Source organism: Myroides oncorhynchi (assembly GCF_020905415.1).
GTDB classification, from domain to species: Bacteria; Bacteroidota; Bacteroidia; order Flavobacteriales; family Flavobacteriaceae; genus Flavobacterium; species Flavobacterium oncorhynchi_A.
In genome coordinates this window covers 1,761,886-2,223,258 of record NZ_JAJJMP010000001.1, presented here as the reverse complement: position 1 = coordinate 2,223,258, position 461,373 = coordinate 1,761,886, and the positions used below count along the sequence as shown (strand labels likewise).

General features: G+C 33.8%; 385 protein-coding genes, 16 tRNA genes, 6 rRNA genes, 1 other RNA gene and 2 pseudogenes (1 of these 410 only partly in view). 182 read left to right on the top strand and 228 right to left on the bottom strand.

Annotated features, from left to right (window positions below; translation table 11 throughout):
* From cobT to LNQ81_RS09870, 4 genes are all read left to right on the top strand, one after another.
* Positions 1-990 carry the 3' portion of a nicotinate-nucleotide--dimethylbenzimidazole phosphoribosyltransferase gene (cobT, locus tag LNQ81_RS09885; protein ID WP_229946323.1) on the top strand. It extends 15 nt beyond the left edge of the window, so the window shows 990 of its 1,005 coding nt (coding positions 16-1,005); the start codon falls outside the window, past its left edge; the stop codon is at positions 988-990.
* A complete protein-coding gene (locus tag LNQ81_RS09880; protein ID WP_229946322.1) occupies positions 987-1,763 on the top strand; it encodes an adenosylcobinamide-GDP ribazoletransferase in 777 nt (258 codons plus the stop codon). The genes cobT and LNQ81_RS09880 overlap by 4 nt, the downstream gene beginning before the upstream one ends.
* Entirely contained in the window at positions 1,748-2,308 is a 561-nt protein-coding gene (gene cobC, locus LNQ81_RS09875) for an alpha-ribazole phosphatase (protein ID WP_229946321.1), read from the top strand. The genes LNQ81_RS09880 and cobC overlap by 16 nt, the downstream gene beginning before the upstream one ends.
* 125 nt (positions 2,309-2,433) lie before the next feature.
* Entirely contained in the window at positions 2,434-2,871 is a 438-nt protein-coding gene (locus LNQ81_RS09870; protein WP_229946319.1) for an SRPBCC domain-containing protein, read from the top strand.
* Between the two features lie 37 nt (positions 2,872-2,908).
* Here the strand turns inward: LNQ81_RS09870 and LNQ81_RS09865 are convergent, their stop codons facing one another.
* Complete coding sequence (locus tag LNQ81_RS09865) at positions 2,909-3,667, bottom strand: hypothetical protein (RefSeq protein WP_229946317.1); 759 nt, start codon at positions 3,665-3,667, stop codon at positions 2,909-2,911.
* 161 nt (positions 3,668-3,828) lie between these two features.
* Positions 3,829-5,520, bottom strand: a complete 1,692-nt coding sequence (locus LNQ81_RS09860) for a M23 family metallopeptidase (RefSeq protein WP_229946316.1) — start codon at positions 5,518-5,520, stop codon at positions 3,829-3,831.
* A 187-nt stretch (positions 5,521-5,707) separates the two neighbouring features.
* On the opposite strand from LNQ81_RS09860, the gene LNQ81_RS09855 reads away from it, so the two are divergent.
* The 4 genes from LNQ81_RS09855 (at position 5,708) to rny (ending at position 8,099) form a co-directional block, all read left to right on the top strand.
* The gene (locus tag LNQ81_RS09855; RefSeq protein ID WP_229946314.1) at positions 5,708-5,998 is read left to right on the top strand and encodes a hypothetical protein; all 291 of its coding nucleotides are present in this window, start codon (positions 5,708-5,710) and stop codon (positions 5,996-5,998) included.
* 7 nt (positions 5,999-6,005) lie between these two features.
* On the top strand, positions 6,006-6,314 hold the full coding sequence (locus LNQ81_RS09850; protein ID WP_006257033.1) for a cell division protein ZapA: 309 nt from the start codon (positions 6,006-6,008) through the stop codon (positions 6,312-6,314).
* A 58-nt stretch (positions 6,315-6,372) separates the two neighbouring features.
* A non-coding RNA gene (ssrS, locus tag LNQ81_RS09845) (6S RNA) lies at positions 6,373-6,480 on the top strand.
* Positions 6,481-6,533: 53 nt separating this feature from the next.
* The gene (rny, locus tag LNQ81_RS09840) at positions 6,534-8,099 is read left to right on the top strand and encodes a ribonuclease Y (RefSeq protein WP_229946313.1); all 1,566 of its coding nucleotides are present in this window, start codon (positions 6,534-6,536) and stop codon (positions 8,097-8,099) included.
* Positions 8,100-8,151: 52 nt separating this feature from the next.
* On the opposite strand, the gene xerD is transcribed toward rny, so the two are convergent.
* Positions 8,152-9,063, bottom strand: a complete 912-nt coding sequence (gene xerD, locus LNQ81_RS09835; protein ID WP_229946311.1) for a site-specific tyrosine recombinase XerD — start codon at positions 9,061-9,063, stop codon at positions 8,152-8,154.
* Between the two features lie 88 nt (positions 9,064-9,151).
* The gene (locus LNQ81_RS09830) at positions 9,152-9,826 is read right to left on the bottom strand and encodes a porin family protein (protein ID WP_229946310.1); all 675 of its coding nucleotides are present in this window, start codon (positions 9,824-9,826) and stop codon (positions 9,152-9,154) included.
* 402 nt (positions 9,827-10,228) lie between these two features.
* Between LNQ81_RS09830 and aroQ the strand changes: the two genes are divergently transcribed.
* Both aroQ and LNQ81_RS09820 read left to right on the top strand, forming a co-directional pair.
* Entirely contained in the window at positions 10,229-10,645 is a 417-nt protein-coding gene (gene aroQ / locus LNQ81_RS09825; protein WP_229946308.1) for a type II 3-dehydroquinate dehydratase, read from the top strand.
* Positions 10,645-13,137: a DUF5686 family protein gene (locus tag LNQ81_RS09820; protein WP_229946307.1), complete on the top strand. Its 2,493-nt coding sequence runs from the start codon at positions 10,645-10,647 to the stop codon at positions 13,135-13,137. The genes aroQ and LNQ81_RS09820 overlap by 1 nt, the downstream gene beginning before the upstream one ends.
* Before the next feature lie 852 nt (positions 13,138-13,989).
* On the opposite strand, the gene murA is transcribed toward LNQ81_RS09820, so the two are convergent.
* The 3 genes from murA to LNQ81_RS09805 all read right to left on the bottom strand — a co-directional run bounded on the left by murA (position 13,990) and on the right by LNQ81_RS09805 (position 16,387).
* Complete coding sequence (gene murA / locus LNQ81_RS09815; RefSeq protein WP_229946303.1) at positions 13,990-15,303, bottom strand: UDP-N-acetylglucosamine 1-carboxyvinyltransferase; 1,314 nt, start codon at positions 15,301-15,303, stop codon at positions 13,990-13,992.
* Positions 15,303-16,013: a DUF4290 domain-containing protein gene (locus LNQ81_RS09810; protein ID WP_229946301.1), complete on the bottom strand. Its 711-nt coding sequence runs from the start codon at positions 16,011-16,013 to the stop codon at positions 15,303-15,305. Before LNQ81_RS09810 ends, murA begins: the two co-directional genes overlap by 1 nt.
* A gap of 89 nt (positions 16,014-16,102) precedes the next feature.
* Positions 16,103-16,387, bottom strand: a complete 285-nt coding sequence (locus tag LNQ81_RS09805) for a DUF493 family protein (RefSeq protein ID WP_229946299.1) — start codon at positions 16,385-16,387, stop codon at positions 16,103-16,105.
* A 119-nt stretch (positions 16,388-16,506) separates the two neighbouring features.
* Here LNQ81_RS09805 and LNQ81_RS09800 point away from each other — a divergent pair, with 119 nt between their 5' ends.
* The 5 genes from LNQ81_RS09800 to LNQ81_RS09780 all read left to right on the top strand — a co-directional run bounded on the left by LNQ81_RS09800 (position 16,507) and on the right by LNQ81_RS09780 (position 21,106).
* Positions 16,507-17,040 (top strand): AAA family ATPase, encoded by a 534-nt coding sequence (locus LNQ81_RS09800; protein ID WP_229946297.1) that lies wholly within the window; start codon positions 16,507-16,509, stop codon positions 17,038-17,040.
* A gap of 109 nt (positions 17,041-17,149) precedes the next feature.
* On the top strand, positions 17,150-19,042 hold the full coding sequence (locus LNQ81_RS09795) for a RecQ family ATP-dependent DNA helicase (protein WP_229946295.1): 1,893 nt from the start codon (positions 17,150-17,152) through the stop codon (positions 19,040-19,042).
* Positions 19,039-19,983 carry a methionyl-tRNA formyltransferase gene (fmt, locus tag LNQ81_RS09790; protein WP_229946293.1) on the top strand — a complete coding sequence of 315 codons (945 nt, stop codon included), beginning with the start codon at positions 19,039-19,041 and terminating at the stop codon, positions 19,981-19,983. The genes LNQ81_RS09795 and fmt overlap by 4 nt, the downstream gene beginning before the upstream one ends.
* 166 nt (positions 19,984-20,149) lie before the next feature.
* Complete coding sequence (locus LNQ81_RS09785; RefSeq protein ID WP_229946292.1) at positions 20,150-20,434, top strand: HU family DNA-binding protein; 285 nt, start codon at positions 20,150-20,152, stop codon at positions 20,432-20,434.
* Positions 20,435-20,491: 57 nt separating this feature from the next.
* The gene (locus LNQ81_RS09780) at positions 20,492-21,106 is read left to right on the top strand and encodes a YqgE/AlgH family protein (protein ID WP_229946290.1); all 615 of its coding nucleotides are present in this window, start codon (positions 20,492-20,494) and stop codon (positions 21,104-21,106) included.
* Between the two features lie 21 nt (positions 21,107-21,127).
* Here LNQ81_RS09780 and LNQ81_RS09775 read toward each other — a convergent pair whose 3' ends face one another.
* Positions 21,128-21,970, bottom strand: a complete 843-nt coding sequence (locus tag LNQ81_RS09775; protein ID WP_229946288.1) for an aminotransferase class IV — start codon at positions 21,968-21,970, stop codon at positions 21,128-21,130.
* Between the two features lie 56 nt (positions 21,971-22,026).
* Entirely contained in the window at positions 22,027-22,413 is a 387-nt protein-coding gene (locus tag LNQ81_RS09770) for an START-like domain-containing protein (protein ID WP_229946287.1), read from the bottom strand.
* Between the two features lie 146 nt (positions 22,414-22,559).
* On the opposite strand from LNQ81_RS09770, the gene LNQ81_RS09765 reads away from it, so the two are divergent.
* Positions 22,560-22,633 (top strand) — tRNA-Met (locus LNQ81_RS09765).
* Positions 22,634-22,685: 52 nt separating this feature from the next.
* On the opposite strand, the gene LNQ81_RS09760 is transcribed toward LNQ81_RS09765, so the two are convergent.
* From LNQ81_RS09760 to LNQ81_RS09750, 3 genes are all read right to left on the bottom strand, one after another.
* Positions 22,686-23,264 (bottom strand): YdeI/OmpD-associated family protein, encoded by a 579-nt coding sequence (locus tag LNQ81_RS09760; RefSeq protein ID WP_229946285.1) that lies wholly within the window; start codon positions 23,262-23,264, stop codon positions 22,686-22,688.
* Entirely contained in the window at positions 23,257-24,207 is a 951-nt protein-coding gene (locus LNQ81_RS09755) for an alpha/beta fold hydrolase (RefSeq protein ID WP_229946283.1), read from the bottom strand. Before LNQ81_RS09755 ends, LNQ81_RS09760 begins: the two co-directional genes overlap by 8 nt.
* 80 nt (positions 24,208-24,287) lie before the next feature.
* Positions 24,288-24,977, bottom strand: a complete 690-nt coding sequence (locus LNQ81_RS09750; RefSeq protein ID WP_229946281.1) for a helix-turn-helix transcriptional regulator — start codon at positions 24,975-24,977, stop codon at positions 24,288-24,290.
* Between the two features lie 315 nt (positions 24,978-25,292).
* Between LNQ81_RS09750 and LNQ81_RS09745 the strand changes: the two genes are divergently transcribed.
* The 3 genes from LNQ81_RS09745 (at position 25,293) to LNQ81_RS09735 (ending at position 26,794) form a co-directional block, all read left to right on the top strand.
* Positions 25,293-25,892: a CDP-alcohol phosphatidyltransferase family protein gene (locus LNQ81_RS09745; RefSeq protein ID WP_229946278.1), complete on the top strand. Its 600-nt coding sequence runs from the start codon at positions 25,293-25,295 to the stop codon at positions 25,890-25,892.
* 93 nt (positions 25,893-25,985) lie between these two features.
* Positions 25,986-26,588, top strand: coding sequence for an NAD(P)H-dependent oxidoreductase (locus LNQ81_RS09740; protein ID WP_229946276.1), 603 nt, complete (start codon positions 25,986-25,988; stop codon positions 26,586-26,588).
* A 133-nt stretch (positions 26,589-26,721) separates the two neighbouring features.
* A tRNA-Met gene (locus tag LNQ81_RS09735) sits at positions 26,722-26,794 on the top strand.
* A gap of 162 nt (positions 26,795-26,956) precedes the next feature.
* Here the strand turns inward: LNQ81_RS09735 and LNQ81_RS09730 are convergent.
* The 8 genes from LNQ81_RS09730 to LNQ81_RS09695 form a co-directional block, all read right to left on the bottom strand.
* A complete protein-coding gene (locus LNQ81_RS09730) occupies positions 26,957-27,607 on the bottom strand; it encodes a DEAD/DEAH box helicase (RefSeq protein WP_229946274.1) in 651 nt (216 codons plus the stop codon).
* 3 nt (positions 27,608-27,610) lie between these two features.
* Positions 27,611-28,783 (bottom strand): sigma-54-dependent transcriptional regulator, encoded by a 1,173-nt coding sequence (locus LNQ81_RS09725; protein WP_229946271.1) that lies wholly within the window; start codon positions 28,781-28,783, stop codon positions 27,611-27,613.
* A 26-nt stretch (positions 28,784-28,809) separates the two neighbouring features.
* On the bottom strand, positions 28,810-30,123 hold the full coding sequence (locus LNQ81_RS09720; protein ID WP_229946269.1) for an ABC transporter permease: 1,314 nt from the start codon (positions 30,121-30,123) through the stop codon (positions 28,810-28,812).
* A gap of 1 nt (position 30,124) precedes the next feature.
* Positions 30,125-31,045 (bottom strand): ABC transporter ATP-binding protein, encoded by a 921-nt coding sequence (locus tag LNQ81_RS09715; protein ID WP_229946268.1) that lies wholly within the window; start codon positions 31,043-31,045, stop codon positions 30,125-30,127.
* 187 nt (positions 31,046-31,232) lie between these two features.
* Positions 31,233-32,351, bottom strand: coding sequence for a molecular chaperone DnaJ (gene dnaJ / locus LNQ81_RS09710; protein ID WP_229946266.1), 1,119 nt, complete (start codon positions 32,349-32,351; stop codon positions 31,233-31,235).
* Positions 32,352-32,381: 30 nt separating this feature from the next.
* Entirely contained in the window at positions 32,382-32,972 is a 591-nt protein-coding gene (locus LNQ81_RS09705) for a nucleotide exchange factor GrpE (protein ID WP_229946264.1), read from the bottom strand.
* A gap of 131 nt (positions 32,973-33,103) precedes the next feature.
* Positions 33,104-34,009 (bottom strand): TIGR01777 family oxidoreductase, encoded by a 906-nt coding sequence (locus tag LNQ81_RS09700; protein WP_229946262.1) that lies wholly within the window; start codon positions 34,007-34,009, stop codon positions 33,104-33,106.
* Between the two features lie 54 nt (positions 34,010-34,063).
* On the bottom strand, positions 34,064-34,522 hold the full coding sequence (locus LNQ81_RS09695; RefSeq protein ID WP_229946261.1) for a DUF4442 domain-containing protein: 459 nt from the start codon (positions 34,520-34,522) through the stop codon (positions 34,064-34,066).
* A 151-nt stretch (positions 34,523-34,673) separates the two neighbouring features.
* On the opposite strand from LNQ81_RS09695, the gene LNQ81_RS09690 reads away from it, so the two are divergent.
* Together LNQ81_RS09690 and LNQ81_RS09685 are read left to right on the top strand one after the other, a co-directional pair.
* Complete coding sequence (locus LNQ81_RS09690) at positions 34,674-35,015, top strand: PadR family transcriptional regulator (RefSeq protein WP_229946259.1); 342 nt, start codon at positions 34,674-34,676, stop codon at positions 35,013-35,015.
* Positions 35,008-36,501 carry a PspC domain-containing protein gene (locus LNQ81_RS09685; protein ID WP_229946258.1) on the top strand — a complete coding sequence of 498 codons (1,494 nt, stop codon included), beginning with the start codon at positions 35,008-35,010 and terminating at the stop codon, positions 36,499-36,501. Before LNQ81_RS09690 ends, LNQ81_RS09685 begins: the two co-directional genes overlap by 8 nt.
* 119 nt (positions 36,502-36,620) lie before the next feature.
* Here the strand turns inward: LNQ81_RS09685 and LNQ81_RS09680 are convergent, their stop codons facing one another.
* Together LNQ81_RS09680 and LNQ81_RS09675 are read right to left on the bottom strand one after the other, a co-directional pair.
* Positions 36,621-37,328: a YiaD family glycine zipper/OmpA-like lipoprotein gene (locus LNQ81_RS09680; protein WP_229946256.1), complete on the bottom strand. Its 708-nt coding sequence runs from the start codon at positions 37,326-37,328 to the stop codon at positions 36,621-36,623.
* Positions 37,329-37,358: 30 nt separating this feature from the next.
* On the bottom strand, positions 37,359-37,817 hold the full coding sequence (locus tag LNQ81_RS09675) for a lipocalin family protein (RefSeq protein WP_229946255.1): 459 nt from the start codon (positions 37,815-37,817) through the stop codon (positions 37,359-37,361).
* A 168-nt stretch (positions 37,818-37,985) separates the two neighbouring features.
* On the opposite strand from LNQ81_RS09675, the gene htpG reads away from it, so the two are divergent.
* A complete protein-coding gene (htpG, locus tag LNQ81_RS09670) occupies positions 37,986-39,842 on the top strand; it encodes a molecular chaperone HtpG (protein ID WP_229946253.1) in 1,857 nt (618 codons plus the stop codon).
* 896 nt (positions 39,843-40,738) lie between these two features.
* Positions 40,739-41,716: an EamA family transporter gene (locus LNQ81_RS09665; RefSeq protein ID WP_229946252.1), complete on the top strand. Its 978-nt coding sequence runs from the start codon at positions 40,739-40,741 to the stop codon at positions 41,714-41,716.
* Between the two features lie 106 nt (positions 41,717-41,822).
* On the opposite strand, the gene LNQ81_RS09660 is transcribed toward LNQ81_RS09665, so the two are convergent.
* A complete protein-coding gene (locus LNQ81_RS09660) occupies positions 41,823-42,548 on the bottom strand; it encodes a YggS family pyridoxal phosphate-dependent enzyme (protein ID WP_229946249.1) in 726 nt (241 codons plus the stop codon).
* Positions 42,549-42,890: 342 nt separating this feature from the next.
* Between LNQ81_RS09660 and LNQ81_RS09655 the strand changes: the two genes are divergently transcribed.
* The 7 genes from LNQ81_RS09655 (at position 42,891) to LNQ81_RS09625 (ending at position 48,873) form a co-directional block, all read left to right on the top strand.
* On the top strand, positions 42,891-45,632 hold the full coding sequence (locus tag LNQ81_RS09655) for a hypothetical protein (protein WP_229946248.1): 2,742 nt from the start codon (positions 42,891-42,893) through the stop codon (positions 45,630-45,632).
* Positions 45,633-45,788: 156 nt separating this feature from the next.
* A complete protein-coding gene (locus LNQ81_RS09650) occupies positions 45,789-46,070 on the top strand; it encodes a DUF2089 family protein (protein ID WP_229946246.1) in 282 nt (93 codons plus the stop codon).
* A 25-nt stretch (positions 46,071-46,095) separates the two neighbouring features.
* Positions 46,096-46,674, top strand: coding sequence for a hypothetical protein (locus tag LNQ81_RS09645; protein WP_229946245.1), 579 nt, complete (start codon positions 46,096-46,098; stop codon positions 46,672-46,674).
* A 20-nt stretch (positions 46,675-46,694) separates the two neighbouring features.
* Complete coding sequence (locus tag LNQ81_RS09640; protein ID WP_229946244.1) at positions 46,695-47,606, top strand: alpha/beta hydrolase; 912 nt, start codon at positions 46,695-46,697, stop codon at positions 47,604-47,606.
* A 1-nt stretch (position 47,607) separates the two neighbouring features.
* Positions 47,608-48,000 (top strand): DUF3784 domain-containing protein, encoded by a 393-nt coding sequence (locus LNQ81_RS09635; RefSeq protein ID WP_229946242.1) that lies wholly within the window; start codon positions 47,608-47,610, stop codon positions 47,998-48,000.
* A gap of 7 nt (positions 48,001-48,007) precedes the next feature.
* Positions 48,008-48,337, top strand: a complete 330-nt coding sequence (locus LNQ81_RS09630) for an SdpI family protein (RefSeq protein WP_229946240.1) — start codon at positions 48,008-48,010, stop codon at positions 48,335-48,337.
* A complete protein-coding gene (locus LNQ81_RS09625; RefSeq protein WP_229946239.1) occupies positions 48,334-48,873 on the top strand; it encodes a DUF1697 domain-containing protein in 540 nt (179 codons plus the stop codon). Before LNQ81_RS09630 ends, LNQ81_RS09625 begins: the two co-directional genes overlap by 4 nt.
* On the opposite strand, the gene LNQ81_RS09620 is transcribed toward LNQ81_RS09625, so the two are convergent.
* From LNQ81_RS09620 to LNQ81_RS09605, 4 genes are all read right to left on the bottom strand, one after another.
* Positions 48,866-49,507, bottom strand: a complete 642-nt coding sequence (locus LNQ81_RS09620; protein ID WP_229946237.1) for a hypothetical protein — start codon at positions 49,505-49,507, stop codon at positions 48,866-48,868. The two genes, LNQ81_RS09625 and LNQ81_RS09620, sit on opposite strands and share 8 nt — an antisense overlap.
* Before the next feature lie 103 nt (positions 49,508-49,610).
* Positions 49,611-51,809, bottom strand: coding sequence for a B12-binding domain-containing radical SAM protein (locus tag LNQ81_RS09615; protein WP_229946235.1), 2,199 nt, complete (start codon positions 51,807-51,809; stop codon positions 49,611-49,613).
* 151 nt (positions 51,810-51,960) lie between these two features.
* Complete coding sequence (locus tag LNQ81_RS09610) at positions 51,961-52,383, bottom strand: GNAT family N-acetyltransferase (RefSeq protein WP_229946233.1); 423 nt, start codon at positions 52,381-52,383, stop codon at positions 51,961-51,963.
* Positions 52,384-52,418: 35 nt separating this feature from the next.
* On the bottom strand, positions 52,419-53,138 hold the full coding sequence (locus LNQ81_RS09605; protein ID WP_229946231.1) for a class I SAM-dependent methyltransferase: 720 nt from the start codon (positions 53,136-53,138) through the stop codon (positions 52,419-52,421).
* A gap of 152 nt (positions 53,139-53,290) precedes the next feature.
* Here LNQ81_RS09605 and LNQ81_RS09600 point away from each other — a divergent pair, with 152 nt between their 5' ends.
* From LNQ81_RS09600 to LNQ81_RS09585, 4 genes are all read left to right on the top strand, one after another.
* The gene (locus LNQ81_RS09600; RefSeq protein ID WP_229946229.1) at positions 53,291-54,178 is read left to right on the top strand and encodes an AraC family transcriptional regulator; all 888 of its coding nucleotides are present in this window, start codon (positions 53,291-53,293) and stop codon (positions 54,176-54,178) included.
* A 127-nt stretch (positions 54,179-54,305) separates the two neighbouring features.
* Positions 54,306-55,766 carry a c-type cytochrome gene (locus LNQ81_RS09595; RefSeq protein WP_229946227.1) on the top strand — a complete coding sequence of 487 codons (1,461 nt, stop codon included), beginning with the start codon at positions 54,306-54,308 and terminating at the stop codon, positions 55,764-55,766.
* Complete coding sequence (locus LNQ81_RS09590; RefSeq protein WP_229946225.1) at positions 55,759-57,096, top strand: c-type cytochrome; 1,338 nt, start codon at positions 55,759-55,761, stop codon at positions 57,094-57,096. Before LNQ81_RS09595 ends, LNQ81_RS09590 begins: the two co-directional genes overlap by 8 nt.
* Before the next feature lie 7 nt (positions 57,097-57,103).
* Entirely contained in the window at positions 57,104-57,271 is a 168-nt protein-coding gene (locus tag LNQ81_RS09585; protein WP_229946223.1) for a hypothetical protein, read from the top strand.
* A gap of 210 nt (positions 57,272-57,481) precedes the next feature.
* Here the strand turns inward: LNQ81_RS09585 and LNQ81_RS09580 are convergent, their stop codons facing one another.
* Positions 57,482-57,919, bottom strand: coding sequence for a hypothetical protein (locus tag LNQ81_RS09580; protein ID WP_229946221.1), 438 nt, complete (start codon positions 57,917-57,919; stop codon positions 57,482-57,484).
* A gap of 557 nt (positions 57,920-58,476) precedes the next feature.
* Between LNQ81_RS09580 and LNQ81_RS09575 the strand changes: the two genes are divergently transcribed.
* The 9 genes from LNQ81_RS09575 to LNQ81_RS09535 all read left to right on the top strand — a co-directional run bounded on the left by LNQ81_RS09575 (position 58,477) and on the right by LNQ81_RS09535 (position 66,310).
* Complete coding sequence (locus LNQ81_RS09575; protein WP_229946219.1) at positions 58,477-58,779, top strand: hypothetical protein; 303 nt, start codon at positions 58,477-58,479, stop codon at positions 58,777-58,779.
* Positions 58,780-58,788: 9 nt separating this feature from the next.
* Positions 58,789-59,076 (top strand): MafI2 family immunity protein, encoded by a 288-nt coding sequence (locus LNQ81_RS09570; protein ID WP_229946217.1) that lies wholly within the window; start codon positions 58,789-58,791, stop codon positions 59,074-59,076.
* 154 nt (positions 59,077-59,230) lie between these two features.
* Positions 59,231-60,820, top strand: coding sequence for a bacillithiol biosynthesis cysteine-adding enzyme BshC (gene bshC, locus LNQ81_RS09565; protein ID WP_229946215.1), 1,590 nt, complete (start codon positions 59,231-59,233; stop codon positions 60,818-60,820).
* A gap of 237 nt (positions 60,821-61,057) precedes the next feature.
* Positions 61,058-61,822, top strand: a complete 765-nt coding sequence (locus LNQ81_RS09560) for a ParA family protein (RefSeq protein ID WP_229946213.1) — start codon at positions 61,058-61,060, stop codon at positions 61,820-61,822.
* A 20-nt stretch (positions 61,823-61,842) separates the two neighbouring features.
* Entirely contained in the window at positions 61,843-62,748 is a 906-nt protein-coding gene (locus LNQ81_RS09555; RefSeq protein WP_229946212.1) for a ParB/RepB/Spo0J family partition protein, read from the top strand.
* Positions 62,748-63,332, top strand: a complete 585-nt coding sequence (locus LNQ81_RS09550) for a DUF5683 domain-containing protein (RefSeq protein ID WP_229946210.1) — start codon at positions 62,748-62,750, stop codon at positions 63,330-63,332. The genes LNQ81_RS09555 and LNQ81_RS09550 overlap by 1 nt, the downstream gene beginning before the upstream one ends.
* A 12-nt stretch (positions 63,333-63,344) precedes the next feature.
* On the top strand, positions 63,345-64,046 hold the full coding sequence (gene dapB / locus LNQ81_RS09545) for a 4-hydroxy-tetrahydrodipicolinate reductase (protein ID WP_229946208.1): 702 nt from the start codon (positions 63,345-63,347) through the stop codon (positions 64,044-64,046).
* A gap of 39 nt (positions 64,047-64,085) precedes the next feature.
* Entirely contained in the window at positions 64,086-65,678 is a 1,593-nt protein-coding gene (gene lepB, locus LNQ81_RS09540) for a signal peptidase I (protein WP_229946206.1), read from the top strand.
* Positions 65,679-65,686: 8 nt separating this feature from the next.
* On the top strand, positions 65,687-66,310 hold the full coding sequence (locus tag LNQ81_RS09535) for a WbqC family protein (protein ID WP_229946205.1): 624 nt from the start codon (positions 65,687-65,689) through the stop codon (positions 66,308-66,310).
* 231 nt (positions 66,311-66,541) lie between these two features.
* Here the strand turns inward: LNQ81_RS09535 and LNQ81_RS09530 are convergent, their stop codons facing one another.
* The 8 genes from LNQ81_RS09530 to LNQ81_RS09495 all read right to left on the bottom strand — a co-directional run bounded on the left by LNQ81_RS09530 (position 66,542) and on the right by LNQ81_RS09495 (position 75,923).
* A complete protein-coding gene (locus LNQ81_RS09530; protein ID WP_229946203.1) occupies positions 66,542-67,237 on the bottom strand; it encodes a sulfite exporter TauE/SafE family protein in 696 nt (231 codons plus the stop codon).
* Between the two features lie 3 nt (positions 67,238-67,240).
* Positions 67,241-67,699 carry a FixH family protein gene (locus tag LNQ81_RS09525; protein WP_121967433.1) on the bottom strand — a complete coding sequence of 153 codons (459 nt, stop codon included), beginning with the start codon at positions 67,697-67,699 and terminating at the stop codon, positions 67,241-67,243.
* 18 nt (positions 67,700-67,717) lie between these two features.
* Positions 67,718-69,151, bottom strand: a complete 1,434-nt coding sequence (ccoG, locus tag LNQ81_RS09520; RefSeq protein WP_229946201.1) for a cytochrome c oxidase accessory protein CcoG — start codon at positions 69,149-69,151, stop codon at positions 67,718-67,720.
* A gap of 716 nt (positions 69,152-69,867) precedes the next feature.
* Positions 69,868-70,839, bottom strand: a complete 972-nt coding sequence (locus LNQ81_RS09515) for a cbb3-type cytochrome c oxidase N-terminal domain-containing protein (protein WP_229946199.1) — start codon at positions 70,837-70,839, stop codon at positions 69,868-69,870.
* Positions 70,836-71,042: a CcoQ/FixQ family Cbb3-type cytochrome c oxidase assembly chaperone gene (locus tag LNQ81_RS09510; protein WP_121967430.1), complete on the bottom strand. Its 207-nt coding sequence runs from the start codon at positions 71,040-71,042 to the stop codon at positions 70,836-70,838. The genes LNQ81_RS09515 and LNQ81_RS09510 overlap by 4 nt, the downstream gene beginning before the upstream one ends.
* Positions 71,043-71,061: 19 nt before the next feature.
* Entirely contained in the window at positions 71,062-73,242 is a 2,181-nt protein-coding gene (ccoN, locus tag LNQ81_RS09505) for a cytochrome-c oxidase, cbb3-type subunit I (RefSeq protein ID WP_229946198.1), read from the bottom strand.
* 6 nt (positions 73,243-73,248) lie between these two features.
* Positions 73,249-73,455: a cbb3-type cytochrome oxidase assembly protein CcoS gene (gene ccoS, locus LNQ81_RS09500; RefSeq protein WP_229946197.1), complete on the bottom strand. Its 207-nt coding sequence runs from the start codon at positions 73,453-73,455 to the stop codon at positions 73,249-73,251.
* Positions 73,456-73,532: 77 nt separating this feature from the next.
* Positions 73,533-75,923, bottom strand: a complete 2,391-nt coding sequence (locus LNQ81_RS09495; RefSeq protein WP_229946196.1) for a heavy metal translocating P-type ATPase — start codon at positions 75,921-75,923, stop codon at positions 73,533-73,535.
* A 116-nt stretch (positions 75,924-76,039) separates the two neighbouring features.
* Between LNQ81_RS09495 and LNQ81_RS09490 the strand changes: the two genes are divergently transcribed.
* From LNQ81_RS09490 to LNQ81_RS09475, 4 genes are all read left to right on the top strand, one after another.
* Complete coding sequence (locus tag LNQ81_RS09490) at positions 76,040-76,723, top strand: Crp/Fnr family transcriptional regulator (protein ID WP_229946195.1); 684 nt, start codon at positions 76,040-76,042, stop codon at positions 76,721-76,723.
* Positions 76,724-76,806: 83 nt separating this feature from the next.
* Entirely contained in the window at positions 76,807-77,829 is a 1,023-nt protein-coding gene (locus tag LNQ81_RS09485; protein WP_229946191.1) for a DHH family phosphoesterase, read from the top strand.
* A complete protein-coding gene (gene gldI / locus LNQ81_RS09480; RefSeq protein WP_229946188.1) occupies positions 77,822-78,376 on the top strand; it encodes a gliding motility-associated peptidyl-prolyl isomerase GldI in 555 nt (184 codons plus the stop codon). The genes LNQ81_RS09485 and gldI overlap by 8 nt, the downstream gene beginning before the upstream one ends.
* A 1-nt stretch (position 78,377) precedes the next feature.
* Positions 78,378-79,457 carry a peptidylprolyl isomerase gene (locus LNQ81_RS09475; protein ID WP_229946186.1) on the top strand — a complete coding sequence of 360 codons (1,080 nt, stop codon included), beginning with the start codon at positions 78,378-78,380 and terminating at the stop codon, positions 79,455-79,457.
* Positions 79,458-79,805: 348 nt separating this feature from the next.
* Here the strand turns inward: LNQ81_RS09475 and secA are convergent, their stop codons facing one another.
* The 9 genes from secA to rho all read right to left on the bottom strand — a co-directional run bounded on the left by secA (position 79,806) and on the right by rho (position 88,421).
* Positions 79,806-82,907, bottom strand: coding sequence for a preprotein translocase subunit SecA (gene secA, locus LNQ81_RS09470; RefSeq protein ID WP_229946184.1), 3,102 nt, complete (start codon positions 82,905-82,907; stop codon positions 79,806-79,808).
* A 91-nt stretch (positions 82,908-82,998) separates the two neighbouring features.
* Positions 82,999-83,220 (bottom strand): DUF2795 domain-containing protein, encoded by a 222-nt coding sequence (locus LNQ81_RS09465; protein ID WP_002986941.1) that lies wholly within the window; start codon positions 83,218-83,220, stop codon positions 82,999-83,001.
* A 132-nt stretch (positions 83,221-83,352) separates the two neighbouring features.
* Positions 83,353-83,928, bottom strand: coding sequence for a cob(I)yrinic acid a,c-diamide adenosyltransferase (locus LNQ81_RS09460; protein WP_229946182.1), 576 nt, complete (start codon positions 83,926-83,928; stop codon positions 83,353-83,355).
* A 65-nt stretch (positions 83,929-83,993) separates the two neighbouring features.
* Positions 83,994-84,683, bottom strand: coding sequence for an ABC transporter ATP-binding protein (locus LNQ81_RS09455; RefSeq protein ID WP_229946180.1), 690 nt, complete (start codon positions 84,681-84,683; stop codon positions 83,994-83,996).
* A 144-nt stretch (positions 84,684-84,827) separates the two neighbouring features.
* Positions 84,828-85,313 (bottom strand): hypothetical protein, encoded by a 486-nt coding sequence (locus LNQ81_RS09450; RefSeq protein WP_229946179.1) that lies wholly within the window; start codon positions 85,311-85,313, stop codon positions 84,828-84,830.
* A 66-nt stretch (positions 85,314-85,379) separates the two neighbouring features.
* A tRNA-Arg gene (locus tag LNQ81_RS09445) sits at positions 85,380-85,453 on the bottom strand.
* A gap of 52 nt (positions 85,454-85,505) precedes the next feature.
* Positions 85,506-85,579: transfer RNA gene (locus LNQ81_RS09440), tRNA-Arg, on the bottom strand.
* A gap of 221 nt (positions 85,580-85,800) precedes the next feature.
* Positions 85,801-86,130, bottom strand: a complete 330-nt coding sequence (locus LNQ81_RS09435) for a hypothetical protein (protein ID WP_229946177.1) — start codon at positions 86,128-86,130, stop codon at positions 85,801-85,803.
* A 338-nt stretch (positions 86,131-86,468) separates the two neighbouring features.
* Complete coding sequence (rho, locus tag LNQ81_RS09430) at positions 86,469-88,421, bottom strand: transcription termination factor Rho (protein ID WP_229946175.1); 1,953 nt, start codon at positions 88,419-88,421, stop codon at positions 86,469-86,471.
* 188 nt (positions 88,422-88,609) lie between these two features.
* Between rho and LNQ81_RS09425 the strand changes: the two genes are divergently transcribed.
* Entirely contained in the window at positions 88,610-89,026 is a 417-nt protein-coding gene (locus LNQ81_RS09425; RefSeq protein ID WP_229946173.1) for a DUF4293 domain-containing protein, read from the top strand.
* A gap of 41 nt (positions 89,027-89,067) precedes the next feature.
* Here the strand turns inward: LNQ81_RS09425 and LNQ81_RS09420 are convergent, their stop codons facing one another.
* From LNQ81_RS09420 to LNQ81_RS09410, 3 genes are all read right to left on the bottom strand, one after another.
* Entirely contained in the window at positions 89,068-89,577 is a 510-nt protein-coding gene (locus tag LNQ81_RS09420; protein WP_229946171.1) for a metallophosphoesterase family protein, read from the bottom strand.
* A gap of 57 nt (positions 89,578-89,634) precedes the next feature.
* Entirely contained in the window at positions 89,635-90,903 is a 1,269-nt protein-coding gene (locus LNQ81_RS09415) for a M64 family metallopeptidase (protein ID WP_229946169.1), read from the bottom strand.
* Positions 90,904-91,090: 187 nt separating this feature from the next.
* Positions 91,091-91,462: an NTF2 fold immunity protein gene (locus LNQ81_RS09410; RefSeq protein ID WP_229946167.1), complete on the bottom strand. Its 372-nt coding sequence runs from the start codon at positions 91,460-91,462 to the stop codon at positions 91,091-91,093.
* A gap of 874 nt (positions 91,463-92,336) precedes the next feature.
* On the opposite strand from LNQ81_RS09410, the gene truA reads away from it, so the two are divergent.
* From truA to lpdA, 3 genes are all read left to right on the top strand, one after another.
* A complete protein-coding gene (gene truA, locus LNQ81_RS09405; protein WP_229946165.1) occupies positions 92,337-93,074 on the top strand; it encodes a tRNA pseudouridine(38-40) synthase TruA in 738 nt (245 codons plus the stop codon).
* Positions 93,071-94,828 (top strand): ABC transporter ATP-binding protein, encoded by a 1,758-nt coding sequence (locus LNQ81_RS09400; RefSeq protein WP_229946163.1) that lies wholly within the window; start codon positions 93,071-93,073, stop codon positions 94,826-94,828. The genes truA and LNQ81_RS09400 overlap by 4 nt, the downstream gene beginning before the upstream one ends.
* 327 nt (positions 94,829-95,155) lie before the next feature.
* Positions 95,156-96,547, top strand: coding sequence for a dihydrolipoyl dehydrogenase (lpdA, locus tag LNQ81_RS09395; RefSeq protein WP_121966352.1), 1,392 nt, complete (start codon positions 95,156-95,158; stop codon positions 96,545-96,547).
* A 153-nt stretch (positions 96,548-96,700) separates the two neighbouring features.
* Here the strand turns inward: lpdA and purB are convergent, their stop codons facing one another.
* The 6 genes from purB to LNQ81_RS09365 form a co-directional block, all read right to left on the bottom strand.
* A complete protein-coding gene (gene purB / locus LNQ81_RS09390; protein WP_229946161.1) occupies positions 96,701-98,050 on the bottom strand; it encodes an adenylosuccinate lyase in 1,350 nt (449 codons plus the stop codon).
* 293 nt (positions 98,051-98,343) lie between these two features.
* A complete protein-coding gene (locus LNQ81_RS09385; RefSeq protein WP_229946159.1) occupies positions 98,344-99,189 on the bottom strand; it encodes a DUF2911 domain-containing protein in 846 nt (281 codons plus the stop codon).
* Between the two features lie 249 nt (positions 99,190-99,438).
* On the bottom strand, positions 99,439-101,427 hold the full coding sequence (locus LNQ81_RS09380) for a protein-disulfide reductase DsbD family protein (RefSeq protein WP_229946157.1): 1,989 nt from the start codon (positions 101,425-101,427) through the stop codon (positions 99,439-99,441).
* The gene (tilS, locus tag LNQ81_RS09375; protein ID WP_229946155.1) at positions 101,424-102,743 is read right to left on the bottom strand and encodes a tRNA lysidine(34) synthetase TilS; all 1,320 of its coding nucleotides are present in this window, start codon (positions 102,741-102,743) and stop codon (positions 101,424-101,426) included. The genes LNQ81_RS09380 and tilS overlap by 4 nt, the downstream gene beginning before the upstream one ends.
* Positions 102,744-102,956: 213 nt before the next feature.
* Positions 102,957-104,012, bottom strand: a complete 1,056-nt coding sequence (locus tag LNQ81_RS09370; RefSeq protein WP_229946153.1) for an RluA family pseudouridine synthase — start codon at positions 104,010-104,012, stop codon at positions 102,957-102,959.
* A gap of 29 nt (positions 104,013-104,041) precedes the next feature.
* Positions 104,042-104,677 (bottom strand): PASTA domain-containing protein, encoded by a 636-nt coding sequence (locus tag LNQ81_RS09365; RefSeq protein ID WP_229946152.1) that lies wholly within the window; start codon positions 104,675-104,677, stop codon positions 104,042-104,044.
* Positions 104,678-104,801: 124 nt separating this feature from the next.
* Here LNQ81_RS09365 and LNQ81_RS09360 point away from each other — a divergent pair, with 124 nt between their 5' ends.
* Entirely contained in the window at positions 104,802-105,785 is a 984-nt protein-coding gene (locus LNQ81_RS09360; protein ID WP_229946150.1) for a D-alanine--D-alanine ligase, read from the top strand.
* Between the two features lie 9 nt (positions 105,786-105,794).
* Positions 105,795-106,247 carry a pantetheine-phosphate adenylyltransferase gene (coaD, locus tag LNQ81_RS09355; RefSeq protein WP_121966343.1) on the top strand — a complete coding sequence of 151 codons (453 nt, stop codon included), beginning with the start codon at positions 105,795-105,797 and terminating at the stop codon, positions 106,245-106,247.
* Between the two features lie 221 nt (positions 106,248-106,468).
* Here the strand turns inward: coaD and LNQ81_RS09350 are convergent, their stop codons facing one another.
* On the bottom strand, positions 106,469-107,071 hold the full coding sequence (locus LNQ81_RS09350) for an NUDIX hydrolase (protein WP_229946148.1): 603 nt from the start codon (positions 107,069-107,071) through the stop codon (positions 106,469-106,471).
* A gap of 7 nt (positions 107,072-107,078) precedes the next feature.
* Here LNQ81_RS09350 and pyrE point away from each other — a divergent pair, with 7 nt between their 5' ends.
* Both pyrE and LNQ81_RS09340 read left to right on the top strand, forming a co-directional pair.
* On the top strand, positions 107,079-107,720 hold the full coding sequence (gene pyrE / locus LNQ81_RS09345; protein ID WP_229946146.1) for an orotate phosphoribosyltransferase: 642 nt from the start codon (positions 107,079-107,081) through the stop codon (positions 107,718-107,720).
* A 23-nt stretch (positions 107,721-107,743) separates the two neighbouring features.
* Positions 107,744-108,136, top strand: coding sequence for an SRPBCC family protein (locus tag LNQ81_RS09340; RefSeq protein ID WP_229946145.1), 393 nt, complete (start codon positions 107,744-107,746; stop codon positions 108,134-108,136).
* Between the two features lie 76 nt (positions 108,137-108,212).
* Here the strand turns inward: LNQ81_RS09340 and LNQ81_RS09335 are convergent, their stop codons facing one another.
* Positions 108,213-108,965, bottom strand: a complete 753-nt coding sequence (locus LNQ81_RS09335; RefSeq protein WP_229946144.1) for a hypothetical protein — start codon at positions 108,963-108,965, stop codon at positions 108,213-108,215.
* A gap of 981 nt (positions 108,966-109,946) precedes the next feature.
* Between LNQ81_RS09335 and LNQ81_RS09330 the strand changes: the two are divergent.
* The 3 genes and pseudogenes from LNQ81_RS09330 to prfH all read left to right on the top strand — a co-directional run bounded on the left by LNQ81_RS09330 (position 109,947) and on the right by prfH (position 113,811).
* Positions 109,947-111,227: pseudogene (locus LNQ81_RS09330) on the top strand (IS1380 family transposase).
* Positions 111,228-111,796: 569 nt separating this feature from the next.
* Positions 111,797-113,188 carry an RtcB family protein gene (locus LNQ81_RS09325; RefSeq protein ID WP_229946143.1) on the top strand — a complete coding sequence of 464 codons (1,392 nt, stop codon included), beginning with the start codon at positions 111,797-111,799 and terminating at the stop codon, positions 113,186-113,188.
* A 2-nt stretch (positions 113,189-113,190) separates the two neighbouring features.
* Positions 113,191-113,811: a peptide chain release factor H gene (prfH, locus tag LNQ81_RS09320; protein ID WP_229946142.1), complete on the top strand. Its 621-nt coding sequence runs from the start codon at positions 113,191-113,193 to the stop codon at positions 113,809-113,811.
* Between the two features lie 509 nt (positions 113,812-114,320).
* Here the strand turns inward: prfH and LNQ81_RS09315 are convergent.
* Both LNQ81_RS09315 and prmA read right to left on the bottom strand, forming a co-directional pair.
* The gene (locus tag LNQ81_RS09315) at positions 114,321-114,596 is read right to left on the bottom strand and encodes an ATP-dependent Clp protease adaptor ClpS (protein ID WP_229946141.1); all 276 of its coding nucleotides are present in this window, start codon (positions 114,594-114,596) and stop codon (positions 114,321-114,323) included.
* A 30-nt stretch (positions 114,597-114,626) separates the two neighbouring features.
* The gene (prmA, locus tag LNQ81_RS09310; protein ID WP_229946140.1) at positions 114,627-115,460 is read right to left on the bottom strand and encodes a 50S ribosomal protein L11 methyltransferase; all 834 of its coding nucleotides are present in this window, start codon (positions 115,458-115,460) and stop codon (positions 114,627-114,629) included.
* 121 nt (positions 115,461-115,581) lie between these two features.
* Between prmA and LNQ81_RS09305 the strand changes: the two genes are divergently transcribed.
* Together LNQ81_RS09305 and LNQ81_RS09300 are read left to right on the top strand one after the other, a co-directional pair.
* Positions 115,582-116,814: a porin gene (locus tag LNQ81_RS09305; RefSeq protein ID WP_229946138.1), complete on the top strand. Its 1,233-nt coding sequence runs from the start codon at positions 115,582-115,584 to the stop codon at positions 116,812-116,814.
* A 150-nt stretch (positions 116,815-116,964) separates the two neighbouring features.
* Positions 116,965-117,444, top strand: a complete 480-nt coding sequence (locus LNQ81_RS09300) for a hypothetical protein (protein WP_229946136.1) — start codon at positions 116,965-116,967, stop codon at positions 117,442-117,444.
* A 43-nt stretch (positions 117,445-117,487) separates the two neighbouring features.
* On the opposite strand, the gene LNQ81_RS09295 is transcribed toward LNQ81_RS09300, so the two are convergent.
* From LNQ81_RS09295 to LNQ81_RS09270, 6 genes are all read right to left on the bottom strand, one after another.
* Complete coding sequence (locus tag LNQ81_RS09295) at positions 117,488-117,727, bottom strand: hypothetical protein (protein WP_229946134.1); 240 nt, start codon at positions 117,725-117,727, stop codon at positions 117,488-117,490.
* A gap of 85 nt (positions 117,728-117,812) precedes the next feature.
* Positions 117,813-118,979, bottom strand: coding sequence for a diaminopimelate decarboxylase (lysA, locus tag LNQ81_RS09290; RefSeq protein WP_336245916.1), 1,167 nt, complete (start codon positions 118,977-118,979; stop codon positions 117,813-117,815).
* A gap of 17 nt (positions 118,980-118,996) precedes the next feature.
* Complete coding sequence (locus LNQ81_RS09285) at positions 118,997-120,316, bottom strand: aspartate kinase (RefSeq protein ID WP_229946131.1); 1,320 nt, start codon at positions 120,314-120,316, stop codon at positions 118,997-118,999.
* A 359-nt stretch (positions 120,317-120,675) separates the two neighbouring features.
* The gene (locus LNQ81_RS09280) at positions 120,676-121,338 is read right to left on the bottom strand and encodes a hypothetical protein (RefSeq protein ID WP_229946129.1); all 663 of its coding nucleotides are present in this window, start codon (positions 121,336-121,338) and stop codon (positions 120,676-120,678) included.
* Between the two features lie 147 nt (positions 121,339-121,485).
* Positions 121,486-121,929 carry a hypothetical protein gene (locus tag LNQ81_RS09275; RefSeq protein WP_229946127.1) on the bottom strand — a complete coding sequence of 148 codons (444 nt, stop codon included), beginning with the start codon at positions 121,927-121,929 and terminating at the stop codon, positions 121,486-121,488.
* Between the two features lie 53 nt (positions 121,930-121,982).
* Positions 121,983-122,810, bottom strand: a complete 828-nt coding sequence (locus LNQ81_RS09270; RefSeq protein WP_229946125.1) for a siderophore-interacting protein — start codon at positions 122,808-122,810, stop codon at positions 121,983-121,985.
* Positions 122,811-123,247: 437 nt separating this feature from the next.
* Between LNQ81_RS09270 and udk the strand changes: the two genes are divergently transcribed.
* The 4 genes from udk to scpA are packed head-to-tail and all read left to right on the top strand — an operon-like array spanning position 123,248 to position 127,723.
* The gene (gene udk, locus LNQ81_RS09265) at positions 123,248-123,856 is read left to right on the top strand and encodes a uridine kinase (protein ID WP_229946123.1); all 609 of its coding nucleotides are present in this window, start codon (positions 123,248-123,250) and stop codon (positions 123,854-123,856) included.
* 17 nt (positions 123,857-123,873) lie between these two features.
* On the top strand, positions 123,874-124,197 hold the full coding sequence (locus LNQ81_RS09260) for an FtsB family cell division protein (protein ID WP_229946121.1): 324 nt from the start codon (positions 123,874-123,876) through the stop codon (positions 124,195-124,197).
* Positions 124,198-124,219: 22 nt separating this feature from the next.
* Entirely contained in the window at positions 124,220-125,590 is a 1,371-nt protein-coding gene (locus tag LNQ81_RS09255; protein ID WP_229946119.1) for a methylmalonyl-CoA mutase subunit beta, read from the top strand.
* Between the two features lie 3 nt (positions 125,591-125,593).
* Positions 125,594-127,723 carry a methylmalonyl-CoA mutase gene (scpA, locus tag LNQ81_RS09250; RefSeq protein ID WP_229946118.1) on the top strand — a complete coding sequence of 710 codons (2,130 nt, stop codon included), beginning with the start codon at positions 125,594-125,596 and terminating at the stop codon, positions 127,721-127,723.
* A gap of 126 nt (positions 127,724-127,849) precedes the next feature.
* On the opposite strand, the gene LNQ81_RS09245 is transcribed toward scpA, so the two are convergent.
* Positions 127,850-128,452: a hypothetical protein gene (locus LNQ81_RS09245; protein ID WP_229946116.1), complete on the bottom strand. Its 603-nt coding sequence runs from the start codon at positions 128,450-128,452 to the stop codon at positions 127,850-127,852.
* 201 nt (positions 128,453-128,653) lie between these two features.
* On the opposite strand from LNQ81_RS09245, the gene LNQ81_RS09240 reads away from it, so the two are divergent.
* A complete protein-coding gene (locus LNQ81_RS09240; RefSeq protein WP_229946114.1) occupies positions 128,654-129,895 on the top strand; it encodes a DEAD/DEAH box helicase in 1,242 nt (413 codons plus the stop codon).
* Positions 129,896-129,948: 53 nt separating this feature from the next.
* On the top strand, positions 129,949-130,614 hold the full coding sequence (locus tag LNQ81_RS09235) for a SanA/YdcF family protein (protein WP_229946112.1): 666 nt from the start codon (positions 129,949-129,951) through the stop codon (positions 130,612-130,614).
* Positions 130,615-130,710: 96 nt separating this feature from the next.
* Here LNQ81_RS09235 and LNQ81_RS09230 read toward each other — a convergent pair whose 3' ends face one another.
* On the bottom strand, positions 130,711-132,084 hold the full coding sequence (locus LNQ81_RS09230) for a hypothetical protein (RefSeq protein ID WP_229946110.1): 1,374 nt from the start codon (positions 132,082-132,084) through the stop codon (positions 130,711-130,713).
* Between the two features lie 58 nt (positions 132,085-132,142).
* Here LNQ81_RS09230 and LNQ81_RS09225 point away from each other — a divergent pair, with 58 nt between their 5' ends.
* The gene (locus LNQ81_RS09225; RefSeq protein ID WP_229945071.1) at positions 132,143-133,036 is read left to right on the top strand and encodes an IS1595 family transposase; all 894 of its coding nucleotides are present in this window, start codon (positions 132,143-132,145) and stop codon (positions 133,034-133,036) included.
* A gap of 64 nt (positions 133,037-133,100) precedes the next feature.
* Here LNQ81_RS09225 and LNQ81_RS09220 read toward each other — a convergent pair whose 3' ends face one another.
* The 7 genes from LNQ81_RS09220 to recR form a co-directional block, all read right to left on the bottom strand.
* Positions 133,101-134,036, bottom strand: a complete 936-nt coding sequence (locus tag LNQ81_RS09220; RefSeq protein ID WP_229946109.1) for a hypothetical protein — start codon at positions 134,034-134,036, stop codon at positions 133,101-133,103.
* Positions 134,037-134,045: 9 nt separating this feature from the next.
* Positions 134,046-134,993: a DUF6175 family protein gene (locus LNQ81_RS09215; RefSeq protein ID WP_229946107.1), complete on the bottom strand. Its 948-nt coding sequence runs from the start codon at positions 134,991-134,993 to the stop codon at positions 134,046-134,048.
* Positions 134,983-135,489 carry a hypothetical protein gene (locus tag LNQ81_RS09210; protein ID WP_229946105.1) on the bottom strand — a complete coding sequence of 169 codons (507 nt, stop codon included), beginning with the start codon at positions 135,487-135,489 and terminating at the stop codon, positions 134,983-134,985. The genes LNQ81_RS09215 and LNQ81_RS09210 overlap by 11 nt, the downstream gene beginning before the upstream one ends.
* A gap of 38 nt (positions 135,490-135,527) precedes the next feature.
* Positions 135,528-136,028, bottom strand: a complete 501-nt coding sequence (locus LNQ81_RS09205) for a hypothetical protein (protein ID WP_229946104.1) — start codon at positions 136,026-136,028, stop codon at positions 135,528-135,530.
* Between the two features lie 409 nt (positions 136,029-136,437).
* Complete coding sequence (feoB, locus tag LNQ81_RS09200; RefSeq protein WP_229946102.1) at positions 136,438-138,615, bottom strand: ferrous iron transport protein B; 2,178 nt, start codon at positions 138,613-138,615, stop codon at positions 136,438-136,440.
* A gap of 23 nt (positions 138,616-138,638) precedes the next feature.
* Positions 138,639-138,872 carry a FeoA family protein gene (locus tag LNQ81_RS09195; protein ID WP_229946100.1) on the bottom strand — a complete coding sequence of 78 codons (234 nt, stop codon included), beginning with the start codon at positions 138,870-138,872 and terminating at the stop codon, positions 138,639-138,641.
* Between the two features lie 811 nt (positions 138,873-139,683).
* Entirely contained in the window at positions 139,684-140,304 is a 621-nt protein-coding gene (gene recR, locus LNQ81_RS09190) for a recombination mediator RecR (protein ID WP_229946099.1), read from the bottom strand.
* A 177-nt stretch (positions 140,305-140,481) separates the two neighbouring features.
* On the opposite strand from recR, the gene LNQ81_RS09185 reads away from it, so the two are divergent.
* Entirely contained in the window at positions 140,482-141,984 is a 1,503-nt protein-coding gene (locus tag LNQ81_RS09185; protein WP_229946097.1) for a sodium:solute symporter, read from the top strand.
* Between the two features lie 69 nt (positions 141,985-142,053).
* Here LNQ81_RS09185 and LNQ81_RS09180 read toward each other — a convergent pair whose 3' ends face one another.
* Positions 142,054-142,410 carry a CoA-binding protein gene (locus tag LNQ81_RS09180; RefSeq protein WP_229946096.1) on the bottom strand — a complete coding sequence of 119 codons (357 nt, stop codon included), beginning with the start codon at positions 142,408-142,410 and terminating at the stop codon, positions 142,054-142,056.
* Positions 142,411-142,638: 228 nt separating this feature from the next.
* On the opposite strand from LNQ81_RS09180, the gene LNQ81_RS09175 reads away from it, so the two are divergent.
* The 3 genes from LNQ81_RS09175 (at position 142,639) to LNQ81_RS09165 (ending at position 146,775) form a co-directional block, all read left to right on the top strand.
* On the top strand, positions 142,639-143,304 hold the full coding sequence (locus LNQ81_RS09175; protein ID WP_229946094.1) for an OmpW/AlkL family protein: 666 nt from the start codon (positions 142,639-142,641) through the stop codon (positions 143,302-143,304).
* A 112-nt stretch (positions 143,305-143,416) separates the two neighbouring features.
* A complete protein-coding gene (locus LNQ81_RS09170) occupies positions 143,417-144,736 on the top strand; it encodes an MATE family efflux transporter (RefSeq protein ID WP_229946093.1) in 1,320 nt (439 codons plus the stop codon).
* 98 nt (positions 144,737-144,834) lie between these two features.
* A complete protein-coding gene (locus tag LNQ81_RS09165; protein ID WP_229946091.1) occupies positions 144,835-146,775 on the top strand; it encodes a heavy metal translocating P-type ATPase in 1,941 nt (646 codons plus the stop codon).
* A 40-nt stretch (positions 146,776-146,815) separates the two neighbouring features.
* On the opposite strand, the gene LNQ81_RS09160 is transcribed toward LNQ81_RS09165, so the two are convergent.
* The 14 genes from LNQ81_RS09160 to LNQ81_RS09095 form a co-directional block, all read right to left on the bottom strand.
* Positions 146,816-147,412 carry a hypothetical protein gene (locus LNQ81_RS09160; protein WP_229946090.1) on the bottom strand — a complete coding sequence of 199 codons (597 nt, stop codon included), beginning with the start codon at positions 147,410-147,412 and terminating at the stop codon, positions 146,816-146,818.
* Positions 147,402-147,839 carry an RNA polymerase sigma factor gene (locus LNQ81_RS09155; RefSeq protein WP_229949276.1) on the bottom strand — a complete coding sequence of 146 codons (438 nt, stop codon included), beginning with the start codon at positions 147,837-147,839 and terminating at the stop codon, positions 147,402-147,404. The genes LNQ81_RS09160 and LNQ81_RS09155 overlap by 11 nt, the downstream gene beginning before the upstream one ends.
* Positions 147,840-147,927: 88 nt before the next feature.
* Complete coding sequence (locus LNQ81_RS09150) at positions 147,928-148,779, bottom strand: TraB/GumN family protein (RefSeq protein WP_229946088.1); 852 nt, start codon at positions 148,777-148,779, stop codon at positions 147,928-147,930.
* Between the two features lie 160 nt (positions 148,780-148,939).
* Positions 148,940-149,049, bottom strand: a 5S ribosomal RNA gene (gene rrf / locus LNQ81_RS09145).
* Between the two features lie 126 nt (positions 149,050-149,175).
* Positions 149,176-152,070 (bottom strand): 23S ribosomal RNA (locus LNQ81_RS09140).
* A gap of 133 nt (positions 152,071-152,203) precedes the next feature.
* Positions 152,204-152,277: transfer RNA gene (locus LNQ81_RS09135), tRNA-Ala, on the bottom strand.
* 83 nt (positions 152,278-152,360) lie between these two features.
* Positions 152,361-152,434: transfer RNA gene (locus tag LNQ81_RS09130), tRNA-Ile, on the bottom strand.
* Between the two features lie 77 nt (positions 152,435-152,511).
* Positions 152,512-154,029 (bottom strand): 16S ribosomal RNA (locus tag LNQ81_RS09125).
* A gap of 266 nt (positions 154,030-154,295) precedes the next feature.
* Positions 154,296-154,405, bottom strand: a 5S ribosomal RNA gene (gene rrf, locus LNQ81_RS09120).
* Between the two features lie 135 nt (positions 154,406-154,540).
* Positions 154,541-157,435, bottom strand: a 23S ribosomal RNA gene (locus tag LNQ81_RS09115).
* 135 nt (positions 157,436-157,570) lie between these two features.
* Positions 157,571-157,644 (bottom strand) — tRNA-Ala (locus tag LNQ81_RS09110).
* Positions 157,645-157,727: 83 nt separating this feature from the next.
* Positions 157,728-157,801, bottom strand: a tRNA-Ile gene (locus LNQ81_RS09105).
* A 77-nt stretch (positions 157,802-157,878) separates the two neighbouring features.
* Positions 157,879-159,396, bottom strand: a 16S ribosomal RNA gene (locus LNQ81_RS09100).
* The 16S, 23S and 5S rRNA genes sit together here with 4 tRNA genes alongside, the layout of an rRNA operon.
* 1,175 nt (positions 159,397-160,571) lie before the next feature.
* Complete coding sequence (locus tag LNQ81_RS09095; protein WP_229946087.1) at positions 160,572-161,570, bottom strand: LLM class flavin-dependent oxidoreductase; 999 nt, start codon at positions 161,568-161,570, stop codon at positions 160,572-160,574.
* A gap of 191 nt (positions 161,571-161,761) precedes the next feature.
* Between LNQ81_RS09095 and LNQ81_RS09090 the strand changes: the two genes are divergently transcribed.
* Both LNQ81_RS09090 and LNQ81_RS09085 read left to right on the top strand, forming a co-directional pair.
* Positions 161,762-162,103, top strand: coding sequence for a cupin domain-containing protein (locus LNQ81_RS09090; protein ID WP_229949274.1), 342 nt, complete (start codon positions 161,762-161,764; stop codon positions 162,101-162,103).
* Between the two features lie 109 nt (positions 162,104-162,212).
* Positions 162,213-163,154, top strand: a complete 942-nt coding sequence (locus tag LNQ81_RS09085; RefSeq protein WP_229946085.1) for an MBL fold metallo-hydrolase — start codon at positions 162,213-162,215, stop codon at positions 163,152-163,154.
* 46 nt (positions 163,155-163,200) lie between these two features.
* Here the strand turns inward: LNQ81_RS09085 and brnQ are convergent, their stop codons facing one another.
* Complete coding sequence (gene brnQ, locus LNQ81_RS09080) at positions 163,201-164,535, bottom strand: branched-chain amino acid transport system II carrier protein (protein ID WP_229946083.1); 1,335 nt, start codon at positions 164,533-164,535, stop codon at positions 163,201-163,203.
* 195 nt (positions 164,536-164,730) lie between these two features.
* Here brnQ and LNQ81_RS09075 point away from each other — a divergent pair, with 195 nt between their 5' ends.
* Positions 164,731-165,300, top strand: a complete 570-nt coding sequence (locus tag LNQ81_RS09075) for a GNAT family N-acetyltransferase (protein WP_229946081.1) — start codon at positions 164,731-164,733, stop codon at positions 165,298-165,300.
* Here the strand turns inward: LNQ81_RS09075 and LNQ81_RS09070 are convergent.
* A complete protein-coding gene (locus LNQ81_RS09070; protein ID WP_229946080.1) occupies positions 165,295-165,612 on the bottom strand; it encodes a winged helix-turn-helix transcriptional regulator in 318 nt (105 codons plus the stop codon). The genes LNQ81_RS09075 and LNQ81_RS09070 overlap by 6 nt on opposite strands.
* 686 nt (positions 165,613-166,298) lie before the next feature.
* Here LNQ81_RS09070 and LNQ81_RS09065 point away from each other — a divergent pair.
* Positions 166,299-167,174, top strand: coding sequence for a helix-turn-helix domain-containing protein (locus LNQ81_RS09065; RefSeq protein ID WP_229946079.1), 876 nt, complete (start codon positions 166,299-166,301; stop codon positions 167,172-167,174).
* A 217-nt stretch (positions 167,175-167,391) separates the two neighbouring features.
* On the opposite strand, the gene LNQ81_RS09060 is transcribed toward LNQ81_RS09065, so the two are convergent.
* The 6 genes from LNQ81_RS09060 to LNQ81_RS09035 form a co-directional block, all read right to left on the bottom strand.
* Positions 167,392-167,826, bottom strand: a complete 435-nt coding sequence (locus LNQ81_RS09060) for an FKBP-type peptidyl-prolyl cis-trans isomerase (protein ID WP_229946077.1) — start codon at positions 167,824-167,826, stop codon at positions 167,392-167,394.
* Positions 167,827-167,837: 11 nt separating this feature from the next.
* Positions 167,838-169,586 (bottom strand): nuclease-related domain-containing DEAD/DEAH box helicase, encoded by a 1,749-nt coding sequence (locus tag LNQ81_RS09055; RefSeq protein WP_229946075.1) that lies wholly within the window; start codon positions 169,584-169,586, stop codon positions 167,838-167,840.
* Positions 169,587-169,696: 110 nt separating this feature from the next.
* On the bottom strand, positions 169,697-170,842 hold the full coding sequence (locus LNQ81_RS09050) for a cytochrome-c peroxidase (protein ID WP_229946074.1): 1,146 nt from the start codon (positions 170,840-170,842) through the stop codon (positions 169,697-169,699).
* A gap of 26 nt (positions 170,843-170,868) precedes the next feature.
* Positions 170,869-172,398 carry a DUF6850 family outer membrane beta-barrel protein gene (locus tag LNQ81_RS09045; RefSeq protein ID WP_229946072.1) on the bottom strand — a complete coding sequence of 510 codons (1,530 nt, stop codon included), beginning with the start codon at positions 172,396-172,398 and terminating at the stop codon, positions 170,869-170,871.
* Positions 172,399-172,410: 12 nt separating this feature from the next.
* Complete coding sequence (locus LNQ81_RS09040; protein ID WP_229946071.1) at positions 172,411-173,643, bottom strand: DUF4876 domain-containing protein; 1,233 nt, start codon at positions 173,641-173,643, stop codon at positions 172,411-172,413.
* 3 nt (positions 173,644-173,646) lie between these two features.
* On the bottom strand, positions 173,647-176,379 hold the full coding sequence (locus tag LNQ81_RS09035; RefSeq protein ID WP_229946069.1) for a TonB-dependent receptor plug domain-containing protein: 2,733 nt from the start codon (positions 176,377-176,379) through the stop codon (positions 173,647-173,649).
* A gap of 401 nt (positions 176,380-176,780) precedes the next feature.
* Here LNQ81_RS09035 and LNQ81_RS09030 point away from each other — a divergent pair, with 401 nt between their 5' ends.
* Both LNQ81_RS09030 and LNQ81_RS09025 read left to right on the top strand, forming a co-directional pair.
* Positions 176,781-177,791 carry a GlxA family transcriptional regulator gene (locus LNQ81_RS09030; RefSeq protein WP_229946068.1) on the top strand — a complete coding sequence of 337 codons (1,011 nt, stop codon included), beginning with the start codon at positions 176,781-176,783 and terminating at the stop codon, positions 177,789-177,791.
* A 91-nt stretch (positions 177,792-177,882) separates the two neighbouring features.
* Positions 177,883-178,494 carry a DJ-1/PfpI family protein gene (locus tag LNQ81_RS09025; protein ID WP_229946066.1) on the top strand — a complete coding sequence of 204 codons (612 nt, stop codon included), beginning with the start codon at positions 177,883-177,885 and terminating at the stop codon, positions 178,492-178,494.
* A 62-nt stretch (positions 178,495-178,556) separates the two neighbouring features.
* Here the strand turns inward: LNQ81_RS09025 and LNQ81_RS09020 are convergent, their stop codons facing one another.
* A complete protein-coding gene (locus LNQ81_RS09020) occupies positions 178,557-178,766 on the bottom strand; it encodes a hypothetical protein (RefSeq protein ID WP_229946065.1) in 210 nt (69 codons plus the stop codon).
* A 234-nt stretch (positions 178,767-179,000) separates the two neighbouring features.
* Complete coding sequence (locus tag LNQ81_RS09015; RefSeq protein ID WP_229946063.1) at positions 179,001-180,236, bottom strand: ABC transporter permease; 1,236 nt, start codon at positions 180,234-180,236, stop codon at positions 179,001-179,003.
* Positions 180,237-180,243: 7 nt separating this feature from the next.
* Between LNQ81_RS09015 and LNQ81_RS09010 the strand changes: the two genes are divergently transcribed.
* The 7 genes from LNQ81_RS09010 to LNQ81_RS08980 all read left to right on the top strand — a co-directional run bounded on the left by LNQ81_RS09010 (position 180,244) and on the right by LNQ81_RS08980 (position 191,684).
* The gene (locus tag LNQ81_RS09010; protein ID WP_229946062.1) at positions 180,244-181,455 is read left to right on the top strand and encodes an exo-beta-N-acetylmuramidase NamZ family protein; all 1,212 of its coding nucleotides are present in this window, start codon (positions 180,244-180,246) and stop codon (positions 181,453-181,455) included.
* A 55-nt stretch (positions 181,456-181,510) separates the two neighbouring features.
* On the top strand, positions 181,511-183,022 hold the full coding sequence (locus LNQ81_RS09005; protein WP_229946061.1) for a histidine kinase: 1,512 nt from the start codon (positions 181,511-181,513) through the stop codon (positions 183,020-183,022).
* A 105-nt stretch (positions 183,023-183,127) separates the two neighbouring features.
* Positions 183,128-185,722: a zinc-dependent metalloprotease gene (locus LNQ81_RS09000; RefSeq protein WP_229946060.1), complete on the top strand. Its 2,595-nt coding sequence runs from the start codon at positions 183,128-183,130 to the stop codon at positions 185,720-185,722.
* A 33-nt stretch (positions 185,723-185,755) separates the two neighbouring features.
* Complete coding sequence (locus tag LNQ81_RS08995) at positions 185,756-189,118, top strand: SusC/RagA family TonB-linked outer membrane protein (RefSeq protein ID WP_229946058.1); 3,363 nt, start codon at positions 185,756-185,758, stop codon at positions 189,116-189,118.
* Positions 189,119-189,130: 12 nt separating this feature from the next.
* The gene (locus tag LNQ81_RS08990) at positions 189,131-190,459 is read left to right on the top strand and encodes a RagB/SusD family nutrient uptake outer membrane protein (protein WP_229946057.1); all 1,329 of its coding nucleotides are present in this window, start codon (positions 189,131-189,133) and stop codon (positions 190,457-190,459) included.
* Between the two features lie 149 nt (positions 190,460-190,608).
* Complete coding sequence (locus tag LNQ81_RS08985; protein ID WP_229946055.1) at positions 190,609-191,370, top strand: LytR/AlgR family response regulator transcription factor; 762 nt, start codon at positions 190,609-190,611, stop codon at positions 191,368-191,370.
* A 107-nt stretch (positions 191,371-191,477) separates the two neighbouring features.
* The gene (locus tag LNQ81_RS08980; protein ID WP_229946054.1) at positions 191,478-191,684 is read left to right on the top strand and encodes a hypothetical protein; all 207 of its coding nucleotides are present in this window, start codon (positions 191,478-191,480) and stop codon (positions 191,682-191,684) included.
* A 6-nt stretch (positions 191,685-191,690) separates the two neighbouring features.
* Here the strand turns inward: LNQ81_RS08980 and LNQ81_RS08975 are convergent, their stop codons facing one another.
* Complete coding sequence (locus LNQ81_RS08975) at positions 191,691-192,182, bottom strand: YkgJ family cysteine cluster protein (RefSeq protein ID WP_229946053.1); 492 nt, start codon at positions 192,180-192,182, stop codon at positions 191,691-191,693.
* 63 nt (positions 192,183-192,245) lie between these two features.
* Here LNQ81_RS08975 and LNQ81_RS08970 point away from each other — a divergent pair, with 63 nt between their 5' ends.
* Positions 192,246-192,956 (top strand): class I SAM-dependent methyltransferase, encoded by a 711-nt coding sequence (locus LNQ81_RS08970; protein WP_229946050.1) that lies wholly within the window; start codon positions 192,246-192,248, stop codon positions 192,954-192,956.
* Positions 192,957-192,997: 41 nt separating this feature from the next.
* On the opposite strand, the gene LNQ81_RS08965 is transcribed toward LNQ81_RS08970, so the two are convergent.
* The 9 genes from LNQ81_RS08965 to LNQ81_RS08925 all read right to left on the bottom strand — a co-directional run bounded on the left by LNQ81_RS08965 (position 192,998) and on the right by LNQ81_RS08925 (position 200,160).
* Positions 192,998-193,402, bottom strand: a complete 405-nt coding sequence (locus LNQ81_RS08965) for a DUF2059 domain-containing protein (RefSeq protein WP_229946048.1) — start codon at positions 193,400-193,402, stop codon at positions 192,998-193,000.
* 39 nt (positions 193,403-193,441) lie between these two features.
* Positions 193,442-194,074 carry a 7-carboxy-7-deazaguanine synthase QueE gene (locus tag LNQ81_RS08960; protein ID WP_229946046.1) on the bottom strand — a complete coding sequence of 211 codons (633 nt, stop codon included), beginning with the start codon at positions 194,072-194,074 and terminating at the stop codon, positions 193,442-193,444.
* Positions 194,075-194,191: 117 nt separating this feature from the next.
* Complete coding sequence (locus LNQ81_RS08955) at positions 194,192-195,850, bottom strand: tetratricopeptide repeat protein (RefSeq protein WP_229946044.1); 1,659 nt, start codon at positions 195,848-195,850, stop codon at positions 194,192-194,194.
* 28 nt (positions 195,851-195,878) lie between these two features.
* Complete coding sequence (locus LNQ81_RS08950; RefSeq protein ID WP_229946043.1) at positions 195,879-196,832, bottom strand: PstS family phosphate ABC transporter substrate-binding protein; 954 nt, start codon at positions 196,830-196,832, stop codon at positions 195,879-195,881.
* A gap of 116 nt (positions 196,833-196,948) precedes the next feature.
* Positions 196,949-197,164 carry a hypothetical protein gene (locus tag LNQ81_RS08945; protein ID WP_229946042.1) on the bottom strand — a complete coding sequence of 72 codons (216 nt, stop codon included), beginning with the start codon at positions 197,162-197,164 and terminating at the stop codon, positions 196,949-196,951.
* 2 nt (positions 197,165-197,166) lie between these two features.
* Positions 197,167-198,021, bottom strand: a complete 855-nt coding sequence (locus LNQ81_RS08940) for an energy transducer TonB (protein ID WP_229946041.1) — start codon at positions 198,019-198,021, stop codon at positions 197,167-197,169.
* Positions 198,022-198,045: 24 nt separating this feature from the next.
* A complete protein-coding gene (locus LNQ81_RS08935) occupies positions 198,046-198,591 on the bottom strand; it encodes an ExbD/TolR family protein (RefSeq protein WP_229946040.1) in 546 nt (181 codons plus the stop codon).
* Positions 198,592-198,609: 18 nt separating this feature from the next.
* A complete protein-coding gene (locus LNQ81_RS08930; protein WP_229946039.1) occupies positions 198,610-199,239 on the bottom strand; it encodes an ExbD/TolR family protein in 630 nt (209 codons plus the stop codon).
* A gap of 84 nt (positions 199,240-199,323) precedes the next feature.
* Complete coding sequence (locus LNQ81_RS08925) at positions 199,324-200,160, bottom strand: MotA/TolQ/ExbB proton channel family protein (RefSeq protein ID WP_229946038.1); 837 nt, start codon at positions 200,158-200,160, stop codon at positions 199,324-199,326.
* 336 nt (positions 200,161-200,496) lie between these two features.
* On the opposite strand from LNQ81_RS08925, the gene LNQ81_RS08920 reads away from it, so the two are divergent.
* Positions 200,497-202,047 carry a helicase HerA-like domain-containing protein gene (locus LNQ81_RS08920; protein WP_229946036.1) on the top strand — a complete coding sequence of 517 codons (1,551 nt, stop codon included), beginning with the start codon at positions 200,497-200,499 and terminating at the stop codon, positions 202,045-202,047.
* A 127-nt stretch (positions 202,048-202,174) separates the two neighbouring features.
* Here LNQ81_RS08920 and LNQ81_RS08915 read toward each other — a convergent pair whose 3' ends face one another.
* The 10 genes from LNQ81_RS08915 to dtd form a co-directional block, all read right to left on the bottom strand.
* Entirely contained in the window at positions 202,175-203,119 is a 945-nt protein-coding gene (locus tag LNQ81_RS08915; protein ID WP_229946035.1) for a DUF6266 family protein, read from the bottom strand.
* An 18-nt stretch (positions 203,120-203,137) separates the two neighbouring features.
* Positions 203,138-203,272, bottom strand: a complete 135-nt coding sequence (locus LNQ81_RS18185; RefSeq protein ID WP_255669448.1) for a hypothetical protein — start codon at positions 203,270-203,272, stop codon at positions 203,138-203,140.
* 823 nt (positions 203,273-204,095) lie between these two features.
* Positions 204,096-205,430 (bottom strand): FAD-dependent oxidoreductase, encoded by a 1,335-nt coding sequence (locus LNQ81_RS08910; protein WP_229946033.1) that lies wholly within the window; start codon positions 205,428-205,430, stop codon positions 204,096-204,098.
* 82 nt (positions 205,431-205,512) lie between these two features.
* Positions 205,513-206,598 carry an agmatinase family protein gene (locus LNQ81_RS08905; RefSeq protein WP_121966257.1) on the bottom strand — a complete coding sequence of 362 codons (1,086 nt, stop codon included), beginning with the start codon at positions 206,596-206,598 and terminating at the stop codon, positions 205,513-205,515.
* A 66-nt stretch (positions 206,599-206,664) separates the two neighbouring features.
* Positions 206,665-207,942, bottom strand: coding sequence for a kynureninase (gene kynU / locus LNQ81_RS08900; protein WP_229946031.1), 1,278 nt, complete (start codon positions 207,940-207,942; stop codon positions 206,665-206,667).
* Positions 207,943-208,234: 292 nt separating this feature from the next.
* Entirely contained in the window at positions 208,235-209,284 is a 1,050-nt protein-coding gene (gene queA, locus LNQ81_RS08895) for a tRNA preQ1(34) S-adenosylmethionine ribosyltransferase-isomerase QueA (protein ID WP_229946029.1), read from the bottom strand.
* A 138-nt stretch (positions 209,285-209,422) separates the two neighbouring features.
* Positions 209,423-210,649 carry a 3-phosphoshikimate 1-carboxyvinyltransferase gene (locus LNQ81_RS08890; RefSeq protein WP_229946027.1) on the bottom strand — a complete coding sequence of 409 codons (1,227 nt, stop codon included), beginning with the start codon at positions 210,647-210,649 and terminating at the stop codon, positions 209,423-209,425.
* A 6-nt stretch (positions 210,650-210,655) separates the two neighbouring features.
* Positions 210,656-210,982 carry a nucleotide pyrophosphohydrolase gene (locus tag LNQ81_RS08885; RefSeq protein ID WP_229946025.1) on the bottom strand — a complete coding sequence of 109 codons (327 nt, stop codon included), beginning with the start codon at positions 210,980-210,982 and terminating at the stop codon, positions 210,656-210,658.
* 4 nt (positions 210,983-210,986) lie between these two features.
* A complete protein-coding gene (locus LNQ81_RS08880) occupies positions 210,987-211,190 on the bottom strand; it encodes a hypothetical protein (protein ID WP_121966253.1) in 204 nt (67 codons plus the stop codon).
* On the bottom strand, positions 211,190-211,642 hold the full coding sequence (dtd, locus tag LNQ81_RS08875) for a D-aminoacyl-tRNA deacylase (protein ID WP_229946023.1): 453 nt from the start codon (positions 211,640-211,642) through the stop codon (positions 211,190-211,192). Before dtd ends, LNQ81_RS08880 begins: the two co-directional genes overlap by 1 nt.
* A 246-nt stretch (positions 211,643-211,888) precedes the next feature.
* Between dtd and LNQ81_RS08870 the strand changes: the two genes are divergently transcribed.
* The 6 genes from LNQ81_RS08870 to LNQ81_RS08845 all read left to right on the top strand — a co-directional run bounded on the left by LNQ81_RS08870 (position 211,889) and on the right by LNQ81_RS08845 (position 223,020).
* On the top strand, positions 211,889-213,220 hold the full coding sequence (locus LNQ81_RS08870; protein WP_229946021.1) for a metal-dependent hydrolase family protein: 1,332 nt from the start codon (positions 211,889-211,891) through the stop codon (positions 213,218-213,220).
* 231 nt (positions 213,221-213,451) lie between these two features.
* Positions 213,452-213,952, top strand: a complete 501-nt coding sequence (locus LNQ81_RS08865) for a hypothetical protein (RefSeq protein ID WP_229946020.1) — start codon at positions 213,452-213,454, stop codon at positions 213,950-213,952.
* A gap of 651 nt (positions 213,953-214,603) precedes the next feature.
* A complete protein-coding gene (locus LNQ81_RS08860; RefSeq protein WP_229946018.1) occupies positions 214,604-217,627 on the top strand; it encodes a SusC/RagA family TonB-linked outer membrane protein in 3,024 nt (1,007 codons plus the stop codon).
* Positions 217,627-218,994, top strand: a complete 1,368-nt coding sequence (locus LNQ81_RS08855; protein WP_229946016.1) for a RagB/SusD family nutrient uptake outer membrane protein — start codon at positions 217,627-217,629, stop codon at positions 218,992-218,994. The genes LNQ81_RS08860 and LNQ81_RS08855 overlap by 1 nt, the downstream gene beginning before the upstream one ends.
* A 10-nt stretch (positions 218,995-219,004) precedes the next feature.
* Positions 219,005-220,210: a DUF4929 family protein gene (locus tag LNQ81_RS08850; RefSeq protein ID WP_229946014.1), complete on the top strand. Its 1,206-nt coding sequence runs from the start codon at positions 219,005-219,007 to the stop codon at positions 220,208-220,210.
* A complete protein-coding gene (locus tag LNQ81_RS08845) occupies positions 220,210-223,020 on the top strand; it encodes a M16 family metallopeptidase (protein WP_229946012.1) in 2,811 nt (936 codons plus the stop codon). The genes LNQ81_RS08850 and LNQ81_RS08845 overlap by 1 nt, the downstream gene beginning before the upstream one ends.
* An 85-nt stretch (positions 223,021-223,105) precedes the next feature.
* Here LNQ81_RS08845 and LNQ81_RS08840 read toward each other — a convergent pair whose 3' ends face one another.
* The 5 genes from LNQ81_RS08840 to LNQ81_RS08820 form a co-directional block, all read right to left on the bottom strand.
* The gene (locus tag LNQ81_RS08840) at positions 223,106-225,073 is read right to left on the bottom strand and encodes a transglutaminase domain-containing protein (RefSeq protein ID WP_229946008.1); all 1,968 of its coding nucleotides are present in this window, start codon (positions 225,071-225,073) and stop codon (positions 223,106-223,108) included.
* 128 nt (positions 225,074-225,201) lie between these two features.
* On the bottom strand, positions 225,202-227,181 hold the full coding sequence (locus LNQ81_RS08835) for a DUF3857 domain-containing protein (RefSeq protein WP_229946006.1): 1,980 nt from the start codon (positions 227,179-227,181) through the stop codon (positions 225,202-225,204).
* A 4-nt stretch (positions 227,182-227,185) separates the two neighbouring features.
* A complete protein-coding gene (locus tag LNQ81_RS08830; RefSeq protein WP_229946004.1) occupies positions 227,186-229,081 on the bottom strand; it encodes a DUF3857 domain-containing protein in 1,896 nt (631 codons plus the stop codon).
* Positions 229,082-229,178: 97 nt separating this feature from the next.
* On the bottom strand, positions 229,179-230,144 hold the full coding sequence (rsgA, locus tag LNQ81_RS08825) for a ribosome small subunit-dependent GTPase A (protein WP_229946003.1): 966 nt from the start codon (positions 230,142-230,144) through the stop codon (positions 229,179-229,181).
* 341 nt (positions 230,145-230,485) lie between these two features.
* The gene (locus LNQ81_RS08820; protein WP_229946001.1) at positions 230,486-231,568 is read right to left on the bottom strand and encodes a chorismate mutase; all 1,083 of its coding nucleotides are present in this window, start codon (positions 231,566-231,568) and stop codon (positions 230,486-230,488) included.
* 184 nt (positions 231,569-231,752) lie between these two features.
* Between LNQ81_RS08820 and LNQ81_RS08815 the strand changes: the two genes are divergently transcribed.
* From LNQ81_RS08815 to gldA, 3 genes are all read left to right on the top strand, one after another.
* Positions 231,753-232,595, top strand: coding sequence for a sulfite exporter TauE/SafE family protein (locus LNQ81_RS08815; RefSeq protein WP_229946000.1), 843 nt, complete (start codon positions 231,753-231,755; stop codon positions 232,593-232,595).
* A gap of 4 nt (positions 232,596-232,599) precedes the next feature.
* The gene (locus tag LNQ81_RS08810) at positions 232,600-232,989 is read left to right on the top strand and encodes a DUF1634 domain-containing protein (RefSeq protein WP_229945998.1); all 390 of its coding nucleotides are present in this window, start codon (positions 232,600-232,602) and stop codon (positions 232,987-232,989) included.
* Positions 232,990-233,100: 111 nt separating this feature from the next.
* Positions 233,101-233,997, top strand: coding sequence for a gliding motility-associated ABC transporter ATP-binding subunit GldA (gene gldA / locus LNQ81_RS08805; RefSeq protein WP_229945996.1), 897 nt, complete (start codon positions 233,101-233,103; stop codon positions 233,995-233,997).
* A gap of 198 nt (positions 233,998-234,195) precedes the next feature.
* Here gldA and LNQ81_RS08800 read toward each other — a convergent pair whose 3' ends face one another.
* The gene (locus LNQ81_RS08800; RefSeq protein ID WP_229945994.1) at positions 234,196-235,587 is read right to left on the bottom strand and encodes a RagB/SusD family nutrient uptake outer membrane protein; all 1,392 of its coding nucleotides are present in this window, start codon (positions 235,585-235,587) and stop codon (positions 234,196-234,198) included.
* 11 nt (positions 235,588-235,598) lie between these two features.
* Positions 235,599-238,715: a SusC/RagA family TonB-linked outer membrane protein gene (locus LNQ81_RS08795; protein ID WP_229945992.1), complete on the bottom strand. Its 3,117-nt coding sequence runs from the start codon at positions 238,713-238,715 to the stop codon at positions 235,599-235,601.
* Positions 238,716-239,131: 416 nt separating this feature from the next.
* On the opposite strand from LNQ81_RS08795, the gene LNQ81_RS08790 reads away from it, so the two are divergent.
* Complete coding sequence (locus LNQ81_RS08790) at positions 239,132-239,593, top strand: Lrp/AsnC family transcriptional regulator (protein ID WP_121966839.1); 462 nt, start codon at positions 239,132-239,134, stop codon at positions 239,591-239,593.
* Between the two features lie 66 nt (positions 239,594-239,659).
* Here LNQ81_RS08790 and LNQ81_RS08785 read toward each other — a convergent pair whose 3' ends face one another.
* The 8 genes from LNQ81_RS08785 to LNQ81_RS08750 all read right to left on the bottom strand — a co-directional run bounded on the left by LNQ81_RS08785 (position 239,660) and on the right by LNQ81_RS08750 (position 245,350).
* The gene (locus LNQ81_RS08785) at positions 239,660-240,274 is read right to left on the bottom strand and encodes a deoxynucleoside kinase (RefSeq protein WP_229945990.1); all 615 of its coding nucleotides are present in this window, start codon (positions 240,272-240,274) and stop codon (positions 239,660-239,662) included.
* The gene (locus LNQ81_RS08780; protein ID WP_229945989.1) at positions 240,274-241,074 is read right to left on the bottom strand and encodes a hypothetical protein; all 801 of its coding nucleotides are present in this window, start codon (positions 241,072-241,074) and stop codon (positions 240,274-240,276) included. Before LNQ81_RS08780 ends, LNQ81_RS08785 begins: the two co-directional genes overlap by 1 nt.
* Positions 241,075-241,084: 10 nt before the next feature.
* A complete protein-coding gene (locus LNQ81_RS08775) occupies positions 241,085-241,570 on the bottom strand; it encodes a dihydrofolate reductase (RefSeq protein ID WP_229945987.1) in 486 nt (161 codons plus the stop codon).
* Positions 241,571-241,573: 3 nt separating this feature from the next.
* Positions 241,574-241,999 (bottom strand): 2TM domain-containing protein, encoded by a 426-nt coding sequence (locus LNQ81_RS08770; RefSeq protein WP_229945985.1) that lies wholly within the window; start codon positions 241,997-241,999, stop codon positions 241,574-241,576.
* 27 nt (positions 242,000-242,026) lie between these two features.
* Complete coding sequence (locus LNQ81_RS08765; protein ID WP_229945982.1) at positions 242,027-242,851, bottom strand: thymidylate synthase; 825 nt, start codon at positions 242,849-242,851, stop codon at positions 242,027-242,029.
* A gap of 22 nt (positions 242,852-242,873) precedes the next feature.
* Positions 242,874-243,506, bottom strand: coding sequence for a bifunctional nuclease family protein (locus LNQ81_RS08760; protein WP_229945980.1), 633 nt, complete (start codon positions 243,504-243,506; stop codon positions 242,874-242,876).
* Positions 243,507-243,598: 92 nt separating this feature from the next.
* Entirely contained in the window at positions 243,599-244,567 is a 969-nt protein-coding gene (locus LNQ81_RS08755; protein WP_229945978.1) for an electron transfer flavoprotein subunit alpha/FixB family protein, read from the bottom strand.
* 36 nt (positions 244,568-244,603) lie between these two features.
* Complete coding sequence (locus LNQ81_RS08750; RefSeq protein ID WP_229945976.1) at positions 244,604-245,350, bottom strand: electron transfer flavoprotein subunit beta/FixA family protein; 747 nt, start codon at positions 245,348-245,350, stop codon at positions 244,604-244,606.
* A gap of 1,103 nt (positions 245,351-246,453) precedes the next feature.
* Between LNQ81_RS08750 and LNQ81_RS08745 the strand changes: the two genes are divergently transcribed.
* A complete protein-coding gene (locus tag LNQ81_RS08745; RefSeq protein ID WP_229945974.1) occupies positions 246,454-246,822 on the top strand; it encodes a hypothetical protein in 369 nt (122 codons plus the stop codon).
* A 16-nt stretch (positions 246,823-246,838) separates the two neighbouring features.
* Positions 246,839-247,369 carry an SMI1/KNR4 family protein gene (locus LNQ81_RS08740; protein ID WP_229945973.1) on the top strand — a complete coding sequence of 177 codons (531 nt, stop codon included), beginning with the start codon at positions 246,839-246,841 and terminating at the stop codon, positions 247,367-247,369.
* A gap of 5 nt (positions 247,370-247,374) precedes the next feature.
* On the opposite strand, the gene LNQ81_RS08735 is transcribed toward LNQ81_RS08740, so the two are convergent.
* Positions 247,375-248,211 carry a helix-turn-helix domain-containing protein gene (locus LNQ81_RS08735; RefSeq protein ID WP_229945971.1) on the bottom strand — a complete coding sequence of 279 codons (837 nt, stop codon included), beginning with the start codon at positions 248,209-248,211 and terminating at the stop codon, positions 247,375-247,377.
* Positions 248,212-248,381: 170 nt separating this feature from the next.
* Between LNQ81_RS08735 and LNQ81_RS08730 the strand changes: the two genes are divergently transcribed.
* Positions 248,382-248,933, top strand: a complete 552-nt coding sequence (locus tag LNQ81_RS08730; protein ID WP_229945969.1) for a GNAT family N-acetyltransferase — start codon at positions 248,382-248,384, stop codon at positions 248,931-248,933.
* 106 nt (positions 248,934-249,039) lie between these two features.
* Here the strand turns inward: LNQ81_RS08730 and LNQ81_RS08725 are convergent, their stop codons facing one another.
* Complete coding sequence (locus tag LNQ81_RS08725) at positions 249,040-250,719, bottom strand: S41 family peptidase (protein ID WP_229945968.1); 1,680 nt, start codon at positions 250,717-250,719, stop codon at positions 249,040-249,042.
* 14 nt (positions 250,720-250,733) lie between these two features.
* Complete coding sequence (locus LNQ81_RS08720; protein WP_229945966.1) at positions 250,734-251,465, bottom strand: outer membrane beta-barrel protein; 732 nt, start codon at positions 251,463-251,465, stop codon at positions 250,734-250,736.
* Between the two features lie 456 nt (positions 251,466-251,921).
* Here LNQ81_RS08720 and LNQ81_RS08715 point away from each other — a divergent pair, with 456 nt between their 5' ends.
* The 3 genes from LNQ81_RS08715 (at position 251,922) to LNQ81_RS08705 (ending at position 256,070) form a co-directional block, all read left to right on the top strand.
* Positions 251,922-252,899: a pyruvate dehydrogenase complex E1 component subunit beta gene (locus LNQ81_RS08715; RefSeq protein WP_229945964.1), complete on the top strand. Its 978-nt coding sequence runs from the start codon at positions 251,922-251,924 to the stop codon at positions 252,897-252,899.
* A gap of 70 nt (positions 252,900-252,969) precedes the next feature.
* The gene (locus LNQ81_RS08710; protein ID WP_229945961.1) at positions 252,970-255,459 is read left to right on the top strand and encodes a DUF5686 and carboxypeptidase-like regulatory domain-containing protein; all 2,490 of its coding nucleotides are present in this window, start codon (positions 252,970-252,972) and stop codon (positions 255,457-255,459) included.
* A gap of 83 nt (positions 255,460-255,542) precedes the next feature.
* Positions 255,543-256,070: an inorganic diphosphatase gene (locus tag LNQ81_RS08705; protein WP_229945959.1), complete on the top strand. Its 528-nt coding sequence runs from the start codon at positions 255,543-255,545 to the stop codon at positions 256,068-256,070.
* Between the two features lie 50 nt (positions 256,071-256,120).
* Here LNQ81_RS08705 and LNQ81_RS08700 read toward each other — a convergent pair whose 3' ends face one another.
* Entirely contained in the window at positions 256,121-256,609 is a 489-nt protein-coding gene (locus LNQ81_RS08700) for a DinB family protein (protein WP_229945958.1), read from the bottom strand.
* 203 nt (positions 256,610-256,812) lie between these two features.
* On the opposite strand from LNQ81_RS08700, the gene LNQ81_RS08695 reads away from it, so the two are divergent.
* The 5 genes from LNQ81_RS08695 to porT all read left to right on the top strand — a co-directional run bounded on the left by LNQ81_RS08695 (position 256,813) and on the right by porT (position 261,660).
* Positions 256,813-257,706 carry an IS1595 family transposase gene (locus LNQ81_RS08695; protein WP_229945071.1) on the top strand — a complete coding sequence of 298 codons (894 nt, stop codon included), beginning with the start codon at positions 256,813-256,815 and terminating at the stop codon, positions 257,704-257,706.
* Positions 257,707-257,856: 150 nt separating this feature from the next.
* Positions 257,857-259,305 (top strand): alanine/glycine:cation symporter family protein, encoded by a 1,449-nt coding sequence (locus LNQ81_RS08690; protein ID WP_229945957.1) that lies wholly within the window; start codon positions 257,857-257,859, stop codon positions 259,303-259,305.
* 54 nt (positions 259,306-259,359) lie between these two features.
* Complete coding sequence (locus LNQ81_RS08685) at positions 259,360-259,920, top strand: GNAT family N-acetyltransferase (protein WP_229945956.1); 561 nt, start codon at positions 259,360-259,362, stop codon at positions 259,918-259,920.
* Positions 259,921-260,132: 212 nt separating this feature from the next.
* The gene (gene ubiE / locus LNQ81_RS08680; RefSeq protein WP_121966859.1) at positions 260,133-260,861 is read left to right on the top strand and encodes a bifunctional demethylmenaquinone methyltransferase/2-methoxy-6-polyprenyl-1,4-benzoquinol methylase UbiE; all 729 of its coding nucleotides are present in this window, start codon (positions 260,133-260,135) and stop codon (positions 260,859-260,861) included.
* 1 nt (position 260,862) lies between these two features.
* Positions 260,863-261,660, top strand: a complete 798-nt coding sequence (porT, locus tag LNQ81_RS08675; RefSeq protein ID WP_229945954.1) for a type IX secretion/gliding motility protein PorT/SprT — start codon at positions 260,863-260,865, stop codon at positions 261,658-261,660.
* Between the two features lie 205 nt (positions 261,661-261,865).
* Here the strand turns inward: porT and LNQ81_RS08670 are convergent, their stop codons facing one another.
* A complete protein-coding gene (locus tag LNQ81_RS08670) occupies positions 261,866-262,600 on the bottom strand; it encodes a TrmH family RNA methyltransferase (protein ID WP_229945952.1) in 735 nt (244 codons plus the stop codon).
* Between the two features lie 78 nt (positions 262,601-262,678).
* On the opposite strand from LNQ81_RS08670, the gene tamL reads away from it, so the two are divergent.
* From tamL to accD, 3 genes are read left to right on the top strand one after another with little or no spacing between them, the layout of a single operon-like run.
* On the top strand, positions 262,679-265,207 hold the full coding sequence (gene tamL / locus LNQ81_RS08665; protein WP_229945947.1) for a translocation and assembly module lipoprotein TamL: 2,529 nt from the start codon (positions 262,679-262,681) through the stop codon (positions 265,205-265,207).
* A gap of 47 nt (positions 265,208-265,254) precedes the next feature.
* Positions 265,255-266,322 (top strand): class II fructose-bisphosphate aldolase, encoded by a 1,068-nt coding sequence (gene fbaA / locus LNQ81_RS08660; RefSeq protein ID WP_229945945.1) that lies wholly within the window; start codon positions 265,255-265,257, stop codon positions 266,320-266,322.
* 43 nt (positions 266,323-266,365) lie between these two features.
* Positions 266,366-267,220, top strand: a complete 855-nt coding sequence (gene accD / locus LNQ81_RS08655) for an acetyl-CoA carboxylase, carboxyltransferase subunit beta (RefSeq protein ID WP_229945943.1) — start codon at positions 266,366-266,368, stop codon at positions 267,218-267,220.
* A 97-nt stretch (positions 267,221-267,317) separates the two neighbouring features.
* Here accD and LNQ81_RS08650 read toward each other — a convergent pair whose 3' ends face one another.
* Positions 267,318-268,565, bottom strand: a complete 1,248-nt coding sequence (locus tag LNQ81_RS08650) for an ABC transporter permease (protein WP_229945941.1) — start codon at positions 268,563-268,565, stop codon at positions 267,318-267,320.
* A 183-nt stretch (positions 268,566-268,748) separates the two neighbouring features.
* Here LNQ81_RS08650 and purH point away from each other — a divergent pair, with 183 nt between their 5' ends.
* From purH to LNQ81_RS08615, 7 genes are read left to right on the top strand one after another with little or no spacing between them, the layout of a single operon-like run.
* Positions 268,749-270,275 carry a bifunctional phosphoribosylaminoimidazolecarboxamide formyltransferase/IMP cyclohydrolase gene (purH, locus tag LNQ81_RS08645; RefSeq protein ID WP_229945939.1) on the top strand — a complete coding sequence of 509 codons (1,527 nt, stop codon included), beginning with the start codon at positions 268,749-268,751 and terminating at the stop codon, positions 270,273-270,275.
* A gap of 53 nt (positions 270,276-270,328) precedes the next feature.
* The gene (locus LNQ81_RS08640) at positions 270,329-271,357 is read left to right on the top strand and encodes a rod shape-determining protein (RefSeq protein WP_006257267.1); all 1,029 of its coding nucleotides are present in this window, start codon (positions 270,329-270,331) and stop codon (positions 271,355-271,357) included.
* 9 nt (positions 271,358-271,366) lie between these two features.
* On the top strand, positions 271,367-272,197 hold the full coding sequence (gene mreC, locus LNQ81_RS08635) for a rod shape-determining protein MreC (protein ID WP_229945937.1): 831 nt from the start codon (positions 271,367-271,369) through the stop codon (positions 272,195-272,197).
* Positions 272,190-272,714, top strand: a complete 525-nt coding sequence (locus tag LNQ81_RS08630) for a rod shape-determining protein MreD (protein WP_229945935.1) — start codon at positions 272,190-272,192, stop codon at positions 272,712-272,714. The genes mreC and LNQ81_RS08630 overlap by 8 nt, the downstream gene beginning before the upstream one ends.
* Positions 272,711-274,594 (top strand): penicillin-binding protein 2, encoded by a 1,884-nt coding sequence (gene mrdA / locus LNQ81_RS08625; RefSeq protein WP_229945933.1) that lies wholly within the window; start codon positions 272,711-272,713, stop codon positions 274,592-274,594. The genes LNQ81_RS08630 and mrdA overlap by 4 nt, the downstream gene beginning before the upstream one ends.
* A gap of 14 nt (positions 274,595-274,608) precedes the next feature.
* Positions 274,609-275,862, top strand: a complete 1,254-nt coding sequence (gene rodA / locus LNQ81_RS08620) for a rod shape-determining protein RodA (RefSeq protein WP_229945931.1) — start codon at positions 274,609-274,611, stop codon at positions 275,860-275,862.
* Positions 275,863-275,905: 43 nt separating this feature from the next.
* The gene (locus LNQ81_RS08615) at positions 275,906-276,439 is read left to right on the top strand and encodes a hypothetical protein (RefSeq protein WP_229945929.1); all 534 of its coding nucleotides are present in this window, start codon (positions 275,906-275,908) and stop codon (positions 276,437-276,439) included.
* Between the two features lie 444 nt (positions 276,440-276,883).
* On the opposite strand, the gene LNQ81_RS08610 is transcribed toward LNQ81_RS08615, so the two are convergent.
* From LNQ81_RS08610 to LNQ81_RS08600, 3 genes are all read right to left on the bottom strand, one after another.
* Positions 276,884-276,956: transfer RNA gene (locus tag LNQ81_RS08610), tRNA-Phe, on the bottom strand.
* 29 nt (positions 276,957-276,985) lie between these two features.
* Positions 276,986-277,058: transfer RNA gene (locus tag LNQ81_RS08605), tRNA-Phe, on the bottom strand.
* A gap of 33 nt (positions 277,059-277,091) precedes the next feature.
* Positions 277,092-277,164: transfer RNA gene (locus LNQ81_RS08600), tRNA-Phe, on the bottom strand.
* Between the two features lie 128 nt (positions 277,165-277,292).
* Between LNQ81_RS08600 and LNQ81_RS08595 the strand changes: the two genes are divergently transcribed.
* The 6 genes from LNQ81_RS08595 (at position 277,293) to LNQ81_RS08570 (ending at position 284,800) form a co-directional block, all read left to right on the top strand.
* Positions 277,293-278,042 carry a type III pantothenate kinase gene (locus LNQ81_RS08595; RefSeq protein ID WP_229945926.1) on the top strand — a complete coding sequence of 250 codons (750 nt, stop codon included), beginning with the start codon at positions 277,293-277,295 and terminating at the stop codon, positions 278,040-278,042.
* Positions 278,020-279,285, top strand: coding sequence for a hypothetical protein (locus LNQ81_RS08590; protein ID WP_229945924.1), 1,266 nt, complete (start codon positions 278,020-278,022; stop codon positions 279,283-279,285). The genes LNQ81_RS08595 and LNQ81_RS08590 overlap by 23 nt, the downstream gene beginning before the upstream one ends.
* A gap of 20 nt (positions 279,286-279,305) precedes the next feature.
* On the top strand, positions 279,306-279,869 hold the full coding sequence (gene lptC / locus LNQ81_RS08585) for an LPS export ABC transporter periplasmic protein LptC (RefSeq protein WP_229945922.1): 564 nt from the start codon (positions 279,306-279,308) through the stop codon (positions 279,867-279,869).
* A gap of 430 nt (positions 279,870-280,299) precedes the next feature.
* On the top strand, positions 280,300-282,405 hold the full coding sequence (locus LNQ81_RS08580; protein ID WP_229945921.1) for a peptidylprolyl isomerase: 2,106 nt from the start codon (positions 280,300-280,302) through the stop codon (positions 282,403-282,405).
* 116 nt (positions 282,406-282,521) lie between these two features.
* Positions 282,522-283,394 (top strand): ACP S-malonyltransferase, encoded by an 873-nt coding sequence (fabD, locus tag LNQ81_RS08575; RefSeq protein WP_229945919.1) that lies wholly within the window; start codon positions 282,522-282,524, stop codon positions 283,392-283,394.
* Between the two features lie 227 nt (positions 283,395-283,621).
* Complete coding sequence (locus tag LNQ81_RS08570; RefSeq protein WP_229945917.1) at positions 283,622-284,800, top strand: multidrug effflux MFS transporter; 1,179 nt, start codon at positions 283,622-283,624, stop codon at positions 284,798-284,800.
* A gap of 66 nt (positions 284,801-284,866) precedes the next feature.
* Here the strand turns inward: LNQ81_RS08570 and LNQ81_RS08565 are convergent, their stop codons facing one another.
* Positions 284,867-285,997: a DegT/DnrJ/EryC1/StrS family aminotransferase gene (locus LNQ81_RS08565; protein ID WP_229945916.1), complete on the bottom strand. Its 1,131-nt coding sequence runs from the start codon at positions 285,995-285,997 to the stop codon at positions 284,867-284,869.
* 170 nt (positions 285,998-286,167) lie between these two features.
* On the opposite strand from LNQ81_RS08565, the gene LNQ81_RS08560 reads away from it, so the two are divergent.
* Entirely contained in the window at positions 286,168-287,403 is a 1,236-nt protein-coding gene (locus LNQ81_RS08560; protein WP_229945914.1) for a 3-deoxy-D-manno-octulosonic acid transferase, read from the top strand.
* A gap of 80 nt (positions 287,404-287,483) precedes the next feature.
* Here LNQ81_RS08560 and LNQ81_RS08555 read toward each other — a convergent pair whose 3' ends face one another.
* Entirely contained in the window at positions 287,484-288,323 is an 840-nt protein-coding gene (locus tag LNQ81_RS08555; RefSeq protein WP_229945912.1) for an aldo/keto reductase, read from the bottom strand.
* 425 nt (positions 288,324-288,748) lie between these two features.
* On the opposite strand from LNQ81_RS08555, the gene LNQ81_RS08550 reads away from it, so the two are divergent.
* Both LNQ81_RS08550 and LNQ81_RS08545 read left to right on the top strand, forming a co-directional pair.
* Positions 288,749-290,902 carry a S46 family peptidase gene (locus tag LNQ81_RS08550; protein ID WP_229945910.1) on the top strand — a complete coding sequence of 718 codons (2,154 nt, stop codon included), beginning with the start codon at positions 288,749-288,751 and terminating at the stop codon, positions 290,900-290,902.
* A 120-nt stretch (positions 290,903-291,022) separates the two neighbouring features.
* A complete protein-coding gene (locus LNQ81_RS08545) occupies positions 291,023-291,250 on the top strand; it encodes a hypothetical protein (protein ID WP_229945908.1) in 228 nt (75 codons plus the stop codon).
* A gap of 145 nt (positions 291,251-291,395) precedes the next feature.
* Here LNQ81_RS08545 and LNQ81_RS08540 read toward each other — a convergent pair whose 3' ends face one another.
* Positions 291,396-292,904 carry a GH3 auxin-responsive promoter family protein gene (locus tag LNQ81_RS08540; RefSeq protein ID WP_229945907.1) on the bottom strand — a complete coding sequence of 503 codons (1,509 nt, stop codon included), beginning with the start codon at positions 292,902-292,904 and terminating at the stop codon, positions 291,396-291,398.
* Positions 292,905-293,014: 110 nt separating this feature from the next.
* Between LNQ81_RS08540 and LNQ81_RS08535 the strand changes: the two genes are divergently transcribed.
* Positions 293,015-293,812, top strand: a complete 798-nt coding sequence (locus LNQ81_RS08535; RefSeq protein WP_229945905.1) for a DUF2797 domain-containing protein — start codon at positions 293,015-293,017, stop codon at positions 293,810-293,812.
* Between the two features lie 83 nt (positions 293,813-293,895).
* On the opposite strand, the gene LNQ81_RS08530 is transcribed toward LNQ81_RS08535, so the two are convergent.
* Together LNQ81_RS08530 and sppA are read right to left on the bottom strand one after the other, a co-directional pair.
* Positions 293,896-296,511: an AsmA-like C-terminal region-containing protein gene (locus LNQ81_RS08530; protein WP_229945903.1), complete on the bottom strand. Its 2,616-nt coding sequence runs from the start codon at positions 296,509-296,511 to the stop codon at positions 293,896-293,898.
* 92 nt (positions 296,512-296,603) lie between these two features.
* A complete protein-coding gene (sppA, locus tag LNQ81_RS08525) occupies positions 296,604-298,370 on the bottom strand; it encodes a signal peptide peptidase SppA (RefSeq protein WP_229945899.1) in 1,767 nt (588 codons plus the stop codon).
* 126 nt (positions 298,371-298,496) lie between these two features.
* On the opposite strand from sppA, the gene folK reads away from it, so the two are divergent.
* Together folK and LNQ81_RS08515 are read left to right on the top strand one after the other, a co-directional pair.
* Positions 298,497-299,642, top strand: a complete 1,146-nt coding sequence (gene folK / locus LNQ81_RS08520) for a 2-amino-4-hydroxy-6-hydroxymethyldihydropteridine diphosphokinase (protein ID WP_229945897.1) — start codon at positions 298,497-298,499, stop codon at positions 299,640-299,642.
* A complete protein-coding gene (locus LNQ81_RS08515; RefSeq protein WP_229945895.1) occupies positions 299,635-300,195 on the top strand; it encodes a DUF1543 domain-containing protein in 561 nt (186 codons plus the stop codon). The genes folK and LNQ81_RS08515 overlap by 8 nt, the downstream gene beginning before the upstream one ends.
* Positions 300,196-300,267: 72 nt before the next feature.
* Here the strand turns inward: LNQ81_RS08515 and LNQ81_RS08510 are convergent, their stop codons facing one another.
* From LNQ81_RS08510 to LNQ81_RS08490, 5 genes are all read right to left on the bottom strand, one after another.
* Positions 300,268-300,798 (bottom strand): YceI family protein, encoded by a 531-nt coding sequence (locus tag LNQ81_RS08510; protein ID WP_229945894.1) that lies wholly within the window; start codon positions 300,796-300,798, stop codon positions 300,268-300,270.
* Between the two features lie 146 nt (positions 300,799-300,944).
* Complete coding sequence (locus tag LNQ81_RS08505; protein WP_229945892.1) at positions 300,945-302,072, bottom strand: WD40 repeat domain-containing protein; 1,128 nt, start codon at positions 302,070-302,072, stop codon at positions 300,945-300,947.
* Positions 302,073-302,101: 29 nt separating this feature from the next.
* Positions 302,102-302,956, bottom strand: a complete 855-nt coding sequence (locus tag LNQ81_RS08500; RefSeq protein ID WP_229945890.1) for a DUF3806 domain-containing protein — start codon at positions 302,954-302,956, stop codon at positions 302,102-302,104.
* Between the two features lie 279 nt (positions 302,957-303,235).
* On the bottom strand, positions 303,236-304,114 hold the full coding sequence (locus LNQ81_RS08495) for a DUF3806 domain-containing protein (RefSeq protein ID WP_229945889.1): 879 nt from the start codon (positions 304,112-304,114) through the stop codon (positions 303,236-303,238).
* A gap of 148 nt (positions 304,115-304,262) precedes the next feature.
* Positions 304,263-304,787 (bottom strand): RNA methyltransferase, encoded by a 525-nt coding sequence (locus LNQ81_RS08490; RefSeq protein ID WP_229945887.1) that lies wholly within the window; start codon positions 304,785-304,787, stop codon positions 304,263-304,265.
* Positions 304,788-305,429: 642 nt separating this feature from the next.
* Here LNQ81_RS08490 and LNQ81_RS08485 point away from each other — a divergent pair.
* The 9 genes from LNQ81_RS08485 (at position 305,430) to LNQ81_RS08445 (ending at position 312,348) form a co-directional block, all read left to right on the top strand.
* The gene (locus tag LNQ81_RS08485; RefSeq protein WP_229945886.1) at positions 305,430-305,948 is read left to right on the top strand and encodes an FUSC family protein; all 519 of its coding nucleotides are present in this window, start codon (positions 305,430-305,432) and stop codon (positions 305,946-305,948) included.
* Between the two features lie 59 nt (positions 305,949-306,007).
* Positions 306,008-308,608, top strand: coding sequence for a DNA mismatch repair protein MutS (gene mutS, locus LNQ81_RS08480; protein WP_229945884.1), 2,601 nt, complete (start codon positions 306,008-306,010; stop codon positions 308,606-308,608).
* 208 nt (positions 308,609-308,816) lie between these two features.
* A tRNA-Gly gene (locus LNQ81_RS08475) sits at positions 308,817-308,889 on the top strand.
* Positions 308,890-308,898: 9 nt separating this feature from the next.
* A tRNA-Leu gene (locus tag LNQ81_RS08470) sits at positions 308,899-308,984 on the top strand.
* A gap of 222 nt (positions 308,985-309,206) precedes the next feature.
* A complete protein-coding gene (locus LNQ81_RS08465) occupies positions 309,207-309,578 on the top strand; it encodes a hypothetical protein (RefSeq protein ID WP_229945882.1) in 372 nt (123 codons plus the stop codon).
* A 148-nt stretch (positions 309,579-309,726) separates the two neighbouring features.
* Positions 309,727-309,812: transfer RNA gene (locus LNQ81_RS08460), tRNA-Leu, on the top strand.
* 191 nt (positions 309,813-310,003) lie between these two features.
* Positions 310,004-310,089: transfer RNA gene (locus LNQ81_RS08455), tRNA-Leu, on the top strand.
* Between the two features lie 554 nt (positions 310,090-310,643).
* Positions 310,644-311,999 carry a DUF6138 family protein gene (locus LNQ81_RS08450; protein ID WP_229945880.1) on the top strand — a complete coding sequence of 452 codons (1,356 nt, stop codon included), beginning with the start codon at positions 310,644-310,646 and terminating at the stop codon, positions 311,997-311,999.
* A gap of 263 nt (positions 312,000-312,262) precedes the next feature.
* Positions 312,263-312,348: transfer RNA gene (locus LNQ81_RS08445), tRNA-Leu, on the top strand.
* 742 nt (positions 312,349-313,090) lie between these two features.
* Here LNQ81_RS08445 and LNQ81_RS08440 read toward each other — a convergent pair.
* Positions 313,091-313,873, bottom strand: a pseudogene (locus LNQ81_RS08440) (recombinase family protein); the annotation flags it as partial.
* Positions 313,874-313,933: 60 nt separating this feature from the next.
* The gene (locus LNQ81_RS08435) at positions 313,934-314,095 is read right to left on the bottom strand and encodes a hypothetical protein (protein WP_229945879.1); all 162 of its coding nucleotides are present in this window, start codon (positions 314,093-314,095) and stop codon (positions 313,934-313,936) included.
* A 209-nt stretch (positions 314,096-314,304) separates the two neighbouring features.
* Here LNQ81_RS08435 and LNQ81_RS08430 point away from each other — a divergent pair, with 209 nt between their 5' ends.
* The gene (locus tag LNQ81_RS08430; RefSeq protein WP_229945877.1) at positions 314,305-314,700 is read left to right on the top strand and encodes a helix-turn-helix domain-containing protein; all 396 of its coding nucleotides are present in this window, start codon (positions 314,305-314,307) and stop codon (positions 314,698-314,700) included.
* A gap of 87 nt (positions 314,701-314,787) precedes the next feature.
* Positions 314,788-315,105: a DUF6922 domain-containing protein gene (locus LNQ81_RS08425; protein WP_229945875.1), complete on the top strand. Its 318-nt coding sequence runs from the start codon at positions 314,788-314,790 to the stop codon at positions 315,103-315,105.
* A 289-nt stretch (positions 315,106-315,394) separates the two neighbouring features.
* Here LNQ81_RS08425 and LNQ81_RS08420 read toward each other — a convergent pair whose 3' ends face one another.
* Positions 315,395-315,850 (bottom strand): hypothetical protein, encoded by a 456-nt coding sequence (locus tag LNQ81_RS08420; protein WP_229945874.1) that lies wholly within the window; start codon positions 315,848-315,850, stop codon positions 315,395-315,397.
* Positions 315,851-316,607: 757 nt separating this feature from the next.
* On the opposite strand from LNQ81_RS08420, the gene gapS4a reads away from it, so the two are divergent.
* From gapS4a to LNQ81_RS08400, 4 genes are all read left to right on the top strand, one after another.
* The gene (gapS4a, locus tag LNQ81_RS08415; RefSeq protein WP_229945872.1) at positions 316,608-317,543 is read left to right on the top strand and encodes a GapS4a family protein; all 936 of its coding nucleotides are present in this window, start codon (positions 316,608-316,610) and stop codon (positions 317,541-317,543) included.
* Between the two features lie 4 nt (positions 317,544-317,547).
* Positions 317,548-318,660 carry a GapS4b family protein gene (gene gapS4b, locus LNQ81_RS08410; RefSeq protein WP_229945870.1) on the top strand — a complete coding sequence of 371 codons (1,113 nt, stop codon included), beginning with the start codon at positions 317,548-317,550 and terminating at the stop codon, positions 318,658-318,660.
* Between the two features lie 69 nt (positions 318,661-318,729).
* Complete coding sequence (locus LNQ81_RS08405) at positions 318,730-320,400, top strand: hypothetical protein (protein WP_229945869.1); 1,671 nt, start codon at positions 318,730-318,732, stop codon at positions 320,398-320,400.
* Positions 320,401-320,618: 218 nt separating this feature from the next.
* Positions 320,619-321,536, top strand: coding sequence for an RES domain-containing protein (locus tag LNQ81_RS08400; protein ID WP_229945867.1), 918 nt, complete (start codon positions 320,619-320,621; stop codon positions 321,534-321,536).
* Between the two features lie 432 nt (positions 321,537-321,968).
* Here LNQ81_RS08400 and LNQ81_RS08395 read toward each other — a convergent pair whose 3' ends face one another.
* From LNQ81_RS08395 to LNQ81_RS08385, 3 genes are read right to left on the bottom strand one after another with little or no spacing between them, the layout of a single operon-like run.
* The gene (locus tag LNQ81_RS08395) at positions 321,969-323,564 is read right to left on the bottom strand and encodes an MFS transporter (protein WP_229945865.1); all 1,596 of its coding nucleotides are present in this window, start codon (positions 323,562-323,564) and stop codon (positions 321,969-321,971) included.
* Entirely contained in the window at positions 323,554-324,627 is a 1,074-nt protein-coding gene (locus LNQ81_RS08390; protein WP_229945863.1) for an HlyD family secretion protein, read from the bottom strand. The genes LNQ81_RS08395 and LNQ81_RS08390 overlap by 11 nt, the downstream gene beginning before the upstream one ends.
* Positions 324,627-325,964 carry a TolC family protein gene (locus LNQ81_RS08385; RefSeq protein WP_229945861.1) on the bottom strand — a complete coding sequence of 446 codons (1,338 nt, stop codon included), beginning with the start codon at positions 325,962-325,964 and terminating at the stop codon, positions 324,627-324,629. Before LNQ81_RS08385 ends, LNQ81_RS08390 begins: the two co-directional genes overlap by 1 nt.
* Before the next feature lie 130 nt (positions 325,965-326,094).
* Between LNQ81_RS08385 and LNQ81_RS08380 the strand changes: the two genes are divergently transcribed.
* A complete protein-coding gene (locus tag LNQ81_RS08380; RefSeq protein ID WP_229945860.1) occupies positions 326,095-326,883 on the top strand; it encodes an AraC family transcriptional regulator in 789 nt (262 codons plus the stop codon).
* 84 nt (positions 326,884-326,967) lie between these two features.
* On the opposite strand, the gene LNQ81_RS08375 is transcribed toward LNQ81_RS08380, so the two are convergent.
* The gene (locus tag LNQ81_RS08375) at positions 326,968-327,915 is read right to left on the bottom strand and encodes a hypothetical protein (protein ID WP_229945858.1); all 948 of its coding nucleotides are present in this window, start codon (positions 327,913-327,915) and stop codon (positions 326,968-326,970) included.
* A gap of 262 nt (positions 327,916-328,177) precedes the next feature.
* Between LNQ81_RS08375 and LNQ81_RS08370 the strand changes: the two genes are divergently transcribed.
* The 4 genes from LNQ81_RS08370 to LNQ81_RS08355 all read left to right on the top strand — a co-directional run bounded on the left by LNQ81_RS08370 (position 328,178) and on the right by LNQ81_RS08355 (position 331,446).
* Positions 328,178-328,510 carry a hypothetical protein gene (locus LNQ81_RS08370; RefSeq protein ID WP_229945857.1) on the top strand — a complete coding sequence of 111 codons (333 nt, stop codon included), beginning with the start codon at positions 328,178-328,180 and terminating at the stop codon, positions 328,508-328,510.
* Positions 328,511-328,547: 37 nt separating this feature from the next.
* A complete protein-coding gene (locus LNQ81_RS08365) occupies positions 328,548-330,287 on the top strand; it encodes a tetratricopeptide repeat-containing sensor histidine kinase (RefSeq protein ID WP_229945855.1) in 1,740 nt (579 codons plus the stop codon).
* Positions 330,280-330,951 carry a response regulator transcription factor gene (locus LNQ81_RS08360; protein ID WP_229945851.1) on the top strand — a complete coding sequence of 224 codons (672 nt, stop codon included), beginning with the start codon at positions 330,280-330,282 and terminating at the stop codon, positions 330,949-330,951. The genes LNQ81_RS08365 and LNQ81_RS08360 overlap by 8 nt, the downstream gene beginning before the upstream one ends.
* A 156-nt stretch (positions 330,952-331,107) precedes the next feature.
* Positions 331,108-331,446, top strand: a complete 339-nt coding sequence (locus LNQ81_RS08355; protein ID WP_229945850.1) for a hypothetical protein — start codon at positions 331,108-331,110, stop codon at positions 331,444-331,446.
* Between the two features lie 37 nt (positions 331,447-331,483).
* On the opposite strand, the gene clpX is transcribed toward LNQ81_RS08355, so the two are convergent.
* The 14 genes from clpX to LNQ81_RS08285 form a co-directional block, all read right to left on the bottom strand.
* Positions 331,484-332,725: an ATP-dependent Clp protease ATP-binding subunit ClpX gene (gene clpX, locus LNQ81_RS08350; RefSeq protein WP_229945848.1), complete on the bottom strand. Its 1,242-nt coding sequence runs from the start codon at positions 332,723-332,725 to the stop codon at positions 331,484-331,486.
* A 3-nt stretch (positions 332,726-332,728) separates the two neighbouring features.
* The gene (clpP, locus tag LNQ81_RS08345) at positions 332,729-333,388 is read right to left on the bottom strand and encodes an ATP-dependent Clp endopeptidase proteolytic subunit ClpP (protein ID WP_121964890.1); all 660 of its coding nucleotides are present in this window, start codon (positions 333,386-333,388) and stop codon (positions 332,729-332,731) included.
* 91 nt (positions 333,389-333,479) lie between these two features.
* The gene (gene tig / locus LNQ81_RS08340) at positions 333,480-334,802 is read right to left on the bottom strand and encodes a trigger factor (RefSeq protein ID WP_229945847.1); all 1,323 of its coding nucleotides are present in this window, start codon (positions 334,800-334,802) and stop codon (positions 333,480-333,482) included.
* A gap of 97 nt (positions 334,803-334,899) precedes the next feature.
* The gene (locus LNQ81_RS08335) at positions 334,900-335,256 is read right to left on the bottom strand and encodes a phage holin family protein (RefSeq protein WP_229945845.1); all 357 of its coding nucleotides are present in this window, start codon (positions 335,254-335,256) and stop codon (positions 334,900-334,902) included.
* A 31-nt stretch (positions 335,257-335,287) separates the two neighbouring features.
* Positions 335,288-336,910 (bottom strand): SGNH/GDSL hydrolase family protein, encoded by a 1,623-nt coding sequence (locus tag LNQ81_RS08330; protein WP_229945844.1) that lies wholly within the window; start codon positions 336,908-336,910, stop codon positions 335,288-335,290.
* Between the two features lie 18 nt (positions 336,911-336,928).
* On the bottom strand, positions 336,929-338,182 hold the full coding sequence (locus LNQ81_RS08325) for an OmpP1/FadL family transporter (RefSeq protein WP_229945842.1): 1,254 nt from the start codon (positions 338,180-338,182) through the stop codon (positions 336,929-336,931).
* Positions 338,183-338,922: 740 nt separating this feature from the next.
* Positions 338,923-339,702 carry a glutamate racemase gene (gene murI, locus LNQ81_RS08320; RefSeq protein ID WP_229945841.1) on the bottom strand — a complete coding sequence of 260 codons (780 nt, stop codon included), beginning with the start codon at positions 339,700-339,702 and terminating at the stop codon, positions 338,923-338,925.
* Positions 339,703-339,770: 68 nt separating this feature from the next.
* Entirely contained in the window at positions 339,771-340,286 is a 516-nt protein-coding gene (locus LNQ81_RS08315) for an OmpH/Skp family outer membrane protein (RefSeq protein ID WP_229945839.1), read from the bottom strand.
* A gap of 39 nt (positions 340,287-340,325) precedes the next feature.
* Positions 340,326-341,678, bottom strand: coding sequence for an OmpH family outer membrane protein (locus LNQ81_RS08310; RefSeq protein ID WP_229945837.1), 1,353 nt, complete (start codon positions 341,676-341,678; stop codon positions 340,326-340,328).
* 31 nt (positions 341,679-341,709) lie between these two features.
* Positions 341,710-344,376, bottom strand: a complete 2,667-nt coding sequence (locus LNQ81_RS08305) for a BamA/OMP85 family outer membrane protein (RefSeq protein ID WP_229945836.1) — start codon at positions 344,374-344,376, stop codon at positions 341,710-341,712.
* Positions 344,377-344,388: 12 nt separating this feature from the next.
* A complete protein-coding gene (locus LNQ81_RS08300; protein WP_229945834.1) occupies positions 344,389-345,129 on the bottom strand; it encodes an isoprenyl transferase in 741 nt (246 codons plus the stop codon).
* Positions 345,130-345,843 carry a type IX secretion system protein PorG gene (porG, locus tag LNQ81_RS08295; RefSeq protein ID WP_229945832.1) on the bottom strand — a complete coding sequence of 238 codons (714 nt, stop codon included), beginning with the start codon at positions 345,841-345,843 and terminating at the stop codon, positions 345,130-345,132.
* A gap of 138 nt (positions 345,844-345,981) precedes the next feature.
* Positions 345,982-346,869 carry an NAD kinase gene (locus LNQ81_RS08290; RefSeq protein WP_229945831.1) on the bottom strand — a complete coding sequence of 296 codons (888 nt, stop codon included), beginning with the start codon at positions 346,867-346,869 and terminating at the stop codon, positions 345,982-345,984.
* 1 nt (position 346,870) lies between these two features.
* Complete coding sequence (locus tag LNQ81_RS08285) at positions 346,871-347,539, bottom strand: CBS domain-containing protein (RefSeq protein ID WP_336245903.1); 669 nt, start codon at positions 347,537-347,539, stop codon at positions 346,871-346,873.
* Between the two features lie 94 nt (positions 347,540-347,633).
* On the opposite strand from LNQ81_RS08285, the gene LNQ81_RS08280 reads away from it, so the two are divergent.
* The gene (locus tag LNQ81_RS08280) at positions 347,634-348,347 is read left to right on the top strand and encodes a pyridoxine 5'-phosphate synthase (RefSeq protein WP_229945827.1); all 714 of its coding nucleotides are present in this window, start codon (positions 347,634-347,636) and stop codon (positions 348,345-348,347) included.
* Positions 348,347-349,117 carry an alpha/beta fold hydrolase gene (locus tag LNQ81_RS08275; RefSeq protein ID WP_229945826.1) on the top strand — a complete coding sequence of 257 codons (771 nt, stop codon included), beginning with the start codon at positions 348,347-348,349 and terminating at the stop codon, positions 349,115-349,117. The genes LNQ81_RS08280 and LNQ81_RS08275 overlap by 1 nt, the downstream gene beginning before the upstream one ends.
* A gap of 126 nt (positions 349,118-349,243) precedes the next feature.
* On the opposite strand, the gene LNQ81_RS08270 is transcribed toward LNQ81_RS08275, so the two are convergent.
* The 3 genes from LNQ81_RS08270 to LNQ81_RS08260 all read right to left on the bottom strand — a co-directional run bounded on the left by LNQ81_RS08270 (position 349,244) and on the right by LNQ81_RS08260 (position 353,464).
* Positions 349,244-349,753 (bottom strand): gamma carbonic anhydrase family protein, encoded by a 510-nt coding sequence (locus LNQ81_RS08270; RefSeq protein ID WP_229945824.1) that lies wholly within the window; start codon positions 349,751-349,753, stop codon positions 349,244-349,246.
* An 80-nt stretch (positions 349,754-349,833) separates the two neighbouring features.
* Positions 349,834-350,838, bottom strand: coding sequence for a PorP/SprF family type IX secretion system membrane protein (locus LNQ81_RS08265; RefSeq protein ID WP_229945823.1), 1,005 nt, complete (start codon positions 350,836-350,838; stop codon positions 349,834-349,836).
* Positions 350,839-350,845: 7 nt separating this feature from the next.
* Positions 350,846-353,464 (bottom strand): T9SS type B sorting domain-containing protein, encoded by a 2,619-nt coding sequence (locus LNQ81_RS08260; protein ID WP_229945821.1) that lies wholly within the window; start codon positions 353,462-353,464, stop codon positions 350,846-350,848.
* A gap of 114 nt (positions 353,465-353,578) precedes the next feature.
* Here LNQ81_RS08260 and LNQ81_RS08255 point away from each other — a divergent pair, with 114 nt between their 5' ends.
* Positions 353,579-354,478: a NifU family protein gene (locus tag LNQ81_RS08255; protein WP_229945820.1), complete on the top strand. Its 900-nt coding sequence runs from the start codon at positions 353,579-353,581 to the stop codon at positions 354,476-354,478.
* Between the two features lie 381 nt (positions 354,479-354,859).
* Here LNQ81_RS08255 and LNQ81_RS08250 read toward each other — a convergent pair whose 3' ends face one another.
* On the bottom strand, positions 354,860-357,139 hold the full coding sequence (locus LNQ81_RS08250; RefSeq protein WP_229945818.1) for an inorganic phosphate transporter: 2,280 nt from the start codon (positions 357,137-357,139) through the stop codon (positions 354,860-354,862).
* Between the two features lie 150 nt (positions 357,140-357,289).
* Between LNQ81_RS08250 and LNQ81_RS08245 the strand changes: the two genes are divergently transcribed.
* Both LNQ81_RS08245 and LNQ81_RS08240 read left to right on the top strand, forming a co-directional pair.
* Positions 357,290-359,293 carry a thioredoxin domain-containing protein gene (locus LNQ81_RS08245; RefSeq protein ID WP_229945817.1) on the top strand — a complete coding sequence of 668 codons (2,004 nt, stop codon included), beginning with the start codon at positions 357,290-357,292 and terminating at the stop codon, positions 359,291-359,293.
* Positions 359,294-359,296: 3 nt separating this feature from the next.
* Positions 359,297-360,064, top strand: coding sequence for a mechanosensitive ion channel family protein (locus tag LNQ81_RS08240; protein ID WP_229945815.1), 768 nt, complete (start codon positions 359,297-359,299; stop codon positions 360,062-360,064).
* 310 nt (positions 360,065-360,374) lie between these two features.
* On the opposite strand, the gene LNQ81_RS08235 is transcribed toward LNQ81_RS08240, so the two are convergent.
* The 29 genes from LNQ81_RS08235 to LNQ81_RS08095 form a co-directional block, all read right to left on the bottom strand.
* Complete coding sequence (locus tag LNQ81_RS08235) at positions 360,375-360,701, bottom strand: tRNA threonylcarbamoyladenosine biosynthesis protein TsaB (protein ID WP_229945814.1); 327 nt, start codon at positions 360,699-360,701, stop codon at positions 360,375-360,377.
* Positions 360,702-360,741: 40 nt separating this feature from the next.
* Positions 360,742-362,232: an IS1634 family transposase gene (locus tag LNQ81_RS08230; RefSeq protein WP_229945360.1), complete on the bottom strand. Its 1,491-nt coding sequence runs from the start codon at positions 362,230-362,232 to the stop codon at positions 360,742-360,744.
* A 415-nt stretch (positions 362,233-362,647) separates the two neighbouring features.
* Positions 362,648-363,316: a tRNA (adenosine(37)-N6)-threonylcarbamoyltransferase complex dimerization subunit type 1 TsaB gene (gene tsaB, locus LNQ81_RS08225; RefSeq protein ID WP_229945813.1), complete on the bottom strand. Its 669-nt coding sequence runs from the start codon at positions 363,314-363,316 to the stop codon at positions 362,648-362,650.
* A gap of 2 nt (positions 363,317-363,318) precedes the next feature.
* Positions 363,319-364,569, bottom strand: coding sequence for an efflux RND transporter periplasmic adaptor subunit (locus LNQ81_RS08220; protein WP_229945811.1), 1,251 nt, complete (start codon positions 364,567-364,569; stop codon positions 363,319-363,321).
* Positions 364,570-364,575: 6 nt separating this feature from the next.
* Positions 364,576-366,015 (bottom strand): TolC family protein, encoded by a 1,440-nt coding sequence (locus LNQ81_RS08215; protein ID WP_229945810.1) that lies wholly within the window; start codon positions 366,013-366,015, stop codon positions 364,576-364,578.
* Positions 366,016-366,112: 97 nt separating this feature from the next.
* A complete protein-coding gene (locus LNQ81_RS08210) occupies positions 366,113-366,343 on the bottom strand; it encodes a hypothetical protein (RefSeq protein WP_121964915.1) in 231 nt (76 codons plus the stop codon).
* Between the two features lie 15 nt (positions 366,344-366,358).
* Complete coding sequence (locus tag LNQ81_RS08205; RefSeq protein WP_229945808.1) at positions 366,359-366,898, bottom strand: DUF420 domain-containing protein; 540 nt, start codon at positions 366,896-366,898, stop codon at positions 366,359-366,361.
* A 16-nt stretch (positions 366,899-366,914) separates the two neighbouring features.
* The gene (locus tag LNQ81_RS08200) at positions 366,915-367,538 is read right to left on the bottom strand and encodes an SCO family protein (RefSeq protein WP_229945806.1); all 624 of its coding nucleotides are present in this window, start codon (positions 367,536-367,538) and stop codon (positions 366,915-366,917) included.
* A 7-nt stretch (positions 367,539-367,545) separates the two neighbouring features.
* Positions 367,546-368,199, bottom strand: a complete 654-nt coding sequence (locus LNQ81_RS08195) for a hypothetical protein (protein ID WP_229945804.1) — start codon at positions 368,197-368,199, stop codon at positions 367,546-367,548.
* A gap of 76 nt (positions 368,200-368,275) precedes the next feature.
* On the bottom strand, positions 368,276-368,629 hold the full coding sequence (locus LNQ81_RS08190; RefSeq protein ID WP_229945802.1) for a cytochrome C oxidase subunit IV family protein: 354 nt from the start codon (positions 368,627-368,629) through the stop codon (positions 368,276-368,278).
* 18 nt (positions 368,630-368,647) lie between these two features.
* Complete coding sequence (locus LNQ81_RS08185; RefSeq protein WP_229945800.1) at positions 368,648-369,628, bottom strand: cytochrome c oxidase subunit 3; 981 nt, start codon at positions 369,626-369,628, stop codon at positions 368,648-368,650.
* A gap of 44 nt (positions 369,629-369,672) precedes the next feature.
* Entirely contained in the window at positions 369,673-370,257 is a 585-nt protein-coding gene (locus tag LNQ81_RS08180) for a cytochrome c oxidase subunit 3 (RefSeq protein WP_229945798.1), read from the bottom strand.
* A gap of 1 nt (position 370,258) precedes the next feature.
* Positions 370,259-371,173, bottom strand: coding sequence for a heme o synthase (gene cyoE, locus LNQ81_RS08175; RefSeq protein WP_229945796.1), 915 nt, complete (start codon positions 371,171-371,173; stop codon positions 370,259-370,261).
* Positions 371,174-372,510: 1,337 nt separating this feature from the next.
* Complete coding sequence (gene deoC / locus LNQ81_RS08170) at positions 372,511-373,257, bottom strand: deoxyribose-phosphate aldolase (protein WP_229945794.1); 747 nt, start codon at positions 373,255-373,257, stop codon at positions 372,511-372,513.
* Between the two features lie 55 nt (positions 373,258-373,312).
* On the bottom strand, positions 373,313-373,693 hold the full coding sequence (locus tag LNQ81_RS08165; protein WP_229945792.1) for a VanZ family protein: 381 nt from the start codon (positions 373,691-373,693) through the stop codon (positions 373,313-373,315).
* Positions 373,683-374,063: a glycine cleavage system protein GcvH gene (gene gcvH / locus LNQ81_RS08160; RefSeq protein WP_229945791.1), complete on the bottom strand. Its 381-nt coding sequence runs from the start codon at positions 374,061-374,063 to the stop codon at positions 373,683-373,685. The genes LNQ81_RS08165 and gcvH overlap by 11 nt, the downstream gene beginning before the upstream one ends.
* A 57-nt stretch (positions 374,064-374,120) precedes the next feature.
* Positions 374,121-381,584, bottom strand: coding sequence for a T9SS outer membrane translocon Sov/SprA (sov, locus tag LNQ81_RS08155; protein WP_229945787.1), 7,464 nt, complete (start codon positions 381,582-381,584; stop codon positions 374,121-374,123).
* 3 nt (positions 381,585-381,587) lie between these two features.
* Complete coding sequence (gene ruvA, locus LNQ81_RS08150) at positions 381,588-382,169, bottom strand: Holliday junction branch migration protein RuvA (RefSeq protein WP_229945786.1); 582 nt, start codon at positions 382,167-382,169, stop codon at positions 381,588-381,590.
* 95 nt (positions 382,170-382,264) lie between these two features.
* Positions 382,265-384,544 (bottom strand): NADP-dependent malic enzyme, encoded by a 2,280-nt coding sequence (locus LNQ81_RS08145; protein WP_229945784.1) that lies wholly within the window; start codon positions 384,542-384,544, stop codon positions 382,265-382,267.
* 64 nt (positions 384,545-384,608) lie between these two features.
* Positions 384,609-385,535, bottom strand: coding sequence for a tRNA epoxyqueuosine(34) reductase QueG (queG, locus tag LNQ81_RS08140; protein ID WP_229945780.1), 927 nt, complete (start codon positions 385,533-385,535; stop codon positions 384,609-384,611).
* 24 nt (positions 385,536-385,559) lie between these two features.
* Complete coding sequence (ruvB, locus tag LNQ81_RS08135) at positions 385,560-386,588, bottom strand: Holliday junction branch migration DNA helicase RuvB (RefSeq protein ID WP_229945777.1); 1,029 nt, start codon at positions 386,586-386,588, stop codon at positions 385,560-385,562.
* A gap of 244 nt (positions 386,589-386,832) precedes the next feature.
* Positions 386,833-388,635 (bottom strand): cytochrome c oxidase subunit I, encoded by a 1,803-nt coding sequence (locus LNQ81_RS08130; protein ID WP_121964930.1) that lies wholly within the window; start codon positions 388,633-388,635, stop codon positions 386,833-386,835.
* Positions 388,636-388,663: 28 nt separating this feature from the next.
* Positions 388,664-389,830, bottom strand: a complete 1,167-nt coding sequence (locus LNQ81_RS08125; protein WP_229945775.1) for a cytochrome c oxidase subunit II — start codon at positions 389,828-389,830, stop codon at positions 388,664-388,666.
* A gap of 17 nt (positions 389,831-389,847) precedes the next feature.
* Positions 389,848-391,155: a TroA family protein gene (locus LNQ81_RS08120; RefSeq protein WP_229945774.1), complete on the bottom strand. Its 1,308-nt coding sequence runs from the start codon at positions 391,153-391,155 to the stop codon at positions 389,848-389,850.
* 31 nt (positions 391,156-391,186) lie between these two features.
* Positions 391,187-391,735: a c-type cytochrome gene (locus LNQ81_RS08115; RefSeq protein WP_229945772.1), complete on the bottom strand. Its 549-nt coding sequence runs from the start codon at positions 391,733-391,735 to the stop codon at positions 391,187-391,189.
* 1 nt (position 391,736) lies between these two features.
* Entirely contained in the window at positions 391,737-392,264 is a 528-nt protein-coding gene (locus tag LNQ81_RS08110) for a DUF3341 domain-containing protein (protein ID WP_121964934.1), read from the bottom strand.
* Positions 392,265-392,270: 6 nt separating this feature from the next.
* The gene (gene nrfD / locus LNQ81_RS08105; protein WP_229945770.1) at positions 392,271-393,680 is read right to left on the bottom strand and encodes an NrfD/PsrC family molybdoenzyme membrane anchor subunit; all 1,410 of its coding nucleotides are present in this window, start codon (positions 393,678-393,680) and stop codon (positions 392,271-392,273) included.
* Positions 393,681-393,718: 38 nt separating this feature from the next.
* Positions 393,719-396,775, bottom strand: coding sequence for a TAT-variant-translocated molybdopterin oxidoreductase (locus LNQ81_RS08100; protein ID WP_229945768.1), 3,057 nt, complete (start codon positions 396,773-396,775; stop codon positions 393,719-393,721).
* A gap of 34 nt (positions 396,776-396,809) precedes the next feature.
* Entirely contained in the window at positions 396,810-398,084 is a 1,275-nt protein-coding gene (locus LNQ81_RS08095) for a c-type cytochrome (RefSeq protein WP_229945767.1), read from the bottom strand.
* 217 nt (positions 398,085-398,301) lie between these two features.
* Here LNQ81_RS08095 and LNQ81_RS08090 point away from each other — a divergent pair, with 217 nt between their 5' ends.
* Positions 398,302-398,682 carry an SPOR domain-containing protein gene (locus LNQ81_RS08090; RefSeq protein WP_229945764.1) on the top strand — a complete coding sequence of 127 codons (381 nt, stop codon included), beginning with the start codon at positions 398,302-398,304 and terminating at the stop codon, positions 398,680-398,682.
* A 354-nt stretch (positions 398,683-399,036) separates the two neighbouring features.
* On the opposite strand, the gene leuS is transcribed toward LNQ81_RS08090, so the two are convergent.
* A complete protein-coding gene (gene leuS / locus LNQ81_RS08085; protein ID WP_229945762.1) occupies positions 399,037-401,850 on the bottom strand; it encodes a leucine--tRNA ligase in 2,814 nt (937 codons plus the stop codon).
* A gap of 471 nt (positions 401,851-402,321) precedes the next feature.
* Here leuS and LNQ81_RS08080 point away from each other — a divergent pair, with 471 nt between their 5' ends.
* The 5 genes from LNQ81_RS08080 to LNQ81_RS08060 all read left to right on the top strand — a co-directional run bounded on the left by LNQ81_RS08080 (position 402,322) and on the right by LNQ81_RS08060 (position 405,623).
* A complete protein-coding gene (locus LNQ81_RS08080) occupies positions 402,322-403,203 on the top strand; it encodes a cell division protein FtsX (protein WP_229945760.1) in 882 nt (293 codons plus the stop codon).
* A gap of 1 nt (position 403,204) precedes the next feature.
* Entirely contained in the window at positions 403,205-403,447 is a 243-nt protein-coding gene (locus LNQ81_RS08075) for a DUF3098 domain-containing protein (protein WP_229945758.1), read from the top strand.
* A gap of 17 nt (positions 403,448-403,464) precedes the next feature.
* Complete coding sequence (locus LNQ81_RS08070) at positions 403,465-404,274, top strand: undecaprenyl-diphosphate phosphatase (RefSeq protein ID WP_229945755.1); 810 nt, start codon at positions 403,465-403,467, stop codon at positions 404,272-404,274.
* On the top strand, positions 404,274-405,002 hold the full coding sequence (gene truB / locus LNQ81_RS08065; RefSeq protein ID WP_229945753.1) for a tRNA pseudouridine(55) synthase TruB: 729 nt from the start codon (positions 404,274-404,276) through the stop codon (positions 405,000-405,002). Before LNQ81_RS08070 ends, truB begins: the two co-directional genes overlap by 1 nt.
* A gap of 417 nt (positions 405,003-405,419) precedes the next feature.
* Entirely contained in the window at positions 405,420-405,623 is a 204-nt protein-coding gene (locus tag LNQ81_RS08060; RefSeq protein ID WP_229945752.1) for a hypothetical protein, read from the top strand.
* A 305-nt stretch (positions 405,624-405,928) separates the two neighbouring features.
* Here the strand turns inward: LNQ81_RS08060 and LNQ81_RS08055 are convergent, their stop codons facing one another.
* Positions 405,929-406,291, bottom strand: a complete 363-nt coding sequence (locus LNQ81_RS08055) for a hypothetical protein (RefSeq protein WP_229945750.1) — start codon at positions 406,289-406,291, stop codon at positions 405,929-405,931.
* 172 nt (positions 406,292-406,463) lie between these two features.
* On the opposite strand from LNQ81_RS08055, the gene LNQ81_RS08050 reads away from it, so the two are divergent.
* Positions 406,464-407,078 carry a YiiX/YebB-like N1pC/P60 family cysteine hydrolase gene (locus LNQ81_RS08050; protein ID WP_229945749.1) on the top strand — a complete coding sequence of 205 codons (615 nt, stop codon included), beginning with the start codon at positions 406,464-406,466 and terminating at the stop codon, positions 407,076-407,078.
* A gap of 82 nt (positions 407,079-407,160) precedes the next feature.
* On the opposite strand, the gene LNQ81_RS08045 is transcribed toward LNQ81_RS08050, so the two are convergent.
* Positions 407,161-407,760, bottom strand: coding sequence for a thioredoxin family protein (locus LNQ81_RS08045; protein ID WP_229945747.1), 600 nt, complete (start codon positions 407,758-407,760; stop codon positions 407,161-407,163).
* Positions 407,761-407,930: 170 nt separating this feature from the next.
* Here LNQ81_RS08045 and LNQ81_RS08040 point away from each other — a divergent pair, with 170 nt between their 5' ends.
* The 7 genes from LNQ81_RS08040 (at position 407,931) to LNQ81_RS08010 (ending at position 415,369) form a co-directional block, all read left to right on the top strand.
* Complete coding sequence (locus tag LNQ81_RS08040; RefSeq protein ID WP_229945745.1) at positions 407,931-408,725, top strand: patatin-like phospholipase family protein; 795 nt, start codon at positions 407,931-407,933, stop codon at positions 408,723-408,725.
* Between the two features lie 45 nt (positions 408,726-408,770).
* Entirely contained in the window at positions 408,771-409,490 is a 720-nt protein-coding gene (gene pyrH / locus LNQ81_RS08035) for a UMP kinase (protein WP_229945743.1), read from the top strand.
* A gap of 9 nt (positions 409,491-409,499) precedes the next feature.
* Positions 409,500-410,063 carry a ribosome recycling factor gene (frr, locus tag LNQ81_RS08030; protein WP_229945741.1) on the top strand — a complete coding sequence of 188 codons (564 nt, stop codon included), beginning with the start codon at positions 409,500-409,502 and terminating at the stop codon, positions 410,061-410,063.
* Positions 410,064-410,246: 183 nt separating this feature from the next.
* Positions 410,247-411,338, top strand: coding sequence for a Glu/Leu/Phe/Val dehydrogenase dimerization domain-containing protein (locus tag LNQ81_RS08025; protein WP_272492035.1), 1,092 nt, complete (start codon positions 410,247-410,249; stop codon positions 411,336-411,338).
* 401 nt (positions 411,339-411,739) lie between these two features.
* Positions 411,740-413,173: an asparagine--tRNA ligase gene (gene asnS, locus LNQ81_RS08020; RefSeq protein ID WP_229945739.1), complete on the top strand. Its 1,434-nt coding sequence runs from the start codon at positions 411,740-411,742 to the stop codon at positions 413,171-413,173.
* A gap of 111 nt (positions 413,174-413,284) precedes the next feature.
* Entirely contained in the window at positions 413,285-414,739 is a 1,455-nt protein-coding gene (gene rpoN, locus LNQ81_RS08015; protein ID WP_229945737.1) for an RNA polymerase factor sigma-54, read from the top strand.
* Positions 414,740-414,964: 225 nt separating this feature from the next.
* Positions 414,965-415,369, top strand: a complete 405-nt coding sequence (locus tag LNQ81_RS08010) for a hypothetical protein (RefSeq protein WP_229945735.1) — start codon at positions 414,965-414,967, stop codon at positions 415,367-415,369.
* On the opposite strand, the gene LNQ81_RS08005 is transcribed toward LNQ81_RS08010, so the two are convergent.
* Genes LNQ81_RS08005 through LNQ81_RS07995 form a run of 3 tightly spaced genes read right to left on the bottom strand, consistent with a single transcriptional unit; the run spans position 415,357 to position 419,027 of the window.
* Positions 415,357-416,055, bottom strand: coding sequence for a porin family protein (locus tag LNQ81_RS08005; protein WP_229945734.1), 699 nt, complete (start codon positions 416,053-416,055; stop codon positions 415,357-415,359). The genes LNQ81_RS08010 and LNQ81_RS08005 overlap by 13 nt on opposite strands.
* Positions 416,056-416,065: 10 nt before the next feature.
* Positions 416,066-417,256, bottom strand: a complete 1,191-nt coding sequence (locus tag LNQ81_RS08000; RefSeq protein ID WP_229945733.1) for a DUF3078 domain-containing protein — start codon at positions 417,254-417,256, stop codon at positions 416,066-416,068.
* A 4-nt stretch (positions 417,257-417,260) separates the two neighbouring features.
* Positions 417,261-419,027, bottom strand: coding sequence for a 1-deoxy-D-xylulose-5-phosphate synthase (locus tag LNQ81_RS07995; RefSeq protein ID WP_229945730.1), 1,767 nt, complete (start codon positions 419,025-419,027; stop codon positions 417,261-417,263).
* Positions 419,028-419,099: 72 nt separating this feature from the next.
* Between LNQ81_RS07995 and LNQ81_RS07990 the strand changes: the two genes are divergently transcribed.
* Genes LNQ81_RS07990 through pbpC form a run of 3 tightly spaced genes read left to right on the top strand, consistent with a single transcriptional unit; the run spans position 419,100 to position 427,531 of the window.
* On the top strand, positions 419,100-419,543 hold the full coding sequence (locus tag LNQ81_RS07990) for a nucleoside deaminase (RefSeq protein WP_229945728.1): 444 nt from the start codon (positions 419,100-419,102) through the stop codon (positions 419,541-419,543).
* Positions 419,544-419,558: 15 nt separating this feature from the next.
* On the top strand, positions 419,559-425,087 hold the full coding sequence (locus LNQ81_RS07985; protein ID WP_229945725.1) for an alpha-2-macroglobulin family protein: 5,529 nt from the start codon (positions 419,559-419,561) through the stop codon (positions 425,085-425,087).
* A gap of 59 nt (positions 425,088-425,146) precedes the next feature.
* The gene (gene pbpC / locus LNQ81_RS07980) at positions 425,147-427,531 is read left to right on the top strand and encodes a penicillin-binding protein 1C (protein ID WP_229945723.1); all 2,385 of its coding nucleotides are present in this window, start codon (positions 425,147-425,149) and stop codon (positions 427,529-427,531) included.
* 41 nt (positions 427,532-427,572) lie between these two features.
* Here pbpC and LNQ81_RS07975 read toward each other — a convergent pair whose 3' ends face one another.
* On the bottom strand, positions 427,573-429,129 hold the full coding sequence (locus LNQ81_RS07975; protein ID WP_229945722.1) for an Rne/Rng family ribonuclease: 1,557 nt from the start codon (positions 429,127-429,129) through the stop codon (positions 427,573-427,575).
* A gap of 291 nt (positions 429,130-429,420) precedes the next feature.
* A complete protein-coding gene (locus LNQ81_RS07970) occupies positions 429,421-429,717 on the bottom strand; it encodes an HU family DNA-binding protein (RefSeq protein WP_038986039.1) in 297 nt (98 codons plus the stop codon).
* Between the two features lie 137 nt (positions 429,718-429,854).
* Here LNQ81_RS07970 and mutY point away from each other — a divergent pair, with 137 nt between their 5' ends.
* From mutY to gldD, 3 genes are read left to right on the top strand one after another with little or no spacing between them, the layout of a single operon-like run.
* Entirely contained in the window at positions 429,855-430,907 is a 1,053-nt protein-coding gene (gene mutY / locus LNQ81_RS07965) for an A/G-specific adenine glycosylase (protein ID WP_418887951.1), read from the top strand.
* Positions 430,908-430,911: 4 nt separating this feature from the next.
* Entirely contained in the window at positions 430,912-431,355 is a 444-nt protein-coding gene (locus tag LNQ81_RS07960) for a single-stranded DNA-binding protein (protein WP_229945718.1), read from the top strand.
* 30 nt (positions 431,356-431,385) lie between these two features.
* Positions 431,386-431,985 (top strand): gliding motility lipoprotein GldD, encoded by a 600-nt coding sequence (gene gldD, locus LNQ81_RS07955; protein ID WP_418887950.1) that lies wholly within the window; start codon positions 431,386-431,388, stop codon positions 431,983-431,985.
* 292 nt (positions 431,986-432,277) lie between these two features.
* Here the strand turns inward: gldD and LNQ81_RS07950 are convergent, their stop codons facing one another.
* From LNQ81_RS07950 to LNQ81_RS07940, 3 genes are all read right to left on the bottom strand, one after another.
* Positions 432,278-432,655 (bottom strand): heavy-metal-associated domain-containing protein, encoded by a 378-nt coding sequence (locus LNQ81_RS07950; RefSeq protein ID WP_229945717.1) that lies wholly within the window; start codon positions 432,653-432,655, stop codon positions 432,278-432,280.
* 95 nt (positions 432,656-432,750) lie between these two features.
* Complete coding sequence (locus LNQ81_RS07945) at positions 432,751-434,805, bottom strand: M16 family metallopeptidase (RefSeq protein ID WP_229945715.1); 2,055 nt, start codon at positions 434,803-434,805, stop codon at positions 432,751-432,753.
* An 18-nt stretch (positions 434,806-434,823) separates the two neighbouring features.
* Positions 434,824-436,143: a M16 family metallopeptidase gene (locus tag LNQ81_RS07940; RefSeq protein WP_229945712.1), complete on the bottom strand. Its 1,320-nt coding sequence runs from the start codon at positions 436,141-436,143 to the stop codon at positions 434,824-434,826.
* A gap of 365 nt (positions 436,144-436,508) precedes the next feature.
* Here LNQ81_RS07940 and rplU point away from each other — a divergent pair, with 365 nt between their 5' ends.
* The 3 genes from rplU to LNQ81_RS07925 all read left to right on the top strand — a co-directional run bounded on the left by rplU (position 436,509) and on the right by LNQ81_RS07925 (position 438,864).
* Positions 436,509-436,871: a 50S ribosomal protein L21 gene (rplU, locus tag LNQ81_RS07935; RefSeq protein ID WP_229945709.1), complete on the top strand. Its 363-nt coding sequence runs from the start codon at positions 436,509-436,511 to the stop codon at positions 436,869-436,871.
* Positions 436,872-436,895: 24 nt separating this feature from the next.
* Entirely contained in the window at positions 436,896-437,156 is a 261-nt protein-coding gene (rpmA, locus tag LNQ81_RS07930; RefSeq protein ID WP_229945707.1) for a 50S ribosomal protein L27, read from the top strand.
* A 370-nt stretch (positions 437,157-437,526) separates the two neighbouring features.
* The gene (locus tag LNQ81_RS07925; RefSeq protein ID WP_229945703.1) at positions 437,527-438,864 is read left to right on the top strand and encodes a hypothetical protein; all 1,338 of its coding nucleotides are present in this window, start codon (positions 437,527-437,529) and stop codon (positions 438,862-438,864) included.
* A 79-nt stretch (positions 438,865-438,943) separates the two neighbouring features.
* Here LNQ81_RS07925 and dgt read toward each other — a convergent pair whose 3' ends face one another.
* The 8 genes from dgt to LNQ81_RS07885 all read right to left on the bottom strand — a co-directional run bounded on the left by dgt (position 438,944) and on the right by LNQ81_RS07885 (position 450,478).
* A complete protein-coding gene (gene dgt / locus LNQ81_RS07920) occupies positions 438,944-440,290 on the bottom strand; it encodes a dGTP triphosphohydrolase (RefSeq protein ID WP_229945700.1) in 1,347 nt (448 codons plus the stop codon).
* A 14-nt stretch (positions 440,291-440,304) separates the two neighbouring features.
* Positions 440,305-441,021 (bottom strand): AAA family ATPase, encoded by a 717-nt coding sequence (locus LNQ81_RS07915; protein WP_229945698.1) that lies wholly within the window; start codon positions 441,019-441,021, stop codon positions 440,305-440,307.
* 108 nt (positions 441,022-441,129) lie between these two features.
* Positions 441,130-442,215, bottom strand: coding sequence for a hypothetical protein (locus tag LNQ81_RS07910; protein ID WP_229945697.1), 1,086 nt, complete (start codon positions 442,213-442,215; stop codon positions 441,130-441,132).
* Between the two features lie 138 nt (positions 442,216-442,353).
* The gene (locus tag LNQ81_RS07905) at positions 442,354-442,590 is read right to left on the bottom strand and encodes a hypothetical protein (protein WP_229945695.1); all 237 of its coding nucleotides are present in this window, start codon (positions 442,588-442,590) and stop codon (positions 442,354-442,356) included.
* A 129-nt stretch (positions 442,591-442,719) separates the two neighbouring features.
* Positions 442,720-445,113 carry a ribonucleoside-diphosphate reductase subunit alpha gene (locus LNQ81_RS07900; RefSeq protein ID WP_229945693.1) on the bottom strand — a complete coding sequence of 798 codons (2,394 nt, stop codon included), beginning with the start codon at positions 445,111-445,113 and terminating at the stop codon, positions 442,720-442,722.
* A 28-nt stretch (positions 445,114-445,141) separates the two neighbouring features.
* The gene (locus LNQ81_RS07895; RefSeq protein WP_229945691.1) at positions 445,142-446,119 is read right to left on the bottom strand and encodes a ribonucleotide-diphosphate reductase subunit beta; all 978 of its coding nucleotides are present in this window, start codon (positions 446,117-446,119) and stop codon (positions 445,142-445,144) included.
* 322 nt (positions 446,120-446,441) lie between these two features.
* The gene (odhB, locus tag LNQ81_RS07890) at positions 446,442-447,659 is read right to left on the bottom strand and encodes a 2-oxoglutarate dehydrogenase complex dihydrolipoyllysine-residue succinyltransferase (protein ID WP_229945690.1); all 1,218 of its coding nucleotides are present in this window, start codon (positions 447,657-447,659) and stop codon (positions 446,442-446,444) included.
* A gap of 47 nt (positions 447,660-447,706) precedes the next feature.
* Complete coding sequence (locus LNQ81_RS07885; RefSeq protein ID WP_229945687.1) at positions 447,707-450,478, bottom strand: 2-oxoglutarate dehydrogenase E1 component; 2,772 nt, start codon at positions 450,476-450,478, stop codon at positions 447,707-447,709.
* Between the two features lie 114 nt (positions 450,479-450,592).
* On the opposite strand from LNQ81_RS07885, the gene LNQ81_RS07880 reads away from it, so the two are divergent.
* Positions 450,593-451,168 (top strand): hypothetical protein, encoded by a 576-nt coding sequence (locus tag LNQ81_RS07880; protein ID WP_229945685.1) that lies wholly within the window; start codon positions 450,593-450,595, stop codon positions 451,166-451,168.
* 66 nt (positions 451,169-451,234) lie between these two features.
* On the opposite strand, the gene LNQ81_RS07875 is transcribed toward LNQ81_RS07880, so the two are convergent.
* The 3 genes from LNQ81_RS07875 to LNQ81_RS07865 all read right to left on the bottom strand — a co-directional run bounded on the left by LNQ81_RS07875 (position 451,235) and on the right by LNQ81_RS07865 (position 453,948).
* Complete coding sequence (locus tag LNQ81_RS07875) at positions 451,235-451,579, bottom strand: hypothetical protein (protein ID WP_229945682.1); 345 nt, start codon at positions 451,577-451,579, stop codon at positions 451,235-451,237.
* Between the two features lie 10 nt (positions 451,580-451,589).
* On the bottom strand, positions 451,590-452,564 hold the full coding sequence (locus LNQ81_RS07870; RefSeq protein ID WP_229945680.1) for a polyprenyl synthetase family protein: 975 nt from the start codon (positions 452,562-452,564) through the stop codon (positions 451,590-451,592).
* A 433-nt stretch (positions 452,565-452,997) separates the two neighbouring features.
* Complete coding sequence (locus tag LNQ81_RS07865) at positions 452,998-453,948, bottom strand: hypothetical protein (protein ID WP_229945677.1); 951 nt, start codon at positions 453,946-453,948, stop codon at positions 452,998-453,000.
* Positions 453,949-455,024: 1,076 nt separating this feature from the next.
* On the opposite strand from LNQ81_RS07865, the gene LNQ81_RS07860 reads away from it, so the two are divergent.
* From LNQ81_RS07860 to LNQ81_RS07845, 4 genes are read left to right on the top strand one after another with little or no spacing between them, the layout of a single operon-like run.
* Positions 455,025-455,630: a TetR/AcrR family transcriptional regulator gene (locus tag LNQ81_RS07860; protein WP_229945675.1), complete on the top strand. Its 606-nt coding sequence runs from the start codon at positions 455,025-455,027 to the stop codon at positions 455,628-455,630.
* The gene (locus LNQ81_RS07855; protein ID WP_229945674.1) at positions 455,627-456,946 is read left to right on the top strand and encodes a TolC family protein; all 1,320 of its coding nucleotides are present in this window, start codon (positions 455,627-455,629) and stop codon (positions 456,944-456,946) included. The genes LNQ81_RS07860 and LNQ81_RS07855 overlap by 4 nt, the downstream gene beginning before the upstream one ends.
* A 17-nt stretch (positions 456,947-456,963) precedes the next feature.
* A complete protein-coding gene (locus LNQ81_RS07850) occupies positions 456,964-458,025 on the top strand; it encodes an efflux RND transporter periplasmic adaptor subunit (protein WP_229945672.1) in 1,062 nt (353 codons plus the stop codon).
* Positions 458,026-458,052: 27 nt separating this feature from the next.
* Complete coding sequence (locus tag LNQ81_RS07845; RefSeq protein WP_229945670.1) at positions 458,053-461,238, top strand: efflux RND transporter permease subunit; 3,186 nt, start codon at positions 458,053-458,055, stop codon at positions 461,236-461,238.
* The last annotated feature ends 135 nt before the right edge of the window (positions 461,239-461,373 follow it).

Below are 461,373 nucleotides of genomic sequence, written 5' to 3'. Positions count from 1 at the left end.
CAATTACAAAGAAAAATAGACTTAAAGACAAAACCACTTAAAGCTTTAGGGCTATTGGAGAAAATAGCATACAAAATAGGTAATGTCCAAAATACTTTAACACCAAAACTAACAAATCCTACTATTGTTGTGTTTGCAGCAGACCACGGTCTTGCTAAAGAAGGTGTAAGCGCCTATCCAAGTGAAGTAACCTATCAAATGGTACTAAATTTCCTGTCGGAAGGAGCTGCCATTAATGTTTTTTGTAAACAAAATAATATCGATTTAAAAATAGTAGATGCAGGAGTTAACAAATCATTTACCCCTCATCCTAATTTAATTGAAGCTAAAGCAGGATTTGGAACTAATAATATGATTTCGGGAAATGCAATGACAAAACAAGAACTTGATTTTTGTTTTGAATCAGGTGCTAAAATAGTAAAGGACATTGCGGTTAAAGGCACCAATATTATCGGTTTTGGCGAAATGGGTATTGGCAATACTTCGTCTGCATCATTATTGATGAGTTCAATATTAGAATTGCCTATAGACCGATGTGTAGGCAGAGGTACTGGATTAGATGATAATGGACTACAACGCAAAAAAACAATTTTAGCATCCATACTAGAGACGCATCCTAAACCTAAAGATGCTAAAGAAGCCCTACTAGAATTTGGGGGTTTTGAAATTGCGCAAATATGTGCTGCAATGCTAGAAGCTTATAAACAAGGTATGGTTATATTAGTAGATGGATTTATAGCTTCTAGTGCTTTTCTATGTGCATCTAATTTAGAGTCTAACATCATAGACAATGCGATTTTCTGTCATAAATCAGATGAGATAGGGCATCAGTTATTACTTCGTTCATTCGAAGAACAAGCTATACTAAACATGAATCTACGTTTAGGAGAAGGTACTGGCTGTGCACTTGCCTACCCTTTAATACAAAATGCTATTGCATTTCTAAATGAAATGGCGAGCTTCGAATCTGCTAATGTTTCTAATAAATGATAAAAAGAGAATTGACTTATTTTCTCACAGCTATCATGTTCTTTACTAGGATACCTATTCCATTTAAGATACCTTATAGCCATGAGATTATGAACAAGTCACAGAAGTACTTTCCACTTATCGGTTATATCGTTGGGGCAATGTCTGTACTCATCTATTTCTGTGCATCATACTTATTCTCTGAAGAGATAGCAATAGTATTATCTATCATAGGAACTGTATTACTTACAGGAGCATTTCACGAAGATGGATTCACAGATATATGTGACTCTTTCGGAGGAGGATACGGCAAAGAGAAGATTATGACTATTATGAAAGACAGCCGCATTGGGGCTTATGGAGTAATCGGTATCGTCTTATTATTACTATTAAAGGTTTTGGCATTAACTGAGTTGGCTCATTTATCTACGACACTCCTCTTGACAACTATGCTCAATGGACATGTAACAAGTAGATTTCATGCTGCAACTACAATTTACACACATAAATATGTCAGAGATACTGATGATAGTAAGTCTAAACCAATGGCAAATAAAAAACTTAGATATAATTCATTGTTTTTTTCATTTATCATTACGTTGATCCCCTATCTTTTATTTGATAATTGGTTATTCATCAGTGCATTTTTTATTAGCTACATTGGAAAAATATACTTAACTACATACTTTAAAAAACATATAGGCGGATATACAGGAGACTGCTTAGGCACTATCCAGCAAGTATGTGAAGTTCTATTCTACTTAACAACACTAACACTATGGAAATTTATGTAATACGACATACGAAAGTAGATGTGCCTCCAGGGTATTGCTATGGTCAGACAGATGTAAACTTGTTAAATGACTACCCTGATGAGGTCAATCTATTAAAAAAAAGGATACCTACTGATATAGATGTAGTTATCACAAGCCCATTAAAACGATGCACATTTATTGCTGATAGTTTATCACAACAGTATTCAACAGATAATCGTTTGCAGGAAATGAATTTTGGAACTTGGGAAATGACTAAATGGGATGAAATCCCCAAAGAGCAAGTGCAAAACTGGATGGACAATATAACACAAGTTTGTCCACCTTATGGCGAAAACTTGTTAAGTGTACAAGAAAGAGTATCTTCTTTCTTAGATGATTTGAGAAATAAGAAATATCAGAAAGTACTCTTAGTAACTCATGCTGGTCCTATACGATGTATATGGAACTACATCTTACAGACTCCTCTAAGCAATACTTTTAAGTTACCTATAGGTTTCGGAGAAGTGTTACACTTCAATTTAGGCGAAACTGCCCACGATGATTTTATCATAAAAAAGGAATAAAACTGAAAAGCGTTAATCAAGCACAATTGTAAAGAGTGCATTCAGAGATACGCATATTTTCTTGATATTAATCAAGAAATACATTTTCAGTAATATTAACCTTTGTCATATCAAATAGCAACGATATGAAATTAGAAACAAGCATACACATCCAGGCAAACAAGAAAGAGGTTTGGAATATTCTTATGGATTTTGAGAATTACGCTCAATGGAATCCTTTTATCAAATCCATTCGAGGGACAGCAAACATAGGTATGGCTTTAGAAATAGAACTTCCAACAATGAAATTTAAGCCAATTGTCCATACCTACAAAACAGAAGAATTCTTTAGCTGGAAGGGAAAATTATTTATCCGAGGGATATTTGATGGTCACCATCAGTTTGAACTAAAAGAACTAGATGAACACAACTGTCTATTTATTCATAAAGAGGAATTTTCTGGAATTCTAATTCCTCTTTTAAAAAAACAATTAAACACAAGTACTTTACTTGGATTTATAGCGATGAATAAATCGTTAAAAGAGAAAGCAGAAAATTCGATAAATAATCACAATATCTTATAACAAAAAACTCGTGATATCTCACGAGTTTTTTGTTGTTTTATTCTATCTCAATAGGCTTATTGACACTAAAAGGATCATAACTTATGATCTCCCAATCTTTACTCAATAAATCAATATAATAATAGTTCACGTTATCGTCTTTATCAAAAGCACCATTTTTATTAATATCTTCAATACTTCTAAAATACAGTCTATTTTGAGAATCAATCACAGTCCAATCTAATAGTTCGTGCAAATCCACTGTCAATTTCTTCAAGTTCATTCCATTACCTCTACTGATATACAATGTCTTAATATCGTTAGAATCTAGTTTACCATCTCGATTTGTATCAGCGTCAAACATGCTATATACCAAGATATTCTTTTTTGTTTTTTCAGCTATTGTGTTTAAATAAGTGACACTTTGTATTTGTATCTTCTTATTAGTCAAAGGTCTAATTTGTACTGAGTCCTTATGTTGAAACATAATATTCTCTAGATACCCTGTTAATTCAAAAGGTGCATAATTAGATACGGTATAAGATGTTTGATTTACCTTACTCATTCCACTTTTAGAAGAATAACTATATACACGTACTTCGCCTATAGGATGAACTAAATAATCCGACTGTCCCATTAATACAGGCAAATCAGCAATTCGAATATCTTCAGTACGGTCTTTTTCTTTAATTGTCTCTGTTGCGACTTCAGAAGTACCGTCTTCTTTATAGATAACTTTAGGTTTTTCTGCTTCTTGTTTACAAGCTACTGCTACTAACAAAATCGCTCCTAACAATAATCCACCTCTTACTTTCATAATAGAAATTTTATAGTCCAAAGATACACAAATAGTAATTCCATTATACATCTATAATAATCATTTTTTCAACGATTATAGAAAGAAAAAGAGAACCGCTTACACAGTTCTCTATTCATAAATAATAGCAATTCGCTAATTAGTTCTTTTAATAGTATTTACTATTCTCTAAAAAAATGAGACTCAAATATTCCCTCATTTCCAACATTATCTTTTACTTTTATAATGACATCATTACGTCCTGAAACAACTTTGTTGTCGCTAAATTTATGTATGATTTTACGCGTTTTATAATCATAATCTAACAATATCCAGTTCCCATTGATATATCCATTGATAGTAGATATACCAGACATATCATCTCTTACTATAAAAGATATCTCAGATGCAGTACTCAACCATTGTCCTTCTGTAAAACTTGGCTTCTCAATAGTTGGAGCCTTTTCATCAATCAATATCTTATAATCGCCAAAGCTTTTGGCATAAATAGTCCAAATATTTCCTTTTTTTGCAGTCCTAAAATAATCTCTTTTACCTCCGTCTACCCTACCAATAAATGCTTTATCTCGATTAGAAATATTCATTGTAGAAGTATCAAAAGTAATCAACAAGCTCTTCGCTAATGGCACTATAGGTTTATGCAATTTTAGCACATCATCTTCAACTGACATATCCATTAAGAAATCATTATAGAATGTCTTGATAGGAATACTTACAGTTACATTCTTTCTTTCAAAGATATAATCTCTGTCAGAGTTAATTTTAAACTCTCCCTTAGGTTTCACTTTTTTAGTCTTAGCTGTAGCACTAGAGTGCTCTACAGGAATAACAATCGTAGTTTTGTTTCCATGATAATCAGACAATACTACAGTATAATTATAATTCTCTCCACTTTTTATATTAAAAACACCTTTGTTTACATCAACTGATAATACTGACAAACTATATGGTTTTTCAAAGAACAGTTTTTGTACTTTCTTTTTGGTTGACAGATAACGTTCATAGTCTATTAAGGCATTCACGTAACCCGTTTCTGAAAATGAAAAAGAATCAAACTTGTAAGAGAACAAAGCTTTACCATTTACAGATGTTTCCACCATATATACACCGTTCTTATTTGTATTAAAATTAGCTGTATCGTGAATATCAATACCAAAACTAATATCTCCACTCGCTTTAACTCCACTACTTAACAAAGTACCATCCTTTTGCGTAATATAAGATAGCTGACTAGGAGATTCACTCTCATTAGCAACTGCATTATCCCCCACTGGATACACATATAATCCATTTATAGTAGGAGCTTGTGTATCTGTCAATAACTTACTCATTCCCTCTTTTAGAGGATTTATAATATTTTGAGTTTTAGTATCTCTAATTTCATAATGCAAATGAGGTCCACCAGATCCTCCAGTATTACCAGTATATGCGATAATCTGTCCTTTTTTTACAGTCAACTCATTCTTTTTAGGAAAAATCTCGATTTCAAAATTCTTTTCAGCATAATGTCTGTTTAATACTAAACTTCCAATATCTCCAGCATAAGAATCAAGATGTCCATATACTGTAGTCTGACCATTAGGATGATCAATATACAATGCCTTACCATATCCCCAAGTAGACACTTTTATACGAGATACAAATCCATCAGCTGGAGCATAGACAGGCAATCCTATACGCTGTTGGGTTTTTATATCTAATCCAGTGTGGAAATGTGTGCCCCTAAGTTCTCCAAAATTACCAGATGCATGAATAGAAATATTAAGAGGACTATCAAATGATTCTGAATTCTGAGCAGACACAAAACTGCTAAATGCACTAAGGAATACTCCAGCAAGTATTTTAACTTTCATAATTTTTAAAACTTTTCAGCTAAAATACATAATAACCCTATAAAAAATAGCATTATCACTAAAAATGAAAGACATAGCTAACAGCAATTTAATCAAAAAGACAAATTACCTTTTTTTTTATAGAAAACTTTTTTAAATTTAAATACAAATCGTAACTTTGTTGAAAGGATAGTGAATAAAAAGTATAATGAGCGAACTAACTGATATAATTAATTCTTTAGAGGTAAAGTTTGCTAAACTTATGCAAAGACTAAGTACCTTAGAAGCAGAGAACAAACAACTGAAAAGTAATTTGTTGATTGCACAAGAGGAGATTCAAAAAAACGAGGCACAATTAGACTCTGTTTATAAAAAATATGAATCATTACAATTAGCAAATTCATTATTGGGCAGTGAAGAAAACAGAAGAGATACGAAACTCAAGATAAATTCATTGATTAAAGAAATAGATCAATGTATAGCTCATCTCACAAAATAAGGAAAGTATGAGTCAAAAAGATGAACAATTAAAAATTAAACTATCTATCGCTGATAGAGTTTATCCTCTAACAGTAGCCTATTCTCAAGAAGAAGGACTGAGATCCGCTTCTAAGAAGATAGATTTAATGATACATCAATTTGAAGAAAACTATGCTGTAAGAGATAAGCAAGATGTTCTGGCAATGTGTGCACTACAATTTGCATCACAAAATGAACAGAAGACAATTGATACGACAGACAGTTATAATAAAGCTGTAGAGCGTTTAATCAGACTGGATGAGGCTTTAGATCGTGTACTCTCGAAGAAAATATAACAATTCGTTCTTAACATAAGATACTAAAAATACTGCTCACATTAGTACTGTTTGATAAACTTAACACCAACAAATTAAAATGGGTGAATCTTTGCAACTAAAGCATGCTGCCTTGCGCAGATCCTTGAAAAGCAAGCTAACTCAAAACTTGTTATTTTTTGAGTTTACACAACTCAAACTAATGTGGGCTTTTTTTATATATAATTTATAGAAACATTTATGGAAATACTAATGTACATTGGGGTAGCAGCAATAATAGGTGCTGTAGTAGGCTTCATGGTAGCGAAGTACCTAGAGAAGAAACTAGCTTCCTCAATATTGTCTAACGCTCAGAATGAGGCAAAAACGCTAATACGCGATGCCAAGACAGATGGAGAAGCAATAAAAAAAGAGAAAATATTACAAGCTAAAGAGAAGTTTATAGAGTTAAAGTCTGAACATGAACAAGTAATCTTAGGGCGTGATAAGAAAATCGCAGAAGCAGAAAAAAGAACTAGAGATAAAGAATCTCAAATTTCTAGCGAATTAGCGAAAGCTAAGAAAGCGAATGATGAAGGAGAGAAAAAAGTAGCTGAATATGATCAGAAACTTGAAATTATTGAGAAAAAGCAAGAAGAAGTAGATAGACTTCACCGTTCTCAAGTAGAACAGCTAGAGATTATCTCAGGATTAACTGCTGAAGAAGCTAAGGGACAAATCATAGAAAGTCTTAAAACAGAAGCTAAAGCAAATGCTATGGCATCTATTCAAGAAACTATCGAAGAAGCTAAACTTACTGCTCAACAAGAAGCAAAAAAGATTATTATTAATACTATCCAACGTATTGGTACAGAAGAAGCTGTCGAAAACTGTGTATCAGTATTTAACATTGAATCTGATGATGTAAAAGGTAGAATTATTGGTAGAGAAGGTAGAAACATTAGAGCTATAGAGGCTGCTACAGGTGTAGAAATCATCGTAGATGACACTCCAGAAGCAATCATCTTATCTTGTTTTGATCCTGTAAGAAGAGAAATAGCACGTCTATCTCTACATAGATTAGTAACAGATGGACGTATTCACCCTGCTCGTATCGAAGAAGTTGTAGCAAAAACTACAAAACAAATCGAAGAAGAGATTATTGAGATTGGAAAGAGAACTGTTATTGATTTAGGTATTCATGGATTACACCCTGAGTTAATAAAAATTATAGGTAGAATGAAGTATCGTTCTTCTTATGGACAAAACTTACTACAACACTCACGTGAAGTAGCTAAATTATGTGGCCTTATGGCAGCAGAGCTTGGCTTAAATGTTAAGTTAGCTAAAAGAGCTGGATTGCTTCACGATATCGGTAAAGTTCCAGAAACAGAAAGTGAATTACCACACGCAATTTTAGGTATGCAATGGGCTGAGAAGTACGGAGAGAAACCTGAAGTATGTAATGCTATCGGTGCTCACCACGACGAAATAGAAATGACTACGCTGATCGCCCCTATCATCCAAGTATGTGATGCTATATCAGGTGCTAGACCAGGTGCTAGACGTCAAGTATTAGATTCATACATCCAACGTTTAAAAGACTTAGAAAGTATTGCTAATGAGTTTAACGGGGTTAAGAATGCTTATGCTATACAAGCTGGACGTGAATTACGTGTTATCGTAGAAAGTGAAAAAGTAACTGATGAAATGGCAGCTACTCTATCGTTCGACATTTCACAAAAGATCCAAACTGAAATGACTTACCCAGGTCAAGTGAAGATCACTGTAATTAGAGAAACTAGAGCAATAAATATTGCTAAATAATAAAGATTTTATATATTACCAAAAGTGCTATTCAAATGAATAGCACTTTTTTTTATCCCTTAGCTCTAGGGTGAAACTCTTCTAGAACAGATCTTAAACGATCAGTAGTTACATGCATATAAATTTCTGTAGTAGTAATAGACTCATGTCCTAACATCAACTGTATAGCTCTAATATCAGCGCCATTCTCTAATAAATGAGTAGCAAAAGAATGCCTAAAAGTATGTGGACTAATATTCTTCTTTAAACCTATTTCGGCTGCTAACCTCTTAATAATAGTGAATATCATAGCCCGAGTAAGCTGTCCCCCTCTTCTATTCAAAAACAAGATATCCGAACTATCTTTCTTTACTGTCATCTGAGCGCGAATAGAGTCGTTATACAAGGCTATTAACTCCATCGTACCCATATCAATAGGTACAAAACGATGCTTACTTCCCTTTCCTATCACTCTAATGAACCCTTCTTCAAAAAATAGATCCGATAGACGAAGCCCCACTAATTCACTTACACGCAATCCACAACTATAAAGAGTTTCTAACATCACCTTATTTCGAAATCCTTCAGAACTAGATAAGTCAATTGCCTCAATCAGCAAATCAATTTCATCAACACTCAAAACATCAGGCAACTTCCGTCCTAATTTAGGTGTTTCAATTAGCTCTGCTGGAGAAATTTTAATATATCCCTCAAGTATAAAGTAATTAAAAAAATTCTTTAATCCAGCTATAATTCTTGCTTGAGTAGTGGATGCTACAACCTCAGCTATACTATATAAAAACTCTTGAACTGTACTTCTGTCTATAGATTCGATAGTAAACTTATCATCAAAACCCTCTAAATAGCTAATAAATTTTCTTATATCCAACTCATAACTATCAATTGAATTGGCAGAAAGCCCCCTTTCAAGTTTTAAATAAGTAGTAAACATCTTAATATTCCCTTCCCAGTAGCCCGAAGCCATATTTTATAATTTAATTACCTCAAATATACAAACAAAAAAAGAGCCTCTAAAAAGAGGCTCTCTATATTCAATTAAGATTTTAATCTAATTAGAATTTGTAAGTTAAACCGAATGTTGCATTATCAAAGAAATTATTGAAAATGTTAACATTTGCCTCAGTTTTAGAATCAGTTGAAACTTTTGTTCCATCCATTTTAGTGTTGTAGTTACCATAAGTAAATACATCACCTAAGTTAAATGAAATCGCCATATTAGACGTTACAAAGTAGTTCATACCAACATTTAAACCAGCTTTAACTCCAGTTGCTTTTAAGTCTTTTCCTAAAGCTTGTTCTTTAACTCCTTGGTGATATCCTACACCAACTTCAGCATATGTTTTGAAACGTTGTCCTAATTCTAAGAAATAGTAACGAGCAAATGCTCCAACATAAGTTTCTTTCATATACCCTTTTACTGAACCTACTTTATCAAAAGCTCCACCAAAACTTGTTTCTGAATCACTATTTTTTCCAAATGCAGCTGAAACTCCAACAGCTAATTTATCAGATAACATATATCCTACTTTAGGATTAAATGTAAAGTTTGTCTTTTTATCCTTAGATGATGCACCTTCTAATTTAGAAGTAGAATTAGAAATCTGGAACATTCCTTCAACGAATACATTAGATTCTTGGAATCCAAAAGTTGGTTTTTCTGTTTCTTGCGCATTTGCAGTGAAACCGAAAGCAGCAACTGCTGCTAATGAAAGTACTAATTTTTTCATGTTTAGCTATTTTTAATTAACAATTCAAATTTAGTAACATTCTCCTACAGTGATGTTTTTTTTAATAATAAAATAACAATCACATAACACATATACACCAATATAAACAGTAACTAAATGAAATGCAATAAAATACAACAATTAAAAACACTCATAAATATATGTTAATAAATGGTTTTACACATAATTAAACTATTAATAATATAATTCTAAAACACATAAACACACAATAAAAAGCCTTATTAACATAATAAAACACATAAACGCTACTTCATAAAGCAATATAGTATTCATAATAGCTTCTTTTTATATACGAAATAACACAACTGACTATTTATTCTTCTTTTTTAGTAAGCACATAATATATTATAGATATATTTGTTTATACTAAAATATTCATACATGAAAATAGCTATTATAAATGGACCTAATCTGAACTTACTTGGTAAGAGAGAACCTCTAGTATATGGTAGTACCTCTTTTGATGATTATTATATAGGTATACAATCTAAATATCCTGAAATAGAATTTGACTATTTTCAATCTAATATTGAAGGTGAATTAATCAATAAGATTCATGAAATAGGTTTTTCATATCATGCTATTATATTAAATGCTGGTGCATACACACATACTTCATTAGCAATAGCTGATGCTATTTCAGCTATAACAACACCTGTTATTGAGGTTCACATTTCTAATACTCACAAAAGAGAAGAATTTAGAAAGCATTCTTACTTATCACCTGTATGTCAAGGCGTAATTCTAGGTTTTGGACTAAAGAGTTATGACTTAGCTATAGCTTCTATATTAGAGTAATGAAAGTAAACCTGCATACACTTATTCTTTTCTTCAGTATATTGATACTGTCCATACTGCATAGTTATGCACAAACCCAGCCTACACAAGGACGAGTTACAGATCAAAATGGAAAACCTTTAAAAAACGCCTTAGTTTTTATCATAAAAACTGATCTACAAACACAGACTGATGCAAATGGAGTATTTAAACTAGCTGTAAATCCAGGGCAACAACTGTACATTCAAAAAGAAAATTATGCTATACGTAAACTCGACTATATACCAGATAAAAGTCAAGTAAAACAATGGGATATTGTATTAACATCATTAAAAGACACTGATATATTCTACGATAATCCTCAGGACGACTATGCTCTATTTATTATGGATTTGGCCAGTAGATTCAAGCATAAGAATAATCTAAATAAGTTTACTGTTGATTTCTACTCAAAAGGAAATCTTCAACTAGCTACAGGTAGAGAAAAATTTCTAGGCCAACAAAGAAAAGACTTAGTCCCTTCATTAGACATCAAGGATATTAGTAATTATATCTATTTAGGAGAACTCTCTTCTCAACTTACAACACTAAACGAAAATTACAATAAAGAAAATGTTATCGCACTAAATCAAATAGGGAGTTCGAAAGATCTCAATTTTTTAACTGCTACTGATAGTGATATCAACTTATATAATAAAGTAGTATCAAATCAGATTAATGTCATCTCACCTTTAATGTCTTATGCGAAATCATATTACTACTTTAAACTTATAACTAAAGAAAAAGACACCTTAGGTAATGATCTTTATACTATCGAATTTAAACCTAAAAGAGATAGAGAGCCTATAATGGAAGGTAAAATTACAATAACTAGTGACAACTGGCAGATTACTAAACTTTATGCTGCTATGTCTGGTGAAAACTTTGGATTAAAAAATGTATCCCAAATTGTAATTAGCCAAGAATACAAGTACAATGAAGCTCTTAATCTATACTTAAAATATAAACAAAACTTATACCTCAAAGGGAAATTTCTTGTCTTTCATTATATAGGTTCCTATAAAGCCTATTATAAAAATTATCAAAAAAATGACAATATAGATAAAACACAATTCTCGAATGAATTAATACATTACACAAACAACTTTCTAAATAAACCTACTGAATATTGGAATAATAACAGGCCTGAGTCATTATCTGAAAAGGAGAAAACAACCTTCAATAATCAAGAGATTAAAATCCAAGAGACTACAAAAGCCACATTAGACTCGTTGGACAAAAGAACTAATAATTTCACCTTATTCAAATTAATCAAAGGGTATCAACATATTAATACACACAAAAATTCTTCTATTACATACAGAGGTCTATTATCTACTTTTGCTTTCAATGCAATACAAGGTTTTAATGTTACAACAGGGCTAGATTATATTAAGTATAAAGATGATAACTCTGTAACAAAACTAGGAACTATCGTTAACTATGGAATATCAGAAAACAAATACAGAGTTTCTGGGTATGCCTCACATACTTTTAACCAAGAGAACTATAATACATTAACATTGTCAGGAGGTAATACAATTCTTCAATTTAATCAGGATGATCCTGTAAAAACTCCTATAAACTCGATAGCTAGTGCATACTTTGGGAAAAACTATGCTAAGTTTTTTCAAAAAAACTACTTGCAGATTAAGTACGAACAATATGCATTTAATAAATTCAAATTTACAACCTCTTTAGAGTATGCTCATAGGACAGCGTTAAATAATAGTATAAAAAGCCCACCTTTTGCACCTAATAAAGATTTTGATTCCAATAATCCACTAGCTCCAAAAGACTATGAAAATGCACCTTTTATAGACAATTCAATGTTTAAACTAAATTTAGGTATGAATATAATCTTCGATCAAAAAATAATATCCTACCCTAATTCTAAACAATATTTACCTAACTCTAAATTTCCTATCATTAAAGTCAATATAGACAAAGCTCTTAACGCTACTACTAGTGATTACAATTATACATTTGTTTCTTTAGCTACACAGTATAATGATAATATTGGTAAAATAGGTAACCTATATATAGGTTTAGCAGCTGGTAAATTTCTGGAACAAAATAAAATAGCCTTCACTGATTATAAACATTTTAATGGTAATCAAACTTTTATAGGCTCAACTGCTGTATATAATAAACATTTCAATCTATTACCGTATTATGAATATAGTACAAATAAATCATACGTAGAATTTCACTTAGAACACGACTTTAGAGGTTACATCATGAATAAAATACCATTACTTAACAAAACAAGATATTCTTTAGTCGTAGGTTATCATGTCCTTAATGTTCCTGATAAAGACGTTTACGGTGAGTTTAGTTTAGGTCTTAACAACTTTGGTTTTGGTAAGTTTAGACCGTTTAGAATAGATTTTTTTCATACAGTATCAGCAGATGCACCTAAGAAATTCGGATTTGTATTTGGTGTCAAAGTACTAGATTTAATCCAAAAGTAATAGAATGAATTCTTAGTCTTACTCTTTTTATCCTATCTTATCTATCTAGTAGCTCTATAAATTTAGTAATCTCCTAAAACACCTAATAACCAAATAACGAATCATAACTACATTGAGTCACTTAACAACTAGGTTAAACCCAGAATTAGCATTAGCCAAATACTACAAAGCAATTCTACTTCATAGCTCTTTCATCAGTACTATAACTATACTATAGTACACTTGTAGCGCTAATTAAGACCTATTTTGTATAACTCCTTTTCGTTTATATGTCTATCGCTGATTCTTGTTTTAAGTCAGTTCCCTTTCTTATACATTCAATTTATTTGTGTACATTTGCTACATACTCTGATTTCTATTTCACTAAAAACCAACTGTTTTAATTCATTTTAAGGATTATATATCTTATCACTTCTCTCAAAAAAGAAACTATCATGTTTTATCAATTCTTAGCTATAAAGTGGCTATGTCGCTTTGTATGATAGTATATTGACAGCATCGTGCATCCAAAACTGCATAGAAATAGCTGTCTTAGTAATTAACGTATATTATCCTAGTTATTTGTAATTTTTAGCCTAGAAGATTGGCGTAAAAAAAGCTATTGAATACTAAAAATCAATACTTTGCAAAGATACATATTAAAAACAAAAATATTTTAAACCTCTTTGTTTTTTACTATAAATTAAACTTGTACAGTCAAAATTCTGAATTCAGTAATATGATAGTATAGTGAGTACTTAACAAAGGGCAAAACTATGCAAGTGTTATACAATCACATTAATTTCATTGTACAAAAAAAGCTAAGTCGTAGATTTACAACTTAGCCTTTTATATTGTTCTGACTAGATAATTTTAGTCTTCTATTCTCTCTATATGAGCACCTAACGCTCTTAACCTATCATCTATAGCTTCATATCCTCTGTCAATTTGCTCGATATTTTGTATCTCGCTTACACCTACTGCAGATAACGCAGCTATTAATAATGAGATACCCGCACGAATATCAGGTGATGACATCTTAGTCGCTTTTAGCTTTGATTTAAAGTCATGACCTATAATTACTGCTCTATGTGGATCACAAAGAATAATCTTTGCCCCCATATCAATCAATTTATCAACGAAGAAAAGTCTACTTTCAAACATCTTTTGGTGGATAAGTACTTCCCCTCTAGCCTGTGTTGCTACTACTAGGATAACACTTAATAAATCAGGTGTTAGCCCTGGCCATGGCGCATCAGCTATCGTTAGAATAGATCCATCAATATAATTTTGTATTTCATATCCATTAGTATGAGCAGGAATATAAATATCATCCCCTCTCTTCTCTAGTGTGATACCTAATCTTCTAAACGTATTAGGAATAACCCCTAGATGCTCCCAACCTACGTTTTTAATAGTAATCTCACTTTGAGTCATTGCTGCTAAACCAATCCAAGAACCAATCTCAATCATGTCTGGCAACATTGTATGCTCACATCCTTTTAATTCAGTTACTCCCTCGATAGTAAGTAAGTTAGATCCAATTCCTTGGATCTTAGCACCCATGGAGTTTAGCATCTTACACAATTGTTGAATATAAGGTTCACACGCTGCATTATATATAGTAGTAATACCTTCTGCTAACACAGCAGCCATTAAAATATTAGCCGTTCCCGTCACAGATGCTTCGTCTAACAACATATCAGCACCAACCAATTTCTCAGCTTCTACACCGTAGAAATATTCTTCTCTATTATATCTAAACGTAGCACCTAACTTGATAAAACCATCAAAGTGTGTATCTAATCTTCTTCTACCAATCTTATCTCCTCCAGGTTTTGGGATATATCCTTTCCCAAAACGAGCCAATAAAGGTCCCACCATCATAATGGATCCCCTTAAAGCTTTTCCATCTTTTTTAAAATCATCTGAAGTAAGATATTCTAAATTCAAATTATCAGCTTGGAATGACATCTTGTTTGATCCAAGATTTTCAATCTGTACTCCTAATTTCCCTAATAACTCTATTAGTTTATTAATATCTATAATATTGGGAATATTAGATAATACTACCTTCTCAGGTGTTAATAATACTGCACATAAGATTTGTAATGCTTCATTCTTAGCTCCTTGTGCATAAACCTCTCCTTTTAACTTAACGCCTCCTTCTATCTTAAATGTACTCATTACTTCTTACCTTTTGAATGATAGTTATTACTTTTAAATTTTTTATTAGTATTGTTACTATTCGAATTACTCTTCTGATTATTATTTGAGTAATTCGTTTTATTTGATTGCTTTTTATTTACTTGCATTAGATTAGCAGTAGTAGAAAGCTCTTCTTCTTTCTTAAATAAATTTATTTTCCCATTAGACAAGTCATAAAGATGCTCGAAAATCACTTCGTCTTTTACAGTTTCTTTGTTCCAACTCAAATAACTCTTCTTCATGTGATTAGCAATCACTAAGATTAAAGCGTCTTTCATTTCACCACTTTCCCAAGCAATAGCCTTATTAATCATGTAGGTAATATTATTACCATAAAATCTATATTTAGGATGATTCTGAGGATAATCTAATTTTTCAGGTTTGGAAAAAATAGTTTCTTTCGTAGCAATCGGAAATGGACAGTCAACATCTAAGTCAAAACCAGACATCATAAATAATTGATCCCAAAGTTTATGTTGAAAATCAGGTACATCACGTAAATGTGGATTCATACTCCCCATAACGCTAATAGCGTACCTAGCTCCTTTGTTACGCTCTTCTCTATCCTCAATATTTTGTATATGATCAATCAGGTTTTGTAAATGACGACCATATTCAGGTATAATCAACGGTTTTCTTAGAGAATTGTACTCTAAATGAGTTACTGCTTCTTTGGAATCAAACTTCATATATATTGGCTATTATGTTGGAATACGACTAAATATTAGTTGTATTTGCACTTAGAAAGTATTTTGTTTAAAAATAGGAAAAAAAAGAACTACAAAGAAACAATTCCTTCAATAGTAGATACAGCAAGATATTTATCTATAATCTCTTGAGAACTTTTAACTATTAGTTTCACAGATACACTTGAGAATTTACCTGTACTAGAATTCTTAATTTGAATATCAGCATTACATCCATCGAATGCCTCTTCCACCTTAGCTATCTTCTCCGCATCACCTGGTACAATAAACTTATACAAGTATGGTCTTGGCCAAGTTTTATCATCTTCTAATTGCTCTTTTAATCTTTTATAAAATTCTTTTGTATTATCGTCCATATCGTTTTTATTAGGCAAATATAATCAAAATAACTGCTATTAATTTCAAAAGATGTAGTTAAAAGTCTTTTGTAGATGACATTTTATTGTACTTTTGCACCTTTGATATTTACAGCAAAATGGACACAAAAATAATCTTAATCATAGGAGGACCAGGATCTGGTAAAACTACATTGATTAACGAACTTACTGACAAAGGATATGTTTGCTATCCAGAAATATCTCGTGCGGTTACAAAAAAGGCTCAAGAAAAAGGTATTGATCAATTATTCTTAACAGAACCTCTATTATTTAGTCAATTACTTTTAGAAGGTAGAATAGAACAACATCAAGAAGCAGTAAAAGAATCTGCTAATTTGGTTTTTATAGACAGAGGTATCCCAGATGTACTTGCATATATGCATTATACTGGCGATAAATATCCTGAAAGCTTTGACATCGCATGTAAGAACCATGTTTACCATCAAATTTTCTTATTACCGCCATGGGAATCAATATACCAAAGTGATGAACAACGTTATGAGAATTTCGAACAAGCAAGTCAAATACACGAACACCTTATATCAACTTATAAAAACTATGGGTATGATCTAATAGAGGTACCACGTGACACAGTTGAAAACAGAATTGATTTCATATTAAGTAAAATTTAATAAATCATCATATTTAAGTTAAAAGGGTTATAGTAAACAAACTATAACCCTTTTCTTTATAACTAATTTTGTAAATTCGTTTACGTTATTTACATATTTCTTTTAGAACATGACTACACCTATCGATATTCTTCAAAAATACTGGAACTATGATAGCTTTCGAGAACCTCAGCAAGAGATAATAGATGCAGTTCTGGCTAAGAATGATACTTTTGCGCTCTTACCAACAGGAGGAGGAAAGAGTATTTGTTTTCAAATTCCTGGACTGCTTTTGCCTGGAACGTGTCTCGTTATATCTCCTTTAATAGCACTTATTGAAGATCAGGTAAACAATTTGAATAAGTTAAATATAAAAGCTACTTCTATTATTGGAGGTACTCCTATGCACGAAATAGACGCTATATTTGACAATTGTATGTATGGAGACTATAAATTCTTGTATATTTCACCTGAGCGACTAAAACAAGGATGGATTCTAGAACGAATACAAAAAATTAAAATCAATTTAATAGCTGTTGATGAAGCACATTGTATATCACAGTGGGGGCATGACTTTAGACCTTCTTACCTAGAGTTAGGAAAACTACGTGATCTATTACCTACCATATCAATAATCGCCCTAACTGCTTCTGCCAATAAAAAGGTAGTAACTGATATATGCGAAAATCTAAAACTAGACACCCCTAAAATATTCACTAAAAGCTTTCTACGCGAGAACTTAATCTATGGTGTTTATAATGTAGAGGACATCTTAAATACAGTAATACGTATTATTCAGAAAAACCCTACCCCAAGCATTATATATGTTCGAAATAGAAAAGAAGCATATTTCTTCTCTTCACAACTTAATCAGCTAAACTTTAAAGCTACTTTTTTTCATGGTGGACTATCTATCATTGAAAAAAAGAAGAGAATGCAAGATTGGATAGAAGAGAAAAGCCTTATAATGGTAGCTACAAATGCTTTTGGAATGGGTATTGATAAAAAAAACGTAAAAAATGTCATTCATATCCAAATACCAGAGAATATAGAGAATTATTACCAGGAAGCTGGTCGAGCTGGTAGGGATGGCAAAAAAGCCTTTGCGACAATGCTGATCACAGATCAAGAAATCAAGCAAAATAAAGATATGTTTAAAGCAAATTTGTTTGATAAAGATTTTTTAAAACATATATATAGAAAACTAAACAATTTTCTAAGTATCGCTTATGGAGAAGGATATAACTGTACTTATAGCTTTAATTTCAACAAGTTTTGCTCTCACAATAGATACCCTCATCGAAAAGCTTATAATGCATTACAGTTTTTAGATAGACAAGGCATTATTAGGCTATCACAAAACAATAAAAATAAAACAAAGCTTTTATTTACAGCTCCTAGTAGTGAAATACTAGATATCACGTATGATAATGAGCCCTATGAAAATATTATTCACTTTATTCTAAGAACTTATACGGGGATCCATGAATACGAACAAGATATCGACTTAACTCTTATAGAACATCAAACAGGTGAATCAATTGAAAGTATAACAGATTGTTTAAAAACTTGTCATGATCAAAATCTGTGTAATTATATACCTGAAGATAATGATATAACTGTTATTTTTAATGAGGCATGGGAAGAGGATAGAACTCTGTATAGAACATTTCCTTACCTTGAGCAACAGAATACACAAAAAGTATATCAATATCAATCACTATTATTCTATATAGAAAATCAAGATATTTGCAAGAACAGAATACTCTTAAACTATTTTGATGAAGAAAAGAATGATGATTGCGGTACATGCTCTACTTGTATAAAAAAAAGAAAATATACTAATACACGAAATACTCTGATAGACAATATCTATAAGATAATTTCTAATTCACCACACAGTATACTTGAGATAGAAATGACTCATGATATAAAAAAAGGTGATATCATTTTTGCAATTCAAGTTTTACTAGAACAAGATAAAATAAAAATAAACAATGAAAATCAATATTCAATAATATGAAAGACTTACGTATCGTATTCATGGGTACTCCAGACTTTGCTGTCGGAATACTAGATGCTATATATAATAACAATTACAATATTGTCGCAGTTATAACAGCTCCTGATAAACCGGCTGGTAGAGGTCAAAAAATCAAATATTCTGCAGTAAAAGAATATGCGTTAGAAAAACAACTTCCCTTACTACAACCTACTAATTTAAAAGATGAGGAATTTTTAAAGGAATTAAAAAGCTATAATGCTAATCTAAATGTAGTCGTAGCTTTTAGAATGTTGCCAGAGGTCGTTTGGAAAATGCCAGAATTAGGTACATTTAATTTACATGCATCTTTACTACCTGACTATAGAGGAGCAGCTCCCATTAACTGGGCAATCATAAATGGAGAAACTACGACAGGAGTTTCGACGTTTTTTATTGATGAAAAAATAGACACTGGTGCTATTATATTAAAAAAAGAAACATCAATAGGCTCAACTGAAAATGCAGGAGAGTTACATGACAAACTAATGCTACTAGGAGCTCAGACAGTAATAGAAACTTTAGATCTAATTAAAAACGACAAAGCTAATACCACTACTCAACCTCAAGAAGAAACTAAAACAGCTTACAAATTACACAAAGACAATACTAAGATTGATTTCACAAAACAAGGAAATCAAATTCACAATCTTATCAGAGGACTTAGTCCTTATCCAACTGCTTGGTGCACTATTAAAGATAACGACAATGAATGGAATGTAAAGATATATGAAGCTAGCTTTGAAGAAGACACTCACAATTACTCTCTTGGAAAGCTAATTTCCAGTAAGAAAGAAATTAAAATAGCTGTTAAAAATGGTTTTATCAATATTTTAAGACTTCAGTTCCCTGGTAAAAAGCCAATGAGAGCCAATGACTTACTCAATGGAGTAACATTTAGCGACAACACAACAGCAATATAAACAACTGATATATAGAGTTTTGTAATTTTAAGACTAATTTTAGCTTTTCAAAGGCTTTGATTTATCAACTTTTTATTTTTTTTTATCGAAAAGACTTGCATTATTAGAGAATTACCCTAAATTTGTATAAGGACGTTAATAAAGTTAACCTTTAAAAAAAATTATTATGAACAAAACTGAATTAATCGATGCGATTGCTAAAGATGCTGAAATCAGCAAAGTGGCAGCTAAAAAAGCATTAGAATCGTTTTTATCAAATGTTGAAACTACTTTAGGTAAAGGTGGAAAAATTTCTTTAGTTGGTTTTGGTTCTTGGTCAGTATCTGATAGAGCTGCAAGAGAAGGAAGAAACCCTCAAACAGGAAAAACAATTAAAATTGCTGCTAAAAAAGTAGTTAAATTTAAAGCTGGTTCTGAATTAGAAAACGCTGTAAATAAAAAGAAAAAATAATATTATTTAAAGTAATATTAGAAACTTTTCTAAAATATAAAACCTCATTTTTATTAAATGAGGTTTTTTTATATCTTAGAAGTAAATATTCTTTTATTGTCACTTATGATTAAATCACTTTCTATACATCGCGGAGATCAAATTATTTCTCTTCCTACTGCTAATACTGATGATCTTATTTTCTCTAGGGCTGTAATACTCCTTACGGAGCATAACAATGATGGATCTGTAGGATTTATCCTAAACAAGCCTTTAGATTTAACTGTTGGTGATTTACTCCCTCACATTGAATCTTCGTTTACAATATACGATGGAGGTCCAGTACAAAAAAACAGATTATACTATATTCACTCTAAACCAGAGTTAATTCCAGATAGCATACATATAGTAGATGATTTGTATTGGGGAGTTGAATTTGACGAATTACCTAGACTGTTAGTAGAAGGACTATTAAGTAAAAGTGATATTAGATTCTTCTTAGGATACACAGGTTGGGATTGTGATCAATTAAAAAACGAAATATACGATAATTTCTGGGTTACATCGAATCACCTAGGAACTGAGAATATCTTTTCCCAATCTCCAAAAGACCTTTGGAAAAACTCTCTTGCCAAATTGGGAAAAAAATATTCATTATGGTTAAATGCTCCTGAAAACCCTAATTTTAATTAGAATAGCACATAGATTAAAAACTTACATTAATCTAATCTTAGCATTTAATTTATTAATCAAATCGCTAGCTAGCGTATTGACATACTCTTTCTTGCGGTATTTTGTGATTGGTTGCACCCCTACAATAACATTAGTAATAAACATCTCATCTGCTTTTTGTAGTTCAAAAGGAGATATTACACCTTCTTCAAATGTATATTCAGTATGTTTTTGAAGCAACTCTATAATCTGTTTACGCATGACACCTTTCACACAGCCATCGCTTAATGGAGGTGTCTTAACTACTTTATCTTTTACAATAAAGATATTTCCATTTAATGCTTCTACAATATTCTTTGCATCATTTAACAACAGACAATTCTGATATCCATTTTCTTCTGCAAAAACACTTCCTGTAACATTTATTAATCGATTATTAGTCTTAAGCGTAGATAACAGATGGCCTGTCACATAAAAGTCTTTATACAATTCTATTTCATAGTCAACATTATTAAGACTATATCCACTAGTGCTTAAAACGTCAGCTGAAGCCATAAAACCAATCTTTCTTTCAGTTGGTAAGTATTTACCACTAGCATCCCTAAACACGTTAAAACGCACTCTAATTGCGTTAACAGACGTGTTTAAAGAACGAACTAGTTTTAAAACTTCTTCTTGAAAGAATTCCATTGTAAAATCCATAGGAATCTCCATGCGAAGGATACGCATTGAAGACATTAAGCGGAAGTAATGATCCTCTAGGAACAAAACCTTATTATCTAAAACCTTAATTGTTTCGAAGACAGCATCTCCATATAGAAAACCTCTATTGTTTTCAATTAATATTTCACTAGTAGAAACAATTTTGCCGTTAACATTAATCATATTTCTCTTTTCTTCTGATTACTATTAACGGCAAATATAAGTTATATTTTATGGAATTATGCAGAACCCAACACTTGTTTTAAGTCCATTATTTGATTTTCCCATAGTTGTTTTGATTCATTAATCTCACTTGGTTCAGCGAAATCTGTTACAGTAATAGTAACGTCTTTAGTCAACTCATCTTTGTGAATTTTTAATTCAAAAAAGTAGTCAGTTTCTTTGTCATTTTCATCTAACCATCTGTATCTCACCCTCTCATCAGTCTTACGAGTCACAACACGAGCTTTTTCTTCAGAGTCTCCCCAAATAAAAGAATATATTTCACCACGTGAATTTACATTATCAGCAAACCATTCACTTAATCCAGAAGGATCAGAAATATACTGATACAATAACTGCGGAGACGAATTAATCGAAAATTCTAGTTCGTATTTTTCTTTCATAACCTTTTTTAACATTTATAATTTTTTCGAATATAGACATATTTTCCAAATAAAAAAATATTTTTTTTAACCAATCACATTTGTATAATAATTTTTTTGTTTTATATTTGCACCCGCATTACAACATTAATGTAAGCCAATAAAATGGCGAGGTAGCTCAGTCGGTTAGAGCGCAGGATTCATAACCCTGAGGTCACGGGTTCAACTCCCGTCTTCGCTACAAGTAAAAAAGACTTAATCGAGAGATTAGGTCTTTTTTTATTTATAGCGGACTATATCAATTGTTTTGGTACTTGCTTCTTTTGCATACTTTCCACAACTTCGTCAATACGTTTTTGTTTAGTTTCTTGTCGTTTGGCGAGGACAATCCAACTTAATATTATTTTTTTTGTAGACTTACTCAAACTCAAGAAATAATCTTTTGAACCGTTATGTCTATTAAAAGCTATTTCTAAATCATCTGGTATTATTAGTTCTTCTACTTCATCTAAAATTGACCATGAACCGTTTTGCTTTGCAATTTCAATACTTTCAAAACCTGCTTTAGTCATTCTGTTGTTATCAATAAGCAATTGAACTATCTCTTTATTGATTTTAGACCAGATACTTTTAGGTTTACGCTTACTAAAATATTGTATAAAAGAAGAATCGTCAACTTTTTTTGTTTTGCTGTCAATCCAACCAAAGCAAAGTGCTTCATCTACAGCTTCACGCCAACTGATAGAAGGAATCATAGACTGTTTGTTATAATAAACAAGCCAAATAGACTGTTTGGATTGATGGTTATTCTCTAACCATTGTCTCCAATCTTTTCTACTCTGAGGATAATATGTATCTACTTCCTTAATCATTATGTTGTGCTAACCATTTTAAAATTGCTTGAGTAGTTTCTTCTGGTTTTTCTTGTTGAATCCAATGCCCACAATCCAATCTTACAATATCCAAATTAGAAACAATATTTTTTAAATTTTCACTCTCAGGAATTGTATCTTGCATCCCGTATATCATAAGAGTTGACTGATTAATAATTGGGGGAATATCAGCCATTAAATGCCAATTTCTATCCATATTTCTATACCAATTTATACTTCCTGTAAACCCAGATAATTCAAAGGCAGAAACAAATACAGACTGTTCACTATCATCCATTAGTGGCTCTCCTACTGCATTTTCCGTTTGTGCTAGATTAATCATATACATTCCTGGCTGTGGCGGTGTGTGAGGTAGATTTTTACGAAATATGTTACGACAGAATTGAGCTACATTTTCATTCATAATAGCATCTGCTACTCCTACTTGTCGATTAAAATGAACAAAATAAAAATCCTCTCCAAATACTACCTCCATAAGCTCTAGCCATGGTATATCTCCTCGCTCCTGATAAGGCAAAGCTAAGTTTATTATTTTATTCACTCTTGTTGGATGTAATAGCGCTAGATGCCAAACAACATTAGCTCCCCAATCGTGTCCTACAAATACGGCATCTTTGTACCCAAAGTGATCAAGTAATGCAACCAAGTCTCCAGTCAAATGTATAATATCATATTGAGTTATTTCAGTAGGACTTGATGAGTTACCATAACCTCTCTGATTAGGAATGATAACATGATAACCAGCCGAAACAAGTGCTGGTATCTGATGACGCCATGAAAAAGCATGCTCAGGAAAACCATGACAAAGTACTATTGGTTTTCCAGCATTCTGTTTTCCAGCTTCAAATACTTCTAATTCTACTCCGTTGACAGAGATAAGAGTGGGGTGAGGAAAACTGTTTGAATTAATTTCGTTGATCATTTTTATTCAATTAAAGATTACTTAATGATGCAAACTTATACCCACTTAGTGACAACCCTATGACAAGGGTTAGAAATAAATTAATGATATCTTTCGAAATACTCCTGTAAGGTCATTTTATGTGGCTCAAAGGCATCCATAAGTACCTCTAATTTTTTAATCCTATCTAAACGAAAAAAACGAAACTCTTTTCTTAATCGACAATAAGCAACCAACAACCAGTTTTCAGTACTTAGTAATGCAAATGGCTCAATATTCCTTATCGTGGTTATATCTTGCTCATTAGTGTATTCAATCTTTACAATCCGAAAGTTAGTTAAAGCAAATTGCAACTCAGACAAACTATTGCTATTTCTTTCCAAATAGTTATTTTGATCAAAGCGTGTTCTTTCTGAAAGTAAGTTAGCATTGTCTTGTAAATTATATTTTAAAACAGCTTTTATTTTTTCAATAGCTTCGCAATAATCTTTAATAAACGAAGTGTCTTTGTTCTTGAGCACCAATTGTTCAGCTGTAATTAAAGCATTTGCTTGTGCCTCTGTAAACATAAGAGGTGGTACTCTATAGCCTTCCATAAGACTGTACCCTCTTCCCTCTTCTGAAATAATAGGAACACCTGCTTGTTCTAAAGTTCTTATATCTCTATAAATAGTCCGAACACTCACTCCAAACTTATCTGCAAGTGTCCTTGCTGTCAAAAGTCGTTTAGTTTGTAACTGAGTAAGTATTGCGGTAAGTCGCGATAGTCGAGTTGTGTCGTTGTCCTTCATCCCTCAAAGTGCTGTATAATTTAAAAGCAAAAATAAGGATTATAAATCCACACACTCCTATATTACCTCCTATATCCATTAGTAAATATTCCAAAACAACTAATCTTCAATCACATAATAATAAGTTGACTATTTTCTACTGTTCATTTCATCTGAACATTTTATTTATTGAACATACGTTTACAAACGATTACCTCTGTATGAGTATTTTTATCAAGTTGGCGAATAACAAAACAATAATTATTACGTTTACAGTTAGTTAAGATTATATCCCTTCTGTTTTCAGTACACTTAAACAATATTAAATATTTATTTATGAAGACACCTCACTTGTTAATACTACTTCGATTTTTATTTGCTCCCACTATACTATTACTAGCCATGTATGCCAGTAATGAATCACGAAATATAATCGTTATCCTAATGATACTAGGATTATTATCAGATATTTTTGATGGGATAATCGCACGAAAACAAAATATCTCAACAATAAAACAACGAAGACTAGATAGTCAAGTGGATTTAATATTCTGGCTTTCAATTGGAATAAGTTGCTATATACTCAATCCTGAAATAATTAAAACATATAAGATTGGCATTATTTTAGTACTTGTAATGGAAATGATGTGCTATCTGATTAGTTTCATCAAGTTTAGAAAAGAAACTTGTACTCATGCTTTTTTGTCAAAAATTTGGGGTCTTTTATTGTTCTCTTCTTTTGTATCAATCATTGGATTTGATTATGGAGGCTTAATCATCTCTATTACGTTAATTTGGGGTATAATATCTCAACTTGATGTTATACTTATAATTCTAATACTCCCTAAATGGCAAAACGATATTCCTAGTTGCTACCATTCATATCTAATCAGAAAAGGTATTCCTTTCAAAAAGAGTAAACTACTAAATGATTAAACACATAGCTATAATATACCTAATTACAATAAAAATTTACCCACTATAAACCTACTAGTAATTCTAATTTTGCCATCTAATCAAACAATAAAGATGACAAAAACTCAAACTACAAGAATACTAGTTATCAATGGACATCCAGACCCTTTAAGCTACAATGAAGCACTTGCGCAATCATATATAGATGCATTAAAAGATAACGAATCTGTAGAAATAAAATACTTAGCGTTACACTCACTAGACTTCAATCCTAATCTTGAATATGGATATAGAAAACGAACAGAACTAGAGCCTGATCTTTTGAAAGCACTAGAAGATATTAATTGGAGTGATCATACAGTGTGGATACACCCTTTATGGTGGCTAGGATTACCCGCCATTATGAAAGGGTTCTTTGACAGAACTTTCTTACCTGGCATTGCATTTATACACAATCCAGATGGTGAGACAGTTGGCTTATTTAAAGGAAGAACAGCACGTATTATTACCACCGGAGGTGATTTAGATATAAACATTTACACTGACATTTATAAATCAAGCGGGCTAGTACAACTTAGAGACGGAATACTTGCCTATTGTGGAATAGAGACTATAGACACCACGTTTATAGGTCCGATGAATAATCTTACTTATAAAGATAGAGCATTTTGGTTAAAGGAAGTTTATAATTATGCTTACCTAGATAGCTTACTCTAGAAAAAATATGTTAACAATAAAATATTAATAATTAAAACACAATAACTTGCAAAGTGAAATATGTTAAAAATATAAATAAAACAAAATTACTATTGCACAGATATTAATTAGCACTATATTTGCACCACAATATCGCGGGATAGAGCAGTAGGCAGCTCGTTGGGCTCATAACCCAAAGGTCACAGGTTCGAGTCCTGTTCCCGCTACTACCAAGGAGACTTTTTATAAAAGTCTCCTTTTTTTATATTCTTAAACAACTATTACTCTTGGCTTAAATCCAAAAGATTTTAATGATAGTAAAGATAAGTTAGAGCTTTATATAGATAGCATAAAAAAAGGGCAATCATCACTGATTGCCCTTTTTATTCTTATTCATTATCGTCTTGTTCTTCTTCGTCATCGTAAAAATCAAACCATTCTGCATCTTCAGTTAGTGACTTATCTGCGAACATATCTAATTGCTCTACAAACTCTGTAGCAAAATAAACACGTTGTGTCTTTCCTATACTTTCTGATAAACGATGTAAACGCGGTTCTAAGCGATTTCTAAGCTGTAAATCGATATCATCAATAATATACATCTTTAATTGATTCACATCAAACCCAGCGCTTGCAAACATCTCGTTTAATCGAGTAGCAGTACCTATTAAGATATCACTTCCTAGTGAAAGTTGGTTTTTATCCTCATCTAAGTCTGTATAGTCATGTACACCATACACTCTTAGATCCATATACTTAGTATATGCTTCAAAAACTTCCACTAAACGCTCTACTTCAAACTTATCTTTTACTACTATCAAAACTTTAGTAGCAATATCCTCCTCTACTAATTTATCAACGCGTTGTATAGCTGCGATAATCATTGCAGTAGTTTTCCCTTGTTCTTTAGGTCCAAAAATCACGACATCTTTACCACTTTTTATGGTTCCAAAAGTTTTCTTTTGAAGTGTAGTCGGTTCTAGAAGCCCATTTCTTCCTAAGTTTTCTTGTAAAGTACTATTTATCTTTTTTAATTTCATATTCTATTTATTTGCAAACATTTCGACGTCTTGCTTCGAAACTTCTTTACCTCCTAATATTATTAATCTCTCTATTACATTTCTAAGTTCGCGGATATTCCCTGTCCAGTCATACTGTTTTAACAGCTCCATTGCCTCATCACTAAACTCTTTTGCTATAGTACCTTGCTCTTTAGCTATCTGATTAACAAAATGCGATATCAATAGAGGGATATCATCTCTTCTATCATTTAAAGCAGGAACTTTAATCAATATAACTGCTAGACGATGATATAAATCCTCTCTAAAACGCCCTTCAGCTATTTCTTTTCTTAAATCTTTATTAGTTGCTGCTAATACGCGAACATCTACTTTTAGATCTTTGTCAGCACCTACACGCGTGATAACGTTCTCTTGTAATGCACGCAATACCTTAGCTTGAGCAGATAAACTCATATCACCTATTTCATCTAGAAAGATAGTTCCGTTATTTGCTTGCTCAAACTTTCCTGGTCGATCTTTAACAGCAGATGTAAAAGCACCTTTCACGTGCCCAAACAACTCACTTTCTATTAGCTCTGAAGGAATAGCAGCACAGTTAACCTCTACTAGCATATTCTGTGCCCTGCTACTTTGCAAATGGATCTGATGAGCAACTAACTCCTTCCCCGTTCCATTAGGTCCTGTGATTAATACTCTTGCTTCAGTAGGTGCTACTTTCTCTATAATATCTTTGATGTGATTAATAGGTTCACTATTACCTATCATCTCATATTTCTTATTCACTTTCTTTTTAAGAATAGTATTCTCTACAACTAGTTTACTTGTATCTAAAGCATTTCTAACTGTTGTTAACAATCTATTTAAATCGGGTGGTTTTGAAATATAATCAAATGCCCCAAGACGCATAGTATTCACTGCTGTCTCTAAATCCCCATGTCCTGAGATCATCACAAATATTGTTTCTGGCTTTATTTTTTTTGAAGCCACTAGTAGTTCTTCCCCATCCATCTTAGGCATCTTGATATCTGAGATAACTAAATCATAGTCTTCTCCAGTTATCTTTTGCAAAGCCTCTTCTCCATTCTCTGCGGCATCTACTACATAATCTGATGATTCTTCTTCTAGTATTTTCACTAATACCCTGCGAATAGCAGCTTCATCTTCTACTATTAATATTTTCGATGTTTTACCCATATTTTATAACAAAAACAGTTAACAAACTAGTATCTAAGCCACTTGTAAAGCTCTTTCCACGAAGGTCGCTTTCCATACATCAACACTCCAATGCGATATATCTTAGCAGCTACCCACACTACTAATATAAATGTACTAAATAGTATTAAAATAGACACTATAACTTCCCACAAAGGTACACCAAAAGGTATTCTCATCAACATTACGATAGGAGAAGTAAATGGAATCATCGAAAAAACTGTTGCTACAGTTCCATGAGGATCTTTCATCACTGTAAAGAATCCGATATAAACTCCTAACATTAAAGGTAACAATATAGGTAACAAAAATTGCTGTGTATCTGTTTCATTATCCACTGCTGCACCAATAGCAGCATATAATGAACTATAAAGAAAATATCCTCCTATAAAAAAGATGATAAAATATATAAATAACGACACTAAAGGCAAGCTTAAGATTTCGCTTACATAATTCTGCACATCTATCATCACTTCAGGTGATATCATTCCTCCTGTTGCCTCTATAGCTTCAGCTGCTCCAGCTCCAGGCATTGCATTAATTCCCAATACACTGCTCGCAATGGTTAAAAGAATCCCTCCTACTACTCCCCAAATAATGAATTGTAGTAACCCTGCCATAGAAGTACCGATTATCTTACCCATCATCAATTGAAATGGTTTTACAGACGAAATAATAATTTCAATAATACGGTTAGTCTTTTCCTCGATTACTGATCTCATAACCATATTACCATAGATGATAATAAACATCATAATAAAGTAACCAAATAATCCACCTATGATAATCTTAATCTCATTTAACCCCTTTACAGTAGCTTCTCCATCTGCTTTCACTAAACTAAGATTCACATCAGCCTTTGCTTTGTCAATCACAGCTAAATCAATTCCACTCTGTTCTAGATTTATATGTGTGATCTTATCACCTAACAATAGCTCCACCTTACTCACAAAGCTTAAACTAGGACTCTCATTAGAAATATAAATTACATTGTTCTGATAGTCATCTACATTATCTGATTTTGGGATAAATAGGATTCCCTCATACTTTTCTTCTTTAACTCCTTCTTTTAAGATATCTATATCAATAGCAGACAAATCTTGATACTCAAAAGCTTCATTACTCTCAAATTGATTAATAAATAAACCGCTTTCATCGTGAATAGCAACCTTCTTTATATCTCCTTTCATACTGCTTAAATAAGCAATAAAACCTGTAAGAACTACAAAGAGCAAAGGACTCACAAAAGTCATTACAATAAATGACTTATTACGCACTTTAGCGATAAACTCTCTTTTTATGATTAATGATAATACACTCATATTACTTACTTACAGATTGAATAAATATATCGTTTACAGTTGGTAGCTTCTCTACAAAATGAGTTACCTGTCCATTCACAGACAGAATATTCAGAAGTTCATTAGGCATTTTACTTCCTAAATCTACTTCTAATTGCACTTCATTATTAAGTGATTTAAACTTAGCTGGAGTAAAATTAAACTGACTACTCAATTCTAACATTAATCTCTCAACATTACTACTAAGCACTCCTACTTGATAAAGATTCGTTCTATGCTCTCTTTTCACATCAACTAATTTACCTTCAATTAATTTATTTGATTTATTAATCAAGGCTATATAATCACACATCTCCTCTACACTTTCCATTCTATGGGTAGAAAATATAATAGTAGATCCCTTTTCTTTTAGCTCTAGAATCTCATCCTTAATAATATTTGCATTCACAGGGTCAAATCCTGAGAAAGGTTCATCTAAGATTAGCAGTTTAGGTTCATGCAATACAGTGACAACAAATTGGATCTTTTGAGCCATTCCTTTTGATAGTTCTTGAATCTTTTTATTCCACCATCCTTTAATATCTAACTTATCAAACCAATAGTCTAGCTGACGTTTTGCTTCTGCTTTAGACAATCCTTTAAGTTGAGCTAAATACATTGCTTGCTCTCCTACTTTCATTGTCTTATACAGTCCACGTTCTTCAGGCATATAGCCGATATCTTGAATATGTCTTGGATTAAGAGGCTCTCCATCTAACAGGATCTGTCCTGAGTCTGGGTAAGTGATTTGGTTTATAATACGGATTAAAGAAGTTTTTCCTGCACCATTAGGACCTAGAAGTCCATATATTGTACCCTTAGGTACTGTCAGAGATACTTTATTTAATGCTGTTTTATCAGAATATGTTTTTACCACATCCTTAACTTCTAATATAGGTTGCATTGGTCTAAGTCAATTAATTTCTGTAAAAATAAGTAAATATTTGAGAACCCGGGAATGGGTAGAGTATTTTTAGGTACTATATAAAAAAACCCAACCTTATTTGGAAAAATAAGGTTGGGAAAAATTGCTATGAAAAAGAAAATCCACTGTTTAATAAGTGTCCTACAAATGTATAACTTATTTTCAATTAAGAAAACATTTCCCTTACTTTTTCAAAAAAAGATTTGTCATTCTTTGACGGAGTAGGCTTAAAGTTCTCATCTTCAATCATATTCTCAAAGAATTCTTTTTGTTCTTTGTTAAGTTTTTTCGGTGTCCAGACATTTATATGTACTAATAAATCACCATTTCCGTAACTATTTATGCTTGGTAATCCCTTTCCTTTAAGACGTAAAATCTTACCAGACTGAATTCCTTCATCTAATTTGATACGCACACGACCAGTTACAGAGTCTATTTCTTTATTTCCGCCAAGAGCAGCTTCAGCAAAACTAATGTACAAATCATAGTGTAGATTATCTCCTTCACGTTGTAATGTATCATGTTCTAATTCTTCTATTACCACTAACAGATCTCCTGCGATACTATTTTTACCTGGAGCTTCGTTCCCTTTTCCTGATACTTTTAGTTGCATTCCATCTGCTACACCTGCAGGTATTTTGATTGATACAGTTTCATCACTTACCACCATACCTTCATGATCTGCACCAGCAGGCTTGTGATCCATCGTTTGACCACTACCTTGACAGCTAGTACAAGGAGAAGCTGTTTGCATACGTCCAAATACAGTATTTGCTACACGCATTACCTGTCCTGTACCATTACATGTAGGACATGTCTTATAAGTAACACCGTCAGCTTGCACTTTGCGTTTAACTTTTATTTTCTTCTCAACACCATTTGCAATATCTTCTAAAGTTAATTTCACTTTAATACGCAGACTAGTTCCTTTTACACGACGTTGACCTCCGCCTCCAAAACCTCCAAAACCTCCGCCTCCGAATGCACTTCCGAAGATATCTCCAAACTGGCTAAAGATGTCATCCATATTCATATGACCACCGCCACCTCCTCCGAAACCACCTTCGAATGCTTGGTGACCATATTGATCATATCTAGCTTTTTTATCAGCATCACTTAATACTTCATATGCTTCTGCTGCCTCTTTAAACTTCTCTTCCGCTTCTTTATCTCCTGGATTTTTATCAGGGTGAAACTCTATTGCTTTTTTACGGTATGCTTTCTTAATAGCTGCTGCATCAGCTCCTTTATCTATACCTAATATTTCATAATAATCTTTTTTCATCTTTACTGTCTTTTATATTTATTAGAAATATTATTGTCCTATCACTACTTTAGGGAAACGAATAACCTTATCCCCAAGTTTATATCCTCTTTCGATTACATCTACTACCTTTCCTTTCATATCATCTCCTGCTGGAATTTGTGTCACAGCTTCTGACAAATCGGCATTAAACTCATCTCCTGCTTTAATTTCTACTTCTACTAAGCCTTTACTTGACAATGTATCTGTAAACTTAGTCGCGATTAATCTAATACCTGTAAGATGCTCGCTTTCTCCATGCTTTTCTAATTCAATAAGAGCACGATTAAAATCATCTAGTACAGGTAACATAGACAACATAACACCCTCACTAGCTGTACTTAAAAGCTCCAATCGCTCTTTTGCAGTACGCTTTCTGAAATTTTCGAATTCAGCGAATAAACGTAAGTTTTTATCTTTTTCGTTAGCCAACTGTTCAGTTAGTACTTCCTCAACACTTTTTATTTCATTCTCAACACCTTCTTGTGCATCTGCTGTCTCTTGTACTACTTCTTGTTGAATTTCCTCTTGTTCTTTATTTATATCTTGATTCTCAGTATTCATGATTGTGTATTTATAATTGTAATTATCTGCTATCTTCATAGCAAATCCTTTGCCAACTTCACATCTCTGTCAATATGACACAATACTATGATTTATTTTTAAGTCTGTAATAAGAAAGAGGAAGCACCAGTATCACTAATGCTTCCTCTTTCTTATTACTATTTTCGCTATCAACCGCATAAAATAAAATCATCTAATGCTTCTTCTAATGTTTTGAATTTAAACTCAAAACCTGTATTTCTGATTTTATGACTATCGACATATTGACCTTCCGTTACCAACATTGCCTTTTCACCTAAAGCTAATTTTATAAATCCTTCTGGGATAGCAGGTAACCATATTGGTCTGTTCATTGCTTTACCTAAAATCTTAGTGAATACACTATTCGTTAATGGCTGAGGCGCAACTCCATTGTAAATCCCTTCTAATTGATGCTTTAAGACATGAACAAATATTCCTACTAGGTCATTTATATGTATCCAAGAATAATATTGATTACCTGAACCTAAAGGAGCTCCTAACCATAGTTTAACAGGTTTTACCATTGTTGCTAATGCACATTCATGCATATCTAGAACCAACCCTATGCGAATAAGGCTCACTTTTATTCCTAGCGATTTAAAAGCAATATTTCCTTCTTCCCAACGCTGAACTACAGTACCTAAAAAGTTATTAGCTCGTTTAAAGTGGTCTTCACTCTGCACCTCATCGATATTACTATAAATTCCAATAGCTGAAGCTCCTATCAACTGCTTTACAGTATGTGGATTACTTTCTAATACTTTATGTAAAAATGCAGTAGGTATAACACGACTATCTAAGATTAATTGCTTTCCTTTTTCTGACCAAGAATCTGCAATACTAGATCCTGCTAGATGTATTATAACTTCTACACCATCTAAACAAGCCAAATCAATCTCTTCTTTATAAGGATCCCAAACAAACTCTTTCGCATTCTCTACTCCTTTCGAAGATTGCGAACGAGTGAGATAATGCACTTGATATCCTTGTTCTAATATAGCTTTACATACTCTACTTCCTATAAATCCTGTAGCGCCAGTTACAAGTACTTTCATATAATTTAGTTTATAGCATACAGTTATTAGTGAATAGATGATATCTATATACCTCTATTTTTTCTTCACTTTTAAAGTCCATTCGAAGTTCATTACAGATACCTGATCTCCAGCTGTATTTCTACCAATACTTTTCATCCATACCGTAACTCCTTCTCCTGTGTCAATCGCTTTCTTAATTGCGTCATCTAAGACAGCTCCGTCCTCGCAGGTAAAGAAAATACGTCCTGTAGCTTTTTTTGTAAAACTACTGTTATTATTAGCAACTAACATAGAAATCTTCTCACCACTTTGAGCTATTTTTCGCATGACTAATGCTCCTGTAGACAACTCTGCTGCCATAGCTTGTACTGCGAAGTACATAGACTTAAATGGGTTCTGGTTTTTCCATCCATGCTTTACTGTTGTGATAGCCTTAACATCACTAATCTCTTTCATACGCACACCTGTCCAATAGGCAGATGGCAACTTAAAGAACAAAAACTTATTGATATTAGATACATTAAACTCCATATACTTTGATTTTTTCTAAATATACGAAAAATGTTTATTCATTACTCAAACTCAAAAAAAGTTAATTCCTTGTTAAAAAACAGTACCTTGCAATACAAAGTACCTTCCTTTAGATATATCTTTGCTATAGATAATAAGAAACCTAATTAACATGAATATAGAAAACACTAAAGCTCAAATGCGCAAAGGGATCTTAGAGTTTTGCATTCTTTCTATACTAAAAGAAAGAGATTGCTACACCTCAGAGATACTAGACGAACTAAAAAGCGTAAAGTTAGTAGTAGTAGAAGGAACAGTATACCCTCTGCTAACGAGATTAAAAAATGACGACTATCTGGCTTATCGATGGGAAGAATCAAGTTCGGGCCCTCCTAGAAAATATTATAAATTAACAGAGATAGGACAACAATTTTTAGATGAATTAGCTAAAACTTGGTATGAATTAGCAAATGCTGTTGAAGAAATAACTACTAAAAATAACAACGATGAATAAGACACTTACAATCAATATAGCTGGCTCAGTTTTTCACATAGATGAAAATGCTTATCTAAAACTAGATCAATATCTAAAAGCAATCAAACGTTCATTTCCTAAAGAAGAACAAGACGAAATTATTCATGATATTGAAATCAGAATAGCAGAACTATTCTCTGAAAACATTTCAGACTCTAATCAAGTAATCACGATAGCTGATGTAGATAGAGTTATCTCTATTATGGGAAGTCCAGAAGACTATGTAATAGATGAAGAACCAACAACGACTAACCATACGCAGTATATCTATAACACCTCTAAAAAACTATATAGAGATGGAGATCGCGCTATGGTAGGTGGTGTATTAGCTGGACTAGGTCACTACTTTAAAATAGATACGGTATGGATGAGAATTATCTTTATGGTACTTGTCTTATTCTACGGTACAGGTGTATTATTATACTTAATCTTATGGATTATTGTACCTGAAGCAAAGACTACATCTCAGATATTAGAGATGCAACGCGAACCTATTAACATCTCTACAATAGAAAAAAAAGTAAAGGAAAATGTCAGTTATGTCACTGATAAAATCAACGGTATAGACTATGATAGCATCAAACAACAGACAGCTAGAGCAGGTGAGCGCAGTGGTAAAGTAGTTCTCAACATAATCGGAATAGCGTTTATAGTCATTAGTGCGATGAGTATTTTTGCAGCGATAATAGGTGTTTGTGGAGCTTGGATTAATAAAGATTTAATACTACAATCTACAAAAAATGAAATTCCTCTATTTATCTCTGGAATGTATCCTTATTGGATGAATATATTACTGATGACTACACTTACTACATTGCCATTCGTAGGACTGTTAATCATAGGGTTACGCATGATCTATTCTAACATCAAGTATGTAATGGTTTCAATCATTGGACTTATAGTGATTTGGTTTATTGCTTTAGGGTTATTTACTATACCATTCTTAAATGCAAAGAATTATGAGGACTTTAATTACACTATAGAAACATCTTCTACAGAAAGATCTGATGATACAGAATTTTCATTTACTACTGAGACACCAGATTTAACACTAAAGTTAATAACTCCGAACTATTTTACTTCTGATAAATCTACTGTAGAAGGATACGAAGTAACAGAAGTTAACTCATTACTTCCTATAACAATAGAGATTTTACCAACTTTCCAAGATGGAATATATGGGAATGCAAACATACATGACAAGTCACCTAAAACAATTAACAACAAATTCAAAAGTATTAACGTTGAATATGATCAATTTGAAAAAACAAATAATCAACTACTTATATCAACCGAGTTAACTGAGAATGCAAAAATGACTTATACCATATACCTTCCTAAAGGAAAGAAAATATACTTAAACGACGCAATTAAAGCATTAATTACTTCTCAATCAGGATTTACTCCAGGTAACCATTGGTATGAAATGCAAGAAGATAGTACGCTAAAATGTACTGATTGCTAACCTATACTTACTATAATCTCTATTATCCATGAATTAATTCAATTTTTCAATCAATATTACAATTAATAGAAGAGGCTGTCTAGTTTTAGACAGCCTCTTTCTTAATCTATATAAATGAATTAACGAGTCCCTGCTTGATCATAAGCATCTTTAACCATTTGCTCATTTGCTTTAATAGCAAACTCTACACGTCTATTTTTTGCTTGACCTTCTTTAGTTTCATTAGATGCTATAGGGTCTGCAATACCAAAACCGTCTGTCTTCATACGATTAGCTGCTACACCTTGACTTGCTAAATACTGTCTTACAGAAGCAGCACGTTTCTTAGATAGACTTAGATTATACTCTTCTTTACCTGTATTATCAGTATATCCATAAATCTCTATATCTGTATTTTGATTCTCTGGATCTTTAAATACTTTAGTCAACTTATCTAAATTATCTTTTGCACGTTGAGTTAAAGTCGATGAATTCAAATCAAAATTTACTGAACTTTCACCTAACACAAGTTTAATTCCCTCTCCTACACGTTCTACTTGAGCACCAGGTATTGTCTCTTGTATTTGGCGAGCTTGTTTGTCCATTTTATTACCGATTACACCTCCAGCAGCTCCTCCTACTACTCCTCCTAAGATAGCCCCTAAAGCTCCATTACCTCCTTTTCCTATATTATTTCCTAAAATACCTCCGATAAGTGCTCCACCAGCTACTCCTATAGCTGCGCCTCTTTGAGTTTTGTTTGTATTCTTTGCTGCTTCACATCCTGTAAGTGAAACTGAAGAAACTAATAATGTACTTGCTAATATAAATGTGGCTGTTTTTTTCATGTTGTTAATTATTTTGTTTTAAAAGGTAAATTAATTCTTAGTAAAGCGGTAAGTAACGTCATAAGATTGTCCTCCAGTATAAAACTTATCTACTAAATCAAAGGTAGTAGCAGTTTGATTCTTTACTCGTAAAGAATATCCTGTTGTCACATTTTTTGCCTTAACTCCCTCATCTACAAACTTAAATTCGAAATTTCCATTCGGAGTAATAGTCCATTTAAAGTCACTAGCAAAACTTGGACAAGAGCCTCCCTTAGTAAGTTCTACAATACCAGTATTATTATTCGATACAAATTTCCATTGACTTCCAATAAAACACTGAGCATCTGCAATATTAAATGAATTGACCTTCACAAACTCTCCACCAACATGCTTTACATCAGTAAGTGTCCAGTTTCCTTTTATTCCTACTTGAGACTTTGTATCCATTGTAGGTTTACACGATGCTACTGCTAATGCCATTGCACCAAATAATACGATTTTTTTCATAGGTTTTATTATTGTTATCTCTTAATTTATTTTAATTCACAATTTACGAATTATTTCATCACCCGTTATTATTATGTCAAAATGACAGCCTACACTGATTTGGTATCTTTTTTGACTTTCATTGACTGTAAAATTATTAAAAAATCAAATAACATTAAACATACGACTATGACATCTGGAAAAATTAACGTTACAGTGGAAAATATATTTCCACTTATTAAGAAGTTTCTTTATAGTGATCACGAAATTTTTTTAAGAGAGTTAATATCTAATGCGACTGATGCGACATTAAAGCTTAAGCATTTAACTACTATCGGTGAGACTAACGTTGAATATGGTAATCCTATCATCGAAGTTAAAATAAATAAAGAAAACAAAACTCTACATATCATCGATCAAGGTCTAGGAATGACTAAAGATGAAGTAGAAAAGTATATTAACCAAGTGGCTTTCTCTGGAGCTGAAGAGTTCCTTGATAAATATAAAGACTCAGCTAAGGACACTGGTATCATCGGACACTTTGGACTTGGGTTTTACTCAGCATTTATGGTTGCTGATAAAGTAGAAATATTTACTAAATCATTTAAAGATGAGCCTGCTGCACATTGGACTTGTGATGGTAGCCCTGAATACACTTTAGAAGAATGCGACAAATCGACTAGAGGTACAGAGATTGTATTACACATTGCCGAAGATTCTTTAGACTTCTTAGAAGACTATAAAATCAGTGAACTGTTGACTAAGTACAACAAATTTATGCCTGTAGCTATTAAGTTTGGTACTCACGAAGAAGGAGAAGGTGATGATAAAGTACTTGTAGATACCATCATAAACAATCCTAATCCAGCATGGACAAAACAACCTGCTGATTTATCTGACGAGGACTATAAGAATTTCTATAGAGAACTATATCCTACACAATTTGAGGATCCGTTATTCCACATTCACCTTAATGTAGATTATCCTTTTAACTTAACAGGTATATTATACTTCCCTAAGTTATCAGGTGATATGCAAATGCAAAAGGATAAAATCCAACTATACCAAAACCAAGTATTCGTAACGGATAACGTAGAAGGTATCGTTCCTGACTTTTTGACAATGTTAAAAGGAGTTATTGACTCTCCAGATATTCCTCTAAACGTATCTCGTTCTTACCTTCAAGCTGACGGTAATGTGAAAAAGATCTCTAACTATATCACACGTAAAGTAGCTGATAAATTAAAATCTTTATTCAATGAGAATAGAGAAGACTTTGAGAGCAAATGGAATGATATCAAAATTGTATTAGAATATGGTATGCTATCAGAAGAGAAGTTCTACGAAAAAGCGAGCTCTTTTGTACTTTATCCTACAGTAGATAACAAATTCTATACTATTGAAGAACTAAAAGAAGCTACTAAAGACAACCAAACTGACAAAGATGGTAACTTAGTGATTCTATATGCTTCTAATAAAGATGCTCAACACAGCTATATCGCTGCTGCTGAAGAGAAGGGATATAAAGTACTAATCTTAGATTCACCTATCGTATCTCATCTAATCCAAAAATTAGAAAGTGATAACGAGAAGATGACTTTCGTACGTGTAGACTCTGATCACATCAATAACTTGATCAAAAAAGAGGAAAGCGAAATCTCTAGACTATCTGAAGATGAACAAAAATCACTTCAAGAAATCGTAGAGAACATCGTACCTAAAGATAAATACACTGTGAAGTTAGAAGCTTTAGATAGCACATCTGAGCCATTCATCATCACACAACCTGAGTTTATGCGTCGTATGAAAGAGATGAGCCAGTCAGGTGGTGGAGGTATGTTCGGTATGGGTAACTTCCCTGAGATGTATAACCTAGTAGTGAATACTAACTCTCCTCTAGCCTCTAACATTATCGGTAACACAGATGAAGCGACTAGATCAGAAAGTATCAAACAAGCAATGGACCTTGCTAAATTATCTCAAGGTTTATTAAAAGGTGAAGAGCTTACTGCCTTCGTTAAAAGAAATTTCAACAACTTGAAATAAGAATATACTAATACTAAAACGCCCATAACATCACTGTTATGGGCGTTTTTTTTTATTAAAGCCTAAAGACCTCAACACGATAAATGTTGAGGTCATTTTTTCTTAAATAGAATATCCATCTAGATTACCTCAACATACCATTTCTCACTAAAGCAAAATACTACTATTAACAACACAAACAGCTACTATAAGCTCATGCCTCTTTCTAAATAGTAGAATAAAGTACTGGTATATCTTTTTCTATAAATCACAATACGAACCAAGACCACAACTCCAACATACATTAACAGGCAATTATCTATCATATATTACTCTCAATTATAAGCTAGTCGTAGATTACGTATCAATACGAGAAGCATTGTTCGACTAATATTTCTCAGAGCGACTATTTACGGCGAATACTCGAGCAACTGTCGAGCAACTTAGCATAGATACTTATTCCCACTGGGATTGAGAGGGGTACAAGAAAAAAGCACAATAGACACAAAACAACTTAACAATCTAAAAATGAAGATATTAATATTTTAACAAGTCAAAAAAAGAACCTTCTATTTTTTAGTTTTTTAGTCAAAAACATCCAAAACAGATCATGTTTTTAAAAAAAGAGGAAATAAAAGGTCGTTATACGCTTTAAAACAGCTCAAAAAGCTATAAATTAAAAAAAGAGGTGTGTGTTTTTGATAAGATGGTATTTGACATATCAATATGACTCAAGTGTAAGTAAAGTCGTAATAGCGATAGTGTATTTTAAGTGAACTTTATTATATCTTAGAGCAAGAGAGTAAATGAGTAGGATTCAATTTCTTTAAGAGTATTGTTTACTGATAATGGACAGACATTTGTCCTAGACAGCGTTAAAAATAATGGCTACCTTTGCCACGTAAAAAGTGATAAAAATGAAAGAACAAAATACAGCAAAGGGTGTCTTCCTAGTTGCTATTGGGGCTTCAAGCTTCGGGATGTTGGCGTCGTTCGTAAAACTGGCGTACGCACAGGGATACACTACAGCAGAAGTAACTTTATCTCAGGTATTAATCGGTCTATTCTGTGTGACATTAATCAATATGCTACGCAAAAAATCAATAGATGAAGCTAAGGCATCATCTAAAGACATCAGACAGTTAATCATAGCAGGTACTTCTATGGGATTCACTTCTGTGCTATACTATATGGCAGTAAGCTATATCAATGCCTCTATCGCAGTAGTCTTGTTAATGCAATCTGTTTGGATCGGTATTGTACTAGATAGTATTGCTACGAAGACCTTCCCTAATCTTTTAAAAATAGTATCTGTTGTATTGATTTTGACTGGAACAGTATTAGCTACTAATATATTAGCCAGCGAAATAGAACTAGATATTAGAGGAATTATATTTGGATTCTTAGCAGCCTGTTCTTTTGCTACTACACTATTCTCTTCAGGGCGTATTGCCAATCATTTGGCAGCACCAAAGCGAAGTATGTTCATGTTATGTGGAGCAGCGACTATTGTATCTATATTTGTGTTTGTTACTCAAATAGGACCTAATAACTCAGAAGTAATGATGAGTTTCTACCAACAATTCTCTGATAATACAACAGGGATAAGAAACTTTGACTGGAGTATATTCTACGGTTGGGGGATTGTATTAGCATTATTTGGTACAGTATTACCTCCTATCTTCCTTAATATGGGATTCCCATTGACAGGAGTAGGATTAGGAAGTATCATCTCTTCATTAGAACTACCTGCTTCTGTGACAGTAGCATTCTTCGTATTAAATGAGAAAGTAATCTTTATCCAATGGATGGGTATCTTACTTATTCTAAGTGCTATCGTGCTAATGAATAGCTCATTGATCTTTAAAAAGAAAAATAAAGAAATAATGGAGTAACCTCCTTATGTTGTTTATATTATATGCAGTCCTTTCTTGTTATGAGAAAGGACTTTTTTTGTTTTAACCCAGATTCTGCATTAGCCAAATACTACAAAGTAGTGATCTACTCCTTCCAATAATAACTATCAGGATAAATGCGTTCACCGAAGATAGCAGTACCTACTCTAATAATCGTTGCTCCCTCCTCTATTGCTATCTCGAGGTCGTGGCTCATTCCCATAGATAATTCATTCATCTCTACATTAGGAAGTTTTAAAGCTATTGCCTCTTGCTGGATGCGTTTTAACAACTGAAAACACGGGCGTACTAAACGTTCTTCAGCACTGAACAGTCCTATAGTCATTAGTCCTTTAATATGTAGTCTATCGTAAGTAGCCACTTCTTTTATAAAAGCAATTGCCTCCTCTGGAGCTACTCCAAACTTACTGTCTTCAGCAGAAGTATTGACTTGGATTAATATTTCCATTGCTCTCTCATCTCTCTCTAACAACTGTTGTAATTTCTCTACTACACTCATGCGATCGATAGACTGTATACAGCTAGTACCATACTTTAGAATGTCTTTTATCTTATTGGTCTGTAGATGCCCTATGAAATGACGAGTACAGTTCTCCGTACCTATTCTTTCATACTTATCTCTCAGCTCCTGTACTTTATTCTCTCCGATTAAAGGATAACCTTGCGCTATTGCTACCTTTATTTTATCAGCATCTACAGTTTTGGTTGCTAGTAATAGTTTTACCTCATCACGTGAGCGATTAGTGCGCTGACAGGCACGGGCTATCCGCTGTTCTATTACTTTTAGATTCTGTATTATCGTATTTTCCATCTTATTTTATTTAAAAAATGATACCCCTAAGATTGCGGTTAAGGGATATCATTATCCCCAAGAATCAGCGTTAGCCAAAGACTACAAAGCAATTCTAGGTTAAACTAAACAACAGTATGATTAAATTCTATAATCTCAAAACTGTACTACAAATATAATGATACACTATATCAATAGTATAGCACAGATTTAATAATATAGACTAGTCCAGTTAAAACTAAATATGCAAATCACTGTTTACAGTGATTTTACTAGACAATCTATAAATTAATGCCAATTTGAGAAAATATTACTCGATACTTCTCTATTTTTACTGTCTTAAAACAAAATAAAAAAAACACTATGATTAAAAATATTTTTTCATTAGCTATATTATTCTCTACACCAATGTTTAGCCAAGTGGTGAAAGACACTATCTGGGTAGATAGTTATGACTATATAGTCCCTAAGAAAGACGCTGAATCTTTTAAAATTGCTAAAGCTATAAAAGGAAATAATGCGTTAAAGTCTATAGAAGTCTATAAGTCTAATACTAATAAATTAGAGAGCAAAGGGAATGGTAAATTTCAAGAAGGTACTGGAACAGTACTATACTCTGGTGATGTGCAGTACTTCAATAAAGAAGGTAAAGTTAATGCTACTTATACTTATGATGAAAACAATATGATCACTAAAGCAGTGACTATAGATCCGCGTAATGGAGAAGTATATACATGTACATATTCTGAAGATAATAACCTAAATAATGGTATTGCATTCTATGATTGGCAAGGGGTATATGTCTATGTAGAATCTGAAGAGGGTGTGTACAAATCATATAAAATCATCAATCCTAAGAATGATAAGAATGAACTAATATATGAGTTTGACGATAATAATGTACTTATAGGAGAAAAATACTATAATGAGCAAGGTCAACTTACACATCAGGGAACATATAATGAAGGGCTTATACATAATGGAGAATCTGTATCACCTAATTATAAAGACTTCTCTGTTTTATCTGTTTCTCAGTATAAAGAAGGAGTACTTACTAATACAACCTCTTACTACAAAAATGGAAAAATAAAAGGTACTGCTGTAGTAAATGGAAACACTACTAAAGAAGTATACTATGACCAAAATGGAAAACAATTAGGTACATATACCCTTAAATTAGAAGATGACGGATATACTACTTATCAAGATGGTACAAATTACTACTTCAATATATATGGAGATAACACTGATGAGTTAAATGCTATCTATCATTATAAAGATAATGTAGCTCATAAAGTAGAAGTTTATCATGTAGCACCAGAAAAAAACACTGTAAAATCTATCACTTATAACAAAGAAGATAATACTACACAAAAGATAGAGTACTTTAATCCTGATGGAACTTCTAAAGGTCAAATTATCTATGCTGAAGATGGATACACTCCTAAAGAAGGTACAATATATGAAGGCAATACAGCTAGTACTTATAAAAACAGTAAGCTAGTAGAAAGAACGGAAGTATACTCTAATAATAAGCCTTTTGAAATAACTAAAAACAATGTTTCCGTATACTACGATACAAAGGGAAAAGAATTAGGACGAATTACTTTTAAAGAAGACCCTACTTATGGATCACTAACTTATATTACAGGAACTAAGTATACGATATACAATGACTTAATCTCAGATATCAGTAAATATGAAAAAGAGAATTTAGTGTATCAAGCTACATATGACAATGCGAATGGTGGTTCTATTATTTCGACAGAGTCATTCTATAGTAACAGTTTTTTAGCAAAAGATATTGAATATTACAATAATGGTAAAAAAGCTAAAATAGCTATATATAATCCTAATTCTTATGCTTATAGCGCTTCTAAAGAAACCTATTTTGACAACACTGGAAAAGAATTAGGAACTTTTGACTATGTAACCCAAACAGGTACTAAAGTTGAGTTCTCTTATGACAAACAGATTGTTTCGATAGAGAGATTTAACGAAGGTAAACCTCTGTCTAAAAAAGGTTATACCTTAAAAGTTGAGTCTAGTACAGGCGCATACTTTTTGCAGTCAGATATAGACTATAACAAACAAGGTAAATTCTATAATGAAAAAGGACAAATTATTGCGACTGCTTCCTATAAAGATGGTGCTCCTTATGAAGGAACTGTTAATATTATAGATTCATATTATAATACAGAAACTTTCTATAAAAAAGGTCTAAAAGTAGGTAAAGAAACAACGAAATACTCTAGTAGCGACGAGATAATCTCTATTAATTACTATAGCAATGAAGGTGAACTTACTAAAATGGAGTCTTATGACAATAATATATTGACAACTTCTGCAGAATATCAAAATGATGTACAACACGGTACTACTACCTATTATAATGCAGATGGAGAGATATTATCCACTTTAATATTTGATCAAGGATATGCTTCTGAAGGAATACTGACAGCTATTGGTTATGATAATTATTCGACTACAGAATATACTAATGGCAGTATTAAAGAACGAAAATTCTATACCTTAAATGAAGATGGACGTACTCCTAATATCTTAATGATGGAAGAGATCTATACAGATACTAGTGCGTTTAGAAGAAGTATATTTGACAAAGAGACTGGCGCACCAATTTATAAATACGGAGTTGCGAATAGTAACCTAGATGGTCTATATCAGTATTTTGAGAATAACAAAGTTAAATATCAATCAACTTTCAAAGAAGGTAACCTAATCGATGGAACAGTAGCTATTAATGATTTAAACTATAATCCTTATGATTACTATACAGAATATTCTTCTGGCACAAGTAATCATTCTATAGTAACCAATAAAAAAGGTATATATATCGTATCTATAATAGATAAGGACAATAAGGAAATATTCAAAATGGAAGCTAAGATTAAAAAAGGTGATCCGAATTTAAATCCATTAGCAAATAAGAAAATTTCTATAGACAACTTATTCCCAGCAAATGAGTACAATGTGACTGACTATTATGGTCAATCTTATGAATATCCTGTAGACGCAGCTGCTGATGCTGTCAGTGCAGCTAGTGCAGCCGCAGTAGAAGCATCTGCTAGTACTTATTATGAATAGAAATAATCTTAAAATATAATACCTAAATCTCAAGTATAATACTTGGGATTTTTTTATATAAATATTTTTGCCAAATAAAAATACATTAACTATTTTGATATAAATATTAATTTTATTAATTTAGACTTTAATAAAATTAAACAAGCAACCTGTTTTATGTCAATTAAATCTAAACTTCCTATACATTGTCCTAGTTGTGAAAACCTACTAAAGGTAACGCAGCTATCATGTGAACATTGTCAGACTGTGGTCAATGGAAACTTCTCTTTGCCTCTTCTGTTACAACTGGGTAAAGAGGAACAAGAGTTTATCCTAGCATTCTTTCTAAGTAGTGGGAGCCTTAAACAGATGGCACTACAGATGAATATTAGTTACCCTACTGTTAGAAATAAACTAGATGATATAATCACGCACATTCAACAACTACAAAATAAATAACAACCAACTTATAACCAATAACATTATGATAAAAAACTATATTCTAAAACCCTTCGAAACTCTTCAAGAAAGGACTTTGTTATGGATAGGTGTTTTTACAGGACTAGTCACATGTATTGTACAAACATTTACACATTCTAGATCTATAGCGTTACTGAAGCAAGTTTCTATTTATAAATCGCCTACTGCTATTGAGACAATAAGTGATTATGTAATTACAACTTTTCTTATGACTATTGCTGTATTCATACTAGGTAAAACAATTAATAAAAAAACAAGATTTATAGATATCTTAAATACAGTCTTAATTGCCCGTATAGCGATGAACATAACTGTATTGTTTGACATTAATGGTTTTTTAACTGATATAGCTGATACATTAATGAAAAACATCAATAATCCTAATGCTTTAAATATGGATTCAGTATTCAACCTTACTATTTTCAGTATACTTACTTTATGTTTACTTATAGTATTTGGATATTATATGTATCAAGGCTTTAAGACAGCTACACATTTAAAGACTAAACCCCCTATAATAGCTTTGGTTGTAATTATACTATTTGTAGATATACTAACTAGACCTATAACTTCTCTTTACTAATTAACCTACTCAACTACATTATGAAAAAATTATTGACTGCTCTTATCTTATGTCTTACAACTTCATTTAGCTTTGCACAGACTGCTGTTCAGATTGACAATGAAATTGATGGAGACTTATACCTAGCAAATAAAGACAGTAAACAACTAGCTATTATAATAGCAGGTTCAGGTCCAACTAACAAGAATGGAAATAGCCCTGCTGGAGTAAATGCCAACTCATATAAATACCTTGCTCAAGATCTAAAAGAAAATGGTATCAATACATTTACTTACAATAAAAGGATGTTTGCTCAGATGAAGAATCAGACTATCAATGAGTCAGAAATTAAGTTTGAAGACAATGTAAGTGACTTAAATATAGTTATTGATTATTTCAAAAAGGACTATCCTAATATTATACTGATTGGTCATAGCGAAGGAGCATTAGTAGCTACTCTAGCTAGTCAAAGCAATAGTGCTGTAACGAAACTTATCTCACTGCAAGGACCTGGAGAATCAATAGATAAAACATTATATAAACAGTTAACAGCACAAGCACCCTTCTTTGCTAAATCAATAGAAGATATTCACGCTAAGCTTAGAAAAGGAGAAATAGTAGACAACATCCCTCCTATGCTACAAAGCTTCTATCTTACTTCTGCTCAACCTTATCTTATCTCTTGGATAAAGTATGATCCTACTGTAGAACTTAAAAAAGTAAAACAACCTATCTTAATCTTACAAGGAGATAAAGACTTACAGGTCAAGACAGACCAGGGAGACAACTTAAAACAAGCTGTTCCTACTGCAACTCTTATCACACTAAAAGGAATGAATCATATACTAAAAACAGTTGTAAAAGAGGAGGAGAACTTAGCACTATACACTAAACCTGATGTACCTCTTCACACTGAACTAGTACCTACTATTGTTAACTTTATAAAGAAATAATATGGAGCCTTTTATTATTGTTGGCTTAATATACATCGGTATAAGTTACTTGCTAACTGCTGAAAACGCTGATGGGATGTTAGCTGGTTACAACACTATGTCTGATGAACGTAAAAAACTATATAACATCACCTCCATTGTAAAAATAATAAAACAAACTTTTCGTTGGTTAGGGGTTATTATAGGTATAGGAGGAGTAATCGCAATATATCTAAAATGGCCTATCATAGCCCAAACTATTTTATTATGTGTGACTATTGTTCCTTTAATGATTGCCAGTATTTACACACGATTAAAATATTCTAAAGACCCTATGCACTGGTATGATTGGATAATTCCTATTGGGATAAGCATAGGCAGTATTTTATTAACTTATTTATCCATTACTAATTAATCACACTATGATAGTAACAGAACTATTAATATTTATGTGTCTATTTATTGTCTTAGGATTAATAATTCCTCATGTCAAAACAATAAATAGCATACTAGGATATCGCACACACCGTGCGATGAAGAATCAACGCAACTGGGAGTTTGCACAAAAGTTTAGTGGTAAAGGCTTTGTATACTTAGGCATTGGTACAGGTATATACAGTGGTATTTCTTATCTTCTCCCTACTTATTCACATTTGCTAAACAAACTATACTTTCTACCTATGATTATAGTATTAGGAATTATTATTTATAAAACAGAACAAGGATTAAAGAAACTAGAACAACAATCATGAAAACTTACATATCCCTTCTTAGAGGTATTAATGTCGGTGGTAAGAATATCATTAAAATGGATACTTTAAAAAAGATTTGTTCCGATATAGGTTTACTTAACGTAAAGACTTACATTCAAAGTGGAAATATAGTGTATCAGTCCTTAGAGCAAGTCCCTTCAATCTTGTCAAACAAAGTACAAGATGCAATACTAAGCACACTAACTATAGAGGTACCTGTCATTACCATAACGATTGAGCAGTTTAAAGACATCCTTTCACAACATCCTTTTACTAAAGAAGAGGAACTAGCACAGCTATATATTACTTTTCTTAGCAGAACACCTCATCAAGCAGAAAGCAATACCATTCAAGAAAAAAAGGCAGAATCAGAACTTTTAAATATTACTACTCATGCCGTATACTTAGTAGCTAATAACGGCTATATGAAAACTAAAATAACAAATACCCTAATTGAAAACAAACTAAAGGTAACAGCTACTACACGTAACTACAGAACTTGTCTAAAACTGATAAAACTCGCAGAACCTATTTAAGTCGATAAGTCTCTACTCTAAACCCTCTTCCTGCTCTATCCATAATATGTAAATAAACACGTGAATTAACAGCTTCTTTTCTAGCTACTAATTCCTTATTTATATTGTACATTTCTAAATCAGATGTCTGGGCTATTTTATAGAACAATTCTATATCTGCTTTAGCTACATTAGCTGGATCATCTACTAATCTACTTCCTGCTTTTAAAACGCTATTTCTATAATCATCAATCTTTAAATAATAAATAGGAGAGTTTTCACTAAGTACTGCTGCGTAATATCCAAATTTATACACCTTAGATTTATTGATTCTTTCTACAATAACAATTCTATTGTTAGTTTGTGTCAAACTAAGATTTTGAATAAACAAACACAACTCAGCTCGTATTTCACTTGTATATTTAAAATCTAAAGGACTAACACCATCTATAGGATCAGGTAGTCTTGAGATAGAATTATTAATATCTAACAAAGGTTGAGCCAATGGCGCTTTATACATCACACTACTTTCTTGAGGAATACCAGGTTCTTTTTCTTCATCTAAACTACTCGTATAACTCCCTTTTTGACCATTACATCCACCGATTATCAATGCCAATATTCCAATACTAATACCTAATACCAATTTTTTCATGCTTTCCTTTTTCTAATCCAAAGTTAACAAATAAAAAATAAAGAAGGTAAGCTACTGATATACAACCAACAAAAAAGCCTCATAAATATGAGGCTATATATCTTTAAAGCACTAGTAGTGCCATATCCTTTAATGCTTGTGCTGGTTTAGAATACCAGAATGGTTCAAAGTCTTCATGGGTGTATTCCTCAAAACTCTTTTTCATTTCTTGATAAGTAATCGTTTGAGAAGCCATCTCTTTCAAAGTCTCTATAAAATGTACAAACCAATCCCCTACCACTCTATCCACGTCTACTGCTATCGTCTCTCGCTTCGTATAAAACACTAACTGAGCCATTTCAAACACTCTGTTCTTTTTCTTCTTTTCGAAGTACTCAATATAAGGAAATGTCCCTAACCATACTACCTTTTGATTTGGCTTACATACCGTTAAAGGCTCATCATTTAGACAAGTATATATATAATCTGAAGGAATGCTTGTACGAGGTACTTTAAAATCAAACCATTCATGTAATGGCATATCAAAGCACATCCCATGCATAAAGTTAAACAATGACTTCTTCAGCCCGAAGGAGAACTTATCGTGTATCGCACCATTCATCTCTACGTGAGGCACATCGTTATTAGCGAATGTCCCCATCTCCGCATGTACACGTTCTACCTTGTATTCCTCTGGGTTCATCCCTACTGGTGAGTGAGCCGTCATCGCAAACTGATGCCAAAAGCCCGATTGCATTACTCCTGCTTCAAACAACTGACGTACCATCTCTAGACTGTCTATTGTCTCTTGAGCAGTCTGTGTTGGGAAACCATACATTAGATAAGCATGTACTAAGATACCAGCCTCCGTAAAGTTTCTATTCACACGAGCTACCTGTTCTACAGTAACTCCTTTGTCTATTAGTTTTAATAATCTATCTGAGGCTACCTCTAATCCTCCTGATACAGCTACACATCCTGAAGCTTTCAATAGTAAGCACAAGTCTTTCGTAAAGCTCTTCTCAAAGCGGATATTTGTCCACCACGATACCGTTAGTTTACGTCTGATGATTTCTAACGCTACCTCGCGCATTAGTGCTGGTGGTGCTGCCTCATCGACAAAGTGAAAGCCTGTCTCTCCCGTCTGCTCAATTAACGTCTGCATACGGTCTACAATCTGCTTTGCAGCTATTGGTTCATATACCTTGATATAGTCTAAACTAATATCACAGAAAGTACACTTACCCCAATAACATCCATGTGCCATCGTTAGTTTATTCCATCGTCCATCACTCCACATACGGTGCATCGGATTCACTACTTCTATTACTGAAATATATGAGGTAAGCGGCAAGTCTGAATAATCAGGAGTACCTACCTCTGCCTGTTTATAATCACGCTTCAGCGGATTATTGATATAAACTACCTCATTGTCCTTAGCAATAAGCGTACGCTTTAACTCCTCTTGTGCTATCTTTCCTTCTACATAGAGAATTAAGTTCTCTAATGGAGCTTCTCCATCATCTAAAGTGATAAAGTCAAAGAACTCAAATACACGCACATCTTTTAATGAGCGTAACTCAGTATTCGGAAATCCTCCTCCCATCGTGATCTTGATATGAGGATAATTCTTCTTAATATACTGAGCACATCTAAAACTGCTGTATAAATTACCAGGGAAGGGTACTGAGAATCCCATTATCTTAGGATTAGTCTTGTCTATTAGCTGTTGCAATAGATCAAGCGTAATCTCATCGATATAAGTCAAAGGTTGATGTAATGCATCATACATCTCATCAAAGGTATGAGCAGAGCGACCTAATCGCTCAGCATATCTACTAAACCCAAAGTTGGTATCTACTGTCTCGACAATGAGATCAGACAAGTCCTCTAAATACAGTGTAGATAAGTGCTTCGCCTTATCTTGTATTCCCATCGTACCGAATGCCCATTCTAATTCTTCTAGTTGTTCAAAGCGAGATGCTCGTGGAAGGTAATCTTCTTGTACGATAGCATGTGCTAATGTAGCGTTCTTTCCTTGCAAGAAAGCAATTACAGCGTCAATAGTAGAGATATAATCCTCTTCTAAAGCAAGAATACGATGTATATTAGGAGATACCTCTTCTATGTGTTCATGCACATAGTCGAACAAATCTATCAAACCTTGTTTACTAAACAATTTCAATATAACCTCTATTCCCAAATCTGCTTGATAGCTATCGATATTTAGGGTATTCAAAAACCCCTTAATATATGCTGTCGCTGGATAAGGTGTGTTTAACTGGGTAAACGGAGGAGTTATAAATGCTATTGTTGTATTCACTGTATCTAATTTTGGAGTGCAAAGATACTACTATTCAACCGAGTAAAAAACTGTATATGACATACAATATTTCTTATTTAATCAACATTTAACAAACAAATAAACAGCGTTTTACATAACTAAAAAAACCTCATCCTTTTTTCAGAAAACACTACCTCAACACCTTACGCAGATACACCTTAGAATATCCTAAAGGATAATCCTTCTCTTCTGCAAAAATATCATAGCCTAAAGATTGATAAAAGTCAGAAGCTTGAAACGAAAAAGTATTCAATGATATATACTTACAGTTGCGTTCTATAGCTACCTGTTCTGCTGCTAACATAAGTTTCTTACCAAGGCCTTGTCCTCTATGACTCTCTTTCACAGCGAGGTTCTGTATCTCTAGTGTTCCCCATAATGAACGACCTAATATCCCGCCTATTACCTCTCCTTCTTCTACTAAAGTAATCTCTAGTGATTCATTGATACAATCTGATAAATGTGTCGTATGACTTACATTATAAGAAGATAATATCTCCTTAATCGCCATCGCATTATGATCATCTATCTCTGTAGTTGTCTTTATTTCCATAACTTATTACTTCTAAAATCTACTTGTTATTCCCTTTATATTAATTTCTTATATCCACTAAATCCTGTAGCACAACCAAAGAAATAAGAATGCTTTTTAACGTCTAGTCCTACTGCCTCAAAACATTGTGCACTCTTAGTCACATCTTTAAACTTATTCGTATATCTCCACAGCATCTTATATTCATTAATTCCTCCAAACAATAAAGCTCCTAATACAGGGACAATACTTCCTAAATAAAAACCATATAACAACTTGAGAATACTATTTTTAGGTTCAGAAACTTCTATAAAAGCAAATTGTCCATTAGGTTTGAGTATTCTTTCTACTTCTTTAGCCAATATTTGTATTTGCTCTTCATTAAATGTCTTTAAACCAAAAGCACAAGTAACATAGTCATAGTGCCCTGAAGGCAAGCTACTCACTAGTACATTCTGATGAAGTAAATCTACCTCTCCTGTATACTCTGTTTGATTTCTCTGCTCTGCTCTTTTAATCATCTCATTGCTATAGTCTAAAGCAGATAACTTAGCTTGTGGAAAATTTCTCTTTATAACACCCCACATTTCCCCTATACCCGTCATAAGATCTATTACTTCAACTTTTTCAGGTGAAGGTTGTAGCTCTTTAATCAACTGTCTTCGCCAACGAATAGAAAATCCAAATGAAGTAATATAATTTATCCGTTCATAAGAACCACTCATCTGATTAAACAGACTTTTTATATACTCTGGATTATAATTATTCTGACTCATTTGATATGGATTATAAGCTTTAAATATGTTTATATATAAACGACAATATCACTCCTAAAGTACTAAATCTTAATCACACCATAACTTATTTCTATTCAATCACCATTTAAAGAATTTAACATATTCCTATCTTTGCCTAAAATATTAGAAATATGGAGAACAATAGTATTCCAATTTACAACATCTGTAACCTACTCGACAATAACAATATATCACAAGACTGTGTAGTATATCGACTTGAAGAGTTTATTTCTAATAGACCGAATATGGTATCTGCTCCTCATAGACATGCATTCTATCAAATCCTCTTCGTAGCAGAAGGAAAAGGAATACACTCTATTGACTTCGAGAAATTCTCTATTGAGGAGAAATGCTTATTTTATCTCAACCCTTCGCAAGTACACAAATGGGAATTCGAACCTGGAACCAAAGGGTTTCTCATCAATTTCAATGATAATTTTCTGCGTACATTCTTAGTCAATCCGAACTATCTAAAGGAGTTTACCTTCTTCGGAGGAAATGCGCAGTACTCTAAATTCTCTTGTGAGAAGTGCTATGAGACACTACACACTAAGTTTGAGAAGATGTATTATGCCTATACAGCAAACCAACCTTTACAGAAAGACTATATCAAAGTCTTAATGCTAGAACTATTCCTAGAGACACAGCTATTCTTAGTCAAAAAAGTATTCGAGCCAGAAGAACCTAATGAGACTAAGGGGGCGCACTTCATTATCAAGAATTTTGAGAAGCTCGTAGAAGATCATTTTATAGAGAAGAGATTGCCTGGAGAATACGCTGATATGCTACACATCACTCCTAATCACCTCAACTCTTTATGCAAAAAGGTAGTAGGTACAACAGCAGGTGAAGTTATCCGTAACAGAGTTATCTTAGAATGTAAACGATTATTGGTCAATGCCGATTTATCGATTACAGAGATCTCTTATGAACTCGACTTTAAGAACAATGCTTACTTCTCTAGATTCTTTAAAAAGAATACAGGGCTATCCCCTGAAGAATTCAGAAAACAGAACTAAGAATTGATTACTTAAATACAATTCGCTTTTATCACACTGTTCTAAATTGATTAGTGTAAATATCACCACGTTTAGTGTAATATGTTTCAGTAGATAGGGTTCTAACTTTGCTGAAAAATAATACATTATGGATTTCCCTCTATTTCATTTAGACTGGTTGAACGATCGTTTCCTCATTGCGATGATAGCGATTATTCACGTATTTATAAACCATGGGCTAGCCGTTGGGTTCTTGCCTTATATTACATTATTAGAACAACAAGGAGTAGTCAAAAGCGGACCAGAAGATATCACTGATCTTGCCTGGGATAAGATGGTACACCGTATGATGATGGTCGGCTTTGTGATCACAACCACAATGGGAGCGATGACAGGAGTCGGTATATGGTTCTCAGCAGCACTAATTAGCCCTAACTCTATTGGTAGTTTAATCCGTGTTTTCTACTGGGGATGGTTTACAGAATGGATTGTATTTGTATTAGAAGTAGTCTTTATCATGATCTATTTCTTAACCTGGAAGAACTCTAATAAATCTCTACGTGCTAAACAACGTCATATCCGATTCGGTTGGTTCCTTTCTGGGTTCTCGTGGCTTACCATGGCTATTATCGTAGCGATATTAGGATTTATGATGGATCCTGGTAACTGGATACAACAACAATCTTTAGTAAGTGCATTGACTAACCCTATTTACTTACCTCAGCTATTATTTAGAACACCTACAGCTATGGTCGTAGCAGGAGCCTTTGGGTTCTTACTGATTATGTTGTTCACTAAAAAGTCTAGTGCGATCAGACCTACAGCTCTTAAGACTACAGCTATATGGGTATTACTATGGTTACCTCTATCTATTCTAGCTTCTATTTATTACTATAACGTGATACCTGATGCGATGACAGCGAATATGAGTACCGCGGTAGGTACTATGGACTTTGCTAAATACTATGATTTATTAAAATACATTATCCTAATAGCGACTAGTTCACTAGCTCTGTTGGCAATCTGGACACTGTGGAAGCCTAAAAAAGTCAGCCTTATCATTGTGATTATTCCTTTTGTACTATCGCTTGGTTTCTTAGGAATATTCGAACGTGTACGAGAATTTATCCGCAAGCCTTATGTCATCGGCAACTATATGTACTCTAACCTGATCAGAGAAGAAGACTACCCTCTGCTACAGCGAGACGGTATACTGAAGCACTCTACTTATACCTCTATCACAGAGATTACAGAAGAGAATAAACTAGAGGCAGGTAAAGATGTGTTTATGATAGCGTGTTCTCGATGTCATACTAGTCAGGGGATAAACTCTATCATATTCGTATTCGAAAAAATGTATGGAATAGGAAAACCTTTAGATATCAACTCTATGAAAGCGTATATACCTAATATGCACAACGGTAGAACCTATATGCCTCCTTATCCAGGTAACGAAGAAGAACTAGATGCACTAGCCCATTATATTTTCTATTTACAACAGAGTGGGGCGACACTAGAAGGAGCGCAGAGTGCTGGAGCACATCTTAACCCTACTCACTCTGTAGAACATTTTATAGAACAAAAATTAAACAATAACAAAGATGAATAATACTCCATTACCTAAAGATATCCCCTTAGACTTACCATTACCAGAGTGGTTACTAGTTATTCTATTAGTAGTTTCATTCTTAGCACATATTGTGTTTGTAAACTTAATGGTAGGAGGTTCTATAGCAACGCTATGGGCAGAAATAAAAGGACTTAAAAACAAAGAATACGATACACTAGCACAAGAAATAGCTGCGACAATAACAGTAAACAAATCATTAGCTGTAGTACTAGGGGTAGCTCCCCTACTGAGTATTAATGCACTATACACCATTTATTTTTACACAGCTAACTCTTTGACAGGAATTATGTGGATATTGATTATCCCTATGGTAGCGATTGTTTTCCTATTGACCTACTTACACAAGTACACTTGGGAAGTAATGGCAAATATGAAGTTGTTACACATTTCTATCAATGCTCTAGCAGTGGTTATGTTCTTATTCATTCCCCTAATCTTCTTAGTAAATATTAATTTGATGTTATTCCCTGAGAAATGGATGAGTGTAAGAGGATTCTTATCTGCTTTAGCCCTGCCAAATGTATTCCCTAGATACTTCCATTTTATCTGTGCATCACTAGCCTTGACAGGTCTATTTATCACTTGGTATATGGGGCGTAAGAACTATCCTTTTGAAGAATACTTTAAAGTATTCACTAGAGCGAAGGTTAAGCGTCTTGGATATCAGTTAGCGTTAGGTGCATCAGTAGCCCAGTTCTTATTTGGTCCTATCGTGATGGCTACCTTACCTGCCAAAGGATTTAGTTGGGGAATGATGGGAGTGATCTTATCAGGTGTGGCAGTAGCAGTATATGCAGTGTACTATATGGTCATAACACTAAGAGGTACAGATGACCAACTGGACAGATACTTCAGAAGAATAGTGGTCTCTATGGGGGTTGTAGTTGTATTCATGGGAAGTGGGCGACATGTATATAGAGCCAATGCCATCAATCCACACCGAGAACTTATGGCTCAAAAAACGGCAGAATTTGAACAAGCTTCAAAAGAAGCTAGAGAACAAGCAGCTAACCAACAAGAAGAAGAAAAACAAGCTATAGCTACTGCCGAGGCTTCTGGTGATAATACAGCTAAGGGTAAGGCAGTATTTAATAGCTACTGTGCTGCCTGTCATAAAGAGAAGACACCACTAGTAGGGCCTCCTGTGACAGAAATGCAAGAAATATATACCGATAATAAAACGGATCTAATCAAGTGGATTAAGTCTCCAGGTAAGAAACGTCCTGATGCACCACAGATGCCTCCTTTCCCTCAGATCAATGATACGGATATGGAAGATCTGACTCAATATATCTTAAACATTAAATAAGAAGACTATGATTATTATGATATCACTATTTCTCATCTTAGCCATACTGATTATCTCAGGTGTTATCATTTCTAAGGTGATTAAAATCTATCTCTACTCTTCTAAGAATAAGGAGATGTGGAAAAAAGAAATTAAAGAAGAAAAAGACTATCAGTTTATAAAAGGTCTTTACTAACTCAGTGTTCTCCCCAACACTGCGCACATTGTATCCCTCATTAGTAGATAAGTATTGTATTTCCTGTAAGGTAATCTATATATTGTCATATCAAGAGAACGCTCCCAAAACTCTCTTTTTTATAGATTACTTACATCACTGTTCCCAATATCTTATCTATTCTAATGGGGGATATTTTTATTCCCCTATTTCAGGTTATAACGCTGTTCTTTACTTATCAGACCATTTACTCAATTCCTCTTCGGCATCATATACAGACTGTGCATACCATGCATAGATATTCATAATCATATATCTTTCTATGCTTCCATCTACCCCCTTCAGAGATACCATGATGAGATGAATACGCCCAAGATTATACTTCTTTACGTTGACTAATTGCTTAGTTATATAATGTTTCTCCCTTCTAAAATACTTTTTGAGTATCAGCTTATCTTCCCTTATATAAGCAGTACAGAGATATAAAACTTGACTTACTGTTATAACAGTAACTAACACTGTAATTACATACTTTATAATCACAAACCAATAATCACCAACATCATGACTGATTGTAGCAATACTACAAAACAGGATAGTCAACAATATATTTAGTATCAGATGTCCTAATGAATACTGATAGGACAATCTCTTTTCTTGTTCAATCATCTAGTTAAAGAGTTTAGTTGTTCCAAAGAAAAGATTTTAACCTCTATATATCAAATCCTATAGTCATAAACCATAACAAACTAGAAGCTATAGAGCATAATTAGCTATAATCAGGGATAAGACAACACCTACTATACCGCTAATAATTACGTTCAAATAAGATATCGCTCTCTAACAAAATCTCTAAATACAGGCTCTCAATAACCTTAAACTTCTTTCTCCAACTATTCACTTACTAAGAAGGTACAGCATGATAGTAATATTATGGGATAGTGATACCATAGTGGTCGTATTAAAATAGGCTAAAATTATGCGACCACTATGCGATCACTAGCCGACCACTATGTCTCGTCCTACCATAACTGTTCTAACTGTACACTTATTTATGCTTTTTATTCTTCAAAAGATGAATTGATTTTTTAACTGATATAGTTCTTTTAAAATAAAGTACTTTTAACCAGAGTAATTCAATTACTAAAATGAATTTTCTAACACCATATCAAGCATTATAATAGACAACGTACGAAATCGAGTTCAACAACAAATACATCTTCTAAATGATAAAGTTACTTATAGAAAAACATAAAGGTATCATCACGTATGACTCCTTATCTCATTTAAATTTTAATGATTCTCCAGCTGAGGTAATAGATGAGTTAAAAGAAGATTTGTTTCAAGCAGAGTTTGGTAACCATACCTTACTTGATATTGGTTGGTATCCTGAATTTGATGTCGATGGGCATTTCTGTGCACAAGTTATTTCTAATTATGACTGGGAAGCTCCCTTATATAAAGAGAACTGTAAATCATTTACCTCTTTAGAAGATATTGTGCTTCATGCCCTTCAATACTGTTTCTAAATATACACTATGCAAAAACAAGATATACTATTAGCTATGATACCCGCTTTCTTAGGTGTCATAGATCATCATATCAGAGCTATCGCTTATGACTATACAGAAGATACAATCTCTCTACATGTTTACACAAGTACCGTCCCTACAGAAGAGGATTATGAGACTATAGATATCGCTGTCACAGAGATAATGGCTTCTCTGCCTCAGCTCCTATATCAGCATATAGAGATTGTCCAGCACACAGCTCCTATTAGAGAACTTAATTGTTATAAAGGATGGTTCTTTGTAAGGAAAGAATAATGTTTTATATCTTATTCTCGATTCATTTATTGATAGATTAGTCTTAATAGTCTTCTACTCTGTTTCTTTTTTTAAATTAAACTTTAATCTTTAAACAACGTTAAACCTTCTTTTAAAAAGCCATTATTGTTTAAATTAGCAAAAAATAAACATTATGCCTTTAGATAAAATTACGTTTCAAGAGTCAGGCTATTTTTCAAAACTAATGGTAGATTACCTTAATCAAGAGGCTAATCTAAAACACTTATATAATCACTTTCCTACTATAGAAAACTTTAAACAACAGTTAGACGAGAAGCGTGCTAACTATCCGATAGAACACAGAACTGTACTCTGTCAGACGTTGTTAAGTCAATATAAAAACACGAAGACTTCTGAGAAGACTTTAGAGCATATAAACGCATTAGCGAAAGAAAATACATTTACAGTTACGACTGGACACCAGTTAAACTTATTTACGGGTCCGCTATACTTCTTATACAAAATCATCTCTGTGATCAACTTAGCCAAAGAACTGAAAGCTAAGTATCCCAACGAAAACTTTGTCCCAGTGTACTGGATGGCAACAGAAGATCACGACTTCGAAGAAATTAATCACTTCGTATTTGAAGAAAAAGTGATTTGCTGGAACAGAGAGAGCAAAGGACCTGTAGGACGATTAAGTACAGAAGGTCTGGATAAAGTATACGAAGTATTTCAATCTCATATCGGAGTAGGTAGTAATGCTACTTATATCAAGGAGCTATTCGAAAATGCTTACCTAAAACACGATAATCTAACTGATGCTACACGTTACTTGGCCAATGAGCTATTTGCTGAGTATGGATTAGTTATCCTAGATGGGGATGATACTGAACTGAAGCGATTATTCACTCCGCACGTCAAAGAGGAATTAATCAACCAAAGTGCTATCACAGAAGTCGAGAAAAGCTACGCCACTTTATCAGAGTATTTCATACAAGTGAATCCACGTGAGATTAACTTATTCTACATCCAAGATAATCTGAGAGAGCGTATCATCTATGAAGATGAGGTTTATAAAGTCAATAACACTGCTATCACATTTACTAAAGAAGCGATATTAGTAGAACTGGAAGCTCATCCAGAGAACTTTAGTCCTAATGTGATATTGCGCCCTTTATATCAAGAAGTGATACTACCTAATCTGTGTTATACAGGTGGAGGTGGAGAGTTGGCATATTGGTTAGAACTGAAGAAGGTATTTGAATTACACAATATCACTTTCCCGATGTTATTACTGAGAAATTCTGTCCTACTAGCGACTTCCAAACAAGTAAAGAAGATGGATAAACTTGACTTGACTTGGAAAGATATGTTCACTAAACAAGGTCAATTAATCAATACTAAAACAAAGGAATATTCTTCAATACAATTTGACTTTAATGCACAACGAACCCTTCTAGAAGAACAGTTTAGAACATTAGAGACAATCGCTACTCAGACGGACAAATCATTCATAGGAGCCGTTAATGCACAAAAAGTAAAACAAATCAATGGATTAGAAAATCTTGAAAAAAGATTGCAAAAAGCAGAAAAAAGAAACCACAGTGAAAAACTAGAAAGAATAATTTTATTACAAAATGAGTTATTTCCTAATAATAGTCTTCAAGAGCGAATCATTAACTTTTCTGTTTATTACAAAGAATTTGGCAATGATATGATTGCAGCATTATTTAAACAATTAGAACCATTAAGTCACGAGTTTGACATTGTGGTATTATAACAAGAACATAGCTATAAATAAATAACAAAGTATTCAGAAAGAGTACTACTTACCAAGTCAGAATTTAGAAGAAGAAATTATAATTTCGGATTACATCAATGATATTATCTATTAAATGGCATTTATTGTTATAAGATATTGAATTTTAATGTTTTTAGGAAAATGTTGATAAATAAGATTTCGTAGAGTCGCAAATAATCGTATTTTTACGACTTATAAAAATATTCTTTTGGTATAATGGGTAAAATCATTGCTATTGCTAATCAAAAAGGTGGGGTTGGAAAAACAACAACATCTGTCAACCTAGCGGCTTCATTAGGAGCACTTGAGAAAAAAGTCTTATTAATAGACGCAGATCCTCAGGCTAATGCATCATCAGGCTTAGGTATAGATGTAGATTCTATTGAAATAGGAACTTATGAAGTATTAGAGCACAGCTGTACACCAGAAGAAGCTATAGTGGAATGTACTGCACCTAATGTTTATCTAATCCCAGCACACATTGACTTGGTGGCTATTGAAATCGAATTGGTAGACAAACCAAATCGCGAGTACATGCTAAAAGAGGCACTTAAGTCTATCAAAGATAAGTATGACTATATCATCATAGACTGTGCTCCTTCTCTAGGATTACTAACATTAAATGCATTAACCGCTGCTGACTCGGTGGCTATTCCTATTCAGTGTGAATACTTCGCACTAGAAGGTCTGGGTAAATTATTAAACACAATTAAAAGTGTTCAAAAAATACACAACCCAAATCTAGATATAGAAGGGTTATTATTAACAATGTACGATTCTCGTCTACGTCTATCAAACCAAGTTGTAGAAGAAGTACAGAAACATTTTAACGATATGGTATTCGATACTATTATTCAGAGAAATGTAAAATTAAGTGAAGCACCTAGCTTTGGAGAAAGTATCATTAACTATGATGCAACAAGTAAAGGGGCTACTAATTACATCAATCTAGCAGAGGAGATTATTCGAAAAAATAGCTAGAGATTATTATTTAGAATATTATGGCAAAGGCAATTAAAAAACAAGCTTTAGGACGTGGACTATCGGCTCTTTTAAAAGATCCTGATAATGATATAAGATCAATCGAAGACAATAATGCTGACAAAGTAATTGGCAACATTATAGAATTAGATATTGATTCTATTGAGATAAATCCATTCCAACCTAGAACGAACTTTAACGAAGAGTCTTTACAAGAATTAGCAACAAGTATTCGAGAATTAGGTGTAATACAGCCTATTACTGTTAGAAAAATCGAATTTAACAAGTATCAACTTATCTCTGGAGAGCGCCGTTTAAGAGCTTCTAAGATAGTTGGTCTAGACTCTGTACCTGCTTATATCCGTATAGCGAACGACAACGAATCGCTAACAATGGCTTTAGTAGAAAATATTCAGCGTCATGACTTAGATCCGATAGAGATAGCACTATCTTACCAACGTCTTATGGAAGAAATCAATCTTACACAAGAACAAGTAAGTGATAGAGTAGGTAAAAAACGCTCTACCATAGCTAATTACTTGAGATTACTACGTTTAGACCCTATTATTCAAACTGGTATAAGAGACGGATTTATATCGATGGGACACGGTCGTGCGATTATTAACATTGAAGATCTTGATGTTCAGACAGATATTTATCATCAGATTATCACAGAAAATTTATCTGTGAGAGACACTGAAGCTATCGTAAAGAAATATCAAGAACAACTAAGAGGTATCGCATCACCTGCTTTGCCTAAGAAAAATAAAGAATTTAGTATCCCTGAAAACTATACAAGATCATTTGGTCAATTCTTTGGAACAAAAGTAGATATTAAAGTAGCTAATAATGGCAAAGGAAAAATTTCTATCCCATTCCATTCAGAAGAAGACTTAAATCGAATTATCAAACTATTAGAGAATTAGTGAAACACGTATTATTAATCCTATTGTTCTTCATAGGAGCGGTCTGTCACCCCACATATGCACAGTCTGCAGATGGAGATAAAAAAACTACTGCTGAATACTCGTCAGATGAAAAGCCTTTAGATCCATTGGCTCCATCTCGAGCAGCATTCTATGCGTCAGTTATACCTGGTGTAGGACAAATTTATAATAAAAAATATTGGAAAGTCCCTCTAGTTTATGCTGGTATTGGTATACCTGCGTACTTCTGGGCGGATAACCAGAGACAATACAATAGATATCGCAGTGAGTATAAAAAACGCCTTCAAGGTATCAATGATCCTACTGATCCAACATTTGGAGGATTAGATAATGATCGTATCCTAGAAGCCCAAAAATTCTATAGACGCAATAGAGATTTATCTGTTGTAATTACAGTTGGTTTCTATGTACTAAGTATTATAGATGCTAACGTAGATGCTCACTTAATGCAGTTTAACGTCAATGAAAACTTAACTATTAAACCTGCATTTGAGTTGGATCAAATGAATCTTCAGAACCAAAACCAATTTCAATACGCGATTAATGTAGAGTATCGCTTTTAAACATTATATTCAATGAAAATTGCATTATTAGGATATGGCAAGATGGGTCAAATCATTGAAAGAATAGCCATAGAAAGAGGTCATGAAATAGTACTACGCAAAAAAAGTACAGATACTTATGATGGATTAAAAAATGCTGATGTAGCAATAGACTTTAGTATACCAGATGCAGCTGTACACAATATTACAACTTGCATCGAATTAGGTATCCCTGTTATATCTGGTACAACTGGATGGTTAGAGCACTATGATAACATAGTCGAATTATCTACTAAAAACGATGGTGCTTTCTTATATGGATCTAACTTCAGCCTTGGTGTAAACTTATTCTTTGAGTTAAATAGTTATCTTGCTAAGATGATGAGTAATCTTAAAGAATACAAGGTATCTATGGAAGAAATACATCACACTCAAAAACTAGATGCTCCTAGTGGTACAGCTATATCTTTAGCCAATGATATCATAGGAAACACCGAATATACAGAATGGACACTAGATCAAGCAGAGAATAATCAAATCCATATAGATGCTAAGCGCATAGACAGTGTACCAGGTACGCATAGTGTGTTCTATGACTCGGCTATCGATCAAATAGAAATAAAACATACAGCTCATAATAGAGAAGGTTTTGCGCTAGGTGCGGTAGTCGCTGCAGAATGGATACAAAATAAAAAAGGAATATTCTCAATGAAGGATGTCCTAAATCTAAAATAATAATTACCTTCACTAACAATCATTAAACAATATTAAACTATGACAATGTCTCAATGGTTTTTGTTTTTTCTACTAGTACAAGTAATTCACTTTCTTGGAACTTGGAAATTATATGTAAAAGCTGGAAAGAAAAGCTGGGAAGCAATAGTACCTGTATATAATGCAGTGGTATTAATGCAAATAATCAACCGTCCTAAATGGTGGGTTATACTGCTATTTGTCCCTATCGTGAATTTAATTATGTTTCCTGTAGTCTGGGTAGAAACACTTAGAAGTTTTGGAAAAAATAAAACAGTAGATACAATATTAGGCGTTATTACACTTGGATTATATATATACTATATCAACTATGCAACTGATGTAAAATATGTAGAAAACAGAAGTACAAAGGCCGTTACAAACTCAGGAGAAACAGTAAGCTCTGTATTATTTGCTGTAGTAGTAGCAACTGTCATACATACTTATGTAATACAGCCATACACTATTCCTACTTCATCATTAGAAAAAACTTTATTAGTAGGAGACTTCTTATTCGTGAGTAAGTTCCATTATGGAGCTAGAACACCGATAACAACAGTCGCTTTACCAATGGTACATGATACACTACCTTTTACGAAGAAAAACTCATACCTAAAAAAGCCACATTTGCCATACTTTAGATTACCTGGTTTTCAAAAAGTACAGCACAATGATATAGTCGTTTTTAACTGGCCAACTGATACTGTATATCAATTTAATGATCCATTAAGGCGTCCAGCAGTGGATAAACCAATTGACAAGAAAACGAACTATGTAAAAAGAGCAATAGGACTTCCTGGAGAGAATCTTACAATAAAAGATGGAGACGTCTATATCAACAATGAATTATTTAAGCTTAATGACCGTGCAAAACTACAGTTTACTTACACTGTAAGAACTGATGGAACACCATTAGATGTAAATTCATTAATTCAACGCTTTGATACTAGAGAGGGTGCTACTTATTATAATAATGATCCAAAAACATTAATATTTTTTGCCTTAACTGATGAAAATGTAGAGGTTTTAAAATCAATGTCTCAAATCTTAAGTATTACTAAAGGATACCCTGAAGAAGCAAAAGAATACATTCAGTCTATGACTTCTACAATGATCTTCCCTCATAATCAACCAACATGGAATGAGGATAACTTAGGTCCACTACACATTCCTGCTAAAGGAGAGACTGTTACTTTGACATTAGATAATCTTCCAATGTACCAAAGAGCTATTCAAGTATATGAAGGAAACAAAGTAGAGATTAAAAACGGACAGATCTATATCAATACTATTGCAACAGATAAATATACTTTCATGCAAGACTATTACTTTATGATGGGAGATAATAGAAATAGATCTGAAGATAGTAGATACTGGGGATTTGTACCTGAAGATCACATTGTAGGAAAACCTGTATTTGTTTGGTTAAGTTTAGATCAAAATTTACCATGGTCTAAAGCTATAGATAAGATAAGATGGGATAGAATGTTTACTACAGTTAATGGAAATGGTAAACAAACTTCATATTTCCCATATTTCTTAGTTGCGATGATTGGTTTATTTGGATACAATACCTACAAAAAAAGAAGAGATAAAAAGAATTCAAAATATTAAACTAAACCATGAATAACATACTTATTCATCCAACTTATTTTCCATCGATTAGTCACTTCGCTTCAATGTTGCAAGCTGAACAAGTAACTTTCGAAATGGAAGATAACTTTCAGAAACAAACGAATAGGAATAGAACTTTTATTTATAGTGCTAATGGTAAGCAAATGCTTAATATACCAATAAAGCATTCAGAAGAATCAAAGCAAAAGTTTAAAGATGTAAGGATAGAACATGCTTTTGGATGGCAAAAACAACACTTTAAGAGCTTAGAAGCTGCTTATAGGACTTCTCCTTACTTTGAGTATTTTGAAGATGACATACGACCTCTATTTGAAGGAAAAGCAGAGTTTATGTTAGATTTGAATTTACAAATACACGAAGTACTGTGTTCTTGTTTAGGAATAAACATTGGATACACTCAAACAACAGAATATTTACACGAAGTTGGTTCTGATTTGATTGATTTAAGACCTTTAGCAAATGGTAAAAAAGATTCACACACATTCGAGCCTTATGTTCAAGTTTTTGACGACAGGCACGGTTATTTAAACAATCTAAGCATACTAGATTTATTATTTAATGAAGGAAGACATGCGATCGATTATTTAAAAAAACAAAACATACATATATAAAAAAAGCTGACTTTACAGTCAGCTTTTTTCATTTCTCATAGCTCTTTTTTTTACTTAATCCTTTATAAGTAACAAATAACAATAGATTATAAGTTACAAACAATCAACATTATATTATTCTTTTTCATAGCATGATAAACGTTGATATTTCTACTGTTATATACTTTAGACAACATTAGTACAAAAAGTCACATATTATTTTGATTAAAATCACTAAAAAAAGATAACTCACTAACAATCAGCCTCTCCTCTAACAAAAAGATTTAGATTATCAGGAGATAAAAAAGGAATATCTAGACCAAGTCCTCTAACTATAAACAACATTCCAAACAGTACAATCACATAGGGATAATACTTCATAATATTGTTTCTAACCTTAACAGAGAACATATCTCTAACATAGACAATAGTGCTCATCAAAGGAATAGTCCCTACTCCAAACAACATCATATACATCATACCTAGATAAACATTTTGTGTAGCTAATGCACCAAACAATGCTACATATACCATTCCACATGGTAAAAAACCATTAAAGAAACCTATTGTAAATAAAGTACCTTTATTTTGTTTCTTAAACTGACTTCCTAATTTGTTTTTAACTTTACTAACAACAAAATAAAAAGGTTTTAAGAAACCAAAACTTCCAAGTTTGTTTTGTGGCACTAATACAAATACAATCATAAGTACACCAACTACAATTGACATCTGTTGTTGTAATCCGGCTAAGAACAAGCCTTTTCCAAATAGACCAAAAACAAGTCCTAAAATAGAATATGCAGATATTCTCCCTAAATGATAGGAAAATATCTGCATAGCTTTTTTAGTACCATTACTCTTAGATACAGGTAACATCATAGCAATAGGTCCACACATACCGATACAGTGAAGACTACTAATCAGTCCAAAAATAAGAGCCGTGATCACTGTTTAATCTTTTTTTACAGTTAAACTTTGTTTATTTCTGTAATCAGTCCCTTCATAAGACCATTCCACAGCAATATCCCAACGACCGTCTACCAGCGTATTGTTAGGTATGAGCAAATTGGAAGAAGACAGTGATATAGGCATATCAAAGTCTAATTTCTGGTTAGACGGTCTATATAGGAATATTTTACCTGTAATATTTTTCACATCGAAATTAGTAGGAAAAGCAATAGTAATATCACCATTTCTATTACTTTCAATAGATAACTTCTCATTAAGTTTTAAAGCAGCTACTTCTCTATCATGCTTACCATCCACCTCTATTTCTTGTTGATAGTAATTTTCAGTAACTAACTCATTATCAAACTTACTATCTACCTGCACTCTAATCACATACTGCAAAATAAAGATCATAAACAATCCCATTGCAATAACGATTCCTGTTCCAAAATTAAATTTCATACCTAACAAATTTTAATATTAATCCAATGTTCTAGGGCCTAAGAAATTAGTAGATGTAGTTTGAATCAACTTACCACTATTATAGACCTCTATCTTAACTTTAGTTCTATGACTTTCTAAAACATATTTAGGAACGTCAATAAACATGGTACCTTCAGCATAACCTTCTTTCTCTACTTTAATAATAGGTTTTCCAATCATAGTAATCACACCGCTTTCAGGAGCACTTAATTTAAAAGTAATATCATCAAAATCTTTCATTGTTTTATTAACAACTTTGAAAGTATAAACGTTTCTGATATTTTCTTTATCGTCTATAGTAATATGAGAATATGTTTGTCCAGCTACACGCAATACAGTTGCTTCAATATCTGTTCTTAAGAATAGTAATCCTACTAAAATAGTACTTAAAATACATAATACAACAACGTATCCCTTCTGACGTAGACTAAACTTAAACTTAGTACCCTCAGATATTTCAGATTCAGAAGCATAGCGAATTAACCCTCTAGGCATTCCTACACTATCCATCATATGATCACATTCATCTATACAAGCAGTACAGTTCACACACTCTAACTGAGTACCATTACGAATATCTATACCTGTTGGACAAACGTTCACACATTGCTTACAGTCAATACAATCACCTATTCCCTCAGCTGCTCTATCAATTCCTTTTTTAAATTTAGCTCTACCATTTTCTGCCTCACCTCGTACGTGGTCATAAGCAACAATAATAGATTTATTATCTAAAAGAACTCCTTGTAGTCGACCATAAGGACAAGCTATAATACACACCTGTTCTCTAAACCAAGTAAACACAAAGTAGAATACTGCTGTAAAAATAATTAGCCCTACAAAACGTCCCATATGATTAGCAGGACCATCGACCATCATCTGAATAACAACATCACCTCCAATAATATAAGCTAAGAAAACATTAGCAATCAAGAACGAGATAAAAAAGAAAATAAACCACTTTAATAATCTCTTTCTAATTTTCTCTGAGTTCCAAGCTTGTTTATCTAAGCGCACTTGGGCTCCTCTATCACCATCTATCCAGTACTCTATACGTCTAAACACCATTTCCATAAAGATAGTCTGAGGACAAATCCATCCACAGAAAATACGTCCAAAGGAAACCGTAAATAAAGTAACGAATACAACACCTATAATAATAGATATAACGATAAGATAAAAATCCTGAGGCCAAAAAGGAAACCCAAAAATATTAAACTTTCTGTCGATAACATTAAACAGTAAAAACTGATTTCCATTTAATTTAATAAATGGTGCCACGAAAAGAAAGAAGATTAAAACGTAACTAACGATTTTACGTTTATTATAAAAAGGCCCAGAAGGTTTCTTTGGATAAATCCAAGCTCTCTTACCATCTTTGTCAATTGTACCTATGGAGTCACGAAAACTCTCATCATGTATTGTAGCCATAGTAAATGTTTTTTCATGTGAATTATAGGACTATATTCCCTATAATTCAATTCTTATTATGTTAGTTTATTACAGTGCTGATTAGCACAAAAAATTTAGCATTAAAATGCTACTAAAGAAACCCAATAATATTGTCGCTTACTAGATTTCTTATACTTTCTAACTTCAATATCTACCTAGTTAAAGTTTAAATATAAAATCATAAAACAAGTAAATAATTATCCTTTCAATACCTATTAAATTGACTAAATAAATATGTCAATTAACAACTGAAAGTAAACGTTTTAAAAAAGGATTTTACTCATACCTATTAAAGTAACTTACCTTGTAAATTATAATATCATCAATTATTTTGATTCTATCAAAACTGTTTTCTTTTTAGAGAAAATAGTTTTGCAAGACCTAAATAACAACACTATAAAGTTACGAAAATCACAACTAAAAAAGACATTTAAAACCTTAAAAAAACATCACTACAACGTTTTATTAACACAAACAAACTAAATAAGTCAAATCTTGCAACTTATAAAGCTAAAGATTCAAACTAAAGAAAGAATCTAACGAATTTTACAATCTTTAGTCTAAAAAAGCTATTTTAAAATAATTGTATAAAAGAGGGCTAAAATATATAATATTAGCCCTCTTATCTTTTGAACCAGTATGTGTGTACCTAATAAAAGTACTTTTATTAACTATAGCACTATACTAGTCTATTATTATTTTGCTTCTTCTGGAGCTACTTCCTCAGTTACAGGTGCTACTTCAGTCGCAGGAGCCACTTCAACAGCCTTATCACCACTTAATTCTGCTTTAGACCAAATGATATCACCTTCTGCTGCTTTTGGTTCAGCAGGTGTAGTACCATTTAATGAAATGATATATGAAGCTAATTTCTCAATCTCTGCAGGTTTGAAATTAGTTTTCCAAGGTACCATTCCTTTACCTGGACGTCCACCTTCAGAAATAGTATTAAAAATATTTTTCATACCTCCTCCTAAAATCCAGTGATCATCAGTTAGGTTCGGTCCGATAGAACCACCTCCATCAGTTTTATGACATACAGCACAGTTTGTATCAAATAGTGCTTTACCTGCTGATAATACAGCTGCCTCATCAGAGAATACAGCTTGATCTGCTGTCAACATATCTGGAGCATTTTTCTTATACTCTTCGACTTGTTCTTTAGCAGCTATCATTTCTTTCTCAAACTCAGCTATTTGGTTATCTCCTTCAAACACATGGTAACGAAGCAGATAAATAACAGCAAATATTGCAGTTACATAGAATAGCCCAACCCACCATGGTGGTAATTCATTATCTAACTCTTTAATACCATCATAATCATGATCCATCATAATATCTGATTCTTGCGCTATCGTTTTAGTGCTAGTTAATTTTTGCATTAAACGTTTCACCCAAGGAGTTTCAGAAAAAGGAAGACTAGCTTCTGTAGCTTTCTGAGCTCTTTCTTCAGGAGTCATTAAACGATCCATAATTTTACTCGTTGCCGACGCTACAATTTCTACAGCGATCAATGCGAATAAAAACAAACCTAATAAAATAAGCACAACAGGATGCTCCATAAAGGCAGGCTTATCACTGTCTCCTCTAACTAACCATTCGATCGCAAAAAAGAATATGGCAAATAGCAGAGGAACTCTTACATATACTGGAAAAAACTTTTTCATAATTTTTCTGAATTACTATCAACATTGTGCGCTTCATCATCCATGAATGGCATATTGCTCAATTCTTCAATCGTCTCTTTCTTATAAGTAGCTACCCAAATAAACAGACCCATAAAGAATGTAAAGAAAATGATAAGTGATATAATAGGAAATATCTCCACTCCACCTATCGTTTCCATATTATGTTTAATGAATTTTAGCATATTGATTCATTTTAAAATATTATTCTTCTACTTTTTTTATGTCAGTACCTAAACGTTGTAGATATGCAATTACAGCTACAATCTCACGATTACTCATTGGTACAAACTCTTCACCTCTCTCTGCAGAACGCTTTTTGCTATCTTCATAAGATTTAACGTAGTCAGGATCACCTTCTAGGTTCTTAGCAATTTCTTCAGATTGTTTCTTAATAGAAGCTTGTGCACCAGCAATATCCTCATCAGTATATGGAACACCTAAAGTTCTCATTACACTCATTTTAGTTTCAATCTCAGTGTAGTTAGCATTTTTATTTGCAAATAACCATTTATAACCTGGCATAATTGAATTCGGAGACGTTGATTGTGGATCATACATATGGTTATAATGCCAACTGTCTGAATACTTTCCACCAACTCTAAATAAATCTGGACCTGTTCTCTTAGATCCCCATAGGAATGGATGATCATATACATATTCTCCAGATTTAGAATACTCTCCATATCTCTCTACTTCAGAACGGAATGGACGAATCATTTGTGAGTGACACCCAACACATCCTTCTCTAATATAAAGATCTCTACCTTCTAACTCTAATGGAGTATATGGTTTCACACTTGTAATAGTAGGTATATTTGATTTCACAAATATTGTAGGAACGATTTGAACTAAACCACCTATTAAAATAGCTACTGTAGTTAAGATAGTAAACTGGATAGGTCTTCTCTCCAAATGAGTATGCCATCCTTCACCTTTTAATCTACCAGCAGAAATTCTTTGTAATGCAGGAGCTTCAGCTAATTCATCTTCAACTGGTTGACCAGCTCTTACTGTTTTATAAATGTTATAAATTAACACTAATACTCCAGCTAAATATAATGTACCTCCGATAGCACGCATTGCATACATCGGCATAATAGCAGTTACAGTTTCTAAGAAGTTACCATACTTTAAAGTACCGTCTGGGTTAAAATCTTTCCACATTAAGTGTTGAGAGAAACCAGCAACGTATAAAGGAATAGTATATAAAATAATACCTAAAGTACCAATCCAGAAGTGGAAGTTAGCTGCCGCCTTAGAGTATAATTCTGTTTTTACCATTCTAGGTATTAACCAATATACCATACCGAATGTCATGAATCCGTTCCATGCTAATGCACCAACGTGTACGTGAGCTACGATCCAGTCAGTATAGTGAGCAATAGCGTTCACGTTCTTTAACGATAACATTGGTCCTTCGAATGTAGCCATACCATAACCAGTAATACCTACTACGAAGAATTTTAACACAGGATCAACTCTAACTTTATCCCAAACTCCACGAAGAGTTAAAAGACCGTTGATCATACCTCCCCAAGATGGAGCAATTAACATAACTGAGAATACAACTCCTAAGTTTTGAGCCCATTCTGGTAATGCTGAATACAATAGGTGGTGAGGTCCTGCCCAGATATATAAGAAAATTAATGACCAGAAGTGAATAATAGAAAGTCTATATGAATAAACAGGTCTATTAGCTGCTTTTGGTAAATAATAATACATTAAACCTAAGAAAGGTGTTGTTAAGAAGAATGCTACAGCATTGTGACCATACCACCACTGCACTAATGCATCTTGTACCCCAGCGTATACAGAGTAAGATTTAAGAGCATTTACAGGCAACTCTAATGAGTTAAAGATATGTAGCACAGCTACAGTAACGAAAGTTGCTAAGTAGAACCAAATGGCAACATAAATATGACGTTCTCTTCTTTTGATGATTGTCATAATCATATTTACACCAAATGTCACCCAGATTAACGCGATAGCGATATCGATAGGCCATTCTAATTCAGCATACTCTTTTGATGTTGTATACCCTAATGGTAAGGTAATAACAGCACCGATTAAAATTAATTGCCATCCGTAAAAGTGAAGCTTACTTAAAAAGTCGCTATACATTCTGGCTTTACATAACCTTTGTAAAGAATAGTAAATACCACCAAAGATTGCGTTACCAACGAACGCAAAAATCACGGCATTTGTATGCAATGGACGTAATCTCCCAAAACTCAACCAAGATATTCCATCTGTCAAATTGGGAAATATAAACATCACTGCTAAAAGTAATCCTACTAGCATTCCGACAGCTCCAAAGAAGATTGAAGCATAAAGAAATTTCTTTACAATTTTGTTGTCATAATAAAATTGTTGCACTTCCATAGTTGTTTATATTTGATTTTCTTTTTGTTTATTATTGTTTTTTTTGTCTTCTGATTGTCTAGGACTAACTTTAACTTCGTCATCGAACAGCATACGTACTGATGGTGTGTAAGCATCATCAAATTGCCCACTTTTAACTGACCTAATAAATAAGTACAGAAAAATACCAGCTACTACTACACTGATACTTATTAAGAAATATATAACACTCATACCTTATATTTACTTGTCAAAATTAACATTCTATTACGCCTAAAAACATGATAACTATCATATTTATGCTTTTTGTTTTAATCTTTCTTTATTATCTTCCTAGCAAAGTAATTACTCAATATTGTTACAAAACTTATAATAGATATCGTACTTATTGGCATTAAAATAGCTGCAACTAAAGGAGACATCTTATTCATTATAGAAACAGTAATTCCTATTACGTTATAGCTCAAAGCTAAGATATAACTTAATTTAATAATTTTAACAGATTTCTTTGAATAATTTAAGAATGACTTTAGATATACAAACATTTTAGCATCCAAAATTGCATCACTTGCAGGTGTAAACACATTAACATTTTCAGAAACAGAAACTCCTACATTACTTTGTGCTAAAGCACCTGCATCATTTAAACCATCACCAACCATCATCACATTGCTACCATTAGCCTGCAGCCGCTTAATATATTCCAGCTTCTCTTCTGGTTTTTGATTAAATACCAACATACTAGAAGAAGGAAGCATAGCTTTTAAAATGGCCTGCTCTCCATCATTATCACCAGATAAAATCACCAACTTATACTCCAAATCTGTTAAGTTTTCAAATAATTCTGTAAGTCCCTCTCTATAATGATTAGCAAATACAAATTTCCCCTTATACAAATTATCTATTTGAATATGTACAGAAGTTTCATTTAAAACACTCTCTTTTTCAATTCCCAATAACTTAGGAGAACCTATCAAATATTTAACTCCATTCATAACCCCAACCAAGCCTTGTCCAGGTATCTCTTCAAAAAAATCAGGTTTTGCAATTATTTTCGTTGACAAAAAATTATATAATTTACGGCTTAAAGGGTGATTTGACGCACGAATAATATTTCTAATATCACTTTGTTGCTCTTTAGATAATTCTTCTCCGATATACGAAATAGTAGAATTTACATTTGTTGTAATGGTTCCCGTTTTATCAAATACTATTGTATTCACTTTAGCCATCTGCTCAACAACGGTAACATTTTTCAAGTAAAACCTGTTCCTTCCATATATACGGATAGCATTACCTAATGTAAAAGGAGCTGTCAAAGCTAATGCACAAGGACAAGCAACAATTAAAATTGCCGTAAATACATTAAAAGCAGCATTTAAATCTACAAAGGCCCAACCTACAAAAGCTAAAAAAGAAATCAATAAAAGAACTGGAGTGAAATAATGGCTAACAGTATCCGTAATCGTCTTATACTTCATTTCAACTTTTTTCTGAAAGACGTCATTACTCCATAATTGCGTCAAGTAACTTTGAGAAACTGTATTAACCGCTTCAACTTCGACAACATCTCCTACTTGCTTCCCTCCAGCATAAACTTTATCACCAGATTTTTTCTCCACAGGAACAGCTTCACCTGTCACAAAACTATAATCGATAAAAGCTGAATCAGAAATCAAAATAGAATCAACAGGTACAAGTTCTTGATTTCTGATTAACAAACGATCTCCTTTAACAACTTCATAAACTTGAATAGGTTCCTCGAGGCCATCAACACCTAATTTAGTAATTGCAATAGGAAAATATGATTTATAATCTCTTTCAAATGACAAAAAGTTATATGTGCGTTGTTGAAATAACTTCCCTAATAACATAAAGAAAACCAACATTGTCATACTATCAAAAAAACCTGGTCCTAAATCAAACACAATATCAATTGTACTGCGTATAAACATGACAATAATTCCCAAAGACATAGGAATATCAATAGTATAATTCTTAGTTTTAATTCCCTTCCAGGCTGCTAAATGGTAAGGTGATGCAGAGTAAAAAAACACAGGCAATGAAATAATTAAAATCATCCACCTAAAAAAGTCTTTGTACTCTCTCATCCAAATATCATCAATATTAAAATATTCAGGAAATGATAACATCATAACATTACCAAAACTAAAGAAAGCAATACCAATTTTATAAATCAAACTTCTATCAACAGATTGTGGTTTATCCTCATAATTCTTCAAACTAATGTAAGGTTCATATCCAATCTTAGCAAGTAATAGTACAAGCTCTTTTAAAGTTACTTTTTCAGAATTAAATGTAATGGTAGCTTTTTTCTCTGGAAAATTCACCAAAACTCTTATCACTCCTTTATTAAGTCGATGGAGATTTTCTAAAATCCAGATACACGAACTACAATGAATATGTGGTATATAAAGAGATACAATACACGTACTCCCTTCGTTAAACTCTAATAACTTACTAATTATATCTGTTTTACTTAAAAAATCATACTTCCCATATGCCTCCTCAGGAGTAGCTCCTGGTGTAATTTCCATATCATAATAACAACTTAGATCATTTTCACTGAAAATCTCATAAACTGTCTTACATCCATTACAACAGAACTCCTTACTATCAAAACTAATACGATTAAATGTAGTAACCTCATTACCACAGTGATAACATGTATTATTACTCATAAATATTTGCTCATTTTACCTATATCAAAGGTCTAAGTTTTATAATGCAGAATATATGACATTTATCATAAAAAAACACTATCTTTGTCAAGTTATTTTAACAAATCTACGTGGTCATGGGCAGATGTGAACAGTGTATAATTAGAGAATTTAGTTCTTTAAAAGCCTTAACAAGAGAGGAACTTTTGACAATCTCTGAAACTAAAACTCACTTTATCGTAAAAAAAGGTGAAATACTCTTTACAGAAGGAGATAATCTTAATGGTGTTTATTGTATAAAAGATGGTTTTTGTAAATTAACCAAACTTAACTCTAATGGAAAAGACACTATTGTAAAACTTGCTAAAAATGGTGATTTACTAGGTCAACGATCAATTATCAACGAAGAGACTTCAAACCTTACCGCTACTGCTATTGAGGATATGCAAATTTGTTTTATTCCTAAAAAAGAGATGATGGATTACTTTACTGATAACAATAAATTCTCATTACTTGTTACCAGAGATATTTGCAATCACTTAAAGGATGCTGATAAGGGGCTTGCTGATCATACACATAAGACTGTAAAAGAAAGACTCGCTATCATCTTATTGAAACTAGAAGAAATTGGAGGCATAAATAAAGAAAACAACGCTTTAAATATCCAACTATCTAGAGAAGACTTGGCTAACATGGTAGGTACTGCTACCGAAAGCTGTATACGATTACTTTCTGAACTTAAAAAAGATGGTGTTATAGAACTAGCTGGTAAAAAAATCATTCTAAAAGATAAAAGTGAATTAAAAGCTTTAGCTCAATAAATACAAAACAAACTAAAGTATCTTTTTATCATTTTAACCTAAGTATCATTATTTAATATTCTAAAATAATGTATTTTCGCAATATGATGAATGAAAAAAACATAGAGCAGCTACAATCTATTTTAAGCGCTCCTAAAAAGATAAGTATTATACCCCATAGAAATCCTGATGGAGACGCTATAGGTTCTACATTAGGACTGTATCATGTATTAAAAGCATTAGGTCATGAGCCTTATGTGATATCTCCTAATGATTTCCCTCATTTTTTAACTTGGATGCCAGGCACTCAAGACATAGTTATATTTGATCGTAAAAGAGACTACTCTACTCAATTATTAACTAATAGTGATTACATTTTTACGTTAGATTTCAATATTCTACTAAGAACGGGAGATGATATGGAAAAAGTCCTTGAAAAAATGAAAGCTCCCTTTGTAATGATTGACCATCATCAAATGCCTGGAAACTATGCGAAATTAACATTCTCTCATCCTGAATTCGGTTCCACTTGTGAACTACTTTATACTATATTTCAAAAGCTAAACTTAACTAATAAAATCAGTAAAGAAGCAGCTACTTGTATCTACACAGGTATAGTTACTGATTCTGGTTCATTTAGATTCCCTAAAACAAATGCAAGTACTCATAGAGTTGTTGCAGATCTAATAGACAAAGGAATTGACAATCCTACGATCCATAACGCATTATTTGACAACAGTAATTACAACAGATTACAACTATTGGGTAGAGCGTTACAGAACATGGTATTAATACCTGAATATAATACTTCTTACATATTCTTAAAGGATGAAGAGCTTAATGAGTTCCAACATCAAAAAGGAGATACAGATGGTTTTGTAAATTATGGACTATCTATTAAAGGGATTGACTTAACATTCTTTTTTATTGAAAGAAAAGACGAAGGAATCGTGAAAATCTCTCTAAGGTCTCAAGGAAATATGGATGTAAATTTACTAGCTCGTAAATATTTTGAAGGTGGAGGACATGTAAACGCTGCAGGTGGAAAATCTACAATACCACTTAATGAAACTATTACAAGATTTATTGAAATTATAAAAAAACATAAAAACGAATTCTATGTCTAAATTTATTCAGTTTCTAAATTTAGCCTTTTTGGCAATCTTTATATCTAGTTGTAATAACAATGCAGAAACCAGAAAACCAATTTCTAAATCCAAAGAAAGTGTTATACAAAGCTCTGCAATGAGAAACATGGATATAGTAAAGAGTGAAGAAGAATTGATATCTAAATACATCGAAACTGATAAGACAAATACATATATAAATTCTAAAAACGGTTTTTGGTATACTTATGAAGAACGTAAAATTCATGATTCTATAAGGCCTACAGAAGGAAACACAGTCATGTATACTTACCAAATCAGTACTTTACAAGATAGCTTATTATACTCTAAAAGTGATGTTGGTGTATTATCTTATGTAGTAGACAAAGAAGATATCTTACCAATACTTAGACATGCTATCAAATTAATGAAAAACAATGAGTCTATAAAATTACTCACACCATCATCTTTAGCATTTAGCTATCTAGGAGATAAAAATAAAATAAATAAGAATCAACCTCTAATAATTACACTTGATCTTAAATCAATAGAAAAAATAACCAATTAATATGAAAAAAATGACAACTCTAATACTAAGTGTAGTAGCGTTAGTGACTTCTTGCGCTTCACCTAAATCAGATCTACCTGATGGCTTATATGCTGATATCAAAACGAATAAAGGTAATATCATCGTAGAACTAGAATACACTAAGGCACCTGTAACAGTAGCAAACTTTGTTTCTCTTGCTGAAGGAAATAATCCTTTCGTTGACAAACAATACAAAGACAAACCTTACTATGATGGAATTACATTTCACAGAGTAGAACCTAATTTTGTTATTCAAGGAGGCGATCCTAGCGGAACAGGTTCAGGTGGTCCTGGTTATGTATTTAAAGATGAATTTGACCCTAGTTTAAAACATGATAAAGCAGGTACATTATCTATGGCTAACAGTGGCCCTTTTACAAACGGAAGTCAATTCTTTATCACACATAAAGCAACTCCACATTTAGACGGAATGCACTCTGTGTTTGGATATACTGTAAAAGGTCTTGATATCGTTAATTCGATTACGCCAGGAGACAAAATGGAATCTGTAAAGATTATCAGAATTGGTAAAGATGCTAAAGCTTTCAATGCTGTTAAAGTATTTAAACAATATTTTGAACAAGAAGATAAGTCTAAAAAAGAATTAAAAGACAAAGTAGCAAATGCTCAAAAAGAATACGCTACTAAATTTATGGAATTAAAAGCTAAGGCTACTAAAACTCACTCTGGTCTTGCTTATGTTATCATAAAAGATGCACAAGGTAAAAAACCAAATGTAGGACAAGAAGTAATGATTGACTACGCGGGTTTCTTTGAGAATGGATTAATGTTTGATTCAAGCAACGCAGAGCTATCTAAAGCCTTTGGAACATTTGACCAACGAAGAGCTAATGCACAACAATACACTCCAATTCCCTTTAAATATGGTACTAAAACAGGTTTAATACCTGGTTTCATCGAAGGAATAGAGCAAATGAAAATTGGAGATAAAGCAGTTATCTTTATCCCTTCTCATTTAGCTTATGGAGAAGCTGGAGCTGGTGGAGTTATTCCTCCTAATACAGATTTAGTTTTTGAATTAGAAATGGTTGCTAACTAAACCGTTTTAAAATATAAAAAAGGATTGATACATATATCAATCCTTTTTTTATATCCATTACTTACCCCAAAATACTTAAGGAATAATCACTTATACACCTTTAACAACTAAAACAATATATACTCAAATACTTTACAGGAATAACTTCAACCTCAACTAATCTATACATACTCTCCACAAGCAATACATCTTATAATTACTTATTAAAGTATACTCACCAGCACACAACCATATACAGCTATTCTAAGGATATTCTTTGCAAAACACCTTCCTACTTATACCTACAAAAAAAGACGTGCTTAAAACACGTCTTTTTCCTTTATATCTATTAGATATTTTTTATACTTCCTAAGCTTCAGAAATCTCTTCTACTTGTTGTTCTTGTTGAGGCAAATCTGCTCTTGTCAAGAAAGTCATAACTTCTGAATCTATTTCAAAAATTGTTTTTCTAAACAACTCGAATGCTTCAAACTTATAGATCAATAATGGATCTTTTTGCTCATGAACAGCTAACTGTACTGACTGCTTTAACTCATCCATTTTTCTCAAATGCTTCTTCCAAGCTTCATCTAAAATAGTCAATGTAATGTTTTTCTCAAAATCATTGATCAATGACATACCATTTGTAGCATAAGCTTCTTCTAAATTCGTAACGATATTAATCGTTTTAACACCATCAGTAAAAGGAACTACAATACGCTCAAATTGTCCTGAATTATTTTCATAAACATTCTTGATTACTTTAAAAGCTTCAGCTGCACTGCGTTCACATTTTTCAGAATACGCTTTAAATACGATATCATATTGTTTATTAGCTAACGCAACAACATCTCCTTTAGCAAATTCATCTTCACTCACAACTATATTAGTACCGAAATTACGAATAACATCAAACTCATAGTTTTTATAATCACTTGCTAATTTATTAGTTTCGATGATACGCTCACATAAATCAAACATCATATTTGCAATATCCACCTTAAGACGTTCTCCGAATAAAGCGTGCTTTCTACGTTTATAAATTACTTCACGTTGAGCATTCATTACGTCATCATACTCCAATAAACGCTTACGGATACCATAGTTATTCTCTTCTACTTTTTTCTGAGCTCTCTCAATAGATTTAGTCATCATAGAGTGTTGGATCACTTCTCCATCTTCTAATCCCATTCTATCCATCAATTTTGCTACTCTATCAGAACCAAACAAACGCATTAAATTATCCTCTAAAGACACATAAAACTGCGAACTACCTGGATCTCCTTGACGTCCTGCACGACCTCTTAACTGACGGTCAACACGACGTGAATCATGGCGCTCTGTACCGATAATTGCTAAACCTCCTAAGTCTTTAACCTCTTGAGATAATTTAATATCCGTACCACGTCCTGCCATATTTGTAGCGATAGTTACAATACCTGATTGACCAGCCTCTTCTACGATTTGAGCCTCTTGTTTATGTAACTTAGCATTTAACACATTGTGTCTAATACCACGCATTTTTAAAGATCTACTTAATAATTCAGAAATCTCAACCGATGTTGTACCAATCAACACAGGGCGTCCTGCATTTGATAATTCTACAACATCTTCGATAACAGCTTTGTATTTCTCACGTACTGAACGATAAATCTTATCTTCCCTATCATCACGAGCGATCCCTCTATTAGTAGGTATTTCTACTACATCTAATTTGTAAATCTGTAAGAACTCACCTGCTTCTGTGATAGCAGTACCAGTCATACCTCCTAATTTATTATACATACGGAAGTAATTCTGAAGTGTAATTGTAGCGAACGTTTGAGTAGCAGCCTCAATTTTCACGTTCTCTTTTGCCTCAATTGCTTGGTGCAATCCATCTGAGTAACGACGACCATCCATGATACGTCCAGTTTGCTCATCTACGATCATAATCTTGTTATCCATTACCACATATTCAGTATCTTTTTCAAATAATGTATATGCTTTTAATAACTGACTTAATGTATGGATACGCTCACTTTTTACACCGAAATCTTGGAATAATAGTTCTTTAGCTTCAGCTTCTTCATCGATTGACAAGTTCTTAGCTTCTATCTTTGCTATCTCCACTCCAATATCTGGAAGCACGAAGAAGCTTTGATCAGTATCTTTTGATAAATATTGAATACCAAGATCTGTTAATTGTACTTGGTTATTTTTCTCTTCAATAACGAAATATAACGCCTCATCTACTTTATGCATTTCTCTATTGTTGTCCTGCATATAGTAATTCTCTGTTTTTTGAAGTAATTGCTTTACTCCTTCTTCACTTAAGAATTTGATTAACGCCTTATTCTTAGGTAAACTTCTATATGCTCTAAACAACAAGAATCCACCTTCTTTTGTATTTCCTTCACGAATAAGCTTTTTAGCATCTGCTAAAAATCCATTTGCAAGTTTTCTTTGCATTTCAACTAACTCAGCCACTTCTGGTTTTAGCTCGTTAAATTCATGACGATCTCCTTGTGGAACTGGTCCAGAAATAATCAATGGCGTTCTTGCATCATCAATTAATACTGAATCCACCTCATCTACGATTGCGAAGTTGTGTTTTCTCTGTACTAATTCTTCTGGAGTATGAGCCATATTATCACGTAGGTAGTCAAAACCAAATTCATTATTCGTACCATAAGTAATATCAGAAGCATAAGCTGCTCTTCTTCCTGGAGAGTTTGGTTGGTGATTATCGATACAATCAACTGTCATACCATGGAACTCGAACAATGGTGCTTTCCACTGACTATCACGTTTTGCCAAATAATCATTCACAGTTACTAAGTGAACTCCATTTCCTGTTAAAGCATTTAAGTATAAAGCAGAAGTAGCTACTAATGTTTTTCCTTCCCCTGTATGCATCTCAGCGATTTTACCTTGGTGCAATACAATACCACCTATTAACTGTACGTCATAGTGAATCATATCCCATGTAACTTGTTTACCCGCTGCTGACCATGTATTAGCCCAAAGCGCCTTATCTCCTTCAATAGAAACATAAGATTTACTTTCTGAAAACGCTCTATCTTGTTCTGTCGCAGTTACAACTACAGTTTCATTCTCTTTAAATCGACGAGCAGTTTCTTTTACTACAGCGAATGCTTCTGGTAAAATATCCATCAACAATTTCTCCGAGTTAGTATAAGCTTCTTTCTCTAAGCTATCAATGCTTGCATACATTGACTCTCTCTTATCGATATCTTGCGTTTTTTCAATTTCCTCTTTGTAAGAAGCTATTTTAGCATCTTGATCTGCTCTAGACTGCTGGATTTTTTCTTTAAAGTAAATTGTCTTCGCTCTTAATTCATCGTTAGAAAGGCTAGATAAAGCTCCTTCGTACGTTTTTATTTTCTCAATTAAAGGTTTGATTGCTTTGATATCTCTTTCTGATTTATCTCCGACAAAAACCTTTAATATGCTGTTTATGATACTCATAAATTTATATGGTTTATTTTTTTATTACTGTCAAATCGTAAAGTTAAATAAAAAAAAAGCCTGTTTAGAGGCTTTTTTTCTAATTTATATCTTAATACTCATCCTCGTTCCAAAGATAATCTTCGTCTGTTGGATAGTCTGGCCAAATCTCTTCCATTGATTCATAGATTTCCCCCTCATCTTCTATAGATTGAAGGTTCTCTACTACCTCTAGAGGAGCACCTGTTCTAATTGCATAATCAATAAGTTCATCTTTCGTCGCAGGCCATGGAGCATCACTTAGATAAGATGCTAATTCTAATGTCCAATACATCTCTATTGTTTTTAAATTTTAAATGCAAAAATAATTTTTATTATGAAATTATCAAGCTTTTTTTTAATTATTTCAGCTGTTTTAAAGAACGTCGCTTTTTAAATCAATAGATTTTAAGAAAAATAACACTTTTTAATCTTCTTTTCTTGGAATCCATTTCACTTCTTCAGCTTGTAAATCAAAAGTCAACTTTCGTGCCAACACAAACAAATAGTCAGAAAGTCGGTTTAAATACTTCAAAACTGACTCATCTACAGGCTCTACTTCATTTAAACTTACTGACAAACGTTCTGCTCTACGGCAGACACATCTAGCTATATGACAATATGACACTGTAGTATGCCCTCCTGGCAAAACAAAATGAGTCATTGGTGGCAATGATTCCTCCATTCGATCTATTTCATTCTCTAATAATTCAATATCCTCTATGCTTATCTTTGGAATATTTAATCGCTCCTTGCCATTTTTCAAAATTGCTTTTTCTGGATCAGTTGCTAAAATAGCTCCTACAGTAAATAATCTGTCTTGTATTTCTATTAAAACACTTTTATACAACTGATTCATCTCTTGATCTCGAATTAATCCTATATAAGAATTTAATTCATCTACTGTACCGTAGCTTTCTATTCTTATGTGATGTTTAGGTACGCGTGTACCTCCGAATAATGCTGTAGTCCCTTTATCCCCTGTTTTTGTATATACTTTCATAAATCTATATCTCTCGGTTTAATAAGCATCCAAAATACAACAAAATAAGAAGCTATACACCTCTTTTACTTAATTCGTTCATCACTTTCTATTACACCATCGCGCAAACGGATAATACGATGCGCATGAGCCGCTATATCTTCCTCGTGGGTTACTAAAATCACTGTATTTCCATTAGCGTGGATTTCATCAAATAGATGCATAATTTCTATGGAAGTTTTTGTGTCCAAATTTCCAGTAGGTTCATCTGCTAAGATTATAGCTGGCTTATTAACTAAAGCTCGAGCGACAGCTACCCGCTGGCGTTGCCCTCCTGACAATTGATTAGGATGGTGATCCATACGGTCACTTAATCCTACTTGTCCCAAGACTTCCTTTGCTCTAGCATTGCGTTCAGATTTAGTGTCCCCCGCATAAACCATAGGCAAAGCAACATTATCTAGAGCTGTTGTACGCGGCAGTAAATTAAACGTTTGAAAAACAAAACCAATACTCTTATTTCGAATCTCTGCCAGTTGATCATCTTTAAGCGCACTTACATCGTTGCCATCTAAGATATACTCTCCTGAAGTAGGAGTATCTAGACATCCTAAAATATTCATTAATGTGGATTTTCCACTACCAGAAGGCCCCATAAGCGCCACATAATCTCCTTTAGCAATATCCAAATTAACTCCTTTTAGTACATGTACTATTTCTGAGCCCAATTTAAAATCACGCTTAATATCCTTTATTTCTATAATATGTTCTGGCATAGCTTCTTTGATTTAATCAAAAACTCAAATTATTTTATGCACAAAGTCACAACAGCTATTAAAACAAACTATTACTACCACTTTATACAATAAAAAAATTATTTTCTAAGATAAGTAAAATATGTATAACTAGATAAACAGACACTACATTCTAAGCACGAAATGTTGTTTTAATTGTTCTGAACGAACATAGGCTACTCCAAAATAATAAAAATCAATAGTGACAGTAAATCTCTCTTCTTTGATAATCTCAGCCCACAATAATTCAGCTTCCTCATTACCACTGCGTCTATCGACAACAAGAACACTGTCATTATGCATTTTACTAAACAACATAGTTACATTTACTTCCTGATCACACTTTGACACTAAGATCATATCTACCGTATCTACAATCACGCTTAAATCAACCACATTCGATACTAAAGATGTATCCCTTCCCACACCCCCTATACTCTTTGGCACATAATAAGTTTCTAAACGAGATATGAAAGCATCTTTCTTTGCTTGCCCACGCCATTTACGGTCTTTAGGATAAAGCCCCTTAGTCAATAGATTAAATATAAATGGAGAATGAACACTATGTTCATTACCCGACTTCCACCAGAATTTAAAATAACTTTCTTTCATTATCAGTTAGATCTACGCAAAAATAGGTATAAATAAAAAAAGCTTCTCAAATGAGAAGCTTTTTTGTGACCGAGACAGGATTCAAACCTGTAACCTTCTGAGCCGTAATCAGATGCGCTATTCAGTTGCGCCACTCGGCCGTAATTCCTTATTTATTCTTTATTATCACAGTTTTACTTTCATAAAACTTAGTGACCACGGCAGGATTCAAACCTGCAACCTTCTGAGCCGTAATCAGATGCGCTATTCAGTTGCGCCACGTAGCCTAATGCGTTATTGCGAGTGCAAATATAGAACGATATTCTGTAAATACAAACTCTAGCAAAGAAAAAAATATCCTTATTTTTCATTCAAAAAATTAAACTACTTAATACTAATCATTTAAAAGAAAAATATTTTGTTTTTTTAACATACCTGTTTTTTACCACTTCATCTTCATTATTTGATTTTACTGATATTTTTATAGTATATCTAATCCTTATTATAATTAAAAATTTCCTTTAGGAGGGTAAAAATACAAGTACAACATCGCCGTAATAACGAAAAGAATTAATATAAAATAAAAAGAATTATCCGTAAATAAGCCACAAATCAAAAAAAGAATAGTCGCCACCGCTCCTAAAAAAAGAAAATCAAAGCTCTTTTTATCAATAAATTCATCATCCCACTCCTCTTCTTCTTGCTTTAATAAGTCTTTTTGTTTCTGTTTATACTTTAAATACTCTTCATTACTATCAAACCGCTTCACAGTAAGAAACTTTCTTACTATTATATAAGCCAATACAGCTACTACTATAAACACTATTACTCCATACATATTCTTACTCTATTTCTTTTCAATATCTCAGTAAAATCCTACTCTACATATATCTAAAGATAATCTTTTCAAAGAAACAACATTCTCTCTATTTGCAAAACATTTATTACCCAAAGCCCCCTCCTTAATCAACATTGGACAGACAAACAAAAGTAATTATACATAAAAGACTTCGACTAACAAGTAAAGCATAGTATAGTTTCAGAACTAATAAAAGAACTATGGAGCACAATTGATTTGTTGTATTTGGTTAATACTAATTTTGGATTATACACAAAAAAAGAGAACATCTACAAATTATAAATGTCCTCTTTTCAATATACATACAGGGTATTATTCTATTTACTTAAGTTTTTTAATACTTCGTCATTATTCGCAGTATTCTTTACATTATCAATAATAGATGACATTGCTTCTACAGAGTTCATATCATCTATATATCGTCTTACCATTAATGAACGTTTTAATTCCCATTCATTTAATAACAAATCATCTCTACGTGTACTAGAAGATGTAATATCGATAGCAGGGAAGATACGTTTGTTTGCTAACTTACGATCTAACTGTAATTCCATATTACCAGTTCCTTTAAACTCTTCGAAGATTACTTCATCCATTTTAGATCCAGTATCGACTAAAGCTGTAGCGATTATACTTAAAGAACCTCCATTCTCTATATTACGTGCAGCACCAAAGAAACGCTTAGGTTTTTGTAATGCATTTGCATCCACACCTCCACTTAATACTTTACCTGATGCAGGCTGAACAGTGTTATATGCTCTAGCTAAACGAGTGATAGAATCTAATAAGATCACTACATCGTGACCACACTCTACTAAGCGCTTTGCTTTTTCTAATACAATATTAGCCACTTTAACGTGTCTCTCAGCTGGCTCATCAAATGTAGAAGCAATAACTTCCGCATTCACACTACGCTGCATATCTGTAACCTCTTCTGGGCGCTCATCGATAAGTAACACGATTAAATATGCCTCAGGGTGATTAGCTGCGATAGCATTAGCCACCTCTTTTAAAAGCACAGTCTTACCTGTCTTAGGTTGAGCGACGATCATACCACGCTGTCCCTTACCGATAGGTGCGAACATATCCATCAAACGAGTAGAAATTGTACTACTCTTACCATCTAAGTTAAACTTCTCATTTGGAAATAATGGTGTTAAGTGTTCAAATGAATTTCTATCACGCACATCTTGTGGATCGTGACCATTAATTTTCAACACCTTTACTAAAGGGAAGAACTTTTCTCCTTCCTTAGGAGGGCGTACTACTCCTTTTACAGTATCTCCTGTCTTTAAACCAAACAATCTAATTTGAGACTGAGATAAATAAATATCATCTGGTGATGATAAATAGTGGTAATCTGCAGAACGCAAGAATCCGTATCCATCAGGCATCATCTCTAATACCCCTTCACTCTCTATAATACCATCAAATTCATAATCAGGTTCTCTGAAATTATTCTTTTTGTTGTTATTATTCTTGTTCTGTTGATTGTTATTATTGTTTTGCTGATTATTATTTCTCTTTGGGTTATCTCCCTCAGATTGTTGCACAGCAATATTTTCATTATTATTTACTACTTCTACTTTCTCAGATACATTATCTAACACAGGTGTATTTGATTCTGCTGCGTTATTATTCGTACGAGGCTGTTGTTGTGACTGCCCTTGTTGTAGTTGACGAGTTTTAAAATCGCGTTTTTGCCCATCGCGACGATTATTATTATCGCCTTGATTTTTATTTTTAAAATCTCTTCTATTCTCGTTATTATTGTTTGCTCTTGTGTCTGAAGTTTGCTCGCTTGTTCCTTCTTTATTTGACTCTTGAGTTCTAACTTTCTCCTTATTCTGATCTACAGATTGACGCTGAGGCTTTTCTGCTAACACACGAGATGCTTGCTCTACTTTACTTTCTACTTTCCCCTCTTCATCAGCTTGTCCTAATCTAGGTCTTCTTGATTTATCTAAAGGCTTAGTATTATTTGGCTTAGCATTTTGTACCTGTGTCTTTACTTCATTTTTAGAATTATCTACAGCTACTTTCTTTTCTACTGCTACAGGAGCTTTCTTTTCCACTACAGGAGCTTTCTCTACAGCTTTAGCTTTTACAGGTACTTTTCTATCCTCTGCATTAGTCGTTTTTTGATGTTCTAAGATTTGCCCTATAAGTTCATCTTTTTTCAAAGAAGCCACCTTAGCAATTTTTGCCGTTTTAGCAATCTCCTGAAGATCTGCGACCTTCATTTTTTTTAGTTCGGAAATTTCAAACATATAAATGTTTATAGATTATAAATATTGAGTTGTGTGTATTTTAAATAAGAATGGAAATTTAAAATAGAATTGCCGTATTATGAAGAACTTACGGCAGTACTGATGCAATATTACGAATAAATTTTAATAAACAATAGGTTTTTACAAAAAAGAAACGCTATTTTTGTCATTCATATTTATTACTAATTATGATACAACGAATTCAAACAGTTTATTTAATTATCGTTTTTATAGCGATGGGAGTATTGCCTTTCATCTTTCCTTTATGGCATAACGGATTAAATGAAGAAGTCTTTTTTATGATGAACCCTCCTGCTACGATCCTTTTTGGACTATCAACAGCGTTGACAGTAATCACTATCTTAGGGTATAAGAATAGACAAAGACAGTTTGTGTTCAATAGAGTGAATATAATATCAAACTTTATACTTTTAGGATTATTTGTATATCGTACACTAGCGGTATCTGGAGAAACTGCGGAAGCTGTTTCTGAGAAAGGTATTGGGATGTTCCTCCCTATTATTTCTATCCTGTTCCTTGTATTAGCGAACAGAGCCATTAAGAAGGATGAAGATCTTGTAAAATCAGTGGATCGATTGCGATAAACCTAACATCTTAGTTTATTAGTGCGTTAAAAAAGCCGAACTTATAGTTCGGCTTTTTTGTTTTTAGACCATTCTATAACTTCCATATCTTTTATATTTCCATTATCTATCGTAAAGCGCAACATCGTTCGCACCTGATGAAATCCACTGATACCAGCTGCTCCAGGATTAATATGCAATACATTCATCTCCTGATCAAACTGTACTTTAAGGATATGTGAGTGTCCACAAATATAAATATTAGGTTTGTCTCTGCGAATTCTATCCCTAACTATCGTTCTATACTTCCCGGGATATCCTCCGATATGTACCATATACACCTTCATCCCTTCACATTCAAATACTATCTCTTCAGGAAATTCAAGTCTTGCCTCATTCCCATCTATATTGCCATATACTGCCTTAAATGGTTTTAAAGACTTAATGGTATCTGTCACCACTAAATCACCGATATCTCCAGCGTGCCACACTTCATCTGCTTGGCGCACATACTTCAAGATAGACTCATCTATACAACTATGTGTATCTGATAACAATAATATTTTCTTCATTTCTTTTTCTATCTTTAAAAAGAAGAGCCTCCCAAAACTGAAAGGCTCTAACTTACTTTATTTTGTATAGAACAAAATTAACTCTTCTACTGCATTCTGACAAACTGGACAGAACTCAGGATATTGATTAGTCTTCATTCTACAATCTAATGTTCCTTTATACACCTTACGTCCTTCTAAACCTTCATAAGCTCCCACTGGATATTTCTTACTATCTTTTGCTAACGTTGGAATAGGAGTTCCTTTTCTCAACATTTTTTTCCACTTGCTATCGAAGTCTACTAACGTAGTGATATTTTGTTCCCACGGCTCAGTCTGATTAGATATCAAATCACTCAACACATCATTAGGATAAAAATACTCATCTGCTAATCCTGCGAAACTATGCCCAAACTCGTGTACTACCACTGGTTTAAAATCTTTATGCCCTGTAGTAGTTAACGTATATGAGTTATAAATACCTCCTCCGCCATATACATCTGTATTGGCTAAGATAATAATATGCTCATAAGGAATACCCGCTAATACATCGTGTAGTTTCTTAATTCTATTGGTAGTCAGATAGCGCTCTGAGTAGAACGTATCGAAGTTAGACTCTACAGCCGTCTTCTTCCATTCTCCAGTACGTGGAACGCTCACTCCAGAATCTTTAGAAGCACTCTCCACTGCAATGAAGTTAAAGTTATCTGCAAATTTATCAAATGGCTTATGTGCTAATATCTCTTGTATAGAGACCTTAACTGCATCTGTAAACTTACCCATCTCTTCTTCTTTAAACCCCTCTGCTACGAACACTACATTAATTGCTTTAGCATTGTCTTTAGCTTTATGTACATACGAGTGTTTTGTCACATCCTTAGTTCCCTTAGCATGTATCAGGATATCTTTAGGATCTATCTGATGTACTAATTTATCTTTCTCTTTTCCATTTTCATCAAATAACACTAGCTCTATACGCACTTTCTCTTTTGGAAAAGGCACTAAAAACACATTCTCAAAACTCTTCGTATGCTCCTTAGCCTCATCTGTTGACAGCCATTCTTGAAACAGTGTACTAAAGCTATTCGTGTAAATCAGCGCATTCGTTTTCTGATCATATACTTTCACTTGTCCATTTCCTTTTAAAGCATTCTCTCCAAGGTTATGCGTACGCCCAGCCCAAGTAGGTAAAGAGACTAGCTCATCTAGCAGAATAAATTGTCTGTCGTTATTTCCACCGAACACATAATCTAGACGCAACGTCTTATTCTCAAAATACTGATTAAAATCCTGTGCCTGTACCCATGTGCTCACACACAAGCTTAGCAATACTAGTAATTTTTTCATTTTTAATATAGTTAGGTTTATTGGTTAGTCTTTGCTTATAATCACAAAGTCGTAAAAATAGACATTATTGCGATTTTAAAAAGAAAGATTAACTTTAAATAATTACCTTCAGCCTCATAGAATTCTTTAGATTAAAGTAAATCAGGCATCCATTTCTCTTTTGTTTTACTATAATATTTCTTAGCATCTATAAGCCATTGATATTTTTTTTTATAAGTACATACATAAACTTTTCTTCTAAAGGATCTTCTTTAAAAGTTTCTACATCCATTTTTGATTTAGACTTTTCATCCTCCATAATATTAACAATACTCTCTTCCTTTGGATCATATTCAAAACAATCATCATATCCATACGATATAGTATTAGGACGACTTGATTTTCTTTCTTTAGGCGTACAATACCTTTCAAAAATACTTATAATTAGTTTTTCTTGTTCACTAAATTGTTCTTCAGATGTTAATGTATTATTTTCGTCTATTATATTACATTGCTTTTCCCTTTTATTCATCTCTTTAATAAATGATATTACTATCTTTTTTACTTTGGTTTTTTCCATTTTAATGAATGTTTTTTTTACTTCAGAACCAGTTTTTTTTAATTGAACGAGCCCCCACTAGCATTATCAACCCTGTGTCCTTGATAAAGATAAATACAAAATATTTCTCCTCCTCACTGAAACCAAAATGTTTAAAACTATATATTTCATAACAAGAGAATGTATCTAACTTACATTGATTGTAATCACATTATATGACACAACGCAGCTTGTTAATAAAACATCTTTAGATATTTTATGTGGGCGTAAAGTTTTACGCCTCTACACCAACATTACGTACCAACAGGACGTGACGTGTATGTCCACAAACAATCCTCTCTCTCCTCCCATCATTCTCCTTCTGCTTAATTCCAATACTCAACTAGTCGTAGATTACCCATCAATACAAGAACAACTGTTCGACTAATCTTTCTCAGAGAGACTAACTACGGCGAATACTCGAGAAACTGTCGAGCAACTCAGGATAGATACTTATTCCCATTGCGATTGAGACGTGTTCTAAAAAAAAACTTGATCAACCAAAAACAAATTAACAAACTCAAAAAAAAACAACTTAAGTGTTCTTGTAGTTTAAGAAAAATGTACTGTGTTTTTTAAAATGTACTATTTAGAGCTAAAATGCGTTGTTTTTCCAAAAAAAAGTTGGATATACTATGATTATTTTGAAGGTAATCAAAGCTATAATGAAGATAAAACAAAAAAAGTGAACTGCTTTTTTTTAATTACTCAAAATCTAGAGACTATATAGGAGAGTTATCAAGAACGGAAACTCATCTCCGATTACTAGTTACTAATTCCTAATTTTATAATAACATAATCTGCCTAATGGCGTTTTTAAAGTATATTTGCCTTTTACAAAACAAAGAGAATTACATTGAGATATTTTTTAGAATTTGCATATAATGGAACGCATTATCACGGATGGCAGTTACAACCAGATGCTATATCAGTACAGGAAGTCCTTACGAAGGCTATTTCCACTCTACTGCGTACCCCTATAGAACTAGTAGGAGCAGGTAGAACTGATGCTGGAGTACACGCTAGACAGATGTATGCACACTTCGATTACGATATGCCCTTTGATAAGGATTCTTTAATCAAACGAATGAATTCTTATTTACCTGAAGACATTGCTGTTTTTGATATACACCTCGTGGCAGATGATGCACACGCCCGTTTTGATGCTACAGCACGTACTTATGATTATCACATACACCAGTTTAAAGATGCTTTCTGCAATGCTGGAAGCTACTATCACTTCAGACCTCTTAATGTAGAACTGATGAATCAGGCTGCTCAAATCTTATTTGAGTACGAAGATTTCGAGTGTTTCTCTAAGACGCATACTGATGTGTTTACTTTTAACTGTACCATATATAAAGCCTACTGGACAGTACTACCTGATAATAAACTTGTCTTCACAGTATCTGCTAACAGATTCTTGCGAAACATGGTTAGAGCTATCGTCGGTACTTTAGTCAGTGTAGGCTTAGAAAAAATAACATTAGATGACTTCAGAACAATAATAGAGAACAAAGACAGAGGCCAAGCAGGCTTCTCTGTTCCTGGAAAAGGTCTTTATTTAACTCAAGTTAGTTACCCTTACTTATGAAACCATTAAAATCTATATCACTCCAAAAAATATTAGACTACGCAAAGCCCTATAAAAGTCGCTTTAATTGGGTAGTCGCATTTGCTATATCCCTTTCCATCTTTGCGGCTATACGGCCTTATATGCTAAAAATAACAGTAGATGAGTATGTACAGAAACAAGATAAAACAGGGCTCTTAGTATATATCGGATTAATGGGATTAGTCCTATTATTCGAAGTTTTATCTCAATTCTTCTTTACCTACTGGGCGAACTGGTTAGGACAAGATATCGTAAAGGATATGCGTGAGAAGCTATTCGATAAGATTATTAACTTCAGAATGCGTTACTTCGATAACGAACCTGTAGGTAAACTGGTAACTCGTGCTGTATCAGATATCGAATCTATAGCAAGTATCTTTAGTCAAGGGCTATTTATGATCGTCAGTGACTTGCTTAAGATGTTCGTGGTACTGTGTATTATGTTCTATATGAACTGGAAACTGAGTTGCATCGTATTAATAGCAATGCCTATCTTACTTTATGCGACACGTGTATTCCAAATGCACATGAAAACCGCATTCCAAGAAGTGCGTACACAGATTTCTAATTTAAACACCTTCGTACAAGAGCGTTTGACTGGAATGAAGATCGTACAGTTATTCTCTAGAGAAGAAATAGAATACGAGAAATTTAAAGAGATAAACAACAAGCACAATGTCGCTTGGTTAAAGAATATCTTATATAACTCTATCTTCTTCCCTATCGCAGATATCGTGTCATCACTGACATTGGGTTTTGTGATATGGTATGGGGGAATGTCTATTGTACAAGGAGATAACCTAACTTCTTTTGGAGATTTGTTTGCTTATACAATGTTGATTACAATGTTATTCAATCCACTGAGACAGATAGCGGATAAGTTTAACGTGATGCAGATGGGAATAATCGCTGCAGAACGCGTATTTGATGTACTTGAAACAGAAGAACAGATCAACGATAGCGGAACAATAGAAGCGCCTCAGTTCAAAGGAAAAATAGAGCTAAAGGATGTGAGATTTAGCTATATCGAAGATCACGAAGTACTAAAGGGAATCAACCTTAATATAGAATCTGGTAGTACGATAGCTATAGTAGGTAGCTCTGGTGCTGGTAAATCTACAATCATTAATCTACTAAATAGATTCTATGATATAGACAGTGGATCTATCTGTATAGACGGAACAGACATCAATGAATATAAACTAGTTACACTGCGCAAGCAAGTAGCAGTAGTACTTCAAGATGTGTTCTTATTTAGTGATACGATCTATAATAACATTACTCTACACGATCCTGCTATATCAAGAGAGACTGTCATTGAGGCAGCCAAGAAGATAGGTATTCACGACTTTATCTTACAGCTACCAGGTGGATATGACTACAACGTAAAAGAGCGTGGTGTGATGCTTTCTTCAGGACAACGTCAGCTTATCGCTTTCTTACGTGCTTATGTTAGTAATCCGAGTATCCTAATCTTAGATGAAGCTACTTCGTCTATCGATACGCACTCAGAAGAATTGTTACAAACAGCTACTGAATATCTAACAAAGGATAGAACGTCTATCATCATTGCACACCGATTAGCAACAATCGTTAATGCAGATCAAATCATCGTGATGGATAAAGGTCAGATAGTAGAAAAAGGAACACATAAAGACTTGCTAGAATTAGAAGGAGGTTATTATAAAAACCTTTATGATTCTCAATTTGGCAAAGAAGTTGAAGATATTTAATTCTTAAAGCGATAGGCATTTCACCTATCGCTTTTTTTGTGCTCTTTCTCATGAATAATTATAGTCCTATTCGCTTACATTTCTTTTATATCACTTCATAATTTTTAAAATACTCAATATTTTTTCCTTTCTATATAGAGCGTACTTTTTTAGAAGATTATCAATAAATATATCTATTTGATAGTAAATGTAAGTATACATTAGCCAAATAAGCTTCCTACCTTACAAATCCCTTACTCACAAGGTATCAACTTTTCAGAGTGAAACTTTCAATAACAGAAATAAATGATTATTTTCGTAGCATAAAATATAGAAATATATACATATATGAAATTCGATATTATTGTTTTAGGAAGTGGCCCTGGAGGTTACGTTACTGCGATTAGAGCTTCTCAGCTAGGTTTTAAAGTTGCAGTTGTTGAAAAAGAAAATTTAGGAGGTATCTGCTTAAACTGGGGATGTATCCCAACGAAAGCTCTTCTTAAATCGGCACAGGTGTTTGAGTACCTTAAACACGCTTCTGACTACGGATTGACTATTAGTGGTGAAGTAGATAAAGATTTTGATGCTGTTATCGCACGTTCTCGTAGCGTAGCTGATGGAATGAGCAAAGGTGTTCAATTCTTAATGAAAAAGAACAAAATCGAAGTTATCGACGGATTCGGAAAAGTAAAACCAGGTAAGAAAGTTGACGTTACTGATAAAGATGGTAAAGTTACTGAACTTTCTGCTGATCATATTATTATCGCTACAGGTGCTCGTTCTAGAGAATTACCTAACTTACCTCAAGATGGTAAAAAAGTAATCGGATATAGACAAGCATTAACATTACCTCAACAACCTAAGAAAATGATTGTTGTTGGTTCTGGAGCTATTGGAGTTGAATTCGCTTACTTCTATAAATCTATGGGTACTGATGTTACTATCGTAGAGTTTATGCCCAACATCGTTCCTGTAGAAGATGAGGATATCTCAAAACAATTTGAGCGTTCTTTAAAGAAAACAGGTATCAACATTATGACTAACTCTTCTGTAGAGCGTATAGACACTACAGGTGAAGGAGTAAAAGCTTATGTTAAGACTGCTAAAGGTGAAGAAGTATTAGAAGCTGATGTTTTATTATCTGCTGTAGGTATCAAAACTAATATCGAGAATATCGGATTAGAAGAAGTAGGTATCGCTACGGATAGAGATAAAATCTTAGTAAACGACTTCTACCAAACTAATGTACCTGGATACTACGCTATCGGAGATGTAGTACCTGGACAGTCATTAGCTCACGTAGCTTCTGCTGAAGGTATCTTATGTGTTGAGAAAATAGCTGGACACCACGTAGAGCCATTAGACTATGGTAATATCCCTGGATGTACATATGCTACTCCTGAGATCGCATCTGTAGGTATGACTGAAGCAAAAGCAATCGAGGCTGGATACGAAATCAAAGTTGGTAAATTTCCATTCTCTGCATCTGGTAAAGCGAAAGCTGCTGGTACTCCTGATGGATTCGTTAAAGTTATCTTTGACGCTAAATACGGTGAGTGGTTAGGATGCCATATGATCGGAGCTGGTGTTACAGATATGATTGCTGAGGCAGTTGTAGCTCGTAAGTTAGAAACTACTGGATACGAAATCCTTAAAGCTGTTCACCCACACCCTACTATGAGTGAGGCAGTGATGGAAGCTGTAGCAATGGCTTATGGTGAAGTAATCCACTTATAAGAAATCACCAGATTTAAATATACTGAACAGGCTACCATTGGTAGCCTGTTTTTTTTATGGATATATAGCACTTGTATTTACTACCTCTTTAAAATTAAAAAAGCGAGCCCTTCTTTCGAAAGACTCGCTTATATATTCTACTCTAATTACTAATTACAGAATATCTACTCCTAAGTAATTAGCAGGTGTGATTGCTTTAAGTTCTGCTTTAATCGCATCAGATACATTTAATGTTTCGATGAAGTTGTGCATTGCTTCTTTATTAATCACAGTATTCGTTCTAGTCAAATCTTTAAGTGCTTCATACGGATTAGGGTATGCTTCTCTTCTTAAGATAGTCTGAATAGCCTCAGCTACTACAGCCCAATTATTCTCAAGGTCTTGAGTAAACTTGTCTGTATTAAGCAATAATTTACTTAACCCCTTTAACGTAGATTCAAAAGCAATAAGTGTATGTCCAAATGGCACTCCTACGTTACGCAATACAGTACTGTCTGTCAAGTCGCGTTGAAGACGAGATAATGGCAACTTAGCTGCTAAGTGCTCGAAGATAGCATTAGCGATACCTAAGTTCCCCTCTGAGTTCTCAAAGTCAATAGGATTAACCTTGTGTGGCATGGCTGAAGAACCTATCTCTCCTGCTTTAATCTTTTGTTTGAAATAATCCATTGACACATACGTCCAGATATCTCTGTCTAGGTCAATAAAAATAGTATTGATACGTTTTAATCCGTCAAAGAAAGCTGCAAAGTGGTCATAATGTTCTATCTGCGTAGTAGGAAATGAATGCTTTAACCCTAAAGTTAATTCTACGAAGTCAGTTCCAAACTGTTTCCAGTCTTGTTTTGGATATGCTACGTGGTGTGCATTAAAGTTACCTGTTGCTCCACCAAACTTAGCTGCGAAAGGTACTTGCTCTAATAAAGCTAACTGTTGTTCTAGACGCTCCACGAATACGTATATCTCTTTTCCTAAACGAGTAGGAGAAGCAGGTTGTCCGTGTGTACGAGCTAACATAGGCACATCTTTCCACTCTTGACTAAGTTCTTTTAATCTATCTATAACAGATAGTAAAGATGGCTTATATACATCATCATAAGCTTCTTTCGTCAATAGAGGAATAGAAGTATTATTAATATCTTGAGAAGTAAGTCCAAAGTGGATAAACTCTTTATACTCTTCTAATTTTAAAATATCGAATGCGCTTTTCAGAAAGTATTCCACTGCTTTCACATCGTGATTAGTAGTTTTTTCCATTTCTTTAATCCACAGAGCGTCTTCTGTAGAAAACTCTTGGTAAATCTTACGCAACTCAGGAAAAACTGAAGCGGGTACATTAGCTAATTGAGGTACATTGTACTCACATAGAGAGATAAAATATTCTACTTCTACTAGTACACGGTATTTAATTAATGCCTCTTCTGAGAAATAATTAGCTAGTGCATTGGTCTTACCTCTATAACGTCCATCGATAGGCGAAATAGCATTTAATTCTGTTAGCATATTTTAGATTGTGTTGTTAAGGCACAAAGATAAAGTATTCAAAATAGAATCGGAAAAACTTAAATAAAAAAGATGGCTCAGAGTGCTTTTGTTTTTCTGTGATGGAGTTTTTTGTTGTTTGCCTTCGCCATAGTATAACAAGAATTGGGGATGTATACGGTTCACAGCTTACGATATCACAACTTAACAGAGACAAAAAAGATAGCCCATTAGAACTATCTTTTTTTCTTTATATATTTACAAATCAGTATTTTAAAAACATACTTAATTCACAATTTTAAATTCCTAATTAATTATTTGCTCCACTCTCTAATAGCATCTTTATTGATCTTGATATAGTCAAGGTTATTTGCTTTTTCTGCTAAGTCTAATGCCCATTTAGCAGTCTCTACAGCAGCTATTTTATCCCCAGATTTCGCTTGTATTTGAGATTTAAGACGTACGAAATAATAAGGTATTTTATCTGCAGACTTCTCTATTGCTTTATTTACCCAATTTAACGCCTTTGTAAGATCTTTAGAAGTTAAATAATAGTATTCTGCTGCTCCATAATAATCAACGATAGTAGGTCCATCAAAAGTCTCATCAATGCTCTGCATCGCCAACTGGTCTGTAGGAACAGTAACGCGAATAGGAACAATTGTCTTTTCCCACATAATCTCTAGATCTGCACTATCGATATTCACATTATTTATAGCCACAGTAAGCGTCTCAAATTTGCGATCAGATCCCATTGGTTTTACCTTAGTAGATAATGCTATTTTACTCTCATCCCATTTCTCTGGTAATCCCCAGTTATTTGTATCTGCATAGAAGATAATCTCCCATTCCTCTACTTTAGGAATAGAGTACAAAGCATAAGAACCTTTCTTTAATTTCTTACCTCCAATTTCTACATCATTACCAAAAGTAACAATGGTATTCATATTCGCTCCAGTTCTCCAAAGTCTTCCATAAGGAACCAAATCACCAAATACTAAACGACCTCTCATATTAGGTCTTGAGTAATCAATCTTCATGTCTGTAAGTCCTACTACCTGATGTATCTCTGACTTCGTACTAGTCGGTGGAGTATGTACTTGTGCTTGTGTGCAAAGAGCAAACATAGCAAATGATAATGCAACTAAACTTCTTTTCATTTTTCTTAGCTTATTTTTAATCTAATAATAGCCTGCAACGAGATGCTAAATTAGACAACAATATATGATGATTAATACTAATTTATTTCCCTATATCAGGAGGTTATCAAATGTATTAACTTTCTTCTTAAAATTTTCTCAAAAGGACTGTGTTTTTTTATCTTATCTACTTAATGACATCTCTATAAACAATAAAAAAAGCCACGTGAAGTTCACGTGGCTTGTCTTTAAATATACTACTAGTAAATCTTATTTTACTTTATTAATTCCGCTTTCTAACCAAGCCTTATAATCTGCTACATCAGGAGTATATCCTACTGCTTCATTAAGACGGTTACCCTCTTTATCTAATACGATATAGTAAGGCTGTGCGTTAGCGTGGTAATGTTTCATTTGGAAATCACTCCATTTATTACCTACTGTTTTTACTTTCTTACCTGTAGTCTCTGAGATGTATTGTTCATTCTCTGGCAACTCTTTTTTATCATCTACATAAAGAGAAATAAGTACGATATCATTCTTTAAGATTGATAATACAGATGGATCTGACCACACATAATCTTCCATCTTACGACAGTTCACACATGCATATCCAGTAAAGTCAAGTAATACAGGTTTATTCACTGACTTTGCATACGCCATCCCTTTTTCATAATCAGTAAAAGCAACGATATCATGTGCTCCTAACTTAGCTCCATCAGGTAACGCTCCTAGATCAACAGAAGCTCCACTACCTCCTTTTCCTCCTACTCCATACGGACTTTCAGAATAGGTCATCGGTGGTGGGAAACCTGAGATAATCTTAAGCGGTGCTCCCCATAAACCAGGAATCATATAAACCGTAAATATAGATACGAACAACGCCATAAATAATCTACCTACTGATATACTGTCTGTAGGGCTATCATGGGGTAATCTGATTTTACCTAATAAATATAGTGCCCATGCTCCGAAGATTACTATCCAGATCGCTAAGAATACTTCTCTCTCTAACCAATGCGCTTGTAATACAAGATCAGCATTAGATAAGAATTTGAATGCTAAAGCTAACTCTAAGAAACCTAAAGATACCTTCACTGTGTTTAACCACCCTCCTGAACGTGGCATAGAATTTAACCACCCTGGGAACATAGCAAATAACATAAATGGCAACGCTAATGCTAATGAAAATCCTAACATTCCTACGATAGGTGCTATACCTCCCTTAGATGCTGCCTCTACTAATAGTGTTCCTACGATAGGTCCAGTACATGAGAATGACACGATAGCTAGTGCTAATGCCATAAATAAGATACCTATTATACCTCCTCTGTCTGCCTGTGAGTCTACTTTATTAGCCCACGAGTTAGGTAACATAATCTCAAATGCTCCTAAGAATGAAGTAGCGAAGATTACTAATAATAAGAAGAAGATAATATTAAAATACACATTCGTAGAAAGTGCATTTAATGAATCTGCTCCAAATACTGCAGTCACTATTGTTCCTAGTATAACATAGATAAGAATAATAGATAGTCCGTATATAATAGCATTCTTAATTCCCTTCGCTCTAGTCTTAGACTGTTTAGTAAAGAAACTTACAGTCATAGGAATCATAGGAAATACACATGGTGTAAGTAATGCAGCAAATCCAGATAAAAATGCCAAGAAGAATATTGTGAATAATCCTTTCTTCTCTTCTTTATTAACAGGCGTTGTTGCTTTTGCTTCTCCTGAAGTATCCTCTGTAGCCTTAGTATCTACAGCAGTAGTTGCTATTTCTTCGAAGTTCTTCACTTCTCTTGTAGTCAGTGTTTTTAAGTCATAAACAAATAAGTTACTCTGACTAATACACATCTCTTCACATACCTGATAAGCAAGCTCTACTTGAATATTCTCAGTTTCTCCATTTGTTATCTTAATATTCTGAACAAGTCGAGCAGTATCCACAAAATAAATTTCATCTACTCCAAACACGTCATTAAATGAAGTCTTTGTTTCGCTTTCTTTTGCCTTACCTTCTAAAGTATAATTTCCTTCTTGGTTATTATAAATAAACTCTAAAGGTAGAGACCCTCCTTCTGGATTATACTGTGAGTATAAGTGCCAGTTCTTCTCTATCACAGCATCCCATGTGATAGTGTATTCAGTGTCAGACTTTTTCTCTATTTTAGATTGCCACTTTGCGGGATTCGCTAATTGCGCTTGAACCGATATAAATGACAATAAAAAAAGTAGCAAATAAGCTAATTTTCTCATAGTTTAATTTGAATTTTAATAATGTTTGTTGTTGTATCTTTTACCTTAAATCGTTCATCCATTCGACTACCGATAACCCATACAATATTTTCATTAGTACACAAAAGCCAAGTATTCTCTTTGTCAAACTGACTAAACTTTTCGTCTTTAAAGAACTTACTCACTTTCTTCGTGCCATGCATCCCAAAAGGGATAAACTTATCGCCACTTCTATATTTGCGTATTATCAATGGAAACTCTAATAGATCTCCATCTACATAAATAATCGAAGTATCTGTTATTAACTCTTTTTCTTCATAAGGTGTTGTACTGATCGTTAGTGGTTGGGTTAATGTTTGTTTGTTCTCTAAATAATATATTTGTTCTTTATTCTCTTCTTCTATAGAACGAGGTTTCACTATAAACTCTACTCTGTTCTTTAACAACACATACGTAGGTGAATAAATCATCTTCCCTGAGGTAGCCTCTATTAACTCTACTATATCCTGCCATGCTGTAAATCCCATTGGCGACAGCCACTTATACAAATAAGCTTTAGGATTAGACAGTGCTTTTAATTTCTCTAAGTTTATACTTAACTCTCCATCACCCTTCTCTGTTATTACTTGACTATAATAATATTTACTTGCATCTTCACTTAAATCTACTGACTGCTGTAAATACTCCATCGTCTGCATAAACGATTGGTTAAAATGTGCATTTGTATCCTTAAGCAAAGGCAATATATTCTTGCGAATCTTGTTGCGCAAATATTTAGTTTGGCTATTGGTAATATCTTCTCTCCAGCCTATCTGATGTTCACTTTCGTAATTAACAATATCCTCTCTCGTAAATGGCAATAACGGTCTTCTGATATATCCATTCCTTGCAGGTATTCCTAATAATCCTTCTATTCCAGTTCCCCTAGATAAGTTGATTAAGAATGTCTCCATCGAATCGTCTAAGTGATGCGCTGTCAGTAAATAGGTTTTATTCTCCTGCTCTGCTAACTCCTTAAACCAGTTATAACGCAGTTCACGTGCTGCTATCTGTATAGATACTTTATGCTTTTCGGCATACTGTTCTGTATCGAACTCTGCTACGAAAACAGGAATACCTAATTGAGCTCCAAATTCTTCTACAAACTTTTGATCACCATTACTATCTTCTCCTCTCAAATGAAAGTTACAATGTGCAATAATTATATCTAGTCCTAATCTATGACATAAATGTACTAAGACTATACTATCTATTCCCCCACTGACAGCTAATAACAATGGATGATCTAATAACTCTGTGAAGTTATTCTCTATGTGCTCTTTAAATTGATTAAACATTTTATCCTAAAGTCAACAAAGTAACTAAAATAATTTAATTACTCTTCCCTATTTTATTTTTTTTTAACCCAAAATAAGACTGTCTACAACATTTCGTAATAGATTTTGCAATGAAATAGTTTGAATAATATACAAATAAAAATAGCCTCATCGTTTGATGAAGCTATTTTTAATTTATATCCTAAATATACTTAAAGCGCATAAGGCAGTAACTTACATATTATCTACTCTATTACCGAAGTTAGAAGCTTGCGCATACGTTCTCCATTTCTCAATACACTCTACCATATCTGTAGGTACTTCAGAGTTAAATGTCATTCTCTCTTTAGTAATAGGATGTGTAAATCCTAGAGTTTTAGCGTGTAGCGCTTGTCTTGGTAATACAGAGAAACAATTATCTACAAACTGCTTATACTTAGTAAATGTAGTTCCTTTCAAAATTAAGTTACCTCCATAACGTTCATCATTAAATAAGGTATGTCCGATGTATTTCATATGAACACGTATCTGATGTGTACGTCCTGTCTCTAATCTACATGATACTAATGTCACATATCCTAGACGCTCTAATACCTTATAGTGCGTTACAGCCCATTTACCCATATTCTCATCTTCGAAAGCAGCCATCTGCATTCTATCCTTAACGTGACGTCCGATATAACTTTCTATAGTTCCTTCTTCCTCTTCTACGTTACCCCATACCATCGCTACATACTCACGCTCTGATGTCTTCTCAGCAAATTGCTTTTGAAGTTCTGTCATCGCCCATTCTGTCTTTGCTACTACTAATAGTCCGCTTGTATCTTTATCGATACGGTGTACTAATCCTGGTCTTTCACTACTGTTAAGAGGTAAGTTCTCGAAGTGGTATGCCAGCGCATTCACTAACGTCCCAGTATAATTACCATGACCTGGATGAACTACTAGTCCTGCAGGCTTATTCACCACTAATAACGAATCATCTTCATATACGATATCTAGTGGAATATTCTCAGGTATAATGATATTCTCGAATGGTGGTTGTTTCATCAACACACGCACTACATCATTTGCCTTCACTTTATGGTTAGACTTTACTGGCTCTTCATTCACGAATATATTACCATTCGCAGCAGCTTGTTGGATCTTATTACGAGTAGCATTTTCTACTAGGTTCATAAGGAACTTATCTACTCGTAAAGGCGCTTGTCCTTTACCTGCTTCAAATCTATGATGCTCAAACAACTCATTCTCTAAGTCATCGAACATTTCTACATTATCTTCTTGCATTAATCTTATTTAAATCTTTTTAAATCTTTTTAAAAATCAAACTCATTAGAAGTGTTTGAACCACTATTTGTATCATCTACAGCAGGTGCTACATCTAATTCCTCTTCAGACAATCCTGCTCTACCATCTCCTAGTACAAAATCTACTCTAGAATCTTTTGCCACTTTATCTCCTTCGTTTAAAGCTCTACCATTCTGGTACACCTTTAATACAACATCCTTGCCAATAAAAGTTTGGTATGAAATAGTTCCTTCTTTTAACCCCAGTGCCTGAATAGTAGATAATGCCTGACGATGTGTCAACTCTTCTAATTTAGGCAACTTCACACTACCATAACCGGAAGCATTTATCTTTACATATATTTTTCTATTTGTCTTTACTCCTGTCTTAGGTGCTGGATCTTGTTCAAGAATACTCAATGGTGGAAAATCCTTATCATAGTCCAATGTATCCAAGATCACCATATCTAGATCATTCTTCTGTAACAACTGTATTGCTTGGTCTGTATCTAATTTTATCAAGTTTGGAACCTCTATTTTTTCTCCATGGTTAGTAGTATGCGCTAACCACTTAAGCGTTAAAAACACACCTAGTACCACGATAATAAATGCCGCAGCTAGAGAAAAGAAAAAAGGTTTACTTTTTAAAAAATCAGTTAATTTCATATCTATTAATTTTGAACAAAGATATAAAATCGAAAACATTTTTTGTTTCTATGTTTTATTATAAATTTGTTTTAAACAAATACAACGTACCAAAACGTAGTAAAGTATTAAAATTTAGCTCTATATGAAGCACGTAGCAGTAATAATGGGAGGATATTCTAGTGAGTATAAAATCTCACTAAACAGTGGTAAAGTAGTATGTAATACACTTGACCGTTCTAAATACATCCCTTACCCTATCCATATATTTGAAGATAAATGGGTATATGTAGATGAAAACAATGAAGAGTTCGCTATCGATAAAAATGATTTCTCTGTACAATACAAAGGAAACAAAATAACGTTTGATGTCGTATTTAATGCGATACATGGTACTCCAGGTGAAGATGGATTAATGCAAGCTTATTTTGCATTAATTAATATGCCACATACTTCTTGTGATTATTACCAAGCAGCACTGACAATGAACAAAAGAGATATGCTATCTGTATTAAAACCTTTTGGAATAAAAACAGCTATTTCTTATTACTTAAACCAAGGTGATGTTATTAATACGGAAGATATTATTCAACGTGTGGGATTACCTTGTTTCGTAAAGCCAAACCGCTCAGGTTCTAGTTTTGGAATCTCTAAAGCTAAGACTACTGAAGAACTTCTTACTGCTATAGAAGTAGCTTATAAAGAAGACAATGAGATTATTATCGAAAGCTTCTTAAACGGAACAGAAGTATCTGTAGGTGTGATTAATTACAAAGGAGAAATTAAGGTATTGCCTATGACAGAAATAGTTTCTGAAAATGATTTCTTTGATTACGAAGCAAAATACTTAGGTAAATCTCAAGAAATCACTCCTGCTAGAATAGACGACACCACTAGAGATACAATAGCTGAAATAGCAGGTAGAATCTATAGTATACTTAATATGTCAGGGTTCTCACGTAGTGAGTTTATCATCGTAGATGGTATACCATTCTTATTAGAGATGAATACAGTACCAGGACTAACTAATGAGAGTATTTTACCTCAACAGTCACAGGTAGCTGGTATTCCATTAGCAGATTTGTTTGACAATGCAATTGTTTTAGCTTTACAAAAGCAAACCAAATAATACAGAATTATGAGAAGAGCAGTCTTACCGGGTTCTTTTGATCCTATTACTAATGGACACTGTGATATAATAAGAAGAGCTATACCTCTATTTGACGAAATCATCGTCGCTATAGGTGTTAACTCTGATAAGAAATATATGTTCACTCTAGAAGAGAGAAAGAAATTTATTGAAGATACTTTTAAAGACGAACCGAAGATTAAAGTAGCTACTTATGAAGGGTTGACTACTGACTTCTGCTTTAAAGTAGATGCCCAGTTTATCCTAAGAGGACTAAGAAATCCTGCGGACTTTGAGTTCGAAAAGGCGATAGCACATACTAATCGCTTTTTAACGAAGTTAGAGACCGTATTCTTACTTACAGCTGCTAGTACTTCATTTATTAGCTCAAGCATCGTTAGAGACGTTATACGCAACAAAGGTGACTATTCTAAATTAGTTCCTTCTACAGTAAAATTATAACCCTAAATATCAAAAAAGCCTATCTAGTTTAAACTAGATAGGCTTTTTTTGATACTATTTATTATACTTTAATCAATTGGCAGTCAAATTTATTGCACAATACCTGCAGATTACTTGATGTTTACTGCCCAGACAAGTCCTTTTCAGCAAGAATACCTCTAGTATTGGGCACGTATATTTCTATATAATTCAAAACGGATTGATTATATCGATTATATGCTCTAATCTAAAATACCCAACTCATCTACTAGCAATTTAATATTCTCATAAGAGTTATTCATTGCTTCTCTGATTTGTTCTTTATTTAGCCAAGCTACTTGCTCGATATCTTCTTCTATCTGCCCTACTAATGAACCGTCAAAATCAGAAGTCATTTCATACCAAGTGGTAATCTTTAGCTTATACTTGCCGTTGCGTTTAAAGATATGATAAGTCTTAGGTAGTTTGCGTACTATTTTTAATTGAGACACCCCTGTTTCTTCTTCTACTTCTCGTATAGCCGTCTCCTCCATCTCTTCTCCTTTCTCTATTCCTCCTTTAGGTAAATCCCATTTACCTCCTCTAAGAATAAATAATACTTCTCCCTTGGGATTAAACACAACTCCTCCTCCTGCTTTCTGCACTGGAATCTTCTCTTTTATCTTTTTTAGAATCTCTTTTTCGTCTGGATGATATAAAAAAGCCTTATCAATTTTATTTTGAAAATATTTAATGATAATTTTGTCAATATCGACGCTATCTAATAAGAACAGTTGAAAATCGGTTTCTTTCTCGATTTTATCTGTTAAGAACAATGGTTTGTCGTTTACAAAAACTTTATACATTTGTATTATGATTTTTAATAAAGAAACAGCACACAAAACTGCCGAGTCACTTCTGCAAATTAACGCAATTAAATTAAATCCTAAAAATCCTTTTACATGGGCTTCAGGATGGAAATCTCCAATTTATTGTGATAACCGTATTACATTGTCTTATCCTGAGATTAGAAAATTCTTACAAAAAGAATTTGCTGAAAACATTGTAGCCAAATATGGCAAGCCTGATGTTATCGCTGGTGTAGCTACTGGAGCTATCGGTATTGGGTTATTAGTAGCAGAAGCATTAGAACTACCTTTCGTATATGTACGACCTGAACCTAAAAAACACGGTAGACAAAACCAAATCGAAGGACAATTAGAAACTGGTAAATCAGTAATCGTCATCGAAGACCTTATCAGTACTGGTAAAAGTAGCTTACAAGCTGTAGAAGCATTAAAAGAAAATGGAGCAAATATCTTAGGGATGGCTGCTATCTTCACATATGAATTCCAAGTAGCGGAAGACAACTTTAAACATGCAGGTATAGAACTTACCACACTAAGTAACTATACTTCTTTATTAGAAAACGCAGTAAACCAAAAATACATTTCAGACGGTGATCTTGAAACGCTACAGGAGTGGAGAAAGAACCCTTCTGAATGGAACCAATAATAATATCCTAAAAAACAGAATATATGAACTTAGAAAGCCCAAAAGTAAACGTAGCTAAATCAGCTGAATATATTTTTAATGCGTTGACTGATGTTAAAAACTTCGAGAAGTTAATGCCTGAGTCTATTGCTAAATTTGAAGTAACTGGTGATGATTCTTTTATATTCGCACTTAAAGGAATGCCTGAAATCAAATTAAAGCAAAAAGAACAAACTCCTAACTCAAAAGTTATCTTAGGTGCTGCTAGTGAAAAGCTTCCTTTTACATTAACTGGAAATATCACTGAAGTAGATACTAACAACTCTGAAGTACAGCTTACTTTTGAAGGTAGCTTTAACCCGATGATGGCTATGATGGTAAAAGGTCCTATTGGCAAATTTATCGAAGCCTTAGCTGGAAATATGAATAAACTATAGTGACTAGTGTAACCAAATAAAAAAGAGCTGTCTCTAACTTTAGATGACAGCTCTTTTCTATTATTCATATTTAGAATTACTTAAACTCTACTTTATACTCTAATACTTTAGGATTAGCGACAATATCAGTCATAGAGAAAGTCTTTTCAAATGACTTTTTATCTTCTGCAATTTTTGCACCTTCAAGAGATACTGACTGAATAGGTTTATCAAAGTTAACTTTTAGTACATAACTAAACATACCCGCCATAGCGCCTAACTCTCCCATATCTTTAGCCTTATCTTCCCCTTTAGTAACCACTTTACGTTCAAACTGCTTCTTAGATAAACTATAGTTACTCTCAACTAATAAAGGAGGTTGCTTCTTACTATCCTTTTTCTTGTCTAACTCATTAGTCTTCTCTGTGATTTTATTAATGTTAATCAACGACTGGTTAAGGTCAGTGATATCTTTTGCATTAACCTTTAGATTAAAATCAGCCAAAGAATCCTTCATGTTAATCATAAAACGAACATTCTTCGTATTGTCAAACAGCTCTTTATTCGCTTTGATAATACTATCTTTCTTAAAGGCACCATTCTTCTCCTTAAGCATTGCGAAGTCTAGTATCTGATCAACACTTAGTTCTTGACCACTAATCAGGGCTATCTTATCCCCCTCTCCTTTAAAAATAGCATTCTTATCAGGAACACTCTGTAGTAGCTCCTTAAAATCCATTTTAAAATTATAATCTATTGCTCCATTATCTTTTACATATAATTCTTCTTTTGTCACACATGACTGAAGCGATAAGCTCAATCCTAAAAGGAATAAATAAATCTTTTTCATTTGTTTTATTTTTATACAAATATACTCACTTTAATGAATATTATCTTTACAATATCAAACTCTACCTGAAGGTTAATTTTTCTTTAATCCTTTGTTTACAATAATAATTGGATTGTTATATATTGACGTTGTATCAGTCAAATTTAGGGTTACAGAAGCTGTTCTAGAACGATATTCTTCTGTACTTATATCAGCTCCCTTAGATGGTTTAAAGTTTTTAATATCATAGTAGAATACATATTTATCTCCATTAAATCCGTCTACTGTCTTGAATATAACTTCTCATGTAGTAATGCTATACTCAAACCTACCTACATTAGGTATATCTAAATTATAAGGATCTACATTGTTTTTATAGCTATTAGTAGTTGTATCCAAAATTCTAAATCTAAATACTTGACTTATCTAAATACTGTACAGATTTATTTGGAGGATTCACGATAGAGTAAACATTCGAATCATATCCAAAAGCTCCATACAGCGGTATTATAACTGACTGTCTGATTTTAATAATACCACTTAATACCTTATCATTAGCAGTGGGGGAAAATGGCTAAATCAATGCTATATTACGTATATGAGCTCTAATCGCAGCTCCATCAGTAGACCCCGTAAATGCCATTTTCAGATTCTCAGGTGTCTCAATTTTTAAAGTCATTGTACCAGATCTAGTAGGACTAAATTGTTCTTTATAAAGAATATATCCTTTTTTAGGAATAAAATAATTCCTTAAATCCGCAGGAGCTCTACAGTGGTCAAATATAACAGATTTATTACCAATATATTAGATTGTTTTAATCAATACTTCAGCTTCACCTATTTAGGTGAATTCAATAAATCAAGCCCCTAGTAAACCATATTAAATCAAATGCTTATTAAAAATATAAAGCGCTGATGTAAAATAAATTACACAGCGCTTTTAGTTTTCAAAAAACTCACTTAATTTAGTAATTCTGACAAACAAAATTAATGAGATTTGATATGAGCAAGATAATAAAAAGTCCTAAGATACTAAACCCATTTGGAGGAATAAATTTCGTGTTTCAAGAAATTAATAACATAGGGCTACCTCAATTAATTGATAGTCAATTAAAAAAGCGTGGTTCTAAAGGTTTAGCTAACAGTAATTTATTTCTAAATTGGTTTGGCATCTTCTTTTGTGGAGGTAAGGTAGCAGAGGATATTCAAAACCATTTAGGAGATGTACTTAGTCAAGATCCCAATTTTACAAAAGTTAGTGCCACTACTTTACTTAGAGGATTGAATGATTTATCAGTCAATAATGAGCAAATTAAGTCAAAGGCAGATAATAACTATTGTTTCAGTATCAATAAATCTATGAATGATTTAAACATTAAGTTATTGCTAAAAACTAAACAACTTTTACCAGAACATTATTATGACTTCGACTATGATAATCAAATTATAGAACACAATAAGTATGATTCAAAACACACTTATAAGAAGACTAAAGGATATTTTCCAGGAGTTGCAACTATGGGGATAAAGTAGTTTATATAGAAAACCGAGATGGAAATGCAAATGTGAAAATTGACCAACATAATACATTAGCAAGAGCTTATAAGTTACTTGAAGACAATAAAGTTAAGGTAAATAGATCGCGTATGGATGCAGGCTCATATAGCAAGGACATTATAGAAGTTATCGCTAAAAATAGTAGACTTTTTTATATTCGTGCCAATCGTTCACAATGTGTTGCTGAACAAGTAAGAGAAATAGATCAATGGAAAGATGTTGAAATAAATTATAAGCAATATCAAGTGGCTTCGATAAAGTTTACACAGTTTTTTGAAGAGAAAAACTATCGCTTAGTAATCATGAGAGAAAAAAAGCAATTATCAACAATTAGACATATTTACAGGTGATAATTTTAGCTATCGTTCTATTCTGACAAACGATCATAAATCGACAGAATTACAAGTGATACAATACTACAATCAAAGAGGTGCTAGTGAAAAAATATTTGATGTAATGAACAATGATTTTGGATGGAATAGGTTGCCTTGTTCTGATATGAATAAAAACACTGTTTTTCTAATATTGACAGCAATGATTAAAAACTTTTACAACTATATGGTTGCCAAAGTTTCTAAAGTTTTCTCTGATATAAAACCCACTTCAAGACTCAAAAGATTTATATTTAGCTTTATAAGTGTGCCTTCTAAATGGGTTAAACAGAGTAGGCAGTATAAACTAACCTTGTATACTTCCAAGGATTATGACAAATTACAAATAATATAAGCGACTGATTTTTAAACAATAAAGAAATAACCTTGTCTTTGTTAAGTACACAGAGACAAGGTTATTGTGTCTATAATTGGTTGATTTAACTATCCTATCCTTCAAAAATACATTGTCACCAACGGACAGCCAGTATTTTCAACCATATTAACTGATTATTTGACCTGAAAAAGTCCTTTATAAACAAAGATATTTAACTGCGGATTTAAGGGTATAAATAAAAACAAGGTGTTATTTGCACAATTCAAATATTTTATGCAATCTTTGCAACGAATTAAGGTTTAACCATTAAAAAACGAAGAACAATGTTTGTACTAAATTATACTTCTACATCATTCACATCAGCAAGAATAGCTGGGGTGTGTCTTCGCGCTACTCTTATTTAAAATATCACAATTTTACATATATTAGAAAAGCCCGAAGATTGATTCGGGCTTTTTTTGTGTTTATTCCGGACCCTTAACGTCATTAAATCCCGAATTGACTGATAGATGCTAAAGATCATCAGTAAAAAACAGATCAATTGTAGACAGTACAATTGAACATTTAGTCAATTTAAATTTTACATCATGGGAAGGAAACTTTCTGGGAAAGACTTTATTAAAATAGGTTTTCCTCAAAACAATACAATAAACATCGCCTTAGGGCAAGTAAATAGATACAAGAAAAAAGAGAATAAAAACAGCATACTAGAAGAAGCTAAATTAGTACTACAGCATCCTGAATCCTATATGGGAGACGGTATCTGGGGCAAAGTAGCAGAGAGTATGATAAAGCAAGTAGAAGTCAAAAAACATCAACTCAATACGAATAGAGTACCATTCTCTATCTATGGGGAAAATGCAATAGACCAACAGACGAAGTATCAACTGTATACTGCTTTAAAATTACCTGTAGCAGTACAGGGCGCATTAATGCCTGACGCTCATTATGGTTATGGTCTACCTATCGGAGGTGTACTAGCTACTGATAATGCAGTCATTCCTTACGGAGTAGGTGTAGATATAGGCTGTAGAATGAGTCTATCGGTATTTAATCTACCTGCCAACTTTCTAAAAGGAAAAGACCATCAGTTGCTAAACATCTTATCAGAACATACTAAGTTTGGTATGTATGACACACATAAGATTAAAGCGGACCATGAAGTCTTTAGTAGAGAGGAGTTTAAGAACATTCCTTTTGTAAAGAGTTTATTAGATAAGGCATATAAACAATTAGGAACATCTGGTGGAGGTAACCACTTCGTAGAGTTTGGTATCGTTAGATTAACAGAGACTAAACCTGAATGGAAACTAGAACCGGGAGAATATATTGCAGTTCTTTCACATAGTGGATCGAGAGGTCTAGGGGCTAATATCGCTAAACACTATACATATTTAGCGACTAAGCAATGTCCTTTACCAAGTAATGCACAGCATCTAGCTTGGTTAGACCTCAACACACATGATGGCCAAGAATATTGGTTAGCAATGAATCTAGCGGGTGATTACGCGAAGGCATGTCACGATGACATCCATCGTCGTATTGCAAAAGCATTAGGTAAGCACATTGCTTTTACCATAGAGAACCATCATAACTTCGCTTGGAAAGAGGTGATAGATAATAAAGAACTAATCGTTCACCGTAAAGGAGCTACTCCTGCAGCGAAAGGACAATTGGGAATTATACCTGGATCGATGACTACAAATGGCTTTATAGTCGAAGGTCTAGGGAATACTGAGAGCTTAAATTCAGCTTCTCATGGTGCAGGACGCTTACACTCTCGTGCGGCATGTAAACAGAAGTTTACAAAGAGTGAGATAAAGAAAGAGCTTAGCTCTACTGGCGTTCAGCTCATCGGAGGTGGTATTGATGAAGCCCCAATGGCTTATAAAGACATCAATGCCGTGATGCAAGCTCAAAGTGAATTAGTAAAAGTATTGGGAAGTTTTACCCCTAAGTTTGTAAGAATGGATAAGTAGTTATGGCAAGATTTATTCAGATTACAGCAGGTAGAGGTCCCAAGGAGTGTGATTTTGCCGTTGAGAAGATTACACAACTTTTTATAGACGACGCAGTCAAATCCAATATTAAAGTTGATCCAATACAGGATGATACCGACGCACATGGCGCGTCGGTCATTATCCAAATCGTCGAAACGTCTAAAGAAGTTGATACTTTTTTGAGTACATGGTTAGGTACTATACAGTGGATTTGTGAAAGTCCATTTAGACCTAAACACAAAAGGAAGAATTGGTACATCGGTATCTTTGAAAACACTAGAGCAAATGATGCTATCATATGCAACAGTGATATTCAATACCAAGCTGTACGCAGTTCGGGAGCTGGCGGACAAAATGTCAATAAAGTTAGTTCAGCTGTGAGAGCTACTCATCTACCTACAGGTATTACTGTACTAGCAATGGATAGCAGATCTCAGCACCAAAACAAAAAATTAGCTACCGAAAGAATACTAGAAAAGCTTCAGAATATGGCATTAAATGAAGTCAAACTAGAAGAAAAGAATACGTGGCTAAACCAGACAAAAGTAGAAAGGGGTAACCCTACTCGTACTTTCATTGGTATAAAGTTTAAAAAAAAATAATTACCCTAAAGGGCTATCTTAAACCGATAGCCCTTTTATATTTTAACAGACCTCTACACTAATAGTACTCTGATTACATACTGATACACTCTGTATCTTAAATACTCAATATAAATACCTTATCTTGCACTCGTCTAATTATTTCTAATCTATTAGAAATAATTCACTCGTATTATAAAGGATAAAAAGTCTAACATAAACCTTATATACATAGACAGAAATTATCTCTACGATTACAATTTTCCAAAAATCCCCATACTATCTGTTCTAATAAACACTTTTCTTAATGAAGTTGTTATTTTATTTTACATTAATGTATATTAACTGCATAATAAATCCATAGTGACTCCATTAAAAAGCTTATTTCAATGGAGTCACTATGGACTCATTATGGACTCACTATGGACTCACTCAAAACAAAACACAAAAAAAAGGTTACTTCCTAATGGAAATAACCTGTTTTTTATAATTTTAAAATATCCTTCTTATGAATATTTCCACTAATCTACTTACATAATCTCAGCACTAAGGCCTGCGTCTAGTAACTGTAAGCATTGAGATTTAAGCTTTTTAAACTCTCCAGTCTTCACTGTACATTTACCAGTATAGTGTACTAGCATTGCACATTGCTCAGCCTGTTCTGATGTATGATCACATACACGGATAAGGGTTTCAATAACGTGATCAAATGTATTAACATCATCATTGTATAGAATAATTTCACTATTACCATTCAATAACTCTGCTACATCTACCTTTTCTTGAATCTTTTCTTGTGTATTCATAATATATATCTAATAATGTTTTTAAAAAAATTAAGCCTTTATGAACTTCAAAGATACCCAATTATTCTTTTCAAAGTTGTTTTCAAAAACTAAACCATTTTTATCTGCACAATTTTTAATTGCATTCATATCTTCTGTATAGAATCCACTGAAGTATATAGCTCCACCTTTATGCAAACTAGCAACATACTTATCCATGTCATTTAATAAGATATTTCTGTTAATATTCGCTAAAATTACATCATACTTAGGTTTCGTCGTAATAATAGAAGCATCTCCTTCAAACACGTCAATATTAGTACAGTTATTTCTAGTTGCGTTCTCTATAGAATTCTGATAACACCAATTGTCAATATCGATAGCATCTACATGTTTAGCACCACGCATAGCAGCTAATATAGCTAGAATAGCTGTACCACATCCCATATCTAATACCTCCTTGTCTTGCATATCGTTATTTAAGATTTGGCGTATCATCATAAATGTTGTCTCGTGATGTCCTGTTCCAAAGCTCATTTTAGGTTCGATTACGATATCATATTGAGCACTTGTTTTCTCGTGAAACGGAGCTCTTACATAACAAATACCTTCTACATCAATAGGATCAAAGTTTTTCTCCCATTCCTCATTCCAATTTACTTGTTCGATATCCTCTTTTCTATAAGTAATAGTAAACTGATCGGATTGCAAAATAAATATATCTTCTAATATATCTTCAGTCCACATTCCTTTCTGCACATAAGCACTTACTCCTGTAGCTGTCTCTTCAAAACTCTCAAATGCCTTTTCTCCTAATTCTGCTATAAGTATTTCTGTACCTAATTCTCTTGGTTCTATATTAAAATGATACCCTATATATTCCATATACTTCTTTTAAAATCCTATTACTTAACCTTTTGATAACATTAAATTTACATTGAAATAATAATGCTCATAAATCAATTGCAAAACTAATGTTATTTTTGCAGAATAAATACAACACACTATGAAAAAACTATTACACATTTTATTTTTGCTTTTGCCTACGCTAATGATAGCGCAGGAATTAAAACATGATACGAAAAGTAATGAATTAAAGTTAGAACAACTTCCTTACTACAGCTATGGTAAGGGACTAGGAATGACTTCTGCTGATAGTATCTTCCAGTTAAACATTCGATTTAGAATGCAAAACAGATTAACATTTAATGAGAATGACGGCGAAAAAAACACTTATGAAGGAGAGATTAGAAGGCTTCGTTTGAGATTAGATGGTTTTGTTGGTAACCCTAAGTTTCTTTACGTTATTCAACTATCTTTTGCTCCTAAAGATATGGGAACAACTAAAGATGGAGAACCTATAAACATCATACGTGATGCTGCCTTGACTTACCGTCCTAACGAAAACTGGAACTTCATCTTTGGACAAACTAAATTACCTGGAAATAGACAACGTATTAACTCTTCTGGAGCATTGCAATTAACTGATCGTTCTATAAATAACGCAAAGTTTAATATAGATCGTGACTTTGGTATACAGGCTTATTACCTGCACGAAAAGAAAAATGAGTTCGGATATAATATTAAGACTGCTGTATCTACAGGTCGTGGACGTAACTTCTCAGGGAGCGAAAGCGATAGCTATGCATTGACTGGTAGAGTTGAGCTATTTCCCTTGGGAAGTTTTTCAAAGAATGGTGCTTTCTTTGAAGGAGACTTAGCTAGGGAGGCAACACCTAAACTAATGCTATCTGGTACATTCCATCGCAATAACAATGCACAAAAAACGCAAGGACAAACAGGTAGTAACCTAAATGATCCAAGATCTTTTAACTCACTAATGTTAGATGGTATCTTAAAGTATAACGGATGGGCTGGTATGATCTCATATATGGATAGAACATTAGATGATGCCATAACTTATAAATATGATGAGACTAATAACAAAATAGGTACTTCAGCAGTATTTGCAGGTCGAGGTATGGATTATCAGTTGAGTTATTTATTCCCTAGTAACTATGAAGTAATTGGAAGAGTCTCTACTCAGAAGATGAAAGACCAATTATACGAAACACTAAATATGCCAAATACTACACAGTTTTCTTTAGGTGCAAACAAGTATTTATGGGAGCATACTTTCAAGTTACAAGCAGAATTAACTTATGATAAACAGAAATTTTATCAAGGTCCTTCTAAAAACAACTGGTACTTTAGACTGCAATTTGAAATAGGAATTTAATACAAAAAAGATTAAAAAAATAAGATAATCAAAAACATAAACACTAAATAATTAACTATTATTTAGTATTAATCCTAACCTATTATAACCTAACTTTAAGTTCTTAATGATTACTTTTGACCCATAGTTTAAAGCTAAAATCAATTAAGCATGAAAAAGATAGTCGTTATAGTAGGTTTTATTTTTGCTTACATATCAGTGGGGTGTGGTAATAATAGTGCTACTGCTGGCAATGCGCCAATGGAACAGCCGAATCTATTAACTTCCATGACAGCCGAAGATAGAGAGTTCAAAATTATAAATCAAGACCAAATTAATACTCTTAATAAGTCTATTATAGAACACAAGCTTAACTCTATCGAAATGATAATGCAAGAATATGCACCAGAAGATGTAGATGCTGAAGGGAACTATACTTACATCATCACCAAAGCTAATACCAATGACCCTAATAAATATACCCTAACTCTATTAGAGGATGGTATAAATGATGATTCTAAAAAGGCGTTAAAAGTAATAATGACGGTCGAAAAGAAGAAAGATAATTATAAAGTTATCAGTATAAAAGAAAGTTATCAGTGCTGGAAGAATAGAGGTCACCAAGATTGGGGAGCCGATTATTGCCAATAAAAAGTATAAAAAAAGCCAAGCTTATCGCTTGGCTTTTTTTATATTATGCTTCTACTTGTTCAGTTTGAGGCTCATCTTCTTTTCTTCCAATGTTCATATTTGGAAATTTCTTTTGAATAGATTTTAAAGCAAATTCATTAATCTCATTCATTGCTTCTGGTGAAGGCAATTTCATTGTTTCTGAATTGTGTTTTAAAACTTCCTCTAATAAAATTTGAGTTCTTAATAATTGAAAATTTAAATCAATTAACTCTCCTGCTACATCAATGTCTCCTAATGTCATTACTAGTATTTTTTTTAAAATTTATAATTCTTTTGTTCGAAACCAAATTTAACAAACTATTCTTAATATGAAACTATTTCGTGTGTTATTCTTTGAAAAAATATTGCAACTCTTGTCTTAAGTTATAACGAGACGACATTACTTCCCCATAAGCACCTGCAGATCGGACTGCGATAAGATTTCCTCTCTTTAACTTAGGTAATATAATATCTTTACCAAAACAGTCACTGCTCTCACAGATAGGTCCTACTACATCATACCTCACCTCTTCTTTAGCCGTAGTATCTTCTGTATGTTTATCAGATAATAACTCTACTTTGTGATATGCTTGATATAATGCAGGTCTAAGAAGCTCTGTCATACCAGCATCTAGGATAGCGAAGTTTTTCTTGATTCCTTCTTTGATATATAATACTCGGCTAACTAATGTACCACTATTAGCAATAATAGAACGTCCTAACTCAAAGTGTATCTGCTGATGTGCTCTAACTTCTAAAAACTCGTGGAACAAATAAAAGAAATTAGAGAAGTTAACAATCGCTTCTTCATCAGGCTCCATATAGTTTATCCCTAAACCCCCACCTAGGTTTAACACAGGCACATCATATCCTCGCTCATAAAACCAAGTATTCCATTCGTTCACCTTTAAACATAAACTCTTAAATACATTAAGATCCGTAATCTGAGAACCTACGTGAAAGTGAAGTCCTATCAATTCTAAGTACTCATTCGTATTAATAATCTCTATACAGCTCATCAACTCATGCTTCATAATACCGAACTTATTCTCATCAAGTCCAGTAGTAATATAGTGATGTGTCTTAGCATCTACATTAGGATTAATACGCAAGGCTATGCGGCCTTTTAACTGATGTTTAGCAGCCAACTCTCCTATCACTTCTAACTCCTGTACTGACTCAACGTTAAAAGACATAATCTGATGTTCTAATCCGATTAATATCTCTCTATCTGTCTTCCCTACACCTGCGAATACTACATCTGACGCTGAGAAACCATTAGCGATAGAACGCTCTATCTCTAATCCACTCACACAGTCGGCTCCATACCCATGAGCACTTACCTCTCTTAGGATACGAGGATTATTATTCGCTTTAATAGCGTAGTGTATATGGTATCCGAATCGCTCAGCAGCACTCTTAGCTACAGATAAAGTCTCTCTTAGTAGAGGTAAATCATAATAATAAAGAGGAGTCTCTAATCCCTCTAATTCTTTAATTATATCTTGTGTCATCATGATTACATCCTTAGTTAAAACAATCTATTGTGTAGTGATCTCATCGCTTCTAATTTGTGATTAGCAGGAACTAATATTGAGATATTATGCTCACTTCCACCATATGATATCATACGTACTGGCAGATGCTTTACTGCTTCTGATACTATCGTCGCATGTCCTAATTTATTGTTTCTAAAATCTCCCACAATACATAAAATTGCTTGATCTGTGTCTACCTCAACGTTACCAAAGTAGTTTAGTTCTTCTATAATCTCTTTTAAATGCTGTGTATTATCTATCGTCAATGATACAGCTACTTCTGAAGTAGTAATCATATCTATAGGTGTTTTATATCGCTCAAATACCTCAAATACTCGTCTTAAAAACCCATAGGCTAATAACATACGCGATGAATGAATACGTATAGCTGTGATACCATCTTTAGCAGCTATCGCTACGATCTGATCATTACTCTGTGTGTGATCAGAGATTAAAGTACCTGGAGCACTAAGTTCCATCGTATCTAATAGACGTACAGGTACATTAAAACGCTTAGCAGGGAATACACTCTGTGGGTGTAATATCTTAGCCCCAAAGTATGCTAACTCCGCTGCCTCATCAAAACTTAGATTAGCAATAGGCTTAGTATTCGGTACATAACGAGGGTCATTATTATGGAAACCATCTATATCTGTCCAGATCTGGATCTCCTCTACCTGAAGTACGGCACCTATCAATGAAGCGGTATAGTCAGAACCACCACGTCTTAAGTTATCAATCTCACCATAAGCGTTACGACAGATATATCCTTGAGTAATAAATAATACCTCATCAGCGTGCTGCTCTAACAATGCAGTACCCTGTGTACGGATATACTCTAAGTTAGGCTCTTGCTCTTCGTCTATACGCATAAAATCAAGTGCAGGAAGAAGTACAGAACTCACACCTATCTCTTTTAGATAAAAGTGAAATAGCGTAGTAGATAATAATTCACCTTGTGCTAAAGTAATGCGTTCCTCTACTGAAGTAAATAAATCGTTGCTAAATGACGTTAACAAATTAAAGTGATGATCTATTACGTCTGTCGCCATCCGCAGTCCATCCTCTGTTTTAAATAATTGCTTTATGAAAGTTTGGTAAGTAGCGTATAGGTTATCGATTAGTGTTTTTGCCTCCTCCTTTTTGCCATTAGTATAAGCATCAGCTATTCCTATTAAAGCATTAGTAGTACCTGATACTGCAGATAAAACTACTAAATGACGATCACTCTGCTGTGAATTAATAATCGGCAACAACTGTTGCATCCTGTCTGGACTTCCTACTGAAGTACCACCAAATTTTAAAACTTTCATATAAAATTAATTTGTTATTAAATCTATTTACTTCAAATCAAAAACCATACTACAATCTACTTTTGGGTTAAACCAAAAAAAAGGGGCTTGTCGTGATGACAAGCCCCTTTAATATATTTTAGTTTATATTCATAGGAAGACTGCTCACGATGTTGGACGTAAGTACTGTTTCTTCCCCTTCTTTATGATAGATATAAACATTTTGTTCATTGATTTGCGACAAATATAAATACTTTATTTAATATTCCTCATCTTTTACAACTTTTTTTGAATTAAAAATAATTGTATCATATTATTAATCATCAATAAAATAGCTATCACTAATTATCAGCCTTCAAGTTTTAAGTTAATCTTCACTCTTAAAAATACAACTCATCAAAATCTTTAATCTTAGACAGCTTTAAAAGTTGTGATAAGTCAATAGTTGACCACGTATCCACAAACTTCTCCTCCATATCTTCTCCTTTATCCGCATTAATATTCTCTCTATCTAATCGCTTCTTAGTAGAGAAATTAATACTCTTCTCAGACTGAACTATTGGTCCATAATGACTAGCACTATCATAACCTATTAACTCCATATCACCATTCTGACATCTAAATGTATAACTCCAATATCCATAACGACCGTGAGCATAATTTATATAAAGTTTACTATTCTTTATTTCAAAATATAATTCGGGAGCATAATATACTCCTCCGTCTTCATTCTCTGATGAAAAGCACGAATAGTTCTTAACGACTACTTCATAACTATCTCTTTTTTTAAAGAGAATAATAATACCTCTTCTATTCTTATCTACTATATCAGTATCCCATTGATTTGGCAGTAGCATATCTTTATCAGTTCCTTTTATAATCAAGACTACATCCTCCTGACTATCCTTATTCAAGTCTCCATACATTGTCTCGCTTAGACTATATCCCTTAGGTACGTATTTCTTAAAAGAATTATCTACCTTAGTCTGTGCTGATACTATCACTGTGCATAGTATCGCTACTATCGTTATTACTTTATTCATTATCATTATTTTACACAGCTAATTTACACATAATTACACTTACTTCTATATTCATACACTTATGCCTCCCTCAGTTCACTCCATAAAAAAAGACAAGAACGAAATATATCCGTCTTGTCTTCTCTAGTCATATTTATGGAAAACTTATTATTTCTTCTCTAAGATGTAATCGCCTAATTCGTTCTCATTCACTACATCACCTTCACTATCTAAGAAATGTAGCTTGCCTCCTCTTAGTAAGAATGCCTTAGCAGCACTGTACTCATCTTCTCTCAAGTATAATCTATCACCTTCTAATTCCCATTCACCCGTTTCATTATGCTCACCATCTTCTGTTACTACCTTATATGTATATACGTTACCATCTTTAATGACAGTAGTGATGTTAAGCACTTGCATATTCTGACCTTCTTCTTCCCAAGGATATACACCTTGATAAGTACCTAAGAAAGCTAACTGATTAGGCTCTTCTTGAGCAGTTTCTGTTATATGAGGCACTGTACTTTCTACAGTAGGTGTTTGATTATCCTTACATTGTGTTAATGTGATACCAAATAATACAAGTGACAATATGGTAATGGTTCTTTTCATAAATTTTAATCCTTTAAAGCCACAAAAGTATTAATTTCTTAAAATCATAAAACTTATTCTGCACTTGCCTTTTCTGCTCTACGATCTGCTTCAGATGCAGACTCTGCCTTACCGAACTTCCAATATGAGTAGGCATAAAGCTCATCCTTCGTCCAACTCAATTCTTTACGTAGGAAGTTTCTCAATTCTTTTACTGTATCAAACTCAGTAGCTACGTATCCAAACTTAGATACCTCAGCATTGTGCTCTGCAACGATTTCACGTACTCTCTTAGCAACAGTAGAGTTTTGTCCAGAAGTAGGATTAATAATCCATTCTATATTCACCTGTGCTTTAGTATAAAGCTCTTGAATATCCTCTGCACTCTCCACTTCTATTACCACATTCGCTCTCGCCTCAGTAGGTAATGTCTCAAGTATAGATCCCAATACAGGAATAGCCGTACCGTCCCCTACCAGCATATACCAGTCTGCAGTAGGATATAGTTCACTAGGATCACAGCCCATCGCTACACCTAATGAATCTCCTATCTGTGCGTTAATCGCCCAGTTAGATGCTGGTCCCTCATCACCGTGAGCGACAAAGTCTATATATAGTTCGTTCTTATCTAAGTCAATCCCTCTGTGAGTATATGTACGTACATAAGGTTTAATAGACTCTTCCATCGGTTTCCAAGCTCCTTTTTCGAAGTCAAACTCTGGTAAGTGCACCTCAGTGCATCCCTTTGGTGCGATGAATATCTTATTATTTACCCCAATAGTTGTGTCTTTAAAGTCAGACACATCATTTCCACTTAATGTGATACGAATATAATGAGGAGTAATATACTCTCTATTTTTTAACGTAAATACCTTGCGTTGTATGTTACCTTTCTTTGCCATATTGTTGTTTATTCTTTTATTCTAAGTCTGACAAATATAACTTATTTATTTAGATTCAATATAAACTAAGTAATTATTAACCTTAATTATCCAATACAGACCACGCATTGTCCAATAATAACAACTTCAAAAAAGATTCTTAAGATAGTCAGATATGATATTCCATTAAAAAACCAATCCCTTTAAATAATTTCAACTCAAAATAAACAACACATAAACTAAACTACGATCTACTATTATTTGATTTCATTTACTCTTTTAAGCATTTAGAAGAAGTGATTTATAACAACCTATTAAACTAAGCCTAGTACACATCATAGATATGCCTTAAAACATCATTAAGCTTTTAATAATAAAAGCTAAAAAATAGCCATTGATTAAAAAATGTTTCTATCCAAGATTATTAATTTATACTTTTGCTAAAAATATATTACAATATGCTTATTATAGGAATTGCAGGAGGTACAGGGAGTGGTAAAACTACGGTAGTTCACCAGATTATGAATGAACTGCCTGAAACTGAAGTAGGAGTTATATCACAAGATTCATACTACAAAGCCACTGATAATCTATCATTGGAAGAGAGATTGCTAATCAACTTTGACCACCCACGTTCAATTGACTTTGAATTACTAGTTCAACATCTTAAAGAACTAAAAGAAGGGAACAGCATAAACCAACCTGTTTACTCATTCGTAAAACACAACAGAACAGACGATTACATATTAACACATCCTCGAAAAGTAATGATCGTGGAAGGCATACTTATCTTATGTCATCCAGAATTACGTGATATGTGCGACATCAAAATTTTTGTACATGCTGATTCTGATGAGCGTTTAATCCGAAGATTAAAAAGAGATATTGCAGAAAGAGGAAGAGATATGATGGAAGTTGTCAATAGATATCAGACAACTTTAAAGCCTATGCATGACCAATTTATCGAGCCTTCTAAAGCATTTGCAGACATTATCATTCCTAATGATACTTATAATACTGTAGCTATAGATATAGTTCGTACAGTTATTAATGAAAAAATCGGTTAATTTACTATCTTTAGGCTATGAAAATAGTTGATACACTAAAAAGTTATAAATATATACACCTACTAAAAAACCCTTTTTTTTTAGTAGGTATTTTATTTGTAATTTGGATAACTTTCTTTGACAGTTCTTCTTATCTTGAACAGCAAGTTATAAATGCAGAAATAGATAAGCTCGAAGACAATAAGAAATACTTCGAAAAAGAAATAGAAAAAGATAAAAAAGCAATCAAAGGATTAAAAAGCGGTGATGCTACTGAAAAGTACGCTCGCGAGAATTATTATATGAAACGCGAGAATGAGGATGTCTTCATCATAGAGTTTGATTCATTGCCTGCAAAATAAGTTTCACTACCAACCAAAAATTATGACTAACCAATTATTTGAAGAATTTGATCAAGTTTCTTCTAAAGCGTGGAAAAATCAAATACAATTTGAGCTAAAAGGCGCTGACTATAATGAAACACTTGTTTGGGAAAGTCTTGAAGGTATCAAGGTTAAGCCGTTCTATCACAACGATGCGGATAATAGACCGATGCCTATCGAGACTCATACAAGCGAATTCAATATAGTACAACGTATCTACGTTTTTGACATTGAAAGATCAATAGCAAAGACTATTGACACACTCAATAGAGGAGCTGAAGTAATCTATTTTACAATAGACAATCCTTCATTAGATGCTACTACCCTATTAAATGCACTACCTAAGACTCACCGTTATGTATTCGTATGTAACTTCTTAGATACTGCATATATTCGTCAGCTATCTACTTATGCTAGTAGTAATGGATATGAAATACATATACTATTAGACCCTATACATCGCTTGACTACTGATGGCAACTGGTATACTAACCTAAACAGTGACTTCAGTATAGTAAGCGACTGTGTAAACATCGCTAATAATATCGCTATTCACGTAGATACTACTGTATATCAAAATGCTGGAGCTAATATGATTCAGCAACTAGCGTATGCTTTATCTCATCTAAATGAATACTATAATCGCATCGAACTCAAGCAGAATCCTGTCTTTATAGAAGTAGCTGTAGGTACTAACTATTTCTTTGAGATAGCGAAGTTACGTGCTCTACGCTTATTAATAGACACGCTTAATAAAGAGTACAATATCGAAACGAAAGTACAGATCATTGCAATCCCTACTAAACGCAACAAGACATTATATGACTATAATGTAAATATGCTACGTACTACTACAGAGTGTATGAGTGCTGTACTAGGAGGTGCTGACTATGTGAGTAACCTAGCGTATGATGCAATTTATCATAAAGAAAACGAATTCGGTGATCGTATATCACGTAATCAATTGTTGATACTTAAGCAAGAGAGCTACTTCGATACTGTAGACAATCCTGCTGAAGGGGCTTACTATATCGAAACGCTTACTGCTCAGTTAGCAGAGAAAGCACTTGAGTTATTTAAAACTATCGAAAAGGCAGATGGATTAATCACGTCATTAATTGAAGGTAGTATCCAGAAAAAAATAGTTGAAAGTGCTCTTAAAGAACAAGAGCTTTTCAATAACAGTAAAGAAGTCCTATTAGGTACAAATAAATATCCTAATCCTCAGGACGTGATGAGTCACGAGCTTGAGCTATTCCCTTTTGTTAAACAGAATCCTCGCAAGACTCTTATTATCCCGATAATAGAGAAACGCCTAGCTGAAAGCTATGAGCAAAAAAGATTAGAGGAAGAAAAAACAGCTAAACAATAAGGTATGAAAAGAAAGGACTTACAACACTTGACTATAAAAACCTCTTTTGCGAGAACAGAGTCAGTATCATCTGACTTCACTACTGCAGAGGGTATTGATATAAATAAAGTATACAGTGAAGCTGACTTAGATAAAGTAGAACACATCGGGTTTGGCGCAGGATTTGCACCTAATCTACGTGGACCTTATGCTACCATGTATGTAAGACGTCCATGGACTATCCGTCAATATGCAGGATTCTCTACTGCTGAGGAGAGTAATGCGTTCTATAGACGTAACCTGGCTGCAGGACAGAAAGGACTATCTGTGGCATTCGACTTAGCTACTCACCGTGGCTATGACTCAGATCACGAGCGTGTGGTAGGTGATGTAGGTAAGGCTGGTGTAGCGATAGATAGCGTGGAAGATATGAAGATACTATTTGATCAGATCCCTCTAGATGAGATGTCTGTATCAATGACTATGAATGGAGCAGTACTCCCTATCCTAGCATTCTACATTGTAGCGGCTATGGAACAAGGAGTAGATAAAAAACTCTTATCAGGTACAATACAGAATGATATCTTAAAAGAGTTTATGGTGCGTAATACCTATATCTATCCACCAACTCCCTCTATGAAGATTATCGCTGATATATTTGACTATACAAGTAGTAATATGCCAAAGTTTAACTCTATATCTATCTCTGGATACCACATGCAAGAAGCAGGTGCTACAGCAGACATTGAATTAGCTTATACTTTAGCAGATGGACTTGAATATATCCGTACAGGGCTTAATGCAGGAATGAAGATAGATGACTTCGCACCTCGCTTATCATTCTTTTGGGCGATAGGTATGAATCACTTTATGGAAATAGCAAAGATGCGTGCAGGACGTATGTTATGGGCGAAGCTGTTAAAGCAGTTTGAGCCTAAATCAGACAAGTCTCTTGCATTGCGTACACACTGTCAGACTTCTGGATGGAGCCTTACTGAGCAAGACCCATTTAATAACGTAGCTCGTACAGCTATAGAGGCTTCAGCAGCAGCATTCGGTGGGACTCAGTCTCTACATACGAATGCTCTAGATGAAGCTATCGCTCTTCCTACTGACTTCTCAGCGCGTATCGCACGTAATACACAAATCTTCTTACAGGAAGAGACTAAGATATGTAAGACTGTTGACCCTTGGGCTGGTAGTTATTATGTAGAAAGCCTAACCAAAGAGATTGCTGATAAAGCGTGGACATTAATCGAAGAGGTAGAAGAACTAGGTGGTATGACTAAGGCTATAGAGGCTGGTATCCCTAAACTTCGTATCGAAGAGGCTGCTGCTCGTAAACAAGCTCGTATAGATAGTGGACAAGATACTATCGTAGGGGTTAACAAGTATCGATTAGAGAAAGAAGACCCATTACATATATTAGAAGTAGATAATCAGACTGTGCGTAAGGCTCAGATAGACCGTCTTAATCATATCAAAGCTACACGTGATAATGCGAAAGTAGCTGAGGCTTTAGTAGCATTAACAGCGTCTGCTAAGACTGGTGAAGGTAACCTATTAGCGTTAGCAGTAGAAGCTGCTACACTTAGAGCTACTCTAGGAGAAATTAGTGACGCCTTAGAAAGCGTATTCGGAAGATTTAAAGCACAAATACAATCTGTAAGCGGTGTGTATAGTAAAGAGATAAAAGATGATAAGAGCTTTAAGAAAGCTCGAGATCTAGCTGATAAATTCGCTGAGATAGAAGGACGTCGTCCTCGTATTATGATTGCTAAGATGGGACAGGATGGACATGACCGTGGGGCTAAGGTAGTCGCTACTGGATATGCAGACGTAGGTTTTGATGTAGACATAGGTCCTTTATTCCAAACTCCTGCTGAAGCTGCTAAACAAGCTGTAGAGAATGATGTACACGCTTTAGGGGTGTCTTCTCTAGCGGCTGGCCATAAGACTTTAGTGCCTCAGGTAATAGAGGAGTTAAAGAAATACGGTAGAGATGATATTATGGTTATCGTTGGTGGGGTTATCCCTGCTCAAGATTACCAATTCTTATTCGATGCAGGTGCTGTAGCTGTCTTCGGTCCCGGGACTAAGATTAGTGAAGCAGCTATAACGATGTTAGAAATATTAATAGGTGACGAAGCATAATCGTCACAATGGTTTATAAAATAAAAAGCTCCGTAGTCTACTGCGGAGCTTTTTTTATTATACTGAATGAGATATCTTCTTTTTAGAAAAAAGTCTGATTACATATATCTCAAAGCAACATTATGCTTAACTAAACAAACTTCCTATAGTCCCAATAATACTATATTTACTAAGAACATAAGCAAAAGTACACACGATAATACCACTTAGAATATAAATCAATGTAAGTAATGTACCTGTATTATCTCCTACTGAGTCCTTAAAGGTGAATACTGTTGGTCGTTCTCTGTCATAAGTAATCTCATAAACCTCTCCTACTGGGTTAAAGTCTCTAAAAGCTATAAACTTTTCGTTGTAAGGATATTCGAAATCTGTATCTTCTAATTCAGGTACATTGATATCATACTCTATCGGTTGCCCCTTAATGACTTTATTATCTTTAGTTAGAAACTCCATAATAAGTATTTCTTTCTTGACATCTCCTCTTCTACTAGTAGCAAGATCTTCATCAAAATTTAGATAAGACTCATACTCTATAATCTTAGCTTTAGTCGTTATTCCTTTATATTTTAAACGAAAAGTTATGGTATACTTTTTTATACAAGCTAATAACATTAACACAGGTATAAATAATAATAAATAAAGTATATCATTTATAGCTGCTACTATTACCACAAAAATCATAAAGATGGCTAATGGGTAATACATTCTTTCAAGTTGTCGAATCATAATAAGGTAATTAATAATCCAATTTAGTTATCTTTTTTTGAATAAAGAAGTAGCTTTAATATTATTTTGATAATAATGCCATTTAATATCATCTAACACTTAGCCCCCCTCGTTATAACAATTTTGAATCTGACTATTCTGTTCATATCACATCAATAAAAATAAATAAAGTACCTTTGTGCCAATTAATAGATGAAGTATATGACTTTCGAAGACTTACAATTAAACAAAAATATATTACGTGCCATAGAAGAACTAGGATATAAAGAACCTACTCCTATTCAGCAAAAAGCAATCCCACTTATCTTAGCAGAAAAAGATGTGATAGGATGTGCACAGACTGGTACAGGTAAGACAGCTGCCTTTGCAATGCCGATTATTCACTATCTGCATAAAATAGGTAATACCAAGAAAGCAAAGAAGGCTAAAGTATTAATTGTAACTCCTACACGTGAACTAGCAGTACAGATAGGTGAGAACTTTGAGAAATATGCGAAGTACACTAATGTTACTCACGCTATCATATATGGTGGTATGTCCATCAAACCTCAGATAGAGCAGTTAACGAAAGGGGCTGATGTGATTATCGGAACGCCTGGACGCTTATTAGACTTACATAAACAGAAACACCTTGACTTAGATCATTTACATTACTTAGTCTTAGATGAAGCTGACCTAATGTTAGACATGGGATTCATAGATGAAGTAAAAAAGCTAATACAACTAACTCCTTCTAATAGACAGACTTTACTGTTCTCTGCTACTATGCCTCTACCGATTAGAGAGCTAGCACATGAGTTCTTACAGAAACCTGAGTATGTAGCAGTAGATCCTATTTCTTCTACTGCACAAAATGTAAAACACAAAATATACTTTGTAGAGAAAGGAGATAAGAAAAAACTCCTTTACCATATTATAAGAAACGAGAAAATGTCAGATGTACTTGTATTCACACGTACAAAAGCTGGGGCTGATACTGTAGTAGAATCTCTAAAAAAGAATGGTGTAAATGCAGAATCTTTTCACGGAGATAAATCACAGACAGCAAGACAAGAAGCTTTAGATAGCTTTAAGAATAAAGAGACTAAAGTACTTGTAGCTACAGATATTGCAGCACGTGGTATTGATATTGATTCATTGCCTATTGTTATTAACTATGATTTGCCTAATATTCCTGAAACTTTCGTTCACCGCATCGGACGTACAGGTAGAGCTGGTAATGACGGTCTAGCAATCTCATTCTGTGACAAATCAGAAAAGACATATTGGGAAGCTATCTGCAAATTCGGAAGACTACAACCTAAGATAGTGTCAGACCACCCATTCCCATGGAAAGAAAATGACAATAAAGAGGGGCAAAAGAAAGATTATAGAAAACAAGCTAATCAAAGCAACTCACGTAAATCAGAAAACTCTAAAAAGAATAAAAAACGTTGGTATTAGTACTAACGTTTTTTTACTTTATATTTGATTGTATAATTGCTAGTTACTACTAAATGAAAAAGATATTTAAGTATGGATTATATTTACTATCCATTATCATATTGATTACTTGGTTCGCTAATTATAGAGTAACCAAAACAACCAAAGAACAACTCTATAATTCTCTTAATCAGATACCACATAATAAGGTAGGTATAGTATTAGGAACTACTAAACTACTAAAAAGCGGTTATGTGAACTATTATTTCACGTATCGAATAGAAGCTACTGCCGCTTTATATAAAGCAGGTAAGATAGATTATATAGTAGTGAGTGGTGATCACAGTAGAAGTGATTATAACGAGCCAAAAGATATGGAACATGCTCTAATAGAACAGGGCATTCCCAAAGAGAAAATATACTTAGATTATGCGGGTTTGCGTACACTAGATTCAGTATACCGCATGAAAGAGATATTCAATCAAGACAGTTTTACGATTATTTCTCAACCCTTTCACAATGAACGTGCGGTATATATCGCCAATCACTTAGACTTAAATACTGTTGCTTTTAATGCACAAGATGTCTCACGCAACTATGGATTCAAAACAATGCTTAGAGAGAAATTTGCTAGAGTAAAAGTTTTACTCGATAATCTAATTAATAAAAAACCTAAGTATTTAGGTCAACCAGTTACCATAGGAGAAGGTATTATACAAGAAAGAGCTCAGGATATATAACCTTAAGCTCTTTCTTATACTATCCATATAAAAGTAAAACCCTTGATAAATCAAGGGTTTTACATACAAAAAAATATCAATAAAAATACTTATGTATTAATCGATTTGTCGTATTAACATACCTGGGTAAATATTTTTAGCATTACCTGAGAATGAGGTAGCTTTTATCTTTTGTACTTCACCTGCGTTATTAGCAGCATTTTCAGCTTGTTCTACATCAGCAGCAAATCTATTATCCCAAACTTTATTTTTCTCAGCTTTAATAGTTGTTACACGTTTATATTTAGTAACCTTTGTTTCTGGATCTTCTGTTTTCTCTAATACTTCAAACTTATCGCCTGCTTCTACATCCTCTTTCATACCAATGAATGCAGTAATTTCAGGAGCTGTTGTTGCTAATGGAGTTTTAGTACGGAAAGGTTCATATTTACGTTGTAACTTCGCTATTACATTATCAATAGAACGAACTGTAGCACGTTCTACTAATTCTTTTTCTGATACTTTAGAGAATGTAGTTGATTGAATATCTGCCCAAGCAGTTTCTGTACCAACTAATTTCAATTTAAACAATCCTGACTTCATAAATGCATTCGCATCCTTAGCACTGTAATACTTCGTATAGAAAGTCGCTGCAGCTTCCTCATTCCATTCTAATTGGAATAAAAATGCAGTTGCTTTTATCACATATCCTTTACCTGCTACAGAAGAACCTGCTTGTACTGCAGAATTTGTAATTGCTGCTGCTTTACCTCCAATAAGCCCTGTAACAGCAGAACTAGTTGCTGCTAATTGACGAGCCATTTCCTCTTTACTTACATAGTTAAAACGAACTCCTACAACGAATGTGTTAGAAATTAAATTCTCACCTGCATCCTCTAACATCGCTTTACCTCTAGTTGATTTATCTGCGACATTTTTATCAAATTCAGATGCACTGTACAATCCACGCTCTTTTATTAATTCCATATTATATGGCGATTGAGACGCTGCATTATATTTACCTGCATTAAACCACTTTGCTACTAACTTATCTCCAATATTATTTTGAGCTAAGAATTTTACAAACTGTGCTGTAACCTTTGCTGTATTCGTAGTATCTACAACACCAGCAGTATTGTCATTCGCCGCACTTTTTCCAAACTTTCCAAGAGATTTACCTAAACCTCCTTTTTTCTTTCCAGCATCTTCTTTTCCTGAAACAGCAGCTATTTCTGCTTCTGTTACCTGATAATCTTTAGGTTTAAATGAGCGTAATGTTCTATCTAAATTATGATCATTAAATTTTTCTGGAAGAGGAGTCTTATAGAAAGTTTCTTTAATAATTGTTCCTTTAGCATTACCGTTACCATTAATACCATGATCATCTACGATGATAGTATATAACGAGCTACGCATATAATCTTCCGTAACTTGTTTTTTATCTTGTGCTAAAGAAGCTATTGATGCAGTAATCAAAGAAGCTGTTAGCATTAAAGTTAATTGAGTTATTAAATTAACTTCCGTACATTAGTATCTTAAAATCAACAGTATGGAAATTTTTAAGGGTCAAAACATTCTTAACTTAGTAAAAGAACTACCAGATGACGAATCTTGTAAAGCTTATCTAAGTAAAATAAAGTGGTCAAACGGTTTTACTTGTGTAAAATGTGGACACAAAAAAGGTTGCTTAAAATCTAATCATTCATACTATTGCTATAACTGTGAGCATGTTGAAAGCTCAACAGCTAATACCTTATTTCACAAAGTCAAATTTGGTTTACATAAAGCATTTATGATTGTGTTTGAAATGACAACTTCTACCAAAAGCATATCTAGTATTCAAATGGGTAAACGCTATGGTATAAGCCAGCCAACAGCGTGGGGCTTTATGCATAAAGTTCGTTTAGCTATGCAAAGTAGCGAGCAATCTCCTATGACTGAGACAGTCCATGTTGATGAGTTTGTTGTAGGGGGATACGAACAAGGAAAACCAGGAAGAAGTTACGACACCAAAAAAGCTAAAGCAGTGATAGCTGTAGAGTTAAATACTGAAAGAAAAGTAAAAAGAGCCTATGTTAAGTGTATTGACGATTACTCTGCTAAGTCATTAACTACTATATTCGAACAACACATTTCAGAAGATGCTAATGTAGTTACAGATAAATGGAGGGGATACAATCCCTTGAAAAAAAAGTATAACATCACTCAAAAAGAAAGTGATAAAGGTGCTAATTTTAAAGAATTACACGTGATAATTCACCAACTTAAATCCTGGATTAGAACTGTACCTTCACATATCAATAAGAAATACATCCAAGCTTACTTTAATGAGTTCGTATATAGATTAAATAGATCCTTATTTAAGGAAACTATTTTTCATAACACAATTGTAAAGATGGTTAAAGCGAAACCAACTACTTTAAATATGATTAGCGGAAACTAAACAGATAACTCAAAAAGTTAATTTATTCATATCTATTTTTTTTAGTATAATTCTTTATTGTAGACTATCTTCTCAGAACAACGTAGGTATCGCCTTTTCTTTTAGCAAATGCAGTTCCTACAGCCTTCCATGCTTCGATTCTTTGTTGCTCTAAGCTCACAGCATCATTGTAAACTTTAATCTCAAAATCTAAGTCTTCTTTTACCTTGTTTTTCATTTCCTTTTGCAAAGCTACAGCAGCTGAGTAACATCTAGATTCAGGATATATTTCGATTAAATATTGTCCCGCTTGATGAGCTCCATAAGCATCTTGTTGTGAATTCCATGCCGCTTTAGCTTTATTAAAGTTCTCCATACACGTATGATCTACATATAATTGATAAACTTTTTCAGCAGTTTTCATACCTAAATCATACCCTTTGCTACAATCAGGAATCGCCATCAATAAAAACATAGCCTCTTCAAAATTCTTTTGATTCGCTTGTGTTTCAGCTTTCTTAATTATTGTAGAGTAGTTACTATCATAATATGCAATAATTTTTTTCTTACTTTCCTCGATAAATGCAGAAACTTCTTTATTCTTAGGATTCAACTTCTTGAATGCATTTATATATGCTTTAGTCTCACTTTCGCCTACTCCCTTAAGTGAAACAGTAGTAGAAGCAAAAACCTTCTGCCCAAATGCATCTCCAACAAATAAAGTCATCTCAAGATCTAATACAAATGATCGTGGCGGACCTGGTAGGATATGTTTTTCTACTACATTAAATTCTGGTGTAATAGCAAACTGAGCGTACTCATCAGAAGAACCTAGTCCACTAGCAGTAATAAAACTTTTTAGCTTAGTCATTAATTGTCCTGATGCTCCAGAGTACAATCCATCTGTTTGTTCTGGTATATATGCCATCAATGATAATTCACATTTTTCTGTTTGTCCATAACTGGTTAAACTAGCGAATAACATTATAAAAGCAGATATCTTTCCTATTAGTTTTCTCATAGTTTAATGTTATTTTTCACCTATCACTAATGCAGCTCTACCTAATCCTCTATTGACTAGTTTTACCTCTAAGCTATAAGGTGCTTTTTTCAAGAATCCTCTTAATTCACGCGCAAAACCGTCTGTATCTTGAGCCATACCATTTGCTTTGTATAATGGAATACGCACTCCTTCATATAAAGCCATAGTCTCAGTAGCATCTGATTTATTAAAACGGTGGTTAACTGTATTTTGTGCCATCCAGTTGTCAATACCCTCAATTAGTTCTGATCCTCCAAACTCTGATTCTAAATCAACCCCAGAACCGTTATCAAATACTAGTACATCAAGTGTAACCTCTCTACCATTAGTCAATAAATCATCAAAATGAGCTTGCAATTGATTAACGAAACTATCCATATTCACTAATACTGCTTCTTCTAACAATACAGCTACATCAGCTGAGAAAGAAGGAGCTCCTGTTCCTTGAGCACCTGCTACTTGTTTACTTGTATAAGCATCTAAAGCTCTTAAATTATAAGTAATAGATTTCTTAGGTCCTGTAGCATTAACTGTCCAATCCACTTCTAGGATAATGTCAGATTTAGCGGCACGTCTTACTCTATCAAGAGGACTTTCTGCTAAAGAAGCTCCACTAGTTTTACTAGTCATTAAGCTATTCTCCGCATTAGTTTTATTAAGAGATTTCATGGTAGCAGATAAGTCTTTTAAAGGAAATCCTCTATCTGCCATTAAGATGTTTATTTTAGAAATTACATTCATTAAATCTGAATGCAACAATGCTAATTTATAATCTGGAATATACTCTTCTGTTCCTTGATTATAATACACTTCCATTAATCTGTGCTTAGTACACCAACTATCAGAAGGTACAACCATTAAAGAAGGTTTTTTTGCTTGAGCAAATAGTGCTGCACTAAATAGACACAAACAAAGAGTTAAGATTTTATTTTTCATAGCTATTAATTTTTATTATTTTATCTTTTGCAAGTCTTCGTTCTATTTCCTTGCGGTTAACTGTTACTTCAATGCTATAAGATTCGTAAGTAATCCCGTGTTTAACTACATTACTTTGAAAAGCAATTCTTCTAACAGAAGTGTATTTTCTATTTTTCCCACCTTTTTTAAAGAACTTATCGAAGTACTTTTTGTACCTCTCTTCTACATTTGCTTCCTTAACAATAGGTTTAACAGAACATTCTTTTTTATTAGAAACAATACCTCTAAACATGATTGTCTTGATTGCTTCTTCTTTAGCCTCTGCTATAGCGGCACTTCTATTGCGACCTGTAGTGAATACTTGCACCACTTCATTACCATACATATCAGCACTTACGCAGTCTATCTTTTTATCTATATAAAAACTAGCCATTGTATTAGTTGGCTTACTCTTACATGAAGCCAAGGCCATTATTAAAAGGGCAAAAGATATACGCAGTATTTTTTTCATCATATCAATTTTTTATTGAATAAATGCAGGACACGCTTCAATTAGAATCCTGCAGACAAGCTTTTTACAACACCAGCTATCTCTAAGTCTTTACGAAGTAAATCTTTAGATACAGTAACTGTATATCCTACTTTAAATTCTTTTTTACTGATTTTAACAACCTCAGGAATTGAAGAGGTAATAGTTGCATATTTTAAATAAGGACTTTCTTTTCCAAAGAAAGTATTGAAGTAATCTGCTTTGTCATGTTGCACAGATGCATCTTTAATAAGAGGGCGTTGAGATACGCAACCTACTCCATTAGCCGCAAATCCACGGAATAAAACTCCATGTACAGCATTTTTCTTAGCCTCTTCATTAGGTATAGTTCCTTTATTACTATACGTCCATACCTTTACTAAAAACGTACCTTCACTTCCTGTACCAGCACATTCAATATCATATTTCCACTGAGCTGCTTCCTTCTTAGGATTACTAGCAAAAGTTATATGTGCTGAAATTGAGAATAACGCACATAGTAAAACAAGTAAATACTTATTCATTTATCAATAATTTATGTTATACGAATATTTTAATAATATATTTTAACACAAATTTATTGTAAATCCATACATAAAACCCAAAAATAAGATACACAAAACAAATACCTAGTCACAAACCCAATAAAACCATTAAAAAAAGTGTGAAACTGTGTTTTTTTTGAGTAAAGACTATCATAAAACCATATTTTATTGGCATTATTCAACTACATTATGTAACTAATTAGATTACACTAAATGTTACATTATTTGATTTTATTCATCTTTTAAGTCGCAACCTTCTCAAAACATACTTTAACATAGTAAACAAATTTCATTTTAAACAGTCAAAGACCAATTCAAAAAATTATAATACAAAAAAAAAGCTGCCTCAATAATTGAGACAGCTTTTTTTATATCAATGCTAACTATTTTATACAAATAAGTACCAGATCTGGGCAACTACAAAGCATACTATTATTCCAAATAACACAGGTAATAACGAGGCTACTGTAGTCCATTTTACGCTATTTGTTTCTTTATAAATAGTATAGATAGTTGTGCTACAAGGGTTGTGTAATAAACTAAACAACATCAAATTCACTCCTGTTAAAGTGGTCCAACCTGCCATATGCAAAATACTAGCAATCTCACCATCCGACACCTCAAACATTACACCTGCTCCTTCCCCTATAGAAGCGTCTCCTAACACCATAGCTGTCAACATTAACACAGTAGGTATAACAATCTCATTAGCTGGAATCGCAACTATATAAGCCAATAGAATCACGCCATTTAACCCTAAGAAAACACCTAGAGGATCTAATCCATGGATGGTCCATAAAGCTATACTTTTATCGCCTATAGATATATTACATATCAACCAAATTATAGCTCCAGCGGGTGCAGCAAAGACAATAGCACGCCATAATACAATCAACGTTCTATCTATCAATGAGGTGTAAATAGTCTGTAGTACTCTAGGTGGACGATATGGTGGTAACTCTAAAGTGAAGAAAGATGCTTGTCCTTTCAACATAGTCTTAGATAATAACCATGAAGTAAAAAAGGTAAACGAAATACCTAATACCACGATACCCACTACCGCTAATGTAGAAACAGTATGTGATAAATAAGAGGGTACTAATGCTCCTATGAATATACTTGCCATTAATATCTGTGTAGGCCAACGCCCATTACACAACGAGAAGTTATTCGTGATAATAGCGATCAACTTCTCTCTAGGGCTATTAATAATACGAGTAGCCACCACTCCTGCTGCATTACAGCCAAAGCCCATACTCATCGTCAAGGCTTGCTTACCATGTGCTCCAGCTCCTTTAAATAGTCTATCCAAGTTAAATGCCACTCGAGGCAAATAACCAAAGTCTTCTAATAGCGTAAACAATGGAAAGAATATAGCCATAGGTGGCAGCATCACTGCGATAACCCATGCTGTAGCTAAATACACACCATCTATTAAGAATCCTGATAACCACCAAGGGAAATGTAGACTTTCTGCTCCACTTCTTAAGATAGGATATAGTTCTTCTAACAATAAATAAGACAATGCGCTTGACGGATAGTTAGACCCTATAATAGTTAACCACAGTATCCCTCCTAGCATTAACAGCATAATAGGAAAACCAAAAGTCTTGCTCGTTACTACATTATCTATCATACGATCTACTCTGAACGCTCGCTGATTTATATCTGTCTTAACAATGCTCTTTACTGTTTTAGATACTTGAGTAAAAATAGCTCCTGCCACATTATCAGAATAGTCAAAACCAAGCTTTTCATGGTATTGATTAGCTAGAGCTAGTATCTCTTTTATATTCTCACTGTTGACTTTAGTAGATAGGGTTTGATTCACTAACGCAGTCTGAATATTAGAATCCTGCTGTATTAAGCGCATTGCTAGCCATGATGGACTAGGCAAATCTGCATCTAATGTTAGCAGTTTATCCGCTACTTGCTGTACTGCTTCTCTTGAAGCACCAGATATACCAGTGATTGTTTTATGTTCAGGTACATATCTACCCGTAGCTACTTGATCAATAGCCAATAATAAGTCATTAATACCTTCTTTATTTCGAGCTGAAGTAGGAATAACTGGTACTCCTAAGTCACGAGACAATCCTCTTATATCTATCTCAACACCATGGCGTGTAGCCTCATCCATTAAATTAAGACAGACTACTACTTTATTCGTTATCTCTTGTATCTGTACGACTAAACTCAAGTGTCTTTCTAGTCTCCCAGCATCCACCACGACTACTGTCACATCAGGACGCCCGAATAGGATAAAATCACGAGCTACTTCTTCATCTTCTGAAGTAGACATAAGCGAATAGGTTCCAGGCAAATCAATAATCTTATACTTATTATCCTTAAACTGAAAACTTCCTTCTGCACGTGTTACTGTTTTACCTGGCCAGTTACCAGTATGCTGTTTTAACCCTGTTAATGCATTAAATATAGTGCTCTTCCCTGTATTAGGGTTTCCTGCTAAAGCTATTGTATAATCAAACTTACCAGATGTATCACCTAGTTTCTTTAATTCTGCTGTTGCATTTAGATCACATATATCACAGGCTGATTGTGCCATAACTATTTTCTCCTTCTCTTTTTTTAGTTAACTAAAGTCACTAATACTCTCACTGCATCCTCTCGACGTAGTGATATAATCGTATTGTAAATAGAATAAGCTATTGGATCTTTTAATGGACTGATATTATGCACATAAATCTCTGCTCCAGGTACAAAACCCAAATCCAAAAAACGCTGATGTACCTCTGCTGGACAATCGCGTTCTATCCCCTTTATGATAGCTTTCTCCCCTATTGCTAAGTTTGATAATTTCATATTACTATTCTTTAGATTGGTAAAATTACAAAATTAGACTAGCCTAACAATTAATTTAGTGTTAAAACATTAATATAAAAACATTCTAAGTTAAAGCTTTAGAGAATCTAATACATTAAAAAAACAATTAATTTATGTACAACTCATTTTTAAGCTTATTGATTTCCTACTAAATCAAGGTATTCTTGGTCGAATACACACATTGCCCTTCCCTCTTAACTCAAAAACAAGTGTACAGTTATGGTAGAACGGGATAATCTCATGATAGTTGCGATAGATTAACTCCAATACAAGCACATCTTTAAACGGGTGTCTTAACTAAAAGGTGGAAGAACTACTATAAGAAAAAACACAAGAAAAAGAACTTGTACAGTAATGCCAGGATTACTAAAACAAGTGTACAGTTAGAACTAGAATTATAAACAATAACTGTACAGTTATGGTAGAACGAGACATAATGATATGATAGTGGGATAGTGATAGCATGGTGGTCGCCTTAAAAATAGGTATAAACAGCCGACCATATGCCTATCAACAGCCGACCACTAGCCGACCACCCAAATAAAACACTGTAAAAAATTCTACTAAACAAATCATAAAACAATATAAATCAACAAGTTAAAACCAAACAAATAACTAAATCACTATTTATATACACTCCACATCTATTTCTATACTATAATAAAATCCTCAGCTACCTATATTTCTTATACCTCCTCCAAAACAAACTATACACTTAAAGGCATAAAAAAAGCAATTAATGAATTTCACTAATTGCTTTTTTCTATAAACGAATAGAGTTTTGTCTTATTTAAACAGCTTTAAATGCATTCTCAAAAGGGACACGATGTACTAAACTACGGCCTAATGTTACTTCATCTGCATACTGTAATTCGTCTCCTACTGCGATACCTCTAGCGATAGTAGAAGTAATTACATCATAATCTTTTACTTGCTTATAAATATAAAAGTTAGTAGTATCCCCTTCCATAGTTGAACTAAGTGCAAAAATAATTTCTTTTACTTCTCCTGCTTTTGCCTTTTCTACCAGTGACTGGATGTTTAACTGACTAGGTCCCACTCCATCTATCGGAGAAATCTTCCCTCCCAATACGTGATAAATACCTTTAAAAATTTGTGTATTCTCAAGTGCCATTACATCACGTACATCCTCTACCACACAGATCGTACTATGATCACGTGTACCATTAGCACAGATATCACATATCTCTAAATCTGATATATTATGGCAGCTCTTACAAAAGATAATCTCTTTTCTAAGTTTCATCAATGCTTCTGCTAAATGAAGTGTTTGTTCTTCTGGTTGTTTTAAAATATGCAACATCAAACGCAATGCGGTACGTTTACCTATTCCTGGTAATTGCGATACTTCTTCTACAGCTTTTTCTAATAATTTTGAAGGAAATTCCATAGATGCAAAGATAAAAAATAAACTATTCAAATAAAGGTATTCAATAGAATGCCTCACACATATTTTGTTGTTATAAACTATATTTTACTATCTAGTTAACTGTGTTTTAAATTGGATATAAAAATTAACAAAAAAGAATTACTTTTGACCTAATACCTAAAATCATAAACAACTAATATGACTCCAATAACCATTATATCTATTATCATAATATACTTTGGGATATTAATAGCTATATCCCATTACATCAGTAGAAAAGATAGTAGTAACGATGCATTCTTTAGTGCTAATAAAAATGCTAAATGGTATCTAGTAGCATTCGGAATGATAGGTACAGCTCTATCAGGAGTAACATTTATATCAGTTCCTGGAGAAGTTGGGTCTCCTAACGGAGAGCAGTTTAAGTATTTTCAATTTGTATTAGGAAATGCTGTAGGATTCTTACTTACAGCATCTATTCTTCTACCCTTATACTATAAATACAATCTAGTCTCTATATATACCTACATAGAGAAGAAACTAGGTCATTATAGTTATAAATCAGCAGCATCTATCTTCTTATTAAGTAGAACGATAGGATCAGCATTTAGACTATATCTAGTGGTAATCGTACTACAGAGATACGTGTTTGATTACTTTGGTATACCGTTCTTTGCTACAGTGTTAATCGCATTACTACTGATCTATGCTTATACTTATAAAGGAGGACTAAAGACAATCATCGTAACAGATACATTACAAACATTCTTCTTAGTAGCATCTGTTATTTTCACGATTATATTTATCTGTCATAGTCTTGACCTATCAGCTGTAGAAGCATTCGAAACGATTAAGAATAGCAACTATTCAAAGATTTTCTTCTTTGAAGACTTCATCACTTCTAAGTATCATTTCTTAAAACAGTTCATCGGAGGTATATTCGTAACATTAGCAATGGTAGGTTTAGACCAAGATCTAATGCAAAAGAATCTAAGTTGTAAGAACATTAAAGAGGCTCAAAAGAATATGTATTCATTCACAGCTATCTTTATAGTGATTAATTTATTCTTCTTAGGTGTAGGTGCATTATTATATATCTATGCTGAGAAATATGGGATACAAGTGCCCTTAGACTTAGCATCAGGAAAACCACGTACAGATTTATTATTCCCTGAGATAGCTTTTAATTACTTAAGCGCTATACCAGCTATAGTATTCTTACTAGGATTAACAGCAGCTACATTTGCCACTACAGACTCTGCATTAACAGCACTGACGACATCGTTCTGTATTGATTTTCTACAGATGGATAAGAAGAAAGAAGATAAATCAAATGTATGGAAGCGAAAGTTAGTACATCTAGCCTTCTCTTTATTAATGTTTCTCGTTATTATTTTATTCAATGCTATTAATGATGCTTCAGTAGTAAGTATGATTTTTAAGATAGCATCTTATACTTATGGCCCATTATTAGGTCTATTTGCCTTTGCTATTATTTTTAACAACAGAAAGGTCAAAGACAAGCTAACACCAATCATTTGTATTATAGCACCATTCTTAACCCTGTGGATAAGCAATAGCTCAGCTACCTTATTAGGAGGATATATATTCGATAATGAACTAATACTAGTAAACGGATTAATCACAGTAATACTCCTACTACTTATAAGTACAAAAAGAATAATACCTATAACTCAATAAGAATATAACTTCACATTAAATATAAAGAGCGAGATTTTAAGTCATTTAACCTAAGATCTCGCTCTTTTATTAATATTGATTAGTACGCAATAGCACCAAAGTACACGCCTCTTCTGACTGAATATTATTGTTAGATAATAAGGATACAAACTCACTATTTTCTGTTCCTGGGTTAAAAATAACGCGTCTAGGGTTTAACTTAATAATAGCATCATAAAATTCTTCTTGGCGAGATGGATTTAGATATAAAGTTACAGTATCTATATCTTCATAATCCATCCAATCTTTTTGAACCAAAACATCTTCAATCAATCCCTCTCTTAATCCATGAGCAAGGACTGTATGTTTATACTCTCTAAGCATCTTTATGGCTTTATTAGAATATCTTTCTTCCTTAAGAGAAGCACCTATCACTAATGTAATCATATTTTTTATCATTTTAACATCTTAAATACAAAAATAAACTATTTTAATTACAAAAATACCACACTTATATGATTTTAGAACCTACACTACTTAAATTATTAAATAATATTTTTAAAATTAAGCTAATTTTTACACACAAATTTTAATAATTTTCACTTAAATGATAAAAATCATATTTACGACATATATTTAACAGTAATTTTACAGTAGAAATTTAAAATCTCAATTATGAAAAAGTTACTACTTTCAATTTTAGGAGCTGCATTATTTGTGAGCGGTTCTACTTTCGCACAAGAAAAAACTAGTGCACCTGAAAAAACAGATTATAAATGGCAAATGCGTCTACGTGGAGTAGGTGTTATCCCTCATAACAGAGCAGATATAGGTATTATCGGTGGAGAAATCGATGTAAATAATAACTTTATCCCAGAATTAGACTTTACTTACTTCTTCACAGATCATCTTGCTGCAGAGTTAATTTTAGGAACTTCAAGACACACTGTAGCAGCAAACAATACTGCTGTTGGAGATTTAAACTTAGGAAGTGTATACTTACTACCACCAACATTAATGGTACAATACCACCACCAATTTGGTGAGTACTTTAAACCTTATGTTGGAGCAGGTGTAAACTATACAATTTTCTACAATGAAAAATCAGGTGATGCACATGGAATTAAGTATGATAATAAATTTGGTTACGGATTCCAGTTTGGTTTTGACATTAACATTACAGAAAAATTCTTCGTTAACGTTGACTTCAAAAAATTATTCTTGAAAACAGACGTTACTGTTGATGCTTCAAACTTAAACGGAGGTAAAACATTAGACATCCCTGCAGATGTAAAAATAGATCCAATGTTAATTGGTTTTGGTGTAGGAATGCGCTTTTAATTATTTAAGGAGACATTTTTTTTACCACCCCTATCTGTATACCAGGTAGGGGTGGTTTTTTATTGTCTGATTTTTAATCGACCTTTGCGCTTCCTAATAGACCATTAGCAATATGCAAACCAAGATTAGTTTTACTGACATTAATAAATTAGCTATACCTGCTATATTCGCAGGTGTATCCGAATCATTAATATCCCTAACTGACATTGCTATAGTAGGTAATCTAAAAGAAAATAGTGTAGAAGCCTTAGGTGCTGTCGGATTAGTTGGTTCTTTCTTATCTGCTATTATCTGGATAGTAGCCCAAACTAAAACATCTATATCAGCTACAGTATCACAGCATTTAGGTTCAAATCGCATCTTTGCAGTGAAGACCTTGGTACCGCAAGCAATCTTATTCAACTTTCTCTTAAGTATACTACTGTTTATTTTTACCACTTTATTTGTCAATGAAATATTTACGGCTTATAACGCAGAGGGATTACTACTAACCTATGCTAAAGATTACTATCTCATTAGAGCTTGGGGATTCCCCCTTACATTGATAACATTCGCACTATACGGTGTATTTAGAGGATTACAAAACACAATGTGGGCAATGAAATGTAGTCTGACAGGTGCAATCATAAACGTTATCCTTACCTATTATTTCGTTTTTGGAATAGAAGGAATACTACCTGCAATGCATATTAAAGGTGCTGCTTATGCAAGTGTAATCGCCCAGACAGTAATGCTTATAATGGCATTCTACTACTTCTTTAAGTACACTCCTTTCTCTTTAGCAATACGAAAAAAAATCAATCCTTCTTTAAAGCCATTAATTATAATGAGCTTTAACTTCATTATCCGTACTGCGACACTTAACTTAGCTATATATTTAGCGAATGCTTATGCCACTGGATATGGCAAAGAATATATTGCTGCTCAAAGTATACTAATGAATATTTGGTTATTCTTTTCGTTCTTTATAGATGGCTATGCTAGTGCTGGTAACGCCATATCAGGTAAATTAGTTGGCCAAAAGAATTATAAGACAATGTGGACTATGAGCAAAGATATCAGTAGATATGCTTTCATAATCTCACTGATACTTATATGTTTATGTGCATTATTTTATAAATCAATAGGTTTACTATTTAATCAGGATCAAGAAGTCATTACAGTATTCGTAAGTATCTTTTGGCTTGTTCTGTTTATGCAACCTATCAATTCCTTAGCGTATATCTTTGATGGAATATTTAAAGGAATGGGAGATGCTAAAGTACTGCGAAACAATCTACTATTTGCTACATTCTGCGGTTTTATACCTACTCTAGTGATCTTAGACTATTTTGGCTTTAAGTTATATAGTATATGGATAGCATTTGGAGTATGGATGTGTTGTAGGAGTTTCCCCTTAATATACTTATTTAAAAAGAATTACGTTGATTAATAACTAATGCAACACCGTTGCAAACATAGTTTAAGATTATTTATACTGATTATATGTTACTACATTTGTTACAAATAAATCAATAAAACTATAGAGTTATGTGTCAAGAACATTCAAATCATAATCACTCTCATAACGATAAAAACCAAAATCACGACCACGATCATATTCATGGTGATGGCAACACAAAGCTATTTGTAGGTTTTAGTTTAGCAATGCTATTCGTTGGAGTTATTTTAGCTAATATTCTAAAAGCAGAGTGGTTTATAAACAATAATAACCTTAGGCTTGCATGGTATGCAGTTGCATATTTACCCGTTGCATTCCCTGTACTTAAAGAAGCTGTAAAACTAGGAGCTAAAGCTGATTTCTTTAATGAATTTTCTCTAATGGGAATCGCTACAATAGGAGCTTTCTTTATAGGTGAATACCCTGAAGGGGTTGCAGTAATGATCTTCTACACTATAGGAGAAATGTTTCAAGAAAGTGCTGTCAATAAAGCCAAAGGTAATATTAAGGCTTTACTAGATATACGCCCTAATGAGGCAACAGTGTTTAGGAATAATCAATATACTGTAGTCAATCCTGAAGAAGTACAAATCGGTGAAAAAATCCAGGTTAAAGTAGGTGAAAAGATCCCTCTAGATGGTGAAATGTTAACAGATAAAGGTAGCTTTAATACCTCTGCGCTTACAGGAGAAAGTAAACCTAGTACTTATCAAAAAGGAGAGACAGTACTAACAGGTATGATTAACTTACAGAATGTAGTAGAGGTCAAGACTACTAAGCTATATCAAGATAGTTCGCTTGCTAAAATTCTTGAAATGGTACAAGAAGCAAGTGCCCGAAAAGCTACAACAGAATTATATATTAGAAAGTTTGCTAAGATATATACACCTATTGTATTCTTCTTGGCGGTAGCATTAACGATAATACCGTATTTCGTACTAGGAAATGAATACATATTCCAAACTTGGTTAGGTAGAGCATTAGTATTTTTAGTAATATCTTGTCCATGTGCTTTAGTAATATCTGTGCCATTAGGGTATTTTGGTGGTATTGGAGCTGCATCTAAAAATGGTATTCTATTTAAGGGATCAAACTACTTAGAACTTATGGCTAAGTTAGACATCGTGGTGATGGATAAGACAGGAACACTGACTGAAGGTGTTTTTAAAGTACAGAAAGTAGAAACTACTATTGAACAAAAGGACTTCGTCAGTATTGTATCTGCTATAGAGAAACAATCTACTCACCCTATTGCTAAGGCCATCGTAGAGGCTTATCCTACAAATAAGGTGGCAGAAGAGGTACACGAGATATCAGGTAAAGGATTAAGTGGAAAAGTAGATAATAAAGAAGTACTAGTAGGTAATGCTGCGCTTTTAAGCCATTATAACATAACTTACCCTTCATTGATAGATGATATAGTAGAAAGTATTGTAGTAGTAGCTATAAATAAAGAATATGTAGGATATATCACTATCGCAGATCAAATAAAGGTAGATTCTAAAGAAGCGATCGCTTTAATGAAATCAATGGGAGTGAAGAAGACTGTAATGTTAAGTGGTGATAAAAACACTATTACACAGAAGGTCGCTAAAGAAACGAACATTGATTTAGCGGTAGGAGGTTTACTTCCTGAAGGAAAGGTTGAACAAGTAGAAAAACTAAAGAAAGAGTACCCTAATATGTCTATAGCATTTGTTGGCGATGGTATTAATGACGCACCCGTTTTAGCACTTAGTGATGTTGGTATAGCTATGGGAGCTTTAGGAAGTGATGCTGCCATCGAAACAGCGGACGTTGTAATACAAACAGACCAACCTTCTAAGATAGCTACTGCTATGCATATTGGTAGAGAAACACGTAAAATAGTAATACAGAATATTGCATTAGCCCTAATAGTTAAAGTCATCGTACTTATATTAGGTGCAGGTGGTTTAGCTACTATGTGGGAGGCAGTCTTCGCAGATGTAGGAGTAGCATTACTAGCTATCTTAAACGCTGTACGCATACAGAAAAAGAAGTTTATCTAACTATATAATACTTAAAATCCCGACTTAGGTCAGGATTTTTTTATTCTTGTTCTTTAAACAAATTTAAATTATTCTCTATTTGTGTTAGATATTGTCCATAAAGCTTTTTAATCCAATATTTAACCAACACTAAAGTCAAAATAAAAAAGATAATAAATGCTATGATAAATACTTTATTTTGCAATAAATCAAAATAATCATCTTCTTTTAGTCCTACAAAAAGTGGAATAAACACACAGATAAAAGGTAATAATGAATAACAAAAATTTTCATATAGTTGAATGTACATCCGTACACTAAAGTAAACCTCATACAAACTATCTCTCGAATTCATTGTAAATGATGCAGAAGTGCGATAAAACAAATACATTTTGGCTAAAAAATAAATTGTAATTACTGCGAATAGAAAATATATAATGTAATAAAAACGCATACTTTCTATAGATAAAGAATAACCTAAAGGTAAAAAAGCCAAAAACACTATGCTTACGCCTTGAACCCAAATGTCTTTTACAACATTCTTTCTTATTTTTTCTAATGGCAAACGACTTGATTTTACATCCAAATCCTTTGAACTCACTTTTACATTAGGAGCTTCTTGCTCTTGCCATGACTTCTCTAAATCATCAAAATTCATATCCTTGACTTTTTATAATTTCTTGTAACTTATTCTTTGTTCTATTCAACTTCACCCTAGCATTTCCCTCTGAAATACCTAAGTTCAAGCTTATCTCTTGATGAGAAAACCCCTCCAAATACAAAAAGATCAAGGCCTTCTCTACATCATTTAATCGGTAAATAGCTTTATACAAATAATCTATTTGTCCTTCTATTGCAATATCACATTCTAAACTTTGTAATTTCAATTCACTGTCACCTAAACTACTTACCTTATCAGTAACCCTCTTATCTTTCTTAAAGTAAGTAATTGCCGTATTCACAGCTACGCGATACATCCAAGTAGAGAATTGACTACTACCTTGAAAATTAGTATAAGACTTCCATAGCTGCAACACAATCTCTTGATACAAATCTTCTTGGTCACTTTGCCTGTCCATATACATACGGGAGACTTTATACAATATGCCTTTATGGGTATCGATTTTAAGTAGAAACTCTTTCTCTATAGCTTTATCCACTACACAAACAAATTTAGTTCAATACAGGATTAACAGTATACCCTTTAAGTATTAGTAAATTTAACACTCCTAATTCACCTGCTAAATGAGCACTTCCGACAGCAAACAAAGTTGACTTATCACTCATCAATTTAGGCATTTTATCTACCCAGTTAATATTACGGTTATCTAATAAAACCTTCTTATTCTCTAGAGTCATAAATTGGGAATCTGTTCCATATTGATACATTAACTCAATATCCTCAGCTAAGAATGCATCTTTCATTTCTTCAAAGTTTTTCTTATACTCAGAAATCTGTTCCAACTGTACTATCATTTCTTGCGGACTAAACATACTATTCACTAAACTAATTTGGTCTTTTAAATGTTCTAATCCAACAATAGCTTTACCCTGTTTCATTGCTAAAGCAAGTACTTCCATATCATAACCTTTCGCAGAACAAGTAATTGTTTTTGCTATTATCAAACTCATCAATCCCATTGTTGACATATTGTCTACCTCTGCTAATTCCCTTCCATACTCATCTTTCAAGATAGTCTTTAGCTCTAGTATTTCCTCTCTATTCAGCTGATCAGACCAGAGTTTTTCAGAAATCATTAAGGATTGAAGATCCTTCAATTCATTAGGATCAGTTAAATTTACTTCTAATGCAAGCCGATTAGTTGAGCTTATAGCACGTTGTACCTTATCACTTACAAGTAAATCTTCCTCACAAAGAATATGAAATGTGCCTAAAACGTAAGAAGACTGTGTTAAACCATTGCCACTGACCTCCCAAAGAATCGTTTTATGAGGTAATGATTGTGCAACACTTAGTGCAACGGTAAAAAAAGAAATAAAATAAATTAAAGATAAACGTTTCATAATTCTAATAGAAGTTTGTTTTACACATAGTAAGTATAACAAATTACAAAACGTTACAGAGAAAAGTGAATTATTTTCTAAAACAAAATATCTTTTTACAATATGAGAAACCTTATAAAACAAAAAATCCCCAACCTCATACGAGATTGGGGATTCTAAAGAAAGGCGGCGACATACTCTCCCACTGGTTAGCAGTACCATCTGCGCTAGCGGGCTTAACTTCTCTGTTCGAAATGGATAGAGGTGAGCCCCGCTGCAATAACCACCTTAAATCGGTTGTTACATTGACGTAACTAATATTTTTGAACTATATTGATATGCCTTAACTACTTTGTTAGACTTTTTTTGAATACATATTTAGAAAGTTGCCCTCCCCTTGTATTAAACAAGGGGAGTACACATAAGCTTACGGGTTATTAGTACTACTCGACTCTGACATTACTGCCTTTACATCTATAGCCTATCAACGTTGTAATCTCCAACGACCCTTTAAAGAAATCTCATCTTGTGGTGGGTTTCGCACTTATATGCTTTCAGCGCTTATCCCTTCCCAACGTAGCTACTCTGCGATGCCCCTGGCGAGACAACAGATGCACTAGAGGTTGGTCCAAATCGGTCCTCTCGTACTAGATTCAGATCCACTCAAATTTCTAACGCCCACAGTAGATAGAGACCGAACTGTCTCACGACGTTCTGAACCCAGCTCGCGTGCCACTTTAATGGGCGAACAGCCCAACCCTTGGGACCTTCTCCAGCCCCAGGATGTGACGAGCCGACATCGAGGTGCCAAACCCCCCCGTCGATATGAGCTCTTGGGGGAGATCAGCCTGTTATCCCCGGCGTACCTTTTATCCTTTGAGCGATGGCCCTTCCATGCGGAACCACCGGATCACTATGCTCTACTTTCGTACCTGATCGACCTGTATGTCTCTCAGTCAAGCTCCCTTATACCATTGCACTCTACGCACGGTTACCAAGCGTGCTGAGGGAACCTTTAGAAGCCTCCGTTACTCTTTTGGAGGCGACCACCCCAGTCAAACTACCCACCAAGCAATGTCCTCCACAATCGCGGAGTTAGATCTCAAATAAGCAAAGGGTGGTATTTCAACAATGACTCCACAACGCCTAGCGACGCCATTTCACAGTCTCCCACCTATCCTACACATCACTTATCCAAGAACAATACTAAGCTATAGTAAAGGTGCACAGGGTCTTTTCGTCCCACTGCGGGTAATCGGCATCTTCACCGATACTACAATTTCACCGAGCTCATGGCTGAGACAGTGTCCAGATCGTTACACCATTCGTGCAGGTCGGAACTTACCCGACAAGGAATTTCGCTACCTTAGGACCGTTATAGTTACGGCCGCCGTTTACTGGGGCTTCAATTCAATGCTTCTAAACAATTGCTCATCTATAACATCTCCTCTTAACCTTCCAGCACCGGGCAGGTGTCAGGCCCTATACTTCATCTTACGATTTTGCAGAGCCCTGTGTTTTTGATAAACAGTCGCCTGGACCTTTTCACTGCGGCCAGCATTGCTGCTGGCGACCTTTCTCCCGAAGTTACAGGTCTATTTTGCCTAGTTCCTTAGCCATGAATCTCTCGAGCGCCTTAGGATACTCTCCTCGACTACCTGTGTCGGTTTACGGTACGGGTACTTATAATCTAAGTTTAGAAGCTTTTCTTGACAGCCCTTAGGCACACTATCTCGTTGTCCGAAGACGCAAAGTACTATCGCATTTCTCCTAGTCTGACGCATTTTACTATCAAACCAATAGGTACGTGCTTCAACGAACTATTCCGTCAGTTCGCGGTGCTTTCATCACTGTGTCACTCCATCACAATTATAAGTAGTACGGGAATATTAACCCGTTGGCCATCGACGTCCCCCTTCGGGTGTGCCTTAGGTCCCGACTAACCCTAAGCTGATTAGCATAGCTCAGGAATCCTTAGTCTTACGGCGGGGGTGTTTCTCGCACCCCTTATCGTTACTTATGCCTACATTTTCTTTTCTAAAAGGTCCAGCAATTCTCACAAATCACCTTCTACCCCGTTAGAATGCTCCCCTACCACTCTCGCATATGATGCGAAAATCCATAGCTTCGGTAGTATACTTATGCCCGATTATTATCCATGCTCGATCGCTCGACTAGTGAGCTGTTACGCACTCTTTAAATGAATGGCTGCTTCCAAGCCAACATCCTAGCTGTCTGGGCAATCAAACCGCGTTATTTCAACTTAGTATACATTTGGGGACCTTAGCTGATGGTCTGGGTTCTTTCCCTCTCGGACATGGACCTTAGCACCCATGCCCTCACTGATAGGTATCATTACTTAGCATTCGGAGTTTGTCAGGAATTGGTAGGCGGTGAAGCCCCCGCATCCAATCAGTAGCTCTACCTCTAAGTAACTATCGACTATCGCTGCACCTAAATGCATTTCGGGGAGTACGAGCTATTTCCGAGTTTGATTGGCCTTTCACCCCTACCCACAGGTCATCCGAAAACTTTTCAGCGTTAAACGGTTCGGTCCTCCATTTAGTGTTACCTAAACTTCAACCTGCCCATGGGTAGATCACACGGTTTCGCGTCTACCACTACTGACTAAAGCGCCCTATTAAGACTCGCTTTCGCTACGGATCCATGACTTAATCACTTATCCTTGCCAGCAACGGTAACTCGTAGGCTCATTATGCAAAAGGCACGCCGTCACTTCACGTAGAAGCTCCGACCGCTTGTAGGCGTATGGTTTCAGGATCTATTTCACTCCGTTATTCACGGTTCTTTTCACCTTTCCCTCACGGTACTGGTTCACTATCGGTCTCTCAGGAGTATTTAGCCTTGGCGGATGGTCCCGCCGGATTCAATCAAGGTTTCACGTGCCCCGACCTACTCAGGATACCACTATTCTTATCTTCTCTTACTTATACGGGACTATCACCCTCTATGGTCTACCTTTCCAAGTAGTTCTAATTCAATCCGAAAGAAATATCGTGGTCCTACAACCCCAAAATTGCCGTAACAACTTTGGTTTGGGCTATTCCGCGTTCGCTCGCCACTACTTGCGGAATCACTTTTGTTTTCTTCTCCTCCGCCTACTTAGATGTTTCAGTTCAGCGGGTTCGCCTCCTTATTGGATACTATGTCTTCAACATAGTGGGTTGCCCCATTCGGATATCTACGGATCAATTCGTGTGTGCCGATCCCCGTAGCTTTTCGCAGCTTATCACGTCCTTCTTCGCCTCTGAGAGCCTAGGCATTCCCCATACGCCCTTATTTTGCTTATGTGCTTACAATTCTTTCGAATCGTACTTTCTATAAATTTTAATATATTTCTATATCTTGTTTGTATTCTTTTCTAACTTTATTTGTTAGTTAAGTTATCAATATGTCAATGATCGTTTTGGCTTTTAAAGCCTAGTGGAGAATATCGGAGTCGAACCGATGACCTCCTGCGTGCAAGGCAGGCGCTCTAGCCAGCTGAGCTAATCCCCCGTATTTTTCTATCGGTATCACTACCACAAAACGGTTAGCTAACCTCTAGTATTTCCTTTTAATACATACGCATAAGTATTTAGTAGTCCCGGGCAGACTCGAACTGCCGACCCCTACATTATCAGTGTAGTACTCTAACCAGCTGAGCTACGAGACTCTATACTTATTGTTTGTATCTTTTTTTTTGGTATTAACAGCGAGAGTAAAGTTATTATAATCCTAATTATTCTCTAGAAAGGAGGTGTTCCAGCCGCACCTTCCGGTACGGCTACCTTGTTACGACTTAGCCCTAGTTACCAGTTTTACCCTAGGCAGCTCCTTGCGGTCACCGACTTCAGGTACCCCCAGCTTCCATGGCTTGACGGGCGGTGTGTACAAGGCCCGGGAACGTATTCACCGGATCATGGCTGATATCCGATTACTAGCGATTCCAGCTTCACGGAGTCGAGTTGCAGACTCCGATCCGAACTGAGACAAGCTTTGGAGATTCGCATCCTGTTGCCAGGTAGCTGCTTTCTGTACTTGCCATTGTAGCACGTGTGTAGCCCAGGACGTAAGGGCCGTGATGATTTGACGTCATCCCCACCTTCCTCACGGTTTGCACCGGCAGTCTTGCTAGAGTCCCCGCCTTAACGCGCTGGTAACTAACAATAGGGGTTGCGCTCGTTATAGGACTTAACCTGACACCTCACGGCACGAGCTGACGACAACCATGCAGCACCTTGTAAATTGTCCGAAGAAAAATCTGTTTCCAAATCTGTCAATCTACATTTAAGCCCTGGTAAGGTTCCTCGCGTATCATCGAATTAAACCACATGCTCCACCGCTTGTGCGGGCCCCCGTCAATTCCTTTGAGTTTCATTCTTGCGAACGTACTCCCCAGGTGGGATACTTATCACTTTCGCTTAGCCACTCAGACCGAAATCCGAACAGCTAGTATCCATCGTTTACGGCGTGGACTACCAGGGTATCTAATCCTGTTCGCTACCCACGCTTTCGTTCATCAGCGTCAATAAATACGTAGTAACCTGCCTTCGCAATTGGTATTCCATGTAATATCTAAGCATTTCACCGCTACACTACATATTCTAGTTACTTCCATATTATTCAAGCTCTGCAGTATCAATGGCCGTGTCCTAGTTAAGCTAGGAAATTTCACCACTGACTTACAAAGCCGCCTACGAACCCTTTAAACCCAATAATTCCGGATAACGCTCGGATCCTCCGTATTACCGCGGCTGCTGGCACGGAGTTAGCCGATCCTTATTCTTACGGTACCGTCAAGTCTCTACTCGTAGAGAGGTTTCTTCCCGTACAAAAGCAGTTTACAATCCATAGGACCGTCATCCTGCACGCGGCATGGCTGGTTCAGAGTTGCCTCCATTGACCAATATTCCTCACTGCTGCCTCCCGTAGGAGTCTGGTCCGTGTCTCAGTACCAGTGTGGGGGATCTCCCTCTCAGGACCCCTAATCATCGTCGCCTTGGTATGCCGTTACCATACCAACTAGCTAATGATACGCATGCCCATCTTATACCGATAAATCTTTATTATTAATGTGATGCCACATCAATAAACCATGGAGCATTAATCCGAATTTCTTCGGGCTATTCCCCTGTATAAGGTAGGTTGCATACGCGTTACTCACCCGTGCGCCGGTCTCAAAGAAGCAAGCCTCTTCTACCCCTCGACTTGCATGTGTTAGGCCTGCCGCTAGCGTTCATCCTGAGCCAGGATCAAACTCTTCATCGTATATTTTTAATTTCGTAAATTAAAAACTATAATCCAAATCTTGCGATTTGCCTTACTCTCTTATTTGTATGCTGTCAATCCAATATGTCTATGAACGTATTCTTCTATCCTATCTCACTTCTGTTTCAAAGCGAGTGCAAAAGTAAAACTTTATTTCTTATAATCAAAATAAATCTGACTATTTATTTAAAGTTTTTTACTCTATTTACAATAAAAATGTGTTTAGATAAAAAATCCTCGCTAGAAAATCAGCGAGGATCTCTAAAGAAAGGCGGCGACATACTCTCCCACTGGTTAGCAGTACCATCTGCGCTAGCGGGCTTAACTTCTCTGTTCGAAATGGATAGAGGTGAGCCCCGCTGCAATAACCACCTTAAATCGGTTGTTACATTGACGTAACTAATATTTTTGAACTATATTGATATGCCTTAACTACTTTGTTAGACTTTTTTTGAATACAAGCGTTTGTGTTTTAGAAAGTTGCCCTCCCCTTGTATTAAACAAGGGGAGTACACATAAGCTTACGGGTTATTAGTACTACTCGACTCTGACATTACTGCCTTTACATCTATAGCCTATCAACGTTGTAATCTCCAACGACCCTTTAAAGAAATCTCATCTTGTGGTGGGTTTCGCACTTATATGCTTTCAGCGCTTATCCCTTCCCAACGTAGCTACTCTGCGATGCCCCTGGCGAGACAACAGATGCACTAGAGGTTGGTCCAAATCGGTCCTCTCGTACTAGATTCAGATCCACTCAAATTTCTAACGCCCACAGTAGATAGAGACCGAACTGTCTCACGACGTTCTGAACCCAGCTCGCGTGCCACTTTAATGGGCGAACAGCCCAACCCTTGGGACCTTCTCCAGCCCCAGGATGTGACGAGCCGACATCGAGGTGCCAAACCCCCCCGTCGATATGAGCTCTTGGGGGAGATCAGCCTGTTATCCCCGGCGTACCTTTTATCCTTTGAGCGATGGCCCTTCCATGCGGAACCACCGGATCACTATGCTCTACTTTCGTACCTGATCGACCTGTATGTCTCTCAGTCAAGCTCCCTTATACCATTGCACTCTACGCACGGTTACCAAGCGTGCTGAGGGAACCTTTAGAAGCCTCCGTTACTCTTTTGGAGGCGACCACCCCAGTCAAACTACCCACCAAGCAATGTCCTCCACAATCGCGGAGTTAGATCTCAAATAAGCAAAGGGTGGTATTTCAACAATGACTCCACAACGCCTAGCGACGCCATTTCACAGTCTCCCACCTATCCTACACATCACTTATCCAAGAACAATACTAAGCTATAGTAAAGGTGCACAGGGTCTTTTCGTCCCACTGCGGGTAATCGGCATCTTCACCGATACTACAATTTCACCGAGCTCATGGCTGAGACAGTGTCCAGATCGTTACACCATTCGTGCAGGTCGGAACTTACCCGACAAGGAATTTCGCTACCTTAGGACCGTTATAGTTACGGCCGCCGTTTACTGGGGCTTCAATTCAATGCTTCTAAACAATTGCTCATCTATAACATCTCCTCTTAACCTTCCAGCACCGGGCAGGTGTCAGGCCCTATACTTCATCTTACGATTTTGCAGAGCCCTGTGTTTTTGATAAACAGTCGCCTGGACCTTTTCACTGCGGCCAGCATTGCTGCTGGCGACCTTTCTCCCGAAGTTACAGGTCTATTTTGCCTAGTTCCTTAGCCATGAATCTCTCGAGCGCCTTAGGATACTCTCCTCGACTACCTGTGTCGGTTTACGGTACGGGTACTTATAATCTAAGTTTAGAAGCTTTTCTTGACAGCCCTTAGGCACACTATCTCGTTGTCCGAAGACGCAAAGTACTATCGCATTTCTCCTAGTCTGACGCATTTTACTATCAAACCAATAGGTACGTGCTTCAACGAACTATTCCGTCAGTTCGCGGTGCTTTCATCACTGTGTCACTCCATCACAATTATAAGTAGTACGGGAATATTAACCCGTTGGCCATCGACGTCCCCCTTCGGGTGTGCCTTAGGTCCCGACTAACCCTAAGCTGATTAGCATAGCTCAGGAATCCTTAGTCTTACGGCGGGGGTGTTTCTCGCACCCCTTATCGTTACTTATGCCTACATTTTCTTTTCTAAAAGGTCCAGCAATTCTCACAAATCACCTTCTACCCCGTTAGAATGCTCCCCTACCACTCTCGCATATGATGCGAAAATCCATAGCTTCGGTAGTATACTTATGCCCGATTATTATCCATGCTCGATCGCTCGACTAGTGAGCTGTTACGCACTCTTTAAATGAATGGCTGCTTCCAAGCCAACATCCTAGCTGTCTGGGCAATCAAACCGCGTTATTTCAACTTAGTATACATTTGGGGACCTTAGCTGATGGTCTGGGTTCTTTCCCTCTCGGACATGGACCTTAGCACCCATGCCCTCACTGATAGGTATCATTACTTAGCATTCGGAGTTTGTCAGGAATTGGTAGGCGGTGAAGCCCCCGCATCCAATCAGTAGCTCTACCTCTAAGTAACTATCGACTATCGCTGCACCTAAATGCATTTCGGGGAGTACGAGCTATTTCCGAGTTTGATTGGCCTTTCACCCCTACCCACAGGTCATCCGAAAACTTTTCAGCGTTAAACGGTTCGGTCCTCCATTTAGTGTTACCTAAACTTCAACCTGCCCATGGGTAGATCACACGGTTTCGCGTCTACCACTACTGACTAAAGCGCCCTATTAAGACTCGCTTTCGCTACGGATCCATGACTTAATCACTTATCCTTGCCAGCAACGGTAACTCGTAGGCTCATTATGCAAAAGGCACGCCGTCACTTCACGTAGAAGCTCCGACCGCTTGTAGGCGTATGGTTTCAGGATCTATTTCACTCCGTTATTCACGGTTCTTTTCACCTTTCCCTCACGGTACTGGTTCACTATCGGTCTCTCAGGAGTATTTAGCCTTGGCGGATGGTCCCGCCGGATTCAATCAAGGTTTCACGTGCCCCGACCTACTCAGGATACCACTATTCTTATCTTCTCTTACTTATACGGGACTATCACCCTCTACGGTCTACCTTTCCAAGTAGTTCTAATTCAATCCGCAAGAAATATCGTGGTCCTACAACCCCAAAATTGCCGTAACAACTTTGGTTTGGGCTATTCCGCGTTCGCTCGCCACTACTTGCGGAATCACTTTTGTTTTCTTCTCCTCCGCCTACTTAGATGTTTCAGTTCAGCGGGTTCGCCTCCTTATTGGATACTATGTCTTCAACATAGTGGGTTGCCCCATTCGGATATCTACGGATCAATTCGTGTGTGCCGATCCCCGTAGCTTTTCGCAGCTTATCACGTCCTTCTTCGCCTCTGAGAGCCTAGGCATTCCCCATACGCCCTTATTTTGCTTATGTGCTTACAATTCTTTCGAATCGTACTTTCTATAAATTTTAATATATTTCTATATCTTGTTTGTATTCTTTTCTAACTTTATTTTTGTTAGTTAAGTTATCAATATGTCAATGATCGTTTTGGCTTTTAAAGCCTAGTGGAGAATATCGGAGTCGAACCGATGACCTCCTGCGTGCAAGGCAGGCGCTCTAGCCAGCTGAGCTAATCCCCCGTTTTTTCTATCGGTATCACTACCACAAAAACGGTTAGCTAACCTCTAGTATTTCCTTTTAATACATAACCTTAAGTATTTAGTAGTCCCGGGCAGACTCGAACTGCCGACCCCTACATTATCAGTGTAGTACTCTAACCAGCTGAGCTACGAGACTCTATACTTATTGTTTGTATCTTTTTTTTTGGTATTAACAGCGAGAGTAAAGTTATTATAATCCTAATTATTCTCTAGAAAGGAGGTGTTCCAGCCGCACCTTCCGGTACGGCTACCTTGTTACGACTTAGCCCTAGTTACCAGTTTTACCCTAGGCAGCTCCTTGCGGTCACCGACTTCAGGTACCCCCAGCTTCCATGGCTTGACGGGCGGTGTGTACAAGGCCCGGGAACGTATTCACCGGATCATGGCTGATATCCGATTACTAGCGATTCCAGCTTCACGGAGTCGAGTTGCAGACTCCGATCCGAACTGAGACAAGCTTTGGAGATTCGCATCCTGTTGCCAGGTAGCTGCTTTCTGTACTTGCCATTGTAGCACGTGTGTAGCCCAGGACGTAAGGGCCGTGATGATTTGACGTCATCCCCACCTTCCTCACGGTTTGCACCGGCAGTCTTGCTAGAGTCCCCGCCTTAACGCGCTGGTAACTAACAATAGGGGTTGCGCTCGTTATAGGACTTAACCTGACACCTCACGGCACGAGCTGACGACAACCATGCAGCACCTTGTAAATTGTCCGAAGAAAAATCTGTTTCCAAATCTGTCAATCTACATTTAAGCCCTGGTAAGGTTCCTCGCGTATCATCGAATTAAACCACATGCTCCACCGCTTGTGCGGGCCCCCGTCAATTCCTTTGAGTTTCATTCTTGCGAACGTACTCCCCAGGTGGGATACTTATCACTTTCGCTTAGCCACTCAGACCGAAATCCGAACAGCTAGTATCCATCGTTTACGGCGTGGACTACCAGGGTATCTAATCCTGTTCGCTACCCACGCTTTCGTTCATCAGCGTCAATAAATACGTAGTAACCTGCCTTCGCAATTGGTATTCCATGTAATATCTAAGCATTTCACCGCTACACTACATATTCTAGTTACTTCCATATTATTCAAGCTCTGCAGTATCAATGGCCGTGTCCTAGTTAAGCTAGGAAATTTCACCACTGACTTACAAAGCCGCCTACGAACCCTTTAAACCCAATAATTCCGGATAACGCTCGGATCCTCCGTATTACCGCGGCTGCTGGCACGGAGTTAGCCGATCCTTATTCTTACGGTACCGTCAAGTCTCTACTCGTAGAGAGGTTTCTTCCCGTACAAAAGCAGTTTACAATCCATAGGACCGTCATCCTGCACGCGGCATGGCTGGTTCAGAGTTGCCTCCATTGACCAATATTCCTCACTGCTGCCTCCCGTAGGAGTCTGGTCCGTGTCTCAGTACCAGTGTGGGGGATCTCCCTCTCAGGACCCCTAATCATCATCGCCTTGGTATGCCGTTACCATACCAACTAGCTAATGATACGCATGCCCATCTTATACCGATAAATCTTTATTATTAATGTGATGCCACATCAATAAACCATGGAGCATTAATCCGAATTTCTTCGGGCTATTCCCCTGTATAAGGTAGGTTGCATACGCGTTACTCACCCGTGCGCCGGTCTCAAAGAAGCAAGCCTCTTCTACCCCTCGACTTGCATGTGTTAGGCCTGCCGCTAGCGTTCATCCTGAGCCAGGATCAAACTCTTCATCGTATATTTTTAATTTCGTAAATTAAAAACTATAATCCAAATCTTGCGATTTGCCTTACTCTCTTATTTGTATGCTGTCAATCCAATATGTCTATGAACGTATTCTTCTAGTATTTATCACTTCTGTTTCAAAGCGAGTGCAAAAGTAAAAAACTTATTTGAATTAGCAAAATTTATTTTAAGAAAATTTAATCCCTCTTTTTCGCTAACCCCTCGTTTTTACTGAAGCGGACTGCAAAGATACTACCTTATTTTATTGTTATCCAAATTTATTTTTATAAATTTTTAAAACTATTTTTAAGTAATACTTGCTTCACTATTTTTATATGATCGTCTGCTTTTCGATCCCTAGTTACCGTGGTAACTACTTCTCTAATGCGGATGCAAAAGTAGCATCTTTTCCTTTACTTGCAAACTTTATATTGCCTTTTTTTGAAAGTATTTTATAACTCGCTATTATCCGACGTTTTAGCTAGTAAAGTTTTTTTAGTGTTTTCTGGTTTTCTCTTGTGGATGTGCTTCTGATAGCGGTTTTGGTGTTGTAGTCTATATATTATAGTGTACTCTTATATATAGTGTGCTTGTTTTGGTTGCTTTCTATTATATCGCGTCCTGAGGCTGTAATACCTATTGTAGTTAAATATTGAGATTTTAAATTCTTTCTTTACTCTTATATATAGATAGAAATGCGAATACCTCTTATATAACGTGTTTTTGATTCTTTGTACCTTACTTTCTTGTTTTGGGCTGTGTCTATTTCTTAATATGTACGTTTATTGTATTGTTTACAGCTACTTTTTTCTGTTAATCTCTTCTATTTTAACCTTCTACCTAGATTTTGGACAAAAAGTAATATGCTTTTTTCGTTCTCATTATGTGTGTTTAAATTTATAACTAATTGTTTTTCAGTTATTAATACATATCTCTACTATTTCCCTATAAATTGCCTAATACCTCCTAAGCCCAACAAACATCTACCTCTATACCCTCTCCTTCAACACTTCTTCAACATTCCTACAAGATTACTCTGATAGAAGAGCCTTTTATTGAAAAACTCTTGAAGAAGTATTGACGAAGTGTTGAAGAGACTGCTGTTCACTAAAATGCATAAAAAAACCCGAAGCGAATAGCTTCGGGGTCTTATTTAATATATATTGAAGTTAAAAACTATCTGATCTTTAAATATTGTACTTCATTAACTCTGAAAACAATTCTACACTTTTAATTCTATCATCTGTATTATATACAGGAGTCGTAATCATGATTTCATCAATCTCAATTGCGCTAAACAACTCTTTTAAACCTTGTTTCACATACTCTTTATCACCTATATAAGAATAATATGTTTTTTGACGAACAATATATTCTTCATAATCTGTCCAATTACCCTGCATTGAATCATATGGTTTCTGAAGAGGCTTTCTGTCATTTCTAATAATACCTAAGAACATTTTATAAAAAGAGGTAGCTAATCTGTCAGCCTCTTCATTAGTATCGGCAACTATAACATTAACACAAGGCATAAAATAAGGTTTTGCATATTGAACAGAAGGAACAAAATTCTTTCTATAAATAGCTGCTGCTTGAACTAAATGATCAGGAGCAAAATGGCTAGCAAAAGCATAAGGCATTCCTAACTCTGCTGCCAAGTAAGCACTATCAGTACTAGAACCTAAAATCCACATAGGAATATCACATCCTTCCCCAGGAAAAGATCTAACTTTAGCTCCTTCGTTCACCTTAAAATAAGTTTTTAATTCCTCAATCTGTTGTGGAAAGTAATTCGCTGCATTAAAATCATTGCGTCTTAAAGCCAAGGCAGTCGCCTGATCAGTACCTGGAGCCCTACCTAATCCCAAATCAATTCTATTAGGATAAAGAGCTTCAAGTGTTCCAAACTGTTCAGCTATCACTAAAGAAGAATGATTAGGTAACATTATTCCTCCTGAACCAACACGAATAGTTTTGGTTCCACCAGCAAGATAACCAATCAATACAGAAGTGGCTGAAGATGCAATATGAGGCATATTATGATGTTCGGCTACCCATAATCGATTAAACCCACAGTGTTCTATATGCTGAGCTACTTTTAAAACGTCATATAATGTATCTGTGGTTGACCTGTTCTCGCCAATAATGGCTAAATCAAGAAATGAGTAAGGTATATTTAGGTTCATTTTATTTATGTTTAATTGATTCCACACAAGATAAGATTAAAATAAACAACCTTTCTTACGCTATAATACAAAATTAACAGATCTTCCGATTACCTTCCTGAATATCAATATAAAAAACATTAACCAAACGCTTAATATCATATTTAAAAACCGTAAATTTAAACTCATTAACCATAATCTTAAACATTATGATACATATCGAAAATTTAGTAGAGAACATCGAATATGGCGATAAAAAGCCAGCTATAAAAATTCTAGTTGACAATGATTTTTCTAAAGAGATAAGAATTGTTTTTAGAGAAGGACAAGAAATGAAAGAACACAAAACATCATTTCCTATCGTAGTAGAAATAGTAAGAGGCGCTATCACTTTCGGCGTTGAAGGTCAACCCCATCACTTATCTGAAGGTAGTCTAATCGCGTTAGAACCTAGTATACCACATGACTTAATAGCTACAAAGGATAGTATTGTGCGCTTAACACTACATAAATCTGATCAAATAAAACGAGTATTAGAAGTGATTAAAGAATAGTTAATAGAATAACTTAATATAAATATTGCTATAGATATAATAATCAATGTACATAATGGGAGTATTCCTTAGAGCTGTAGTACATTTGCACAAAATATCAATTAACACAATGAGAAAATTAATATTAAGCTTAGCATTACTATCTAGTACATTTTGCTTCTCGCAGAAGTTAGAGATTATCCCACTAGGTATATACGGTGGTGGAGATGAAAGCAACCTTTCTTCTTATCTAATAGGCGTAGAAAACACAAATAGTTATCTAGCTTTAGACGCCGGAACAATACATACTGGAATCAACAAAGCTATTAGTGAAAAGACATTTAATGTGAATAATAGTACAGTATTACGCGATTATATAAAAGGTTATTTTATTTCACACGGGCATTTAGATCACCTATCAGGATTAATCATTAACTCACCTGAAGACTCTAACAAGCCAATCTATGCACTTCCTTTTGTAATCGATATTTTTAAGAATAATTATTTCACTAATGCTTCATGGACAAATTTTGGAAATGAAGGAGAGAAACCAGTTTTAGGTAAATACACTTATACGAGAGTAAAGCCTTCACAATCATTCAATATAGAAAACACCACTTTATCAGCAGAAGTTTTTGAACTAAGTCATGTCAATCCTCAACTAAGTTCAGCTATACTAGTAAAAAACAATGATGAATACATTTTATACTTCGGAGATACAGGAGCTGATAGAGTAGAAAAAACAACAAAGCTTAACTATATTTGGGAATATATATCTCCCCTAGTAATTAATAAGAATCTGAAAACGATATTAATCGAAGTTTCTTTTCCAAATAGTCAAGCAGAAGATAAGCTTTTTGGACATTTAACACCTAAGTTACTAAATGAAGAATTAGATAATCTTGCAAAATATGTAGGGGAAAATAATCTTAAAGAAATGAATATAGTAATAACACATCTAAAGCCTAGTGGTACTGCTATAGCAACTATTAAGAAAGAATTATTAGAAAACAACAAATACGCAGTCAATTTTATTTTCCCTGAACAAGGAAAGAAAATATCGCTTAAATAGGCTCAATAAAAAAAGCCGTCTAATGGACGGCTTTTTTTATTGATATCTACACTTTACTAGTTACTTCTTGTTTAAAAAATATTTTATCTGCTATAAAGACTACAAAGAAAGTCACAAGCGAAGGAATCAACCATGGTACATCGTACTTATTTAAAGGCAACTTATCGATGAATTGTTTAGACGCTTCAGAATAAGCTATTAAACCGTATTTTCCAGTTAAAAAAGAACTAAATTGAATCAAAGCAACAATAGTTGTAGTTATAATCGCACCAACAAAAGGAGCTTTTCTCTTTACACTTTTACCAAAAGCCACCATATAAATAATTAATGTCAACGTAATAGGATAAATAATACCTAAGAAAGGAGCTGCATAATCAATAATACTATCCACTCCTTTAACCGCTAAAAAGGCTGAAGAGATACAAGTAACTATAACAACAAACTGATAACTAAGCTTGCCATTAGTCAACTGACTAAAGAAAGTCCCCGTGGCACACACTAAAGCGATAGCAGTAGTCAAACAAGCTAAAGCAATACACAACGAAAGAGCTAATGTCCCTTGATTACCAAGTAATCCATTAGATATATGCAATAATAACTCTGTCCTTTTCAAATTATCGGTAATAGGATAACCAGAAGTAGCTCCTAAGTACACTAAACCTCCATAAATAAATAGTAAGCAAGAGATAGCTACTCCACCAGCCATATAAGTTACTTTAGTTTTTTCTTTTAAACTAACGTATCCTGCAGCTTTAACAGCTGAAATAATGATCCCTGCATAAATTACAGATGCTAAAACATCCATCGTTTGATACCCTTCTGAGAAACCAAGTCTAAAGGGATCCGCATGATTAACATTTCCTAAATTAGAAGTATCAATAGGATTCATAATACCAATAACGACCATTCCTACTAATAGTACCAAAAGCAATGGAGTAAGGTATTTACCAATTATATTTACAACTTTAGAAGGAGAAATAGAAAGTACTAGAGTTATCCCAAAGAATATAATAGAGGACCAAACCGCACTAAAATTAGGAAAAATAGCTAAAACACCTATTTCATAAGTCGTAGCAGCGGTACGCGGTATAGCAACTAAAGGTCCAATACTTAAGATAATAGCAGTGGCTAAAATCCATCCTAATTTACTATTAATTCTCTTCCCTAAATCAGTGAATTCATCACCAGATATCAACACAGCAACAATACCTAAAAAAGGAGCGAGTATAGCTGTAATAGAAAAACCAGAAACTGCAGATACCCACGAACCTTCGGTAAACAATCCAATAATAGGTGGTAAAATTATATTTCCTGCGCCAAAAAACATGGCAAACAATGCAAACCCAATTGTAACTGCATCAAATATGGCCTTTTTATTCATTCAATAATTTTTAGATAGTTATAAACATCTTCTTAAATCTACTAACGATAAGTGAATATTCCTTAAAAAAGGAATACGTTTTTTTTATATATTCGCTTTAGAGGAGCACAATATATAAAATAATAATCGGGTTAGATTCATACATACCAATATTTTACACTAAACATTTTAACTACATAGCAACATTAACAAGAAATGCTATATGTTAAAAAAACACAAGAACAAACGAATATTTACCTTACAAAAACTAAAAAAGACATGCTTTTTACTACCAATAATTTAAAAATAGAAAGAATAATACTTGAAAAAGATTCTAATATTTTACTCCAAATACATAATTGTAAAGAAACAATGCAATGGATACCAACAAATATAAATCATTGGGATTCAAAAGAATTAGCTAAAAAATATAACAAAAACAAAGAATTGTATGAGTCAAATCTAGGAATGTATAAAATAAGTCTCAAAATAGGAGAAAACACAGAAATAATAGGAGAATTACTTCTTCAAGAATACAACGATAATAGCCATACTATAGAGATCAGTTATTTAATCAGTAAAAATTACTGGAAACAAGGTTTCGGAACAGAACTACTTATCGGTCTAGAAGAATTTTTAAAACACAAAAAGATTGAATTAGTTGCACAGCTTTATGAAGAAAACACTGCGTCACGTCACCTATTAGAAAAATTAAACTACAGCCTACTTGCAAAAGACAGTATAGAGAACAATAAATATAAACTCACTTATTCAAAAGTTTTATAAATCGGTATTCAAAGATTGATGAAGCCTTTCTAAAACAGGAATGACTAACCTAGCTCGTTCCGTTAAAGAGTACTCTATATGCAAGGGTCTCTCACTAACCATAACTTTACTTAAATAATTATCCTCTTCTAATTCCTTCAAGGCCACAGATACGGATTGTTTATTCGCTCCATCTAATAAACGCATATAATCACTAAATCTCTTAGGCATATCTTCCGTTAAATGAAGGATATGAACCTTCCACTTGCCTCCTAAACTCTTTAATAATTCTTCTGCAGGGCACTTAGCAGTCCCCTTTTTCTTTTGTTCCATACTGTAATATAATATACAAAATTAAAACAATTCTGTATATAAAGAAAAGGAGGTTGCTACAAACAAAGAAAAAAAACAAGCAAAATAGAATTTTCATGTCCTAATACTTTCACATACAACTTCAAATCATTAGGTAAGTCTATATCGATTATAACCTTAAATCTATATATCAATGTCGCCATTTTGACTTTATCCCATTCGAACAATAAAATTAAGAAAAAATTAAGAATTATATAATTCCAATATCTCCTAAAAACAGCTAGATATTGCTTCTCCAAATACATAACAAAAACTCTATATAACGTACTGACCTTCGTAGAGGGATTAAATTATCAAATTCACAATACCCAGTATAAAACACAACAGTATAACTGTATTTAACCATTGATATTTATGCAATAAATATTAAAAATAGAAACATTATTACAATTAAAAATATATAAAAAATCTAATTAATAATCAATATTTATAAATTAATCAATTTGATTTAGGTAAAAAAGACAATAAAAAACACTTTTTACACAACTTTGATAAATTTCATCTTTATAATTTTACCCTAACAGAATAACAATAAAAATTTAACATAAAATAATGAACAGCCACTTACAAAATACAACATAATATAAACTTGTACATTTTACTCTAGAATCCCCTGTTAGAAGTAGTGTACACAAATCACCTACATTATGACAAGCACAGCATCGAAATTATCAGTTCAAACTAAGATAGTTGAACTAAAGAACACACAGAAAGATGATTTTCTAATTTTTTCACAAGAAGAATCTTCTACAGTACTTTCTCCACTAAACAAAAGAAATTACTATAAGCTCTCTTACTTAAAAACTAAAAGTAAATTCTTTGATGGCACAAGAATAATTGAATTAGAAGGGCCTTCATTGTTCTTTTCTAACCCAGTATCGCATTATACATTTGAACCAGTATCAGAATACCCAGAAGGGTACTTTTGCTTATTTAATAACAACTTTTTAGGATACAAGAGTAATTTATTAAAAAGTATTCTCGCACACTTACACGAGAATCCTATTTATCTTTTAACACCTAAACAAGATGAATTTATTTCTTTTATATTTAAAAGAATGAATGATGAAAGTGATCAAAAATATGCTCAAAAATACGAGTTATTGCGCAACTATATTGAGATTATTATACACCAAAGTAATAAATTAAATGCATCCTATACAGTAGATCCTAGTATAAATGCACCTCAACGTTTATGTGCTAGATTTCTCGAAATATTAGAAAAGCAATTTCCTATTACTAGAACAAATACTGCTATAAAGTTAAAAACGCCAGGAGACTTTGCAGAGTTATTAAATATTCACGTTAATCACCTTAATCATACACTAAAGAAAACGCTAGGTAAATGTACTACAGACTGTATACAAGAGAGAATATTAATAGAATCACAAAAACTTTTAAAGTCTACTACCTGGAGTGTAGCAGAGATTGGTTATTGCTTAGGCTTTGAGTACCCAACTTATTTTTCAAGTTTCTTTAAAAGATATACAAGGCTTACCCCTAATGAATATAGAAAAAACTGAATAGTTTCTTAAAATTGTTTGATTTGTTTAATCCTGCTATCAATTAGAAGTATTAATTTTACACTTGAACAGAAAACAGCTTTACAGCTAATAAGAAGTCTATTTTTGCGAAAACGCAAAAAACACAGAAGCTCATCTTCAAGCTAAAAATGAAGAATAGTAGCCCTAAATCTTTTTTATTGTAAAGCGCCATTATTTTTTTAATGGCGCTTATTTTTTATTTAATTTCTAATAACTCAATTTCAAACACTAAAGTACTATAGGGACCTACTAACTTACTCACATATTCATCTCTATATGCATATTCAGGAGGTGTAACCATAATAAAACTAGTTCCCATCGCTATGTATGGAACGACTTCTTGATAAGCACGTATTAATTTGTTTAGATTAAGAACTACAGGCTTGCCTCTATCTATAGAACTATCGAATATTTCACCTTTAATATTTGTTCCATGATAATGAAATTCAATACTATCTGTGAGACATGCCTTTCTTCCTATACCTTCTTTCACTATTTTGTACGCGACTCCAGAAGGCAATACCACAACATTCTCTCTTTTACAAAATTCTTCTAAATACCTGCGACCTTCATCTCGGTTTGTTTGCTCTAATAATTCTCTCTTTTTTCTAAGTAGATCAGCTACACTCATTCTATATTTATTTATTGTACATCGTGTTCTTGATATGTATGTAATTGCCAAATCTCAAGATTCTCTATAGCACGAGTACATCCTACATACCATTCATAAGGAGTTAATTTATTAGGTTTATCTACAACAAGGATAACGTTTTTGCGCTCTAGTCCTTTAAACTTAACAGCCGTAGTATATTGTAGTTTTTTAGGTTTTAAAGTCAAGTTTTCAACTGTTAATTCCTCCATACCCAGCTCTAGTATCAAATCAGCAACGTTATTACGTCTTTGCCAAACTTTACTTTGCACCAAAACAATAACATCCTCTGCATTTAAAGAAGAAGCTGGATCGTGTATACTGCTAATAACTTCCTCCATCGCTTTTCTGATTTCTAACTGATCATGAAAGGATCTCAACTCAATTTCATCATATTGTGCTTTATGTGTTGTAACATCTTCCCAATCCTCTGGGGTAATTTGAATATGTTCTGCTATTTGTCGTATCTGAGATTTCTGAGCACTACGTCTTACTTTATGCAGTTTAAAATGAGTAAAATACTCTTTCAAAAAATACGCATAATCAGATACATCACGTCCAAATAAAGAGAAACTCTGGTCTAAATCATATAACAACATAATATTACCTTGCTTCATACCATTGTGATCTCCGCATAATTTATGCATCATCAAGTGTAGATTACGATCAAATAAATCCTGTGCTTCATCTATAATCATATAATCATAATTTAGAAGTTGATTATTCTCTTCTAAATAGTCAATCGTCTTTCTAATATAATCAGCAAATTTTTGTGGATCTAAATACAGCAGATCTTTCTCACAGACATCAGGTAGATATTTTACAACAAACTGCGTAAATGTCATACAATCAATTCTAACTTTACTTGCTTTAAATCTTTGCGCATTATAAGCACAGAGAAGAGAGTTCCAACACAGATATATACCATTTCTCCCAACTTGCATCTCTCCGTAAGCCATTGCCATAGTAGTTTTCCCCGTACCTGGCGCTCCTTCGATCATTAATCTAGGATTCTCAGATAAAGAATAAAGAATATCAAGGTTGCGTTCTTTAAGCCATTCTAATGAGTCCCTTGATTCGAATACATTTGTATCTTGAATCATTGGACTAAAAGTATTTACTATATTATCTAACTCACCTTGTGTTAAATGATTAAACTTAATTGGGTGAGTCTTTTCTAGTTTCACACGAGAATAATCATAAATATGCAATAAGAAACGCTCAATATTCTTGTACTTATTACGTCGTGTATAATCACTGAAAATCAAGTTCTTATCATAAATTGTGTTTTCTATTGCTATTTTTGTTGTTGGGAATCCGACAGCTTCACAAAATAGCACATGTTTAAAATTTGAAAACACTTTATTCATAAGTGTATATTTATACCCTTTTACTTGTTCGAAAGGATTCTGATTTAACCATTTTTTACGTTTTCCATCTTTAAAACAAAAACGTCCTTGGTCAACAAAAATATTTCCTCCTTTAACCTCTAAAACAATAATACCAAACTTAGAGACAATAATAAAGTCTAGTTCGGCATCAGCCTTAGCGCGTTTAATCATAGAATTATCATGAAAAGGAAGTTTTAAACTATACCAAACGTACCAATTATGTGGACTATTAGATAGAGATTCTACAATATCTCCATATATTAAAAACTCGCCATAGGGTACTTTATTACCATTAATAACGAGTTGCTCGAGCTCATCTAGAGGATATTCTGGATAAATCTTTAAAGGCATGACTCTGCATTATTTTGATGAACATCTAAGTTACGCCTTTTACTTCAACAAGAGCCTATCCTTTCTAATGAAAAAAAGAGACTGTTAAACAATAACAATCTCTTCTAATATTATTCCTTGGGAAATTCGGGTCTTCTCATTTTAAACTTACTTCCTGATAAAGACTCTAAGAAAGCAACAATAGCTTTTGTCTCCTCCTTTGTTAATTCTAAAGGTTTCATCAGAGGGTCTGTTACAGGATACATTGGATCTCTTTCTTTTTGTTCTGGCTTAGGGTCTATCATATGCATACCACTATTATACATATTTACAATTCCCTCTAGGTCATCAAATAATCCGTTATGCATCCAAGGTCTGGTATTTAATAAATCACGTAATCCTGGCGTTTTAAACTTACCTACATCATTAGGATCTTTTGTGACTTCATATCTTCCTAAGTCTTCAAACTTACGTTTATAGTAAGTCAATCCAATATTGTGAAACGACTCATCTGTTAGATATTTACCATTGTGACAATTCATACAACCTGCTTTTGTTCTAAACAAGTGCATTCCATAAATCTCCTGATCATTTAATGCCTTATACTTTCCATCTATAAAAGCATCAAACCTACTTGGTTGACTTTTTATTGTTCTTTGAAAAGAAGCAATAGCACCAACTACTCGTTCATAAGTAATCTTATTATCGCCAAAAGCTTTTTCAAAATAAGCCTTATACCCTTCCACGTTACTTAATTTACGAGGTAGTTCTACTACATCCATTGCCATTTCATTATGTGCAGACAGTGGTCCAGTAGCTTGTTCTTCTAAACTATTAGCACGACCATCCCAAAAATAAGAAGTTCGTTCGGCTGTATTATATAGTGAAGGAGTATTACGTGCTCCCTTTAAATGATCATGTCCTAATCCTACCATACGTCTATCTGTCCAGCCCATTTCTGGATCGTGACAAGAACTACAAGATATCTGGTCAGACTTAGATAACTTAGGATCAAAAAACAACATTCTCCCTAAAATGACTTCTGGTTTAGATTGATCTGTAAAGTAAGCAGAGTCCTTCTGAATACTTGCCATCTCATTCCACACTACCCCTTCTTCTATCGTCGGTTGAGGCCATTGTAAAATTGGTTGTTTATAACTATCGATTATTTTTTGATACTCAGGATTGTCGCTTCCTAAGAATCCAGTAAACTTAGGACTAAAACTAAAAAGCCCAAAAGCAACTGCTCCAGATAATATAATAATTACCTTTTTCATTATTTATTATTGTTAGTGATAACTACCTAGAAAGTAACTCCTAAAGACATTCCTATATAGTTATTCGTTTTTTTCATATTGTATTTAGTCTGTTCAAACTGTATTTGAGCAAACATAGCTGGTATATTCATAAACTTCACATCATATCTAGCAGTCACACCATAACTCTGATAATTAGAAGTATTAATAGTTAAATCATTCCTAGTCCACTCAGTCATCGCAGGGCTTTTATAAGAATCTACCACATTCACTGTGTCTTCTTTAAGGTTACGCACTTTAAAATAAGGAGTTACCGTTATGGTATTAGCTTGATTAAGTTGTCGCATATAATCAAGTTCTAAACCATAGTGAAGATATGTAAATCGTTGTTTAGCAAAAGTATCTCTTCTCTTCTCATCAGTCTGTTCTACAGTAAATGAAGGAGATATTACTAAACGACTAACCTCTGTACTATATTGATAGAATAAACTAGTATAAATATCACTTCGAATGAATTTATACAATTCCTTCTCTGCTATCTTCTCCTCTAGTTTTCCCACTTTAGAATAAAAAGATTCAATCCCTCTCGATTCACTTAATACATAATTTACCTTAGCACCTAAACGATGTTCATTAAAATCAACATACTTTATAACTCCTAAAGTATAGTTCTTAGTTTTTAACTCTGACATATCTTTAGACGGATTAGTACTATATCCTTTCTTGATATTAAACTCTCCAAAGGAAGCCTGTATTAAAAAGTCTTTACCTTTATTTTTTGCCAAAGTACCTCCTATATCATATCCTAATCCATCATAGATCATCGACATATTATTAGCTGAACTAAAGTAATAATTATAAGAGCCCATCCCTGTTAAATGATATGCTACTGGCTTACCTAATAGACTAACGAATTTAATAGAAGTATTCTGCGTATACTTGTTCAAGTTAGTATATACTCCTAATTCATAATCTCTATATACATTATAATTAACTCCTAATCTCACATTCAAATCTGAAGTAGTATTCTTAGGCCTAGGGTCAACTTCTCTATATCCACTTTTAGCTACATAGCTTACCTCTCCACCAACAGTCCATTTATCAAACTGTTTAGCCATACCTCCTGAGAATTGGTAAATTTCTTGCTTCATAGTTCCCCCTATCGAATCTCCCAATACATACGGACCTAATATATCTCTATCTAGGTTCTCATTCCACTTCATATTCTTTTGTTTCTGCGTAGTGTAAGAAGCGCTTCCCCATAATACTGCATCATTTTTCAATCTTCTATAAGACGAGGTATTTACTTTAAAAGCATCTAAGCCATCTCCGTCTTGTATAAGATAAGCATCCTTACGACTTGTCTGTTGATTTATACTTAATTCAGAAAAAGAAGAAGAATTGTATCCTGTCATAAAAGCACGATTAGCAAAGAACTCCTGTCCAAAAACAATATTCATATCACGCTGAGCTAATCTATTAACATAAAGACTAGGTGTTGTCATATCCTGAGCATTAACCTCAGCACAAAACAATACACTAATTATCGCTATTATATTTATATATCTATTTTTCAATGTACTGATCTTTTAGTTATGATGTATTCCATCTTTTAAAGACATCACTGACTGAGGAACAAAATCAACTGAAGAGTTATTAGTGTCCTTATATACATTACGCCCTTGCTCATTTGGACCTAGAACCTTTCTTCTAATTGTTTTACCATATCTAGCTTTATCAGATTCTGAAGTTGCACAATAAGAATAGCCACTATCCAATGAAGGAGAAGTTACTAATCGTTCAAATTTATCAGGAATACTTCCATTAACACCATCAATAATCCAACTATTAGGAATCTTATATCTATTGAATTTTTGTTCTTTACCTGCTGCCGTTAAATAACTATAATCAAACTTATAATTAGCTAACCAAGTCTCTTCATTTTCTCCTTCAGGAAAACGAGCTACTATATATCCTGTCTGTCCGCGATCGTGCATAGCGAACATACTAAAATTCAACTTACTATATATCATTTTAACGTTAGGTACATTAGGATTATCTGGTTGCACGTTTTTTGGATTCTCTGTAATAGGGAATTCAAAGTTTGCATTAGATAAATCAGCGCCAGGTACATTAGGTAGGTTGTGATTCTGTGCATTATCTGCTATCACGATAAAGTCACCTGGTTCTACTGGATATTCTTTACCACTACCTGGCAACATCATAACTGACTGTAATACGAATGCCTCATTTAAAACATCTGGAGTTTCTTTATTGTCTTTGGTAGTCAAGAAATCAGATTGAGCTATAAGTAGACCATCTGCATAAAGTACTTTATCCGTATTATTCACTAATTTAAAGTACTTCCCTGTTTGATAAGCCTTTAGTTCAAGCGTTTGTAACCCCGCAAAGAAAATCTCTTCGAATACAAAGTCTTCATTTAATTGTTTAACAAAAAGTGTAATGTTTAGATTAACAACTTGATCAGTCACATCTAACATTTCGCTTTTACTACTTAAACTTACTTCTTCTCCTTCTGCTAAAAGTCCTATCCCTTCAGCAGACATTCTATAAGAACCGATAGGAAGAGCTACAGAAAAGTAAGGAGTTCCTTGAGCCTTCTCTATTATCTTTAGCCCAGTATTTACCTCAACAAACTCTACTTCTAATTCTTTTATTTCCTTTATCCCCTCTACTTTAAATGCCATTGACACGGTAGAGTTTTGGTTTATGTTAATAGCATTGTCATCTGTAAGACAAGAACTAACAGATAAGCTCATTGTCGCCATCAATGCGTATAAAAATATATGTCTTAATTTCATGTCTTAAATATTAAAGTTTATCTCCATTCCGAAATATGGTCCATTCGCATCCTTTCTATTAACTTTCACACCATTAAATGTATATGACGAATAATGTGAGAATAAACGATTAACGAACATTGACGCTTTCACTGATTTATAAATTCTCTTAGATATTTTAAAATTTGCATTAAAGGTAAATGGTCTTCTATCTTCCATACCATCTGTTTTAGAAACAGGTCTTACTAAATGCTGTAATATCGGATCATTGGCACTCTCTTCTGTGAAGGGATGAACCACATTATCTAACCCCATATAAGCGTATGGTGCTGCTACCCTATTCAGATTTAAATCTCTTCTAAAAATATCCCCTTGCAAAGAAGCAGAGATATTCATATCTAAACTTGGCAAATAAGTATCTACTACTAAATTATAAACTAAGGAAGATCTTCTATTACCACTATCATCTGCATAAATACCTGCATATAAAAACTGTTGTCCATTAACGGTAGTTCCTGGTCGCCAGAGAATATCTGCACTATTAGAATACGTTGTTTTAAACCAAGCTCCATTTAATGTAATACGAGTATTGATAACCTCAAAACGCGGTGAAGAATATCCAAACTCTATTCCTTCCTTAAGTGTCCTACTTCCATTCTCTGTATGCGAGTACTGCATCATATCTTGTCTATTTGACCAACGAGAGTTTTCTAAATCAGGCTTTCCTAACTCGTCATTCCATACGATATCTTTAGACTCATAACGCTTATATTCAAATCCCATAAACTGAGTCATATCTCTAAAACCAGTAGTCATCTTCTCGTCAAAATAAGTGATGTAAAACTTGTGTTTACTATACTCTAAGTCTAGACGAATCTCTTTCTTTGTGTTTTTAGCACCTATAAGACTGTGATTCTCTAAAGACATTCTATGGGTATAGAACTGTGCATAAGCATTATCAGTTTTAGGATCTAAATAACTCACCTGAACCATATCAAAATAGCGATCCTGTGGATATAATACAGCTAAAGTAGGTTGTTTATACAACTCTCCATATCCTACTGTAATATCAGTTTTTAAGTACTCATTCCCTATTTTTAGATTAGGGAGTCCCCATTGAATATTAATACGTGGTTCAGTAAATACTCTATCGCTAATACTAAATGTCTTACCTACTCCTAGTAATCTAGACATACGCAAACCAGCATATAACTGCAGATGGTGATTACCTAACTCATACTCCATACGATCACCTACATAAGCGGCTAATATCTGAGAAGCTGGTACTTCATTAAAAGGGCGAGGGCGTCTCATCGTTCCTGTAGTAGGGGGTAATAATGGATCGAATAACTCTCCTCTACCATTATTCTTAGCATATCTAAAGTCAATTCCTATTTCACCATTATGTTTAATTCCTCCTGTAGAAAAACCTAGGTCTGACTGTAATTTTGTATTAATATTTAGAGGTCGCCCTTCAGTCTTAGAAGTAGCGACATAAGAACTAGGTAAAAAGACACCTTCATTCTCTCCTGTTTCATTACCTACAGGAATAGCTACGCGTCCATTCTGCTGTATAAAGATTGTTTCTTTAATATCTTCTATTCCTTGTGACACATAAGTATTCAATGTTATGCTTTTAAACAAGCCATCTTTACTAAAGTCAAGTTTCAGGTTATTTCCTAAAGCGAAATTCTGTCTACTATTCTTATAACTATCTGTTCTATCATACCCTGTATCAGGATCAAACTTATCATTATCTATCGTACCACTATAGTCAAAGTTTGCTTTCCATTGTAAATCATATCCTCCTACTACAAAAGCTTTTTCTGAACGCAGTGAAGAAGATATTCTCTTATAGTTTTGAAGTATATCTGTAGGGTCATTTTTAGCATCTAAGAAATCAACACTGGCATTAAGCTTCCACCCTGTCTTCGTATCTATCCCTTTTCCGACATAGTACAGTTTACTAAAACCATCCACTTTAAATCGCGCCTGTAATGGTGTATAACCTATCTTTCTATTAATCTTAATCAATCCCGAACTCAAGTCTCCATAAGCAGCAGTAGGTATACCACGGATAACCTCTACACTCTCTATATCATTAGTAGATAGACTACGCATATCTACACCTATATGTGATGTTTTAAAACCTTTGGCAGATACTTGCATATCGGCATTTGTATTTATGATATTATTATCTACCATAAACTGTACTCCTAATGCCCCTGTTGCATATTTCTCCCCAGGATTATTCTCTCTAATTAGTGCTGGATTAGCTGTAGTCAGTTTAGGATCTTTAGCCAATCCTCCTGGCAATAATTCCATTAAATCAGCAAAACTTGAGGGTTGCAAGTGCTCCATCGCTTGACGGTTTATAACAGACGTAGAAGTAAGTCCCTTACTCTCTGTAGCAGTGATAACCATCTCTTCTAAGATATTCGTATTAGCAGATAAATAGATAGGCAATGTCTGATTTTGCAATAGATTCACAACTGTCTTAGAATTCCCATAACCAATATGAAAAACCTCTACAGTATAACTATCAGCTTTTAAATCAAAAACTACAATACCTTTATTATCACTGACTTTTAATTGAGAAACGTTAGAACTAGAAATCTGAATACTAGCATCTTGAATAGTTTTACTTTGAGAATCCAACAATACCACTTTTAACTGCAATGTAGAAGATTGTGCAAATGTAAGAGTACTACATAGTAATAGTAAAGCAACAAGAAGAACTTGAGATAAGCGTGTCATTTAAAACCGTATTAACAATTGACAAAAGTAGTCAACATCTTTCAAATAAAACAAGTTATTTAGATTTGATTCAAATTAATACTACATATGCATTTAAGAACGAATATAAATAAACTAATAAACAGCTTTTAAATAAAAATACTGAATTTTATTTATTTAAAAAACAAATATACAGTAATATTCTTATCATCAACGAACACTCTTCAATACAAAGTATATACCATAAACTTCTATGTGATAAAAACATCTTCTTCTAAAGAGCATCAAAAGAAGATATTTTGTGTTTAATTAAAGTAAATAAACACTACTTCATATTCTAAATATTGGCATAAAAAGCACTTTATATGTCATTAAAGACACAGTTTTGATTTATATATTTGTATTGTAAAAAAACAAGCAAAATGAATACCACAATACATCACATCGGCTTTCTATTATTACCCCAAACGCAATTATTAGACTTCGCAGGGCCAAGTGATGTATTTAACACAGCAAACCAATTAATTACACTCTCATCTGCAAAGACTGCTATAACATATCAACTACACTTAATATCAGGTATAGCAGAAAAGACTATTAAAACAAGTTCAGGCATATCAGTACTCTGTGACTATACTATTTACGACAGAGATATTCCTTTAGACACACTACTGATAGCTGGCTCTAAAGCAGACTTAACTAATGAATATGACACCGCAGTATTACACTGGATTAAGGGAATCTATTCATCACTACAGCGTATAGGGTCTATCTGTATAGGAGCATTCTTATTAGGAAAGACAGGGCTATTAAACAATAAGAGAGCAACTACTCATTGGCAGTTTACACAAACTTTTAAAGATACTTACCCGTCAGTACGATTAGCTTACGATCACTTTTACATTAAAGATGAAAATATCTATAGCTCAGGAGGTATAACTTCAGGCATAGACTTAGCACTTGCACTAATAGGTGAAGATAGTGGACATGCCTTAGCCTCTGCTGTATCCCGTTATTTGGTCGTTAATCTCAAAAGACAAAATACACAAGAACTATATAGCTCTCTTATCCCTGCTGATATAGAACTTACTCCTCTAGTCAAGAAAGTAAAACTATATATCACGGAACGTTTAACAAAGCAGTCTGTTGCGATAATAGAACTTGCAGAATTAGTCAATATGAGTGAGCGAAATTTCTCAAGAGTCTTCAAGAAAGAATCGGGTATGACACCTGGCACTTTTAATGACTGCGTAAGGATAGAGAATGCTAAACGGCTATTAGAATCCTCTGATATCCCAGTTGTGGAGATAGCTCATATGGTAGGTTATGCTTCAGATAATGTGTTTCGAAAAGCCTTTACTAAGTTAGTCAAGGTCACTCCTATGCATTATAGAGCTGCTTTTCAATCTACTGATATCAATAGTAATAGGTAACCAATAAACAACATCATATAACAAGTAAATAACTAATATCGAAGACTACTTCGACAGCCACACTATTGTTTAAATCCAAAATAATAAAACGATGAAACAAACAAATCACCCCCTAAATGTAGCCTTTGTCATCTTTGACCAAGTAGAAGTTCTTGACCTTAATGGTCCTTTAGATGTATTCGTTAAAGCAAATGTACTTCACCCCAATGCGTATAATCACTACTTAGTATCTGCTACCAAAGAAGTTGTAAAAACAGAGAGTAATACGACTCACATCTTGCCACAATACAGTTTTGACGATTGCCCTACGCCAGATATTATCGTATTACCAGGAGCTAATCCTGATATCGTGATGAATTATCTACAGGATCAGAACTTCCAAAACACTTATACCAAATGGATAGTAGCCCAACATCAACAAGGTGCCATGTTATTCACAGTATGCACAGGTAGCCTATTGTTAAGCAACACGGCTGTATTTAATCACTTAGAAGTTACCACACACTCTATGGCTATTGAGGCATTCATTAAAGCTACCCCAAAAGCAAAAGTAATCTCAGGAGTTCGATACATAGACCAAGAAAAGGTGTTAACCACTGCAGGTATCACAGCCGGAATAGATGGTGCCCTCTACTTAGTGACCAAACAACAAGGTGAAGAAATAGGTAATACCATCAAACAACTGTTTGAATATAATGTATAAACATATAAGGCGACTCTAAACTGATTAGAATCGCCTTTATTATATAATTAAAGAGTGATAAACTAGTATAGTTTAGCTCCGATTGCTTTTGCAAAATCTTCTTGTACTTTTAATACTTTCTCCTCTAGTTTACTTACTTTTTCTCCTACTGTATTTACTTTATCAATTGCCTTAGTATACTTATCTACATTAGCATTTGATTCATCCTTCTCATCTATAGCAATAAATTCTTTCAAGACAGGTACTTGTTCTTCAGCTACTACTTTATACACTTCTAAAGTACTAGTGTGAAATGCCTCAGCTTCTTTTGTTCTTTTTTTTCTTTAATAACCGCAGCACAACTGTCAGTAAATGTTTCGAAAGTAGCTACTGTTTTGTCTTTCTTCAACTGTTTCTTTTCAAATACTCCTAATAATTTCTCAGAATCTGATACATACTAATCATACACAGTTACGATCTTATCATTCACAAGGCAAACAATTCTTAATTTTTAATTCTTAATTAAATTAATCATATCGTATAGCCTTAACAGGGCTAATCTTAGAAATTAAATATGATGGAATTAACAGTACTAAGAATGCTATCAAGATAACTCCTGCATTTAATAAGAATACATCAGTAAAGCGGATTAATACAGGAGCCTCTCTTACGTAATAAGAAGTCGAATCTAGTTTAATAAATCCAAAGTACTGCTGTGTATATAATAATCCTAGTCCAATAATGTTTCCATAAAGGAGCCCTTTTACGATAAGGTAAGTAGCGTTATATAAAAATATCTTGCGAATAGTCCAGTTATTAGCCCCCATTGCTTTTAGGATACCTATCATCTGGGTACGTTCTAGTATCAATACCAATAGAGCGACAATCATATTAATAGAGGCTACTACAACCATGATGATAATGATGATCATAATATTAAAATCAAACATGTCTATCCAACTAAAAATATTACTGTATTTATCTACAATTGTTTTACTATCTACAGTTGAAGGCAAATTCATATAAAATTCTTGTCCTTTCTGTGTAATATGATCGAAATTATTAAGAACTACTTCAAATCCCCCAACTTCAGTAGTTTGCCATCTATTAAGCCGTTGAACATGCCTAATATCACCTAAAACAATATTTGCATCAAACTGCTGAAGAGCAGAACTATAAATACCTACAATCTCAAACTGACGCACATTAGGTATTTTGTTTCCCCATTCTTTCATAAAGTATGTAGTAACTTTATCCCCTACTTTAAAATGCATTCTGTCTGCCATATACTTTGACAAAAGCACTTCATTACTCATTGTTTTTGAAGATTTAGGCAATCTCCCCTCAACTATATAATCTTTAATCTCATTAAGATCATATAGAGAATCTACTCCTTTATAAACAATTCCTTCAAAAGAAGTCTCTGTTCTAATAATACCTGCTTTAGAAGCATACTTTTGTATATGTTTGACGCCATTAATATTTTTAATATCAGATGACTCAATTATTTTCTCATCAATAGGCTTAATAGTTATATCACTTATATTACTATCGTAATTAGTAATTACAATATGACCACTAAAAGCTGAGATTTTATCTCTAATTTTGTATTTTAAACCAAGCCCTGTAGCTACAGAAATCAGCATCATTATCATTCCTAATGCAATAGCAGTGATAGCAATTTTAATAATTGGTGCAGATACACTACTTTTATAGTTCTTGGTAGTGACTAATCGTTTAGTTATAAAATATTCTAATTTCAAAGTAAATATGATATCAAATTCAATGTTCAAAAATACATTATTATTCTTAGTATGTCTATTCGCATTCACTGTTAATTTAAAAACTTATGCTAAAACAGAGGCTTTAAAACAAAAAAGTGAACAAACTATTAAAGTCGGTGCTAAAAGACTTTCTGAATATAGTCACCTCATTCACGACAAAAAAGTGGGGGTTCTCACTAATCAGACAGGTGTAGTGATAGATGAAAACGGAATTTACACTTCCACAGTTGACTTCCTATTAAATAACAAAGTGAATGTAACTAAAATATATGCTCCTGAACATGGATTTAGAGGTAATATAAGTGCTGGAGAATTAATCAAAGATGGCAAAGACACTAAGACAGGATTGCCAATTATCTCTCTATATGGAAACAGTAAGAAACCATCGGTAGATCAATTAAAAGGAATCGATATTATGCTATTTGATTTACAAGATGTAGGGGCTAGATTCTATACTTATATTTCTTCACTTCACTACCTAATGGAAGCCTGTGCAGAACAGAATATACCAGTCATCGTATTAGACAGACCTAATCCTAATATCACTATGATAGATGGTCCTGTGCTAGAAATGAAAAACAAAAGCTTTGTAGGTATGCATCCAATCCCAACAATGCACGGAATGACGATAGGTGAGTATGCCAAAATGATCAATGGTGAAAAATGGTTAAATAATGGAATACAGTGCAATTTAACAGTTATAGCATGTGCAAATTATACAAGGGAAACGAGATACTCTCTACCTATAGCTCCTTCTCCTAATTTACCTAATGATAAATCGATCAACTTGTATCCTAGTTTATGTTTTTTTGAGGGAACTAATGTTAGTTCAGGAAGAGGTACTGATCTACAGTTCCAAGTATATGGTTCACCTTTTTTAAAAAACATGCCATACCAATTTACTCCAAAGCCTAATGTTGGAGCTAAAGACCCAATGAATAATGGTAAACTATGTTATGGAGAAAACTTATCTAATGAAAAACAACTTACTCAGATAGAACTTAAATGGCTATTAAAAGCATATAATAACACTAGTAATAAAGAGAAGTTTTTCAACAACTTCTTTATCAAATTAGCTGGTACAGATAACTTAAAGGCACAAATAGTAGCAGGGAAATCTGAAGATGAAATACGCAAGACTTGGCAAATAGGTTTAGATAAATTCAAACAGACTCGTAAGCCTTATTTAATCTATTAATCTCAGCTAACGAGTGACTAAGAAGAATCCTACCTTTATATCAAGAAAAGCTTTTATGGCAATAGGAATAGCAATATTACTTATTACCATAGGAGCTATATATATATTAAGTTCTTCTATTAACAAGAGCAATGAGTCTACTTATAAATATATTACCTCAAAGAATTTTTATCAAAAACTACGTTCGCTAGATTTAGAGTTTAAGAAGATAGACTCTCATCTAAACTCTTTAGACTACATCACTAAAAGTACACCTATAGATCAACTACCTTTAAAGTATGAGGTACTAAATCAGATGTACAATTTAGACGGTGTGGTATCTCTTAATTGGTATTTTAGAGTTAATGCAAACAATGAAGTTATTGATACCTATGTCGGCGAAGGTCAAAAACATGAAAAGGATAATATATTCGGGCAAACTATCTTAGCTAATCCAAATCATTCTAAGAAAAATACTTTCATAGAAAAGAACGGTTATCAATATTGGTTAATGTATCACAGTATGCCTATAGCTAATAACGAACGTATTATTTATGGTATAGTAATAGATATGTCACTCTTCCATAAATATCTTACTAATATAGATGTGACTACACCTAACTACGCCTATATATTCACTAGAGATGGACTATGTGTATATCACCCTGAAGTTAATCTAATGGGGAAAAATGTTTTTGAGCTAAGTAATTTCTCTGTACAAGATACGATTAAGACTACTGACGCTGCTAATCCACCAGTGGTTAATTCGGAGTATCTAAATTTAGAAGTATTCAGATTTATTAGTCCTTTTAAATCAGAGAACTTCTCAGGCTATATCACCATAAACTTTCCTAAGTTTAATGTTGATGATAACATTAAGCCTATTAGAACCAATACGATATTAATCTTTATTACTACTGTAACTATACTTTTATTACTATTTTACATCTTTAGTATGGCGAATAAAAAAGCATATTTAGAGAAAGAATTGTTGGCTGTAGAAAATGAAAAGATTGTAAAGGAAAAAGCATTGATTCAATTACAACAATTAAAGAATCAGATCAACCCACACTTCTTATTTAATTCGCTTAACTCGTTATATATGTTAATCGACTTAGAACCTGAAATTGCCCAAAAGTTTACATTAAATTTAAGTAAAACTTACCGTTACTTAATAACACCTCCCGAGGAGAACATTGTAGATCTTAACAGTGAGGTAGACTTTATTGATAAATACATAACGTTACAAAAAACGCGATTCACAAAAGAACTAAACTTTAAATTAGTTGATAATCGTTCAGAAAAAATAGTTAAAAAAATCCCTTTCTTAGGGTTGCAAATTTGTGTAGAGAACGCGTTAAAGCACAATATTGCTACGATAGAACAACCGCTCACTATAGAGATTATTATCGATGATGAGAAAGCTATTATCACAAATAACTATCAACCTAAAAAATCTGAAATAGGAAGTGAACATTTCGGTATAAAATACTTAGCATCAATATATAACTATTATAATGTACCAGGGTTTAAGACACTTTGCGAAGAAAGAGAATTTGTTTGCATATTGCCTTTGATCAAATGTTAAAGTTATCCACTCACTCCCCTATTCCATCCATTCACTCCCAAAAATTTTAAGCATAAGTTTAAGTCAACTAGTTTTATACTGACTTAATAATAACTTAACATAACAATGGATAAAAACACGGTTAAACTAAGTATCAGTGCTTTAATATTTTCTTACTGTCTGACACAGGTACCACCTGCTTATGCAGCTAAGAAAAAAACTACCCCAAAAACTGAAAAAACAGTAACCACAGAGAAAGACTCTACAGATAGCAAGAAAAACAACTATGCAGACTTAATTAAAAAAGGAGTGTATAGTAAAGGAATGTTTAATACAATCCAAGTTAAGACTGATATCTACTTTGAGATCCCTGACAGTCTACTAAACCGTCAATTCTTAATTGTTAATAAACTATCTCAAGTTCCATTAGAAGTTAATGATGCTGGTGCTAATACTGGTATGAACTATGAGAATAAACTGATCACATTTCACAAAGATACAATTGCAAAAAAAGTATGGGTTAAAACAATTACCCCAAGAGTTTCTTCTCCTGCTAATGATGCAATCACAAAATCAGTAAAGACAAATTTCATAGAATCTGTATTAGAAGTATTCGATATCGAAGCTCAAACCCCAGACTCTACAGCTACTGTCATTAAGGTAAACAAAGTATTTGATGGAAATCAAAAGAGTTTTAACGATGTCTTAAATGGATTAGGACTACCTACATCTGTTAAGGCTAACCTATCTTATATAGAAGGAGTTAAAACATTTCCAGAGAATTTAGTCGTAAAATCTCTACTAACTACAAGTGTGAATGAAGGTTCAGGTGAATTACCTGTTTCTTTAGGCGTAACGAGTAATATCGTATTACTATCAGAGAAGCCTATGCAACCACGTATAGCTGATAAGCGAGTAGGATATTTTACAGAAAAACATTGGTTTTTTAGCGATGCACAACACAAGATGAAAGAAGAGGAATTCATCACGAAGTGGCGCATGGAACCAAAAGAAGAAGATATAGAGAAATATTTAAGAGGTGAATTAGTTGAGCCTAAAAAACCAATCGTATACTATATAGACCCTGCTACACCACCCCAATGGAGATCTAAGATCATGGCAGGGGTACACGATTGGCAAGTAGCATTCGAGAAAGCTGGTTTTAAAAATGCAATCACAGCTAAAGAACCTACTGAAGAAGATAAAGATTTCGATATAGATGATGTACGCTACTCAGTGATTACGTATGCTGCTTCACCTAAATCTAATGCGATGGGGCCTGCGGTTATAGATCCTCGTAGCGGTGAGATAATCGAGTCAGATATTATCTGGTGGCATAACGTAATGACATCAGTTCACAGCTGGATGCGCATACAGACAGGACCTATAGATCCTAGAGCTAGAGCCAACAAGTTTACAGATGAGCATATGGGAGAGGCTATTCGCTTTGTATCATCTCATGAAGTAGGACATACTTTTGGACTAAAACACAATATGGGATCATCATTTGCATTCCCTGTTGAGTCATTGCGTTCAAAAGAATTCACAGATAAAATGGGTGGTACTGCTCCTTCTATTATGGATTATGCTCGTTATAACTACGTAGCTCAGCCAGGTGATGGAGTGACAGCTATAACTCCACAGATTGGTCTATATGACAAATATGCTATCGAATGGGGATACCGCTGGTACGCTACTCAGGAAGAAGAAAAGAAAGCATTGCGTACTATGATAGAAGATCATCAAGATGATCCTATGTACTTCTACGGAGAGCAACAAAGTTCATTAAATATCGTAGACCCACGTTCTCAATCAGAAGATTTAGGAGACGATGCGATGAAGGCAAGTGAATACGGACTTAAAAATTTAAAGATAGTTGTAGAAAATATTATTCCTTGGACCTACGATGAAGGAGAAGATTACTACGAAGCTGGAAAGTTATATATGGGAGCTATTGGTCAATGGCAAATGTATAACCAACATGTACTAAACAATATCGGAGGGGTTTATTTAAACCATGCAGTATACGGAAACAACAAAAAAGCATACGAGCCTGTCCCTTTCGAAACGCAAAAAAGAGCAGTGGAATATTTAGCAAAGAATGCTTTGCAAATTCCTACGTGGTTGTTCTTTAATGAGGTTATTGAGAATACATACAGCTTAAAAGATTCTCCAGTAGGTCCATTTGAATATTCACCATATTCATTAGCGAGAGAACTACAGTACTCTACGTTATACTACACTTTAATGGATGAACGTTTATTGCGTCTATTAGAGAACGAAGTACAACAGGTACAATTAGGTAAAGAGAAAAACTTCACCATAAATGATTTGTTTTCAATGCTTAATAGTGAGATTTTTGCACCCACAAAAAAAGGTAAGGCATTATCTATTTTTGAACGCATGACACAAAAGAACTATGTTGATGCGTTGATTATTGACGTAAACAAGTTGTTTGAGAAAACAAGCAAAAAAGGTTTACTGACTGCACATTCTCTACAATTCCCAACGCTGTGTAACCACATAGAAGAAGAGGAGAATAAATTGAGAAATATTAATTACACTGTAATGAAAAGAGTTTCGGAAGTTACTTCTTACAAAAAAGGTGAATTAATGAATATTAAAGATACATTGACAAAAAAGAAAAACAGTGGAGATAAAGCGACACGAGCACATTACTTAGATCTAATTAATAGAATCAACGAAGCTTTAAATCTATAGAAATAAACTAACCCCAATTATTTTAAAGGAAACATGAAAAAACTTTTTCTCCTTTTCTCACTCCTTACTATTTCTCTTGCCTTTGCGCAAGAGAAAAGAGTGATCACTGGTCTTGTTCAGGATAGCACTGACAAGCTAGGATTACCAGGTGCTTCAGTAATAGTAGAGACACAGACTGTCTCTAATGCTACTGCTCAAGCCGGTATCGTAGAAAGTACTAGTATTGGTACTATGACTGACTTCGATGGTAACTTTACTTTAGAAGTTCCAAAAGATACTAAGAGTATCCGTATTAGTTTTATCGGATATGAATCTAAACTTATTACATTAGGTTCTAAAGGTCATTATATAGTGACTTTAGGTGCTGACCCTGATATTTTAAATGAAGTGGTTATCACTGGATACCAAACAATCGAAAAAAGAAAACTTACATCATCAGTGGCACAAGTGAGTATGGCTGAAATCAACCAAACTGGTGTAGCTAGTGTGGATCAAATGTTAGCTGGACAAGTAGCTGGTATGGCAGTCGTTAATCAAACTGGTGCTCCTGGTGCTCCTGCTAAGATTAGAATTCGTGGTACTGCTTCTTTATCTGGATCTCAAGATCCATTATGGGTATTAGACGGTATGCCATTAGAAGGAAACGATGTACCTAACTTTAATGATAAAAATAACATTGACCAACTTCAGAACTTCTCTATCGCTGGATTAAATCCTGATGACATCCAAGATATTACTATCTTAAAAGACGCTTCAGCTACTGCCATCTATGGTGCTAGAGCTGCTAATGGAGTAATCTTAATTACAACTAAGAAAGGGAAGAAAGGAAATATGAGAGTAAACTTCACAGCAAATACTTTCGTAAACCAAAGACCAGATTTCAAGAAGTTAAATTTAATGAACTCTGATCAAAAGGTCGATTTTGAGTTAATGTTAGCAGGTAGATCTGACATCTATAACGAGAGATCTAATCAAGGCGAAGTAATGCGTATCCTTAACGGTACAAATGAATTAGACCAATATAGAAATGGTGGTTTTAGTTCATTATCATCAGCTACACAAGCATCTATCAATAATTTAAGAAAAACAAATACAGACTGGGGTAAAGAGATATTCCGTCCTACATTTAATAAACAATATGGTTTAAGCCTTTCTGGTGGTAGCGATGTAAATGATTACTACTTCTCTATGGGTTACTTTAATGAAGAAGGTACTACTATAGGAACAGGTTTTGAACGTTTTAACATTACTTTAAAAGACAACTACCAAGTAAGTGATAAACTTAAAGTAGGAGTTGCTTTATTTGGAACACATTCTAAAAAGAATAACTTCGTAACAGATGCTGATTCTTCAATTAATCCAATTAATTACTCAAGAAACGCAAATCCTTATTTAGCACCCTACAATGCTGATGGAAGTTATATGTATGACAAAGACATCAGTGGGTTTAGCGATAAATATGTTCCTTTTAACTTCGCAGAAGAGAGAGCAAACACTAGCTATGAATTAGTTAACAAATCGTTTAAAGCCGTATTTGATTTAGAGTACCAAGTTTTTAATGACTTAAAATTAACTTCACAATTAGGATTACAACTTGACAAAAGTGATACAGAGAAATATTTAGGAAAAGAGACTTACTCTACTCGTAAATTTAGAGAAGGAACGAGCTACTATGATAGAGTTTCTAAAACTAATAAATACTTCTTACCTGATGGAGGTATCATAGAAAACTTTAATGACGATATGTTCCAATACAACTGGAAAACGCAAGCTACTTATAATGCAATTTTTAATGATATGCATGAGGTGGATGTGATGGCTGGTATGGAAATCCGAAAAACGGACCAGACTATTATCAAGTCAAAAGGTTTTGGGTATGATGAACATACATTAACTACTAAACCTCTTATCTTCCCAGAAGGAAGCACAGCTATTAATAATAAAATATATGAAACGTATAAAAAATCAGTAAATGAAAATGCTTATGCATCTTTCTTTGCTACGGCTTCTTATACCTACAATAGAAAATATACAATCTTTGGAAGTGTACGTGCTGATGGTTCTAACTTGTTTGGTGTTGATCCTAAATATAGATATGTGCCACTATGGGCAGTCTCTGGATCTTGGGATGTAACAAGAGAGAGCTTTATGGAGAATATTGACTTCATCAGTAACTTACGTTTACGTGCTTCTTATGGACTACAAGGAAATATTGATAGAAACACTTCTCCTTACCTAATTGGCGAATATAACGTATCAACAATATTACCAGGATACCCTGAAGGAAACATTCAAGTAATGGGAGCTCCAAATGGAACATTACGTTGGGAAAAAACAACAAATACAAACGTTGGTTTTGATTTAGGTTTATTTAACAATAGAATAGCTATTGCCTTTGATGCATATAACAGAGAAAGTACTGACTTAATCGGTCTTAGAGCATTACCGTTAGAAACAGGTTTCGAATGGACAAACATGAACTGGGCTCAGGTCACAAACAAAGGTTTTGAATTAGCAATTACAACAAGAAATATATCCACACCTGATTTCTCTTGGACTACAACGTTTAACTTCGCACGTAATAAAAGTCAAGTTGATAAAATTCAGATTTATGATAATGAAAGGTTACCTTCAAGAGAAGGTTTGCCTGTAAATTCTGCTTTTGTTATCAAAACAGCTGGATTAGATGATAAAGGAAATATCTTATTTTGGAAAGAAGGAGAAAAAGTTACTGGAAAAGAATTTTTTAAATTAAGTGATCCAATGGCTGATATAATGCCAGGATATATGGTAACATCAGACTTAACTGATAAAGAATATAGAGATCTTTATTCTTATGCAGGAGATAAAGACCCTAAATTCACAGGAGGTTTGATTAATACTATTAGAATTAAAAACTTTGACGTTACAGTGTCTGCTGCATTTAACTTAAAGCAAACAGTGATAGAACAGCCATCTTATAATATGGCTAAATTAGACCCAGGTAAAAACTACACAACAGATGTTTTAAATATTTGGAGTCCTAACAATCCTAATGGAACCTTACCAGGAGTACTACCTGATGACAACCAAGGAAATTATGGTGCTGAAAATGATAATTGGATGTTAGCAAAATGGTTTGATGTTTCTGATTATGGTCAATCCTATAAACACCTAGATATTTGGGCTAAAGAGATTAGCTATATCCGTATTAGCAGCATTCGTTTAGGGTATACGTTACCAAAAGATTTATTAAGAAAACTTAATATAGATAACATTAGATTCACTGTTGAAGGACGCAACCTTTTTGTGTTTGGAACTAACTATAATGGTTATTTTGACCCTGAAACATATGGTAATATCTATACTCAGCCAATCCAAAAGTCATTTACTTTAGGATTAAATGTAACTTTCTAACACTGAATCATCATGAAAAAAATAATACTAATATTAAGTGGTTTACTCCTAGGAATAACTACTGTTGGTTGTGATAAATTTCTCGACATCGAACCTGTTGGTAAAATCATACCAAAAACGACAGAAGATTACCGAAAACTAATGACTGCTGCTTATGGAAAATATCCAAATCATAAGTCTTTAACTAATTTTCGCACCGACGAAGTAAGAATAATTTCTGATGAAGACAATACTAATTTCTTGTCAGTATTAGATGTATATGCATATAGAGATTTAAATAACGATAGAGCAACTAAAAGTTTTGGTTACTTAGAGTTTTACACTTCTATTTTCTATACAAACGATTTGATTAATAATGGTTCAGGGACTATGCAAGTAGGTGATGAGAAAGAACAATTATTAGGAGAAGCCTATGGATTAAGAGCATTAGCATATTTTGATCTTTTAAACTTATATGCAAAACCTTATGACAAGAATACTGCTTCTACAGAACTAGCTATCGTTCTCCAACTAAAGCATGAAATTGAGGAGCGTAAAGAGAAATCAACAATGACGGAAGTTTATACGCAGATACATTCTGATATTGACAATGCTAAAAAGCATTTAAAAGTAACCATCTATGAAGAGGGGAAAAACTATCGTTTTTCTTTAGCTGCTATTTCTGCATTAGAAGCTAAAGTAAACTTATATCAGAAAGAATACGAAGCAGCTTTAGCAAGTGTAGATCAAGCATTAAGATACAAAAGTGAATTACAAGATCTAAATAAAGATACAAAAACTTCAGTAGCTAGTTTTAAATCAATGGAGTCTATCTTAGCATTAGAAGAAGTATTAACTTATGATATGAGAACTACAGCGTTATTATCCGATGAGTTATACAATACTTATGACAGAGAAAATGACTTGCGTTTTCATGCTTCTTTTGAACTAGTAAAAGGATCTTATATTAGTAAAAAAACAGGTACAGGTGAGATGAAAACTTCATTCCGTACATCTGAATTATATATGATAAAAGCGGAAGCATTAGGTCACTTAAACAGACTAGCTGAAGCTAAGAGTACAATTGAGAAATTGATAGTTAGTAGATACAAGCCGGAAGCTGCTGCGAAAGTTTTACAGCAACTTTCAGGTTTGGATCAGAAAGGATTTATCGCTTTCATCTTGGATGAAAGAAATAAAGAATTTGCTTTCGAAGGACACAGATGGTTTGACTTAAGACGTCTAAACCAAAAACAAATAGTACACAAATTTGGTAATGATACATTCACTCTAGCAGAAAATGACTTGAGATATACGTTGCCATTCCCTAAAGATGCAAGAGAAAACAACCCAAATCTATAGTCTTAGCCAGACTCACATAACTGAAAAAAGCCACTCGATATCGAGTGGCTTTTTTAATTTTCATCAAGATTAATAAAGCCCTTCTATCTGAAAAGCTAAAGAAAAACAGATTCAATTATATTTTATACTTTTGTAAAAATTCCCACCACATGAAAGTTGCCATAGTTGAAGATGAGTCTTTAGCGTCGAATTACTTAAAATCATTGCTTTTAAAGCAAGAGTACTTACCGATACAAGAGATAACCATACTATCTTCTGTAAAGGAAGCTACTGCCTTTTTTTTGACAAATAAGGTTGACTTGATATTTATGGATATTCACTTAGGAGACGGAAAAAGTTTAGAAATATTCGAGCATATTGAGATAAAATCTCCTATCATATTTACCACGGCTTATGACTCTTATGCCATTCATGTGTTCAAACAATTTACTATAGACTATATACTAAAACCCTTTACAAATGAAGAGCTTGGTAATGCCTTAATTAAATTTAAAGAGATTACTAAACAGTTTGAAATCACCCCGACTTTAGACAGTTTAATCAAAATTGAAAACGAAACTAACAACATCATCAAAGATCGCTTCTTAGTCAATAATGGACATAAACTAAAGTCAATAGAAAATGACCAAATAGCATACTTCGTAGCGTCAGGAAAGCATTTATTCCTACATACTTTTGACAACAACTCTTACATCTATGATGATACAATAAAGGATATCATCAATAAACTAGATAATAAAACATTCTTTAAAGTTAATCGAAAATATATCATAAACATTAAATCTGTAGCGGATATAATCAAACATAATAGTCAAAAGATAGAACTAAAGATTACTCCAGATCCTGAAGATGATGCCCCTATATTAGTTAGCAAAAACCACATCATAAATCTAAAGAGCTGGTTAAGTTAATTATACTCATTACTATCCTATAATACTCTAAACTTTCTCATTCCTTTAAGAAAAATCAGTATTTTATTTTGTTATATTTGGGATAACCTAAAAAAATAAATTAAACTATGGACTTTGGAGAGCGACTTATCAATTTTGTTGATAGAATTCTAGATTTATTTAATGCAATAAAAGGATACTTAGATAATGCAGTAACATTTTTTGAAAAATTAAAAAATAAGATACTTGAGTTGGTAGAGTACTTCTATGAGAATGTAGAAGAGATCACTGACGAAAACTTAAAAGCATTAGAAGAAGAACATTTCTTCATCTAATACCTCTTATTTAATTCTTTTCTTCATTTCTTCTACTACTTCATAAGCAGCTGGACAAATAGCAACATTCTTAAGAGTTAGATTTGATATCTGATTAAACTTCTTGCGATCTGTATGTGGATATTCCCGACAAGCTTTTGGGCGAACCTCATAAATCATGCAGTAGTTCTCATTATCTAAAAATGTACAAGGAAGACTTTGTAAAACATAATCACGATCCTCATCAATATGTAGATACTTATCTATAAATTGTTGGGGTTTCATTTTTAAATGCTTTGCTATACGTTCTATATCAGCATTTGTAAACAGTGGACCAGTAGTCTTACAACAGTTAGCACAACTTAAACAATCAGTGCGTTTAAATACTGTATCATGTATATCCTGCATCTGATAATCTAGATCCTTGGGAGCTTTCTTTTTTAATTTATCGAAATACTTTTTGTTTTCATTATGCTTATCTTTGGCCAACTTAGGGAGTTGTGCTAGTATTTTATCCATTCTTTCTATTTTGGATACAAAATTACAACAACTCTTCTTTAATTTTAAACGAAAGATTAAATAATGAAAGACCTTTTAGGAAAAGCTATCTTAGATTTTCAAACCAATAACAATCCACAAAACGTAATAACAGAAACAGACATTTCTGAAGCTGAAGAAATGGATATAGCTTATCTATTCCGAGAGTATAAACAAATGCCTAAGATTGAACAAAAAGCACTTAACCTATGCCAAGGTAAGATACTAGACGTAGGATGTGGAGCAGGAGCTCATGCTATATATTTACAAGAAAAAGGATTTGATATCAAAGCCATAGATATTTCTAAAAACTCAGTTGAAGCTTGTAAACTACGAGGAATCTCAAATGTTCATATAGAAAATATTCTTGATATCAAAAAAGAGAAGTATGACACGATATTGCTCTTAATGAATGGTACTGGGATATTTGGGCGTTTAGTTCATACAACAAAATATCTACAACATCTAAAAAGTTTATTAAATCCTGGAGGTCAAATTCTTATTGATAGCTCTGATCTAATCTATATGTTTGATGAAGATGAAGATGGTGGTAAGTGGATACCAATGGAAAATAAAGACTACTATGGTGAATTAACTTTCACAGTAGGATATAAAGGAGAAGTAGACGAGCCACTTGATTGGCTATACTTAGATTATAATACTCTTCAAAATGCAGCACATGCTAATGAACTTACTTGTAAGTTAATTCTAGAAGGAGATAATTGTGATTACTTAGCACAACTCACTATAATATAAATCATAAAAAAAGCTTCACTCAAGGTGAAGCTTTTCTTTATTTATTGCTGCATATATTTCATCATCAGACCTTGTAATCCTACAGACCACTCTTCCCCTACTTTCTGTCCTTTCTCAAAAAGAATCTCACTCTTATCACTTAATTTCTTTCCTATTGGAGATTCATAAAATGCAATAAGTTTCTTAACATCATCGTGTGTGAATTCAGTCATATACATTTCTGCCATTTTATCAACTAGCACAACCATACTTGCTTTTAATTCTTTTTCAAAATCTGGTCTTTTAGTTTCTTCAACATTAGCTACTATCTCTTTAGTTAACATTTCGAAAGTTTTCATTTGACCACTTAAATCCATATATCTTTTAGTGTCGTTTTTAAAAGCATCTTGTGCAAAAGAAAACTGACATACTAACATCATTGCAAAAGCAAATATTATTTTTTTCATTGTCTATATATTTTAAACCTACTGTAAATTTAAAGCTATTTAAGGAATATCCAAATATTTATGTGTTTGAACAGAAATCTTCCACTGTGGATTTTTCTTTACATACTCTACTATTAAAGGATTCATTTCTTCTCTTTTACTCCACTCTACTTGCAGTAATAATAAGGCATTTTTATTTACACGAGCTGCTTGTTCTTCCGCAAACACTAAATCATGTCTATTATAAACTACCACCTTTAACTCATTTGCTGCATCGTATACACTTTGAGTTGGTAATTTATTCTTTTTAGGCGAAAGACAAATCCAATCAAAATCACCCGTCAAATCATAAGCCCCTGATGTCTCTATATTGGTTTGGAGACCTGCTTTTTTAAGTTCTGAAGTAATATAATCTAAATTATACATTAATGGCTCACCTCCTGTTATAACTGCTAAATTTGCATCTGACTTAGCACGTACCACTATCTCATTCACGTCAGTCAATGGATGTAATTCAACATCCCAGCTTTCTTTTACATCGCACCAGTGACATCCTATATCACAGCCTCCTAATCTAATAAAATAAGCAGCATGACCTGAATAATACCCCTCTCCTTGGATAGTATAAAATTCTTCCATAAGTGGTAATATTCTACCTTCATCTAATGCTACTTTATCGTAATCTTTCGTCATTTTACTTTTACATTAAGGGTACAAAGATAAGGTATATTCGCTTTCTAATTATTACTAAACAAAAAAACTCCTCTTATTACAGGAGGAGTTTAAATATCTTTCTGATGATCGATTTCGTTATTTCTCTAAGGCTTTTAAAGTACTTTTTGCGAACTCATTCTGAGAATCCAACTCTAACACCTTATTAAACATAACTATTGCTTCATTATTTTCTTGCTTATTAGCGTGATATGTTGCAATAGAAGTATAAGCTTCTACTAATCTATCTTTATTCTCTGTTTTTCCTAAATCCCCAGCATCACCTATTACTCTGACATAACTATTATATGAATCAAACATTTTCTTATATGCGTCATCTCCTTTTTGCAAACGATTAGCTCTTGCTTTAAAGAAATAAGCCTCTGCTAATTTCGAATCTGCTTGTATAGCTCTCTCGAAATATTTATCCGCTTGATTCAAAACTCCTTCATTATTTCCACTTTCATCATCTCTACCTAGCAAATAATAACAATAAGCTGCATAATAATTATCATACGTATAATTTGATTGACTTTTGATATCTGCACTAACAGAGAATACATCTATAGCCTCTTTAAGGTTGCCTTTTTTAGACAAATCTAATCCAATACTATGAAACTCTTCTGCTACAGCAGGTTCTACTTTCACAGCTTTTTGCAATTGCTCTACTCCTTTTGCGTAGTGACCATTATTATCTTTAGCTGTATTCAAATAACTTAAACCTAAATACAAATGATCTCTACCAATAACTTTTTTAGCTTTGGTTAAATATTTTTCTAAGCCTTCAATTGCCACAGTATAATTAGCATTATGATAACCTGCATAACCTAAATAACGATTAATTCTGTTATTAACTCCTTCCTCCTTACTAAGAGAAGTTGCTTCTTTCTCTAACTTAATATAATCACCAGTCACTAATAGAAAATCTGCATATTTCATTCTTGATTCTACAGAATTACCCGAAGCCACTAAATATTTTTGATAATATTCATCAGCCTTACTAACATAAGCATCTTTTTTTACTGCATCACTAAGAGACCATAAATAATAACTATCTGCAATTTCTCTCAACGCTGGAGCATAGTTAGGATTGACTACTAGAATCTCTTCACATGCTTTAATTGCTTCTGCAAAACCTCTACCTCGCTTAGTTATAATAGCTAATTGAAGCTTTGCATCTAATAGCGTTTCATCATAAGAAATAGCATTTCTGAAAGCAGAAAATGCCTCATTGAAATTCTCATCTGCTAAATAAGCTTTACCCAAAACATTATAAGCAGAAGCATTAGTATAATCAGCTGTGATAACCGCTTGAGCTATTGCAATAGCTTCTTTAGGTTGACTGTGCTTAGAATTTAGATATGCTGAAGCAACTAACAACTGTTCATTATAATCCTTTTTGCGAATACTTTTTAACGCTTTATCAAAGTTCTCTTTAGCTAAGTTTACATTATTATCATCTAAAGCCAACTGCCCTAGCCCAATGTAATTAAGAAAGCCTTTACCTTTTACACCAATACCTTTCTCAAAATAAGTACGTGCAGATTCTACTTCTTCCTCCTGTAATAAAACATCACCTAAATAATAATAGTTTATACCATCATTTGGCTTACTCTCTACTAAAGACTTTAAAATAGCCTTTGCTTTATCATATTGTTCATCCTGTATAGCTTTCTTAGCTGTTTCTAGATCTTGTGCAAAACCACTTACACTAATCAAGGCTATAGCCAGTAATGATTTTAGATTACGTTTATTCATTTTTGATATATTTTGGTTATTTATATTCTTAAATTTTATCGCGTACGTTAAGTTCTCTTGGAGGTACTTTAAAGGGCAACAAACCAGACTTCAAAATAATTCTCTGTCCCTTATATCCAGCGATATATGAAGCATACCCTACACCTAATCCAGACTTACCTTGAATATCTACTACATACAATTTACGTATAAGTGGATATGTCCCTTCTGCTATGCTATTCTGAGAAGCTTTATAAAACTTCCCGTTATCTGAATTCTTAACACCAAGAACCTTAATGCTATTTAGATATTTAGCGATTTTCTCGCTTGGCTGCGTAAGCCAATTTTGTCCTATTACACCAATAGCTTGCGGATTCTTGCTAATGTACTCAACCACAGCTTCTGAATCACCAGCATAGTATGCTATATCCTTAGATAATTCTTTTGTTTTAGTTACATCCTTAAAGACTTCAACAACATTAGAATTTGCATTATCAAAAACAAAAAAAGCTTGACTAGCATCCTTACTCGGGCTATTCACTACATTTTTAAGTACCTGATTATAATCAACTACACTATCTGTATAAGTCTTATTCGCTATAAAAACAACTGCATCATTTGCAAAATGAGTCATTTTAGGCGTAACTCTTCCCTCGAAGCGCTTTACTTCACTTTCCGTCAAGGTACGTGGTAAAATAGCCACGCGAATAGAGTCATTCAACAACAATTGTAATACCTCATTAGTAGACATTTTCAAAAGATCTATCTTACTACGATTATACTCATACATATACATCGTATTAACATCGTTCGCAATCGGATAAATAGATTCATCTACTAAAATCTTGGTATAGCCAGAAACTGGAGTCTCCTCTATTTTAGTAAAGTCTATTTCACTTTGACTAACTTTTGGTTCTTCTTTCTTTTTACATTCCACAAAAACACTTGACAAAACAGTAACAGCCAAAACATAGCTAAATACTTTAAAACTTCTCTTTATCATTTAATACCTAATACTCTACTATTTGTTATTCCATAAAGATATACAAAACAAATGTACTATTTAGTTAAGATTCGAACAAAAAAAGCCGCTATTAGCGGCTTTTTCTATTTTATGAATCAATCTTGATTCCACAATCTTATAAATCTAAATATTCCATACACTATCAGAGCTCCTCCGAAAAGCATTCTGTAGGTATATTCCATCGCTATTGGCATCGCATCCCAAAACAAAAACATGCACCCTAATCCTAGATAAAGGACAAAGAAGCATAGTCCAAAAACAAACAGAAATCGCTGTAGTAGCGATTTCTGTTGAAATTTATTTTTTAACATACCTATTGTACTTGAATAGTAATTGGTAATGTAAATTGTGATCTAACACTTCTATTGTTTTGAATAGCAGGTTTCCATTTTGGCATCGAGTTCAATACACGTACTGCCTCTTTACCAGCACCGTAACCAGGGTCACGAGCAACTTTAATATCAGTTAATGAACCGTCTATCTCAACAATAAATTGCACGATAACTTGGATTCTTTTCACACCAGAATCAATATCTGGAGTTCTAAAGCGGCTAATAAACTGTTTGTTGAAAGCTCCCATACCACCTGGGTACTCAGCTTTAACTTGTACAGCTACGAATACCTTATTAGGATCTCCATCACCTGTAACCTCAGGTTTAGGATCACCTTTATCAGCTTTTCCTGTACCTTCACCAGTTTTTATTTCACCTTTATCCTTATCACCTTTAGCATCTTTCACTCCAGGATCTGCATCCTTAAAGTCATCTTGCTTTGCAATTTCTTCTTTTACCTCATCCTTTTTAGCCACTTCAGGTTCCACGAATTTTTTAGTGTCATTCACACTCTTCGCTTCCTCTACTGGTGGTGGAGGTGGAGGTAACTCCTCCTCTGGTGGAGGTAATTCTTCAGGTAAAGCAGGTAATTCTACATCGATAACCTCGATTGGAACATCTAATTTATCAACTTTCGTTATACCTAAAGTACCTTCTGCCCATCTGATAATAATAGGCGATGCTAATGCTAATCCAAAAACTGCTATACCTGCAAATAATGCAATTGTAGTAACTTTAGGATTTTCAGATCTTAATTGATAAGCTCCGTAAGATTTGTTACGTCCTTCGAAAACAATATCAATCCAATCTTTTTTAAAGATATTTAACTTTGACATTTCTTTTAATTTTTAAGACGTTAACTATTTCTCACCTAAGATTCCTAAATCCTCAACTGAGATATCTACAATAGCATAGGTTTTAGTACCTGTGATTGCCATTTCATCAAGAATATCTACTAAGTTACGGTAATTAGCACCTTCACTAGCTTTAATAATAACAATTAATCCTTTTTCTGCATCTTGAGAATAAGCTAAAGCTTTTTTGGATTTTTCCATGATTACTTTTCTTATTCCATTTTGACCGTAAGAACTATCGTTCGGTCCATCTAATGGTTGTTGAGGCATCCCCATATACCATTTCACTTTATCATCCGCTCCTAAAAGAACAGTCATCGTACGATTCTCGTCCACTTTAGTTTTGTCATCTTTGTCCTTTGCGTCATCAGACTTATCTGGCATCGCTAAGTTCATCGACTGCGGCTTATTCATTGATGTAGTCAACATGAAGAAAGTAATCAATAAGAAAGCTAAATCCACCATCGCAGTTAAATCTACTCCAGCGTTTTGTTTTTTACTTCTTACTTTTTTACCTTTTTCGTCTCCTCCACCTGTATTTAATTCAGCCATTTAGAGTTTGTTTAATGATTAAAAATCTTCATTTCTTAGACCTGTTACCAAGTAAAATTTGTTTAGACGTTGCTCTTGCATGATATCCATAACTTTCTTAACTTTTGGATAAGACATTGTAGCATCTGCTTTAATAGCAACCTCTAAAACTTTGTTATTCAAATCTTTCGCTACTACACGAGAAGTTTGAACCCAATCTTTTAATTGATTGTTAACTGAATCCATAGGGATCCCAGGTTGAGATGAACTAACTTTATTTCTAACATCTGGCGGAAGATTTAAAAAGCTTTTTAACTCTTGTATCGGTGTACCAACACCTTCTAAGAATGAAAAAATTCTTTTCTCTTCATCATTAAATTCTATATTGTAGCGCTCTCCCATTTTTTCAAGAGTTGCGATACGGTCTACTTTTCCTAAAACCCCAAAGAAAACCTTTTCTTCTCCTTCTTTACCACCGATTGTAACTGTTGCTAAATTTACCTCAGGCAACTTAGTCTGTACAGTAGATGATGGAGTATCAACAGGTAATGGTTCTGGCATTTTAGCAGTAGAAGTCAATACGAAGAAAGTCAAAAGTAGGAATGACACGTCACACATTGCGGTCATATCCACTCTCATACTACTCTTTTTCATTTTACCTTTTGCCATTGATAGTATATTTTAAACTAAACCTACATTCACTTATATCGTCATATAGGTTTAGTATTTATATTATTACTTATTCTTAACTAATTATTTTACTAATCCTTTGAATCTTCTGTAAGATTGAGTAATAGCAAAACCAGCTTCGTCAATTGAATAAGTTAATCTATCAATTTTAGTTGTAAATGTATTATACATAACAATAGCTAATGTAGAAGTACCAATACCTGTAGCAGTACAAGTTAATGCTTCAGAGATACTTGCAGATAACGCTGTTGAGTCTGGAGTACCAGCTGTAGCTAATGCAGAGAACGCTTTAATCATCCCTGTTACTGTACCTAATAATCCTACTAATGTACCGATAGATACTAATGTCGCTAATACGATCATGTTTCTTTCTAACATTGGCATCTCTAATGTAGTAGCCTCTTCGATTTCTTTTTGAATAGCTTCAGTAGCAGCTTCGCTATCAAAACCTTCTTTTTTCATTTCCTCATACTTAACTAAACCAGCTTTCACTACGTTAGCTACTGACCCTTGTTGAGCGTCACATGCTTCCATTGCTTCGTTGATTTTCCCAGCGTTGATGCTTACTTGGATATCTTGAACGAATTTACTTACGTTTCCTTTTCCTGAAGCTTTAGTAATTACAAAGAATCTCTCAATTGAGAAAACAACAGTCATTGTCAATAATCCAATTAACGCTGCTACTACAATTCCTCCTTTATACACCATACCTAAAAAGTTCCCTGGTAGTGGGTGTGCATCTGGATCTCCGTTTTCGAAGTTAGCAGGATTACCCATTACAAACTTCCAAATAATGTATCCAAATATAATACAAAATACTACCGCTAATGATGCAATTACTCTGCTTGCGCTTGAGCCAGATCCTTTTTTCTCAACTGATTCGTTTGATACGTTTGTCATCTTTTAAAAATTTAATTCTTTTTTTTCAATTATTACTTATTACTTATTTTTCTCTTTTAAACTAATGAGAGTCGCAAATTTATGTTTTTAGATCAAATAAAAAAATTTATCACCATTTTTTTCAAATCATATTTCATCATTTAACAATAAGGAAATTTAACACCTCCATATTAAAAGGAAATGTTAAGCTAAGGTAAAGATAACAACTCTAAATGGAATAAACTACATCCTTTTTTACATACACTCTAAATTTAACATTTCAATTTTATATATTATATAATTTCTGAATAGACTATATTTGTTAAGGATAAATGACTTTTTAATACTATTATTACTATGAATACAGAAGATTTTAGCTCTCTATTTTCCAATGGATACACCTTTAAGGGAGATTTTATTACCATAGGCGCCGCTAAATTAGAAGGTGAGATACTAGCAAACCACTTTATCAATATTCCTTTAAAAACCATTAATAGACACGGACTTATAGCTGGTGCAACGGGTACAGGTAAAACTAAAACCATACAAGTTCTTTCTGAACAACTATCTGCTAAAGGGATACCTGTACTGATGATGGACATAAAAGGGGATTTTAGTGGTATAGCACAAAAAGGTAGTGAGAATGATTTTATAAAAGAACGACATTCTAAAATGAATCTTCCTTTCCTTCCAGAAGAATTCCCTGTAGAATTATTATCGATTTCGCAACAAAATGGAGTTAGACTAAGAGCTACAATAACTGAATTTGGACCTATCTTATTCAGTAGAATTTTAGATCTAAATGACACACAAGCGGGAATAGTATCATTAATATTCAAATATTGTGATGATAAAAAACTCCCATTACTTGATTTAAAAGACTTTAAAAAGACTCTTCAGTACTTAACTAATGAGGGAAAAGATGAAATAGAAAGTGAATATGGTCGCATTTCTGCTGCATCTACAGGTGCAATTATTAGAAAAATAATAGAACTAGAACAACAAGGTGCAGATATTTTCTTTGCAGAACCATCTTTTGACATAGCTGACCTTATGCGTGTAAATGATAAAGGATATGGTTATGTCAATATTCTTCGCCTGACTGATATACAAGATAAACCTAAGTTGTTCTCTACTTTTATGCTGAATCTTTTAGCACAAGTCTATTCTCAAATGCCTGAGCAAGGTGATAGCGGACAGCCAGAACTTGTTATTTTCATTGACGAAGCCCACTTAATATTTAATGAAGCGAGCAAAACATTACTGAATCAAATCGAAACTATCGTTAAATTAATTCGTTCTAAAGGAATTGGAATTTATTTCATAACCCAGAATCCAACCGATATACCTAATGGTGTACTTGCACAACTTGGTCTTAAGATTCAACATGCACTGCGAGCATTCACTGAGAAGGATAGAAAAGCCATCAAGACTGCTTCAGAGAATTTCCCTTCAACAGACTTCTATAAAACAAACGAGGTTATTACTTCAATGGGAACTGGAGAAGCATTAGTTACTGCTTTAAATGAAAAAGGCATACCTACTCCCTTGGCAATATGTACCATGAGAGCTCCAGCTAGTAGAATGGATATCTTATCGAATAATGAGATTGATAATATTATAAACAATTCCTCTTTAGCTAAAAAATACAATGAATACTTTGACAGAGAAAGTGCTTACGAAATCCTAACTGCTAAACTAGAAGCGGCACAACAAGAAGAACAAAAAGCGAAAGAAAGCACTTCTTCTTCTAAAACAGCTAATCCTCCTAAAATGCAACAAGGAAATAACGAAGTAACAAAGAGCATATTAAAAGTAGTCACAAGTGCTACCTTTATTAGAGGAGCTTTTGGAATACTAAATAAGATATTCTCCGGAAGTAGCAATACCAAAGGCAAACGCAAATAAATCTAAGGGAACCTAAATAGGTTTCCTTTTTTATATACACTACTCCTTATTATAATAGAGACACCAAATTTCTGCCTATTATATGCTTATCATCCTAATACATTCTTCTCTATATCTCACCTCATTCTCACTCGTTCAATTCCTCACTGATCTTTGGAACGTCTAAGACAGAACATGCTCCCTCAATTATTCCACTAGGTTTAGACAAACGCTGTTTCTTGCTACTCTTAGTACTATTATCTACCTCAGCCTCCCCTTTTAAGATTCGCTTTGTTACACGGCGGGTATACCCTGGCGGCATCCACTTCTTTAGTTCCCCTTCTTTGAAGGGGTGCATAACAGGCGGGGTAGTTTCCCCTTCTTTAATAGCAGGTACAACAGATTCGGTAGTTATTTCTGTATTGGAAGTAGAAGCCACCTCTTCTAGGCACTGTTTTAATGCTATTCTTTGTACTTGTTCTAGAGGTAATACCTCTGTTATTTCTTGTTTTGTATTCCTTTTTCCCTGATTCTCGTTCCCTGCTACCTGTTTCCCATTCCCTGCTACCTCTTTCCCGTTCTCTGTTACCTGCTCCTCAATAAGCTCTATCATCCCGTGAAAACAGCTTGTGCTATGCATACTTCCATCAGCAGCCTTCCACATACTCCAGAAGTATACCTTCCCACTTTTCCATTCTGTTGGAACACTAAAATGTGCGTACTTCTCTACGCGATTTCCCACATTATGTATAGCCACGAACTTGTCTAACGTTTCATTATACAGCATCATGCTCAGCGAATCTGTATCTAGCGTCATTGCATTGACCAAGCTATTATCCCACTGCACTTTAAATTTGCCCGTTTTCATAATATTAATCTTTCTAATCACAGCAGGTGCAAGGTTTCCGATGGACAAGATCGTTTGCTCTACCGCGATATGCTGTAGCCCATTAATCATTGTGATGCCTTGTTTCATCATTCTCGAGATCATTTGCTCTTTACCAATCATCCATTTTTCACCATTGTAAACAGCAGGGCAATGCGCATTGACAAAGTCTCTAAACTTACTCGCATAAGTAGACACTAGACTCATCTTATCCCGTTGAAGCAACTACTTAGCGGTAGCCTTTCTTCTTGATTTGCTAGGTTTAGAACGAAGCCAGTTTTTACCTCTCCATATATATCCTACTACTGGCCCTATTTTTCCTCTTGTAGCACCTAGTATTCCTTGTTTAATTTCTGCCATAACTATAGTGATTTTGGTTTTTCATTTTTTTGTGATGTTGTTTTTTCCATCTCGCATCTGATGATTACTTCACTAAAAATATCTGCTACCTATTTTCTTAACGCTTGAGCCTATATTTTTGATTTTGTAATATATAAAAACCAGAATACCAAACACATATAGATCAAAAAAAAGTTTTTTACCTATTCATCCCACTCCTGCTCTAGCTTGGTATCAATCAGCTGTCAATCCAACTGAATCTATTTTAAAAAAATGCAATATCATTTAAGCGAATTACATCAGATTTTATCCAAATACTGATTCTCTAATATATAACCCTTGGCATTCGCTTAAAAGTAAGTTCAAGATAATTAACAAGAGCATACATGGGCAAAAATCCCTCAGCCCTTCTACTCTCCTACTACTATCCTTTAAATGACCTACAATGCAGAATCACTGTACAGTTTCACTAGGATTAAAGGATGTTATAGATAACTGCCTATTTTACAGAAAACAAAAATCTAAATATCAATACATTAACTAAAAATACAATTAAAAAAAATGTACATAAAATGAAATTTGGAATACGCTATAAGCCTTATAGAAGAGATAGGTTAAAAAAAGTGCTTAATTAGAGATAGCTAAAAGTTGTTTTTTGTTAGATTAGGAAGTAACTACGTAAAAAAAGGTGATCGAAATTTAAAACATTAATCTTTCAAGAAGACATAATATTACCAAGCACATTTTTATGTAAGAAACTTAATTATCTTACAAATACGTTATAGATACAAAAAAGGCTGTACGGAGTCGCACAGCCTTTTACTTGTTTTACTTTTATCTTAGCTTATAATAACTTCTTAATCATATCCATTACTTGATCACTATCCCACTTCTCATTAACATTATCTAGTGACATTACTTGATCCATAATACGCGCCTGTCTATCTCCCTCTGCTAAGGCAGATACATAGCTTTCTGTACTAAATGTCACTCTATCATATAAAGGTAACCATAAATCAGGATACTGAGCCGCGAATTTACCTTCTATTTTCTTGCGAAGAAGGAACATATCATCAGCCGTATCTTCACTCATCTCTTTAAAATTGTGATAAGATAATTCTGCTATAGCATCTCCATTAGGTTTCCTTTCTTCTTGATACTTCTCAAAAATAGTTTCCCAATCATCCTCTTTAGATTCACTGATTATCTTATTTAAAACATAGACATCTTCTAGTCCTGCATTTAGTCCTTGTCCATAAAAAGGAACTACCGCATGGGCAGCATCACCTATTAATGCTACTTTACCTTCAGATACCCACGGGAAGCATTTCATTGTAACCAACGAATTGACAGGATTCTCTTTATATTGTTCTAAGTAATTTGGTATTAACTCCTCTACATTTTTAAAGTATGTAGTAAAGAATGAATTTATCTCGTCATCACTAACAACTGTTTTAAAAGAAATCTCTCCTTCATAAGGCATAAATAAAGTACAAGTAAATGAACCGTCAACATTAGCCAATGCAATAAACATAAAATCTTTGCGCGGCCAAATATGAAAAGAATTCTTTGGCAACTTATGTTCACCATTAGCTTCAGCCTCTATTCTAAGTTCTTTGTAACCTAAATGTAAATATGACTGCTGATATTCAAAACGACTTTGTTTCTGCATCTTCCCACGCACCCTAGAATAGGCTCCATCAGCACCGAAAATTAAATCCGTTTTAATAGCCACCCATTGATCTCTTTCATGTTCGGCAGTATAAAGGATACCTTCTTTTAAATCAATATCCCATATAGGAGTGTCAAATTTAAAAACAACTCCTCTTTTCTCTGCTATTGTAATCAAATCCTTATTTAATCCTCCTCTTGAAATAGCCCAAATAGAATCTCCCTTTATACTATATTGTTGATATTTCACATCACCTTCTTCAGTATGAATTGCACGAGCAGACATAGGGATCGCTATCTCTTTAACCTCTTCGTCTATTCCCAGCTCTTTTAATACCTTCCAACCTCTATCTGACAAAGCTAAATTAATAGACTTTCCTCTAAAATCTAAATCTCTTATATCCCCACTCTTATCATATACAGTAACATCGTATCCCTTTGCTTTTAAGCTAATAGCTAAAACCACACCAACTAAACCACTTCCTACAATTGATATATCTTTTACCATTTTACTTTTTTTGTATAATGTATTCTTTATTTATAAAACTATAAAAAAATAAAGAGTCTATAATAGACTCTTTATTTTTTGTTTATTTCTTAAACTCTATTTTTTGTCCTACAGCTAAACCTTGTGATTTTGCAAATGCTCCACACATATGAAATAATAATCTAGCTCCTACATTCCCATCCCAATCATCTTCTCCTGGTGCTACTTCTACCAAATCTAATCCTATTATTTGCTTATTAGATTCTGATAGACGAGTGATCATGTATATTGCTTGTTCATAAGTTAATCCTCCTGGCACTGGTGTTCCTGTGTTCGGGCAATACCATGCTAATAAAGCATCGATATCAAAACTAATAGCTACCTTCTGTGGTAATGATGCGATAATCTGATCACACTTATCTTTCCAAGACATTCCTTCGAACTCATCTTTTTTCAAATCAGCATCTGTATGTACTAATACTCTTCCATTAGATTCCATTACAGTAGCTACTTCTTGTTCACAGAAGTCACGAATACCAACTTGTACTATTGTTTTTACTTGAGATAATTTTAATGTATTAAACATAATAGACGCATGAGAATATGTGAACCCTTCATAAGCATCTCTTAAGTCCATATGAGCATCAAAATGTAGAATACCGAAAGCATCATGATGTTTTGCCATTGCATTATAGTATCCTAGTGGAGTACTGTGATCTCCTCCTAGTAACACTACTTTCTTCCCTTGAGCCATCCAATAAGACACTTTCTCTTCTACTTCTTTGTGAAATTTCTCACAAACAGCATTGATTGTATCTAAATCTTTTTTTAACTCAGGTAAGTCATCTATATTCTCTCCATTCTCTAGTGCCTCGATTATTGGCTGAGCCATTTCTTTATACTTAGCACTATCAGCAGCCCAATGTTCAGGTGCTTCATCGATATAGATACCCAACTTCCATAAATCAGGATATTGTTGATGTAACAAATCTACTTGATAAGAAGCCTCTAAGATAGCCTCTGGTCCTTCAGAAGCACCAGCTCCATAACTTACAGTTACTTCCCATGGTGCAGGTACCACGATTATTTCACTTTCTTCTGCTGTAAAAGGTAATCCGTAAATAGTAGCATCTGCTAACCCTGGTTGAGACGGATCAAAATTATCTATCTTATTTTGTTTCGTTGACATCTTATTTTATTTTTTGCAAATTTAAACGCAGTTTCAGTATATCCAAATTGATATTGAATATTTATTTTAAAAGAGACTATCTGCTTTTTTTAGAATCTCACCAAATCTAAAAATATCCTCATAAGATGTATATAGTGGCACTGGAGCTATGCGTACTACGTTAGGCTCTCTCCAGTCTACGATGATCCCCTCATTCAACAAATATGAAAAAAGATCTTTCCCTTTTCCATGGAGTAATACAGATAACTGACACCCTCTTTCATTTTTACCTTCAGGTGTGATAATCTCATAATTTGCATTGACAGCTCTAGCTACATCTTCCATTACAAACTCTAAATAGGTTGTAATCTTATCTCGCTTAGTAATTAGTGCTTCCATACCTACCTCAGCAAACATTTCTAACGAAGCTAAATAAGGAGCTAAACTTAGAATAGATGGATTGCTAATCTGCCATCCATGAGCGCTCTCTATAGCATCAAATCTTTTCTCCATTAAGAACCTACGTTCTTTATTATGTCCCCACCATCCTGCTAATCTCACTAAATCTTTATCTGTATGATAACGTTCATGGATAAAACATCCTGAAGCACTACCTGGCCCAGCATTCATATATTTATAACTACACCATGCTGCAAAATCTACATTCCAATCATGCAATTTTAATTCTATATTACCTGCTGCATGTGCTAAATCCCATCCTACTTTTGCTTCATATTGGTGAGCTGCAGCAGTAATAGTTTTAATATCAAATACCTGTCCTGTATAGTAATTTAATCCTCCTATCAAAACTAAAGCTAACTCCTCTCCTACCTCATCTATCTTAGCTATAATATCTTCTAATCTAAAATTGTGCTCACCAGGTCGTTTCTTTAGTTCAACAATTGCTTCTTTTGGATCTAGATTATGTAATTTAATCTGTGATTGAATCAAATACTGATCACTAGGAAATGCTTTCTCCTCACATATAATCTTATACTTACTTGACGTTGGTCTATAAAAGGTAGTCATCAGTACATGTAGATTCACTGTCAACGTATTCATTACCGTTATTTCTGATGGCAATGCCCCTACAACATGACTCAAAGGTTCACTTAATCTCTCGTGATAATCCCACCATGGTTTTTCAGCATAGAAGTGCCCTTCTACTGCTAATTCTCCCCAGTCAGTCATCACTTCACTTACATACTCTACAGCTTTCTTAGGTTGTAAACCCAGAGAATTACCTGTAAAGTAAATCACTTGTTTTCCATTTACTTTTGGAAAGTTAAACTCGTCTCTGTATTGTGCTAGAGGATCTTGCGCATCTAAGCTTTTTGCATAAGCAAGTGTATTCTCAAAAGTCATGTTTTATAGCATTTTTAAGTTAAAAGTAAATTTAAGCCTTTTCAGATAATATCATTCTTAATTATACCTTAAATGCGAATAATGCCTTTAAGTATAGAATCAATAGTAGTCAAATACTGTCTATCAAGTACAAAAAGAAGAAGAAAACTAACTTTCTAATAGAGTAAACTACGTATATATATCTACTTTAGTCTATAGAAGTGCCACACTTAAAATAAAAAGAAAAAGTAATAAAAAAAGCCTTTGAGAAATTCTCAAAGGCTTTATAAGATATTATTATATAATCACTCTATTACAGGATCAACATTGCGTCTCCATAAGAATAGAATTTATATTTCTCTTCTACAGCTTCTTTATAAGCTTTCATCATTAAATCATGTCCACAGAACGCAGAGATCATCATCATCAATGTTGATTTTGGCATGTGAAAGTTAGTCACCATACAGTCAGCTATACTAAAGTCATAAGGAGGGAAGATAAACTTATTAGTCCATCCCACGAATGGATTTAGGGTATGACTAGATGATACAGAACTTTCTAAAGCACGCATACTTGTAGTACCTACAGCACATATTCTACTCTTTCTAGCTTGTGCAGCATTAACGATATCACATGCTTCTTGAGTAACGAACATCTCTTCAGAGTCCATCTTATGTTTAGATAAATCCTCTACCTCTACTGGGTTAAATGTACCTAAACCAATATGTAACGTCACATTAGCAAACTCTACTCCTTTAATTTCTAAACGCTTTAATAAGTGTTTAGAGAAGTGTAGTCCAGCAGTTGGAGCAGCTACAGCTCCTTCTTCAGTCGCATAGATAGTTTGGTAACGCTCAGCATCTTCTGGTACTACCTCACGATTAATATACTTAGGTATAGGAGTCTCTCCTAATTCTTGTAATTTAAATCTAAACTCTTCATAAGAACCATCATATAAGAAACGTAAAGTTCTTCCTCTAGAAGTTGTATTATCGATTACTTCAGCTACTAATGAATCATCATCTCCGAAGTATAATTTATTTCCGATACGTATTTTACGAGCAGGATCTACTAATACATCCCATAAACGTTGTTCAGCATTTAACTCACGTAACAAGAATACTTCGATTCTAGCACCTGTTTTCTCTTTGTTACCATATAAACGTGCAGGGAATACTTTAGTGTTGTTTAACACCATCACATCTCCTTCGTCAAAATAGTCAATTAAATCCTTGAATTGCTTATGTTCAATAGTTCCAGTTTTGCGATCCACCACCATTAAGCGTGCCTCATCTCTGTTCTCTGCTGGAAACTCTGCCAATAAATCTTCAGGCAAATCAAAATTAAAGTTTGATAACTTCATTGAATATGTGTTTTGTTAGAAAATAATACTAAACCTTATTCAGTCATTTATAAAGTGCATAAATGTCCAAATTGAGTACAAATATACAACCTCAGAGTAGGGGTTGTCAAGTATTTAGCCATATTTAATTTTAGCACCTTACTTTTTCTCCATATTTAAGCCTATTTCAGCTAGACAATCCCAGTAGTTTATAAATGACTTAGTTACTACTTCAGCCTCTAAAATCTCTAGTTCACCTTTTAAAGATAATGGTGCGAAAGCCATCGCCATTCTATGATCTTGATAAGTATTAATTGATATTCCTTCCTTCATTCCTTTTGAAGGATGAATAAGCATAGATTCATTAGTGATATCTACTTGTCCTCCTAATTTAGTCAACTCGTTCTGTAATGCGACTAATCGATCTGTCTCTTTTATCTTTAAAGTATGCAACCCTGTCATTTCGCATTTTATCCCTAAACCAAAACAAGTCACAGCTATAGTTTGCGCTAAGTCAGGAGTTTCTATCAAATCTGCTTTAAACACAGGCTCAGTATCTCTTACCTTCTTAAGTTCTAAAGTATAATCTTCTAAATAAGTAGTTTCTACCCCTAGAGTAGCATATAACTCACTCACATAACTATCCCCTTGCAAACTATCTTTCTTATAACTCTTTAGTTTTATCGCAGTCCCTATAGGAGATAATGCAACAAAAGAATAAAAATAAGATGCCGAAGACCAGTCCGACTCTACAGTGAACTGTTCTGTACCAGCTTTAACTAAAGGATTTACTTTAATGATATTTCCTTCGAAACTACTCTCTACACCTAATTGACTTAATAATGCTAAAGTCATTTCTATATAAGGACGAGAGGTAATGTTTCCTATTAAATGGAGCTCTATTCCCTTCTCTAATTTTGTCCCTACTAATAACATAGCAGTGATATATTGACTACTCACATCTGCAGGTAATTCTACCTTACCTCCAGTTACCACATTCCCTTTAATGCGAAGTGGAGGATATCCCTCCTTCTTGTCATACGTGATATCAGCTCCTAACTGTCTAAGTGCATCTACTAACACCCCGATAGGGCGCTCTTGCATACGACTGCTTCCTGTCAGGGTCAGTGTATGAGTACTACACAGCGAATAATAAGCTGTCAAAAATCGCATAGTAGTTCCCGCGTGGTGTATATCCACCACCTCTCCTGTTGAAGCTAGCGCTTGTTGCATCGCTTGTACATCATCAGAATCAGATACATTATCTATCACCAATGATGAAAACAACTCTTGTAATATCAATAATCTATTACTCTCCGATTTACTACCAGAGATGACAAGTGTTTTGTCATTCTCCATTTTACTTTTTAACAGCTTAATATTCACGTCTTCTTATTTTAGTTTTTCATTATTGTGGTGGCGGTCGTGATCTCTCTTTGTTTTAAAATCCATTTTTTTATCAAAAGCTTCTTGAAGATTCACACCTGTCTGGTTAGCTAGGCACATCACTACAAATACCACATCTGCCAACTCTTCACCTAGGTCTTTATTTTTATCACTCTCTTTCTCAGATTGCTCTCCATATCTTCTCGCGATGATACGAGCTACTTCACCTACCTCCTCAGTAAGCTGAGCCATATTAGTTAATTCGTTAAAATAACGAACTCCATGTTCTTTGATCCAATTATCTACAGCTAGTTGTGCATCCTGAATATTCATACTCTTACTTATTTTTTGTTTTAAAAATTCTTCCTTTAATCCACTTGTCATAAACGAACATCAATATCATAAAGATAATGTACTTCGCTACAAAACTTATTAAACACTGCTGATCTCCAGAGAAAGCACATCCCACTTCTTCTGTTAAGAACCACGTCATCATCACATAGATGATAGTGAATAAACTAAACTTGACTAAACTATTCATTATTCTTTATTTTGACTATCGATTACTATAGTTACAGGGCCATCATTCAGCAGCTCTACTTTCATATCTGCTCCGAATTCTCCTGTCTGTATTGACTTCTCCATATCTTTTTCTAACTGTGTGATAAACTTCTCATACATCGGTACAGCAAAGTCTGGCTTAGAAGCTTTAATATAAGAGGGTCTATTTCCTTTTTTAGTAGAAGCATGTAATGTGAATTGGCTTACTAATAACACATCTCCCCCCACATCCTTAATAGACTTATTCATTACCCCTGCTTCATCTTCAAATATACGCAAATTCACTATCTTCCCTGATAGCCATTCTATGTCTTGTACTGTATCAACATCTTCTACTCCTACTAACACTAACAGCCCATGACCGATACTTCCGATTACATTCCCTTCAACTGTTACAGACGCTTTTGCTACATGTTGGATTACTACTCTCATTACTTTATATATTTTCTCACTAATACTTACAAACTTAAAACTTTCTCAAGTTCTACCTTATTATAATTACAATTATTTACAATACATCAACTTATCCCTTTCAATACTCCATAATCCGATAAACTATATCCTAAAACCACCCAATATTATTGTTAAACAAAATAATATTAGGCAAAACGCCACTTTTATAATAACTTAGAGCCTTATTCATCTTAATACGAATAACCACATAACTCCCAATATATCATGAAGTTTAAATACTTATTAACTCTATTTTTTGTCAGTACAACAATCACATTTGCACAGACAAAACAAGTTCTTATCGAGAATGTTAGAATATTAGATCACAAAACAGCAGCTCTTACTGCTCCTATGAATGTATTAGTGTCAGGTCAAACTATCGAAAAGATAAGTTCTTCAGCTATATCTGTTAAGGATAAAGATGTAGTTAAGATCAATGGTAATGGCAAAACCTTAATGCCTGGATTAATTGATGTACACGTACACATGGTATTCGGTGCTTTAACAATGGAACAAATGATGTCACCTACTGCTACACCAGAAAGTTTAATGAAAGAAGTCGCTGTAGGATCTAATAATATGCTAATGCGCGGTTTTACAAGTGTGCGTGATGCTGGAGGACCTATCTTCCCTTTAAAAGCAGCTATTGATGCTAATAAAGTATCTGGTCCTCGTATTTGGCCTTCTGGCGCTACTATCAGTCAAACTGCAGGACATGGTGACTTTAGAACACCTAATGAACGCTCACGTCGTTTCTTTGGTAAACCATCTCGAGCAGAAGAAATGGGGGCTACATTTATCGCTGATGGACGTGACGAAGTACTTACAGCTACAAGAGAGAATTTGCGTTTCGGAGCAAGTCAGATTAAGGTAATGGCAGGTGGAGGGACTTCATCAGCGTATGACCCAATCGATGTGACTCAATATACATTTGACGAAGTAAAAGCAGCAGTGGATGCAGCTGAAGACTGGGGAACGTACGTGATGGTACACGCTTATACACCTAGAGCTGTACAACGTGCTATCGAAGCTGGTGTTAAGTCTATCGAACATGGACAAATGCTAGATGAGGAAACATTAAAGATAATGGCAGAGAAGAATATTTGGTTAAGTTTACAAAACCTAATGGACAATAATGACAATATGGATGCGCAACGTAAAGAAAAGCGCAAGCCTGTATTAGAAGGTCAAGATAAAGTATGGCCACTAGCTAAAAAATTAGGAGTAAAACTAGCTTGGGGTACTGACTTCTTATTCGAACCAGAACTTAATAAAGATCAAAACGATTATATCTTACGTCTTCAAAAGTGGTTTACTAATGCTGAAATCCTTAAAATGGTAACGCAAGATAATGCTGAACTATTACAACTATCAGGTCTTCGCAGCCCTTACCCTGGTAAGCTAGGTGTCGTAGAAGAAAAAGCTTATGCTGACTTACTACTAGTAGACGGTAACCCTCTTAAAGATTTATCTCTTATCGCTAACCCTGAGAAGAGCTTTATCCTTATCATGAAAGGCGGACAAATCTATAAAAACACAATCAACACGAAGAAGTAATAACTTCACTATTCTATATCTAAAGGATTGCTTAATACGCAGTCCTTTTTTGTTTTATTTATAGTCTATTGCTGCCCATTCTAGTTTTAACCTCACCAAGGCTATAAAAATTCAATTATCTTTGCGCAGTTATTTTACAATCTACATGACTTATTTCTTTGTAATAAATCAGTACTGTAAAATAACAAGGCTACTATCAAGCCTCCTTAAATTAAAATGTAATTCAAAAATATGAGAACAGAAATTTGCTCTTGTGAAGGCTTAGACCCTTTTTGTGATAAATGCTTTGGAACTGGTTATGCTCCTTCATCAACTTCAAAAAAAACTGTAACTAAACAGTCAAGCAAAGTAAAGCCGATTAAAAAAATAAAATCTTACTTACCTGAGAAAATAGACTCTTTAACTAAAATAGAAATAGATGCACTCGCTATTAAGATCATCTCTACTTTAGACCTAAAGTCTAAAAAGCAAATGCAGATTCTAAATTCTATCCCTTTTAATACAAACACGTTTAGAAGAGATTTTAAAGATAAGTTCGAAGCCTTAACTGCCTACGAAGTAGAAAAACAACAATTAAGAAACGACCTATTTATTCTTGATCAAGAAATCGTGTCAAAGAATTATAGAAGCCATTTCACATTCAGACATTTCTTATCTGATAAAGATGTTGATCCAACATCTAATCGCCAACTTAAAGAGTTAATTAGAGAATATAAGAAGCTAAAGAAATAAGCTGTTTTTTTAAATCATAACATATATGTGGGCGTATAGTAATACGTCCACTACTTTTTATATACTGACTGTACTTGAGGTCTATGTCCACACAGTAGCCACAATATATCACACATTAAAACATCTAGATGTTTTAGGTGGGCGTATAGTTATATGCCCCTACCGCTATATGCCAACAAGACGTGACGTTTATATCCACAATACTTACGCTGTCGTAGATTTGAAATCCGTGACGTCTACATCCATAATACTTGATAATACTGCGCCGTCTATATCCACACAGAGCATTAATAAAACATCTAGTAGATGTTTTTTAATGAATGGGACAAAAACACCACTTTATAATCACTGAGAATAAACGATATAAACACTCGTTTTTTACATCATTTTTACTTCTTAATTAAAGCACAAACCCTCAAACATCAACTTTCAAAAAAGTAAGTAAACAAATACAGAACATTGCCCTTTAAAAGATAAATGAACTCTCAAAAGCACAAAAAACAAAACAACAAAACTACTTACCAACATCGCAATGCGCCAACCTTTAAACAATATCTAATCTAAATAAACACACTTTATCCTTTGAAAAGACAAAAAACTAGTTATTTTTGCACATTAATTTAGAATTAGTCTTAATTACAAAATAACACTATGTTGCTTTCATTCAGACAGACTGCTATTATAACACTCTTAGTAAGTCTATTGTGTACCTTTAGTACTTTCGCTCAGCATCCTGTTTATACAGGTAAGATATTAGATCTAGAAACAAAAAAACCTATTGATACAGCAATCATAACTGTATTAGCCTCTGGTGATACCTTCTTCACTAATGAAAAAGGAGAAATTCAAATTCCTGAACTCTATCATTCTTCTGTTATCATCAGCCATGAAGGTTATGAAAACCTAGAAATAAAATTAAAAAAGGGAAATCAAACTATCTATCTACTACCCACTACAAAACAACTAGATGAGCTGATTATCAGAAAATCTACTAATATCAATGATATCGACATTCGTAATAGTACAGGTTCTGTAGTCACAGTAGACATGACACAGCTGAACCAACGCTCAGAGTTGAATATAGCTAAGTTATTAGAAGGACAAGTAGCAGGTCTTACTGTTACTTACTCTGGAGAACTAGGCAAAAAACCAGAAATAAGATTACGTGGTAACTCTTCTTTTAACTATCAAGGAAATGCCAATGAGCCACTATTTATAATGGACGGAATTGTGATTTCGACAGAGACTTTTATGACTCTTAATCCTAATGACTTCTCCACTATCAAGGTATTAAAGGATGCTCCTGCTACCGCTCTATATGGTATTAAGGCGGCTAATGGAGTTATCGAATTAACTTCTAAAAGAGGTTTTGATGGTAAACCCATTATTAGTTATGCTATGAAACAAGGAGTAACGATGAGAGGGGAAAGAACGGCTAATATGATGAAGACTGATGAGAAATTAGCATTCGAACTCAGAATGCAAAATCCTGCTACTCCAGGATATCTATACTCATCTGAATATATCAATAGTATCTATCCGAACAGTCCTCTTCTAAGTCAGAAACTACAAGAAGGAGAACACAAATTAGACTCCTTAAGAAGAATTAATACAGATTGGTTTAAAGAATTAGTAAAGCCTAATTATTTCCAATCTCATAACCTTAGTGTAAGAGGTGGTACCGAAAAAAACTCTTATTTCTACTCGCTGAATTACAGTAAACAAGGTGGTCGTATACCAGGTAATGATATCAATCAAATAACCGCACGTGCCAATTTAGATTATATATTAGCCCCTAATCTAACCTTATCTCTTAACAATAGTTTTGGGCTTTCGACTACCAATACTGAAAATGGAATGGATAATGATCCTACTTCATTAGCCTTTATACTTAATCCTTATGAAACAAAACACTCGACAAAACTAACAAGTTACTCAGGTCGCTCTTATGCTGACTTAATCAATCAATATAAACAAAAACAGACTAGTAAAAGATTTAGTAGTTCCATGGTAATGCAATGGGATATATTACCCGAATTAAACATAGCAGGGGTAATAGGTGCTGACTATTCATTAAGCGAAACTTATAAAAGAATACTTGGGAATGCTTATAGTCAAAAGCAAAAACCAAACAATGCTAAAGGCTTTATATCTGACTCAGATAGCAAGAACTTCGATTTTACATATAATCTACGTGCTAATTACCAAAAACAATTCGGTGACCATGATATTTTCTTAGGAGTAAATATGGATTACTATACTACTAATACAAAAATAATTGGGGGTGAAGGACATGGAATAGCGGATGACATTAGTAGCTTATCAGGTATCAATAATTCTTTAATAGGTGAATATGCCCCTAAAAACTCAGGAAGCAAAATAAAGAATACACAACTTGGTTTTGGAGCTGCGATGGGATATACGTATAAAGGGATTTATGATGTATATGGAAGTTTTAAAAGAGATGGCTCTTCCTTTTTACCTTCAAGTAAACGATGGAATGATGCATGGTCTACGGGAATAGGATGGTCTCCTATTCACTATGATTTTTTCAAGAGTCAAAATATACTAACTGATTTGAAATTTAAAGCCTCGTTAGGATATACAGCAAGTATGACAGGAATCTCAATAAGAGATATAGAATCAACTTTTAGCAACCCTAATACATTCTATGGAGACTATAGATTATTAATGCTACAAGGAATACCTAATAAAGATTTAAAACCTCAACAAACACACTCTATAAATTACTCTGTAGATTTCGGCTTCTTTGAAAGACTAAATCTATTAGTTAACTTCTATCAAAACAAGACAAAAGATGCTATACTATCTATGCCTATAGCTATGAGTAATGGATTTAATACATATACTAAAAATATAGGAGAACTAGAAAATAGAGGGATAGAATTTATGTTAAGTGGAGATGCTATCCGCCTAAAAGATTTTAGATGGAATACTTCTCTTTCCTTGTCCTATAACGCAAATAAGGTAAAAGCTCTTTATGGTACAGATAGAATATATCTAACAGAAGAATCTGTAATACCAGAATACGAAGTAGGCAAACCTCTAGGTATCATCTATGGGCTACAAACTAATGGTATACATCCATTAACAGGAGTACCTGAATACATAGATAATGATGGCCATGTAATAGATCTAAATGAACGAAGAAATGCAAATCACTTCAGACGTATTGGATATAGTATAGCTCCTTATAACGGCTTTTTCAACAACTACTTTACTTATAGAAATTGGGCATTAAATGTAAATATCAACTATAATTTCGGTGGTAAGAAAATGTATAGCCAATCTTATGTAAGAGACTATAAAAGTTCTAATTTAAATGCCATAGAGGGACAGTTACAAGACAGCTGGTTCGAGGTAGGAGATGAAGATAAAGTATATCCTATCAAAAAACTACCAAACAATGCAGAAGATTATTCTCAAAGCTTTGCTAATAATAGAACTATATATAAAACAGACTTTATCAAGCTAAATTACATACAACTTAGTTACAACATAGGCAGTAATAATTTTATCAATAAGTATTTTAAATCCCTACAGCTAAGTGTACAAGCAGATAATATCTACACATACCGTTTTCAGACAGATAGAGGTTCTCTAAATGATGTATTACAGCCAATATTAACTTTCTCTCTTAATGCTACTTTCTAATGATTAAAAAAATATTCTACTTATTCGTATTTAGTTCTCTATGGGGATGCAGTCTAGAAAATAAATCTGAGAACGAAATCTCTGGAAATGATATTATCAATTCACCTATCAAAGCTTATGGAGTACTATCACAGGCATATAAAGCTACACCTATACAACCTAAAGATTATACTTTATATACAGAAGATCTACAGCCATCCTATCTAATTAATTATCTAAAAGGAAGTAGCCTCGCTTATAAATGGGATGAAACAACCTTATCGATTAATAGTAGTTCGATATGGAATAATCACTATGATGCCATAGTCCACCTAAATGTACTATTAGAATCAGATCACAACTTCAATAGTCAGGATCCTGTGTGGCAGTATATTAAAGGTTCTGCTTTAGTCTTAAAAGCCTATAATTACTTCGATTTATTACAGCTATACTCTGAACGTTATAACCCTACAGCTTTAGGTATTATCGCTAAAGATAAATTAATCGTAGAGGAAAAAGCTAGACTAACTCAAGAAGAGTCTCTTAAACTAATCAAAACATACTTAGCTGAAGGTCTAGATTTAATACAGCAATCTGGTAAACATCAAAACTACTTTATCAAAGAGAAAGGGATCAGGATACTACAGGCAAGGGTCGCTACGTATGAAAAAGAGTATGCAAAAGCAGAATCTATTACACAAGAACTTGTAAATGATGGAGCAAAACTTCCTACCTCAACAGAAGACTATCAAAATATATGGGCTTCAGACAATACTAATATCTACTGGTTATACAACAACCTAGATAATCCTAATCACTACTTATATTATGAAGATAACCAAGGGGATCTACTTTACATCAATGAAGATTATAATTTTGACTTGGACGATATTAGATATACCATATTTCAATATAAGCACAGTATGAGAGCAACTGCTGAAGAAAAAGTAGAGCGTTCTCTTCTAGGTAAATACAAAAGATCACAACTAGATAAAGACCCTAGAGATATGGTGATGATACGTAGTACAGAGGCATATTTCATCTTAGCAGAGAGTCTTTTAGAACAAAATAAATTAGCACAAGCAAAAGAAGTTCTCAATACATTCTTATCTGCTATAAATCAGCCTAACATAGAAGATACGCCTAGTCAACAAGAACTACGTCATAAACTTCACTTCGAAAAACAAAAAGAGTTCATTGGAGAAAAGAACAACTTTTTTGATCTAAAACGATGGAATACACCCATAGAACGAAAAAAAGAAGATAACAATACTATCATTATCAAGATAGAACCTAATGACTATCGCTGGACATGGCCAATACCCATGAATGAATTGAGATATAATAGCAATGTTCAACAAAACAAAGGCTGGCCTTCATTCAAATAAACAAAACAAAATGAAAACAAGTTTTAAACATATAATAAATTCATTCACTATCCTACTACTAACTACACTATCTTTAAGTAGCTGTAGTAAGGATGATGGGGTTACTAAAGAATACCTAGGTGAAAATAAAATTCATCTATCTACCCAAAACACGGTACTAAAAAACAATGGCGAGGATGAAATCTCTATAGAAGTATTACTAGTTAAAAAAACAGATAAGACCATCTCTTTAACTTTTGGTCTGGAAGATAATCAAGAGCAAGGCAAAGATATTTTAGAATTAAAGAATCAAACTATCACCTTTGCTCCAGGTGAGAAGAAAGCAATACTTACCCTTAAAAGTAAAACAGCTCGTACTATCACTGAAGCAAAAAGAATAAAACTAAATTTAGTAGAAAACAATACAACTATTCCTTTAGAAAAACCTCTTGTTTTTACAGTATTACCCTTGAGTGTTATAGATGAGCTAACGAAAGAACAGATTGCTTTATTAGACGGTTATAAAGAGAAAGGACTGGATTTATATCCTCTACTAGGAGAAATAGATGTCACTACAGAGGTTAAATATCCTGGAGGGGGCGTACAAGAAGTATTTAACCTACCTTATACTACTATTCTAACAGGTAAGACGATAATAACACTAAGCGAATTAGCCACAACAGATAAACCTGTTCTTAAAATGACCTCTAATGCTATGGGGCTGGAGGCTTATTTCTACAAAATGTTTAGAGACTTAACTATTGATGATTTAGAGTTTTGGAATAACCCTGGACCTGATGCTCCTCCACAAAACAAAGAAGTAATGAAATCTGTAGGATTAACACGTACTTCTACAGAGTCATTTGAGGTGACACTTAACCATATCGCCATAGATATTAATACTAAAGAAGTATCTTTTATATCAACACTAAAGAACTTATATAATGATGAATATCTAGCTGTGCCTTTTGAGTTTAAATATTCTGCTTGGGATAGATTTAAAAAACTACTAGATGCAGGAGATTTAATGGCTACCGAAAACTATGAAATGGGAGGTTCTCTTAATCCGATTGACCATATCAATGTAGATCAAATAATAGAAGACGATTATGACAATTATACTTGGAAAGAATCAAAAGCTAAACTGACAGATAGTAAGTTTACTTTTGAGTTTATATTCATTCATAACAATGCTGATGGATATATCCAAGTTAAAACAGAATACAAATTAAAATAATGAAACGTACTCAAATACTATATTTCTTTGCTTTAGTACTTTGCCCTCTGCTTGTAGCAGGGCAAGGTACTTTTTCTCCATTACCTAAAGCAGAAAAAGCAATTTATGGAACATTAGACAATGGGCTAAACTATATCATCCATCCTATACCTCAACAGAAGACAGAATATCGTCTAGTCTTAAATGTAGGATCACTACAAGAACGCGATGATGAAAAAGGATTTGCTCATTTCTTAGAACATATGATCTTTAACGGTAGTGATGACTTCCCAGGTAGACAAGCCATTGATACATTACAGCGTTTAGGCTATCAGTTTGGGAGAGATATCAACGCTTATACTACTTATGAGCGTACCGTATATGATCTGTCTCTCTTAGATATCAAACAACAGGATTTAGCTATAAATATACTAGCGAACTTCTTAGGAAAGTCACATCTCAATGATGAGGGAATAGAAAAAGAACGAAGAATCGTTATCCAAGAGATTAAAGACTTTGGTACAGAGCCTTTATTTAACCGCAAAAAACTAGAAGGTACTCCTCACTTAGATAGATTGCCTATCGCTACTGAAAAAGAGATTCTAAATCTAGATCCTATAAAGCTTAGAGCATTCTATAAACGATGGTATAATCCTGCTCTAGCCACTGTAATCATAGTAGGTAATGTGAACACTAAAGATGCTGTAGAGCAAATAAACAAATACTTTGGTTCTTTTAAAGGACAGTCGAATCTAGATAGAAAACAGAGCGAAAACACTTTTAGCCCTGTCTATACTAACTTACTAGAAAAACAGAGCAATACGACTATAAATTCTAATAAATTAGAAATAGTACGCTTTACAGAAGCACCTTTCTTAGCTTCTAAAGAAGATTACAGACAACAACTTATAGAACAAATCTATAAACAATGGATCAATAAGAAACTGTCTATGAGCAAAAGCACTGCTACTGCTCACAGTCTATGGTATCTACCTAATAAAAATGAAAATGCTATAGAAATACAAGCTAAGTCAGAAGAAGAATTACAGAACCGCATAAGCTTAGTAGCTAGTACATTAAACACAATGTCTGTAAAAGGTATTCACAAAAAAGAGCTTGAACATTATAAGCAACATCTACTGAATCATTCTGTTCCTTCTGAAGACGAAGATATTGCTTATATCACCAATGCTTATATTGATCAGGTCGTAGTGAATAGTCACTACTTATCTTCTATAGATAGACATGCTTTACTAACTGAGTTACTCCCTACTATCACCACAAAAGATATAGAAAGTAAACACAGTAGTACATGGTCTACTGATCAAAAGAACCTATATCTACTTACATATAATGATAGTTTGTTTTCAATAGACTCTGCTGATGAACTAAACAAGTATTGGAATGAAGGAAGTACAAAAACATTAGTATTCAAATCTGCTAAACAAAAGAAGACGCACGAAAGACCACGTGGTTCATTTCACTGGATAACAATGCCGCCAATACAAAAAGCTACAACAGATATAGCAGTAAAAGAACATCTATATACGGATATCAACCTTACAGAACTAACATTAGCAAATGGGCTACGCATAGGTATTAAACCAACGAAGGCAACAGATGATAATTATATCATGACATTGTTCACAAGAAATGGGTTAAATCAAATACCTACATCTGAACAAAAATATTATCAAGATGCTGGGTATTTTATAGACTCTTCTTGGATACATGGTTTTACGAATGATGGGTATATGCAAGCGGGATCTGATAGAGAAATATCTACACTCGTTAGTATAAATAAGGATGCTAGTATTATCAATACCTCATCGCGAAAAGGGAATAGCAAAGACCTTTTTGAATGGACGTATAGAAAGGTATATGACTATATCACACCTCAACAGGATTTTAAAGAGTATATAGAGGAAAGCATCTCTTCTATAGATACAACTACTAAGTCTTCTACTTTATTAGATAATCCTGCTATCAAAATAGGACATCAAATAGAAGAATATAAAAAGGGAGGTAGTTTATTCTCTGAAGAGCTAACAACAATAGAAGACTGGAAGAAAGTTAATCTAGATAGCTTCTTTACCTTGTACAACCAATCTTTTGCTAATCTAGAGGAGGTGTATGTACTTATCGCAGGGAATTTTGATACAGATGACATCAAGAAGAAGGCGATCGCTTACTTCGGTGCTTTAAATAATTCTCCAAAGCAAGGAGATAAAAACAAGACTAACTCATCTAAGGCTTTCGTAAAAGAAGAAATAACACGAGCTACGCTAACGAGTAATGATATCGAAAGACCTGATGTGACAATAGTATTCAATGGAACAATTAAACCTACTCTAAAAGAGAGCATGATGGCTCATATCGTAAGAGAGATGTTTAACAACCAGTTCTTAACACTATCAAGAGAAAAAGAAGGATTAGTATATTCTCCTTATTCAGCTCTAGATGTAGAAGTTTACCCTGAGCCTAGAACATCTGTTAGTTTATTCTTCTCAACTGCTCTAACTGACATAGACAAACTAGAGAACTTAGCTAAAGAAGTGATTCACTCTCTACAGACAAAAAGTATCTCAAAGCCAGAATTAGAACAGATGAAATTAACGATTCTGAATAATAAACGCTTACATCTAACAGATACAAGTACATTCCAATGGGTAGAAAAGCTTAGAGAAACTCAATTAAACTTTGGTTCTCTTGAAGACTTTAATAATTATGATGAAATACTAAATAGCATAACTCCTGAGGACATTAAAGAGATTTCAAAATCTATATTTAATACCTCTACCTATGGAGTATTTATACTCACACCTCAATAAAATAACAAGTAGTTATTGCTCCACTTTATTTTTCTCTTTACTAATAATAATTGAATAAGGCTACCTGAATCAGGTAGCCTTATTTTTATTTCTTCTCTAATGTAACTTGTGTTTTTAACTGTTCTAATAATTGAACATACACATTTCTCACACTGTCATAGTCTTTTGTATCAATACATCCTTTTGCTTTTACAAAGACTAAAGTACAAATTATCTGATTCTCCTTTTGTTCAAATTTGGTTTGTAATTCTAATCCTGAGTCCTCGATTTTCATACTTATTCCTTTCGGTAACTCTGTTACTTGATACCCGTCTGGAATATTAATCGCTACTTGGTAATTATCTAATTCAGGATAACCAATATAAATAGGGTTAGAACGTTTTTCATTACTAAATGGGTTTTCTAATAATGGATAAAATTGAAATGGACTTACAAACAACTTATTATTAAATACAATTGTACCATTATTTTTAGAAAATGAATATACTACTCGAACATCTTTAGTATTGTCTTTCGAATCATATACTTTAATATCGTTTACAGCCAATCCGAAGTGTTGACTCTCAAACCATTTTCCTAATCTCCATTCACTACCGTCATACACTGTACGGAAGTTTAATGCTTCATAGTTATTATAATTCTCAATTACTTGCCCTGATATAGTCCCATTTGCATTAAGTGTCATTAAAAACTTCTTATTTAAACTAGAAACAAATCTAGGCATTAAGTCTACTTCTGCAATCTGTGCATTGTCATAAATAATTGTTCCTTTTCCGTTTAGATCTTCTGGAGTCAAAATGTTTAATGCTGTATGAGGATTAATAGCATCTACAAGATAAACTAGATTATTCACCTCAACAGCAACAATTATATGATTATAAAAATTGCGTTGCCATACTGTCTTTACTCCATTACTTCTAGTACTGATTAATACAGGATTTGCTTTTACTCCCACATATCTTAACATCGCAGTTAATAAAAGATTGATATCTGCATTATTCCCAACACCTTTATAATATGTAGGTTTAATCCCATTCTGAGCAAAAAGACTATATTCATTATTCCATTTGACTCTACTCTGTACAATGCTTAATATTTTATTTACTTTTTGTTCTGTTGTAAGGTCTTTATAATTCTCTACATTCAATTCATTTTTTAGAAACCTATCTTGTTTAAGTTCTTTACCAAATCCTCTATTTTTAATCAAATCCGTGTAAAACTCTTTTTCAGTTTGCATTACTTTTTCCGCAGAATTACCTGGGAACTGTACTTGTTGTAAATCGAAACGAACAGAAGATATGTAATTACTAGGGTTATTTAAAAACGGTTCTACTTCATATGCTGGTACAGATTTAGCTGTAAAAACCTTCTGAATAGCATTAACTCCAGAACTAACAAATGTTCTATTCAATCCTTTAAGGTCAATACGCATTGGAAAATCTTGTTCTTTTAATTTTACATCTCCTTTCTGAACAATACTGTAGCTAAAATATTCTGGAAAAAAAACAGTATAAGTTGCACTCTCTTTCGGTAGATCATTCTGTATATACCATTCTGGTAACTCATCTATATAACTAGTTGTCTTTGTATAGGTATACTCGATAATATCACCTGCTTTAGCACTGTCATAAGATACCCCCTTTTCACGCCAATTCCCTTTATCAATATCACTTAAAGTTTCTTTTGCTGATTTCTCTTTCACAACTTTACCCCCTATTAATCTATAGATATTAGATACTGTTATGGTTAGATCTTCTTTAGAGTATCCCTTAGGTGCATAGGGAATTGAAAATGACAGTTGCTCTTTAGCAGAGTTATCATACAGCTTTATTTTTCTACTAACAGTTTCATTTACACGAAAACCGTATTCATAGTCGTATTCAAATTCTACTTGTATTTCTTCATTTAGGACAACGGCTTTAGCATTAGGGAAAGAAGTATTCCTAGGTTCTGCAAGCTCAGTCACTGTTACTTTACCCAAAAAGTCTTGTGCATATACTGCTGAGCTAAGCAGTATAAATAGGCTAAGTGAGAGATAAAATATTTTATTCATTTGGCTGTTTTTTTCTTGTTCTTGTTTCAAAGGTAAAAATTACCACAATTATACAACATAGCAAATGCAGAAGTTCTAAAAAGATTGTCAATAAAAAACCAAGACTATTCATCTTGGTTTTTTATAAGTTATTTCTTTTTAAAAATGATTTGATCTTCTAACTTCTCCATCATCTTAATATAAAAACTCTGAACTTTATTATAATACTTTGATTCAATAAAGTTGCCTCTCGTAAATTGAATAGTGCAAATTATGTTATTTGCTTCACGTTGCATTTTATAATCAAAACTTAAATCTATCTCTCCTTCTGGTATAATCAATGCTTCTGGTAAATACTCTACTTCATACCCTTGGGGAACCGCTAATGCAATTTTATAAATATATAAGATCGGATAACCAAAAGAGATTGGCAATTTGCGTTCAGTAGCCGTAAATGGATTCGTTTTATAACTAAATAGCGAAGTTGGCTTCACATATAACTCATTACCAATTATAGTTCCCATATCTTTTTTAGACATACTGAACCTTAATCCCAATGGTGCAGATGAATTATCTTTCTCTTGTACTGAAAGATTAACTACCTCAACATTATCAAAGCCTGCTTCTAACATCTTAATGACTGCTTCATCTCCTTTGCCTTCAATAGCTTTTCTAAACCATAATGAAGAGTAGTCTCTATATTGTTCAATTCCCCTTCCTATTGCTTTTCCATCAGCACTAATCGATAAAGAATAATTCTCTGTTGTTACTGAATAGAAATCAGGAGTCATTTCTACTTTTTGGAACTTATCTTTATCTTTTATCAATAACCCTTTCCAGTTAAGATTAGATGCCCTAATCACATTTAAACTTCCGAACTTTTCTGTAGCGTCTAAGAACATTATTTTACTATCAATCACTACTCCTACAATTACTCTATCATATGACGTTTTTTGAAGAGATATACTTATTCCATTATCAATAGAACTTACTAAGATAGGATAAGCTTCTAAGCCTACATATCTAAGCATCGTCAATAAAGTAAAATTAACGTCTGCATAGTTCCCTGTTTTTTGTTCTAATGCTTTTCTTAAATCATCTGAGTAATATCCTCCCTTCTTATTCCAAGAAATAACATCTTTAGTCTGCGCTAATATTTTCTCTGCCTTAGCCTTATTATCTAAGTCGTCATATTCATTTACATCTATTATCTTACTCAATTGCTTATCAATACTAAACTGACCTGAGAATGACTTACTCTCATATATATATTTCACTAAATCAGCTTCACTAAGCGAGATACTCTCTGGTTTCTGATTCGGATAGCGAATAATAGATAAATCGTGTTTTACTGAAGAACGGTAATTATCTAAATTATCCACATAAGGTTCTGATTTAAGTGCCTTCATATTAGATGCTGTATATAAATCAGTAGTCTCTATATAATCAACTGTTTGAGCTTGTTGTCCTCTATCATTTGTCAAGTAAAGTTTCTTTTTATCACTTGTTCTCTTAGCATCAACTTTCATATCTCCTATTAATCTAGAAGTATAAATAAAATACTCTGGTATTCTTAATTCATAGGTTGCATTATGAACAGGTATACTTCTCTGAAAATCCCAAGATGGTATATAACTAAAGTAATCACTTGTCACCGTAAAACTATATTCTACAATAGACCCTTCTCGAACATCGGGTACAACTACTTTCTTCGTCTTCCAGTTCTCACTTGTCTTCTCATCAAACATAGCACTTGACTTCACTTTAGTACGCTGTATTTTACCATTTACTAAGTTGTATGTACTTACATCGTTAATACGCACTGACTCTGTCACTTTATTACCTACATAGTAATCCACCTGAAAGTCTGCCATAGACAAGCCTTCCTTCTTATATGTTTTTAGTTTACGATTGACCTCTCTGACTAGTTTAAAACCAATATTAGGGATATAATCAAAGTACACACGACCTGATTCGTTTAGTATAGATGCCTCTGCCTCTGGATCTATTTTATCTTCTGTTTGTTGTAACTCCTCTACTGTAACTTTTCCTATAAAGTTCTGAGCTTTGACATCATAACCATAGATATATACTATACAGCATATAATAATTTGTAATACTTTTCTCATCCTTTTATTGTTTTAGTTTCAACACTATTTTTGCTTGATCATACTTAATAATATCTTCTCTGTATTGCTTAAATGAGTCATAATCCTCTATTGTATACAATCCACCATTAACAGTGTGATTTCTTGTATAATAAATCTTCTGACCTTTTGATTCATACGTCACTTTATACTCACCATACTTAGTCACTAAACTTACATTCTCAGGCAAGTTATCAACTGAATAACCATCAGGTACAACGACTTCAATAGTATCTATATCTTTCCAAGAAGAACTGATATATAATGGTTGCTTTCTATTCTTACTGCTTGTTAAAGTAATATTACTTGCATTCCAAGCATTTAAACTAAATACTAGTCTATTACCGAGCTTAGTAGCATATTTAGGCGCTATAAAAGAGATCTTTTCCTCTAACGAAACATCTGTATTATCTATAGCTATATTTAACGTGCTAAATTGATTAATATTAAACGTTGAAAACATGCGCTTATAGTATTTCTCTTTATCTGTAGAGTTTGCATAAAATAGATGTGATCTATTATCGAACTGAGTTCCCTTAGAGATAATATCAATAGTAGCTTCTATATCTCCGTTTGGTTTAAGCAAATAAGAATTCTTACTAACCTGAGTACTTTCTTCTGCACTGTAAGTCTTTGTATTTACTAATTCACTACCGTGCTCTTTTACTATCAAGACTTTTCGATTATCAGTAAATCCGCCGATAAAACCAAAAGCACCTTGATTATTAGTACACTCTACCCACTGATATCCTCCTTGTTGCAAGGGTATTGCTATAATCATATGATTTCCTTGAAGACAGACAGACTCTTCTCTAATATCTACAGGAGTAGACGAACCATGAACTACCACAGGGCAACTCTCCACTCCAACAGCTTTTAGCAGCGCTCGATAATAATTACTAAGTCCTTTACAGTCCCCATAGTTTAGTCGACTTACATCACTTGCAAGCATAGGTTTCCATCCTCCTACTCCTAATTGTACACTAATATATCGCGTATGACTCTGCATATACTCATATAATATCTTAGCCTTAGAGATATCATCTGTTACACCACTTGTAAGTTCTTTTGCTTTATTAACTACTTCTGCACTTAAAGTTTCTGTTCCTTTTACAAAGTTGCTATAATACCAAGATCCTAATTGTTCCCAATTAGTAAAATCTCCCTTTATACCTTCTAGAGAAACTTTATCTAGTGTAGTGATCACAGTAGGTAAAAGGCTCTTTGCATTAGGAGTGTAGCTCTCATTAGTAACTGCCTTAAAGTCTTTAATGGTATAAATTACTTTACTGCCCTGTACTATCTTGTCTACTTTAGTAAAATTAGGATTATATAATACTGGTGTACTGTTTATCCCACTCGTATTCTCGATAGTAAACCTTGATGATAAGATAGACTGTGAATGATACAGAATAGGTTGCCACTTTGGTAAAAAGGCAGTATTACGAGACTCTATTTCACTTTCGTATATAAAAACAACAGGATACTGTACTGGTCTAAATTCAAATGCTAGAACACGACTATCCGTAATAGACATTCCTTGACTTAGTGAATAATCTTTAAAATCCCTTTGTTTAAATACTTTGACAACTTTACCTAGAGCATCTAGTTGCGTAACTTGTATTAGTTTAATCTTAGTGCTTTTATCGTATACCTCAATAAAGTCTAAATGCCCTAGACCACTCTCAGAAAAGACAGTAACCACCTTCCTTGTTTTATTAACATACTTATCTATAGCTATAATCTGTACGTCAATATGCTCTTCATTTATAACAGAAGTAGCACCTTCTTTAAAGTTCTCTTTAATTAGAGAAACTTGATAGTTCTCTTGTGAAAAAACTGAAAAGCACAAGAATAAACATATAAATAGGGACTTATTCATTACAATAATTCGTTAGTAAATTTAAGTTACTAATTTAAGTTAAAAAAAACTTAATAAAATATAAAATTGAAATATTATAAACATAAAAAAACCAAGACTATTCGTCTTGGTTCTTTCCATCTTTATATATATCTGTTCGGTAGTGTTCTTCGTCTCCATCTAAGATTTGAATATACGTTTTATAGCGAGACCATGCTAATTCATCTTTATCTAAAGCATCCTTCACTGCACAGTGAGGTTCTTCACGATGAAGACAGTTATTAAATTTGCACTGATCCTTTAATGCGAAAAACTCAGGGAAATAATCTCCTACTTCAGTTGGTGCCATATCCACTACCCCAAATCCTCTAACTCCTGGTGTGTCGATAATCTGTGCATCAAAAGACAAGTCATACATCTCCGCAAAAGTAGTAGTATGTTGTCCTTGCTGATGTTGTTCTGATATCTGAGCAGTCTTTAAATGTAGTCCTGGTTCGATAGCATTGATAAGCGTTGACTTCCCAACTCCTGAGTGACCTGTGAATGTAGATACTTTACCTGTCATGCGCTCTTTGATAGCATCTAATCCTTTACCTGTCAGTGCTGACACTCTTAAACACTCATATCCAATTTGAGAATAGATATACTGCATATACAACTGTTCATCTAAGGCATCCTCTGAATAAGTATCTACCTTATTAAACACTAATACAGTAGTAATTCCGTATGCCTCCGCAGTCACTAAAAAACGATCTATAAAACTCGTAGTAGTAACTGGGTTATTTATAGTTACAATTAAAAATAAGGTATCAATATTAGAAGCAAGAATATGTACCTGCTTAGATAAGTTTACAGACTTACGAACAATATAGTTTTTACGAGGTACTATCTCGTTAATAACACCCGTAGTAACATCATTTGTAGTCTCTAGTTCAAAGCGAACGTGATCACCTACAGCAAGTGGATTAGTACTTTTAATACCTTTTAATCTAAACTTACCTTTGATTCGACAGTCATAAAACACATCGTCTTCACCTTTCACTGAGTACCAACTACCTGTTGATTTGTAAACTATTCCATTCATACGACAAATATACTTCAAAATATATGTACCTAAAAAAGGAATGAATACAATTCTTTGTTTTAACCCAGAATCAGCGATAGACAGATAAACGAAAAGCAATTATACAAGATAGGCCTGAATTAGTGATTTCAGCATACTATAGTATGGTTATAGAGCTAATGAAAGAACTATAAAGTAGAATTACTTTGTAATATTTGGCTATTGCTGATTCTGGGTTTAATAAGGGAACGAGAAATAGGAAACGGGGAACTGTAGACTACAAGCAATCAACTGAAACCGATTACTAAACAAAAAAAGCTCCTACCGTAGTAGAAGCTTTTCAATATACTTTAGATTAACAACTATTCTTTATTGATAATCTTATCTTGTCTATAGATACTCTCTTGGTGAATAGCTGTATAGATAGCTGTGATAAACTCTTCAGTAAATCCGATGTGTTTACCTTCCTCTTGCATTTTCTCAAGAATCTTAGTCCAACGATCTTGTTGGAATACAGCAACGTTCTTATCTCTTTTCAACTTACCAATTGAATCTGAAATCAACATACGCTTTCTCAACAAATCTAACAACTTGCTATCCATATCATCTATTTGGATACGGTGAGCTTGTATTTGTTGTAAGAACTCTTCTGTCTCATCAGTTACATTTCTCACTCTAAGTTTAGAGATAATATCTCCTAATTGATCAGGTGTTACTTGCTGTGCAGCATCACTCCAAGCATTATCTGGATCACAGTGTGTCTCTATCATAAGCCCTTCATAATTAAGGTCTAATGCCTGCTGAGATACACCTAATATTTTGTCTCTATTCCCTGTGATATGTGAAGGATCACAGAAGATCGGAATATTCGGTAAGTGTAATTTTAAATCTATTGGAATTTGCCACTCAGGAATATTGCGATACTTTGTTTTCTCATAAGTACTAAACCCTCTGTGAATAACTCCTAATTTAGTAATACCTGCTTCTGCAAGTCTCTCTACTCCACCCATCCATAAAGATAAGTCCGGATTCACTGGATTCTTTAACAAAACAACTTTATCAGTACCTTTAAGTACATCTGCAATTTCTTGAACAGCAAACGGATTCACAGCGGTACGTGCCCCAATCCATAAGATGTCAATATCGTGCTCTAAGCACAATTGTACGTGTTCTGCGGTTGCAACTTCAGTAGCAATTAACATGCCTGTTTCTGCTTTAACTTGTTGTAACCATTTCAATCCAATGGCACCTACTCCTTCGAATCCACCTGGACGAGTACGAGGCTTCCAAATCCCTGCGCGATAGACTTTAACTTCTTTTGGCAGTGACTTAGCGATTCTCATTACTTGCTCTGGCGTTTCCGCACTACAAGGCCCTGCAATTATAGCAGGATTTTGTCCTTGAAATAAAGACAACCAATCCTTGTTAATGTTTAGTTTTTCCATTGGTTAATTATTAATTTGTATTTACATATTATTACGTTTTTTTACGACATCAGTCCTATTGTAGACTAAATCTGTCAAAACAAGATTATAAATATATTATTTTTAAACATAAAATTGACCATCTATAAGTAAATTGTTCAATAAATAATTACTTTTAACCACTTAAGAACAAAATAATATAAAAATGACGTTATTAACTTTCACGCTGATCATGTTTTTAGGAGCATTTGCAGCAGGCTTTGTAGGCTCATTATCGGGACTAGGAGGTGGTATAATCATCATTCCTTTGTTATCTGTATTCTTAGGTGTAGATATGCATTATGCTATCGGTACTGCCTTAGTTGCTGTAATAGCTACCTCATCAGGATCAGCATCAGCTTATGTAAAAGAGGGAATAACCAATATGCGTTTAGGAATGTTTTTAGAAATAGCTACTACTGCTGGTGCTGTGATTGGTGCTATTATTTCTACCAATGCTAATACTTCTGTACTAGCAATTATCTTTGGACTGACCCTTACTTTCTCTTCTATTAATTCACTTCGCAAAAAAGAAGACCACTTAGTTACCCCTGATGAATCAAGTACGCTAGCTAAAAAACTAAAACTTGTAAGTACTTATCCTACTCCTCAAGGAGAAACTGTAAAATACGGAATGACTAATGTCATCGGAGGTTTTAGTATGATGGGACTAGCTGGGATGATGTCAGGACTATTAGGCATAGGATCAGGAGCTTTTAAAGTGATTGCCATGGATTCTATTATGAAGATTCCTTTTAAAGTATCTACTACTACAAGTAATTTCATGATGGGGGTAACAGCTATTGCCAGTTCTGTTATCTATATTCAAAAGGGATATATTGAACCCTCTATCTGTATGCCTGTTATCGTAGGTGTATTAGTAGGTGCTATGGTAGGAGCTAAAGTTCTTCTAAAGGCAAATCCTAAAAAACTTAAGGTATTCTTCGCTTTTCTAATTTTAGCTTTAGCGATTAATATGATTTTTAACGGTGTAATGGGTAATATTTAAGATTATGAGGACAACTAAATTTTCAGATACAGATTTACAATCTATAATTGGTAATGTTCTTCGATATGGAGTATGGACAGCGCTTACCGTAGCAGGTATAGGGGGCGTAGTTCTATTCTCTACTCACGCTAATGATGAAGTGCACTTCACTAACTTTATAGAGAAAGATGACAATATTCTCACAGTGATAAAAAACATCTTCGCAGGTGTTGGTCAAGGCAACGGAGAGTCTATTATATTCTTTGGCATCCTTTTATTATTCTTAACTCCTGTACTACGTATATTTTTATCATTACTCTCTTTTTTCTTAGAGAAAGACTGGCTGTATGTATTCATTACACTAATCGTAGTAAGTATTATTGTATTCAGTGTATCTTTTGGATATTCGCATTAAACAATATTGTTAGAGCAGAACCGTTAATCTATTACCTAAAAACAGTTACTTTTGTTACTCCTAAACTAACTAGTAATTGCGTTAGGTCAAACTATCACTTAAATTAGAACAATGTCACTACAGGTCAAAAATATCAGTAAGTTCTATGGCGAACAAAAAGCCTTAGACAGTATTAATTTCTCTATCCCTAAAGGGCAAATAGCCGGTTTCTTAGGTCCTAATGGAGCGGGTAAATCTACGCTAATGAAGATACTGACTACCTATATCCACAGTGATGAAGGACAGGCTTATGTCAATGACTTTAATGTAGAGACAGAACAACGCAATGTACAGCGATCAATAGGTTATCTACCTGAGCACAATCCGCTATATCTAGAGATGTATGTAAGAGAATATCTACAGTTTAACGCTGATATATATAAAGTAGCTAAAAGTAGAATAGACGAAGTAATCAACCTTACAGGGCTAACCCCTGAAGCACATAAACGTATAGGTGAACTATCTAAAGGATATAGACAACGTGTAGGGCTAGCTACTGCTTTACTACACGATCCTGAAGTATTAATCTTAGATGAACCAACAACTGGTCTTGACCCTAATCAATTAGTAGAGATCAGAGAACTTATCAAAAACATTGGTAAGGATAAAACAGTATTCCTGTCTACACATATTATGCAAGAAGTAGAGGCTATTTGTGACCGTGTGATTATCATCAAACAAGGGCAGATAGTAGCAGACCAAATGCTATCTAGCATGTTAGAGAATCAAAACGAACAAGTAATAGCTGTAGAATTTGACTTTAAAATTGAAATACAGTTCATCGATAGAATACCTAATCTTATCCGTGCTAATCACATACACGATACACAGTGGGAACTAATTTTCCCTATAGATAAGGATTACAGACCTACAGTATATGACTTCGCTCAAGAGAATGGATTAAAAACTCTATCTATGCAGGTCAAAAACAAGAACCTCGAAAGTCTCTTTAGAGAGATTACACAATAAATGAAAACACCTTATGATAAGGTGTTTTTTTTATATGTTCATTAATATACGCCCTCTTATTTCTATACTTTTAGTATTTACTAAATAATTACACTCTTACGGGACATAGAGAAGAAATAAAAGGAGCTGCCAATTGAGACAGCTCCTTTTTGCTAACTAAAACAACAAACAAAATACCTAAATAGAGGATTTATTAGCTTACTTTCTTGAATCCAACTCCTCTTGAGGAATTATTAACTGGAAACGTTTATCTTGTGCAGGTAATGATATTCTTGTTCGGTGATTACCAGTACGACTTATTCCTCTCAATAACCGCTTAGCATCAAACCACTCTACTCCACATTCTCCATATAATTCTTTTCGTCTTTCTAATAGAATAACTTCCAATAATTCTGTCCCTGTGACATTAGTATTTTTAGCTTCTCTATCTCTATCAAAACGAATAGCATCTAATATTTCTTTCGATTTCCTTTCATTTTTTAAGTGGTATTCTGCTTCTGCTTCTATTAATACTAACTCTACATATCTTATCATAGGTAAATCAGCTTCAAATGTAAACTTAAACTTAGACGTCACATACTCTTGCCAATCCCCAGATGGCTTCTCATAGAAATTAGTAAATAGGTTACGTACATCTGTCTTGCTAAATTGCTTCACAAAATCATCATTGATAAATGTACCATGATAAGCTACCGCCACGTGATCCATCATTGCATGTGGATGAGAACGATAATATACGGTTTGATCAGCACTTTGAGGTAATGCCCATAACCATTCTACAGCATTCATAGAGTCGAATCCCTTAGTATAATCTTCTGCATTTAGCACTTTACGTATATCTCCACCGTATGCTTCGTTTGCATTTTTCTTAGCTAAATCCCACTTTCCCATATACTGATATACTTGTGCTAAAAAGGCTTGTGCCACTGCTTTATTAATATATGATTTATTTATTCTATTGCTTCCTAATAGAGAAGATGCTTCTTCTAAATCCGTTATTATTCTATTAAAAAACTCTTCCTTCGTAGAGAAAGGATTCGGTGTAGAACTTGATTTGATATATATAGGTGGAAACTCATTATTCTGATTTGACGCATAGGCATCACCAAACTCTATAGCTAACTGAAAATAATAATATCCTCTCAAGGCTAAAGCCTGTCCAATTAATTCATTCTTATCTTCTTTATCAATCTTAGTACTCTCCTCTATCCCCTGAATAAAATTATTGACTTGATCTATTATTTTATACGGTAATCTCCATGAGAATACTGACCTTGTACCTGTACTCAAATACACTTGATAGTCATAATCATCTCCAAACCATATTTGTTTTTGAATTAAATCTGCTCCCTTTACACTACGAGCAAACAGCATGCTATGAATTCCAGATGCTTCATCATTAATTAATGACATTCTCTGCAGTCTTAATATACCGGACAAGAATGAAGTAGCTCCTTCTTTACTACCAAACACTATTTCTGGCGAAATACTATCTTTGGGTTTTGGGTCATCTAAGAAATCTGATGAACAACTTGTAACTATACTTAACAATAACACTAATGCTATTCCTTTTATTATTTTTTTTATCACTTTAAATCATTTTAAAAATTAATATTTAACCCAACAGATATAGTTGCTGATAATGGCACTCTATAATTAGTTATTCCATTAATAGCTTGTTCAGGATCTATACCTTTATGTGATTGAAATGTCAATAAATTTTCTCCTTGCAAATAAACTCTTGCTTGTTTTAACTTAAATTTCCCTAAGCTTTCTATTGGTAAAGTATAACCTACAGTCAAAGCTTTTAATCTTAAATAATCATTTTTATATAAGAATCTTGAAGAGCTAGCAGCAAAGTTATTTGTTGAGTTAAGAATCACAGGAATATTAGTTATGTCTCCTGGTTTCTGCCAACGGTCTATTAAGTCCGGAGAACTTTGGTATCCTTTAGAAATACCTCCTATTAAGCTAGCATAATCATTATCATAAATATACCCTCCTAAACTAAAATTAAAGAAAGCACTAAAATCAAGATTTTTATATAAAAGGCTAGTATTAAACCCTCCTACTAATTTGGGCAAAGCAGACTTATTATAATATCGTGTTGCCTCATCATAATCTTTTGTTGTTTCCCTACCTGTTATGTTTCCATTTGTATCTAGTACATCTTTATACCACATTCCATATCCATCATTAGGATCTACACCTGCCCATTCTCTAAGGTAAAAATCATATAGAGAGCGCCCTTCTGTCCATCTGTTTAACCCACTTATAAAACTATCTTGTGTTAATGATTTTATTTTATTTCTATCAATAGAAAAGTTTAAAGACGTATCCCATTTCCAATCACTTGATCGAATATTATGAGAAGTCAAACTAACTTCTAGCCCATAATTTTCTATTGTCCCTGCATTAGATAATATCTCTAAGTTCCCAGTAGATGGTGCTTGTGGAATAGCAAATAATAAGTCAATAGATCGTTTTTTATAGTAGTCTACTGATCCTTCAATTCTATTATTAAATAAACTATAATCAACTCCTACATTAAACGATGCTGTCTTTTCCCATGTTAAGAATGGATCTGTCAAATCCCCTAAGATGACTCCTGGGTTATCTAATTGATTATATCCTGTTTCAAACAATCGCAAATAAGGAAAATACTTTCCTTCAATTTTATTATTTCCTAACTCTCCATATGAGGCTCTAAATTTTAATAAATCAATATAATCACTATCCACCAGAAAGTGTTCAGAAGATACAATCCATGAACCACCAATAGAATAGAAGTTTCCTTTTCTAACTGATTTATCAAAGCGAGTACTAGAATCTGATCTAAAAGATCCTTCTATAAAATATCTATTTAAATAATCATAACTCACTCTACCCAAATAGCTTGTTAATCTATCTTCTACATTATATCCATTAATATTTTCTAATGAAGTTCCACTACCTATTTCGGTATTACCTGGCAAATATCCTGTAGATGAAGCATTGAAGAAATCTTTCTTAAATGTATATGCTTCAAAAATTCCATCTACTGCAATATGATGTTCCCCAAAAGCTTTATCATAGTGTAGAGTATTGATAAAATTTAATGTTTCTGAATTATCTTTTATTCTACGTACACGCCCTTTAACACTAGAAGCTTGACCGTATACAGAGTTATTATACTCTTTCACATCATAGTCATACTTCTCATAAGACAAGTTCGTTCTAAAGTAAAGTCCTTCCGCTAAATCGACTTTTGCAAAACCATTCCAACTTGTAGTTGCCCTTCTATTAATAGTACTATTATTAAATAGAATACCTGCTGCATTCTCCCCACTCATAATAGGACGTACACTATTTACGTCTTTGCTAGAAGCATTTCCATAATCATAAATAGCACTCCCTTCAGCATCATATACTATATACCCATTTAGATCTCTTTTATAAACAGGATAAACACTAGGCATAGCATAAATCCAACTCATTGGGCTGTAAAGATTCGTACCACTCTGTGTAGGATAATTTTGATTAGAACTTGAATAAGCAGTATTAGCCCCTACTTGTAGCCAATCCGCAATTTGACTTTCGATATTCAAACGAACTGTAGTACGTTCAAAGTTAGAAGTCTTAATCATACCATCTTGATTTAAATAATTAGCAGATAGAAAATATGATGTACGATCACCTCCACCTCCAATATTGAAGCTATATTCATTGCGAAAAGCTTGATTGCGTTGCAATTCTTTCTTCCAATCTGTCTCCCATAATAATGGACTCTCTACTGTCCAATTACCATTGTAATCTATAGGCTGGCTAACACCGAAAGGATTATACCCAAAATAACTTACTAAGCCATCAGATGCATTTTTACGAGCTGTTGCATCATCTTGACTTAGCACATATTGATAGTTATTTTTTCGTCCTTCCCATAGATACTCAGTATAGCCTCGCGTATCTAATACCTTGTGTGTATTTACTGCGTCGAAAGCAACTCCTGAACTCAACTTAATATTTATATTAGGAACTGTATTTAACTTTCCTGATTTTGTCTTTATCAAAATAACACCATTAGCTCCCCTAGATCCATATAATACAGTTGAAGAAGCATCTTTAAGTACATTAATAGTTTCTATTTGATCAGCACTTATAGCATTAATAGCACCTGAATATGGCGCGCCATCTAGAATGATAAGAGGGTCAGCAGAAGCATTGATAGAACCAATACCACGCACTCTTATAGTAGGACTCTCCCCAGGTTGAGAACTAGAAGTAATAATGTTGACTCCAGCTACTGTACCCTGAAGAGCAGACACCACAGATGTAGTTACCTGCTTTTCTATCACATCACTTTTCACTTGACTAATAGCACCTACAACGGCTTTTTGCTTTTGAGCTCCATAAGCTACAATCACAATATCTTCTAAGTTCTCAGATTCACTCCTTAATTTCACATTGAGTATATGCTGTTTACCTATTTTAATACTTTGAGAAGTAAACCCTACATACTCAAACTGAAGTATATCTCCTTCGTCAACATAGATAGAATACCTCCCATCTAAATCTGTTTGTACCCCTCGTGTAGAGTTTTTAACAATCACTGACACTCCTGGCAGTGACAATCCATCATCCGCGCTTACCACACCAGTCAACGTTATCTGTTGCGCTAAAGCTATATTGCATAGCAATAACAAGCTACTTACTAGTAACCGAATTTTAATACTTTTCATTTTTACTAAAAATTTTATTATTTTTAGCAGCACACACTAGTGAGTATCGCTTTTTTGCTGCTTAAAAAAGCGATACAAAAAAAGGAGGCTCTACCAAAGCCTCCTTTTTCCATTTTTAAAACAAAAAATTAATAAAGCTTTCCCTCACCTATAGACATACACATCTTCTCCATACACATAGAGAAAGATTCAGCAAGAACACATACGTCGCTTTGATTGGAAAAAAGGTTTACTATTTTTTGTTTAATTTTCATTACTTATTTTTTTATCTGATATAACAGTGCAAATATAGATACATAAAAAAATTAACTAGTACACATACTTAATTAAAGAAAAAATAACTACTACACACACTACTTATAGAAAAAAAACATACTTTTGTCTATCCAATATTCTCTTAAACAGAAAAATTAACTATGCAACATATAGATGAAATAGATAGAAGACTGCTAATCGAACTACAATTAGATGGGAAACAATCAACAAAACAACTCGCCGAAAAGGTAAATCTATCATTAACCCCCGTCCATGAAAGAATAAAGAAGCTTGAATCAACTGGAGTAATACAAGGCTACTCAGCTCAACTAAATCCCGATTTACTAGGAAAAAAACTAATTGTCTATTGCCAAGTTATACTGATTAGACATCAAGAAAGTTTGTTTGAACAGTTTGAAGAATATGTAAAAAGCTTAGACGAAGTATTAGAGGCTTCCTATATTGCTGGTGACTTTGACTTCTTATTAAAACTATTAGTTAACGATGTACAAGACTATCAACAGTTCGTCGTGCACAAAATATCTAAGCTAGAGATTATTTCTAATATTAAGAGTTCATTCGTTATTCAGACCATTAAAAAAACTTGCAACGTACCTCTATAAACTAAAAAGCCCTTATTGAAGGCTTTCTTCAATAAGGGCTTTTGTATATTGTATAAATCTAGTGTGCTAAAATAGACCATTTATTTCTGCATCTATTTTATTAATTACACTACCTAAGTCTTCTGGATTTTCAACAAAATCGAGATTATCAACATCGATAATTAATAATTTCCCTTTGTCATAACCTTTGATCCAATCCTCATAACGCTCATTCAATTTATTTAAATATTCAATAGAGATTGAGTTTTCATAATCTCTTCCTCTCTTTTGAATTTGTCCAACTAAATTAGGAACAGAGCTTCTTAAATATATTAATAAGTCAGGAGCACCAACTAACTCTTGCATTAGTTCAAATAATGAAGAATAATTTTGAAAATCACGATTAGACATTAAGCCCATTGCGTGTAAATTTGGTGCAAAAATATGGGCATCTTCATAAATAGTACGATCCTGGATAATCGTCTTTCCACTTTGTCTGATTTGTAAAACCTGACGAAAACGGCTATTTAAAAAATACACCTGTAAGTTAAATGACCATCGATCCATCTGATGATAGAAATCATCCAAATATGGATTATCTACTACATCTTCATAATGAGGTTCCCAACCATAGTGTTTGGCCAACAAATTTGTAAGCGTAGTTTTACCTGCGCCAATATTTCCAGCAATAGCTATATGCATTACGGTAATTTTATAAAGTAATTATTTAATTTCTGTCCGTCAAAAATACTCAATTTTTGATTGCTATAAAAGAAGGCTGAAATGCTTTTTTCCTTTGTACTAACCACAAAACTCTTACTCGCTTTTAAATCAATAAAATACAAAACATCTTTATAAGAATAAAGTAATTTATCTTGTTCTAAGATCTGCATTAAATCATAATCTGAAGCTAATTTATGAGTTAAAATATTACTCCCACTAAGATTATAACCATGTAAAACATTGTCTGTATCAATCCAAAAGAATAAATGTGGTAAAGTATAATACTGCTTTACTTTACTCTCTAAAGGAATCGAAAATACGCGATGCAATTCATAAGTAACGCTATTATATAAATTGACAGATTTATTACGCTCATTAACTAACCAATAATTACGCTTAGTACTCACCCCAGCATAACTTACTTCCATAGAAGGAAATTTAACTCCCAACTCGATTATACTTCGCTCTGCTAACTCACGATTAACAATAACTATTGCCTTTTTCTCTTTATAAAACAGCATTAATTCTAGAGGATTAGTAATATCTATAGAGGTCAATGAGTCTAATTGTTTACTTTTATATTGAACACCACTGTATTTCGTATTCTTTTTAAAAATGTCTTCTTCTTTTATATATGTACTATCATAGATATCTTTCCCCAGAAACTGTTGTTCCGAAGTCAAAGATTCATTATTCAGAAATTTCAATCTCAACGTATCTTGAGCAAAACTTGAAACTCCAATTAGACCAAATATCATAAGAGAAAATATTTTTTTCATAATTCGAATATTAATATTTAATATAAGTCAAAAAGGTAAACGGATATTGATGTCTTGCATCTTTATCGTGAAAGTCCTCTCTAATTAATTTCCATTTTTGCTCATCTATAACAGGAAAAAAGGCATCCGCTTCTAACTCTGTATGAACGCGGGTCAACTCTATTTTATCAGCAAAAGGCATGGCTAGATGGTATATTTCTCCTCCTCCTATAATAAAACTCTCATCCTGTTCTGTGACTAAATCTAATGCTTTCTCTAAACTATTTACCACTATACATGAAGATGGGGCATCATAATCCTCTTGACGAGTAATGATAATATGTGTCCGATTAGGTAATGGTTTCGGAAAAGATTCGAAAGTCTTTCTCCCCATAATAATAAAATGATGAGAAGTTAAATCTTTAAAATGTTTAAAATCATCTGGCAAATGCCACAATAGATCATTATCCTTACCCAATGCATTATTTTCTGCCGCAGCAGCAATTAGTGTCAGCATATTTTATTGTTTATCTATTTCTGAAGCGGATTCTTTAGGCTCACTAACTATAGGCTCAGAGTGCCCTAAGTCTCTTTGTGTATCTACTAGTGGAAAATCCTTTTCTACTTTTGCTCTTAGTTCTCTAATTCTCTTTTCTTGCATATCTACTAAGCGAGTTAACTGTTTTTCCTCCCATCGTTTCCCCATAAATCTATCTACAATAATCACATTTATAGCATGCAAAAACACAAATAAAGCCCATGCTCCTATAGCATAAGGCCACCAACTTGTATATCCTATAGCATTTTTATCTTGCACTAAACCGTTAAAACAAAACATTAGAATACTTCCTAGAATAAACACTACAAAATGAAAAAATAACATCTTTCGTTGTTGTATTCTTCTACGAGCATAATCGTACATTTCATAAGACTCATCTTTCTTCATAACTTTTTTTTAAAAAATTTAAATGCCTTATATTGATACTTGTCCTTTTATTGCAGGATATGGATCATATCCTTCTAATGTAAAATCTTCATATTTAAAACTAAATATATCTTTCACTTCTTTATTCAATATCATTTTTGGCAATGCTTTAGGTTTTCTACTCAATTGTAAAATCACCTGTTCTATATGATTATTATAGATATGAACATCACCAAACGTATGGATAAAATCTCCTACTTCTAGATCACATACCTGTGCCACCATCATCGTTAATAACGCATAAGATGCTATATTAAAAGGTACTCCCAAAAACACATCTGCACTACGCTGATATAGTTGACAAGATAACTTGCCATCTGCTACATAAAACTGAAAGAACGAGTGACAAGGAGGTAATGCTGCCTTCCCATTCGCTACATTCTCACTAAATGACACAGTAGTATCTGGTAGTACACTAGGATTCCAAGCAGATACCATCATACGGCGACTGTTAGGATTAGTCTTTAATGTATCTATTACTTCCTTAATCTGATCAATACCTTCTCCATTCCAGTTTCTCCATTGGTATCCATATACAGGTCCTAAATCCCCATTCTCATCAGCCCACTCATCCCAGATACGTACACCATTCTCACTTAGATACTTCGTGTTAGTATCTCCATTTAAAAACCACAATAACTCATAGATTATAGATTTAAGATGCACTTTTTTAGTTGTTACTAAAGGAAAGCCTTCTGATAGATCGAAGCGCATCTGATGTCCGAATATACTCTTAGTACCTGTACCTGTGCGATCTCCCTTTTGAGTTCCCCTATCTAAAACCTCTTGTACTAAACCTAAATATTGTTTCATTGTTGTGTTGTGTATGTAGCTGTTATCGTTTATTTAATTCATCTCTTAATAGCGCTGCTTTCTCGTAATCTTCATCTTGTAAAGCCTCGTTAAGTAGCTTCTCTAACTCTGGTTTAGAATAATCAGAGAAGTCATTAGCCTTAGCTTCTTCTTCTAAGAATTGTTCTACTTTAGACGCAATATCTGCTCCTGAGTAGTCCTGTTGATTCTCTTGTTCCTCTTCCTGTTCTTCTTCTACCTCAGCATTAAGTATAATACCCGCTTTATCTAAGATATCTTTATAAGTATAGATAGGCGCATAAAAACGTATTGCCAAAGCTATTGCATCAGATGTACGTGCATCTATAACCTCTTCTACACCATCTCTCACACAGACTAAACTAGAATAGAATATTCCATCTAATAACCTATTAATAATAACCTCTTTAACGATGATACTATATCTATCTGCAAGAGATTTAAACAAGTCATGTGTTAAAGGTCTAGGTGGTTTAATATCATCCTCTATCGCTATCGCTATAGACTGAGCTTCAAATGCTCCTATCACAATGGGCAACTTTCTACTTCCTACTTCCTCTTCTAATATAAGCGCATACGCACCATTTTGTGTATGACTATAAGAGATCCCGCTTACCGTTAATTTTATTAAACTCATAATTATTATATATACAAAAAAAGCAACTAAAACAAAGATATAAATATTCTTTGTCTTAGTTGCCTTATATATTTAAAAGCTTTTAAAAACGCTTAAGCATTCTTTGCTTTAAACTCTTTTAACTTCTCTACTAATTGAGGAACTATTTGGAACGCATCTCCAACGATACCATAGTCAGCCACTTTAAAGAATGGTGCTTCAGCATCTGTATTAATAGCAACTTTCACTTTAGATGAGTTAACACCTGCGATGTGCTGAATAGCTCCAGAGATACCTACTGCGATATATAAGTTTGCAGCTACTGGCTTACCAGTCTGTCCTACGTGCTCTTCGTGAGATCTCCACCCTAAGTCAGATACAGGCTTAGAACACGCTAATGCTCCACCTAATACCTCTGCTAAGTCCTCGATCATTTTCCAGTTCTCCGGCCCTTTTAATCCACGTCCCCCTGATACCACGATATCAGCATCAGCGATAGTTACTTTACCAGACACTTTCTCTACTCCTTCTACTTTCAGGCTAAAGTCTGCATCGTTTAATGATGGAGCGAAGTCTTCTATTGCACCTGCACCAGCCACTTCTACTAATCCATAAGAGTTCTTCGCTAAAGCAATAACTTTTACATCTGTAGTTAATTCTGTATGAGAGAATGCTTTAGATGAGAATGAATTTCTCTTTACTACGAAAGGAGAAGTACTCTCTGGAAGAGATACTACATTAGTAGCAAATCCAGCGTTTAAAGCTACAGCTACATAAGGAGCAGCATAAATACTATCTGTAGAAGATGATAATACTACTACTTTAGATCCTTCTTTATTAGCCGCTTGCTTGATAACATCAGCATACGCTTTAGCGTTAAAAGTAGCTAATTTATCATTCGTAACTTTTAATACTTTATCTACACCGTGTTGAGCTAATTCACTAACATCCGATGCGTTGACTGTCACAGCAGTCACTGTTGTACCTAATGACTCTGCTACTTTCTTAGCATAAGAAGCTAACTCTAACGCTACTTTTTTAAACTTTCCTTCTGCTGACTCAGCATATATTAAAACTGACATAATTCTTCTTTTTTAAAGGTTTACAAATAAATGAAATTAGATAACTTTCGCCTCGTTGTGTAACAAGTTGATTAACTCATCTATGTTATCAGGAGAAATCATCTTACAAGCTGATTTTGCAGCTGGTTTTTCAAATTTCACATCTTTAGTAGTCACATCTGCTCCTACTGGCTCTACTACAGCTAACGCTTTAGTTCTAGCAGACATAATACCACGCATATTAGGGATACGTAAATCTTTCTCATCTACGATACCTTTTTGTCCACCAATTACTAATGGTAGTTTTCCAGAGATAGTTTCTTTACCACCATCTATCTGACGAATAGCTTTTACAGATGTACCATCTACTTCAATTCCCTCACAAGAGTTAATAAAGTCATATCCTAAATATGCAGCTAGCATACCAGGTACCATTCCACCGTTATAATCTAAAGATTCTTTACCAGCTAAAACCAAGTCAAAACCACCATTCTTAACTACCTCTGCTAATTGCTTAGCGACATACATACCATCAGATGGATTAGCATTCACACGGATAGCCTCATCAGCACCGATCGCTAATGCCTTACGCAATGTAGCCTCAGTATCAGCTCCACCTACGTTCACTACAGTTACTGTAGCTCCTTGTTTCTCTTTAAACCAAATTGCTCTAGTTAAAGAATATTCATCATTAGGATTGATTACGAACTGTACTCCGTTAGTATCAAACTCTGTATCTCCATTAGTGAAGTTGATTTTTGAAGTAGTATCAGGCACGTGACTGATGCAAACTAATATTTTCATTTTTATATTGTTTTTTGTGTTTCACTTTTACTTACCGAACGAAAATAAGAATTTATTTTTGATAATTTACTATGCTTGCATATAAAATTATTCCGATTATTTAAAAACATTCTAATTAACATATCCCCTATTATCTCTACCCTTACAAGCTAGAAAGCACTAATTATATTGACATCCAAAGTTTTTATATTCATTTACCTGCCTATTTGTTTACTTTCCCCCTGTCTAATACAACACTAATTCACCCCAATAAACATCAAAATAATTAACAGTAATTTGATATTCTACTATCAAGTCTCTATCCAAAACTATAGTTTATCTAAGTTCTAATAGCTTTTACTTATTCTACACATTAGTATAGTTATCTAGAATCCTATTATTTTTTCAATCTCACCGACTACGCAATAGCTCAAGTGTAATACTATGAAGTGTATACTTTTAAACAAATCCTTCTGATTTTTTTATTTTCTTTTTTTTCTTTTTCTACTAAATCGAGGACAAAAAACAATAAAACACCATTCAGTGAGTCAATTTTTTTTCATTTCCCATCAAATCAAGATCAAATAATTCCCAATAAGCACTTTTCTTATCATTTTTTTTTTGAACACAAAAAACATAAACAACTAATATCGAGATAATTAATAAAAACACTCTTATTTAAAGATATAACTCATACCTACTTTAACCCTAGTAAATTCGGGCTTTGATGTTAAATCCTAGGACAATTATAGGAGTATAATAGGACAATCATAGGGTAACCAAGCCTTTTGCCCAAGAATACTCCTTCTATACTTTGACCACTCTTCTCTAATCCGACAATAAGGATACAATGTCATCAGAATGAATAATTAATCAAGCATCTCTCTGATCTAACTTTTATTACTCTCTTTGGATTTTAGATACTTCACCTGTATTATCTCAATTATATCATTTTTACCTCACTGCTAATTCTGTACGTTCACCTCTAACTCAAATAGAATATGTCGATCAAACACAAATTGTAGATATTATTAAATCAAAACTTTTTACATTATAGTTCTTCTTAAGTAATGTATCTTTATCACAATTAATATCTTATTTATATACTAGGTTTAATCGAGAAAATGGAAAATGTTATTTACCAAAAAGAAGCTTCAGAAATACTATTTAATAACCTAATAGATATTAATATTCGAATTCATAAACTACTCGAAGTAATTCATAATTCAGATGATTGGAAATGGTTACAGGATTTATGTTTAAAACTTTCTGAAAATTCACACCTTGATTTATCTAATTTAGCGATTACTTGCATAGGTCATATTGGTAGGATGCATAAAAAACTTAAATTAGAACTTGTTGTTCCTTTTCTACAAGAATTAAAACATAATGATGGTCATTTATCTGGTAATGCTGAAAGTGCTTTAGATGATATCTATATCTTTATGTACAAGGGCAATAAGAACCAAAAAACATTTCCTAAGACTTACTAATACCTACTTCTAAGCATTGAATAAATTTAACCTACCCCTAGAAGGTACACCTACTGAATTTGGAAATCTTAATGAATTAGAAAGATTTCGTTTTGAGAATGGTCAACCATTTCCTACATCATACAAAGATTTTGTCCATAAGTATGGATATGGTTTAACAGCGGGGCAATTCATCATCTATATCCCTATGGATGATTATGGTGACTCATGGAATCTTAGAAGTAATTTTATCAAATCCACTTATTACAACGATGTTATTAATAATGATATCTGGTTTGATCTAAAGCCTGATGCCACTATTGAAATACTAAAATGCCTTGTACCTTTTAGTATGAGTGAGAACGGATACTACTTATTTTGGGATATTGAATCATTTACTAACAATGAATGTGATATTTATATAACAGATTTTAGAGGCACAGGATTTAGACGTATAGGAAGAACCCTATATGAAGTAATAGATAAACTAACTAGTCCCATGCCTATACCTCCTTTCACTAAGGGAGCACTTCCTGCTACATTTAGATGTTTAAGAAAAATCATCTAACATATCTACCTCCTAAACTGTAACGGATTCTTTCCTGTCTCCCTTTTAAAGAAGCGCCCCATATAAGATGGATCCGGGAAGTTTAGTTGTTCTGCTATTTGGCTAATGTTTAAATCAGTATTATTTAGATAGTGTTTAATCTCAAGAATGACTTGTCGGTTGATCAATTCCTTAGGACTATAGCGAAGAAATTGTTGTGTGATTTGAGATAGATAATAAGGACTAATGAATAGTTTATCTGCGTAGAATGCAACATCCCGATGTATCTTAGCATTATGTGTAATAAGATCCCAAAACGTCCAACATAATTCTTCTTGTCGGCTATAATGCTTTTCAAGAACTAATTCCTCGTAATTTACACGTTCCGACAAGAGTAAAAACAAACTCTGAAATTGATTACAGATGATCCTCTTAGTATGAAGACTAGTGGAAGTCATTATATACATAGTAAATGATTTCCACAACTCATAATTCACAATTGTCTCATTATTTAAATATAGTACTGGATAATAATGTAAATAACCAAAAAGCTCATTTGGCAAGATATATGCGATTTCACTAGCATAATCACGTTGAATCAAATAACTGTAAATCTTCAAATCAACTGAAACATTCTTAAAAGAAACGATATTATCTTCACCTACAACTATAAAGTTACCTTTATGAAGAGTATATTCTTTGAAATCAATACTCACAACGGCTGTACCAACTTCAACATAGAACAACGTCAAATAGGGTAACACCAAAGGATAATCACTTAACATCTCCTTATTTATATTACCACACTTTAGTCCAAAATCAAAAGAAATACATTCATCTAAACCCATTACAATACTTTCCATAATTAAACTTTAAAAAGTAAACAAAGATACAACACATCATAATAGTTTTAAAAATTACATTTTTATCTAAAATAATCATACAATCTAGACTGCCATTCTACTCTACTTTTGCTTCAGTAAATAACAAGTACTTCAGAGAACAAAAACGAAGTACACCAAATTAGAAGAAAATGAGACTAGAGACAGAAAGATTGATTCTACGCCCTTGGGAAGAATCAGATGCAGATAGCCTATATCTATACGCAAAAGACGAAAATGTAGGCCCTCCTGCAGGATGGCCAGCACATAAAAGTGTAGAAGAAAGTAGAGAAGTAATCAAAAATGAATTTGCATACCCTGAAGTATATGCTGTCGCATTAAAAGACACAAACGAAGCTATCGGATGTATAGGGCTGCTAATCGGCGAAAACAGTAATTTTGACATTTCTGAACAAGAGGCAGAAGTAGCCTACTGGATCGGAGTGCCACACTGGGGCAAAGGATATATCCCAGAAGCACTAACTACATTAATTAAACACGCATTCGTAGATCTAAAAATGACAGACTTATGGTGTGGTTTTTATGAAGAAAACACAAAATCATTACGTGCACAATCTAAATGTGGCTTTACATTCGCTTATAAATCAGAGAACAGATATGACAAATATTTTAAAGACGATCGTATCGAAGTTATTACAAGATTAAAATATGAAGAGTGGATTAATACACAACAAAACTACTAATCAAGTACTTTAATTTTAAAATATCAATCAAAAAAGCAGATCTTTTAACTATAAAAAAAGCCCCAAATAATTAATTATTTGGGGCATATCAATCATATTTTTTAATCTATTTAGACTGTAAATACTTAATCGCTTCATTTAAAACTCTATCCACAAAATTAGGTGTAGCCATTTGAGCTAACTCAATATCTGTTGGGGGTGTTACATAAATATCTGGCTTAATACCAACTCCTTCTACCACAACACCATTTGCATCTTTCATTGCTAATAATGGCATATAGAATTTCAATTTTCCACCAGCAATCTCATCTCTAGTTCCTCCATTAAAATCATCACTAGTTCCTAAACCGGCTGTTGCTCCAGCGCTATAATCTCCTATACTTACAACTTGATTTCCTTGAGACTTTAACATTAATGTAGTTATTTCAGACATACTTGCACTACCCTTATCTGTTAATATCGCAATAGGGATGTTAGTCGGAATTCCAAAATTATGTGGAGTCGTTTTTGCCTCTATCCATGGAGTATAGTTAAATCTACCATTTCCTTCTCTAGTTCTTTGGTAAGCAAACACAGCATCCTTAGTAATAAAACGATCAGAAATAAATCGTGCATCAACAACTGCTCCTCCTCCATTATCACGCAAATCTATTACGATTTTCTTAATTTCTCCTTTGTGTAGCGGATTTAAGAACTCTTGATAAAATGCACCTCTACTAAAAATTTGAGTTATTGCACCAGTTACTTGTGGGAAATTATATCCATAATTAACATGGTTATTCATAAGTCCAATGAATGTACCAACATAATCAGCTGTTGCTGCATTATATAAAGCCCCATAAGGACCTGCTGTCTTATACTTAGGTAATGAATTATATTCTCTTAACGCACTTTGAGCAGATAGAATTAACTCATTACTTACAATTTCAGTCTGATTAAATTTAGCTACCTCCTGCATGAATGCTTTATAAGCTTTAGACTCTGAATAAGAATTGTACTCTTTTAATATTTCAAAAGTTACTTCTTTAATAGCATTACGCATATCAACATCTTGAATCTTTTTTAATTCCTCATTATCAGTTAAGATATCCTGAGTTAATACCAAAGCATTTCCTTTTCCTGGATTTAGATATTGATCTGCTAGAGTGATTTTTAAATTATTAGCCATAGCGAATTGACTAAAGCTTAAATAATAGATATCAGGATTAGAATTTAAATTTCCTGCAATTATACCTAAGCTAGACGTCATAGATTTATATGCATTTTTATTAACTCTATCTTGCATATAATCATACTTTTCTTCAAATGGGTAAACATTAGAAACTTCTTTATCCAACATACCTCCATAAAAAGTAATAGTTCTTATAATATTTTTATTAGTTGCTGGAAATTGAATTTTCACATTGAAATGGCGATCAATAAAAGGATCTATAATCTCTTCAAAATAAGTAGAGGCTGTTAAATAATCCTCATTTATTTGACCATCATCTTCATTTGGTCTACCATAAGTTTGTAAAGCGGCAAATTTAGGATAATATACTTTGTAAACCTCATCCCAATCTAAACCACCTTGTTCTTTCTGCTCGTAAAAGTAATTATACTGCTGATCCATTGTTTTCCAAAAAACGTCAAAAAGATCTGCATAAGAATTCACATCACTTGCAGTAAACCTTCTAGGGTCTTTTACTATGACATCATCTTTAGAACAAGAGTTTAACACTGTTAGAGATGATAATGATAATATAGATAAACTAAATATTGCTATTTTATTTTTTACTCTTTTCATCGTATACGATTTTATTAAAATTTATATGCAGCTCCTACAGAAACCATGTGTGAATCTCTCGTTATTTTTTTGTCTCCAGGGCTATCGTACTTATAAGTATCAGTTAGACCATAGAGGTAATTATACCCTAAAAAGACATCTATTTTCTCAATCGAATAACCTACTTGAACTTGACCTTGTAGTCCCATAGCAAGCCTACGCAATTGATTCTCATTTTTCTTGAAATCATATTTCTCAGAAACTTGAGTATAATTAAATGTCCCATCAGCTTGTAGTTCTGAAAAAACAGGATACTGCCCCTTCGTTTTCATTTTTGTCCAGTATTCGCTGTAAATCCCCCCTGCTACTTTAACCCAAACTCCATCAGAAGTATATGGATTATTAATTAAGTACCCTCCTACTAACAAAGGAACTGCTATAAAATCATTATTGTACTCCGAATACCAACCTTCACGAGAACCAGTTCTCTCAAACTCATAGTTTTTTTGTAAATAAGAGACTCCTGTGGATACAAACAACGTTTTCCATACAGACATTTCTGCAGAAACATTAACCCCGAAACCTCCACCTGAATTGTACTTAGAATCTACTAAATTGGAAATATTAGCATTCAAAGAGGTATTAGTGTACCCTAAGTCGATTCCTACTTTGAATCGATTTTCTTTTTGTTCACTTTGCGCATAGGTACTTATGCTAAGCATAGAAAGAACGATAGCTGTCAAGCTACCTAATTTTTTTGAAATCATAAAATTATTATTTATTTGGTTTGCCTAAAGTATGTAAAAATAACAAATATTTAAAATAAAATTAACTTAAAATTAATTCAATATTTTCATTTTATAAAAAAATTTAGCAATTAAGCTACCATATTTCTCATTAAAAAAACACATTACACACTATATTAACAACTTACAATAAACAGAATGACAATATCCATCCTGCCGCAAATCTGAATTTAAAAACGAACTCACTTATTAAAAATAGGAGCAGTTTTGTAAACAGAAAAAAGATTACTCCAAAGCAATTCGTAGTGAAGGGTAATTATCTTGTATGATTATAAATCAGAAATAAAGTAACATAAAATGGTCTATTAAAGAAGACACCGTATATTAAAACCTATAAAACAATGAAAGAGATACTACACATAACAATATTTTTTCCTATTTTTGCTATCGTAAATAAATTACACAAAATAGAAAATTATGAGAACGATTCAATTTAGAGAGGCCGTGTGTGAAGCGATGAGCGAAGAAATGCGTCACGACGAATCAATATATTTAATAGGTGAAGAAGTAGCTGAATACAATGGTGCTTATAAAGCTTCTAAAGGTATGTTGGACGAATTCGGTCCTAAACGTGTTATAGATGCTCCAATTGCAGAGTTAGGATTTGCAGGTATTGCAGTTGGTTCTGCAATGAATGGTAACCGTCCTATCGTTGAATTTATGACTTTCAACTTCTCTTTAGTAGGAATCGACCAAATTATAAACAATGCTGCTAAGATGCGTCAGATGTCTGGTGGTCAATTTAATATTCCTATCGTATTCCGTGGACCTACAGCCTCTGCTGGTCAATTAGGTGCAACTCACTCACAAGCTTTTGAAAACTGGTTCGCTAATGTACCTGGATTAAAAGTAGTAATCCCTTCTAACGTTTACGACTGTAAAGGTTTATTAAAAGCTGCTATTCGTGATAATGACCCAGTTATTTTCATGGAATCTGAACAAATGTATGGTGATAAAGGTGAAGTGCCAGAAGGTGAGTATACTATCCCATTAGGTGTAGCTGATATCAAAAGAGAAGGTACAGATGTAACAATTGTATCATTTGGAAAAATTATAAAAGAAGCTTACAAAGCTGCTGATGAATTAGCACAAGAAGGAATCTCATGCGAGATAATCGATTTGCGTACAGTACGTCCATTAGATCAAGAGGCAATCCTTAAATCTGTTAAGAAAACTAACCGTTTAGTTATCTTAGAAGAAGCTTGGCCATTCGGAAGTATCTCTTCAGAGATCACTTACATGGTACAAGAACAAGCATTTGATCATTTAGATGCTCCTATCCAAAGAATCACGACTGCTGATACACCAGCTCCGTATTCTCCAGTGTTACTACAAGAGTGGTTACCAAACGCTAACGACGTAGTGAAAGCTGTAAAAAAAGTACTTTATAAGTAAAAATTAACGTATATTTGAAAGACTCCATCTTATATAAGATGGAGTCTTTTTTTATGAATACTACTTTGCTATGAAAAATAAAGTTAAGTTTCTATTATTATTCTTATTCGTTTCAGTGTTTAGTTGGGGACAAACCAAAGTAAGCGGAAAAATAATTGATCAAAACAATCAAGATGTCCCTTTTGCTAGCGTTTACTTCAAAAACTCTACAGATGGAGTAATCGCCAATGAATATGGTAAGTTTTACTTAGAGTCGGCCAAAACATATGATGTTCTTATTGTTTCGTTTGTAGGCTATAAGACACTTGAAATACCCCTTTCTGGAAAAACTAACCTAGACTTAAAAGTAGTCTTAGAAGATGACAATACTCTAGATGAAGTCAAGATCTATGCAGGTAAAACATCTAAGAAGAATAATCCTGCTTTAGACATACTTCGCAAAATATGGGAACGCAAACGCAAGAATGGCTTGTATATGTTTGCACAATATGAGTATGATAAGTATGAAAAAGTCGAATTTGATTTAAACAGTATTGACAGTACTTACCAAAAGAAAAAACTATTTAAAGGAATGGAATTTATCTTCCAACAAGTAGACACTAACCGCATCACTGGTAAAACTTATCTACCCATATTTATCAATGAAAACATAGGTCAAGTATATGGTGATAATAAAAACAGTAAAAAGATTGAAAAAACATTAGGTAATAAAAACTCTGGTTTTGATACGAACCAACATATTATTGAGTTTGTTAAAGATTTATATGCAGAGTACAACATCTACAACAACTACATCAAGATATTCGACAAAGACTTCGTAAGTCCACTATCTCGTACAGGTATTAATGTGTATAACTATGTATTAGCGGACAGTGCGCACATCGATGACAAATGGTGTTATAATATCGTTTATTACCCTAGACGTAAAGGGGAACTAACTTTCAAAGGAGATTTTTGGGTAAATGACTCTACATTTGCTATCAAGAAAATCAGCATGGAGGCAAGTAAAGATGCTAACATAAACTGGGTGAAAGAGATCTATATCGAACAAGAGTTTGATGTATTAAATGACTCTGTCTTCTTATTAACAAAAGATCACTTTATGTCTGACTTTGCCCTTTCGAAAAGAGAAAAGTCGAAAGGAGTATATGGAAAACGTACTACAATAAATAAGCATCACAAATTTGACATAGAGCACCCTGATGAATTTTATCAGAAGAACGTAAATGTATATGATGAGGGTATTTATAAGAGAGATGATGACTTCTGGAAGAGCTACCGTTTTGAGTCGTTAAGTAAGGATGAATTAGGAATCTATAAAATGCTAGATACATTGAAAACTGTTCCTAAGTTCAAGTTCTTATTCGATTTATCTTCTACTGTTGCAAGTAACTATTATAATATAGACAAATACAAATTTGACTACGGTCCTATTTTTTCGACTTTTGGATATAATGATATTGAAGGTCTACGTCTACGTGCAGGAGGTAGAACGTACTTTGGTCCAAATGATAAGTGGAGACTAGAAGGATATGGAGCTTATGGTTTTAAAGACAATCAATTTAAATATGGTATTAGTGCAAAAGTACTTTTACACAACGATAGTCGTTTAATCTTATTTGGTGGTAATCGCAGAGACATAGAACAGATAGGTGTAAGCCTTACAGAGACTAATGATGTATTAGGACGAAGCTTTGCCTCTAACTCATTATTTGCTAGTGGGGATAATACAAAATTGACAAAGATTAACCTGTCTACTGTGGGATTAGAAATAGAACCAGTAAAGAACTTAAAGTTTAGTACAGCATTTAATTACCGAACATTGCGTTCTGCTTCAGACCTATTTAATTTAGATTACTACTTAGACAAGGAAAATAACATTATCGCTAACGAGACTAAACAATCAGAGTTTAATCTAACAGCAGAATACACGCCTAAAAGAAAAACAATCGGATATGGAGTAGACAGAACTGACGTCGACAAAAAATATCTACGTATGTTCTTAAAGTATACACAAGGATTTAAAGGAGTAATAGATAGTGATTTTGAATATCAAAAACTACAGTTCTATGCACGAAAACCATTATTATTAGGAGGTTTTGGTACATTGACACCAACTTTTGAAGTAGGTAAAACTTTCGGAGAAGTTCCTTTAGGGTTATTAAGTGTAGTACCAGGTAACCAATCTTGGTTTAATATTGAGAACACTTTTGCAAACTTAAATTATTATGAGTTTGTAACTGATCAATATGCCTCATTACACTTAGAGCACAACTTCGGAGGACGTCTATTCTCTAGAATACCATGGTTAAGAGATTTCAACTTACGTGAAATCGTAGGGGTACGAGGTATCTATGGCAAAATATCCCAAGAAAATATAAATCTAAATGCTTCAGATGTTATTTATAAAGCACCTACAGATGTATATTATGAATACTATATAGGTGTTGGGAACATCTTTAAGATATTCAGACTAGACTTAAGTTGGAGAGGAAATTACTTAGATATGCCTGACGCCAGAAGATTTGCTATTAGAGGATCATTCGGAATTTATTTCTAATAATTAATGTAAAACTTGTTATAAACAAGTAATTAGAGTACTTTTGCACACGATTTTTAGAATTTAGATTTAAATAAAAAAATATGAATACATTCGAAACTTTTGATGCATTTGTTGAGATTCCAGCAGGCAGCAGAAACAAATATGAGTATGACTTTGATTTAAAAAGATTGCGTTTTGACCGTCTTTTATATTCAAACATGAGATATCCAGCTGATTATGGTTTTATTCCAGAAACATTAGCTTTAGATGGAGATCCACTAGATGTACTTGTGATGTTCACTGAGCCATCTCTTCCAGGAATGGTAGTAGAGGTTAAACCAGTAGGTGTTTTCTACATGGCAGATGATAAAGGTCAAGATGAAAAAATCTTATGTGTACCAGTATCTGATCCAATCATGAATAAATTAAACGATATTCAAGATGTAAACGAACATTTCAAAAAAGAGGTTGAACACTTCTTTAAAGTTTACAAAGATCTAGAGAACAAAACAGTTACTACTGATGGTTTTGGAGATAAAGCAGCTGCTATCAAATTAATCAAAGAATGTACTGAGCGTTTTGAAAACTTAGAGAACAAAGCTGAAGGATTATTCAGTATTCGTTTCTAATAAATATATTATCTTAAATAGCCACTCGATGAGTGGCTATTTTTGTTTTATTACTTATCTAAATATCGCTCTTTCAATATATCTAAATGATGAAGGCTATGTCCATATATTAACCTCCCTATCTCTTCTACTGATATCACATAGTGTACTACTTGATTTTGTAGAGCGAGAGCCTCAGTAGTAAACCCTTTAAACTCATAGTAGATACTTTTCATCAGGGATACATACTCCTCTACTAGCTCATTAACTTCTTTCTGCTCACCTCTTGCATAATCAATATACTGATTTTCATCAAAGCCACTCAGGATACCTGTGTCTTGACGCGCTATATGTAATGCTCTATAACTAAAGATTCGCTCACAATCAATAAGGTGTTGTACTACTTCTTTTACCGTCCACTTATCTTCTGCATAAGCATAATCCCATTTATCCGCTTCAGTTACTCTCGTTAAGACGTCAGTTATAACGGTTATTCTAACTAATAAAGCTTCTTCTACTTTACATCCCTCCGATCTCTTAATATAATCTGTATGTCCCATAAATTATTATTATGTTTTTATACTCTCATAGTACTTATTCTCTTTCTCTAAAGAACATAAACAATAACTAACATTTATTATTCAAAAGTTCTAAATTAAATAGTTTTCAACAATCACTTGATTTTATCAACAAAAAAATAAAGAAATCATTTTTTTGAGTTATTAAATTAACTTCCGTACATTAGTATCTTAAAATCAACAGTATGGAAATTTTTAAGGGTCAAAACATTCTTAACTTAGTAAAAGAACTACCAGATGACGAATCTTGTAAAGCTTATCTAAGTAAAATAAAGTGGTCAAACGGTTTTACTTGTGTAAAATGTGGACACAAAAAAGGTTGCTTAAAATCTAATCATTCATACTATTGCTATAACTGTGAGCATGTTGAAAGCTCAACAGCTAATACCTTATTTCACAAAGTCAAATTTGGTTTACATAAAGCATTTATGATTGTGTTTGAAATGACAACTTCTACCAAAAGCATATCTAGTATTCAAATGGGTAAACGCTATGGTATAAGCCAGCCAACAGCGTGGGGCTTTATGCATAAAGTTCGTTTAGCTATGCAAAGTAGCGAGCAATCTCCTATGACTGAGACAGTCCATGTTGATGAGTTTGTTGTAGGGGGATACGAACAAGGAAAACCAGGAAGAAGTTACGACACCAAAAAAGCTAAAGCAGTGATAGCTGTAGAGTTAAATACTGAAAGAAAAGTAAAAAGAGCCTATGTTAAGTGTATTGACGATTACTCTGCTAAGTCATTAACTACTATATTCGAACAACACATTTCAGAAGATGCTAATGTAGTTACAGATAAATGGAGGGGATACAATCCCTTGAAAAAAAAGTATAACATCACTCAAAAAGAAAGTGATAAAGGTGCTAATTTTAAAGAATTACACGTGATAATTCACCAACTTAAATCCTGGATTAGAACTGTACCTTCACATATCAATAAGAAATACATCCAAGCTTACTTTAATGAGTTCGTATATAGATTAAATAGATCCTTATTTAAGGAAACTATTTTTCATAACACAATTGTAAAGATGGTTAAAGCGAAACCAACTACTTTAAATATGATTAGCGGAAACTAAACAGATAACTCAATCATTTTTATTTTTAAAAAATAAAACTTTAACATATTGTAATTCATAAAATTTACTTAATTTTTACCTCATAAAATAATACAGGAGCACTAAGCCTCCTAAAACAAACGAAAATAAAACAAACGCACACAACACACAATGGAAGAAATTATTAAACAAGTAAATGACCTAATCTGGTCAAACATATTTATCGCGCTCTGTCTATGCGCTGGACTATACTTCACTATTACAACCAAATTTGTTCAGATTAGATATTTTCGCCACATGATTAAGCTCCTATTTACTGAAGGTTCTTCTGATAAAGGAGTCAGTCCATTTCAGGCATTTAGTATGGCAATAGCTGGGCGTGTAGGAGTAGGAAATATTGTAGGGGTAGCAACTGCCATTGCAGCAGGAGGTCCTGGAGCTATCTTTTGGATGTGGGCGATAGCATTCTTAGGCAGTGCATCAGCATTTATAGAATCAACTCTAGCACAAATATATAAAGTAGATAAAAATGGGCAATACGTTGGAGGTCCAGCATTTTACATAGAAAGAGGAATGAAAAATAAGGCATTTGCCTTATTCTTTTCAATTGTAACATTGATAAGCTGTGGATTATTTCTGCCAAGTATACAAAGCAACAGTATCGCTGTAAGTATGAATCACGCATTCTCTATACCTACCTGGGCAAGTGGAATAGCTATATGTTTATTCTTAGGGTTCTCGGTTTTCGGAGGTGCCAAAAAGATGGGTCTTATCGCACAGATAGTTGTACCATTTATGGCTACTGCTTACATTATCATGGCTATCATTATTATTGGATTTCACATCCAAGATATACCAAGCGTTTTTGCCCTTATTTTTAGATCAGCGTTTAATCTTGAATCCGCATTTAGTGGAGTATTTGGAGCAGCGATTGCTTGGGGAGTAAAAAGAGGTATTTACTCTAATGAAGCAGGACAAGGAACAGCACCCCATGCCGCTGCTGCATCTGAAACATCACACCCAGTAAAACAAGGATTAGTACAAGCATTCTCCGTATATGTAGATACTTTATTTGTATGTACTGCTACCGCTTTAATGATTTTATTCACAAATTCATACAACGTAATTGATGATTCAGGAAATTATATCGTACAGAATATGCCTGGGATAGAAGCAGGAGCGGCATACACTGTAAAAGCAGTAGCTACTCATTTTCCTTTAATCGCATCACAATTCATTGCTATAGCCCTAACATTCTTTGCGATTACTACTGCAATGTCTTATGTCTTTATTGCCGAATCAAACTTTGAATACCTAAGTAAACAAAAAAACACAATCTTAAGATGGATTATGCGTAGTATCATACTAGGTATAGTATACTTTGGTTCTATAAGTGAACCAAGTGTGGCATGGGGCATTGGAGATATTGGTGTAGGAGCAATGGCATGGATTAATATCATTGCAATATTTCTACTCAGAAAACCAGCTATGTTAGCCCTTAAAGATTATATGAAACAGCGAAAAGAAGGCAAAGATCCAATATTTGAACCTTCAAAAGTAGGAATTGAAAATGCTTCTGAAGAATGGGATAAAATCAATGAAAGACGTTCCCATAACTAACAAGCTAGCATTAGTTATTCTTTTATACCTTTGCATTAATTCAAAATAATAAAAATGAACTATACAATTAGACATGCTAAAAGAGAAGATTATGACGTCGTTCCAGAATTAATGCTACAAGCAATGGAAGAAATCGTCTTTACTTTTATCCAAAAAGAAGATATAGAAGAAGCGATTAATTTTCTAACCATACTGTTCAGAAAACCTAATAATCTATATAGTTATGAGAATACATTCGTAGCTATAGACACAGAAGGTGATATCGTGGGTTCAGTGACAGGGTATAATGGTGATAACTTTATCTCACTAAGAGAACCTGTATTAGAATTAATGAGACAACAATATAACAATGATACAATACCAGAAACAGAAACAGCAGGTGGAGAGTACTACTTAGATACTGTAGCTGTATCTCCTATTGTACAAGGAAAAGGTGTGGGAAGTCATTTGTTAAAATACGCTGTAGATTACGCTAAATCACAAGGACATAAACAGGTAGGACTTATTGTAGATTTAGAAAATCCAAATGCTATGAAGTTATACACGCGTTTAGGTTTTAAACAAGGTGAACAACTAGAGTTCGCAGGTGGAGATTACTACCATATGTATATATAACACATTAATCCTGAGTATAACTATTCAGGATTTTTTGTTTAGCAACAATCTCGTATAATTATGTATGTAAACTATACATCTACTAATCACAGGTGATCATCTATTTTTTTAAAGACTAATCTTTTTTAAAAAAGAAGATAATCGCTAATTTGACTATGAACAGAAGTAACCAATTGGCTTTTAATAATTATATTTGTCCAAAATATAATACAATGTCAAAAAATATAACTCCATACGAAGGATCTGAATTAGGAAAAAAGCAACAAGTAGAACAAATGTTTGATACTATTTCAGGTAACTATGATAGCCTAAATAGAATGATTACTTTTGGTACAGACCAAGGATGGAGAAGAAAAGTACTAAAACTAGTGTCTGAACAAAAGCCAAACACTATATTAGACATTGCTACAGGTACAGGTGACTTAGCTATTCTACTGTCTAAGACAGATGCGCCTAAAATAACAGGATTAGACTTGTCTGCAGGAATGCTAGAAGTAGGTAAACAAAAGATTAAAGCTCTTAATCTAGAGAATAGAATCGATATGGTACAAGGTGATTCAGAGAATCTACCATTTGAGGACAATTCTTTTGATGCTATAACAGTAGGTTTTGGTATTAGAAATTTTGAGAATTTAGAAAAAGGATTATCTGAGATTTTACGCGTTTTAAAACCAGGAGGGATATTTGTTATATTAGAAACATCTGTTCCTACTAAATTTCCATTTAAACAAGGTTACTTCTTTTATACACAGAATGTAATGCCGTTTATGGGAAAACTGTTCTCTAAAGACCAAAAAGCATATAAGTATTTGTCTGATTCTGCTAAAAATTTCCCTTTTGGAGAAGCTTTAAACAATATTTTAAGAAAAGTTGGGTTTAAAGATGTAAAGCATCTTCCCCAAACGATGGGAATTGCTACTATTTATTCATCTTCAAAATAATATGAAAAGACTAATTGTATTTATTATAATCCTATTCGCTAGCTCTCAATCTTATGGGCAATGGATATTTGGCAAAAACCCAATGCTCAACAAGAGAGACTGGGACAAGCAACGTGTGCATTGGGGCTACTATCTAGGATTCAACTCTTACAATTACAAGTTTAACTATGACGCAAATTACTATCATAAGTTACAAGAACTAAAAGAAAAGTACCCAAACGATTTTACAGAAATACAAGTCAAATCATCTTTTGGCTTTAATGTAGGATTAGTAGGTAATCTAAGGTTAATGGAATATATAGACCTTCGTTTTGAACCAGGTTTATCATATGCAAAAAGAGAACTTTCATTTCCTAGAGCACTCATTTATGATTACTATGCAAACCAACATAGCAATCCTAATCCAACAGAATTTGAATTAAATAGTTCTTCTATTAAATCAACTAGTTCAACATACCTCCACTTTCCCTTACTATTAAAATTCTCTGCACTTCGAACAGGTAATGTTCGTCCATATGTACTAGCAGGAGTATCGCTAGACTTAAACTTGAGTAGCAACAATAAAGTAGATGGTGATAATTATGAAGGTATATGGAGGGTAGAAAAGTTAACGACTAATTACGAAATTGGAGCAGGTATAGATTTTTACTTTGAATATTTCAAATTCTCTCCATCTATACGTGGTGTATTTGGCATCAATGATGAATTAATCAGAGATAAAAACGCAAATAGTCCATGGACTGGAAATATAGAATCAATGAAATCTAGGGGTATATTTATCAACTTCACATTTCACTAACAATACAGCACTAAAAAAGGGATATCTAACTTCGATATCCCTTTTTTAGTGCTGTATTGTTAAAGTATACGTGCAGATTACATGCAGTTCTATTGCTAAAGGAAAGTCCCTAAGCACGAAATCCTCAAAGAATATGCACTTAGTAAGCAACTATCTCCAAGGTCAGCATCTTTCGATGATATAAAATAACCTTTTACTTACGTATTTAAAAATTATGTCTTCTAAACTCACTTAATACTATTGAAGCAGCCATTGCTACATTTAGACTTTCTGTTTGTTGTAAATTTCCATATCTAGGTATTGCTATCTTCTCTGTAACTAACTCTTCGATTTCATTAGAAATACCATTAGCTTCATTACCCATCACTATAATCCCGTGATTAACTATAGTCTTCTGATAGATATTCTCACCATCCATAAATGTACCATATACAGGCACATCTCCACCATCTCGTATTAATGTAGGTAAATCTCCATAAACAATATTAACTCTAGAGATAGACCCCATAGTAGCTTGTACTACTTTAGGATTATATACATCTACTGTTTCATTTGTACATATAATATTCTTTATGCCAAACCAATCACATAAACGTATAATAGTACCTAGGTTACCCGGATCTCGGATATCGTCTAGAGCGACAATTAGGTCATTATAATTGACAGGCTTCTCTTCTGTACAATGAAATACTGCTAAAGAATTAGAAGTAGTACTCAGTGCTGACATTTTTTTTAAATCATCTTTACTGACAATAGAAATCTTCGACTGTGGAACACTAAACTTAAGTTCTTCTGTACAATAGATATGCTCTAAAACCAATGTAGATTTCACTAATTCACTGATTACTTTAACACCCTCTGCAATAAAAAGTTGATGTTCTTTTCTATATTTTTTTTGATGTAAACTCTTAATTAATTTGATTTGGTTTTTCGTAACCATAAAAAACTGTATTTTTGACTGATAATTGACTATACTACTTTGAGCAAATTTTTACCAAAAATACTACTAATTCTATTAATGAGCATATGTTTTTTTTCTTGCTCAATAACAGAAAAAGTGCCTACTAATAGAGCGCTATTAGTAGACAATACCATTTATGAAAATGGTAAAAAGACTTCTAAGGAAGAGGTTATAGCACAGCTATACCAACATCCTAATAGTACTTTTCCGATGACCAATATTAGATTACGCCTATATTTATACAATATGGCTAGACCTAATGCAGATTCACTATATCACGTGTGGTTAAAAAACAACCCTAGTAAAGAAAAGACATTAGAAAGTGTACTTTCAAAAAAACAAGTTAATCGATTGGGGGAATCATTTATTGTTTCTGGTATCAACAATTTTCTACTCAAAACAGGGGAAGCGCCTGTATTATATGATTCCTTAAGAACTAATAAGTCTATTACCCGTCTTAAAAATTATTATTTTAACAAAGGATATTTTGATACACAAATAACAACTAAGTTAGATACAACATCTATAAAAAAAGTAAAAAATGCTTATTCTATAACTACTGGCGAGCCTTATATCATCGATAGCATTAGTACAAAAATTAGTACAAAAGAATTAGATAGTTTATATTTAACTTCCAAAGCGAAGAGTAAAATCAAAGCAAATACAGTATTTGATGTTAAAAATTTTGAAGAAGAACGCAAAAGATTAGCAGTAGATTTCAGAAATAACGGTGCTTACTACTTCCAAGAACTAAATATCAGATATGAAGTAGACACTATTCTTCACAAAAAGAACAAAGCTAATATAGAATTAATCATAGACCCAAGAACAGTAAAGTCAGGCGATACATTAATCCAAGTTCCTTTTAAGATTTATAAAATTACTGATGTTAATATATTTACAGATAACAGTTCTAAAAACAAAGAAGTAGTCTTAGATAGTATTAAATACAATAACTTTAATATATACAGTTCAACTAAACTCCAGTACAAGCCAAAAGCACTTACAGATGCCATTTTCATAACAAAAGGAAGTGTTTTTAGCGATTTTAGACGAGTACTAACTTCGCGTTCTATTAGTAACTTAAGAACCTTTAACTACCCCGTTATAGAGTATGTTGAAGATAAAAGAGATCCACTAGGAGAATCTCTTATCACGAACATATACCTTACTTCTCGCAAAAAGATGACGTTTAATCCTTCCTTAGATGTATCACACTCAAATATTCAAGATTTTGGTATCGGCGGAAGTGTAGGACTGCTATTTCGAAATGTTTTTAGAGGAGCAGAAATCCTTGAAATAAACCTAAAAGGGTCTATGGGATCTTCTAGACAAATGAGTAACCCTAATGACGTGTTTTTTAATGTAACAGAATATGGTGGAGATATAAAACTGACATTTCCTCGTTTATTGTTTCCTATAAAAACTGAACGATTAATTCCAAAAAGTATGTTACCAACTACTTCGATGAGTTTCGGTCATACCAAACAACGCAATATTGGGTTAGATAAAAACAGTTTAACAACAATTATCAACTATACTTGGTTGCCATCTAGAAGAAACAGCTTCAGTGTAGATTTAGCAAATATACAATACATCAGAAATACAAATCCAAATAACTACTTCAGCGTATATAAATCTTCTTATGAAAGACTTAATAAGATTTCTAAAGATTATGATAATGTAGATCATACTTATTATGATAACAATGGAAATCTAACGATAACTGAAGGAGGAAGTAATAAATTTATTACTGACGCTTTGGCTCCTAACAACCCTCTTGAGATCAACTCTCAAGATTATAGGGAAATTAGAAGTATAGAAGAAAGACGTCTTAGATTATCAGAGAACAATTTAATTATTGCTAGTAATATAATCTTCACCAATACTACCCGTACTAATATCGCTGATAATGATTTCTATACGCTTAAAGCTAAAGTAGAATCTGCAGGTGGGCTAATGAACTTATTAATGAAAAACACAAGTTCGAAGGAAGGTACTACTGGTAAAAAAACAATAATGGATGTCGAATTTTCTCAATATGTAAAAACAGAAATTGATTATATAAAATACTGGGATTTAGGTAAAAAACGCGTTATTGCTATGCGTTTATTTGGTGGTTTAGCTATTCCTTATGGAAACTCCAACTCAATACCATTCTCTAGAAGTTATTATTCAGGAGGTTCTAATGACAATCGCGGATGGCAATCTTATAGATTAGGTCCAGGAAAAAGCGGTGGTATCAATGATTTCAATGAAGCAAATATGAAATTATTATTCAGTACAGAATATAGATTTAATCTAGGAGGTAAATGGTATGGAGCATTATTTGTCGATGCTTCTAACATCTGGAATGTATTTGATGATATTATTGATAAAGATTATACTTTTCAAGGCTTTTCTTCTTTAAAAGATATGGCAGTAGCATCTGGATTAGGATTAAGATATGACTTTAGTTTCTTTGTATTCAGATTAGACTTAGGATTCAAAACCTATAATCCAGCGCAAGATAAAGGTAGAAAATGGCTTAAAGAGTTTAACATTAAGGAATCGGTCTTCAACGTTGGTATTAATTATCCATTCTAAATCAAATAATAATTAGTATTTTTGTACAAAATTTAAAACACACAACTATGGCTCATAATATTAAACCAGGAGTTGCATTTGGAGATCAAGTGCAAGATATTTTTAAGTTTGCAAAAGAGCGCGGGTTTGCTTTACCTGCTGTTAACGTAACGAGTTCTAGTACTATTAATGCTGTACTAGAAACTGCAGCTAAACTAAACTCACCAGTAATTATTCAATTTTCTAATGGAGGAGCTTCTTTTATGGCAGGAAAAGGGTTGTCTAATGATAATCAAAAATCTGCAATCGTAGGAGCTATTGCAGGAGCAAAACTAGTACATACATTAGCAGAAGCTTATGGAGTGGCTGTTATTCTACACACTGACCACTGTGCAAAGAAACTTTTACCATGGATTGATGGATTATTAGAAGCTGGTGAAGAACATATGAAACAATATGGTAAACCTCTATTCAGTTCACACATGATCGACTTATCAGAGGAGCCTATTAAAGAAAATATAGAGATTTCTAAAAAATACCTAGACCGTATGGATAAACTAGGTATGACATTAGAAATCGAATTAGGTATTACAGGAGGTGAAGAAGATGGTGTAGATAATACAGATGTAGATTCATCAAGATTATACACGCAACCAGAAGAAGTAGACTATGCTTATGAAGAGCTTTCTAAAATAAGCAAAAGGTTTACAATAGCTGCTTCGTTTGGTAACGTACATGGGGTTTATAAACCAGGTAACGTTAAACTAACACCTGTAATCCTGAAAAACTCTCAAGAATATGTAGCTAAGAAACATAATCTTGGTCATAACCCAGTAGACTTTGTATTCCATGGAGGATCTGGTTCTTCAGTAGAAGAAATCAGAGAAGCTATTGGATATGGTGTAATCAAAATGAATATTGATACAGATACTCAATTTGCATACACAGAAGGAATCAGAGACTATATGGTATCAAAAATAGACTATTTAAAAACTCAAATAGGTAATCCAGAAGGATCAGACGTTCCTAATAAGAAATTCTATGATCCTAGAACATGGGTTAGACAAGGAGAATTAACTTTAATCGCTCGATTAGAACAAGCATTCGAAGATTTAAATAACGTAAACACGTTATAATTCCCCCTTGCTTTCAAATTAGTATAAACAAAAGAAACATTTTATGGCTTGGTTTAAAAGGAAAGAAAAAGGTATTCAGACGCCAACAGAAGACAAAAAAGATATTCCAAAAGGATTATGGTATAAATCACCAACAGGAAAAATAATTGATCAAGATCAATTAGAACAAAATTTATGGGTAAGTCCAGAAGATGGATATCACGTTCGTATTGGTAGTAAAGAGTATTTTGAGATTCTTTTTGACAACAACGACTACAAAGAAATAGCCAAAAGCCTTTCTTCAAAAGATATTTTAAAATTTGAAGATACTAAGAAGTATGTAGATCGCTTAAAAGAAGCAATGACTAAAACACAATTAAAAGATGCTGTTAGAGTTGCTGTTGGTCAATCAAAAGGAGAAAAATTAGTAGTAGCTGCAATGGATTTTGCTTTTATTGGAGGATCTATGGGATCTGTAGTAGGAGAAAAAATCGCACGTGGAATAGACTACTCACTAAAAAACAACATACCATTCATGATGATTTCAAAATCAGGAGGAGCTCGTATGATGGAAGCTGGTTTTTCGTTAATGCAAATGGCAAAAACATCTGCTAAATTAGCTCAATTAAGCGATGCTAAGATTCCATACATTTCATTATGTACAGATCCTACAACTGGTGGTATTTCGGCTTCTTTTGCGATGTTAGGAGATATAAACATAGCTGAACCAGGTGCATTAATTGGTTTCGCAGGACCACGTATTGTAAAAGACACAACTGGTAAAGATTTGCCAGAAGGATTCCAAACTTCTGAGTTTTTATTAGAGCATGGTTTCCTAGATTTTATTACACATAGAAGAGATCTTAAAAAGAATGTAAATCAATATTTAGATTTAATCTTAAACAGACCTATGAGATAACTTATCTATCGGTTATAACTTTTAAAAAGGATGTTAGCTTTATAAACTAACATCCTTTTCTTATTGTATTACATATCAATCTTCACCATCCTAGTGGCTACCCTCCCATGCGTATTGCTTCTACTGGATCTAATAACGCCGCAGATCTAGCAGGCAAGTATCCAGATAAAATCCCTATAAACACTGATAATCCCAATCCTATCAAAATATTATATCCACTTAACACAAATTCAAAATCTAAAAACTTTGTAACCAAAAAACCTATCCCCCATACCATCAAAATCCCAACAAAACCTCCTAATACAGCTAAAACAACTGCTTCAAACAAAAATTGAAACAATATAAAGCGACTCTTAGCTCCAATTGCCTTTTGAATACCTATGAGGTGTGTTCTCTCCTTTACTGATACAAACATTATGTTGGCAATCCCAAATCCTCCTACTAACAAAGAGAATCCACTTATAATCCATCCTACAACATTCATTTGACCAATAATTTTTTCAATCATATCAAGCATTCCACCAAAAACATTAACAAAGAAGTTGTTTTCATCACTTTCTTTTAAGCCTCTATAAATTCTCAACTTTGCTATTATTTCTTCTTCAAAATGCTTTATATCCACATTTTTATTAGGTTTTAAAATAACTACTGTTGTAGTAACCAAGCTATTATCACCAAACATCTGTCTCATAATATTTACTGGCATATATGCACTTTCATCTTGACTCCCCCCTATACTTAACGCTCCTTGTTTTTCAATAACACCAATTACAGTAAATCGCTTACCATATAAACGCACTATTTGGCCAACAGGGTTAGATTCACCAAATAAAGCCTGAGCTACTTCATGTCCAATAACAACTACTGGGACACCATTAATGGATTCAGATTCATTAAAAAACCTTCCATGAACTATCTTCACATTATCTAGATATTGCATATCAGAAGAACATGGTCTTACAAAAATCTCTGCATAATTAGATTCATATTTCACTTGTTCAGATTTTGTGAAATAATTAAATGAAGCGTACTCTAATGATGCCAAGTTCTTCTTTAAATATTCGTATTCATCATATTTCATTTTTGGATATTGTTCATACTTCCACTTAGGTATATCAGTAGGTCCAAATGAACGATTAAAAACATAAATCATATTACGGTCAAACCCGCTTAATTCACTCTTTATATTTCGATCCATAGAATCAACAGCAGCAAGTACAGCAATAATAGAAAAAATCCCAATAGTCACACCTAGAAAAGAAAGAGTAGTACGCAATTTATTTGCGCGAAGAGCATTTAAAGCAAAATTAAAACTAGTCCCTAAAAGTCTTAAGTACACCATCATTAATACTGATTACAAGAGTTTTACATCATAATTATTATAACAATCCAAATACATTTGAACAGATAATATTCTAAGTTAAACATTATTCGAAAAAATATAAGAAATAAAGCAAAAAAACTTCTTAATTAAACTTTATAAATACATACACAATAGTTACTTTTGCTCCTTAACAAAAAACACAACATGATCACAACTAAAAAAATTCAGTCAGCACTTATTTCTGTTTTTGATAAAAATGGATTAGAACCTATTGTTAAAGAGTTACATAAGCACAATGTAACGATTTATTCTACTGGTGGAACTGAAACGTTCATTAAAGAATTAAATATTCCTGTAGTACCTGTAGAAGATGTAACATCTTACCCATCAATATTAGGAGGTCGAGTAAAAACATTGCATCCTAAAGTTTTTGGAGGAATTCTAAATAGACAAGACCATGAAGGTGACGTTGCACAAATGCAAGAATATAATATCCCTCAGATAGATTTAGTTATAGTAGATTTATATCCATTTGAAAATACTGTAGCATCAGGAGCATCTGAAGCAGACATTATTGAAAAAATAGATATCGGAGGTATTTCACTAATCAGAGCTGCTGCAAAAAACTTTAAAGATACTGTTATAGTTCCTTCAGTTAACGAATACGAACTATTCTTACAAATGCTTCAAAATAATAATGGAGCAACTAGTTTAAAAGAAAGAAAACTTCTTGCTACTAAAGCGTTCCATGTTTCTTCACACTACGATGGTGCTATTTTTAATTACTTCAATGCAGATGATAGCATTTTAAAAATTAGCCATGCAAATGGAAATGAGTTAAGATATGGAGAGAACCCACATCAAAAAGGACAATTCTTTGGAAACTTTGATAGTTTATTTGATAAACTACATGGTAAAGAATTATCGTACAACAACTTACTTGATGTAGATGCTGCTGTTAACTTAATGAATGAATTTAAGAATGAAGCTCCTACATTTGCAATTCTAAAACATAACAATGCATGTGGTGTAGCACAGAGAAGTACTATGAAAGAAGCGTACTTAGACGCACTAGCAGGTGATCCTACTTCAGCTTTCGGAGGAGTACTAATAGCTAATGGTGATATCGACATAGCTACAGCTGAAGAAATAAACAAGCTATTCTGTGAAGTTGTAATCGCACCGAGTTATAGTACTGAGGCAATTGAGATTCTAAAAGAAAAGAAAAACAGAATTATATTAGTAATAAAAGAAACAGAACTACCTAAGAAACAAGTACGTACTTGTCTTAATGGAATTCTTGTACAAGATAAAGACAATGTAACAGACAATAAAGCATTATTAACTAACGTTACAAAGTTATCCCCTTCTGACAAGGAAATAGAAGATTTATTATTTGCTTCTAAAATATGTAAACACACTAAATCTAACACTATTGTTTTAGTTAAAGATGGGCAACTATGCTCTTCAGGAACTGGTCAAACGTCACGTGTAGATGCTTTACGCCAAGCTATAGAAAAAGCTAATTCTTTCAATATCGAATTAAAAGGTGCTGTTATGGCTAGTGATGCATTCTTTCCATTTCCAGACTGTGTAGAAATTGCATATAATGCAGGAATTACAGCTGTTATACAGCCAGGAGGATCAATAAAAGATGATTTAAGTATCAATTATTGTAATGAAAATAATATTGCAATGGTTTGTACTGGAATTCGCCATTTTAAACATTAATTTACTACTTTTGTAACGCATTAAAATATTAACTATAAAAGCCTTTTAATTATATGGGATTTTTTGATTTTATGACAGAGGACATCGCTATCGACTTAGGTACAGCGAATACTCTTATCATTCATGGAGGAAAAGTCGTAGTAGACAATCCTTCTATTGTAGCCCGAGATAGAACTACGGGTAAAATAATAGCAGTCGGTAAAGAAGCGAGTTTAATGCAGGGGAAGACACATGGTAATATCAAAACAATCCGTCCATTAAAAGATGGAGTTATTGCTGATTTTGATGCTTCAGAAAAAATGATAAGCCTTTTTATCAAGAGCATCCCTGCACTAAGAAAAAAAATGTTTACACCTGCACTTCGTATGATTGTATGTATTCCATCTGGAATAACTGAGGTAGAAATGCGTGCTGTAAAAGAATCTTGTGAGCGTGTGAATGGTAAAGAGGTTTACCTTATACATGAGCCTATGTCTGCTGCTATCGGTATCGGAGTAGATATCATGCAGCCTAAAGGTAATATGATTGTTGATATCGGAGGTGGTACTACAGAAATTGCTGTAATTGCATTAGGAGGTATCGTATGTGATAAATCTGTAAAAATAGCAGGTGATGTATTCACGAACGATATTATATATTATATGCGTACTCAACACAACTTATTCGTTGGAGAAAGTACTGCAGAAAAAATAAAAATCCAAATAGGGGCAGCAACTGAAGATCTAGAAACTCCTCCAGAAGATATGTTAGTTCAAGGTCGTGACCTTTTAACAGGTAAACCAAAACAGGTAACTGTCTCTTATAGAGAGATTGCTAAAGCCTTAGATAAATCTATTCAACGCGTAGAAGATGCTGTAATGGAAACCTTATCTCAAACTCCGCCAGAATTAGCAGCTGATATTTACAATACTGGTATTTATTTAGCAGGTGGAGGTTCTATGCTTAGAGGTTTAGATAAACGTATTTCTCAAAAAACTGATCTTCCTGTTTATATTGCAGAAGATCCTTTAAGAGCAGTAGTACGAGGTACTGGTCTAGCAATCAAGAACATTGACAAATACAAAAGTGTTTTGATCAAATAAAATTAACTTATGCAGCAAATAATCAATTTCTTTATAAAAAACAGTACTAAGTTACTGTTTTTGCTGCTTTTAGTCATATCATTCGGGTTAGTAATCCAAACGCATACTTTTCATCAAAGTTCGTTTATTAGCTCAGCGAATGGTGTGACTGGTTATGTCTATGAAAACGTAAATAACTTCAAAGAATATATGCATCTAAAAACTGAGAATGACGCTCTAGTTCTTGAAAATGCATACCTAAAATCGATAGCTTATAACAATACTTCTCTTAAAGATTCTGTAGAAATTAAAAACCTAATGCCGCCAGAAAGAGAAGAGTATACTATTATAGTGGGTAAAGTAATTCGTAACACATTTAATACTAAAGAAAATTATCTCACTATAAAAGGAGGAGATAAACAAGGTATACAAAGTGATATGGGAGTTATTAATAGCAATGGTGTTATAGGTATAATTGAAAAGACATCTAAAAATTATTCAACAGTTCAAAGTATTTTAAATGTCAAATCAAAGATTAATGCTAAAATAAAAGGTTCTAACCATTTTGGAACTTTACAATGGGACGGTAAGAATACTGGTTATGTAAACTTAACGGATATTCCAAGGTTAGCTGAAATATTCAAAGGCGACACTATTGTAACAGGTGGTATATCTAAAATATTTCCTGAAAACATTCCTATTGGCGTAATAGATAAGGCATACACAAATGAAACATCCAATTACTTTACTATATCTGTTCGTCTATTTAATGATATGACGAATCTAGGATATATATATGTAATTAAAAATAAAGATATACAGGAGATTAATCAATTAGAAGCTGAAACAAAAGATGAATAGTGTTGCTTTTTCAAATATTGCTCGTTTTATTGCGTTACTAATCGCACAGATTCTTATTTTTAATAATATAGATCTCTTTGGGTTTATAAATCCTTTTCCATATATACTATTCATTATTCTATTTCCTATTGATAATAACAAACCAATATTTTATCTAGCTAGTTTTGCCCTAGGTATCATTGTTGATACATTTGAAAACTCTGGAGGTGTTCATGCAGCAGCTAGTTTAATACTAGCTTTCACTAGACCTTCTATTTTAAAATTCTCATTTGGAATCAGTTATCAATACCACAACCTTAACATAATCAAAAAAGTTACTAAAGATATTTTTAAGTCTCTTGAGGTTTTTGGGTACATTACAATATCAGTTATCATTCATCATGTTGTATTATTTGGACTAGAATTTTTTAGATTTAATTTTTTATGGGAAATACTATTAAGAATAGTACTAACTGCTATTACAACACTTTTAATTTGTATCTTAATACTCTATTTGATTAAACCATCTAAAAAATGAGAAAGTTACTATTGCCAATCATTATTATATTAGTAACTATTTTAGTACTAGCTAGACTTTTCTTTTTACAGATAGTAGATGATACCTATATCAAAAAATCAGAAAACAATGCTTTAAAAATTGTTTATGAATATCCAGAAAGAGGATATGTCTTCGATAGAAATAACAAATTAATGATTGCTAATCAACCTTCTTATGATATCATGGTTATTCCTAGAGAAGTTAAAGAGATTGATACATTAGCACTTTGTAACCTACTTGACGTGACTTATGAACAATTTGTAAATAAGTTAGAAAAAGCCAAAATTTACAGCCCAAGATTACCATCAGTATTTTTGCCACAATTAAGTAAAGGCGAATATGCTGCTTTTCAAGAAAAAATACGTCATTTCAATGGTTTTTATATCCAAAAACGTTCATTAAGAGATTACCAAGTAAGCTCAGGAGCTAATATTTTCGGATACATACGCCAAGTAAATGAGCAAAATATCAAATCAAATCCATATTACCGTTCTGGTGATTTGATAGGTATACAAGGAGTTGAACAAGAATATGAAGAAACTCTAAGAGGTACTAAAGGTGTAAAATATATACAAAGAGATCGTTTTAATAGAGAGATAGGTAGCTTTAAAAATGGTGTATATGACACTCTAGCAGTAAAAGGAGATGATATTATTTTAACTATTGATAGTGAATTACAAGCCTATGGGGAGCTACTTATGCAAAACAAAAGAGGTGGTATAGTAGCTATTGAACCTAAGACAGGTGAGATATTAGCACTAGTCAATGCTCCTACTTATGATCCTGGATTATTAGTTGGTCGTGAACGCTCTAAAAACTATACAGCTCTATACAATGATTCTTTAGCTAAGCCTTTATACAACAGAGTACTTTCAGGAGAATATTCACCAGGTTCTCCTTTTAAAATATTAACAGCTTTAATAGGCCTACAAGAAGGTGTTATCAATGAGCACATGACTTTTGCTTGTAATAGAGGATTCTATTATGGAAAAGGTGCGTGGATGGGATGTCATGACTCAGGACATTGGAACTTAAATGCAGCTATAGCAAAATCATGTAATACTTACTTTGCTAATGCGTATAAAAGAGTAATCGAAAAATACAAAAATCCTGCAGATGGTATAAATAAATGGAGTGAACACCTACATAGCTTTGGCTTAGGTCAATTCTTAGGATATGATCTACCAGAAGGAAGAAAAGGACATATACCAGATGCTGACTACTATAACAGATGGTACCCTAATGGTGGCTGGAAGAGTACAACAACAATATCCAACTCAATAGGTCAAGGAGAGGTTATTATGACTCCAATGCAGCTAGCTAATGTGATGGCTGCAGTAGCTAATAAAGGATACTATTATACTCCTCATATTATCAAAAACATTGAACATCATAATATTGATAAAAAATTTACTACTAAACAAGTAACTTCAATAGACCCAATTCACTTTGAACCAATAATCAAAGGAATGAATGATGTTTTTAATATTGGTACTGGTCGTTCTGTTAGAGTAGATGGATTAGAAATGTGTGGAAAAACGGGAACTGTTGAAAACTTTACTAGAATCAATGGAAAACGCTACCAACTAACAGACCACTCAGTGTTCGTTGCATTTGCTCCTAAAGACAACCCGAAAATAGCAATAGCAGTATTCATTGAGAATGGATACTGGGGAGCTAGATGGGCTGCACCTATTACTAGCTTAATGCTCCAAAAATATTTATTACCTGAAATCGTCAGAACAGATCTAGAAAAAAGAATGCTTGAAGGAAGCTTGCAAAGTGAATATGATAAAGTACTTCAGTTATATAGAATGACAGACAAACCTAAAACTACGTTAAGAACAGCTTTACAATAAGATTCTAGTTAAAAATGAAAAATGTAAGTGTACAGAAAAATATAGATTGGATTTCAATTTTACTTTATACCCTTTTAGTTACAGCTGGATGGATCAATATTTATTCTGCATCACTACCTGCTGAAACAACTTCTATTTTTGATCTTAGTCAAATATATGGAAGACAATTGCTATTCATCATCTTTTGCATACCCCTAATTATACTTATCGTTTCAATTGACACTAAATTCTATGAAAAATATGCTATGGTATTTTACATCATAGGATTGCTTTCTATATTAGGGCTATTTGTTTTTGGTAAATCTGTAAAAGGACAAACCAACTGGTATCAGATAGGTGGTTTTGGAATACAACCTTCAGAATTTGTAAAAACAACAACAGCTCTTCTGTTAGCTAAGTTTATTTCTGACAGTCAAAGTCATTTAAGCACTTTTAAAGAACAATTTATTGCTTTAGTAATAATTGGTATTCCGACTCTTTTTATACTTAAGCATGACACAGGAAGTGCAATGCTTTTTGTATCCTTAGTCTTTGTTCTTTACAGAGAAGGTCTTCCTAGTTGGTATCTTTGGACAGGTTTTATCACTGTTTTGCTTTTCGTAGCTGCACTAGTTGTCAAACCTGGAATAATAATTGCCTCAATAGTGCTAATAGCAGCACTTCATTTTTACTTTAATAAAAAAATAACTCGAAACCCATTAATATATATCATTCTAGTAGTCGTTATGTCCGCGTTTGTGTTCTCAGTAGATTATGTATATGATGAAGTATTAGAACCCCATCAAAAAGACAGAATAAACGTTTTAATAGGTGAAGATGTCAATCTTCAAGCTGAAGGATATAACTTAAATCAGTCTAAGATTGCCATTGGGTCTGGAGGATGGACTGGTACAGGTTTTCTAGAAGGGACACAAACAAAAGGTGGTTTCGTACCAGAGCAGCATACTGACTACATATTTACCACAGTTGGTGAAGAATGGGGATTTGTAGGAGCATCGTTAGTAATTACATTATTTGTTTGCTTATTTTTCAGATTAATACACTTAGCAGAACGACAAAAAAAGGTATTCAACAGAGTCTATGGTTACTCAGTTATCTGTTTCCTTTTTATACATTTTGCTTTTAATATAACAATGCTTATAGGACTTTTCCCTACGATAGGTGTCCCACTACCTTTCTTCTCATATGGAGGGTCAAGTCTAATGGCATTTACAGTATTGCTATTTATCTTTCTAAAGCTAGATGCTAACAGAATAAATGAATGGTAAATACCAAAATAAATTAAATCCTTAAAATACAATTCACACAAAAATGAAAAAGAGAATGCTATTTTTTGCTACACTATTCGTAGCAACAACTTCTATTGCAAATGCACAAGAAATCAAAACTACTGAAATTAAGACAGAAACCCCTTCATTAGAATCACTAGCTAATGAACAAGTATCAGTAGAAAACGCACAACAATTAGAAGCAATTAAGTTACAAAATGATCTTGATGCTGCTAAGCAGTTAGAACAAGATCAGAAAATTGCCAAAGCTCAACACAAAGCTGAAATGCAAGCTCAAAAACAAAAAGAAAAAGAGCATAAAGCAGAGTTAAAAAGACAAAAGGAAGTTTTACAAAGTCAAAAAAGAGTTAGCAAACAAACTGTTCGATTACAGAACGCACAAGACAAGTACAATACTAGAAACAACAAGTTCTTACAGAAAAAAGCATCAGGCAAACTGACTCCTATCCAAGAACTAAAAGAAAAAAGCACCTTATTAGATCTTCAAACTAACATTAAAAAGCAAGAAATAGAGCTTAAACGTGTAACAATGGAATACGAAACTCTTAATAAATAATTATATAAAGTCACTTTAAAAAGTGACTTTATTTTTTTTTATATCTAATACTAGACATAAAAAACGTCAATATTTCTTCAATATTACCCAAATATTTTTCCACTATAAATCCTTTTTAGTGAAGACTTCTTAGTCACTATTGGTGAGCTATTATTTCAAATAAATTTCTAAATCACTACTTTTGACTATAATCCATTATCTCTTCAACATTACAGCAAATATTGCTCTTCTATAAACCTTTTTATTGAAGAGCTCTTGAGCCACTCTTGAAGAATGCCAAAATTAAAGCATTCAGAGCTCAATTTAGAGGAGTAAGAGATATTGATTTCTTCTTATACAGATTGACTAAGCTTTATGCGTAAACACAACTTTTGAGATTGATCCCTTTTGACTATTATTCATAATTAGGCATAAAAAAAACCGCTATATATAGCGGTTTTTCTGTGGTGCCTCCAGGAATCGAACCAGGGACACATGGATTTTCAGTCCATTGCTCTACCAACTGAGCTAAGGCACCTTTTTAATATACGCTTAATGTTTAAATTGTGGTGCCTCCAGGAATCGAACCAGGGACACATGGATTTTCAGTCCATTGCTCTACCAACTGAGCTAAGGCACCTTCTTAAAAACTAACAACTAAAAGCAAATTTTGTGGTGCCTCCAGGAATCGAACCAGGGACACATGGATTTTCAGTCCATTGCTCTACCAACTGAGCTAAGGCACCAATTGGCTTTTAGAAGAGAACAATCTTGTTCTGCTAAGCGGTTGCAAATATATAACAGATTTTCATTCTTCCAAAACTTTTTATAAAAAAAATCATTTACTACCTTTGTCTAACACAAGAAGAACACTATGATTATAGCAATTGATATAGGAAACACCAGAACCAAAATAGCTATGTTTGAAAAAGATACAGTTTTAGAGACTCAAGTTTTCGAACAAGTTTTTTTTGAAAAAAAAATAATAGAAATATTAGAAAAAAATACTTCTAAGACAAAAATAATCCTTTCAAGCGTTGGAAAGCTAAATACTCAAACATTTGATTGGTTAAAAAAAAACACTGAAATAATAATTATTTCACATGAAAGTATATTTCCCTTCAAAAATCTATATGCAACTCCTAGTACATTAGGTATTGATCGAATGGTACTAGCTGCTGGAGCAGTTTTACAGCATCCTAATTGTAATCGATTAGTTATAGATGCGGGAACTTGTATAACATATGAATTCATCAATCACAGAAATGAATATTTAGGAGGAGCCATCTCCCCTGGTTTGTTACTTAGATATAAAGCACTTAATCACTATACAGAAAAACTCCCCCTACTTTCACCAATCGATATTGATTATTTAATTGGCAACCAAACAGACCAATCTATACATTCAGGAGTTATTAATGGTATTACACAAGAAATTGATGGTATAATTAATCAATACAAATCCTTATATCCTGATATTAAAATAATTTTGACAGGAGGTGATACACTTTTTTTGGTCAAAAGATTAAAAAATGTCATATTTGCTAATTCAAACTTCTTACTAGAAAGTCTGAACAATTTATATCAATACATAATTGAAAATGATAAAAAAAATCTTCTTTAGCCTAAGTCTACTATGCGGTACAGCCGCTCTAGCTCAACAAGGCGATGCATCTCCATACTCTTACTATGGTGTAGGTAATGTTAATTATAATGGTACCAATGAATACAAAGCAATGGGGGGAACGAGTGTATACGCAGATAGTATTCATATAAATTTAAAAAATCCCGCTTCATTTAGTAAGTTAAAAAGAACTACCTTTTCATTAGGAGCAACATCAACTTCTTATAACTTCAAAAATGATAATAACACTGACAATGCCACTAGACAAACTATCGACTATGTAGTAGTAGGTTTGCCTATTGCTAAAAAATTTGGTGTAATATTCGGTTTATTACCTTATTCTAATGTTGGTTATAAAATGGAAGGGGAAAGGCTGAATCCACAAGGTCAAAAAATAAATTCAAAATATGAAGGTAATGGAGGAATAAACAAAGCTTTCGTAGGTGCTGGTTATGAATTAAACAAGAATTTGTCTTTTGGTTTTGATGCTGGATACCATTTTGGTAATACTAAAAATGATTTATATGAAAACATCACTGATATAGGTGATGGTTCTTCACTTCAAAATATAACAAGAGAATATAGAAAACTAGACTATAAAGGTTTTTCATTTAATGTATCTGCTCAGTATACAGGTAAATTAAAAGAGTATGATGTACAGGCAAATGTAACATATAGCCCAGAAACAAAATGGACCAATGATAATCTAACACAACTTCAAGTTATAAAGATAAACTCAGTTGTAGATCAAACTATACTAGTAGATGCTTCAAAAAAAATAACTAATCCTCAAGTACTCTCTATGGGAGCAGGTATTGGAAAGGATCTAAAATGGTTTGTGAGTGGACAATATACTTTCACACAAAATAGCAAACTATCAGATACATGGAATACAAGCACTCTAGCTAGTTATGAAAATTCTAATAGATTCACTGTTGGAGGTTTCTACATTCCAAAATACAATTCTTTTACAAGCTATTTTGATAGAATTGTTTATAGAGCAGGATTTAAGTACGAGAATACAGGATTAGTACTGCGTGACCAATCAATAAAAGACATGGCAGTTACCGCTGGATTTGGTTTTCCTATTGGTGATCCAAGAAAATTCACGAATTTAAATATTGGCTTTGAGTATGGTAGCAGAGGAACTAAAAACAATGGTTTAACGAAAGAGAACTACTTCAGTATAAATGTAGGTTTCTCATTAAATGATCTTTGGTTCCAAAAAAGACGTTTTGATTAATCAAATTGTACTAAGCTAATATGATGAAACTAATTTCTAAATCCTTAGGAATACTACTAATTAGTATTATATTAACCTCGATACTTTCATGTGAAAGCAAGTTTAAGGAAATACAGAATTTTAACAAAGTAAGTTTTTTCCCTGCAAGTGAAGTTGAAAACATGACTGGTCAATACATAGATTCTGGCAAAGTAAAAGCGATATTAGTAAGCCCAAAAATGTTAGATTACAGCAATGTTAAATTTCCTTTCACAGAATTTCCTAAGGGAATACATCTAACTATTTTTGACAAAGAGAATAATAAAAATACGGTTGTGGCAGATTACGCAATCCGATATACTAAAACAGATTTGATTGATTTGCAAGGTAATGTGATAATAACAACGCATGATGGCAAGAAATTAAATTCTGATCAACTGTATTATGACCAAAAAAACGAATGGTTTTTCACAGAAGGAAAGTACAAAGCATCAACAGATAGTGTAAATTTCACTAAAGGAATAGGTGTCGATTTTGACACTAAGATGACTAAAGTAAAAGCTACAAATAGCTACGCTGAAAGTGTAGATAACAAAAACAAATAAATGAAACCACTTCACATTATACCTTATTTTTATCTTTTTATAGCAGCATTGTTTATATATGATATTATTACAAAACTGATCGCAAGTAATTACGATATATGGTTAAGTTTAGCCGCAACAGTTTTTGCGATTTTCATGTTCTTCTTTAGAAGAAAATATGCAAAAAGAATGGAGAATCATTACAAGCAAAAGAACTAATTATAAAAGGGATGAGTTTACGAACTCATCCCTTTTTCATTAAACTATTCCACCCCTATTATCAATTAAAATCGTTCAAATTCAATTGCATTTGTAAATTCTAAAAAAAAATAAATCTTAAATCCCAATAAAAACTTAATAAAACTACTAAAATAATAGCACTACTACTTTTATTATTAAATAGATAATTGTATTTTCGCTCACTGAAAAAAATTACACATAATAAAAAAGCATGGCAGTTTTATCAAAAATTAGACAAAAATCCGCTCTGTTAATTGCCGTAATAGGTATTGCTCTATTAGCATTCGTTATTGGCGACGTAGTAAGAAGCACGGGAGGTGGACTATCGAGAAACATTGGTAGTGTAGATGGTGAAGAAATTAACACACAAGAATTCTTACACAAGGTAGCTCAGGCTGAAAAGCAAGGTCAAATGAGTAATACCCAAGCAGGTGTTACAATTTGGAATGGTGAGGTTAACAACATCTTATTATCTAATGAATTCGAAAAATTAGGTATTAGAATTGGTAAAGACCAATTAGTAAACGTTGTAAAAAACAATCCAAACTTTGCTAATAATCCTGAATTTCAAAATGCTTTAGGACAATTCGACATTAACAAATTCAATCAATTTGTTGCTATGATGAAAAGTGCGGGGCAAGAACAATGGAATTCATGGTTAGCTTATGAGAAAGAACTTGAAAAAGTTGGTCTTGAACAAATGTATTTCTCATTAGTTCAAGGTGGTATCTATACTACAAATGTGGAAGCTAAAAATGCATATACAAACGAAAACAATAAAGTTTCTTTTGACTATGTAACAGTTCCTTATTCTACAGTAAACAATGAAGAAACACCTATCTCTGACAATGAGATTGTTGATTTCATGAAAAAACACAGTAATAGATTCAAATCTGATCCTACTCGTGAATTACAATATGCATTCCTACCTAGCCAACCTTCAGCTTCTGATAAAGAAACTGTAAAAGAAACTATTGAAGGATACTTAAAGCCTACGGTTCAGTATAATGCTTCTACTAAAAAGAACGATACTATCCCTGGTTTTAAAACTGTAAAAGATATTGAAACGTTTGTAAATACAAATTCAGACATTAAATTTGACAGTCTTTACTATACTAAGAAAGACCTTCCATTAGAATATCAAGAAGAATTATTCAACTTGGCGCCTGGTCAAACCTTTGGACCATACATTATGGGTGAGTATTATTGTATCACTAGAATGATTGACAAGAAAGCTGGTCAGAGAGTTGATGCTTCTCACATCTTAATTGGTTTTGCAGGATCGCAATCTCAAGGAGCTACTAGAACTAAAGAAGAAGCTAAAACTAAAGCTGAAGAAATTTTAGCAAAAGTTAAAGCTACTCCTTCTTCATTTGCTACTGAAGCATTATTAACTTCAGAGGATCCAGGTTCTAAAAACAATGGTGGTAAATATGAAGATATTCCAAGAGGACAAATGGTTAAACCATTTGATAACTTCATTTTCAACAATGCTATAGGTAGTATTGGTTTAGTTGAAACTGACTTTGGATACCACATCATTCAAGTAAATGATAAAAAAGAAGGTGCTAAATTAGCTACTGTAGCTCGTAAAATAGAAGTATCTGATGTAACTGCTGATGAATTATTCACTAAAGCAACTCAGTTAGAACAAGATGCTCCTACTGCTAAAGACTTTATTGCTACAGCAGAAGGTCTTGGGTTTACAACTCAAAACAATGTTACTGTTAGACCATTTGAGGAATTCTTACCAGGTGCTGGTAATCAAAGAGGAATTATTTCTTGGGCTTTCAACAAAGAAACTAAAGATAACGCTATCAAACGATTTGATAATGCTGATGGTCACATTATAGTTAAAGTAACGACTAAAAACGACAGTGGTTTAGCTCCTGTAAAAGAAGTTAGAACTATCATAGAGCCTATCTTAATGAATGAGAAAAAAGCAGTTATTCTTAGAAAGAAAATGAATGGTGCTACTATTCAAGAAGTTTCTAATAATTCTAAAGCATCTATTGCTTCTATGAGTGATGCTACTATTGCTGCTCCACTTATCACTAATATTGGTAATGAGCCATTAGTTATAGGGACTGCATTTGCTACAGCTGTAGATAAAGATTCTAAACTTATTGATGGGTTACAAGGTGTCTACATGATTAAAACTAAAAATGTAGCTAAAGCTCCTGAATTAAAGGGTGGATACGCTAGCTATAAAGCTAAAGTAGAAAACACAGTTAGAGGAGCAGCTCAAATGCAAATCTTAAAAGTATTAAAAGACAACGCTAAGATTAAAGATAATCGTATCGGAGTTCTTCAATAAGACTTTAAAACTATAAGAAAAAAGCCATCTGATAATCAGATGGCTTTTTTTATGCCTATATGGTTAACTGATAAAAATACCTTATTTTTGCCCTAACAAAATTTAAAACTAAACTTATGAAAGCATACGTATTTCCAGGTCAAGGAGCTCAATTCACAGGAATGGGAAAAGACTTATACGAAAACTCACCACTAGCTAAAGAGATGTTCGAAAAAGCAAACGAAATCCTTGGTTTCAGAATTACAGATATTATGTTTGAAGGTACTGCCGAAGAACTTAAAGAGACTAAAGTAACTCAACCAGCAGTATTCTTACACTCGGTTATCTTAGCTAAGACATTAGAAGACTTTAAACCCGAAATGGTAGCTGGGCACTCGCTAGGAGAGTTCTCTGCTTTAGTAGCTAATGGAACACTTGCTTTCGAAGATGCACTTAAGCTCGTTTCTCAAAGAGCTATGGCTATGCAAAAAGCTTGTGAAATAACACCTTCTACAATGGCGGCTGTTCTAGGTTTAGAAGACAATATCGTAGAGAAAGTATGTGCTGACATTGATGGTGTTGTAGTTGCAGCTAATTATAACTGCCCTGGTCAATTAGTGATTTCTGGAGAAACTACTGCAGTTGAGAAAGCATGCGAAGCTTTAAAAGAAGCTGGAGCGAAGAGAGCTTTGTTACTTCCTGTAGGTGGTGCATTTCACTCTCCTATGATGGAACCAGCTCGTGAAGAACTAGCAGCTGCTATTGAAGCAACTACTTTTAATACTCCTTCTTGCCCTGTATACCAAAACGTAACAGCTAACGCTGTAAGTGATGCTGAACAAATCAAGAAAAACCTTATTCTTCAGTTAACTGCTCCTGTTAGATGGACACAATCTGTAGAGCAAATGATTGCCGATGGTGCTTCTTTATTTACAGAGGTTGGACCTGGTAAAGTATTAGTTGGACTAATCAAGAAGATCAATAAAGATGCTGAAACTCACTCAGCATAATTAGGCATAACATATAACCTTAAATCGACAGAAAACATTTAAACGAGAATAAATTATACAAAACAGAGTAAAATTAATGATAAAAGCATACTGTAGTGTGGTTATAGAATTAATTAAAGCTATGTAAAGGAGAATTGATTCGCAGTAAATGGGAGTTGCAAATTTAAGGTACAATATAAATAGCCCTTGGTTTATCATTCCAAGGGCTTTTTTTAAACTCAATTTAATTGGAAAAACTATCTTACCAAGAGTGGATTCTTATATTTACACTCATAAGTCTTACAGCATTAGGTCCTTTAGCAATAGATATGTATCTACCAGCTTTTCCTAAAATAGCATCAGACTTAAACACAGAAGTCAATCAAGTACAAATATCCTTATCTACTTTTTTAGGAGGACTAGCTATAGGACAATTATTTTGGGGTCCTATATCTGATAAATATGGCAGTAAGAAACCTATTGTTATCTGTCTTAGTATATTTATACTATCTTCTTTAGCTGTTATTTTTGTTAAAGATATCAAGGTTATGTGGATGTACCGTTTCTTACAAGCCTTTGGGAGTAGCGGCGGAGTCGTTATTGCAAGAGCAATCGTGAACAAGCGTTTTGAAAAAGACCAAACCCTAAAGATATTCAGCATATTAGCCGTAATCGGTGGTATAGCACCTATTATTGCCCCTATACTAGGTAATATTATATTAAAATATTTTGATTGGAGACAAGTATTTACTGCTATGGCATTATTTGCCACTTTGAGTATATGTATGACAGTTTCTTTTTTAAAGGAAGATTATTCTAACAGATTGACTTCGTTAAATGTATCTAGTATATTGACTAACTACATTAATCTATTTAAGAACAAAGTATTTATCACATACACCATTATAGGAAGTATTACATTTAGTTGCCTAATGCTTTACATCTCTAACTCTCCTGTACTTGTCATGGAAGCAGGAGGACTATCAAGCACACACTTTAGCTTTGTCTTTATGGGAAACTCTTGTGGACTAATGTTGGGATCTTTCTTAACATCCTCTGTCTTGAGAAAAAGATTATCACCTAAAAATATAATAAAACTAGGAACTAGTATACAGATTATAGCAGCACTACTCTTATGGTTATTCATAGAATTACAACTAAACATCTATATACAGCTGATTCCCTTGTTCTTTTTCGTACTGCCGTTAGGATTATTATTCCCTACAACTACCACATTAGCATTAGCACCTTTTAAAGCAGAGTCAGGTACTGCCTCAGCTCTTTTCGGAGCTTCTCAGCTAGCCTTTACATTTATGACATCTATATTACTGAATAGTCTTAATAATGGATCTATGAGTATCGTAGCCATCTCATTACTAAGTTGTGCTTTAGTATCGTTTGTAATTATTCTAAATACTAAAGAGTAATAACCTATACCAACAAAAAAAGCAGACTATAATAGTCTGCTTTTTCGTATTTATAATTCTCAATGATTATCCTAAGAATGCTTTAATCTCATCAGTGATTACTTTGATTTGCTCATCATCTAATTCAGTATGCATTGGCAAAGAAAGAACTTCTTTTACTAACTGATTAGTGATAGGGAAGTCAGCCTCGTTATAACGAGCGTCTAAATACGCTTTTTGATTGTGTAACGGTATTGGATAGTATATTGCACATGGAATACCTTTACCTTGTAAGTGAGCTAATAGTCCATCGCGATCAGCATTCACGATACGAAGTGTATATTGGTGGAATACGTGACTGTTCTCATTACCATCTACTTTAGGAGTAATGATATTAACATGATTAGCTAAAGCAGCAGAATACTTCTGAGCAGCAGTACGTCTAGCTACATTATACGCGTCTAAGTTAGGTAACTTAGCATTTAATACAGCAGCTTGAATACTGTCTAAACGAGAGTTCACCCCTACTACATCATGGTGGTAACGCTCATACATACCATGATTTACGATACCTCTTAATGTATGTGCTAATGCATCATCATTAGTGAATATAGCTCCACCGTCTCCATAACAACCTAAGTTCTTAGATGGGAAGAATGAAGTAGCAGCCACATGTCCGATAGCACCAGTCTTCACTACTTTACCATCAGGGTAAGTATAGTTAGCTCCGATACCTTGTGCGTTGTCTTCGATAACGTATAAATTATGTTTCTCTGCTAATTTCATGATGGCATCCATATCAGCAGACTGTCCAAATAAGTGAACAGGTACGATAGCTTTAGTCTTAGGAGTAATTGCTTTCTCGATAGCCTCAATAGAGATATTGAATGTCTCAGGACAAACATCTACTAATACCGGAGTCAATTGTAACAATGCGATTACCTCTACTGTAGCAGCGAAAGTAAAGTCAGCAGTGATCACCTCGTCACCAGGTTTTAACCCTAGTCCCATCATAGCAATCTGAAGAGCATCAGTACCATTAGCACACGGTATAACGTGCTTAACACCTAAATACTTCTCTAGATTAGCTTGAAATGCGTGTACTTGTGGTCCGTTGATATAGGCAGAAGATTCTAATATTTCTTGAATCGATTGATTCACTTCTTCCTTTATTCCTTCATATTGACCTTTCAAGTCAACCATTTGAATTTTTCTCATTCTAATTGTCTTTTATATCTTTTCAACTACTTATATAGTAACCAACTAGTTGCATATACAAATAGCATTCTGTTTCGATATTAGTTATCCTTACAAAAATAATAAATTCTTTAACCCAAAGCCCAAACTTTATCAAAAGAAACGTAATTTCGCTCAATAAAGATTTACCTATGTTTTTTCTATATAATCTACTGACCTATATTTCTATCTTTTTCATACAAATTATCGCGCTGTTCAACAAAAAAATAAGCCTATTTGTATCAGGAAGAAAACAATCCTTTAAAATACTTCAAGAACGTATATCTGCCACAGATCAAGTGTTTTGGGTACACGTAGCTTCATTAGGTGAATATGAACAAGGGCTTCCTATTATGGAACAATTAAAAGTAAAGTTCCCCTCACATAAGATCGTACTAACATTCTTCTCTCCATCAGGGTATGAAGTAAAGAAAAACAATACTATTGCCGATGCAACACTATATCTTCCTATGGATACAATAGCTAATGCTAAGCAATTCTTAAAACTATGTCATCCTGAGAAAGTGTTCTTTGTTAAATATGAATATTGGCCTAATTACTTAAATCAATTACACAAACGAAATACACCAACTTATCTAGTCTCAGGAATATTTAGACCAGATCAGGTATTCTTTAAGTGGTATGGCGGGTTTTATAGAAAAGCATTGAGTGCATTCACTTATTACTTTGTGCAAAATGAAGTTTCTAAGTCATTGCTTAACCAGCTCCATTATACGAATGTAGAAGTAGTAGGAGATACACGCTTCGATAGAGTATCTCAGATATTAGAGCACGATAACACGCTATTATTTTTAGAAGATTTCACTAATCATAAGACAACCAAAACCATTGTTATTGGAAGTTCATGGCCAGAAGACGAGAAGTTACTAGCTACCTATATTAATAAGGTAGAAGATGAGAATATCAAGTTCATCTTCGCTCCTCATAATATAAAGAAAGAACAAATCAATAATCTAGTACAGAGTCTAACTGTACCAACTGTATTACACAGCGAACACCAAGATAAAGACCTAACGCAGTATCGCGTCTACATCATAGATGCGTATTCTATCCTTACTAAAGCATACAGTTATGCAGATATCGCCTATATAGGTGGAGGTTTTGGTGCTGGTATTCACAATATCCTTGAAGCGGCTACTTATGGAGTACCAGTAATCATAGGTCCAAATTATAAAAAGTTCCAAGAAGCTAAGGATATGATAACTTTAGGTAGTTGTATCGTAGTGAATTCTCAGTCCGACCTAGACCACATCTTCAATGATTTACTACAAGATGAGGCAAAAAGAGTCAAACTAGGAGAAACGAGTAACCATTTTATACTCAAAAACAAAAATGCTACTGACAAAATTATAAAACATATTCAATAAAAGTAAAAAGGTAAGTAAACGTGGTGTTTACTTACCTTTTTTATATGAATTAATAATCGTACTTATCGTGAACTTTTGGTTTAAAAGTCAACTTGATCAGGATTTAATCCTGAACCACCAATATAAGGCAAATTATCCACTACCACAACATCTTCTTCACTTATTATGATTTTATTAATCTGAATATTCTCCTTTATGCGTTGTGGAGTCACTGATTTTGGCATTGGAAGATGCCCTTTTTGGATTATCCACTGAAGGACAAGTTGGGGTACAGTCACACCGTATTTTAATGCCATAGCGAGCAAAATAGCATTATCTAGAATATTCCCTCTACCGATAGGGCTCCACGCTTCTATCAGTATAGATCGCTCCTGACAGAACCTTACTACTTGCTCCTGCATAAACCCAGGGTGAAACTCAATCTGATTAACCATCGGCTTAATCACTGCAGTTTCAAAAAGCGCCTCTAAGTGATGTACATAGAAGTTACTCACACCGATAGCCTTCACCTTTCCCTCCTTATATAAATGCTCTAATGCACGCCAAGTATCTGCATTTATCTCCTTCCAATTAGCAAACTGATGAGCACTAGCAGGCCAGTGTATCAGATATAAATCTAAATACGCTACTCCCAGATTAGCTAACGATAGATCAAATGCCTTTAGCGTCTGCTCATATCCCCTATCCGCATTCCACAGCTTAGTCGTTATAAATAACTCTTCTCTAGGCACACCTGACTTAGCGATAGCCCTACCGATACTAACCTCATTCTTATAAAACGAAGCTGTATCTATATGTCTATAGCCTTCTGATATAGCACATAGTACTGCATTCTCAGCTTGCTCTCCCTCTGCCGCCTTCCACGTCCCAAATCCCAACTGAGGTATCTTCACACCATTACTTAATATATAGGTATTCATCTAATCTATCTTTATAGTTATCAATCCACAATGTACAAAATCATTTATGTATTAAGCATCATTAAGCTAATTTTTCCATTCCCTATTCTGTATAATCCTTTTTAATAGGCGACCTAAAGCACCTCTATCATTAATTACCTAATGATAAACCACTACCAAATAGTTATCTCAACGAACACTTCGTTATAAGTGGTGTTTTTTGTCCTGAAATAGGGGGCATTAGGTGATAGGCATATGCTCGGCTGAAAAATACTATAATAAAGCCAACCACCTACCGATCACTTGCCTACCAATATACAATCACATAACACAAAATACTGATAAACCAACCTCACAGTTGAGTTATAGAAGTTAACAATTTGGATTTTAGGGTTCACTTGTAAAATTGTATCTTGCCAACGAATTCAATTCTAACTAACACTTTTATGAATAAAAAGATTACAAATCTATTTAAGGCTCTTGTAATACTGATAGCTCTGCCTATCTATGCACAACAAGGGGGTATGTGGATTCCATCTCTATTAAAGGGGATGAATGAAACAGAGATGAAAAGCCTTGGTATGAAGATGTCTGTGAGTGATATCTACGATGTGAACAAATCAAGTATGAAAGATGCTGCGCCACACTTTAATGGTGGATGTTCTTCTGAAGTTATTTCTCCTCAAGGTCTTCTATTGACTAATCACCACTGTGGATATGGACAGATCCAGTCTCACTCATCTGTTGAGAATGATTACTTAGCGAATGGATTCTGGGCAAAGTCTATGGCTCAGGAGTTACCAAACGAAAACTTAGAAGTTACTTTTATCGTTCGTATCGAGGATGTGACTAAGGAAGTAATGGCAGGGATTAAAGACAAGGATACTGAAATCCAAAAACAAGCTAAAATATCTGAAAATATAGCTAAAACTGTAGCTTCTTTTCCAAAAGAGAAATGGCAAGATAACAAAATCAAGTCATTCTATGAAGGAAATCAATATATCATCTTCGTTACAGAGACTTTTAAAGATGTACGTTTAGTAGGTGCTCCACCATCATCTATCGGAAAATTTGGTTCTGATACAGATAACTGGGTATGGCCACGTCATACAGGAGATTTCTCTTTATTCAGAATCTATGCTGATAAGGATAACAAACCTGCTACTTATTCTAAAGATAATGTACCTTACCGTCCTAAACATTTCTTCCCTATTTCACTTAGTGGTGTAGAAGAAGGAGACTTTACAATGGTATTCGGTTACCCAGGTAGAACACAAGAATACTTACCATCTTATGCTGTGGAACAAATCGTAAATGATTTAAACCCTGTAAGAATAGGTATCCGTGATAAAGCGCTTAAGATTACTGACGAGTTTATGCGTGCTGATCAAAATATCAAAATCCAATATGCTTCTAAATATGCAAGCACTGCTAACTATTGGAAAAAATGGATCGGTGAAAGTCTTGGTTTAAAGAAAACAAATGCAGTACAAGCAAAACAAGACTTCGAGAAAGGATTTATCGAAAGAGCTAAGAAAGGTAAAAACACAAAAGCATATGCTGAAATCTTACCTAAGTTCGAAAAACTGTATAAAGACATTACTCCTTATGCTGTAAGTAGAGATTACTTCACAGAGGTAGTACAACGCAATACTGAGTTATTAGCTGCTGCATATAAAGTGTACGCTTTAGAAAGTTATGCTTCTAATGAGAAGTCTTTTGAATCTAGACGTGCTAACCTTATTAAAGGACAAGACAAGTTCTACAAAAACTATAGCAAAGCTGTAGATGAAAAAGTATTTGAATCTATCGTATCTATGTATGCTAAAGATGCTCCAAAACAGTTCTTACCAAAAGAATTAAAAGATGCGAATATCTCTGCTATTACTAAAGATATCTATGCGAATAGTAAATTGACTTCTTATGAAGGATTCAAACAACTATTAGAAGGAAATGCTGATCAAGTAATCAAGAATATCAATAGTGATAAAGGATATGTATTCGCTAAGGCACTTATCGAAAATTATATGTCTAATGTATTACCTAAATATGAAGAATTAGACAGAGAGATAGCTGCACTTCAACGCACGTTTATGAAAGCCCAATTAGAGCTTTATCCAGACGCTAGAATCTTCCCTGATGCTAACAGTACATTACGCGTTACTTATGGTAAAGTAGATGGTTACTTCCCTAAGGATGCAACGTACTATGAACCAGTGACTCACTTAGAAGGTATAATGGAAAAATACGTACCTAATGACTACGAATTTGACGTACCTGCTAAGCTAGTAGAACTGTATAATAATAAAGACTATGGTCAGTATGCAGACAATGGTAAATTACCTATAAACTTCATTGCGACTAACCACACTACAGGAGGTAACTCAGGTAGCCCTGTTTTAGATGCACATGGTAATTTAATCGGTCTAAATTTTGACAGAGTTTGGGAAGGAACGATGAGTGATATTTATTATGACCCTTCTATTTGTCGTAACATTATGGTCGATGCTAGATACATTTTATTCATCATTGACAAGTTTGCGGATGCAAAACATCTAATTGATGAGATGAAATTAGTTGAACCTAAGAAAAACAAGTAGACAACACTTTGATTTGCAATACATTAAAAAATAAAAAAAAATATTCAAAAAAAGTTTTGCGAACCAAAAAATTCCTATATTTGTCCACGAATTAATAATTAACTTTTATAATTTAGTAAGATGAAAAAAATCGCATTAAGCGTTGCTTTAGTAGCAATGATGGGAGTATCTTTCGTTTCTTGTAAAGAAACTGCAAAAGAACCAGAAGCAGAAACAGTAGTAACTGAAGAAGTAGTAACTGAAGAAGCTCCAGTAACTGAAGAAGTTGCTCCAGTAACTGAAGAAGCTCCTGCAACTGAAGAAGCTCCTGCTACAGAAGCTCCAGCTACAGAAGAAGCTGCTAAATAATTTTAGCATTGCTGAAAAATAAAGAAAACCTCGCTAAGCGAGGTTTTTTTTATACCTATATTTTTTCAGGATTAAAAAAAGCATCCACCTAGTGAATGCTTTATCTGATTCTAATATAAATCTATAATTCCTATACCAATATAACCTACATAGACAATAATTCTTCTAGTAGATTTCGCTCATTCGATAAGCGAGGTACTTTATGTTGTCCTCCTAGTTTATTGTTATTTTTTAACCAATCATAGAACAAGTTTTTACGTGCGCTATGAAGCACTAACGGATTTAATGTCATATTATTCGTACGCTTAGCCTCATAGTCCGAATTCAGAGCTTGTAGATTCCTATCTAACACCTCTCCGAATAATTGTATATTATCAGGTGCTTTAGTAAACTCAACTATCCATTCATGCGCTCCTTTTTCTTTGCCAATCATAAAAATAGGTGCTACTGTATACTCTGCCACCTCAGCATTAAACTCTGCACAAGTCTTCGCTAATGCTCTATCTGTATTTTCGATCATTAACTCTTCTCCAAATACATTAATAAAGTGCTTAGTTCTGCCCGTTATCTTTATTCTATAAGGTAATAAACTAGTGAATCTCACCGTATCCCCTATTAAATAACGAACTAATCCTGCATTAGTAGTGATTACTATCGCATAGTTCTTCCCTATTTCTACTTCTGATAAAGGTATGATTCTCTGATGAGTCTGACCAAAAGTATCCATCGGAATAAACTCATAGAATATACCATAATCTAACATTAGCAATAGCTCGTTACAATCATTCTGATCTTGGATAGCAAAGAACCCCTCTGAGGCGTTATATATCTCGTAATATCTAAAGTTACCACTAGGCAACAACTTCTTGTATTGATCTTTATAAGGTTCGAAACTAACTCCTCCGTGGAAGTAAACCTCTGCATTAGGCCATAGCTCTAATAAATCCTCACGTCCTGTCTCTTGGATAATGCGATTAAACAAAACCAACATCCACGAAGGTACACCAGCAAAACTCGTAACATTCTCATTTCTAACTTCAGTGATTATGGCTTTCATCTTACTCTCCCACTCAGACATAAGAGAAGTCTTATTACTAGGGGTACTACTTAACTCTGCCCAGAAAGGCATATTATCTATTAAGATGGCAGACAAATCGCCAAAGAAAGTATTCTTATCTTCATATAGCTGTTTACTACCTCCAAGGCGAAGGCTTTTCCCTGTAAACAATTGAGAGTTCTCGTTGTTATTCAAATATAAACACAGCAAGTCTTTCGCTGCTTTATAATGACAATTTTCTAATGCTTCGTTGCTAACAGGAATAAACTTACTTTTAGCATTCGTCGTTCCACTAGATTTAGCAAACCACCTAATTGGTTCTGGCCAGAAAATATTACTTTCCCCCTGACGAGACCGTTCTATATAGGGTTCGAACTCTTCGTATTTAAACAAGGGCACTCTTTCAGAGAAAGTTTTGTAGTTCTTAATGCTTTCATAGCCGAACTCTTTACCTAGTACAGTTTTCTCATTTGTCTTTATCAAATTCAAAAACAAATCATTCTGCACTTCATTTGGGTACTTTCTAAATAAGTCTATCTGGTGAATTCTCTTCTTCAGTATCCACGAAGCAATAGAATTAATAATTGTAAATGCCATATCTTGTTTATTAATCAAATCTCTAAGCTTTTCATTGTGAAAAGATAGTAATTACAGTAGCCAATGTTTTTCGTACTTTTACCACTTATCCAAAAATAACAATTTTATCTATGCAATACGAAGGAGTTTTAAACAAAATGCAGACGGAATTTAACAGCCCTATTGAATACTATTTAGTATTTAAAAACAACTTCATTAATATTAATCAAATTCTTGACAGAACGATTAAGATTGACTTCACTGGTTATGAATGTTTAAACTGTGGACAACAAAAAAAGATCTTTAGACAAGGGTTTTGTTATGAGTGTTTTTACTCTAGTGCTCAAGTAGGTGACTGGATTATGCGCCCCGAATTAAGTAAAGCTCATCTAGGGATAGAAGATAGAGATTTAGAATACGAAACAAAAGTACAACTACAACCTCATATCGTCTATCTAGCAGTAGCTAGTGACGTAAAAGTAGGGGTAACAAGAAAAACGCAAGTACCTACGAGATGGATAGATCAAGGAGCATCTAAGGCTATTGAGATCGTAGAAGTACCTAATAGATACTTAGCAGGGATTACTGAGGTGGCACTAAAGGATATGTTCACTGATAAGACGAATTGGCGTAAAATGCTTCAAAATGAAGTCTTAGAAACAAATCTAGAGGAAATAAGAAATACACTAAAAGATAAGTTACCTGAAGAAGCGAAACCTTACTTCGATCAAACGAACTCTTCTGTTTTCAATCTAGAGTATCCGGTATTACAGTTCCCTACTAAGATAGCAAGCCTTAATCTTGACAAAACACCTTCTTACCAAGGTAAACTTAAAGGTGTAAAAGGACAATACTTATTATTCGAAGACGGTACTGTATTTAATATCCGTACGTATGAGGGATATATGGTCAACATAGAAGTAATCTAATAGATTCCAATAAACAAAACGAGCTCCACTAGGGAGCTCGTTCTGTTTATTGGTTGGACACTGTACCAAAAGCTATGTCCCTATTATTCTTTCTTCTTCTTACCAAATAGGCCTTTTAACCCTTCACTAATCTTATCAACTGTTTCTTCAGTATCACTTTTCTTAGCAGTTCCATCTTCATTCGTTCCCTTATCCTTTTTACCTCCAAGAATATCTATTAAAGCATCTTTACCTTTATCAACTAACTGATTCTTTTGTTCCTCAAGAATTTGATTAGTAATGTTCTTGGCTACATCCGCCATATTAGCAGATACCTTAGGATTAGCAAAGTTACCTGTCACTCCTACTTTTACAGGTATCTCATCAAATTTACCATTAGACTTAGGTCCTAACATTGCCAATGCATTAGCGACATCACTTCCTAACAGTTTTGCAGGTACTTTAAAATCTAATGCGTAGTTTAACGTCTGGTCAAAACCGTGTTCGCCAGATACCGTGACAGCCAACTCTTTTGTTTTAATATCAAAAGGTTTAAACTGTACACGCCCATTGTTAAATACAATATGCATTTTCTTATTACTCAAATCAATCTTCTTCATATCTATAAAACTCAAAGCCCCATCTAATGAAGAAAGTAATTTAGAGTTCTGTCCACTTATCACTGCATTAGCTAAATCCCCTTTTATATCCCCTGACAATGAATTTAGTTCAGGAGAAAGATCATCCGCCTTAAGTTTACCTTGCATATCCACAATAGCATTTACTTTACCTGATACCACACTAGCAATAGGTGCTATGGCTTTTAAGAATTCTAAATCAGTAAATGTTTGTTTAACATCAAGACTCTGCAATCCTAAGTTCATATTAAATGTAGGAACAGCTTCTTTGGTAGATACTTTACCTGCAAATGCCATTGCACCACCAAATATGTTAGTGGACATATTCTCTAATAGTGCTACTTCATCTTTAATGATTAAACGACCTTTTACATTCTTCAGCGTAAGGTTATCATACACTACAGTATTGGCATTTGCGTTAATAGTACAATCTAAGAACCCAGGTATCTTAAGTGGTTCAGCAGTCTTTGCTGTTGTATTTTTTTCTTTTTTCTCTTCCAGATTAGCTATATCTTCTTTTAACAAATCAGCTAAGATGAAGTTATTCGAATGCAGATTAAAGTTACCTTTCAGCGTCTGTTTATTAAATAAGAAACCATATAAGTTATCTAAACGTCCATCAGCACTCAAGTCTGTGCTTCCAGTCTTAAGAGCAAGCTTATTAAGTGTGACGTTACTTGTATTAAAAGTAAGAGCAGCTTCTTGTATTAATAGAGGTTTAGCCATAGCCTCTGCACTATAATTAAAGCCTGTCAATGCCGCGCTTCCACTATTCTTAATATTCTGATACTGTTCTTTCTCTACAGATTGCATATCAAAGACAGTTGCTACTTTAGCACGTAAAATACCTGTAAGTGGTGTATCTACTTTTACAGGATACGCTTTTGCCACATTAGCTAGATTAATTATACCATCGAAATTAGCATCAACTAATACATTTTCACTGATATTCTTAATATTTGCTTTTGCATTAAATACATCCTGATCGATCTTAAAAGACATTTTATTAATATCAATATACATATCCTTTATCAAACCAGTTTGATTCATCACATTCACATCTAGCATAATATTCTGTACTGCCTTAGGTAGGTCAGGATATTTAAATGACGCATTAGTAGCGTTCATTTTTATATCCATCGTAGGTATAGTCGTTTCAGTCATCGCTCCTTTCACCTTACCAGCCACTTTAAAATCACCTGTCGTAGTCACTCCATTTAAATTGCCCGCATAAGCTTCTGGTATCAACCCTAAGAAATTCTTGAAATCAGAATCAGGAGTAGCAAAAGTCAAATCATATTCTTGTCCATTATCTAATAGCTTAATCGAACCGTCAAACTCTAAAGGCAATTGATTAATCAATGCTTGGTTCTTCTTAAAAGAATATACTTGATTCTCCATATCCATACCGATCAACGCCTTAAGAGACAAATTAACCTCATTTAGAAACTTCGTCCCTTCCATAGAAAATGATATTTTGGCTTTAGACTCTGTATCTAGATCTAATAGATCAGCAGTCATATTACCAGTTCCTTGGTGATATAATTCTTTGATACCAAACTCCATCTTACTACCTAAGTCTTTATATGACACCGTTAGGTTATCTACCTGATAGTGCTTTAACGCAAGAGAGAACGGCTTGCTATCTTTATCATCATCTTCCTTATCCTCATCATCTTTAATCGCTATATCGTAGTTCGCCACCCCCTGCTCATTAACGATAATATTAGCTTTAGCATTTTCAATTAAGATCTCTTCTATGTTCATTGGTTCTTTCTCTCCATTAAACAGCTCCATAATAGACATCTTAAGTTTGATGTTATTTGCATAGAAAAGTGTATCTCCTGCAAAAGGTTCTTTATTTACTACAGCGATATCTTTAACTATCACTGTAGCTTTAGGAAAATTACGTATAAAACTCACGTTTACCTTTTCAAAGGTTACTTTTGCATTTAGATTATCATGAATACTTTTAAGAACTAAATCTTGTATTTTTCCTTTAAACAAAATAGGTGATAGCATAAGTAATAAGACTAGACCTAACACTATACCACCTATCCACTTTACAACTTTCTTATTCATAACTACTTTATTTTATTTACAAAATAACAAAAAAAAGAGCCATTCCCTAGTAATAGGAATGACTCTTTTCGATTTTGCTTTATATTTTTATACTAATCTATTTTTAACTCAAAAGGCATAATAGCTTGAATTCCTTTCATATTATTAAAATAGTTCAGCCTTTCCATCATTTCATAATTTGCTTCTCCTATCTTCTCTTTGATTAGCTGTTCCTCTGTTTTCAACATAGAAGATCCTAGATAATTTCTCAGTAAGTCTTCAAACTTCATTTTATACTCTGGATAATTTACAACTTTGTAACTATCAATTTCTACTTTTTTAGCAGCATATGTGATAGCATTATCTAATCCACCTAACTCATCTACTAATTTGTTTTTTAAAGCATCCTTTCCTGTCCATACTCGTCCTTGAGCTAACTCATCAACTTGGGCTACTGTTAATTTTCTACCGTCTGCTACTCTCTGCACGAACGTAGTATAGATATCCTCAATTCCCTCTGTTACTACCATTTTAAAAGCAGGATCTACATCTCTGAATGGACTATAATTAGCAGCATTATCATGTGTCTTTACTTGTTCTGCATTCACTCCATACTTAGTTGCTAATGACTTAAAGTTAGGTACCATACCAAATACTCCTATCGAACCAGTGATTGTACTTGGATCTGCAAATATGCGATCAGCATTACACGCAATATAATACCCCCCAGATGCCGCTACATCCCCCATAGAGACGATTACTGGTTTAACTTTTTTAGTTAATTCAATTTCTCTCCAAATCAATTCAGAAGTTAAAGCACTACCACCTGGACTATTTACTCTTAAGACAATTGCTTTTACTTTATCATCAGTACGAGCAGCCTTCAATGCTCTATTAATAGATCCTTCTCCAACATAACTAACACTTCCTTCCCCACTCAGTATTTGTCCTTGTGCATAGATTACAGCTATTTTATCTTCTGATACTTTACCTAAATCTTTTAATATTAAATCTTTAGCATAATCAAGAATATCTATTGTATTATAATCTTTATCTCCCTCTACTTTTAATGCTTTTTTTATAGCTGCGTGGTATTCGTCTTCATAGACAACCTTATCTACTAAACCAACTTTTAATGCTCGAGGTGATGTTCTTGCAGAAAGTTTATTTGCAATAGCATTCAAGCTATCTACTGGTATTTTTCTACTTTGAGCAATATCTCCTACAATAGTTTCCCAAATAGAATTTAAAAACACTGTTGTTTGCTCTCTATTAGCATCACTCATTTTATCCTCGATATAAGGTTCTACAGCACTTTTATATTTACCATGTCTTATCACCTCCATCTGTACACCTGTCTTTTCTTGTAACCCTTTTAAATATAGAATTTCAGTAGACAATCCTTTAAAGTCTAATGCTCCAACTGGATTCAAGTACACTGTATCAGCTACTGAGTTTAAATAATACTCTCCTTGTGAATAAACATTAGCATACGCTAAAACAAACTTACCACTCTTCTTAAACTCTTCTAACTTTTTTCTAACCTCACGTCGTTGTACTATACCTAGTTGAGATTCATTATTCAGAATAGAAATCCCCTTAATTCTATCATCAGTTTTAGCATATTCAATAGCGGCTAAGACATCTGACAATCCATCCTTACCTGCGTCAACAAAGCCAAAGTCTTTATAGTTAAACTTTCCTGCATAGTCATACTTAACTCCTGACAAATCTAAATTAATAACAGAATTATCCTTTACCATTACTTTATCTGAGCTACTTCCCATAGCTGCGCCTACAGCTATCATCCCAAAGAACAATACTCCGAAGAATATAAATAGTCCTACTATTGTAGCTAAAACATTTCTTAAAAATCTCATATTAAAAACAATTTATCTTATTAGTATTCAAATTATAAAAAAAGTTACAGATTATACCCGTAAATTTGCATTATTAACTGTTACAAAAGTAACGCTTATTCAATTTACTTTTATTTACTTTGCCCCATGTTTACGCAAAATCAAATAGTATTATCAATAGGCTCTAATCAAGGAGATAGATTATCTAATATAGAGAATTCTATCGAACTGATTAACAAGCATATTGGTACAGTCATAAAAATATCTCCTATTTACGAATTTCCTGCTTGGGGTTTTGAGAGTGATCCTTTTTTTAATTGTGCTATTTTAATCCACAGTACACTTAATGCACAAACGGTTATCCTAAAAGTATTAGAAACTGAACAAATGCTTGGCAGAATACGCCCTCTTGACAAAGTGGGGTACAGTGCTCGTATCATAGACATTGATGTTATATCTTTCAACCAAGAAGTGTATAATACAGATAACTTATCAGTACCTCATCCTCTAATGCAAGAAAGGCAATTCGTTCTTCTACCTGCATCAGATCTAAACTTAGAATGGGAACATCCTATCTTAAAACAAAGTTTCAAAGAATTACTGAACAACTGTAAAGATAAAACAGCTTTTAAAATAGTAGGTAACATCGCTAGTCCTTTACTGCAATATGGTTTTACTAATGTTAACTTCATCGCTATCGAAGGCAATATAGGTGCGGGTAAGACAACCTTGACCAACCGTATCTCAGAAGATTTTAATGCAAAACATATACTAGAAGGGTTCGCGGATAATCCATTCTTACCTAAGTTCTATAAAGATGCTACTAGATACGCATTCCCTTTAGAAATGTCATTCTTAGCAGATAGATACTCACAATTATCAGATGACTTAGCACAGTTCGATTTGTTTAAAGAATTTATCATAGCTGATTATTATATCTACAAGTCTATTATCTTCGCTCAAATCACACTTGAGGATGATGAATTTAACCTTTATAAGCAGGTCTTTGAGATTATGTATAAAGAAACTCCTAAGCCTGACTTATATGTATATCTATACCAAAATACAGATCGCTTACTAGAGAATATCCAGAAACGTGGTCGTTCTTATGAAAGCGAAATTCCTGGTACTTATCTAGATCAAGTAAACCAAGGATACTTTAATTATATTAAATCGATGCACGCTGATAAAGTACTGATTGTCGATATATCAGATATGGATTTCGTCGCTAATCAAGAAGATTATATAAGTATATTAGATCGTATTCAAAACAAACTAGTTAAACATGACTAATCATCTATTTATGATTATGTTAGGTGCTACACCTAAAGGTCGTCATATAGAACAACACGATATCTACTTCGGTATAGGTAATGAGATTAAAGATCTGATTCCACAAGTAGCTGCCTTCTGGAGTGAAGCAGGACCTAAACTACACATAGATGCATGGAAAGAAGTAAACACTGTTCAAAATTATAAAATAGAAGTAGTCAATAGAGAAGACTATGTCAGTAATGACCTAAAACTATTCTTTATCAATCTAGGTGGATATAAACCTGGAATATTTGACGAGTTTCACCAGACGTGTCTAGTAGTGGCTAATAGTCAGAAAGATGCTATTCAATATGTAAAGAGTACAGCGTTCTACGAAGAGTACAACTTACCTCCGAGAGGATATAGTCATGTAGACAATAAATACGGGCTAGATGTAGATGATATCTATGAGATAGACGAAATCTTAAACGAAGATTTTCGACGACAATACGCTATCGCAATAACTCCTTCTACAGAATCTCTAATAGAAGACCATATAGAACTAGGATACATGAAGCTAAGTAGTTTCTAACAGATATAAATAAAGCTCCAATGAGATCGTTCATTGGAGCTTTATTTATATTGTTATTTCTGTTGTCACTCATTAAGCTTTAGCGAACTGTACCTCTGCGAATAACTTAATATCCTCACCGACTAATACCCCTCCTGTTTCTAAAGCAGTATTCCATCCAAGACCAAACTCTTTACGATTAATCTTTCCTTCTAATGATAAAGCTATCTTAGTATTTCCCCATGGATCAGTTAATAACCCACTGTATTCTGCATTAAATACTACTTCTTTAGTCACTCCCTTAATAGTCATTAGCCCAGTAATAACATAATCATTAACTGACTTTTTCTGTACATCTGTTGATGCAAAGGTAATGTCTTCATGCTCTTCAACTTCAAAGAAATCTGCACTTCTCAAGTGATTATCTCTATCTACATTATTTGTATCTATTGATGCAACTTTAGCTGTAAATGAAATCTCTGAAGTCTCAAATCCTTCTTCTTTATTTGTAACTGTAGAAGTAAATTCATTAAACTTTCCTGATACATTAGTAAACATCATGTGTTTTACTTTAAATCCTATTTCTGAATGTGTAGGGTCGATATTCCAAACTGTATTTGCCATAATATTTTTTTTAAGATTATCGCTACTTATTATCAGTAGCGTTTTGTATGGTACAAATGTATAACCTCTCACCCCCTAACGCACTTAATCTAAGTTAAGAACGTATTTTATATAAAAAACAAACATAACATAAAAGCAATTCTCAATTACACCCTATATAAACTAAAACATCCATAGTCAGTACGTACTGCTAGCTGTTCCTCTATAATCTTTAACTCAGCACTCTTCACACAATGTTCAAGTTCAAAACTATATAACAGTTTTTCTTTCCTATAATCGAACACATAAGCAGTCGTCATATTCTTTTGAACTAAGAGACTCTCATCTTCATTAAAACAGAAAGCATCTACCTGATGAGAACGTACATGATTAACTATCTGTAAACCTTTCTTCTCTATCATTTCTCCAGTAGTGACACTATAAAAATAAAGTGCCCAGTCACCATACATCTCTCTTATCGCTAAAGTAGTCCCATCTTCCACGAACCTCATCTGTTTTACTATTTCAAAACCACCTTTAATTATTTGAACAACTTCTCCTGTGCTTATTTCTATCACTTCTATTTCTCCTACTTTTGTATGTATAGCGAGTAGCTTCCCATCACCTGTCAATGCAATACTAAACGGAGTATTATGATGATAATCTGCCAACGTCAACTCCCTAACAAACACATCCTCCTTCTGCCTACTCCAAACCTTTAGTTGCTTTCCTGAACCAAAAGCAATTTGATTGTTTAAAATAGTCAACACACTATTACTTGCGCGCTTAGGACTTTCTAAGACTTTAGTAAACTCTCCTGTATCTACATTGTATAAATAAATATGATGATCTAGATCTAATAGTATTTCATTAGATGAACTAATATACTCCATGTCCCATACTAGTCGTTTAGCCACACTAATATCTTCTCTTATCACCCTACCAGCCTTATCGACACACATTATCACATCTACATTATCCTCCACACATTTATATATATAGAACGCATCTGCCACTTTTGTAAAAGACAAACATCCCGTATATCCACCACCCACGTAATAATGCATGAACGCCTCTCCCTTTTTAGGCTTATCATTTAACTCCACGTACCCTTTCTTTAAAGTAGCAAACCTCTTCTTATCATACTCCTTAAGTCCTGCTTCATCATTTGACATGGTCTTCTCAGTGGTTCTGCTTTTACCATTATTTATATTCTCTGTTATCAGTGTTGTTTTATCTAATGATAACACACACTGCTTATCTGTACTGTACTCAATAAACTTTGCCTTTTTCATAACATTGCTATATATAACTCCATCTCTTTTTAATTCACCCCCCTCTCCTTATGCCTCTCTTCAACCGTAAAAAACAAATTCTCAAGCATACGCGGAATACGTATCGCCTCGCCTGTCTCAACACGAGAAGACACTAAGCTAATAGGAAACACTACTTCTTCTGTATCTTTATATCGCATTGCTAACTCTCGTTCTCCCTCTTCTTCTACAGCAACCCAGTTAAAGTCTAAATAGTAATATTGTAATAACGTTCCTAGCATCAATCCTAACTTGGCTATATACTCTTTATCCCTTGGATTAAAGCACTCTTCATCAAATAACCATTGTAACACATCTAGTGCTTTACCTGATTGTAGACATACCTGTACGCCTACTCTATCTGTGCCAAGTATATCACAAATACTTTCTTCTATATACCTCTCCTCCTCAGCTGTGATAACTAAACACTCGTGGTGCGTCTCAAACATAAATCCAATAGTCTCTATCATCTTCTCTACTTCCTCTACGTATGACTTTTCTAACTCCGTACCCTCTTGCTCTAAACTAAAAACCAACTGTAATGTAAACTGTACATTTGTAAATAGAATAATATACTCGTGTATATACATATCCTCAATATCATATATGTGTTTAAAATAACACTTATCTACTACCTCCTCTACAAAGGTATTATAGTCACTCGCTTCCCTTTTCAATAAATCCAACTCTGTCTCAAAGCTAAACTCCTGTTCAGGTATCACCTTCCCTGTGAAAATATAGATATAAGGCATATATGCTTCTTCCTCTTTACATAGCATTACTCCATCATAATCAGGAATCTCTAGAATAAATTCATCTGGAGCTAACATCGCTATTCTTTCCACCCCTAAGTCAACTAACTGCATACATTCTGATTTATAAATCTGTATAAATATAATATTTTATCATTAGTTAATAAAATACTGTTCAACAACATACTAATCTCGTTATACATAAAAAGCCACCCTCTCGAATAGCTTTATGTACTTTAACCCAGAATCAACATTAACCAAATACTGCAAAGCAATTTTACTTCATACCTCTTTCACTTCTTCTAAAACCATACTATTGTATCCTTTTTTCATAAGTTTAGAGTTATCTTGTATAATTACTTTTCGTCTATATGTCTATCGTTTATTCTGGGTTTAAAAATTATAATCTAATACCTTAAACTGTTTGTCTCTTTCTACAGCAGATTTGATATGACTAGTTACTTCTTCCATTAGATAATTAACATCTATATCTTCCCCATCTTCTATTCGTTTTGTGATCATACTAATCGGAAAACACTGCACTGCGTAATCTCTATACTGTAGCGCCATCTCTCTACCATACTCATCACTGACTACTACCCAGTGAAAATCCTCATATTGATACGCTATACAGCTACCAAATAGCATTCCTAAGGCTTGATAATAAACCCTGTCATCAGCTTCATAATCTCTACGCGTTAATATATCTTGTAAAATATGAACTACCTCTCCACTTTCATATACCCCTCCTAATTCCTCAGTAGGCAAGTCCAATACTTTAGCTACTTCTTTTGTCAAGTAATAGAGATCCTCATACTTCGGCTCTAACAATGGCAATTCTAAAGAAGTTAATGTATCAATACTCTTTATCATCTCCACTATTTCTTTCTTATAGGTATTTACTTCATCTGTATCCCCTTGTCCCTTATTTGCTGTAAGCGATATTGCTACAATGTGTTCACCATACATCACTTCATAGATATGCATATACAAGTTCTCCGATGAATCTGTGTCATAAGAGAAATAACTCTTACCACTATGCGTGACAGCCTGCGTACTATATTCAGTAGCCTTCTCTTTAAAATCCGTTATAATATCCTTCTGTGTTACTCCTTTCACACGTTCAAAGTAGATAATCCTAATACGGATTACAGGTTCATCATCCCTTTCTCCCTTGTATAACTGTATCGTTTGTTCATTTTCACACGCTCCATAGTAATGACTTGGTGTTTTTATAATGGTCTGCCCATCTCCTATTTCGAATATTTTCATTGTGTTATGTCTGTTTTACCCAAAGATATTCTTTCTAACAAATATTTAATTAACTTCAACAATTAAAACTTTCATATAAACGTGACACTATACAAAAAAGCTACTTCGTATAGAAGTAGCTCTTTGTTATAGATTCACTGATAAACTATTACATCTGTTGAAACAAGTCCCAAATAACGATTCCGGCACTTACAGAGATATTCAAAGAGTGTTTAGTTCCTAACTGTGGAATCTCTATCACACCATCACTTAAGTTAACTACCTCTTGATTCACTCCCTTTACTTCATTTCCAAAAACTAGCGCATAGTTCACTCCTTCAGTTACCTTAAAGTCATTAAGCATCACACTATTTTCTACCTGCTCTACAGACTGTACAGATACACCGTTTTCTTTTAGTGATTTCACTACTTCCTCTACATCTTTAGCATACTCCCACTCTACAGTCTCTGTAGCTCCTAAAGCCGTCTTGTGTATCTCCTTATTTGGAGGGGTAGCAGTAATACCACATAGATATACTTTCTTCACCAAAAATGCATCACAAGTTCTAAACACAGAACCAATATTATGTAAACTTCTTACATCATCCAAAATCACAATAATTGGTGTCTTCTCAGAAGCCTTAAACTCTTCTACATTCTTACGATCTAATTCACTATTGGCTAATTTACGCATGCTTTAATAATTTTTAGCAAAAGTAACATTTATCAAATGGATATCGTTTAGCAAAGGATAAAAATTATTTACGTTCAAAAAAACAAACTCTAGTATAAATCAAACAAAACCCTTTATTTTTTACAAAATTAAAAGAACAATTCCCCCTATCCTCATCAAGTAATTCAAAAGGCATTCAATAAATTTGTAATGATAAAACACTTTACCATGACTAAAAAAACACTAAATCAGCTCGCGTTATTAACGATACTGAATAATTTCCTTTTCGTGGTAATCCTGCAAGGCTCACTTACAACTGACTTCATTAAAAACCCTAAATATGTTCACTACCTTGAACTTTTATGGATATTTTGTTTAACAGGAGTTATATTGCTTCCCACTATTATATGCACCTTACTAAATTCTAAATCATACAAAGTACAGAAGTTTCCGATGATTGCTATTTTCACATCTGTTTTATCAATAACTTTCTTCGCTATAGTATCACCATAAATCTCCTATTGCTATAATTACACAAAAAACAACCATAAAAACCTATTAAACACAACAAAAAACAGTCCTCACAAACTTAATCTATCAGATTTGAGTTAAAATTGTATAATTTATTTTGACTTAGTACCTTTGCAAGCTCAATTTATTTTTATGCTACGTAATCTCATAACAAAAATAATAACCTCGCCTGTAATAATATATATCACTAGATGCTTTATCGGTTTCTACATTGGATATTTATTATTCCTGAGGTATCCTAATTATGAGATTTTATGGACGCTTATATCTATTATTCTAGTTATATCTCCTGAAGGAAAAAACTCTAAGAAACTATCTATCGAACGATTTAAATCTAACTTAGTAGGTTCTGCAGTGGGCTTAGTTTGTCTAGAAATACATCCAGAATCAAATCTTTACATTAGTTTATTCGGTGTCTTCTTAACTATTATGACCTGCTATTTATTTAAAATTCTAGATATGGCACGTGTAGCTTTGGTTGCCCTGATAATTATCTTAGTACAGCCACACACAGCTAGCTCTGTAGAAGCGACACCATTGTTTAGATGCCTAGCAGTTACTTTAGGTTGTCTTATTGGATTAACCATAACAGTCTCTACATCCATGATTATTCGCCGATTAAAGAAATACTATGGTATTCCAAGAGACTAGATAGTAGTGATTCTGACTTTTTGGGATTATATTTGTATTTTGAAATACAAAACGACGTTATGACCTCTAAAGCTAAAGCTCCCAAAGAAACACCATTAATGAAACAATACAACGATATAAAGGCTAAGTATCCTGATGCTTGTCTATTATTTCGCGTTGGGGATTTTTATGAAACTTTCGGTGAGGACGCGGTCAGAGCATCTAAAATACTAGGAATAACACTAACCAAGAGAAGTGCTGGATCACCTAGTGAAACAGAATTAGCTGGTTTTCCCCATCACTCTATTAATGTGTATCTACCTAAACTAGTTAAAGCAGGACTTAGAGTAGCTATCTGTGATCAGTTAGAAGACCCTAAAACCACCAAGACTATTGTCAAAAGAGGAGTGACAGAATTAGTAACTCCTGGTGTAGCATTAAATGATGAAGTACTGCAATCTAAGTCTAACAACTTTTTATGTGCAATACACTTCGCTAAGAAGACCATTGGTATCTCTTTCTTAGATGTATCTACCGGTGAATTCTTAACCACAGAAGGTAATCAAGATTATATCGATAAACTACTTCAGAACTTCTCTCCGAGTGAAGTATTAGTTCAGAAGAGTAACAAGACACATTTCTTACAGAACTATGGGGCTACCTATAATCTATTCTTATTAGATGACTGGGTATTCAAGACGGACTTCGCTTTCGAATCTCTAACTAATCACTTCAAAACAAATTCATTAAAAGGTTTTGGTGTAGAAGATCTAGAAGAGGGGACTATCGCCTGTGGAGCTATTTTATACTACTTATCAGAAACACAACATACTAAACTAGAACACATCTCATCTATACAGCGTATAGCTGAAGACGCCTATGTATGGATGGATCGATTCACGATAAGAAACCTAGAATTATATAACAGTACTAATCTAAATGCTATTACACTACTAGACGTAATAGATAAAACATTATCTCCTATGGGAGGGCGTTTACTTAAACGATGGTTAGCCTTACCACTTAAAGACACGAAGAAGATCATCGATAGACATAATATCGTCGAGAACTTAAAGGAGGATACTGAGTTATTAGCTCTGTTCCAACAGCAAATAAAGAAGATATCAGACTTAGAACGATTAATCTCTAAAATAGCAACAGCTAAAGTATCTCCACGTGAACTAGTGTATCTAAAGGATTCACTAGATGCTATTATTCCAATCAAAGAAATAGCGCAGAAGAGTAGCAATGACTCTCTAAAACAGATGGGGAATACACTACACGGCTGTGAACTACTGAGAGACAAGATAAGAACTACGATTAGTGAAAATGCTCCTGTAGCTATCGCTAAAGGGAATGCTATCGCAGAAGGGGTAAACCAAGACTTAGATGAACTGCGCAAAATCTCTACTTCTGGTAAAGAATTACTAGAGGCAATGGAACTTAGAGAAAGTGAAAAAACAGGTATTCCATCACTTAAGATCTCATTTAATAACGTATTTGGATACTATATCGAAGTGCGTAATACACATAAAAACAAAGTTCCTACTGACTGGATACGCAAACAGACTTTAGTCAATGCAGAACGCTACATCACAGAGGAACTAAAAGAATACGAGACCAAGATACTTGGTGCAGAGGAGAAAATATACAAGCTAGAGAATGAACTATACGATGCCTTTGTAGCGTGGTGTGCACAATACATCAAGCCTGTACAACTCAACGCCAATCTAGTCGCTCAGTTAGATTGTTTGAGTTCTTTTGCCCAACAAGCTATTGAGAATAACTATGTACGTCCTGTTTTAGATGATTCTTACGAATTAGATATCAAAGACGGTCGTCACCCTGTTATCGAAAAACAGTTAGCTTATGATACCCCTTACATCTCAAATGATGTGTATCTAAACAATAAAGATCAGCAAATCATTATGATTACAGGTCCTAATATGTCTGGTAAGTCTGCTATCTTAAGACAGACAGCACTTATCGTATTATTAGCCCAAATGGGAAGCTTCGTTCCAGCTAAATCACTGCGTATGGGAGTAGTTGACAAAATATTCACACGTGTAGGAGCTAGTGATAATATCTCTATGGGAGAATCTACATTTATGGTAGAGATGAATGAGACAGCCTCTATCCTAAACAATATTTCTGATAGAAGTTTAGTATTACTAGATGAGATTGGTAGAGGAACAAGTACTTATGATGGTATCTCTATCGCATGGGCTATAGCAGAATATCTACATCAACACCCTGGTAAGCCTAAGACATTATTCGCGACACACTATCACGAATTAAATGATATGTCACAGAACTTTGATGGCATTAAGAACTATAATGTCTCTGTAAAAGAGCTTAAAGACAATGTACTATTCTTACGTAAGCTAGTACCTGGAGGTAGTGCACACAGCTTTGGTATCCACGTAGCGAAAATGGCAGGAATGCCTACTACTGTATTAAAAAGAGCAGAGAAGATGCTAAAACAGCTAGAAAAAGGTCATTCAAAAGATCCTCAACAACCACTAAAAGCAGTAGAAGATGATATCCAACTTAGCTTCTTCAATCTAGATGACCCACTATTAGAAGAATTAAAAGAGGATATTTTAGCCATAGATGTAAATAATATTACGCCTATAGAAGCCATAATGAAGATCAATGAACTAAAAAAGAAACTAAAATAAATCAGATATATACGAAAGAGAGACTTAATTAAGTCTCTCTTTTTTATTTACCTCAAAATATTCAAAAAAAAGACACAAACTCACTATTTGTATATCAATGAGTTAAAAAATATCTTTACTTTTTTAGTCTTTTGAGTTTGGAGAAATGAAAAAACATCCTATATTTGCACTCGCAATACGGAAGTAAAGCAATGTTCTTATAACATACGCGAAAATAGCTCAGTTGGTAGAGCGCAACCTTGCCAAGGTTGAGGTCGCGGGTTCGAACCCCGTTTTTCGCTCTATACCATGCTCGAGTGGTGGAAGTGGTAGACACGCTGGACTTAAAATCCAGTGGGTAGTAATGCCCGTGCGGGTTCAAGTCCCGCCTCGAGTACAGAAAATCCTAAGTTAACTCTTAGGATTTTTTTTTGCCCCTATAGAACTATCCCCCCTTAGATAGTTCTGTTACAAGTAAATTTCTTTAACTCGGAAAACGCATTAGTCATATAGCGTAATTTAAATCTGTTTTAGGTTCACATAGTGTTCACATCACATGGTTTAACATACTTATATGTCTATTGCGCAGTTCGGGTGTAATTTTTGTTTCTTAAATGATATGAGTGCATTCGTAATTAGTTTAAAAGATAACGGAAAGTATAAGTACACTTTTGAGCACAGAAGAGGTAAGACTCTTATGACTAGTGTAGAATACCCTAGTGTAGAAGCTGTACAAGCAAATATTCAATTCCTCAGAACCAACTTCGATTCTTTAAACTTCATCAAATTTAAAACACCTGCAGGCAAACATTTCTTTAGACTAGCCATAGATAAAAAAATATACGCTAACAGCAGAAGATTCACCACTGAACTAAGATTTGAGAAAGCTATAGGAGAGATTTCTTCTAACTTCTCTAATGCCGAAATTCTTGATCTTTCATTTGATATATTTGGTGATTTTCCCTCAGAGGACATCTTTAACGCTGAATAGGTCTAGGTCTTACAAACACTAAGAAACTGATTAACAACAGCTAGTCATTTTTATTCAAAATAAACAAACAAAACACTTGCCTAATAAATAAAAAAGACGCTATATTTGCATACGCAACCACGATAAGTGTGCGGTCAATGCCAATTGAGCTCGAGTGGTGGAAGTGGTAGACACGCTGGACTTAAAATCCAGTGGGTAGTAATGCCCGTGCGGGTTCAAGTCCCGCCTCGAGTACTAAACGGGAGAATTGAATTTTTTGTTCATTTCTCCCGTTTTTATTTTTAGCTATCTCATTATTTATCAATAAGATAGAGGATCTATAAATTATTTTATAAAAAAACAGTCTACTCCTATTGCGAGATAAAAAAATAAACTCTACTTTTGCCATCGCAATACAGAAGTAGTATTGCGGTCTACATCAAGACGCTCGAGTGGTGGAAGTGGTAGACACGCTGGACTTAAAATCCAGTGGGTAGTAATGCCCGTGCGGGTTCAAGTCCCGCCTCGAGTACAGAGAAATCCTAAGTTAACGCTTAGGATTTTTTTTTGACATAAATTCTCGTTCTATTGTTATCATATCACAGCGTAATCTAGGATCAACGTCAGTTGATCGCTCCCTAAACTTTCAATTAAAAATCGCAATTTGCACTCATATAAGAATTTCTATTCTAGTAGAAATCAAAGATCCTATCCCATAAGGATTAACTATTTTTTTTCCAAATTCCTAAAAAACCTATCTTATTACCACCTCCATTCTATGAAGTTGCTATCTGGCTTCATATGATAGCATATTGACAGCATCGTGTGTCTATAGTGAGTCCATTAAAAAGCCTTTTTTAATGGACTCACTTATGAAGTAGAATTAGCTCGTAGTATTTGACTATCGCTTATTTTGGGTTAAAGTTACAGCCTATACAGCCCTAAGTAATTGGTTATACATTGCTTTTATCTCTTTCTTCTTATCACCACTACAGAAAATAAATCTTGTCTCTCCTCTATTAGAGACTCTAGAAATAACAGTATCTTTCAATCCGTAAAAACACGATAACACTTAGCATTATAAATATGGCTAGAGAATTAGACTACTTAGTAAAAATAGAAGGTAATGAAGCATTACTTGACCGCTTTATAGACGCAATCAATAACGACAAATGTACTGTCGCTACTGACTATCCTAATCCTTATGTATTAGACACAGGAGAACGATTTCTGAACAGTAAGATCATAGACTACTTCTTTAAAACTACTCCTTTCACCGAAGATACTTATATCGCATTCTTTGAGAAAATGAGAATACTTAGTGGATTCAATAGTTATAGCTATACTTTAGGTGTTAGATTAAAAGATTTAATAGCCACAACTTTTACTAATATTAAAAAATTCGGTAGTAGGCTGGCGATAGACCCCTCTACAACGAATCCCCCTACTCTTTCTCTATATGAAGACGAACTTCTACGTGTATTATGCTATTTAGCTATTGGACACATTAAGTATGATGATAGCCATGCAATTGTTACTGCTGATGAATATTTTAAATTAGCAGAGAAACTTGGCTCTAAAAGAGTACAAGAACTATATGAAAAAGGAACTTGTACTATATCGGAAGAAATAACACATTACCAAGATAATCAAATAACTTTCTTTGCAAATGATGTAACTGCTGTCATCACAATAGAGGTGCAAGATGATAAAGAAGATACTTACAGAAAAGTATTAACGCTAATCAATACGTTATTCAAACATGACTTCCCTAAGAGCTTTGCTATCGAATTTATAGGACCTAATCTAAAAGACTTAGGTATAGAAAACCTCCCTATATGTGGTCAACACTATTTATTCGCCACAGCAATACAGTATGAATCACTTCATCCTTTAATGATTAACTACATTAATACAGTAATGATTAAATGGAAATGGTACGAGAATATAGATGAGGAATTTACTATGATGCCTTCTACTTTTGCAGTTATGTCATTAGCACTATATGACAGACGTTACTTTGATATACTAATCAAATACTATCGCACTGTGGATGACGAACACCAAAGTACCCATCAGCACTTCACACTGCCTTTCCTAGAGAAATATGGTATAGATGCGGATAGTATAAAAGTCTTTATTCAAGGAACTCAATCTATGCAAGAACAACCTCATCTAGCAGCATATACACCTTACTTCACTTCTATAGAAAACCTGAAGTTATTACTAGAAAGTAAAGAGAACTTTGCTGACTATTATTTCACGGATGAGGATAAAGAAGATTATGGTGATGAAGAGGAAATAGCCGAAATGGAAGAATACTGCTGGGATTATGTGATGTACACTATCTATGGAACAGAAGACGACTACGCTACAGTAACCAAGGATTGGGATGCAGAGGCATTAGCTTTATTCGAACAACTAACTCAAAAAAAGAATTAACTAATGCAGATAGTTTAATAAACATAGCTGTTATAATGTAAACACCCATTATATCGTTACATAAAACTGTATTTAAGAAATGTAGATAAATATTTATTAGATAATTGCTAAAAAAGACACTTAATAACTCTCTATTAATCAACATATAATAAATCAAGTTGCTTTTTTAAGTCAAAAAACAAGATTTAGTTATTGTAGAATAAAATATATCGCCTATATTTGCACTCGCAATACAGAAGTAGTATTGAGGTCTACATCAAGACGCTCGAGTGGTGGAAGTGGTAGACACGCTGGACTTAAAATCCAGTGGGTAGTAATGCCCGTGCGGGTTCAAGTCCCGCCTCGAGTACTAAACGGGAGAATTGAATTTTTTGTTCATTTCTCCCGTTTTTATTTTTAGCTATTTCATTATTTATCAATAAGATAGACCTTATTAAAACATTTATTCTATCGGTTCGATATACCTCTCCATCAAAAACTACTTTCTCAGGAAAGATTGAACCTATTATTCTTCTTTTCATTGATATATCTGCCTGAGTGTAGAGTGTACCAATGTTTGCAACTACTTCTATTGCTTTGTTCAATATTTTATTAATATCAATCTTTACTTTGCTATTCTCCTTCATTAATTGTGTTTCTAACAATTCAAGTTCTGCTTTATTCAATTTTTTGATTTCAAGATAATCATCATCATCAAGTGTTCCACTTAATAATTTTGTCCTTGCTGTACTAAGCTGAGCGTTTAGTCTTTCTATCTCGTTTAATAGTGTTTTCTTTTTATCAATTGGATTCTTTAGCATCTTGTTATAGGTATCTAACAAATGTTTCTTTAAACGGGTTAAAAATGCTTCGTTTAATTGTAATTGATTTAATCCCTCTTCAAATAGTAAGTTTGCTTTGCTTGCACTATGTCTAAATCCACAAGAACCTATACAGTGATAGTAATAATAACTATTGTTTCTACCCTTTGATAAACTACCTGTTAGGTTTCTACTACACTTAGGGCAAACTAAAAAGCCTCTTAGTGGTAAATTTGCATCTGATAGTACTTTTGTATTTGGTAGTTCCTTTCTTACTTTTCCATCTAACACCTCTTGAACTTTATCAAACAATTCTGTTGTGATTAATGCTTCGTGTAGTCCATCGACAAAGTGAGCCTCTTCATCCTTGTGTTTAGGTATAAATATTTTTCCACAATATAAAGGATTGCGAATCGCTACGTGAAAAGCACTCTTACTAAGGCTACGAGGACTAAACTTATTCATCTCTAAGCGTATCTGATTAGCTGCTAATAGCCCCTTGGCGATTTCTTCAAAAGCCCAAACTAATGCTTTAGCTTCCAATTCCTTTATAGCGATATACTTTGTTCCATCCTCTTTACTCCTGTTTATATATCCAAAAGGTGCTTTTCCCATCAACCTTCCTTCCCTCTTAGCTCGTCTCATACCATGGTATACATTAAGTGCTCTACGGTCATTCTCTACCTCTGGAGCCGCTAAATATATTGCAAGCATAATCTTGTTTTCAGGAATAGATAAATCTAAAGGTTGTTCAATAGCTTGTAATTCTACACCTAATTTTGTTAGTTCACTAAGCATTTGATACGCATCGCCAGCGTTACGACTAAACCGATCCCACTTAGTAAATAACAATAAGTTGGTTTGATTAGTTCGTTTACGCAAGTTTTTCATTAATGTAATCCAAGATGGACGATTAAAACTTTTCGCTGAATGATCCTCTAAGATAACTTTGCCTACTTGAATATCGTTTGATTGGCAAAAGCGTCGCAATCGCTCTTCTTGATCTCTTAGTGAATAACCTTTATCAGCTTGCTCATCCGTTGAAACACGGATATACAAATCTGCTATTTTCATAGGTTGATTATTTAATTTAACACAATTATTTGGTTGGGAGTGTATAAATATACAAATAACTCACTCTATATCAAAGTATTCCTTAAAAACAAAGTGTGTTATTGTGTACATAAAATCCAATACAATAGCTGTTTCTTCTTCTGTTAAATCTATTCCCTCTTTCTTAAAGTAAGTCCTACCCTCTTCTATTGGAATTTTTGGAATTTCTAGTTTTGTTGTCATAATATAGCCTTTTACTGAAAAATAGCCAGTGTATTATCTCAGTAAGATTCTTTGGCAATCATTGGTTGTACTTGGTGTTATACTGTATCATGATTTCAACAACAATTCGAATTAAATTTCTATTCTTACAGGATATTTTATAACTTTACCTTTCAATCTTTTTTAATCTTTGGCTTTCTTTTGAGCCTTCTTAATTCTGCTAATCAATTATGGAACATAAAATACATCAAGGAAGAAACATAAAGCGTTTTAGAGAAATGCTTGGAATCAAACAAGAAGTTCTTGCTTTTGACTTAGGAGAAGATTGGAATCAAAAGAAGATATCTGTTTTAGAACAGAAAGAGGTAATTGATAATTCTCTACTACAACAGATTTCTAAGGTACTTAACATACCTGTTGAAGCATTTGAGAATTTTGATGAACAGCAAGCGATTAATATGATATCTAATTCTGTCTCATTTGAAAATTGTCAACAACCTTCTTTTTTTAATTATCAGCCAAATTTCAATCCTATTGATAAAATGATAGAATTATATGAGCGTATGTTGCAACAACAAAAAGAAATGATTGAAAAATTAGAGAAGATAATAGAAGATAAAAAATAACATTACTCTAAGATATTATAAAAGCTTAATCTTTCGATTAGGCTTTTTTTCATACATTAATTCACTTTAAATCAGTATATTTAAAGTATGACAAAAAAGAAGCAATTAACAGATATTTCAACTTTAGGAACTCAATTATTTTGGGATACTGATATAAATAATCTTGATTATCAGAAAGCTTATATTCCCATTATAGCACGTGTAATTGAACGTGGAGATCAGAGTGAGGTAGATGAAATCATTCGACTATACGGCAGAGAAAAAGTTCTTCTTACAATATGCAAGGAGATTAAATTCTTACCGAATTATGCTATTGAAAGAGCTATTGCGTTTTTTCCAGAGCTTAGAAAAGAAGATATGCTTTGTTATCAAAACAGAAAAGGCAAATCCTATCATTGGATATAAACTATAAAAAAAGGTAGAATTACAATGGATGGTATTCTACCTTTTTTTGCTTAATACATTATCTTAAATAATCATCTTACCAATTTTGCGACCTTCGGGAGAAAAACGAATGGTCTTTGTTCCGATGCAAATTTCCAATTTGTAAGGACAAAGACACATCTCGATAATTAAGGACGTTAGTTCATTGCGGTTAATAACTTCAAAAAATCTCTTTTATAAGACAATAGAAAAATATTTCTTAACTTAATTTGTAGAATTATCTATTTTAAGGGAACCAATAGATTCACTTTTATAACTTAAACCATTTTGAGCGATAAACCTTTCTATGTGTGTCATAAACTCGACCTCTTAATTTTGAAACACCAGCCTTTTTTAACTCTTTCTCTAAATCATCATACGGTAAATCATACACAAACTTTTCCCCAGGTTCCAAACAGATAGGGAATTTTTTTATAACATCAGTTCGAAGAAGGTTAAGATATTTTTTACCCTCAAAATTTTCATTACTTTGAAAACTTGGTTGTTCAATAAATCTTTTATTTTTTCCAATATTAACAACGCAAACTTCTAAAAATAATTCTGTTTTGCCTAACATTCCATTACCAAATACAAATGTGCGAGAAGTAGTCGTCATAGATACTTTTAATTTTCCAACACGATCGTAATAAAACTCATATAATCTCCAAGCGAATACTACTGTTGAGATTATAGCTGCGTAAATTGAAATTAATAGTTTGAAATCCATAGAATATTTTTATATACCGAACACTTTTAACTAAATATCTTATTATAAGTTTATTTCGCTAAATTACTTAAAATGTCCTATAAATAATCATATTACATTTTAATATTTAATGTTTGTTTTTATAAGATGATATATGGGAGCTCTGTACAGTCATAGCTACGATTTTACGTTTGTCTTACCAATACATTGATTGCTTAGACAGACAACCAGAGATTTAAATTCATTATTAAAAGCACGTCTTTTAAGACTCTAGTTGGCCTTAACAAATATGCTTATGAATAGCATTTACATTATAAAAAACATATTGTAAATAAATCGATAAAGTTATCGAAAAGATCACAGCAAGTTATGTTTTGAGGCACTCGAAATTGAGATTCGAGCTTTCAAAACTACTTGCTCTTGCAGAGAGCTGGAAAACTACTCCGAAGTCGATAGTTTTTAGTCGAAATAGTAGATAGACTCAAAATATTGAGGAGTTTACGGATTTCCGTAATAGAATTATAAAAAATTTTAATATGTTTGACTTGATAACTATTTCGCTACCCATATTTTAAAAAGATATCTTTTATTTGGATAGTTTCGCTAACCGTAATAAATTAGCCTATTAAGTATTTAATTTACAAAAAACTAAGTATATTAACAGCGTGTTATCCGAAATATGCATATAGGTGTTATTTTACGAAACTACATCGTGTTTTGTTTCGTAAAGAAATAATGTCATAGACAATTACATCAAACAAAACTTTACTAAAAACTTATGGGAGAATGGTCTAAATCAATTGGAGAAAAAGGAGAAAAAATTGTAAAATTTATATTTGAAGAAATACTAAATTACAATTCACTTCAAGAGAATAACTCAATAAATTGCAATAAAGGAACAAAGCATAAAGACGCTTCTGCAAAAAACAATAAAACAACACATGGAATTGATGGATTAGTTACTTATAAATCTCCGTTAGAAGATTACACTTTAGATATTGGTGTTATTTCTTCAAAATATGTAGCTGATGAATATCCTAAATATCCTTCTACTCTTTTTAAATCTCATATTAAAGATTTAGCTTACACATTGGAATGTTTTAATTATTCCAAAGAGAAAAGCAACCTAAACCAAAGTTTTACTGGAGTTAATAAAACCGACATTTTTGGTATCTTGGTTTGGTTATCAAATAAAAGTCCAATAAACTATGATTTATCAGCTGTTGTATCGAAAGTTCAAATTGATAACGATTTAGTTTTTGACAAAATATTACTTTTAGATAATAATAGAGTTAACTTTTTATACGAAAGTATTTTTAGAACTAAAGAAAATTTTGGTGTTTCAAATGTTGATTTTGTATACCATAATTCTGGATTAAACTTCGCATCAATACATGAATATTCATTCGGAAAAACGTTTCCTTTGCACTATCTATATTCAGATATTATTCCTTTAAGAATTCAAAATGGAAAAGACATTGAATTCAGAATTTTCATTAATGATGATTATTCTGAAGAACAATTTTCTCAAATTCTAATATTTGCAAAAACTTTTGATCATCTTAATTCTACAGATAGAACTGTTTTATATTTTAAGACGTATGATTATTTAATAAACGACAATTCAATTAAACAAACTTTATCAAATTTTCCAACATACACTTTAGATGAAAATTTATTAGTAAGAAAATTCCCATCTGACTTTAGAAATTAAGAATATGAATAAAGATATACTTCCTCAAGGCGACGCTATTAGACAATTACTTGTTAAATCAAATATAACAAATGCAAACATAAATTCATTACTAAGGGAAAAAGGTATTTTCTTAGGACAGAATCAGAAAAACAACTCTGTTCCTTTAATAATGAAAAGTATCATTAGTCCAAAAGACTTTTTAGAATTGTATGAAACTCAAAAAACTAAAGAAGAAACTGTAAAATATAGAACTTCATCCATTAATTGTAAAATTGATTTCGACTTTCAAGAAGTAATAGGAAATAATATCGATATTAATTCATTAATAAAAGATCGCCATACATATAAACCTAATTATTCTGTAGTTGGTAATCCTAATTTTTATTTCGAAGATGAATTTACAGCAATTTTTGAATATCAAATTGAGAGAGAAAATGTTTTAAGTGATTGGACGAATAACAAAACATATCACAAAGGCGCAGTTACATTAAAAAAAACGTCTGATAACGATATACAAATTTCGGTACAGCAAGACTCAACATCTAAAGAAACATTTGAAGTAAATAACATAATATTAAGTGCTTTAAAAGAGCAAATGTTCACAAAGTCAATCATTAAATCAAATGACGATATTATTTCTGTAAAATTTAATCATTTTGACAACTCTTCAAGAATAAAGTTTTTTTACTCATTAACTAGTAATTTCACCATTTATCTTGATTTCAAATCGATTACAGATATAGACTTATATCTTGATGAAGATATTGAATCTCATAAAGATGTAAAATTGTTTTTAGATGAAATAGATAATTTAAAACTTAACGGGAAAGAGTTACAAAATCATGTACTTATCTACAAGGAAGAATATTATCCAAAACTAATTTTCGGAGCTGTTAAATTTAGATATGCACTATCTTTTAATGGCATAGAAGGAAGTGTGGTTGTAACTCTTGGATTTCCGGATTATGTAAAATCAAAAGACGAAAATGCAGATTTTCAAATGTCAATTGAATTAATTCTTGGTCGTGAATATAAAAATCAAAGTACAGAAAATAAAATCAGAAAAAAACTTCTCGAATTCTTTGAAAAGAAAAAAGTAGAAAGTTATAATAAATTCAAAATTTCACTAAATTGAAACTTTTACTTTCAATTCCTGCCACATTGCAAAACCCAAGCACGTTATCTGCAAAATTAAAACAAACTTATGCCCATATATGTTACACCAGAGAGAAGATTAATTGCATGGTATAAAAAAAATACCATCGAAAAATATCGTCCAATAATTTCAGAAAAATTATTAACAGATTATGGAAGAGGTCCTTTTGACGAAGGTCAAATTAACAAAATCTTATTTTTTACTCTTAATTGGTATCAACAAAAATTTATCGAAGTCCTACAAAAGGAAGATGAATTAACATTCTATCAAGGATTATTTTTATTACATGAATTCTCATGCCTTTTTCAACAAGAAAATCCTAACGTATCACCTATAAAAGAATTAGACAATAAGACATTTGCTGTATATCGAAGGATTTTAAAATTATGTTTAGAACAAGCTTGTGATTTTAAATTAGTTTCTGGCAATCCAAGTTCAAAAGATTACTTAAAGGAAAAAGAAGATATAATTGATGAATTACTTTATTTAGGAGATTTTATTTTTTCTTGTTCAAATTTATTAGCAGAACAACATTTAATCGAAGATTGTGTAGACCTAAAATTTACTCCCGAAAATCAATTTTATTTTGATCACAAACATCACTATGGTTTTTTGATTACAGAATTAATGAATTCTTTCAACAATCATATAAACATGATTGTTACGGGAGAAAATGATTTTGAAGACTTTAAGACAGCTTTAAAGGACTGTTTAGGTGTAGAATATGACGCAGCAATTGGAACAATACAAGCTATTCATCAACATTTCGAAAGCGGTAAATTTACGTTAGATGAATGGTTTATTTATCCAACAAACCTAAATCATTTGTATGGAACTTCATACGATAAAGCTTATACTTTTTTTAAAGGGCTAACACTTTCAAAAGAAAACAAAATGTCTTTAGAAGAATCTGTATATAAACCACATAATATAAATAAGTATCTATACCGTCCATTTTTAATCTGGAATGTAGACGGAAAAGATTTGACATTTGTAGGTGATTGTTCTTTTATAGAAAGCATTAATTCTCTTACTACAAATGCATTTGGTTGGAATAAATATCCTATTGAATGGGCAAATTCTTGTTTCAAAGAATTTATAAAAAATAAAGTTATGTATAATGATAAAATTCTAGAAGATGAGGCAGAAAAACTATTAATCGAGAATAATATAATATTTGATAGAAACGTTACTCATTTAAAAAAATGGAATGGACAAAACATCAATATTCACAACGAAAATTGCGGAGAAATAGATTTCCTTTTCATTCACAATGAAAAAATTTTCATTGCAGATAGTAAGCATCAAATCGCTCGCTTCGACATGAATAATTTCAAGAATGACTATGCATATTTCGAAACTAATAAAAAGTCCTATAACAAAACCATTAGAAGAAAATTAGATTATTTATCATTAAAAATTCAAGATGTTCAAGAACATTTCCAAGTTCTTACTAAGAACAAAGATTTAGAAATTGACACCTTTTCATTAGAGGGAATATTTATTATCAACACACCTACATTTATAATGTATAATAATGAATATAGAATATACACATTAAAAACTTTTAAAGACATTCTTGAAAATACATTTGTAGACGAAACTTATACTTTAATAATTGATGAGGGACATAATCAAAAATTTCTAAATATAAATTATCCATACTTTAAAAAACCAAACTATAAAGTTCTTAATTTTGATTTAGAAGAAGAAATATAACAAAACTATCAGATATGACAACGAATTTAAGCAATGACTAGTTCCTATTAAGATAGTAGTTAAATATATTTTATGTAAAAGTTCATTATATTAATTTTTTTCTTAAAATTAACCAATTAAAAGACTTTTACTTTTTGTGGTTTTAAATTGAAATTTTTATTCTCAATTTACCCTCTTTTGCAAAGCCTAGTCATACTTAACAATAATGATATCAATCTATGTCTACACAAGAAAAAGCGCTAAAAGAAATTATAGCTTATAGAGATCGTCTAGAAGAAATTGAATATGAAGATATTAAGACACTAATTAAAGAGTCTATTAGACACATTCCAATCGCATTGGCTAAACTACATAAAAATGCAATGATTGATAGAGTAAGACTAAACAATGGCAAACCATTCTTTACTTCAGAAAATGAGCTTTCATATATTACAGATGAAGAAGTTATTAATACACATCTAACAGAATTTGGTAGAGCTAATAAACCACATCAACCACTTTTTTATGGAGCACTAATGAGTGAAAAAATAAGAGAGAACAGAATGACTGCTTATGCAGAAACTTCGACTTTACTTAGAGACACCGAATCTGTAAATCTGGAAGGAGAATTATTTACTTTAAGTAGATGGAAAACTAATCAAGAACTTATTGTTCCTGAAATTGTTTTTAGTGAAGAAGCTATTACGGCTAATCCACAAATAGAAGCATCTTTTCGGAAATACTACAACGATTTAATGATAGAACCAATGCGAGAATTAGCTTTAAGACAATTACAATTATTTAGTCAAGAATTCGCAAGAAAAATTCGTTCTCATCATGACTATAAAATTGCAGTAGCCTATGCCGATTTACTAATGACTGAAGGAGATTATCCAGGTATTCTATATCCTAGTGTACAAACAGGCTACCAAGGACAGAATTTAGTTTTACGCCCAGACATTGTTGATAAACATCTTGTTTTAACAAGTGTATCAACACATAGAGTACATAAAAATAAACTCAACTCAACAATGGCTAATTATTATCATACCCAGAATTTTGGAGAAAATAATTCGAATTTTGTTTGGGATTTAGGTGAATGTGATGAGGATTATTTAATAAAAAAGTGGTCTAATCAAGTTGAAAAAGAAAATTAATTTCTGCTAACACTATATTGATGAAATACACATTTTAGAGATAAACCTAAAATTCTCTTTTATCACCAAATCAATTATTAAATAGTATATTATGCTTCATAAGCAAAGGATTTCAACCACAGTTTAAACCTTTCCGAATAAGGTGCTCAACACAATTTAAAAAGCATAGAGAGTAAAAGAGGCAACCCCTCTTTCTCTCATGATAAAATAAAAAACCTACATCTTGATTTTAGATGTAGGTTTTTTATTTTGTCTCATTCTTGAAACAATTCCTGAAAACGTTCGACATCTTCAATAAAATTGTTCGATATTTGTCCCCTAGGGAGTACAAGAAAATCGTAAGTTAACGCTTAGGATTTTTTTTTGGAGTGAACTTTAAAAAAGCAGCAGAGCATCTGCATACCCTGCTGCTAAAGAAAGAAAATATAAAAACTAAAAAGGCGATACGGTTCTTGATTTTAAGTAAACCCACGTTTTACTTAAATAGGGAGTGAAGATCACTAAGATGACGATTATTAATAATAGCCAACTCAGTATCTCGAAGTAGTCCATCGCGTACCTCAGCTCTATTTGTTTGCCGAGGTCAGATAATAACATCTTCTCACTGGCTTTCTCCGCTGGTGTGTGTAATAATCCCCTGCTCTGTAGCTTTGCGGCATTCTGAACGAGCTTACCTTGCAAGATGGGGTTAGACCAATTTAGGTAATCTGCAAAGCGATTTAAATGTTGCTTAGAGCTATATAGATTATAATAATTCATAATCGCAATACTACATGTATATCCGAAATAGCGCACTCCTAAACACACTGCCGCAGCAGATGCTCCAAGAGATACAGGTACAGATGCCACGCAGTAGATAATAGTCGGTACCATCAGTAAGCCCACACCTATCCCCTGACAAAACAACAAAGCGTAGTAATCATCTGGATTAGCAGTAGGTGCAAACTGCATATACATTCCGATGTGAAATAAGAACAAACAGATAAAGCCTAAACTCCATATAAAGCGAATAGGGCGACGTTTGATTAGCCACACACACGCAATGATTACTCCTAAAACAAGCCCTATTAGATTAAACACATTAAGGTAAGAGAGGTGTCTGGGGTCTAAGCGAAGTGAATTGACAAAATGTACATTCGTAATCCCTGAGGCAAAACGACAGATATATAAGATGAATAGTAGGAACAGTCCTATCTTAAAGTTGCGATACTTCCATACATGCCAATTGATATAAGGCCGCTTCAAATATTTCTGACGCCATATAAATACAGCAAGTGTAACCAATATCCCTAAGCCTGCTAATCGGATATCACTATCTTCAAACCAATAATACTGTTGCCCATAAATAGTGATATAACCAAACAGCACTACCGCTACAGAAAACAACACAAAGCTCTCCCAATCTAAGCTATACAATGGCAACTTGCGATTTAGACGGACGAAGCGCATTGTCAGCATAATGAGTATTAACCCTGGTATAAAAGAGAACGAGGCTACTTTATACAAAAAGGAATAGTCATACTGATCTACTAAATCTGAAGTAATCAATTGGTTAAAAGGGGTAGCACAGATTAAGATCCCATAGAAACAAGAGAAACTAATCTCTCGCGCTTTTGAACTCTCAAGGCGGGCATATAGTGTCGAAATAGACAGATTAACGGTACTGGCAAACAACATCCCTTGCAAAAAACGGATAGGAAATACAATACAGAGTGCCTGCACATTATACAAGACAATACACCCTATGATTTGCAATACATTAAAGATAATAAAGTATTCTTTCGTCGCTAAGAATGTAAAGAAACGACGTTCTAAACTATAGAACGCCACAAAGCCTGCATAGAGTAGCGATACGGAAAACTGTATGTCTCGTGGATCACACCCAAAGTACCCTGTCGCTGCTGTAGCATTAGCAGCAGGCAGGAAAAAAAGGACGATACTCGGCATTAAAAGTACAAAAAGAATGACATGTATCATCCACTCTGGAATCCAATCAACGAATAACTGAGAGGCTTCGTTATTTTGCATTAGTTTGTTTTTTAGCGATAAAGGCATTGACATTCATCCCTGCTTTTAATAACTCTTCTGATTCGGTAGGAGATGTAATCTCTATACGAACTGGGATACGCTGTACGATTTTCACAAAGTTACCTGTGGCATTATCCGGTGGTAATAGAGAGAAGCTCGATCCTGTAGCCGGTGCAATAGAAATAACCTTACCGATAAACTTGGTATCAGGATACGCATCTACCACTACATCTACTTCATTACCCACGTGAATATTGCGAATCTGTGTTTCTTTAAAGTTGGCAATAATCCACTTAGGTGTTTCATCATTTACGATATACGTCAGCACTTGCCCTACCGAAATCATTTGCCCCAAGTCAATACTGCGTTTCCCCATTCTCCCGCGATACGGGGCAGTGATTACAGTATAACCTACATTGAGGTTCTTGTATTTTTCTAATTCTTGTAGGCGTGCTATTTCTTTTGCCACTACGTTTTTTTGAGCTTCAAGATCCGCTATACCTGCTGTGGCAGCTCTCGCATTCTCTACACTACTTTTATAATCACTCTTCCCAATGTTTAACTGAGCTTGTTTCTCTTCTAGCATTTGCGCTGTAGCCGCATCAGCCTCATATAATTTCTTATATCTGTTGTAATCTAACTCTTGCTGACGATACTTAGATTCACGTCCTTGTATTTGACTTTTGGCAGCCGCTGCAGATTGAGATAGCGTATATTGACGAGCTTCAAGCTCTTTGACTTGTGCATACTGCTTTGCGATTTCGGCAGAAGTAGCCGCTTGATCATAGGTATATTCTCTATTGTCTACGATTAATAGAGTATCCCCTTTATTTACGATTTGGTTTTCTTCAAAACGCACTTCTGTCAAATACCCACCTACACGAGAGATAACAGGATTAATATACTCTTGCACCTGTGCATCATTGGTTTGTTCATATTTCAAATAAATCCATAGTGTGCGAATTCCCCAAATACTTCCAACAAAAATAATTAGTAAGGCAAGATAGCGCGTAATACGTGTGATTAGGCGGTCAGTAATTTTGATACGAGTTTTAATATCCATTATAATAAGCCTTTAGCGAGTTGAAGAGTATAGTATTTATATATGTTGTCTAATTTTGCAGCTTCTATTTCGAACTGTGTTTGTAAGTGTTGTACATCTGCATCCAATAAATCGGTGAGTAGCGATATCTTATTGAAATATGTACTTTTAATAATCCGTGCATTCTCAGCTGCTTGTATCTTATTCTTAGTACAAACTTCTATCTGCACGAACGACTCTTGATAGCGCAAATAAGCCTGTTGAACCTCTTGTTTTATTTGGTCTTGCACATTTTTATGTTGTAACTCTTCTTTTTCGTGTTCTAAGGCACGACTGCGGACTTTGTGTACATTGTGATAGAGATTAGAGATTGGGAAAGACACTTGCACCCCTATCGTCCCTAAGCTATACCAACTTGGGTTATAGGGATAAAGAAATATCTGCGGGTTCGCCATTGTGAAGTTTCCGATTAATCCGATACTCGGCTTGGTATTCGCTTTTACCTTTTTCTGCTCTATTTCACTTAGTGCCAAATCTTCTTCTGACAACAGATGTTTAAACCCGTGCTCTAAGGCAATCTCTAATGATGTTTCATAAGGCTCTACTGTAGCCATATCGTCAAAAGAATCCTGTGTTTTAATAAAATCTGTATCCTTATACCCCATTAGCAAGACAAGCTTCTGGTTCTCGATCAACATATCATTGTTAATCTGTACCAAGGTCATTTCTCTTTTCGAAATCTCCATTGTAGCACGTAGCACATCACTCTTAAGCACCACACCATTCTTATACAGATGTTCTATTTCTTCCAACTGCTCCTTGTGATCTGTGATATCAGAAGTGATGACTTTCTTAAACTTAGCCAATCTCGCTAATGCTAAATAACTTCTAATAGCTTCAAGGCGTACCTCTGACTTTGTCATATTCGCCATAATACTTGCTTTATTCTCAAGCGTCTTGCGTTCTTCTATTTCAAGATTCTGACGATTGCCACTATACAGATTCAGATACATAGATACCCCAGTATTATAAAGAGTATGGATAACATCGTGTTGTTCTGGCTTATGAAATAACCCATCGGTATAGACAGGGATATTACTTGCTTTCTCAGCACGACCAAAAGCATTAAACACAGGGTATCTCCCTATCTCAGCATCTTTCGTATTCTCACGTCGAATCTCTTGCTCTTTATTTTGAATCAATCCCCTTTTACTATTCAAGTCTGTCTGTTGCCAAACTTCATTAAGTGTTATAGACAGTGTATCCATCTGTGAAATAGAAGGTGACACACGCTGGCAATAACCTGATGTAATACAGCTGGTGAGTACAGCTAAGAGGTGGAATTTTCCCAGTTTCATAAGTGGTTTTTAAAATCGCACAAAAGTAGAGCGAGCACGTTATACCTTGTACTTCTTAAATAGTCAACTTTTTATCCAAAACAGACAAAATCATTGTACTTTTGCTTACTAAATAATTTTAAAGTCCTCAATGAGAATCATCGATTCCTTAGAGTTTATCGACAGTAATGAAGACGGTGTCTTTATCACACACGAAAAATCAACCAAACGATATCCCTTACACCAACACCAAAAAGGGCAACTTACCTATGTGGAAGGAGGTATTACATACGTCACTGTAGATAGTATCACCTATGTCGTACCTGCTAAATATTTCTTTTGGATCCCAAAAGAGGTGCCTCATATATTGAGATTGAGCCATTCGGCTACAGTCTTACATTCGTTGTATTATTACACACTCGATGATGATAAAGATCCCTTTTATACTAAATTAGGTATCTATGGAGCATCAGATTTATTGATAGAGATGATTGGGTATACAGCCTGTTGGCACGATCAGATGGTAGATCAGAATACTCCTAATTTTGTGTTTTTACAAGCGTTAAAGAATATCTTACCTACATTTATAGATAAGAATATGCAATTACAATTGCCGTTTAGTGATAATCCGCGTATGATTAAAATTACGGATTACTTAGATGTACACTTCGGACTGCCATTAACCTTAACGGATATAAGTAGTAAGTTTAATATGAGTGAGCGTTCTGTATCACGGTTATTTCAGGCAGAACTACAAATCTCCTTCTTGCAATATTTAAAAACACTGCGTATCGTGAAAGCAATAGAACTTCTGATGAAGACGGAACACTCAGTAAGCGAAATAGCGAATGCAGTAGGATATGTAACGTTGGGATCTTTTAGCAATACCTTTTATGAATTTACAGGTATGCGTCCTTTAGAAATGAGGAGGAATAGGTAGAAATATATCTGAATCAATCAGAATAATCGGAATCTATATAAAAAGAGGCTAGACAGTACTATTACTATCTAACCTCTTTTTTGATTACTTACAGCTAGGATAAATATATTTATTTAAATGATACTGAGTAATCGGTTTTAAGGGTTTACCAAGTGTAGGATGTACTCCTGTGCCGGGACTACTAAAGTACTCGTGTTGGTTATCTCCTGTTTTCACAAACCATACTTGCGGTTTATTCTTTTTAAAGAAGACTGTATTACAGTCAACAGTGATTTGTTTAAAGTTTTCTAATACACTTTTATCATAGGGTACAGGCTCACTATTTGTACCTGCGAAGCTCTGTATAGTAGCTTCTCCACAGTCATAAGCCACATATTTATCATCCTCCCACTTCATACATTTATCAGTAGATAGTGTATTACTAATTACTACTCCCCCTCCTATCATTAGGACTATACTAGCTACTATCGCTAATAGCTTATTCTTCGACTTTTTCTTTTCTGGTGTAGTGATTGGTGTTTGAGGTTCAGTAAACGACTGAAGCGGTGGTGTATCCTCTACAATAGTCTTTTCTTCTACTGTCTCTTTATTCTCCTCAACAATAGGGGGTGCGGGTGCTATAGGCTCCTCTACTAAACTATCATCATCTATGTCTAAACCGCTTTTTCTAAACTTATTATATGGACGTAACTCATAGTCATACATTACAGCCATCATCTCAATAACAGCGTGGTTCTTAGTTGTTGTCGTCTTTCCGTTTAAGAAGTTCTGTATCGGTTTGCACTTATCAATATCTACGTTTTGAATAACAGTTTTAAGCCCATCCAAATCAGTAGCGTGACTCTTAAAAAAAGTATTAAGCACCTGTAGGTCATCCTTAGAAAGAGTATTCCCTTGACATAGCCTCAAACAGTAATCTCTTATTTGTGCTGGTGAGGGCGGTATTAATAAAGTGTATTTAGGAGCATGTTTAACAGCTTCGATATGCTTTTTTAAACATGCTATATAATCATCGTTCGTTAGTATGGTCATAATTACAATTCAATGTAAAACGGAATTATCAGAATCATCGGAATCATCAGAATTACAACACATTAACCTCATCCAGTCGGCATTCCTTTGTCCTGTCGAAAATCAGATATGTGTTGTGATGTTTCAAAAGTACGAAACATTTATATGGGTTGCTTACTCGTGAGATTAAAATAACAAGGAAGCCATTTTATGTCATGATAAACAACTCGCTTCCCTCAACATCTATTACTGCCTTTCGCATCTAACATAATATATAAATAAGATGAAAAAATCAGTACAAGTAGCTATGCTATTAGGCGTAATCACCTTATCAATGGTAAGCTGTGATAAAGATGATAACCAACTTCAGATAAAGAAAGAGGTTAAAGCGAATGGAGTCGATGAGCAAGAAGTAGATCACGATTGGGGATATCCGCCTATTAAACCTCCCAAAATAAACAACCGTTTAAATAGTAACTACAATGAACAGGAAAGTCTTGATTGGGGATATCCACCTATTAAACCTCCCAAAATAAACAAACATTTAAACAGTAACTACAGCGAACAAGAAAGTCTCGACTGGGGATATCCGCCTATTAAACCTCCGAAAAAATAATAACCTAGACATCAAATAAAAATCCTAAATTCGAAGAATGAAAAGAACTTTACTCCCTTTTAATTCTTCGAATTTCTTATGGATAATTATTTTCTCCTTTTTAGTATACTCTTGTGATAATAATGATACTAAGGCGATTGATTTAAAGAAATCAGACAGAGCATATAACTATCAACAAAAAGCTGATAGTCTTTATCAATTAAATCAATTAGACAGCGCTTATAACTACTATTTAAAATCCAATCAACAATTTCAACTACTTACTAAAACAGAAAGTGTTACATATAATAACTTAAGAATTTCAACAATATATTTGATCATTGGTGATCCAAATAGTGCACAAGAAATTATCACAAAAGAATTGTCTAACATAGATAATATGGATAATTCTTTTAAAGTTTACTTATATAATCTACTTTCACATAGTTATGCTGAAACAGAAGATTTTGATTTAGCTTTAAAATATTATAACTACTCATTAGACCTAGCTAATAATACTATTGAAAAAGCGATTTTACAAAACAATATAGCTACGATTTATATAAATCTAAAAGATTATTCTAAAGCAATTACTATACTCAAAGACATAACTTCTTCTAATGCCTTTAAAGACTTAAAAAAAGAACAAGCAAGAAGTTTAAACAACTTAGGTAAAGCACTCTATTTACAAGATAAAACACAGGGTTTAAAAGAACTTAAAGAAGCCTTGGTTATAAGACTAGATAATGTCAATCAAGATGATATCTACAAAAGTTACATTAATTTATCTGAATACTATACCTTAAACAAAGATTATCAATCTGCACAAGATTATGCACTAAAAGCATATCAAATTTCAAAAGACTTTAAAAGCAAAAAAGATAGACTTACAGCCTTAGAATACTTAATCAAATCTAGTGTTACTAAACCAACTCAATACTACGTTGATTACATCGAATTGTCTAAACTAATCGCTAAAGAAATTCAGCAAGCGAAAAATCAATTCGCTAAAATTCGTTATGACTTCGAACAACACGAAAAAGAAAACATTAAACTAAAGCTTGACTTACAGCATAGTGAGCTAATGATCACTAGACGTAATAATGTACTACTAGTTACCTTCACTTCACTTCTTTTAGGCGCTGTACTTATCTCTTTTATCTACAGAAAAATAAAATATAAACACCGCCTTGATAAAATACAGCAGGCTTATCTTACTGAAACAAAGATTGCTAAGAAGATACACGATGAATTAGCTAATGATGTATTTAATACACTGACGTATACCCAAAACTTCACGTTAGACACCTCTGAGACTAGAAGTCGTCTAGTGGCAGACTTAGAAAGCATCTATAAAAAAGCGAGAAACATATCACTCCAGCATAGCTCTATAGCTACTGACGGAACATTCTCTATTCACTTAACGAACTTATTTAATGAGTATAATACTCCTGACTGTCAAGTAATAATAACAGGGCTAGAAAACTTTGATTTTAACCATCTAGATAAAAATCAAAAGATTACAATCTATAGGGTAATACAAGAGTTGTTAGTAAATATGAAAAAACACAGTATGGCGACTATTGTGGTGTTTAAATTTAGTGAAGAGAATAATTATTTTAAAATATTTTACTCTGATAACGGCGTAGGAATCATACAAGAGAAGATTAAATCTAAAAATGGGCTTCTAAATGTGGAAAACCGTATTACAAATATTGGAGGAGCTTTTATATTTGATCACGAAAACCAATTAGGTGTGAAATACAACATCCAATTACCAAAGAAAAACTATGTTTAAAAAGATATTAGTGGTTGAAGATTATGACAGTATCAATGATGGTATAGTTAAAGCTTTATCCGAAAACACAAAAGCAGAAATATACAGTACGAAGTATTGTGACGACGCTTGGTTAAAAATACAAGGTGCAGAAAAGAATGTCGCTCCGTTTGATTTAATTATTTCTGATCTTTCTTTTGTAGAAGATTACAGAGAGACAAAGCTAAAAGGAGGTGCTGATCTGATTAAAATAGTTCGCGAACACAATACGGACATTAAGATAATCGTTTACTCTATAGAGAATAGATATATTGAAGTTACTGATTTGATTGATCATTTAAAAGTAAATGCTTATATCAGTAAAGGTAGAAATAGTATAAAAGAATTACTCTCTGCTATTACTTATATAAGTGAAGAAGGAAATCCTCTTTATCTATCTCCAGATATTAAAGAAGTAAAGGACAATCCTTCAGCGCACATCTTACACGATGAAGATTTACTTATCCTGAAGTATCTTTCTGAAGGGTTATCACAAAGCGATATAAGTATCAAACTTAAAGAAGATGACCTAACTATATCAAGTACTAGTAGTATAGAGAAAAGAATAAGTAAACTTAGAGCTTCATTTAATGCGAAGAATACAACGCATTTAGTCAGCATTGCAAAAGATATGGGAATCATCTAATACCCTATTTCTTCAAGTCTGTCATATTAAGAATGGACTCCTAGTACATAGTTGTCAATAAATATTTTAACATAAAAATGCACTAAATGAGGTTTTCCGTAAAACACTATCAACAATAGCTTATAACTTAGCTCTTTTATTAGTTATAAAATATTTATGCAGAAGTATATTTACGTATTAGTAACTGTTTTTTTTACATTATTTTCGGGTTGCAATCAAGGGCAAGCTACACTTGTTGAAAAGACAAAAGAAAACAAAGAATATCAAATCGAAATAGACTCTATATTATCTATTTACGACACACACGCTAATATATACAACGAATTATATCTAAAAGCACTCTACGGCGATAAAACAGCACTTAAATCATATTCAGATCTTATGTTAGAGGTCAATGTCTTAGATAACAAATTAGAATACCTTATTAGTCAGAAAAAAATAGCATCCAATCAACTCAAAAAATATATGAACTTGAAAAAGAAGTTTATGCAATAAAAAAGAGGCTGTCTTGTTAGGCAGCCTCTTTTCTTCTTTATGATGCAACTTCTAATCGTTGCAGTAAATTCTTATTTAATGCGTGAACAGTATAGTCTCTATCCACATTAAGTTCCTTTATTTCATCCTGACTAGGTAATTCATACATAGCATCAGTTAGAATAGCTTCACATAATGATCTTAATCCACGTGCACCAAGTCTATACTCAAGAGCTTTATCTACAATGTAGTCTAAAGCTTCATCTGTAATTGTAAACTTGATACCATCCATCTCAAACAATTTTTCATATTGTTTAATCAAGGCATTTTTAGGTTCTGTTAAGATAGCACGTAAAGTAACTTTATCTAACGGGTCCATATGTGTTAATACAGGTAGTCTTCCTATAATCTCAGGGATTAACCCGAAATCTTTAATATCTTTAGGAATGATGTACTGCATTAAGTTAGTGCGATCTACTAATTCTCCCTCTACTGTAGACTTATAACCTACAGCTTGCATATTTAAACGCTTAGAGATGATTCTCTCGATACCATCAAACGCTCCACCTGCCACGAAAAGAATATTCTTCGTATTCACTTCGATAAACTTCTGATCTGGGTGCTTTCTTCCTCCCTTAGGTGGAACATTCACAACGCTTCCTTCGAGTAGTTTTAATAACGCCTGTTGAACACCTTCACCAGATACATCACGTGTTATAGATGGATTATCACTCTTACGAGCAATCTTATCTATCTCATCGATAAAGATAATCCCTCTCTCTGCTTTCTCTACATCATAATCAGCAGCCTGTAATAACTTTGTCAAAATACCCTCTACATCTTCCCCTACATATCCTGCTTCTGTTAACACAGTTGCATCTACGATAGCTAAAGGCACATTAAGCATTCTAGCGATAGTCTTAGCCACTAAAGTTTTACCAGTACCTGTCTGTCCGACCATAATGATATTACTCTTCTCTATCTCGATATCTTGTTCACTGTCATTCATCTCTTGTAAAAGACGCTTATAGTGATTATATACAGCTACTGACATAACCTTTTTAGTTTGATCCTGTCCTATAACATATTGATCTAGGAAATCTCGAATTTCCATTGGTTTCTTAAGCAATAAATCACTAGAAAGATCCCCTAAGTGTTTTGATTCCTCTTCCTCTAGCACGATTCCATATGCCTGTTCCACACATCTGTCACAGATATGAGCATCTATACCTGCTATAAGAATATTAGTATCAGATTTAGCACGTCCACAGAATGAACATGACATTTCTTCTTTAGCCATAAATTATTTTCTAATTAAAACCTCATCAATCATTCCATACTCCTTAGCTTCCTGAGCAATCATCCAGTAATCACGGTCACTATCATGGTGTACTTTCTCCATAGATTGTCCAGAGTGTTTAGAAATTATTTCATATAATTCTGTTTTTAACTTCATTATTTCACGAGCAGTAATCTCGATATCTGAAGCTTGTCCTTGTGCCCCTCCTAACGGTTGGTGAATCATTACACGAGAGTGTGGTAATGCCGAACGTTTACCTTCAGCTCCAGCACATAACAAAACAGCCCCCATAGATGCAGCCATACCTGTACAGATAGTTGCTACATCTGGTTTGATTAATTGCATTGTGTCATAGATACCTAATCCCGCATACACACCTCCTCCAGGAGAGTTAACGTAGATACTAATATCTTTTTCATTATCTACACTTTCTAAGAATAACAACTGTGCCTGAATAATATTAGCTACATAATCATCAATAGCTGTACCCATAAAAATAATTCTATCCATCATAAGACGTGAAAACACATCCATAGATGCAACATTCATTTGTCTTTCTTCTATGATATAAGGAGTCATGCTACTTACGATTTTATCATAGTACATGCTATTTATCCCTTGATGCTTAGTAGCAAACTTTTGAAACTCTTTACCAAAATCCATATTCTTTTTCAATTTGTTTAATATTCAATAAAAAATAAGCGTCTTTCTTATGACAGAAAGACGCTCAAATATACTTATTTTTTTTCGGATATTATTCTCCGTACATTTCCTTAACGAAATCTTTGTAAGAAACTTCTTTAACTTCAGCTTTTACTTTTTCATTGAATAAAGTTAAAACTTTTTCATTCATAACTTGCTCAGAAATACGTCTTACCTCATCTTGGTTAGTCATTACTCTAGCTACGATATCTTCTACTACTTTAGCTTCTGGTTCTAGTTGACCGAATTGAGCCATCTGATCCTTGATTAATTTAGTAGTATATTCTTTGATCTCAGCGAAGTCTAATTGTAAATCATATTGAGACATTACTTTTCCTTCTACTAATTGGTAACGTAAACCTTTTTCAGATTTAGCATACTCTGCAGCAGCTTCATCAGCTGTCATAGGAGTTTCCCCAGCATCCATTAACCATTTAGTTAAGAAAGCAGCAGGTAATTCGAAAGAAGCGCTTTCTAATAAATGCTCATAAACATCGTTTAAGAACTTTTGATCAGCTTGGCTTGTGAATTGTTTTTCAGCATCTTCTTTGATTTTTTCTTTTAATTGTTCTACAGATGTAACAACACCTTCTCCAAACAATTTGTCGAATAATTCTTGGTTTAATTCAGCTTTTTCAGTTTCGTTGATTTCATTGATAGTAAATACAACATCAACTTCTAATCCATGAACTTTATCGTGTCCTATAGCTAAAACTTCCATTAACTTATGGTCATCTTCGAATAAACCTTTAGTACTTACAGTAACTTGGTCTCCTACTTTTTTACCAATAAATTTCTTTTGGTTAGTTTTAGTTCTGATATCGCTTACAGCGATTTTTACTTCATTGTTGATTCCCTCCTCTTCATTAGTAAAAGTACCTACCATTTCTGATGTCTCTTCTACTAACTCTTTAGAGATCATTTTTCCATATTGTTTTTGGATAAACTCAACTTGCTCATCTAGCATAGCGTCATCAGCTACAACTTTGAACTTTTTGATATTATTTTTACCTTCTAAGTCTAAAGTAAACTCAGGAGCTAATCCTAATTCAAAATCAAATTTTAATACATCTGCATCCCAGTTAATATCACTAGCAACTGGTAATGGATTTCCTAAAATATCTAATTTCTCTTCTGTAAGGTAGTTACCTAATTTCTCTTGTAAAATTTTGTTTACTTCTTCGAACAATACAGCTTTACCATATTGTTTTACGATTAAACTCATTGGAACTGCACCTTTTCTAAATCCTGGAACGTTTGCGTTCTTTCTGTAGTTAGTTAAAACGTTATCTACATTTCCTTGGAAATCTTCTTTAGCAAGCTCGATAGTTACGATTGCATTAAGAGCATCTACGTTATTTCTTGTGATATTCATTTTTGATGTATTTACATATAAAATTGGGTTGCAAAAATATATTATTTTTACAACCCAAACAACTTTTTAAGTAATTGTATTTCAACTATTAATTTTTTTATCCCCTTCTAGGCTCATCTTTTTGCAAAAAGCCATTTACGATAGATTGACAAAATGTCAATACAATACTAAACAACATCGCGTACCAGAATCCATCTACGATGAATCCCTTTACAAAATAAGCTCCTAATTGTATAATACACGCATTTATAACTAGTAAAAACAGTCCCATTGTCAAAATAGTCGCAGGTAATGTAAATAATACTAATATTGGCTTTAAAAACATATTTAAAAGCCCTAATGCCACTGCTACCCATAATCCCGTAGTATAACTATCTACATGTACACCAGGTAAAATGTTAGCTAACAATACAACTAGTACCGTTGTAATCAATAATCTTACAATAAATCCCATATTTTAATTTTTTATAAAATTAAAGAGATTTTTACTTATTACCAACCACTAATTCAGGTCCTGGATAAACAGCTGGGTTAACTAATGGAATAGTAGCTTTATAGTGCTTATTAATTGTTCTTAAAATCTCTGAAGCTATAAATGCATATCCTCTAGCATTTAAATGAACTCCATCTAACGAGAACATAACAGTATTTAAATTCCCCATTCCTTGAAAGTAATTCGCTGTATAAATCTGACCATCCTCTACTCTAAGTCCAGAAACTGCCTTATTTAAGATATCATTCATATCTGCTACAGCTAGACCTTTGCTTGCTGCTACCGCTTTGATAATAGAATTAAATTGCACAGTTGCCTCTTTAATATTAGTTTGTTCTACAGGATTAAGTACAAAAGCATCACTAATAGGAAAACTAACTCCTTTTTTCAACATTGCATCCATTGCAGGATTACCAGTCGACTGAGGTAATGCTGCCCCTATTTGCGCTTTACTTGTTAGTAACATCAAATCTTTAGCAGTAGCATGTCTCGCTTGTCCATAAGATATAGAGATAAACTTAATTTGTTCTGGTGTTAACTTAACTGGAAACAAACCAGCATTAACTACTTGAGTTAAACCTCCTTCTAATAAAGCAGACATATCTGCTAATGTCTTGTCTTGAATTAAAAGAGGGTTAGCTGAAGTTTTAGAAATCAATTGAAGTCTATCACCTTGCCCTCCTTTAGCTAAGATTTGTTTTAACATTCCTATTAATCCATTTAGCTGATCAATATTCGCTTCTCCTATAAGTTTAGGAGATAATGGATTATAAGGAACAGTGGTAAAGAATGGAATTGCTGTTACATCCGGAATAGTAGCTACTACACCTTTTGCCCCTTGAGAAGTTAGAGTTGTAGTAATTCCTTCATAAACATTTTTAAACACCCCTACGTGAGTGATATCATTAGAGCCATACTGTCTAGGGTCTAATCCACCTAATTTATTTTGATCCTTTCCTTCTCCCCCTGAAGTAGCATAAGCTAATACATCATTTGCACCTATCCAGTTTGTAAAAAACGTAGGTTTAAGACTCATCGCATCTCCTAATACTGTAGCATTATCAGCTGTTGCTGTACGCACAAAATAAGGGTTAGCTGTACCATTTGATAATCCAGCTAAACTACCATATCCAGGCGCTGTTAAATGAAATGTTTTTGCCCCAGGTACACCAGCATTGTGATATGCTTTTTTCTGCTGTTTAGTCGCCTCTATTGTTACTGCTTTATTAATATTCTGTGGTCCTAAAGGTTGTCCATCAGCACCTGGCATCATATTAACAATCATTCTACTAGGAAAACCAGCATTAACCTGACCTCCAAATAATAGACCTCCTACATTATTAACATCATCTTCATAAGACGGTTGAGTAAACTCTCCTCCTCCAACAACTTTAAACTGACCTGCTAAAATATTAGGAAATGAATTCTGTTGACCTGATTTAAATACAGTACCATCCATAAATCCAGAAGTAAGTGAATTTCCAACTGCCACATATGAACTAAAATCAGCCTCGCCAGCACTATACGTGCCAGAGTCTATCTCATCTTTTATAGATGGTTCACATGAAGCTAATAAAGCTACTGCTGGTAATAGTAATAAATATCTTTTTTTCATGATTTCTCTTTAATTAAATTAAAAACTATAGCTTACTCCTATCCCCCCACTTGTTACAGCAGATTTATATGTTCCACCAAAAGACACATTCTGTCCATCTTCCATATAATAGTCATAACTACTGTTAGTATCACTGAAGTGTAAATAACTAAATGATAAATCGATTCCTATACCATTCTTAAATTTATAACTTAATCCTCCAGTGTATGCACGTGAATCATTACGCGGCGTTTCTGGTGCAAAATACCCCTGTTGTACAGGACTTTCATCAAAATACCACCCCGCTCTTAAGGTCAACTGCTCATTCATAGTATACTGAACTCCTAAACGATAAGTACTAGAGTCTTTATAATTACGTGGATTCTTAGACGTACCAATAGCTATATTATCAACGAATTCTATATCCAATGATTTATATGCTGTCCAAAATGTTCTATTATAATCAAAAGCAAACAACCATTTATTCCAAGTATAAGAAGCTCCTACAGTCAACTCGGCTGGTAGAGGCATTTGCGCCTTAATCTTTCCATCTTTAAAGATACTTGTTCCAAAACCTGGTACTGCATCAAACTTAGATTTACCATCCGTAGCATCCATAACGATTTTTGAACGATAGTTAAGTCCTAATCTTAAATGATCGTCTACATTAACTAAATACCCTGCAGTCCATCCCCAAGCTGTTACATTCTTAGCTTCTACAGTTACATTTGTTCTATTTCCTTGCTCATCGGTCATACTACGAGACAAGTTTTTATTAAAAGTCACACCTCCATTAACGAAGATTGGTCCCCCACCAAAACTGAAATGTTTACTAACTTTAATCGCAATGGTAGGTTGAACGTAAATAGCCTTTAAATCGATATTATTAACTAAATGAGAACCTTGCCAGTCTTTATCCCATTCCACTTTACTTCCATAAGGTGAATATACCGCTAGACCAACTGTCATCCAATCTGTTGCCTTATAACTACCATAAAGATAAAAAGGTGTTCCTGGATTACGTGTTTCATTTTCCCATCCATAGGTTTTATTCTGGAATTTTGTATCTGCTACTAAATAACTAACTCCACCAGAAAAATTAAACCTATTCTCTGAATAAACAGATGCAGCGGGATTAAAGAACAAAGATTCCGCTCCATTATTTATAACCGCTACTCCTGTATGTCCCATTGCAAGTTGCTTATTCCCTTGCATTGCAACTCTATATCCACCTGCGAAAGCCGATGTTGATAGTAAAGTAAGTAGAGACAGTGATAATATTTTTCTTATCATAATTAACTGTTATTTTATAATTCGTTTATTTCAAATATATACAGTTCTTTGAGTTTTACAAATATTTAAGTCTAATTTTAACATTCATATTCTTACTTTTTAATTATTATTAAAATAAAAGGCAAATAAATGAAATTTCACGCATATCATTTAACAAAAACAAACAATTATGCATGCATACATTAACACGGTATACCTTTATACTCTAAACAATTAATTATATAATCTTTAAACACCTGGTAATCTATATCTAAAAAACATTATTTTTAAGAAGTTATTTTCCTTGTCAGATACTTTTCGAAAAATTTAATTTACGAACACTTAGTTATATATTGAATAGCACACTAACTACTATATCTATATCGTTAAAACTTAATCACTCTGAAAATCAAAATATTAACCTTGGTTCAAAAGATGTTTTAATAAAGATATAAAACCTTCAATTGACTACACAAAAAAAGAGGAAGCATCTACTTCCTCTTTTATTTGTATTTTCCAATAGGTCATTCTTAGCAATCACCTTCAGTACTTATATGAGGATTAACCACTGCACCTCATTCTATACTTTCCTATTTTTCTTTTTTTTTCAATTATTTTATAAAAAGATTTCAATACAAGAATAAAGCACTAATAAACGGTATTTTAATCTTACTAAGTACATCTTCATAACTCAACTAAATAAAAAAGAGAATAATAAACTAAGATTATTAGCCTCTTTAACTTCTAAATATCGTTACTGCTTAGAAATCTCTATACTCAACAATACCTGTTTGAGGAACAAACGTTTTTAATATTTCTATATCTGTATTACTAAAAAAATAATTTAACCCCACATCAGTCTTAGTAGATAGTAGATCTAATTCTACCAGTATCTCTTTAGTGTGCTTAGCTACTGCTCTTCCAGAATCGATAATTTTAATATCGTTGGGAATAATCGTTTCTATCATCGGTTTAAGATAAGGATAATGTGTACATCCTAATACTAACGTATCTATACCTTGATCAACCATCGGTAATAAATAACTAGTTAATAACAATCTCATTTCTTCCGAATATAATTTACCTGACTCAATAAGGGTGACAAGATCATAGCCTATTTGCTCGATGATCTGTACATCAGGATACAATTTTACTTTAGAAGCAAAGAAGTCGCTAGTAATCGTTCCTTTAGTCGCTAGAATACCTATTTTCGAAGTTTTAGTCAAGATTGTAGCAGGTTTAATTGCAGGTTCGATTCCTATAATAGGTATATCATACTTCTCACGCATTTCTACAATTGCATTAGTAGTCGCTGTATTACATGCTACAACAATAATTTTACAGTTTAATGAAAGAAGGTAATCAATATTTTTAAATGAGAGATCCACAATCTCTTGTTTAGATTTTACTCCATAAGGAGCATAACGTTGATCCCCAATAAAAATAGTATCTTCACAAGGCATCAAAAGATTGATCTCTTGCCAGATAGTTGTTCCTCCAATACCAGAGTCAAATAAACCTATAGGATTGTTCTTAGTCATATACAAATATAAAAAAACCACTCTATTACAGAGTGGTTTTACTTATGTTTATCCGTTTTTAACTAAAATTAGTTAACTCCTAATTCTTTCTTTACATCAGCCATAAGGTTAGTACCATTAGCTAACAATACACCAGATCCTGTTGAAGAATCTAATACGAATTCAAATCCTTTAGCTTTTCCTACTTTTTGGATTGCAGCTAAAGCTTTTTCTAAGATTGGTTGAGTTAACTCAACTTCTTTCTTTTGAAGATCTTGTTGAGCTGTATTTTGAAACTCTTGGATTCTTTGTTGTAACTGATCAATCTCTTTTGCTCTCTCTTCGTTTTTAGCATCACCAGCAGTAGCAGCTTCAGCTTGATATTTCTGAATTTTAGTTTGGTATTCAGACATCATAGTTGAGAAGTTTTTCTCATATCCTTCACCGATTTTCTTTAATTCAGCTTGAGCATTTTTCATTGCTGGTAATTCAGCCATTAAAGCTCTTGCGTCAACGTGTGCTACTTTTGATTGAGCCATTACAGCAGTAGTACTAACTCCAAAAAACAATGCAGCTGCCATTAATAAAGATTTCATTTTTCTCATCTTTCTCGATTTTTGATTTATTTGATATTTATTGTTATTCTATTGTTTTTTAGCCTTTTCAGCTTGTCTTTTTGCTTCTTCTTGTTTCTGCAAAATTAACTGTCTTTTATCTTCTTGTTCTTTTTGAATTCTTTGACGTCTCTCTTCTTCTTTTCTTAGAGATTCTTCTATCAATTCTTGTCTTCTTTTTAACGCCTCTTCTTTTTTGCGTTGTTGTTCAGCATCTCTCTTCTCTTGAGCTAATCTTCTTTCTTCAAGAAGTTTTTCAACATCTATCGTTGTTTTTTTAGATTGCTGATCTAAGGCTTGCTGTTTTTTACGTTCTCTATCTTCTTTCAACAAACGTTCTCTTTCCGCTTTTATTCTATCAGATTCAGCTTTCTGAGTTTCCATTTGTTGGATTCGATCTTTTACTATTTGATCCTTGCGTTCCTGATTCTGTTTGCGTTTTTCTTCAGCTTCAAATTCTCTTTGCTTCACAAGTTCCTTTTGAGCTTCTACTTTATCATTCGCTTTAGTATCACTCTGATTTTGTAGTCGTTTAGATTCAGCCTCCTCTTTACGTTGTCTAATAAGCTCATTGCGTGCATCTATTTTTTCTTGACGCTCTCTTTGTAAACGTTCAGCTCTTTCTTTTTCCGCTTTTAGCATATCTTCTTTCTGACGCTCTAGCTCAAGCTTTTTCTGATAGTTTACATCATTCGCCAGCTCCTCCTGTCTCTTTTTCTCCTCAATACGCATTTGCTTCTCAGCTTCTTCTTTACGTCTTTGTTGCTCTTCACGTCTCATCTGTCTTAACGACATTGCATCTTCCTTCTCCTCCTCCTCTTCTACTGCCCTAGCTTCAGATTTTGTCATTCCCTGCTTTCGACGCGCAGTAGCTAATCTACGTAAAACTAGGTCGCTAATGTCATGCTTTTTAGTAGCAATCACCATAGTAGATTCTGTATTTTTATCTAATACATAATCAAACTTCCTAGCTTCAGCGATATCTTCTACTACAGCAAAAACTTGATCCTGAATTGGCTTAGCCAACATAATCTTTTGAGTAATCAAATCCCCTGACGTACCAAATCGTTTTTGTTGATACTGAAAAAGTTCATCTTCTAATATCGTAATCTCTTCTTCTTTTTCATCAATCAGCTCACGTGTCAACAAAATTCTTTCAGCAGCTAAATTATCTTTTAGCTTTTTTATTTCAGCTTTCTTTTTATCTACATCGCCTTTCCACGTATTAGCCCTTTCATCTAACTGACCAGTAGCATCTAAGTATTCCGGAGTCTGACTCAAAATATACTCCATGTCTATGTACGCTACACGAGCGCTTCCTCCTTGTCCAAAGGAAAATACTACTCCAAAAATACTAAAAAAAAATACTAAATACGTTTTCATTCTAAATCATGTTTATTATGTAACTAGTACATTAAAACGATTGTCCAAGAATGAAGTGTGTTTCCAATCCATTCTTTTTAGCTTGTCCAGTTACAGGGTCAAATCCATAACCAAAGTCAATACCTAACAATCCAAACATTGGCATAAATACTCTGACTCCGAATCCTGCAGACCTCTTTAATTCAAAAGGGCTATATGTTTTAAATGACTCGAAAGAGTTACCAGCCTCAGCAAATGCTAACACATAAACTGATGCACTTGGTTTTAATGTAATAGGGTAACGTAATTCTAACGTAAATTTATTGTAAATAGTACCTCCTATTTGTTCTCCTCTATCATTATATGGAGTTAATGTTTGATTTTTATAACCTCTCAACTGCACTACTTCACGTCCATCTAATGAATAGTTTGCCATTCCGTCACCTCCAACATAGAATCTTTCGAATGGTACAACCCCGCGATCATTATTATAAGCTCCCATAAATCCAAATTCTCCTAATGCACGTACCACTAACTTGTCGTAAATAGTAGTGTACCAATCTCCTTTAAATTTAAGTTTATAATATTCTAGCCAGTTAAATTTCTTTTGATCGACCTTACCTACATCAGCTGTAGCATCTTGCCAATTATTAACAGGTCTATAATTTTCGTCTAAATACGTTCCTACAGGAATACTAGTTCCAGTAATAGGATCTACTGCACCATCTTTAGCGCGTAACTTATATGCTTCTTCGTTACCTAAATTTTTATAATCAACATTATTAAACAACGAATAAGGAGCTGTAAACTTACCACTAACACTAAAGAAAGAACCAAATGTAGGGAAGATTGGGTCATTACCACGATTATCTCTTCTCAATTCAATCTGATATGCTAAGTTACGAGACTCTCCATCTCCGAATGTAAATAATCCAGTATTATAGTTTTTCATGTTATAATATTGGAAACTTAATGTATGTGATAATACAAAATTATCATCAGGTACATTTAATTGTTTCGCGATACCAAACTGAATTGTTGTAATATCAAATCCTCTACTTCTATCTGTACGTCTATTTACATAATCGTATAGATTCTGTGTACTATAAGCTACAGTACCAAAGAAGTTAATAGGTTTACGTCCATTAAACCAAGGTTCAGAAAAACTCAAACTATAGGTTTGATAATAAGTACTTCCTTGCAAACGAAGAGCTAAAGACTGCCCATCTCCCATAGGGAAAGGTTTATAAGATTTCTTATTAAAAATATTTCTCAAAGAGAAGTTATTAAATGACAACCCTAGAGTTCCGATGAATCCTCCTCCACCGTAACCTCCTTGTAATTCAACTTGACTAGATCCCTTCTCTGTTACTTGCCAGTCTATATCAACCGTACCTGCTCCTGGATCTGCATTCTTCACATCAGGAACAATAGCCTGAGCATCAAAGATGTTTAGCTGCCCTAATCTACGCATTGTTTCCATTACCAATCCCTTATTCCAAGTTTCACCTGGACGTGTTCTAAGTTCTCTATGGATTACGTGATCATGTGTATTATCATTACCAGATGCAGTAATATTATTAAATTTAGCGATAGGTCCTTCAACAATTCTTACTTCGAAATCTAAAGTATCGTTTGCTGTTCTAACCTCAACTGGATTAATATTAGAGAACAAATAACCATTGTTTTGATACAAGTTCGTAATATCATATCCATCAGGAGCTGTTTTATCTTGGATACGTTTATCTAATAAAACACCATTATAAACTTCTCCTTTATCTATTCCTAATACTCTCTTAAGTTGGCTATTAGTATATACTGTATTACCGATAAAACGAATATCACCAAAATAATACTTGTTCCCTTCTGTAACATCAATATTAATACTAACTCTATTGGTCTTAGGATTGTAGTTAGTTGTATCTGCGATAATACGTGCATCGCGATAACCACTCTCTTTATACTTATCTACTATCTTACCTAAATCTTCTTCATACTTAGCTTTTATAAACTTAGAAGGTTTAAAAATACGCAATGGATTAAAAGGGCTACGCTCTTTCGTTTCCTTCATTGCTTTTTTTAATTTCTTATCAACTAATTGAGTATTACCATTAAACGTAATCTCCTGAATACGAACCTTTTTACCTTTATCTACACCTACTACTAAATCAACCTTTCTTCCTGTTGAATCACTTGGAATAGTATTTAGTGTCACTTTTGTATTATAGAATCCGTCTTTCTTATACTTGTTTAGTAAAAAATACTTTGTTGTTGACAAAAAGTTGTCATTCACAATTTTACCTTTACTTAATTTAGCCTCTTTAATAAGAGCCTCTGATTTAGCTTTCTTAAACCCTTTTATCTTAACATCGTTAAGACGAGGTAATTCATTAAGTGTAAGTTCTACATTAATAGTGTCGTTTACTACAGATGTTTCATAAAAGTTGATATCAGTAAAAAAACCAACACCCCATAACTTTTTAAGAGCATGAGAAATTTCTTCCCCTGGCACTGCTATTTTTTGGCCTTTAGAAAGCCCTGTAAAAGTAACTATCGTTTGTGGATTTAAGCTAAATTTTCCTGTCACAGTTATATCCCCTAAAGTATATATTTTAGGAGCTTCAAAAGAAGGGGCTTTTATACTATCTTGTGCTACAGCGTGATTGTATATTAAACCTGCGATAAACAGTGCAAAAAGAGATGTACCTTTTTGAAACATTAGATTCGTTTTTTATTTTATTTGTTCACTTGTTTTTCCAAACCTTCTCTCTCTATTTTGATAGACAAGAAGGGCTTTATAGAGTTCCTCTTCCGTAAAGTCCGGCCATAGTACCTCTGTAAAATATAACTCAGAATAAGCTATTTGCCATAGCAAAAAATTGCTTATTCTTTGCTCTCCACTAGTTCTAACTAATAGGTCAACATCAGGTAGATCATTCGTGTAAAGATGATTATTAATAACTGATTCATCAATATCAGCCTCCGAAATTAAGTTATTTTTAACTTTAAAAGAAATTTCTTTTACAGCATTTATTAATTCAGCTCTAGAGCCATAACTCAGAGCTAGAGTTAAGGTCATGTGTTTATTATCTTTCGTATGCTCAATTACTTCCGCCAATTGCTTTCGAACCTGATCTGGTAGTAATGACAAATCACCAATAGCATTGAGCTTAATATTGTTCTTTGTAAAAGTTGGTAATTCTTTCTTTAGTGACTTCACTAAGATTTTCATCAGCATTTCTACTTCAAATTTTGGACGATTCCAATTTTCTGTAGAAAACGCATAAAGAGTTAGATGTTTAATTCCCAATTGAGCACAAGTACTAATTGTAGTACGCACCGACTTAACGCCATTTTCATGACCTAATGTCCTTAAGAATCCTTTCTGCTTAGCCCATCTCCCATTACCATCCATAATGATCGCTAGGTGAGCTGGTAAATTGTCAACGTTAATTTGTTCTTTCAAATTCATTTAATCTGCGCAATAACATGGATTTTTTCCAAAAGTATAACTTATAGATATACTTGAATAAAAAAACCAATCATTTCCATTTTTCCCGAAACTATAAGATTTCCTATTTGCTTCCGTTGGGCTACTACCATCCAAATTATTGGTAAAAGTATAGTGAGCAGCTACCTCTGCATTTAGATTTATTTGAGAAGTAAGTCTTAATTTAACTCCACCAGCAAAAGGTATTGCCATAGAATTCTTCTTATCTCCTTTTACTAAATCAACACTTTTTGATTCAAACCCTTCTATAGGTGTACTAGGTCTAAAATATAAATCGTTATACCTGATACCTGATAACCCTACAAATAAATAAGGAGTAAAACCAAAGTTTTCTTGATGCAAATCAAATTCAAAAAAATTAAACTCAACACCTACAGCCAATTGTTGAACTGTATTGGTAAAACTATAGCCTCTCTCTTTTCTACTCCCCATATCTGATTTAGCATCATCACCTGATAACTTATGATTAGAATAACTAAACCTAAATGAATGTCTAGGACTTCTATTCCATCTATAAAAAACATTATATCCTACATCTTTTGGAGCAATAAACTGAGTAGAACCAATATCTCCCACATAATTTGAACCTCCCACTCCTACCCCTATCTCATGGATTTGAGCTTTTGCTACAAATGTTGTAAGTATCACTAATAGAGATAATAGAATTTTATTCATTCTGTTAAAATAATTTACAAATATAGTAATATAGACATTTAAAAGTCTCTTTTTTTCTCATTGTTTCTAACATTGAGAAGTACTTATTCTGTTTTAAACGTTTAAACTACTCAAAAAGTATATTCTTTACTGGGATTTTTAATTTCTTTTATCCTCTCCCCAAAGTAATTTATTTCGTAAGGTCTTAATAAAACTTTGTGTTGGAAATTCTACCAAATCTACTGTAAAAGGTGCTTTAGTGATAATAATCTCTGTTTCATTATCTACTGCCTTTGTTGTTGTATCTAATGAAACCAGAAACTGCTGCTCCCTAGAGCTAACTCTCAACCGAATAGCTAGATTATCACGTATCACTAGTGGTCTAACATTTAAATTATGTGGAGCTAATGGAGTTAAGACAAAACAACCTGTCTCTGGCTCAATTATAGGTCCTCCACAGCTCAACGAATACCCAGTAGACCCAGAAGGTGTAGAGATTATTAATCCATCTGCCCAATACGTTGCTAAAAACTCATCATCTAAATACGTTTCTACTGTTATCATAGATGTAGTATTTTTTCTTGATACCGTTACCTCATTCAATGCATACTGAATATCAAATGCATTATTCTTTTCTGGTTTGCATTCCAAACTTAAAAGAGAGCGTTTTGATCTTTTAAATTTATTCTCAAATAACAAGGGAATGTGTTCTTCTAAATTATCATGCTGTACATTAGCTAAAAAACCTAATCTACCTGCATTAATTCCTACTATAGGAATATTAGTATTCTTGATAAAGTTAGCAGCGCGTAACATTGTCCCATCACCACCAACACTAATGAAAAAACTCACTTCACTAGTTAAAGGATTTTTTGTTCCAAACGTCTCGTACTCTCTCTCAAGAATACCTTGTTCATTCAATAGACTGTAAAACTGTTCTTCAAAAATAACTTCAGTATTTTCATATTTTTGAAATAAGTTAAATAACCTACGTACAATATTCTGTACGATTGGCTTAGCAGTCTGTCCATAAATCGCAAACTTCATATTATATGTTTAGATATTTATTTAGATAATCTGTTCTCTCTTTAAGATCGTTAATATGAGTATCTTCAGAAAGTGTACTTACTATATCATACCCATAACGTCTTAAGTCTTCTAAGATGGTCTTGGTATTGACACTATTTGTTTTTATCAAAATCTGAGTTCTATTATTAGTACTAGACAGCAGTAAGAGACCTATTATTCTAGCGTTATTCACCTCTATGATTTGTGTTATCTCTGAAAAACTATACTCAGAGTTACCTCTCTCTATAACAAAAGTAGTACCCTTTTCATCAAAAAACATCGTTTTACTCCATTCATTCAATAAATAATCTCTACTATACACCCCTTTTATATATCCCTCTTCGTCTAATAAAGGAATTGTATTAGTATCACATTGATTAAATAAATCAAAAAAATCAAAAGGATTTAAGTTAGATGTTTCCAATAAGTAAAACTTCTCCAAATCATACATCACATCCTGTATAGAACTCTCTTCACCAGCCACATAGATGTCTTCTGTATTTATATTACCTATCCAAATATTATCCATGTTTATAACTGGTATATGAGAATAATTGTTTTTTTCTAAAAGTGGAAGAATATCTTTAATGAGAGTATTCAGCTTACAGACTGGATAATCCGTTATTAGAAAGAAGTCTGGAGATAACATATTTTAGGTTCTTATTTTAGATGTGCAAAATAATCAAAAATAAAACAATAGACGTTAATTATAGTTTGTATTTTTGTGTTTAAAACCAAAATATATGACTAAGCTATCTGTGAATATCAACAAAATTGCTACTCTAAGAAATTCAAGAGGAGGAGATGTTCCTAATTTATTACAAGTAGCAAAAGATGTTCAAAAGTTCGGTGCACAAGGAGTGACAATACACCCAAGACCAGATGAGAGACACATCCGTTATCAAGATGCACGCAATCTAGTAGACATAGTCTACACAGAATATAATATAGAAGGAAATCCTATGGATAACTTCCTCAATCTTGTATATGAGTGCGCTCCTACACAAGTAACCTTAGTACCAGATGCTGTAGATGCATTGACATCTAATGCTGGATGGGATACTATCAAGCATAAAGCTTTCTTACAAGAAGTAATTCAAGAGTGTAAATCTCGTAATATCCGTACCTCTATTTTCGTAGATCCTGTATTACAAATGGTAGAAGGAGCCAAAATAGTCGGCGCTGATCGCATCGAATTATACACTGAAGAGTTTGCCGCTGAGTATGCTAAAGGTCATGAGAATGCTATCATTCCATATACTAAAGCTGCTGAACTAGCTAATGAACTAGGTTTAGGTGTTAATGCAGGTCATGACTTAAGCCTAGACAATATTGAATTCTTTAAAAACAATATTCCTAACCTATTAGAAGTTTCTATAGGACATGCACTAATAGCAGAGTCTTTATACTTAGGTTTAGAGAATGTAGTAAATATGTATATCCGTAAATTACAATAATGGCAGATATTTTATACTCTAAAATTGAAGGTGAAGGCATCCCTTTAATCGTAATGCACGGATACATGGGAATGTCTGACAATTGGAATACCTTTGGCAAGCAAATGGCAGAGATTGGATACGAGGTACACTTATTAGACTTGCGTAACCACGGACGTAGTTTCCATTCTAACGATTGGTCTTATGACTTTATGGTAGAAGACATTATTCGTTATATGGATCATCATGTGATGTGTGATGCTATCGTCCTAGGACACTCTATGGGTGGCAAACTAGCGATGAAACTAGCAACTCGTTATCCAGCCAAAGTAGAGAAACTAATCATAGCTGATATTTCACCTCGTAGTTATGCTCCACATCATCAAGATATCTTAACTGCTCTTAACGCAGTAGACTTCTCTTTAAAACCATCGCGTAAAGAAGTGGAAGAGATTATCGCTTCACATATTCCCGAAATCGGTACACGTTTATTCTTACTAAAAAGCTTATATTGGGTAGAACCAGGTCAACTTGGCTTTAGATTTAACCTAAATGCATTTAACAACCATCAAGACGCTGTAGGTGAAGGCGTAGAAGAAGGTGCGGAATATACAGGAAACACTTTATTTATCAGAGGTGGTAATTCTAAATACATCCAAGAGAAAGATGAAGTACTTATCAAAGAGCACTTCCCTAATTATATGATCAAAACTATTCCTAATACTGGACACTGGTTACATGCAGAAAACCCTCAAATGTTCTTTGACATCGTTAAAGAGTTTCTAGGGTAGTAATATCAATATCATAAATACAATAAGAGGTCTAGTGTTATACATGCACTAGACCTCTTATTTTTATAGCATAGAGTGCTATAAAAAACTCTATTAGTCTAAACCCAACAAAAAGCAATCCTTAATTTATTTGTACCAACTTGAGTACATCACATAGTTATTAGCGATACGCTCTACTTCACCTGCAAAATCAGAGGCACTTATATCTTTTACTTTCTTAGCTGGCATACCTGCATAAATAGCACCTGATTCTACTACCGTATTTTGAGTTACAACAGCACCCGCTGCAATAATAGTATTACTGTGTATCACACAATTATCCATCACAATAGCTCCCATACCTATAAGTACATTGTCATGTATTGTACATCCATGTACCATAGCATTATGTCCTAACGAAACATTATTCCCAATCACTGTAGGGTGTTTTAGATAAGTACAGTGCACAATAGCTCCATCTTGTATATTCACCTTATCACCAATAGTAATTGAGTTAACATCTCCTCTAATAACAGCATTAAACCAAACACTACAATTAGCTCCAAATGTTACGTCTCCTATTATAGTAGCATTCTCTGCCACATAACAATCCTCTGGTATTTGAGGATATTTTCCTCTTATCTCTTTAATTATCATAATATATCGCAATAAAAAATCCCGATAAATATCGGGATTTTTTATGTATTACTTTAATTGCATTGAAAACAATTAGATTATTAATCTTTTGCTGTAGGACAATTACATTCTAAACTTGTTCTCTTTTGGAATATGTTAAATCCAATTGTAAACTGGTGAAAACTTCCATCTCCAAAAGTAAGATCTCCCATCAACTTTGTATAAGCATAAGAGAAATTAACATTCTTATACGTCCCTCCTAGCATAGGAGAAATATATTGATATTTCTGTGATTTTGACTTGCCATCTACAAAGTAATCAGTTCCATTGAAATTAGAACGGAATGAGGCTCCCGCCCATATCTTACCAAATTCAAATTGTCTGTATACTTTCATATTGATGTCCAACGCAAAGTCTTCTCGCTCTTCTGTATATTGCGCTAAAATGGAAGGCTCATAAATCCAACCTGTCCCATAGCGTATATTACCGAATGCGTAACCTGCTCCTAAGATATACTTCCTAAAATTATTACTCTCTGTATCTGAGTACATTTTACTCTTACTAGTCACAGCATTTTTCACAGTTAACATAGAAAAGAAATTCTGATAGTGATAGGCTGCTCCAAAATCAACAGAGAAATAAGAATCTTTCAATTCTAGTCCTCCTGCTATATTAGGATCAAACCCTCCGAATTCACTCTCATCTAATTTAGTCTGAGCAAAACCAGCACTCATACCAAAAGAAAGTAAATTAAGGTCATATCGAGATTCACTAAATGTAATATGGTGCGCATAAGTCGCTTTAAAGCCAGTCTGTGAATGATAACCATTCTTATCATTAAATCCGATAATTCCAATGGCAGATTGATCACCTATTTTAGTACTGGCATTCATCGTCATTAGACGTGGAGCATCATCTACTCCACTCCACTGCTGTCTTGTAGTCAGCTTGATATTAGTACTATTCTTAATACCCGCCATAGCAGGGTGCAATAGATAATAGTTATCTGCTAAATACTCAGAATTTACCGTTAGTCCTTCTTGTGCAAAACCAATTTGTGAAATCAATAATGCTATAGCTAAATAGCGCTTCTTTATTATATTCATAACTTAATTATCTTTTTAAAGAAAAGTGTCCTTTATAAGTGACTTTACGTCCGTTTCTTTCATCAGTAGTTTTATAATCATTTACAAACTCCACTGTAAACCAGTAGTCAGTAGATGGCATTTGTTTTTCATTCCATGTTCCATCCCATCCTTCTGTATGTGGGCTTAACTGTTTTAATAATCTTCCTGAACGATCATAAATATAGATACGAGCTTCATTATGCCCTTTTAATCCAGGAATATTCCATGTATCATTATAACCATCCCCATTAGGAGTAAAATACTTTGGATATCCAAATACTGAGAATTTAACTGATGAAGAACATCCTGTTTTCACATTTCTTACATAAGCCACATGGTCTCCAATAGGCACATTATAAAACTGACTAGATAATTGAAATGCACTATTGTCAATAGCAAACTCATAGCCATCTGTTATAGGACTTGTACCACCATCTAACACTCCTAGACGAACCATCGTTTCACCTTTTTCGTCTATCTCCATACTATTAATCATCCCCGTCTGATCAGCTCCTTCTACAACAGCCACTGGAGGAGCCTTCACTGTCCACACTATAGTCTTAGCCGAACACGATTCTAACCCATCATAAGGCGGCTCTACAAAACTTGCAATAGCTCTATAGTTACCAGGTTTATCTATTTGTATAGAAGTCTGATTTCCACTACCTGGTACTGTTTGATAAAATATCCATCCATTCTCTCTACTTACTTCATATTCCCATGTAATAACAATTGCTCTATTCTTTACATCTTTATTTTCTACACTTAATAATACAGGGGCTATTTCGTTTGTATTTGTATTAATACACAACTGCTGAGTACTTTCTTTAGGTAAATAATCTATAGCTAATTCTACACCCAAAGATATTTTAAAAGACGTATAATTATCTGCTTTACAATCAAAACCTTCGGTCATAATAACCCTAGCATAGATAGGTCCTTTTATCTCACCCATTTTTATAGGATATGCAGTTACCTTACTTTCTGGCATACGATTGACATCTGCTTTTGCATCATCTTCATCTTCATAATAAACAGTCATTATTTTATCTGTTGGATTTAGATCAGGAATATTAGTAAAAGAAGACTTTCCTTTAAGTATACTCTCATCTCTTCTTAGATTTACTGTTGATTCTCCAGTGCTATTTTCTATTTGACAATAATGAAAAGTACGACTAGCCACATCAGCTGTCTTTAAATTATCATACCCTAAAGATGCATAGAAAAATGCAGTATTAAAATTCTTATCTTCCAGATTAGTTAAACGAACCCATATCTTACGTGTTTCATTTAACTTTACAGTAACTTCTACTCCTACTATTTTATTGGTATTCGCAATCGCATCTTCCTCAGAATTAAAATATCCTATAGAGAACTTTCCTTTAGGATCAAAATCAGGTTTAGCTATTTCTTCATCAGTTGCTATGGTACGTCCATCCGCAATAACTTTGGTTTGTCCATCAATAGTTAGACTATAAGAAGCAATCTTACTATCACAGTAACTCACATTGTCTAGAGCTGGTATAATAGGTTTATCAATTACTTTAAACACTACTTTTTGACTTGTAGTAACTATTGGATTAGCTGATTTAGCTAATTTATAGGAAATACGAGTAGTGACATCCGTTCCATGAGCTCCTTCATAAGGCTTAGAGATATCTATTGGATTCTCATTTTTCTGTGCATCATAAGCAGTCTTGTGAAAAGCAATTGTATAATACTCAGGATTCTCACCAGCAGCTAATAAACCAGGAATAGCTTTCTTTAAATCATAGTTTCCGTATCTATTGTCTTTATCACTTCTTGTCTCAACTGACTCTAAGACAGGATTAGCACCACTAACCTTTAAAGTCTCTATATATAATGTAAACTGACGTACAGCAGTTACTCCATCAAGTGTAATCTTCGCTTCGATTAGTTGATTCTTATTTGTAATAAAATTATCTATCTCAGCATCTGTTAATTTTGTTTTACTAGCACCATTTACTTTAAATAGCTCTGTATTTGAGTTACCATAATACAATTGGTTTCTATCTTGTGTTAAAACAAATGTAGCATTACCATCCTTCTCAGCGGATTTATACTGATCAGGACGACCTGTTATTCTATCATTTAACGTCGCAGGTTCAGGCTTTACTTTAATCAAAAAAGAAGTTATAGTAACCTTCCCATCTACCACAGACTGTCTTCTTAAAAACTTAGTCAAAGGAGCAGTAGCAGAGTTAAACTTAGTTATAGATAATATTTCCCCTAACTTATTTGCCCCACGATCAGCATCGTCTTGTGTATTATGAAAACTATAAATATAGCCCACTGGTATGATAGCATTACCTTCAGCATCTATGATGTTCCCTGTATTTCTATCCTTAATAGCTTCCCCTAAGAACACTCTAAAGTTTTCCGACACATCTTCTGTAGGAAGAGCTTGTTCTATATTATAAGGAGTACCTAACTTCACCTCAGGTTTTGGCTCATCTTGATCATTCTGAACCTCAGCTATCGCTTTACTTTTCAAATACTCGAAAGGGTTTGTACTTCCTACCACGGCTCCTACTGATAGAATACCAGAAAGTACAAATAATGAAAGCCATATTCTTTTGCCCATTTTATCGCTATATTAAATTGTTAGTGCTTACTAATGTTAATTAATTGTTTAAAAATCCTATCTTCGTGACGCTTAGCATTTTTCTTTGCTAATTTTGAAAAAACTTAAATTAACATGTCAAAAATACAAATTCAAAATACGTCAAACCCAACAATTATAAAATTTGTTTTACCAGATTTTATAACTAAAGGTGAAAACTACGAGTTCAAAAACATAGATGAAACTGCAGAATCGCCTTTAGCAAAGGAATTATTCTATCTTCCTTTTGTTAAAACGGTTTATATCTCAAATAATTTCATTGCCATCGAAAAATTTTCAATTGTCGAGTGGGATGAAGTAAAAGAGACTGTTGCTGACCAAATAGACCTTTTCTTGGCTAAAGGTAAGAAAATCCTAATAGATTCTAAAAAAGAAATAAAAAAGCAACCAATTACTATTTATGCTGAATCTACTCCAAATCCTTCAGTAATTAAATTCGTTGCTAATAAATTATTAACAAAAAAAGGTGTAGAGTTTAAAAATATTGATGAAGCTAGCGCATCTCCTCTTGCTAAAGAACTATTTAAACAATCTTTCGTTAAAGAGATTTTCATTGACGAAAACTATGTTTCTATTTCTAAGTACGATTCTTTCGAATGGGATCAACTAATTAACGTTACTCGTGGATTTATAAAAGAATTCTTAGAAAACGGGAACCTAGCGGTAGATGAATCTTTAATCTCAGATGCTAAAGCTATCGAAGAAGAAGCAGATAAGCACTTTGATACATTAGATGAAAAGTCTCAACGAATCATTAATATCTTAGAAGAAAATGTGAAACCTGCTGTACAAGCAGATGGTGGTAATATCGCCTTTCAGAAATATGACCAGGACACGAACATCGTTTATGTACTATTACAAGGTGCTTGTAGCGGATGTCCTTCTTCTACCTTCACACTTAAGAACGGTATAGAGGGAATGTTAAGACATATGCTTAATGATGAAGCTATTATCGTAGAAGCATCTAACGGATAATAACTTCAGAAATTGAAATAAAAATGAGGCAGGACAGTGATGTTCTGCCTTTTTTAGTTTTATGTCATACCCTTATAATTACGAACCAATTTTTCTAAATCCTTCAACATCTCTACAACATTCCTTTAAGATTACTACGTAGAAGAAGTCTTTTATCGAAGCATTGTTCAGGTGATCTTCACCTTGTCTTAAAGAGGAAAGTTTAGTAATAAATTCTAAACATCTACTAACGAATCAGTACATTAACGAAGAACACCCCTTGCTCATCTCCCTGTAAAAGAGGATGGGCAAAGGGTGTATCACAATATCTGAAGATATCGCTAAAATGACGAAAAGGGGCTACTCTCGTATCCCCTTCTCTTCACTTAAATTAAATATAGATTAGTTCATTCTGATGAATGATTTCCTCTTTACATCTGTCTCGAAATCTTTAAACAACTCTAACAATCCAATTGTTGACTTGATTAAATCATCGGTTTCAAAAAGAATAGAGAAGTATAATTTACTATTCTTTGGACTCGTTTCAGTAGTACGGATACGGATAATCTGTTTTTGGATTAACTTATCTACCGTAGCTATTAAATCGTCCTTTTCACTTAATATTTCATCTATCTGAGAGAATTTTTCCTCTGTGAATAGAATTACTATTTTATCAAACAATAGTTGAAGCTTCTTGTCAATTAGCTTAAGATCTCTAATCTGATTAAACTTTAGTTTCTTATGATTATTATCTACGTGAGCATAACTATTCTGTGCGATAAAGTTGATTGCTTTTATCATATCCTGCAAATACCCTAAAGTCAATACATAGAATTTACTTGCTTCCACAGATGTTTCATCCAGATTCTTAATAAAGAAATACACATTTCCTCTTAGATCATCTACTTCCTTCTCTAGTTTTTTTAGCTGTTTTTTACTCTTCTTAAGATTTGTAATATCTTGTAGAGCTACACCATCCACAACTACAGTGAACAATTCATTCGCTTTAGTGATTACTGACGCTACCTGAGCAGAGCTCTCTGACGCTACACCTTGAATAGTCATAATATCTACCTTATCAAGTTTCGCTTCTTTATCTTCTTTCTCTTTATACTTTTTTACATAAGATTTATTACTTCTATAAAGTAATATCCCCACTAAAATCAACATACCTACTAAAGCGTATATCTCTCCTATTTTTAACACATAAGCAATAATAAAGGAAGCTATAAAAGCTACAATAGCTGTTATAAACCAACCTCCAATCACATTAAACACTCCTGCTACGCGATATACTGCCGAATCCCTATCCCATGCTCTATCAGCAAACGATGTACCCATAGCCACCATAAAAGTAACATAAGTAGTAGATAATGGCAATTTCATAGATGTACCTATAGAAATCAATATACTCGCCACAATTAGGTTAACTGATGCGCGTACCATATCAAAGGCTGGCTCATCCTTCTTAGCGGTGTTTTTTGTCTTCTTAGGAAGTTCAAAACGCTTATCCATTTTCAATTGTAGAGATTGAGGTAAGAAATAATTAACTCCCATACCTATCAATACCATACCTCTAACAACAACTTTAGATAAGATATTAGGAGAAAACTTCTCTTCTGTAGTACCAGTATCTTGTCTAGCCAAGCTCATCTCTGTCTCAATAACATTCTTCGCCTTTTTAGATGTCCATAAAGTGTATACCATCACTACACCAGCGATTAGTAAGAAATAAAAAGGGGCTACCACATTCTCTTCTGCTAATTTCCCCATCATATATGTATCAGGAGATTGTCCTGATGCCATAAAAAACTCAAATGACTGAAATGCTGCAATAGGTACTCCTATAAAGTTAACTAAGTCATTACCAGCAAATGCTAACGCCAAAGCAAAGGTTCCAATTACGATAATTACTCTAAGTATATTTAACTTAAATATACTCATCAAGAATTGTGAGAATAAAGTCCAGAACACTAAACTTATTCCGATAATTGTCAACTGATTACTCCCTATCCATAAGCTAGTCTCTTTAGTGATAAAGCTAGCGCCTTTTAATCCTTTTACAAGAATAAAGAACGTAATAGCTGTAATAGCTACACCACCGAATATAGCTCCGAAGTATCTTAATTTCTGTTCTACTTGAAATGTAAAAATTAACCTAGACACATACTGTACAAGTGTACCTAGTGTGAACGAGAGAATAACTGAAAGCAATATACTGACGACAATCTCTGTGGCTTTTTCTGTATTAATATAATTAGGTAATAACGCAATACTCTCATTATTAGCCATCAGTTTTACTATTCCTAAACATACTGCTGCTCCTAATAATTCGAAAACGATAGAAACTGTCGTTGATGTTGGTAATCCTAGAGAATTAAAAACATCTAGCAATAGTACATCTGTAATCATTACTGCCAGAAATATGACCATTACATCATTAAAGGAGAACATACTAGGCACAAAAATACCACTTCTGGCTATCTCCATCATTCCTCCTGAAAAAAGTGCTCCTACTAAAATACCAAGCGAAGCTACAATCATAATCGTTCTAAAGGTAACTGCTTTAGAACCTAGGGCAGAATTCAGAAAGTTAACAGCATCATTACTTACCCCAACAGTTAAATCGATAATTGCCAATACCCCAAGAGCTATCAGCATTACAATAAAAATCTGTTCCATTATATTATATTTAAATTAAGTGTGGTGCAAAATTGGTTATAAAAATCAAGACCCATGTTAACTTAACGTTATTAATAGTAATTATTCTTTATAGTGATAATCCACATTTTCAGTACTTTTGTTAGAGAATTTGAACAATCAAAGCTGATTATGAATACACTACATTTAGAAACAAGTCCTTACCTACTTCAACATGCTCATAACCCTATACATTGGAAAGCATGGAATCAAGAAACTCTAACTCTAGCACAACAACAAGACAAACTTATTGTTGTAAGTATTGGTTATTCTACATGTCATTGGTGCCATGTAATGGAGAAAGAAAGTTTTGAAAATGAAGAAGTAGCATCCCTTATGAATAACCATTTTATTTCTATCAAAGTAGATAGAGAAGAATTACCTCATTTAGATAATTTCTATATGAAAGCTGTTCAAATAATGACCAAACAAGGAGGATGGCCTCTTAATGTAGTATGTCTACCTAATGGCAAACCGATATGGGGTGGTACCTATTTTAGAAGAGATGCTTGGATAGATTCCTTATCCCAATTAAATAAACTTTACAACGAAAAGAGAGATACAGTATTAGATTTCGCCGATCAATTAAATGAAGGAATTAGCTTACTAAGTCAAGCTCCAATTACTCAAGAGGAAACTCGCTTTAATATCGATATTCAATTAGACAATTGGAAAAAAAGTTTTGATTGGGAATATGGTGGATATAGTAGAGCACCGAAATTCATGATGCCTACCAACCTACTTTACCTACAGAAAAAGGCTTTTCTTCATAAAGATGAGATTTTACTAGATTATATAGATCTAACGCTAACAAGAATGGCATGGGGCGGATTGTTTGATACAGTAGAAGGTGGTTTCTCTAGATATTCAGTAGATCACAAATGGCATATTCCCCACTTTGAAAAAATGTTATATGACAACGCTCAATTACTATCGGTATATGCAGATGCTTATAAACGCACAAAAAACATATTGTATAAAGAAGTTATTGAAAAAACAATCACGTTCATTGAAAACAACTGGGTTAATGGAGATGGAGGTTATTTCTCTGCTTTAGATGCTGATAGTCTTGACAGACAGAATATTTTAGAAGAAGGAGCTTACTACATTTGGACTATTGATGAATTAAAAGGGCTTATTAAAGAAGATTTTAAATTATTTAGTATTGTATTTAACATCAATCCTTTTGGTCATTGGGAAGATGGTAATTATGTATTAATACAATCTTCTATGCTAGAGCAAATCGCTAAAGAAAACAAGATCTCTATAAGCGATTTGACTCAAAAGAAAACTAAGTGGGAACAAACTCTTAAATCACATAGAGATAACCGTCCCAAGCCTAGACTAGATGACAAGACCTTAACTTCGTGGAATGCTATGTACATCACAGGTCTTCTTGATGCGTATACTGCCACTCATAATAAGTCTTACTTAGATAAAGCACGTGCGCTATACTCTTTTATACACGTTAACTTATGGAATGAAGAAAGTGGTCTACTGCGTACTTATAAAAATGGCAAAGCTAAAATAGAAGCTTTCTTAGATGACTATGCTTTTTATATACAAGCGTTAATCAACCTTTTCGAACACACAGGAGAGCAAGACTTTCTAATAGAAGCAAAAAACATACTAGATTATTCGCTAGACCATTTCTTAGATATAAATAGCAAATTCTTCTACTATAGCCAATATAAAAAAGAAGATATCATCACTCCTGCAATAGAAACCGAAGACAACGTAATCCCTTCTTCTAATGCTATAATGGCTATGAACATGATAAAACTTGGGGTATTATATGAGAACCAATACTATACAGAACTAGCTACTTCAATGGTAGAAAGAGTCTTATCTATAATAGATTATCCTTCTGCATACTCACATTGGCTATTGTTACAATTATACCTAAACCAACCTTTAGAACTAACTTGGGTTGGAAAAAATGCAGTTGAACAAAACATACTTAGTCGCCACTCTATGAATACAAGATCATTAATCTTTAGCATAGCTACTAAATCAACAATTCCTTACCTATCTAAATACACAGTTCTAGAAGATACTTTACACTATATTTGTATAAACAAAACATGTCAAGCACCTAGTGCTAATCATTCTGAATTAGAAAATCACATCTTATAGTCTATGCAAAAGTTAGATAACTTACTCACTAAATACATTGAAAATTTCTTTGCCTATATACCAGAGATAGTAACTTCTCTTATTATTTTAGCACTAGGAATGTGGCTTATTCGCTTCTTGCAAAAGTTAGCCAAAAAGATTTTTTTAAAAAAGGACATAGACCCTACTTTCTCTAGCTTTATTTTAGATGTGCTAATTTGGGGGTTGCGTATACTCCTTTTTATAATAATTGCCTCTAAACTTGGGATTCAAACTAGTTCATTCGTAGCCATCATAGGAGCAATGAGTTTGGCTATAGGACTATCTCTTCAAGGTTCTTTAAGCAATTTCGCTGGAGGAGTATTGATTATTCTATTTAAACCTTTTAAAATAGGTGATATTATAGAAGCACAGGGAGAAAGTGGTAAAGTACTAACAATACATATATTCTCAACACAGATACTGACCTATCAAAATAATATAGTATACATACCAAATGGAGTACTATCTAATGGCAAAATTAAAAATATCTCTCAAAACAACTTAAGAAGAGCTGAAATAGCAGTACAAACTACCTTAGTCAAAAATACAAACCAATTTATAGAGAGGCTACAAGAGGAACTTGATAATTATGACAAAGTTTTATCTCAACCAAAACCTAGAATTTTAATAAAAGAACTATTAGACACTAAAATAACCTATAATGTACAAGTCTGGGTAGAACATGATAATTACAATATAGTCTGCTCTTATATATTACTAAAAGCAAGAGAAATCAGTGATTCAATCTAGTCTCTGACTACTATATTAATAATCACACCCAAACAGATTAAATGGAAAAAGGTCTAGTATGTAGTTACACTAGACCTTTTTTATATTTTAACCCAGAATCAGCGATAGACATATAACCGAAAAGTAATTATACAAGATAGATTTGAATTAGTCATTTTAGTATAATAAAATTATAGAGCTAATGAAAGAGCTATGAAATAAGATTACTTTGTTAGTATTTGGCTAATGCTATTCTCGGTTTAAAGAATCAGTATCAAATGCTGTCTAAACTAAACATATACTATTGATACTAGCCTCTCTTAGTTTTAAGTTATTTTTTCTTTTGAATTAAAACAAAGTCCTTTAAGTAAAAGGGTTCAAAGTAAGCTACATCTACGAATTCTTTTTTCATAAACTTCTCATACGCCATACCTCCCATTTCTCTTGCAGAAGGATAGGTAATCTCAGGATAATACACAAAGTGCTCGCCATCTAAGATTTCTTGACATTTCATTGCCCCATCACCGACTAAATGCAATGTTGTGCTATATGTAGAGAATGAGTGCTCATCTATTATCATCGCTTCTACTTCGCTGTTCTTCACATAATCGCTGTCAAATACTGCTGTAAACACTTCCATTCTACGTGCATCTAACATTGGAACAATTAGTCCACTTTCTACTCCTGACTTGTCCGTTTTAGGTCAGCACTTCTAGTTTGGATAAGATATCCTCTATTTTAGGATTGCTAGACGCTCTCATATTAAATTCTTCTCCTGTTAATTTATTTTTTAATCGGGCATCTGTTATCTTTTTACATTCATGTATAAAGGTTTTTATTGATGAATTTGTTTGTAATTCTATATGTTTTGAGAGTACTAAAGCAATAAAGCATATTAGTATATGAAGTTTTATAGGTTCTTCTTTATAATGAAAAATAGGTCTAGTTTGTAAATCACTTTTAGATATTCTAAAAGCTTGCTCAATGCGGTACAGCTCCTTGTATTGCTCTATGATAAGCTTATCGCTAGCCTTTTCTTGAGGTAGATTAGTATAATAGCCCTTAACACCAAGTAGTTTAGTTGTTTTAGCTACGAGTTTTTGATTTATTTCCATGTTCTCACCAGATGATTTCGTAAATTTTAGTTTTTTACCTTGACCTGGATTGTTAACTAGGTCTTCTGCTCGTTTTAACTGCTTTTCCATCTCGTATTTATCTTTACGGAACCGTACAGATGAAAAGCTACAAATTAAGTCTCCTGTCACAGTTTTAATTCTCAAGGTTTTACCATCTTCTCTTGGTAGTTGTGAATCTATGGTTTGAATAACGGTACTAGGTAGATTAGCTAATCTAGCACCAACGATAAAATTTATTCCTTTTTTATTTAATGCAATGCTATTTTCCAAACTGATCATTGCAGCATCAGCAACCACTGTAAATGTTTGAATTTGGTTTCTTCGAATAAACTGTTCAATCATCGGAATAAAGGTATGTCCTTCAAAAGTATTGCCCGCAAACACATCATAAGAAATAGGAAGTCCATCTTTAGTTACCATTAAAGCAACTAAAATTTGTGGCTGTTGTGATTTATTATCTTTAGAGAAGCCATTTTTGCGAAGCTCATCTGACTCAAAGGTTTCAAAATAAAGAGTAGTAACGTCATAAAATACCAATTTGTAATCAAAATTGTAATGTAACTGAGCAAAACTAACCGCGATTTGCTCTGCTTTTTTCTGTAATTCAAGCCATTTTGGTGCAAAATCATAATATTTTTGACGTCTATACTTGATTCCAAAATATTCTTCTAACAAAGATATTGAGCGTAGTTTAGAACTAGGCTCTAACATACGTATGATAGCTAAATCAAGTAAGAAACTACTTTGAAGTTTATCAAAACCTACTGAAATAACTATTTTATGCATCAACTCATAAAAGAAATTATAGTAAACACCCAAAAATTCAACCTGAGCTAAATTTACAACCTGATTATTAGTGTCTCCTGTAAAAAGGAATAGCTGCTTTGAAAGCTTTTGAATAAAGTCTCTGGCTAAAATCAGTAAATTTTCTAATTCTTGTTCATCACGAGAAGTACCAATATGACGAACAATCACACGCTTGCGATTTTCAATCTTATATACCTGTACTGAAACAGATCCCTGAGAATACTTAATTTTCCTGATTTTATACATTTCATGCACTTTAGGTCAGCAAAATACGAAAATAAACAAACCAACTACTTAAATATCATTACTTTATATTTTAACATATAAAAAGCGGACAAGTCAGGAATCTAGTCTCTGACTACTATATTAATAATCACACCCAAACAGATTAAATGGAAAAAGGTCTAGTATGTAGTTACACTAGACCTTTTTTATATTTTAACCCAGAATCAGCGATAGACATATAACCGAAAAGTAATTATACAAGATAGATTTGAATTAGTCATTTTAGTATAATAAAATTATAGAGCTAATGAAAGAGCTATGAAATAAGATTACTTTGTTAGTATTTGGCTAATGCTATTCTCGGTTTAAAGAATCAGTATCAAATGCTGTCTAAACTAAACATATACTATTGATACTAGCCTCTCTTAGTTTTAAGTTATTTTTTCTTTTGAATTAAAACAAAGTCCTTTAAGTAAAAGGGTTCAAAGTAAGCTACATCTACGAATTCTTTTTTCATAAACTTCTCATACGCCATACCTCCCATTTCTCTTGCAGAAGGATAGGTAATCTCAGGATAATACACAAAGTGCTCGCCATCTAAGATTTCTTGACATTTCATTGCCCCATCACCGACTAAATGCAATGTTGTGCTATATGTAGAGAATGAGTGCTCATCTATTATCATCGCTTCTACTTCGCTGTTCTTCACATAATCGCTGTCAAATACTGCTGTAAACACTTCCATTCTACGTGCATCTAACATTGGAACAATTAGTCCACTTTCTACTTTTACTTGTCTAGCCAATATCTCTAATGTATCTAGAGCAATCAATGGAATTGACAGTCCATAACACAATCCTTTTACAGAAGACACTCCTATACGAAGCCCTGTATAAGAGCCAGGTCCCTGACTAATAGCTATAGCAGATAAGTCCTTTAAAGTCTTGTCATTCTCCTTTAATATTTCTTCAATAAACACATGTAATTTCTCTGCATGTGAGAAGTTTTCTTCTGCTATTTCTTTATACGCGACTACTTGTCCTGTTATTGACAAAGAGACAGAACAATTCTTAGTAGCTGTCTCAATAGATAAAATCGTTATCATTCTTATTTTTTACTTTCTACTTCTATTTTTGCTCCGTGTTGAAGCGTTTTGCTGACTATTGAATATGGCCCTGTGACAATAACTTCACCTTTTTTTAAACCTTCTATAATTTGGATATTGGTTTCATCTTGTATACCAGTTTTTATAAACTTCAATTTCGCCACCCCGTTATCGTTAATAAATACAGCCTCTTTCATAATCTCTTTATCCGCAATACTTTTCTCTTCCTCTTTATTCTTAATCGTATCAGAAGGTACTTTCATTACCACTGCACTAATAGGTATCGCTAATATATCTTTCTTTGTATTAGTAATAATATCCACTGCTGCAGTCATACCAGGTCTGAATGGAGAATAATTCTCTATATTCTTATCTAATAAGTCTTCATACGACTCTTGTAATATCTTAATTTTAACTTTAAAAGTTGTAACCTGGTCTGCTGATAATGTTGTATTAGATGCAGAATTAGAAATACTAGTCACTACTCCCTTAAATTCCTTTTTAAGAAATGCATCCACACTAATACGGGTATCATCACCTAACTTGACCTTGACAATATCATTTTCGTTAATATCTACTTCTACTTCCATACTACTAAGGTTAGACACGCGTAGAATCTCTGTACCTGCCATCTGTTGAGTTCCTAAAACACGTTCACCTAGCTCCACATTAACTTTAGATATAGTTCCATAGGCTGGAGAATAAATCGTTGTTCTCAATAGATTACCTTTTGATTCAGCTAATGCAGCCTTTGAGCTCTCTACACTATAATAAGCAGATGTCTGAGCTGCTTTTGCTACCTCATAGGCACGAACTACTTGATCCCACTCAGACCTAGAGATAACTCCTTTATCATACAGCTTACTATTTCTATCATAGTTAGACTTCGTCTCTTTTAACTGAGCTTCTGCTTGCGAAAGTCCAGCTTTACTAGTAGCGAGCATTGCATCCATTCTATTCATTGCAGATGTATATAAATCCGGATTAATCACAACTAATAAATCCCCCTTATGAACAACCTGTCCTTCTTTGATTGGCAAATTTATGATTTCTCCAGATACTTCTGACGATATTTTAATTTCTATTTCAGGTTGAATTTTACCAGTACCAGACACAGTCTCTATTATACTAGTCTGGTCTAATGTAACAGTTTCGACTTTAATAGCATTTTCCTTTTCTCCTAAAAAAGATCTCCATAACACAATTCCTATCACAACCAATAGAATAGTTATTATTATATATTTTTTTCTCATATCTAGTTAGTTTTTAAATAATGGTATCCCAAAATAGTACTCTAGAATCTTCGTTTTGAAAATATAGTCATACTTCGATCTCAATAAATCTGATTGTGCTGCCACAAACAAATTCTGATTTTGATTTAAATCAAAGATACTAATCATTCCAACTGAATAACGTTCTTTCGCATATTCTAAAGATAATTTACGAGCCTCCAGACTTACATTACTTGCTTCAAACTTACGCATAGCACTTTCTGTATCTGTATAAGCTTTAAAGACCACCTGCTCGAGATTTAAGGCTTTTACTTCTCTTTCATTGCGTACTTGCTCTAGCATTAACTTTTTCAATTTAACCGTGTTTCGGGTAGAAAGTCCATTAAATACAGGTATTTTTAAAGAGAGTCCAAAGTTGGAATTAAAATTATCATTAACTTGATTAAAAAATGAATTAGGTCCTCCATAAATCCCCATGCTATTATTACGCAATACACGTACATTAGATCCTTCTACATAGCCAATTTCACTAGTACTAGATAATATCTCTGTCCCTATCATCCTATCCTGATAACTAATATTTGTTCCTAGATTATAAAATGCTTGTAACGTAGGTGAGTAAGATGACTTTGCTATCTTCACTTCTTGTTCAGCGATAGACACATTTGTATCTGCTGTTTTAAGATCAGTTAAAGCATCAACTGCTTTAGACGCAATATCCTTAGGAGAATATGCCAATACTCTGGACTGTCCTATCTCATAATCAGTATCTATAACATCAAAGGATTCATAAGAAGTGATTTGTAATAACTGTGCTAAATTAAGCCTTGCCATTACTAACTCATTCTGTGAAGTGATTAGTCGTTGTGTTGCTACAGCAACAGTTGCCTGAGATTCTAACAAATCACCTTTAGGTACTACGCCTGCTTCTACCAATTCATTAGTGCGTACCTCTTGGCTTTTATCATACTCTAATTGCAATTTATTCGTTTTAACTAATTCTTTATTAAACAATATCTGTAGATATGAATTAATAACATTTAATGCAATATCTTCTTTCATCTTCTGCAAATTATATTGCGATGCGATAAGTGATAACCGAGCTTTAACTAGCGTGTTCTGCTTAGATAGTCCATTATAAATATCTATATTAACTCCAACGCCAAAAGTACTACTCTGTATTGTTCGATTTTCTATCTGATTACTCTGTTGATTAGGTTGATCAGAAATTGTCCAAGAGTGATTCCCCGTTAAATTTACATTAGGCATAAAACTACCAACTACAATATCCTTATTAATTTCAGCGCTCTGTTCATCTAATACATATTGTTTAATACGAATATTATTATGTATAGCATATTCAATGCACTTCTCTAAAGTCCATAAAGTACTTTCCTGTCCATAGCTTCTATAACTAGAACTGAATATAAGCATACTTAGTAAGCTAAGTAAGAAATAGTTCTTCATACTCTATAAATAGTTTTTCACTGACACAAAACGAATCAATGATATTAGTAACAACTATAAAGTAATAAAAAAAACCGCTAATATTAGCGGTTTTTTATTATGATTTTGTATTTCTTTTGTTTTTGTAGACTTTATAACTAAAATACATTGCTAAACCTACTAGTAAATATGGAAAAATCATAAGATACACTATTCCATCATTTACAGCTTCAGCTTTCACTCCTCCATCTTCAGTTTCTAATGTCGCTCTACACATGGCGCACTGAGCAGAAACTTCCTGAGATAAAAAGAAGATAGACAGCAGAACTCCCCAACCTAACTTTTTCATACCGTACAAATACTATTAATTAATATAATATGGAGATATCATCCAATAAACGATAACACCTGTTACAGCTACGTACATCCACATCGGATAAGTAATACGAGCTAGTTTCTTATGTCTAGCATAAGACCCTGAAATACCACGCACAAAAGTGAACAATACAAAAGGAATAATGATAATAGACAAAAGAATATGCGTAATAAGTATAAAGAAATACACATATCTAATTACTCCTTCTCCTCCAAATTTTGTCTCTATAGAAGTCATGTGATATGCTACATACATTGCCAAGAAAGCTACTGAACAAGCAATACACAATTTAATCAATCGTTCATGCAATTGTTTATTTCCTTTCTTTATAGCTGCAACAGCAAAGAATAATAACACTGCAGTAATTCCATTAATAGTAGCATAAATAGGAGGTAAAAACGATAATGGCTTGACATCGTAGCCTAATTTCTGTAAATTAACTCCAAATAAAATAGCAACTACCACAGGTATTGTAACTGACAATACCCATATCCACTTATTATACTTTTGTTCTGTATTTGATTCCATTTTATCTTATTGATTTTTATTCGTCTAATAATGCTTTAATATCTTCTTTTAGCCAAGCTACTCCTTCATCTGAAGTACCATCATAATAAAAAATAGGATTGCCATGCTCATCCATACGGCTACGAATATTTCCTTCTTTATCAATCAGTGCAAACAATCCAGAATGCTCAAAACCTCCAGGTGACTCTGGATTAACTCCAGTATACAGATTAAACTTTTTAGCTAAATCATAAATATAAGTAGCATCACCAGTCATCATATGCCAATAAGGATTCTTTACACCTAATCCATCGGCATGAGCCTTTAATGCCTCTACAGTATCACGAGTAGGATCTATGGTAATAGAAGCGATACCAAAGTCCATCTTGCCATAGAATGTCTCTTGAAGTTTCATCATATTAGCATTCATAATAGGACATATTGTAGGACAATTAGCAAAGAAAAACTCTACCACATACACTTTACCTTTATAGCTCTCATTATTAATAGTCTTATTATTCTGGTCCACTAATTCAAACTTAGGTGCCGTACCAACAGTATATAGATCCGCCTTCTCAAACTTCTTAATAATTTTAGGCACTGCCCAGATACCAAAAATTAAAATAATAAACGATATCCAGATATATGATTTGTCTTTCATATTATTGTTATTTTGAGTTTAGTTTTTTATATTGTTTTAATGCTAAACGATACTCTGCTAGCACAACCTTCACATCATCCATCATATCGTTATTTAACTCAGCAGCCGAAATGGTAGAGTAACCTTCTTTATACTCATAAGTCCCAATTTTATTATTTCCCTTACGACCTCTAAGATTTCTATCTTTATCTACAATATAAACATTAGTACTTGCTAAGTCTGAATCCAACTTACCTACTAAGCCCAATGAATTATAGAACTCTTGGATCTCTTCAGGTTTTAAAAATAAATAATTCCAATTAGACATATCAGAGATAGGACTAAGATCATCTACTACTTTCTGTGCGGCCTCTTCACTACCGTAAGGCAATACCATTACTAATTGAAAATCTTCGAAATCTAAATAACGTTTATAAATCTTTTGATTTAAATTAAAAGCATCACCTCTATCTCTATATAAGTGTGCCCCAGGAAACCCTAGTACAGTTATTTTCCCATTTAAAGAAGGATTCTTATTTAAAAGGTCTTTCCCCTTAGGTAATTCATTTACCTCTTCTGTAATAATAGGTAAACGCTTAAATTGATTAACACCTGTTGCAAAAAATAGATATGCACAAATAGGCATAACAAATAGCAACGTTAGAATTAAATATTTCTTCATTTTGATATTATGTTGACTAACTAACAAAAATAAAAAAAGGCGGTCAATAAACCGCCTTTAAATATATAATATGTTATTAAAATATCCACTTATACTGTGAGTTGTGAAAAACTTCAAAAATGTAATTTCCTTCTATTAACACTAATGTTATCAAGTAAACACATAAAAAAGAAAGAATACCTGCAACAGACCATCTGAAAGCTGATTTTTCTTGTTCTAAGTGCATAAATGCCCACATAATGTAATAAGCTTTAACCACTGTCAAAATAATAAAGATGTAGTTCAATAAACTTAATCCAAAAATATGCGCATGATGTAGAGATGCAGGTTTAATAATACCTAAAATAACCTCTACTAAAGTGATTACAGACATAATTACGAATACTGTCCATATTCTTTTTGTATTTGAATGATGTGCTTCTGCTGCCATTTTTCCTGATTTTAAAAATTAAACTAAGTAGAAGAATGTAAATACGAACACCCAAACTAAATCGACAAAGTGCCAGTATAATCCTCCTTTTTCAACCATCTCATAAGAACCTCTTTTTTGGTAAGTTCCAATCAATACGTTGAAGAATATAACGATGTTAATTAAAATTCCTGTAAATACGTGGAATCCATGGAATCCAGTAATAAAGAAGAAGAAATCACCAAACGTTTTGTGACCATACTCGTTGCGAATTAAGTTAGCTCCCTCCACTACTAATACTGCATCTTCTAGACGTTTAACAGATTGTTCTCTTGTCAAAATTTCTTTGTGCTTAGTCTCTGTAGTTAACTGAGTTCTAATTCTCACGTTTGGATTTGCCTCAAAACCTGCTTTTACCTCTGCAATAGAATAAGTAGTAGCGTCAGGTCCCTTAACGAACCATGTTGCTTTTGCTCTTGTTAAAGTAGCCTCATTTCTGTTCGGATCAACTTTAGCAAAATCCGCTAATGCAATTTGTTTCCCATCTTCCCCTACGAATTGTAAGATTGACCCTCCACGAGTCTCTACTGCTCCATAAGTTCCGCTGATAAAGTTTTTCCATTCCCATGCTTGTGACCCCAAGAAGACTAATCCTCCTATAATAGTCAAAAACATATAAATAGCCACTTTATTCTTTTTCATTTGATGTCCTGCATCTACAGCTAATACCATAGTAACTGAAGAGAAAATCAAAATAAAAGTCATCAATGCCACATAGAACATCGGCGCATCTACACCGTGTAAAAATGGAAAGTGATTAAATACTTCGTCTGCAATCGGCCAAGTATCCATGAATTTGTAACGAGTAAACCCGTATCCTACAAGGAATCCACAAAAAGTTAATGAATCTGATAATATGAAATACCACATCATCATTTTACCATAGCTTACTTTAAGAGGTTCATTTCCTCCACCCCAAGTAGTTTCTTTAGTAGCTGCTGTAGTAACTGTCGCTCCCATAAAATGTTGTTAGTTATAAAGTTTTCAAATTTAGTTTATTTTTTTTATTTAAAGAATGTAAAAAATAAAAACAAATAAATCCACAATAAATCTAAAAAGTGCCAAAACCATGCACACAATTCAATTCCAAGATATTGCTGTGAATTATACTTTTGTTTAAAATGATTATAAATTACATACAATAGTGATAAAAGCCCTCCTGTCAAGTGAGCAATATGTACTATTACGATCACATATAAAAATGAAGTAGTAATCGTACTTTCACTACCAGTGAAGAAATATCCCATAGATACTACTTCATTAAAGCCTTTGAACTGCAAAAAAACGAATAACAATCCTAATATCAAAGTAGAAACAAGATAAGTAGTCGTTTTATTTCGATCGTTGTTCTTTATTGCTTTAAATGCTAGGTGAAAAGTAATACTACTTACCAATATAGCCAAAGTACTATATAAAAAAGAATTAGGCAATTGAAAGTCTGCTAACCAGTCTGGACGCGATTTACTCACCACATACGCACTAGTTAATCCTGCAAAAACCATCATAATACTCCCTATTCCGAAAAGCATCATTACTTTTAATGCCTTCCCTTTTCTTTCGTATTGTTCTTGAACTGTGTAATCCTCCATGTTATCTTAAAATTTTATCAAGTATATAGATTATCTGTATCAAAGAAATGTACGTTACACTCACTAACATTAGCGAACGTGCTGCCTTATCTGTTCTCTTTTTATACAGTTTAATTCCTGCCCATAACATCCATACACCTGCTAAAAGAACTAACCCTGCAGATACTGGTGTTAGATAAAGCCTACCTGTCATTCCAAAAACAGGGAATACAGAAGCTATAATTAACCAGATAGTATATAAGATGATTTGTATTGCTGTTTTTGAATCTTTCTTTCCTGTTGGCAACATAGAAAATCCACCTCTCTCATAGTCATCATACAAAAACCAGCCAATAGCCCAGAAGTGTGGAAATTGCCAAAAAAACTGAATAATAAACAATGTACCTGCCTCAATACCAAAATTATTCGTCGCTGCTACCCATCCTAACATAAATGGTATCGCTCCAGGGAAAGCTCCTACGAATACTGATAATGGAGTTACAGTTTTTAACGGTGTATAAACACTCGTATACAAAAAGATAGATATAGCTCCAAACATTGCTGTTTTAGGATTAACTATATACAAAATAGCAAGTCCTACAATAGTCAATGTACTGGCTAAGATAAATGCTGAACTAGGCTTAACTCTTCCTGATGCAATAGGACGATTCATAGTACGTATCATCTTTGCATCTAAATCTCTCTCTATAATTTGATTAAATACATTTGACGCACCTACCATACAGTATCCTCCGATAGCTAACGCTATTACTGTAGTAATCTCAATACTTGCTAAATCAGGTATAGCTAAAAAGTAACCAGCTATGGTAGAAAAAACTACGCTGAGTGCCAACCCCATTTTAGTCATTTCCTTAAACTCCGCCAACACAGATGTTGACGTATTTTTTTCAGACGATAAATTCAAAGCTGTTTTCATTTATTTTTAATGATGTGCAAATATAGGTCAATTTTTAAAAACAAACCCTAAAAACAAACAGCACAGCCTTAATATAACGCTTTTTTAAATATCCTCAGCCTTTAGTGTCCTAAAAAAACAACATTCAAACAAAACAACACTTTCACAAAAGAAACTAAGGTGATAATCATAAACAACTACGATTGCTACGCCTTAATTAGTACTTCTAATACTAAGTTTTAACATAATACTCCTTTATACCCTCATCTATTAATCGCATTAACATCAGATCTACCTCTACATCATCCAAAAACAAACTACAATTCACTAGAATATTACAACTTCACAATAGTCAATTAGAACTTAATCCTACTACCTAACTCATATTGCAACGCAAATATATTTGCCTTTATCAATGCTTACTAACCATATTCATCAAATACTTCCATTTCAAACTTTATAATCACTTTAATTCCCTTACAAAATAATTTACTTTTTTTGTTAAATACAGTTACTCTATCCAAAAATTGGAAATTATTGACGTCTATTTAGTCATTTTTTTATGCAAAACATCCATTTACCACCAAAACAACAACCCTAGACAACTTTTTTATACATTTTTTTTAAACCAAAAAAACATCAACAAACTAATAATCAATACCTTAATAAAAAAAATCCAATTATAAGCTATAGCTATACCTCCTTTTGACCACAGCGAATTCAAGCATTAGTGTGAAATCCTAGGACATTTGTAGGACAATACTAGGACAATAGTTGGTTAAAACAGGCTTTTGTCCAATAATCCTCCTATTATCCTTCCGCTATTCTTCTCCTATCAAACACTCATTTAAAAATCACGTTACACAGAGATAGGATTGTGTCATTCCTCAAATAAGTAGATTTACTCTATTTGCTATGCCATACATAATTTTAATCTATTACAAAATTCCAATATTAGAAGTACGGTTGTCACATATAAAGAAGATAGCCTCAACTAGAGTTCACTGATTTGTATATACACGTAGATGGAGTAAATATTGAATTTGAATCTGTGCGGCATTACAAATTGACAAAGAGAAGGTAATCTCAACTACAAAAGGAAGTTACAGATATTGGCATGAAACAACTTAGGATTTTTAAGATGTTTCTACCTTTGTAAAACAAACTAACACAATAGATTAAACTATTTTTAATAGATAAGATGAATACCAACATGTCAAACTAGCATTTAGAAGTCTATAACGCATTAAATCTCAAAATTAAAGTAACATATCACAATAGAATAGATAGGAGATTTAAAGGCATAAAAAAAGACATCTCTATAAGATGTCTTTTTTATATTTTGAAAGATATTTTACTTAGTAACTATCTACAGTACCAGATCCATCAACAATAGTCTTAGCTGAAGAAGTACCCAAACGTTTTACTCCTAAATCAATTAACTTAATTGCAAAATCTTTATCTCTAACACCACCAGATGCTTTTACTGATAAAGGTCCTGCATTCTCTAACATAAGAACCATAGCTTCTAGTGTTGCTCCATTAGGTTTGCCTCCCTCAGTTTTATAGAACCCTGTAGAAGATTTAACAAACACCTTCTCATAGTTCTTCTCACTAAGTTTAGACAGTACAACATTTTTAATCAAAGCTGTAATCTGTACAATTTGAGTATCGGTTAAAGCAGCAGTTTCGATAATCCACTTAACAATTTTACCTGCTTCTAAACCATATCTTGTACATTCTTCTACCTCTCTCTTCACTTGTTCAACTTCTCCTTTTTTGAAAGCTGAATAATCCGCTACATAATCAATCTCATCAACACCATCAGCAACTGCTTGCTTAGCCTCTGCTAATTTAGCTTCTAAACCGCGATTTCCTTCTGGAAAATCGATAACAGTACCAATAGCAACTTTTGAATTTGCTGCATCTACCATTTTACGTCCCATCTTAACTTGATCAGGACGAATCATTGCTAACTTAAAATGCTCATCGATTGCTTCTTGAACTAAATCAGCAACAACCTTATTATTTTCTACTTCTGTTAATCCAGCTTGATCAGCTAGTTTTAAATACGTAGAATCCATAAATTCCCTTAAGTCTCTCATAATCTAAATATATTAAAAAACAAAAAATGACCTCATAATGAGGTCATTTTAAATATTATTTCTTTTTTCTGAAAAGAGTCAAACATAGTAATACCCCAAATAAACTACCTAGACTGTTCGCTAATTCATCAGCCCATTCTGCACTTCTTGAAGAGGTGAAAAAATATTGAAGTAGTTCAACCAATCCACCCATCAAAACAGCTATAGTAAAGATACGAATACTTAACTTAATTCTAGATGTTTTTGGGTTACTTTTCACATAATATACAAACCAAATGACGGAAAATACAAAATAAAAAGTAAAATGTGCAAGTTTGTCCTTATAAGGAATATCAAATCTTGGAGCTTTCGCAATTGTATCACTACTCAACAAACAAGCTGCCAAAACAACTGTAGTCCAAAGTAATCCAATAGCAAAATAAAATTTACGCTCCAATCAATTCTTTATATTGTGCATCCGATAGTAGATCTGCAATTTCATCTACATTAGATACTTTAACTTTAATCATCCATCCTGCTCCATAAGGATCAGTATTCACTAATTCTGGTTCAGTTTCTAAACCTTCATTAAATTCAACAATTTCTCCTGACAATGGTAAGAATAAGTCAGAAACTGTTTTTACTGCTTCTACAGTACCGAAAACTTCGTCTCTATCTAAAGTTTGATCTAATGTTTCAACTTCTACATAAACGATGTCTCCTAATTCTCTCTGAGCAAAATCTGTAATTCCAATAGTAGCAACATCTCCTTCGATAGCTACCCACTCGTGGTCTTTTGTGTACTTTAAATTAGCTGGTATATTCATTATAATAAGTTTTTAGCAAATGTATAATATTATTACATAATTAGGAACGAATAAACATTAATTTCCAAAATTATATCGCATTGTAAATCCTGCTCTAATATTAGTAATAGGATACATAGTCGAAATGACAGCTTTCGAAAATGAATGATCATAGAAGAATATAGCCGTTAGATTTCTACTCAACATATAATCAGCAGTTAATCGCAAAGACCACATATCTTGTCCTCCTCCAGATTGACTATTTCCATAATCTAAATAACGAACAATAGTCTCCCTTTTGGTAAGTGTAAAGTCCGCTTTTATATTGATATCACTTGATATTCTTCCTCCCATTCCATTGTTTGCATACATAGAATTAAAACCAACGTCTTTTACTCTATATCCAAGTCCTACTACGAAGTCATTTCCGTTTGTTTCTGTCAATAGATTATTATCAAAACTCAGTGATAACATCCTGTCCTTACGCATTTCGAAAGACATGCGTATTGATGATTTAGTCTCAGCATCTACTCGGATTAATGGATTAAACTGTTCAAACATCGTAGCATTATTAACCACATATTTTGAAGGGAAGTTTCCGAATTTATTTATTTCATTTGGCGCTTTATAATATTCTGTATTATAACTAAATGAACCTAAAGTATAAGACGCTCTGTAACCATGATTAAGTGAGAAGTTTTTAAAATTATTCTTGAACCACTCTAATTTCATTAATCCTCTATATTTCAAATTCCAGTTAGGCAAAGGCATATTCTTAAATAAACCTGTAGAGACCTTTCCAGCATCTTGACCGCTATATGCTGCTAAGAAAGATGGTAGTAACACAGACTGATTACCTTTACTATACCCTATAGGGAATCCTTCTCTATCTAAATTAGCTGGATTACTAATATCAATTCCACGTTCTGTAGCCAACCTATTTGCAACAATAATACGATTATCCAACATTCTATCAAATGTAGCTGAACTCATTAAATCACTGCTTGAAAATGCAGTACTAATCATGATAGTCGAAATACTAAAGTTTCCATAGCTATAAGGTGCTTGGGGAATATACTCTCTATCCTCAACAACAAATTGTTCGGAATAATTATCAGACTTCATCCGTTCTGCATAAAGGTCTATAGTTAGGTCTGGAATCAATACTACAGATGCATTAATATTCAACGTCTTATTACTAATAGTAGTATAAGGTTGATTCATCTCAGGGAACTCCGTTAAATAACCACTACGAGCAGCATTATACCTAATATCCGCCTGGTTACCAAAAACAAAACCTAAATCTGGTTTTGCTGTACCAAAGAACCCTACACTTGGTAAGAAACCAGGTAACATGGTACCACTATTCTCCGAATAATTTACTTGAATATTTTTTACAGATGTAAGCACTCCTATCATCAAATCTTTAGTCGCAGTCATAAAAGCAGAAGGCTCACTATCTATCTTCTCTTTTTTAGTATTATCCTTAGCTTGTACAACTTTTTGTCCAGGCACTATAGCTGCCTTTTTAGCTTTAGAAGTATTAGATTTTCTTCGTTCAGTACTTTTGACTAATCCTAAATATCTATATAATGTTTCCATTCCAAAAGTTGTATTTAACCTCTGGGTTCTAGAATTTTGAATTGTATTACCAATATTATAATTAATACCTTCAATTTCTATATTAGAATATGCATCAGAAGCACGCTGCCAGTTAAAGTTACCTGTATATGCATAATTAGAACGAATAAATGACAACACTGGTATCTTACTAAAAGGTAATTCATAATTTAATGTTACTTGTTGAGTAAACTGATTCGGTTCCCCGATATTAAAATAATCATCCCATATAGTATTCGTATTATCAACAATGCCATTCACACTATCGTAATAATTACGCACAACATTATTACTTCCTCCTATATAGCTCAATCTAATAGATTTAGTTAAATCAAAATTAAAACCGAAGTTATAGTTAAAGAAATAATTTCTTCTATACAAAGGATCTAACCCAATACCCTCTACATCAATTAATCTAAATTCTTGTCTATTATACTGACGCATAATATTAGAACTAAAAGAGATGTTACTAGGAACGTAATTAAAATTAAAATCTTTAAGTAACCCCCAATAACCTCCTTGCATAAAACCAATATTTTTAAATGGCTCTATCGTTTTGGTCTCGAATGCATAAGTATAATCTAAAGAAGAGCGTACCTGTTGCTCTAGCATAGATTCAACCTCAAAATCATGATGTCTTACTTCATTATATGAATGAGATAATGTCACATTTTCGATATCATAAATACGACTCTTTTGTTCTGGTCCACGCTGTTTATTTACACCTATAAAATTAATACTCTTTCTTTTCGTATAATCAAGAGCTCGCTTTTCTGCTTCTTCCGCTTCGGCAGATGTCTTTGCTCCAGACTTAATGTAACTCAACTTTAAATCAGGATTCATAGGATCATACTCTGGTGTAATAAACTCTTCACTCACCGCATAATTAAAAGGCACAGTAATACCCCATTTCTTAGGTAATAATTGACCCAAATTCACATTAGTCATTAAACTATATGATTGTCTATCCTCTCTACTTCTTTGTTGAGGACCTTGCTCTAATCCACCAAAACCAATAGTAGATTTCATTCCTGTCAAAGAAATATTAGCAAAATCTGCTAGATTAGCATCAACAGTCATCATTCCTGCCCATCCACCTTTATTATCCATGTCAGACATACGCAACTCATCAAACCAAAACTCACCAGATAATGCTTCTGTACCAGGAGTTATATTTCTGATACCAATCATCATCATTCTTACTTTTCCAAAGTTTGGATTTCCCTTTATACCTAATTTAACTTTATTAGGCTTATCTCCTGCTGAAGGATCTAAAGAAACTTCGTCAACGTAGAATATTTTAGAAGTATCGAAGCCTGGTTTAGACACTTCCCCCATTTTTAATACTTTTAACTTTGCCAACAGCTCAAAAGGAACATTTAATTCATTCTCTGTTGGCCAAATATTATCAGGATTAGTCTCTCCTCCATTCGTTATTTTTAAAGGTACCTCTATCTCATAGAAATTTTCGACAACATCACTACCTATACGGATAAATGCTGCCATCTCATAGTCTTGTAATCTTCTAGTAGCCCCTTCTAATGATTCTCCATGTATGAACATCCTCAGCTTCTTATACTGACGCATATCAACATTGAAATTTTTATATACTGCTCTTGCATCCAAAGGAACTAATCCATCAGGATATGTACTCTGATCTTTTGGGTACACTCTTAAAGAAAGAGACTGCTCGTTTTGATTAATTAAAGTGTTGTTCATATACACTTGTTCTCTACGTACCCCAGGAGGCGTCACATAAGGAATAGGTTTACGATTAAAATTATCTGTTAGATTTACAGACGTTACATCAACTTCTGTATTCGGAAACTTCTCATCCACTTTAGCAGAATTATCTTCTATTAAATTTCTGCTAAATCGCTTCCAATCAGACCTTACCAAATTCAAAGTTGCAAAACGCATAGTCACCTCTTTCTCAAATCCTGTAAGATACATACGCATAAAACGCATTGATCTAGTATCTTCTATAGGTCCTATTTTTTTTCCTTTAGCATCAATAGGTATCTTATATTGAATCCATTTAACTTTTCTTCTAGAGCCATCAGGGGATTGTATCTCTGTTTGTCTAACATCTGTAACATACTCATCACCTACTGCAGTTTCTGGTTTGATATTTATCTTATACTCGTAATATGCATTAATAGTATTCATGGTATTATCCCCATCGATATCTTCTGCGTCAGGCTGATTATTACCAGCTCTTCCCCCACCTGCTGGGCTATTATTTTCCATACCATTATAGTCACGATATCTCTCTAATATTCCTCCTTGTGCATCTAAATAATGTATGAAATTATCTGCTGCAGGATCGCTAAAACCAGCAAATTTCTTAAAGAATATTCTTTCTTCATCATCACTTAAGCCATCTAATCCCACATCTTGTAGTCTTCTATTCTCTGCATTTGTATCAAATGCATATACAAGAGAAGGTGCTGAAGGAACTTTTCCCCAAATTGTAGTAATTGTAGTAGTAGAATTCGCTCCTGTATCGGGTAGTCCATTTTCATATTGCTTATGTCCATCTCTTAAAATATCCTCAGATATGAACCCTAAGTTTAAACGGAGTTCTCCTATATTTTGACTTGATAGTTTATCTCCTTCATTTCCATAATAAGGATCCATTACCCAAAATTCGACAAACTCAATATTCGCTTGTTCAAAGTTTGTTGTTGTCAAACCTCTCATTATTCCTCCCCAGTTTTTACGAGGAGTAAGAGATCTAGGATTAGTCAAATAATTTTCATTAAAATTATAAGGTCCCCTTTCTTCTGGATAAAAAGTCAAGTCAAGTGTATTAATCACTCTACTTTCACCATAAGCAATATCCGTATTAGGAAACAGCTCATCACTATATATTCTTCTTGTTCTATTAGAAGACAAATCAAATTCTGTTACGCCAGCAGGCTTAGTTCCTACATAAAATGTTGGATCAATAGTATACCATGACATTTTAGATCGTCTATATCCGTCTTCTAAACTATAAGTAGGTTCTACTACTATATCATTCTTAGTTTTTTCTAGCTCATTTAATCCATGAAACCCAATAGGTACACTAGACAGCTTCCAAGACAACGGAGCTTTAACATCAATCACAGATTGCATCCCTTCAAAATCATCTATATATGAAGTCGCTTCGCCATTCATCTGATCTAATTTTGAATTACCAGGCTGTAAATAGGCAAACTCTCCTCGGACAGAAACCCTTGACTCTACATCTGTATCTATATTAGGTAGTTTATTTACTAATCTCGTTAAGAATGGGACTTCTGTTGAATACTGCGCATTTAAGCCCCATATCGTATTGTTTACTGCTTCTTGTCCATAACTAGATTTATGTGTGAATGGACGCTCTGACATATGTAGAAATGTTCCTCCTACTATAAAGTCTTTACTGAACTTATGTTCAACATGCATACCAAAAAAACGCTTCGTTTGCTGACCAAACATTGTATTATTCTCTACAGATACTTCTATAGGGGTATTTGATGCTTGTAAACCCGGATCTAGAATCATGACACGTCCTCTACTATAATCAACGGTATAATCCACTCCTTCAACTAAAACACGTCCAGCTGCCTTTACCACAACAGACCCTGGTGCAACATTAAATGAACCGATAGGAATCCCCTCTCCCATAGAGCTTGAGAACTTCCCTTTTAATTGGAATTTATTCTTTTCGTTTTGATTTCTAAGTGCTTCAGTTTTAGTAGTACGGTACATACTTCTAAACACATACTTAGCTTGATTTTTATTATATGTACTTGTCTCGTTATAGCCTTCACTTACTTTATTCTCAGCAAGCTTATTAAATAAATGTTCTCCAAATGGTTCTACTGTTGTAAAGATAATACGTCCATAAACTGGATCTATAGTTATTCCTTCAAACGTGTTACTATTATATTGATTATTGTTACCATAACCCCCATTGTTATTTCCGTAACCTCCGTTGTTATTTCCATAACCTCCATTGTTATTTCCGTAACCTCCATTGTTGTTTCCATAACCTCCGTTATTACCATTATTGCCGTAACCATTATTCATATTACCTGCATTGTTAGGATTATATGTATTCTGCCTACCACCATTAGGTAAAAAGTCAAAGAACCCATCTCCTCCTTGTTGAGGGTCATTGGTATAATTTAATCGGTCTAAATGAAATACTTTTAATAATGGAGTGCGTTCCACATCAGCTGCAAGTGGTTTACCATCTACAGAACTAATATAATTTAATGGGCTTGGATCTGTATATAGAATATTAAATCTAAACTTATCTTGTGAGATATACATTGCATTTGGAATCTGATAAATGTTCTTCATCATTAATTTCCATACAGGTTCTCCCACTAATGTAAGATTACTCTTTAACATTTTAAGTATTAATGATTGACTACGTGGTACATCAGGATTATTAATTTCATCTCCAGGAGGCAATACAGTCATACCTCCATCAGTACCAAATTCTCCTACTTGATAGATCTTATCCCCTATAGAATATTGAAAAGCTACTGCTAACACTTCATCATTAGACAATCTCTGATTAAGTGATATATACCCCAATTGCGGATGAAAAGTAAACTCATTAGCATTAAGTTTACGAGCACCTTCTAAACGTACAAAGTCTTTACCTTCTTGTGCCCCCACAGTGAAACCAGAAGACCCCGAAGTATTAAGCCTAATAGCAGGAGTTAAAAAGTTATTACCTATCTGACCCGGGTCAAACATATTATTTGCATTATCAGGATAAGCGTTAGCAAAACCGTTAAATGTAAAGAAATTCAATTCTCCACGAGATACAACCTCTGCATCAGGTCTTCCATTTTTATTTTTACCCTCTCCTAAATCTTGAAGTGCTATAATATTACGAGCATTATTAGCTGTTTGATTAATTCTACCATAGCGATTTGTTATCCATACTTCTACTCTAGTGATACGAACGCGACTTTTAATAAAAGGATATTTCTCTAAAGCTTCATCATAATTATTTCTAAAATATTGAGATAAAAAGAAGTGTCTATCTTCATCATAATCTAAAGCAAATAATTCGAATTCCTCTAATGTACCTCCTCCATCTGCTCTAATAGAAGTAGTCTGTGACTTCTGTTCTGAAAAAACACCCGTAATAGTAGTTCGTCCAAATTGTAGTTCTGTCTTCACTCCGAACAAACTCTGGGCTCCTCTAACTAAAGAACCACTAATAGGCATGCTTACATTACCCACCTCTACTTTGCGCACGATATCATCCTCATCTGGAGCAAACGATAACTTCATCATATTTTGGAAGTCAAATGTAGCTTGAGTATCATAGTTAATATTAACAGCTAGTCTCGTTCCAACCATACCTTGAAGTCCCATGCTAATACGTTGATTAAAATCAAACGCCATGTTCTTACGATTACGTGTAGATACTACAGGGTTATCCTGTTTACTATACCGAACTCCCATATCAAACTCTACAGAACCAGTAGGTTTTACATCAATCGTATTAGATCCAAAAATAGTACTAAATAACTTAGAGTTTACGTAATAACGAGGCAACATATCACGTGTAACTTCTTCATTTTCTTCACGACCATGCATGACATTAAATCTTTGTAAGAAATACTTACGTAGTTCAGCACGCATAATCAAATCCTCAAATTCCTTACGCGTTAATATGAGTGGATAGTTAACATTAAATCCATCAAAAGTCTTAGTTAGATAATAACTATCCTTATAAGGATTATAAGAGTATGCTTCTTTTATTATATCTGGATCAGGTATAACTATTTTCCCTATATCAAATTTAGTTTGAAGAGAATCTGCTTCTTGTATCCCAATATTTTGGGCATGCGAAATTTGTACTCCAAAGAGCAGAATAATTAGCCAAAAAAAAAGTGACTTGGATATAGGAAAATGCTCCTTCAAAATTTATAAATTTTTTAAAGCTTGTTTAATGATGAATTCAACTGATGCATCAGGATCTTGTTTAATAATCTTATCTACAACCTTTTCAGCCGATTTACGCACAAAACCCAATACTTCTAAAGCTGATAACGCTTCATCTGCATTTGTATTGTTAATAATAGGAGAAACTTCATCGATATTATATAATTTTAATACCTTTTCTTGTAAATCTAGAATAACTCTTTGAGCAGTTTTAGCTCCGATTCCTTTTACTGATTGAATAGTCTTTACATCAGCTGAAGCAATGGCTTGTAGTAATTCCTTAGGAGCAATAGAAGACAACATATTACGTGCAGTATTACCTCCTATTCCTGACACAGAAATAAGCAATTTAAAAAGTTCACGTTCTATTTTATCTATAAATCCGAACAAGGTATGTCCGTCTTCTTTTATTTGGAGGAAAGTATATAATCTCAAATTCTCTGAGGAACCAATTTGAGAAAAAGTATGCAGGGAAATATGGATAAGATATCCTACTCCCCCGCAATCTATTACCACTTCAGTGGCAGTTTTTTCTACTAGGCGTCCTTGTATATGTGCTATCATTGTTATATCGTATTTTACATCAAAAATAACAATAAATATTAACTAATTAATAACAAATAATCAGTCGAGCAACTACTACTCAGAATACCAGTAATTTACTTCTTTTTACGATTTTCACGTACTTGAGCATCCACTACAGCTACAGCTGTCATATTTACCATTTCGTCAACGCTAGCACCTAATTGGAATACGTGAACAGCTTTATCTAAACCTAAAATAATAGGACCAATAGACGTTGCTTTGTTCAACTCTTTCAACATTTTGTAAGTAATGTTTGCAGAATCTAAGTTAGGGAAGATAAGTGTATTCACTTTCTTATCTACTAATTTAGAAAATGGGAATTTATTCTTCAACATCTCACTGTTAAGAGCAAAGTCTATTTGAATTTCACCATCAACTATCATTTCTGGAAATTGTTCGTGTAAGATACTAACTGCTTCTTTCATCTTAGTTGGTGAAGCGTTAGGTGCAGAACCAAAGTTAGCATAAGACAACATCGCTACAACTGGCTCCATACCAAACATACGAACTGTCTTTTCAGTCATCACAGCTATTTTAGCTAAGTCTTCTGCTGTAGGATCTGGGTTAATAGCTGTATCAGCTAAGAACATAGGTCCTCTTTTAGTCATCATTAAGTTTGTAGTAGCAACTCTACTTACTCCTTGAGCTTTAGGGATCAATTCTAAGATTGGTTTCACTACATTAGGATAACTGCGAGAGTATCCTGTCAACATAGCATCTGCTTGTCCTTCATTAATCAACATTGATGCGAAATAGTTACGCTCTAGCATTAATTTACCAGCATCATATAAAGTTACTCCTTTGCGCTTTCTTGTTTCCCAATAAGCATTTGCAAAAGCAGTTCTTCTCTCTTTTTGTTCATCCGATTTAGGGTCTATTATTTCAACTTCATCAGTAAACTCTATTTCTCTCTTAAGCTCTAATATAGTCTCTTTATCACCTAATAAAATAGGAGTTACCATACCTTCTTCATAAGCTATTTGAGCAGCTTTCAACACATCTAAATGATCTGCTTCAGCATAAACTACACGTTTAGGTTCAGTCTTAGCACGATTGATTAACATACGCACTAACTTATTATCTGATCCCATTCTTTCTTCTAAAGAAGATTTATACTCTTCCCAGTCAGTGATAGGAGATAATGCAATTCCACTTTCCATAGCTGCTTTAGCTACTGCTGGAGGAACGACAGAGATTAATCTAGGGTCAAATGGCTTAGGAATAATATACTCTCTACCGAAAGTAAACTTTGTCTCACCATAAGCTATGTTAACTTGTTCTGGCACTGGTTCTTTAGCTAACTTCGCTAAAGCTACTACAGCAGCCATTTTCATTTCTTCGTTTATCTTAGTTGCGCGTACATCTAAAGCACCTCTAAAGATATAAGGGAAACCTAATACGTTATTAACTTGGTTTGGATAATCTGAACGTCCAGTAGCCATAATCACATCCTTACGTGTAGAAGTTGCAAGGTTATAGTCGATTTCAGGTCTTGGATTAGCCATAGCAAATACTATAGGATTTTCGTTCATCCCTAATAACATTTCTGGTTTTAATACATCAGCAGTAGATAACCCGATAAATACATCAGCCCCCTTTAAAGCATCTCCTAAAGAGATATCTGTATCAACTGCAAACTCTCTTTGTAAATCAGAAATACGAGTATCGTCTTTTTTCAATACCCCTTTACTATTAAACATTTTGATATTCTCTTGTTTAACACCAAAAGCTACGTATAACTTAGCACAAGCAATAGCAGCTGAACCAGCACCAGACACTACCATAGTAACATCTTCCATTTTCTTACCTGCTAATTCCACAGCATTAATCAATGCTGCTGCCGAGATAATAGCTGTACCGTGTTGATCATCGTGCATTACAGGTATATCTAACTCTTCTTTTAAGCGTCTTTCAATTTCAAAAGATTCAGGAGCTTTAATATCCTCTAAGTTTATACCCCCAAAAGTTGGAGCAATATTTTTTACAGTTTCAATGAATTTCTCAACATCAGTAGTATCTACTTCAATATCAAAAACATCTATATCAGCAAAGATTTTAAACAGTAATCCTTTTCCTTCCATTACTGGCTTAGAAGCTTCAGGTCCGATATCTCCTAATCCTAATACAGCTGTACCGTTTGAGATAACTGCTACTAAATTACCTTTTGCTGTATATTTATATACATTATTTACATCGCTTGCAATCTCTAAACATGGCTCTGCCACTCCTGGTGAATATGCTAAAGCTAAATCTCTTTGTGATGAATACTTCTTTGTAGGAACTACTTGTATCTTCCCAGGCGTTGGTTCTGCATGGTACTTAAGCGCTTCTCTACGTAAACTATCTTTATTCATAAATTTACATTTAATGTGACGAACAAAGATAACCTTTTTGTCATACTATTTAGATTTACGGAATTCACTCCTTTAAAAATTGCATATTTCGCAACAACCCTTCGTATTTAGCCCTCTTTATTGCTGATTTTTTAAATATTTCATTAAAAGTCTCTTTCGTTAGTTCCTTCCATTCACGCTTTGAATAGTGTATTAACTCATTATTAGGAATAAATCTATCCTCTTTATGAGGTACTGCAAAGCGATTCCACGGACAAACATCTTGACAAACATCGCATCCAAACATCCAATTATCTAACTTCCCACTAAACTCATCAGGAATATCATCTTTTAATTCTATCGTCAAATATGATATACACTTGCTCCCATTAACAAGGTAAGGACTTTCAATAGCTCCTGTAGGACATGCATCAATACATTTAGTACAGGTGCCACAGTGATCTGTAGTAGGGCCATCTTCTTCTAATTCCAAATCAATGATCAACTCAGCTATAAAAAAGAAAGAACCACTCTTGCGATTAATAAGATTATTATTCTTACCTACCCAGCCCAATCCTGACTTAGCAGCCCAAGCTTTATCTAATACAGGTGCGGAATCAACAAATACACGACCACCTACATCACCTACTACACTCTCAATATAAAACAACAATTCTTTTAATTTATCTTTTATTACATAGTGATAATCCTCACCATAAGCATATTTAGAAATTTTAAAATTATCATCTATCTGCTTATCTTCAGGATAATAATTTAATGTAAGTGATACTACACTTTTTGCTCCTTCCACCAGTTTAGTAGGATCTAATCTCTTATCAAAATAATTTTCCATATAAGACATCTGACCGTGCATTTGATTATTCAACCATAGCTCTAATCGAGGTGCTTCTGTCTCTAAAAAACTAGCTTTCGAAATACCACAAGACGAAAAGCCAAGGCGTAATGCCTCGGCTTTTATCAAGGTAGCATATTTACTTTTATTTTCTATCATTTACCTAACAATGTAACTTACACACTACGAGTCAAATAATCCTCCTTGTGTACTCGCTTTCACACGACCTAGGTGAGTATAAGCTTTATCAGTAGCCTCTCTACCTCTAGGTGTGCGCAAAATAAACCCCTCTTGAATCAAATAAGGCTCATAAACCTCTTCTATAGTCTCTCCATTTTCTGACACTGCCGTAGCTAAAGTAGATAGTCCTACAGGCCCCCCCTTAAACTTATCAATAATAGTACTCAATATCTTATTATCCATCTCATCTAGTCCAAATGAATCTACATTTAAAGAATTCAATGCGTATTTAGAGATTTCTATATCAATACTTCCATTACCTTTTATCTGTGCGAAATCACGAACACGTCGTAATAAAGCATTAGCAATACGAGGCGTCCCTCGACTACGACCAGCTATTTCAATAGCAGCTTCTAGATCAATATGAACACCTAATATAGAAGAACTACGTTCTACAATAGTCGCTAATAACTCTTTATTATAATATTGTAACCTACTTTGAATACCAAAACGTGCGCGCATTGGAGAAGTTAAAAGTCCTGAACGCGTTGTAGCACCTACTAGAGTAAAAGGGTTTAAGTGAATCTGAACAGTACGTGCATTAGGTCCAGACTCTATCATAATATCTATCTTAAAATCCTCCATAGCTGAATATAAATATTCTTCTACAATCGGACTTAAACGGTGAATCTCATCAATAAACAAAACATCGCGCTCTTCAAGATTAGTCAACAAACCAGCCAAATCACCAGGTTTGTCAAGAACAGGTCCTGAAGTAATCTTAATTCCAACATCAAGTTCATTCGCTAAAATATTAGCCAACGTAGTCTTTCCTAATCCAGGAGGCCCGTGAAATAGAGTATGATCTAAGGCTTCCCCTCTAAGATTAGCAGCTTCCACAAAGATCTTTAGGTTCTCTAAAACTTGCTCTTGCCCCGCAAAATCATCAAATGACAGGGGACGCAATTTCTTCTCAACATCGATTTCCTCAGAAGAAAAGTGCTTATTCGTTGGGTTTAAATTCTCATTCATAGTACAAATATAATCCAAATATTAAACCCCAAATACGCGATAGACATATAAACGAAAAGTAATTCTACTAGATAAGTCTGAATTCGTGAAACAAGCATGCTAGACAATAGATTCAGAACTAAATAAAGAATTATGAAGTAGAACTATTTTGTAGTATTTTTCTAAAGAAATCTAGGGTAAAACCTACATCAACAAAAAAAGTCATCCTTTCGGATGACTTTTATATTTCGAATAAAATATTCTATTAATGATGTAATTGCTCTTCACCTTCAACGTAAGGCATATTTTGAGGAGCAAAGTCGTCTGGTAATCCAGGTTTACTATAGTCATAAGGCCATCTGTAAACAACTGGTAATTCTCCAGGCCAGTTACCATGAATGTGCTCTACTGGTGTAGTCCACTCAAGAGAGTTACTTCTCCATGGGTTCTGTGTAGCTTTTTTACCGTAGAAAATACTGTAAAAGAAGTTCCATAAGAACACTAATTGGAATGCTGCTCCAACTAAAGCAAATACAGTAATCAATACGTTTACGTCATAGAACTCATCAAATAACGGGAATGCCGTATTAGAATAGTAACGACGAGGTAAACCAGCTAATCCGATAAAGTGCATTGGGAAGAATACACCGTAAGCACAAACTGCAGTTACCCAGAAATGGATATAACCTAAGTTTTTGTTCATCATACGTCCAAACATTTTAGGGAACCAGTGGTAGATACCAGCAAACATTCCGTAAAGAGCAGAAATACCCATTACTAAGTGGAAGTGAGCGATTACGAAATAAGTATCGTGAACGTTGATATCTAGTGTTGAATCTCCTAAAATAATCCCCGTTAAACCTCCTGTGATAAACGTAGATACGAATCCAATACAGAATAACATTGATGGGTTCATTTGGATATTACCACTCCAAATTGTTGTGATATAATTGAACGCTTTTACTGCTGATGGAATTGCAATTAACAACGTTGTAAATGTAAATACAGATCCTAAGAATGGGTTCATACCAGATACGAACATGTGGTGTCCCCAAACGATTGTTGATAAGAAAGCAATACCTAAGATAGAAGCGATCATCGCACGGTAACCAAAAATTGGTTTACGAGCATTACAAGCAATTACTTCTGACGTAATACCCATTGCTGGTAAAATTACGATGTAAACCTCAGGGTGACCTAAGAACCAGAATAAGTGCTCATATAATACAGGTGATCCACCTTGGTAATGTAATACCTCTCCAGCTAAATAGATATCTGATAAGAAGAATGAAGTTCCAAAACTTCTATCAAATAATAATAATAAAGCTGCTGATAATAATACAGGGAATGATACGATACCAATTACAGCTGTTGTGAATAATGCCCACACTGTTAATGGTAATCTTGTCATTGACATCCCTTTTGTTCTTAAGTTAATAACTGTAGCAACATAGTTTAACGACCCCATTAAAGAAGATGCGATAAAAATTGCCATCGATACTAACCATAATGTCATACCCATCCCTGAACCAGGAATAGCTTTTGGCAATGCACTCAATGGAGGATAAACCGTCCAACCTGAAGATGCAGGTCCTCCTTCTACGAACAATGATATAATCATTAATACAGCAGAAATGAAGAATAACCAATAAGACAACATGTTTAAGAAACCTGAAGCCATATCACGTGCTCCAATTTGCAATGGAATAAGTAAGTTCGAGAACGTACCACTTAAACCAGCAGTTAAAACGAAGAATACCATAATAGTACCATGCATGGTAACTAGAGCTAGGTAAGCATCATTTTTCATAACTCCATCTGGAGCCATTTTATCACCTAATAACCATTTGAATACTGTAAAAGATTCTTCTGGCCAAGCGATTTGCATTCTAAATAAAAGAGACATTACAATCCCTATGATTCCCATAATAATACCTGTAATCAAGTATTGTTTTGCAATCATTTTGTGGTCTAAACTAAACACATATTTAGTAAAGAAGTTCCCTTTATCGTGATGATCATGATCATGTGAATGATCGTGATTGTTTTCGTGTCCTTCTACTGACATAGTATAGATTGTTTTTAATATGTGAGTTTTATTTTACTACTTGAGCGATAGCTTCTGTTTGTACTTCTTCAGTCACTACAGGAGCCTCTTCTACAGCAGGAGCAGGTTCATTACTTGCTTTTTCAGCAGCAACTTGCTCTTTTAATGTAGGAAGTCCTTTTAACCAAGCATTAAATTCTTCAGGAGTTTCTACCACAACTTTCATTTGCATGTTATAGTGTGATGCTCCACAGATCTTATTACATAACATTAAATAATCAAACGTATATGGATCTAAAGCTTCTTCTCCTTTTTTAATTAATTCTTGGCTTCTTTCAGCTCTAAGAGCATTAATATTACCCACTTTTTTAACAATTGCCTCACGACTTCTCATTTCCTCTGTAGTAACAATCGGAACGAAAGCAAATTGAGTAACCATACCAGGAACACAGTTCATCTGCGCTCTAAAATGAGGTAAATAAGCTGAGTGAAGAACATCTTGTGAACGGAACTTCAATACCACTTTTTTACCAACTGGTAGGTGTAATTCCTTAGCCATCATATCATCAGCAGCATTAGGGTCAGACATGTCTACACCAACTAAATTAACTCCTTCGATAAAACGTACGTTCGCTTTTCCTAATGTATTATCTGTACCTGAGTAACGAACATCCCATCCGAATTGCTTAGCGTAAACTTCAACAATAAGAACGTCTTCTTCCTCGTCAACAAACATAATATCATTCCAAGCAAACAATCCATAAAGAATCAAACCTGATAATGTAATTACAGGAATAATTGTCCAAAGTGCTTCTAACTTATCATTATCTGAAAAGAAACGAGCTTTTCTACCTTTTAATCCACGACCTTGGAATGCAAAGTAGTGTAGTAAAAACTGTGTAAAAATTTGAACAACTCCGATTAACCCCATTGAGATCCACATTAAATTGTCAACCTCTTTTCCGTGCTCTGACGCAGGGTTATCCATCAAAGGAAAACTTCCATACTCTACTAAACAGAAGATAGTAAAGATATAAATGAATCCTAAGAAAGCGAAAGTTAAATAACCATTGATGTTATTATCCTTCTCATTAGCGATCTCTGTAGAAATATCATCAGGAGCAGATCCAACTTGTGTTAAGTCAAAGATCTTTGTTAATTGCCATACAGCAATACCTAATAATACAACCGCAGCTAATATTAATAAACTTGTCATTTGTTTATTTTTAAATATTAATAGTGAAAATGTTTACTCTCTTCAATCAATGGGTTGTTTTTAGCCAATAATGGTGCTTTAGCAATCGAGCTAAATCCAACATAGATAAATAAACCTACGAAGAACATAAACGATGCTATCTCAGAAACACCAATAAACCAAGAACCTCCAACTGTACCAGGAGCAATCATCATAAAGAAGTCAATATAGTGACCTACGATAATACATGATCCTGCCATAACAACAATCCAAGTTAAACGTTTGAAGTCTGTATTGATCAATAATAATAATGGCAATAAGAAGTTCAATACTAACATTCCGAAGAATGGTAAATTATACTCTTGAATTCTAAAGATGAAGTAAGTTACCTCCTCAGGAATATTAGAGTACCATTGTAACATAAATTGTGAGAACCAAAGATAAGTCCAGAATATACTTAATCCAAACATAAATTTAGCTAAATCGTGAATATGGCTTGTATTAACATATTCTAAGTATCCTTTGTTCTTTAAGTAAAGAGTAACAAAAGCGATAGTTGTAATAGCTGTTACAAAGAAACTAGCGAATACATACCATCCGAATAATGTACTATACCAGTGAGTATCGATTGACATAATCCAGTCCCAAGATGCCATAGACTCAGTAACGATAAAGAATACTAAGAAAGCAGCAGAACCTTTAAATATCTTTTTGTAGTATGATTGATCACCTGTAGCATCTAAAGCTAAAGATTGTTTACGAACATACATTCTGTAGAAGTTCCATCCTGCTAAGTAAATAACTGCTCTAATCAAGAAGAAAGGTACATTTAAGTATCCTGATTTCCCCGCAATTAAATGATCAGCTTCTACCACAGCAGGGTCAGACCAAATAAACAAGTGATTACCTCCCATTACCGATACTACTAAAATCACGAAGAAAATAATAGAACCTGGTAATACATAAGCAGATAGTCCTTCCATAACTCTAAATAATACTGGAGACCATCCAGCACTTGCTGCGTTATTAATTGCGTAGAATACAAGTATACCTACTGCAACTAACATAACAAAAATACAAGCTATGTATAAAGCAGTCCAAGGTTTGTTTTTTAACTGCCCATATACGTGCTCTGCATGGTGATCATGGTCAGCTGAATCCGAAACAGAATGATCTGCAGCAGATACGTGATGCTCACCACCTTCATGATGAGCTTGCTCAGTTAAGATCTGCTTTACTTCAGCAAGATCTTTTGGCGCAGTTAAAAAACCATATGCAATCCCCATAAGCCCTAAAGCCATAAGGACGATTGCAAAAGTTTTTAAATTTTTTGAAAATGTGTACATATCTAAACTTTCAAATAAGTTTTACAATTTATTATTCTGATTTCAATTTTAAAACGTAATCCGTTACTAACCAACGCTCATGTTGAGTTAATTGATTAGCATGAGATCCCATCGCATTCAAACCATAAGTAATTACGTGATAAATTCCTCCTTCTGTAAGTTCTCTTTCTTTATAGTTAGGAACTCCTAAGAATTTCTCTTTTTTCACTAAATTACCTTTTCCGTCTCCAGCATCTCCATGACATACTGAGCAGTAAATTGTATACAACGTTTTACCTTTTTCTAAATCTTTCTCTTCAGCAGATAACGGAGACTTTAAATTTACTTTAGCCTCTGCTAAACCTTCAGGAGTATTTGCATACTCTTCAGGTGAAAATCCACGTGGTATAGATCCTTCAGCAGGTAATTGTCCTTCCTTACCATTTTTAAAAACTGTAGTAGGAACTTCAGAATATGTTTCATAAGCTGAAGATTCATACATATTAGCCATGAACTGATAATTTGGACGCTCTTTATTAAAACAAGAAGTAGTCAAAACTGATACTCCTACTAAAGCTACTATTTTATATATCGTTTTCATTCTACAATTGCTTTTCAATTACTTTAACTTCAACTGCACCAGTCTTCTTGAAGAACTCTATAGCTGACTCTTCATCAGTATTTAAAGCTACTTCCATCAAAAAGTGATCATCCGTAGTTCTTACGTCTGGATTCTCAGCTTCTTTGAAAGGCCATAATTTACTTCTCATAAAGAACGTAAGAACCATTAAGTGAGCAGCAAATAACACTGTCATCTCGAACATAATTGGAACGAAAGCTGGCATATTTTGAATGAAGCTAAAACTTGGCTTACCTCCGATATCTTGTGGCCAATCTACAATCATAATATAATACATCATAAATGTACCAAAAGAAAGTCCAATCAATCCATAGATAAATGCACAAACTGCAAGTCTAGTTGGTTTTAAACCCATTGCCTTATCTAGTCCGTGAACTGGGAATGGAGTATAAATTTCTTCAATATGATGATGAGCATCTCGTGTTTCTTTTACAGCATGTAACAACACATCATCATCGTTGTATAGTGCGTGAATTACTTTATTACTCATAATATATTAATGATTTAAAGATTGATGATTCTCTTTGCTGTCTCTTTCTTTCTTGTAAAACTCTCCTGAAGATTTCAAGATAGTTTTTACCTCTGCCTGTGCAATTACTGGGAAACTTCTAGAGTATAATAAGAATAATACAAAGAAGAAACCAATAGTACCAATATAAATACCGGCATCTACAAAAGTAGGTTGGAACATAGTCCATGATGATGGTAAATAATCACGGTGTAATGACGTAACGATAATTACGAAACGCTCAAACCACATACCAATATTTACAACAATAGAAATAACGAATGAAGCTAAGATGTTTGTTCTAATTTTCTTAAACCACATTACCTGTGGAGAAATTACGTTACAAGTCATCATTAACCAATATGACCACCAGTAAGGTCCTGTTGCACGGTTTAAGAATGCATATTGTTCATACTCTACTCCTGAATACCAAGCAACCCATAACTCAGTGATATAAGCTACCCCAACGATAGAACCTGTAATCATAACTACAATGTTCATTAACTCGATGTGTTGTACAGTAATATAATCTTCTAAGTTAGAAACTTTTCTCATAATGATAAGCAACGTATTAACCATTGCGAATCCAGAGAAGATAGCTCCTGCTACGAAGTATGGAGGTAAGATAGTAGTGTGCCATCCAGGGATAACTGAAGTAGCAAAGTCAAAAGATACAATCGTGTGTACAGAAAGTACAAGAGGTGTAGCTAAACCAGCTAATACTAATGAAACTTCCTCAAAACGTTGCCAGTCTTTTGCACGACCTGACCAACCAAATGATAAAATTGAATATACTCTTTTTGTAAATGGCGTAATAGCTCTATCACGTAACATAGCGAAGTCAGGTAGTAAACCAGTCCACCAGAAAACTAATGATACTGATAAATACGTAGAGATCGCAAATACGTCCCATAATAATGGTGAGTTAAAGTTAACCCATAATGATCCGAACTGGTTAGGAATAGGTAATACCCAGTATGCTAACCATGGACGTCCCATGTGAATGATAGGGAATAAACCAGCCTGAACTACAGAGAAAATTGTCATTGCCTCTGCAGAACGGTTAATCGCCATTCTCCATTTTTGTCTAAATAATAATAATACAGCAGAAATTAATGTACCCGCGTGACCGATACCTACCCACCAAACGAAGTTGGTAATATCCCAAGCCCATCCAACGGTTTTATTTAATCCCCAAGTTCCAATACCTGTACCTACAGTGTAAGCCATACAACCTACTCCCCATAGAAACGCTATTAAAGCTAATGTAAAAACTCTCCACCATAGTTTGTTTGCTCTACCTTCTACAGGTCTAGCCACATCCACAGTTATATCGTGATATGATTTCTCACCAATAACTAAAGGTTTTCTAATGGGTGCTTCGTAATGTGACGACATAATCCTTTATATGTTTCTTTAATTAATAATTCTTTTAACTAGATATTTCTAACCTTAACGTGATAGAATACATTTGGTTTTGTACCAATGTGCTCTAATAAATGGTAAGATCTATCTGACTCAGCTAATTTAGTAATTTCTGACTCTTTATCATTTACATCTCCAAAGATCATTGCTCCACTTGAACAAGCTGCTGAACATGCAGTCTCAAATTCATTTGGACGAACTGCTCTACCTTCATTCTTAGCTTTTAAGATTGTAGATTGAGTCATTTGGATACATAATGAACATTTCTCCATTACCCCTCTTGAACGAACTACTACGTCTGGGTTTAATACCATACGTCCTAAATCATCATTCATGTTGTAATCGAACTCACTATTTTGAGAGTATAAGAACCAGTTGAAACGTCTTACTTTGTAAGGACAGTTATTCGCACAGTATCTAGTACCTACACAACGGTTATACGCCATATGGTTTTGACCTTGACGACCATGTGATGTAGCAGCTACTGGACACACAGTCTCACATGGAGCGTGGTTACAGTGTTGACACATTACTGGCTGGAAAGCTACCTGTGGATTTTCAGCTGGATGCTCTAATTCTTGGAATGCCTCACGGTATTCTCCAAATCCTTTTGTACCTTCTTTCTTAGCTACATCTCCTGCGAATGTATCCTCAGAAGAATAGTATCTATCGATACGTAACCAGTGCATATCTCTACTTCTTCTTACTTCTGACTTACCTACTACAGGTACGTTATTTTCAGCGTGACAAGAGATTACACAAGCACCACATCCAGTACATGCATTTAAGTCAATTGATAAGTTAAAGTGGTGACCCACTGATCTATCAAATGATTCCCAGATATCAATAGTAGAAGCTTTAACTTCAGCGTGATCATAAGATACCACTGGTTTAATGTTCCAAGTCTCTACATCTTCTTTGATAAATTTCTCTAATGTTGTATCTTTTAAGATATCACCTCTACTCATTAAAGTGTTTTGTAACTGAACACAAGCGAACTCATGGTTACCTCCTTCAACAGTAATAGCAGCAGCTTGTACTCCATTAAAGTCTTTGTATAATGTATAAGCATTAACACCTACCTGCATCTCTTCTTTAAGAGCAGCTTTTCTTCCGTATCCGAAAGCTAAACCGATAGTTCCCTTAGCTTGTCCTGGTTGGATTAAAGCTGGCACTTTTTCTAATTTAACTCCGTTAGCTTCGATAGTAACATAGCTACCATCTAAACCTCCGTTAGCTACGTGGAAATTCTTAATTCCTAAAGCTTCAGCATCAGCCTGAGATACAGTTACGTAGTTATCCCAAGATACACGAGTGATCGGATCTGGAAATTCCTGTAACCAAGGGTTATTTGCTTGTTGTCCATCCCCCATACCTGTTTTAGTATAGAAAACTAACTCTAATCCATCTACTTTCTTAGCAGATCCTAATGCAGAAGCTGCAGAAGCGAAATCAGCAGAAGCAGAAACTTTAGCGTTTTCTCCTATAACAGCAAAACCATCATGAACCAATTGATTCCAAGTTTTATCAGCTACGTAAGATTTACCAACAGTTTTTACATATTCGTAGTAAGCTGTGTTATTACCAGCCCATAACAATAATAAATCTTGTAATTGTTTAGTATCGAATAAAGGACGGATAGTAGGTTGCATTACTGAGTAGTGACCTTTTTTGATCATTACATCACCCCAAGACTCTAAGTAGTGAGGAGCAGCAGCAGCTATTGTAGTAAGCAATGCAGTTTCGTCTTCTTTTAATGAGAAAGCAACTGACATTTTAACTTTTTTCAATCCTTCTACGAAAGCAGCACTATCAGCTAAAGTATAAACTGGGTTAACACCTGACATAATCAATGTGTGAACTTTCCCAGCATTCATATCTTTAACTAACTGACCAACTTCAGTAGCATTACCTTTACGTACATTTTTAGTTTGTTCTGGTAAGAAAGCTTGAGATTGTAACTTCTCATTAATAGCGAATACTAATAATTGAGCATTTACATCATCAAGTCCTGATACAAGAACAGCTCTTGAACCACCACTTACTAATTGAGCAGCAGCTTTAGTAACAGCCTCAGCATATTTACCTTCGATAGCAGGAGCAGATACATTAGCACCAACTACTACATTGTAAATCTTAACTAAAGCAGCTTTTTGTTGAGCCACAGTTAATGGAATTCTAACATCAGCATTAGCACCAGATAAAGACATATTCGCCTCAATTTGGATATGCTTAGACATTTTTCCATTTTTAGGAATGCGATTTTGAGCATAAGCTGAATCGTATCCTCCACCTTGCCAATCTCCTAAGATATCAGCACCTACAGAAACAACAACATCAGCATTACCGAAATCGTAATCAGCTAATCCACGTACTCCATACGCTTTCTCATAAGCATCTGCAGCAGCAGAAGATGATACAGCATCATAAACAACATGTTTAGCAGTAGGGTTAGCAGTGATAAACTCTGCTATAACCTTATCAGTTGATGGACTAGCCATTGTATTAGTTAATAATACGATGTTTCCTCCATTTGATTTAGCATCTTGTAAACTTGCTTTTACTTTAGCATCTACTTCATCCCATGAAGCACTTTTACCGCTGATTTTAGATCCCTTCAAACGAAGGCTGTCATACATTGATAAAACTGATGCATTTACACGAGCGTTAGCTCCTGAGTAAGCATTAGCTAGTCTGTTATTATCAACTTTGATTGGACGTCCCTCACGAGTTTTGATCAAAACGTTTACAAAGTCAAATCCATCTGCTATAGTAGTTGCATAATAATCTGCAATTCCAGGAATTATCTCTTCTGGCTGAACTACATACGGAATAGATTTTACAACAGGCCCCTCACATGCAGCTAATGTTGCTGCTGCAGTAGAAAAACCTACATATTTCAAAAAGTCTCGACGAGTTGTTGATGAAGAAGACAATTTATTTTGATCCCCAAGAAACTCATCAGTAGGAATTTCTTCAACAAACTCATTGTTTCTTAGCGACTCAACAATAGAACTATTTTCATTCAGCTCCTCAACACTTTTCCAGTATTTTTTGTTTGATGCCATTGTATATATATATTAGCTTCTTATTCTTAAATTATTAATAGTGACATTTACCACATTCTAAACCTCCCATTTGAGCTACAGTCAATTTCTCAACTCCGTATTTCTCTGATAATTCTTTGTGAATCTTAGCGTAATACTCATTGCTCTCTAACTTAACGTCAGTTTTTCTGTGACAATCGATACACCATCCCATTGTTAATGGAGAGTGTTGTCTCATAATTTCCATTTCTTCAACTGGCCCGTGACAAGTTTGACATTCTAAACCAGCAACGTTAACGTGTTGAGAGTGGTTGTAGTATGCAAAATCAGGTAAGTTGTGTATTCTAACCCATTTAACTGGCTTTTCTTTTCCAGTATATTTCTGAGTAGATGCATCCCATCCTACTGCATCATATAGTTTCTGAATCTCTCCAGTGTAGAATTCAGGAGTATATTTACCATAATCAACTCCAGCTTCACCTGTAAACTCACCAATGTTTTTATGACAGTTCATACAAACATTCAATGATGGAATACCTGATGTCTTACTAGATCTAGCAGAAGAGTGACAGTATTTACAATCAATACCATTATCACCAGCGTGAATCTTGTGAGAGAAGTGAATTGGCTGTACTGGTTCGTACCCTTGATCAACACCTACCTGCATCATCCAACCATACGCAAAGTATGACCCAATTAACACAAGTACTAATGTAGACACAATCACTAAAAACTTATTTTTAACGAATGCAGCACACAAAGGAATAGTTTTGCGAACCTCAGGAGTTAATCCATTAGCCTCAACTACTTTGTTTAATACCTTCTTAACGAAGAATAACATAGTAACTAAAAGCATCAACACAATAACTAATGCTCCTAATACAATCATATTAGAAACACCATCATTATTTGATGTTCCTGCCGCTCCAGCTGCTCCAGCCACAGGTGCTGGTGCTTCAGCTTTAACTTCTGACGTATAAGCTAAAATGTTATCAATATCCTCATCTGACAATGCAGGGAAGTCATTCATAACAACCTTATTCCAGTCGTTAAATAATTTAACAGCAGCAGCATCTCCAGATTTAATTAATGAAGAACTACTTTTAATCCACTTGTGTAGCCAAGCTACATCATGTCGTTCAACTACTCCACGTAGAGCTGGTCCAGTAGAATTTCCATCTAACTTGTGACATGCCGCACAGTTAGAGTTAAACAATTCCTTACCTTTTGCTACATCTTGAGCAAACGAAATTGTAGTAAACGATAGCATTAACGCTAAACAAAAGAATAAAATCTTTGAAAACGAATTATGGTTACCCACTTTTTTCATAGTTATAAAATGATTTTCAACTAAACTTGGTCTTATTTAACAGCCAATTAGACTGCTATCCTATACACCTTATTTACAAACTCCGACAAAAATACAATTTATGACTTACTCTTAAAACCTTTAAAGAGCTTAAAAGTCAATTTATATGCGTTCTAAATAACATCTGATTACCTCATTATCAAGATAATTTGTAAATTTGCCCTAAACATTATTCATTATGAGATTTTTAAGAAATTTTCTTGTCTTAAACTTAGTCCTATTTGCTAATAATCTAATTATAGCACAGTCCTCTAAAACCACGCTAAATGAGCCCTCAGCAATAAAAGAACTACTTAACAAGAAAAAGAATGCGAATACTTCTACAGCAGTAAATGACAAATTCAAGATTCAAATCTTTTATGGAAAAAACACAGAGGCGAGATCTGCCTTAAGTTCATTCAGAAGATTGTATCCTGAGGTAAATGCTACCATTGTTTATACTAATCCTTCTTATAAAGTATTAGTCGGAAATTATAAAACTAGACTTGATGCGGAGCGCAATCTAAAAGCAATCCAAAAAGACTTTGAACATGCATTACTTATTAGACCAGGCAAATAATTCACAAACTTATAATAGACCAAAAAGGGTTGTTAGTTTTTACTAACAACCCTTTTTATTTATATCAAAACATAACTTTAAACCCAGATTACGCGATAGACATCTAAACGATAAGTAATTATACAAGGTAGGTCTAAATTAGTAATACAAGCATACTATAGTATGGTTTTAGAGCTAATTAAAGAAGTACGAAGTAGAAATACTTTGTAGTATTTGGCTAATGCGTAATCTGGGTTAAAACAACGACTAACCTCTTTCAAAATACAAAAGCCTTAACTCAAGAGCTAAGGCTTTTCTTATAATATTCACATCTCTAAATGATGCATTGTTACTTTATTCAATATATGCGAAATACTAACCTACTAGATTAATAATCTTACCTGGCACGATGATTATCTTCTTAGGAGCATTCCCTTGTAATTGAGCTATTGTACGCTCATCTGCTAAGATAGCTGCTTTAATTTCTTCTTCAGTTAAATCTAATGGCAACTCAATCTTAAATCTCATTTTTCCATTAAACGACACAGGGTATTCCTTAGCACTCTCTACTAAATAAGAAGCTTTGAATTCTGGGAACTCTGCATAAGTAATAGATGTCGTATGCCCTAACATTGACCATAACTCTTCTGCGATATGTGGCGCATATGGAGAAACGATAATTGCTAATGACTCTAAGATAACTCTGTGATTACACTTTTGTTGAGATAACTCATTCACACAAATCATAAATTGAGAAACCGAAGTATTGAAAGAGAAATTCTCTATATCCTCAGTAACCTTTTTAATTGTCTTATGAAGTGACTTATACATCTCTGGAGTAGGCTCATCATTTATCACCACTACACCATTATCATCAGCATATAATCTCCATAGTTTTTTCAAGAAACCTGCGACTCCAGAAATACCAGCAGTATTCCATGGTTTTGCCTGTTCTAATGGACCTAAGAACATTTCGTATAAACGTAGTGTATCTGCTCCATATTCTTCACAGATATCATCTGGATTAACCACATTATAATAAGACTTAGACATCTTCTCTACCTCATGACCAACGATATATTTACCATTCGCATTAAGAATAAACTCAGCTCCAGCATAATCAGGTCTCCAAGCTTTAAACTCGTCTGTATCTAACTCTGAAGAAGAATTCACTAATCCAACATAAGCATATAGCTGTTGTACTTTTTCATCCTTAATCATATCCTTAGATATAAAGGTATTCGTGCCTTCTATTCTATATACTAAAGCAGAAGTTCCTAAGATCATTCCTTGGTTAATTAATTTTTTGAACGGCTCTTCTGTTGGAGCAACTCCAAAATCTTTTAAGAACTTATTCCAAAAACGACTGTATAATAGATGTCCTGTAGCGTGCTCATTCCCTCCTATATATAAGTCTACATTTTGCCAATATGCCAACGCCTCTGGTGAAGCGATATCTTCAGTATTCTGAGGATCCATATAACGCATCCAATACCATGAAGAACCAGCCCATCCTGGCATTGTATTTAATTCTAGAGGGAATACTGATACTCCATCTATTTTATCGTTCTCTACTACTTTATTATTTACTGTATCCCATGCCCATACTGCAGCATTTCCTAAAGGTGGTTGTCCATCTTCAGTAGGCAAGTATTTTTCTACTTCTGGAAGAACGATTGGAAGAAATTTCTTATCAATCATCTTTGGAAGATTATTTACGTAGTACACAGGGAAAGGTTCACCCCAATAACGCTGACGAGAAAATACTGCATCGCGTAAACGGTAGTTCGTTTTACCATTACCATGTTCTATTTTTTCTAACGCTTCGATAGCTTTAGCAGTAGCTTCTTTATAGCTTAATCCATTTAAGAAATCAGACTCTATTAATAAGAAACCTTCTTTATCAGCATAAGCTTCTTCAGTAATATCTTGATTAAAAATATTTTTGATTGTAATATTAAAATGCTTAGCGAATGCATAATCTCTAGTATCTCCAGCAGGCACAGCCATAACAGCTCCTGTACCATAACCAGCTAATACATAATCACCAATCCATATCTCGATTGGCTCTTTCGTGAATGGATGTTCAGCATACGCTCCAGTAAACACACCCGAGATAGTCTTCACATCTGCCATACGGTCACGCTCACTACGCTTAGAAGTAGCTTCTACATAAGCCTCAACAGCCTCTTTCTGATCAGCAGTAGTAATCTTACTCACTAAATCATGCTCAGGAGCTAACGTCATAAAGCTTACACCAAATATCGTATCAGGTCTAGTAGTAAATACTTTGATAGTATCTTCTCCTTCTTTAAGATTAAACACCACAGACGCCCCTACCGACTTACCGATCCAGTTACGTTGACTCTCTTTAATACTCTCTGTCCAGTCAATATCATTAAGCCCTTGTAGTAAACGTTCCGCATAAGCAGATATACGCATACTCCATTGCTTCATTTTCTTTCTCACTACAGGATGACCTCCACGCTCTGATAGACCATCTTTGATCTCATCATTAGCAAGTACAGTACCTAACGCAGGACACCAGTTAACTTCTGTTTCTGCTAAGTAAGTCATTCTATATTTAAGTAACATTGTTTCTTTCTCATCTGCACTGAATGCATTCCACTGGTCTGCGCTGAATACTTCGATAGCATCATCACATACAGCCTGCACATTTGCATTTCCTTCTTTTTCAAAAACAGCTACTAATGTATCAATTGATTCAGCTTTATCACTTACCTTATTATACCATGCATTAAACAACTGGATAAAAATCCACTGCGTATGCTTATAATAATCCGCATTAGAAGTACGTACCTCTCTACTCCAATCAAAAGAGAAACCAATTTTATCTAACTGCTCTCTATATCTAGCAATGTTCACTTCTGTTGTTACAGCAGGATGTTGCCCTGTTTGGATAGCATACTGCTCAGCAGGAAGTCCAAAACTATCATATCCTTGAGGGTGGAGAACATTAAAACCTTTTTGACGTTTAAAACGAGTATAGATATCTGATGCGATGTATCCGAGTGGATGCCCCACGTGTAACCCTGCTCCAGATGGATAAGGGAACATATCTAAGATGTAATACTTCGGCTTATCAGCGTTATTCTCGATTTTGAAAGTTTGGTTTTCTTTCCAAAATTTCTGCCACTTAGCTTCAATTTCGTTTGGATAATACTTCATACTATAATTTATATATCAAATTTTACACTTGGGGTCTTTGTTTACCTTCTACAGATTATACCTCTGAGCTCAGTAAATACGTACTAAAAGTAGTCCTGTTATTTTTGAGTAAGCTAAGATAAATACTTTACCCTTAATCCTGCAACTACCATTTACTACGAATTAATTCTACTTTACTTAGCTTCAATTATCTCTTAAACCACACTACAGTGTGCTTTAATCACTAATATTGCTCTGTTTTGTATAATTTATTCTCGTTTAAATGTTTTCTGCAGACTTAAGGTTTAAAAAATGAACTGACTTACAGAACACTTCTATCCTATCTATCAACAACTAATCTGTGATTTCATCAAAAATCCCATCCGTTCAGGCAAAAATAAACTATATTTATAACAATTAGAAAACTTTAATCGTTATTGTCTTAATAAAAACGTTTTTGTTTGTTATTTTTACGCACTTAAATTAGATTGTATGGCAAGCTCTTATGAAAAATATCAAAAGCGAAGATTAATCTCTTCTTATTTTTCTGTTATCCTTAGTATTTTCTTAGTGCTATTCCTTTTAGGATCACTATGCTTATTCGTTATTAACTCTAAAAAAATCTCAGATAACTTTAGAGAGAATATACCGATGACAATATTCATCGAAAAGAGCACTACCAAAGCTGATTTAGACAAATTCGGTGCATCATTAGGTAAAAAGAACTATATAAAAGAAGTAAAATTCGTTTCTAAAGAAGATGCTGCTAAAGAACATCAAGAAACACTAGGAGAGGACTTCGTAGAATATCTAGGTTTTAACCCATTACAAGATTCCTACGATATCCACCTTAAAGGTGAATATGTAGTGAATGATAGTATTGATACTATCCTTAAAGAATTAAATACAAACACAGCTATATCAGATATTAAATACGATAAACAACTAGTAGATTTAGTGAATGAGAATGTAGATAAAGTAACTCAATGGGTACTTATATTAGCAGCATTCCTAACTGTAGTATCAATGCTATTAATCAATAGTTCACTGCGTTTATTAATATTTTCTAGTCGATTCACGATTAAAACAATGCAAATGGTAGGTGCTACTAAGCGCTTCATTAGAAGACCATTTATTAATCACAGTATGAAACTAGGGATTATTGGTTCTATATTAGCTATTATTGCAATCACAGCACTTACTTTCTATGCAGACAGTAAGATGCCAGACTTAAACATCAATCCTAAAGAAGATTATATGCCATTAGTAATTGTATCTATTGGTATATTAGTACTTGGAATGCTTATTACTAGTATTAGTACATTCTTTGCTACACAAAGATTCTTAAACCTAAAATCAGACGAACTTTATTAATATGAAAGATCAAGATCAAAACAAGGATACTCTTCTTTTCTCTAAGAAGAACTACATCATTCTACTAGTAAGTATTGCACTTGTTGCACTAAGTTTTTTCTTAATGGCAGGAGCTACTAATGATGTACCAACAGAATTTAATGAAGACATCTACAGCTTTAGACGTATACACTTAGCACCAGCTGTATTCTTTATCGCTATGGGAGTAGCAATCTACGCAATATTCAAAAAAGATAACAAATAACAAACTATATACAATAAATGGATTTAATACAAGCTATCCTCCTAGCCATAGTAGAAGGACTAACTGAATATCTACCAGTATCTTCTACTGCTCACATGATATTCGTAAGTTCTGCTTATGGAATACAAGAAGACGAATTCGTTAAACTTTTTCAAACTGCTATACAGTTCGGAGCTATCCTAGCCGTTGTTGCACTATATTGGAGAAAGTTCCTTGACTTCAGTAAACTTAACTTTTACAAAAAACTAGTACTAGCGGTTATACCAGCTTTAGTTTTAGGTAAGTTATTTGACGAAGCCATAGACAAGGTTTTAGGAGAAACTGTATATATCGCTATTATGTTGATAATAGGTGGTATTGTATTAATATTTATAGACAAATACTTTAAGAACCCTAAGACAGTTAGAGAAGAAGATATCACTGTTAAACAAGCTATAACTATCGGTTTTTGGCAATGTCTAGCGATGATGCCTGGTACGAGTAGATCTGCTGCTTCTATCATCGGGGGTATGCAACAAGGTCTTTCTCGCCAAGTAGCTGCTGAGTTCTCATTCTTCTTAGCTGTTCCTACTATGGCAGCCGTGACTGTATATTCTATCGTATTAAAGAAATACGAATCAGGAAGAATAGGATACGAGATACTATTAGACAATCCAGATAATATGAAGTTATTCTTATTAGGTAACGTCATCGCGTTTGTTGTATCTATTGTCGCAATCAAATTCTTTATCGGAATTATCAAAAAATACGGTTTCAAACCATGGGGATACTACCGTATTATCGCTGGAGCTATACTATTATTCTACTTCGGATACCTTAAACAATAATGATACAATACAATAAAGAAGCCTTCCAAGAAGGGCAAATACTCTTAATAGACAAACCGCTTACTTGGTCATCGTTTCAGGCTGTGAACAAGATTAAATGGCTATTAAAAAAACACTTTGAATTGAAGAAAATTAAAGTAGGACACGCAGGAACACTAGATCCATTAGCGTCAGGACTACTGATTATCTGTACAGGTAAATTCACTAAACAAATCAGTGAACTACAAGGGCAAATCAAAGAATACACAGGTACGATCACTTTAGGTGGAACTACTCCATCTTACGACTTAGAGACAGAGATAGACCAGACCTATCCTACAGAACATATCACTGATAGCGTATTAGACGAAGCTAGAGTATCATTCATCGGTACGATAGAACAACGTCCACCTATCTTCTCTGCTCTTAAGAAAGACGGTAAACGACTTTATGAGCACGCTCGTAAAGGAGAAGAAGTAGAGATACCTACTCGTCCGATCACGATTGAAGAGTTCGAATTAACTAAAGTAGAGATGCCTGATGTAGATTTTAGAACAGTATGTTCTAAAGGTACATACATCAGATCTCTAGCGTATGACTTCGGTCTTAAAGTTAATTCAGGAGCACACTTAAGTGCATTACGCAGAACTAAAATAGGTGACTTCGATGTTGCAAATGCTGTTACTCCAGAACAATTTGAAGAACAGTTATTAAAAGCACTAGGCATCGACACTCCAGTACAAGAGTAACACATACCTAAATATATAATCAAAAGCTACAAGGAGACTTGTGGCTTTTTTTATCTCATGATTTCTTAAACTAATGTGACAGATTAACGGTAGGCTATCTTTATCCAATTAACTTTCGCTTACATTTATTACATAATCTAGAGAAACTCATCTCCCCTTGCACATATCTCCTGAATAAGTGCCCTTTCACTGCCCTATTCCTGCTCAGGAGGTCTGATTCAGCAAGCGTACCGCATACATACCTCACGCATTGCCCAATACAATAGTATCCAAAATAATAGAAATAAACCTATACTTAAATTTGATTGGGATTATATAAAAGCTAATGAAAGTTGATCTATCAAAAACCCAAAATAATCTTTTGTACATCACTGATTATAAATAAATTAACACTAGTTTTTTTTAATATCACAACTTATGAAAACAGAAAATGACCAACCTAGTAAAGCAGCGATAACTTCCCGAAACATCGCTTTTAATAAGAGTTTAATCAGTCACGTGTACTATGACGAAGATGGCGATTGGCAATTTTTTGATGGAATTACCATTAACGAAGATGATCTTATAGTGGTATCCATTCAACAAATATTAGCATTAGATCCTACATTAAACCTGGATTAAGCGATAGACGTATAAACGAAAAGTAATTATACAAAACAGCCCTGAATTTAAGAAAAAAGCATACTGTAGTATGGTTTTAGAAGAAATGAAAGAGATATGAAGTAGAATTGCTTTGCAGTATTTGACTAATGCTTAATCTGGGTAAAAATCTTTACCTGAAATGGAAATAGGAGAAAGTGCAACTAGAAGTTCTTTAACGGATAATTGGAAGAAATTTTAAAGTAGATTATTTAGAAAGTTATTAGAGGCTGAGATATAAAAGCTTCTTACTAAATAAGTATACAGAGTACAGCTACTATGACACCCTAATGATTACTCTCTTTTTTAAAGGACAGCTTATACTCTACTCCATTGGTATCAGTACCAATAAGTCCTCCCTCCTGTACGCGTCTAACTTCAATATAAAACTGAAGAGAGATACTGTCTTTTGCTATATATCCCGCACCTGTCTCTCCTACTAACCTGACTTTCCCAACAAAATAATCACCTACCTTATTCACTCCTTCTACTAAATATTCAAACACATTCTCTTTGGTATCCGATACTACAGGAGACATCAGAGGCATCACTCTTTCTGGTTCATCTGTATTCTTCACATCCGTATACTTATTACATCCTACAAATGCAACTAAGCTTATAATAAATATTAAATTTACCTTACTGCGCATATTTAACAACATAATTATCTTTTCTCGCAAACGAATGTAGAGATACTATTAAGGATAACATACTGTTAAAAAGTGAACACTAGGTTTTTATGAGTAAGGAACTTAGCAATTATTGTTTTATTGAGTTTGATAATCAATACCACACACCTTATCTTCGCAGAAACAACTTTTTATGCGTATTATATTATTATTTTTTCTTAGTACTCAACTTATTTGGTCTCAACAAACAGATTATAAAGAAGGAGATTTCATCTTTCAAAACATCAATTGCGGTCCGTTATGCGAAGCGATTAATGAAGTTACTCATGGCTATAACAACATTAACTTTAATCATATCGGTATGATTATAGAACATGAAGGAACATTACAAGTCATAGAAGCAACTTGGCCTGAAGTGTGTATCACTCCACTTGATAAGTTTATTGCTAAGAACGTAGAAGCCCAGTATATAGGGAGATTACTACCTGAATATCAAGGATTGATTACTGATGCCAAAGCCTTTACTATAGCACAAGTGGGACTTCCTTATGATGTAAATTATCTAATGAATAATAGTAAATACTACTGTTCTGAGCTGATATACGACGCATTTAAAAGTGCCAATAATAATGAAGAAGTATTTAGACTCTTCCCAATGACCTACAAGTCTAAAAAGACAAATGAATTCTTTCCTGTTTGGCTAGATTACTTTGAAAATCTGAATCAAGAAGTTCCAGAAGGATTACAAGGATGTAACCCAGCAGGTATGTCTTTATCTGATAAGATAGTTATTCTAGGCGCATTATGATGTTGTGATGTTGTGAATATCTCTGTTTATCAAAGGTAATTGTGTTGAACAGAAAGCCAAAATCACAACATCACAAAAAAACTTAAATAAAAGAAGTCATTAATTCTATTACCTCTTTCTGTACTTCATGTCCTTTATCTTTAGTATACCACATTTGCAGTGCTACTTTACCTGCTTCATCTACTACCCCATGAGTAGCTTTATAATCAGTGACAACTTTCTGAGCCAGTATAGGTCTTGGTCCCCAATCTCCTAATACTTTTAAAGTATCCTGTTCTACTATGATCAACTTTGGAATAGCTCTACCTCCATTAGTAAGAAAAGCATCCATCAATTCAAGATTCTGATCTCTAAATACTATTCTTAATTCGATATTATCAGTTGACTCAGCCATCTTGTTAAGTATAGGCACTATTTGCGCCGCATCACCACACCAGCTCTCAGAGATAACAATCCAAGTGTATTTCTTCTTTAATCCCGCTAATTTAGCAATTACTTCTTCCTCTACTTTCATCGTTTTGTCAAGCCTATGTAATCTAGCTTCATTCAGTTCTGCATAAGCCAAATAATCATCTTCTAAGTTCAAAATACTCTTATCAGTAGCGAGTGCTTCAGTCACATAGTGACGAAACTCATTATAACTTAAACTTTTCTCAATGTATTTTGGATCAATGTTTATCATTTTGTTTAATTTTATTGTTTGTTACTATCAAAGATAAACTTTTTAAAGGATATCGAAGTCATAACAAAGAGTTTGGAATAAATAATACAGTAATTTCTGCTAATAAAACAAAGGAGGTATAGACAATCTAGAATACGTCAACAACTCATTAAAAAACAATACACAGAAGAATGAAAGAGAACAAAATAGGATTAGTACTTTCTGGTGGAGGGTATAAAGGAATCGCTCATGCAGGAGTGTTACAGTTTCTAGACGAACAAAATATTAAACCCGACTTTCTAGCTGGTACAAGTGCAGGCTCTATTGTCTCTTCCTTATATGCTGCAGGTATAGAACCTAAAGAAATATTAATCTTCTTTAAGTCTGTCAACTTGTTTAACTGGCAACATTTTACTTTAAAAAAAGCAGGATTAATCGATGTGAATACTTTCGATAGATATCTAAAAAAAGTATTTGGAGAAATGACTTTAGGAGAACTACCTATCCCTGTATATATCAATGCAACAAATATCGTAACAGGTGAACTTCATATATTCAAGAAAAAAACAAAGGTAGTAGATGCTATATTGGCATCAAGTGCTTTCCCTGGTGTATTCTCTCCATACCAAATCGGAGACAAACTGTATAGTGATGGAGGTATATTAAACAACTTCCCCATAGACATAATCAAAAAAAAATGTGACTATATAATCGGTAGCAATGTCACACCAATAGAAGAAGCTACACCTGAGAACTTAACCTCTATCAAAGCTGTAACAATAAGAGCTTATGAACTTATGACTAGAATGCAAAATGCAAGACAAGGCCAACTATGTGACTGGCTAATAGAACCGAAAGAGCTAAACATGTATTCAACCTTCGAAAGAAGTAAGAAAAAAATGGATGAAATTTATGATTTAGGTTACAATACTGCTAAAGAGACATTTACAGAGAATCAACATATTTTTCAAAAAGCTACCCCATAGAAGCATATAATCTTTATATTTGCAAAACTTTAAAAATATCTTTCAATGAAGTACAAAAGAATTCTACTGAAATTAAGTGGAGAAGCTTTAATGGGTGATCAACAATACGGTATTGATCCTAAAAAACTAGCAGAGTATGCTGCTGAAGTAAAAAAAGTTCACGAATTAGGTGTTGAAATTGCAATTGTAATAGGGGGAGGAAATATTTTTAGAGGTGTTGCAGGTGCAAATGTAGGAATGGATCGTGTACAAGGTGATTATATGGGTATGTTAGCTACTATAATCAATGGTATGGCATTACAAGGAGCACTAGAGGCTGCTGGTATGCTAACTAGATTACAGACAGCTTTAAAAATAGAAGCTGTAGCAGAGCCTTATATCAAGAGAAGAGCTGTTCGTCACTTAGAAAAAGGAAGAATTGTAATCTTCGGAGCTGGAACAGGTAACCCATACTTCACTACAGATACAGCAGCTGTATTACGCGGTGTAGAGATTAATGCTGATGTAATCTTAAAAGGGACTAGAGTAGATGGTGTTTATACAGCTGATCCTGAAAAAGACCCTACAGCTATTAAATACGAAAGAATCTCTTTTAGTGACTGCTTAACAAAAGGACTAAATGTAATGGATACTACGGCATTTACTCTAAGTAGAGAAAATGACTTGCCTATAGTAGTATTCGATATGAATAAAGAAGATAATTTATTAAAAGTTTGCCAAGGTAACGAATCAGTAGGTACTACTGTTGCTGTAAACATTAATTAAATCAAAGTTATGACAGAAGAAATCAATTTAATAATCGACGCTGCCAAAGAGTCTATGGATAACACTGTAGCTCACTTAGATAAATCACTATTAAACATCCGTGCAGGAAAAGCTTCTCCACAGATGTTAGGAGCTGTATTCGTAGACTACTACGGCTCTCCGACTCCACTATCTCAGGTAGCTAATGTTAATGCTGCTGATGCGCGTACACTAACAGTGACTCCTTGGGAGAAAGCAATGTTACAACCTATAGAAAAAGCAATCATGATTGCTAACTTAGGGTTAAACCCAATGAATAATGGTGATAACATTATCATTAACATACCTGCCCTAACAGAAGAAAGACGTAAGGACTTAGCGAAACAAGCTAAAACAGAGGCTGATGATGCTAAAATCGGTATTAGAAATTCTCGTAAAGATGCTAATAACGATATCAAAAAAGAAGAAAAAAATGGAACATCGGAAGACATCTGTAAAGATGCTGAAGAAAGAGTTCAGAAACTAACTGATGGTTACATCAAAAAAATAGATGATATTCTTGCTGTTAAAGAAGCAGAAATCATGAAAGTTTAATTAAATCCGCAAGTATGCGGATTTTTTTTTATCTAATATCCTCCTATTTACAAAATATCTTTAAAGGATTCGTATATCCATACCTCCATACTCTTATCTACTTAATAATCAATACTTTTTTCATTATCTTTATAATGTGTTTATTGTTAAAACACGCCAACCTAATCCCAAAAGACATTGATTATGACTACAAAAATCTATTCGCCAGAAGAGTTAAAAACTATGGCACCAGTATTTGGACAAGTTTCATTTGACAATCACGAGCAAATCGTATTTTGTCACGACAAAGAGTCTGGATTAAAAGCAATCATCGGTATACACAACACTACATTAGGCCCTGCATTAGGAGGCACTAGAATGTGGAACTACGCTTCAGAATGGGAAGCACTAAATGATGTACTACGACTATCTAGAGGTATGACCTATAAATCTGCTATATCAGGGTTAGACCTTGGCGGAGGAAAAGCAGTAATCATGGGAGATTCTAAAAAAGACAAAAATCCTGAATTGATTAAAGCATTCGCTCATTACGTAAATTCTTTAAGTGGTCGATATATTACTGCAGAGGATGTAGGATCTACTACTGCTGACATGGATTTAATTCACACTATTACACCTCACGTAACGGGTATATCTGAAAGTTTAGGCGGATCAGGTAATCCATCACCCGTAACAGCCTATGGTGTATTTATGGGACTTAAAGCTGCTGTTAACTTCCAATTTGGAACAGATAACTTAGAAGGTAAAAAAGTTCTTGTACAAGGTATTGGTAATGTAGGTGAAACTTTAGTAAAACACCTAACTGAACACGGTGCCATAGTAACAATCACAGATATTAATGAAGAAAGAGTAACAGAAGTAGCTAAAAAATACAATACTAAAATATTCAGAGGTACAGATTTATATCTCGAAGATGTAGATATCTATGCTCCATGTGCTCTAGGGGCAACAATCAATGACGATTCTATCGAAAAACTCAAAGCAAAAGTTATTGCTGGTGCAGCTAATAACCAATTAGCAATTGAAGCAATACACGGTAAACGTCTACAAGAACGTGGCATCGTATACGCTCCAGACTTTTTAATCAATGCTGGAGGTATAATTAATGTTTTTGGAGAGATAGCAAACTATGGGTTAGATGAGGCTTTAAAACGCACTGAAAATATCTATAATACAACTTTAGCAGTACTAAACTATGCTAAAGAACACAACATTACTTCTCAACAAGCTGCAATGAAAAAAGCAGAAGACAGAATCAATAGCACAAAAAAATAATCTGACACCAGTTATATTGACACAAGGCAATCTCTCTAGAGGTTGCCTTTATTGTATTATTTAAACCCACATTAGCGTTACCCCATAATCAGCGTTAGCTAAATACTACAAAGAGGCTCTAATTCACAGCTCTACCATTAGCACCTCAACCATACTACAGTATACTTGAATTACTATTTCAGATCTATTTTGTATAATTACTTTCCCCCTATACACCTATCTCATATTCTGGGTTAAACTAACATATTATTGGCAACCCCAAACTCATGAAATAGTCTATCATACACAATATTTACAGTAATATCACAATTTCTTTATTCCATAATACACAATAATTTACTATTTTTGCAAGTATTTGAAATTGTCGAAATAAGACAAAGATTACTAAATTATAAATCACGATGAAACATACGAAAATTAACGATCTACTAGCGGGCAAAGGCCTACTTCATGAAGTCAAAGCAAAAGGATGGGTAAAAACGTTTAGAAATAACCAATTTATCGCCTTGAATGATGGGTCAACGATTAACAATATTCAATGTGTTGTTGATTTAGATAAATTCCCTGCAGAGTTGTTAAAAAAAGTACATACAGGGGCTGCAATTTGTGTTAGAGGGACACTAGTAGAGAGCCAAGGAGCAGGTCAATCAGTAGAGATACAAGTAGAGAGCTTAAAAGTATATGGTGAAGCTAATCCTGAAGAATACCCTATACAGCCTAAAAAGCATTCACTTGAATTCTTACGTGAGAATGCTCACTTAAGAATCCGTACAAATATGTTCGGAGCTATTATGAGAGTGCGTAGCGTACTATCTTTCGCTGTACACAAATACTTCCAAGACAACGGGTTTAACTACTTCAATGCACCTATCATCACTGGATCAGATGCTGAAGGAGCTGGAGAAATGTTTAGAGTAACTAACTTAGATCTAAACAACTTACCTCGTACAGAAGAAGGACAAATAGATACAAAACAAGATTTCTTCGGAAAGACAACTAACCTAACTGTATCGGGACAATTAGAAGCTGAGACTTATGCTATGGCATTAGGTTCAGTATATACATTTGGACCTACTTTCCGTGCTGAGAATTCTAATACTTCTCGTCACTTAGCAGAATTCTGGATGATCGAACCTGAAGTGGCATTTAACCATTTGGACGATAACATGGACTTAGCAGAAGACTTTATCAAATACGTAATAAACTACGTATTAGAGAAATGTGCAGATGACTTAGAGTTCTTAGATAAGCGTTTATTTGAAGAAGAGAAATCTAAGCCTCAAGCTGAGCGCAGTGAGATGTCATTGTTAGAAAAATTGCGTTTCGTAGTAGAGAACAACTTTAAACGTGTGAGTTACACTGAAGCGATTGATATCTTAAGAAACTGTAAGCCAAATAAGAATAAAAAATTCAACTATATCATCGATGGATGGGGTGCAGATTTACAAAGTGAGCATGAGCGTTACTTAGTAGAGAAACACTTTAAATGTCCAGTAATTTTATTTGATTACCCTGCTGACATCAAAGCGTTCTATATGAGAATGAATGAAGACGGCAAGACAGTAAGAGCGATGGATATATTATTCCCTGGGATCGGAGAGATCGTAGGAGGTTCTGAAAGAGAAGAGCGCTATGATGTTCTTTTAGAGAAAATAGAAAAGATGGGAATAGACAAAGAAGAATTATGGTGGTACTTAGACACTAGAAAATTCGGAACAGCTCCACATAGTGGTTTTGGTCTTGGTTTTGAGCGCCTTGTACTATTCGTAACAGGAATGACGAATATTAGAGACGTAATCCCTTTCCCTAGAACACCGCAAAACGCTGAGTTTTAATATAACAATAGCTTTATAAAAGTGTTTACTTTATCACATATTTTTATTAAATTTGAAAAAGAATATGTTTTAAAGTAAACATTTTTTTTATTTATACTAAATATTCCACGAATGCTTAAACAGAGTCTACAACTTAAATTATCACAGAAGTTATCTCCTCAACAAATCCAGTTGATGAAGCTAATTCAGTTACCTACTTTAGCCTTTGAACAAAGGTTAAAAGAAGAACTAATTGAAAATCCAGCACTTGAAACAGGAAAAGAGAACGAATCAACTGAAGCAGATGAGTTTGACAACGACTTTGACGATTATGACAATGAGCGTATTGAAGCAGAAGACATCAATATAGACGAATATCTTAGTGATGATGAAACTCCTGAGTATAAACTACAGTCTAATAACTATAGCAAGGATGATGATGAATATGAAATGCCCATTATCGCTCATGAATCATTTCACCAAGACTTACTTAATCAATTAAATACTTTTATGCTAACAGAGGGCGATCGCAAGATAGCCGAGTTCTTAGTAGGAAGTATCGATGATATGGGGTATTTAAGACGTGAAACGCAAGATTTAGTAGATGATTTGGCTTTTACACAGGGTATTTATACAGATGAAGAAACAGTAGAAAGAATCCTGCTAATCGTACAAGAACTAGAACCAGCAGGTGTGGGGGCTAGAGATTTACAAGAGTGTTTATTGTTACAATTGAAACACAAAACACAAACTGATGCCATAGATTTAGCAACAGAAATTATCGCTGATCAATTTGATGCTTTTACTAAAAAGCATTATGATAAACTACTTCAAAAATATAATACTTCTAAAGAAAATTTGAGAAGTGCAATAGATGAAATAGAAAAGCTTAACCCAAAACCAGGAGGTTCATATATTGGCAATGACAGAGCTGTAGAGCATGTGATACCAGATTTTACAATTAAAATAAACGAAGGTGAACTAGAACTACTATTAAATGGTAGAAATGCTCCTGAACTTCATGTGTCTAAAGATTATCAAGATATGTTGCAGTCTTATAAAGAATCTGCTAAATCATCTAATTCTCAGAAAGATGCAGTACAGTTTATAAAACAAAAATTAGATGGTGCTAAATGGTTTATTGATGCTATCAAACAACGTCAAGAAACCTTATTTGTAACAATGCATGCAATTGTCGAATATCAACAAGACTATTTCTTAACTGGTGATGAAACTAAGTTAAAACCAATGATATTGAAAGATATAGCAGATTTAGTAGGTTTAGACATCTCTACTATATCGCGTGTAGCTAATAGTAAATACGTAGACACACCTTATGGTACAAAATTAATCAAAAACTTCTTTTCTGAAGCAATGGTTAATGACCAAGGTGAGGAAGTCTCTACAATAGAAATCAAAAAAATATTACAGAATATTATTGGCGATGAAGATAAGAAAAAACCTTACCCTGATGATAAGTTAGCAGATTTATTGAAAGAAAAAGGTTACCCTATCGCAAGACGTACTGTAGCTAAATATAGAGAACAATTAGATATCCCTGTAGCTAGAATGCGTAAACGTATCTAATCTATTATTACAAGAATGAGAAAAACAGCAAAATATTTTTCTTATATATTTCACCCTATATGTATACCGTTTTTAACAACGTTACTATACTTTTCATTTTCTTATTTCTATTTTAGTTCTATAGAGATCCTTATTATACTGTTTCAAGTTCTCACCATGACTTGTTTACTACCAATCTGTATCTACTATTTATTAAAATCAATAAGAATAATCAATACTAGTGTAATGGTTAGTTCTAGAAAAGAACGTATCATTCCGTTTATAATAAATATTATTTTACTTTTTATTCTAAAGGATTATATATTATATAACAATAGTGCTTATACAATACATATTTATTCTTGGGGACTAATGAATACTTATCTGTTACTTCTACTTTTTGCTTTATTAAAACAAAAAGCAAGTGTTCACATGGCAGTGCTTGCCACTTCCTTAATGTTTTATATTCATTTACTTATAGAATTTCAACGACCAAACATAATTGGATTAATTCTGTTTGTATTTCTCCTAGGCATTGTAGCTTCTTCAAGACTAGTGTTAAGAGCACATACATCAAAAGAAATTATTCAAGGATTCACAATAGGATTGTTACCTCCTATCTTATATATCTTTACTCATTACAGTACATAAAACATTACACCTACATTTAATGTCTTTAGTTTATTCTGATCCCACTTAAGAACTTCATCTTTATAAATATTATTCAAACCATAATATACATAAAAGTTCCATGTATTAAACCCTGCAGACAAATACATTCCATACAGCCATTTATTAAGTTTCTCATCATTATGAAACACTGCAGAATACTCACTAGTAGAAGTCTTAGTTCTATTACTTATTACATAACTAGCTTTGAACCCAAGATATATTCTCCAAAACTTATGACTATAAGGAGTAGAAGTACGCCATCTAAGTTCAATAGGAAAATCTATAGCATGTAAAGACAAGCTACTTTTTTTAAATGAATTCAAAATCACATGTTCTTGATCAGGCGTTATTCCTAAATTCCCTCTTAAGTTTAAATAAGAATAACCTACACCAGGAGCTATAGCTAGTGTTCTATCTTTATTAATAGGAAAGTCTCTTAAAAATCCTCCATTCATACCTATAGAAACAGAGCTAGGAGAATATCCAGCAGGTTTTCCCTGCATTAAAGTATGAGTTATACCCACGTAAAACTGATCTTCTCTATACTTAAGATCTATTCTGTTCAAAGAGTCATTCGTTACTGCCAATATCTCTTCACTTAATTCCTGAGCATAACTAGTCAATGCCGCAATTAGGAATGTGTAGATAATTACTAATTTTCTCATGTCTTATATATTAAAAAGAATACGTTAGCCCAACCCCAAGAGTTTGTTTAAACTGCATTTTTGGTCCTTCCATCACCTGAACATCATCTCTTATAACCTTTGTTTTTACATTATCATCATAAATCATATATGTACCAACATTAGCCCTAACATATTCGTTAACTTTCAAATCCAATTTCATTTCAAACATAAAATCAACATTCCCAAAATTATCAACATAATCACTATACAAAGTAAGTTTATGTTGATAAAACATATTTTTAAATATTTCTTTTTTCCATTCACTACTAACAAGAAAGCCGATTTCTGCTCTATATTTAGATCCCCTTCTAATTATATTGCCTAGATCATCCTTTTCTGCTTTTGTTACACCAAAAGCTCCTTGGTCAGCTAAATCTTGATTATTAACAAAAGTTGCTTTATGAGTAATTGGAGAAATATAAAATTTCATATCCGTTTTTGGATCAACATACTCAGCACCAGCCCCTACAAATAGGTAAGCAGGAGCAAACCACGTTGAAACAGGGTTATCAGTATTTGGATAATTATATCCATTAGTAAACTGAGTCTTAAAGTTCAATTTTGCAACATAATACCAATCAGAAATTGCAGAGGATCTATATCCAAATGTTGAATTAAACTCTAATACATCATCAGTTTTTCTAAGTTCTCTATCCGATTGTTTATTAATCCCATATCTAACATTTAAAAAATTATCCCACACTAAACGTCCTCTTATAAATTTACGTCCAAATTCACCTTTTACAAGTCCTGAAATAGAATTATCACCTCCAGCACTCCAATTCACAAAAGCAATTTGATTAAAGTCTAAACCTAGTCTATTCGTTTTCTCCCAATAGCCAATAATCTCATTGTTAATTGGCAAAACACTTAAATCAATATTGGGATTGTAATTCATCTTAATTTGATTAACCTTAGGCTTTTTTCTTTCTACAAACACTTCCGGTTTAAAGAAAGGCACTTCCCCCCTTACAGTACTTCCATAGGAGATACTACTACCACTATAATCTTTAGCTGGTAAGAACCCCATTAAAGGATTAAAAGGATTTTCTTGTAACGTCAAAGTATCTTTTTTAATCTCTTCAATAATATCCTTTTTATCGCTTGTTTCTTGGGCTACAGAATACCAACACCCTCCTAATACCATTAATCCTATAAAACATTTTCTAAACTTTCTCAAAACCTTAATTCTTTATAATTCCAATTAAACTTTCTATATCTATTCCACAATCTCGTTGTTGTTCCAAAACAGTTGCTTGTTCAATAAATTCATCTTTTACTCCCAATGTTTCTACAAGTAAACAAGGATAATTCTTCGATACAAACTGAGACACTAAACTACCAAAACCGCCAATAACTACACCATCTTCTATAGTAAATATTTTTTCATGCTCCTCACAAATTGCTTGAAGAGCCTTTTCATTCAATGGTTTGACAAACATAAAGTGATAATGAGACCATTCGTCATTATCTGCAACTTTCATAGCTTCAATAACATTATTTCCAATTGTTCCTACAGATATAAATACAAATTTATTCCCTTTTTTTATTTGAGTAACACTTCCTATAGTTATTTTTTCAAAAGGTAAGCGCCAATTATAATTAATATATCCTTTGCCACGTGGATAGCGGATAGCTAATGGGTAGTCTATCCCTAACTGTGCTGTATATAGCAAATTACGCAATTCTAATTCATTAAGTGGAGTAGCCATAACTATATTAGGAATACAATTTAGATAAGCTATATCATATACCCCCTGATGTGTCGCTCCATCTTCACCCACTAACCCTGCCCTATCTAAACAGAATACTACTGGCAGATTCTGTAAAGCGACATCGTGTATAACTTGATCATAAGCTCTCTGCAAAAAAGTAGAATATATCGCACAGAATGGTATAAGTCCTTCTGTAGCCATACCCGCAGCAAGTGTTACAGCATGTTGTTCTGCTATGCCTACGTCGATTGCTCTATCGGGGAAGGCATCCATCATAAACTTAAGCGAACTACCAGTCGGCATAGCTGGCGTGATACCTACTATATTCATATTCTCTTTTGCTAATTCCACTAAAGTCAAGCCGAAAACATCTTGAAACTTTGAAGGAAATTCGCTTTCTTCTTTCTTTATAAGTTCTCCTGTATCTTTATTAAACTTACCAGGAGCATGATATTTTACCTGATTCTCTTCTGCTTGTTTTAATCCCTTACCTTTGGTAGTAATAACATGCAAGAACTTTGGACCTTTGATTTGCTTTAAGCGTTCTAACTCTTTAATAAGTCGAGGAAGATCATGACCATCGATAGGACCGTAATAATCGAAGTGCAGTGACTTAATCATATTATTTGCACGTGGGTTCTTTCCTTCTTTCACTGAAGTTAAATAATCTTTAAGCGCTCCTACACTTGGATCAATACCTATCGCATTGTCATTGAGAATTACTAACATATTAGCATCTGTTACTCCTGCGTGATTTAATCCTTCGAAAGCCATACCTGAAGCAATAGAAGCGTCGCCTATCACAGCGATATGATGCCTCTCGTTTTCACCTTTTAACCGAGCAGCCAAAGCCATTCCTAAGATAGCTGATATAGCCGTAGAAGAATGTCCTACTCCAAAAGCATCATACTTACTTTCTTCTCTTTTTGGGAAACCACTAATACCATTTTTTTGTCTATTCGTATGAAAGACATCTCTTCTACCTGTTAGTAGTTTATGCCCGTAAGCCTGATGTCCAACATCCCAGACTAAATTATCTATCGGTGTATTAAAAACATAATGAAGAGCTATAGTCAATTCGACTACACCAAGACTAGCCCCTAAATGCCCCTCTTTACTAGCCACTATATCAATAATAAACTTGCGCATCTCTATTGCTAGATCAATAAGTTCTTTCACTGATAGTTTCTTGAGATCTTCTGGGGTACTAATATAATCAAGTAGTTTTTTATACATTCTAAATAAAATAAAAACAAAATTACAATTTTGTTTTTACTTTTGACTTTGCATTTATGTTAACACAATACAATGGACACAATTTTCACAGACGAATACTTTATGCGTATAGCCTTAAGCGAGGCAAAAGAAGCTTATCAAAAAGGAGAAATACCCGTAGGAGCTATCGTTGTTGCTAATAATCAAATAATCGCGAAGAGTCATAATTTAACAGAACTACTTCACGACGTTACTGCTCACGCAGAGATACAAGCCATATCGTCTGCAGCAAATCATTTAGGGGCTAAATATTTGAAAAACTGTACTTTATTCGTAACTTTAGAACCATGTCAAATGTGTGCTGGGGCTCTATATTGGAGTCAAATCACTAAGATTGTCTATGGAGCATCTGACGAAAAGAGAGGTTTTAAAACTATCGGAGGACAACTACACCCTAAAACGGAGGTCATCTCTGGTGTTTTAGATCACGAATGTGCTATGCTGATGAAAACATTTTTTGAAAACAAAAGAAAATAATAATTGACTACCGCTATGAAAATCAAAAACCTACTAATCCTTATTTGCTGTGCTTTTATAACACTGCAATCCTGTAAGAAAAATGGGGATCTCAATGTCAACCTATCCAATCCAAAACTATTTAGTGAGTATATACTAGCATTCACTGCTGGTGTTATCTCTACTAAAGACCCGATCGATATTAATATTCCAAAGAACTGGAAAAATTGGACAGCTAATGAAGAATTAGATAAAGATATCTTTACAATCACTCCTGCTGTTAAAGGTAAAGTAATTTATCTACCAAATGACGTAATCCGTTTTGTCCCTGAAGAGAGATTAAAACAAGACCAACGTTATAATATTACTTTTCACTTAGGCAAAGTTACAGAGACAGAAGAAGCTCTAAAAGACTTTACTTTTATGGTAATGACTGTTCCACAGACTTTCCACACTGATTTATTAGATCTTCAATATGTCAGTGATACTGAATATGTACTTAATGGTACACTGACTACTAGTGACTGGCTAAGTACTGCAGATGCAAAGAAGATATTGTCTGCAGTGCAAGATAAAAAGAATTTAGACATCAAGTTTAATACTGATGATAAACAAGAAAGTAAAGAGTTTAAGTTTACCATTAATAAGATAGTTAGAAAGGCTGATGAATCTACTTTAGAGGTGTCTATTAATGGAAAAGCAGTAGATAACTCCGCAAAAAGTACAGATGTATATACTGTACCTAGACTTAATGATTTCTATCAATTCAGAGTAGAACCTGTAGAAAATGATCCACAGGCTTTCTGGATTAACTTCTCTAACCCCATTAAAAAGAATCAAGACTTCAGCGGTTTAATCGACTTAGAGAATAACGACGCTAAACTAACTTTCTCTACTGATGGTAACGTACTAAAAGTTTTTGCTGACAAAGCACTACAAGATAAAGTTCTTGTAAGGGTGAGTTCAGGAATCCAAGATTCTAAAGGAAATAAAACACTAAATTCGCAAGTGTACGAACTAAACTTTGGAACACTTAAGCCAGATGTTCAGCTTATTAATAGTGGTACAATCTTACCTAGCTCTGAAAACTTAAAGATCAACTTCAAAGCTACTACATTAAATGCTGTTGATGTTAAAGTTTATAAAGTCTATGAAAACAACATATTGCAATTCTTACAAGAGAATAATCTTGATGGTAAGTACAGCCTTTACAGAGTAGCTGACCCTATAGCGAAGACTACAATAAAACTGACAAACCCTAATCCGAATGCTTTATTAAAGTATAACAACTATGCGCTAGACCTATCTACATTGATAAGTCCAGACCCTGGTGCTATCTATAGAGTAGAGTTTTCATTTAAGAAAGCTTATTCTCTTTATGACTGTTCTAATAGTGAATTAACGGAAGAAGAGCAAGCTGTTGAAGAAGAAACGGATGATACTGATGAGATGGAAAGCAATGATGAGTACGATGATTATGAGTATTACTACTATTATAATTGGGAAGAGAAAGACAACCCTTGCTCTACTTCATACTACCATTACCACGAGAAAGCAGCTACTAATGTATTAGCTACTGACTTAGGTGTAATCGTAAAAGGAGGTAATAACAATATCTATACAACAGTAGTTACTAATCTAATCACTACTGACCCTGTAGCTGCTGCTACTGTCGAATTCTATACATTTAAACAACAACTAATTACTTCTGCTAAGACAGATACTAATGGTATACTAACTGTTAACCTAGAGAAGAAAAAACCTGCTTTTGTCATTGTTAAAGATGACAAGAACACTACTTATGTCAAGATAGATGAGGCGAACTCTTTATCGATGAGTAATTATGATGTAGATGGAACTACTTTAGTTAAAGGAATTAATGGTTTTATCTATACAGAACGTGGTGTATGGAGACCTGGTGATAATATATACCTAGACTTTATTTTAGACGATCTAGCAAACCCTCTTCCAGCTAATCATCCTATCAAACTTACTTTCTCTGATCCATTCGGAAAGGTAGTTGATAAAGTGGTGCAAAAGAAAAATACAAGTAACCACTACTCTTTCCTACTTAAAACAACGCAAGAATCTGTAACAGGTAATTGGCAAGCTGTAGTAAGTGTAGGGGGAGCTAAGTTCTACAAGCAAATCAAAGTTGAGACAATAAAACCTAACCGTTTAAAAATCAAAAATAACATTGAAGGAAAAACAGTTTACAACAACGGAAATAGCGTTGGTATAGACTATAACGTACAATGGCTTCAAGGTAGTACAGCTAAGAATCTTAAAGCTGAAGTAGCACTTAAACTACTTCCTCAAGCAACTACATTTGCTGACTATAAGTCATATTCTTTCTCTAATAGTTTAAGTTCTTCTAGTACACAAGAATCTAATGTTTTCTCAGGAACGACGAACGGTTCAGGAGACTTTGACTTCCGTGTAAGTATGAATAACATTCCTGAGAATACAGGTATGCTTAAAGCTATTTTCACGTCTAAAGTATATGAGAATGGTGGTGATGTATCTACTGATGTATCTACTGCTACTATTTCTCCTCATAATACTTATGTAGGGATTAAAGCACCTGAAGCAAATAAGTATGGATATTATGAAACTGATAAGCCGTTAAATTTCTCTTTTATCACATTAAATGCACAAGGGAAAACGAAATCTCATGATATCGACGTCACTGTCTATAGAAAAAAAGGCTACTGGTGGTGGAGCTCTAATAATGATGGAGCATCTAGTTACAGTAGCTCTGATTACTACTCAGTATATAAAGAAACTGCTGATTACACAACGTCTTCTAACGGTACGACCTCATATTCATTGACTATACCAGAACAAGATTGGGGTACTTACGAAATAGTGGCTCGTGACAAATCAGGTAAACATATAGCATCATCTGTTGTATATGTAGATTATCCTTATTGGTCAGGTAAAACGAAGCACTCGCAAGGAAAAGAAGCAACAGTATTAGCTATCGCTACTGATAAAAAAGATTACAATACTGGTGAGAAGATTAAACTTTCATTCCCTTCTAGTGAGGGGGGAAGAGCTTTAGTATCTGTAGAGAACGGATCTAATGTGATCGAAACGCATTGGGTGAAAACACAAAAAGGAGAAACAACATTTGAGATTACGACTACAGAAGCTATGGCGCCTAACGTGTACATCAATGTATCTGCGTTACAGCCTCACGCGTCTACAGTAAATAACTCACCAATACGTATGTATGGTATCGCGCCTATCAACGTATATAATAAAAAGACAAAACTAGAACCTATTATCACAATGCCTGATAAACTTAAACCTGAACAAGAATTTACAGTTCAAGTAAAAGAGAAAGCAGGTCAGAAGATGACATATACTATCGCTATTGTTGAAGATGGTTTATTAGACCTAACTAGATTTAAAACACCTAATCCTTGGAATAACTTCTATAGTAAAACTGCTCTAGGTGTACGTACTTGGGATATATATGACAACGTCATCGGTGCTTATGGTGGTGCTATTAACCAAGTATTCAGTATCGGTGGTGATGAGGACTTAGGTGCTGGTCAGGTGAAAAAAGCAAACAGATTTAAACCTGTAGTTATTCATTTAGGCCCATTCGTTCTTGACGGAGGGAAAACAGGTACTCACAAGATAAAACTACCTAAATATATCGGTTCTGTACGTGCTATGGTGGTTGCTTCTAACGTAGCGAATAAAGCCTACGGTACTGTAGAAAAAACAGTAAAAGTAAACAACCCACTGATGATACTAGGTTCTCTTCCTAGAAGAGCTGTCCCTGGAGAAAGAATAACATTGCCAGTCACTATCTTCGCTATGGAGAAACACGTAAAAAATGTTACTATAAAGGTTAAAACAGATGATAAATTCCAGATTCAAAACAATGCTACTCAAACAGTAACCTTTGATGAACCAGATGAAAAAGTAGTGTTTTGTGAGTTAGAAGTAATGCAAAAGACAGGAATTACTAAAGTAGAAATAGAAGCTACCTCTGGTAATGAGCGTGCTAGTTATGTAGTAGAGATGGATGTATTAAATCCAAACCCTGTTACAGTTAGAACTGAAGATATTGTATTAGAACCAAATAGCACTAATACTATTGAATGGGAGCGCTTTGGTGTTACAGGAAGTAATAAAGCTACATTAGAGCTATCTACATTTCCTGGCATCAACCTTACTTCTAGACTAAACTATTTAATCAGATATCCTCACGGATGTAGTGAGCAAGTAACTTCTGGAGCATTCCCGCAGATATTCTTAGAAGACTTAGTCTTTGTAAGTAAAAGCAAAAAAGAAAGCTTACAGCGCAATGTGAATGAAGCTTTAAGAGTATTAGCTCAACGCCAATTAACAGACGGAAGTTTTAGATACTGGAGTAGTGATTCTTACTCAGATGACTGGACTACTTCTTATATTCTACACTTTATGTTAGAAGCAGAGAAGAGAGGTTTTGCACTGCCGATAGGAAGTAAAGCGAATGCTATCTCATACCAACAGAATGCTGTAAAACAGTGGTCATATAACAGTCGTTACCAAAATGACTTGGCTCAGGCGTATAGACTGTATACTTTAGCACTTGCTGGTAATGCTGATTTAGCTTCTATGAATAGGCTTAGAGAAACAACTAGTCTATCTAGTGATGCGAAACTGCGTTTAGCTGCTGCTTATGCCTTAGCTAACCAAAGAGATGCTGCTGTGAAACTAATCGCTAATGCGCCTTTAGTAGAGAATAACCAATCTTACTATTACTACTACGGTTCATATGAGCGTAGATTAGCAATGGCATTAGAAACATTGATCCTTACGAAGTCAAATACAAAACTAATGCACGAATATGCTAACCTACTTGCCAAGCGTTTAGGTTCTAATAGTTGGATGAGTACACAGAGTACAGCTTACGGATTAAACGTAATGTCTACTTATGTGAAAAACAATAAATCAGCAGAAGGTATCAATGTTGATTTCACTAATAACGGTACCTCTACTAATGCACTTACTAAAAACAATATGTATGAGTATGACTTCAAGTCTATCGCTGCTAATAATGAAGTAAAACTTGTAAATAAAAACAGTTCTACTGTATATGCTAGAATTGCTTACAGTGGTATTCTTCCAGTTGGTAAAGAATTGGTGGAAGAAAGTAAGCTAAGTGTTCGTACTGCATACAGAACACCAGGAGGTCTGGCGCTTAACCCAGTATCATTATCACAAGGTACTGAGTTCGTTGCATTCATTACTATTACTAATAGTAGTACTACTAGCGTAGACAACATAGCGCTTACTCATATCGTTCCATCTGGATGGGAGATTGTAAATCTTAGATATACTGAGGCAGGAGGAGATAATAATCCTGTTAGACACACAGATATTAGGGATGACCGTACTAACTTCTACTTTAGCTTAAACGCTAACGAGACGAAGACACTACGCGTTACACTTAATGCTTCTTATTTAGGTAAATATTATTTACCAGGTGTACACGCTGAAGCAATGTATGACAACTCTTACAGAAGCCGTACAGCAGGTCAGTGGATTGACGTAACAAACTAATAGATTGTAAATAATTAAGTAAATACAGGGAATCAAGATTCCCTGTATTTTTATTTTATATGAAGATTAAACCGAACTTTAACTGGAAGACTTGGTCCTTAAAAAAGAAAATTAAGGCAGTCATCCTATTGATATTAATTATTCTATACTATTTCTCATTGCCTTCACAGCTTTTCACTAAGCCGTATTCAACAGTTATAGAGAGTAGTGATAATAAACTATTAGGCGCTCAGATAGCTACAGATGGTCAGTGGAGGTTTCCAGAAGTCGACTCTGTACCCTATAAATTTAAGGAGTGCATAGTAGCCTTTGAGGATGACTATTTCTACTACCACTGGGGACTTAACCCTGTGTCCATGGCCAAAGCCTTTAGTGCAAACTTAAAATCAGATAAGATAGTTAGAGGAGGAAGTACACTTACACAGCAGACCATACGTCTAGCTCGTGATGGTAAGAAGAGAAACTATGCTGAAAAATTAATAGAAGCTATACAAGCTACTCGTTTAGAGTTTAAATACAGCAAAGATAAAATACTTAGACTATATGCCTCACACGCTCCTTTCGGAGGTAATGTCGTGGGGATAGATGTGGCAGCTTGGCGTTATTTTGGAACGACACCAGAACATCTGTCATGGGCAGAGTCTGCTACATTAGCAGTATTGCCTAACGCTCCTCGTCTTATCTATCCAGGTAAGAATCAAGAGACTTTACTTAAGAAAAGAAATGCGCTGCTAAAGAAACTACTAAATAAGAAAGTCATAGATGAGAGTACTTATCTCTTAGCTCTAGAAGAACCATTACCTCAGAAACCACATGAGCTACCTCAAATGGCTCCTCACCTACTTCAGTATATATCAAAAACTAATCGTCAACAGCGTAACAATACTACAATAGATTATAATATACAACAAAGGGTAAATGACATCGTCAAAGGGTATTACTTTAATTATAGTCAATCTGAAATCTATAATATAGCTGTAATAGTCATAGATGTAGAAACGCGTAATATTATCAGTTATGTAGGAAACACCCCTACTACAGTAGATCATCAGAAAGATGTAGATATTATACACGCGCAGAGAAGTACAGCGAGTATAATCAAGCCTTTCTTATATGGAAGCATGTTAGATGATGCAGAATTACTACCTAAATCTTTAGTAGCAGACATACCTGTAGTTATTTCTGGATATAAACCAGAGAATTTTAATACCTCATATGAAGGGGCCGTACCTGCAGATGAAGCATTGTTTAGATCATTAAATATCCCTTTTGTACTTATGTTACAGAAGTATGGAGGGTACAGATTTTATAACCAACTTCAGAATCTTGGTTTCAAATCAATTAACAAACACCCTAACCACTATGGACTCTCACTTATCTTAGGTGGAGCAGAGAGTAATCTATGGGAAATCACAAGAGCCTATACAGGTCTAGCCTCTACATTAAACTATTACAATACTTCTAAAGGAAAATATAGAAGTAATGAAATACAAAATCTAAACTGGAATAAAGATATCCACTTAGACTTTGGCAAAGATACGAATGAGAAGACCACATTAGGCGCAGGAGCTATTTATAACACATTTAAAGCACTTACTCAGGTTAATCGACCTGAGGGAGATGAAGCCTGGAGATATTATGACTCCTCTCTTAAAATAGCTTGGAAGACTGGAACAAGCTTTGGCGGAAGAGATGCTTGGGCAGTCGGAGTAAATAAAAAATATGTAGTAGGTATATGGGTAGGTAATGCCACGGGGGAAGGGCGTCCCTCTATTAGTGGAGTGAGAATGGCTGGGCCTATTTTATTCGATGTGTTTAACTTACTACCACGTAGTAACTGGTTTGGACAACCTTTAAATGACCTTGAAGAAACAGAAGTCTGTATACAATCAGGTTATTTAGCAGGACCTAATTGTCCAAAGCGAACAGACTTGGTACCACATAGAGAGAAGAAAACGGAGTTATGTCCATATCACAAATTAGTTCACTTAGATCTAACACAATCTTTTCAAGTAAACAGCATGTGCGAATCACTAGATAATATCGTTAATCAGCCCTGGTTTATTCTACCTCCAACAATGGCACATTATTATAAACGTCATTATAGTAACTATAAAGATCTGCCACCATTTAGAGCAGATTGTATAAATACGAATGGGCAGAGTGCTACTGAGTTTATTTATCCGAAGCACAACGATCTTATCTATCTAACGAAAGACTTCTATTCTAGAGTACAGCCCTTTATCGCTAAAGCGGCTACAACTACACCAGAGAACAGATTATTCTGGTATTTAGACGAACAATTCTTAGGAGAGACCTCTTTATATCATGAACAATCAATAATAGCCGAACCAGGAACACATTACTTAACTATAGTAGATGCAGATGGCAATAGTAAAACGATACAGATTACACTAGAACTAAGTATAACTAAGTCAAAATAAATACAAAAAAACCCGTTAATCCTAGATTAGCGGGTTTTTATTTATTCTGTAAGTTCATTTCCTTTATCATCTAAAAAATGGTATTCTAGATACGTGTAAGCGTCACGAGGAACTATTTTTACCCATTTCTTAAACTCTAAGTACCACTTAGCTCTAATCGATGGGATTCCTTTTGTCAAATAAGCAGCCACGAATGGATGAGTATTTAAAATAATTTTTTTCGACTTATCTTTCGAAATAATATTTTCTAGGTCAGCCTTTATTTTGTCTATTACAAGGATTGGAGCGTCGATTTCACCATGTTCATTAGGGTCCTCTTCTCTCGTTTCTATGTTGACTTCAGGTCTAACGCGTTGTCTAGTGATTTGGATTAATCCAAATTTACTAGGAGGCAAGATTTTGTGTTTTGCTTTATCATCACTCATTTCCTCTTTTAGAAAATCGTATAGTGTCTTTCTATTTTCTGGATTTCCCATATCAATAAAATCGACTACGATAATCCCACCCATATCTCTCAATCTTAATTGTCTAGCTATCTCAGCAGCAGCAATAAGATTTACTTCAAGAGCGGTATCTTCTTGAGATTGAGCTTTGTTAGAGCGATTCCCACTATTTACATCTATCACATGCAATGCTTCTGTATGTTCTATGATAAGATAAGCACCTTTACTCATAGATACGGTACGTCCAAAAGAAGTCTTAATCTGGCGTTCGATATTGTATTTCTCGAAAATCGGAACTTCTAGTGACTGATAGTGTTTCACAATAGAAACTTTCGAAGGAGCTATTTCTTGCAAATAGTCTTTCGTCTGAAAGAACATATCTTCATCATCTGTAACGATACCAGTAAAAGTATCATTAAACACATCTCTAAGAATAGAAGAGGCTTTATTAACTTCTCCAAGTACTTTAGAAGGATGATGAGCTACGCTTAGCTTTCTACACATATTGTTCCAGCGAGTCATTAAGTTTTGCAAATCTTTATCGATATCCGCAACTTTCATACCCTCTGCCACAGTACGCACGATTACTCCAAATCCCTTTGGTTTAATTGTTTGAAGAAGTTTCTTTAAACGTTCTTTTTCTTCTTTAGACTCTATTTTTTGAGAGATAGAAATTCTATTAGAAAAAGGAACAAGAACTACATAACGTCCAGCTATAGATAGCTCAGAACTAATACGAGGTCCTTTAGTTGAAATAGGTTCTTTAACGATCTGAACTAATAAAGACTGATTAGCGCTTAATACATCACTAACCACTCCATCCTTATCAATTTCTTCTTCAAATGGAAAGTTCTTTAGAGAGTAATCTTTTAATTTACCTCCGCTTACAAGTTTAGTGAACTTCAATAAAGTTCGAAGGTTAGGACCTAAATCGTGATAATGCAAAAATGCATCTTTCTCAAATCCTACGTGAACAAATGCAGCATTAAGTCCTGCTACAGGCTTTCTAATCTTGGCAATAAAAATATCACCTACTTGAAAACCATCATCTTCACTCTCTTCTCTCTCTTGATGTAGTTCAATTAGTTTTCCATCTTTTAATAAGGCAAAATCTACTGTTTCAGAATTCGACCTAATAATTAGCTCTTTATTCACACTGTACATTTTTATCCATACTCATTCATTACAAAGTCTATGCAGACCGAACAAGTTTGTATAGATGGATTAAACATCAATATAGATATTACTATCTAAAAAACTCACCTTGCTATCAAGGCAAGTTTTTTGAGTATTCTTTTTCTACTAAAAGAAAAAAGTAGTTTTAAACTACTTTTTCTTTTTGTGACGGTTAGCTCTCGCTCTTTTCTTACGTTTGTGCGTAGCTACCTTATGTCTTTTTCTTTTTTTACCACTTGGCATAATGTGTGTAATTTAGAGATTAATAAATTATTTTACTTTTACTTCTGTGTTTGACTTTACGCCTTCTACAAACACCTTAGCTGGTTTGAACGCAGGAATGTTGTGTGCAGGAATTCTGATTGTTGTGTTTTTTGAGATGTTTCTTCCTGTTTTTTCAGCTCTAGTTTTAATAATAAAACTACCAAAACCTCTTAAATACACATTCTCACCAGCTTCTAGAGATACTTTTACTTCGTCCATAAAAGATTCTACTGTTGCCTGTACCTCACCTTTTTCAAGCCCTAATTTTTCTGAAATTTTAGCTACAATGTCTGCTTTCGTCATTTTAGATATAAATATTTTGTTGTTGTCTGATATTTTTAGAGTGTGCAAATATATTAATTTATATCCCAATAATTCAACCTTAATTGATTAAAATTTAAATATATAAAGTTTTAAGTTTGCATTCAATACTTTTTACAATGATTTTTTCTAACAAACTCATTACTTGGTATTTAGAAAACAAACGTTTTTTACCATGGAGAGAAACTAAAAATCCTTATGCTATTTGGTTATCGGAAATTATCCTACAACAAACGCGAGTAGCACAGGGATTACCCTATTTTGAAGCATTTTTAAACACTTATCCAACAGTATCTGATCTAGCTCATGCACCAGAAGATGATGTAATGAGATTATGGCAAGGCTTAGGTTATTACAGCAGAGCTAGAAACTTACATACTACTGCAAAAAAAGTCGCTAATGACTTAAATAGCATCTTCCCTAACAATTATAAAGACTTACTTACACTTAAAGGTGTTGGTGAATATACTGCTGCGGCAATTGCATCAATAGCTTTTAACGAAGTTGTACCTGTAGTAGATGGAAATGTATTTAGAGTTCTATCTAGAGTCTATGGGATTACATCTGATATTTCTACCAATACTACTAAAAAAGAATTTCAAGCACTAGCAGCTACGCTAATCCCACAGCATGACCCTGCTACCTTTAACCAAGCCATAATGGACTTCGGGGCTACACAATGTACACCTAAGAGCCCAAACTGTTCGATATGTCCTTTTAATAAAGAATGTATCGCTTATGCAACTAATCAAGTCGCTACTTTACCAATCAAACTGAGTAAAATAAAAATAAAAAAAAGATATCTAGACTTTATTATATTACTAGACCCAAATAACAATACGATAATAGAACAGCGAACAGCAAAAGATATATGGCAACAGTTATATCAATTTCCTGTGATAGATAATTTTAAAAACAATGCTGAAAACATATCTTCTGAATTAAAAGAAAAATATGCTTCTACACTTGATATAACAGAAATTAACCTTCTCACAGAGACTCCGATAATCCATCAATTATCTCATCAGAAATTACACATAAATTTCTGGGGAGTAAGCGTAAAAGAAATAAACAACAACAGAATTGCATGGGAAGATTTAAATAAATTTGGTTTTCCAATTGTTATTCATAACTTTATTAAATCCTTAGATTTAAAAACACTAACATATTAACACTATGAACGGCACCCTAAATAAAGTTACACTTATAGGTCATCTAGGTGATAACGTAAAGATGCATTACTTCGAAAATGGCAATTGTATAGGACGCTTTTCGCTTGCTACAAATGAAGTCTATGTAAATAAAACATCTGGCGAAAAATACACTTCTACCGAATGGCATAACTTAGTGGTAAAGAATAAAGCTGCTGAAGTATGTGAAAAATATCTCTCTAAAGGTGACCGTATATACGTAGAAGGTAGAATACGAACTCGTCAATGGCAAAGTGATGATGGCATCTCTAGACAGACTGTAGAGATTATGGTAACTGAGTTTATGTTTTTAGACACTAAAAAGGAAAGTGATTACAAAACAAAAACTTCCTTTGAAGAAGATAAAAAACAAGCTATAGATAATTTTAATATCCCTAAAGAGACTAATAATGATAATCTACCGTTTTAATTAGGTTACATATTTAGGTTAGAACACTAAATGACAATCACTGAAATGAGAATCCCTATTATAACTACCATATTATTATTAACTCTATTCACATCGTGTAAAGAGGAGTCTACCCCTAAACCTAATGCTTTCTTAGCTCTAGATTATCCTAATCAAGAGTACACAACCTATAAGAACGCTAATGGATTTGAGTTTAGCCAGAATAAATGGTCTACTGTAAAAGAAGGAAAGAATAGCTCTTTAGAGATACATTATCCTCAAATGAAGGCTACAATATTTATTAACTACAAACCAGTAGAAAACAACATCAATTTGCTATTAAAAGACGCACAAAAACTAACTTACGAACACTTCGTAAAAGCAGACGAAATCATCGAACAACCATTCATTAATACTAAAGATAGAGTTTATGGAATGTTCTATAACGTAGAAGGCAATGCGGCAACTAATGTACAGTTCTACGCTACAGATAGCGTTAAAAACTTCTTAGTAGCCTCACTATACTTTTATGCTAAACCAAACTTCGATTCTATATTACCAGCAAGCGAGTATGTCAAAAGAGATATGCGCAAGCTAATAGAGACACTACAATGGACAGAGAAACAACAATCATCTCCTGTCCACCCCTAAAAAACCAAGAACATCTCGATTTTTTTATATTTAAATGGAATTAGCTATAATAGTTAATTCCATTTTTTCGTATCTTCTTTCAGTTGAATCCATAGTGACAGTATAGTAAATCCATAGTGACTCCATTAAAAAGGCTGTTTTAATGGACTCACTATGGACTCACGCGGATGAAAAGTCACAAAAAAAACGAGATAAATCATAGAAGATCTATCTCGTACATTATTTGCTTTTATTTCAACTTTTTTCTCCGTTATTATCAGAAATAAAAAAGGAAAAAATTCTCTCTACCTACCTATTTTACACTACTAATATTCGCTTTATCTACTTGATAAATACCATTAGCAATCTTTTCTACTGTCTTTACTAAAGAAGTTACATCCTGTTTAGCATCATCAAACTCTACTACAGCCGTCTTCGTGTCAAAGTCTACATGAGCACTCTTCACTCCATCTAGACCAGCTAATTTTCCTTCGATTAACTTAGCACATCCGATAGCACATGTCATTCCTTCTATCTGAAAAGTAGTTTTCTCCACAGTACCAGCCATTTCATTTGTACTAGTCTGAGTAGTTACCTCTTTCACTTCTACCTCTGCTTTATTTTCATTTTTACACGATGCAAATAGCACTGTCCCTAACATTACTACTACAAATGATCTAAGTATATTCATCTCTTTATTTTTTAATAAGTAATCTTTCACTGCAAAAATAAAAAAAGCAACTGAATGTTCAGTTGCTTTTTCAATTCTATTATTTAGATAATCAATTATTTAAAATCCGCTTCAGCTACTCCTTCGTTGATTTTAACCTCTTTCACTACATTTATTATTTCTATACCTACATTCATCACTTGCTTATAAGGAACTTTAACCCCTTTTACTTCTTTATAATCCTCGTAAGTAGTGGTAATACTCATTACTTGTCCGCCTTGTTCTTGAGAAGTTACACTAGATACTTTAAGTCCAGACTCTACGTCATAATAAGACACTGTCTTACCTACTTTAATACCTACAGCTTGCTTACCATTTACAGTTTCTACTCCTGTTACTACAGCACCTTTATCTTGCTTAAGTTTTAATTCTGAGAACGGAGTAGCTTCAGCTTGTAATGCTTTTAACTCCTCACCTTTCATCTCTATTTTTTGTCCTTGAGCCATTACGAATGCTTCTTTAGGAGTCACCACTTGTTTAGACATTGTATTTCCCATCATTTTTTGTTCTGATAGTAAATATCCCTCTTTTACCTTAGTGATAGACTCTAATTGCATCCCCTGTACTTCCGCCACGCTGCTTATCATGATAGACTTTACTTCTGCTAACTTCTTCTCTCCACCAATAGCATTAATATACTTGTCTGCAATAGAAGATACAGTAAGTCCTTTAGCTGCTAGATCTTGACCTGATGTAGGTTTTGCGACTTCCTCTGCTTCTTTAGAGAAATACTTTATATCATATCCTAGACGTTCTAATCCAGGTAACACATCACTTCCTTTACCGACGATAACAATACGCATATTATCTTTTAAGAAATACTTTTGTGCTGCTTTCTGTACATCTTCTACAGTAACAGCATTAATATTTTTAATATAATTTTCGTAGAAATCAGCAGGTAATTTATATAACTCCTTATATAATGCATACATAGCTACGGTAGAAGGTTTTTGGATTTCCATCACAAAATTACCAACATATTTAGCTTTAGCCAATTTAAGCTCATCCGCTTTCACAGGAGTTGTACGAATAAGGTCTATCTCTTTTATAAATTCAGTAACTGCACTATCCGTAACTACGTTACGAACAGAAGCTCCAGCTCTAAATTTACCAGGATAATTACGTGTTGTACCCACCGAAGAGTAAGCGCCATACGTCCATCCATGTGCTTCACGCAAGTTTAAGAAAAGACGTCCTTCTCCTCCGCCACCTAGGATTTGGTTAGCCAAAATAGCAGCAAAGTAATCTTTATCACTCATCTTTAAATCAACCTCATTTACTAATGCTATTTCTGACTGTACGGCATTAGACATATCAACGAAATTAATCTCTGTAGCATTAACATTGCCTTTATAAGCAACATCTTTATACTGTGTATTTGTCTTACTCCATCCATCAAACAGACCGCGAACAGCTTTCTCCGTTTTCTTATAATCAATATCACCTACTATTACTAAATAAGCTTTCTCTGGTGAATAATATTTCTTATAATACTCTTGTACATCAGCAAAAGTCACATTACTTAATGTCTTCTCAGTTTCGAATTCTCCAACAGGAGTTTTCTTTCCATACAGCACTGCACTCTCAACTCTTCTAGCAATATTCGTAACACTGTTCTCACCAGACTTCACTCCCTCGATAGCTTTAGCCTTAGCTTTGTCAAATTCTTCCTGTGTAAGCACTGAATTTAATGCACCATCGGCAAGAAGATTTAAAATAGTTTCATTGTGTTTTGATAACCCATTAGCAGATGCACCTCCAGAATGAAAGTTAATACGTGCCCCTAAGAAATCTATTTCCTCTTGAAACTTATCTTTATTCATCTTCTTAGTTTCGTTACCTAACATTTCAGATAAAATAGATGATACCCCTGCTTTATCTCCATCATAAACTAATGGATTATCTATAGTCAATGTATATGATACACGAGGTAATTTAGTGTTTTGTACAACCATAACTTTCATTCCATTTTTCAATGTAAAAGTAGTTGGCTGACCAACATGCACAGCAGGAGCAGGGCCAGCAATAGGTTGTTTTCTATCTTGTGCTTGCATTTCTAATGCTGCTAAAGCAAAAACTACACTTGCAGCATAAATATATATTTTCTTCATTTTTGTCTACAATTTAAATTAGTTGTTCGCTTTCTTTACAGGAACATAATCCAGTACTAATCTTTGATTTTTATTAAGGTACTTCTTCGCTACATCGCGTATCTCTTCTCTTGTGATGCTTCTGTAGATATCAATATTGCTATTGATCAAGTTTACATCTCCGTATAACAAATAGTAAGAAGCTAAATTCTCAGCTAAACCTTCCACATTCGAATTTGAATCCACATATTGTTTTTCAAAAATATTCTGAAGTTTTTGGAAATCTCTTTCTGAAATCAATTCAGTTTGTAATTTTAATATCTCATCATCAATCTCATTTACTAAAGCCTCAGAAGCAACTCCTTGCATCGGGATACCGTAAATAAAATACATTCCATAATCCTCTTGACTAAAGCTAAATGATGCCATTTCTAACGCCATTTTCTTCTGGTCTACTACTTTTTTATACAATCTAGAACTTTTACCGCTAGATAAAATAGACGAAATCATATCTAAAACACGAGCTTCACGAGACTTCATAGAAGGCGTACGATATGCTTCTACTACCATCGGAAGTTGGATATTAGGATCTTGGAATTCTGCTTTTAATTCTTTAGTAATAGGAGCTTCTTCAAATTTATTTTTTACCACAGGTGTACCTTTAGCAATAGGTCCGAAATACTGTTTGATCCAATTCTTAGCTTGGTCCTTCTCGAAATCACCCGCTACTACTAATACAGCATTATTAGGGATGTAGAACTTCTTGTTAAAAGCTAAAAATTCATCTAATGTAGCAGCATCTAAGTGATCCATAGATCCAATAGGAGCCCAACGATAAGGGTGGTTCGTAAACAAGTTTTTCTTTACCTCTGTAATTAATTGCCCATAAGGTTGATTATCAACACGCAATCTCTTTTCCTCTTTTACAACCTCATTTTGAGTAGTCACTCCTATTTGGTTTATAATAGGATGCATTAATCGCTCAGATTCCATCCAAAGTCCCAGCTCTAAATTATTAGAAGGAAACACTTCATAATAATAAGTACGATCATCAGAAGTATTGGCATTATTCTTACCACCATTAGAGGTAACTATCTTAAACCATTCCCCACGCTCAATATTCTTAGTCCCTTCGAATAATAAATGTTCAAAAAAGTGAGCAAATCCAGTTCTATCAGGATTCTCGTCTTTAGCTCCCACATGATACATTACAGATGTAACAACAACTGGAGCAGATTTGTCTTGGTGCAAAATAACGTGTAATCCGTTATCTAAAGTGTACTGGTCGAATTCCACTTTTTGAGCTAAGGCAGATACTCCGAAGAATAATGAGCCTAGAACCAATAAAGATTTTTTCATTCTACAATAATTTGAAATTAGGTTATAACCTAATAAGTAGCTACATTTTAGATTATGTTACAGTATTTCTAAAATATTTTCAAATTTTATTAAATAAATAATCAAGTCCCTCACAAAAATGACAAACTACGTCATCGATAAATAAAACTTATACCACTAGTCATACCTACCTAAAAAGGATATCAACCACTATTAATCATTCCTGCTCCTACCTAAGCGAACTTTATAGAATAACAATATATCAGAACTAACTCATTTACACCAAAATAGAAATAAAAAATATTCTAAATGGAAGATATAAAACTTTTGTAAATGAGAAAATAAATGTATATTTGCACCCTTAATAAACATTTTAATTTTTTGTTATGTACGCAATCGTAGAGATAGCAGGGCAACAATTCAAAGTTAGCAAAGATCAAAAAGTGTATGTACACCGTTTGGCATCAGAAGAAGGAACAAAAGTTACTTTTGACAAAGTTCTTTTAGTTGATGACAACAACAACATCACTCTTGGCGCCCCAGCTATAGAAGGTGCTTCTGTGGAAGCTAAAGTTTTACAACACCTACAAGGTGATAAAGTAATTGTCTTCAAAAAGAAAAGAAGAAAAGGTTACAAAAAGAAAAACGGACACAGACAAGCTTTAACTCAAATTGTTATCGAAGGTATCAATGTAGGAGGAGCTAAGAAAAAAGCAACTAAAAAAGAGGCAGCGGAAGCAGCTGAGTAATTAACAGACTAAATTTAAGACGTCATGGCACATAAAAAAGGTGTAGGTAGTTCTAAGAATGGTAGAGAATCAGAATCAAAACGTTTAGGCGTTAAGATTTATGGTGGTCAAGCAGCTATCGCTGGGAATATCATCGTTAGACAAAGAGGTTCTAAGCACAATGCTGGTGAAAACGTTTACATGGGAAAAGATCATACTTTACATGCAAAAGTTGCTGGTGTAGTTAAATTCCAAAAGAAAAGAGATAACAAATCTTTTGTTTCTATTATTCCTTTTGAAGCTTAAGAATCATCATATTTGTTCGTATTAATACAAACAAATAGAAAACATAAGAAAAGACGCTATATTATATATAGCGTCTTTTTTTTGTATATATACGTCGTCTCCCTACAAAATTTTATTCTCTACTTTTTACAAACATATCAGTTTAATAACTATAAGCATGTATTACATCCTTAAAATCAATTACTATTCAATTATAAAAAGTCTTAATTAAGAATAAATTAAAAAAAACACAATCCAAACAAAACACACAAACACCAAACAAACAGGTAGTTAAGATTATTATTTAGATATATTATAAATAATTATTGTAGAATTAGATATTTTATTTACATTTGTTCTAAATAATTAAACGATATAACTATTTAAAAACATGAAAAAATTACTTTTACTTTTTGCTATTACAGCATTTTTAATGACGAGTTGTTCTAGTGATGATAATACACCTATTAGACCTGAGATTAAAGATCAGGTAGAGGTAGGTAAAGAATCACCAATACTAGGTGAATATTCATTTAATCATGCTGGTAATCCTATTCCGTTTCATTTTGAAAAACAAATAATCACTATGAAAATGTCAGGTATGGCAGGAAGTGGTCAAGATGATGCTGTATATGATGTAATTACTACATATAAAAATGAGGCAGGTGTACTAAAAACCGTAGCAAAAAATAAAGAGACAAGTGAGTACAAAGCTTTCTTCTTTAGAGAAATAAAAGATGACAAAAGTGAGTTCATGTTCAATATGGACTTAACTGCTAAAACAGAAATAGAGGCAATCAAAGCTGCTTATCCAGCTAAAGATATTATAGTTGAGCATGATAAAGGTCAATTTGGTTGGTTACCTATGAAAAAAGGAGCTATAGTAGAACCAACTAAACTACCTATTAATGGCTTATACACATTTGAAGATCAAGGTCATAAATACACTTATACCTTCTCTGATGAAGTAGTAAACTTTAATAGTGGATTCTCAGCATATGACATGACTGTAATAGCTCATAATAAGAATACTAATAAGATCCTGCTGGAGGGTAAAGATGAATCAGTAAAAGGTAGATTCTATGTTATACAACTTAAAAATATTAATGGTAAACTTGTTGAAATAGCTCGTACAACTTACTTAGCAGAAGAAAAAGCAAAAGCTGAAGGAGAATTCGCATCAAGTACTCCATTAAAAGATAATAAAGGAGAGAAAGAAGCTTCATATAACAGATACCAAAAAGATACAGAGGCAATATTCGGTGTCCTAGATGGTACATATACAACTGAAGCAGTAAATAACGGATTAGGATTCTATAAATTCGTAATAGGTCAAGGTAATGATGCCTTCTTAATGCTTGGTAACTTTGGAAAAGAAGGAGACCCCATGACAGAAGGTGCAAAACTAACTCTTAAAAAAGTATATAGTAAAGAAGCAGATGGTCAAATCATATATGAAATAAAAAAAGCTGAGGGATACTACTCTGGTAGAACAGGGCAATTCTTAACTGTATATGTAAAAGACATTGCTAATGATGGTTCTAAAGCAACTTTTGCAATAGCAACAAAAGATGGATCTAATTCAATATCAGGTTCAAAAGGTGATGTAATTGGTAAAACTAAAGAAGAAGCTATCGCTATCAAAGCTCCTGAATCTAACAACGTTTTTGTTCCAGCAACAGGAATGATGAAATATGCACACTTATGGATGCAGACTACAAGAGAGTAATTTAATTTCACAGATATTTTAAGCTAAAAAAGAGGTTATAGTATAATACTATAACCTCTTTTTATTTTTATAAGATAAACTATTTATCGTTTCCTTTAATCATATTATACAACTCTAATGCCTTACCATCTGTAAGCATTGAGATGAAGTGGCATATGGTCATTAAACGCACATAAACACTATCACTCTCTATTCTATACTTATCTGGTAATAAAGACATAATCAATAGATCATACTGACTCTCCTCTCCATAATACACGTTATTAACTGCTGTAGTGAACGCTTCTAATAAAGCATTAATCACTTTATACCCTACTATCTCTTTCTCTATCACCTCACGACTCTGGTAAACTTTATTAATACTGACAGATAGGATATCCTTCATTTGTGCAATATAACTACACTTTTCAGTTAACGCGAATGGATATTCCCCTTTGAGTATTTTATCTTCATTCTCCAAAAAGACTTTAGCTACATCTTGTATTAAACTACCAATAGCTAAGGCTCTTAAATAACTCACTCTATCCTCTTTCGAAGCTAGTTGTGCATAAGTCTGTGGATTAATACTATTCTGAACAATTTTAATTAAGAATTCTAAAGCGTGTTCTTCCGCTATCCAACCAAGATTAATTCCATCCTCAAAATCAGTAATGGTATAGCAAATATCATCTGCAGCCTCAACTAAATAAGTTAATGGATGTCTAAAATAAGCAATCTCACTTCTATCTGACTTTTTGATTAAACCCAATTCAGTAGCCATATCTATGAAAGCTTCTTTATCCTCTTGAAAAAAACCATATTTCTTATCAGAGATATCCTTTGTAGGTTTTATTGGTAAGCTTTCTTTAGGATATTTCATAAAAGCCCCTAAAGTCGCATAAGAAATACGCAATCCACCTGCCATACCAGGTCGGCTCTTAGTCAAAATAGCAAAACCGTTAGCATTACCTTCGAAGTTAATCAAGTCCTCCCATTCACTATCCTTCATCTGATCTCTATATGTAGAACCAACACCTCTCTTAAAAAAATCACCTATCGCACGCTCACCTGAGTGTCCGAAAGGAGGATTACCTATATCATGTGCTAAAGATGCCGCCGCTATAATAGCTCCAAAATCGTTTACAGTATAACCATACTCTTCTGCTAAGTAAGTATATTTATTTAATAGACTTGACCCAACTATTCTTCCTAATGAACGCCCTACTACAGATACCTCCAAACTATGCGTAAGTCTGGTATGAACAAAGTTCGTCTTAGACAGAGGGATAACTTGTGTTTTATCTTGTAAGCTTCTAAATGGCGATGAAAAGATGATTCTATCATAGTCCACCTCAAAACCAATACGAGTTTCTAGTTCGTCTAATCTATTTCTAACAAAAGTATCACCATACTTCTTTAGTGATAGTAACTTTTCCCATTTCATCATAAGCAATTGGTCAACTAATTATTCTGATTAGCCTCAAGCAATAATTGGCTATTTATAATATTATCTTTTACTGTTTTAAATACATGATTCTTAGCCTCAGCATAAGAAACCTCATATAACCTATTAATCTTACAGTATTCTGCTGGATACTCCTTTAATAACTTATCGTAATAAAAATCTAAAGCTTCCTTATTAGGAGCAGTATATTCTAGTTGTAATTCAAAACGTCTAACTAGCGCTTCATCTATCATGTGTATTTGATTCGTTGCCGCCATTAAAATAGACTTTTGCGGTAGATTATCTATCAATTGCAAGATAGCATTTACCACGCGTTTCATTTCACTATTATCTTTATTGTCATAATCGCGTATCTGCCCTAGCGAATCAAATTCATCGAAAAATAATACAGAACTTTCATACTGTATCTCCTTAAACAAACTTTCAATATTCTTAGCAGTTTCACCTAATTTAGAAGAAACAATAGTCGCTAAATTAACAATGATAAGTTTCTTATCCAAGTATTTAGCAATAGCCTTCGCTGTCATTGTTTTTCCACAACCAGTCTTCCCATACAGAAGTATCTTATTACTTACTGGTAGGTTATACTTCATAAGTACCTCACGATACTTATATTCCTTTAAAAACTGGGTGATTTCTGCCTTGACATTATCGTTAAACATAACATCATCTAGAGAAATTTTAGTGCGATCTATATAAAATAAAGAACTCATAGATTGAAAATAATTGAGTGTTGTTAGCTAACAAATATACCGCTAATAATCGTCAGATTACTCCTCCAGAATACAGAAAAACAACACTAATACAGTTCGCTAATACAATTAATAATAGTTAGCACGGATAGTAATCTCATATAAAGTCATCCCTCCATTTCTATTTCTATAAAAATCATAATGATTAGAACGAGTCTGAGTCCCCTCTACTTCTTTAATATTTAATTGAAAAACAGGAAATTCTTTACCTTTCCACACCCCCTCTTTATTTAGATAACTATTTTTATCCTTATCCTCCATAAGTTCAGTATCAACAGTAACAATCCAATCATCTACATCATACACTAACTTATAACCTGTAGAATCATTACTATTAGCAAGTTCAAAAGCTTTAGTCACTAGATCTTTCTGAGTAGTTAACATCTCATGTTTGTCATAGACTATGTAGTCTCCTACATTCTCATTCTTAACCTCGATATTCACTTTTACATTATCCGATAAGTAATCCTTCCAATTATCATTTAATGTACTAGGCAGAAACTCCTCTTTCACAAATAATTCAAAATATTTAACTAAATCGACAAAATTGTAACATTTACCATTTATCCCCTTAAAAGCCATGTAATAACTATCTAGTATAGGTTCGTCTGTAATAGTCAAACTATACATATCTAAATTGTTATTGGGAATTATCATATCCTCTATCAATATATCTCCTTTTGTGTTTAACAAAAAAGTAGTTCCACCAAGTAAAACATCATGTCTATCTCCATTTGCTCCAATATTGTCCTTCACACCTCCCTCTAATGCATATAACATTCCGTTGTGTACTCTTGTCATTGCAGAATATATAGGTGGTATTACAACCATTCCTCTATCATTATAAAGCCCTATTAACTCACTCTTTTGATCACTAAAGCGAATAAAGTTTTCACTAGCGTAATCAGGTGCTGCTACGTCATAATAATACACATTATCTATGCGTAAATCTTCTCCATTATCTTGTCTGATTAAATAGTATATATCAAAACCATCATCTGTATCCTCTACAAAAGACCGAATACGATTACTATCTTCTACAATCTTTATATTAAAAGGATATTCGGCATTCCCTTCATTCCAATACTTAACACCTAAAAACACAATCACTCCTATAACCAATAATGTCCCTGTAATGGACAATACTTTCCTCATAAAATTTTATTTAACAGTAAATATAAAGATTATGGACGAAATTCAAACTAGTTTGAGGCAGCCTACTTAGAACAAAAAAAGAGTGCGATATAAATATCACACTCTTCATTTGTTCTTTTATAAGAATACATCTTGCTATTAATTATCACTTTTCTCTTCACTTGCTAAGAAAAACTTAACTGACTTCTTAGGATAAGCATCTCTACTTTTTCCGCTTGGGTTAGCTACAGCAGTCTTCAAACTAATTAAATCACCTAATTTAAAGTTTGCTTCTGTATATTGATAATCTAATAAATAAGGTCCACAGAAATAATTGCCTTGAGCATCTTTCTCTATTATTCCTTTATATATTCCTTCTTTCGTTTCCTTAGCCATAATACTACATTAATTAAAGTACAAAGATACAACACTAATTGTCAATTTTTCAACTTACAAAAAATGAGACACAAAAAAAAGGTAGCCCTAAACGGACTACCTTCATATATTATCATAAAACAAATTCCATTAAGAACCACACATTTCACAATCTTCATCATTATTTGAAGCTTCTCTTGCACGCTGAAGCATCGCTTGATACTCACTTACAGATACCTGTTCTACTTCCTGGATAGCACTAACAGCTTCCTTCTTTTCATTATTCAATGTGAATTTGATCGCATCTACCGCAGACTTGGTACGCAAATAATACATACCTGTCTTTAATCCAGACTTCCACGCGTAGAAATGCATAGAAGTTAACTTAGCAAATGTAGCTCCTTCCATAAACAAGTTTAATGACTGAGACTGATCGATAAAATATCCACGTTCACGTGACATATCTATAATATCTTTCATACTAAGCTCCCATACAGTTTTATACAACTCTTTAATATCAGTAGGTATAAAATCAATGTGTTGAATAGATCCATTAGCACGCATTATCTCTTGCTTTAAGTCTTCATTCCATAGACCTAAATCTACTAAGTCTTTTAACAAGTGCTTATTCACAATGATAAACTCTCCTGATAATACACGTCTAGTATAAATATTAGAAGTATATGGTTCGAATGCTTCATTATTACCTAATATCTGTGAAGTAGACGCTGTTGGCATTGGTGCTAATAATAGAGAATTTCTCACTCCACTAGCCATTACTTCTTTTCTCAATGAAGCCCAGTCCCATCTTCCACTCAACTCTTCGTCTTTTACTCCCCACATATTGTATTGAAACTCTCCTTTAGAAATAGGAGATCCTTCAAATGTAGAATAAGTTCCCTCCTCTTTAGCCATCTCATTAGAAGCTGTTAAAGCAGCGAAGTATATCGTTTCGAATATTTCTTGATTTAGTTTCTTAGCTTCAGGACTAGTAAAAGGCATTCTCAACAAGATAAAAGCATCGGCTAATCCTTGCACTCCTAATCCTACTGGCCTATGACGCATATTAGAATTATAAGCCTCCTGTACAGGATAGTAATTTCTATCTATAACACGATTTAGGTTACGTGTAATACGCTTCGTTACATCAAATAAGAACTCATGGTTAAACTTTCCATTCTCAACAAACATTGGTAACGAGATAGACGCTAGATTACATACTGCTACTTCATCTGGAGAAGTATACTCCATAATCTCAGTACATAAATTAGAAGATCTGATTACTCCTAAGTTCTTTTGGTTAGACTTAGCATTAGCTGCATCTTTATATAACATATACGGTGTACCTGTCTCTATCTGAGCTTCAAGTACAGCTTCCCATAATTCTCTTGCTTTAATTGTACGACGACCTTTACCCTCGTTTTCGTACTTTAAATATAATTGTTCGAAATCATCGCCATAAACATCACATAGACCTGGACATTCATTAGGACACATAAGTGTCCATTTATCATCTGTCTCTACGCGTTTCATAAACAAATCATTGATCCAAAGAGCTAAGAACAAATCACGCGCACGCATTTCTTCCTTACCGTGATTCTTTCTCAAATCAATAAAGTCAAATATATCTGCATGCCATGGTTCTAAATAGATCGCAAAACTTCCTTTACGCTTACCTCCACCTTGATCTACATATCTTGCCGTATCATTATAAACACGTAACATTGGTACAATTCCGTTAGAAGTACCATTCGTCCCTCTAATATAAGAACCTGTAGCACGTACATTATGTATAGAAAGACCTATACCTCCAGCAGACTGAGAGATCTTAGCAGTTTGTTTTAAAGTATCGTATATTCCATCTATACTATCATCTTGCATCGTTAATAAGAAACAAGAAGACATCTGAGGTTTTGGAGTACCTGAGTTAAATAGAGTCGGCGTAGCATGTGTAAAGAACTTCTTTGACATTAATTCATACGTTTCGATAACTGAATCAATATCATCTAAGTGAATACCAACTGCCACACGCATAAGCATATGCTGTGGACGCTCGACAATCTTTCCATTTAAACGCAATAAATAAGAGCGTTCTAGTGTCTTAAATCCAAAGTAATCATAATTAAAATCACGTTGATAGATAATAGTTGAATCAAGTCTTTCTGCGTGTTTTTTAATCACAGTATAGACATCATCTGCGATAAGTGGTGCTTCCTGATTAGTACGTGGATTTACATATCTATATAAATCATCTACTACTTCAGAAAAGACCTTCTTTGTATTCTTATGTAAATTAGATACTGCTATTCTAGCAGCTAACAAAGCATAATCAGGATGACTAACGGTCATTGAAGCAGCTGTTTCTGCTGCCAAATTATCTAACTCAGAAGTAGATACTCCATCGTATAATCCTTCTATAACACGCATAGCTACCTTCACAGGATCTACTATGTCATTTAGTTCATAACAAAGTATTCTAACGCGATCTGTAATCTTATCAAAACTAACAGGTTCTCTTCTTCCGTCTCTTTTTACTACGTACATCTTTTCTTTTTCCTTTTTTTGTTAATAATTAAAAATCAGCATCAAAACTAATCTTATTACCACCTTCTTCTTTTGAAATCACCCCTGCCTTTTGATATTCAGACACACGTTTTTCGAAGAAATTAGTCTTACCTTGTAGAGAAATCATATCCATAAAGTCAAATGGATTTCCTACATTATACTCTTTCTCACACCCTAACTCTACTAATAATCTATCTGTAACAAACTCTAGATATTGGGTCATCAATGTAGCATTCATCCCAATCAAACTTACTGGTAAAGACTCTGTAATAAACTCTCTTTCGATATCTAAGGCATCTACTAATATTTCTCTAATACGGGCTTTAGGAACTTTATTTACTAAGTGATGGTTATGTAAGTGAACTGCGAAGTCACAGTGTACACCTTCATCTCTAGAGATTAACTCATTTGAGAATGTAAGTCCTGGCATTAAACCGCGCTTCTTCAACCAGAAGATTGAACAGAACGCACCTGAGAAGAAAATACCTTCTACAGCTGCAAAAGCTATTAAACGCTCTGCAAATGAATCAGATTCTATCCATTTCAATGCCCAATCTGCTTTCTTCATAATAGCAGGAAATACATCTAAAGCTCTAAATAGTCTATCTTTTTCCTCTTCATTTTTCACATAGGTATCAATCAATAAAGAATATGTCTCGCTGTGAATATTCTCCATCATAATTTGGAATCCATAGAAAAACTTAGCTTCAGCATATTGTACCTCATTCACGAAGTTCTCTGCTAAATTTTCATTTACAATACCGTCAGAAGCGGCAAAGAAAGCAAGAATATGTTTAATAAAATAACGTTCATCTTCGTTTAATTTATTATTCCAATCTGATAAATCCTGGTGTAAATCAATTTCCTCTGCTGTCCAAAAACTTGCTTCCATTTTTTTATACCAATCCCAAATGTCATGGTGCTTAATTGGAAAAATAACAAAACGATTTTTATTCTCTGTTAAAATAGGTTCTTGAAAAGTCATAGCAATTTGAATATAAATATTTTATAAAAAACTCACAATCCGCGAACGGACTTATACAAATATCCTTTTTTTTATCCCATAGAAAAATCCTTTTACACATGACTTATTCACAATTACCAAAAGTTATCAACAATTATCACCTAGTACTTAGAAATACATAATTAATTAAATATCAACCAAATACACAGTCCTAAATAAAACTCAAAACACGTATAACCCTAGCAACATCAAGGCTTTAAGCTACTATATAACACTAAAACTTAAGCACAAAAAAACGGCAACTATCTATAGTTGCCGTTGATATATTTAAAACTTTAAACTACTAAAGTTCAAATGCTTTTTTAGGATTGTTATCTAATAATAACTCAGTTGGGTTTTCTAAAGCCTCTTTAATAGCTACTAAGAAACCAACAGACTCACGACCATCGATAATTCTGTGGTCATAAGATAATGCCACATACATCATTGGGTGAATCTCTACTCTACCTTCTACTGCGATAGGACGCTCGATAATATTGTGCATACCTAAGATAGCAGACTGAGGAGGGTTAATGATAGGAGTAGATAACATAGAGCCAAATACACCACCATTCGTAATAGTAAATGTACCACCTGTCATTTCATCAACAGTGATTTGTCCATCACGTGCTCTGATAGCTAAACGTTTGATTTCAGCTTCAACACCACGGAAAGATAATAACTCAGCATTTCTTACTACTGGTACCATTAGCCCCTTAGGTCCTGATACAGCAATAGAAATATCTGCGAAGTCATATTTGATTTGCTCTTGACCATCGATCATAGAGTTTACATCTGGATACAACTCTAATGCACGAGTTACAGCTTTAGTAAAGAAAGACATAAATCCAAGACCTACACCATGCTTTGCTTTAAACGCATCTTTAAACTCGCTTCTTAATTTGTTTACGTTAGTTAAATTAACCTCATTAAAAGTAGTTAACATAGCAGTCGTATTTTTAGCTTCTACTAAACGTTCAGCTACTTTACGACGTAACATAGACATCTTTTTACGCTCTTCTCCTCTAGAACCTCCTGTTGGAGTTCCCATAGATGCTTTTGCGTTAACAGCATCATCTTTAGTGATTCTACCATCTTTACCAGTACCTGTTACAGTAGCAGCGCTGATGTTTTTCTCATCTAAGATTTTCTTAGCAGCTGGAGATGCACTTCCAGTAGCATAAGTAGTTGCAGCTTTTACAGGTTCAGCTTTAGGAGCTTCCACTTTAGGAGCTTCAGCAGCTGGTTTAGCCTCCGTAGAAGCGCCTCCTGCAGGTTTTGCAGCGCTCATATCGATTAGACAAACTACTTGACCTACAGCAACAGCGTCACCTTCTTCTGCTTTTAAAGTGATTATACCACTTTCTTCAGCTGGCAATTCTAAAGTTGCTTTATCTGAATCTACTTCAGCAATAGCTTGGTCTTTTTCAACGTAGTCACCATCTTTTACTAACCATGTAGCGATTTCAACTTCAGTAATTGACTCACCTGGCGAAGGAACTTTCATTTCTAAGATGCTCATCTCTATATCCTTTAATTAAATATTGTTATGTAAAAATACTATTTTTATTATAAATTCTTGTTGAAAACTTTTTCAACTGCGTAAGCGTAACGTTTTTTAGAACGAACTGAACTTCCAGATGCAGGAGCACTATAAGCTCTATTACCTGCATAACGTAGGGGTTTCTCTTCAAAGTTCATCAATAAATATCCGTAAGCTCCCATGTTTTTAGGTTCTTCTTGAGCCCATACATAGTCATCTACATTAGGATACATAGCGATTACTTCTTTGATTTGTTCTACTGGTAAAGGGAATAATTGTTCTATTCGCACAATTGCAACATCATTTCTACCTAACTCTTCGCGTTTAGCTACTAAGTCATAATAGAATTTACCACTACAGAATACTAATGACTTAACATCCGCTGGTTTAGCAGTATCGTCACCGATTACATACTGGAATTTACCTTCTGTAAAATCTTTAATAGAAGATACAGCAGCAGGAAGTCTTAATAAACTCTTAGGAGACATATTAATCAATGGCTTTCTAAAGTCAGTAATCATTTGTCTTCTCATTAAGTGGAAGAAGTTAGCTGGTGTAGTAACATTAGTAACGAACATATTATTCTCGGCGCATAACTGTAAATAACGCTCTAATCTAGCAGAAGAGTGTTCAGCACCTTGGTTCTCGTAACCGTGAGGTAATAACATCACGATACCATTTTGGTTATTCCACTTATCTTCAGCTGCAGATATATATTGGTCCATCATAATCTGAGCTCCGTTAGAGAAATCTCCAAACTGTGCTTCCCAGATAGTTAATGTATTAGGATTAGTTAAAGCATATCCATATTCAAAACCTAATACAGCATACTCAGCTAAAAGAGAGTTAAATATCCTCATTTCTCCTTTTTGCTCTTTCAGTTTATTTAATAAAATAATAAGTTCTTCTGTATCCTCAGTTTTTACTACAGCATGTCTATGAGAGAATGTACCACGTTCTACATCTTGTCCAGACATACGCACATCATACCCTTCTGTCAATAAAGTACCATAAGCTAACAACTCACCCATTGCCCAGTCTAAAGCATCTTTTTCAAAGAACATTGCTTTTCTGTCTCCAATAAGCTTTTTAACTTTGCTAATGAATTTTTTATCCTCTGGTAATTCAGTGATTACTTCTGCAATAGCAGTAAGTGCCTCTTTTGAAACTTTAGTATTATAATCAGCCACCATTTTGTCGCGACCAGCAATGTTAAAGCCTTGCCAGTTCTCTTCCATAAATGTTCTCACACGTGTAAATTCACATGCACGAGACGTGCTTAATTCTTGTTCTAAAGCATCTTTATATTGTGATTCTAATGACTTAACAAAAGCTTCATCTACAATTTTATCATCTAATAATCTCGCGCTATAAATATTACGTGAGTTAGGGTGTTTAGAGATTAACTTGTATAATATTGGTTGAGTGAATTTTGGTTCATCTCCTTCGTTGTGTCCATATTTACGGTAACCAACTAAGTCAATAAATACATCAGTACCAAACTCCATACGGTAATCTAACGCAAACATAAATGCTCTAACTGCAGCTTCAGTATCATCTGCATTAACATGCAATACAGGTGATTGAGTTACCTTAGCAATATCTGTAGAGTAAGTAGAAGAACGACCATCAGAATAGTTAGTCGTAAAACCAACTTGATTGTTTAATACTATATGTATAGTACCTTCAGTTTTATACCCTCTAAGTTTTGCCATCTGTACGATTTCATAAACAATTCCTTGTCCTGATATCGCAGCATCACCATGAAGGGCAATAGGCAATACTTTAGATGGTTCTGCAGCATAAACAGTATCTTGTTTTGCTCGTGCTATACCTTCGATAACAGCACCTACTGTCTCTAAGTGAGATGGATTAGGTGTTAAGTTAACATGCATTACTTTTCCAGAACGAGTTTTACGAGTTGTAGTAAGACCTAAATGGTACTTAACATCACCATCAAAACCTTCGATAGCATCATAATCTTTACCATCAAACTCTGCAAAGATGTCTTGTGCTGGCTTTTTGAATACATTAGCCAATACATTAAGACGTCCACGGTGTGCCATCCCAACAACAATCTCTTCTACTCCTTTATCAGCAGCAGCGTCCATCATAAAATCTATAGCAGGTATTGCTGCTTCTAGACCTTCTAGTGAGAAACGTTTTTGTCCAACGTATTTCGTATTTAAGAAGTTTTCAAAAGAAACTGCCTCAATCAACTTGTGCAAGATCTCTTTTTTCTCTTCATTATTAAATTTTGCCTCTGTAGTCTCATAGTGATTTTGAATCCATTGTACAGTCGCTTCATCAACGATGTATTTATACTCAATACCTAATGTAGTACAGTAAATTTTTTCTAATCGAGCAATGATTTGCCCTAATGTAGTTGTTGGTAGTTGTATTGTCTTTGCAGCCTCAAAATTAACATTCAAATCTGCTTGAGATAGACCAAACTTCTCTAAACTCAAATCTGGATGCTCTACTTTTCTGTCTCTTAATGGGTTTGTTTTTGTCAATAAATGCCCATAAGTTCTGTAAGCGTCAATTAATTTTAATACAGCAAACTCCTTTTGAAGTTGCCCTAACTGCGCTGAACTATCTACACCAACACTATTACTTGACGTATAAGCTTGTGCTAATTGCTCAACAGGCCCACTATTGTATTCATTTGCAAAATCAAATCCCTGAAAAAAAGCTCTCCAGCTTGGCTCTACGCTATCTGGGCTTTCTGTATACTGATCATATAAATCTGCAAAAAATGCAGTGTGTGCCGCATTTAAGAAGGAATATCTATCCATAATTTCGTCTAAAGACCTTTTGTTTAAATATTATATCTACAAAAATACAACTCTTTATGACAAAACTATAAACTTTTGCTTATTTTTATCTGATAATTATTTTATAAAATTGGAATGAAAAGATTTAACATCAACTATTTACCGTTTTTTTTATCAATATCGTTTTTTTTAGCGACCTCTTTTTCTATTCTTGCACAAGATAGAGGAAATACTGTTCAAAATTATGATTCTGCTAATAAATGGAAATTCGGTGGAGGCCTTGGATTAGGCTTTGGAAGTGGTTATACTGATATTATGATAGCACCTAGTGCACTATATCAAGTGAATCCTTATTTTTCAGCAGGTGTAGGTCTACAAGGGAGTTATATCAGCAGCAAAAACAGAAGCTATTACAACTCTAGCATCAAAGAATACAACTCTTGGATATATGGAGGTAGTATTATAGCACTATCTAATCCTATCCCTCAGATTCAGCTATCTGCTGAACTTGAACAGTTAAGAGTAAACAATACTTATAAATATCACGAAGGCCAAAAATATGATGACAATTTTTGGAATACTGCTTTGTTCTTAGGTGTAGGATATAGTCAAGGTCCTGTGACTATTGGTATTCGATATAATGTTCTTTATAAAGAGAAAGATATGGTCTATGGAAGTGCATACATGCCTTTTGTAAGATTCTACTTTTAATCATACTTTCCATATACAAACAAAGCACCTTATTAAGGTGCTTTGTTTGTATAAAGACTACATCTGTTACAACGTACTCCTAATATATACTTTTTGATATTCTCTCTTTAACACTAAAAAAGTCACCTGTTGTAAATAATCTTCAATATCTGTACTCTGTATCGCCTTTACATCTTTCTCTGCTATATCTATTCTATAAAGTAAACTTGAAAACTTAGATACAGATGTTTTAGTCACTATATTATATAGCTCACTATAGACTTCATGGACTAACTTAGCAGGTGTGTCCGCATATAAAGTAATAGATGTGTCTACTGCCATTCGAAAATCTTTTTCTACTTGTCGAACTAACTCACCCAGCAGATTATACTCTCCTACTTTATTTTCTAAATAAGATACAGCCTCTGTCATCACTATCTGATTATACGCGTCTATCCATTAATTCGTGGCTAAACGTACGCAATTGCTCTTTCTTTTCCTCTGCAATATCCATTTGATCCAAAATAGCAAGTGCCTTTAATGTATACTCTTCTATTAGATCTTTTGATTCTTTAGCAGATCCAGTCTCTACGAATAACTCCTTTACTCTTTTCACTTTATCTTCAGCATTTTGATCAACACTAGAAAAGTATGCAACCAATTCATCGTGTTGAGTATCATCCGCATTCATCACAGCTTTTAAGTATAAAAATGTCTTTTTATTCTCTAAGATATCACCACCCACTTGTTTACCAAAGGTAGCTGTCTCACCGAATGCGTCTAAGTAATCATCTTGTAACTGAAACGCTATACCTAGATTAATACCAAAGTCATATATATCCTCTGCATTCTTAGTACTCGTCTCAGCTACGATAGCCCCCATCTTAAGAGCAGCACCTACTAATACAGCAGTTTTAAACTTAATCATTTGGATGTATTCAGGAATACTCACATCATTTCTATTTTCAAAACAGATATCCCATTGCTGTCCTTCACATACCTCAATAGCCGTTTTACTAAACAACTTCGCTAAGTCGCGAAAAGTATTATTCTCATAATGCTCAAAATACTGATAAGCTAAGATTAGCATAGCATCTCCTGATAAGATAGCAGTATTTGTATTCCATTTTTCATGCACTGTCTGATGACCTCTACGCAGTGGCGCATCATCCATAATATCATCATGCATTAATGAGAAGTTGTGAAACAACTCAATAGCTGTTGCCGCATGGATAGCTTTCTTTGGATCTATACCAAAGATATCAGCTGACATTAATGTTAACACAGGACGAATCTGTTTTCCCCCTAATGATAATATATATGAAATAGGTTCGTAAAGTTCCTTTGGAGTACCTGATAAAGAAATCGAATCGATAAATTCAGAAATCTGCTCTTTATACTTAACTATTGATTGCATTACTTTAATTATTTTGTGTAAAAATACGTGTTTTTTTCGAAGATAATCATTCATCCTCCCTTTTTAAACGCTTATCATTAATGATCCGCACCTGTTATCATTATGTTTATCTACCTACAGCCAACTTCCCTTCTCTATAATTCAATTCTTAAAATACCACTAATATGGTATTGATACCTCAACCAAATCCCCTTATACTTGCATTAATAACAATAAACATTCTCTTATGATCTCACTAGGTATGATAGGGCCTATCGGCATTATTACTATAATCAGCACATATACACTACTAACATTATACAGTATAATACACCTATTTAGAAATAAGAAATTTCAAGGTCTTGAACACGCCTTAATCATCCTATTTATTCTTGCCCTACCTATACTAGGTAGTAGTATCTATCTCTATTCCCAAAGAAGCAATACTCAGTAGTTATTTCTTACTCACTTCCATTTTCTCTACTATGTGCTCGAAGGTAAAAGAAAGTGAACTCGTTTTCTTGCGTTTATAGACCTTAATCATAATCTTTTCCACAGGATACGAATAAGCAATATACACTTTATCCCTTCCTTCTTGATGAACGCCGTTATGCACTAATCTAGTATCACCTTTTCTACTAATCTCACGAATCACTTTATTGTCCTCAGACACACCATATACAAGCACATAATGTTCACTATCATAAGGCAACTCTAACATTATCTCAGTATCTTCTCTTTTTAGCAACTTCACTTCTCCTATATTAGTAACCAACAGAGGTTCCTTGCTACTTATCAAATAAGTATGACTACTAGGTACTGCTACTGTTCCGTTATAAACAATAGATCTTACAGGCTTGTGTACTAAAAAACCAAAAACATTCATATCATCCCCTTGTATCTCCCCTATCTTTTGCTCTAGTCTTATTATTTTATCACGATCCTCTTCTAAATTACTTTTCCACTTACCTCCTTTTATTTTTACTAGATTGGGGGTAATATAATACCCTACCGCATCCTCATAAGTTCCATCTACATAGTTGATTTTAGAAGGCACTATAACAGGCAACCACTCAGGGTTATCAAAGAAGTAACGAGCATCTGGAATACCTAACGCTTGATGCAACTCCATTCTTCGTTTTTGAAACTTTGCAACCATTCCGAATAAACTATCTGACTGTACTTCCGTCTCTATCCCTGCATAAAACAAACTTAGAGCTTGTTCCTTCTCCTTTGGTTTTAAATCTATTAACTTCCAATCAATATCTCCTTCATTTACTACCAGTACCTCATCGCTCTGCTCTAATCCATTAGTCCAATTATCATCTATACGCACTTCATCATCTTTACAACTAACGCAAAGTACCAACACCAACAATAAGGTAACTAATACATTTTTACACATCTTTACAATATTTTATTATTAAAACAATATTTTCAATATATATAACCTTAAAAAACAATGTTTTATTACAACTATTTAACAATTAGAACACGCTTTACACATTACCCCATCATATAAACAAACAACAATGCCTTTACTTCTTTCAATGACAAATCAACAACTATCCTACCTCATTAACACATAACTGTTAAGCTACCGAACACTTCTGTACAGTTAACACCATACCTCCTACTGTTGTGTGCCAACATAACGCAATAAATATCTACAATCTACATCCACAATACTATGGGCATATTACTATACGCCCCGCAACGCACATCCATCATCTATGTCATGCTGAAGAATGAAGCATCTCACATATAACTCTATCCAGCATATAAGATAGGACAATATCTAGCGTGTCACAAATAGTACTACCACAAAAACTACATTTAGAATATAAATAGTACACACAACCAACTATATAAAACAAATTACGTTAAAGGTAGTAATTATATTCAAAAATTTTAACACTTAAAAACAACCTAAAAGATTCCTGAGAAAAGTGAATAACGTCATAGATATTAAATACCTAAAGAATTAACTAACAATGATAGAACAATGATGATAGTATGATGGCATAATGGTCGCATTAAAAAAGGTCAAAACTATGCGACCACTATGCGAGCATTATGCGACCACTCTGTCTCGTTCTTGTCTCGTCCTACCATAACTGTACAGTTTTTTCAGGACGGGTCACCTAATATTCAACACATTAAACTCAATGATAAATAACCAAAATCTACAATTTATACTAACCTAACACCTATATATCCATTCAATTCCTAAAGGGTTTTAAGTGTAACATTAACAGACTATAAAAATGACATATTGGAAACTTTCAAAAAAACAATCTTTTTAAAAAAACTATAACTGTTCAAAAGTTTCCAAAACCAAACACAATTAACACCATTAAAAATAATACTTAACAACAAGTAAAGAAACTCCACGAACAGTTAAAGTTTCCATAATTAATAAATAAACTCAGAAACCCTAAAAGTTTCCATACTATATTTGCCTATCAAAATTACAAATCAATGGATACTCAAATATTAGAAAAAGCAACTCAAATGTTCCTTACTCAAGGATTCAAAACTGTAACGATGGACGATATCGCATCGGAACTTAGTATTTCAAAAAAAACCATTTATCAACATTTCACTTCTAAGCCAGAATTAATAGAGAAAGCATTAGCTAATATTAATGCGAAATTCTTACAGCAGATAGAACAGACTTTAAAACTAGATCAAGAGGCAATCCCAGAAATAGTAGCTGCTCACAATGATATTAATGATGTTTTCTTAGTAGATTTTCCAGGTTGTTTCTATCAATTAACTAAGTATTATCCTAAGTTGGCGCAGAAACAAAAAGTTTTTCACGAAAAAAAATACGTGAAATTAATTGAGAAAAACTTAGACAAGGGAATACGTGAAGGAGTGTATAGATCTGATATAGATGTAGACTACATCGCTAGGTTTCACATTGCTTCCATTGTTGCTGTTGAGGATCTTGATTACTTTCCAGAATCAGATTATTCACATGCAGATGTACACGCCTTACATTTAGAATATCATATTAGAAGTATAGCTACCGAAAAAGGCTTAAAAATATATAAAGATCTAATCCAGAACAAAAAACAATGAAAACGATAAAGATCACGCTATTAGCACTAATCTCAACTTTTATCGCTCATGCTCAAGAGGCTCTTACACTTAAAGATGCTTTAAATTTTGCTTTAGAACACAAAGCAGAAGCAAAACAAGCGACTCTAGATATAGAGAATAGCCAGTATCAAATAGAAGAAGTGAGAGCCAATGCTTTACCTCGTATAGATATAGAAGCTAATCTGCTCAATAACGTAAAAATCCAAGAGATGCCACTGACTATGGGCGGACAGACACAGATGATTCCTTTTAATTTAAAGTGGAACTCTAACATATCGGCTACTGCTTCTCAGGTACTGTTTAACCAAGCTGTATTCATGGGACTTAAAGCAGCTAGATCAGCTAAGGAATTTTATATTATTAATAAGACACTAACTGATGAGCAGATTATAGAGAAAGTAGCGAGTACCTATTATCAAGTCTATCAAACTAAGGCAATGTTAAGAACGATAGAGACGACTATAGAGAGCACTACTAAGATTAAGGATATTATAGAGAATCTACATAAAAATGGATTGGCAACTCAGATAGATCTAGACCGTACTAAGGTGAGCCTTAGCAACATAAAAGCAACAAGACAGAAAATTATTAATGCAATAGACCTACAAGAGAATGCCTTAAAGTTCTTTATGGGTATGGATGTCAATACGCCTATTATTATGCCTGAAACTACTTTTAATGTAAATGAAAAGGGAATTCTAGCAGAAAACAGAATAGAGAACAGAACAGAGATTCACTTACTAGAGAAGCAAAAAGACTTACTTGAATATAAGAGAAAATCAATAGTTGCAGACTATTATCCATCATTAGCAGCATTCGGCAACTTCGCTTATCAGGGAATGGGAGATAAATTTCCTTGGGGAGGTTCACCCGCAGATAAAGTATATTGGACTAATACCTCAGCAGTAGGTCTACAATTAAAAATACCTGTGTTAAGTGGATTTGCTACTCGCTCTAAAGTTAGACAGGTAGTAATCGAACAAAAGAAAGTAGATGTACAGATACACGATACTAAACAGGCATTATCCCTAGACTTTAGTAATGCACAGAAATCTCTAGAGAATGCGATGATTACGATAGATATTCAGAAAGACAATGTCAGTCTTGCGAAAAGCATCCTGTCTAATATTCAAAATAACTATAAGCATGGGCTAGCCACATTAACTGACTTGCTTAATGCTGAGAATGCTTATACTGAAGCAGAAAATAACTATACTACCTCGATGCTAGATTATAAACTAGCAGAGATACAATTAGTAAAAGCACAAGGAGAACTTAAATCGTTATTAGATTAATCTAACATCATAAGAATATGAAAAAAGTAATTACAGCCCTAGTACTAGTTGTTTTAGTAGGAGGTCTTATCTATATATTATCAAGTAATAAAGCGAAGAACGATCAAGAAACAGCTATCGTAGCAGAACGCAGTGCAGAAGTAACTGTAAGAGCTGAGCAAGCGAAATTACAAGTGTATGACGCTACTTACAAAGCTAATGGTAATTTCATACCAGAACAAGAGGTAACCATCTCTGCAGAGACTCCAGGTCGTATCAACAAACTATTAGTAGATGAAGGTACACGTGTACATAAAGGTCAGGTCATCGCAATAGTAAATAGCGATCAAATCAATGTTCAAATCCAAAATGCGGAGGCTACTCTGGCTACGGCTAAAGCTGACGCTACCCGTTTTGAAAGTGCATTTAAAACTGGTGGAGTAACTCAACAACAACTTGACCAAGTACGCCTAATGCTTAAAAATGCGGAGGCTAATCTAAAGTCTGCGCGCATCACAGCTGCTGATGCGAATGTAAAAGCACCTATCAATGGTATTATCAATAAGAAACACGTAGAACTAGGGTCATTCGTAGCACCAGGTGCTCCTCTATTTGATTTGGTAAACGTAGCACAACTTAAGCTAAGAGTGAATGTAGATGAAAGCCACGTAGCTAATCTTAAAGAAGGGGATATCATCACGGTTAAGGCAAGTGTACTACCTAACGATACATTCCAAGGAAAGGTAACCTTCATAGCTCCTAAAGCTGATGCTGCGCTTAACTATCCTGTGGACTTATTAATCGCTAATAACCAAGAGAACAAATTAAGAGCGGGTATGTATGGTTCTGCTATTTTCGACGGAGAGAAAGATGCTGATACTCCTATCCTATTAGTACCACGTAATGCGTTCGTAGGAAGTGTAAGTTCTAATCTAGTCTATACCATCGTACAAGGTAAAGCTGTCTCTAAGAAAGTAGTTGCAGGTCGAAACTTCGGAGACTTCGTAGAAGTACTTGAAGGATTACAAGACGGTGAGACGGTAATCACTTCAGGACAAATCAACTTGACAGAGAACACACCAGTATCTATCATTAAATAACATCCTCTAAAACCAAAGGATCGACTTATGAAAATAGCCGAAATATCAATAAAACGTCCTAGTATCATTATAGTATTGTTTATCGCATTACTACTAGGTGGTTTATTTAGTTATAAAAATCTGAGTTACGAATTAGTTCCTAAGTTTGAAGTAAACGTAATTACAGTTGCCACAGTATATCCAGGAGCTTCACCTTCTGAGATAGAGAACACTGTGACAAAGAAAATAGAAGATGCTGTAGCCTCACTGGAGAATGTGAAGAAGGTAGAAGCGATGTCATTCGAGAGTTTATCTACCGTAATGATTTATTTAAACTCTACTGCTAATGTTGATTTATCCTTAAATGATGCACAGCGTAAGATTAATGCTATCCTTAAGGATTTACCTAAAGATGTAGATCCTCCTTCACTACAAAAGTATTCACTGAGTGACTTGCCTATCTTGACACTGAGTATCACAAGTGACTTAACAGAAAAAGAACTATATGATTTATTAGATAAGAAGATACAACCTATATTCTCTCGTGTAAACGGGGTAGCTAAGGTAGAGCTTATTGGGGGTGAAGAAAGACAGATACAAGTCCTTCTTGATCCTAAGAAATTAGAAGCATACGGATTAAGTGTACCGATGGTACAGCAGATCATCTTAGGCTCTAACTTAGACTTCCCTACAGGTAATGTCAAGTCTAAAGACAAACAAACGATTATCCGTCTAGAGGGAAAATATAAGAACGTACAAGAGATGCGTGACTTAGTAATAGCATCTCAAGGAGGTATAGATATACGCTTAGGCGATGTAGCAGATGTACAAGATGGCATTAAAGAAATTGAGAAAATCGCACGTCTTAATCAGAAATCGACTATCTTAATGCAAGTTATCAAACAGTCTGATGCCAATGCAGTAACAGTAAGTGAGCTGACTCACGAAACAATCAAAGAGGTAGAGAACAACTATAAAGATCAAAACATAAACATTAAAGTAGCAAACGATTCGTCTGAGTTTACCTTAGAGGCGGCTAATGCAGTGATGTTTGACTTGTTCTTAGCGATTGTATTAGTGGCATTCGTAATGTTATTCTTCTTACACAGTTTTAGAAATGCGATTATCGTAATGGTAGCGATTCCCTTATCATTGATTGCCACATTCATTGGGATATATTTATTAGGGTATACCTTGAATTTATTGAGTCTTCTAGCGCTATCACTGGTAGTGGGAATCTTAGTTGATGACGCCATCGTGGTTATCGAGAACATTCACCGCCATATGGAGATGGGTAAAAATAAAGTACGTGCTTCTTATGATGGAGCGAAAGAAATCGGATTTACAGTTACTGCGATTACATTAGTTATCGTAGTAGTATTCTTACCTATCGCGATGTCATCAGGTCTAGTGCCGAATATCATTAAACAGTTCTGTGTTACAGTAATTATAGCTACTTTATTATCACTATTAGTATCATTTACCATAGTACCTTGGTTATTCTCTAGATATGGACGTATCGAGGTAATTAAGCCATCTACATTCTTTGGTAAGATTATACACGGTTTTGAGAAGGGATTAAATGCGTTCACACATACGATATCTAATCTCTTAGTATGGTCGTTAAACTCTACTAAGAACACTATTATCGTGATCATCATCGTAGCCTTATCATTCTTTGGTTCGATAGCGTTGTTGCCGATGGGATATATCGGAGCAGAGTTCTTCCCTAAGACAGATAAGGGAGAATTCTTAGTACAATTAGAATTAGATAAAGACGCTTCACTTCAGCAGACAAATAAAGTAACTCAAAAGGTAGAAGACTTCTTAGGTACTAAACCAGAGGTAGTAGATATGATCACCACAGTAGGGCAGTCTTCTGAGGGGTATGGAGGAGCACAGGCTACTAAATACAAATCTGAGATACACGTTATCTTAACAGATAAGAAGCAACGTAAGGAGAACTCATTCGTCTATGCTGCAAAGTTAAAGAACGAGTTGACACCGCTTATTGCAGATGCTAAAATAAAGACTGTTCCAGTAGGGTTAATCGGAGCTGAAGAAGCACCACTAGCATTAACAGTGACAGGTGCTACCTTAGACGATGCGATGGACTTTGCCATCCATGCGAAAGAGTTATTAGATAAGATACCAGGGACTATGGAGACTAAGTTAACGACTGAGACAGGTAGTCCTGAGATTAATGTACAAGTGAACCGTGATAAGATGGCTGCATTAGGCCTAGATATGTACACTGTGGGTATGACGATGCAGACTGCGTTTAATGGAAATAAAGATGGTAAATTTAGAGCAGGTGAGTATGAATATGACATCAACATCAGATTCCAAGAATATGCGAGAACAACTATAGATGACGTAAAAGAAATTAGCTTCAAGAATAACGTAGGGCAAGACATTAAACTAGCCCAATTCGCCGATATTAAATACAGTTCAGGACCTTCTATCTTAGAACGTAGAGATAAAAGCCCTTCTGTAACCATAAAATCTCAAACGATAGGTCGTGCTCCAGGAGCAATAGCAGAAGAGTGGGTACCTCAGTTCGAAACTTTAAAAATGAAACCAGGTGTAAAATATCTATGGACTGGTACAATGGAAGATCAAGAAGAAGGATTCGGGACATTAGGAGTAGCCTTATTAGCAGCTATTATATTAGTATATCTAGTCATGGTAGCCTTGTATGACAGCTTCTCTAAGCCTTTTATCGTTATCTTCTCCGTGCCCTTATCATTCATTGGAGCCTTATTAGCACTGGCTATCGCTAATATATCACTGAATATATTCACAATATTAGGGATCATTATGCTAATCGGTCTGGTGTGCAAGAATGCCATTCTACTAGTAGATTTCGCTAATCACAGAGTACAGGCAGGAGATAGTGTACACGATGCGTTAATCGCGGCTAACCATGCACGTCTTCGCCCTATCTTAATGACAACTATCGCAATGGTTATAGGAATGGTACCTATTGCTCTAGCAAGTGGTGCTGGTGCTGAGATGAATAACGGGTTAGCAGTAGTCATCATCGGAGGGCTATTATCTTCCTTATTATTAACCTTAGTGATTGTTCCTATTATATACTCAATATTTGATAAAATAGGTAATCGCTTTGGAAAGAAAGAAAAGCTAAATTATGAACACTTGATGAATGCCGATTACGATTATAATGAAGGGTTCATAGATGAGTTCACTTCTAAAAACATAAACAACAAATAGAATTACATAATAGAACAACAACCAAATGCAATGGGGTGAGATAGATGTCTCACCCTTTTTTGTATCTCGAAATTACGGAAATGCTTATTATTAACTCTTGACTTTATTAATCTATATTAACTCTCATCTAATCCC

Bases quoted from the DNA above. Each gene is read 5' to 3' on its own strand.
- LNQ81_RS09880 (WP_229946322.1), top strand. From the start codon at position 987: ATGATAAAAAGAGAATTGACTTATTTTCTCACAGCTATCATGTTCTTT.
- cobC (WP_229946321.1), top strand. From the start codon at position 1,748: ATGGAAATTTATGTAATACGACATACGAAAGTAGATGTGCCTCCAGGG.
- LNQ81_RS09870 (WP_229946319.1), top strand. From the start codon at position 2,434: ATGAAATTAGAAACAAGCATACACATCCAGGCAAACAAGAAAGAGGTT.
- LNQ81_RS09865 (WP_229946317.1), bottom strand. From the start codon at position 3,667: ATGAAAGTAAGAGGTGGATTATTGTTAGGAGCGATTTTGTTAGTAGCA.
- LNQ81_RS09860 (WP_229946316.1), bottom strand. From the start codon at position 5,520: ATGAAAGTTAAAATACTTGCTGGAGTATTCCTTAGTGCATTTAGCAGT.
- LNQ81_RS09855 (WP_229946314.1), top strand. From the start codon at position 5,708: ATGAGCGAACTAACTGATATAATTAATTCTTTAGAGGTAAAGTTTGCT.
- LNQ81_RS09850 (WP_006257033.1), top strand. From the start codon at position 6,006: ATGAGTCAAAAAGATGAACAATTAAAAATTAAACTATCTATCGCTGAT.
- rny (WP_229946313.1), top strand. From the start codon at position 6,534: ATGGAAATACTAATGTACATTGGGGTAGCAGCAATAATAGGTGCTGTA.
- xerD (WP_229946311.1), bottom strand. From the start codon at position 9,063: ATGGCTTCGGGCTACTGGGAAGGGAATATTAAGATGTTTACTACTTAT.
- LNQ81_RS09830 (WP_229946310.1), bottom strand. From the start codon at position 9,826: ATGAAAAAATTAGTACTTTCATTAGCAGCAGTTGCTGCTTTCGGTTTC.
- aroQ (WP_229946308.1), top strand. From the start codon at position 10,229: ATGAAAATAGCTATTATAAATGGACCTAATCTGAACTTACTTGGTAAG.
- LNQ81_RS09820 (WP_229946307.1), top strand. From the start codon at position 10,645: ATGAAAGTAAACCTGCATACACTTATTCTTTTCTTCAGTATATTGATA.
- murA (WP_229946303.1), bottom strand. From the start codon at position 15,303: ATGAGTACATTTAAGATAGAAGGAGGCGTTAAGTTAAAAGGAGAGGTT.
- LNQ81_RS09810 (WP_229946301.1), bottom strand. From the start codon at position 16,013: ATGAAGTTTGATTCCAAAGAAGCAGTAACTCATTTAGAGTACAATTCT.
- LNQ81_RS09805 (WP_229946299.1), bottom strand. From the start codon at position 16,387: ATGGACGATAATACAAAAGAATTTTATAAAAGATTAAAAGAGCAATTA.
- LNQ81_RS09800 (WP_229946297.1), top strand. From the start codon at position 16,507: ATGGACACAAAAATAATCTTAATCATAGGAGGACCAGGATCTGGTAAA.
- LNQ81_RS09795 (WP_229946295.1), top strand. From the start codon at position 17,150: ATGACTACACCTATCGATATTCTTCAAAAATACTGGAACTATGATAGC.
- fmt (WP_229946293.1), top strand. From the start codon at position 19,039: ATGAAAGACTTACGTATCGTATTCATGGGTACTCCAGACTTTGCTGTC.
- LNQ81_RS09785 (WP_229946292.1), top strand. From the start codon at position 20,150: ATGAACAAAACTGAATTAATCGATGCGATTGCTAAAGATGCTGAAATC.
- LNQ81_RS09780 (WP_229946290.1), top strand. From the start codon at position 20,492: ATGAGGTTTTTTTATATCTTAGAAGTAAATATTCTTTTATTGTCACTT.
- LNQ81_RS09775 (WP_229946288.1), bottom strand. From the start codon at position 21,970: ATGATTAATGTTAACGGCAAAATTGTTTCTACTAGTGAAATATTAATT.
- LNQ81_RS09770 (WP_229946287.1), bottom strand. From the start codon at position 22,413: ATGAAAGAAAAATACGAACTAGAATTTTCGATTAATTCGTCTCCGCAG.
- LNQ81_RS09760 (WP_229946285.1), bottom strand. From the start codon at position 23,264: ATGATTAAGGAAGTAGATACATATTATCCTCAGAGTAGAAAAGATTGG.
- LNQ81_RS09755 (WP_229946283.1), bottom strand. From the start codon at position 24,207: ATGATCAACGAAATTAATTCAAACAGTTTTCCTCACCCCACTCTTATC.
- LNQ81_RS09750 (WP_229946281.1), bottom strand. From the start codon at position 24,977: ATGAAGGACAACGACACAACTCGACTATCGCGACTTACCGCAATACTT.
- LNQ81_RS09745 (WP_229946278.1), top strand. From the start codon at position 25,293: ATGAAGACACCTCACTTGTTAATACTACTTCGATTTTTATTTGCTCCC.
- LNQ81_RS09740 (WP_229946276.1), top strand. From the start codon at position 25,986: ATGACAAAAACTCAAACTACAAGAATACTAGTTATCAATGGACATCCA.
- LNQ81_RS09730 (WP_229946274.1), bottom strand. From the start codon at position 27,607: ATGAAATTAAAAAAGATAAATAGTACTTTACAAGAAAACTTAGGAAGA.
- LNQ81_RS09725 (WP_229946271.1), bottom strand. From the start codon at position 28,783: ATGGGTAAAACATCGAAAATATTAATAGTAGAAGATGAAGCTGCTATT.
- LNQ81_RS09720 (WP_229946269.1), bottom strand. From the start codon at position 30,123: ATGAGTGTATTATCATTAATCATAAAAAGAGAGTTTATCGCTAAAGTG.
- LNQ81_RS09715 (WP_229946268.1), bottom strand. From the start codon at position 31,045: ATGCAACCTATATTAGAAGTTAAGGATGTGGTAAAAACATATTCTGAT.
- dnaJ (WP_229946266.1), bottom strand. From the start codon at position 32,351: ATGAAAAAAGATTATTATGAAATATTAGGTATAGATAAAGGAGCTGAT.
- LNQ81_RS09705 (WP_229946264.1), bottom strand. From the start codon at position 32,972: ATGAAGATAGCAGATAATTACAATTATAAATACACAATCATGAATACT.
- LNQ81_RS09700 (WP_229946262.1), bottom strand. From the start codon at position 34,009: ATGAAAGTACTTGTAACTGGCGCTACAGGATTTATAGGAAGTAGAGTA.
- LNQ81_RS09695 (WP_229946261.1), bottom strand. From the start codon at position 34,522: ATGGAGTTTAATGTATCTAATATCAATAAGTTTTTGTTCTTTAAGTTG.
- LNQ81_RS09690 (WP_229946259.1), top strand. From the start codon at position 34,674: ATGAATATAGAAAACACTAAAGCTCAAATGCGCAAAGGGATCTTAGAG.
- LNQ81_RS09685 (WP_229946258.1), top strand. From the start codon at position 35,008: ATGAATAAGACACTTACAATCAATATAGCTGGCTCAGTTTTTCACATA.
- LNQ81_RS09680 (WP_229946256.1), bottom strand. From the start codon at position 37,328: ATGAAAAAAACAGCCACATTTATATTAGCAAGTACATTATTAGTTTCT.
- LNQ81_RS09675 (WP_229946255.1), bottom strand. From the start codon at position 37,817: ATGAAAAAAATCGTATTATTTGGTGCAATGGCATTAGCAGTAGCATCG.
- htpG (WP_229946253.1), top strand. From the start codon at position 37,986: ATGACATCTGGAAAAATTAACGTTACAGTGGAAAATATATTTCCACTT.
- LNQ81_RS09665 (WP_229946252.1), top strand. From the start codon at position 40,739: ATGAAAGAACAAAATACAGCAAAGGGTGTCTTCCTAGTTGCTATTGGG.
- LNQ81_RS09660 (WP_229946249.1), bottom strand. From the start codon at position 42,548: ATGGAAAATACGATAATACAGAATCTAAAAGTAATAGAACAGCGGATA.
- LNQ81_RS09655 (WP_229946248.1), top strand. From the start codon at position 42,891: ATGATTAAAAATATTTTTTCATTAGCTATATTATTCTCTACACCAATG.
- LNQ81_RS09650 (WP_229946246.1), top strand. From the start codon at position 45,789: ATGTCAATTAAATCTAAACTTCCTATACATTGTCCTAGTTGTGAAAAC.
- LNQ81_RS09645 (WP_229946245.1), top strand. From the start codon at position 46,096: ATGATAAAAAACTATATTCTAAAACCCTTCGAAACTCTTCAAGAAAGG.
- LNQ81_RS09640 (WP_229946244.1), top strand. From the start codon at position 46,695: ATGAAAAAATTATTGACTGCTCTTATCTTATGTCTTACAACTTCATTT.
- LNQ81_RS09635 (WP_229946242.1), top strand. From the start codon at position 47,608: ATGGAGCCTTTTATTATTGTTGGCTTAATATACATCGGTATAAGTTAC.
- LNQ81_RS09630 (WP_229946240.1), top strand. From the start codon at position 48,008: ATGATAGTAACAGAACTATTAATATTTATGTGTCTATTTATTGTCTTA.
- LNQ81_RS09625 (WP_229946239.1), top strand. From the start codon at position 48,334: ATGAAAACTTACATATCCCTTCTTAGAGGTATTAATGTCGGTGGTAAG.
- LNQ81_RS09620 (WP_229946237.1), bottom strand. From the start codon at position 49,507: ATGAAAAAATTGGTATTAGGTATTAGTATTGGAATATTGGCATTGATA.
- LNQ81_RS09610 (WP_229946233.1), bottom strand. From the start codon at position 52,383: ATGGAAATAAAGACAACTACAGAGATAGATGATCATAATGCGATGGCG.
- LNQ81_RS09605 (WP_229946231.1), bottom strand. From the start codon at position 53,138: ATGAGTCAGAATAATTATAATCCAGAGTATATAAAAAGTCTGTTTAAT.
- LNQ81_RS09600 (WP_229946229.1), top strand. From the start codon at position 53,291: ATGGAGAACAATAGTATTCCAATTTACAACATCTGTAACCTACTCGAC.
- LNQ81_RS09595 (WP_229946227.1), top strand. From the start codon at position 54,306: ATGGATTTCCCTCTATTTCATTTAGACTGGTTGAACGATCGTTTCCTC.
- LNQ81_RS09590 (WP_229946225.1), top strand. From the start codon at position 55,759: ATGAATAATACTCCATTACCTAAAGATATCCCCTTAGACTTACCATTA.
- LNQ81_RS09585 (WP_229946223.1), top strand. From the start codon at position 57,104: ATGATTATTATGATATCACTATTTCTCATCTTAGCCATACTGATTATC.
- LNQ81_RS09580 (WP_229946221.1), bottom strand. From the start codon at position 57,919: ATGATTGAACAAGAAAAGAGATTGTCCTATCAGTATTCATTAGGACAT.
- LNQ81_RS09575 (WP_229946219.1), top strand. From the start codon at position 58,477: ATGATAAAGTTACTTATAGAAAAACATAAAGGTATCATCACGTATGAC.
- LNQ81_RS09570 (WP_229946217.1), top strand. From the start codon at position 58,789: ATGCAAAAACAAGATATACTATTAGCTATGATACCCGCTTTCTTAGGT.
- bshC (WP_229946215.1), top strand. From the start codon at position 59,231: ATGCCTTTAGATAAAATTACGTTTCAAGAGTCAGGCTATTTTTCAAAA.
- LNQ81_RS09560 (WP_229946213.1), top strand. From the start codon at position 61,058: ATGGGTAAAATCATTGCTATTGCTAATCAAAAAGGTGGGGTTGGAAAA.
- LNQ81_RS09555 (WP_229946212.1), top strand. From the start codon at position 61,843: ATGGCAAAGGCAATTAAAAAACAAGCTTTAGGACGTGGACTATCGGCT.
- dapB (WP_229946208.1), top strand. From the start codon at position 63,345: ATGAAAATTGCATTATTAGGATATGGCAAGATGGGTCAAATCATTGAA.
- lepB (WP_229946206.1), top strand. From the start codon at position 64,086: ATGACAATGTCTCAATGGTTTTTGTTTTTTCTACTAGTACAAGTAATT.
- LNQ81_RS09535 (WP_229946205.1), top strand. From the start codon at position 65,687: ATGAATAACATACTTATTCATCCAACTTATTTTCCATCGATTAGTCAC.
- LNQ81_RS09525 (WP_121967433.1), bottom strand. From the start codon at position 67,699: ATGAAATTTAATTTTGGAACAGGAATCGTTATTGCAATGGGATTGTTT.
- ccoG (WP_229946201.1), bottom strand. From the start codon at position 69,151: ATGGCTACAATACATGATGAGAGTTTTCGTGACTCCATAGGTACAATT.
- LNQ81_RS09515 (WP_229946199.1), bottom strand. From the start codon at position 70,839: ATGAAAAAGTTTTTTCCAGTATATGTAAGAGTTCCTCTGCTATTTGCC.
- LNQ81_RS09510 (WP_121967430.1), bottom strand. From the start codon at position 71,042: ATGCTAAAATTCATTAAACATAATATGGAAACGATAGGTGGAGTGGAG.
- ccoN (WP_229946198.1), bottom strand. From the start codon at position 73,242: ATGGAAGTGCAACAATTTTATTATGACAACAAAATTGTAAAGAAATTT.
- ccoS (WP_229946197.1), bottom strand. From the start codon at position 73,455: ATGAGTGTTATATATTTCTTAATAAGTATCAGTGTAGTAGTAGCTGGT.
- LNQ81_RS09495 (WP_229946196.1), bottom strand. From the start codon at position 75,923: ATGAGTAATAATACATGTTATCACTGTGGTAATGAGGTTACTACATTT.
- LNQ81_RS09490 (WP_229946195.1), top strand. From the start codon at position 76,040: ATGGGCAGATGTGAACAGTGTATAATTAGAGAATTTAGTTCTTTAAAA.
- LNQ81_RS09485 (WP_229946191.1), top strand. From the start codon at position 76,807: ATGATGAATGAAAAAAACATAGAGCAGCTACAATCTATTTTAAGCGCT.
- gldI (WP_229946188.1), top strand. From the start codon at position 77,822: ATGTCTAAATTTATTCAGTTTCTAAATTTAGCCTTTTTGGCAATCTTT.
- LNQ81_RS09475 (WP_229946186.1), top strand. From the start codon at position 78,378: ATGAAAAAAATGACAACTCTAATACTAAGTGTAGTAGCGTTAGTGACT.
- secA (WP_229946184.1), bottom strand. From the start codon at position 82,907: ATGAGTATCATAAACAGCATATTAAAGGTTTTTGTCGGAGATAAATCA.
- LNQ81_RS09465 (WP_002986941.1), bottom strand. From the start codon at position 83,220: ATGTATTGGACATTAGAATTAGCATCTTATCTAAGTGATGCTCCATGG.
- LNQ81_RS09460 (WP_229946182.1), bottom strand. From the start codon at position 83,928: ATGAAAGTATATACAAAAACAGGGGATAAAGGGACTACAGCATTATTC.
- LNQ81_RS09455 (WP_229946180.1), bottom strand. From the start codon at position 84,683: ATGCCAGAACATATTATAGAAATAAAGGATATTAAGCGTGATTTTAAA.
- LNQ81_RS09450 (WP_229946179.1), bottom strand. From the start codon at position 85,313: ATGAAAGAAAGTTATTTTAAATTCTGGTGGAAGTCGGGTAATGAACAT.
- LNQ81_RS09435 (WP_229946177.1), bottom strand. From the start codon at position 86,130: ATGTATGGAGTAATAGTGTTTATAGTAGTAGCTGTATTGGCTTATATA.
- rho (WP_229946175.1), bottom strand. From the start codon at position 88,421: ATGTTTGAAATTTCCGAACTAAAAAAAATGAAGGTCGCAGATCTTCAG.
- LNQ81_RS09425 (WP_229946173.1), top strand. From the start codon at position 88,610: ATGATACAACGAATTCAAACAGTTTATTTAATTATCGTTTTTATAGCG.
- LNQ81_RS09420 (WP_229946171.1), bottom strand. From the start codon at position 89,577: ATGAAGAAAATATTATTGTTATCAGATACACATAGTTGTATAGATGAG.
- LNQ81_RS09415 (WP_229946169.1), bottom strand. From the start codon at position 90,903: ATGAAAAAATTACTAGTATTGCTAAGCTTGTGTGTGAGCACATGGGTA.
- LNQ81_RS09410 (WP_229946167.1), bottom strand. From the start codon at position 91,462: ATGGAAAAAACCAAAGTAAAAAAGATAGTAATATCATTTATTAAAGAG.
- LNQ81_RS09400 (WP_229946163.1), top strand. From the start codon at position 93,071: ATGAAACCATTAAAATCTATATCACTCCAAAAAATATTAGACTACGCA.
- lpdA (WP_121966352.1), top strand. From the start codon at position 95,156: ATGAAATTCGATATTATTGTTTTAGGAAGTGGCCCTGGAGGTTACGTT.
- purB (WP_229946161.1), bottom strand. From the start codon at position 98,050: ATGCTAACAGAATTAAATGCTATTTCGCCTATCGATGGACGTTATAGA.
- LNQ81_RS09385 (WP_229946159.1), bottom strand. From the start codon at position 99,189: ATGAAAAGAAGTTTAGTTGCATTATCATTTGCTATGTTTGCTCTTTGC.
- LNQ81_RS09380 (WP_229946157.1), bottom strand. From the start codon at position 101,427: ATGAGAAAATTAGCTTATTTGCTACTTTTTTTATTGTCATTTATATCG.
- tilS (WP_229946155.1), bottom strand. From the start codon at position 102,743: ATGTTTAATCAATTTAAAGAGCACATAGAGAATAACTTCACAGAGTTA.
- LNQ81_RS09370 (WP_229946153.1), bottom strand. From the start codon at position 104,012: ATGCAAGAAGATAATGTAGAAATGTTCGATGACTTAGAGAATGAGTTG.
- LNQ81_RS09365 (WP_229946152.1), bottom strand. From the start codon at position 104,677: ATGAAATTAACTGATTTTTTAAAAAGTAAACCTTTTTTCTTTTCTCTA.
- LNQ81_RS09360 (WP_229946150.1), top strand. From the start codon at position 104,802: ATGAAGCACGTAGCAGTAATAATGGGAGGATATTCTAGTGAGTATAAA.
- coaD (WP_121966343.1), top strand. From the start codon at position 105,795: ATGAGAAGAGCAGTCTTACCGGGTTCTTTTGATCCTATTACTAATGGA.
- LNQ81_RS09350 (WP_229946148.1), bottom strand. From the start codon at position 107,071: ATGTATAAAGTTTTTGTAAACGACAAACCATTGTTCTTAACAGATAAA.
- pyrE (WP_229946146.1), top strand. From the start codon at position 107,079: ATGATTTTTAATAAAGAAACAGCACACAAAACTGCCGAGTCACTTCTG.
- LNQ81_RS09340 (WP_229946145.1), top strand. From the start codon at position 107,744: ATGAACTTAGAAAGCCCAAAAGTAAACGTAGCTAAATCAGCTGAATAT.
- LNQ81_RS09335 (WP_229946144.1), bottom strand. From the start codon at position 108,965: ATGAAAAAGATTTATTTATTCCTTTTAGGATTGAGCTTATCGCTTCAG.
- LNQ81_RS09325 (WP_229946143.1), top strand. From the start codon at position 111,797: ATGGGAAGGAAACTTTCTGGGAAAGACTTTATTAAAATAGGTTTTCCT.
- prfH (WP_229946142.1), top strand. From the start codon at position 113,191: ATGGCAAGATTTATTCAGATTACAGCAGGTAGAGGTCCCAAGGAGTGT.
- LNQ81_RS09315 (WP_229946141.1), bottom strand. From the start codon at position 114,596: ATGAATACACAAGAAAAGATTCAAGAAAAGGTAGATGTAGCAGAGTTA.
- prmA (WP_229946140.1), bottom strand. From the start codon at position 115,460: ATGGAATATATAGGGTATCATTTTAATATAGAACCAAGAGAATTAGGT.
- LNQ81_RS09305 (WP_229946138.1), top strand. From the start codon at position 115,582: ATGAAAAAACTATTACACATTTTATTTTTGCTTTTGCCTACGCTAATG.
- LNQ81_RS09300 (WP_229946136.1), top strand. From the start codon at position 116,965: ATGAAAAAGATAGTCGTTATAGTAGGTTTTATTTTTGCTTACATATCA.
- LNQ81_RS09295 (WP_229946134.1), bottom strand. From the start codon at position 117,727: ATGACATTAGGAGACATTGATGTAGCAGGAGAGTTAATTGATTTAAAT.
- lysA (WP_336245916.1), bottom strand. From the start codon at position 118,979: ATGACACAAGATATAATTAAAGAATTAGAGGGATTAGAGACTCCTCTT.
- LNQ81_RS09285 (WP_229946131.1), bottom strand. From the start codon at position 120,316: ATGAAAGTTTTAAAATTTGGTGGTACTTCAGTAGGAAGTCCAGACAGG.
- LNQ81_RS09280 (WP_229946129.1), bottom strand. From the start codon at position 121,338: ATGAATAAAGTAATAACGATAGTAGCGATACTATGCACAGTGATAGTA.
- LNQ81_RS09275 (WP_229946127.1), bottom strand. From the start codon at position 121,929: ATGAAAAGAACCATTACCATATTGTCACTTGTATTATTTGGTATCACA.
- LNQ81_RS09270 (WP_229946125.1), bottom strand. From the start codon at position 122,810: ATGGCAAAGAAAGGTAACATACAACGCAAGGTATTTACGTTAAAAAAT.
- udk (WP_229946123.1), top strand. From the start codon at position 123,248: ATGCTTATTATAGGAATTGCAGGAGGTACAGGGAGTGGTAAAACTACG.
- LNQ81_RS09260 (WP_229946121.1), top strand. From the start codon at position 123,874: ATGAAAATAGTTGATACACTAAAAAGTTATAAATATATACACCTACTA.
- LNQ81_RS09255 (WP_229946119.1), top strand. From the start codon at position 124,220: ATGACTAACCAATTATTTGAAGAATTTGATCAAGTTTCTTCTAAAGCG.
- scpA (WP_229946118.1), top strand. From the start codon at position 125,594: ATGAAAAGAAAGGACTTACAACACTTGACTATAAAAACCTCTTTTGCG.
- LNQ81_RS09245 (WP_229946116.1), bottom strand. From the start codon at position 128,452: ATGATTCGACAACTTGAAAGAATGTATTACCCATTAGCCATCTTTATG.
- LNQ81_RS09240 (WP_229946114.1), top strand. From the start codon at position 128,654: ATGACTTTCGAAGACTTACAATTAAACAAAAATATATTACGTGCCATA.
- LNQ81_RS09235 (WP_229946112.1), top strand. From the start codon at position 129,949: ATGAAAAAGATATTTAAGTATGGATTATATTTACTATCCATTATCATA.
- LNQ81_RS09230 (WP_229946110.1), bottom strand. From the start codon at position 132,084: ATGCTAACAGCTTCTTTGATTACTGCATCAATAGCTTCTTTAGCACAA.
- LNQ81_RS09225 (WP_229945071.1), top strand. From the start codon at position 132,143: ATGGAAATTTTTAAGGGTCAAAACATTCTTAACTTAGTAAAAGAACTA.
- LNQ81_RS09220 (WP_229946109.1), bottom strand. From the start codon at position 134,036: ATGAGAAAACTAATAGGAAAGATATCTGCTTTTATAATGTTATTCGCT.
- LNQ81_RS09215 (WP_229946107.1), bottom strand. From the start codon at position 134,993: ATGAAAAATAAAATCTTAACTCTTTGTTTGTGTCTATTTAGTGCAGCA.
- LNQ81_RS09210 (WP_229946105.1), bottom strand. From the start codon at position 135,489: ATGATGAAAAAAATACTGCGTATATCTTTTGCCCTTTTAATAATGGCC.
- LNQ81_RS09205 (WP_229946104.1), bottom strand. From the start codon at position 136,028: ATGAATAAGTATTTACTTGTTTTACTATGTGCGTTATTCTCAATTTCA.
- feoB (WP_229946102.1), bottom strand. From the start codon at position 138,615: ATGGCACAATCAGCCTGTGATATATGTGATCTAAATGCAACAGCAGAA.
- LNQ81_RS09195 (WP_229946100.1), bottom strand. From the start codon at position 138,872: ATGAAATTATCAAACTTAGCAATAGGGGAGAAAGCTATCATAAAGGGG.
- recR (WP_229946099.1), bottom strand. From the start codon at position 140,304: ATGGAATTTCCTTCAAAATTATTAGAAAAAGCTGTAGAAGAAGTATCG.
- LNQ81_RS09185 (WP_229946097.1), top strand. From the start codon at position 140,482: ATGACTCCAATAACCATTATATCTATTATCATAATATACTTTGGGATA.
- LNQ81_RS09180 (WP_229946096.1), bottom strand. From the start codon at position 142,410: ATGATTACATTAGTGATAGGTGCTTCTCTTAAGGAAGAAAGATATTCT.
- LNQ81_RS09175 (WP_229946094.1), top strand. From the start codon at position 142,639: ATGAAAAAGTTACTACTTTCAATTTTAGGAGCTGCATTATTTGTGAGC.
- LNQ81_RS09170 (WP_229946093.1), top strand. From the start codon at position 143,417: ATGCAAACCAAGATTAGTTTTACTGACATTAATAAATTAGCTATACCT.
- LNQ81_RS09165 (WP_229946091.1), top strand. From the start codon at position 144,835: ATGTGTCAAGAACATTCAAATCATAATCACTCTCATAACGATAAAAAC.
- LNQ81_RS09160 (WP_229946090.1), bottom strand. From the start codon at position 147,412: ATGAATTTTGATGATTTAGAGAAGTCATGGCAAGAGCAAGAAGCTCCT.
- LNQ81_RS09155 (WP_229949276.1), bottom strand. From the start codon at position 147,839: ATGTATATGGACAGGCAAAGTGACCAAGAAGATTTGTATCAAGAGATT.
- LNQ81_RS09150 (WP_229946088.1), bottom strand. From the start codon at position 148,779: ATGAAACGTTTATCTTTAATTTATTTTATTTCTTTTTTTACCGTTGCA.
- LNQ81_RS09095 (WP_229946087.1), bottom strand. From the start codon at position 161,570: ATGAACCTAAATATACCTTACTCATTTCTTGATTTAGCCATTATTGGC.
- LNQ81_RS09085 (WP_229946085.1), top strand. From the start codon at position 162,213: ATGAGAAAATTAATATTAAGCTTAGCATTACTATCTAGTACATTTTGC.
- brnQ (WP_229946083.1), bottom strand. From the start codon at position 164,535: ATGAATAAAAAGGCCATATTTGATGCAGTTACAATTGGGTTTGCATTG.
- LNQ81_RS09075 (WP_229946081.1), top strand. From the start codon at position 164,731: ATGCTATATGTTAAAAAAACACAAGAACAAACGAATATTTACCTTACA.
- LNQ81_RS09070 (WP_229946080.1), bottom strand. From the start codon at position 165,612: ATGGAACAAAAGAAAAAGGGGACTGCTAAGTGCCCTGCAGAAGAATTA.
- LNQ81_RS09065 (WP_229946079.1), top strand. From the start codon at position 166,299: ATGACAAGCACAGCATCGAAATTATCAGTTCAAACTAAGATAGTTGAA.
- LNQ81_RS09060 (WP_229946077.1), bottom strand. From the start codon at position 167,826: ATGAGTGTAGCTGATCTACTTAGAAAAAAGAGAGAATTATTAGAGCAA.
- LNQ81_RS09055 (WP_229946075.1), bottom strand. From the start codon at position 169,586: ATGCCTTTAAAGATTTATCCAGAATATCCTCTAGATGAGCTCGAGCAA.
- LNQ81_RS09050 (WP_229946074.1), bottom strand. From the start codon at position 170,842: ATGAAAAAGGTAATTATTATATTATCTGGAGCAGTTGCTTTTGGGCTT.
- LNQ81_RS09040 (WP_229946071.1), bottom strand. From the start codon at position 173,643: ATGAAATTAAGACATATATTTTTATACGCATTGATGGCGACAATGAGC.
- LNQ81_RS09035 (WP_229946069.1), bottom strand. From the start codon at position 176,379: ATGACACGCTTATCTCAAGTTCTTCTTGTTGCTTTACTATTACTATGT.
- LNQ81_RS09030 (WP_229946068.1), top strand. From the start codon at position 176,781: ATGAATACCACAATACATCACATCGGCTTTCTATTATTACCCCAAACG.
- LNQ81_RS09025 (WP_229946066.1), top strand. From the start codon at position 177,883: ATGAAACAAACAAATCACCCCCTAAATGTAGCCTTTGTCATCTTTGAC.
- LNQ81_RS09010 (WP_229946062.1), top strand. From the start codon at position 180,244: ATGATATCAAATTCAATGTTCAAAAATACATTATTATTCTTAGTATGT.
- LNQ81_RS09005 (WP_229946061.1), top strand. From the start codon at position 181,511: ATGGCAATAGGAATAGCAATATTACTTATTACCATAGGAGCTATATAT.
- LNQ81_RS09000 (WP_229946060.1), top strand. From the start codon at position 183,128: ATGGATAAAAACACGGTTAAACTAAGTATCAGTGCTTTAATATTTTCT.
- LNQ81_RS08995 (WP_229946058.1), top strand. From the start codon at position 185,756: ATGAAAAAACTTTTTCTCCTTTTCTCACTCCTTACTATTTCTCTTGCC.
- LNQ81_RS08990 (WP_229946057.1), top strand. From the start codon at position 189,131: ATGAAAAAAATAATACTAATATTAAGTGGTTTACTCCTAGGAATAACT.
- LNQ81_RS08985 (WP_229946055.1), top strand. From the start codon at position 190,609: ATGAAAGTTGCCATAGTTGAAGATGAGTCTTTAGCGTCGAATTACTTA.
- LNQ81_RS08980 (WP_229946054.1), top strand. From the start codon at position 191,478: ATGGACTTTGGAGAGCGACTTATCAATTTTGTTGATAGAATTCTAGAT.
- LNQ81_RS08975 (WP_229946053.1), bottom strand. From the start codon at position 192,182: ATGGATAAAATACTAGCACAACTCCCTAAGTTGGCCAAAGATAAGCAT.
- LNQ81_RS08970 (WP_229946050.1), top strand. From the start codon at position 192,246: ATGAAAGACCTTTTAGGAAAAGCTATCTTAGATTTTCAAACCAATAAC.
- LNQ81_RS08965 (WP_229946048.1), bottom strand. From the start codon at position 193,402: ATGAAAAAAATAATATTTGCTTTTGCAATGATGTTAGTATGTCAGTTT.
- LNQ81_RS08960 (WP_229946046.1), bottom strand. From the start codon at position 194,074: ATGACGAAAGATTACGATAAAGTAGCATTAGATGAAGGTAGAATATTA.
- LNQ81_RS08955 (WP_229946044.1), bottom strand. From the start codon at position 195,850: ATGAATAAACGTAATCTAAAATCATTACTGGCTATAGCCTTGATTAGT.
- LNQ81_RS08950 (WP_229946043.1), bottom strand. From the start codon at position 196,832: ATGATAAAGAGAAGTTTTAAAGTATTTAGCTATGTTTTGGCTGTTACT.
- LNQ81_RS08945 (WP_229946042.1), bottom strand. From the start codon at position 197,164: ATGTTAAAAAATAAATTTCAACAGAAATCGCTACTACAGCGATTTCTG.
- LNQ81_RS08940 (WP_229946041.1), bottom strand. From the start codon at position 198,021: ATGTCAAAGTTAAATATCTTTAAAAAAGATTGGATTGATATTGTTTTC.
- LNQ81_RS08935 (WP_229946040.1), bottom strand. From the start codon at position 198,591: ATGGCTGAATTAAATACAGGTGGAGGAGACGAAAAAGGTAAAAAAGTA.
- LNQ81_RS08930 (WP_229946039.1), bottom strand. From the start codon at position 199,239: ATGGCAAAAGGTAAAATGAAAAAGAGTAGTATGAGAGTGGATATGACC.
- LNQ81_RS08925 (WP_229946038.1), bottom strand. From the start codon at position 200,160: ATGACAAACGTATCAAACGAATCAGTTGAGAAAAAAGGATCTGGCTCA.
- LNQ81_RS08920 (WP_229946036.1), top strand. From the start codon at position 200,497: ATGAATACAGAAGATTTTAGCTCTCTATTTTCCAATGGATACACCTTT.
- LNQ81_RS08915 (WP_229946035.1), bottom strand. From the start codon at position 203,119: ATGAGTCTAGTGTCTACTTATGCGAGTAAGTTTAGAGACTTTGTCAAT.
- LNQ81_RS18185 (WP_255669448.1), bottom strand. From the start codon at position 203,272: ATGGCAGAAATTAAACAAGGAATACTAGGTGCTACAAGAGGAAAAATA.
- LNQ81_RS08910 (WP_229946033.1), bottom strand. From the start codon at position 205,430: ATGGTAAAAGATATATCAATTGTAGGAAGTGGTTTAGTTGGTGTGGTT.
- LNQ81_RS08905 (WP_121966257.1), bottom strand. From the start codon at position 206,598: ATGTCAACGAAACAAAATAAGATAGATAATTTTGATCCGTCTCAACCA.
- kynU (WP_229946031.1), bottom strand. From the start codon at position 207,942: ATGACTTTTGAGAATACACTTGCTTATGCAAAAAGCTTAGATGCGCAA.
- queA (WP_229946029.1), bottom strand. From the start codon at position 209,284: ATGAAGTTATCAAACTTTAATTTTGATTTGCCTGAAGATTTATTGGCA.
- LNQ81_RS08885 (WP_229946025.1), bottom strand. From the start codon at position 210,982: ATGAATATTCAGGATGCACAACTAGCTGTAGATAATTGGATCAAAGAA.
- LNQ81_RS08880 (WP_121966253.1), bottom strand. From the start codon at position 211,190: ATGAATAGTTTAGTCAAGTTTAGTTTATTCACTATCATCTATGTGATG.
- dtd (WP_229946023.1), bottom strand. From the start codon at position 211,642: ATGAGAGTAGTAATCCAACATGTAGCAAAAGCGTCTGTAACAGTTGAA.
- LNQ81_RS08870 (WP_229946021.1), top strand. From the start codon at position 211,889: ATGAAGTTTAAATACTTATTAACTCTATTTTTTGTCAGTACAACAATC.
- LNQ81_RS08865 (WP_229946020.1), top strand. From the start codon at position 213,452: ATGAGAACAGAAATTTGCTCTTGTGAAGGCTTAGACCCTTTTTGTGAT.
- LNQ81_RS08860 (WP_229946018.1), top strand. From the start codon at position 214,604: ATGTTGCTTTCATTCAGACAGACTGCTATTATAACACTCTTAGTAAGT.
- LNQ81_RS08855 (WP_229946016.1), top strand. From the start codon at position 217,627: ATGATTAAAAAAATATTCTACTTATTCGTATTTAGTTCTCTATGGGGA.
- LNQ81_RS08850 (WP_229946014.1), top strand. From the start codon at position 219,005: ATGAAAACAAGTTTTAAACATATAATAAATTCATTCACTATCCTACTA.
- LNQ81_RS08845 (WP_229946012.1), top strand. From the start codon at position 220,210: ATGAAACGTACTCAAATACTATATTTCTTTGCTTTAGTACTTTGCCCT.
- LNQ81_RS08840 (WP_229946008.1), bottom strand. From the start codon at position 225,073: ATGAATAAAATATTTTATCTCTCACTTAGCCTATTTATACTGCTTAGC.
- LNQ81_RS08835 (WP_229946006.1), bottom strand. From the start codon at position 227,181: ATGAGAAAAGTATTACAAATTATTATATGCTGTATAGTATATATCTAT.
- LNQ81_RS08830 (WP_229946004.1), bottom strand. From the start codon at position 229,081: ATGAATAAGTCCCTATTTATATGTTTATTCTTGTGCTTTTCAGTTTTT.
- rsgA (WP_229946003.1), bottom strand. From the start codon at position 230,144: ATGAATGGAATAGTTTACAAATCAACAGGTAGTTGGTACTCAGTGAAA.
- LNQ81_RS08820 (WP_229946001.1), bottom strand. From the start codon at position 231,568: ATGGAAAAACTAAACATTAACAAGGATTGGTTGTCTTTATTTCAAGGA.
- LNQ81_RS08815 (WP_229946000.1), top strand. From the start codon at position 231,753: ATGACGTTATTAACTTTCACGCTGATCATGTTTTTAGGAGCATTTGCA.
- LNQ81_RS08810 (WP_229945998.1), top strand. From the start codon at position 232,600: ATGAGGACAACTAAATTTTCAGATACAGATTTACAATCTATAATTGGT.
- gldA (WP_229945996.1), top strand. From the start codon at position 233,101: ATGTCACTACAGGTCAAAAATATCAGTAAGTTCTATGGCGAACAAAAA.
- LNQ81_RS08795 (WP_229945992.1), bottom strand. From the start codon at position 238,715: ATGAAAAGTATTAAAATTCGGTTACTAGTAAGTAGCTTGTTATTGCTA.
- LNQ81_RS08790 (WP_121966839.1), top strand. From the start codon at position 239,132: ATGCAACATATAGATGAAATAGATAGAAGACTGCTAATCGAACTACAA.
- LNQ81_RS08785 (WP_229945990.1), bottom strand. From the start codon at position 240,274: ATGCATATAGCTATTGCTGGAAATATTGGCGCAGGTAAAACTACGCTT.
- LNQ81_RS08780 (WP_229945989.1), bottom strand. From the start codon at position 241,074: ATGAAAAAAATATTTTCTCTTATGATATTTGGTCTAATTGGAGTTTCA.
- LNQ81_RS08775 (WP_229945987.1), bottom strand. From the start codon at position 241,570: ATGCTGACACTAATTGCTGCTGCGGCAGAAAATAATGCATTGGGTAAG.
- LNQ81_RS08770 (WP_229945985.1), bottom strand. From the start codon at position 241,999: ATGAAGAAAGATGAGTCTTATGAAATGTACGATTATGCTCGTAGAAGA.
- LNQ81_RS08765 (WP_229945982.1), bottom strand. From the start codon at position 242,851: ATGAAACAATATTTAGGTTTAGTACAAGAGGTTTTAGATAGGGGAACT.
- LNQ81_RS08760 (WP_229945980.1), bottom strand. From the start codon at position 243,506: ATGAGTTTAATAAAATTAACGGTAAGCGGGATCTCTTATAGTCATACA.
- LNQ81_RS08755 (WP_229945978.1), bottom strand. From the start codon at position 244,567: ATGTCAGTTTTAATATATGCTGAGTCAGCAGAAGGAAAGTTTAAAAAA.
- LNQ81_RS08750 (WP_229945976.1), bottom strand. From the start codon at position 245,350: ATGAAAATATTAGTTTGCATCAGTCACGTGCCTGATACTACTTCAAAA.
- LNQ81_RS08745 (WP_229945974.1), top strand. From the start codon at position 246,454: ATGGAAAATGTTATTTACCAAAAAGAAGCTTCAGAAATACTATTTAAT.
- LNQ81_RS08735 (WP_229945971.1), bottom strand. From the start codon at position 248,211: ATGGAAAGTATTGTAATGGGTTTAGATGAATGTATTTCTTTTGATTTT.
- LNQ81_RS08730 (WP_229945969.1), top strand. From the start codon at position 248,382: ATGAGACTAGAGACAGAAAGATTGATTCTACGCCCTTGGGAAGAATCA.
- LNQ81_RS08725 (WP_229945968.1), bottom strand. From the start codon at position 250,719: ATGAAAAGAGTAAAAAATAAAATAGCAATATTTAGTTTATCTATATTA.
- LNQ81_RS08720 (WP_229945966.1), bottom strand. From the start codon at position 251,465: ATGATTTCAAAAAAATTAGGTAGCTTGACAGCTATCGTTCTTTCTATG.
- LNQ81_RS08715 (WP_229945964.1), top strand. From the start codon at position 251,922: ATGAGAACGATTCAATTTAGAGAGGCCGTGTGTGAAGCGATGAGCGAA.
- LNQ81_RS08710 (WP_229945961.1), top strand. From the start codon at position 252,970: ATGAAAAATAAAGTTAAGTTTCTATTATTATTCTTATTCGTTTCAGTG.
- LNQ81_RS08705 (WP_229945959.1), top strand. From the start codon at position 255,543: ATGAATACATTCGAAACTTTTGATGCATTTGTTGAGATTCCAGCAGGC.
- LNQ81_RS08700 (WP_229945958.1), bottom strand. From the start codon at position 256,609: ATGGGACATACAGATTATATTAAGAGATCGGAGGGATGTAAAGTAGAA.
- LNQ81_RS08695 (WP_229945071.1), top strand. From the start codon at position 256,813: ATGGAAATTTTTAAGGGTCAAAACATTCTTAACTTAGTAAAAGAACTA.
- LNQ81_RS08690 (WP_229945957.1), top strand. From the start codon at position 257,857: ATGGAAGAAATTATTAAACAAGTAAATGACCTAATCTGGTCAAACATA.
- LNQ81_RS08685 (WP_229945956.1), top strand. From the start codon at position 259,360: ATGAACTATACAATTAGACATGCTAAAAGAGAAGATTATGACGTCGTT.
- ubiE (WP_121966859.1), top strand. From the start codon at position 260,133: ATGTCAAAAAATATAACTCCATACGAAGGATCTGAATTAGGAAAAAAG.
- porT (WP_229945954.1), top strand. From the start codon at position 260,863: ATGAAAAGACTAATTGTATTTATTATAATCCTATTCGCTAGCTCTCAA.
- LNQ81_RS08670 (WP_229945952.1), bottom strand. From the start codon at position 262,600: ATGGTTACGAAAAACCAAATCAAATTAATTAAGAGTTTACATCAAAAA.
- tamL (WP_229945947.1), top strand. From the start codon at position 262,679: ATGAGCATATGTTTTTTTTCTTGCTCAATAACAGAAAAAGTGCCTACT.
- fbaA (WP_229945945.1), top strand. From the start codon at position 265,255: ATGGCTCATAATATTAAACCAGGAGTTGCATTTGGAGATCAAGTGCAA.
- accD (WP_229945943.1), top strand. From the start codon at position 266,366: ATGGCTTGGTTTAAAAGGAAAGAAAAAGGTATTCAGACGCCAACAGAA.
- LNQ81_RS08650 (WP_229945941.1), bottom strand. From the start codon at position 268,565: ATGATGGTGTACTTAAGACTTTTAGGGACTAGTTTTAATTTTGCTTTA.
- purH (WP_229945939.1), top strand. From the start codon at position 268,749: ATGATCACAACTAAAAAAATTCAGTCAGCACTTATTTCTGTTTTTGAT.
- LNQ81_RS08640 (WP_006257267.1), top strand. From the start codon at position 270,329: ATGGGATTTTTTGATTTTATGACAGAGGACATCGCTATCGACTTAGGT.
- mreC (WP_229945937.1), top strand. From the start codon at position 271,367: ATGCAGCAAATAATCAATTTCTTTATAAAAAACAGTACTAAGTTACTG.
- LNQ81_RS08630 (WP_229945935.1), top strand. From the start codon at position 272,190: ATGAATAGTGTTGCTTTTTCAAATATTGCTCGTTTTATTGCGTTACTA.
- mrdA (WP_229945933.1), top strand. From the start codon at position 272,711: ATGAGAAAGTTACTATTGCCAATCATTATTATATTAGTAACTATTTTA.
- rodA (WP_229945931.1), top strand. From the start codon at position 274,609: ATGAAAAATGTAAGTGTACAGAAAAATATAGATTGGATTTCAATTTTA.
- LNQ81_RS08615 (WP_229945929.1), top strand. From the start codon at position 275,906: ATGAAAAAGAGAATGCTATTTTTTGCTACACTATTCGTAGCAACAACT.
- LNQ81_RS08595 (WP_229945926.1), top strand. From the start codon at position 277,293: ATGATTATAGCAATTGATATAGGAAACACCAGAACCAAAATAGCTATG.
- LNQ81_RS08590 (WP_229945924.1), top strand. From the start codon at position 278,020: ATGATAAAAAAAATCTTCTTTAGCCTAAGTCTACTATGCGGTACAGCC.
- lptC (WP_229945922.1), top strand. From the start codon at position 279,306: ATGATGAAACTAATTTCTAAATCCTTAGGAATACTACTAATTAGTATT.
- LNQ81_RS08580 (WP_229945921.1), top strand. From the start codon at position 280,300: ATGGCAGTTTTATCAAAAATTAGACAAAAATCCGCTCTGTTAATTGCC.
- fabD (WP_229945919.1), top strand. From the start codon at position 282,522: ATGAAAGCATACGTATTTCCAGGTCAAGGAGCTCAATTCACAGGAATG.
- LNQ81_RS08565 (WP_229945916.1), bottom strand. From the start codon at position 285,997: ATGAGAAAAATTCAAATGGTTGACTTGAAAGGTCAATATGAAGGAATA.
- LNQ81_RS08560 (WP_229945914.1), top strand. From the start codon at position 286,168: ATGTTTTTTCTATATAATCTACTGACCTATATTTCTATCTTTTTCATA.
- LNQ81_RS08555 (WP_229945912.1), bottom strand. From the start codon at position 288,323: ATGAATACCTATATATTAAGTAATGGTGTGAAGATACCTCAGTTGGGA.
- LNQ81_RS08550 (WP_229945910.1), top strand. From the start codon at position 288,749: ATGAATAAAAAGATTACAAATCTATTTAAGGCTCTTGTAATACTGATA.
- LNQ81_RS08545 (WP_229945908.1), top strand. From the start codon at position 291,023: ATGAAAAAAATCGCATTAAGCGTTGCTTTAGTAGCAATGATGGGAGTA.
- LNQ81_RS08540 (WP_229945907.1), bottom strand. From the start codon at position 292,904: ATGGCATTTACAATTATTAATTCTATTGCTTCGTGGATACTGAAGAAG.
- LNQ81_RS08535 (WP_229945905.1), top strand. From the start codon at position 293,015: ATGCAATACGAAGGAGTTTTAAACAAAATGCAGACGGAATTTAACAGC.
- LNQ81_RS08530 (WP_229945903.1), bottom strand. From the start codon at position 296,511: ATGAATAAGAAAGTTGTAAAGTGGATAGGTGGTATAGTGTTAGGTCTA.
- sppA (WP_229945899.1), bottom strand. From the start codon at position 298,370: ATGAGATTTTTAAGAAATGTTTTAGCTACAATAGTAGGACTATTTATA.
- folK (WP_229945897.1), top strand. From the start codon at position 298,497: ATGTTTACGCAAAATCAAATAGTATTATCAATAGGCTCTAATCAAGGA.
- LNQ81_RS08515 (WP_229945895.1), top strand. From the start codon at position 299,635: ATGACTAATCATCTATTTATGATTATGTTAGGTGCTACACCTAAAGGT.
- LNQ81_RS08510 (WP_229945894.1), bottom strand. From the start codon at position 300,798: ATGGCAAATACAGTTTGGAATATCGACCCTACACATTCAGAAATAGGA.
- LNQ81_RS08505 (WP_229945892.1), bottom strand. From the start codon at position 302,072: ATGAAAAAGGCAAAGTTTATTGAGTACAGTACAGATAAGCAGTGTGTG.
- LNQ81_RS08500 (WP_229945890.1), bottom strand. From the start codon at position 302,956: ATGCAGTTAGTTGACTTAGGGGTGGAAAGAATAGCGATGTTAGCTCCA.
- LNQ81_RS08495 (WP_229945889.1), bottom strand. From the start codon at position 304,114: ATGAAAATATTCGAAATAGGAGATGGGCAGACCATTATAAAAACACCA.
- LNQ81_RS08490 (WP_229945887.1), bottom strand. From the start codon at position 304,787: ATGCGTAAATTAGCCAATAGTGAATTAGATCGTAAGAATGTAGAAGAG.
- LNQ81_RS08485 (WP_229945886.1), top strand. From the start codon at position 305,430: ATGCTACGTAATCTCATAACAAAAATAATAACCTCGCCTGTAATAATA.
- mutS (WP_229945884.1), top strand. From the start codon at position 306,008: ATGACCTCTAAAGCTAAAGCTCCCAAAGAAACACCATTAATGAAACAA.
- LNQ81_RS08465 (WP_229945882.1), top strand. From the start codon at position 309,207: ATGAGTGCATTCGTAATTAGTTTAAAAGATAACGGAAAGTATAAGTAC.
- LNQ81_RS08450 (WP_229945880.1), top strand. From the start codon at position 310,644: ATGGCTAGAGAATTAGACTACTTAGTAAAAATAGAAGGTAATGAAGCA.
- LNQ81_RS08435 (WP_229945879.1), bottom strand. From the start codon at position 314,095: ATGACAACAAAACTAGAAATTCCAAAAATTCCAATAGAAGAGGGTAGG.
- LNQ81_RS08430 (WP_229945877.1), top strand. From the start codon at position 314,305: ATGGAACATAAAATACATCAAGGAAGAAACATAAAGCGTTTTAGAGAA.
- LNQ81_RS08425 (WP_229945875.1), top strand. From the start codon at position 314,788: ATGACAAAAAAGAAGCAATTAACAGATATTTCAACTTTAGGAACTCAA.
- LNQ81_RS08420 (WP_229945874.1), bottom strand. From the start codon at position 315,850: ATGGATTTCAAACTATTAATTTCAATTTACGCAGCTATAATCTCAACA.
- gapS4a (WP_229945872.1), top strand. From the start codon at position 316,608: ATGGGAGAATGGTCTAAATCAATTGGAGAAAAAGGAGAAAAAATTGTA.
- gapS4b (WP_229945870.1), top strand. From the start codon at position 317,548: ATGAATAAAGATATACTTCCTCAAGGCGACGCTATTAGACAATTACTT.
- LNQ81_RS08405 (WP_229945869.1), top strand. From the start codon at position 318,730: ATGCCCATATATGTTACACCAGAGAGAAGATTAATTGCATGGTATAAA.
- LNQ81_RS08400 (WP_229945867.1), top strand. From the start codon at position 320,619: ATGTCTACACAAGAAAAAGCGCTAAAAGAAATTATAGCTTATAGAGAT.
- LNQ81_RS08395 (WP_229945865.1), bottom strand. From the start codon at position 323,564: ATGCAAAATAACGAAGCCTCTCAGTTATTCGTTGATTGGATTCCAGAG.
- LNQ81_RS08390 (WP_229945863.1), bottom strand. From the start codon at position 324,627: ATGGATATTAAAACTCGTATCAAAATTACTGACCGCCTAATCACACGT.
- LNQ81_RS08385 (WP_229945861.1), bottom strand. From the start codon at position 325,964: ATGAAACTGGGAAAATTCCACCTCTTAGCTGTACTCACCAGCTGTATT.
- LNQ81_RS08380 (WP_229945860.1), top strand. From the start codon at position 326,095: ATGAGAATCATCGATTCCTTAGAGTTTATCGACAGTAATGAAGACGGT.
- LNQ81_RS08375 (WP_229945858.1), bottom strand. From the start codon at position 327,915: ATGACCATACTAACGAACGATGATTATATAGCATGTTTAAAAAAGCAT.
- LNQ81_RS08370 (WP_229945857.1), top strand. From the start codon at position 328,178: ATGAAAAAATCAGTACAAGTAGCTATGCTATTAGGCGTAATCACCTTA.
- LNQ81_RS08365 (WP_229945855.1), top strand. From the start codon at position 328,548: ATGAAAAGAACTTTACTCCCTTTTAATTCTTCGAATTTCTTATGGATA.
- LNQ81_RS08360 (WP_229945851.1), top strand. From the start codon at position 330,280: ATGTTTAAAAAGATATTAGTGGTTGAAGATTATGACAGTATCAATGAT.
- LNQ81_RS08355 (WP_229945850.1), top strand. From the start codon at position 331,108: ATGCAGAAGTATATTTACGTATTAGTAACTGTTTTTTTTACATTATTT.
- clpX (WP_229945848.1), bottom strand. From the start codon at position 332,725: ATGGCTAAAGAAGAAATGTCATGTTCATTCTGTGGACGTGCTAAATCT.
- clpP (WP_121964890.1), bottom strand. From the start codon at position 333,388: ATGGATTTTGGTAAAGAGTTTCAAAAGTTTGCTACTAAGCATCAAGGG.
- tig (WP_229945847.1), bottom strand. From the start codon at position 334,802: ATGAATATCACAAGAAATAACGTAGATGCTCTTAATGCAATCGTAACT.
- LNQ81_RS08335 (WP_229945845.1), bottom strand. From the start codon at position 335,256: ATGGGATTTATTGTAAGATTATTGATTACAACGGTACTAGTTGTATTG.
- LNQ81_RS08330 (WP_229945844.1), bottom strand. From the start codon at position 336,910: ATGAAAAAAAGATATTTATTACTATTACCAGCAGTAGCTTTATTAGCT.
- LNQ81_RS08325 (WP_229945842.1), bottom strand. From the start codon at position 338,182: ATGATAAGAAAAATATTATCACTGTCTCTACTTACTTTACTATCAACA.
- murI (WP_229945841.1), bottom strand. From the start codon at position 339,702: ATGACTAAGAACAATCCTATAGGTTTATTTGACTCTGGTATTGGAGGA.
- LNQ81_RS08315 (WP_229945839.1), bottom strand. From the start codon at position 340,286: ATGAGAAAAATGAAATCTTTATTAATGGCAGCTGCATTGTTTTTTGGA.
- LNQ81_RS08310 (WP_229945837.1), bottom strand. From the start codon at position 341,678: ATGAAAACGTATTTAGTATTTTTTTTTAGTATTTTTGGAGTAGTATTT.
- LNQ81_RS08305 (WP_229945836.1), bottom strand. From the start codon at position 344,376: ATGTTTCAAAAAGGTACATCTCTTTTTGCACTGTTTATCGCAGGTTTA.
- LNQ81_RS08300 (WP_229945834.1), bottom strand. From the start codon at position 345,129: ATGAATTTGAAAGAACAAATTAACGTTGACAATTTACCAGCTCACCTA.
- porG (WP_229945832.1), bottom strand. From the start codon at position 345,843: ATGAATAAAATTCTATTATCTCTATTAGTGATACTTACAACATTTGTA.
- LNQ81_RS08290 (WP_229945831.1), bottom strand. From the start codon at position 346,869: ATGAAGTTTGCGATTTATGGACAGACTGCTAAGCCAATCGTACAGAAT.
- LNQ81_RS08285 (WP_336245903.1), bottom strand. From the start codon at position 347,539: ATGTTATCTCCAGACTTCTTTCTAATAACGGATTATCCAGTCTGTAAG.
- LNQ81_RS08280 (WP_229945827.1), top strand. From the start codon at position 347,634: ATGACTAAGCTATCTGTGAATATCAACAAAATTGCTACTCTAAGAAAT.
- LNQ81_RS08275 (WP_229945826.1), top strand. From the start codon at position 348,347: ATGGCAGATATTTTATACTCTAAAATTGAAGGTGAAGGCATCCCTTTA.
- LNQ81_RS08270 (WP_229945824.1), bottom strand. From the start codon at position 349,753: ATGATAATTAAAGAGATAAGAGGAAAATATCCTCAAATACCAGAGGAT.
- LNQ81_RS08265 (WP_229945823.1), bottom strand. From the start codon at position 350,838: ATGAATATAATAAAGAAGCGCTATTTAGCTATAGCATTATTGATTTCA.
- LNQ81_RS08260 (WP_229945821.1), bottom strand. From the start codon at position 353,464: ATGGGCAAAAGAATATGGCTTTCATTATTTGTACTTTCTGGTATTCTA.
- LNQ81_RS08255 (WP_229945820.1), top strand. From the start codon at position 353,579: ATGTCAAAAATACAAATTCAAAATACGTCAAACCCAACAATTATAAAA.
- LNQ81_RS08250 (WP_229945818.1), bottom strand. From the start codon at position 357,139: ATGGAACAGATTTTTATTGTAATGCTGATAGCTCTTGGGGTATTGGCA.
- LNQ81_RS08245 (WP_229945817.1), top strand. From the start codon at position 357,290: ATGAATACACTACATTTAGAAACAAGTCCTTACCTACTTCAACATGCT.
- LNQ81_RS08240 (WP_229945815.1), top strand. From the start codon at position 359,297: ATGCAAAAGTTAGATAACTTACTCACTAAATACATTGAAAATTTCTTT.
- LNQ81_RS08235 (WP_229945814.1), bottom strand. From the start codon at position 360,701: ATGTTAGATGCACGTAGAATGGAAGTGTTTACAGCAGTATTTGACAGC.
- LNQ81_RS08230 (WP_229945360.1), bottom strand. From the start codon at position 362,232: ATGTATAAAATCAGGAAAATTAAGTATTCTCAGGGATCTGTTTCAGTA.
- tsaB (WP_229945813.1), bottom strand. From the start codon at position 363,316: ATGATAACGATTTTATCTATTGAGACAGCTACTAAGAATTGTTCTGTC.
- LNQ81_RS08220 (WP_229945811.1), bottom strand. From the start codon at position 364,569: ATGAGAAAAAAATATATAATAATAACTATTCTATTGGTTGTGATAGGA.
- LNQ81_RS08215 (WP_229945810.1), bottom strand. From the start codon at position 366,015: ATGAAGAACTATTTCTTACTTAGCTTACTAAGTATGCTTATATTCAGT.
- LNQ81_RS08210 (WP_121964915.1), bottom strand. From the start codon at position 366,343: ATGAAAAAGTTAGGTTGGGGAGTTCTGCTGTCTATCTTCTTTTTATCT.
- LNQ81_RS08205 (WP_229945808.1), bottom strand. From the start codon at position 366,898: ATGGAATCAAATACAGAACAAAAGTATAATAAGTGGATATGGGTATTG.
- LNQ81_RS08200 (WP_229945806.1), bottom strand. From the start codon at position 367,538: ATGAAAGACAAATCATATATCTGGATATCGTTTATTATTTTAATTTTT.
- LNQ81_RS08195 (WP_229945804.1), bottom strand. From the start codon at position 368,199: ATGAAGAAATATTTAATTCTAACGTTGCTATTTGTTATGCCTATTTGT.
- LNQ81_RS08190 (WP_229945802.1), bottom strand. From the start codon at position 368,629: ATGGCAGCAGAAGCACATCATTCAAATACAAAAAGAATATGGACAGTA.
- LNQ81_RS08185 (WP_229945800.1), bottom strand. From the start codon at position 369,628: ATGGGAGCGACAGTTACTACAGCAGCTACTAAAGAAACTACTTGGGGT.
- LNQ81_RS08180 (WP_229945798.1), bottom strand. From the start codon at position 370,257: ATGGAGGATTACACAGTTCAAGAACAATACGAAAGAAAAGGGAAGGCA.
- cyoE (WP_229945796.1), bottom strand. From the start codon at position 371,173: ATGAAAACAGCTTTGAATTTATCGTCTGAAAAAAATACGTCAACATCT.
- deoC (WP_229945794.1), bottom strand. From the start codon at position 373,257: ATGAGAGACTTAAGGGAATTTATGGATTCTACGTATTTAAAACTAGCT.
- gcvH (WP_229945791.1), bottom strand. From the start codon at position 374,063: ATGAATATACCAGCTAATTTAAAGTACACAAAAGACCACGAGTGGGTA.
- ruvA (WP_229945786.1), bottom strand. From the start codon at position 382,169: ATGATAGCACATATACAAGGACGCCTAGTAGAAAAAACTGCCACTGAA.
- LNQ81_RS08145 (WP_229945784.1), bottom strand. From the start codon at position 384,544: ATGAATAAAGATAGTTTACGTAGAGAAGCGCTTAAGTACCATGCAGAA.
- queG (WP_229945780.1), bottom strand. From the start codon at position 385,535: ATGATAGAAAATAAAAGTAAATATGCTACCTTGATAAAAGCCGAGGCA.
- ruvB (WP_229945777.1), bottom strand. From the start codon at position 386,588: ATGAATGAGAATTTAAACCCAACGAATAAGCACTTTTCTTCTGAGGAA.
- LNQ81_RS08130 (WP_121964930.1), bottom strand. From the start codon at position 388,635: ATGTCAGTAGAAGGACACGAAAACAATCACGATCATTCACATGATCAT.
- LNQ81_RS08125 (WP_229945775.1), bottom strand. From the start codon at position 389,830: ATGACAAGTTTATTAATATTAGCTGCGGTTGTATTATTAGGTATTGCT.
- LNQ81_RS08120 (WP_229945774.1), bottom strand. From the start codon at position 391,155: ATGTACACATTTTCAAAAAATTTAAAAACTTTTGCAATCGTCCTTATG.
- LNQ81_RS08115 (WP_229945772.1), bottom strand. From the start codon at position 391,735: ATGAAAACGATATATAAAATAGTAGCTTTAGTAGGAGTATCAGTTTTG.
- LNQ81_RS08110 (WP_121964934.1), bottom strand. From the start codon at position 392,264: ATGAGTAATAAAGTAATTCACGCACTATACAACGATGATGATGTGTTG.
- nrfD (WP_229945770.1), bottom strand. From the start codon at position 393,680: ATGTCGTCACATTACGAAGCACCCATTAGAAAACCTTTAGTTATTGGT.
- LNQ81_RS08100 (WP_229945768.1), bottom strand. From the start codon at position 396,775: ATGGCATCAAACAAAAAATACTGGAAAAGTGTTGAGGAGCTGAATGAA.
- LNQ81_RS08095 (WP_229945767.1), bottom strand. From the start codon at position 398,084: ATGAAAAAAGTGGGTAACCATAATTCGTTTTCAAAGATTTTATTCTTT.
- LNQ81_RS08090 (WP_229945764.1), top strand. From the start codon at position 398,302: ATGAGATTTTTAAGAAATTTTCTTGTCTTAAACTTAGTCCTATTTGCT.
- leuS (WP_229945762.1), bottom strand. From the start codon at position 401,850: ATGAAGTATTATCCAAACGAAATTGAAGCTAAGTGGCAGAAATTTTGG.
- LNQ81_RS08080 (WP_229945760.1), top strand. From the start codon at position 402,322: ATGGCAAGCTCTTATGAAAAATATCAAAAGCGAAGATTAATCTCTTCT.
- LNQ81_RS08075 (WP_229945758.1), top strand. From the start codon at position 403,205: ATGAAAGATCAAGATCAAAACAAGGATACTCTTCTTTTCTCTAAGAAG.
- LNQ81_RS08070 (WP_229945755.1), top strand. From the start codon at position 403,465: ATGGATTTAATACAAGCTATCCTCCTAGCCATAGTAGAAGGACTAACT.
- truB (WP_229945753.1), top strand. From the start codon at position 404,274: ATGATACAATACAATAAAGAAGCCTTCCAAGAAGGGCAAATACTCTTA.
- LNQ81_RS08060 (WP_229945752.1), top strand. From the start codon at position 405,420: ATGAAAACAGAAAATGACCAACCTAGTAAAGCAGCGATAACTTCCCGA.
- LNQ81_RS08055 (WP_229945750.1), bottom strand. From the start codon at position 406,291: ATGCGCAGTAAGGTAAATTTAATATTTATTATAAGCTTAGTTGCATTT.
- LNQ81_RS08050 (WP_229945749.1), top strand. From the start codon at position 406,464: ATGCGTATTATATTATTATTTTTTCTTAGTACTCAACTTATTTGGTCT.
- LNQ81_RS08045 (WP_229945747.1), bottom strand. From the start codon at position 407,760: ATGATAAACATTGATCCAAAATACATTGAGAAAAGTTTAAGTTATAAT.
- LNQ81_RS08040 (WP_229945745.1), top strand. From the start codon at position 407,931: ATGAAAGAGAACAAAATAGGATTAGTACTTTCTGGTGGAGGGTATAAA.
- pyrH (WP_229945743.1), top strand. From the start codon at position 408,771: ATGAAGTACAAAAGAATTCTACTGAAATTAAGTGGAGAAGCTTTAATG.
- frr (WP_229945741.1), top strand. From the start codon at position 409,500: ATGACAGAAGAAATCAATTTAATAATCGACGCTGCCAAAGAGTCTATG.
- LNQ81_RS08025 (WP_272492035.1), top strand. From the start codon at position 410,247: ATGACTACAAAAATCTATTCGCCAGAAGAGTTAAAAACTATGGCACCA.
- asnS (WP_229945739.1), top strand. From the start codon at position 411,740: ATGAAACATACGAAAATTAACGATCTACTAGCGGGCAAAGGCCTACTT.
- rpoN (WP_229945737.1), top strand. From the start codon at position 413,285: ATGCTTAAACAGAGTCTACAACTTAAATTATCACAGAAGTTATCTCCT.
- LNQ81_RS08010 (WP_229945735.1), top strand. From the start codon at position 414,965: ATGGTTAGTTCTAGAAAAGAACGTATCATTCCGTTTATAATAAATATT.
- LNQ81_RS08005 (WP_229945734.1), bottom strand. From the start codon at position 416,055: ATGAGAAAATTAGTAATTATCTACACATTCCTAATTGCGGCATTGACT.
- LNQ81_RS07995 (WP_229945730.1), bottom strand. From the start codon at position 419,027: ATGTATAAAAAACTACTTGATTATATTAGTACCCCAGAAGATCTCAAG.
- LNQ81_RS07990 (WP_229945728.1), top strand. From the start codon at position 419,100: ATGGACACAATTTTCACAGACGAATACTTTATGCGTATAGCCTTAAGC.
- LNQ81_RS07985 (WP_229945725.1), top strand. From the start codon at position 419,559: ATGAAAATCAAAAACCTACTAATCCTTATTTGCTGTGCTTTTATAACA.
- pbpC (WP_229945723.1), top strand. From the start codon at position 425,147: ATGAAGATTAAACCGAACTTTAACTGGAAGACTTGGTCCTTAAAAAAG.
- LNQ81_RS07970 (WP_038986039.1), bottom strand. From the start codon at position 429,717: ATGACGAAAGCAGACATTGTAGCTAAAATTTCAGAAAAATTAGGGCTT.
- mutY (WP_418887951.1), top strand. From the start codon at position 429,855: ATGATTTTTTCTAACAAACTCATTACTTGGTATTTAGAAAACAAACGT.
- LNQ81_RS07960 (WP_229945718.1), top strand. From the start codon at position 430,912: ATGAACGGCACCCTAAATAAAGTTACACTTATAGGTCATCTAGGTGAT.
- gldD (WP_418887950.1), top strand. From the start codon at position 431,386: ATGACAATCACTGAAATGAGAATCCCTATTATAACTACCATATTATTA.
- LNQ81_RS07950 (WP_229945717.1), bottom strand. From the start codon at position 432,655: ATGAATATACTTAGATCATTTGTAGTAGTAATGTTAGGGACAGTGCTA.
- LNQ81_RS07945 (WP_229945715.1), bottom strand. From the start codon at position 434,805: ATGAAGAAAATATATATTTATGCTGCAAGTGTAGTTTTTGCTTTAGCA.
- LNQ81_RS07940 (WP_229945712.1), bottom strand. From the start codon at position 436,143: ATGAAAAAATCTTTATTGGTTCTAGGCTCATTATTCTTCGGAGTATCT.
- rplU (WP_229945709.1), top strand. From the start codon at position 436,509: ATGTACGCAATCGTAGAGATAGCAGGGCAACAATTCAAAGTTAGCAAA.
- rpmA (WP_229945707.1), top strand. From the start codon at position 436,896: ATGGCACATAAAAAAGGTGTAGGTAGTTCTAAGAATGGTAGAGAATCA.
- LNQ81_RS07925 (WP_229945703.1), top strand. From the start codon at position 437,527: ATGAAAAAATTACTTTTACTTTTTGCTATTACAGCATTTTTAATGACG.
- dgt (WP_229945700.1), bottom strand. From the start codon at position 440,290: ATGATGAAATGGGAAAAGTTACTATCACTAAAGAAGTATGGTGATACT.
- LNQ81_RS07915 (WP_229945698.1), bottom strand. From the start codon at position 441,021: ATGAGTTCTTTATTTTATATAGATCGCACTAAAATTTCTCTAGATGAT.
- LNQ81_RS07910 (WP_229945697.1), bottom strand. From the start codon at position 442,215: ATGAGGAAAGTATTGTCCATTACAGGGACATTATTGGTTATAGGAGTG.
- LNQ81_RS07905 (WP_229945695.1), bottom strand. From the start codon at position 442,590: ATGGCTAAGGAAACGAAAGAAGGAATATATAAAGGAATAATAGAGAAA.
- LNQ81_RS07900 (WP_229945693.1), bottom strand. From the start codon at position 445,113: ATGTACGTAGTAAAAAGAGACGGAAGAAGAGAACCTGTTAGTTTTGAT.
- LNQ81_RS07895 (WP_229945691.1), bottom strand. From the start codon at position 446,119: ATGACTTTTCAAGAACCTATTTTAACAGAGAATAAAAATCGTTTTGTT.
- odhB (WP_229945690.1), bottom strand. From the start codon at position 447,659: ATGAGCATCTTAGAAATGAAAGTTCCTTCGCCAGGTGAGTCAATTACT.
- LNQ81_RS07885 (WP_229945687.1), bottom strand. From the start codon at position 450,478: ATGGATAGATATTCCTTCTTAAATGCGGCACACACTGCATTTTTTGCA.
- LNQ81_RS07880 (WP_229945685.1), top strand. From the start codon at position 450,593: ATGAAAAGATTTAACATCAACTATTTACCGTTTTTTTTATCAATATCG.
- LNQ81_RS07875 (WP_229945682.1), bottom strand. From the start codon at position 451,579: ATGACAGAGGCTGTATCTTATTTAGAAAATAAAGTAGGAGAGTATAAT.
- LNQ81_RS07870 (WP_229945680.1), bottom strand. From the start codon at position 452,564: ATGCAATCAATAGTTAAGTATAAAGAGCAGATTTCTGAATTTATCGAT.
- LNQ81_RS07865 (WP_229945677.1), bottom strand. From the start codon at position 453,948: ATGTGTAAAAATGTATTAGTTACCTTATTGTTGGTGTTGGTACTTTGC.
- LNQ81_RS07860 (WP_229945675.1), top strand. From the start codon at position 455,025: ATGGATACTCAAATATTAGAAAAAGCAACTCAAATGTTCCTTACTCAA.
- LNQ81_RS07855 (WP_229945674.1), top strand. From the start codon at position 455,627: ATGAAAACGATAAAGATCACGCTATTAGCACTAATCTCAACTTTTATC.
- LNQ81_RS07850 (WP_229945672.1), top strand. From the start codon at position 456,964: ATGAAAAAAGTAATTACAGCCCTAGTACTAGTTGTTTTAGTAGGAGGT.
- LNQ81_RS07845 (WP_229945670.1), top strand. From the start codon at position 458,053: ATGAAAATAGCCGAAATATCAATAAAACGTCCTAGTATCATTATAGTA.